At 40.9% G+C, this 461,373-nt stretch carries 412 protein-coding genes, 3 tRNA genes, 1 other RNA gene, 3 pseudogenes and 1 riboswitch (2 of these 420 cut by a window edge); of the genes and pseudogenes, 132 read left to right on the forward strand and 287 right to left on the reverse strand.

Features of this window, described 5'->3' with window-relative positions; all coding sequences use genetic code 11:
• Window positions 1-9,622 carry the 5' portion of a T9SS type B sorting domain-containing protein gene (locus FOC45_RS08430; protein ID WP_155846655.1) on the reverse strand. It extends 5,735 nt beyond the left edge of the window, so the window shows 9,622 of its 15,357 coding nt (coding positions 1-9,622); the start codon lies at window positions 9,620-9,622; its stop codon lies off the left edge, out of view.
• Between the two features lie 252 nt (window positions 9,623-9,874).
• Here FOC45_RS08430 and def point away from each other — a divergent pair, with 252 nt between their 5' ends.
• Window positions 9,875-10,453: a peptide deformylase gene (gene def, locus FOC45_RS08435; protein ID WP_009388649.1), complete on the forward strand. Its 579-nt coding sequence runs from the start codon at window positions 9,875-9,877 to the stop codon at window positions 10,451-10,453.
• A gap of 20 nt (window positions 10,454-10,473) precedes the next feature.
• Window positions 10,474-10,863: a DUF5606 domain-containing protein gene (locus FOC45_RS08440; RefSeq protein WP_009388651.1), complete on the forward strand. Its 390-nt coding sequence runs from the start codon at window positions 10,474-10,476 to the stop codon at window positions 10,861-10,863.
• A gap of 40 nt (window positions 10,864-10,903) precedes the next feature.
• Here the strand turns inward: FOC45_RS08440 and rpmF are convergent, their stop codons facing one another.
• The 4 genes from rpmF to FOC45_RS08460 form a co-directional block, all read right to left on the reverse strand.
• A complete protein-coding gene (gene rpmF, locus FOC45_RS08445; RefSeq protein ID WP_009388659.1) occupies window positions 10,904-11,098 on the reverse strand; it encodes a 50S ribosomal protein L32 in 195 nt (64 codons plus the stop codon).
• Window positions 11,099-11,110: 12 nt separating this feature from the next.
• Window positions 11,111-11,641 carry a DUF177 domain-containing protein gene (locus FOC45_RS08450; protein WP_009388661.1) on the reverse strand — a complete coding sequence of 177 codons (531 nt, stop codon included), beginning with the start codon at window positions 11,639-11,641 and terminating at the stop codon, window positions 11,111-11,113.
• A gap of 103 nt (window positions 11,642-11,744) precedes the next feature.
• Window positions 11,745-12,494 carry a response regulator transcription factor gene (locus FOC45_RS08455; RefSeq protein ID WP_009388662.1) on the reverse strand — a complete coding sequence of 250 codons (750 nt, stop codon included), beginning with the start codon at window positions 12,492-12,494 and terminating at the stop codon, window positions 11,745-11,747.
• Between the two features lie 47 nt (window positions 12,495-12,541).
• On the reverse strand, window positions 12,542-14,140 hold the full coding sequence (locus tag FOC45_RS08460; RefSeq protein WP_009388663.1) for a sensor histidine kinase KdpD: 1,599 nt from the start codon (window positions 14,138-14,140) through the stop codon (window positions 12,542-12,544).
• A gap of 354 nt (window positions 14,141-14,494) precedes the next feature.
• Here FOC45_RS08460 and FOC45_RS08465 point away from each other — a divergent pair, with 354 nt between their 5' ends.
• Together FOC45_RS08465 and FOC45_RS08470 are read left to right on the forward strand one after the other, a co-directional pair.
• Complete coding sequence (locus tag FOC45_RS08465; RefSeq protein ID WP_034540415.1) at window positions 14,495-14,932, forward strand: DUF6452 family protein; 438 nt, start codon at window positions 14,495-14,497, stop codon at window positions 14,930-14,932.
• On the forward strand, window positions 14,898-15,689 hold the full coding sequence (locus FOC45_RS08470) for a DUF6048 family protein (RefSeq protein ID WP_009388665.1): 792 nt from the start codon (window positions 14,898-14,900) through the stop codon (window positions 15,687-15,689). The genes FOC45_RS08465 and FOC45_RS08470 overlap by 35 nt, the downstream gene beginning before the upstream one ends.
• On the opposite strand, the gene era is transcribed toward FOC45_RS08470, so the two are convergent.
• Window positions 15,679-16,560 carry a GTPase Era gene (era, locus tag FOC45_RS08475; RefSeq protein WP_009388666.1) on the reverse strand — a complete coding sequence of 294 codons (882 nt, stop codon included), beginning with the start codon at window positions 16,558-16,560 and terminating at the stop codon, window positions 15,679-15,681. The genes FOC45_RS08470 and era overlap by 11 nt on opposite strands.
• Window positions 16,561-16,670: 110 nt before the next feature.
• The gene (locus tag FOC45_RS08480; RefSeq protein ID WP_034540412.1) at window positions 16,671-17,306 is read right to left on the reverse strand and encodes a hypothetical protein; all 636 of its coding nucleotides are present in this window, start codon (window positions 17,304-17,306) and stop codon (window positions 16,671-16,673) included.
• A gap of 231 nt (window positions 17,307-17,537) precedes the next feature.
• Between FOC45_RS08480 and FOC45_RS08485 the strand changes: the two genes are divergently transcribed.
• Entirely contained in the window at window positions 17,538-18,242 is a 705-nt protein-coding gene (locus tag FOC45_RS08485) for a cell division protein FtsQ/DivIB (protein WP_009388668.1), read from the forward strand.
• Window positions 18,243-18,318: 76 nt separating this feature from the next.
• Here FOC45_RS08485 and rfbB read toward each other — a convergent pair whose 3' ends face one another.
• From rfbB to FOC45_RS08560, 15 genes are all read right to left on the reverse strand, one after another.
• Entirely contained in the window at window positions 18,319-19,314 is a 996-nt protein-coding gene (gene rfbB, locus FOC45_RS08490; protein ID WP_009388669.1) for a dTDP-glucose 4,6-dehydratase, read from the reverse strand.
• Entirely contained in the window at window positions 19,315-21,576 is a 2,262-nt protein-coding gene (locus tag FOC45_RS08495) for a GH92 family glycosyl hydrolase (RefSeq protein ID WP_155846691.1), read from the reverse strand.
• A gap of 85 nt (window positions 21,577-21,661) precedes the next feature.
• Window positions 21,662-24,361 carry a substrate-binding domain-containing protein gene (locus tag FOC45_RS08500; RefSeq protein ID WP_155846656.1) on the reverse strand — a complete coding sequence of 900 codons (2,700 nt, stop codon included), beginning with the start codon at window positions 24,359-24,361 and terminating at the stop codon, window positions 21,662-21,664.
• Window positions 24,362-24,364: 3 nt separating this feature from the next.
• Entirely contained in the window at window positions 24,365-25,243 is an 879-nt protein-coding gene (locus FOC45_RS08505; protein ID WP_009388672.1) for a carbohydrate kinase, read from the reverse strand.
• Between the two features lie 140 nt (window positions 25,244-25,383).
• Window positions 25,384-26,538: an MFS transporter gene (locus FOC45_RS08510; RefSeq protein WP_255359616.1), complete on the reverse strand. Its 1,155-nt coding sequence runs from the start codon at window positions 26,536-26,538 to the stop codon at window positions 25,384-25,386.
• A gap of 1 nt (window position 26,539) precedes the next feature.
• Entirely contained in the window at window positions 26,540-28,759 is a 2,220-nt protein-coding gene (locus FOC45_RS08515) for a GH32 C-terminal domain-containing protein (RefSeq protein ID WP_009388674.1), read from the reverse strand.
• Window positions 28,760-29,060: 301 nt separating this feature from the next.
• The gene (locus FOC45_RS08520) at window positions 29,061-30,518 is read right to left on the reverse strand and encodes a glycoside hydrolase family 32 protein (RefSeq protein ID WP_009388675.1); all 1,458 of its coding nucleotides are present in this window, start codon (window positions 30,516-30,518) and stop codon (window positions 29,061-29,063) included.
• 14 nt (window positions 30,519-30,532) lie between these two features.
• On the reverse strand, window positions 30,533-31,915 hold the full coding sequence (locus FOC45_RS08525) for a DUF4960 domain-containing protein (RefSeq protein WP_009388676.1): 1,383 nt from the start codon (window positions 31,913-31,915) through the stop codon (window positions 30,533-30,535).
• The gene (locus FOC45_RS08530) at window positions 31,902-33,575 is read right to left on the reverse strand and encodes a RagB/SusD family nutrient uptake outer membrane protein (protein WP_009388677.1); all 1,674 of its coding nucleotides are present in this window, start codon (window positions 33,573-33,575) and stop codon (window positions 31,902-31,904) included. The genes FOC45_RS08525 and FOC45_RS08530 overlap by 14 nt, the downstream gene beginning before the upstream one ends.
• Before the next feature lie 30 nt (window positions 33,576-33,605).
• On the reverse strand, window positions 33,606-36,749 hold the full coding sequence (locus tag FOC45_RS08535; protein ID WP_009388678.1) for a TonB-dependent receptor: 3,144 nt from the start codon (window positions 36,747-36,749) through the stop codon (window positions 33,606-33,608).
• Between the two features lie 365 nt (window positions 36,750-37,114).
• The gene (locus tag FOC45_RS08540) at window positions 37,115-40,273 is read right to left on the reverse strand and encodes an exodeoxyribonuclease V subunit beta (protein ID WP_009388679.1); all 3,159 of its coding nucleotides are present in this window, start codon (window positions 40,271-40,273) and stop codon (window positions 37,115-37,117) included.
• Window positions 40,274-40,276: 3 nt separating this feature from the next.
• Window positions 40,277-41,203: a Dyp-type peroxidase gene (locus tag FOC45_RS08545; protein ID WP_009388680.1), complete on the reverse strand. Its 927-nt coding sequence runs from the start codon at window positions 41,201-41,203 to the stop codon at window positions 40,277-40,279.
• Window positions 41,204-41,281: 78 nt separating this feature from the next.
• Window positions 41,282-42,364 carry a bifunctional 3-deoxy-7-phosphoheptulonate synthase/chorismate mutase type II gene (locus tag FOC45_RS08550; protein ID WP_009388681.1) on the reverse strand — a complete coding sequence of 361 codons (1,083 nt, stop codon included), beginning with the start codon at window positions 42,362-42,364 and terminating at the stop codon, window positions 41,282-41,284.
• 51 nt (window positions 42,365-42,415) lie between these two features.
• The gene (locus FOC45_RS08555; protein WP_009388682.1) at window positions 42,416-44,803 is read right to left on the reverse strand and encodes a heavy metal translocating P-type ATPase; all 2,388 of its coding nucleotides are present in this window, start codon (window positions 44,801-44,803) and stop codon (window positions 42,416-42,418) included.
• Window positions 44,804-44,973: 170 nt separating this feature from the next.
• Complete coding sequence (locus FOC45_RS08560; RefSeq protein ID WP_009388684.1) at window positions 44,974-46,062, reverse strand: hypothetical protein; 1,089 nt, start codon at window positions 46,060-46,062, stop codon at window positions 44,974-44,976.
• Between the two features lie 302 nt (window positions 46,063-46,364).
• Here FOC45_RS08560 and FOC45_RS08565 point away from each other — a divergent pair, with 302 nt between their 5' ends.
• Window positions 46,365-47,408 carry a hypothetical protein gene (locus FOC45_RS08565; RefSeq protein WP_009388686.1) on the forward strand — a complete coding sequence of 348 codons (1,044 nt, stop codon included), beginning with the start codon at window positions 46,365-46,367 and terminating at the stop codon, window positions 47,406-47,408.
• A gap of 116 nt (window positions 47,409-47,524) precedes the next feature.
• Here the strand turns inward: FOC45_RS08565 and FOC45_RS08570 are convergent, their stop codons facing one another.
• The 3 genes from FOC45_RS08570 to FOC45_RS08580 form a co-directional block, all read right to left on the reverse strand.
• On the reverse strand, window positions 47,525-48,610 hold the full coding sequence (locus FOC45_RS08570; protein ID WP_034539530.1) for an AAA family ATPase: 1,086 nt from the start codon (window positions 48,608-48,610) through the stop codon (window positions 47,525-47,527).
• A 76-nt stretch (window positions 48,611-48,686) separates the two neighbouring features.
• Window positions 48,687-49,046 carry a four helix bundle protein gene (locus FOC45_RS08575; protein ID WP_009388690.1) on the reverse strand — a complete coding sequence of 120 codons (360 nt, stop codon included), beginning with the start codon at window positions 49,044-49,046 and terminating at the stop codon, window positions 48,687-48,689.
• A gap of 76 nt (window positions 49,047-49,122) precedes the next feature.
• Window positions 49,123-50,538: a Gfo/Idh/MocA family protein gene (locus FOC45_RS08580; protein WP_009388693.1), complete on the reverse strand. Its 1,416-nt coding sequence runs from the start codon at window positions 50,536-50,538 to the stop codon at window positions 49,123-49,125.
• A 396-nt stretch (window positions 50,539-50,934) separates the two neighbouring features.
• Between FOC45_RS08580 and FOC45_RS08585 the strand changes: the two genes are divergently transcribed.
• The 3 genes from FOC45_RS08585 to FOC45_RS08595 all read left to right on the forward strand — a co-directional run bounded on the left by FOC45_RS08585 (window position 50,935) and on the right by FOC45_RS08595 (window position 57,001).
• Window positions 50,935-52,059 carry an 8-amino-7-oxononanoate synthase gene (locus FOC45_RS08585; RefSeq protein ID WP_009388698.1) on the forward strand — a complete coding sequence of 375 codons (1,125 nt, stop codon included), beginning with the start codon at window positions 50,935-50,937 and terminating at the stop codon, window positions 52,057-52,059.
• Between the two features lie 93 nt (window positions 52,060-52,152).
• Window positions 52,153-56,475: a translocation/assembly module TamB domain-containing protein gene (locus FOC45_RS08590; protein WP_034539506.1), complete on the forward strand. Its 4,323-nt coding sequence runs from the start codon at window positions 52,153-52,155 to the stop codon at window positions 56,473-56,475.
• Window positions 56,476-56,494: 19 nt separating this feature from the next.
• Window positions 56,495-57,001: an outer membrane beta-barrel protein gene (locus tag FOC45_RS08595; protein WP_009388702.1), complete on the forward strand. Its 507-nt coding sequence runs from the start codon at window positions 56,495-56,497 to the stop codon at window positions 56,999-57,001.
• Window positions 57,002-57,058: 57 nt separating this feature from the next.
• Here the strand turns inward: FOC45_RS08595 and FOC45_RS08600 are convergent, their stop codons facing one another.
• Window positions 57,059-59,296, reverse strand: coding sequence for a helix-turn-helix domain-containing protein (locus tag FOC45_RS08600; RefSeq protein WP_009388703.1), 2,238 nt, complete (start codon window positions 59,294-59,296; stop codon window positions 57,059-57,061).
• 425 nt (window positions 59,297-59,721) lie between these two features.
• Between FOC45_RS08600 and FOC45_RS08605 the strand changes: the two genes are divergently transcribed.
• From FOC45_RS08605 to FOC45_RS08615, 3 genes are all read left to right on the forward strand, one after another.
• Window positions 59,722-60,204 (forward strand): Fur family transcriptional regulator, encoded by a 483-nt coding sequence (locus FOC45_RS08605; protein ID WP_034539532.1) that lies wholly within the window; start codon window positions 59,722-59,724, stop codon window positions 60,202-60,204.
• A gap of 9 nt (window positions 60,205-60,213) precedes the next feature.
• Window positions 60,214-61,485: an adenylosuccinate synthase gene (locus tag FOC45_RS08610; RefSeq protein ID WP_009388705.1), complete on the forward strand. Its 1,272-nt coding sequence runs from the start codon at window positions 60,214-60,216 to the stop codon at window positions 61,483-61,485.
• A 100-nt stretch (window positions 61,486-61,585) separates the two neighbouring features.
• Entirely contained in the window at window positions 61,586-62,947 is a 1,362-nt protein-coding gene (locus tag FOC45_RS08615; RefSeq protein WP_009388706.1) for a suppressor of fused domain protein, read from the forward strand.
• A 44-nt stretch (window positions 62,948-62,991) separates the two neighbouring features.
• Here FOC45_RS08615 and FOC45_RS08620 read toward each other — a convergent pair whose 3' ends face one another.
• The 9 genes from FOC45_RS08620 to FOC45_RS08660 are packed head-to-tail and all read right to left on the reverse strand — an operon-like array spanning window position 62,992 to window position 69,265.
• Complete coding sequence (locus FOC45_RS08620) at window positions 62,992-63,543, reverse strand: RNA polymerase sigma factor (protein ID WP_009388708.1); 552 nt, start codon at window positions 63,541-63,543, stop codon at window positions 62,992-62,994.
• Between the two features lie 15 nt (window positions 63,544-63,558).
• Window positions 63,559-63,750 (reverse strand): hypothetical protein, encoded by a 192-nt coding sequence (locus FOC45_RS08625; protein ID WP_009388710.1) that lies wholly within the window; start codon window positions 63,748-63,750, stop codon window positions 63,559-63,561.
• 24 nt (window positions 63,751-63,774) lie between these two features.
• A complete protein-coding gene (gene bshB1, locus FOC45_RS08630) occupies window positions 63,775-64,491 on the reverse strand; it encodes a bacillithiol biosynthesis deacetylase BshB1 (RefSeq protein WP_009388715.1) in 717 nt (238 codons plus the stop codon).
• 4 nt (window positions 64,492-64,495) lie between these two features.
• Entirely contained in the window at window positions 64,496-65,416 is a 921-nt protein-coding gene (locus tag FOC45_RS08635; RefSeq protein WP_009388716.1) for a DUF535 family protein, read from the reverse strand.
• 22 nt (window positions 65,417-65,438) lie between these two features.
• Complete coding sequence (locus FOC45_RS08640; RefSeq protein ID WP_009388717.1) at window positions 65,439-66,203, reverse strand: polysaccharide deacetylase family protein; 765 nt, start codon at window positions 66,201-66,203, stop codon at window positions 65,439-65,441.
• An 11-nt stretch (window positions 66,204-66,214) separates the two neighbouring features.
• A complete protein-coding gene (gene uraH / locus FOC45_RS08645) occupies window positions 66,215-66,619 on the reverse strand; it encodes a hydroxyisourate hydrolase (protein ID WP_009388723.1) in 405 nt (134 codons plus the stop codon).
• 16 nt (window positions 66,620-66,635) lie between these two features.
• Window positions 66,636-67,562, reverse strand: coding sequence for a glycosyltransferase family 2 protein (locus FOC45_RS08650; RefSeq protein ID WP_034539520.1), 927 nt, complete (start codon window positions 67,560-67,562; stop codon window positions 66,636-66,638).
• The gene (locus FOC45_RS08655; RefSeq protein ID WP_034539534.1) at window positions 67,519-68,697 is read right to left on the reverse strand and encodes a glycosyltransferase family 87 protein; all 1,179 of its coding nucleotides are present in this window, start codon (window positions 68,695-68,697) and stop codon (window positions 67,519-67,521) included. The genes FOC45_RS08650 and FOC45_RS08655 overlap by 44 nt, the downstream gene beginning before the upstream one ends.
• A gap of 13 nt (window positions 68,698-68,710) precedes the next feature.
• Window positions 68,711-69,265: a glutathione peroxidase gene (locus tag FOC45_RS08660; RefSeq protein WP_009388728.1), complete on the reverse strand. Its 555-nt coding sequence runs from the start codon at window positions 69,263-69,265 to the stop codon at window positions 68,711-68,713.
• Window positions 69,266-69,351: 86 nt separating this feature from the next.
• Between FOC45_RS08660 and FOC45_RS08665 the strand changes: the two genes are divergently transcribed.
• A complete protein-coding gene (locus FOC45_RS08665; RefSeq protein WP_034539536.1) occupies window positions 69,352-69,957 on the forward strand; it encodes a DUF4254 domain-containing protein in 606 nt (201 codons plus the stop codon).
• A gap of 83 nt (window positions 69,958-70,040) precedes the next feature.
• On the opposite strand, the gene FOC45_RS08670 is transcribed toward FOC45_RS08665, so the two are convergent.
• Genes FOC45_RS08670 through FOC45_RS08680 form a run of 3 tightly spaced genes read right to left on the reverse strand, consistent with a single transcriptional unit; the run spans window position 70,041 to window position 73,509 of the window.
• On the reverse strand, window positions 70,041-70,793 hold the full coding sequence (locus FOC45_RS08670; protein ID WP_009388732.1) for a succinate dehydrogenase/fumarate reductase iron-sulfur subunit: 753 nt from the start codon (window positions 70,791-70,793) through the stop codon (window positions 70,041-70,043).
• A 6-nt stretch (window positions 70,794-70,799) separates the two neighbouring features.
• A complete protein-coding gene (locus FOC45_RS08675; protein ID WP_009388734.1) occupies window positions 70,800-72,830 on the reverse strand; it encodes a fumarate reductase/succinate dehydrogenase flavoprotein subunit in 2,031 nt (676 codons plus the stop codon).
• Window positions 72,831-72,834: 4 nt separating this feature from the next.
• Window positions 72,835-73,509 carry a succinate dehydrogenase cytochrome b subunit gene (locus FOC45_RS08680; protein ID WP_009388735.1) on the reverse strand — a complete coding sequence of 225 codons (675 nt, stop codon included), beginning with the start codon at window positions 73,507-73,509 and terminating at the stop codon, window positions 72,835-72,837.
• A 346-nt stretch (window positions 73,510-73,855) separates the two neighbouring features.
• Here FOC45_RS08680 and FOC45_RS08685 point away from each other — a divergent pair, with 346 nt between their 5' ends.
• On the forward strand, window positions 73,856-74,500 hold the full coding sequence (locus tag FOC45_RS08685; protein WP_034539538.1) for an outer membrane lipoprotein carrier protein LolA: 645 nt from the start codon (window positions 73,856-73,858) through the stop codon (window positions 74,498-74,500).
• A 15-nt stretch (window positions 74,501-74,515) separates the two neighbouring features.
• Complete coding sequence (locus FOC45_RS08690) at window positions 74,516-75,991, forward strand: LptF/LptG family permease (RefSeq protein WP_009388737.1); 1,476 nt, start codon at window positions 74,516-74,518, stop codon at window positions 75,989-75,991.
• A gap of 38 nt (window positions 75,992-76,029) precedes the next feature.
• Here the strand turns inward: FOC45_RS08690 and fmt are convergent, their stop codons facing one another.
• From fmt to FOC45_RS08750, 12 genes are all read right to left on the reverse strand, one after another.
• Window positions 76,030-76,968 (reverse strand): methionyl-tRNA formyltransferase, encoded by a 939-nt coding sequence (gene fmt, locus FOC45_RS08695; RefSeq protein WP_009388738.1) that lies wholly within the window; start codon window positions 76,966-76,968, stop codon window positions 76,030-76,032.
• A 112-nt stretch (window positions 76,969-77,080) separates the two neighbouring features.
• Window positions 77,081-77,578, reverse strand: coding sequence for an outer membrane beta-barrel protein (locus FOC45_RS08700; RefSeq protein ID WP_009388739.1), 498 nt, complete (start codon window positions 77,576-77,578; stop codon window positions 77,081-77,083).
• A 115-nt stretch (window positions 77,579-77,693) separates the two neighbouring features.
• Window positions 77,694-78,173, reverse strand: coding sequence for a biopolymer transporter ExbD (locus tag FOC45_RS08705; RefSeq protein ID WP_009388740.1), 480 nt, complete (start codon window positions 78,171-78,173; stop codon window positions 77,694-77,696).
• An 11-nt stretch (window positions 78,174-78,184) separates the two neighbouring features.
• Window positions 78,185-78,799, reverse strand: a complete 615-nt coding sequence (locus FOC45_RS08710) for a biopolymer transporter ExbD (RefSeq protein WP_009388741.1) — start codon at window positions 78,797-78,799, stop codon at window positions 78,185-78,187.
• Window positions 78,800-78,805: 6 nt separating this feature from the next.
• Window positions 78,806-79,237 (reverse strand): membrane protein, encoded by a 432-nt coding sequence (locus FOC45_RS08715; RefSeq protein ID WP_009388742.1) that lies wholly within the window; start codon window positions 79,235-79,237, stop codon window positions 78,806-78,808.
• A 31-nt stretch (window positions 79,238-79,268) separates the two neighbouring features.
• Window positions 79,269-80,000, reverse strand: coding sequence for a MotA/TolQ/ExbB proton channel family protein (locus tag FOC45_RS08720; protein ID WP_009388743.1), 732 nt, complete (start codon window positions 79,998-80,000; stop codon window positions 79,269-79,271).
• A gap of 66 nt (window positions 80,001-80,066) precedes the next feature.
• Window positions 80,067-80,154, reverse strand: a tRNA-Ser gene (locus FOC45_RS08725).
• Window positions 80,155-80,217: 63 nt separating this feature from the next.
• Window positions 80,218-81,246 (reverse strand): asparaginase, encoded by a 1,029-nt coding sequence (locus tag FOC45_RS08730; RefSeq protein WP_009388744.1) that lies wholly within the window; start codon window positions 81,244-81,246, stop codon window positions 80,218-80,220.
• A complete protein-coding gene (locus FOC45_RS08735) occupies window positions 81,233-82,366 on the reverse strand; it encodes a 1-acyl-sn-glycerol-3-phosphate acyltransferase (RefSeq protein ID WP_009388745.1) in 1,134 nt (377 codons plus the stop codon). Before FOC45_RS08735 ends, FOC45_RS08730 begins: the two co-directional genes overlap by 14 nt.
• 63 nt (window positions 82,367-82,429) lie before the next feature.
• Window positions 82,430-83,191, reverse strand: a complete 762-nt coding sequence (locus tag FOC45_RS08740) for a TatD family hydrolase (protein ID WP_009388746.1) — start codon at window positions 83,189-83,191, stop codon at window positions 82,430-82,432.
• Between the two features lie 65 nt (window positions 83,192-83,256).
• Window positions 83,257-84,867: a RagB/SusD family nutrient uptake outer membrane protein gene (locus tag FOC45_RS08745; RefSeq protein WP_009388747.1), complete on the reverse strand. Its 1,611-nt coding sequence runs from the start codon at window positions 84,865-84,867 to the stop codon at window positions 83,257-83,259.
• 6 nt (window positions 84,868-84,873) lie between these two features.
• Window positions 84,874-87,948, reverse strand: a complete 3,075-nt coding sequence (locus FOC45_RS08750; protein ID WP_009388748.1) for a SusC/RagA family TonB-linked outer membrane protein — start codon at window positions 87,946-87,948, stop codon at window positions 84,874-84,876.
• 215 nt (window positions 87,949-88,163) lie between these two features.
• Here FOC45_RS08750 and greA point away from each other — a divergent pair, with 215 nt between their 5' ends.
• Both greA and FOC45_RS08760 read left to right on the forward strand, forming a co-directional pair.
• The gene (gene greA / locus FOC45_RS08755; RefSeq protein WP_009388749.1) at window positions 88,164-88,637 is read left to right on the forward strand and encodes a transcription elongation factor GreA; all 474 of its coding nucleotides are present in this window, start codon (window positions 88,164-88,166) and stop codon (window positions 88,635-88,637) included.
• 23 nt (window positions 88,638-88,660) lie between these two features.
• Window positions 88,661-89,047 carry an HIT family protein gene (locus FOC45_RS08760; RefSeq protein ID WP_009388750.1) on the forward strand — a complete coding sequence of 129 codons (387 nt, stop codon included), beginning with the start codon at window positions 88,661-88,663 and terminating at the stop codon, window positions 89,045-89,047.
• 83 nt (window positions 89,048-89,130) lie between these two features.
• Here the strand turns inward: FOC45_RS08760 and trxA are convergent, their stop codons facing one another.
• From trxA to topA, 3 genes are all read right to left on the reverse strand, one after another.
• Window positions 89,131-89,448, reverse strand: a complete 318-nt coding sequence (gene trxA / locus FOC45_RS08765) for a thioredoxin (protein WP_009388751.1) — start codon at window positions 89,446-89,448, stop codon at window positions 89,131-89,133.
• Between the two features lie 257 nt (window positions 89,449-89,705).
• Window positions 89,706-90,527, reverse strand: a complete 822-nt coding sequence (locus tag FOC45_RS08770) for a DUF4476 domain-containing protein (RefSeq protein WP_009388752.1) — start codon at window positions 90,525-90,527, stop codon at window positions 89,706-89,708.
• Window positions 90,528-90,634: 107 nt separating this feature from the next.
• Window positions 90,635-93,097, reverse strand: a complete 2,463-nt coding sequence (topA, locus tag FOC45_RS08775) for a type I DNA topoisomerase (RefSeq protein ID WP_009388753.1) — start codon at window positions 93,095-93,097, stop codon at window positions 90,635-90,637.
• Window positions 93,098-93,382: 285 nt separating this feature from the next.
• Here topA and FOC45_RS08780 point away from each other — a divergent pair, with 285 nt between their 5' ends.
• Together FOC45_RS08780 and FOC45_RS08785 are read left to right on the forward strand one after the other, a co-directional pair.
• Window positions 93,383-95,494, forward strand: coding sequence for a TonB-dependent receptor (locus tag FOC45_RS08780; protein ID WP_009388755.1), 2,112 nt, complete (start codon window positions 93,383-93,385; stop codon window positions 95,492-95,494).
• 109 nt (window positions 95,495-95,603) lie between these two features.
• On the forward strand, window positions 95,604-96,356 hold the full coding sequence (locus FOC45_RS08785; RefSeq protein WP_009388757.1) for a murein L,D-transpeptidase catalytic domain family protein: 753 nt from the start codon (window positions 95,604-95,606) through the stop codon (window positions 96,354-96,356).
• Window positions 96,357-96,451: 95 nt separating this feature from the next.
• On the opposite strand, the gene hemA is transcribed toward FOC45_RS08785, so the two are convergent.
• From hemA to FOC45_RS11985, 7 genes are all read right to left on the reverse strand, one after another.
• Window positions 96,452-97,699 carry a glutamyl-tRNA reductase gene (gene hemA / locus FOC45_RS08790; RefSeq protein ID WP_196774077.1) on the reverse strand — a complete coding sequence of 416 codons (1,248 nt, stop codon included), beginning with the start codon at window positions 97,697-97,699 and terminating at the stop codon, window positions 96,452-96,454.
• A 144-nt stretch (window positions 97,700-97,843) separates the two neighbouring features.
• Window positions 97,844-98,761, reverse strand: coding sequence for a dimethylarginine dimethylaminohydrolase family protein (locus tag FOC45_RS11975; protein WP_009388761.1), 918 nt, complete (start codon window positions 98,759-98,761; stop codon window positions 97,844-97,846).
• Between the two features lie 3 nt (window positions 98,762-98,764).
• Window positions 98,765-99,637 (reverse strand): hydroxymethylbilane synthase, encoded by an 873-nt coding sequence (gene hemC, locus FOC45_RS11980; protein WP_009388763.1) that lies wholly within the window; start codon window positions 99,635-99,637, stop codon window positions 98,765-98,767.
• Between the two features lie 21 nt (window positions 99,638-99,658).
• Window positions 99,659-100,153, reverse strand: coding sequence for a hypothetical protein (locus FOC45_RS08800; RefSeq protein WP_009388764.1), 495 nt, complete (start codon window positions 100,151-100,153; stop codon window positions 99,659-99,661).
• 86 nt (window positions 100,154-100,239) lie between these two features.
• Window positions 100,240-102,213, reverse strand: coding sequence for a DNA topoisomerase (ATP-hydrolyzing) subunit B (gene gyrB / locus FOC45_RS08805; protein WP_009388765.1), 1,974 nt, complete (start codon window positions 102,211-102,213; stop codon window positions 100,240-100,242).
• Window positions 102,214-102,322: 109 nt separating this feature from the next.
• Window positions 102,323-102,775: a hypothetical protein gene (locus tag FOC45_RS08810; RefSeq protein ID WP_009388766.1), complete on the reverse strand. Its 453-nt coding sequence runs from the start codon at window positions 102,773-102,775 to the stop codon at window positions 102,323-102,325.
• Window positions 102,776-102,795: 20 nt separating this feature from the next.
• A complete protein-coding gene (locus tag FOC45_RS11985) occupies window positions 102,796-103,200 on the reverse strand; it encodes a hypothetical protein (protein WP_196774054.1) in 405 nt (134 codons plus the stop codon).
• A 118-nt stretch (window positions 103,201-103,318) separates the two neighbouring features.
• On the opposite strand from FOC45_RS11985, the gene FOC45_RS08815 reads away from it, so the two are divergent.
• The 8 genes and pseudogenes from FOC45_RS08815 (at window position 103,319) to xerD (ending at window position 109,465) form a co-directional block, all read left to right on the forward strand.
• Window positions 103,319-104,662, forward strand: coding sequence for a cytochrome ubiquinol oxidase subunit I (locus tag FOC45_RS08815; RefSeq protein WP_009388768.1), 1,344 nt, complete (start codon window positions 103,319-103,321; stop codon window positions 104,660-104,662).
• Between the two features lie 11 nt (window positions 104,663-104,673).
• Complete coding sequence (gene cydB, locus FOC45_RS08820; protein WP_009388770.1) at window positions 104,674-105,708, forward strand: cytochrome d ubiquinol oxidase subunit II; 1,035 nt, start codon at window positions 104,674-104,676, stop codon at window positions 105,706-105,708.
• Window positions 105,709-105,829: 121 nt separating this feature from the next.
• Window positions 105,830-106,081: a hypothetical protein gene (locus tag FOC45_RS08825; RefSeq protein ID WP_034539540.1), complete on the forward strand. Its 252-nt coding sequence runs from the start codon at window positions 105,830-105,832 to the stop codon at window positions 106,079-106,081.
• 2 nt (window positions 106,082-106,083) lie between these two features.
• Window positions 106,084-106,530 carry a PIN domain-containing protein gene (locus FOC45_RS08830; RefSeq protein ID WP_009388774.1) on the forward strand — a complete coding sequence of 149 codons (447 nt, stop codon included), beginning with the start codon at window positions 106,084-106,086 and terminating at the stop codon, window positions 106,528-106,530.
• A gap of 105 nt (window positions 106,531-106,635) precedes the next feature.
• Window positions 106,636-106,944, forward strand: a pseudogene (gene rplU / locus FOC45_RS08835) (50S ribosomal protein L21); the annotation flags it as partial.
• Window positions 106,945-106,975: 31 nt separating this feature from the next.
• Entirely contained in the window at window positions 106,976-107,236 is a 261-nt protein-coding gene (gene rpmA / locus FOC45_RS08840) for a 50S ribosomal protein L27 (RefSeq protein WP_009388778.1), read from the forward strand.
• A gap of 198 nt (window positions 107,237-107,434) precedes the next feature.
• Complete coding sequence (locus tag FOC45_RS08845) at window positions 107,435-108,526, forward strand: BT_3928 family protein (RefSeq protein ID WP_009388780.1); 1,092 nt, start codon at window positions 107,435-107,437, stop codon at window positions 108,524-108,526.
• A gap of 27 nt (window positions 108,527-108,553) precedes the next feature.
• Window positions 108,554-109,465, forward strand: coding sequence for a site-specific tyrosine recombinase XerD (gene xerD / locus FOC45_RS08850; protein ID WP_034539542.1), 912 nt, complete (start codon window positions 108,554-108,556; stop codon window positions 109,463-109,465).
• An 83-nt stretch (window positions 109,466-109,548) separates the two neighbouring features.
• Here xerD and FOC45_RS08855 read toward each other — a convergent pair whose 3' ends face one another.
• A complete protein-coding gene (locus FOC45_RS08855; protein ID WP_009388784.1) occupies window positions 109,549-109,929 on the reverse strand; it encodes a PUR family DNA/RNA-binding protein in 381 nt (126 codons plus the stop codon).
• A 299-nt stretch (window positions 109,930-110,228) separates the two neighbouring features.
• Here FOC45_RS08855 and FOC45_RS08860 point away from each other — a divergent pair, with 299 nt between their 5' ends.
• From FOC45_RS08860 to FOC45_RS08900, 9 genes are all read left to right on the forward strand, one after another.
• A complete protein-coding gene (locus FOC45_RS08860; RefSeq protein WP_009388790.1) occupies window positions 110,229-111,770 on the forward strand; it encodes a regulatory iron-sulfur-containing complex subunit RicT in 1,542 nt (513 codons plus the stop codon).
• On the forward strand, window positions 111,767-112,252 hold the full coding sequence (locus FOC45_RS08865) for a gliding motility lipoprotein GldH (RefSeq protein WP_009388799.1): 486 nt from the start codon (window positions 111,767-111,769) through the stop codon (window positions 112,250-112,252). The genes FOC45_RS08860 and FOC45_RS08865 overlap by 4 nt, the downstream gene beginning before the upstream one ends.
• Window positions 112,249-114,525, forward strand: coding sequence for a penicillin-binding protein 1A (locus FOC45_RS08870; RefSeq protein WP_009388800.1), 2,277 nt, complete (start codon window positions 112,249-112,251; stop codon window positions 114,523-114,525). The genes FOC45_RS08865 and FOC45_RS08870 overlap by 4 nt, the downstream gene beginning before the upstream one ends.
• A gap of 87 nt (window positions 114,526-114,612) precedes the next feature.
• Window positions 114,613-116,199 (forward strand): glycoside hydrolase family 31 protein, encoded by a 1,587-nt coding sequence (locus FOC45_RS08875; protein ID WP_009388801.1) that lies wholly within the window; start codon window positions 114,613-114,615, stop codon window positions 116,197-116,199.
• Window positions 116,200-116,491: 292 nt separating this feature from the next.
• A complete protein-coding gene (locus FOC45_RS08880) occupies window positions 116,492-116,959 on the forward strand; it encodes a hypothetical protein (protein WP_009388803.1) in 468 nt (155 codons plus the stop codon).
• Between the two features lie 22 nt (window positions 116,960-116,981).
• Window positions 116,982-117,632 (forward strand): hypothetical protein, encoded by a 651-nt coding sequence (locus FOC45_RS08885; RefSeq protein ID WP_009388810.1) that lies wholly within the window; start codon window positions 116,982-116,984, stop codon window positions 117,630-117,632.
• 33 nt (window positions 117,633-117,665) lie between these two features.
• A complete protein-coding gene (locus FOC45_RS08890; protein WP_009388812.1) occupies window positions 117,666-118,271 on the forward strand; it encodes a Dabb family protein in 606 nt (201 codons plus the stop codon).
• Entirely contained in the window at window positions 118,271-119,836 is a 1,566-nt protein-coding gene (locus tag FOC45_RS08895) for a DUF3137 domain-containing protein (protein WP_009388814.1), read from the forward strand. The genes FOC45_RS08890 and FOC45_RS08895 overlap by 1 nt, the downstream gene beginning before the upstream one ends.
• Window positions 119,837-119,859: 23 nt before the next feature.
• Complete coding sequence (locus FOC45_RS08900; RefSeq protein WP_009388816.1) at window positions 119,860-120,426, forward strand: LemA family protein; 567 nt, start codon at window positions 119,860-119,862, stop codon at window positions 120,424-120,426.
• Window positions 120,427-120,439: 13 nt separating this feature from the next.
• On the opposite strand, the gene FOC45_RS08905 is transcribed toward FOC45_RS08900, so the two are convergent.
• The 15 genes from FOC45_RS08905 to FOC45_RS08975 form a co-directional block, all read right to left on the reverse strand.
• The gene (locus FOC45_RS08905) at window positions 120,440-121,435 is read right to left on the reverse strand and encodes a sensor histidine kinase (protein WP_009388818.1); all 996 of its coding nucleotides are present in this window, start codon (window positions 121,433-121,435) and stop codon (window positions 120,440-120,442) included.
• Between the two features lies 1 nt (window position 121,436).
• A complete protein-coding gene (locus FOC45_RS08910) occupies window positions 121,437-122,657 on the reverse strand; it encodes an ABC transporter permease (RefSeq protein WP_009388820.1) in 1,221 nt (406 codons plus the stop codon).
• Window positions 122,658-122,707: 50 nt separating this feature from the next.
• Window positions 122,708-123,424 carry an SH3 domain-containing protein gene (locus tag FOC45_RS08915; RefSeq protein WP_155846657.1) on the reverse strand — a complete coding sequence of 239 codons (717 nt, stop codon included), beginning with the start codon at window positions 123,422-123,424 and terminating at the stop codon, window positions 122,708-122,710.
• Window positions 123,425-123,567: 143 nt separating this feature from the next.
• Window positions 123,568-123,732, reverse strand: coding sequence for a hypothetical protein (locus FOC45_RS11990; protein WP_196774055.1), 165 nt, complete (start codon window positions 123,730-123,732; stop codon window positions 123,568-123,570).
• Between the two features lie 26 nt (window positions 123,733-123,758).
• Complete coding sequence (locus tag FOC45_RS08925; RefSeq protein WP_155846658.1) at window positions 123,759-124,445, reverse strand: SH3 domain-containing protein; 687 nt, start codon at window positions 124,443-124,445, stop codon at window positions 123,759-123,761.
• 20 nt (window positions 124,446-124,465) lie between these two features.
• Complete coding sequence (locus FOC45_RS08930) at window positions 124,466-125,446, reverse strand: alpha/beta hydrolase (protein ID WP_009388889.1); 981 nt, start codon at window positions 125,444-125,446, stop codon at window positions 124,466-124,468.
• Between the two features lie 33 nt (window positions 125,447-125,479).
• Entirely contained in the window at window positions 125,480-126,319 is an 840-nt protein-coding gene (locus FOC45_RS08935; RefSeq protein WP_009388890.1) for a type II CAAX prenyl endopeptidase Rce1 family protein, read from the reverse strand.
• A 12-nt stretch (window positions 126,320-126,331) separates the two neighbouring features.
• The gene (locus FOC45_RS08940) at window positions 126,332-126,856 is read right to left on the reverse strand and encodes a TetR/AcrR family transcriptional regulator (RefSeq protein ID WP_009388891.1); all 525 of its coding nucleotides are present in this window, start codon (window positions 126,854-126,856) and stop codon (window positions 126,332-126,334) included.
• Window positions 126,857-127,010: 154 nt separating this feature from the next.
• Window positions 127,011-127,550, reverse strand: a complete 540-nt coding sequence (locus FOC45_RS08945) for a hypothetical protein (RefSeq protein WP_034540056.1) — start codon at window positions 127,548-127,550, stop codon at window positions 127,011-127,013.
• 479 nt (window positions 127,551-128,029) lie between these two features.
• Window positions 128,030-128,731, reverse strand: coding sequence for an SH3 domain-containing protein (locus FOC45_RS08950; protein WP_155846659.1), 702 nt, complete (start codon window positions 128,729-128,731; stop codon window positions 128,030-128,032).
• A gap of 82 nt (window positions 128,732-128,813) precedes the next feature.
• Entirely contained in the window at window positions 128,814-129,119 is a 306-nt protein-coding gene (locus tag FOC45_RS08955; protein WP_034540051.1) for a KilA-N domain-containing protein, read from the reverse strand.
• Between the two features lie 35 nt (window positions 129,120-129,154).
• The gene (locus tag FOC45_RS08960; RefSeq protein ID WP_155846660.1) at window positions 129,155-129,844 is read right to left on the reverse strand and encodes an SH3 domain-containing protein; all 690 of its coding nucleotides are present in this window, start codon (window positions 129,842-129,844) and stop codon (window positions 129,155-129,157) included.
• A 59-nt stretch (window positions 129,845-129,903) separates the two neighbouring features.
• On the reverse strand, window positions 129,904-130,650 hold the full coding sequence (locus tag FOC45_RS08965) for an ABC transporter ATP-binding protein (RefSeq protein WP_009391876.1): 747 nt from the start codon (window positions 130,648-130,650) through the stop codon (window positions 129,904-129,906).
• Complete coding sequence (locus tag FOC45_RS08970) at window positions 130,651-131,880, reverse strand: efflux RND transporter periplasmic adaptor subunit (protein ID WP_009391875.1); 1,230 nt, start codon at window positions 131,878-131,880, stop codon at window positions 130,651-130,653.
• A 216-nt stretch (window positions 131,881-132,096) separates the two neighbouring features.
• Complete coding sequence (locus FOC45_RS08975) at window positions 132,097-133,431, reverse strand: TolC family protein (RefSeq protein ID WP_009391874.1); 1,335 nt, start codon at window positions 133,429-133,431, stop codon at window positions 132,097-132,099.
• Between the two features lie 384 nt (window positions 133,432-133,815).
• On the opposite strand from FOC45_RS08975, the gene tpx reads away from it, so the two are divergent.
• The 19 genes from tpx to asnS all read left to right on the forward strand — a co-directional run bounded on the left by tpx (window position 133,816) and on the right by asnS (window position 152,759).
• Window positions 133,816-134,313 carry a thiol peroxidase gene (gene tpx / locus FOC45_RS08980; RefSeq protein WP_009391872.1) on the forward strand — a complete coding sequence of 166 codons (498 nt, stop codon included), beginning with the start codon at window positions 133,816-133,818 and terminating at the stop codon, window positions 134,311-134,313.
• Window positions 134,314-134,448: 135 nt separating this feature from the next.
• Window positions 134,449-136,887, forward strand: coding sequence for a DNA translocase FtsK (locus tag FOC45_RS08985; RefSeq protein WP_009391871.1), 2,439 nt, complete (start codon window positions 134,449-134,451; stop codon window positions 136,885-136,887).
• 21 nt (window positions 136,888-136,908) lie between these two features.
• The gene (locus tag FOC45_RS08990; protein ID WP_034540048.1) at window positions 136,909-137,685 is read left to right on the forward strand and encodes a GIN domain-containing protein; all 777 of its coding nucleotides are present in this window, start codon (window positions 136,909-136,911) and stop codon (window positions 137,683-137,685) included.
• A gap of 150 nt (window positions 137,686-137,835) precedes the next feature.
• Window positions 137,836-138,075 (forward strand): WG repeat-containing protein, encoded by a 240-nt coding sequence (locus FOC45_RS12245; protein WP_009391869.1) that lies wholly within the window; start codon window positions 137,836-137,838, stop codon window positions 138,073-138,075.
• Window positions 138,076-138,095: 20 nt separating this feature from the next.
• Entirely contained in the window at window positions 138,096-139,376 is a 1,281-nt protein-coding gene (locus FOC45_RS09000; RefSeq protein WP_034540046.1) for a WG repeat-containing protein, read from the forward strand.
• Between the two features lie 83 nt (window positions 139,377-139,459).
• Entirely contained in the window at window positions 139,460-139,636 is a 177-nt protein-coding gene (locus FOC45_RS11995) for a hypothetical protein (RefSeq protein ID WP_009390436.1), read from the forward strand.
• Window positions 139,633-140,826, forward strand: coding sequence for an aspartate aminotransferase family protein (locus FOC45_RS09005; RefSeq protein WP_009390437.1), 1,194 nt, complete (start codon window positions 139,633-139,635; stop codon window positions 140,824-140,826). The genes FOC45_RS11995 and FOC45_RS09005 overlap by 4 nt, the downstream gene beginning before the upstream one ends.
• A gap of 114 nt (window positions 140,827-140,940) precedes the next feature.
• Entirely contained in the window at window positions 140,941-142,113 is a 1,173-nt protein-coding gene (gene pncB / locus FOC45_RS09010) for a nicotinate phosphoribosyltransferase (protein WP_009390438.1), read from the forward strand.
• A gap of 4 nt (window positions 142,114-142,117) precedes the next feature.
• Window positions 142,118-142,276 (forward strand): hypothetical protein, encoded by a 159-nt coding sequence (locus FOC45_RS12000; RefSeq protein WP_009390439.1) that lies wholly within the window; start codon window positions 142,118-142,120, stop codon window positions 142,274-142,276.
• Complete coding sequence (locus FOC45_RS09015) at window positions 142,263-142,829, forward strand: Smr/MutS family protein (protein WP_009390440.1); 567 nt, start codon at window positions 142,263-142,265, stop codon at window positions 142,827-142,829. Before FOC45_RS12000 ends, FOC45_RS09015 begins: the two co-directional genes overlap by 14 nt.
• Window positions 142,829-143,503: an ABC transporter ATP-binding protein gene (locus FOC45_RS09020; protein ID WP_009390441.1), complete on the forward strand. Its 675-nt coding sequence runs from the start codon at window positions 142,829-142,831 to the stop codon at window positions 143,501-143,503. Before FOC45_RS09015 ends, FOC45_RS09020 begins: the two co-directional genes overlap by 1 nt.
• A 26-nt stretch (window positions 143,504-143,529) precedes the next feature.
• Window positions 143,530-143,925 (forward strand): PepSY-like domain-containing protein, encoded by a 396-nt coding sequence (locus tag FOC45_RS09025; RefSeq protein WP_009390442.1) that lies wholly within the window; start codon window positions 143,530-143,532, stop codon window positions 143,923-143,925.
• Between the two features lie 55 nt (window positions 143,926-143,980).
• Window positions 143,981-144,427 (forward strand): PepSY-like domain-containing protein, encoded by a 447-nt coding sequence (locus FOC45_RS09030; protein ID WP_009390443.1) that lies wholly within the window; start codon window positions 143,981-143,983, stop codon window positions 144,425-144,427.
• 1 nt (window position 144,428) lies between these two features.
• Window positions 144,429-144,863 carry a PepSY-like domain-containing protein gene (locus FOC45_RS09035; protein WP_009390444.1) on the forward strand — a complete coding sequence of 145 codons (435 nt, stop codon included), beginning with the start codon at window positions 144,429-144,431 and terminating at the stop codon, window positions 144,861-144,863.
• An 88-nt stretch (window positions 144,864-144,951) separates the two neighbouring features.
• Window positions 144,952-146,178, forward strand: coding sequence for an NAD(P)/FAD-dependent oxidoreductase (locus FOC45_RS09040; RefSeq protein WP_009390445.1), 1,227 nt, complete (start codon window positions 144,952-144,954; stop codon window positions 146,176-146,178).
• A 97-nt stretch (window positions 146,179-146,275) separates the two neighbouring features.
• Window positions 146,276-148,165 (forward strand): ABC-F family ATP-binding cassette domain-containing protein, encoded by a 1,890-nt coding sequence (locus FOC45_RS09045; RefSeq protein WP_009390446.1) that lies wholly within the window; start codon window positions 146,276-146,278, stop codon window positions 148,163-148,165.
• 4 nt (window positions 148,166-148,169) lie between these two features.
• On the forward strand, window positions 148,170-149,627 hold the full coding sequence (locus tag FOC45_RS09050) for a lipase (RefSeq protein ID WP_009390447.1): 1,458 nt from the start codon (window positions 148,170-148,172) through the stop codon (window positions 149,625-149,627).
• A gap of 2 nt (window positions 149,628-149,629) precedes the next feature.
• A complete protein-coding gene (locus FOC45_RS09055; protein ID WP_009390448.1) occupies window positions 149,630-151,291 on the forward strand; it encodes an MBOAT family protein in 1,662 nt (553 codons plus the stop codon).
• A gap of 37 nt (window positions 151,292-151,328) precedes the next feature.
• Window positions 151,329-152,759 (forward strand): asparagine--tRNA ligase, encoded by a 1,431-nt coding sequence (gene asnS, locus FOC45_RS09060; RefSeq protein ID WP_009390449.1) that lies wholly within the window; start codon window positions 151,329-151,331, stop codon window positions 152,757-152,759.
• An 83-nt stretch (window positions 152,760-152,842) separates the two neighbouring features.
• Here asnS and FOC45_RS09065 read toward each other — a convergent pair whose 3' ends face one another.
• The 3 genes from FOC45_RS09065 to FOC45_RS09075 form a co-directional block, all read right to left on the reverse strand.
• Entirely contained in the window at window positions 152,843-153,571 is a 729-nt protein-coding gene (locus FOC45_RS09065; RefSeq protein WP_009390450.1) for a hypothetical protein, read from the reverse strand.
• 154 nt (window positions 153,572-153,725) lie between these two features.
• Window positions 153,726-154,094: a DUF1573 domain-containing protein gene (locus FOC45_RS09070; RefSeq protein ID WP_009390451.1), complete on the reverse strand. Its 369-nt coding sequence runs from the start codon at window positions 154,092-154,094 to the stop codon at window positions 153,726-153,728.
• Between the two features lie 102 nt (window positions 154,095-154,196).
• On the reverse strand, window positions 154,197-154,691 hold the full coding sequence (locus tag FOC45_RS09075) for an energy transducer TonB (protein ID WP_009390452.1): 495 nt from the start codon (window positions 154,689-154,691) through the stop codon (window positions 154,197-154,199).
• A gap of 234 nt (window positions 154,692-154,925) precedes the next feature.
• Here FOC45_RS09075 and FOC45_RS09080 point away from each other — a divergent pair, with 234 nt between their 5' ends.
• The 10 genes and pseudogenes from FOC45_RS09080 (at window position 154,926) to trpA (ending at window position 162,366) form a co-directional block, all read left to right on the forward strand.
• A complete protein-coding gene (locus FOC45_RS09080; protein ID WP_009390453.1) occupies window positions 154,926-156,200 on the forward strand; it encodes an anthranilate synthase component I family protein in 1,275 nt (424 codons plus the stop codon).
• 155 nt (window positions 156,201-156,355) lie between these two features.
• Complete coding sequence (gene trpD, locus FOC45_RS09085; protein WP_009390454.1) at window positions 156,356-157,990, forward strand: anthranilate phosphoribosyltransferase; 1,635 nt, start codon at window positions 156,356-156,358, stop codon at window positions 157,988-157,990.
• Window positions 157,991-158,030: 40 nt separating this feature from the next.
• Window positions 158,031-158,255, forward strand: a complete 225-nt coding sequence (locus FOC45_RS09090) for a hypothetical protein (RefSeq protein WP_034540042.1) — start codon at window positions 158,031-158,033, stop codon at window positions 158,253-158,255.
• A complete protein-coding gene (locus FOC45_RS09095) occupies window positions 158,240-158,545 on the forward strand; it encodes a type II toxin-antitoxin system RelE/ParE family toxin (protein ID WP_009390456.1) in 306 nt (101 codons plus the stop codon). The genes FOC45_RS09090 and FOC45_RS09095 overlap by 16 nt, the downstream gene beginning before the upstream one ends.
• Window positions 158,546-158,554: 9 nt before the next feature.
• Window positions 158,555-159,280 carry an indole-3-glycerol-phosphate synthase gene (locus FOC45_RS09100; protein ID WP_009390457.1) on the forward strand — a complete coding sequence of 242 codons (726 nt, stop codon included), beginning with the start codon at window positions 158,555-158,557 and terminating at the stop codon, window positions 159,278-159,280.
• Between the two features lie 75 nt (window positions 159,281-159,355).
• Complete coding sequence (locus FOC45_RS09105; protein WP_009390458.1) at window positions 159,356-159,613, forward strand: hypothetical protein; 258 nt, start codon at window positions 159,356-159,358, stop codon at window positions 159,611-159,613.
• A pseudogene (locus tag FOC45_RS09110) lies at window positions 159,610-159,744 on the forward strand (PIN domain nuclease); the annotation flags it as partial. The gene FOC45_RS09105 and the pseudogene FOC45_RS09110, both read left to right, overlap by 4 nt.
• 34 nt (window positions 159,745-159,778) lie before the next feature.
• Window positions 159,779-160,390, forward strand: a complete 612-nt coding sequence (locus tag FOC45_RS09115; RefSeq protein ID WP_009390460.1) for a phosphoribosylanthranilate isomerase — start codon at window positions 159,779-159,781, stop codon at window positions 160,388-160,390.
• Between the two features lie 19 nt (window positions 160,391-160,409).
• Window positions 160,410-161,612: a tryptophan synthase subunit beta gene (gene trpB / locus FOC45_RS09120; protein WP_009390461.1), complete on the forward strand. Its 1,203-nt coding sequence runs from the start codon at window positions 160,410-160,412 to the stop codon at window positions 161,610-161,612.
• Window positions 161,605-162,366, forward strand: coding sequence for a tryptophan synthase subunit alpha (trpA, locus tag FOC45_RS09125; protein ID WP_009390462.1), 762 nt, complete (start codon window positions 161,605-161,607; stop codon window positions 162,364-162,366). Before trpB ends, trpA begins: the two co-directional genes overlap by 8 nt.
• 10 nt (window positions 162,367-162,376) lie before the next feature.
• Here the strand turns inward: trpA and FOC45_RS09130 are convergent, their stop codons facing one another.
• Genes FOC45_RS09130 through trpS form a run of 6 tightly spaced genes read right to left on the reverse strand, consistent with a single transcriptional unit; the run spans window position 162,377 to window position 169,737 of the window.
• Window positions 162,377-163,108, reverse strand: a complete 732-nt coding sequence (locus FOC45_RS09130) for a GDSL-type esterase/lipase family protein (RefSeq protein ID WP_052141364.1) — start codon at window positions 163,106-163,108, stop codon at window positions 162,377-162,379.
• A 35-nt stretch (window positions 163,109-163,143) separates the two neighbouring features.
• Window positions 163,144-165,744, reverse strand: a complete 2,601-nt coding sequence (locus FOC45_RS09135) for a DNA gyrase/topoisomerase IV subunit A (RefSeq protein ID WP_009390464.1) — start codon at window positions 165,742-165,744, stop codon at window positions 163,144-163,146.
• 9 nt (window positions 165,745-165,753) lie between these two features.
• Window positions 165,754-166,386 (reverse strand): 7-carboxy-7-deazaguanine synthase QueE, encoded by a 633-nt coding sequence (locus FOC45_RS09140; RefSeq protein WP_009390465.1) that lies wholly within the window; start codon window positions 166,384-166,386, stop codon window positions 165,754-165,756.
• An 11-nt stretch (window positions 166,387-166,397) separates the two neighbouring features.
• The gene (locus FOC45_RS09145; protein ID WP_009390466.1) at window positions 166,398-167,807 is read right to left on the reverse strand and encodes an SPOR domain-containing protein; all 1,410 of its coding nucleotides are present in this window, start codon (window positions 167,805-167,807) and stop codon (window positions 166,398-166,400) included.
• Window positions 167,804-168,766: a Gfo/Idh/MocA family protein gene (locus FOC45_RS09150; protein WP_009390467.1), complete on the reverse strand. Its 963-nt coding sequence runs from the start codon at window positions 168,764-168,766 to the stop codon at window positions 167,804-167,806. The genes FOC45_RS09145 and FOC45_RS09150 overlap by 4 nt, the downstream gene beginning before the upstream one ends.
• A 2-nt stretch (window positions 168,767-168,768) precedes the next feature.
• On the reverse strand, window positions 168,769-169,737 hold the full coding sequence (gene trpS / locus FOC45_RS09155) for a tryptophan--tRNA ligase (protein ID WP_009390468.1): 969 nt from the start codon (window positions 169,735-169,737) through the stop codon (window positions 168,769-168,771).
• A 398-nt stretch (window positions 169,738-170,135) separates the two neighbouring features.
• A riboswitch (TPP riboswitch) is annotated at window positions 170,136-170,224 on the forward strand.
• Between the two features lie 103 nt (window positions 170,225-170,327).
• On the opposite strand from trpS, the gene FOC45_RS09160 reads away from it, so the two are divergent.
• Complete coding sequence (locus tag FOC45_RS09160; protein WP_009390470.1) at window positions 170,328-172,481, forward strand: TonB-dependent receptor; 2,154 nt, start codon at window positions 170,328-170,330, stop codon at window positions 172,479-172,481.
• Window positions 172,482-172,558: 77 nt separating this feature from the next.
• Here the strand turns inward: FOC45_RS09160 and FOC45_RS09165 are convergent, their stop codons facing one another.
• The 6 genes from FOC45_RS09165 to FOC45_RS09190 all read right to left on the reverse strand — a co-directional run bounded on the left by FOC45_RS09165 (window position 172,559) and on the right by FOC45_RS09190 (window position 178,280).
• A complete protein-coding gene (locus tag FOC45_RS09165; protein WP_009390471.1) occupies window positions 172,559-174,514 on the reverse strand; it encodes a M3 family metallopeptidase in 1,956 nt (651 codons plus the stop codon).
• Between the two features lie 82 nt (window positions 174,515-174,596).
• Entirely contained in the window at window positions 174,597-175,307 is a 711-nt protein-coding gene (locus tag FOC45_RS09170) for a DUF4197 domain-containing protein (RefSeq protein ID WP_034539691.1), read from the reverse strand.
• 25 nt (window positions 175,308-175,332) lie between these two features.
• Window positions 175,333-176,061, reverse strand: a complete 729-nt coding sequence (locus FOC45_RS09175; protein ID WP_009390476.1) for a hypothetical protein — start codon at window positions 176,059-176,061, stop codon at window positions 175,333-175,335.
• Window positions 176,062-176,074: 13 nt separating this feature from the next.
• Entirely contained in the window at window positions 176,075-176,782 is a 708-nt protein-coding gene (locus FOC45_RS09180; RefSeq protein WP_009390478.1) for a hypothetical protein, read from the reverse strand.
• A 15-nt stretch (window positions 176,783-176,797) separates the two neighbouring features.
• Window positions 176,798-177,640: a DUF3822 family protein gene (locus tag FOC45_RS09185; RefSeq protein ID WP_009390487.1), complete on the reverse strand. Its 843-nt coding sequence runs from the start codon at window positions 177,638-177,640 to the stop codon at window positions 176,798-176,800.
• Window positions 177,615-178,280: a hypothetical protein gene (locus FOC45_RS09190; protein WP_009390490.1), complete on the reverse strand. Its 666-nt coding sequence runs from the start codon at window positions 178,278-178,280 to the stop codon at window positions 177,615-177,617. Before FOC45_RS09190 ends, FOC45_RS09185 begins: the two co-directional genes overlap by 26 nt.
• A gap of 127 nt (window positions 178,281-178,407) precedes the next feature.
• Between FOC45_RS09190 and FOC45_RS09195 the strand changes: the two genes are divergently transcribed.
• Window positions 178,408-179,844 (forward strand): ATP-dependent RecD-like DNA helicase, encoded by a 1,437-nt coding sequence (locus tag FOC45_RS09195; RefSeq protein ID WP_009390492.1) that lies wholly within the window; start codon window positions 178,408-178,410, stop codon window positions 179,842-179,844.
• A gap of 123 nt (window positions 179,845-179,967) precedes the next feature.
• On the opposite strand, the gene FOC45_RS09200 is transcribed toward FOC45_RS09195, so the two are convergent.
• Entirely contained in the window at window positions 179,968-180,603 is a 636-nt protein-coding gene (locus FOC45_RS09200; protein WP_009390493.1) for an NAD(P)H-binding protein, read from the reverse strand.
• A gap of 97 nt (window positions 180,604-180,700) precedes the next feature.
• Between FOC45_RS09200 and FOC45_RS09205 the strand changes: the two genes are divergently transcribed.
• Complete coding sequence (locus FOC45_RS09205) at window positions 180,701-182,275, forward strand: Na+/H+ antiporter (protein ID WP_009390495.1); 1,575 nt, start codon at window positions 180,701-180,703, stop codon at window positions 182,273-182,275.
• A 67-nt stretch (window positions 182,276-182,342) separates the two neighbouring features.
• Here the strand turns inward: FOC45_RS09205 and FOC45_RS09210 are convergent, their stop codons facing one another.
• The 6 genes from FOC45_RS09210 to FOC45_RS09235 form a co-directional block, all read right to left on the reverse strand.
• Window positions 182,343-183,350 (reverse strand): nucleotidyl transferase AbiEii/AbiGii toxin family protein, encoded by a 1,008-nt coding sequence (locus tag FOC45_RS09210; protein WP_009390499.1) that lies wholly within the window; start codon window positions 183,348-183,350, stop codon window positions 182,343-182,345.
• A complete protein-coding gene (locus FOC45_RS09215) occupies window positions 183,337-183,948 on the reverse strand; it encodes a DUF6088 family protein (RefSeq protein ID WP_009390500.1) in 612 nt (203 codons plus the stop codon). Before FOC45_RS09215 ends, FOC45_RS09210 begins: the two co-directional genes overlap by 14 nt.
• Before the next feature lie 67 nt (window positions 183,949-184,015).
• Window positions 184,016-184,489 carry a hypothetical protein gene (locus FOC45_RS09220; protein WP_009390502.1) on the reverse strand — a complete coding sequence of 158 codons (474 nt, stop codon included), beginning with the start codon at window positions 184,487-184,489 and terminating at the stop codon, window positions 184,016-184,018.
• A gap of 7 nt (window positions 184,490-184,496) precedes the next feature.
• The gene (locus FOC45_RS09225; protein ID WP_009390505.1) at window positions 184,497-185,441 is read right to left on the reverse strand and encodes a hypothetical protein; all 945 of its coding nucleotides are present in this window, start codon (window positions 185,439-185,441) and stop codon (window positions 184,497-184,499) included.
• 30 nt (window positions 185,442-185,471) lie between these two features.
• On the reverse strand, window positions 185,472-186,413 hold the full coding sequence (locus FOC45_RS09230; RefSeq protein WP_009390508.1) for an SIMPL domain-containing protein: 942 nt from the start codon (window positions 186,411-186,413) through the stop codon (window positions 185,472-185,474).
• Between the two features lie 12 nt (window positions 186,414-186,425).
• Complete coding sequence (locus FOC45_RS09235) at window positions 186,426-187,745, reverse strand: hypothetical protein (protein WP_034539687.1); 1,320 nt, start codon at window positions 187,743-187,745, stop codon at window positions 186,426-186,428.
• Window positions 187,746-187,837: 92 nt separating this feature from the next.
• Between FOC45_RS09235 and FOC45_RS09240 the strand changes: the two genes are divergently transcribed.
• The gene (locus FOC45_RS09240; RefSeq protein WP_009390510.1) at window positions 187,838-188,245 is read left to right on the forward strand and encodes a 2TM domain-containing protein; all 408 of its coding nucleotides are present in this window, start codon (window positions 187,838-187,840) and stop codon (window positions 188,243-188,245) included.
• Window positions 188,242-188,736, forward strand: coding sequence for a dihydrofolate reductase (locus FOC45_RS09245; RefSeq protein WP_009390512.1), 495 nt, complete (start codon window positions 188,242-188,244; stop codon window positions 188,734-188,736). Before FOC45_RS09240 ends, FOC45_RS09245 begins: the two co-directional genes overlap by 4 nt.
• On the opposite strand, the gene uvrC is transcribed toward FOC45_RS09245, so the two are convergent.
• The 10 genes from uvrC to FOC45_RS09295 form a co-directional block, all read right to left on the reverse strand.
• The gene (uvrC, locus tag FOC45_RS09250) at window positions 188,733-190,514 is read right to left on the reverse strand and encodes an excinuclease ABC subunit UvrC (protein WP_009390513.1); all 1,782 of its coding nucleotides are present in this window, start codon (window positions 190,512-190,514) and stop codon (window positions 188,733-188,735) included. The genes FOC45_RS09245 and uvrC overlap by 4 nt on opposite strands.
• Window positions 190,515-190,610: 96 nt before the next feature.
• Window positions 190,611-191,975: an OmpA family protein gene (locus tag FOC45_RS09255; protein ID WP_009390516.1), complete on the reverse strand. Its 1,365-nt coding sequence runs from the start codon at window positions 191,973-191,975 to the stop codon at window positions 190,611-190,613.
• A gap of 152 nt (window positions 191,976-192,127) precedes the next feature.
• On the reverse strand, window positions 192,128-196,369 hold the full coding sequence (glgP, locus tag FOC45_RS09260; protein WP_009390518.1) for an alpha-glucan family phosphorylase: 4,242 nt from the start codon (window positions 196,367-196,369) through the stop codon (window positions 192,128-192,130).
• A 226-nt stretch (window positions 196,370-196,595) separates the two neighbouring features.
• A complete protein-coding gene (locus tag FOC45_RS09265) occupies window positions 196,596-197,729 on the reverse strand; it encodes a hypothetical protein (RefSeq protein WP_009390520.1) in 1,134 nt (377 codons plus the stop codon).
• 34 nt (window positions 197,730-197,763) lie between these two features.
• Window positions 197,764-198,495, reverse strand: a complete 732-nt coding sequence (locus FOC45_RS09270; RefSeq protein ID WP_009390527.1) for a hypothetical protein — start codon at window positions 198,493-198,495, stop codon at window positions 197,764-197,766.
• Window positions 198,488-199,003, reverse strand: a complete 516-nt coding sequence (locus FOC45_RS09275; RefSeq protein WP_009390528.1) for an RNA polymerase sigma factor — start codon at window positions 199,001-199,003, stop codon at window positions 198,488-198,490. Before FOC45_RS09275 ends, FOC45_RS09270 begins: the two co-directional genes overlap by 8 nt.
• A gap of 113 nt (window positions 199,004-199,116) precedes the next feature.
• Window positions 199,117-199,953: a carboxypeptidase-like regulatory domain-containing protein gene (locus tag FOC45_RS09280; RefSeq protein ID WP_009390529.1), complete on the reverse strand. Its 837-nt coding sequence runs from the start codon at window positions 199,951-199,953 to the stop codon at window positions 199,117-199,119.
• Window positions 199,954-200,080: 127 nt separating this feature from the next.
• On the reverse strand, window positions 200,081-201,139 hold the full coding sequence (locus FOC45_RS09285; protein ID WP_009390530.1) for a hypothetical protein: 1,059 nt from the start codon (window positions 201,137-201,139) through the stop codon (window positions 200,081-200,083).
• Between the two features lie 31 nt (window positions 201,140-201,170).
• Window positions 201,171-202,604, reverse strand: coding sequence for an arylsulfatase (locus tag FOC45_RS09290; protein WP_009390531.1), 1,434 nt, complete (start codon window positions 202,602-202,604; stop codon window positions 201,171-201,173).
• A 12-nt stretch (window positions 202,605-202,616) separates the two neighbouring features.
• Entirely contained in the window at window positions 202,617-204,143 is a 1,527-nt protein-coding gene (locus FOC45_RS09295) for a sulfatase-like hydrolase/transferase (protein ID WP_009390532.1), read from the reverse strand.
• Between the two features lie 166 nt (window positions 204,144-204,309).
• Between FOC45_RS09295 and FOC45_RS09300 the strand changes: the two genes are divergently transcribed.
• Window positions 204,310-204,918, forward strand: a complete 609-nt coding sequence (locus tag FOC45_RS09300) for a superoxide dismutase (protein WP_009390533.1) — start codon at window positions 204,310-204,312, stop codon at window positions 204,916-204,918.
• Between the two features lie 66 nt (window positions 204,919-204,984).
• Here the strand turns inward: FOC45_RS09300 and FOC45_RS09305 are convergent, their stop codons facing one another.
• The 4 genes from FOC45_RS09305 to FOC45_RS09320 all read right to left on the reverse strand — a co-directional run bounded on the left by FOC45_RS09305 (window position 204,985) and on the right by FOC45_RS09320 (window position 210,664).
• Window positions 204,985-207,123: a TonB-dependent receptor gene (locus FOC45_RS09305; protein WP_009390534.1), complete on the reverse strand. Its 2,139-nt coding sequence runs from the start codon at window positions 207,121-207,123 to the stop codon at window positions 204,985-204,987.
• 145 nt (window positions 207,124-207,268) lie between these two features.
• Entirely contained in the window at window positions 207,269-208,897 is a 1,629-nt protein-coding gene (locus FOC45_RS09310) for a S8 family peptidase (RefSeq protein ID WP_009390535.1), read from the reverse strand.
• An 88-nt stretch (window positions 208,898-208,985) separates the two neighbouring features.
• A complete protein-coding gene (locus FOC45_RS09315) occupies window positions 208,986-209,690 on the reverse strand; it encodes a bifunctional 2-polyprenyl-6-hydroxyphenol methylase/3-demethylubiquinol 3-O-methyltransferase UbiG (protein ID WP_009390539.1) in 705 nt (234 codons plus the stop codon).
• Entirely contained in the window at window positions 209,690-210,664 is a 975-nt protein-coding gene (locus FOC45_RS09320; RefSeq protein ID WP_034539670.1) for a DUF438 domain-containing protein, read from the reverse strand. The genes FOC45_RS09315 and FOC45_RS09320 overlap by 1 nt, the downstream gene beginning before the upstream one ends.
• A gap of 373 nt (window positions 210,665-211,037) precedes the next feature.
• On the opposite strand from FOC45_RS09320, the gene FOC45_RS09325 reads away from it, so the two are divergent.
• Both FOC45_RS09325 and FOC45_RS09330 read left to right on the forward strand, forming a co-directional pair.
• Window positions 211,038-211,370 carry a PadR family transcriptional regulator gene (locus FOC45_RS09325; protein ID WP_009390543.1) on the forward strand — a complete coding sequence of 111 codons (333 nt, stop codon included), beginning with the start codon at window positions 211,038-211,040 and terminating at the stop codon, window positions 211,368-211,370.
• A gap of 6 nt (window positions 211,371-211,376) precedes the next feature.
• On the forward strand, window positions 211,377-213,143 hold the full coding sequence (locus FOC45_RS09330; RefSeq protein ID WP_009390545.1) for a PspC domain-containing protein: 1,767 nt from the start codon (window positions 211,377-211,379) through the stop codon (window positions 213,141-213,143).
• Between the two features lie 94 nt (window positions 213,144-213,237).
• On the opposite strand, the gene FOC45_RS09335 is transcribed toward FOC45_RS09330, so the two are convergent.
• Together FOC45_RS09335 and FOC45_RS09340 are read right to left on the reverse strand one after the other, a co-directional pair.
• Window positions 213,238-213,759: an isochorismatase family protein gene (locus tag FOC45_RS09335; protein ID WP_009390547.1), complete on the reverse strand. Its 522-nt coding sequence runs from the start codon at window positions 213,757-213,759 to the stop codon at window positions 213,238-213,240.
• Between the two features lie 14 nt (window positions 213,760-213,773).
• Complete coding sequence (locus FOC45_RS09340; RefSeq protein ID WP_034539685.1) at window positions 213,774-215,231, reverse strand: MFS transporter; 1,458 nt, start codon at window positions 215,229-215,231, stop codon at window positions 213,774-213,776.
• Between the two features lie 218 nt (window positions 215,232-215,449).
• Between FOC45_RS09340 and dprA the strand changes: the two genes are divergently transcribed.
• Both dprA and dinB read left to right on the forward strand, forming a co-directional pair.
• Window positions 215,450-216,547, forward strand: coding sequence for a DNA-processing protein DprA (gene dprA, locus FOC45_RS09345; RefSeq protein ID WP_009390549.1), 1,098 nt, complete (start codon window positions 215,450-215,452; stop codon window positions 216,545-216,547).
• A gap of 15 nt (window positions 216,548-216,562) precedes the next feature.
• Window positions 216,563-217,651 carry a DNA polymerase IV gene (gene dinB, locus FOC45_RS09350; protein ID WP_084063415.1) on the forward strand — a complete coding sequence of 363 codons (1,089 nt, stop codon included), beginning with the start codon at window positions 216,563-216,565 and terminating at the stop codon, window positions 217,649-217,651.
• 8 nt (window positions 217,652-217,659) lie between these two features.
• On the opposite strand, the gene FOC45_RS09355 is transcribed toward dinB, so the two are convergent.
• Window positions 217,660-218,169, reverse strand: a complete 510-nt coding sequence (locus FOC45_RS09355) for a DUF4112 domain-containing protein (protein ID WP_009390552.1) — start codon at window positions 218,167-218,169, stop codon at window positions 217,660-217,662.
• A gap of 513 nt (window positions 218,170-218,682) precedes the next feature.
• Entirely contained in the window at window positions 218,683-219,552 is an 870-nt protein-coding gene (locus tag FOC45_RS09360) for a hypothetical protein (protein WP_009390554.1), read from the reverse strand.
• Window positions 219,553-219,941: 389 nt separating this feature from the next.
• On the opposite strand from FOC45_RS09360, the gene FOC45_RS09365 reads away from it, so the two are divergent.
• Together FOC45_RS09365 and miaB are read left to right on the forward strand one after the other, a co-directional pair.
• Window positions 219,942-220,598: a DUF2461 domain-containing protein gene (locus FOC45_RS09365; RefSeq protein ID WP_034539683.1), complete on the forward strand. Its 657-nt coding sequence runs from the start codon at window positions 219,942-219,944 to the stop codon at window positions 220,596-220,598.
• Window positions 220,599-220,672: 74 nt separating this feature from the next.
• Complete coding sequence (miaB, locus tag FOC45_RS09370; protein ID WP_009390557.1) at window positions 220,673-222,121, forward strand: tRNA (N6-isopentenyl adenosine(37)-C2)-methylthiotransferase MiaB; 1,449 nt, start codon at window positions 220,673-220,675, stop codon at window positions 222,119-222,121.
• An 86-nt stretch (window positions 222,122-222,207) separates the two neighbouring features.
• Here the strand turns inward: miaB and FOC45_RS09375 are convergent, their stop codons facing one another.
• The 7 genes from FOC45_RS09375 to FOC45_RS09405 all read right to left on the reverse strand — a co-directional run bounded on the left by FOC45_RS09375 (window position 222,208) and on the right by FOC45_RS09405 (window position 227,719).
• Window positions 222,208-222,711 carry a lipocalin family protein gene (locus FOC45_RS09375; protein ID WP_009389635.1) on the reverse strand — a complete coding sequence of 168 codons (504 nt, stop codon included), beginning with the start codon at window positions 222,709-222,711 and terminating at the stop codon, window positions 222,208-222,210.
• A 100-nt stretch (window positions 222,712-222,811) separates the two neighbouring features.
• Window positions 222,812-223,303, reverse strand: a complete 492-nt coding sequence (locus FOC45_RS09380; RefSeq protein ID WP_009389637.1) for a metallophosphoesterase family protein — start codon at window positions 223,301-223,303, stop codon at window positions 222,812-222,814.
• Entirely contained in the window at window positions 223,300-224,058 is a 759-nt protein-coding gene (rnc, locus tag FOC45_RS09385) for a ribonuclease III (RefSeq protein ID WP_034539681.1), read from the reverse strand. Before rnc ends, FOC45_RS09380 begins: the two co-directional genes overlap by 4 nt.
• Window positions 224,059-224,063: 5 nt before the next feature.
• A complete protein-coding gene (gene fabF, locus FOC45_RS09390) occupies window positions 224,064-225,311 on the reverse strand; it encodes a beta-ketoacyl-ACP synthase II (RefSeq protein ID WP_009389641.1) in 1,248 nt (415 codons plus the stop codon).
• 102 nt (window positions 225,312-225,413) lie between these two features.
• Entirely contained in the window at window positions 225,414-225,650 is a 237-nt protein-coding gene (locus FOC45_RS09395; protein WP_095914858.1) for an acyl carrier protein, read from the reverse strand.
• A gap of 337 nt (window positions 225,651-225,987) precedes the next feature.
• Window positions 225,988-226,494 carry a hypothetical protein gene (locus FOC45_RS09400; RefSeq protein WP_034540339.1) on the reverse strand — a complete coding sequence of 169 codons (507 nt, stop codon included), beginning with the start codon at window positions 226,492-226,494 and terminating at the stop codon, window positions 225,988-225,990.
• Window positions 226,495-226,633: 139 nt separating this feature from the next.
• Entirely contained in the window at window positions 226,634-227,719 is a 1,086-nt protein-coding gene (locus FOC45_RS09405; RefSeq protein WP_009389648.1) for a beta-ketoacyl synthase N-terminal-like domain-containing protein, read from the reverse strand.
• A gap of 116 nt (window positions 227,720-227,835) precedes the next feature.
• Here FOC45_RS09405 and FOC45_RS09410 point away from each other — a divergent pair, with 116 nt between their 5' ends.
• Window positions 227,836-229,116: an MFS transporter gene (locus tag FOC45_RS09410; RefSeq protein ID WP_009389650.1), complete on the forward strand. Its 1,281-nt coding sequence runs from the start codon at window positions 227,836-227,838 to the stop codon at window positions 229,114-229,116.
• A 172-nt stretch (window positions 229,117-229,288) separates the two neighbouring features.
• Here the strand turns inward: FOC45_RS09410 and metF are convergent, their stop codons facing one another.
• From metF to FOC45_RS09475, 13 genes are all read right to left on the reverse strand, one after another.
• A complete protein-coding gene (gene metF, locus FOC45_RS09415; RefSeq protein ID WP_009389652.1) occupies window positions 229,289-230,242 on the reverse strand; it encodes a methylenetetrahydrofolate reductase [NAD(P)H] in 954 nt (317 codons plus the stop codon).
• Complete coding sequence (locus FOC45_RS09420) at window positions 230,211-230,816, reverse strand: GrpB family protein (protein ID WP_009389654.1); 606 nt, start codon at window positions 230,814-230,816, stop codon at window positions 230,211-230,213. Before FOC45_RS09420 ends, metF begins: the two co-directional genes overlap by 32 nt.
• Before the next feature lie 14 nt (window positions 230,817-230,830).
• Entirely contained in the window at window positions 230,831-233,242 is a 2,412-nt protein-coding gene (thrA, locus tag FOC45_RS09425) for a bifunctional aspartate kinase/homoserine dehydrogenase I (RefSeq protein ID WP_009389656.1), read from the reverse strand.
• Between the two features lie 38 nt (window positions 233,243-233,280).
• Window positions 233,281-234,252 carry an alpha/beta fold hydrolase gene (locus tag FOC45_RS09430; protein ID WP_009389658.1) on the reverse strand — a complete coding sequence of 324 codons (972 nt, stop codon included), beginning with the start codon at window positions 234,250-234,252 and terminating at the stop codon, window positions 233,281-233,283.
• Between the two features lie 23 nt (window positions 234,253-234,275).
• Window positions 234,276-234,878, reverse strand: coding sequence for a ribosome biogenesis GTP-binding protein YihA/YsxC (gene yihA / locus FOC45_RS09435; RefSeq protein ID WP_009389660.1), 603 nt, complete (start codon window positions 234,876-234,878; stop codon window positions 234,276-234,278).
• Window positions 234,879-234,891: 13 nt separating this feature from the next.
• Complete coding sequence (locus tag FOC45_RS09440) at window positions 234,892-235,653, reverse strand: alpha/beta fold hydrolase (protein ID WP_009389662.1); 762 nt, start codon at window positions 235,651-235,653, stop codon at window positions 234,892-234,894.
• A 227-nt stretch (window positions 235,654-235,880) separates the two neighbouring features.
• Window positions 235,881-236,201, reverse strand: a complete 321-nt coding sequence (locus FOC45_RS09445) for a DUF3467 domain-containing protein (RefSeq protein WP_009389666.1) — start codon at window positions 236,199-236,201, stop codon at window positions 235,881-235,883.
• Window positions 236,202-236,204: 3 nt separating this feature from the next.
• Window positions 236,205-240,488, reverse strand: coding sequence for a DNA-directed RNA polymerase subunit beta' (rpoC, locus tag FOC45_RS09450; RefSeq protein ID WP_009389668.1), 4,284 nt, complete (start codon window positions 240,486-240,488; stop codon window positions 236,205-236,207).
• A gap of 157 nt (window positions 240,489-240,645) precedes the next feature.
• Entirely contained in the window at window positions 240,646-241,482 is an 837-nt protein-coding gene (locus tag FOC45_RS09455; RefSeq protein ID WP_196774056.1) for a DUF4435 domain-containing protein, read from the reverse strand.
• Window positions 241,475-242,539 (reverse strand): AAA family ATPase, encoded by a 1,065-nt coding sequence (locus FOC45_RS09460; protein ID WP_009389670.1) that lies wholly within the window; start codon window positions 242,537-242,539, stop codon window positions 241,475-241,477. The genes FOC45_RS09455 and FOC45_RS09460 overlap by 8 nt, the downstream gene beginning before the upstream one ends.
• A gap of 117 nt (window positions 242,540-242,656) precedes the next feature.
• Window positions 242,657-243,580: a DUF3829 domain-containing protein gene (locus tag FOC45_RS09465; RefSeq protein ID WP_034540336.1), complete on the reverse strand. Its 924-nt coding sequence runs from the start codon at window positions 243,578-243,580 to the stop codon at window positions 242,657-242,659.
• 379 nt (window positions 243,581-243,959) lie between these two features.
• Complete coding sequence (locus tag FOC45_RS09470; protein ID WP_009389674.1) at window positions 243,960-244,913, reverse strand: glycosyltransferase family 2 protein; 954 nt, start codon at window positions 244,911-244,913, stop codon at window positions 243,960-243,962.
• Window positions 244,910-245,365: a type I restriction enzyme HsdR N-terminal domain-containing protein gene (locus FOC45_RS09475; RefSeq protein ID WP_009389676.1), complete on the reverse strand. Its 456-nt coding sequence runs from the start codon at window positions 245,363-245,365 to the stop codon at window positions 244,910-244,912. The genes FOC45_RS09470 and FOC45_RS09475 overlap by 4 nt, the downstream gene beginning before the upstream one ends.
• Before the next feature lie 37 nt (window positions 245,366-245,402).
• Between FOC45_RS09475 and holA the strand changes: the two genes are divergently transcribed.
• Entirely contained in the window at window positions 245,403-246,413 is a 1,011-nt protein-coding gene (holA, locus tag FOC45_RS09480; protein ID WP_009389678.1) for a DNA polymerase III subunit delta, read from the forward strand.
• 137 nt (window positions 246,414-246,550) lie between these two features.
• Here the strand turns inward: holA and FOC45_RS09485 are convergent, their stop codons facing one another.
• The 3 genes from FOC45_RS09485 to FOC45_RS09495 all read right to left on the reverse strand — a co-directional run bounded on the left by FOC45_RS09485 (window position 246,551) and on the right by FOC45_RS09495 (window position 250,539).
• Window positions 246,551-247,366, reverse strand: coding sequence for a 2,3,4,5-tetrahydropyridine-2,6-dicarboxylate N-succinyltransferase (locus FOC45_RS09485; protein ID WP_009389680.1), 816 nt, complete (start codon window positions 247,364-247,366; stop codon window positions 246,551-246,553).
• 6 nt (window positions 247,367-247,372) lie between these two features.
• Window positions 247,373-249,997 (reverse strand): valine--tRNA ligase, encoded by a 2,625-nt coding sequence (locus FOC45_RS09490; RefSeq protein WP_009389682.1) that lies wholly within the window; start codon window positions 249,995-249,997, stop codon window positions 247,373-247,375.
• 68 nt (window positions 249,998-250,065) lie between these two features.
• Window positions 250,066-250,539 (reverse strand): CYTH domain-containing protein, encoded by a 474-nt coding sequence (locus FOC45_RS09495; RefSeq protein ID WP_034540210.1) that lies wholly within the window; start codon window positions 250,537-250,539, stop codon window positions 250,066-250,068.
• Window positions 250,540-250,884: 345 nt separating this feature from the next.
• Between FOC45_RS09495 and FOC45_RS09500 the strand changes: the two genes are divergently transcribed.
• The 5 genes from FOC45_RS09500 (at window position 250,885) to FOC45_RS09520 (ending at window position 257,776) form a co-directional block, all read left to right on the forward strand.
• A complete protein-coding gene (locus FOC45_RS09500; RefSeq protein ID WP_009389686.1) occupies window positions 250,885-251,604 on the forward strand; it encodes a hypothetical protein in 720 nt (239 codons plus the stop codon).
• Window positions 251,605-251,863: 259 nt separating this feature from the next.
• Entirely contained in the window at window positions 251,864-252,535 is a 672-nt protein-coding gene (locus FOC45_RS09505; protein ID WP_009389492.1) for a hypothetical protein, read from the forward strand.
• 724 nt (window positions 252,536-253,259) lie between these two features.
• A complete protein-coding gene (locus FOC45_RS09510) occupies window positions 253,260-254,534 on the forward strand; it encodes a DNA cytosine methyltransferase (protein WP_009389495.1) in 1,275 nt (424 codons plus the stop codon).
• Entirely contained in the window at window positions 254,531-256,663 is a 2,133-nt protein-coding gene (locus tag FOC45_RS09515; protein WP_009389496.1) for an ATP-binding protein, read from the forward strand. The genes FOC45_RS09510 and FOC45_RS09515 overlap by 4 nt, the downstream gene beginning before the upstream one ends.
• A gap of 3 nt (window positions 256,664-256,666) precedes the next feature.
• The gene (locus FOC45_RS09520; protein WP_009389497.1) at window positions 256,667-257,776 is read left to right on the forward strand and encodes a response regulator; all 1,110 of its coding nucleotides are present in this window, start codon (window positions 256,667-256,669) and stop codon (window positions 257,774-257,776) included.
• Between the two features lie 494 nt (window positions 257,777-258,270).
• On the opposite strand, the gene FOC45_RS09525 is transcribed toward FOC45_RS09520, so the two are convergent.
• Window positions 258,271-259,497 carry an exonuclease SbcCD subunit D C-terminal domain-containing protein gene (locus tag FOC45_RS09525; protein WP_034540204.1) on the reverse strand — a complete coding sequence of 409 codons (1,227 nt, stop codon included), beginning with the start codon at window positions 259,495-259,497 and terminating at the stop codon, window positions 258,271-258,273.
• Between the two features lie 63 nt (window positions 259,498-259,560).
• On the opposite strand from FOC45_RS09525, the gene FOC45_RS09530 reads away from it, so the two are divergent.
• Window positions 259,561-260,724, forward strand: a complete 1,164-nt coding sequence (locus tag FOC45_RS09530) for a class I SAM-dependent RNA methyltransferase (RefSeq protein ID WP_009389502.1) — start codon at window positions 259,561-259,563, stop codon at window positions 260,722-260,724.
• Between the two features lie 242 nt (window positions 260,725-260,966).
• Here the strand turns inward: FOC45_RS09530 and ric are convergent, their stop codons facing one another.
• Together ric and FOC45_RS09540 are read right to left on the reverse strand one after the other, a co-directional pair.
• Window positions 260,967-261,686: an iron-sulfur cluster repair di-iron protein gene (gene ric / locus FOC45_RS09535; RefSeq protein WP_009389504.1), complete on the reverse strand. Its 720-nt coding sequence runs from the start codon at window positions 261,684-261,686 to the stop codon at window positions 260,967-260,969.
• Window positions 261,687-262,286: 600 nt separating this feature from the next.
• Window positions 262,287-274,604 (reverse strand): T9SS type B sorting domain-containing protein, encoded by a 12,318-nt coding sequence (locus FOC45_RS09540; protein WP_009389506.1) that lies wholly within the window; start codon window positions 274,602-274,604, stop codon window positions 262,287-262,289.
• 545 nt (window positions 274,605-275,149) lie between these two features.
• Between FOC45_RS09540 and murD the strand changes: the two genes are divergently transcribed.
• The 9 genes from murD (at window position 275,150) to FOC45_RS09585 (ending at window position 286,022) form a co-directional block, all read left to right on the forward strand.
• Window positions 275,150-276,484 (forward strand): UDP-N-acetylmuramoyl-L-alanine--D-glutamate ligase, encoded by a 1,335-nt coding sequence (gene murD, locus FOC45_RS09545; RefSeq protein WP_009389507.1) that lies wholly within the window; start codon window positions 275,150-275,152, stop codon window positions 276,482-276,484.
• Between the two features lie 12 nt (window positions 276,485-276,496).
• The gene (locus tag FOC45_RS09550) at window positions 276,497-277,741 is read left to right on the forward strand and encodes an FtsW/RodA/SpoVE family cell cycle protein (protein ID WP_009389508.1); all 1,245 of its coding nucleotides are present in this window, start codon (window positions 276,497-276,499) and stop codon (window positions 277,739-277,741) included.
• A gap of 80 nt (window positions 277,742-277,821) precedes the next feature.
• Window positions 277,822-278,838, forward strand: coding sequence for a ferrochelatase (gene hemH / locus FOC45_RS09555; protein WP_009389509.1), 1,017 nt, complete (start codon window positions 277,822-277,824; stop codon window positions 278,836-278,838).
• Between the two features lie 2 nt (window positions 278,839-278,840).
• Window positions 278,841-279,377 (forward strand): CopD family protein, encoded by a 537-nt coding sequence (locus tag FOC45_RS09560; protein ID WP_009389510.1) that lies wholly within the window; start codon window positions 278,841-278,843, stop codon window positions 279,375-279,377.
• Between the two features lies 1 nt (window position 279,378).
• Window positions 279,379-281,073 (forward strand): 1-deoxy-D-xylulose-5-phosphate synthase, encoded by a 1,695-nt coding sequence (locus tag FOC45_RS09565; RefSeq protein WP_009389511.1) that lies wholly within the window; start codon window positions 279,379-279,381, stop codon window positions 281,071-281,073.
• Window positions 281,074-281,137: 64 nt separating this feature from the next.
• Window positions 281,138-282,121, forward strand: a complete 984-nt coding sequence (locus FOC45_RS09570) for a DUF3078 domain-containing protein (protein WP_009389512.1) — start codon at window positions 281,138-281,140, stop codon at window positions 282,119-282,121.
• Window positions 282,122-282,125: 4 nt separating this feature from the next.
• Window positions 282,126-282,731: a thymidine kinase gene (locus tag FOC45_RS09575; protein WP_009389513.1), complete on the forward strand. Its 606-nt coding sequence runs from the start codon at window positions 282,126-282,128 to the stop codon at window positions 282,729-282,731.
• A gap of 93 nt (window positions 282,732-282,824) precedes the next feature.
• Window positions 282,825-283,228, forward strand: a transfer-messenger RNA (tmRNA) gene (gene ssrA, locus FOC45_RS09580).
• Window positions 283,229-283,316: 88 nt separating this feature from the next.
• The gene (locus tag FOC45_RS09585; protein ID WP_009389514.1) at window positions 283,317-286,022 is read left to right on the forward strand and encodes a calcium-translocating P-type ATPase, PMCA-type; all 2,706 of its coding nucleotides are present in this window, start codon (window positions 283,317-283,319) and stop codon (window positions 286,020-286,022) included.
• 48 nt (window positions 286,023-286,070) lie between these two features.
• Here the strand turns inward: FOC45_RS09585 and FOC45_RS09590 are convergent, their stop codons facing one another.
• The 8 genes from FOC45_RS09590 to FOC45_RS09620 all read right to left on the reverse strand — a co-directional run bounded on the left by FOC45_RS09590 (window position 286,071) and on the right by FOC45_RS09620 (window position 294,893).
• On the reverse strand, window positions 286,071-287,645 hold the full coding sequence (locus FOC45_RS09590; protein WP_009389515.1) for an NADP-dependent glyceraldehyde-3-phosphate dehydrogenase: 1,575 nt from the start codon (window positions 287,643-287,645) through the stop codon (window positions 286,071-286,073).
• 54 nt (window positions 287,646-287,699) lie between these two features.
• On the reverse strand, window positions 287,700-287,876 hold the full coding sequence (locus tag FOC45_RS12005) for a CAL67264 family membrane protein (RefSeq protein WP_009389516.1): 177 nt from the start codon (window positions 287,874-287,876) through the stop codon (window positions 287,700-287,702).
• Between the two features lie 37 nt (window positions 287,877-287,913).
• The gene (locus tag FOC45_RS09595) at window positions 287,914-288,624 is read right to left on the reverse strand and encodes a LytTR family DNA-binding domain-containing protein (RefSeq protein ID WP_009389517.1); all 711 of its coding nucleotides are present in this window, start codon (window positions 288,622-288,624) and stop codon (window positions 287,914-287,916) included.
• Window positions 288,625-288,646: 22 nt separating this feature from the next.
• Window positions 288,647-289,357: a hypothetical protein gene (locus FOC45_RS09600; RefSeq protein ID WP_009389518.1), complete on the reverse strand. Its 711-nt coding sequence runs from the start codon at window positions 289,355-289,357 to the stop codon at window positions 288,647-288,649.
• Between the two features lie 129 nt (window positions 289,358-289,486).
• Complete coding sequence (gene infB / locus FOC45_RS09605) at window positions 289,487-292,348, reverse strand: translation initiation factor IF-2 (RefSeq protein WP_009389519.1); 2,862 nt, start codon at window positions 292,346-292,348, stop codon at window positions 289,487-289,489.
• Window positions 292,349-292,452: 104 nt separating this feature from the next.
• Window positions 292,453-293,685, reverse strand: coding sequence for a transcription termination factor NusA (gene nusA, locus FOC45_RS09610; RefSeq protein ID WP_009389520.1), 1,233 nt, complete (start codon window positions 293,683-293,685; stop codon window positions 292,453-292,455).
• Between the two features lie 10 nt (window positions 293,686-293,695).
• Complete coding sequence (rimP, locus tag FOC45_RS09615; protein WP_009389521.1) at window positions 293,696-294,163, reverse strand: ribosome assembly cofactor RimP; 468 nt, start codon at window positions 294,161-294,163, stop codon at window positions 293,696-293,698.
• 445 nt (window positions 294,164-294,608) lie between these two features.
• Entirely contained in the window at window positions 294,609-294,893 is a 285-nt protein-coding gene (locus FOC45_RS09620) for a hypothetical protein (protein ID WP_034539294.1), read from the reverse strand.
• Window positions 294,894-294,985: 92 nt separating this feature from the next.
• Between FOC45_RS09620 and FOC45_RS09625 the strand changes: the two genes are divergently transcribed.
• On the forward strand, window positions 294,986-295,531 hold the full coding sequence (locus FOC45_RS09625) for a tyrosine-protein phosphatase (protein ID WP_009389522.1): 546 nt from the start codon (window positions 294,986-294,988) through the stop codon (window positions 295,529-295,531).
• 172 nt (window positions 295,532-295,703) lie between these two features.
• Here FOC45_RS09625 and FOC45_RS09630 read toward each other — a convergent pair whose 3' ends face one another.
• From FOC45_RS09630 to FOC45_RS12250, 7 genes and pseudogenes are all read right to left on the reverse strand, one after another.
• Window positions 295,704-296,162: a hypothetical protein gene (locus tag FOC45_RS09630; RefSeq protein WP_034539352.1), complete on the reverse strand. Its 459-nt coding sequence runs from the start codon at window positions 296,160-296,162 to the stop codon at window positions 295,704-295,706.
• A gap of 13 nt (window positions 296,163-296,175) precedes the next feature.
• On the reverse strand, window positions 296,176-296,937 hold the full coding sequence (locus FOC45_RS09635) for a hypothetical protein (RefSeq protein ID WP_009389524.1): 762 nt from the start codon (window positions 296,935-296,937) through the stop codon (window positions 296,176-296,178).
• A gap of 6 nt (window positions 296,938-296,943) precedes the next feature.
• Entirely contained in the window at window positions 296,944-297,810 is an 867-nt protein-coding gene (locus tag FOC45_RS09640; RefSeq protein WP_009389525.1) for a hypothetical protein, read from the reverse strand.
• Window positions 297,811-297,844: 34 nt separating this feature from the next.
• Window positions 297,845-298,501 carry a leucine-rich repeat domain-containing protein gene (locus FOC45_RS09645; protein ID WP_009389526.1) on the reverse strand — a complete coding sequence of 219 codons (657 nt, stop codon included), beginning with the start codon at window positions 298,499-298,501 and terminating at the stop codon, window positions 297,845-297,847.
• 117 nt (window positions 298,502-298,618) lie between these two features.
• A complete protein-coding gene (locus FOC45_RS09650; RefSeq protein WP_155846661.1) occupies window positions 298,619-298,828 on the reverse strand; it encodes a hypothetical protein in 210 nt (69 codons plus the stop codon).
• 96 nt (window positions 298,829-298,924) lie between these two features.
• Complete coding sequence (locus FOC45_RS09655) at window positions 298,925-299,197, reverse strand: PIN domain-containing protein (RefSeq protein ID WP_084063406.1); 273 nt, start codon at window positions 299,195-299,197, stop codon at window positions 298,925-298,927.
• Window positions 299,198-299,201: 4 nt separating this feature from the next.
• A pseudogene (locus FOC45_RS12250) lies at window positions 299,202-299,369 on the reverse strand (IS1595 family transposase); the annotation flags it as partial.
• Between the two features lie 415 nt (window positions 299,370-299,784).
• On the opposite strand from FOC45_RS12250, the gene FOC45_RS09665 reads away from it, so the two are divergent.
• The 18 genes from FOC45_RS09665 to sufD all read left to right on the forward strand — a co-directional run bounded on the left by FOC45_RS09665 (window position 299,785) and on the right by sufD (window position 323,413).
• Window positions 299,785-300,612 carry a universal stress protein gene (locus tag FOC45_RS09665; RefSeq protein WP_009389528.1) on the forward strand — a complete coding sequence of 276 codons (828 nt, stop codon included), beginning with the start codon at window positions 299,785-299,787 and terminating at the stop codon, window positions 300,610-300,612.
• Between the two features lie 193 nt (window positions 300,613-300,805).
• Window positions 300,806-303,118: a TonB-dependent receptor domain-containing protein gene (locus FOC45_RS09670; protein ID WP_009389529.1), complete on the forward strand. Its 2,313-nt coding sequence runs from the start codon at window positions 300,806-300,808 to the stop codon at window positions 303,116-303,118.
• Between the two features lie 2 nt (window positions 303,119-303,120).
• Window positions 303,121-306,474, forward strand: a complete 3,354-nt coding sequence (locus tag FOC45_RS09675; protein WP_009389530.1) for a SusC/RagA family TonB-linked outer membrane protein — start codon at window positions 303,121-303,123, stop codon at window positions 306,472-306,474.
• Between the two features lie 20 nt (window positions 306,475-306,494).
• On the forward strand, window positions 306,495-307,928 hold the full coding sequence (locus FOC45_RS09680; RefSeq protein ID WP_034539282.1) for a RagB/SusD family nutrient uptake outer membrane protein: 1,434 nt from the start codon (window positions 306,495-306,497) through the stop codon (window positions 307,926-307,928).
• Complete coding sequence (locus FOC45_RS09685; RefSeq protein ID WP_009389532.1) at window positions 307,925-309,001, forward strand: putative zinc-binding metallopeptidase; 1,077 nt, start codon at window positions 307,925-307,927, stop codon at window positions 308,999-309,001. Before FOC45_RS09680 ends, FOC45_RS09685 begins: the two co-directional genes overlap by 4 nt.
• Before the next feature lie 33 nt (window positions 309,002-309,034).
• A complete protein-coding gene (locus tag FOC45_RS09690) occupies window positions 309,035-310,015 on the forward strand; it encodes a DUF4302 domain-containing protein (protein WP_034539281.1) in 981 nt (326 codons plus the stop codon).
• A 12-nt stretch (window positions 310,016-310,027) separates the two neighbouring features.
• Window positions 310,028-310,570: a hypothetical protein gene (locus FOC45_RS09695; RefSeq protein ID WP_009389534.1), complete on the forward strand. Its 543-nt coding sequence runs from the start codon at window positions 310,028-310,030 to the stop codon at window positions 310,568-310,570.
• Between the two features lie 4 nt (window positions 310,571-310,574).
• Window positions 310,575-311,690, forward strand: a complete 1,116-nt coding sequence (locus FOC45_RS09700; protein ID WP_034539346.1) for a DUF4856 domain-containing protein — start codon at window positions 310,575-310,577, stop codon at window positions 311,688-311,690.
• Window positions 311,687-312,595, forward strand: a complete 909-nt coding sequence (locus FOC45_RS09705; protein WP_009389536.1) for a hypothetical protein — start codon at window positions 311,687-311,689, stop codon at window positions 312,593-312,595. Before FOC45_RS09700 ends, FOC45_RS09705 begins: the two co-directional genes overlap by 4 nt.
• Window positions 312,596-312,622: 27 nt before the next feature.
• Window positions 312,623-314,008 carry a leucine-rich repeat domain-containing protein gene (locus FOC45_RS09710; RefSeq protein ID WP_009389537.1) on the forward strand — a complete coding sequence of 462 codons (1,386 nt, stop codon included), beginning with the start codon at window positions 312,623-312,625 and terminating at the stop codon, window positions 314,006-314,008.
• A gap of 293 nt (window positions 314,009-314,301) precedes the next feature.
• Window positions 314,302-316,161, forward strand: coding sequence for a M1 family metallopeptidase (locus tag FOC45_RS09715; RefSeq protein ID WP_009389538.1), 1,860 nt, complete (start codon window positions 314,302-314,304; stop codon window positions 316,159-316,161).
• A 132-nt stretch (window positions 316,162-316,293) separates the two neighbouring features.
• On the forward strand, window positions 316,294-317,898 hold the full coding sequence (locus FOC45_RS09720; RefSeq protein WP_009389539.1) for a DNA methyltransferase: 1,605 nt from the start codon (window positions 316,294-316,296) through the stop codon (window positions 317,896-317,898).
• Window positions 317,895-319,088, forward strand: a complete 1,194-nt coding sequence (locus FOC45_RS09725; RefSeq protein WP_009389540.1) for a DUF262 domain-containing protein — start codon at window positions 317,895-317,897, stop codon at window positions 319,086-319,088. Before FOC45_RS09720 ends, FOC45_RS09725 begins: the two co-directional genes overlap by 4 nt.
• Window positions 319,081-319,680, forward strand: coding sequence for a HEPN domain-containing protein (locus FOC45_RS09730; protein ID WP_009389541.1), 600 nt, complete (start codon window positions 319,081-319,083; stop codon window positions 319,678-319,680). The genes FOC45_RS09725 and FOC45_RS09730 overlap by 8 nt, the downstream gene beginning before the upstream one ends.
• Window positions 319,655-320,431 (forward strand): TdeIII family type II restriction endonuclease, encoded by a 777-nt coding sequence (locus FOC45_RS09735; protein ID WP_009389542.1) that lies wholly within the window; start codon window positions 319,655-319,657, stop codon window positions 320,429-320,431. Before FOC45_RS09730 ends, FOC45_RS09735 begins: the two co-directional genes overlap by 26 nt.
• Window positions 320,432-320,442: 11 nt before the next feature.
• Window positions 320,443-321,180 (forward strand): Fe-S cluster assembly ATPase SufC, encoded by a 738-nt coding sequence (sufC, locus tag FOC45_RS09740; RefSeq protein ID WP_009389543.1) that lies wholly within the window; start codon window positions 320,443-320,445, stop codon window positions 321,178-321,180.
• A 13-nt stretch (window positions 321,181-321,193) separates the two neighbouring features.
• Window positions 321,194-322,054: a hypothetical protein gene (locus tag FOC45_RS09745; RefSeq protein ID WP_009389544.1), complete on the forward strand. Its 861-nt coding sequence runs from the start codon at window positions 321,194-321,196 to the stop codon at window positions 322,052-322,054.
• A gap of 57 nt (window positions 322,055-322,111) precedes the next feature.
• Complete coding sequence (sufD, locus tag FOC45_RS09750; RefSeq protein ID WP_009389545.1) at window positions 322,112-323,413, forward strand: Fe-S cluster assembly protein SufD; 1,302 nt, start codon at window positions 322,112-322,114, stop codon at window positions 323,411-323,413.
• A 68-nt stretch (window positions 323,414-323,481) separates the two neighbouring features.
• Here the strand turns inward: sufD and FOC45_RS09755 are convergent, their stop codons facing one another.
• Window positions 323,482-324,261 carry an SDR family NAD(P)-dependent oxidoreductase gene (locus FOC45_RS09755; RefSeq protein WP_009389546.1) on the reverse strand — a complete coding sequence of 260 codons (780 nt, stop codon included), beginning with the start codon at window positions 324,259-324,261 and terminating at the stop codon, window positions 323,482-323,484.
• Between the two features lie 100 nt (window positions 324,262-324,361).
• On the opposite strand from FOC45_RS09755, the gene FOC45_RS09760 reads away from it, so the two are divergent.
• Window positions 324,362-324,817 carry an isoprenylcysteine carboxylmethyltransferase family protein gene (locus FOC45_RS09760; protein WP_009389547.1) on the forward strand — a complete coding sequence of 152 codons (456 nt, stop codon included), beginning with the start codon at window positions 324,362-324,364 and terminating at the stop codon, window positions 324,815-324,817.
• Window positions 324,818-324,837: 20 nt separating this feature from the next.
• Here the strand turns inward: FOC45_RS09760 and FOC45_RS09765 are convergent, their stop codons facing one another.
• The 43 genes from FOC45_RS09765 to FOC45_RS09975 all read right to left on the reverse strand — a co-directional run bounded on the left by FOC45_RS09765 (window position 324,838) and on the right by FOC45_RS09975 (window position 370,632).
• Window positions 324,838-325,647, reverse strand: coding sequence for an RNA methyltransferase (locus tag FOC45_RS09765; protein ID WP_009389548.1), 810 nt, complete (start codon window positions 325,645-325,647; stop codon window positions 324,838-324,840).
• A 62-nt stretch (window positions 325,648-325,709) separates the two neighbouring features.
• Window positions 325,710-325,907, reverse strand: coding sequence for a hypothetical protein (locus FOC45_RS09770; protein ID WP_009389549.1), 198 nt, complete (start codon window positions 325,905-325,907; stop codon window positions 325,710-325,712).
• Between the two features lie 94 nt (window positions 325,908-326,001).
• Entirely contained in the window at window positions 326,002-327,768 is a 1,767-nt protein-coding gene (gene sppA / locus FOC45_RS09775; protein ID WP_009389550.1) for a signal peptide peptidase SppA, read from the reverse strand.
• 48 nt (window positions 327,769-327,816) lie between these two features.
• Complete coding sequence (locus FOC45_RS09780; RefSeq protein ID WP_009389551.1) at window positions 327,817-328,527, reverse strand: phosphoadenylyl-sulfate reductase; 711 nt, start codon at window positions 328,525-328,527, stop codon at window positions 327,817-327,819.
• Between the two features lie 8 nt (window positions 328,528-328,535).
• Window positions 328,536-329,318: a DUF3298 and DUF4163 domain-containing protein gene (locus tag FOC45_RS09785; RefSeq protein WP_009389552.1), complete on the reverse strand. Its 783-nt coding sequence runs from the start codon at window positions 329,316-329,318 to the stop codon at window positions 328,536-328,538.
• The gene (locus tag FOC45_RS09790; RefSeq protein WP_009389553.1) at window positions 329,315-330,019 is read right to left on the reverse strand and encodes a metal-dependent transcriptional regulator; all 705 of its coding nucleotides are present in this window, start codon (window positions 330,017-330,019) and stop codon (window positions 329,315-329,317) included. Before FOC45_RS09790 ends, FOC45_RS09785 begins: the two co-directional genes overlap by 4 nt.
• Before the next feature lie 59 nt (window positions 330,020-330,078).
• Entirely contained in the window at window positions 330,079-330,606 is a 528-nt protein-coding gene (locus FOC45_RS09795) for an acyl-CoA thioesterase (RefSeq protein ID WP_034539338.1), read from the reverse strand.
• A gap of 13 nt (window positions 330,607-330,619) precedes the next feature.
• On the reverse strand, window positions 330,620-331,897 hold the full coding sequence (locus FOC45_RS09800) for an SPOR domain-containing protein (RefSeq protein ID WP_009389555.1): 1,278 nt from the start codon (window positions 331,895-331,897) through the stop codon (window positions 330,620-330,622).
• A gap of 22 nt (window positions 331,898-331,919) precedes the next feature.
• Window positions 331,920-331,991 (reverse strand) — tRNA-Arg (locus FOC45_RS09805).
• Window positions 331,992-332,047: 56 nt separating this feature from the next.
• Window positions 332,048-333,385, reverse strand: coding sequence for an adenylosuccinate lyase (purB, locus tag FOC45_RS09810; RefSeq protein WP_009389557.1), 1,338 nt, complete (start codon window positions 333,383-333,385; stop codon window positions 332,048-332,050).
• 36 nt (window positions 333,386-333,421) lie between these two features.
• The gene (locus FOC45_RS09815) at window positions 333,422-334,549 is read right to left on the reverse strand and encodes a hypothetical protein (protein WP_009389559.1); all 1,128 of its coding nucleotides are present in this window, start codon (window positions 334,547-334,549) and stop codon (window positions 333,422-333,424) included.
• A 22-nt stretch (window positions 334,550-334,571) separates the two neighbouring features.
• The gene (locus FOC45_RS09820; RefSeq protein WP_009389561.1) at window positions 334,572-335,348 is read right to left on the reverse strand and encodes a TerC family protein; all 777 of its coding nucleotides are present in this window, start codon (window positions 335,346-335,348) and stop codon (window positions 334,572-334,574) included.
• A 157-nt stretch (window positions 335,349-335,505) separates the two neighbouring features.
• The gene (locus FOC45_RS09825; protein WP_009389562.1) at window positions 335,506-336,930 is read right to left on the reverse strand and encodes a BT_3987 domain-containing protein; all 1,425 of its coding nucleotides are present in this window, start codon (window positions 336,928-336,930) and stop codon (window positions 335,506-335,508) included.
• A 63-nt stretch (window positions 336,931-336,993) separates the two neighbouring features.
• On the reverse strand, window positions 336,994-338,253 hold the full coding sequence (locus FOC45_RS09830; protein ID WP_009389564.1) for a BT_3987 domain-containing protein: 1,260 nt from the start codon (window positions 338,251-338,253) through the stop codon (window positions 336,994-336,996).
• Between the two features lie 12 nt (window positions 338,254-338,265).
• Window positions 338,266-339,648: a glycoside hydrolase family 18 gene (locus FOC45_RS09835; RefSeq protein WP_009389565.1), complete on the reverse strand. Its 1,383-nt coding sequence runs from the start codon at window positions 339,646-339,648 to the stop codon at window positions 338,266-338,268.
• A 9-nt stretch (window positions 339,649-339,657) separates the two neighbouring features.
• Window positions 339,658-341,313: a SusD/RagB family nutrient-binding outer membrane lipoprotein gene (locus tag FOC45_RS09840; RefSeq protein ID WP_009389566.1), complete on the reverse strand. Its 1,656-nt coding sequence runs from the start codon at window positions 341,311-341,313 to the stop codon at window positions 339,658-339,660.
• Window positions 341,314-341,330: 17 nt separating this feature from the next.
• On the reverse strand, window positions 341,331-344,360 hold the full coding sequence (locus tag FOC45_RS09845) for a SusC/RagA family TonB-linked outer membrane protein (protein ID WP_009389567.1): 3,030 nt from the start codon (window positions 344,358-344,360) through the stop codon (window positions 341,331-341,333).
• 347 nt (window positions 344,361-344,707) lie between these two features.
• Entirely contained in the window at window positions 344,708-346,750 is a 2,043-nt protein-coding gene (locus tag FOC45_RS09850) for a S9 family peptidase (RefSeq protein ID WP_009389568.1), read from the reverse strand.
• A gap of 7 nt (window positions 346,751-346,757) precedes the next feature.
• Window positions 346,758-347,168, reverse strand: a complete 411-nt coding sequence (ruvX, locus tag FOC45_RS09855) for a Holliday junction resolvase RuvX (protein ID WP_009389574.1) — start codon at window positions 347,166-347,168, stop codon at window positions 346,758-346,760.
• Window positions 347,165-347,569, reverse strand: a complete 405-nt coding sequence (locus tag FOC45_RS09860) for a DUF2752 domain-containing protein (protein ID WP_034539274.1) — start codon at window positions 347,567-347,569, stop codon at window positions 347,165-347,167. The genes ruvX and FOC45_RS09860 overlap by 4 nt, the downstream gene beginning before the upstream one ends.
• Window positions 347,566-347,952, reverse strand: coding sequence for a hypothetical protein (locus FOC45_RS09865; RefSeq protein ID WP_009389576.1), 387 nt, complete (start codon window positions 347,950-347,952; stop codon window positions 347,566-347,568). Before FOC45_RS09865 ends, FOC45_RS09860 begins: the two co-directional genes overlap by 4 nt.
• Window positions 347,942-348,175, reverse strand: a complete 234-nt coding sequence (locus FOC45_RS09870; protein WP_084063405.1) for an AtpZ/AtpI family protein — start codon at window positions 348,173-348,175, stop codon at window positions 347,942-347,944. The genes FOC45_RS09865 and FOC45_RS09870 overlap by 11 nt, the downstream gene beginning before the upstream one ends.
• Window positions 348,135-348,560 (reverse strand): polymer-forming cytoskeletal protein, encoded by a 426-nt coding sequence (locus FOC45_RS09875; protein WP_009389578.1) that lies wholly within the window; start codon window positions 348,558-348,560, stop codon window positions 348,135-348,137. The genes FOC45_RS09870 and FOC45_RS09875 overlap by 41 nt, the downstream gene beginning before the upstream one ends.
• A gap of 146 nt (window positions 348,561-348,706) precedes the next feature.
• Entirely contained in the window at window positions 348,707-350,758 is a 2,052-nt protein-coding gene (locus tag FOC45_RS09880; protein WP_009389579.1) for a peptide MFS transporter, read from the reverse strand.
• Between the two features lie 39 nt (window positions 350,759-350,797).
• Complete coding sequence (locus tag FOC45_RS09885) at window positions 350,798-352,780, reverse strand: putative porin (protein WP_034539271.1); 1,983 nt, start codon at window positions 352,778-352,780, stop codon at window positions 350,798-350,800.
• A 34-nt stretch (window positions 352,781-352,814) separates the two neighbouring features.
• Complete coding sequence (locus FOC45_RS09890) at window positions 352,815-353,600, reverse strand: hypothetical protein (RefSeq protein WP_009389581.1); 786 nt, start codon at window positions 353,598-353,600, stop codon at window positions 352,815-352,817.
• Window positions 353,600-354,187 (reverse strand): dephospho-CoA kinase, encoded by a 588-nt coding sequence (gene coaE / locus FOC45_RS09895; protein WP_009389582.1) that lies wholly within the window; start codon window positions 354,185-354,187, stop codon window positions 353,600-353,602. The genes FOC45_RS09890 and coaE overlap by 1 nt, the downstream gene beginning before the upstream one ends.
• A complete protein-coding gene (locus FOC45_RS09900) occupies window positions 354,184-355,116 on the reverse strand; it encodes a hypothetical protein (protein WP_009389585.1) in 933 nt (310 codons plus the stop codon). Before FOC45_RS09900 ends, coaE begins: the two co-directional genes overlap by 4 nt.
• A 13-nt stretch (window positions 355,117-355,129) precedes the next feature.
• Window positions 355,130-357,160 (reverse strand): hypothetical protein, encoded by a 2,031-nt coding sequence (locus tag FOC45_RS09905; protein ID WP_009389586.1) that lies wholly within the window; start codon window positions 357,158-357,160, stop codon window positions 355,130-355,132.
• Window positions 357,161-357,184: 24 nt separating this feature from the next.
• Window positions 357,185-359,539: a hypothetical protein gene (locus FOC45_RS09910; protein ID WP_009389588.1), complete on the reverse strand. Its 2,355-nt coding sequence runs from the start codon at window positions 359,537-359,539 to the stop codon at window positions 357,185-357,187.
• Between the two features lie 78 nt (window positions 359,540-359,617).
• Window positions 359,618-359,690 (reverse strand) — tRNA-Arg (locus tag FOC45_RS09915).
• A gap of 15 nt (window positions 359,691-359,705) precedes the next feature.
• Window positions 359,706-360,155 (reverse strand): GatB/YqeY domain-containing protein, encoded by a 450-nt coding sequence (locus FOC45_RS09920; protein ID WP_009389590.1) that lies wholly within the window; start codon window positions 360,153-360,155, stop codon window positions 359,706-359,708.
• Between the two features lie 71 nt (window positions 360,156-360,226).
• Window positions 360,227-360,793 (reverse strand): gliding motility lipoprotein GldD, encoded by a 567-nt coding sequence (gldD, locus tag FOC45_RS09925; RefSeq protein WP_009389592.1) that lies wholly within the window; start codon window positions 360,791-360,793, stop codon window positions 360,227-360,229.
• 108 nt (window positions 360,794-360,901) lie between these two features.
• The gene (locus FOC45_RS09930; RefSeq protein WP_009389593.1) at window positions 360,902-361,237 is read right to left on the reverse strand and encodes a hypothetical protein; all 336 of its coding nucleotides are present in this window, start codon (window positions 361,235-361,237) and stop codon (window positions 360,902-360,904) included.
• 48 nt (window positions 361,238-361,285) lie between these two features.
• Entirely contained in the window at window positions 361,286-361,975 is a 690-nt protein-coding gene (locus FOC45_RS09935; RefSeq protein ID WP_034539259.1) for a ComF family protein, read from the reverse strand.
• Window positions 361,976-361,993: 18 nt separating this feature from the next.
• Window positions 361,994-362,575 carry a cytochrome c3 family protein gene (locus FOC45_RS09940; RefSeq protein ID WP_231121860.1) on the reverse strand — a complete coding sequence of 194 codons (582 nt, stop codon included), beginning with the start codon at window positions 362,573-362,575 and terminating at the stop codon, window positions 361,994-361,996.
• 13 nt (window positions 362,576-362,588) lie between these two features.
• Window positions 362,589-363,122, reverse strand: coding sequence for a cytochrome c (locus FOC45_RS09945; protein ID WP_009389597.1), 534 nt, complete (start codon window positions 363,120-363,122; stop codon window positions 362,589-362,591).
• Window positions 363,119-364,897, reverse strand: coding sequence for a quinol:electron acceptor oxidoreductase subunit ActD (locus FOC45_RS09950; protein ID WP_009389598.1), 1,779 nt, complete (start codon window positions 364,895-364,897; stop codon window positions 363,119-363,121). Before FOC45_RS09950 ends, FOC45_RS09945 begins: the two co-directional genes overlap by 4 nt.
• Window positions 364,884-367,691, reverse strand: coding sequence for a 4Fe-4S dicluster domain-containing protein (locus tag FOC45_RS09955; protein ID WP_009389599.1), 2,808 nt, complete (start codon window positions 367,689-367,691; stop codon window positions 364,884-364,886). Before FOC45_RS09955 ends, FOC45_RS09950 begins: the two co-directional genes overlap by 14 nt.
• Before the next feature lie 145 nt (window positions 367,692-367,836).
• On the reverse strand, window positions 367,837-368,325 hold the full coding sequence (locus FOC45_RS09960; protein WP_009388326.1) for a hypothetical protein: 489 nt from the start codon (window positions 368,323-368,325) through the stop codon (window positions 367,837-367,839).
• Between the two features lie 20 nt (window positions 368,326-368,345).
• Entirely contained in the window at window positions 368,346-368,855 is a 510-nt protein-coding gene (locus FOC45_RS09965; RefSeq protein WP_009388327.1) for a hypothetical protein, read from the reverse strand.
• 232 nt (window positions 368,856-369,087) lie between these two features.
• Entirely contained in the window at window positions 369,088-369,660 is a 573-nt protein-coding gene (locus tag FOC45_RS09970) for a WG repeat-containing protein (RefSeq protein WP_009391725.1), read from the reverse strand.
• Window positions 369,661-369,723: 63 nt separating this feature from the next.
• Window positions 369,724-370,632: a hypothetical protein gene (locus FOC45_RS09975; RefSeq protein ID WP_009391724.1), complete on the reverse strand. Its 909-nt coding sequence runs from the start codon at window positions 370,630-370,632 to the stop codon at window positions 369,724-369,726.
• A gap of 436 nt (window positions 370,633-371,068) precedes the next feature.
• On the opposite strand from FOC45_RS09975, the gene FOC45_RS09980 reads away from it, so the two are divergent.
• From FOC45_RS09980 to FOC45_RS09990, 3 genes are all read left to right on the forward strand, one after another.
• Entirely contained in the window at window positions 371,069-372,619 is a 1,551-nt protein-coding gene (locus FOC45_RS09980; RefSeq protein ID WP_009391723.1) for a glycine--tRNA ligase, read from the forward strand.
• Window positions 372,616-373,218 (forward strand): PAS domain-containing protein, encoded by a 603-nt coding sequence (locus tag FOC45_RS09985; RefSeq protein ID WP_009391722.1) that lies wholly within the window; start codon window positions 372,616-372,618, stop codon window positions 373,216-373,218. Before FOC45_RS09980 ends, FOC45_RS09985 begins: the two co-directional genes overlap by 4 nt.
• An 89-nt stretch (window positions 373,219-373,307) precedes the next feature.
• Entirely contained in the window at window positions 373,308-374,342 is a 1,035-nt protein-coding gene (locus tag FOC45_RS09990; protein ID WP_009391721.1) for a phosphatase PAP2 family protein, read from the forward strand.
• Here the strand turns inward: FOC45_RS09990 and FOC45_RS09995 are convergent.
• The 9 genes from FOC45_RS09995 to FOC45_RS10035 all read right to left on the reverse strand — a co-directional run bounded on the left by FOC45_RS09995 (window position 374,332) and on the right by FOC45_RS10035 (window position 387,751).
• Window positions 374,332-375,390, reverse strand: coding sequence for a leucine-rich repeat domain-containing protein (locus FOC45_RS09995; RefSeq protein ID WP_009391720.1), 1,059 nt, complete (start codon window positions 375,388-375,390; stop codon window positions 374,332-374,334). The genes FOC45_RS09990 and FOC45_RS09995 overlap by 11 nt on opposite strands.
• Before the next feature lie 19 nt (window positions 375,391-375,409).
• Window positions 375,410-376,294 (reverse strand): PorP/SprF family type IX secretion system membrane protein, encoded by an 885-nt coding sequence (locus FOC45_RS10000; RefSeq protein ID WP_009391719.1) that lies wholly within the window; start codon window positions 376,292-376,294, stop codon window positions 375,410-375,412.
• Window positions 376,295-376,306: 12 nt separating this feature from the next.
• Complete coding sequence (locus tag FOC45_RS10005; protein WP_009391718.1) at window positions 376,307-379,372, reverse strand: thrombospondin type 3 repeat-containing protein; 3,066 nt, start codon at window positions 379,370-379,372, stop codon at window positions 376,307-376,309.
• A gap of 140 nt (window positions 379,373-379,512) precedes the next feature.
• Entirely contained in the window at window positions 379,513-380,739 is a 1,227-nt protein-coding gene (locus FOC45_RS10010; RefSeq protein WP_009391717.1) for an HmuY family protein, read from the reverse strand.
• Window positions 380,740-380,755: 16 nt separating this feature from the next.
• A complete protein-coding gene (locus FOC45_RS10015) occupies window positions 380,756-382,879 on the reverse strand; it encodes a TonB-dependent siderophore receptor (RefSeq protein ID WP_009391716.1) in 2,124 nt (707 codons plus the stop codon).
• A complete protein-coding gene (locus FOC45_RS10020) occupies window positions 382,876-383,727 on the reverse strand; it encodes a lipocalin family protein (protein ID WP_009391711.1) in 852 nt (283 codons plus the stop codon). The genes FOC45_RS10015 and FOC45_RS10020 overlap by 4 nt, the downstream gene beginning before the upstream one ends.
• Before the next feature lie 13 nt (window positions 383,728-383,740).
• A complete protein-coding gene (locus FOC45_RS10025; protein ID WP_009391709.1) occupies window positions 383,741-384,943 on the reverse strand; it encodes a leucine-rich repeat domain-containing protein in 1,203 nt (400 codons plus the stop codon).
• 20 nt (window positions 384,944-384,963) lie between these two features.
• Window positions 384,964-386,124, reverse strand: a complete 1,161-nt coding sequence (locus tag FOC45_RS10030) for a leucine-rich repeat domain-containing protein (RefSeq protein WP_009391706.1) — start codon at window positions 386,122-386,124, stop codon at window positions 384,964-384,966.
• Between the two features lie 283 nt (window positions 386,125-386,407).
• Entirely contained in the window at window positions 386,408-387,751 is a 1,344-nt protein-coding gene (locus FOC45_RS10035) for a leucine-rich repeat domain-containing protein (RefSeq protein WP_009391704.1), read from the reverse strand.
• A 207-nt stretch (window positions 387,752-387,958) separates the two neighbouring features.
• Here FOC45_RS10035 and FOC45_RS10040 point away from each other — a divergent pair, with 207 nt between their 5' ends.
• Window positions 387,959-388,912, forward strand: a complete 954-nt coding sequence (locus FOC45_RS10040; protein ID WP_009391702.1) for an alpha/beta hydrolase — start codon at window positions 387,959-387,961, stop codon at window positions 388,910-388,912.
• A 96-nt stretch (window positions 388,913-389,008) separates the two neighbouring features.
• On the opposite strand, the gene FOC45_RS10045 is transcribed toward FOC45_RS10040, so the two are convergent.
• Entirely contained in the window at window positions 389,009-390,298 is a 1,290-nt protein-coding gene (locus FOC45_RS10045; protein WP_009391699.1) for a DUF4374 domain-containing protein, read from the reverse strand.
• 49 nt (window positions 390,299-390,347) lie between these two features.
• Window positions 390,348-392,459, reverse strand: coding sequence for a TonB-dependent receptor (locus tag FOC45_RS10050; protein WP_009391697.1), 2,112 nt, complete (start codon window positions 392,457-392,459; stop codon window positions 390,348-390,350).
• A gap of 159 nt (window positions 392,460-392,618) precedes the next feature.
• Between FOC45_RS10050 and FOC45_RS10055 the strand changes: the two genes are divergently transcribed.
• From FOC45_RS10055 to FOC45_RS10095, 9 genes are all read left to right on the forward strand, one after another.
• Window positions 392,619-393,698: a DNA replication/repair protein RecF gene (locus FOC45_RS10055; protein ID WP_009391695.1), complete on the forward strand. Its 1,080-nt coding sequence runs from the start codon at window positions 392,619-392,621 to the stop codon at window positions 393,696-393,698.
• A gap of 33 nt (window positions 393,699-393,731) precedes the next feature.
• The gene (locus tag FOC45_RS10060; protein ID WP_009391693.1) at window positions 393,732-396,227 is read left to right on the forward strand and encodes an O-antigen ligase family protein; all 2,496 of its coding nucleotides are present in this window, start codon (window positions 393,732-393,734) and stop codon (window positions 396,225-396,227) included.
• Between the two features lie 3 nt (window positions 396,228-396,230).
• Window positions 396,231-396,776 (forward strand): bifunctional pyr operon transcriptional regulator/uracil phosphoribosyltransferase PyrR, encoded by a 546-nt coding sequence (gene pyrR / locus FOC45_RS10065; RefSeq protein WP_009391691.1) that lies wholly within the window; start codon window positions 396,231-396,233, stop codon window positions 396,774-396,776.
• A 9-nt stretch (window positions 396,777-396,785) separates the two neighbouring features.
• On the forward strand, window positions 396,786-397,463 hold the full coding sequence (locus FOC45_RS10070) for a hypothetical protein (RefSeq protein WP_009391689.1): 678 nt from the start codon (window positions 396,786-396,788) through the stop codon (window positions 397,461-397,463).
• A gap of 22 nt (window positions 397,464-397,485) precedes the next feature.
• The gene (locus FOC45_RS10075; protein WP_008623407.1) at window positions 397,486-397,842 is read left to right on the forward strand and encodes an SPOR domain-containing protein; all 357 of its coding nucleotides are present in this window, start codon (window positions 397,486-397,488) and stop codon (window positions 397,840-397,842) included.
• 24 nt (window positions 397,843-397,866) lie between these two features.
• The gene (locus tag FOC45_RS10080) at window positions 397,867-399,330 is read left to right on the forward strand and encodes a HAMP domain-containing sensor histidine kinase (RefSeq protein WP_009391687.1); all 1,464 of its coding nucleotides are present in this window, start codon (window positions 397,867-397,869) and stop codon (window positions 399,328-399,330) included.
• A 13-nt stretch (window positions 399,331-399,343) separates the two neighbouring features.
• Entirely contained in the window at window positions 399,344-399,784 is a 441-nt protein-coding gene (locus FOC45_RS10085; RefSeq protein ID WP_009391685.1) for a copper resistance protein NlpE, read from the forward strand.
• A gap of 278 nt (window positions 399,785-400,062) precedes the next feature.
• Window positions 400,063-400,674: a bifunctional nuclease family protein gene (locus FOC45_RS10090; RefSeq protein ID WP_009391683.1), complete on the forward strand. Its 612-nt coding sequence runs from the start codon at window positions 400,063-400,065 to the stop codon at window positions 400,672-400,674.
• Window positions 400,675-400,689: 15 nt separating this feature from the next.
• Window positions 400,690-402,081: a NupC/NupG family nucleoside CNT transporter gene (locus FOC45_RS10095; protein ID WP_009391681.1), complete on the forward strand. Its 1,392-nt coding sequence runs from the start codon at window positions 400,690-400,692 to the stop codon at window positions 402,079-402,081.
• Between the two features lie 178 nt (window positions 402,082-402,259).
• Here the strand turns inward: FOC45_RS10095 and rplQ are convergent, their stop codons facing one another.
• The 70 genes from rplQ to accD form a co-directional block, all read right to left on the reverse strand.
• Window positions 402,260-402,733 carry a 50S ribosomal protein L17 gene (gene rplQ, locus FOC45_RS10100; protein WP_155846664.1) on the reverse strand — a complete coding sequence of 158 codons (474 nt, stop codon included), beginning with the start codon at window positions 402,731-402,733 and terminating at the stop codon, window positions 402,260-402,262.
• A gap of 31 nt (window positions 402,734-402,764) precedes the next feature.
• Window positions 402,765-403,757: a DNA-directed RNA polymerase subunit alpha gene (locus tag FOC45_RS10105; protein ID WP_009391675.1), complete on the reverse strand. Its 993-nt coding sequence runs from the start codon at window positions 403,755-403,757 to the stop codon at window positions 402,765-402,767.
• A gap of 24 nt (window positions 403,758-403,781) precedes the next feature.
• A complete protein-coding gene (gene rpsD / locus FOC45_RS10110; protein WP_009391673.1) occupies window positions 403,782-404,387 on the reverse strand; it encodes a 30S ribosomal protein S4 in 606 nt (201 codons plus the stop codon).
• Window positions 404,388-404,481: 94 nt separating this feature from the next.
• Entirely contained in the window at window positions 404,482-404,886 is a 405-nt protein-coding gene (rpsK, locus tag FOC45_RS10115) for a 30S ribosomal protein S11 (RefSeq protein WP_009391672.1), read from the reverse strand.
• A 13-nt stretch (window positions 404,887-404,899) separates the two neighbouring features.
• Window positions 404,900-405,274: a 30S ribosomal protein S13 gene (rpsM, locus tag FOC45_RS10120; RefSeq protein WP_009391666.1), complete on the reverse strand. Its 375-nt coding sequence runs from the start codon at window positions 405,272-405,274 to the stop codon at window positions 404,900-404,902.
• 2 nt (window positions 405,275-405,276) lie between these two features.
• Window positions 405,277-405,393, reverse strand: a complete 117-nt coding sequence (gene ykgO, locus FOC45_RS10125; RefSeq protein ID WP_002676536.1) for a type B 50S ribosomal protein L36 — start codon at window positions 405,391-405,393, stop codon at window positions 405,277-405,279.
• Between the two features lie 281 nt (window positions 405,394-405,674).
• Window positions 405,675-405,890, reverse strand: a complete 216-nt coding sequence (gene infA, locus FOC45_RS10130; RefSeq protein WP_002675066.1) for a translation initiation factor IF-1 — start codon at window positions 405,888-405,890, stop codon at window positions 405,675-405,677.
• Window positions 405,891-405,898: 8 nt separating this feature from the next.
• Complete coding sequence (gene secY, locus FOC45_RS10135; RefSeq protein ID WP_009391664.1) at window positions 405,899-407,251, reverse strand: preprotein translocase subunit SecY; 1,353 nt, start codon at window positions 407,249-407,251, stop codon at window positions 405,899-405,901.
• Between the two features lie 10 nt (window positions 407,252-407,261).
• Window positions 407,262-407,714: a 50S ribosomal protein L15 gene (gene rplO, locus FOC45_RS10140; protein ID WP_009391663.1), complete on the reverse strand. Its 453-nt coding sequence runs from the start codon at window positions 407,712-407,714 to the stop codon at window positions 407,262-407,264.
• A gap of 17 nt (window positions 407,715-407,731) precedes the next feature.
• Window positions 407,732-407,914, reverse strand: a complete 183-nt coding sequence (gene rpmD / locus FOC45_RS10145) for a 50S ribosomal protein L30 (protein WP_009391662.1) — start codon at window positions 407,912-407,914, stop codon at window positions 407,732-407,734.
• 11 nt (window positions 407,915-407,925) lie between these two features.
• Window positions 407,926-408,450: a 30S ribosomal protein S5 gene (gene rpsE / locus FOC45_RS10150; protein ID WP_009391661.1), complete on the reverse strand. Its 525-nt coding sequence runs from the start codon at window positions 408,448-408,450 to the stop codon at window positions 407,926-407,928.
• Window positions 408,451-408,456: 6 nt separating this feature from the next.
• Entirely contained in the window at window positions 408,457-408,813 is a 357-nt protein-coding gene (gene rplR / locus FOC45_RS10155; RefSeq protein WP_009391660.1) for a 50S ribosomal protein L18, read from the reverse strand.
• A gap of 11 nt (window positions 408,814-408,824) precedes the next feature.
• Window positions 408,825-409,367 (reverse strand): 50S ribosomal protein L6, encoded by a 543-nt coding sequence (gene rplF / locus FOC45_RS10160; protein WP_009391659.1) that lies wholly within the window; start codon window positions 409,365-409,367, stop codon window positions 408,825-408,827.
• Between the two features lie 26 nt (window positions 409,368-409,393).
• Window positions 409,394-409,792, reverse strand: coding sequence for a 30S ribosomal protein S8 (gene rpsH, locus FOC45_RS10165; protein WP_009391658.1), 399 nt, complete (start codon window positions 409,790-409,792; stop codon window positions 409,394-409,396).
• Between the two features lie 19 nt (window positions 409,793-409,811).
• Window positions 409,812-410,081: a 30S ribosomal protein S14 gene (gene rpsN, locus FOC45_RS10170; RefSeq protein WP_009391657.1), complete on the reverse strand. Its 270-nt coding sequence runs from the start codon at window positions 410,079-410,081 to the stop codon at window positions 409,812-409,814.
• A gap of 4 nt (window positions 410,082-410,085) precedes the next feature.
• Window positions 410,086-410,637, reverse strand: a complete 552-nt coding sequence (rplE, locus tag FOC45_RS10175) for a 50S ribosomal protein L5 (RefSeq protein ID WP_009391656.1) — start codon at window positions 410,635-410,637, stop codon at window positions 410,086-410,088.
• Window position 410,638: 1 nt separating this feature from the next.
• On the reverse strand, window positions 410,639-410,950 hold the full coding sequence (gene rplX / locus FOC45_RS10180) for a 50S ribosomal protein L24 (RefSeq protein WP_009391655.1): 312 nt from the start codon (window positions 410,948-410,950) through the stop codon (window positions 410,639-410,641).
• 18 nt (window positions 410,951-410,968) lie between these two features.
• Entirely contained in the window at window positions 410,969-411,337 is a 369-nt protein-coding gene (gene rplN / locus FOC45_RS10185; RefSeq protein ID WP_009391654.1) for a 50S ribosomal protein L14, read from the reverse strand.
• A 2-nt stretch (window positions 411,338-411,339) separates the two neighbouring features.
• Window positions 411,340-411,597: a 30S ribosomal protein S17 gene (gene rpsQ / locus FOC45_RS10190; protein WP_002675041.1), complete on the reverse strand. Its 258-nt coding sequence runs from the start codon at window positions 411,595-411,597 to the stop codon at window positions 411,340-411,342.
• Window positions 411,598-411,611: 14 nt separating this feature from the next.
• Window positions 411,612-411,803 (reverse strand): 50S ribosomal protein L29, encoded by a 192-nt coding sequence (gene rpmC / locus FOC45_RS10195; RefSeq protein WP_009391652.1) that lies wholly within the window; start codon window positions 411,801-411,803, stop codon window positions 411,612-411,614.
• A gap of 10 nt (window positions 411,804-411,813) precedes the next feature.
• On the reverse strand, window positions 411,814-412,233 hold the full coding sequence (gene rplP, locus FOC45_RS10200; protein ID WP_009391651.1) for a 50S ribosomal protein L16: 420 nt from the start codon (window positions 412,231-412,233) through the stop codon (window positions 411,814-411,816).
• A 20-nt stretch (window positions 412,234-412,253) separates the two neighbouring features.
• Window positions 412,254-412,994 (reverse strand): 30S ribosomal protein S3, encoded by a 741-nt coding sequence (gene rpsC, locus FOC45_RS10205; protein ID WP_009391649.1) that lies wholly within the window; start codon window positions 412,992-412,994, stop codon window positions 412,254-412,256.
• A gap of 8 nt (window positions 412,995-413,002) precedes the next feature.
• Window positions 413,003-413,413, reverse strand: coding sequence for a 50S ribosomal protein L22 (rplV, locus tag FOC45_RS10210; protein WP_009391648.1), 411 nt, complete (start codon window positions 413,411-413,413; stop codon window positions 413,003-413,005).
• A 9-nt stretch (window positions 413,414-413,422) separates the two neighbouring features.
• Entirely contained in the window at window positions 413,423-413,701 is a 279-nt protein-coding gene (rpsS, locus tag FOC45_RS10215; protein WP_009391647.1) for a 30S ribosomal protein S19, read from the reverse strand.
• Between the two features lie 11 nt (window positions 413,702-413,712).
• Window positions 413,713-414,540 (reverse strand): 50S ribosomal protein L2, encoded by an 828-nt coding sequence (gene rplB, locus FOC45_RS10220; RefSeq protein ID WP_009391646.1) that lies wholly within the window; start codon window positions 414,538-414,540, stop codon window positions 413,713-413,715.
• A gap of 21 nt (window positions 414,541-414,561) precedes the next feature.
• On the reverse strand, window positions 414,562-414,849 hold the full coding sequence (rplW, locus tag FOC45_RS10225; protein ID WP_009391645.1) for a 50S ribosomal protein L23: 288 nt from the start codon (window positions 414,847-414,849) through the stop codon (window positions 414,562-414,564).
• Window positions 414,850-414,858: 9 nt separating this feature from the next.
• Window positions 414,859-415,488 carry a 50S ribosomal protein L4 gene (rplD, locus tag FOC45_RS10230; RefSeq protein WP_009391644.1) on the reverse strand — a complete coding sequence of 210 codons (630 nt, stop codon included), beginning with the start codon at window positions 415,486-415,488 and terminating at the stop codon, window positions 414,859-414,861.
• Window positions 415,488-416,105, reverse strand: a complete 618-nt coding sequence (gene rplC / locus FOC45_RS10235) for a 50S ribosomal protein L3 (protein WP_009391643.1) — start codon at window positions 416,103-416,105, stop codon at window positions 415,488-415,490. Before rplC ends, rplD begins: the two co-directional genes overlap by 1 nt.
• A 183-nt stretch (window positions 416,106-416,288) precedes the next feature.
• Window positions 416,289-416,600, reverse strand: a complete 312-nt coding sequence (gene rpsJ, locus FOC45_RS10240; RefSeq protein ID WP_009391642.1) for a 30S ribosomal protein S10 — start codon at window positions 416,598-416,600, stop codon at window positions 416,289-416,291.
• A gap of 12 nt (window positions 416,601-416,612) precedes the next feature.
• The gene (gene fusA, locus FOC45_RS10245; RefSeq protein WP_009391641.1) at window positions 416,613-418,733 is read right to left on the reverse strand and encodes an elongation factor G; all 2,121 of its coding nucleotides are present in this window, start codon (window positions 418,731-418,733) and stop codon (window positions 416,613-416,615) included.
• Between the two features lie 8 nt (window positions 418,734-418,741).
• Window positions 418,742-419,218, reverse strand: coding sequence for a 30S ribosomal protein S7 (rpsG, locus tag FOC45_RS10250; RefSeq protein WP_009391640.1), 477 nt, complete (start codon window positions 419,216-419,218; stop codon window positions 418,742-418,744).
• A gap of 32 nt (window positions 419,219-419,250) precedes the next feature.
• Entirely contained in the window at window positions 419,251-419,664 is a 414-nt protein-coding gene (gene rpsL / locus FOC45_RS10255; protein WP_002679283.1) for a 30S ribosomal protein S12, read from the reverse strand.
• 369 nt (window positions 419,665-420,033) lie between these two features.
• The gene (locus FOC45_RS10260; RefSeq protein WP_009391638.1) at window positions 420,034-420,474 is read right to left on the reverse strand and encodes a hypothetical protein; all 441 of its coding nucleotides are present in this window, start codon (window positions 420,472-420,474) and stop codon (window positions 420,034-420,036) included.
• Window positions 420,475-420,555: 81 nt separating this feature from the next.
• Complete coding sequence (pheT, locus tag FOC45_RS10265; protein WP_009391637.1) at window positions 420,556-422,988, reverse strand: phenylalanine--tRNA ligase subunit beta; 2,433 nt, start codon at window positions 422,986-422,988, stop codon at window positions 420,556-420,558.
• A gap of 48 nt (window positions 422,989-423,036) precedes the next feature.
• Window positions 423,037-423,573 (reverse strand): GNAT family N-acetyltransferase, encoded by a 537-nt coding sequence (locus FOC45_RS10270; protein ID WP_009391635.1) that lies wholly within the window; start codon window positions 423,571-423,573, stop codon window positions 423,037-423,039.
• A 16-nt stretch (window positions 423,574-423,589) separates the two neighbouring features.
• On the reverse strand, window positions 423,590-423,766 hold the full coding sequence (locus tag FOC45_RS12010; protein WP_009391633.1) for a hypothetical protein: 177 nt from the start codon (window positions 423,764-423,766) through the stop codon (window positions 423,590-423,592).
• Between the two features lie 93 nt (window positions 423,767-423,859).
• Window positions 423,860-424,771: an SPFH domain-containing protein gene (locus tag FOC45_RS10275; RefSeq protein WP_009391631.1), complete on the reverse strand. Its 912-nt coding sequence runs from the start codon at window positions 424,769-424,771 to the stop codon at window positions 423,860-423,862.
• A 44-nt stretch (window positions 424,772-424,815) separates the two neighbouring features.
• Window positions 424,816-425,472, reverse strand: coding sequence for a carbonic anhydrase (locus FOC45_RS10280; RefSeq protein ID WP_034539594.1), 657 nt, complete (start codon window positions 425,470-425,472; stop codon window positions 424,816-424,818).
• Window positions 425,473-425,483: 11 nt separating this feature from the next.
• A complete protein-coding gene (locus FOC45_RS10285; RefSeq protein ID WP_009391624.1) occupies window positions 425,484-426,413 on the reverse strand; it encodes a cation diffusion facilitator family transporter in 930 nt (309 codons plus the stop codon).
• 85 nt (window positions 426,414-426,498) lie between these two features.
• On the reverse strand, window positions 426,499-426,957 hold the full coding sequence (locus tag FOC45_RS10290) for a hypothetical protein (RefSeq protein ID WP_155846665.1): 459 nt from the start codon (window positions 426,955-426,957) through the stop codon (window positions 426,499-426,501).
• 72 nt (window positions 426,958-427,029) lie between these two features.
• Entirely contained in the window at window positions 427,030-427,545 is a 516-nt protein-coding gene (locus FOC45_RS10295) for a glycoside hydrolase family 73 protein (protein ID WP_009391622.1), read from the reverse strand.
• 4 nt (window positions 427,546-427,549) lie between these two features.
• The gene (locus FOC45_RS10300) at window positions 427,550-427,822 is read right to left on the reverse strand and encodes a cell wall anchor protein (RefSeq protein ID WP_095913601.1); all 273 of its coding nucleotides are present in this window, start codon (window positions 427,820-427,822) and stop codon (window positions 427,550-427,552) included.
• A gap of 59 nt (window positions 427,823-427,881) precedes the next feature.
• Window positions 427,882-428,445: a hypothetical protein gene (locus tag FOC45_RS10305; RefSeq protein ID WP_009391620.1), complete on the reverse strand. Its 564-nt coding sequence runs from the start codon at window positions 428,443-428,445 to the stop codon at window positions 427,882-427,884.
• A 225-nt stretch (window positions 428,446-428,670) separates the two neighbouring features.
• The gene (locus tag FOC45_RS10310) at window positions 428,671-428,919 is read right to left on the reverse strand and encodes a hypothetical protein (RefSeq protein WP_009391619.1); all 249 of its coding nucleotides are present in this window, start codon (window positions 428,917-428,919) and stop codon (window positions 428,671-428,673) included.
• A gap of 59 nt (window positions 428,920-428,978) precedes the next feature.
• Window positions 428,979-431,423 (reverse strand): GIY-YIG nuclease family protein, encoded by a 2,445-nt coding sequence (locus FOC45_RS10315; RefSeq protein WP_009391618.1) that lies wholly within the window; start codon window positions 431,421-431,423, stop codon window positions 428,979-428,981.
• 45 nt (window positions 431,424-431,468) lie between these two features.
• A complete protein-coding gene (locus FOC45_RS10320) occupies window positions 431,469-431,831 on the reverse strand; it encodes a hypothetical protein (protein ID WP_009391617.1) in 363 nt (120 codons plus the stop codon).
• A gap of 27 nt (window positions 431,832-431,858) precedes the next feature.
• Window positions 431,859-433,388 (reverse strand): Eco57I restriction-modification methylase domain-containing protein, encoded by a 1,530-nt coding sequence (locus tag FOC45_RS10325; RefSeq protein WP_009391616.1) that lies wholly within the window; start codon window positions 433,386-433,388, stop codon window positions 431,859-431,861.
• A 58-nt stretch (window positions 433,389-433,446) separates the two neighbouring features.
• Window positions 433,447-433,611 (reverse strand): hypothetical protein, encoded by a 165-nt coding sequence (locus FOC45_RS10330; RefSeq protein WP_009391614.1) that lies wholly within the window; start codon window positions 433,609-433,611, stop codon window positions 433,447-433,449.
• A 41-nt stretch (window positions 433,612-433,652) separates the two neighbouring features.
• Window positions 433,653-434,312, reverse strand: coding sequence for a hypothetical protein (locus tag FOC45_RS10335; protein ID WP_009391612.1), 660 nt, complete (start codon window positions 434,310-434,312; stop codon window positions 433,653-433,655).
• 830 nt (window positions 434,313-435,142) lie between these two features.
• Window positions 435,143-435,688, reverse strand: coding sequence for a four helix bundle suffix domain-containing protein (locus FOC45_RS10340; protein WP_009391606.1), 546 nt, complete (start codon window positions 435,686-435,688; stop codon window positions 435,143-435,145).
• 57 nt (window positions 435,689-435,745) lie between these two features.
• Window positions 435,746-435,982 (reverse strand): hypothetical protein, encoded by a 237-nt coding sequence (locus FOC45_RS10345; protein WP_009391604.1) that lies wholly within the window; start codon window positions 435,980-435,982, stop codon window positions 435,746-435,748.
• Between the two features lie 38 nt (window positions 435,983-436,020).
• On the reverse strand, window positions 436,021-437,127 hold the full coding sequence (locus FOC45_RS10350) for a beta-ketoacyl synthase N-terminal-like domain-containing protein (RefSeq protein ID WP_009391603.1): 1,107 nt from the start codon (window positions 437,125-437,127) through the stop codon (window positions 436,021-436,023).
• A gap of 7 nt (window positions 437,128-437,134) precedes the next feature.
• A complete protein-coding gene (locus FOC45_RS10355; protein ID WP_009391602.1) occupies window positions 437,135-438,331 on the reverse strand; it encodes a Bcr/CflA family multidrug efflux MFS transporter in 1,197 nt (398 codons plus the stop codon).
• Window positions 438,331-440,796 (reverse strand): zinc-dependent metalloprotease, encoded by a 2,466-nt coding sequence (locus tag FOC45_RS10360; protein WP_034539571.1) that lies wholly within the window; start codon window positions 440,794-440,796, stop codon window positions 438,331-438,333. Before FOC45_RS10360 ends, FOC45_RS10355 begins: the two co-directional genes overlap by 1 nt.
• Before the next feature lie 25 nt (window positions 440,797-440,821).
• Entirely contained in the window at window positions 440,822-441,601 is a 780-nt protein-coding gene (locus FOC45_RS10365) for a (Fe-S)-binding protein (protein WP_009391598.1), read from the reverse strand.
• Between the two features lie 61 nt (window positions 441,602-441,662).
• A complete protein-coding gene (locus FOC45_RS10370; protein WP_009391596.1) occupies window positions 441,663-442,022 on the reverse strand; it encodes a hypothetical protein in 360 nt (119 codons plus the stop codon).
• A gap of 38 nt (window positions 442,023-442,060) precedes the next feature.
• Window positions 442,061-442,483, reverse strand: coding sequence for a phosphoheptose isomerase (locus FOC45_RS10375; RefSeq protein ID WP_009391595.1), 423 nt, complete (start codon window positions 442,481-442,483; stop codon window positions 442,061-442,063).
• Window positions 442,471-443,301: a 1,4-dihydroxy-2-naphthoyl-CoA synthase gene (locus tag FOC45_RS10380; protein ID WP_009391593.1), complete on the reverse strand. Its 831-nt coding sequence runs from the start codon at window positions 443,299-443,301 to the stop codon at window positions 442,471-442,473. Before FOC45_RS10380 ends, FOC45_RS10375 begins: the two co-directional genes overlap by 13 nt.
• Window positions 443,302-443,480: 179 nt before the next feature.
• A complete protein-coding gene (locus FOC45_RS10385) occupies window positions 443,481-443,717 on the reverse strand; it encodes a bacteriocin immunity protein (RefSeq protein ID WP_009391591.1) in 237 nt (78 codons plus the stop codon).
• Between the two features lie 28 nt (window positions 443,718-443,745).
• Window positions 443,746-443,898 (reverse strand): hypothetical protein, encoded by a 153-nt coding sequence (locus tag FOC45_RS12015; RefSeq protein ID WP_009391589.1) that lies wholly within the window; start codon window positions 443,896-443,898, stop codon window positions 443,746-443,748.
• Window positions 443,888-444,472: a zeta toxin family protein gene (locus tag FOC45_RS10390; protein WP_009391586.1), complete on the reverse strand. Its 585-nt coding sequence runs from the start codon at window positions 444,470-444,472 to the stop codon at window positions 443,888-443,890. The genes FOC45_RS12015 and FOC45_RS10390 overlap by 11 nt, the downstream gene beginning before the upstream one ends.
• Window positions 444,465-445,118: a peptidase E gene (locus FOC45_RS10395; RefSeq protein WP_009391585.1), complete on the reverse strand. Its 654-nt coding sequence runs from the start codon at window positions 445,116-445,118 to the stop codon at window positions 444,465-444,467. Before FOC45_RS10395 ends, FOC45_RS10390 begins: the two co-directional genes overlap by 8 nt.
• 9 nt (window positions 445,119-445,127) lie before the next feature.
• On the reverse strand, window positions 445,128-445,781 hold the full coding sequence (gene fsa, locus FOC45_RS10400) for a fructose-6-phosphate aldolase (RefSeq protein WP_009391584.1): 654 nt from the start codon (window positions 445,779-445,781) through the stop codon (window positions 445,128-445,130).
• A gap of 12 nt (window positions 445,782-445,793) precedes the next feature.
• Window positions 445,794-446,627 carry an SDR family oxidoreductase gene (locus tag FOC45_RS10405; protein ID WP_009391583.1) on the reverse strand — a complete coding sequence of 278 codons (834 nt, stop codon included), beginning with the start codon at window positions 446,625-446,627 and terminating at the stop codon, window positions 445,794-445,796.
• Between the two features lie 9 nt (window positions 446,628-446,636).
• Window positions 446,637-447,494, reverse strand: coding sequence for a YwqG family protein (locus tag FOC45_RS10410; protein ID WP_009391582.1), 858 nt, complete (start codon window positions 447,492-447,494; stop codon window positions 446,637-446,639).
• A gap of 11 nt (window positions 447,495-447,505) precedes the next feature.
• The gene (locus tag FOC45_RS10415) at window positions 447,506-448,357 is read right to left on the reverse strand and encodes a YwqG family protein (RefSeq protein ID WP_009391581.1); all 852 of its coding nucleotides are present in this window, start codon (window positions 448,355-448,357) and stop codon (window positions 447,506-447,508) included.
• A gap of 33 nt (window positions 448,358-448,390) precedes the next feature.
• Entirely contained in the window at window positions 448,391-449,416 is a 1,026-nt protein-coding gene (locus tag FOC45_RS10420; RefSeq protein WP_009391580.1) for a diphosphomevalonate/mevalonate 3,5-bisphosphate decarboxylase family protein, read from the reverse strand.
• Between the two features lie 64 nt (window positions 449,417-449,480).
• Entirely contained in the window at window positions 449,481-449,675 is a 195-nt protein-coding gene (locus FOC45_RS10425; protein ID WP_009391579.1) for a hypothetical protein, read from the reverse strand.
• Window positions 449,676-449,677: 2 nt separating this feature from the next.
• A complete protein-coding gene (locus FOC45_RS10430; RefSeq protein WP_009391578.1) occupies window positions 449,678-450,127 on the reverse strand; it encodes a hypothetical protein in 450 nt (149 codons plus the stop codon).
• Between the two features lie 74 nt (window positions 450,128-450,201).
• Window positions 450,202-451,056 carry an acetyl-CoA carboxylase, carboxyltransferase subunit beta gene (gene accD / locus FOC45_RS10435; protein WP_009391577.1) on the reverse strand — a complete coding sequence of 285 codons (855 nt, stop codon included), beginning with the start codon at window positions 451,054-451,056 and terminating at the stop codon, window positions 450,202-450,204.
• Window positions 451,057-451,171: 115 nt separating this feature from the next.
• Here accD and FOC45_RS10440 point away from each other — a divergent pair, with 115 nt between their 5' ends.
• From FOC45_RS10440 to FOC45_RS10460, 5 genes are all read left to right on the forward strand, one after another.
• Window positions 451,172-451,456: a hypothetical protein gene (locus FOC45_RS10440; RefSeq protein ID WP_009391576.1), complete on the forward strand. Its 285-nt coding sequence runs from the start codon at window positions 451,172-451,174 to the stop codon at window positions 451,454-451,456.
• A gap of 6 nt (window positions 451,457-451,462) precedes the next feature.
• Entirely contained in the window at window positions 451,463-451,846 is a 384-nt protein-coding gene (locus FOC45_RS10445) for a hypothetical protein (RefSeq protein WP_009391575.1), read from the forward strand.
• A 432-nt stretch (window positions 451,847-452,278) separates the two neighbouring features.
• Window positions 452,279-454,066 carry a chloride channel protein gene (locus FOC45_RS10450; protein ID WP_009391574.1) on the forward strand — a complete coding sequence of 596 codons (1,788 nt, stop codon included), beginning with the start codon at window positions 452,279-452,281 and terminating at the stop codon, window positions 454,064-454,066.
• Window positions 454,067-454,166: 100 nt separating this feature from the next.
• Window positions 454,167-455,057, forward strand: coding sequence for a hypothetical protein (locus FOC45_RS10455; RefSeq protein ID WP_034539574.1), 891 nt, complete (start codon window positions 454,167-454,169; stop codon window positions 455,055-455,057).
• 67 nt (window positions 455,058-455,124) lie between these two features.
• Entirely contained in the window at window positions 455,125-455,991 is an 867-nt protein-coding gene (locus FOC45_RS10460; protein WP_034539579.1) for a hypothetical protein, read from the forward strand.
• A gap of 110 nt (window positions 455,992-456,101) precedes the next feature.
• Here FOC45_RS10460 and FOC45_RS10465 read toward each other — a convergent pair whose 3' ends face one another.
• From FOC45_RS10465 to FOC45_RS10485, 5 genes are all read right to left on the reverse strand, one after another.
• Window positions 456,102-456,875: a superoxide dismutase gene (locus tag FOC45_RS10465; RefSeq protein ID WP_009390357.1), complete on the reverse strand. Its 774-nt coding sequence runs from the start codon at window positions 456,873-456,875 to the stop codon at window positions 456,102-456,104.
• A gap of 17 nt (window positions 456,876-456,892) precedes the next feature.
• Window positions 456,893-458,062: a toxin-antitoxin system YwqK family antitoxin gene (locus FOC45_RS10470; RefSeq protein WP_009390356.1), complete on the reverse strand. Its 1,170-nt coding sequence runs from the start codon at window positions 458,060-458,062 to the stop codon at window positions 456,893-456,895.
• A gap of 204 nt (window positions 458,063-458,266) precedes the next feature.
• Window positions 458,267-458,950: a metal-dependent hydrolase gene (locus FOC45_RS10475; RefSeq protein WP_009390355.1), complete on the reverse strand. Its 684-nt coding sequence runs from the start codon at window positions 458,948-458,950 to the stop codon at window positions 458,267-458,269.
• 119 nt (window positions 458,951-459,069) lie between these two features.
• Entirely contained in the window at window positions 459,070-459,981 is a 912-nt protein-coding gene (menA, locus tag FOC45_RS10480) for a 1,4-dihydroxy-2-naphthoate octaprenyltransferase (RefSeq protein ID WP_009390354.1), read from the reverse strand.
• A 67-nt stretch (window positions 459,982-460,048) separates the two neighbouring features.
• Window positions 460,049-461,373, reverse strand: partial view of a TonB-dependent receptor gene (locus FOC45_RS10485; RefSeq protein WP_009390353.1) — the 3' portion only. 409 nt of this gene lie beyond the right edge of the window; 1,325 of the gene's 1,734 nt are visible here — the last part of the coding sequence; its start codon lies off the right edge, out of view; its stop codon occupies window positions 460,049-460,051.

Here is a 461,373-nt window from a genome sequence, read left to right on the forward strand (position 1 = left end):
CTGCCTGACGTGGCGTATTACCACTCGAACAAGTAAAGCCTTTCGTAGTGATTAACGTATGGCTAAAGGTCAAGCCCGTTGGCGAGTAGACCGTAGCCGTATACGTCTTATCGCAATGTGTAAGCGTATTGGTAACTGTAATAGTGTAGATACCCGCTACTAAATTATTTGCTGAACGACTTGCCATATCAAAGGTTACTGCCCCTCCTGGCCCTGTTACCGCATAACTGAAAGCTCCTCCATTAGGCGCGTTCTTCTCTACTACAAATAGCTGTCCATCAGCACTGCCCGCACAAGTTACCGAACGTGTACTCACCTCTATCTCTGGATAAGTAGCCGATGCCACTGTTAATACTACTATCGTAGGAGAACAACTTAACTGATTCGTATCTGTTACCGTTACCGTATAAATACCTGGCATATAGCCCAAAGGTATCTGGTGGGTTACCTTAGAGGCTGTACTACCTACTACCGCAGTGAATGGATTACCACTAAGGAGCGCTCCACTAGGTGGTGTTATATCATAAATATAGCTACCTGATCCTTTATCTACTGTAATAGTAATCTCTGCCTCTTGTCCTGCTCCACAACCCAGAGGCTTGCTCACCTGTGCACTCGCCTCTAATGGATTGTGTATCGTTACCGTATAAACGCCCTCACAGCCTGTCGCTCTCTCTTTCAGTACTATAGAATATACCCCTGCTGATAAACCTGTAAATACATTATTACGTTCTTGCCAATGTAAACCACCATCTATTGAGTAGTCATAGTCTGCTATATCTGTCGCTGGTGCCCATACAGTTCGCGCCGTTGGCGTTACCGTAATAGCAAAAGTACCATTGCTACAGCCTGTATATTTTGCTTCATATACTTTAGGCTTAGGGTGTACCCCTATATCATAATTGCCTAAAATCTTAGGAGGACAATATTGGTCTGATATATCTACTCTTACAGTTATTGTCTGTACTCCTGATGGATATTCTAAATTATTAGAGTTCAATACATTATCGCGCAATATCTCTATACGATTATTTGCCGTTGCTATCGGTGTTATAAAACTACCGCCCGATACCACTGAAAGCGTATAAGTATACTGACCGCCTCCACCTTGGGTGTTGAGCACTTCTATTACCCCTGCTGTATCGCACGTTACCTTTGAGTTTACAGTTACCGTAGCTGTAATAGGGGCTAATTGTTTTACCTCGGCATCTCTACTGCCCCACTTACAACTGCCTTCGGTTACCTCTACATAATAGGTCTTACCTGCTGGTACTGTAAAGGCTGATACCGTTTGCTCATAAACCCCTATTGCCATATTTACACTTCCCGTATAAACCGTTGGTGTTCCTGCCCTATTAGCTCCCGGAGGATTAGGTAATTCATACAATCGCCAAGTGCCTGTTAGTATATTACCTAAGTGATAGTTATTCTTACGCTTAATAGTAAATGATACTTCTCCGTTAGATATGCCAGCACAAGAAGGTCTTGCCGTTAACCCTACCTGCATCGCAGGCTCAGTAGTACCACTGTAAATATCTCCCTCTGCCTCAGCTATACAGCCTTGTGCATCGCGTACATAGAACTTATAGGTTCTTCCTGGGGTTAGGTTCTTCCACACATACGTTCTTGCTGTGGCTGGCGTTGGGGCCACCCAATGGTTATTATCTATTGAAAACTCTAAATTACCCGTACCTCCTGCTGATGCTGTTACCGTTGCCACCATTCCTTGTGTTAAACCTGTACAACCACTAGCAAAGGCATTCATATTTGTCTGTACCGTTATTACAACGTCTTTTAAACTATTTGGTACTATCTTATCTAATACTTCTGTAGTACAAATAGTTGTTGTACCTCCCTTAGTGGTAGTCTTATACGTAATACTAACAGTCTTACCTGGTAAGAAACTTGGGTGCGCACCCATATTGGTGGTACTTGAGGTTACTTTTGTCCATACTCCTGATCCTATTCTATACCATACATCTGAGTCCGTATTATAAGCGTTAAAGGTCGCCTGATCAAACTTCAATTTTAAAGTCGTAGGATTACCTACTCCTGGACAAGCTACACTCGTATCTACCTCTAAGGTTGCACTCGCTAAACTTGGTTTATCTACTATCGTAAGCGTACGAACACTACTACAGCCGTATACGTCTTTCACTGTTATCGTATATACACCTGCTATCGCATTAGTTACTGTATAAGTACCCGATACTCCTGTTTGGGTAACGGTACTACCGCCCGGACGCGTAACCCCTACACTAAAAGGTGTACCGCCTACAAAATCCTTAAGCACTATCTCGCCCGTACCTGTTCCTACACAGGTAGGTGTCTTCACCGATGCCGTGAAGTCTGCTGCCGCTACCCGTGCAAGGGTTACCGTCTGTGTCTTCACGCATCTACCTGCCCTCACATATACCTCCCATGTCTCGGTAGTAATACCTACCGATGGGGTTACATTATTCGTACCACTATACGAAAGCGGTGTTAGGGTACCTGCTTTCCTAAACGCGTATTCTATACCACTTCCGCTCGCTATCACTTCTATCTTAGCATTGCTACCACAAGCCGATTGCTGCGTAGTCTTTACTCTGAAGTTTAACGATGGGTATATAATGATATTTGATACCGCACTACAACCGTATTGGTCGGTTACCGTTACACTATAGCTACCCTGTGTCAAGCCTCTAAAACTATGTGTTACCGTTGTTGTACTAGGCGATACCGTAGCACCATTGTTTAGCCTTACACTATAACCTCCATTACCATCTGTTATCGTTACAGTTACTACCCCTTGACTATCGCCCGCATAGCAGTCCGTAGCCTGCAAGGTAAGGCTTACCGTACGCGGGGTAGCAATCACTGTGGTAATTGTCTCTACACAACCCTTGCTGTCTTTTACCTCGAAAGTCGCTGTGCCTGTAGCTACCGCTGCAAAAATATTGCTGCTTTGTGGACCTGCTTTTACCACTCCTCCTACTAAGTAGGTATAATTATAACCTCCATTACCTCCACCCGCAGTTAGTTTTACTCGCGCTTTAAAATTGTTTGAACACATCGCTACCTGCTCTACCGTAGAGGTAAGAGTTAATGCTGCTGGCTCCGTAATCGTTACAGGTACTTGTATCGCACAAGTCTTACCTCCTGAGCCCGATGGTCTATAGTTGAACGTAATGGTATGAGTCCCTGCCCTGAGATTATCTACCTCAAAGGTAGGCGATTGTACATAAGTAGTATAACCCGTACCTGTACGCGTTGTACTCTCTACAGATACCTGATAACTACCACCTCGTAAATTCTCCAGCTTAAAGGTAGCCTTGCCTCTTAATCCATTACAAGAAGCCTGTGTCTGACTCGCTACACTCGACTTAAACTCTTGTCCACTAGGTATCACTACCGTCTTAACTATTTCTTGTGGACATGATGCTGCTCCTTGTGTATACTTAATCGTCATTGTATAACTACCTGGGGCTAAACCTGTAATAGTAGCCGTTGTACCTGTAGCTGTCTTACCATCTATAATATAAGTATAATTATACGTATTAGGCAAACCACTAATGCGTATCGTTCCCTTGCCTTCACAATCATAAGTGGTAATCGTATAGCTTGTGCCTGTTGGTGGCGTTATACGTTCTGGCACTTCTACCGGTATATCTAACTGGCAGCCTCCTTTATCTTTTACTGTAACAGTATGCGTGCCTGCTGGCAACCAACCTTCTGAATTGGTAGTAAAATTGCCATCATATCTATAACTATAGTCTCCATAGCCCCCAGTTACATTCGTAAAACGTATTTGCGCTTTATTCTTAGTAGCTACATTACCATCTCCACAACCTATTAGTTGCGATACTACCGCAAATCCTTTTAGCGGTGCCGCAGGCGATGTTATGTTTATCGTTACTTGTGCTTTACACTCGCGCGCATCAGTCACATATACTACACGGCTACCTGAGGTTACTCCTACAAAACGATGTTGGTTGCCTGTTACATTTTGTACTGCTCCATTATCTAATTTCACTTTATAAGGTGCCGTACCTCCACTGATAGTTAATGAAATAGTACCATCATTAGCCCCATAGCACACTACTGCTGTAGCTGTATATGTAATCGTAGGGTTAGTTGCTGCTGTTAACGTAGCTGTACCACTTACTGTACAGCCTTTGCTATCTGTTACCTCTATCCTATATGCTCCTGCTATCTCAGTCTTGTAAGTCGCTATCCTATTGGTAGGTACGTTTTGCTGTGTTTGTACAGTTGCATTCGTTCCCGCATTCTTCACTATGTAAGTGTAAGGTGCATAACCATCTTTTATCTTCAAGGTTATCTCTCCTTTTGCCGCATTACCACTATGGCAAGTAATGTCCTTAGCCACTACCGCTCCGGCAGCTCCGGCTACCGTTATCATTCTCTTTATTTCGGTAGTATAGCTTGCCGTACAGCCGTATTTATCTACTACTGTAAAGGTGTGAACCCCTACTTGTAAGTTGGTATACGTATAAACAGCTGCCGTCTGACTCGCTACTCTCGTGCCGTTATGAAAGAATGTATAAGGCGAGGTACCTATATTTTGTGCGTCTGTTACTTTCACCTGTACTTTGCCTGCCGTAGCACTACTCATACAGTAATTGTTATTAGTTATATCAGTAGTGCCTGTAAGAGTAAGGACTGGAGCATTAATAATAGTGAAATTATTATTTTGCTGACAACCGTTAGCGTCTGTTACTATAACCCTATAAGTACCTGTTTGAGTAAGAGTAAACTGAGGACTAGTTTGTGCTGTACTAATAGTAGCCGTTCCCTTATAAAGAGCATATCTATACGGTAAGGTACCTCCTGTTGCTGTCATCGTTACACGTGCCGTAGCTGGGTTGCAAGCCAAATATGTGTCTGACTTACTCGCATCTAAACTAAGCGTAAGAACTGCTGGCTGAGTAATCGTAAAGGTTCGCGTAAACTCACAATTAGAATTGTTAAGCTCCCCACGGAATTTTACGGTATGGGCTCCTACTGGTATATTTTCCCATTTATAAACTGCGTCAGTAACTGGTACAAAAGCTCCTACATTATCTTTCTGTACATAGTAGGTCGTATTTTGTGGGTTCTTAACTGCTATCTGATAAGTACCCGTACCTCCATAACATTTGGCATTGGTTACTTTCTGTGTATTAGTTTGTACCCCAAATGCTTGATTATCTTTCACTACCACTGTAGTAGTATAAGTAGACGGACAAGCCTCTGGCTCTTGGTATAAGTAAATATCGTCTATTGCCAAGTCGTTACCACTATGTTCATTGCTAAACGAACGCACTACCGCATAAAGAGTGGTATTATTGCCTGGATTTAGCTGTACTTTGTACTCTTTCCAGTCATTTACATTAGCATGTTTAGGTATAAAACCTATGTTATTAGAAGCCAATATATTGGTTTGTGCCAAGGCATCGGCTTCAGTTCTATAAAGTTCTAACTTGATATTAGGGTCGTTAGCAGCCGTAGTATGTCCATCACCCCTTATTAAATTGTAAAGAGCAATAGAGAATTGTATTGGTTTATTAGGGATGATATCCGTCATCTTACGTTGATACAATATACCCGCTACCCCTGCTGAACTACCTATATTTACAAACAAGATACGACCATTAGTTTTCCCTGTATGGTCTACTGGGTCATCACCCCATAGGTTTGGACGCATTTTATCTACTACTGTATACTCACCATCATTTACAGTAGGTCCATACGGATTAGCTCTACCTACTCCAGCACGATTATATAAGATAGTACTACCATCTTGAGGTTCAAAAACATAAGAGTCATTTATATAAGGAGTTTTTACGTGGGTAGTACCCGCCCCAAAATCTTCTAAGAAGAGTACATTCTTACTAGGAGGGTTGGCATCAGCATATTGTATCACAATAGTATGGGTACCCACAGCAAGGTTTGTAAAGGTATCACTATTTTGTGGAGTACCGCCATCTACCTGATAAGTATAGGTATAGGTAGTCCCCTTGCTGCTGTTTACTTTCACAGTTGCCTTACCCTCACAGTTATAAGTAAGAGTGGTACTAAAAGTAGGTTCCGCTATCTTATTATCTACTTTTACGGTGATATTATCTCTTCTACAACCGTAGTTATCTCTTACTGCCAATTGATAAGTACCAGGTGCTAACCACGTTTGGGTAGCGGTACCAAAATTAACACCTCCATCAAAACTATATTCATAAGGTGGTACCCCTCCTTGTACGTTAGCAAAACGTACCAAAGCTTTGCCGGCATTAGCCCCCGTACCACATTCTACCAACTTTTCAACCCCTGCTGAAGCAATAAGGTTATCAGTAGCGGTTAAATCTGGAATAGTGATAGCCGATAAGGTGAGCGTACACGTTTGCCCGTTGATAGTATATAGTACCGTAGGCGTATAAGTAGTATTAGCAGTAAGCCCTGTAATAGTACGTGTACCTTGTGGTGTCTTGCCTACCAAAGCGTATTGATAGGTATAAGAATGTACACTCTGTGGCTCTGTAAAATATATTTGTATCTGCTGACCGCATTGGGTTATCTGATAATTTGCTGTAGCAGTAGGGGCTGTCAGCTGAGTGATAACCGCTGTAGTAGTGGTAGTACAACCATACCTATCTACTACCGCAAAAGCATAAGTACCTGGGGTAGTTACCGAAAAATCGTAGTAATTACCGGTGTAGTTATACATAAGTGTCCCCGCATTCATACGGAATCCATATGACTGTCCTTTCTCTCCTCCTGTACCTGTTACACGTATCACCCCTGGTGCACAAGGTGTAATCGGTTTGAGCACACTAGCTGTAATACCTACTGGGGTATTCTCAGCTACAGTTACTACTTGCTTAATATCACATCCTTGATTATTAATTACCTCTACATAATATCTACCTGCTCTAAAATAGTTACCCAATACCACCTGAGTAGTCTGACTTGCATTACCTGTAGATGTACGCGTAAAGAGTACTGCCCCCGAAGCATTGTCCTTACGCACCTTTATAGTATAAGGGTTATAAGGAGGATTAGTAAGATTAATAGTCATTGTAGCGTTACTACCATAGCAAAGAGCTTTCTCAGTAGACACACTAAGCACTGGGGTTACCTTTTTCACATCTATATCGCTTATCTCAAAGATACAAGGCTTTTGAGTAGTAGAGGTTACCGTCTGTTTGATAAGCACTCGATAGATACCTGCACTTAAGTTTGAAAACTCTCTCCCTGTCTGCCAGTTAGTTACTGTAGTCGTACCCTTCAGCAGTGCAAACTGATAACCCATAGTAGTAGGGTCTGTCACAGTTATTTTCCCTTTAGTAGTACATACCTCATTTGTCCAAGTTACTTTAGGTTCAAGTGGATTCTTAGTAACAAGGAAATAATAAGTAGACACACAGCCTCCTTGGAAAGTAACAGTAAGACGATAGTCGCCCGCTTCTGTAAATTTCTGTGTAGTAGTCGTACCGTTTACTACATTCATCGATGTCCAACTACAACCATAGCTACTAAGGTCTGCCGGACAGTCTTGCGGTACTGGTTTATTACAATTCCCGCGTTTCTCCCATTCAAATCTCTCAGCATTGTTAACAGTAACAGTAAGGTCTAAAGAAGCATTTTTACCGCATAGGTATACTTGTGGGTATTTTCTACCGGTTGAAGAACATACATATATCTGACCACTTAACCCTTGTTGTATCATCTTCTCTATAGGGTGGTCGGCATCTGCATCATTGCTAAGTACAGTAAACTCCTCTTTCATAGTAGTACAGCCCGCTTTGGTTTTAGTAACCTTATACACCCCTGGTGAAGAGGCTACTATACTGCGCCCATTAGCAGCACCTACTATAGTACCAGTAGCGGTTGTCCACACATAAGTATCGAAACCAGCCCCTGCCGTTAGCGTAATGGTAGGCTGACAAAGTTTTTCTGTCTTTTTGTATACACATTTATTATTGAAGTCATCAGATATAGTAAAGATAGACGGAGCTTCCTTGCCTCCCCCACAAGCGGTCGTATTGCTGTAACTACCCGATTCTCGCTCTGTAGGATTCTTCACCCCCTTATACTTAGCAAATGCTTGGTTGGATATCACATTAGAACACGCATCTCTAAACTGAGTACAATCTCCCGTTACTTTTACTACAAATGAAATAGTATATTCTGCAGGGTTATTACTTTTTTGTACCAAATTATCAGGAATGGTTACTTTAAGGGTACGTGTAGCTGCTATAAAAGTACGAGTTGCTCCTGTAGGTAGAGTTACATTGCTTACATTATTCTCTAAATTTGCAGGCAACACATCGCTAATCACTAAATCTTTAGCATCATCATTCCCTATATTTTTAAATTTTATTTCATAGCGAATTGAAGAACCTACCTTTATATTAGTAGCTCCTGTAATATCATTATTATTAGAGTCGTACGCTCTTTTCTCCATTACAATTTGCGGAGTGATAACCTCTACATTAAAGGCAAACATAAAGGGGTAAAACACGTCTTGCGTAGTAGAAGGGTAAAAAGAGGCTTCTGTAGTATTATTACCTATAATAGAATTTCCATTATTCTGCAAATCGAAGATACCTGCATCAAACCCAAGCAGGTTAGTAGAAGCAGGATTACGGTCAGTATTTACACCATTTTCATCTGTTATGGAACTGTTGAAAAAGTTACTTTTAACAGCCTCATTACAAGTAACTCTTATCGGATAAGGATTCCAATAACATCCATTTTGTACAAGGCTATCTTCACGACCAGGTGCCGTGATAACCACAGGGCTTCCTGTTTTATTAGTTTTTATCTTAAGTACATCTCCTCCCAAATAAGACTCACCTTCTAACGCTGCAAAAGCTATCTTAGCATTTACAGGTAGTGGTGAAGGTACTGTAGTAAAACCAGACACCTTAATCTCTGGACTATTATTACTTGTTACTACAGAAAAGCCGTCAAACAAAGTAATATTTCTCGCAGGTTTGGTAGTGTCTTCATAAATAATAAAGAGTGTCCATCCTGCAGCATACCCATTGCCATTGGTTTCATTCCCATATGGGGCTTGCATATCAGCCACCGTAAAAGTCTCGTTATTGATACTAGTTACGTACTGCGTTACATCAGCCACACAAGCATAAGCACTTTGTGAACGACCAGTAGGATTTGCTCCTCCATCAGAATGCAATATAGTACCCGTAATATTGTGGTAAGTACCATTGCCTTGTCTAAACCGTAGTTGGTTAAACTTCGAAGGGTCAAGCACAGGGTTTGTTAGTCTATTAGCCCCTGTTACATTATCAGGTTTATAGGCCGCCCCCCAGTAAAGATAAGCTTTCTTTACTGTTAATCCACAACTTGAAGAAGGGTTAGGATTTTTAACTCTTGCAGAACTCGAATTGCGTGTGTTAGCTTGGTCTACATTAGTATACTCCAAATTTCTCTTAGAGTTATCTGCTTTCCAATCATTAAAAGGAGTATTAGCAGGACGAGAATCTCCTCTATTTAGAATAGAGTTCCCTACCACTATCATATTCCCTTTGAGAGTGGTCTTATAACGTTCGTTAAATGATTGCGCTGTAGCAGTCAAAAAAGCTGCTAAAAAGAAACATTGTAATAGTAATATTTTTTTCATATAATACTATATATTTGGGAGTTAGATATTTTTTTAACTATTTAATTCTTTGGTAATCAATCGTTGGTTAATGGTCACACTTATGGTTTCAAACGCAAAGGTACACCATTTATCCAATAAAAAAACATCTTTTACTACAATTAACACCATTTTAACACTCTGTGAAAACTAGTTAATTTGCTGATTAGCTAACACTTATTTGCTAATTGTCTAATTATTCGTATCTTTGCCCCCACAAAAAATTAAAATACAATGGTTTTACCTATTATTGCCTATGGCGACCCCGTATTAAGAAAGGTAGCTACTGACATATCACCCGACTACCCTAATCTCAATACGCTGATTGCCAATATGTACGACACTATGAACTACGCTTATGGCGTGGGACTGGCGGCTCCACAAATTGGGCTGCCCATCCGCCTCTTCGTAGTCGATACCGCTCCTTTTGCTGATGATGATGACCTCACTGAAGAGGAACGTACTTTCTTATCAAACTTCAAAAAAACTTTTATCAACGCTAAAATCACCGAAGAAACGGGTGATAAATGGCTGTTCAACGAAGGCTGCCTTAGTATACCTGGGGTGCGCGAAGATGTCAGCCGCCAAAAGCAAATCACTATTGAGTTTGTCGATGAGCAATTCACCCCTCAGCGACTCACCCTCACTGGCTTAGCTGCCCGCGTAGTGCAACACGAATATGACCATATCGAAGGCATCCTCTTTACTGATAAACTTTCATCTTTCAAAAAACAACTGATAAAGGGCAAACTTACCAATATCAGCAAAGGCAAAGTGAAAGTAGATTATCGTATGAAATTCTATAAAAATTAATAACTAAACAATAATAAGGAATGAATTTAACAAAAATTCTTGCCATTTCAGGCAAACCTGGTTTATACCGCTTAGAAACACAAACACGTACAGGCTTTTTAGCTACTTCATTAGTAGATGACAAACGCATATCTGTAGGCATCCGCAATAATGTAAGCCTACTCTCTGAAATAGCTATCTATACTACCGAAAAAGAAATACCACTAAGTGAAGTATTTGAAAAAATAAAAACATTGGAAGAAGGTAAAGAAACTCGCGTATCTGCTAAAGCTGATGGAGCTACTTTAGAGGTCTATTTTGCTGAAGTACTACCTGAGTACGACCGCGATCGCGTATACACTAGCGACATCAAAAAAGTAATACAGTGGTACAATCTCCTCCTGTCTAAAAACTTATTAACCGATGAATAATGATTAATAAAAAATGCCTCCCTTTTAAGGAGGCATTTTTTTATTCTGCATTTTGTGTATTATCAATCAATACTTGTCCGCGGTAGTACAATTTTCCTTCGTACCAGTGCGCACGGTGGTATAGGTGATTTTCCCCTGTTACTGGGTCTTTCGCTATTTGAGGAACTACTGCTACATCGTGAGTTCTTCTTTTATCTCTTCTGGTTTTTGATTGTCTTCGTTTAGGATGTGCCATTACTTAATCTTTTTATTTATCAGTTATTAAATTCTTTAAACTTTCCCAGCGGGGGTCTACTGTTTCAGTAGGATGATATTCTTTCGGAGCAAGTGCTTCCAATCGGTCTAATACCTCCGAGTGCATTTTACCACTCAGTACATCGGGGTGTACGCGCTTGGCAGGAATAGAAAGCACTATCAACTCATATATATATTGTGCAACATTTAGTTGATGCTCTCCTTGTGGTAGTATAAGCAGCTCTTCATCTTCATCATTATATTCTTCACCAAACTTTACCACTAAAAAAAGTGCCCCTGATACCGCCAAGTCAAAAGGCTCGTTAGAGAGGTCGCAATTTACATTTACTGTACCTTTACTGCTAAAGTGCAGTTCCATAAGGTTGCTCTTTTTCTCTAAAAGAACGGTTACTATTTGGTCAATATCATTTACCTCATCAAAGGCAAAGAGTTCTAGAAAATGCTTATCAATATGATAGTCAAACTGGTGACTGCCCTGCTTCAAGCCTGCAAAAGAAATATCGTATTCTTTTAATTTTCTCATTTTTTAACCTTTTTCAAAAGCACACAGATTTACACCTCTCTACTTTTGAGGCTGCAAAATTAATACTTTTTTCTAAAACTCCAAAATATTCCCCTAAAAAACTTTACACAAAGCCCTCAGCTTCTTTATTAGCTACTAATCTAAACCCTTCGCCGTGTATGTTGAGAATCTCTACTTTATCATCTCTCTTAAGCAGTTTTCTAAGTTTTGCTATATACACATCCATACTTCTTGAAGTGAAATAGTTATCATCTTTCCAGATTTTAGAAAGGGCTAATTCGCGCGACATAAAGTCGTCAGTATGTAGGGCAAGCAATCGCAATAATTCATTTTCTTTAGGCGATAGCTTCACAGGCTCTTCATCTTTATACTTAAGAATACGCAATTTGGTATTGAGGAAAAAGTTACCTATCTCAAACTCAAACTTATTATCATCTATCATCGTCTCAATTGTTTTGCGTTGTAGCATTGAGCGAATTTTCATCAATAAGATTTCAGAGTCAAAAGGTTTATTCAGATAGTCATCACCTCCTGAGCGATATCCTTTTATCACATCCTCACGCATAGTGCGAGCGGTAAGGAAAATAATTGGTATCTTCTCATTCTTCTCACGTATTTCTTTTGCTAATGTAAATCCGTCTTTATAAGGCATCATTACGTCCAAAATACACATATCGAAGGTTTCTTTTTTAAATTTCTCAAAACCCTCCATCCCATTTTTAGCTAAAACTACATCAAAACCACTCATTACTAAGTAGTCTTTTAGTACTGTCCCAAAATTAGGGTCGTCCTCAACTAAGAGGATGCGTTTGTTCTCAGAAGGAACTTTAGCGCTGTAATAGTTTCCGTTCATATTCTTTTTTTATGTTAGTGCCGTTAATAATTTGACAATTTGGCTAATTATATCACGGGTAGCTTTATAAAAAAGGTGCTACCCTTATCCTTTTCACTTTCTACCGTTATAGTACCTCCGTGATATTCCACTATACTCTTCACGTAGGCCAAACCTAAACCGTGACCTTTCACATTATGCAAGTCGCCTGTATGTGCACGGTAGAACTTGTCAAATATATGCTTCATAGCCTGCTTAGTCATACCCTGCCCTTGGTCTTTAATACGTATGAGCAACTTATTCTTGATATTTTCGGTATAAACATCTATAACAGGCGCATTGGGTGAGTACTTTATGGCGTTTTCAATTACATTTACAAATACATTCGTAAGGTGCGATTCGTTAGCCGATACATCGCTATTCCCTGCCAAAAAATGCGTATGTATCACTCCTCCACGCTCATCTAATATCGTTTGCACGTGCAACATCGCAGTAGTAATAACCTCGTGTACATCTAAAGGCTCTCGTTCTAACTGCATCGTACTTTTTTCCAAACGCGAAATCTGCAATATATTCTCTACCTGAGCAAGCATTCGTTTGTTTTCCTGCTTGAGTATATGCACATAATGCAACACCTTATCAGGATCAGAGAGTACCATCGGACTCTTTACACTGTCTAACACCAAGCTCATAGTAGCAATAGGCGTTTTAAATTCGTGCGTCATATTATTAATAAAGTCCGTCTTTATCTCAGAAATACGCCGCTGAGTAAGCAACTGGTTGAGCGTGATAACAAACACCGCTATGATAATCAGTACAAACACCGTCGAGAGAGTAGCTATACCTATAATAGATGAAAGTAGCACTCGCTCTCGCTGAGGAAATATCACTGCCAATTCATACAACGAGTCATCTGAAGTATTACCTCCGAAAAGCAAAGTCCTAAACTCCTTAGGTTCATTCGGTTCAAAGTACTTAGTATGCACTTTTGAGAGCACTCCTCTATTATAAATACCAAACTCAAAAGACAGATTAAGTCCGTTTTTCTTCAGTTGATTTAGCAATAGTTTTTCTATCTGCCCTTCAGTTACGCGCTCATTAATAGATAGCTGCCTGATGATGCTCTTAAACGATTCCTCTATCATTAGTCGCTCTATCTCAGGCAATTCACTAAATTTTTCATAAGCAGTAACCGTCTGCTCTGAAGGATAGCCCATAGTATGGCCTTTATTTACCCGCTGAAGCGTCTCTTTCAGTATATAACTTTTGATAGCCAATGTATCTGAAAGGTGATTAATACCTAAGGCAGCAGCTGTTCGCTGGTTAGCCGGCAACGTATAGTCCTCTTCTAAAATACCGTGCTTATATATAAAAGTCTCTTTATTTCCCTTATTCTCTTTTACATAGATAAATTCCCGCAGGTGATTCTCCTTAGGATTTGAACGTGAGGTATTCTCACGCAGACTCATAATTTTAGCTACGTATTTATCTACCTCATCTTGCTCTATCTGTTTTGCCACATTGTTAAGCACCTGCTGAATAGAATAGGTAAATGCATCTTCCTTATCATCTATCGCCGACTTTATCCAATACCCTTGTACTCCTATAATCCCTACGAGCGAGAGACTTGTTAGTACAATTAGTACTATATATAACCTTTTATTCATTGTGCAAAGTTAAAACTTTTTTTTCAAAAAAACACTTTTATTCTTAAAAAATTAACGATTTATTAGGAAAATAATTAATAAAATATTTCCTAATTATAGTAAAAAAACCATTTCGTAACCTATATAACCTACTGATTTTATTACACTTACAAACGAAACACTTTCTATTCAAAGCCTATCGAAACCATAACAAAAAAATATGCATTTCTCATTTATTATTTGTCTTTTGCCCTTTATCATTTACCATTTATCATTAATTTATTATCTTTGCCCCCAGAACTAAATTATTGGTTACCAATGACAAACAAAATAACCTTCTTTGCGCGTCTATTCTCGGTACTATCAGCTACCTTTTTGGCAGTAAGTTGCGAGTCTGACGACATCTGCGACCATACCGTGAATACCCCTCGTTTGGTAGTGCGCTTCTATAACGCCAATAACACCCGTACCCCTATGAGTATAGCTAACCTAACCATCTACGGGGAAGGCAATACTACCCCTTTGGTCAGCAGCACTACTCTCGATTCTATTGCGCTACCTCTACGGCTGCAAAACCCTACTACCTATCTTTTTCAGACAGTAGTATCTGGTACTACTACCAGTACCGCCACTCTTACCCTTACTTATAATACTGAAGAGACATTTGTAAGCAAAGCTTGTGGCATCAAAACTACTTACAACACCCTCTCTGCCACTATCCAAGATGCTAACACCTCTTGGCTAAAAGGCGTAACTATCAAGAATAACACTATCGACAATGAAAAGAAAGCTCATATACATCTGTATCATTAATTGGTTTTGCTTTGCAGGATTGCAAGCCCAAACAGCAAGTCGCACTACCACTACGGGCAGTACGAACTCTCGTACTACTGCCATTGCCTTGCCCGAAAAACCTAAAGCGCCCGCTTACCAACAGCGGTATGGCTTGCGTGTGGGGGCTGACCTAAGCAAGCTCATCAAACCTTTTTTCAACAGCAATTATTACGGACTCGAATTGGTAGGCGACTACCGTCTCAGTTTCGCTTATTATGCAGCTGCTGAAATAGGGCTCGAACGCAAAAAAACTAATGAAGACTTCTTCGCTTATACTACCGAAGGGCAGTTCCTACGCGCTGGCTTCGACTATAATAGCTATGGTAACTGGTATGGTATGGAAAACCAAATATATGTAGGGGCGCGCTACGGATTTTCACTCTTCTCGCAAGACCTCAACTCTTATATCATCCACAAAGACAACCAGTATTTCACCGAAAACACTGCTGGCAGTAGTACTGAATGGCTAAAAAAATATAGCGGACGCACCGCCCATTGGTTTGAGATAGTTTTAGGCATCAAAGCCGAACTATTGCACAATCTTTATGCAGGAGCTTCTGTACGTGTAGGGGTATTAGCACTCCAAACCGACAGCAAAGGCTTCCCAAATTACTACATTCCTGCCTTTGGTCGTGTATACGAAAACAGTCGCTTCGGAGCAAGTTTTAACTATACCCTAACTTACCTCATCCCTTTCTACAAAAGAGCCAAAAAGCCCATAACAACTAACGACTAGCATAACCAAATCTACTGAGCTGTCGCTCATTGCTGCGCCAATCTTTATTCACCTTTACGAAAAGTTCTAAGTGCACTTGTTTGCCAAAGAACTTTTCTAAATCGGCGCGAGCGGCTACCCCTACCCTCTTTAGTGCCTCTCCTTTATGTCCGATGATAATCCCTTTCTGACTTTCGCGCTCTACCATTATCACCGAGCGGATGTGCAGTATAGTCTCGCTATCTGCAAAACTCTCTGTGGTCACTTCTACCGAATAAGGCACTTCTTTCTTATAGTGCAATAATATCTTCTCCCTGATAATTTCATTTACAAAGAAGCGTTCTGGCTTATCCGTCAATTGGTCTTTCGGAAAAAAGGCAGGCGACTCTGGCAGCAAAGCTAATATCCTATCAAAAACCTCTTTAGTCTGAAAGTTGCGAAGTGCCGAAATAGGATATACCTCAGCTCTTGGCACTTGTTCTTTCCAATACGCCACCTGTTCTTCCAACACCTGCTGTTCAGAGGTATCTATTTTATTAATAAGCAGCAGTATGGGTATATTTAGCTTATTGATACGATCAAAAAACGCTTCTTCCTTAAGTCCTTTCTCACCGATTTCCACCATATAGATAAGAATATCAGCATCGTCAAAAGCGTCTTTTACAAATGCCATCATCGATTCCTGCAGTGCGTACGCTGGCTTAATAATACCTGGTGTATCCGAAAAGACAACCTGAAAGTCATCACCACTCACTATCCCAAAGATACGATGACGTGTAGTCTGTGCTTTAGACGTAATAATCGAAAGTTTCTCTCCTACGAAAGCGTTCATAAGAGTCGATTTACCCACATTAGGGTTCCCTATAATATTTACAAATCCTGCTTTATGCACTTTTTTTAATTTTGAATTGTGAATTTTGAATTATGAAACAAATTGCCAAATCGACAAATCGACAAATCAACAAATCGACAAATCGTCAAATTGACAAATCGCCAAATCGCCTAATTACCTAATTTTTTCAAATACTCTGCCATTCCTTTTCCCCAGTGCGGACTGTTAGCTGTTTCAGGAGTAAAAGAATCGAATTTTTCAAAAGCCTTATCTAAGAAAGGTTTTGCTTTAGCTGGCCCTCCGCCAAAGGCTTTAGGAGTAAAAAAAATCCCGATAGCTCTAATTAGGTACGGACGCGGATTATTAGGATTTTCCTTTATTGATTTTTCAGAATACTCCTTACTCATTTTACCGTACTTAGCTCCTCTAAACATCGGATTTACCTTCACTTTAGCACTGTACAGATAAGCATAAAGCGCATAGATTTCAGACGCATTAGCCCCTTTAGCTTTTTCAGCTATCTTCAGATATTTTTCAGCTTGGTCGCAATAAGAGTCAATAGTACTACCAGACGACTGGTCGGCTATACGAACGTTTACGTAAGCCGTATAATAGTTAGCGAGCCAATGCGTAGTGTCAGCCAAAGCAATGCGCTCAAAGTCATTTGCCAAGGGCTGCAACTCTGTATTTTTATAACTTTTGTCAAGTAGTTTAATTTTCTCTGTTAGCACTCCTTCTATATCCTGACCTATTGCCAGCGGAGCTATTCCTAACACACTCAATAATAGAAATATATACTTCATAATACAATATTTTAGATAGGCGGCAAATGTACAAAACAATTAGCACATTAGCAAAAATTAATAGTTAGTTTTTAACTATTGCTAAATCGAACAATGAGCGAACAATGAGCGAACGATGAGCGAAGGATAAGCGAAGGAAAGTTGGTGAGCAACATCTCTTTCCCTAATTAGCAAATCGACAAATTGGCAAATTGACAAATTATCACTACCTTTGCAGCGGCAAAAAACAACGCTATGCACCCTAAGAAAATCATCAAAATAGTAGTTATCATCTTATTACCTCTTGGCATTCAGCTATTTGCCTCGGGGAAAAACAAAATGCGTCCTATAAAAGAAGTAATCATAGACCATCAAGACGAAGATATGTATGTAACTGATGAGACGATACGCCGCACTATTTTCAAAGACCCACAAGCACCGCAGCCTATAGGTTTGCTAAAGTTGAGGGAGATAGAAAATCTCTTAGATAACAATGATATGATAGAAAAGTCAGAAGTCTTCTACACACTTGATGGGGTGCTTAATGCCAAAGTAAAACAACGTCAACCTATTGCGCGTGTGTATGACAATGGCACGGTATATTATATGGATACTCAAGGCAAAAAAATGCCTCTATCGAGCTCTTATTCAGCCCGTGTACCCCTACTTAAAGGCGAATGCAATAAATATTGGGAAGACACCTATCGCCTAATGATGTTTATACAGAATGATATGTGGCTTAACGAAAACATCACTGAGGTTATGGTCAAAAACAATGGTGAATACCAATTTTTAATGCGCATTCCTCATTTCACTGTCCTCTTCGGACGTTTTGAAGACGAACAAATGAAGAAAGCTAACCTCAAAGCGTTCTACAAGCAGTTAGAAAAGATGAACCTCTTAAACGAATACAGTATTGTTAATCTAAAATACACTAACCAAGTAGTCTGCAAAAGATAATTTGCAAATAAGTCAATAAAAAAACAGGGACTATTCAAATTGAACAGTCCCTGTTTTTTTGTTGATTATGAAATTGTTATTTAATTCTTTCAAGATACCATTTTACAGTTTTTTGTATACCTTCTTCAAACTGCAATGAGGGTTCCCAACCTAACTCATTCTTCAGTTTAGTAGCATCAATAGCATAACGCAAATCGTGACCAGCACGGTCAGTTACAAAGGTAATAAGCTTCTCAGAAGTACCTTCAGGTCTTCCTAATTGCTTATCAACTTCTTTAATAATGACTCTTACTAAGTCGATATTACGCCATTCGTTAAAACCACCAATATTGTAAGTATCACCATCTTTTCCTTGATGAAAAATAACATCAATAGCACGAGCGTGGTCTTCTACAAACAACCAATCGCGAATATTCTCGCCCTTGCCGTAAATAGGTAAGGGCTTATTATCTACTATATTATAAATACATACGGGAATAAGCTTCTCAGGATATTGATGAGAACCATAATTGTTAGAACAATTAGAAATCACCACAGGTAGCTTATAAGTATTGTGGTAAGCCCTCACAAAGTGATCTGATGAGGCTTTAGAAGCTGAATACGGCGACTGAGGGTCGTATGGAGTTTCTTCAGTAAAGAGTGTGTTATCCATTTCTAACGCTCCATACACCTCGTCAGTAGAGACGTGATAGAAGCGTTTGCCCTGCATATTGTCCTTCCACGCTTCGCGAGCCGCCTGCAAGAGGCTCAAAGTACCCATCACGTTAGTTTTAGCAAAGATGAAAGGGTCTTCAATACTCCTATCCACGTGACTTTCAGCAGCAAGGTGTATCACCCCATCAATATGATACTTCTTAAAAAGTTCCTTCATACGCTCATAGTCGCAAATATCTGCCTCTATAAAAGTGTAATTAGGGGCATTAGCTATATCAGCAATATTATCTAAGTTGCCTGCGTAAGTAAGTTTATCTAAGTTGAAAATGTGATAATCAGGATATTTAGTTACAAATAACCTCACCACGTGCGAGCCGATAAAACCAGCTCCTCCTGTAATTAAAATGTTTCTTTTCATTTATTTATTTGTCATTTCAAAAACTAATTCACCGCCACTCAAGAGTTCTTGATGCGAAATATACCATTGGTTATAAGCCTTTCCGTTAAAAGTAACTGACTTGATATATTTATTATCTTTAGATACGTTTTTAGCCACTATGGTAAAGGTCTTACCATTTGGCAAGTGCATCGTTACTTTATCGAATAGAGGACGACCAAATTGGTATTCAGTAGAAGCAGGATTCATAGGGTATAAGCCCATTGCGCTCCAGATATACCAAGCTGACATCTGTCCGCAGTCTTCATTACCACTAAGCCCATTAGGGGTAGTGTTGTACTGTGTTTGCAAAATGCGGTCTACCCAATACTGCGTTTTCTTAGGTTGCCCTGCCACGTTGAACATATAAGCTATATGATGGCTCGGTTCATTGCCGTGTGCATATTGCCCTATTAGTCCTGAAATATCAGGAGAGGTGTTATCACCAGTAATTTCTGAGCTTTCGGTAAAGAGTTTCTCTAAGTGCGCTACAAAAGGTTCATTACCACCAAATAGATTAATAAGTCCTTTTACGTTATGAGGTACAAACCAACTGTGCTGCCAAGCATTACCTTCGGTATAGTCGGTGTTTTCGCGGTGGTCAGAACGTTTGGGGTCAAAAGGAGTACGCCATTTGCCATCGGTGCTTTTTCCACGCATAAAGCCTGTTTCTTTATCGAATAGGTGTGTGTAGGCTTCTGAACGCTTCAAGAAGAAATCAGCGTCTTCTGTCTTGCCCAATGCCTTAGCCATTTGTGCTACACACCAATCGTCATAAGCATATTCAAGGGTAATAGTAACTGACTCGTCTACGCCTGCATTATAGGGAATATAACCGTATTTCTTGTAGGCTTTAAGTCCACGGTCATCTTGCATCATAGTGGTCTTCATTGCCTCATATGCCTTTTCAGCATCAAAGCCACGTATGCCCTTTAGATAGGCTTCTGCAATTACCGCAACAGAATGGTAACCTGTCATTGTATTGGTTTCGTTGCCATAAAGCGTCCAAACAGGTAATACTTTATGCACCTGATAGTACGCCAACATCGAGTTGATAATATCAGCTGTAACTTTGGGCTGCAAAAGCGTAAGCAGTGGATGCTCTGCACGGAAAGTATCCCAAAGAGATAAGGTAGAATAGGCAGTGCCCTCTGTACGGACTGTCTCATCATTTTGTAATCTAAACCATCCATTCTTATCAGAGAAAGTAACAGGGGCTACTTGTGCGTGATAAAGAGCCGTATAGAATATCGTTTTGAGCGAATCTACTGGTGTTTCTACTACTATGCTACTAAGGGTCTTCTCCCATTGTTGTTGCGCAGCCTCTTTGGTCTTATCGAAGTTAAGTTCGTCATAGTACTCTAAGTTATCAAGTGCTCCGTCCTCACTCACTGATGATACAGCCACTTTTAGCTCTAACTTCTCATCAGTATTATCAAAGAAGATTTGCCCTGAAGTAACATCTTCTTTATGCTTTTGATAGGTAATATCCTTTATCGGTTTAGAGAACTGAATAGCAAAGAACACTTTTTGGTTTTCAGCCCAGCCAGTACTATAACGATAACCTGTAATAATATTGCCGTTGTTATTAGCGTCTAACTTCTTATTTGATTTACTAAACGAGGTTTTAGTAGGGCTATCCCAGTTGATAGTATACCCCAAGTTCAGTAGTACTGATTGTTCTGCCCCTTTTTCAAAAGTATAACGATGTACAGCGTAACGTTGTGCCGCTGTGAGCTCTACATTCACTTTAGGGTCTTCTAAATATACTTGGTAGTAACCTGGTTCTGCTTTTTCGTTCTTATGGCTGTACTTAGATTTGTAAGGTACCATATCGCGAAACTCTTTTGCATTCACAGGGTATTGCTCTTTTCTGCCGTACTTTAGCTCGCTAAGGTCATACGTTTTATGAGTAGGCATCAGTAAAATATCGTTTAGGTCGCCAATACCTGTACCACTTAGGCTTAAATGACCAAAACCTACCATTAGACTATCAGAATAATGATAGCCTGAACACCAATCCCAGTGGCTAAGACCATTCACAGGACTGACCTGTATCATACCAAAAGGGGTAGTTGCCCCAGGGTAGGTATGCCCGTGTCCGCCTGTACCAATAAATGGATCTACATAGCTAATCAAGGGTTTTTGAGGTGCTTCGGTCTCTTTCTCAGTCTCTGTTTTAGACTGATGACAAGCCGACAAAAAGGCAGCTACTGCTACCAAAGAAATATGTTTTAACTTCATCATTATAACATTAACGGTTAATTAATGTGGCAAAGATATGAATAATTTATCAATTAGCCAACTTGCCAATTAGTAAATTTTTAGATTATCTAATGCGTTCTAAATATTCTGTAGGACTTTCATTGTAAAAGTCTTTGAAACATTTAGCAAAATAAGAGGGTGAAGAAAAACCTACTTCATAAGCAACCTCTGAGATGCTTTTAGCTTTACTATTAAGCAGCTGTTTGGCATATTTCACCCGTATAGTTCGAATAAGTTCATTAGGTGAGTAATCAGTAAGAGATTTTATTTTTCGGTATAAATTAGAGCGAGACAAACCAAGAGCCTCTGCTATCTCATCTACATTCAATTCAGGATTAGCAATGGCTTTTTCTACATAATGTGTAAAATCATTGATAAACTGCTGCTCTACTTTTCCTAAAGTCTCTTGTTGGGCTTCATTAAGCAAAAAGTGGCTAAAGGTCTCACGTATTTTTTTGCGATTCTCAATGAGTTTACGCACACGTGTTCTGAGGAGTCTTATATTGAAAGGTTTAGCAATATACGCATCGGCACCACTTTCAAAACCTACTTGTTTCTGCTCATCCATAGCATAGGCAGTAAGTAAAATCACAGGAATATGGTTAGTAGAAACATTGGTTTTCAATAACTGGCATAAATCAAAACCATCTACTTTTGGCATTAGCACATCGCTCACTACCACATCAGGAAGGTATTTTTTAGCTACCTCAAAACCTTCTTCACCATTTTCAGCCTCAATGATATTATAATCATCACTGAGGATATAGTGAATAAAGCGGCGCATATCAGGATTATCTTCAACAATGAGTATCAAAGGTTTTTTATCGGAAAGTTCTGTAGTATCAGGCAATGTTTTTAGGGTAGATTCCGAAGGCAATAAGTCAAGGTGCGTTTCTATGTAATTAGTATCGTACAATGTTTTAGAAGTTACCTCTTGTTGTTCTATAGGAAGATAGATATAGAAAGTAGTTCCTACATTTTCAACACTCTCTATACTAATAGTTCCGTTGTGCGAAGCTACTAAGGCCTGCACCAAAGCCAAACCTATACCAGAACCTTCACTATCAGGATTTATCTTATAGAAGTGTTCAAACACTTCTGTCTGTTTATCTTTAGGAATATACGAATCACTATTGAAGACTGAAAGACAAACTTTATCATCTTCTTTTTGCAGTTTCACTATTATTTCACCCGATATAGGTGTGTATTTAAGCGCATTAGAGAGCAAATTAAAATAAATTTTCTCTACTTTTTCCTTATCAAAAGTTATTTCAAAAGGGACTTCATCAGCTATAAACTGAAACTTGAGTTTCTTTTGCTTAATACGATCACTAAAAAAGGTATTAAGCTCTATAAGAAACCGTTTTAAGTTGCCTTTAGTGAAGTACATTTTAAGTTTACCATTCTCATAACTACGAAACTCTAACACCTCAGAAATGAGATGAAGTAGCCTATTACTATTCTTTTTTATAAGAAAAAGTAATTCTTGCTGCTCTTTTGTAAGAGAATTATGAGCTAAAAGTGTTTCAACAGGACCTAATATAAGCGACAACGGTGTTTTAAATTCGTGAGAGATATTAGTAAAAAAAAGCAATTTAGCTTGAGTAGCTTCTTCTAATTGTTTAGAGACTATTTCCAACTGTTCTTTTTGGCGTTTCAGCTCACTATTGGTCTTACTTTTAGCTCGATAAGCCCTAATAGCCATCAGTAAAAAGACAGTGATAAGCACAATAGCTGTAATAGAAAGGTAGAGCAGCATTCGTTGGTTTGTATGCTGGATAAGGCTCTCACTAAGTTGCTGGTTGATATCCTCTATTTTGGTTTGTTTTTCAGCAATTTGTTCGGTTTGTAGCTGCAAAATGCGCACATTGCTCTTATCTACCACTGTGGTATTGAGGATATTCTCACGCTGAAAAGGTTGATTGTGGAGAATTTTCATTGCAAGGTCAATTACCTTCTCACCACCTGTTGGATAGATAAATGAAGCATCTTGAACATTGTTTTCTATATTTTTAATGCCTCCATCAATAAGCGCATCTACTCCTACAATAAAAGGCAGCTTACCATTGAACTGAATAGCCGCCTGGCGAGCTCCTGCTGCCATAGGGTCATTCATTGCAAAAACGAGGTCTATATTAGGATGCTGCTGAAATACAAGTTGCAACTGCTTTTTAGCTTCATCAAGCAAATAGTTGCCCCATACTTCTGCTACAATCTGAATTTCTGGAGCTTTAGCTAAGGCATCGACAAAACCTTTATGACGCTCGGCATCGGAGGTAGAGCCTTTGGTACCACGCACTTCGACTATATTGCCTTTGCCTTTGAGAACACCTATGGCATAAAGTCCTGCTTCTTTACCTATTTGGTAATTATTGGCTCCTACATAGGCAGTATAACTTTCGGTAGCTATTTTCCTATCGACCAAAATCACGGGGATACCCTGCTGGTAAGCCTTTTCAATCACAGGAGTACAGGCTTCCGACTCGTTAGGCGAAACGACAAGCACATCTACCTTTTGCTCTATAAACCACTCTATATCGGCAATTTGCTTAGGAGTATCGTCTTTTACACTGCGAATAAGCACCTGGGCATCAGCCTGATAGAGGGCTACTTCGCGTTTGAGCTCCTCATTCATCGTTTGTCGCCAAAGGTCTTCACTGCATTGAGAGACCCCAATAATATAACGCGGTTTTCGCTCTCGTTGGCAAGCAAGGCAAGCCAAGAGAGCGAAACAACAAAGGAAGGTATATTTTCTTATTTTCATTTATTACCTAAACAATTCTAAATGAGCATCGGCAAGGCGAGGCATCGCACCGTGTTGCTGACATACGTAAGCTGATACTTCTACCGCTAATTGGTGTGATTGGGCAATGCTACAACCATTGAGGTAAGAAGCTACAAAAGCAGCCGTGAACGAGTCGCCTGCACCTACCGTATCGGCAATGGTAACCTTAGGTGTCCCTAAGAACGATTTTTCATTAGGCGTGAACACATAACTACCTCGTGTGCCCTGCGTTAGTATAAGGAATTTAAGGTTGTATTTCTCTAACAAGTGCTTGCATACCTCTTCATCAGTTCCTTGCAAATTAAACATTTCGGCAATTTTCACTATTTCCTCATCGTTGATTTTTAGGGCTGTTGCTTTATCTAAGGAATCGGCGATTACTTCTTTGCTGAAGTATTTCAAGCGGAGGTTGATATCGAATACTTTCAGACTCTCGGCAGGCATCAAATCTAAGAACTTATGGATAGTAGCGCGCGATACTGCGCTGCGCTGTGCTAACGACCCAAAGCACACGGTATTAGTGTTCTTTGCTAAGTTCTCAATACGCGAAGAAAATGGAATATTGTCCCACGCTACATTTTCGCTAATCTCATAGGTAGGCACCCCACGACCGTCTAACTGTACTTTTACAGTGCCTGTAGGGAAGTCAGTTTTTTCGATGATGTAGTTGAGTTCTTTTTCTTCTAAACTTTTTAGAATTTCCTTACCGAGAAGGTCGCCACCAATGGCACTCACAGCATAGCCGTTGAAGCCGAATTGCGACACGTGGTAAGCGAAATTAGCGGGCGCACCGCCTAATACTTTTCTTTCAGGGAAAACGTCCCAAAGGATTTCTCCCAATCCTACTACTGTATTTTTCATTGTATTGTATATTATCCTCTCCCCTACCCTCCCCTTGGGGGAAGGAGGCGAGAGTGTTGTTGTTAATTATTTTCTTTTTCAGCGTACAAAGTTATAAATTCTTTTTGAGATTTCATAGTATTAGCAGCGTTTTCGAACTGCTAAGCGTTGGCTTTGAGTCGGGTGCTCATTAGCAATAGATATAATACTCCTATGCTGAGGACAATAAGGGCGCCTATCTGTGAGCCGTTCATTGCATCGGAGGCTAAGCCCATTGCAAAAGGGAAGATAGTACCGCCAAAGAGCCCCATAATCATTAAGCCTGATACTTCATTTTTCTTAGTAGGGTTCTGCAAGAGGGCTTGCGAGAAGATGATTGAGAACACATTGGAGTTACCAAAACCTACTAAAGCAATAGCGATATAGAGCATTGTTTTATCACTGAAAAAGAACAATATCGCCATTGAGGCTATCATACAAAGGACACTAAGAGTGAAGAAACTCTTAGGAGATACTTTGGTGAGAATATAAGCTCCTGACAGACATCCTATAGTACGGAATAAGAAATACCAGCTGGTGGCAAAAGAGGCTTGGGTGGTGGTAAGCCCTAAACGCTCCATAAAGATTGTGGGCGCTGAGGCATTAACCCCTACGTCTATCCCTACGTGGCACATAATACCAATGAAACACAAGAGCACATAAGGGTTAGCAAGTAGTGCAAAACACTCGGCAAAGGTGGCGTTCTTGCTGTCGTTTTTCTCCTCTTCAATATGAGTAGCACCCAGCCACAAGAGGGTTACTACCGAGATAGCTATAAAGAGCAGGAAGAAGAGTCGCCAATCATTGAATTTATCAAAGCAGAAACTCATCAGTAAGGGGGCAGAAAACGAGGCTATTGCCTTGATAAACTGACCAAAAGTGAGTGAACTGGCGAGTTTGTCGCCTTTTACTATGGCTGACATTAGTGGGTTAAGCGATACTTGCATTAGTGTGTTGCCAATACCAAGCAAGGAGAAAGCTACCAGCATAGTGGTGTAATTGTAGCTGATAAAGGGCACTACCATTGCTAAGATGGTAATCACTAAGCTGAGGAGTACGGTTTTGCGACGACCTATTTTGCTCATCAGTACACCTGTAGGCACTGAGAAAAGCAGAAACCAAAAGAATACCATCGCAGGAAGCGCTTTGGCAGTGGTTTCGGTTAAGCCAAAATCGTCTTTTACAAAGTTAGAGGCTGCGCCTACAAGGTCTACAAAACCCATACAGAAGAATGATAGAAGTACGGGCAATAAATATTTTAGATAATTATTTTTCATTTTATTTCAATTTATAAACGGTTATATCATTAAGGTTTAGCGTGCCTTTTTCAGTTTTAAAACGAAGCGTATTGTACACCTCAGTAGGGAATACGGCATTGGTTTGAACCACTTCACCATTATTTACAAATAGCTCAGTAGAGGCCTTATCTACCAACAAACGTACTGTGTAACTCTTCTTAGCTGTTAGGGGTGCTTTGATAGGCGTTTCGGCAAAATTGGCATTGAAGGCTACACTGCTCTTGCTGCGATCTACCGATAGGGTTTTGTTAGCGCAATCGAATAGGTATTTTATTGTTTCACCTTTGGCGTTCTCGAGGGCAAAGCTAAAGCTATCGGTATCATTAGGGGTAACCGTAAAGATGAGTTCGTAGGCTCCTTGGTTGTTAGGCAAGAAGTTCTCGAAAGTTACCGTATTGGAGGGGGTTTTATCGGCTAAAGAGAGGGGTTCACGACGCAAGCTCTCCACCTCTTTTACGGGCTCACTGGCTACTACCAAATGCTCGCCATTATGCGCTAAACGCAAAGTGCGGGCAACGGTCATCGCACTACGGAAGTTTTCAGTAGGAATTTCATTGGCGTAATCCCAGTTGCTCATCCAGCCTATGAAGAGGCGACGACCATCGGTAGTGGGGACATTGCTCCAAGTTACTCCTGCATAATTATCGCGACCATAGTCTAACCAAAGAGGATAGTCCATAGTATCGGGAGTGAAGGTTTTGCCATCAAAATTACCGATGAAGTACTGAGTGGCACTTCCGCCATTAGGTCCACCAGGGTTGATGCTCACAAATAACACCCATTTGGTTTTTCCTTCATAAGTAAGCGGGAAGAGGTCGGGGCATTCCCACACACCACCGTGCCCACCTAAACCTTCGCCAAACTTGCTGAGGCGCGTCCATTCTTTGAGGTTCTTAGAGCCATAGAAGGTAATCGTTTGGGTAGTGGCAAGGCTCATCACCCATTGTTTAGAGGGTGCGTGCCAGAATACTTTGGGGTCGCGGAAGTCGATGATATTAGCATCGGTGAGGACAGGATTGCCTTCGTACTTGGTGAAAGTCTTTCCGCCATCGAGGCTGTAAGCAATAGACTGTGTCTGGCGGTCGCCTGCTGAAGTGAAAATAGCTATCATAGCCCCTTTGCCAAAACCGGCTGTGTTATCGTGGTCAATCACGGCACTGCCTGAGAAAATTGCTCCTAACTTATCGGGGGCTATGGCAGTGGGCTGGTACTGCCAATTCACTAAATCTTTAGAAATGGCGTGCCCCCAGTGCATATTGCCCCAACGCGCTCCGTAAGGATTATATTGGAAGAAGAGATGATACACTCCGTCGAGGTATACCATTCCGTTAGGGTCGTTCATCCAACCGTATTGAGGGGTGAAGTGGTATGATGGGCGGTATTTTTCGTTGTAATTGAAGTTATATTCAGCCGACTGTTTGATTTCGGCTAAGCCCATATCGGTAGTTTTGGCTATTGCAAAAGTAAGGGTTACTTTTTTGCCTTTGTACGCCTCGATAGCGATAGGCACCCAATAGTCGATTTTGTTTTGGGCGATGCGAATAGTCATTGGCACGCCTATAGGAGTGCCTTCTACTGATAGTTGCACGCTGTTTTCAACGGCTTGGTCTTCGACAGGGATAAGGAGATACTTATCTATAGCTTCGAAGGTACGAGTGTAATCGGTCATAAAAACGCTTTTTTTATTGTTACCTTGTTCGATTTGGTCGATGAGGATATGCCCCCATCCGCCTCGTTGGTTATCGACAATGCGGATAGTAGCTTTCTTGTTTTTATAGGCTTTGACGTCCCAAGTAAGCCATTGTAGGGTTTCGGTCTCGAATAGAGAATGCGATTTTAACACACTTTTTCCGTCTACTAAAAGCTCGATATAGGTATCGGGATTAGTACCTCCGCCAATGAGGAAATTGATGTAATTGCGCTCGATGGTGAACTCTTTAGAGGTAAGGGTTCCGCGAGAGTCGTCGCCATTATTGAAGCTATTGGCGAGGTATTTACCTTCAAAGTCTATTACGGGCTGCTGACCGGTATAGCTACCAGTGGCAGGAGTCGCGCCAAAGGCATCGCCTTCTACCGTCCAATTGGCATAAGTGCCTGACTCGAAGTCCTCGATAATGAGGTCATCTTCTTGGTGCTGGCAAGCTGTTATAAGGGCTAAAGCAGCTATGCCATAGGCAAGTGTTATATTATTTCTTTTCATATTCTTTTCTTATTAAAAGATGATACAAATGTAGTGTTTTATTTTGAATTCACAAAACAAAACAAGCGATTTATTAGGCAAAGGCTGCCTTATCATTGAAGGGCAAATTGTCATTCGCCTCTACAAAACATCAATCATTGAAAAATTCTCAACGTTTTGCCGTTTTTATTGCATTTTTTGCAATGCGTTTTCTACTGCTTAGCTCCACTTAGTAACCACTTAGTGTCCACTTAGTGTCCACTTAAGATATACTTAAAGAATCTGCAATGATTTTCTCAATTCGTTATAAATTATTCAATTCTTAGAATTGGAAATTGGCTATTCCGTTAGCAAAAATGCCCCAAGGGTTTTGGTTCATTCTGTAAGAACGAAAAGAGAAGGCGGTGGTGTTGTTGATATATACCACTGCGGCAGAACCTTCTTGTACTACTTTTACCTCGTATTCTTTAGATGTGCTTATGGGGAGTTTTGCTTGTTGGATAGTAGTGGTGGCTCCTCCTTTTAGAACGCGATTGAGTTGTAGCTTTCCTTCGCTGAGATTGAGGTTGATTTGATAGGTTTCTAATTGGCTTGCGCAAGCACCGAATATTAGTCCGAATTCGGTAGCGGTGTTGGCTTTGATTTTAGTTGCTATCTTATTAAAACCTTTGTTGAGGCGACCGAAAACGCGTGTGTTATTATCCAAAGCTACGTTACCCAAGGAAGTGGATACTGCAGGTTTGCTATCGAAAGCTGCTGGCATTTTCACATTTAGGGTACCATCGGGGGTTTGCACCAATTGATGAACGGCTAAAGAGCCTCCCCAGCCGTAAGTGCCCCCATCGGAATATGTTTCGCGGGTAGGTATCCAGCCCCATATATAGCGATGTGTGCCATCGGAAGCGGTTTTGCCTGCATAAAAGGCTATATCGTCTATATTGGGTTGTGCGGGGGTTGTCCAATTGGTTGCCCCTATAGCACGGTATTTGTACTGCACTTGGCGCGTTTTGATATTGGAATAGATAAGGTATTGGTAGTTGCCTTGAGTGAATACATCGGGGCATTCTACCATAAATACGTCTTCGCTATTTTCGATATAAAAGAAGGGATTAGAGGATTCTTTCGTCCAATTCTTCAAGTCGGTAGAGGTGAATTGAGCTATTACGGCTCTCCAAACACCGCTTCCTATATCGGCACGGGTACTTAGGAGCATCTTGTAGGTGTTTCCTTCTTTGAATACGATAGGGTCGCGGAACTCATTTCGGTCGTATCCCCAAGGGGCACGGAAGGCGTGTTGGGTGTCTTTCGTCCACGTTTTTAGGTCGGTAGAAGTAGCCCAATAGATGATTTCTTTGGGGTCTAAATCGCCATTATGCCCTGTATAGAAGGCGTAATAGGTGTTACCGTCCTTGAATATAGCACCTGTACCGAGGGCGTCTTCGTGTGAACCATTGGCACCGCAGGGGATAGCTTCGCCGTTATCGGTATAGTTCACCAAATCGGTAGTGGTGGTGCTATACCAAGGGTGAAAGGTTGCAGGCGCTGGTCGCTGGTCGTAGAGGTAGAAGATATGGAACTTGCCATTGTCGTAGAACGGCATAGGGTCGCCTACCCACGCCTTTTTGGGCTGAAAGAAGGTATGGTAATCAGCTTTTCCATCTTGTACCTCGTAGCAAGTAGATGCTTCGAGATTGACATTGGGGTCGTTGCTCACATATTCTTTTTTATCGCAGGCTATGAGAGCAGCGGCGCACAATGCAATTGGAAATATCTTTTTCATCGTTGTTATCTTATTTAGTTTGCTAAGTATTCTAGGGCGTTAGCGGTAAGCAATTCGATATTGCTTTTGTAGGTATTGGCAGGAGAATTGTCTTCGTTATACCAATCGTAACTACCGATACCAATGCAGAGAGTGCGCCCTGTGTTGCCACGTTTAGGGAACTCGTAGATAGTGGCGCGCTTCATTTCGTTATCCCAATGGTAGCTGGCAAGGAGTTCGGCTCCAGTTTCGGTTTTCCACAAAGGCACATTGTCTTTATAGTCACCAAAGTCTTTCAGATTCCATATAGTGTTATGGTCGCGGCGCTTGGCTTCTTTTGAGAGGAGATAGGCGGCATCGGTTCTACCACTGATTTTGTTCAATCCTTTGAAGAGTGGGTGTGACTCATTTCCTCTGAAACTAATGCCCCAGTCATCGCCTACGGATTCAGGATTCTTGCCTTCATTCCACATATTGTTCACCATTTTACCGCTAAGCACCATACCTAAAGTAGTGGCGTACTGACCTGCCCAAGAGGTCAATAGGAATGAGCCTCCATTGGCATAGTACTGTTTCATCTTGTTCACCACTACGTCATTAGTAGCATCGGCAGGCATATCGTGAGTGCCTACGACATCGTAATGCCACCAAATCACTTTGTAGTTGTTGAGATTGACTTTGCCGTCTTTGATGTCGCTGAACGAGATATATTTAGCAGTGTCGTAGTTTTCGACAAGCCAAGCGTAAGCTGCTTTCTCATCTTCATTGGCGATAGCCGAAGCACTGTTGGCAGTACCTACAAAGGCAATCGCTGCAAAGTTGGTAGGGATAATCTCTACATTGTAGGTAAAACTCTCACCGCGATAATTCATAGTGTAGGTAACGCTTTGAGTGAAGTTTTGGGCAACTCCGGAAGCAGGGCTTACGGTAGCATTAGGGGTAGTACTAAAGGTAGGGGTTAGCGCGGTAAGACTTTCTCCTTTAGGGTATTTTACACTAATTTTACCGGTACTGTGGTCGATAGTGGCTTTGTATTTGCCAATAGCAAAGTTCTCTATCTTGGGGTACTGAGCTGTAACGGTATAGTCCCAATATAGGTTGCCGTTGAAGATGCGGTACTTAGCGCCACTGCTCAAATCTACATTAGCGGCAGCTTTGGGCACTGAGGTAGCCCCCTCAGGCAAGCTGAGGGAGGTAGTCATACTATTAAGGGAAGCTGACCAAGGAGCATAGACGGTAATGGTTTGTTTCTGTTCGTCTATAATGCCGTCAATACCATTGGCTTGGAAAGCGTTAATCTTGGCTTCTTTATCGTTGATAAGTTCGCCTTCGTGTTTTTCGTCGCAGCTGAACAAGCCGAATATAGCTGCTATAAGGGCGAATTTGTATACTGTTGTTTTCATATTAGAATCCTGCATTTTGTTTGTAAATACCTTTAACGTACCCTATTTGGTTTTGTGGAATAGGGATGTACTCATTCTTGTTTTTGGTGAAGTGCGCATTGCTGTATATAGCAGGGCGACGTATTTTTTCCTTAGCGAAATAGTCGTTGAGCACTTGGTCGGCAATACCCCAACGCACAAGGTCGAAGAAGCGGCTGCCTTCCATTGCGAACTCTAAACGGCGTTCCCAACGAAGTGCTTTGCGGGCGTTTTCTTGATTCCAAGTGATGTTTACGCCATCTTGGTATAAAGCTATATCGGTATTGGTGGCATAAGGAATCATTGACATACTCTGTTTAGCACGTTGGCGCACTTGGTTGATAAGAGCAAGGGCTTCGTTGCTACGATTGAGCTCGATAAGGGCTTCGGCACGCATTAAGAGCACATCGGCATAGCGCAACACGATACGGTTCTTGGAGTTACCACGGAATGGGTTGATATTGCGGAAGCAAGAGCAAGAAGGGTCTACGTTTTCTTTGAGGGAAGCATAGAAGCCGTATACATTGCTATTGCGGTTCCAGTCGTTTTTGTAAATCAATTCTGTATTGTACTTATAAGGCAAACCAGGTAAGGCAACCGTATGGAACAAACGAGGGTCGGTTTTATCGGTAGCGGCGTTGTAATCGTTGTTATTGAAGTTATCAAAATCGGGCAATCCATTTACGGTTTTGAATGCGTTCACCAAGTTCTGACTAGGCTTATGGAAGTCGCAGCAGCCTAACTTTTGAGGTACAGAGAGTACATCACCCCAGTTGAGGCTTCCGTATTGAGTGCCATCATCTACTGAGTATTGCACAGCAAAGAGTGATTCTTTACCATTTTCGTAGCTGCCTGGGAGGAAGTTGAAAGCAAAATCATCTTCTAAACCATAAGCAGAACCTAAAACCTCATTGGTATAAGTAAGGACTTCTTGTAAGTCTTGGCTATTAATATTAGTCAGACTATTGTTATCGCTTTGGCGATAGGCTTTATACAAATAGGTTTTAGCAAGGTAAGCAGCAGCTGCAGCTTTGGTAGCTCTTCCTTTTTGAGACTGAGCAACAGGCAATAGGTCATATGCTTTTTTGAAGTCAGAGGCTATTTTTTGCCACTGCTCATCGTTAGGCAAGGTGTTAGGGGTGGTTTCGTAAGCACTATCAGCTGTATTTTCATCTACAAACGGAATATGTCCAAAGATTATTTTTAGCTGGAAGTAGAAGTGCCCACGCAAGAAGTACATTTCGCCTATACGAGATTGGCGGTTAGGCACATCGTTATCAGAGGCCTGTTGCAAAGCACGCAAAGCAATATTAGTACGCGAAATGGCTTGGTAGCACATAAACCAAAACTTATCGGGCTCGGCATAAGTAGGGTCGATATTTTGAGCTGTTTCGTAGAAATGGAACACCTGAATGTCGCTCACGTCTTGTCCTCCTTTATAGGCATCATCAGCACGCACATTGCCGTAAATCCAAAGGCTAAAAGGCGAATCATAATGGTCATTACCTAAAGAGGCATAGGCAGCGATAGCGAGCTCATCAGCTTTAGATATAGCCTCTTTATCGCTCATAATCCCTTGAGGATTATCGTCTAAAAAACTGCAGCTTGTTGTAAAGAGTGCTGCACATATCGCGGTGGTATATATTATCTTTTTCATTTGTTAATTATTTAGATTTAGGTATTAGTACTAGAAGCTAGCATTAAGCCCCATTGTGAAAGTAATAGGAATAGGATAGCCGTAATTAGGGTTTTCAGGGTCTTTACCAGTAAATGACTTGCTCTTGATAGTAAGGAGGTTTTGTCCGCTTACATACAAGCGCAACTTGCTGAGTTTTATTCTTTCAGATAGTTCTTTAGGCAAAGTATAACCTAATTGTACATTGCGGAGTTTGAGGTATGAACCGTTTTCTACATAGTAAGTAGACATACGCCCTTCGTTATTATCATCTACGCTTGATACACTTGGTATATCAGAGTCTGGATTAGTAACGGGGTCGAAAGCATCGAGCAAACGGCGACCTTTGTTACCATAGGTATCTTGTACACTCCAGAAATCGGTGTGGCGTTTTACGTTAGAGACTACATCTACATTATGTACTCCTTGGAAGAAGACTGTAAAATCAAAGTTTTTGTACTCTAAATAGAAGTTAAGACCATAGATGAAATCGGGTTGTGGATTGCCTATCCAAGTGCGGTCGTCTTCATTTACTACACCATCGTTGTTCAAATCGCGGTAACGAATACGACCAATACCTTTACCATTCTGTTGTGGGTGCTGATTCACCTCTTCTTGAGTTTTGAAGATACCATCGGCTACATAGCCATAGAAGGCATTAGAACCTATAGGGCGACCTAAGCCATTATCCCATTTACCATTGCCCCCGTAAGAGTTGATTACAGAAGTAGGAAGTTCGGTAATCTTATTTCTGTTGGCTGCTATATTGGCATTGATGTCATATTTAAGTCCGGCTTTAGTTTCATTGCGATAGCCTACAGATACTTCTAAACCTTTGTTCTCTACTGCAGCACCATTCATCCATTGGTAAGCTCCTTCGCCTTTGATACCTGCGTAAGGAGGTTCTACCAAGATGTCTTTAGTGTTTTTGATATAATATTCAGCAGAGCCATATAGGCTATTATTGAAGAAACCGAAGTCAAGACCGAAGTTAGTTTGGGTTGTGGTTTCCCATTTGAGGTTTTTGTTACCGAGGCGTGTACGGCGGAACCCTGAAGCTAATTGCCCAGAGCCTTTACCTTCAATATCGTAAGAAGTTTTCCAGATACCGTTCCAAATGAAGTCGCCGGTTACCCCATAGTAAGGGTCGAAGATGTCATAAATAGCGTAGTTATTGATATCTTGGTTACCATTTTGCCCCCAACCAAAGCGCAACTTAAGTTCAGATACTGTGTTGCGAGTTTTCTCCATAAAAGATTCTTGAGAAAGACGCCAACCTAAGTTGAACGCAGGGAAAGTACCCCAACGATTATCCTTAGCAAAACGTGAAGAGCCATCGCGGCGGAGGGTTACAGAAGCTAGGTATTTATTATCAAAAGCATAGTTGATTTTTCCGAAGAAAGAGAGCAACTTATATCCAGTAGAAGAACCGCTACCACTCACACCTCCTGTTGCCAAAGTAGGCCACATATATTCAGGTGTTTCTATAGCGAGATTATTACCCTTGATAGCAAAATTGAGGTCTTCTTGCGAGAACATTTCCATACCTACTAAGGTTTCAAAACGACTCTTGCCAAATTCAAAGTCGTAAGTAGCTGTGTTTGCCCAGTTCCATTTAGTCCAATGAGCTTGCTCGAGTTGAGAGAAAGTTCTTTCTTTACCTTCTTCCATAAATCCTGAAACATACGAACGGTTAAGCACGCGTTTGTAGAAATTACCGTAATCCAAACCGAAGTTAGAACGTATATTTAAACCTTTGATAGGCTGAATGTTGATAAAGGCATTACCAAACATACGCCAATAGTTATAGCGGTTATCTTTATTATCGGCTACAAGGCGTGCTGGATTCTGACGGTCGGGCAAACCATTTACAGGCCCTCCCCAGTGTTTGCCATCGGTAGTGCGCACCGGAATAAAAGGTACTGCTATCATTGCCGATTCGGTGATTTGGTTAGGTTGTTCTACCTCACTAGTGCGGTTTACAGTGAAGTTTTCGCCTATAGTTACCACATCGCCAAAGAGCTTGTAATCGGTATTAATACGAGCTGAAAGACGAGAGAAGTCAGTATTTTTCACCAAACCATCATTGTTGTAGTAGCCCAAAGAAAGGAAGTAGTTACCTTTTTCTGTACCATTGGTTACTGAAAGGTTGTACGATTCGGTTACCCCCATACGAGTGATTTCCTTGAACCAATCGGTATTAGAAGGCAACATTGGGCTACCTGTTTTATCAAAATACTCACGCGGATAGTACAAATTGTTGAGAGTACTATGCCCATTAGCATCGGTAGTATAATCATAATGAATACCAAGAGGATTTTGGTTAGGGTTTCCTCCTCTATTAACAGCTGCTTTCCAAAGTACTTGTGCATACTCGTTAGAATTAAGCATTTTCATCCGAGAGTGGAACATCGACACGGTAGTATAATGGTCAAAATCTACTTTCAGCACACCTTTCTTACCTTTTTTAGTGGTAATAACGATAACTCCATTAGCAGCACGCGACCCATAGATACTGGCAGCCGAAGCATCGCGCAACACTTGTATGCTCTCTATATCATTAGAATTTAACTCGTGCATACCGCCTTGAGTAGGCACCCCATCAATAATATAAAGAGGGTCGTTGTTATTGAGCGTACCGATACCGCGAATGCGAATAGTTGCCTTACCTGCAGGGCCTCCGTTATCGGTTACTTGCATACCTGCTACACGACCTTGAAGGGCTTTCATAGGGTTATTTTCGGCAGTAGACATCATTTCGTTTACTTTTACTACCGAAACTGCTCCGGTAAGGTCGGTTTTACGTTCAGTACGATAACCGACTGATACGGTAACGCCCTCTAAGGCAGTGACTTCTTCTTCTAAGCTTACACTTATGTTCTTGCGCCCTTTCACGGCTACTGTTTGGGTTTTGTAGCCTATATATGAAAAGACCAAACTATCAGTGGCAGCGACGGGATGAAGGGTGTAATTCCCATCAAAATCAGTAGAAGCACCTACCGATTTGTTTTTCACCATCACCGTTACCCCCATCATGGGAGTGTTATCGGCCTTTGCTTTCACTACTCCGATTACTTCTTGGGAAAAAAGAGCTCCTGAAAAGTTACAGAGTAAAAGCGACAGTAAAATGCGTTTGTTTATTTTTCTACTCATCATATTGGTGTTTTTTGCGATTAATTTTCGGTGGCAAAGGTAGAGAAAAAGAAAGCAATGCACTATCAAAAACTAGTCAAAAGCTATCATTTTTTAGCAAAAAAACAGGGAGAAGTATAAAGAAAACAGCACAAAAAAAATCATCAACACATTGAATAAAAGACACTTATACATTTTTTATAGTATATGCAACAAAATTGATAGTTGTATTTTTCTATTTATTTCGTTTTAACAAATATTTGTCGATTATATATGTGTATTATTTCGGGAGTATAAAAACTTATCTATAAAAACAATTAGAACTTTGCACAGTAAAAAGTTTAGTGCTTTTACTGTGCAAAGTTCTTCGGTATATTGGGGGGGGTAGCTTAACACTTAACTACTGTTCCCTCATCTAAATATACTAAGTATTTGCCTTTTACTTGCCAACCTATGGTTTGTAGGTTTTGGGCATAGTACAATAGCTGTTGGTGGTATTGAGGGTTAGGCTGCCCTGTTTTGTAATCGATAAGGTAGGCTTCGCGAGTGGTAGGGTGATAGGCTATCCTATCAGGACGGAAGTATTTGCCCTTGCTGTCTACAAACTCGCGTTCGATGAAGTAATGGTACTCATCAGTAAAGAAAGCTGCTATCTGCGGCTCGCTTAGTAGGGTTTCTATTTGAGGCTTCAGCAGTTGGTATTGCTCCTCGGTGAGGGTGCCCTCTTGTAGCGCCTCGCTTAGTACCGACCCCAAGTCGGTGGCATAGGTTAGTTGCGAAAAGAGGCTGTGTATGAGGTTTCCTCTTTCGAGGGCTTGCTGTTGGTGGGTGTTCCATAGCAGTGAGGCTCCTGTAGCTATCTTATAATGAGGAGCTGCCCACCCTTTCTGAAACAACACATAGCTATCGGCATTTGTTTCTTCTTTCTTTTTAGCTAGTATAGGACTGCCATATTCATACTCAGTAATCTCCTCATTCCAATCTCCTTTATGTTTTAGAAAATCGCGGAGGAGCGTGCCGTAAGTGTTAATCTCTTTCTCAGGGAGCGAAGTGATAACATAGAGAGACGACTCAGGACGGGTCATCGCCACGTATAGCACATTTATCTGGTCGAGGAGGTGTTGCTGGTGTTGCTCGTTGAGAATAGTGGATGCCGCTCCATAGTTTTCAATATTCTTACTGCTCTTCACCAATAGATAGTCAAAACCAGCGAAGTTCTCGGCTGAGACAGGGTACCATATCATTTCGCCACGACCGTCTTCTAACTTGCTATCGGCAAAGGCATAGATAATCACGGGGGCTGAGAGCCCTTTGCTCTTATGTACGGTCATCACGGTGATAGCGTTAAGACCTTCGGGTGAACTGATACTAAGCTTTTCTTTTTGGTCTTCCCAGAAGTCTAAGAAGTCGGCTAAGCCTCCTTTGCGGGCATTCTTGAAGTCGAAAATAAGGTCGATAAAGTGGGTGAGGTAGGCATCTGAATGGCGTGCCACCTCGAAGCAGTTTACCGCTAATGTTACTCCTTCGTATAGTGAATATTGGTTAAACGTTTCTATAGAAAAATGAAAGTCGGCAAAGAAAGTACTCACAGGCTGGTATGCGTACTTGCTTAAGAAAGTATGAGGCTGCTCCGTCCCCTTGCCGTTAGCTCGAATAAAGGCAAAGAGCATCTTGGCCTTTAGGTCTTCGCTTTCGGGGTGGTAAAGCAACTGCAGTAGGGCTATAAGGAACTGCACTGAGGGTACGTTTTGCAGTAACAAAGAGTCGGGAGAGATGACTTTGCGCCCTTTGCTTGATAAGAATGAGGCTACCGCAGCGCCCTCTTTGTTAGTGCGCACTAATATAGTGATGTCTTTATCATCAGCTCCTGCCTCATTGGCGTGCCTTACTTTCTGTAGTATAGCCTCGCAATAACTCTTCTCGCGCGGGGTGAGGGTATCGTCTTTAGTTTCTTCTTCTCTCTCTTCTTCCTCCTCTTCTTGCGCGGTGTTGATAAACGAAATATTTACATAACCCTCTGCTAAGGTACTTTTTGGATAGTTTTGGGCAGCTGCTTCGTAAAGATCTTGGTATTCTCCTATGGTGAAAAGCTTTGCTACAAAAGGGGAAAACGCATTGTTGAAGTCTATAATTTGCTTTAAACTACGGTAGTTTTCAGCCAAATTAACAGTGTTGAGCGGGACTTTAAATGGGTCTTCTTTACCACTATACAGCCTCATAAACTGTTCTGCTTTCCCACCTCGCCAGCGGTAGATAGACTGTTTCGCATCGCCTACTAATAGCACTGAACCCGCTTGGTGGTTTACTTGACTTTGCACTGCATTGAGGATAAGCGGTATAAAGTTCTGCCATTGCAGCACTGAGGTGTCTTGAAACTCATCGATGAAATAATGACGAAACTTCTCGCCTATACGCTCATAAATAAAAGGCGCTGGCTGAGTACTCAGCTCTGAAGAAATTACGCCATTGAACTCCCATATAGGTAAGATGTTCTCTTCCTCTTTGATAAGCGCTATTTCTTTTTGGATACGGTTTAGCAAAGCCAAAGGGGGAAGGTACTTTAGGGCGTTTTGCATAAAGTTGAGCGTACCAAAAGCATTCTGTATATCTTCAAAATAAGTAGTAATCTGAGGTTGTAGGCTATCGATAAGAGCAGTATCAAGGGTTTTAGCGGCTGTTTTGCCGTACATTGGTTCACCTTTTAACAAGTTATTCTGCCAACCACTACCCCAAGCGGGTTCTTTCTGAGGACTAAGCGTTAGTTTTTGGAAGAAATTGTACAGATGACCACCATTGAAAGCCCCCTTATCTAATCCGTGACGGTCTAAGAGTTGCATAAAAGAGAGTGCTGTGGTTTGTATAAGCTGTGCCGCTTGCTCTTTATACTCACTTAGGGACTTCTTTAGGGTAGCGAAATCGCTTAGCTCTTTGTCTTTTAGCGATTGCAGCTGACTATAATGGTTTTCGTTAGTGAGCATCTTGGCTATTTCAAGTAACTCCTTAGAGGTATCCCAGTTCTTATCTTCGTCTATCTTTTCGTTAGAAAAAGCTATAAGCCACTCAGTGAGCTCCTTATCGCCCGCACCTGCTTGGCTCATTAGGTTGTCTACAGCGCGTTCTAAGAGGGTTTGACTGTCCAACTGCACTTCAAAGAAAGGATTAAGGTGTAAATCGTGAGAGAAATGGCGTATCAGTTGGTGGTTGAAGCCGTCAATAGTGCTAATATTAAAGGCAGCGTAGTTATGCAATAGGTATTCTAACGTCTTAGCCGAACGGTCTTGCAGCTCTTTAGGGGTGAGATGCAGACTTTTGCACAATTCGGTAAACATACTGTGGGGGGTATGCAGCATCGTATCCTCGCTAAACTTACCCAACAGCTCAATAATACGGTTCTTCATCTCGAACACCGCCTTGTTAGTAAAGGTAATAGCGAGCAGCTGTCTAAACTGCTCTACATTGAGGGTACTAAGTACAATTTGCAAATAAGCCTTCACGAGGCTATAGGTCTTGCCTGACCCTGCTGAAGCGTTGTAAATCGTATAGCTCATTTTTTATCCTGCGAATTCATCAAGCATATCTAAAGAAGGCACAAAGAAAAGGGTTCCTGTTTCGGCAGTGCTGAAATCTAATAAGCGGTCGTAATTACCTACGGGGTTGCCTACAAACATATTCGTAAGCATCTTTTCTACCGTGCTGAATGTATTGGCGTAGCAGATAAAGTAAGTGCCCATTTGATGACTCACTGGGTCGTGGAAAGGCATATTATCTCTCACTACTTTCAGGTCATCGCCTACATTGGCAAGTGCTGAATGAGCATTTGTAGGTTTGGTATCCTCATCCATTTCTATATCCATTTCTTTGCTGCGACCTATTACTTTTTCTTGTTCGCTAACGGGTAACGAACGCCAAGCGTTCATATCGTGCACATACTTTTGCACAAATAAGTAGCTTCCGCCTTGGTAGTTAGGGTCTTCATCGCCTACAACCGCAAACTGTTTGCGTTCTTCGCCTCGTGGGTTTTCGGTGCCGTCTACAAAACCGATAATAGCACGCCCGTCCCAATACCTAAAACCCTGTACATTCACTATGCAATCGGCTATAGGTTGCAACACATCGCTGATAGCAGCTGCCATATCATAAGCTAAGCTAGGGTTATGCGCACGAATGTGAAAGTGCAAATCGCCTTCAGTAGCTACGGCTGTGTGTTTGCTACCTTTGATAGGCTGAAAATCCTTAAGCTCTTTGGGGAGCGGTTGGGGTAACCCTAAGGTAAGCCACGCCCTATGGCTAATGCCTATGGTTACACTCGCACGCGCTTCGGGGAAGCGGTCGGCTACCGAGTTGTTGAGGTTTCCTACCAAGCCACATACTTTTGAAAAAGTATCTTTTAGTTGTGTTTTGTCTGTATTTTTCTTAAATGCCCATACCAAAAAGACAGTATTGTTATTAGGCAAATCGGTTACATTCTGATAATTCATTATTTCTATTTTTATTTTCAGTAGTTAGTTATTAGTCGTTAGTCGTTAGAAAGTGACACTGTTCTAACGACTAATCTACTAGCTGCTAATTACTGCGGTTTGTCTGTTGATAGATTCTTGGTGAATCGCCTTAAATACCTGTATGATAAACTCTTCACTAAGTCCGTATTGTTCTCCCTCTGAGATTACCTTGCCGAGTATTTCGTGCCAGCGTTGATTCTGCAGGATAGCCACATTGTTAGCTTTCTTTAGAGTGCCAATTTCATCAGAAATATTCATACGCTTCTTAAGCAGGTCTAATAACTGATCGTCTATGATGTCGATATGAGAGCGTAGAGTGCTTAGTTTGCTAACGTAATCTTCTTGGTTAGTAGAGACCTGCCTAATGCGCAAGTCGTTCATAATCTGCACCAAACGCTCTGGAGTGATTTGCTGAGCGGCATCGCTCCACGCAGCATCGGGGGTGCAGTGGGTCTCAATCATCAGGCCATCGAAATTGAGGTCGAGGGCAGTTTGCGATACATCGAAGATAAGTTCGCGCTTACCGGTGATGTGCGAAGGGTCGCAGATGATAGGTAGCAACGGGAATTTATTCTGCAATTCTATCACTAATTGCCATTCGGGTATGTTGCGGTATTTGGTCTTTTCATAAGTAGAAAACCCACGATGTATCACCCCTAACTTCTCAACTCCGGCACGCTGTAGCCGCTCGATAGCCCCTATCCAAAGAGCGAGGTCGGGGTTTACTGGGTTTTTCACCAATACTATCTTATCAGTACCTTTCAGCTCATCGGCTATCTCTTGAATGATAAACGGACTAACGGTAGAGCGCGCCCCTATCCACAATAGGTCGATGTCGTGCTCTAAGGCGAGCTTTACGTGGTCTTTATTGGCTACTTCAGTTGCTATCTTAAGCCCTGTCTCTTCTTTTACACGTTGCAACCATTTCAGACCTAAAGCTCCCACACCCTCAAACATACCGGGGCGGGTACGAGGCTTCCAGATACCAGCACGGAAGAATGACACATCAGTATCCTTAAGACTATGTGCTATGTTGAGTACCTGCTCTTCTGTTTCGGCACTGCAAGGGCCTGCTATTACTACGGGGTGGTCGAGGGCTAAATCATCTAACCACTGACGGTTCTTTTGTGCTATTTCCATTATATTTAGTCGTTAGTTATTAGGTATTAGTCGTTAGTGGTTAGTTATTAGTTAATTGCCAAATCTTTTTAGGCGTAGGGCGTTGCCAATAACGCTTACTGAACTGAAGCTCATTGCTAAAGCCCCTAACATAGGCGATAATAGAATGCCAAAAACGGGATAGAGCGCGCCAGCAGCTACAGGTATACCTATAACGTTATAGACAAGGGCAAAGAAGAGGTTTTCGCGTATGTTCTTCACTACTGCCTTACTCAGCTTTTTAGCCTTTACAATGCCACTGAGGTCGCCTTTTACTAAGGTAATAGGGGCACTTTCGATAGCTATATCAGTGCCTGTACCCATAGCTATACCTACATCGGCTTGGGCTAAAGCGGGGGCATCATTAATACCATCGCCTGCCATTGCTACTACCTTGCCTTGTGCTTGTAGGCGTTTTACTTCTTCTTGTTTGTCTTGTGGCAACATACCCGCGCGGTAGTCGGTAAGCCCTATTTGGCGGGCTATAGCAGCAGCAGTAAGCTCATTATCGCCCGTAAGCATTATTATATGTACGCCTACTTGCTGCAATGCGCGCAATGCTTGAGCGGTGGTATCCTTTAGCTTATCGGCTATCGCCACTGCTCCTATCACTTCGCGGTCGGTAGCCAACAGCGAAAGGGTATATCCTTCTGATTGACGGGCACGTAGGCTATGGCGAATCTCTTCGCTTATAGGGGCACCTATCTCTTCTATCAGTCGTTCGTTGCCAAAGTAGTACGACACTCCAGCGTGGTTAGCTCGTACCCCTTTCCCTGTTAAGGCTTCAAAATCGGTGAAGGGTAAGGGGGTAACTCCTTGTGATTGGGCGTAAGCATTGGTAGCTTTGGCTAAAGGGTGTTCGCTTTGCTGGTTGAGTCCGTAGAGCAAGGGTAACCATTCCTTTTCAGTAAGACTGCCAAAACTCATTACTTTAGCTACCGTAGGCTTGCCCTCAGTTAGGGTACCAGTCTTATCGATGACTAAAGTATCTACTTTGTTCATACGCTCTAACGCTTCGGCATCTTTGATGAGGATACCGTTTTGCGCACCTTTGCCTATCCCTACCATTACCGACATAGGGGTGGCTAAGCCTAAGGCACAAGGGCAAGCGATAATAAGCACGGCAATGGCATTGAGCAGTGCATATACATAAGCATTCTCGCCACCGAAAACTGCCCACACTACAAAGGTAAGTACTGCAATGGCGATAACTATAGGCACGAAGTAAGCGGCTATCTTATCGGCTAATTTCTGTATAGGGGCACGGCTCTGGCTTGCTTCTTGCACGCGGGCTACTATCTGTGCGAGTAGCGTGTCGGATCCGACCTTATCAGCCCGCATCACAAACGACTGTGTGCCGTTGAGAGTACCTGCCGATACGCGGTTGCCCACTTGCTTTTCTACCGGTATGGCTTCACCGGTAATCATACTCTCATCTACAGTAGCATAACCCTCTGTCAGCACACCATCTACGGGGAGCTTTTCGCCTGGTTTCACTCTTAGCAGGTCGCCTATATGAACCTCTTCAATAGGGACTTCTATCTCGTTGCCTTCTACTATCTTAGTAGCTTTGCGAGGGGCTAAATCTAATAGCAACCTGATAGCGGCTTGGGTGCGTGTGTGAGCATTGGCCTCGAGTACTTGTCCTAATAATACCAAGGTTAAGATGACAGTAGCCGCCTCGAAGTAGAGATGCACGCTGCCGTGCGCTTTAAAGGCATCGGGGAAGAGGTTAGGGAAAAAGAGTCCTACCACACTAAAGCCCCACGCTACGCCTGCCCCTATACCGATAAGGGTAAACATATTGAAGTGCAGTGTTTTAAGGCTGCGCCACGCCCGCACAAACAGAAAGCCGCAGAAGTAGAACACTACTGGCAGCGAAAGGACAAACTGCACCCAGTTCCAGGCACTGAGGGGCATTAGTTTGTAAAGCGGATTATTGTGCCACATACCGCTCATCGCTATCACAAAGATAGGCAGCGTAAAGGCAATAGCCCCCCAGAGCTTGCGCTGTAGGTTATCGTCTTTAGGAGCTTCTAAGCTCACCAAATCCATACCACAAACGGGACAAGCACCAGGGTGGTCGTACGTTTTATCGCCCTCGCAACGCATAGGGCAGTAATACACCACCTTAGTGTGAGGGTCTGTAGTTTTTATAGAGGGGGGAGTCGTCGGCTTATGCTGGTGCGCTTTGTCATCGCTCTCGCCTTCTTCGCCTTCTGCTGCAAGGCTGTAATGAGTGCCTTCTAAGGCTTTTTGTAAGGTTTGTAAGGGCACCTCAGCAGTGCTTTCTATTCTTGCTGTAGCCGAAGCCAAATCTACTTGTACCGCTGTAACGCCTGCTACTGCTGAAAGCCTATCGCTAACGGTAGTAACACAACCCATACAGCCCATTCCTTTTACTTTATAAGAGGTTGTCATAATATATTATTGAATTATTTAGAGCGACAAAGGTACAAAATAAATTTGAATTATAAAGTAGTAAATTTTTACAGAGTGAAGTTATGAAGTATATTTTTAAGCTCTTCTTTGCCTGTGCGTCCCTCATATTGCACTATGGCTCTATTCCACCACGCACTATTGGAAAAAAGCTACTGTTTTCTTTGATATTTTTCTTTAATATTTTTTATTAACTCTTCTGCCCTTTTTTTCTCAATACCAATTGCTGAAGCAAGACAATTAAGTAATTCTTTATATTTTTCTATATCTCCTCCTTTTTCAACAAACTCTTTACATTTCTCAATATATTTTTCCTCTTTATTTGTCAGAGGAAAAGAAAGTGTTAATTCTGCCAACTCTTCTAATTGATTAGCTCTCTCAGAACTAATATTATAAATTTCTTGCAAACTTTGTAATATAAATTGTTTTTGAGTAGAAATAGTTTTCTTATTCTTATTTTCTAATAAGCATAAACTTCTAAAAACAGATTTTATAAAAAACCAACAATTTCCTCTAGATTCTTTAAAAACTAATGCTTTTATTGTATTAAAATCTTTTATATATTTCTCTTCATTATTCATTGATAAATAACTACTTTCTATTTTTATTCCTTTTTGAAAGAAAAATCTATATAAATAATATATTAATCCTAAAAGAAAAAGAAAAACAAAAAGAAAAAGAGAAATCATATAAACACTTTCAATTCTAATAAACTTATTATATCCATCGCAATTTCTTACTAATATTTCAGAAAATAAATACCCAACATGAAATATCATAGCAACTAACGAGATTTTTAAACTAACTTGACCAATTAAAATATTGACTTTAGAAGGAGAAAACTTACCTGCTTTAGTTCTTAGTAGATTATTATCAAATTCTATTTCATTATGTCTTAATGTTCCCATTCTATAATAAATGGGAAATTTCAGTTTTTTTTCATAATTAACAATAGCTCTCTCGCAAAGTTCATATTGAGCTTTTGAACCTTTAAACATATAAATCCACAACATAGAGAATATAGCACTAATACCACATAAAGCAATACATAATAAATTCATCCCCATTGAAAAAGGTCTTTCTTTAAATAACTCATATAATAAAATACCATACCCAGTAAAACACAATATCAAAAAAGGAGCTAAAAACACACCTTTTTGCCATAAGTTATTAATTTCTAAATCTCTACATCTATAAAGATTTTCTAAGATTATTTTTTGTTTTTCAAACTCTTCGTTCATAATTATTCTTTTAATTATATTTTTTCTATAATTCCAAAACTATTAGCTCATCTATTCCTAAGACGATAGCTAAGCGATTAAGCAATCGGCATTCAACTTCTTAAAAACTCTCCTTTCACAATGTGTTCCTATACTCTTCACTGCAAAAAAAGATTTTCTCTTTTCAAGCGGCAAATGTAAAACATTTCTTAATAAAACCCTAATTTACTATCAATTTTAACACTCAAGAACAGCAATTTTTGTTATAATATCCTTTATTCAATTTTATTTCATTACTTTTGCCTTGTAAATCAGCAATTAATATGAAGTATATCCTTAGCTTTATGGCTCTTTGGTTGGTGGCGTGTCAGTCGGCTAACCCTTATGAGGACAAAACTCTTGCTTTAGTACCTCTGAAAACTTTCCCGCTGCCCAAAATTAGTGTGCGCGCTATGCAGTTGCTCTCTGATAAAAACGTAGCTTTCGCGGGTTCTGACGCTTCTTTTGGCTTTATCAATACTCAAAACCATACTATCGCCCTCTCTGACCTCAAAAACAAAGGGGTTATCTCTGACTTTCGTTCGGTAGCCGCTACCTCCGATCGCTTTTTTATGCTTTCTATAGGTACTCCTGCCATACTCTATAGGGCTGAACCCAGCGGTATGACGGAGGTATTTCGCGATGACCACCCTTTGGCTTTCTACGATAGTATGCACTTCCTAAACGACCAGTTTGGCATAGCGGTAGGCGACCCTATAGACAGCCGTATGCAGGTGCTCGTTACCCACAACGGTGGTAAAACATGGGCAAAACGCACTTGGTCGCAAACTCCTAAACTGGCAGAGGGCGAGGCTATTTTTGCAGCCAGCAATTCGGCTATTGCGTATATCGACAAAAAGCTATGGGTAGTAACAGGGGGCAGTGCGAGTCGTATTTTTTCTTCTGAAGACCAAGCACATAGCTGGACAGAGGTAGCCCTGCCTTTAGCACAGGGGGCTCCTACTAAAGGGGCTTTTAGCGTGGCTTTCTACGACTCTAAACACGGTATAGTGATGGGGGGCAACTACGAGCAACCCGCTGACCGCAATGGCACAGGGGCTATTACTGATGACGGTGGCAAAACGTGGCAACCGCTAACTGCTGATAGTTCTTTTGGCTATGTTAGCTGTGCGAAGTACGTGCCTAATAGCAAGGGTTATGCCTTAGTAGCTTGCTCGCCTAACGGACTTTATTACTCTACTGACCGAGGCTATCATTGGCAACGCCTCAGCGCTGAGGTCTATCACGCTCTTTTATTCATCAATGAGCAAACCCTTATCGCCTCTGGTGACGAAAAGATTAGTATTTTTAGAGTGGTTAGTAATTAGTCGTTAGTGATTAGTCGTTAGTCGTTAGAATAGATTATAAAAAAGCGTCTGCCTAAGAGAAAGTTCTTTTAGGCAGACGCTTTTGTGATTTGTCAATTTGCTAATTGGCTAATTGGCTAATTATTATGTTGTGAGCATTGGTTATAAAGTTCGCGCCAAGCGGCTCCTCTTTTCTTCATTACATTTTCGAGGTATTCCTTCCACACGAGTTTGTCTTTATCTTCATCTTTTACGATAGCTCCTTGCAAGCCCGATGCCAAATCTTCATCGGTAACCACTCCCGTACCAAAGCTACCTGCCAGCGCCATACTGTTTGTAATAAGCGAAATAGCTTCGGCAGTAGAGATTACTCCACTAGGCGATTTCAGCTTCTGCTTCTCATCGAGGGTAGCCCCTTTGCGCAATTCGCGGAAGATAGTTACAATCTTCTCTATTGCCTCAGCCGACGGTTGTTGTGCCTTTAGTTTGTAGTTATTAGAGATTTCGGCTACCCGCTTGGTTACTATCGAAACTTCGGTTTCGAGAGTCGCTGGGGCAGGCAATACTATGATGTTAAAACGCCTTTTGAGGGCAGACGACATATCGTTTACACCACGGTCGCGGGTATTGGCAGTGGCAATAATTGAAAAACCGCGCTGAGCAGGTAGTTCTTGGCTAAGCTCTGGTATAGCGATAGTCTTTTCAGAAAGAATAGAGATAAGCGCATCTTGCACCTCAGAGGCACAACGCGAAATCTCTTCAAAACGTGCTACCGAACCTGTCTCCATTGCCCTATAAATAGGCGATTTGAGCAGTGCCTCATTAGAGGGACCATTAGCCAATAGCATAGCGTAGTTCCACGAATAGCGTATATGCTCTTCGCTTGTACCCGCAGTACCCTGAATCACCTTGCCTGAGTCGCCACTGATAGCGGCTGTTAGGTTTTCTGACAACCACGATTTAGCGGTACCAGGTTCGCCAATAAGCAATAGCGAACGATCGGTTAGCAGGGTAGCGATAGCAATCTCTACCAAGCGGTTATGCCCTATATATTTAGGCGTAATAGTTACTCCGCTGGCAGTACCACCGGTTACAAACTTAAGCACCGCCTTAGGCGATAGCTGCCACCCTATGGGTTTTTCTTCTTTTTTGTCTTCTTCCTTAAGGGCTTCTAACTCATTAGCATAGAGTTTTTCAGCCGGAAGGCGTAATACATTTGACATAGCTTTTTGATTTGCCGATTTGTCAATTTGCTGATTTGTCAATTAACTCATTACAAATTAATTCATTGCAAATTGACTAATTAGCTAATTGATGTTTCGTTTTTATTGTTCCTATTATTTTGTTGATAATCCTAATAATACTTAATAATTCTGTTTTCTCATTTTCAGTATTAGGATAAGTTGGAGAGTACAAACATAAATCTAACCAATACATCGTTTCTTCTGCTTCTTTAGCAGCAATTTTGAGTTTATGAACAAAATCAGACTCACTTTCTGCATTTTGAGCTTCTCTGACATTTGCGCCAATAGAGGTAGCAGACCTTAGCAATTGATTAGATATGGCAAACTTCTTTCTCTCATCTAAAACATTACAAAGTTCAATTGCCATAAGTGAAAATTGAAATGTTTTATCTACAATCAAATTAGGTTTTTCCATAAAATTAATTGGTTAATTTGTCGATTTGTCGATTTGTCAATTTGTGAATGAGTTAATTGACAAATCGACTAATTGACTAATCTGCAAAGGCGTGTTTGTAGCCTTTTTGCTTGTTCCACGCGCCACGAGTGAAGTCTGGGATTTGTACAGGAGCACTGCCATTCTCTAACGATAGCTTAGAAAGAGGCGATAAACAGCACCACTCTGCTAGGTCATACACGTCCATATCAAGTGGCAAACCATTGCGCAAGCAGTAGATAAGACGGTAGTCCATTATGAAGTCCATACCTCCGTGTCCGCCTACTTCTTTGGCTTTAGCTTCTAACTCTTTAAGAATGCGTGGTTTGTATTTTTCCATTAAGGCTTTTTTAGCACTATCAGGCATAAAGCTGTGTGCTGATAGGTTTTCGTGGTCAGGTACTATATCCTTATCTACGTTTTCAGGTTGTAGCAAATAGCCTGATATAGGATATTTATTAGCAAAACCTTTAGTACCTGTAAGTTGGTACATACGAGAGTAAGGGCGTGGGGTTACCACATCGTGCTGTATCTGTATAGTTTTACCTTTTTCGGTCTTAATCATTGTGATAGTAAGGTCGCCGTTTTGGAAATCAGCACCGTCTTTGCCTGTTACGCGTTTCATCACTTCTCTGCCGCGGAAAGGGTCGGTATCAAACGATACTAAGTAGTTCATCTTATCGCCACGGTGAATGTTAAGCGCTTGGCATACAGGACCTATACCGTGAGTAGGATATACATCACCACGGTTTTTGAAGTTGTAGTCTAAACGCCAATTGTTCCAGTAGTAAGACCAAAACTCATCGAGGTTATGGATGTAAGAACCCTCGCCGTGAATTACCTCGCCCAACAACCCTTGTTGTGCCATATTGAGGGTAGTAATTTCGAAATAGTCATACACACAGTTTTCGAGCATCATACAGTGCAAGCGTGTTTTTTCGCTCATATCAATAAGCGCCCAAATCTCTTTCATATCAAGAGCGGCAGGCACTTCTATAGCTACGTGTTTGCCGTGTTGCATAGCGTAGAGCGCCATTGGGGTGTGGTGCTTCCAGTCGGTTACGATATACACAAGATCAATGTCTTTGCGCTCGCAAAGTTCTTTCCAAGCGTCTTCGCTACCGGTGTACTGAGGCACGCGTTTTAGTCCCGCCTTATCAAGCACTTTTTGGGCTTTTTCTACCATCTCTGGACGTATGTCGCAAAGAGCAGCGATTTTAGCCCCCGGCACGTGTATGTAACGCTCTACCGCACCATGTCCGCGCATACCCAAGCCTATGATACCCACTCGCACGGTGTCGAGCTTAGGGGTTACAAGGTTGAGCACATCGGTCTGACCTTTAGCGCGTTTAGGCACTTTTACTTTAATAGTTTTGTTGTACTTAGTTTTAGTTGATTTTTGCTGAGCACTAACAGCTGTAAAGCTGAAAGACAATACGATGCTAAAAAGCATCCATAACATTTTTCTCATCATAGTTTATGATATTTTAGAGGTTAATTATCTGCCCGCAAAGGTAATCTTTTTTTCATTAGCAACCAAAAAAAATTGCTAATTTGTCGATTAGTAAATTTGCCAATTAGTAGATTTGCCAATTAGTAGATTTGTCAATTAGTAGATTAGCTAAATCTTCTGTTTTATGTATGCTGGTTAGATGTTTATCATTCGGTCATCCTTCGCTCATCCTTCGCTCATCTTATATCTAAAGTAATGGGAAGGCTGGGAAGGCTGGGAGGGCTGGGAAATTAGAAAATTAGCAAATTTGAAAATTAGCAAATTTGAAAATTGGCTAATTGACAAATCAACAAATTGGCAAATTGGCAAATTGGCAAATTATCACTACCTTTGCCGAATGAAACACATTACACAAAAATGAAACACATTACACAAAAATTAGCTGAGCGCGCGGCTCACAATGCGCTACGCAGCCTACAGCAGCGCCATTTCTCCATTGATTTCTACTCTAACGACTATATAGGTTTTAGCACTGATGTCGCTATCAGTCGCCGTATACAAGCGCTGGCAAATAGCGACCTCGCTCACGGTTCTACAGGCTCGCGTTTGCTGTCGGGCAATCTGCCTATTTTTGGCGAAACCGAACAGTATATCGCTGATTTTCAACACGCTGAAGCTGCCCTTCTGTACAATTCTGGCTACGATGCCAATGTAGGTTTCTTCTCTTGCATAGTAGGGCGCGGCGATGTGATACTATACGACAGCTATAGTCACGCTTCTATTCGCGACGGCATCTCGCTGAGCTTAGCCAACGCCTATAAGTTCAAACACAACGATTTAGAAGACCTCGAAAAGTTGCTCAAAAAATTTGCTACCGACCAACGCACGGTGCTGATCGCTACCGAAACGGTCTTTTCGATGGACGGCGACAGTCCGGATTTGCGGCGCTTGGTGGCCTTAGCCCAGCGGTACGAAGCTTATGTGGCGGTAGACGAGGCGCACGCCATAGGGGTATTTGGCCCAAACGGCAGCGGACTTATACAGGCTTTGGGGTTAGAGAACGATATTTTTGCGCGCATCGTTACTTTTGGCAAGGGGTTGGGCGCTCACGGAGCTGCCGTAGTAGCCTCGGCAGAGGTGGTGCAGTACTTGGTAAACTTCTCGCGCTCGTTTATCTACACTACCGCTATGAGTCCGCACAGTGTTGCCACCATACGCGCGGGCTACGAACAGCTATCGCAAACGGAGGCAATCAGTCAGCTTCACAGCCATATTAGTTACTTCAAAACACAAATAGCCCAACAGCAGCTGCAAGGTTTTATCGCTTCGGATTCGGCTATACAGGCGATGGTAGTCCCTGGTAATGAGCGCGTAAAAGCCCTTGCGGCTCAACTACAAGCGCAGGGTATAGGCGTGCTGCCTATCTTAGCCCCTACCGTGCCGGCTGGAGAAGAGCGCCTACGCATCTGCCTGCACAGCTTTAACACCGAAGAAGAGATTAAAAAATTAGTAAATTTGCTAACGGACAAATTTGCTAATTGACAAATTATTCGTACCTTTGCCGCTGTCTAAAAAAAACTCATTACTACGAAAAAATTAAGAAAAATATTAGTCCGTGGACTCTTAGGGCTGCTCCTGCTATTGCTGTTAGTAGGAGGGGCTTTATCGCTGCCTATAGTGCAAACCTACATAGCCCAAAAAGCAGTAGCTTACCTCAATAAAGACTTCGATATAGACCTAAATATCAGCAAGATACACCTGAAGATAAACGGACAGGTAGCCCTGAAAGAGGTGCTGATACGCGACCATAAGCAAGATTCGCTTATCTATGCCGAGCGCCTCAATACTTCTATCTTAAACTTCAAACAGCTTATCGATGGTAACCTCTACTTTGGCGATATAGAGGCTGAGAACTTGCTTTTCAATATGAAAACCCACAAGGGCGACACCCTTTCGAACCTTGATGTTTTCGTTAATAAGTTTGATTCGGGCGAACCCAGTTCGGGCAAGTTTATAATGAAAGCCAAATCAATTGAGCTTGTCGATAGCCGTTGCTACATCAGCGATGAGAACAATGCTGACCCCTCGCTGCTGAAGATAGACCACCTAAACGCCACTGTTACTGACTTTCTGATACGCGGCAGCAACATATCGCTGTCGCTGCCCTCTTCAAACTTTGTATATAATCGTCAGCTAAAGGTAGACAATATGACTACCCCCTACTTCGCTTATACCGATACGGTGATGCAAGCCGACAAGCTACAGCTACAACTCACCCCCGACACTGACCTCTATGCTGACCTGAAAATGTACCCCCACAAAGGCAGTTATGGCGACTTTGTGAATAAGGTAGTCTTTGACGCTCAGGTACATAAAGGGACTATTAACACTACCCACCTCAACACGTTCTACAATGGGTTTTCGCCTAATCGCATTATCGCTCTTAAAGAGGTAGCAATGAAAGGTACCCTAAACGATTTTACCCTTCCGAAGGGCGAGATAAGTTACCAAAACACTCTCATCAGGGGCGAATTGAGCTTTCAGAACCTGCTTGCCGACAACCGCAATATCATAGTGATAGGCAAAGAGGTGTATGCTGAGACTATTTACAACGATTTGGCGTACTTGATGCCTACCGTTTTAGGTGAAAATATCCCTGCGGAACTTCAAAAGCTGGGTATGTGTTCGCTTACAGGCGATTTCGCTTATAAAACCACCTCGCTACTCACCAACTTACAGCTAAAAACAGCTGAAGGTGAAGCCCATATCGACGGCTTTTTAGACGACCTAACGCATACTGACCAAACGACTTTCAAAGGCACCCTCGTAACCGACCAGCTACATTTGGGCAGGCTTTTAGACGACCATAGTGTGGGGGCACTCACTGCTAACCTAACGGTACGCGGGCAGGGTTTTGACATAAACACTATGCAGCTTTATGCCAATGGCGATATTCATTCCTTAGGCTATAACGGCTATAATTATAAGCATATCAACATAAATGGGGAACTGAAAAAGCAAGTATTCAACGGCAAGATTGACGCACGCGACCCTAACCTAACGATGAAATTTAGTGGGCTAGCAGACCTTTCGCACGCCGCTACTAAATTCGACTTTCAGGCAGATATAGCCATAGCCGACTTGCACGCTTTGAAGTTTATAGAGATGGATAGCATTTCGCAGTTCTGTGGCAAGGTGATTATTGACATTGAGGGCAACCAATTAGACGATATAGTAGGCAAAATAGCCTTTAAAAACACGCATTACATCAATTCAGCAGGCGATTTCAACTTCAAAGACTTTGAGGTACACTCGACTCTGACCAATGGAGTGAAAGAAATCAGTATTAATTCGCCCGACATTGTTAGCGGTAATCTGAAAGGAAACTTCCGCTTAGCTGAAATGAAGAAAATGATGCAGAACGCTGTGGGGAGTATGTATGCCCACTACAAACCATATAAGATTGAGCCTAACCAATACGTTGATTTTCACTTTAATATCTACAACAAAATAGTAGAGGTATTCGTGCCTAAAGTGAAAATAGGGAGCAATACTTTTATCAATGGGAATATAGATGCTGACAACACGAATTTCAAGCTGCAGATGAAGTCGCCAAGCATTAATGCTTACGATAATCAGATAGACAGCCTAAGCCTTGAGATAGACAATAAGAACCCGCTGTACAACACCTTTTTAGAGGTGAAAAAAGTTGATTTTGGCGTGTATGCTATTCAGGATTTCAACCTGATTAATACCACTGTGAAAGATACGCTTTTCTTCCGCACCGAGTTTAAAGGAGGCGAATCGGGGAAAGATAACTATGAGCTGAATTTCTTTCATACTTTGAACCAGAAACAAGAGTCTGTTATTGGTATCAAAAAGTCGTTAGTGAACTTTAAAGGCAATGCGTGGTACATCAATCGTGAAAACGAAATGAACGAGTACAACAAACTTGTACTCAATCGTACTGCCGATAGCTTGCGGATAAGCAACTTCAAGATGGCGCACCAAAACCAATATATGAACCTCAGCGGATTGGTGACTACTAACGACTATAAAAACCTGCATTTGGTAGCCCATAACGTAGCCTTAGACAAGGTTATGCCCGAAATGAAAGGGCTCGACCTAACGGGTACCCTCAACGGTAATATATCGCTTACCCAAAAAGGGAAACTATACTACCCTTCTGCTGACCTTTTTGTGCAGTATTTTAAGCTAAACGGCTATGACTACGGCGATTTGGAAGTAAATATCTTTGGTAATAATGACCTTTCGTCTTTCGATGTAAATGCTTTCTTCTCCAACGGGCGCTCCTTAGGTTTTGCTACGCGTGGAAAGATAAACTTAGACAGCAAGAAAGGTACGCTCTTAGACCTAAAAGCCTACTTCCAAGACTTTGCGCTCTCGCCTTTCAATCCTTTTGTAGAAGGTATTTTCTACGACCTGCGGGGTAAGATGAGCGGATTAGTAAACATAAAAGGTAGCATAACCGACCCGCTGATGGACGGTACCCTTACCCTACAAGAGGCAGGGGCTGGCATCAGCTACTTAAACCTCAATGCTGACATAAACGACGGCGCTAAGATAAAGGTAAACAACAAAACCTTTGATATAGACAACTGGCAACTGACCGATACCGCCTATAATACCCAAGCTACCCTAAATGGTTCTATCAGGCATAACCGCCTACTCGATTGGTTTTTAGACCTGAAGCTACAGACCCTCGGCAAACGCTTTATGGTGCTTAACACCCAATATACTGACGATGCTCTTTTCTACGGCACCGCTTTTATGAATGGGGCTGCTACTATAAAAGGGGCTTTAGACGAGATAGCTATAAATGTAAATGCTAAGACCGAAGAGGGTACTTCGTTCAAAATACCACTAAGCGATACCGAGAGCGTAGGCGATGATTCCTTTATCACTTTCGTAGAAAAAGGAGATAAAAAGGTAAAAGTGCAACGCGATTTAGAGTCGATTAAAGGGTTAGAGCTCAATTTTGAATTAGACGTACAGCCTACTGCCGAGGTAGAGATAGTGATGGATAAAAAAACAGGTAGCAACCTTGTAGGGCGCGGGGCTGGTACGCTACTTATCGAAATCAACACTAACGGCAAGTTTAATATGTGGGGTGACTTTATCACCTATTCGGGCTTCTACAATTTCAAGTACGAGAATATTATAGACAAGCGTTTCACAGTGCTACCTGGGGGCTCTATCTCTTGGAGTGGCGACCCACTGATGGCTACCCTCCGCGACCTGAAAGCTGCCTATAACCTAACCGCTAACCCCAGCACTCTGTTGGAGAGTACACAATACAACCGAAAGATTAATACCCAAGTGGTTATTAAACTCGGTGGCGAACTGATGCACCCCGAAACTGTATTTGATATTACCTTCCCTGATAGCAGCCCGAGTTTGGTATCAGAGCTCAACTACAAACTCGAAGACCAAGACCGCAAACAGCTACAAGCCTTTTCGCTCTTGGCACAGGGGTCGTTTATGAGCGAAAAGAATACGGATAACCGTTTAGTAGCCTATAATCTGTTTGAAACAGCTGCTGGGCTATTCAACCAACTACTATCTGACGAAGATAACAAACTCAACTTAGGGGTATCGTACGAGGCGGGCATCAATGATAGTTCCTCAGACATTAACAGCGACCGATTAGGCTTTACCGTCTCTACCCAAATAACCGATTGGGCGAGCGTAAATGCTAAAGTAGGAATACCTGTTGGGGGGGTAAGCCGTACAGCTGTAGCGGGTAATGTAGAGGTACTCTTTAGGCTCAACCCCGATGGTAGTCTGACAGCTAAGATTTTCAACCGCGAAAACGAATGGCAACAATATATGTTAGACCGCATAGGGTATGCCCAAGGGGTTGGTCTTACCTACACCGTTGATTTCAATACCTTCAAAGGGCTTATGTATAAAATCTTTGGAACGAAGAAAAAATAACAATTAAACAGAGAATATTATGAAGAAAATGTTATTACTTTTGGGTAGTGTATTAGCAATAAGCACTGCCTCAGCACAAGCCTTCAGAAAAGGAGATGTGCAATTAAACGGAGGTTTAGGCTTCTCGGATATCAGTGCAATGATTTACGGAGGGGTTGATTTTGGCATCAGCAAGCAAGTATCTTTAGGAGGCGAACTCTTCTACCGCGGTACGAGTAAGGAAGATATAGAATACAGCAATATAGGCATACTATTCACCAGCAACTTCCATTTTGCTCAGTATATACGCGTCCCCTCTAACTTAGACCTTTACGGAGGATTGAGCTTAGGGTACTACAACTGGGCACATACCTCTAAATATCGCTGGTTAAAGCCTTATTACGATTCAGGTGTAGCGCTATGCCTACAGTCTGGTGCTCGTTGGTTCTTCACCCAAAACTTCGGGGTAAATGCAGAATGGTTCTTAGACCACAATTCTTTCGCTGACTTAGGGCTCAAATTAGGGGTTACCTATAAGTTTAAATAACACATTATATAAATTAGAGAATTAGCAAATTAGTGAATGATTACACTCACTAACTTGCTATTTTTTTTGATAGTATATCCTGAAAAGGCTAAGCTCATTCCAGCTATACCGCTCTTCGGTTGCCTCTATAATGCTTTTTAGCGAACTATAGTCTTCTGTTTTGTCAAACAGAGCCGTAAGTTCTGTTATAGCTTGTGCTGAGAGCAACTCTGTTATCAAATCTTCAGGTAGCTTTCCTTGCTCGATGAGTTTTTCTAAATGATTATAGATAGTGCGCTGGGTAAACATACGCGCTTCGGCTATCTCGGCTACACGCTTGCCCTCTTGCCATAAACGCAAAGTCTCATCATAAGTAGTAGGTTTTTCTTGCTTTATGATAGGAGCTTCCTCTGGGGTCGTTTCAACAAATAGCTGTTCTTTCTCAAGTCGCTTTTGGGCGCGTTCTTGTAACTCTATGCGTAGCTCTTGCAGCTTATCATTATGAATACCATCCTTAGTTAGCGGCTTGCCCAAACGTATTAGGCGGGTTATCTGTGACAGCCTAAAAAGGTGCTTCAACACCCCCGATAGGGTATCACTTAGCTGATTAAGCTCTTGGCTAAACTCTTTCACCTTCTTCTGATTGGCAATCTTAGCTTGCACATACAGCACTTCTCCCCATATATCCGATAGTAAAGGACTAAAATAAGGCACCGCTTTCTCTATGCGCTCAAAGATATAGTCAAGGGGAGCCCCACTGCCGAAATAACCCACCAACTGCTTGCTAAACTTCGCAGCTACCTCTGTTACTTCTCTCACCTTGGCGGCTGTCTTATTCGCCCACTCTTTGTACTGACTTTTAGCCCCTATCTCACCCATATAGCTACTACAGTGTTGCGCCCACTCATCTGCTAAAATACGCCAGTCAAAAGTCTGCAGTATCGTCTGTTGCAAGAACTCGCTCTTACCCTCTTCGCAGGCTTGCTGCACTTGACTTTCATCAGCTTTATTCACCGCGTAGTCTATCACCTCCTCATCATTATCAATACCGTTTTGCGCCACCGACGAAAGCAACACCAAACCGTCGAGAGAGCGCAAACGCGAAAAAGCCACATAGGCTTGTCCTGAAGCAAACACGCTACCGAGGTCAAGAGCCGCTTTCTCAAAAGTAAGTCCCTGACTCTTATGTATGGTGATAGCCCACGCCAAACGCAGCGGATACTGGGTAAAAGTACCTAACTTCTCTTCTTCTATATCTTTAGTCGTTTCGTTGAGCCTAAAGCGCAAGTTCTCCCATACATAACGCTCTACATTGATAGGCTGCCCCCCGTCTAACAGCACCTCTACACTGTCCTCTGTTAGCGATAGCACCGTCCCCATTTTGCCATTGAAAAACAGATGCTCGCCCGATGGGTCGTTCTTGATAAACATCACCCTTGCTCCTTCTTTCAGCTGTATCACCTTATCGGTAGGATACAGATAGTCAGGGAAGTCGCCTATTACCTCAGCCTCATAAGCAAACGCTGGTGTGCGAAGCTGCTGCATAGCGTGCTGGTTCATCGTATCGGCTTTGGCATTATGGGTAGTGAGGGTTACGTATTCGCCTTTGCTTTGCTTAGCAAATGCAGGCTTCACATAAGGCTGTAGCAGCTGTAGGTCTTCTTCAGTGAGTTTGTTTTCGCGCAAGTGATTCAATATAGAAACGAATAGCTTATCTGTCTGCCTATATATCGTTTCGAGTTCTACATACAGCAGTGGATACTTGGTAATCACCTCCGATTGAAAGAAGTACATCCCCTTATAATATTGTTTGAGCACCTCCCACTCCTCCTGCTTCACCACAGGGGGTAACTGCATTAGGTCGCCTATAAAAAGCACCTGCACCCCTCCAAAAGGCTCGTGATTGCGGCGTATGAACTGCAACATATAGTCCATCGCATCTAACACATCGGCGCGCAGCATACTCACCTCATCTACGATGAGCAGCTCCATATTCCGAATAAGTTGCTGCTTGTTTTTATGCATTTGGAAGTGTTTGCGCAGCGAAACGCGGTTTTCAAAACGAAGATGCTCATTTACGATAGGCGGTGCTGACTGTGTAGGCAGGAAAGACGCAAAAGGAAGTTGAAAAAGCGAGTGAATAGTAACGCCTCCTGCATTAAGAGCAGCAATACCCGTAGGGGCTGCTACTACCGTATTTTTGTAGGTGGTCGCGATAATCTTGCGTAGGAGAGTAGTTTTGCCGGTACCGGCTTTACCGGTGAGGAATATATTCCGGTTAGTTTGGCTTATAAGGGTGAGTATATATTCGGTCATAAATCATTAGCAATTTCAGTCAGCAGCTTTTTGTTGCAAAGATACAAAATAATTTTGATTTTTTGCCTTAATCTTCCTTATCAGAAAAATTTTCTGTATATACCTTCCCTTTACTTTAGATATAGGAACAATATAGGAACGATATAGGAACGATATAGGATAAGCGAAAAAAAATCGACGAGCTGGCGCAGCCGAGTATGTAACAAATCATAAATATCTAACCTATATACAAAAAAACAGATTTTTTTTCGTGTACACTGACCTTCGCATCTCCCCCTTTGAAGGGGGACGGGGGGATGTTTATCTTTGCTAATGGGCAAATCGACAAATTGGCAAATTGGCAAATCGACAAATCGACAAATTTGCTAATTTTTTTGGTCGCTAATAAAAAAATAATTATCTTTGCCTCTCAAAATAAATTCAATATGAATAAACCCGCTACAGAAGAAAGTTTAGAAATAGTAAAGAAAGTCCTTACCAAATATTTGGAAGACAACGCCCACAGAAAAACCCCTGAGCGTTATGCTATTCTAAAGGAAATTTACGAGTTTAATGACCACTTCGACATAGAGACCCTCTATGTGAATATGAAAAACAAAAAATACAGAGTTAGCCGCGCCACCCTCTATAACACTATGGAGCTGCTACTTGAATGCGGTTTGGTGCGCAAACACCAATTCGGGCAAAACCAAGCCTATTACGAAAAATCTTACTTCGATAAGCAGCACGACCACGTGATTCTTACCGATACAGGCGAAATCGTAGAGTTTTGCGACCCCCGCATACAAACTATTCAGAAAACTATAGAAGACGTGTTCGACATCGATATCACTCACCACTCTCTTTACTTCTACGGAACACGCAGAAAAAAAGAAAACCAAGAAGAGAGTAATACTCACGAAAAATAAGCGTAAAAAATGGCAGTAGATTTATTATTAGGTCTTCAGTGGGGAGACGAAGGTAAAGGAAAAATTGTAGACGTACTCACACAAGGTTATGATATTATAGCGCGCTTTCAAGGAGGCCCTAACGCAGGGCATACCCTTGAGTTCAACGGCATTAAGCACGTGCTACACACCATCCCATCGGGTATCTTCCACCCTACTTCTATCAACATCATAGGCAATGGCGTGGTGATAGACCCTATCATCTTCAAAAAAGAAATTGATGGGCTCGCTCCTTACAATGTGCCCCTCAAAGACAACTTGCTCATCTCGCGCAAGGCACACCTTATCCTGCCTACTCACCGCCTCCTCGATGCCGCTTCCGAAGCCTCTAAAGGGAAAGCCAAAATAGGCTCTACCCTCAAAGGTATAGGCCCTACCTATATGGATAAAACAGGGCGCAACGGCTTGCGCGTAGGCGATATAGAGTTAGACGATTTCGAGGTGCGTTATCGCAACCTTACCGACAAGCACGAAGAGATGCTCGCTAACTATAAAGTAGATATACAATACAACCTAAAGGAATTAGAAGCTGAGTTTTTCGAGGCTGTGAAAGTGCTCAAAGGCTTCCAGCTCATCGACAGCGAAGAGTATCTGTACCAAGCCCTAAAACAAGGAAAGAAAATATTAGCCGAAGGAGCGCAAGGTTCGTTGTTAGACATCGACTTTGGTACTTATCCATTCGTTACCTCGTCTAACACTACCGCTGCTGGTGCTTGTACCGGCTTAGGGGTAGCGCCTCGCAGCATAGGCGAAGTGATAGGCATCTTCAAAGCCTACACCACCCGCGTAGGTAGTGGTCCTTTCCCTACCGAACTCTTTGATGAGGCAGGCGAAACAATGACCCAAGTAGGGCGCGAGTTTGGGGCTACTACCGGTCGTCGTCGTCGTTGTGGCTGGCTCGATTTGGTAGCTCTTAAATATGCCGTACAAGTGAGCGGCGTTACCCAATTGGTAATGATGAAAGCCGACGTACTCAGCGGATTCGATACGCTAAAAGTATGTACTTCATATCTTTATAAAGGAAAGGAAATCAAGCATTTACCTTATAATATAGAAGAGCAAAATGTCACCCCTGTCTATACTGAACTCAAAGGGTGGCATCAAAACCTCACCGATATTAAAGACTATGCACAGCTACCTAAAGAACTGACAGACTATGTAGATTTCTTAGAAAAAGAATTAGAAATACCTATCAAAGTAGTGTCGGTAGGCCCAGATAGAACCCAAACCATCACAAGATAAAACATTAAAAAAGCGTAATAATAAAAAATATTACGCTTTTTTATTTGTTTTTTATTGAAATTGTTGTACATTTGCGGGAGTACAATACTATCGTAAAGCTATGGAAAAGACAGTTAGAAAATTTTTAGACACCATACTCGATACTGCCACTCCCCTAATTGCCACACTCAATAAGGGGGCTGATGATGCACAAGTAGCCGAGTTTGAGCGCGAAATGGGGGTAACTCTACCTCCAGATGTACGCCAATTATACCAGACATTCAACGGACAAAAGAAAGGTAACAACGATGTCTTTTTTATAGATGAATTGCGCTTTCTCCCTCTGAGCGAGATAAAAGAAGCCCAACAGCAGTGGCTACAACATTTAGAGAAAGTACCCAACTGGCAAGACCTCAAGTTTGACGAAGAAGAAGCTATCGATATGTATTGGGATGGGGTGATAAAAAACCAGTTTTACAATCCTAAATGGTTGCCTTTCCTCACCGATGGGGTGCGCTACATCTTCATTGACCTAGACCCCGATAAAAAAGGAATTGTAGGGCAAATAGGCGAGTTAGAACTTTCTGTAGATTCTATAGAAGATTCTTTTATGGATATACTCAACGAGTCTATAAGCGAATGGCTTGAGTCCATTAATGATGATTTAGAAGAGAATCTTATCTATTACGACCCCGATTTGCATTCGTTAGTCGATAGTTTTGTTTTTGATGAAGAGAACGTTATGTCTAATATCTTTGCCCCTACCCCCGACTATGTGTCAGAAGGCGGCTCTAACGTATATAACTATTCTGAAAAAGACCAAAGCGACTTCGTTATTCCAGACCGCAGCTGTGTGTATATGGATGAGATTTGCGAGCATTTCGAGAAGTATATCGGCACAGTAGATAGCGTATTTCACGAAATTGTATCAGAGTATGTGCATATCGATGTGCATTGGATAAAGCCAACGGCTGAGCACCCTTATCACGTGCTTTTCACCACTGGTATGAGCGACTACCCTATGTACCTGCCCGAAGGTTTAGACGACCCTAATAGTTACAGTCACGCCGAGCTAATGGTCTATCTCCCCGCTGACTGGCAAATAAGCGATGAAGCTTTCAAAGATAATGATAATTATTGGCCTGTGTATTTCCTAAAGATGATAGCGCGTTTCCCACATCAGTACAAAACGTGGATGGCCGAGGGGCACACTATCCCTAATGGCGAATACGCTGAGCCTATCGCTAATACCGAGTTTGGTTGCATCTTGCTGATGCCACCTTATCTTTCAGCTCCAGAAGAGTTTCTGAGGTTGGAGACCAAAGATGGTACGCTTATCAATTTCTACGCGCTAATACCTATTTATCCAGAAGAAATGGAGTTAAAATTAGAAGAAGGGGTTGATACGCTTTTAGAGTTGTTAGACGATAACAATATCACTGAAGTAATAGACATTCACCGCAAGAATGTAGCCTTAGAATAAACAACAACTTTAAGCAAAAAAAAGAAACCGATGAGAGCTTGCTCTCATCGGTTTCTTTTTAGTATTTCTGCTAATATTTTCTTAGCCCGCAGCAGGGTTATTTTCACATTGCTCATAGTACTGCTCATCTCTTCGGCTATCTCTTTATAACTCTTCTCTTGCAGATAGCGCAACTGTATAGCCGTTCGGTAAGGGTCTTTCAGCTGCTTAATGCATTTAAGGAGATAGTCAAACTGTTGTTCCATTATCAAGCTATCTTCTATAGTAGGCGACTCATCTGCTATGCGTTTAGATTCTTTTTCTTCTGTATCTAAGTGCAGTATGGGTTCACTCTGCCGCCTAAGTAAGTCGATATGAATATTTTTAGAAATAGTGATAAGCCAAGTGCGAAAAGAGTATTGCTCATCAAACGAACTAATCTTGTCAAAAGCACGAGCAAAAGTCTGCACCGTGATGTCTTCAGCCTCTGCTTCACTACCTACGCGCTTAAGCTGAAAATTATAGACATCTATCCAAAACTCATCAAGCAACCAGCTAAAGGCTCGTTGCTTTCCATTTTTGGCTTCGGCTATTCTCTCTGCGAGTAGGTCAGACATTGGCTAAAAAATAAATTATTTATTACGGCATTCTTGTTCATCAGGCATACGTCCACAAAAGCTACAAGCCTCACCTTCAGGGTTTAAATGAGGATTCTGACTTGCACAAGTACCAGCAAACTTACCTCCTTTCTTACCCCAAATTTTAATAGCCATTCCGCCTACACAGAGCAGCAATATACCAATAGTAATCAATATTAATTTCATAGTGTTTTTATCTTTTGTAAATCATTATTTCAAGTTGAATAGGGTATCTACTGCAGCTACCCTTTCACAAGTAAAACCTTCCGCAAAATCTGTACCAATAAGTCTTCCAAGGTCTCGGGCACGATAGGTTACACTATCTAAGAAGTTGCGGTCAGAGATAGGCGTAGTAGGCTCGTTGCTACTGCTATCGTAAAACTGCGAACTATACGCTAACACAGCATTTACTTTAGCTTCCATAAAACCAGTAATATCCACTACGAAGTCAGGTATTATATTTTTCCATTGTATATAGTGATATACCACCTTAGGTCGCCAAGCACTTTGGGCTTTGCCATCAAGAGTAGTCTCAATACGGCGCAATCCACTAAGGAAGCAAGCATCACTAACAAGTTTGCTACCCTTACCGTGATCAATATGGCGGTCATCTATGGCATTGCAGAGTACTATATCAGGCTGATATTGACGTATCTTTTTGATAATTGCTAACTGATGAGCCTCATCATTCACAAAGAAACCATCTCTAAACTTCAGATTCTCGCGTACTGCTACTCCTAATAGTTCTTTGGCTTTAGTCGCTTCCTGATAGCGTATTTCAGCACTACCTCGAGTGCCGAGTTCACCTTGTGTTAGGTCTATAATACCTACTGTTTTGCCTAAGCTAATTTCCTTAGCAATAGTACCTCCTGCTCCTAATTCCACATCATCAGGATGCGCCCCAAAAGCTAATATATCTAATTTCATATTATTACTTGTTAATTGTTTTTTGTATTTCTTCGGCTATTTTGTCTAACATCTCATATCTATTACGATAGAGTGAACGTTTGCTTGATTTAATTTCTTCTATTGATTTGCGTGGCATTTCAATGGGTAATTTAAACCATCCTTCTTTATCTGGGGTTCCATCAGCTTCTTTCCATAAAGTATCGTAACTAAAACTGAGTTTGTGCAACCATTCTATATGGATAAAATGTTTTTTGTTATGTGCCTGAATTTTACTACCTACACCGTATAAAGTAGTGCACCCTAATTGCCTACTGAGTTCTTGAATAATAAATATCATCAAGGCTTTAGGACGAAGAGCATACATTTGTTTTTGTAGCTCTTTAATTGCATTTTCAGATTCGGTATTTTTATTGCCCTGCACACAACCTATACGGCATACCCAGTCTTCATTTTCTTTATCAATCAGAAACGAAGCTTCACAGATAGCCTCTTGATAACTATCACAATGTAGCGAGACCACTAATTCTCCTTCCTTGCGATAACGGTTGTTATATCCCAAGTAGATTTGACCTTTTTCGTCATTATATTTCATTGTGAACTCAGCTAATTTAACAGGAGTATCCGTTTCTAGCATACGTTTCAGCAGAGGTCGTTGTTTCATAAAAGCATAACAACTCAGTAAGGCATTCATTCGTTGCTGCTTTTTCCATCTTGTAGACATATACACCCTAAAAGGTTTAAAATAGATACGTGGTCGATGCGAAAGCACCCATTTATACTCTTCCGATTGTATCAAGCTAAACCATTTTTTAGCAAAAGGAATATCTAATAAGAGGTGAAAATATATCTTATTAAGCTGTTTCTTTTGGTATTTAACGGTTTCATTAGCAAAGCCACATTCTGTAAGCTTCTTAGCCCTGCAAAATAATTCTTTTATCGTCATTGGTTAGTAAGCATTTTCCTTATCAGTTAGTAATCATCTCTTTATACAATCCTGTTTTCCACCCTTGCTGCTTTATAAAAGTGAGCAGACTATCAAAGCGTGCTATCATCTTTTCTCCTGAATTGCGCATCACATAAGCAGGAAAGTTAAACTCTTTTTGGTGCAAATCTGTAAATTCCCAAGGATGAAAATAGAGTGCCGCATAGCCTATACTTTTCACACTCCTCTTCAATAAAAACCTATATAGCCAAAGAGGTAGATTGTGAAAGGAGAGCCAAAAGAGCGGAAACCTAAACCAACTTACCGCTGCGGGTATCTGCCATAAACCATTTTCGTTAAAAAAACGCTTTGGCACGTGTAGTTTATTATATCTACCAGGTAAAAAAGTAGGATTAACCGATGAATTATATCTATAACCTGCCTTTTTCACTTCTTCAGCACTCACTTCAAGCATTCGGGGCATACGAAGTCCTTCTACAGTAACCCCAAACTGCTGTTCTAACGCCTCTTTTGAACGTTTTAGGTGCTCATTCTCAAAGTCGGAATGGTAGTAAGTATGCGATGCCAACTCGTGTCCCTCTTCTATCAACCTATTGATAAGGTCTGGCACTTGCTGTGCAAATACTACTGTCGAAAAGAAAGTAGCGCGCATTTGGTGCTTTTTGAGTAAATCTAATATAGCAGTAAGCCCCTTGCGCGAAATGGCTATTTGTCGCTCGAAAGCAATGTCGTAGCCGTATTCTTTGGGCATATCAAACTCTTCTATGTCGAAACTTAGGTAAATCATTTTTATAGTTATTAGTTTCCTCTGTAAGTAGAATAACCATACGGAGATAATGTAATCGGAATGTGATAATGTTGATTATCTTTTATCTCAAAAACTACTTCTATAAAGGGATAAAATGTTTTTTGTTTCAACTTTTCAAAATAAGGAGTGATATAAAAAGTGAGTTTATAAACCCCATTATTATTTTTATTAGATTCTTCTTTCAAAAAATCTTTAATTCTTCCATTGTTATCTGTGTATTTCTCATCTATCAATACCCAGTTTTGATTTTCATCTTGCTTAGATAGAGCTATCTTTACATTTGGAGCAGGTTTACCTTGTGAAATATCTAAAATATGACTTGATAATTGATATTTCTCTTGTGCTTGGATAAATGCGCTAAAAAATATTAGCAATATTAGAATCGGATTTCTCATTTTTATGTGTTTTTATTTACAATTTTTCTTCTTGAATGATATAAGCAGGACGTGCTTTGGTTTGCTTGAATATTTTTCCTATATAAATACCTATAATCCCCAAAATGATAAGCTGTAGCCCACCAAAAAAGACAATCGTCATTATTAGTGATGCCCAACCTGATATCTCAGTACCACTGACAAAAGCATATATCACATAGGGTATGTAGAACACCGATAAAGCCGAAAAAGCAAAACCTAAAAACACCGCAAAGTATAAGGGTTTCACGCTAAATGAGGTTACTCCCGTTGTAGCCAAGTGTAGCATCTTCTTTATTGTATATTTGCTTTCTCCAGCAAATCGTGCTTGTGCTGTGTAAGGTATATAGCACTGCTTAAAGCCTACCCAAGGCACTATCCCTCGCAAGAAAGGTTCGTTTTCATTCATCTCTCTGATTACCTTTACTACCTCTTGGTCTAACAACCTAAAATCAGCTGAACCTTCTTTTATTTCGATATCCGAAAGCATATTCAGCAACTTGTAAAAGTGATGCGAACTCTTCCGCTTCTTCTTAGGGGTATCAGGAGGATAAGTACGAAGCGTAGCCACCACTTGGTTGCCCTCTTCCCAACGCTTCACAAGCTCTGGAATAAGAGCAGGAGGGTGCTGCTGGTCGCAGTCCATTGAGATAACAGCATCAGCAAACGAGTGGTCTAACCCCGCCTTTACCGCCAATTGATGACCAAAGTTACGCGAAAATGATAAGTATTTCACTCTTTTGTCCTCTTCTGACAGCTTTTTGAGTACTACGAGCGAATCATCACTGCTACCATCATTTACAAAAAGTAGCGTATAGCTATACGCTGGCAGCTTTTCAGCAAAAACTCCCTTAATAGCCTCGTATAGCGGACGTATATTTTCACTTTCGTTGTAGCAAGGCACTACAATTTCTATTGTTTTCATCATTTTTAAATTCTAAAAAGCACATCTCATACACTATTGCCAACCATATAAGTGCTGGAGGCACTGCCCGCAGCGAATATCTGATAATATAAGGCTCTTTCAAAGGCTTAAATATATCTGTAGGCGACAAAGATGCTAAAATAGCTAATACTAATAAAACAATTTTTAACTTAATAGGCAGCTTACTAACTACAAACCACACTCCAATCCCCACATAAGCAATAACATAAGTACTATTTTCAGTACCTGTGCTAAACAAACACAAGAAAATACTTACTGAAGCTAATAACAGCAGTCTAAAATCCGTATTTTTATACTGTTGAATACGCAAATATGGCAGAGCAAACAGCCCTAAAGCGACTGCCAATATTACTAAATTATTATCGTAGATGCCGGTGCGCTGCAAAAAGCCTAAAAGAGAAAGGTTTTGCAGGTTGTAAGAGGTGGTATTTAGGTTAGAGACGTTTTTTTCGGCTAACGAAACGTACCACTCATAATACTGCGAAACTATATAATCTGGTGATGAATAGAGCATCGGCAAGCAGAAAAGTAGCACTAACCAAGCTATCCCCGACGCTATAAAACGCCATTTATCTTTAGCAAAAAAGAAAAATGCCAATCCTACTACCCCATATAACTTAGTGAGTAGCCCTATTACTATAAATAAGGTTGCCCAATGGCTCTTCCCGCGCTGTATAAACACAAAAGCTCCTACTAAAAGAGCAATAATGCTTATATTGAACTGCTGCATTGCTGCTGCTGTATACATATCGTGTGCCGCGATGAGCAGCACCCCTATAATAGCTGACTTAGGCAGAGGCAATTGCCTGATAGCCCAATACAAGAAAGCTGCATTTGCCATTATCCAAAAACTACAACCCACCCATTTGGGCAATATAGCAAAAGGAGCTATAATAAGGCTAAAGAAAGGACCGTAATGGTTAGTATCAAAATATTCTTCAGGATAAGCTACATACAAAGGTAATTGCTTAAGTGTATGCCAAAATACACCATCAAAAATGAGATAGTTGTTAAACTGCCCTCTTATAAACACATTCTGCACTATCGTAGCCAATGCTAAGCCAAACCATAATACGCTTACAAAACGATAATCAGCAACAATTTTCTTCAGCATCACCTTTCCTTTTTTACTTTTCAATCCATTGTATTACCTCTTCACTCGATGGCAAAGTACGCGGAGCGATAACCTTTTCAAGTCGCCCATCTTTGCCTATAAGATACTTTTGAAAGTTCCATTGCACTTTCGAGTCTTCTACCCCATTCTTTTCTTTCTGAGTGAGGAACTGATACAAAGGGTGCATCTCTTTGCCTTTTACTGATATTTTGCTCATCATCGGAAAGCTCACCCCATAGTTAATACTGCAGAAAGACGCTATCTGCTCATCGCTACCAGGCTCTTGACCCAAAAAATTGTTAGCAGGAAAACCAATAATAACAAAATCCTTGTCTTTATATCGCTCATAGAGAGCTTCCAGCTCTTTGTATTGGGGAGTAAGACCGCATTTCGAAGCAGTATTTACTATCATTACTTTTTTGCCTTTTAGAGTAGATAAATCAAAAGGCTTACCGCTAATATCAGTTACAGTAAACTGATAAATAGTCTGATTGTCAGAAGGTTTCTGAGCTTGTGTAGTTGCTATAGTCATAACTAATAAGATAAAAGTGAAAAAGAGTTGTTTCATAAATGATTTATTAATTTGAGGCAAAGTTACGCAAAATGATTGAACTTTCAATGAAAAAGATTATATTTGCCAAAAAAATAATCACTATGTTTTCAGAAAAAGCCTTTAAAATATTCGAAGAAAGCATCGCACAGTATCACATAGCTGACGATGTGTACCAACCTTTTACCAATCCTTATCCGTCTACCGACTTGCTAAACCACTTGCTTTATCGCAAAAATTGGATTGACACCGTGCAATGGCATTACGAGGATATCATTCGCGACCCGCACATCGACCCAGTAGCGGCTCTCGACCTCAAACGCAAGATTGATGCCTCTAATCAAGACCGCACCGATATGGTGGAGTATATCGACAGTTATTTCTTAGATTTTTACAAGGAAGTAAAACCACTACCTGAAGCCACTATCAACACCGAGAGTCCTGCGTGGGCAGTAGATAGGCTTTCGATTTTAGCGCTCAAAATTTATCATATGCAAGAAGAGGTAAACCGCCCCGATGCCACCCCAGAGCATCGCGCTAAATGCCAAGAGAAACTAAATGTACTGCTCGAACAGAAAAAAGACCTTTCAACGGCTCTCAACCAGCTTTTAGACGATATTGCCGCAGGGCGCAAGTATATGAAAGTCTATAAACAAATGAAGATGTACAATGACGAGGAGTTAAACCCCATACTTAGAGGAAGTAAATAAGAGATAATAAAAACTGCCCCAACTATTCTGGGGCAGTTTTTTATTACTACATTGCCAAATCGGCAAATTGTCAAATCGACAAATTATCTAATGCTTGCTTTTAAGTACTCACGGTTGAGGCGTGCTATATTTTCAAGCGAAATACCTTTAGGGCATTCTACTTCGCAGGCACCAGTATTGGTACAGTTACCAAAACCTTCGTGTTCCATCTGGTTCACCATATTCAGTACGCGTTCAGTAGCCTCTACACGACCTTGAGGAAGGAGAGCAAATTGCGATACTTTAGCAGCCACAAACAGCATAGCCGAAGAGTTTTTACAAGTAGCCACACAAGCACCACAACCTATACAAGCTGCAGCGTCCATAGAGCGGTCAGCATCGCGTTTAGGGATTGGAATAGCGTTAGCATCTTGCGTATTACCCGAAGTATTTACAGAGATATATCCTCCTGCTTGTTGAATACGTTCAAAAGCAGTTCTATCTACCATCAAGTCTTTAATAACAGGGAAAGCAGTAGCGCGCCAAGGTTCGATAGTGATAGTATCACCATCTTTAAACATACGCATATGCAACTGACAAGTAGTTACCCCACGGTCAGGTCCGTGGGCTTCACCGTTGATGAAGAGAGAGCACATACCACAGATACCTTCGCGGCAATCGTGGTCAAAAGCCACAGGTTCTTCACCTTGTTCGATGAGTTGCTCATTGAGTACATCCAACATTTCCAAAAAAGACATATGGTCTGAAATGTTGGTTACTTTATAATCTACCATACGACCTTTCTCTTGCGAGTTTTTTTGTCGCCACACTTTTAGTGTTAGGTTCATTGTTGCCATATCTTTCTATTTATAACTACGTTGTTTTAGTTCAATATCTTTAAATACAAGAGGTTCTTTATGCATAATCTCCTCACTTGGGTTGTAAGTATTCACTACCTCTTTAGGGTTACCAGTATACTGCCAAGCGGCTACATAAGCATAGTTTACGTCATCACGAAGAGCTTCCCCATCAGGTGTTTGATACTCTTCACGGAAGTGACCTCCACAAGACTCGTTACGCTCTAAAGCGTCTTTAGCAAATAGCTCACCAAGTTCAAGGAAGTCAGCCACACGTCCTGCTTTTTCAAGCTCTACGTTCATACCGGTTAGCTCTCCTGGTACTTTTACATTCTTCCAGAAGTCTTCGCGTATTTCGCGTATTTCTTTGATAGCCTCTTTCAAGCCCTCAGCATTACGCGCCATACCTACTTTATCCCACATCACTTTACCAAGTTTTTTGTGGAAGTAGTCTACAGAGTGCGTACCTTTATTGTTGATGAAGTAAGCCAAACGCTCTTTTACTATGCGCTCTGCCTCATCAAACTCAGGAGTATCAGTAGGTATTTTACCAGTACGAATATCAGCAGCCAAGTAGTCACCAATAGTATAAGGCAATACAAAGTAACCATCAGCCAAACCTTGCATCAAAGCAGAAGCCCCTAAACGGTTAGCGCCGTGGTCTGAGAAGTTAGCCTCACCGATAGCATAACAACCAGGGATAGTAGTCATCAAGTTGTAATCTACCCAAATACCTCCCATAGTGTAGTGGGTTGCAGGGTAAATCATCATTGGCGTTTTATATGGGTTTTCAGCTACGATTTTTTCGTACATTTGGAAAAGGTTACCATACTTAGCCTCTACTATCTTCTCACCGCGTTTGATAATTTCCTCTTTGCTAGGGTTTTCTACACCGTGAATTTTACATTGTTCTTTACCATAACGCTCAATAGCCGAAGCAAAGTCAAGGTATACTGCCTCACCAGTTTCATTTACCCCATAGCCCGCATCGCAACGCTCTTTAGCAGCACGCGAAGCCACGTCACGAGGCACAAGGTTACCAAACGCAGGATAACGACGCTCTAAGTAGTAGTCGCGGTCTGCTTCAGGTATATCAGTAGGTTTTTTGCGTTTTTCGCGTATCGCTACTGCATCTTCCATTTTCTTAGGCACCCAAATACGTCCGTCATTACGTAGTGACTCCGACATCAATGTCAATTTAGACTGATAGTCACCTGAACGAGGAATACAAGTAGGGTGAATTTGAGTAAAGCAAGGGTTTGCAAAGTAAGCCCCTTTCTTGTGTATTTTCCAAGCAGCAGTTGCGTTAGAACCCATTGCATTGGTCGAAAGGAAGTACACGTTACCATAACCACCAGAGGCGATAACCACTGCGTGAGCTGAGTGACGCTCAATCTCACCTGTTACCAAGTTACGAGCAATGATACCACGCGCTTTGCCGTCTACTATTACCACATCTAGCATTTCGTGGCGGTTGTACATATCAATCTTACCACGAGCAATTTGGCGGTTCATAGCCGAATAGCAACCAAGCAAAAGCTGTTGTCCTGTCTGACCTTTAGCGTAGAAAGTACGCGATACCAACACCCCACCAAAAGAGCGGTTATCAAGTAGCCCGCCGTAGTCACGTGCAAAAGGCACCCCTTGAGCCACACACTGGTCAATGATGTTGCCAGATACTTCAGCAAGGCGATACACGTTAGCCTCACGAGCGCGGTAGTCACCACCTTTCACTGTATCGTAAAACAAGCGATAGTTCGAGTCGCCATCACCCATATAGTTTTTAGCGGCGTTGATACCCCCCTGAGCAGCGATAGAGTGCGCACGGCGTGGAGAATCTTGATAAGCAAACGCTTTTACGTTATAACCCAATTCAGCGAGGGTAGCAGCTGCCGAACCTCCAGCCAAACCAGTACCTACCACTATCACATCTATATTACGCTTATTAGCGGGGTTCACTAGGTTGATATGGTCTTTATATTTCGTCCATTTGTCCGCTATAGGACCTTCAGGAATTTTAGAATCTAATGTACTCATAAAATTAAGCTGTTAAAAATTTAATGTAATGGAAGAGAGCTATAAAAATAAAGCCCCCACAGATAATGTAAGAATACCAATTACCTACTTGGCTAATCAGTTTTTTGCGCGCATTGTCCTTCCAACCCATTGATTGAAAAGCTGACTGAAAGCCGTGTAGCAAGTGTAAGCACAAAAATACAAAGCAAAGCACATACATACCCACACGTAAAGGTTCGTGAAATTTCTCTATTAACTCGTGATAGTAACGTGTAGGGTTGGGCTCGTTGAACTGTATGTATTTGTAGTTCATTTCGCCTACCCAAAAATCCCATAAGTGAAGACCTAAAAACAGAAGAATCATCACTCCAGTAATAATCATATTGCGCGACATCCAAGAAGAGTTAGCTCCCCCGTTGTAGGCGTAATACTTTTCGCTACCGCGAGCCCTTTTGTTTTGTATTTCGAGCACAAATCCCATCACAAAGTGGAAAATAACCCCAGCGAGTAGTACCGGCTGCATAGCAAATTGTATCAGCGGATTGGTACCCATAAAGTGGGATAGCTCGTTAAAAGTATTCTCACTAATCACTGAGGTAAGGTTTACCGCCAAGTGTATGATTAGAAAGAGAATGAGAAAGAGTGCCGAGAGCGCCATCGCCACCTTTCGTGCCACAGATGTTTTAAATAATCCTGCCATTCGTTTTATAGTTTTTAATAATATATTACGTTAAAAATTCGCTACAAAAGTACAGCTATTTACAATTATATGCAACAAAAAAAGCTACTTCTTATGTAATTTATACTCTGTTTAAAAAAGAAGAATGTATTAACAGTTGAATGTTAGGCATTAAGAAAAATTTAAGACTTTTCTCTCCTTCCTCTCTCTCCGAACAATGTGTATACGATGAGTATAGGATGAGCGAACAATAACCCTTCAAAACTTGCACAATCTCCAAAAAAACATTACTTTTGCCCCAATTTTGGAACGGAAATTGCTAACTATCAAAAAGGTAACAACAAAATCATTAAAAACACTACAGAAAATGAAAAGAATTTTATTAATACTAATCGCCCTTATTACAGGCGGATTACAAGCTCAAAATCAAGTAGATAAGGCTAAAAAACTCCTCGATGAGGTATATGCTAAAATGTCGGCTTATAATAACATCTACATCGATTTTAAGTACAATCTTGATAATTTAGTTGAGAATATCAATCAGGAAACCAAAGGGAATGTCACTATCGCCAAAGATAAGTACGTACTCAATTATCTTGGGGCTACTAAAATGTATGACGGAAACAAGACTTATACCGTAGTACCTGAAAACGAAGAAGTTACTATCGAAAAAAACGCTACTGACGACAGTGCCATTACCCCCTCTAAAATGCTTACCTTCTACAAAAAAGGTTATAAGTACAAATGGGATATACAGCAAAACGTACGTGGTCGAAAAATACAATATGTAGAACTTAAGCCTCAAAAAGCTAATACTGAGGTGAAACAAATACTGCTTGGTATTGATATACAGACCAAACACATCTATAATCTTATCGAAATAGGCAAAAATGGTACAAGAACCACCATTACAGTCAATACTTTCAAGACTAACCAGCCTCTTTCTGACAATATTTTCAAATTCGACCGCGAAAAATACAAAAAAGACGGCTATACTATCTCTGAACTCTAATGTTTACCCACGCAAATGAAAATATTAGACCGCTATATACTCACGCAGTTTCTCACTAACTTTCTGGGGGCGCTCTCCATTCTCGTTCTCATATTCGTATTTCACACCATTTTCACTTACATCGATGAGTTAGCAGGACGTGGATTAGAGTTGTGGATTATCGGTAAATTCCTCATTTACTTCATTCCACAGCTTATACCTATTATTATGCCCTTGGCGGTGGTTATCTCGTCTATTATGACCTTTGGTGCTTTTGCCGAAAACTACGAGTTTGCCGCGATGAAAGCCTCTGGCATCTCACTAATGCGTGTGATGCTTCCACTGATTGTCCTAATGGCACTGCTGAGTATAGGCACTTTTTTCTTAGCAAACAATGTGATACCAGTTGCCTATCGCGAAGTATATACGCTTAGGTCTAATATAGCTAAGGTGAAGCCAGCAATGGCTATTTCAGAAGGCGTATTTTCTAACATAGGTGAAGATATAAGTATCAAAGTAGCTAAGAAGAGCGGAGATAACGATCAGTTTCTACATAATGTCCTCATCCATAAGAAAACCCCTGACAGAGTGAATCGTACGGTTATTTTTGCCAAAAAAGGGGAACTTAAAACTGCTAAAACTAACAGCAACTTCTTACAGCTTATTTTAGAAGACGGTACTTATTACGAAGATATTAAGACGAATAGCTACGAAGCCCAAGAGCGATTGCCTTTTGCAAAGGTACATTTTCAGAAGTACATCATCAACCTCGACCTTTCGCACCTGAATAATGTAGATTTCAACGAGAAAACCGATGCTACTACCTACAGAATGATGAATGTCGGTCAGTTAGGCTATGCCATCGACTCTCTCCGCACTGATTTCAAACAAAACATCACCGATTATGGCAACAATATGTTTCGCCGTACAGGTTTTTATATAGCGCCATCATCTGCTGAAGAGACAAAGACTACCCAACCTAAGACGAAAACACAAGAGGTCACTTCTATTTCGCAGTTGCTTAATGCTTTTCCTAACGACAAGAAGCTAATGCTTCTCGAAATGGCGATGAACAATAACCAAACACAACTCGACAATGTAGAGTACCGCCAAAACGATTTAGAATACCGCTACAAACTGATGAACCTGCACATACTAAACCTAAGTGATAAGTTTGCCCTTACGGTAGCTTGTTTTGTACTTTTCTTTGTAGCGGCACCATTAGGAGCTTTCATACGCAAGGGGGGTATTGGCTTACCTTTAGTTGTAGCGATGATAGTATTTTTGGCCTATTATTTTATAGGAATGTTTATGAAGAATATAGCCGAAAACAACACTATCAATCCTGCTTTAGCCCCTTGGATACCTGCCCTGATACTTTTACCTTTCGGGGTATATCTAACCACTCGGGTTACTACCGACAAAGAGGTATTCCACTTTCCATTTACCAATAAAATATTACGGTTCGTAGAAGACAAAATAAAACAACTAAAAAGTAAAAAGACAGCCTAAAAAGCTGTCTTTTTTACTTTGTAGTTGTTCCTATTATTTTATATCATTTTAGCCTCTTGGTTAAAAGAGAAACCGTTAAGTAGGTCAGTTGTTTTCATTCTCTTCTTAGCAGGCAATTGTAGTTCCAGTAATTCAATAAAGCCGTCTTTCACAGCTACAAGCAGCTGTTTTTTCTCTACAATTACTTTCCCTATAGCTTCATTATGAACAGCAGGTTTGTATAGTGCATCATATATTTTGATAGCAATAGTTTCTCCTTGTTGCTGCAGATTTCCCCACGCAGTAGGATACGGACTCATACCGCGTATCAATCGTTCAATAGCGATACCCTCTGCTTGCCAATTTACTAAGCAAGTCTCCTTATATATCTTAGGAGCCTCAGCGTAGGTTACCTCTTTATTTTGAGCTTGTATGCTATAAGTGCCTGCTACTATACTATCTACTGTTTGGAGTACGAGGGCAGCTCCTTGCTCCATTAGTTTATCGTGGAGGCTACCTGCTGTTTCGTGTGCTTCGATAGGAGTAACGGCTTGTTGTATAATAGCCCCCGTATCGATTTTTTCATCAATAAAGAAAGTAGTAACACCCGTCTGCTTTTCACCATTAATAATAGCCCAATTAATAGGAGCAGCCCCACGATAATTAGGCAGTAATGAAGCGTGCAGATTAAAAGTTCCATACTTAGGCAAACGCCATACAACTTCTGGCAGCATTCTAAAAGCTACTACTATTTGCAGATCTGGCTTAAGTGCCCTCAACTGATTTAGAAAATCTTCATCTTTCAGTTTAACAGGTTGTAGGACCGGTATACCTTTACTTTCTGCGTATTGTTTTACGGGGGAAGCATGCAATTTCTGTCCGCGCCCTGCTGGCTTATCGGCTACAGTCACTACCCCCACCACATTATAGTTATTTTCTACTAAACTTTTAAGGGATGCCAATGCAAAATCGGGCGTTCCCATAAATACAATTCTCATCGTTATTAATCTTATTTCGGCAAAGATACTAAATATCCTACTATCAGCAATAAAAAAACTTTGCTAAAGTAAAACCTTAGCAAAGTCTTATATAGTAACTTGTGATTATACATTATAATTTATAGGTAATACCAGCTTTAAACTCACCTCCTGTTAAGCCTATAGCACCAAGAACTACTTCTGCATTCACACCGAATTTATTATTAAAAAAGTATCGTGCTCCTGTTTGTAAGTTACAACCTGGTTGAGAATAGCTCGTTCCTACATAGTCACTTGAACTTGAAGCTACAAAATAACCTAAACTCAAACCTGCATATACACCTACTTGAGAAGGTAATTCAAATAAACGGTTGAAGTGATAGTTCCCATTAGCAAAGACACCAAAAATAGAATGATTAAAATAAGTAGTACTATAAGAACGGAATGAAAGCTCACCTCCTACGGTAATGTCATCAGCGATACCATAGTCAGCTCCTACCGTTATAGGTACTCCCCAACCTGAAAAACCTAATTTAGCGTTTAATTGCAACGCACCTTTGTCTAATGTAGCTTGTGCTGAAGCAGTTGCTACAGTAAGAAGCAATCCTGCTAGAAGTAAAATTTTCTTCATTTTTTATATTTATTATATCATTAATTTGGGCAAAGGTAATACTAAAAAAAATAACAAGCAAAAAAAGAGACACATATTTGATATGTATCTCTTTTTTTCGTTTAACTTAAGTCTTTTATTTTTGTTTCAAAGGCGAACCTTCGTGCACGATATAATTGAGTTTCAAGGCATTGATGTCTTGCAATTTCTCACGTATATCACTTACAAGCCCCATATTAGTATCACCATCTACTTTTAGAGCTGTGATAAACACATCGCGTAGTCCTTCACGCAAACCTTCTCTATAGTTAAGAATGTAATGGCTTACTTCAGATACGTCAATAAATTTATCATTTACTTGTATTTTTGCATTAGCACCAAATTTAGACTGATATTTAGGCAGTGGTTTACCAGCGTATATATATACCACTGGGTCTTTTTTGTCTAACTTTTGTACTTGGTCTGCTACAGGCAGCTTGTTCTGTACCATCAAATCACTATCTTTTGATTCTGTTACTGTCATAAAGAAAAACAAAAGCATAAAGATGATGTCAGGTAAAGATGCTGTAGATACGGCGGGTACTTCACCACTTTTCTTTTTTGTAAATTTTGACATACTTCTATATTTTAGTGTTTCTTAGGTGCAGTTTCAAGCAATTTCCTTGGGAAAAGCTCCTGCAATTTTAATATTTTAGGTTCTAACGCTTCTTTACGCGCTTTAGAAGTACGAGCTGCGTTAAATTCCTCTTCTATTTGTTCGTATGGCACCTCGTTAGGGAACAAGCGCAAACGTTCACGCTCTCTCAACTCATTATAAGCTTTGATGAGCTCATTTTGCACCGCTATATACGTTTTATACGATGTTTCGCGGTCGTTGCGCAATGAGATAATTGCTTTATCAGGATTGTCTGATGATAGTGGATCTCTTTTCCCTTTACAGTGTGCACAAGTACCATCGCCATTATTATCCAAAAACTCAAGAGCTGTGGTTTTTACATCCTTAAGTTCCTTAATTTGGTTATTGATAAGCAACTGGTTATTCTTGTTCACTATCACTACCAATACGTTTTTCTCCTTTACTATTGGTGGTGGTGGTGCATCCGCTGGCTGTTTAGGAGGTAATTTTACAGTGATTCCTGAGTTGCTTTCAATAGTAGTTGTTACCAAGAAGAAAATCAAGAGCAGGAAGGCAATATCTGCCATTGAACCTGCATTTACCTCAGGTATTGAACGTCTTGCCATAATTTTTTATCTCATTAGTGCTTTTTTTACATTAGAGGCTACTAGAGCTGCAATAGCTCCTGCTACTAATATATACAAAGCGATTAAACCTGTGCTTGTCCATTTTCTTACTGAGTCACTCGCTTTTTTCACCTCTTCGCTTGCGTTAGCTTCTACATCTCCTGAAGAGAACACATAAGCTACAATAAGGATTAGTACAAAAGCTCCAGTATAGATAAGCGTTTTCTTAAGTGCTTTAGGCGAAGCTAAGATATTTTGTGCTGCCGAGAATATTACTGCTGCCAATGCAATGGCTAACAGTATGTAGGTAAGCACAAATAGAGCTTGCATAGTGCCATTGTTAGGGTCAGCTGAATTGTCTGAAAGTGAAAGTGCTATCCAGAGAATCACACCAATGACTCCTAAACCAAGTGCTGCATATTTAGCTATTTTATACATACTTCAAAGTTCTTTAAATGGGTGAGTGAAATTATTTTATTTTTCTTGCTACTAATAGGTCTATCAATGAGATAGAAGCATCTTCCATATCGTTTACGATAGCATCAATCTTAGCGATAATGTAGTTGTAGAACACCTGTAGTATCATCGCTACTATCAAACCAAATACGGTAGTAAGCAAGGCCACCTTAATATCACCAGCAATCAAAGAAGCATCAAGACCACCTGCTGTACTAATTTTGTCGAACGCTTCAATCATACCAATTACGGTACCCATAAACCCTAACATCGGTGCGATAGCAATAAAGAGCGAAATCCAAGACACGTTCTTTTCTAACTGACCCATTTGTACACCTCCGTAAGATACTACTGATTTTTCAACCATATCAATACCTTCTGATGAGCGGTCAAGACCTTGATAGAAAATAGAGGCAACAGGCCCTTTAGTATCGCGGCATACTTCTTTAGCTGCTTCTATACCTTTGCTGTCTAAGGCACTTTCTATATCGGCAATAAGTTTCTTAGAATTGGTAGTTGCCATATTGAGGTAGATAATCCTTTCGATAGCTACTGCCAAACCGATAATTAAGCAAAGAAGGATTGGTGCCATATACATTGGCCCCCCCTCGATGAAACGCTCTTTAAACACTTGGTGGAAGCCTTTAGACTGTTGTGCTACTTCTTCCACTTCTTGAGCACTAACCATTGCCACGTTTAAAATTAACATTGCTACAAGAAGTAGCTTAGATGACATTTTTTTCATTTGTTTGATTTTTTAAATTGTTAGTTAATAATTTAATGTTTAATAAATTTGTATTCTATCGAGAAGCAGAGAGGAAGGGATTCGAACCCTCGATACACTTTTGGCGCATATACACTTTCCAGGCGTACTCCTTCAACCACTCGGACACCTCTCTATTTCCGAATGCCAAAGTAACAAAATATTTTTTTATCCCACAAATTTTTTTCTTAATTTTTTACTAAATTTCACCTGCTAAACTCTCTTCAAACTTGATTTTGAACAAATTAGGAGAAATATTTTTCTTTAATAAAATCATTAATTTTGTTATGGCAGACTCGGTTGTAATGTCTTTTCCATCTATAATACCCATCTGTCTGAGGGCTTCACTCGCCTCGTATTTGCCCATTATTACGCTTCCTCCTGAGCATTGCGTCACATTTATTATAGGTATTCCTCTCTGTATAGTTGCCCTTAGTGCTTCTAAAAACCAGTCGTATGTAGGAGCATTACCAGAGCCATACGTTTCTAACACTACTCCTTTTAAGTGGGGTATATTGAAAAAGGCATTTAATAACTCAGAGGTAATACCTGGAAATATCTTAATAATAGCTACGTTCTGCTCAAATTCTTTCCACACTTCCAATTGGTCTTTAGCTTTTCCTTTTAGCAGATTGTCTTTCATTATTTTTAGATGTACCCCACTTTCTACTAATATTGGGTAGTTCATCGAAGTGAAAGCTTGAAAGTGCTCAGCATTTACCTTAGTAGTACGGTTGCCGCGATAGAGTTTGTATTCAAAATAAAGTCCAACCTCTTGTATTACCGACACACCATTTTCTTTTAGAGCTGCCAACTGTATAGAGGTGATAAGATTTTCTTTAGCATCTGTGCGCAAGTCGCCTATAGGGAGCTGCGAACCAGTAAATATCACAGGTTTAGCAAGCCCTTGCAGCATAAAACTCAATGCTGAAGCAGAGTAACTCATCGTATCACTGCCGTGTAGTACTACAAATCCATCATAATGCTGGTATTCTTTTTCTATCACTTCGGCTATGCTCACCCAATGCTGAGGGTTCATATCTGATGAGTCAATTACTTTTTCAAACGAATGTACTGAAATCTCACAATCTAAGTGCGAGAGTTCTGGTATCCTGCTATAAAGATTGTCAAACTCAAAGGCTCGTAGCACTCCCGTTTGGTAATCCTTTATCATACCGATAGTCCCTCCGGTGTAGATAAGCAGTACTTTTGAATTATTGGTTTCCATTGATTTTGTTCTTTACAGGATTGGCGTACATCTCTAAGAATTTTTCTTGAGATATATCGTCTGATTTGCTTCGGTTGTTCATCCGGCGTTCAAATTGTCTGTATTCTTTTTCGTTGTATTGTTCTTTGTACTGCTGGGTGTGGTGCAGTAGGTCGTAGGCTATATAGTTAGCCGGAAAAAGTTTGTACTGCTTATGTATAGCGGTATCTAAACATTCCGCCAAGGCTTGCAACTGCTTGTTGATATGCTGGTGCTCGGCTTCTATAGCATCTAACTCAGCCGATAGAGGTTTTCCTACCGATATATGTACGCGTCCTTTTTGCCCTATTAAACCTTGTAAGATATTTTCAAAATCTTCTTGAGGCGATTTTACGTATTCTTGTCCGTAGTGCTGAGCCATTAGGGCTGGTATTTTTAGCGCATCGGTAGGATCAAACTCGTATGAGATTGACATAGGCACTACATTTAGAGTTTTTAGATATTGCAAAGGCGATATATGGTCGGGAGCACTAAGTGTAAGCATTTTTAGTACGCCCTGCTGAGTGCGGTCATCACCATTTTTAGTACGCCCCTCTCGTTGGGCAAGCCATACATTTCGTTTCTCATCGCTAATACAGTGGTGTATGTATTCTGACACTAAGCGCGAATGCTCTAAGGCTTCTCGCGGAGGCAGACTACGGTAGATAATAATATTCCGATTGAGCATCGCTAATATTTTTAGATGCTTCTTTTTGATGAGATTATCGCCCATAGCCGAGGCTGTCATCGGTAGGCGATGGCGATCTAAAGCTACATTTAGCAGCGAGGTATCAAGAATAATATCGCGGTGGTTGGAAATAAATACGTATGCTTGCTCTGGGTTGAGTTGGTCAAATCCGTCGTATGTAAATTCCGAAATCGTCTTTTCCATAGCCTTCACCACCACTCTTAGCATAATATGCACCTGAAAGTCAGCTACTGTTTGGCAAGCCAATAGTTTAGCCGTACGCTCATCAGGTGAAAGTTCGGGGAAAGCATACGCCAACATAGCCTTAATTAGGTGATGATCCTTGATTTGGCTAAGGGCTTCTGGCACCTCATTATCGTAAAAAGGGCGTATGGACTTAAAATAATCGGTCATTTTAGCGTTCTTGTTTTTGCATAATGAAGAGCAAAGTTATAAAAAATATTAATTAACACCAACTTAAAGCTGAAATATTTTTGTAGCATTGGCATTGGTGATGCGTTCTATTTCGCTTTCTGGCAGGGTGTATATATCTGACAGTTTCTGCATAACTTGCACTATATAAGCACTTTCATTACGCTTCCCGCGATAAGGTACTGGTGCTAAATAAGGGCTATCAGTTTCTAAAACGAGGTGTTGTAAATCTATATTTTTTAAAAATTGGTCGAGCTTTCCGTTCTTAAAAGTTACTACCCCCCCTATTCCTAAATGCAGTCCGTAGCCTATCGCGCGGTGGGCTTGCTCCTCAGTGCCGGTAAAGCAGTGAAAGATACCAAAGAGGTCTTCTCCCTTCTCACTTTCCAACACCTCAAATACTTCCTCAAAAGCCTCTCGACAGTGAATGACAATAGGTAGTTTGTGTTTTTTAGCTAACTGTATCTGCCAAGCAAAAGCTTCTTGTTGCTCTTTGAGGAAAGTTTTATCCCAATAAAGGTCAATACCTATTTCGCCAATAGCACAAAAATGATGGGTAAGCATCAAGTTTTCTACGTGAGCAAGCTCCTCTTTATAATTCTCCTTTACATTACAAGGGTGTAGACCATTCATTAGGAACACATAGTCAGGATAATCATTTTTTAGGGCGAACATTCGGTCAGTATAAATGCTGTCTATAGCAGGAATAAAGCAATGCGTTACGCCTGCTGCTTTTGCTCGTGCTATCACCGCAGCACGATCATTATCAAACTCTTCTGAGTATAGGTGTGTATGAGTATCTATCATATTATAAAACTCTCAATTTGCTGTAAAATTAGTAGGGGCGAATTATCATTCGCCCCTTTTTATTATTACCAATTAGGATTTTGTTGCCAACGCCCATTTTCAAAGTCTATAAGTGTTTGAGGAATAGGCCATACCATTTTGTAATAACCTGCAGGCAGATTAAGCTCGGTAAGTTCGTTAGCAGGCGAAGTAACTAACAGGTTAAAAGTTAGGTTCTGAGGGGTACCTCTTTGCACTCCTACCCCCCAACGATTAAGGTCAAACAAGCGGAAACCTTCAAAACAAAGTTCACGATTACGCTCGTTCTGAATATCAGTAAAAAGAGCTGCTCCACTAGTGGCAATATCATTAGCTGTTGTAAGTCCGCGTGCGTGTCGCAATTCGTTTAAATAGTTTTTTGCCTTTGTTTCATTATTAGCTTTATAGGCTGCTTCGGCTGCTATAAGATATATTTCGGCTATGCGAAAAAGTACCGGTTTATGTCCGTAGTACAAAAAGAAATCATTCTCTAAGCTAAGATGCTCGCTGCGCGGATATTTATTTACTAAATAGGCTAACTTTTCTTCAGGACAAACATAAACATCATGTACAAAATCGTATTCTGGCATATCAGTAGCTAAATCTTCTTGCTTAATATATACAGACTTACGCCAATCAGCACTATCAAATAAATTAACAAAAGCCCCTGTAGGCACAACATTAGGTACTGCTAAATACTGACGATTACCCCCACACTCAGGCAGTGGAGGAAAAGAAGGAAAAGGGAAAACATTGTTTTTGTCTTCAAATAAATAAAGGTCGTTCTCACCTACAGGTCTTTCTAAGTTTCCACTACTACTGATACCTGCAAATAGCTGGGTAATAGTTTCTTTAGGATTATCCTCCTTCCAAATAGCCTCTAATTCACTTTGGCTATTAGCTAAGGGGTAGGTATGTGTATTTATAAGCTCTTCCGCTACTTGAAGAGCTTGTGCCCAATCAGTTTTGTACAATAACATACGTGCCTTGAGCGCTTTAGCTGCATCTACCGTAAAAGTATTAGCCCCTACCCTTCCTGCTTGGTTTGAGAGCAAGGATATAGCTTTATCTATATCATCTAATATAAACTTATAAGTAACAGCTAAACTACTGCGCGGAGGTGTTTGCTGGTAGTTACTATTTTCATCTACTAAAGGCAAGCCTAAATCAGTATGGGCAGTATTAGCATTATAAGGTTTGCAGAAATGAGTTGCCAAATAGCTGTAGCAATAAGCACGACTCAAATAAAGTTCGCCTCGTAGCGGTCTTATATCTTCCTGTTGTTCTTTATTAGAGGTACTTTCTATTGCTATATTAGTATTAGCAATAATATTATAATACGTATTCCAGATTCTTGCAATATTTAAATTTGATGAGTTGAGTTCTCCATAACGTTGAAAATCTCTGAGTACTGGCTTTCTAGACTGTACAGTAAGGTTCAGATAATCAGCTTGTAAATCGGTTAGGTACATCGTCTCTCCTTGTGTATTATCGCGAATAGTATTATATATACCGTTTAACCAATTGCGTACTTCTTTAGCATTATTAAAAGTATTGCCTGCCCTTGCGTTGTCGTAAGGTTCTTGATCTAAACTAAAGCAACTGTTTAATAATAAAGCTATTATTGATAATAAAAATATAATATTGTATTTCTTCATATTCTATTAAAATTTAAGTTCAACACCAAAGGTATATTGTCTGGTAGGAGGATATCCTCCTATAATACCTCTTGTATAGTCAGGGTCTACACCACTAAACTTGGTAAGGGTAAAGATATTTTGAGCTGAAACAGATAGTCTGATAGCTTTTACTATTTTCAGCTGGTCGATAGTTGTTTGTGGCAGGTTGTAGCTCAAGTTAATATTCTTCATTCGCAGATAGTCTGCTTTTTCGAGGATACGGCTATCTTTCCACATTAGCACATCACTATCCAAACGAGGTATTTCAGTATCATCACCTGGTTGTTTCCAATAGTTAAACAAATCTTTACTAATATTTTTAACACCAAAATAACCTGGATTTAGCAGCGTAGCCTTATCTTCGTTAACATTGTATTTACCTATTGAATAAGCAAAAGTTACACTTAACGAAAAATCTTTATAAGTAGCATCACAACCAAAACCTCCGTTGATAGGTGCATATCTTTTCTTGCCTGTACTTTGGGCTAAAGCAACTGGGTTATAAGTTTTAGTCACCTTGCTATCGTCCATTTGTGTTTCTAACTTATCATCACCTGCTTCATACCACTGGGCATCGCCATTATTGTCAATACCCTTAAAAATAGGCAATACCCATTCTGCTGCTTTCCCTACTTTATAGCCCATATAAGAGTCTCTGTTAAGCGCATAAGGCTTACCATAAGATATGTTAGTAATTTTCTGACTATTATAATTCATATTCAAGTAAGGGCGCACTGATATTCTCTTATCTCTATCGCGATAGGCAGTAGTAGCAAAAGAGAAGTCAATACCTCTGTTTTGCATATCGCCTATATTGTCAGGAATACGCGTATAGCCAAATATAGAATTAAGCTCGCGTGTAGAAAGTGTGTTATAGGTATGACGGTCGTAATATTCTATGTTAAACGAGGTATTGCCTGCTGCTAACACAAAATTCACTCCAAAGGTACTTTTGCGTTGCTCTTCCCACACTAAATTAGGATTACCTAATACTTGTGCTAATCTGAAACTCAATTGCCCATTATAGGTAACGCTGTTATCAGCTTCAGCAAGTATCATATTTCTATAATCACCGATACGAGCACTACCCGCTATACCTGTACTGAAACGGAAATTGAGGTCTGTTAGCCAATCTACTTTTTGCAAAAACTTCTCTTCTTTAGCTTTCCACATAGCCCCTACAGCCCAAAAGTTTTGATAACGGTGATTTTTTATAAAGGCTGAAGAACCATCGCGTCTGGCTGAAAGGTCTAAGAAATAACGATTGTTATAAGAGTACTCTAAACGAGAGAAAAATGAGTTGAAAGTACTTACACTCTTGTTGTCTCTTACATTCTTTTCCTGATTACCGTGAGCGAGCATCATTAGAGCTTCGGAAGGCTGCCCTTGAGATGATGCTGAAAAACCATAGCCTGTATTTTCTATTGATTCTTGCCCCAATAAAACATCAAAAAGATGTTTCTGTGTAAGGTCGAATTTATATTGCAAAAGGTTCGTATAGGTTTTCTGAATAGATTTCTGCATATCTCTTTCTACGCGCCCAACAGCTTGTGAAGCTCCCGTTTTGTAGTTGATAAACGAAGGCATAGGTCCCTTTATTTCACCTTCACTAATGGTATATTGTATACCAGCTTGTGTTTTTAGGGTTAAATTTTTAATAGGCTCTAAGGTTAGATAGCCTATAGGCATAATATCATCTACAAAGCCTTTGTTTAAATAGTTTTTAGCTATGTAGTCGGGGTGATAAAAACCGTTACGCGCCCCGTTAATAGCATTTATAAAATCTTTTGTTTTACCATTTTTATCCGTAGGACTATAGAAAGGTAAAGCTAATATTTCAGCTTCAGACTCAAAAGGGTTAGTATATATATCATTATCGCTATGTGAATAAGAAAATGATAAGCCCCCTTTTAGCCAATCGGCTACTTGAGTGTCTACATTTAACGAAGCATTATATCTGTTAAACTTAGAACTTTTGCGCATTCCCTCTTGGTTTAGATAGCCTAATGACACATAATAAGTAGTATGTTCATTACCTCCTGAAGCTGCTATATCAGTACGAGAGGTAGGTACGAAATCGCGTAAGAATACCTTATCCCAACGAGTATTATAGGGGTAATCTGCCAATATACGGTTAGCTACTGCAGCGGGGTCAGTTTCGGTATAACCAAGTCGGTTACCTGCTGCTACTATTTCGTTAGGCGATTTAAGCAACCAAAAGTCCATATACTCGCGAGGAGTAGCTAATTTATCTAAATATTTACGCGTTACGTTAGTAAGGGCTGTTACCCCTAATTGGTGATTGATAGTAATATTAGTACGCTCATTGCGTTTGCCTCGTTTAGTAGTGATAAGTATAACCCCATTGGCTGCACGCGCCCCATAAATAGAGGTTGAAGCTGCATCTTTTAGTATAGTTACGCTCTCAAAATCTGCAGGATTAAGTATCGTCATTACATTGCTATCCACAGGCACCCCATCTACTATATAAAGAGGGCTATTAGCCTTAAGTTGTTGATCTTTACTTTCTAACATAGAGGCAAAAGAGTTGAAACCGTGAATAAGTACTGATGATGCACTACCTGGAGTACCCGAATCAGTAGTTACCACCATACCCGCTACCTTACCTTGCAAAGCATCCATGACATTACCTCCTGGTATATCAGCTATTTCTTTGCCTTGTACTGTGGCTACTGATGCTACCGTACGGCTAGCGACTTTCTTGCCGCTATAGCCCATTACTACGGTACCCTCTAACTCTTGTACATCTTCTACCATAGTAACATTAAGCACTTTAGAATTAGCGGTTACTTTCTTTTCTACTGATTTCATTCCGAGGAAAGAAAACAACAATACATCGCCTACCTTAGTGTGTAGTGTGTAATGCCCGTCTAAATCAGTAGAAGCACCGCGCTGAGTACCTTTGATGAGTACGAAAACGCCCAATAAGGGTTCGCCCTTGTCATCTTTTACAACCCCTGATACTTCGAGGTTTTGGGCGAAAAGATTGCCTATTGAGACAAATAAAAAGCATAAAACAATTGTAAATTTTAACTTCATAGATATTAGTAAATGTATCTGACAAATTAAGCGGCAAAGTTTTCTAAAAAAAACTGAAATATGCAAATTTTTTATTGATTAATTGCTAACAAGGAATTTACTAATTATCAGAATTTTGCTATTTCAAAAAAAAGTATTACCTTTGCCCGCAGAAATCCTCAGTACAGACTTGTGAGGATTTTTTTATTTTTTTAATCAAAACACAAGTAAGAAAAATGGAAAAAGTATCATATTACACCGCTGAAGGAATGAAAAAGCTACGCGATGAGCTTAATCAGTTGAAAGATGTAGAACGCCCTCGCGCTTCGCAAGCAATAGCGGAAGCTCGCGATAAAGGTGACCTATCAGAAAATGCTGAGTACGATGCTGCTAAAGAAGCCCAAGGTCTGTTGGAAATGAAAATAGCTAAACTTGAAAAGCTTGTAGCTAATGCTCGTATCATAGACGAATCGCAGTTAGATGTAAGTAAAGTGTTAGTACTCTCTACCGTTAAACTTAAAAACTTGGCTAACAATATGCAACTTACTTACACCCTCGTGGCTGAAAGCGAAGCTGACCTTAAGGCTGGCAAAATATCAGTAAGTTCACCTATCGGTAAAGGTCTGTTAGGAAAATCAGTAGGCGAAATAGCCGAGATAAAAGTACCTAACGGCACCCTAAAAATGGAAGTACTAGAAATAACCAGATAATAACAACTAAATAACTAACTAATATGAGCGTATTTACCAAAATAATCAACGGGGAGATACCTTGCTATAAGGTAGCTGAAGACGATGAATTTATCGCTTTCTTTGACATTAACCCTAATGCTAAAGGGCATACCCTATGTGTGCCTAAGCAGGAAATCAGCTATATCTTTGATATGGACGATGACCACTATTTGCGCCTAATGACTTTTTCTAAACGGGTAGCTAAAGCCCTTGAGAAAGTAGTACCCTGTGAGCGCATAGGAGTAGCTGTAGTAGGCTTAGAAGTACCCCACGTACACGTACATCTTATCCCTATCAGCGAAATGAAGGAAATGACCTTCCAACACAAAGTAAAACTTACTGATGAAGAGTTTAGAGAACTCTCTGAGAAAGTGCGCAAAGCATTATAGCTTACTGCCTAAGCTGAATACAAAAAAGGCTATCAACAATTAAATTAGTTGTTGATAGCCTTTTTTGTTTGTACTACTATTAACTACAATAAAGAGTCTAATGCATCGGTGTAGGTCTTTTTAGGAGCTACTCCTACTTGTCTGCCTACTACCTCACCATCTTTGAATACTAATACAGTAGGGATATTGCGGATACCATACTTACCTGCGAAGTCTTGATTGTTATCTACATCTAACTTACCTACTACTACTTTACCTTCGTATTCTTTAGCAATCTCTTCTATTACAGGGCCTAACATACGGCAAGGTCCGCACCATACTGCCCAAAAATCTACTAATACTGGTTGGCTGCTTTTTAGTACCAACTCTTCAAAATTTCCATCTGTTATTTCTAATGCCATCTTTAAAATATGTTTTGTGTTTTATTTAAATTCTGAGTGCAAAATTACAAATTTTAATTGTATTTCGCCTATAAAAACGATAGTTTTTTGTTATACTGCTATAAACAACAGGGGTTTGACACAAGATATATATTTAACAATCAACATCTTATAATAAAACATCCCCCTATACACATACTCCGCTGCGCCAGCTCGCGGACTTCCTTCAAAGGGGAATTAGGAAGTTACAACTTTACATTAAACTGATATTAAATACTCTATCGCTGTACTTCTGCTAAGAAGTTCTTAAATTCTTCTTTTTCTGACAAGAAAGTGAAACTATCTAACAACAAATAGTAGTTCTGAGGGTCTACCACACGGCTGTATGCCTCTTTAGCTAAAGCGAGTTTGTTATCGCCGAATGCTAATGGTTTCACTAATTGGGCTACTTGTTCTGTTGAGAGCATCAGCATATTTTTCTGTGCACGGAAAAACGATAGCTTATCATCATCAAAAGATTGTTTTTTATACATTTTGGCAAACTTATCGAACTCGCTTACAGGCATTGGGGGCATCGGTTGATAGCCTCCGTGCGGATAAGCAGGTGCTTGCCCATAAGCGCGATTCCACACATCATTCCACTGACTGCCGTGATAAGACGGCTGGTTGTTAGACAGGTTTATCTCGTCTAAAAGGTAAAGCCCTTGTCGAGAGAAAAAGTCCATCACCATACGGGTATTGTCGCGAGGATTGATAGTTACACGATAAATAAGGTTGCGCCCTTGCCAGATGCTCAACGGTTGAGATACTGCTGCAAGGTCGAAAAAGCGATACATACCATTGGCATTGGTAATCTCTTGTTCGCCTATGCTCACTGTATAACGACCACGCTCAGGGATACGTATAAACACTTCGGCATACCCTCGGTTATAGTCGTAATCCCAATCGATGTTTACTGATATGCCGCCACGCCCTATCACACTACGGGCTTGTCGCTGCTGTTGATATTCATTTTGGAGCAAGCGTCCGGCAGCTCCTACCTCTTGCGACCACGCCGCTGAGGATAATGCGCCTAATAATATAAGAAGTGCTTTTTTCATCGTAATAAATTCTTATTTTATGAATACCTATCTAAATCTGTGCCAAAGTCGATTTGTCAATTTGTCAATTTGTCAATTTGTCAATTTGCCAATTGTCAATTGGTTAATTACTTCTTTTTCTTTTTAGGTTCTTTTTCGGCTAATAGGGCAAGGGCTTGCTCTTTAGTAAAGGTTTCTATGTTAGTGTCTTTGCCTAACTCTACTTTGGTTTTGCCTTTAATGAGGGTAAAACGCCCCCAACGGGCTTTCTCGATGCGTATCTCGCCTTCGTCCCACTGTTTTACTACCTTTTCTGACTCTTTTTGGAGCTTGCTCTCTATCAGTTCGGCTACCTCTTCCGCCGTTAAACGGTCGAAATTGTACTTCTTAGTGACATTGATGTACATATTGTTCCACTTGATAAATGGTCCAAAACGTCCCACCCCTTTGATAACTTCCATTCCGTCGTAAGTGGCAATAGGTGCATCGGCTTTTTTCTTTTCGTTGACAAGCTCTTGGGCGCGCTCAAAAGTTACGCTAAACACATCTTCGCCTTTAGCAAGCGATATAAAAGCATCACCATAATGTACATAAGGTCCGAATTTGCCTACATTCACCTCGACATTCTTGCCGTCTATAGTACCCAGTTGGCGGGGCAATTCGAAGAGTTTGAGTGCTTCTTCAAAAGTGATTGTCTCGATAGACATACCACTTAGCAGACTGGCATAAATAGGTTTTTCGGCATCATCGGGATTACCAATTTGCGCCATCGCTCCGTATCTGCCTAAACGCACGCTTAAAGGGCGCCCGCTCTTAGGGTCGGTACCCAATACGCGCTCGCCAGTCTCGCGGCCTGTGTTTTTCTCTACATTTTCGACAATAGGGTGAAAACGAGAGTAAAAATCAGCGAGCATCTCCGTCCAGTTTTCAGCCCCTTCGGCTATCTGGTCGAAGCTATTTTCTACTTGAGCCGTGAAATTGTAGTTCATCACCGTTTCAAAGTGCGATACTAAGAAATCATTTACTACACTTCCTATATCAGTAGGAATGAGTTTCCCCTTGTCAGCCCCTACTTTCTCGCTAAGGGTTTGCGCCTTTATGATGCCTTTCTGCAAGATAAGTTGCTCGTAATAACGCACTTCGCCCTCTAAGGCACTGCGCTCTACATAGCCTCGGTTTTGTATGGTAGAAATGGTAGGCGCATAAGTAGATGGCCTACCGATACCTAATTCTTCTAACTTCTTAACTAATGACGCCTCGGTATAACGCGGTTGAGGACGGCTAAAACGTTGGGTAGCGGTAATATTACGGTCGGTTAGCGGCTCGCCTTTCTTAAGGTTAGGCAGCATTCCTTCTTGCTCTTCGTCTTCGTCATCGCTACTTTCTAAATATACTTTGAGAAATCCGTCGAATTGTATCATCTCGCCGGTAGCCACAAACTGCTCAGCGTGCTTGTCGGCTGCTATCTTAACGGTAGTGCGCTCTAACTGAGCATCAGCCATTTGCGAGGCGAGGGTACGCTTCCAAATCAGTTCGTACAGCTTGTTCTGGTCAGGCTCGGCAGCTATGGTAGGGCGACTCATATCGGTAGGGCGAATGGCTTCGTGCGCCTCTTGCGCCCCTTTGCTTTTGGTAGCGAAATTGCGCATCTGGCTGTAGCTCTCGCCAAAGAGTTGCAAAATAGCGTTTTTGGCAGTGTTTAGGGCTTCGGATGATAGGTTTACGCTATCGGTACGCATATAGGTAATGAACCCTGACTCGTACAAGCGTTGGGCTACGGTCATCGTTTTGCTAACCGAGAAATGCAGTTTGCGCGCTGCCTCTTGCTGTAAGGTAGATGTAGTGAAAGGAGGGGCAGGCGATTTTTTGGCAGGCTTCTTTTCGAGTGAAGCTACCTTGAACTGTGCGCCTACATTTTGTTGAAGGAAAGCTTCGGCTTCGGCTTGACTATCAAAGGTTTTGGGTAGCGAGGCTTTGACTACTTTTCCTTCAGAAGTGATAAATTCGGCTGTGATTTTATAAGTAGAATGACTTTTGAAGTCTTGAATTTCGCGTTCGCGCTCTACTATCAAACGCACTGCTACTGACTGTACGCGCCCTGCTGAGAGTCCGCTTTTTATCTTTTTCCACAGTACAGGCGATAGTTCATAGCCCACTAAGCGGTCTAAGACACGGCGTGCTTGTTGGGCGTTTACTAAGTTATAATCTATACCGCGCGGATGCTTGATAGCGTGCTCGATAGCAGACTTAGTAATGGAGTTGAAAACGATGCGTTTGGTGTTTTCAGTCTTAAGCTTGAGTGTTTCAGACAAGTGCCACGCAATGGCTTCCCCTTCGCGGTCTTCATCGGATGCTAACCATACCGTTTCGGCAGCAGAGGTTAGTGTTTTGAGGTCTTTTACTAACTTTTTCTTGTCGTTAGAAATGAGGTAGTGGGGTTTAAAACCGTGCTCGATGTCTACCCCCAGCTCGTTAGAGGGCAGGTCGGCTATATGCCCATAACTCGACACTACTTTGTAGTCCTTACCTAAGAACTTTTCAATGGTTTTAGCCTTAGCAGGCGACTCTACAATCACTACATTCTTAGCCATACGCTTGTCTTTTTAGTAAATTACGGCGGCAAAGATACTAAGATAATTATAAATGACAAAAAGTTGTTTCGCACTTCGCTTATTTTTCGCTTATTGTTCGTCACATACTCGGCTGCGCCAGCTCGCCGACTTTCCTTCGCTCATCGTTCGCTCATTGTTCGCTTAACCTTCGCTCATCCTATATCGTTTGTATAGGGTGGCGATAAAAAGAAATAATCAATATTTATTCATTGTTGTTTGATAAATATTTTTTACCTTTGCGGCTATTATCACACAATAATACTTATGAAATATTTAACATTCTTCTTTTTACTCTTTTTATCTGCCTCTGGCTATACGCAAATCACCTTACGGGGGAAGGTTGTAGATGAAAATCGGACTCCTATAATGGGGGTAAACGTTTTCTTGCAGGGCACTATAGAAGGGACAAGTAGTGATGAAGAAGGACGCTTTCAATTCGTTACTCAACAAAAAGGGAATGTGGTGCTGATGTGTAAATACTTAGGTATGAACGATGCGACCCTCTCGCTGACTCTGCAGACTACCCCGCCTGACTTGCTTATCACGATGACAGAAAAAGAATCTGCTTTGGACGAGGTAGTGCTGACAGGAGGTGCCTTTAGCGTAGATGACCGCAAGCGCGCTGTAGTGCTCAACACTATGGATGTGAGTACGACCCCTGGAGGGAATGACGATATTATCAGTACGCTTATCACTCTGCCTGGTACGCAGCAGGTAGGCGAAAGTGGTTTGCTATTCGTGCGTGGAGGGAGCAGCGAGGAAAGCAAGGTGACCATTGATGGGCTTGATATACTAAATCCTTTTTATGCAGGGGTGCCGGAGGTGGCACAGCGCAACCGGTTTTCGCCGCATATTTTCAAAGGGATTATCTTTAACACTGGTGGCTATTCGGCTCAATACGGCAACGCACTGTCGTCAGTGCTATCGTTAGAGACCAACGACCACCCCAGCAAACCCTCGACAGTGATAGCCCTATTGCCGTACGGTGCGCAAGTAGGTCACGACTTTTTGAGTAAAACAGAAACACGTTCGGGTGGTTTTGACGTGGGGTATTTCAATTTTAAGCCTTATCACCAAATAGTAAAACAGTCAGTAGAATGGCTGAAAGCCCCTGAGAGTATGCTACTTTCGGGTACTTTTAGGCAAAATACTTCGGGTAATGGCTTTCTGAAATGGTATGGTTATGGCAATATAATGCGGCAGGCTATCAATCAGCTAAGCGTAGAAGTGCCTGGTAGCAAACAGCCATATGAGTCTAAGAATGCTAATGCTGTTTCGATATTGACTTATACACGCGACATTGCAAGCGACTGGAAGCTGTACACGGGCTACGGGCTGAACTACAACCGTGATAAAATAACCAATGGACTGCTATACAGCGATAATTACGCTCTGCAGCACCAATTTAGGGCAATGGCCTCGGGCGCTCTGACTAACAATATCAATGCTGAAGTGGGTATGGAAGGTTTTGCCTACCAAAGTAGCTACGGGAACGACTATAATACGGCTCTTTGGGCAAATGCCACCATAGGACTCACGAAAAAACTGATGCTGCAAACGGGCTTGCGCACTGAATACGACCAACAGCTCAATAAAGCTGTGCTATTGCCCCGTGCTTCAATAGCCTACAAAAGCGGCAAGTACCACCAGCTGAACCTTTCGATAGGTGAGTACAGCCAACGACCTATGGAGAGTTATTTAGCTTATTATCAGCACTTAACCTTTAGCAAAGCTACTCACTACATCGCTAACTTTCAGTACAATAGAGACCGACGTGTATTTCGGATAGAAGGATACCACAAGCCTTATAGTTACTTATTGGCTTATCGCACCCCTACCCTACCTAACAGCACCGGCAAGGGGTATGCGAGTGGAATAGATGTGTTCTGGCGCGATGCTAAGACTGTGAAAGGCTTAGAATACTGGTTGTCATACAGTTATCTAAATACCGAGCGACAGTTTTTGCACTATCCTGTAGCCGCACGCCCTACCTTTGCCACGCCTCATACGGGCAATGTGGTGTTGAAGTACTTTTTTGAAGAATTGGGGCTATTTGTAGGAGGGTCGTACTCGGTGAGCAGCGGTCGCCCATATGAAAATCCTAATAACCCTGTTTTCTTATCGGACATCACACCTGTACAACAAAATGTGAATGCTAACATCGCCCTTTTGCGCAAAGGAAAAGGAGTGTTTCACACTATGGTATTTTCGGTAAACAACTTGACTGGAGAAACTCCTATTTTTAACTATCGGTACTCGCGCGATGGTAGCTACCGACTGCCGGTAACCCTACCCTATAAACGCTCGTATATGCTTGGTTGGTTTATCAGTATAGGCAAAGATAGAAGCGATGAAATACTGAACCAATTGCCCTAAAACTGTTAATTTATTGTTAAACTTCGACAGAAATATACATTGTATAAGAAAAATACACTACATTTGCACCCAGCAATGATTTCTTAACACAAACATCTTGAACAACACTATGAACAAAAGGTACCTTTTTTTAGTCCTTATTTTTATCTTAAGTACATTTTTGTATTTTAGCAATGCCCAAACAGGGTTGAGCAAAGAGAGACAGTTAGCCCTAAAAAAGGCAGAATTGAACATCAAAGAGCTGTACAATGAACTAAATGCAGCCCAATATGCCCTTAGCTTTACGGCTTTTCGGTATGCATATATTGGGTATCAGACAATGAAGAAACAGCACCGCTTAAACAATAAAGAGCTGTTTTCTATTATTGACTTCACTAAAGATTGTAACAGCAAACGTTTTTACACTATCGACTTAGAGAAGATGAAGATAGTGTATTACACGTATGTGGCACACGGCAAGAAGAGTGGCGAACGTATGGCTACTTCTTTTTCTGACGCGGTAGAGTCTAACAAGAGTAGTATAGGGTTTTATATCACTGGCAACACTTATAACGGAGGAAATGGCTATAGCCTTATACTTCACGGTGATGAAAAGGGGTATAACAGCAACTTGGCTAAACGCTCGGTAGTAGTACACGCAGCTGACTATGCTAATGAAGATTACATAGCGAGCAACGGGCGTATGGGAAGAAGTTTGGGTTGCCCTGCACTACCTGAAAACATCTACAAACAAGTAATTGAAACCATCAAAGAAAAAACGATGATTTTCGCTTACTACAATGATGCTAAGTATTTAAAAACATCTAAATACTTGAATGTATTGAAGCTAATAGAAGACGAACCAGTAGAGTCTGTATTCTAATCTAAAATACTTATTGATTACTATTCCTAAACAAAAAGAGCTGTCTTACATAATAAGACAGCTCTTTTTTTGATTTATTTAATTAGTTAATCTGCTTAATCTTCTTCTAATTGAAATACTTCTTGTAGCCAACTGATACTCTCTTCTAAAGAAGAGGTATCTTTGAGATGATTAACAAACTGTGTAGTAATCTTCTGTATAATACGGTTAGCCAACATTTCGGCTTGTTGCTCGTTGAAGTTATCTATCTTCTTGCGATGGAAGTCTAACTCTGCTTCTTTGAGTGCCTCTAACTTAGCTTTTAGAGCCTTAATTGTAGGTGCAAACTTTCTATTATCAAGCCAATGTAAGAACTCTTCTTTTACCTCCTCAATAATCTGCAAAGCCTGAGGAATAGCTTCTTTGCGGCGCTCTAAAGCCTCATCTTTACGTTTAGAAAGTTCGTCCATATGAATAAGCGTAACGTTAGGAAGCGTTTTCACTTGTTCATCTACATTTTTAGGAATTGACAAATCTAATATAAGAATAGGTCTATCAGTAGGAATGGACTCTTTGTACACTGTAGGAACACTTGCACCTGTTGCTACCACTAACACATCAGTTTGGGCTATTTCAGCAGATAAGTCAGCAAAATCTTTTACTATCACATTGAACTTGCCTGCTACTTGTTCTGCTTTCTCGCGTGTGCGATTGATAAGAGTAATATGTTTATTTTGTGTGTGTTTGATGAGGTTTTCGCAGGTATTTCTACCTATCTTGCCTACCCCAAAGAGAAGAATATTCTTTTGCGATACTTCTGCTACATTCTGCATAATATACTGCACTGCAGTAAAAGACACCGAAGCTGCCCCTGAAGAGAGGACTGTCTCATTCTTAATACGCTTACTAGCATTAATCACGCTGTTCATTAAACGCTCTAAGAAAGCATTAGCGAGCCCTTTATCGCGAGATAGTGCAAAGGCTTGCTTTATCTGCCCTATAATCTCAAAATCACCTAATATCTGACTATTTAAACCTGTACCTACCTCAAAAAGATGTTGTACAGCCTCTTTACCTTTATTAACATATCCTACCTTCTGAAAATCGTCTACAGAGCCCTTAGAGTACTCACACAATAGCTGAATAAGCTGAAAAGGATGGTCAGCATAGCCATAGAGTTCCGTACGATTACAAGTAGAGATAACCAGCAACTCCTCAAAGCCTTCACTGCGGGCTTGTGTAAGCAGTGCCTCTTTGTTTTCGGGGGTAAGACTAAACATTCCGCGCATAGTAGCATCAGCTTTTAGGTAGCTAAGCCCTATACAATAAAAGTTCTTATTTTTAGATATAGTGGGTGTCATAATCTCTTTAGTGATTGAAATACGAATAGTTATGTTTGTGACTGCAAAAATAATAAGTTCGCAACAAATAACATAGGATGCTGCGAACTTTTATTGAGGAAACTAAAAATATGTAAACAATCTAAATAATTAATCAAATAACCCTAATTAATTATCTCTTAAAAGAGGTAAGGTAGAGCACCTAAGCAAGCCCTCTTGTTTTGAGATTTCGCTATAAGGTATTTCTTCTACCGTAAAACCTTGCGCTCTAAGCCACGCATTAAGGCGCGTAAAATGCTTTTCTGAAACTACTACCTCCGGACTGATAGAAAAAACATTACTATTCATCTCATACATCTCTTCACGTTCTATGTGAAAGAGGTTTTCAGCACCAAAGATATCTACTAAATACTGATAATCAGCTTCTGAACGAAAGCCTCCCTTGTAGATAATAGCCTTATCTTTGCCTACTGGCTGAAAACAACAGTCTAAGTGCAAGGCATTATCGCGCGCCTCTGTCTTCGATTTTACAAGGTCAAATTCTTTTACTTTCTTATGAGGGAAGAGCTTTTGAATAAATGCTACCCCTGCCATATTAGTGCGTGCCGTAACCTGCTCCTTATAATCATCACCTTTATAAGTACCTATAAAAATATGCTCATTCCAAGGCATCACATCACCACCCTCTATATGTACCTCTTCGGGGGGAGTAACCACCTTATCTGGGTTCATCTGTTTTACTATGTATTCAATTGCCTGAAATTCAGCTTGTCTATCAGGCAAGATATTCGCTTTGATAAACACATCATCAATCACGAAGCCAATATCGCGGGTAAAGATTTGATTGCAATCTCTGATAATTTCAGGACGATAGACCTGCACGCCATACTTTTGCAGTACCGCTGCGAAAGCGTCCATCTCGGCTACCATATCCTTTTCTATAGGGTAAGTACCCGCCTTGATATGCTCAGCCGATTTAGGGTCGTAAGCCTCCTCTAAAGTTGGAGTTGCTCCGTTGCTAACCGCTGTACCAAGAATCACAGCCTTTAGCCTATCCGTTTCATTTGTAACTCGTAATTTCAGCATATTCTAATAATTATCTCTAATCTTCGAGGCCAACCATTCGCCAGTAAACTCATCTATATGGTCAAAAGTCTCGTTTACTAAAGCCTCTTGCTTCCCATCTTCGCTCCACAAACCTCCTTTGAAGTGCACTTGCTCACCGTCAAACTCAGCATACGCCCCTATAGGAGCCGTACATCCCCCTTCTAAAGCGCGTAAGAAAGCGCGTTCTACTTGTGTTTCTATATACGTTTTCCCATCGTGTATCTTCAGCAATATACCTTGCAAGTCTACATTATCCTCGTGTGCCAATACCATAATAGCCCCTTGCGCAGGAGCAGGCAACATCCAGTCGAGCACAAGGTAGTCCTCTGGCAACTTATCTATGCGCTCCAAGCCTGCCGCAGCAAAGATTGCTCCATCCCAAGGATTATCAGCTAACTTTTGCAGACGAGTATTCACATTGCCCCGTAAGTTCTCAATAGTGTGATGAGGGTAACGGTGCAACCATTGGGCTTTACGGCGCAAACTACTCGTAGCTATAGTTGCCACTCGGCTGTCTAAGTCCGACACATCGCCTTTGTAGACCAATATATCGTGCGGATTACCACGCTCAAGCACTGCCCCTACCGCTATGCCGTCGGGCAACAGAGTAGGTACATCTTTCATACTGTGTACGGCTATGTCAATTTCACCTTTTAGCAAGGCTATATCTAAGGCTTTAGTAAAAATACCGGTAACCCCCATTTCGTAGAGAGGGGTAGTGAGTTCAAGGTCTCCTTCCGATTTAATACCCACTATTTCAGTAGGATAGCCTAATAATTCTAATTGATATTGCACTGTTTCTGCCTGCCAAAGAGCCAATTGGCTATCGCGAGTGCCTATGCGTATGGGTTTCATATATGTTTATCTTGCCAATTATTAATTGACTAATATAGTATATTTAGGGTCAATATTAGTACGAGGGTCAAACACAAAGTCTATGTAAGTAGCTTCATCTTTCTTACCTTTTACCTCTTGTTTTATCCTTCCTACCTCTACTTGTTGTTTGTTGAGCACCTTTATTACTACAGTTTTCTGAAAATCTTTCTCAAAAATGAAGTAAATAGAGAGTTTATTATCGTTACCCTCGTCAGTGCTGCTAATAGTGTGCGCACCAAGTTTTACACCAGCATTAGCCAATTCTTCTGAAAGCTGTAGTGCCATACTGCCCGATTTGTCAATCCCCTCGCCTACTCCATCACCGAAAGAGCGTGCTGATCCACCTACTATCTCACCCGCTTTAGTAGCCGCTTTGTTAGCAGCCTCTTCACTAATTTCGCTCACTTTCTTAACAGTATCTTTAGCTTGGTCAACAAAGAAACTGCACGATGCCAAGAGCATAGCGGTTGTTATCAAAAAAAGTCCTCTTTTCATACGTTTATTTATTTATTTTGTTATTATTCTTTAAATTGTTAATCGACAAATCGACAAATCGACAAATCGCCAAATTGGCTAATTAACTACGCATCTATCTTAGCGTATTTAGCGTTTTTCTCGATAAACTCACGGCGTGGAGGCACCTCATCACCCATTAACATCGAGAACACACGGTCTGCTTCCGAAGCATTATCAATAGTAACCTTGCGCAAAGTACGGTGAGCAGGGTCCATAGTAGTATCCCACAGCTGGTGGTCGTTCATCTCACCCAAACCTTTATAACGCTGAATAGTCACATTGCCCATTTCTGCTGAAAGCGCATCGCGTTGTTTATCGCTCCACGCATACTCTTGGCGCTTGCTAGTCTTGCTCTTCACCAAGTAAAGCGGTGGCGTAGCAATATATACGTGCTCGTTTTCTATCAGTTCGCGCATATAGCGGAAGAAGAACGTAAGTATTAGCGTAGTAATGTGCGAACCATCTACGTCGGCATCACACATAATAATCACTTTGTGATAACGCAGCTTACTAAGGTTCAGAGCTTTAGCATCTTCTTCAGTACCCACACTTACCCCCAAAGCAGTATAAATATTCTTTATCTCATCGCTATCAAACACCTTGTGCTGCATCGCTTTTTCTACGTTCAATATCTTACCACGTAAGGGCAGAATAGCCTGTATATCCTTATTGCGACCTTGCTTAGCCGTACCCCCCGCAGAGTCCCCCTCTACAAGGAAGAGCTCACACTTCTTAGGGTCTTCTTCCGAACAGTCAGCCAATTTCCCTGGCAAGCCGCCGCCACTCATCACACTCTTACGCTGTACCATCTCACGAGCCTTACGGGCTGCCTGACGAGCTTGCGCAGCAAGTATCACTTTCTCTACTATCGTCTTAGCATCATTAGGATTCTCTTCTAAGTAATCCTCAAGCATCTGACCAACGGCTTGCGATACTGCCGAAGTCACCTCACGGTTACCTAATTTAGTCTTCGTTTGCCCCTCAAACTGAGGTTCAGCCACTTTTACCGAGATAACCGCAGTAAGCCCCTCACGGAAGTCATCACCCTCTATTTCTACAGGATTTTTCTTATCCTTGCTCATTTTTTCGAGCAATCCCGACTTATCAGCGTACGCTTTAAGGGTACGAGTAAGCCCCATACGGAAGCCCTGCAAATGGGTACCCCCTTCTGAGGTGTTAATATTATTAACGTAAGAATGCAAGTTTTCAGTATACGAATCGTTGTAAGTCATCGCAACCTCTACCGGTATACCGTTTTTCTCACCTTCCATAGCAATCACGCCCCCAATGATAGGAATACGGTTGCCATCAAGATATTTCACAAACTCAGTAAGTCCTTTTTCAGAATGAAATTTCTCGTGTATATAGTTACCTTTTTCGTCTTTATTTCTTAGGTCAGTAAGTGTAACGGTGATACCCTTGTTCAAATAAGCCAACTCGCGAATACGTGCCGCAAGAGTATCGTATTTAAACTCAGTAGTTTGCTCAAAAATAGTATCATCAGGCAAGAAAGTAACCTTAGTACCGCGCTTATCAGTGTCGCCTAATTGCTTCACAGGGTAGAGAGCCACCCCGCGCTCATACTCTTGTTGCCATATCTTACCATCGCGATATACGGTAGCAGTCAAGTGATTAGAGAGGGCATTCACGCACGATACCCCTACCCCGTGCAAACCACCAGACACTTTATAAGAGCCTTTGTCGAACTTACCACCGGCACCAATTTTGGTCATTACCACTTGCAGTGCCGAAACGCCTTCTTTCTTGTGAATATCCACAGGGATACCACGCCCGTTATCCTCTACGGTGATAGAATTATCCTCGTTAATAGTAACAGCTATCATATCGCAATAGCCTGCCAGCGCCTCGTCTATCGAGTTGTCAAGCACTTCATACACAAGGTGATGCAAACCGCGTACGCCCACGTCGCCTATATACATAGAGGGGCGCATACGCACGTGCTCCATACCTTCGAGAGATTGGATATTATCAGCTGAATAGTCAGCGGTATTTTGTTCGTTATATACTTCTTCTGCCATTTTTTTATTTAGGTAAGTTTATAAGTAATCAAATCAAGGGCACAAAGATACAAATAATTTATCAATTAGCAAAATTTAGATTTTAGAGGATTGAGAAAATGAACAAAAATCATTTTATTAAATAGGGCACTTCTATTTTTGTACCGTCTACACGAATTTCATTAATAACAGCATACTTTCCACATTCTCCATCCTCCATATAACCATCTACTTCTATTTTATAAGTTTTAGTAGCATTTTGTAGGTAGAGTGTTTCTGTCTTTCCGGTATAAACATCATTATCAAACCAAAGTTGAGTTCCTATTTTCAAATATTCCTTTCCCTCTTGAGTTCTATTAAACCCAAACATTATTCCATACGATTCTTTTACACCGTTCTTTTGTTTGTATAAGCTGATATTAGCTTTATCAACCTCACCTGCTTGATTAACAAATTCTTTATGCACTTCTGATGCTTTGTTGATAGATATTGTAAATTGAGGCGGTGGAATCTGACAATCTACTTTTTTATCGCAATATGTTAATGTTACTAACATCATTGCTAAAAGAAAAAATTTTCTCATAAGGCATTTTTTTATTTGGATTACACCGCAAAGATATAAAAATTTTCGATAATTTTCCAAACAAAAATAAGAGAAATTTGGAGAAAATTTTTCTCTCTACACCTACCCTTTACGTTGGATATAGGAAGGATACAGGAAGAGCGAAGAATCAGCGAAAAATTAGCGAAGTATAAACATCTAATAACCGCCCCAAACACAGAAAAACATACTACTCCCACTCGTCCCACTTGTCCCACCTGTCTCACCAGTCCCACCTGTCCCAGCCTTCCCAATCCTCCCAGCCTTCCCAATCCTCCCAGCCTTCCCAATCCTCCCAGCCTTCTCACCTGTCCCACCTGTCCCACCCGTCTCACCCATCCCACCCGTCTCACAATCGCCGGTGCGGCTCGCACTCCCAGCCCTCCCAATCCTCCCAGCCCTCTCATTCCTCAATTTAGAACCAATATAAATTCAAAAGGTTTTTAACTTTTTATTTGGGTGTTTTCACAATAGTTTATAACTTTGTGCCATATTATAATCACTAATTTTTAATTTACTCAACGTATGGAAACAGAAATTTTAGCACGTATTCAGTTCGCACTTACGATTGCTTTCCATTACATTTATCCCCCTTTGAGCATCGGTCTCGGACTGCTGATGGTCATTTTCAAAGGCATTTACCTACGCACCGGAAAGGTAGAGTACAACACCTTAGCCCGCTTCTGGACGCGCATCTTCTCTCTTACCTTCGGTATTGGGGTGGCTACAGGTATCGTAATGGAATTTGAATTTGGTACCAACTGGGCAACCTATTCTCGCTATGTGGGCGACATTTTTGGTAGTGCCTTAGCTGCCGAAGGCGTTTTCGCTTTCGCTCTCGAAAGTACCTGCTTAGGTATCGTACTCTTTGGCTGGAACAAAATCAAACCCGTATGGCACTTCTTGGCTACCCTTGGGGTATTTTTGGGCTCTATGTGTTCAGCCGTATGGATTGTTATTGCCAACAGCTGGCAACAAACTCCTGCGGGTTATGTAGTCGCAGGCGAAGGTATGCAAGCTAAAGCCGTTATCACCGACTTCTGGGCAATGGTGTTCAACCCTTCAAGCGTAGACCGTATTTGGCACGTATGGCAAGGGGCTTTCTTGGCGGGTATCTTCCTAGTACTCAGCGTACACGCTTGGTATCTACTCAAAGGCCGACACGTCGAAATCTCTAAAAAAGCCTTCAAAGTAACTCTTATTGTAGGTACTATTTTTTCATTGCTACAGTTAGCTTCTGGTCACAGTTCTGCTGAAGGCGTAGCTAAAAATCAACCTGAAAAATTAGCAGCTATGGAAGGTCATTTCCGCACCGAGCCTGCTGACCTTTACCTTTTTGGTTGGGTAGATAAGAAAAACGAAGTAACTCACGGGGTAAAAATACCTAACGGACTAACCTATATGCTCCATTACGACACAGAAACCCCTGTGATAGGGCTCGACCAATACCCTATGGAAGATCGTCCTGGTCAGGTGAATGCCGTATTCCAATTCTATCATATAATGGTGGCTATTGGTATGTTCCTCATTGCGCTAACCGTCTTTGCCTCTTTCTTGCTATGGCGCGGCAAGTTGTACGACAAACGCTGGCTCCTACGCATATTTGTATGGGCAGTAATCTTGCCACAAATAGGCAACCAAGTAGGTTGGTTTGCTGCCGAAATGGGTCGCCAACCTTGGATTGTGTATAAACTTTTGCGCACCAGCGACGCGCTCTCTAAAGCGGTAACAGCGCATCAGATACTCTTTGCTATCATTCTCTTCACGATAGTATACACCATCCTTTTCATCTTATTCATTTACTTATTAAAGAAAAAGATTGTTCACGGCATCGATGAGCACGAAGAACAAGCTACAATAACTGCATAAATTATACTGATATGGAAACATTTTTAGGCATCGACTACCCTACGTGGTGGTTTATCATAGTAGGCTTTTTAATTACAGGCTATGCCATTTTAGATGGCTTTGATTTCGGAGCTGGTGCTTGGCATCTATTTTTAGATAAAAAAGAAGAACGTCGTGTAGCACTAAACGCCATCGGCCCTGTGTGGGACGGTAACGAGGCGTGGTTAGTAATCGGTGGAGCTTCTATTTTCGCCGGATTTCCGCTGATGTACGCATCGCTCTTTTCGGCTATGAATACCCCTTTTATGCTCTTTCTTACCTTTATCATCTTTAGAGCTGTCTCTATAGAATTCCGCGGAAAAGAAGACAGCCAAAGATGGCGCGATAATTGGGATTTAGTCTACAGCATCTGTAGTATTGTACTCCCACTCTTATTAGGGGTAGTAATAGGTAACCTGCTACAAGGACTTCCTTTAGACAACGATTTTGAATACACAGGTGGTGCCCTCTTCACGTTCCTAACACCTTACGCCCTATTGGTAGGACTGATGACAGTTTTGCTTATGGCGGTACACGGTGGACTTTACTTATTGCTAAAAACACACGGCAGCCTACACGAACGCATTGCCCGCCGCATCAACAAGGCATATGTAGGCTTTTTAGTGTTATTCGTAGCGGTAGCGGTTTACAGCTTGCTTACGCCACATTTAGCGGCTAATACAGCACAGAGTCCTGCACTCATCGTTATTGCCGTACTTTTACTGATTAGCATTTTGAGCATCGCTATTTTCATCAAAAAAGGCGATTACAAAAAATCTTTTGTAGGCACTATCCTCACAATAGTATTCTTTATGTTGATAGTAGCGCTACAGTTACACCCTGTTTTCTTGCGCAACACCGAGATTATAGGTCACGATATAACTGTATACAATGCAGCTGCGAGCACCAAATCATTAGAGATTATGCTTACAATAGCAGCTATCGGAGCGCCTTTACTACTTATCTACACTTATTTTGCTTACAAAGTATTCTGGGGCAAAGTAGCGATTGATGAACACAGTTACTAATTCTAATGTGAATTCTAAAGTTGATAAAAAACCGAGTCCTAACCAAAAGGGCTCGGTTTTTGCATATGGTTAATTGAAATTTATTTTGTACTTTTGCAAAAATTATAAAAACAAAAAAGTTATGCCTATCACATTTACCATAACAAACAATAGCAAGGAAGCCTTAGCTTTTGCTGCTTATGCAAAAACACTCGATTTTGTAAAGACAGAAGAAATAGAAGAGGAAGTTGATGAGTATGGCATCCCTATAGCCCATCGCGATTTTATAATGAGTTTATCACGCGACATAAAAAAGAAGGGGGCTAAGCGCTACTTCAAAAGAATGGCAGAAAGAGAAGCTGAAGAAACTGATTTACTTCAAAAAATAGGATAGCTATGATAGTAATTACAGACACCAATATATTCTTTAGCGCGTTACTTTCGCCCAAAGGGCCTATTGCTGAAATACTAAATGAAAGACGAAAAATTCAATTTTTAGTCCCTGACTATTTGCTTGCTGAAATAGATGAACACCTAAAAAGATTGTCTGTATATTTAAATAAAACACCTAAGGAAGTCAAAAAAGAGTTTAATATATTATTAGAGGGTATGAAAATCCTTTCAATGGAGGATATTTCACTCGAAAATAACAGAAAAGCAGCAACAATAGCTGCTGAAATAGACAAAGATGATACTCCTTTTATTGCTTTTCATTTGCAATTTAAGCATAAAATCTGGACAGGAGATAAAGAACTTATCAGAGGACTTGAGAATAAAGGTTATAACATTTGTATTACTACTGAAGAGCTAAGACATTACACATACAAAAAAAGTGAACCATAGAGCCCTCCCTCTTCTAAAAACTTTTTTAAGCAAATATTTTGGTGAGTAAAAAAAATAGTTGTATCTTTGCCGCCGATTTAAAACATAATTTAAAAACAGTAAGCTATGTATGCAATTGTAGAGATAGCAGGGCAACAATTCAAAGTAAGCAAAGACCAAAAGGTATATGTACACCGCTTGGCTAACGAAGAAGGTGCAAACGTAAGTTTCGACCGCGTTCTTCTAATAGACAATAACGGAGCTATAACCGTTGGCGCCCCAGCTATAAACGGAGCTTCAGTTGAAGCAAAAGTTTTGAAACACGTGAAAGGAGACAAAGTAATCGTGTTTAAAAAGAAAAGACGTAAAGGTTACAAAGTGAAAAACGGTCACCGCCAACTTTTCACTCAAATAGTAATCGAAAACATCGTTGCAAAATAATTGTTAAACTTAAAAATGTAAGAAAATGGCTCACAAGAAAGGTGTCGGTAGTTCAAAGAACGGTAGAGAATCACACTCTAAACGCTTAGGCGTTAAAATTTATGGAGGACAAGTAGCTATCGCAGGCAACATCATCGTTCGTCAGCGTGGTACTCAGCACAATGCCGGAGAAAATGTGTATATCGGTAAAGACCATACCCTACACGCTAAAATTGACGGTATCGTGAAGTTTGAAAAGAAAAAGAATGACAAATCATTCGTTTCTGTTATTCCATTCCAAGCATAAGAATGACTAAATTATTAATAGTTAGCAACTAATTATTGATAATACCATATAAATAGGCAGACTGATTTTTTTCAGTCTGCCTATTTAATTTTATAAAATATCACAAAGCAGATATTTGCTAATTTACAATTATTTCGTACATTTGCAGAGAATTGTTCTATAAAAATAAAATAAAACATTAAGACTTAATACTTGTATATGAAATACTTAACACACCTTTTACGCCTATTTTTAGGCATTACCTTTATCATCAGTGGTATGATAAAGCTAAACGACCCTATGGGGTTCTCTTTCAAATTAGAAGATTATTTTGCACCCAACGTGCTGGGGCTACCATTCCTAATACCCTTTGCACTTACCTTTGCTATCATAGTCTGCATAGTTGAAGTAGTATTGGGGGTAATGCTATTAGTGGGCTACCAAAAGAAACTAACGCTGTGGTCGCTGCTGGCTATGCTCATTTTCTTTGGTTTCCTAACTTTCTATTCGGCTTATTTCAACAAAGTAACAGATTGCGGTTGCTTCGGCGATGCCATCAAATTCACCCCTTGGCAATCATTTACCAAAGACATAGTGTTATTAGTAGCTGCCCTCATCATCTTTTTATGGGGACAGGACTATATAAAGCCCATCAGCAAAGGCAAACTACCTCTATATATCACCCTACTATCGGTAATTTTCTGCAGTATTTTTGTATATTATGTATATAACCACCTGCCTATCAAAGATTTTCGCCCTTATAAAATAGGCACAAGTATTCCAGAAGGAATGAAAATACCAAGTGGAAAAATCACTTACTATTGGACGGTAAAAATAGACGGCAAAGAGCAGAAAATAATTAATAACGGACAGGTGCCCAAAGACAAGAACGGCAACTATGCCGAAGTGGTGAATGTAAAAACAGAAGTGCCCGAAGCGCCTATACACGATTTCTACATTTGGGATAAGGAGGGTGAAAATTATTTTGACGATTACATTTGGAAAGACAAGTTGCTTTTGGTAGTATCTTATCGTTTAGATCGCGCTAACGAAGACGCTTTTAAGACAATAAAACGCGTAACTGATGAGGCACTCAAAGGAGGGTATACTGTTATTGGTTTAACCTCGCAGTTAGAAAAAGCCCCTTACATAGTTAAGAAGTACGAACTCAATTTCGATTTCTATTACAACGATGGCACTACGCTCAAAACAATAATACGTTCAAACCCTGGGTTGGTAAAAGTTTCAAAAGGAGTCATCAAAGACAAGAAGCATTATAACGATGCAACTGATTTAAAATTAGCAGAGTAGGTAACGAGCTAATCGGCAGAAAAGATGATTTGGAAAAAAACGAACGAAGATTTTCAGCATTATTTGCGGTTACAACGTGGATTATCCGAAAACACGGCGGTATCCTACGGGTTAGACATTGAGAAACTGATTCAGTATTTAGAGAAGTACAATATTACCGAAACGCCTAACAATATAGGCGAGGACACCTTGCGACAATTTGTATACGAAGTAGGAAAAGGACTCAATGCTCGCTCACAAGCACGACTTATCTCGTCTTTAAAAGGCTTTTTCAAGTATATGATGTATGAGAAAAACCGCGAAGATTTCCCTATGGAGATTATCGAGAGTCCTAAGATAGGTATGAAACTACCCGACACGCTTTCCCTGCAAGAGATAGATGCCATGCTCGCTTCTATAGACCTTAGTACCGAAGAGGGACATCGAAACAAAGCTATTATTGAAACATTGTACGCCTGCGGACTGCGTGTGTCCGAATTGGTATCACTACGCCTGTCAGACCTTTTCTTTGAAGAAGATTTTATAAGGGTAATGGGTAAAGGCAGCAAACAGCGACTTATCCCTATAGAGCATTATACCCAAAAGCAAATAAGTCATTATATTGACAATCAGCGAAAGTCACTAAAAATAGCCAAAGGGAATGAAGATTATGTATTCTTAAATCGAAGGGGAAAACAGCTCACACGAGCTATGATATTTACGATAGTACGGCAGGTGGCAGAGAATATTGGGCTGAAGAAGAAAATAAGCCCGCATACGTTTCGGCATTCGTTTGCCACACATTTATTGGAGAATGGTGCGAACCTAAGAGCTATACAAATGATGTTAGGTCACGAGAATATTACCACTACTGAAATTTATGTACACGTAGAAAAAAGTTATTTAAGAGAAGTGTTAGAGAAATTTCACCCTCGCCAAAAGATGAGTCTTACCCAATAAGCCGCTTCGTCATCACTCTAAAAAGTATCTATATTTGTTGAGTGAAGCCTCATCTTTGCGCAAGTGTAGAGGTAATAGTTGGGTTAAAGGTCTTCAAAATCAAGAGAACGATAGCTTCTGTTAGGTGTAGCCTCTACTTCATTCAATCCCTCAGCATAATATTCTCTTTTGAAGTCACGTTGATGGCGTTCAGAAATAACTTCTTCGCCTCGTTCGTCAAACACATAAGTGGTCATTTCATTCAAAATATCTTTGAACAATTCAAAATCTTCTTTGTAAAGATAAATTTTGTGTTTCTTGTAATGAAAAGAGCCATCATCGTGTGTAAACTTCTTACTTTCTGTGATTGTAAGATAGTAATCATTGGCGCGCGTAGCTCTTACGTCAAAAAAATAGGTACGCCTACCAGCTCTTAAGACTTTCGAGAAAATCTCCTCGGTGTCTAAAAAATCTTTTTCTTCCATTGTTCGTACGTGTATTAAATTATTCGAGGACAAAATTCTTTATTTTCTACGAATAATACAACAGTTTTGGCTATTTTTTTTAGTCTCACCTATATTATTTAGTATAATTTTAACAATTAAGGTAATAATTTAAGGCCAAAACATAAAATTATTAAAACACACCTTTTATTATAGAAAGTTTTAGAATATAAGTTTGTCGGTAGTTGAATTATTTTTTTTGGCGATAGTTAATGGTTAATCAATAATTATTTTGTACTTTTGCCGATTGAGATTATATCACTTTTTAATACTAACGAACAATGAGTTGCAATACTTGCACTTTTAATCATACAAAAGACTCTCATAACAACTGTAGTACCAACTGTGGGGCACGGAGTTTTGGGAGCGTAAAGCTATCGGTATTCGACTGGCTGGCTAACACACAACTTCCTGGTGGTCAGGAGTTTTTTGATTGTGTTGAAGTCCGTTTTAAGAATAGCCGAAAAGAGTATTTCAGAAACACCGAAAAACTCCCCCTGCAAATGGGTGATGTGGTAGCTACTGAAGCCTCATCAGGACACGACATAGGGGTGGTGAGCCTTACCGGAGAGTTAGTGCGCTCACAAATGAAAAAGAGGCGCATCAGTTGGGAAAACGAAGGTCTTCCTAGAGTGTATCGCAAAGCTAATCAGCACGATATAGACGTGTGGCAGCAATCGCGAGATAAAGAAATAGAAGTACAAAAGCAATCGCGCGAACTAGCTATCGCTTTAGGTCTGGAAATGAAAATATCAGATGTTGAGTTTCAAGGCGATGGCTCTAAAGCTACTTTTTACTACACTGCTGAAGGGCGGGTAGACTTTCGCCAGCTTATCAAAGATATGGCAAGGGCTTTCTCTGTGCGTATAGAGATGCGACAAATAGGTTTCCGACAAGAGGCTGCCCGCTTAGGGGGGATAGGTTCTTGCGGGCGCGAGTTATGCTGTGCTACTTGGCTAACCGATTTTAGAAGTGTATCTACTTCAGCGGCACGTTATCAACAATTATCGCTAAATCCTCAAAAATTAGCAGGACAATGCGGCAAACTGAAGTGTTGTTTAAACTTCGAGTTAGACACCTACCTCGATGCACTACAAGACTTCCCTCGTACTGACACCAAGCTAAACACCCAGCGCGGTACTGCCAGCTGTCAGAAGATAGACATCTTCAAACGATTAATGTGGTTTACCTACGATGAAAACCCTATTACTTGGCATAAACTATCAGTAGATAGTGTAAAAGAAATTATTGATCTCAACAAAAAAGGCGAAGAGATTGAGGAATTAGAAGAATACGCAATAGTAAGCGACCTTTCTTCACGCAAAAACGCTTCGGGCTACACTGATATGGAGTTAACTCCTATAGAAGAAGACAGTATTACTCGTTTTGACACTCCTAAGCGCAAGAAAAAACGCAATAACAAGAAAGGAAATAAAGAAAAAGAGGCTCTCCCTAAGGAAGAGGCAGCTAAAAATGAGCCAAAAGCTGAGGCTGAAGCAGAACGCAGCAATAAAAAACCTAAAAAAATACCCAAAAATGTGAATAAAGCAGCAGAGCTAAAACGTACGGGCGAAGGGGTATTAAATGCTGCTACTAAAGAAGTAAAACTACCTATAGAACCACCACAACCACAGGCTAATGCTACCCCTCAGCAGGCTAAAAAAATACCTGCTCCTGAGGCAAGTAACAATAATAAGAGAATGCAACAAAAGCAAAAGATGGCAGGAAAGAAACAGCAAAACCCTAATGTGCGACGCAACCTCGACCCTTTTGCTAATAAGGTCAATAAGCCCAAACAATCTAATAATGAGAAATCAGAATGAGAATACTAATAAGTTTGTTATTTATAGGCTTGCTATTAGGTTGTAGCAACGGGGTAGAATACAGCGAATATGTATCGCTACCTGATGGCTGGCAAGCCCATCAGCCCATTGCTTTTCATTTAGAAACGCAAGACACCGTAACTAAGAAAAACCTCTTTATTATGATTCGCAATGATGCTCATTACGAATTCAGCAACCTATTCATTATCACTAAGATGGAAATCCCTCATAGCGATAAGGTTATCGTTGATACCTTAGAGTACGAAATGGCAACCCCAGAGGGAAAATGGTTAGGCGACGGCTATTCAGCGGTAAAAGAAAGTAAATTATGGTATAAAGAGCAATTTACTTTCCCTGCTAAGGGCAACTACAGCATCAAAATAGAACAAGCAATGCGTAAAATAGGTGAAAACAATGGCGTACAACAGCTCAAAGGTATTACAGAAGTAGGCTTGAGAGTAGAAAAAAGCGAAAAACAATGAAAAAGAAAATCAATCCAGTCATAAAATGGTTTTGGGGTTTATTTGCTGCTGCAATAGTAGGTGTTTTACTGCTTTTTGTAGCGGCATCAGTTGGTTTGTTGGGCGAGATGCCCGACTTTCAACACTTAGAAAATCCCGAAACAAACTTAGCTACCGAAATAGTAACAGCCGATGGCAAATCGTTAGGTAAATTCTACTTAGACGAAAACCGTACCCCTATAAAATTCAAAGATTTACCCAAGCATTTAGTTGATGCGCTTATCGCTACCGAAGATGAGCGTTTCTACGAGCATTCTGGTATTGACATACGAGGTACGATACGCGCTATGGTATACTTAGGTAGTAAAGGTGGTGCTTCTACCATTTCGCAACAGTTGGCCAAACAGCTCTTCCACAAAGAAAAAACCAGAGGGATAGCCCGTTATACCCAGAAGATAAAAGAGTGGATTATTGCTACCCGCTTAGAAAAGCAGTACACCAAAGAGGAAATACTAACGATGTATTTCAACATCTACGACTTCAACAACAATGCCGACGGAATACGTTCAGCAGCCAAAATATATTTCGATAAAGAGCCTAAACAACTAAAGATAGAAGAAGGAGCGATGCTGGTCGGAATGTTCAAAAACTCAGCTCTTTACAACCCTGTGAAAAACAAAGAAGGGGTAACTAATCGCCGCAATGTAGTACTTGCTCAAATGGCAAAGAATAACTATTTAACCCAAGAGCAAAAAGACTCACTACAGCAGTTACCTCTGAAGATAAAATACACTCCCGAAAGCCATAATGATGGTATAGCTACTTACTTCAGAGAATACCTCCGTAGCTATATGAAAACGTGGGTAAACGAAAACCCCAAGCCCGATGGCACTAAATACAATCTCTACTTAGATGGACTAAAGGTTTATACTACTATAGACTCTAAAATGCAGATTTATGCTGAAGCAGCAGTAAAAGCACATATGAAACAGCTTCAAAAGGCTTTTGATGCTGAAAACAACCGAAAGAAAAATGCAACTTATCCTTTTGTAAAAGTTACCAAAGACGAATACAACAACCTGATAGAGCGCGCAATGAAGAACTCAAATCGTTGGATACACCTAAAATACTTAGGCTATTCAGAAAAAGAGATACGCGAGAGCTTCAATAAGAAAGTAGAAATGCGTGTATTTAGCTGGAAAGGCGAGCGCGATACTGTAATGACTCCCCGCGACTCAATATTATACTACAAAGCCTTTTTGCGTACCGGTATGATGTCAATGGAGCCTCAAACAGGGCATATAAAAGCGTGGGTAGGCGGCATCAACTACAAGCATTTCCAATACGACCAAGTAGCACAAGGGGCACGACAAACGGGCTCTACCTTCAAGCCTTTCGTATATGCTACCGCTATAGACCAATTGCACTACTCACCTTGCTTAGAGCTTCCTGACATTCAGACTTGTATAGAAGCTGGCAAATATGGCAATGTACAAGCGTGGTGTCCGCGCAACTCCACCGGCAACTTCTCTGGCAAGATGATGACCCTAAAGGCAGCCTTAGCAAACTCAATAAACTCTATTACGGTAAATCTAATGGATAAGGTAGGACCTGTACCCGTAATCAACTTAGTGAAGAAGTTAGGTATCACCTCAGAGATGCCCGAAATGCCTTCTATAGCCTTAGGTACTGCCGATGCCACAGTACTGCAAATGGTAGCTGCCTATGGTACTTTTGCTAACGAAGGGATATATGTGAAGCCGGTATTGGTAACTCGTATTGAAGATAAAAATGGTACCGTACTATTCGAAAATACCCCCGAAACACACGATGTAGTAAATGCTGAAGTAGCTCGTGCGGTAGTAAATCTATTAGAAGGGGTAACCCGCTACGGTTCTGGTGCCCGCCTACGTACCAAAGGAGCTGATAGTTACAATGCAATTTATAAGAATGTAATGACTGGCTACCCTTACCAATTCACCAACCCTATAGCAGGCAAGACAGGTACTACCCAAAACAACAGCGATGGGTGGTTTATAGGTATGGTACCCAACCTTGTAACAGGCGTATGGGTAGGAGGCGAAGACCGTGCTATACACTTCCGCACTACCGCCTACGGACAAGGAGCTACAATGGCACTTCCGGTATGGGGTTATTATATGAAGAAATGCTATGCTAATAAAGATTTAGCCATATCAAAAGAACCTTTTGCAGCACCTCAAAACATACAAATACAGATAGACTGTAGTAAAGAAAAAGAGGACGACCCAACAGGCATAGATTTTGATTTTTAATAAGGGATAATATTGTTATTTTTAAAACTTTGCTAAAGTATAAAGCTTTGGCAAAGTTTTTTTTGTAATACAAAATTCATAATTACGATGAAAAAGATAATTGCATTTATTACTTTGTTAGTAGCTTCAGTATGGGCTGAGGCTCAAACTACCACCGAAATCAGCTTACTGCCTAACGAAAAATGGTGGGGCGGCTTCACTGGATTAGGCTATATGATGCCTTATCAAGCATCTAAGCGTGTGTACAACCTGCGCACCGAAAACTTCAATAACCAGTCAGTGCCCTACCTGCTGTCTAACAAAGGTAGGTATATAGCTGCTGATACCCCCTTTGCCTACCAATTTCAAGAGGGAAAGATACTCATCACGCCATCGCGCGGCACCGTGAGTTGCCAGAGCAGCAAAGGTGACAACCTAAAGAGTGCCTATCAGGCAGTAAGCCAGCGGTATTTTCCTCCTTCAGGTACTATTCCTCCTGAAGTATTCTTTACTAAACCTCAGTACAACACGTGGATAGAGCTCATCTATAACCAAAATCAAAAAGACGTATTGGCTTACGCCCAAGCTATTATTGATAACGGTATGCCTACCGGCGTGATAATGATAGACGACAATTGGCAAAAAGACTACGGTGTATGGCAATTCCGCCCTGATAAATTTCCTTCACCTAAAGAAATGATAGCTAAACTACACCAAATGGGTTTTAAAGTGATGGTGTGGGTATGTCCGTTTGTATCGCCTGACAGTCAGGAGTATCGTTTTTTGCGCGACAAAGGCTATTTAATAAAGAAAAAAGGTTCGCATACCCCTGCTATTCTCGATTGGTGGAATGGGCTGAGTGCTTGTTATGACCTTAGCAACCCCGATGCTTTCAAGCACTTCGTAGGTGAACTACAACAGCTACAAAAAGAATACGGCATTGACGGTTTTAAGTTTGATGCAGGTGACCCTGAACGTTATTTGGCTGAAGCTATAGAGGTTTTCGACCAAAAATCTTACGACACCGAGCAAACCTATTTATGGGGAAAATTAGGCTTAGCCTTTCCTTACAACGAGTTTCGCGCTTGCTGGAAACTCGGCGGACAGCCCTTAGTACAACGTTTGGGCGACAAGAGCTATTCGTGGGACGGAGTGGCGCGCTTAGTACCCGATATGATAGCCGCAGGGCTAAACGGCTATGCCTATGCCTGTCCTGATATGATAGGAGGTGGCGAATACGGTAGTTTTCTGAATGTAGACCCTACCAAATTCAATCAAAAACTTATCGTGCGGTCGTGTCAAATACACGCTATGATGCCTATGATGCAATTCTCTGTAGCCCCTTGGCGTATTCTTTCCAAAGAGAACTTAGACATCTGCATAAAATACGCCAAATGGCACGAGCAGCTGGGTAGCTACCTCATCGAGCAGGCAAAACAATCGGCTAAAACAGGCGAACCTATAGTGCGCAGTATGGAATACGCTTTCCCAAATCAGGGGTTTGCTGACTGCAAAGACCAATATATGCTGGGCGATAAGTATTTAGTGGCTCCCATAATAACCGAGAGCGACACCCGCACCGTTAAACTCCCAAAAGGCACTTGGCGCGATGACCAAGGCAAAAAATACAAAGGCGGCAAGACCTACACCCTACAAGTCCCTTTAGACAGACTTCCTTATTTTACTAAAGAATAAAACACCCACAAAATCCCTCCTACCAGAAAAAAGTTCTTTTTATACCTTCCCTTTACTTTGGATATATAAAGGATATAGCTAGACCGAAGGAAGACCGAAAAAAGAGCAAAGTATAACCGTCTAATAAACCTACAAAAATCAGAAAAATATCCTACACACTATAAAAAGTCTCAGAGTAAAGAAAAAAAGAACCTTACAAAAACAAAGTTTAATAAAACTTTAACAAAAATTTAACAATGGGGGGGGGGTAAAATGTTTACCTTTGCAGCGTAATATTAAAAAATATAGACAAATGGGACTCTTAGACAAGAACATTACCATCACTTTTCTCGAAGGCAAAGTGCCTTTGGAAGATTTATTCGAGTTACTAAAAGAAAAACTCGGCAGTAAGTATGAAGTAAAATTCCTTAAAAAAGGCAATGCAGCGGCTCAGTTTTTAGGCACTGGCAGTGCTGAAGACCGTATCTTCATCGCTAAAAATGCTTACCACCGCACCCTTATCACCACCAAGTATGCCCCTATGACTGACGATATGAGCCGCGAAGATACTTATCTCGGCTTCGACCGCAGCACTATGAAAGGCTGGCTAAAAATGCTCTACTCGCAAGGCGGCTGGATTGGGCAGTGGATTATCAGAACCATATACGGCAGCAATCAAGAGTTTGACACTGATATACTTGATGCTATCAACAGCAAATACCCTGTTCAGCAAAAAGACCAAAATGTAGGTATTTCGGCTTTGTGGAAGAAGAATAATTAATTTAAAACCTAAATAATTCAGTATGAAAAAAGTTACTATTTTAGCTGCTATGGCTATCGCTGCTATCAGCTTAACCAGCTGCGACTGGCAAAGTGCTGTACACAGTATCGCTGATAGCGCAATGGGCAAAGAAAAGCCCGATTACGATTACAATAAAGGTGTAGTAGGTAGCGAAGCAGGCGACTATGACGCTGTTTATCAAAAAATATTAGAAAAACACAATATTTCTAATGATACCCTCGACCTTTACAAAGTGAAAAGCGAGTTCAGCAAGCCCGCTTATTGCACTGTAATAGCTGAAGGATTAACAGACAAAAGCAAGAACCTTATAACAGGCTACAATGCCTCTTACAGCAAAGACAACTTGCACTACCTAAGTAGTGGACAGATGGTGATAAAAACCAGCGAAGGCAAACGCGCTAAGTATGATGATTACAAAGAAATCCTCTTTTCTTACGCCGATGTTAAGCCTCTTATCGACAAAGTCCCTGACCTTATAAAGGGAGTAAAGGAGAAAGAAAACGGTGCTGAAACCTACGTTCGCAGTTGGGAAATTCAGAAAAACCCTAAAACTTTAGCTTTCGAGATAAAGATAAACACTATCGGTAATGACCCTACTAAAGTAATTGGCAAAACTTACCATTTCGATGCTCAAGGCAACCCTATTAAATAACAAAAGAAGTAATAATTAAAAAAGATTCAAACAATGAGAAAGCTCACATTCCTCGCAGGCGCACTTATCGCCTTAGTACTTACCGCTTGTGGCAAAAAAGCCCCTGTATTGTACGACAAAGAAGGTTTTAAAGAAACTATTGCCCTTTTTAACGACTCTCCCGTAAAGGACAAAGAGTTCCTATTAGTTTATTTCCAATCAGAGAAAGCATTGGAAGACAACACCTTACACTTCGGTAGATTTATATACCCTGACAACGACAAAATGGTAAAACAAGAGTTCAACTTCCCCAAAGAATGGAAAGATGCTACTGCACTTGACAACGTGAAAAAAGAAGGAGAATTCTTTAAACTAAAAGACATCAACACGGATAAAGTAGTAGAAAAGGTAAAAGAAGGTATCGAAAAATTCAAAGATGAATTTCCTGACTACGAAAACTTCAATGTCTCTTGTATCTTTTTGGAAAGCGATGGCACTGCAGGAGGCTATAAAGTAGGTTTCAGAATGGAATTTACTGAAATAGGAAAAGGAAAATCTTATCAAAGGATAGGTCGGAAAAGAACTGTTACTACTACCTATTACAGGGTGTTAGCAGAGCAAAAAGACGGTGAATGGACTTTTGAATCAGAGGAAAAATAATGACACTAACAGACGCTAAACAGCTCGTACTACAAGAGTGCGAACGCGAAAAGAAAATTACAACGCGCAACCTTATTATTGTAGCCGTATTGGCTATAATAGGGGTTGCGCTCCTCGCTATATTTGCCCTACCTATTTTGGGCAAAATGATGAACAGTGCCGAAGGTATTCCACCGCAAATTAAGTACATTTTGCCTATAGCGGTGATTGCCTCTGTTTACTACCCCCTAATGCGTGCTCGTGCTATCTTTGGCAGGAAGCAAAAAGTAGAAGCCTTTTTCAGCCTTGTACAAGCGGGAAAAGAAGTGCACTTTCATCACGAGTTAGAGACTTATCTCACTGTGATACCTTTAGGAAAAATAAAATATCAGTTAGACCCTATCACTCGTATTTACGTATCGATTGATAATCAGCAATATGAATTGCCTATACAGAAGTATCGCGCAGCAGACCTAAAGCGCGTATTAGAGCAACCCCAAAATATGGGCACCTATAATGAGGTGATGAAAGAGCTGTATAACAAGACTGATGACACAAAGGCTGCTAAAATAACCCCTGAAGAAAAGATAACCCTAAAACCTGTAGAAGAGTTTCACTCTTTTGCCGAAAAAGAGTTTGGCACAGAGCTTGCGGCTATGGAAAAAGGGCGTAGTGTGAGTAAGAACACCCTCTATATGCAAATAGCCTTTGCGGTTGCCCTAATGGGTACTATTGCCTATTTAGTACTATCGGGCACCCTATCAGTAGGCAGTTCAAACTATATCTTTATCATCTTAGCGATTATGATAGGAGGTAGTTTTTTATGGACGATGTTCACCAAACGCTATATGCAAAGCAGGCTAACAGGCACCACCGATTTCACGCAAGTAAAGAAGAAAGTATTTAGTAAAGTAGTGCAGTATATCAGTCCTCAGTTTCAATACTTTGAAAACGGACATATAGGCATTGCTGAGTTTATAGACTCGCTACTATTTAAGTTTGAGCGTTACACCCTAAAAGGTGGCGACCAAATAGTAGGGCATTATAATGGTATTCCTTTCCAATCGTGCAACCTAATGGTCACTTTCCGCCCTAACATGCGTAATGAAAAAGAAGGTGATGATGTAGTGTTTTACGGCAATTTCTTTGTAGCGCGCTCGCCTAAGACATTCGAGCACCCTATCGTAGTACGCCCCGTGAAAGGTTTCTTTAGCGATTTCAACGATAATGCTATCAGCACTTACCTGAACTATGGTGGGGAGCGCATACGTTTAGAAGACCCTGAGTTTGAAAAGCAGTTTGAAGTGTATTGCGATGACCAAATAACGGCGCGCTATGTGCTTACCCCTGCCTTTATGCAGCGACTCAAAAAGCTAAACGAGCGACACAAAGGGCAAGTATACTTTGGTATCAACAAGAACAATATCGTGATTGCTACCAATGAGGGCAACTCACTAATGACAGTGGGCAGTTCGCCAGCGGCTATGCTCTTTCAGAAGATAGACCTACCTATGGTAGAGAGCGTATACCGCGAACTGGTAGAGCAACTACAGATGATAGACACTCTTAAATTAGTTGATAATTGATAATTCAAAATTCATAATTAGTTATGATGTATATGATTATAGGGGCAGTGGTAGTACTGCTGCTCCTTTATATAGCAGGAGTATTCAACGGCATAAGCAAGCGCCGCAATCAGATAGAGAATGCTATCTCGTCATTAGATGCGCTTTTCATACAGCGTGCCGAGCTAATGCCCAACCTAATAGAAACAGCTAAGCAATATATGGCTTTTGAGAAGGAAACACTCACCAAGATAGCCGAATTGCGCAAGCCTATCAACCTCAGCGACATCACTGAGAGCGATAACCCTTATGCTGGCACCGACTCAACAGGCGTTGCCCTTAAAGCATTTATGCTACAAGCAGAGGCGTACCCCGAATTGGAGAGCAACCAGCAGTTTAACTACCTGCAACGGCAGCTCACCGAGTGCGAGGAGCAGTTATCAGCTGGCAGGCGTTTCCTAAGTGCTTCTATCACTGATTATAACGATGCTATAGTGGTATTCCCGAAAAACCTTATAGCCAACGCTTTTGGCTTCAAAAAATACCAATGGCAATACGCCACTACTGAGCAGCGCAAAGCTGTAGATGCAAAAGCACTTTTTAACAATTGATAATTGATAACCCTCAATTATCAATTGTTAATTGTGCTATATACTTTCCTTCCTTTTCTTCAATAGTATACTGATGCCTTTCAGGGTAAAGAAGCGTTAGCCGTTTCTTCAGATTATCAATTCCTATCCCTGAGCTATACAAACTCTCTTGTGTAGGGATTTTTGTATTCTCACTTCTGAATATTATGGTATCCCCTTCTACTCTTAGGCTAAACGATAAAGTTGTAGTAGTTGTGGTCGATACGCCGTGCTTAAAAGCGTTCTCTACCAAACTGATGAATAGCAAAGGGGCTATGGTAAGCTGCGGCACTTGTTTGGGGAAATCTACCTGCACTGTAGTTTTATCTGTCAGGCGTAGCTGCATTAAGCTAATGTATTGTTGCAAAAAATCTACTTCTTCTGCTAAGCTAATCTGCTTTTGGTCGCTGTTTTGCATAAAATGACGCATCAGTTTGCTAAGGCTATGTACGCTCTGCTGTGCTTTTTGTGGGTCGAACTCTATAAGCGAATAAATATTGTTAAGCGCATTGAAAAAGAAATGCGGTTGCAGTTGGTATCTCAGCTGCGTAAGGTCAGCTTGTAGTTTGTGCGCTTGAGCTTCTTTCTGAGCTATTTCCAAAGAAAAGTTCCGTTGGGCATAGCGTATTGCCATTGAAAAGACTACCGGCAATAAATTCGACAGAAAATCAAAATAAACAAAAGCGTGGAAAGGAGGCATATGGCGTTTGCCTTTGTGGAGGGCAAAGTACGAAAAAAGCTCGTATTTGCTGTATGATACGCATAAAATGAGTCCCACCACCACCAATACAAAGAAAAGATACCGCTTTTTAAACCACAGTTTATCGATAAGCCAAAAATAGCAGAGATAGAACAAAAGCATCAAAAAAGGTAAGGATGCTAACGAACGGTAAAGCGCCTCCTCAAAGCGTTGATTGCCTTCGGAGATAAAGATAAGGGCAGGCATTATAAAAACGACTGCCCAAGAGGCTATGTGTGTTAGGGTTTTCATTTTATTCGTATCTAAGGGCGCTAATAGGTTCTAACTCGGCTGCTTTGCGAGCAGGATACCAACCAAAGAACACCCCTGTAATGGTACATACTAAGAAGGATATTACAATAGAATACAAGGTGATACTCACAGGCCAGCCTATGAACAGCGATACGCCTACAGTAGCTAATAAGCCAATCACTACCCCTAATACACCCCCAGTGATACTAATAAGCACCGACTCGATGAGGAACTGTGCCAAAATATCCTTACCCTTAGCCCCAATAGCCATACGCAAGCCTATTTCCTTAGTGCGCTCTTTTACCGATACGTACATAATATTCATAATACCTATACCACCTACGATAAGCGAAATACTAGCAATAGCTACTAATAAAATAGTAAGCATCTCGCTGGTAGAGCTAAACGTACTGATGAGTTCTTGTTGCGAAAACACATTGAAATCATTCTCTTGTGTAGCCGAAAGGTTATGCGTGCGCTCCAAAATCTTCTTTACTTGGTTTACGGCATTCTCCGACTGACTTTCATCTATTACCGAAGCCACAATACTCTGCAAGAACGTTTGCGCCAAAATACGCTTTTGTACCGTAGTATAAGGGGCGATAATTACATCGTCTTGGTCTTGACCAAAGTTGCTCTCGCCTTTTTTGGTAAGGATACCAATCACTTTAAAAGGGATATTCTTAAAACGTATAGTTTGCCCAATAGGGTTTTCGCCATTAGTAAAGAGGTTCTTAGCCACTGTTTGCCCTATAACAGCTACCTTAGAAAAATTAGTAATCTCATCTTCACCAAACATACTCCCTTCAGCCACACTCCACTCGCGTATGGGCAAATATTCGGTATTCACGCCATAGATAGAGGTAGGCCAGTTATTGCCCCCTGCTATACTTTGTCCGTTGCCACTTACTACAGGCGATACATATTTCAGTAGAGTACCTTCTTTTTTAAGGGCTTCGTAATCCGTCATTTTCAGCGATTGCATATCGCTCATACTCATACGCACCCCGCCCATCATACCCGCACCCGGACGGATATTGAGCATATTAGTACCCATTTTAGAGATATTCTCCTTGATGCTCTTTTTAGAGCCCTCGCTAATGGCAAGCATTGTTATCACCGAGCCCACCCCAATGATGATGCCCAGCATCGTAAGCATAGCCCTTGTTTTATTGAGCAAAAGGGCACGCCACGCTATTTTAAAAAGGTTTTGTATATTCATAATGTTAATTAGCAAATTAGAAAATTAGCAGATTGGCAAATTCTGTGAGACTAGAAAGGTTCTCCTATAATACGGGTTTTATACTCTCCTTTTACTATTTGCCAGCACACTTCGTAAGAAAAAGCACCACTACCATTATGGGCAATAATGTAAATTGTATCTTCCTCTTTGTCATAATATACCGCATTATTATCAGTATACATAGCTACTTGGTACAAATCATCGTAGGCACTTTTGGGGATAGAAACATTTTTACCATTGATAGTTACAGTGATACTCTTGTAATGGTCTTCAGGTAAAAACAAACCTCCATCTAACCCTTGAGCACTCTTACCATCAATAATATACTCACTATACTCTTTGTGTTTTTTCTTGGTAATCTTGTGTTTAGTTTTATCAAATGGCTGTCTAGTAAGAGTAACACTAATGCCTTTACCAGCAATAGTGATACTATTGCCTTGCTCTTTACCTTTGCCAATAGAAGGAAATTCGTATATCTTCTTCAGGCGACTTTTATGTACATACCCTTTATCTACAGCAATCCAATTAAAAAATATCTCTTCACCAGTTTCATCTTCTGTAGTATCAAATAAAGTGTATACAAGCGTGTTGTTAGGCAAAGTGCCTACAATTTTGCTTTTTACGCTTTCTTTAGCGCGAATGTTCACATAGCCGTCTTTGTCTTTTACTACGGCATAATCTCCAAAAGGCCCTTGCGCAAAGGCATTGGTCGTAAGGAGGAAGAATAAAATAAGTAAGTGTTTCATATCCAATAGATAATTGATAACAAGCTATTTATCAAGTTGTTTATTTCCTTGAATACTTGTATAAGTTTCATTTGAAAGTTTTTTAATAGATTTCAGATAATCTACTTTGTCTAAAACAGCACGTTGTTCTTTAATGGTTTCTACTAAAATTTTAAAACGTTCTTCAATACTATAGAAGCGATTAACCCCTGCTTCATTTTTAATTCCCCCGAATTCAGGGGAATTAAACTTATATAATCAGCTTCATTAATCACTCTGATATTTATTTCAATATCTTGTACTTTAAGTTTATTATTTGTTGGTGCCATATTTTTGGTAAATTTTAGTTACATCATTAAAGTGGTTGCCCTATAATACGGGTTTTGTACTCACCTTTTACTATTTGCCAACATACTATGTAAGCCCAACTAGCATCGCTATTGCTCGCAAAAATGTAAAGTGCCTCAGCTTCCTCATCATAGAATATGAGTCTGTTAAAATAGAAAATTTGATATAAATCATCATAAGCACTTTTAGGAATAGGTACGTTTTTGCCTTTCATAGTTACGGTAATACTCTTGTAATGGTCATCAGGCAATAATTCATCTTCTATACCATATATTTTTTTGCCATCAATGATAAGCTCTGTCCAACCATCGTGTTCTTTCTTAGTAATCTTGTGCTTGGTTTTGTCGAACTTCTGTTTGGTAATGGTTACTTTTACGTCCTTATCATCAAAAATAACACTATTGCCTTGCACTTTTCCTTCTATAGCACGAAAGTCAAATATTTTTTTCAAGCGACTTTGATGCACATACCCTTTATCAACTTCAATCCAGTTAGTAGGGTTATATTCCTTATCAAAGAAACCATATACAAGCGTATTGTTAGGCAAAGTACCTACAATTTTGCTTTTTACGTTTTCTTTAGCACGAATGTTTACATAGCCGTCTTTGTCTTTTACTACGGCATAATCTCCAAAAGGACCTTGCGCAAAGGCGTTGGTCGTAAGGAGCATGAATAGAATAAGTAAGTGTTTCATATTAAAAAAGTTTTATTTTATTAAAGATGCTCACTAAAAAACGCCTCCAATTTATCAAACGGAATTACTCCAGCTTGATTGTCGTAAAAATCAGTATGGCGGGCATTAGGGACAATCAGCAGTTCTTTTTTCTCGCTCCCTATTAGCTTATAGGCATCTTCACTCATATAGCGCGAATGAGCATTTTCTCCTGCAATCATAAGGGTTGGCACTTCTATTTCGTTTGCATAGGCTAACAGAGGGAAATTCATAAATGAAAGCAGTGTAGTGGCTGTCCAAACGTGATTAGAAACCGAACGCTCGTGGAAACCTCGTGGTGTTTTGTAAAACTCAATATAATCATTTAAGAATTGAGGTACTTTATCCGATGGCTCATCGGGCATAGGGTAACCTGGTGTAGGGGTTCCTGTCTCGGCATCTGCCCAACGAATAGCATTGAGCGAGCGCTTCATTTCCAAACGCATTTCGGGTGTATTGGCATCAAAATAGCCTTTGCTAAACACGCGCGACATATCGTACATTACCATTGTGGCCACTGCCTTAATACGGGTATCGATAGCGGTAGCATTCAGTGCAAAGCCTCCCCAACCGCAGATGCCTATGATACCTATTTTTTCTCTATCTACAAAGGGTTGAATGCCTAAGCAATCTACCGCAGCCGAAAAATCTTCGGTATTGATGTCTGGCGATGCTACATTGCGAGGTTCTCCACCACTTTCACCAGTATAAGAAGGGTCGAAAGCTAAGGTTACAAAGCCTCTTTCAGCCATCGTTTGGGCGTAAAATCCTGAGGCTTGCTCTTTTACAGCTCCAAATCCTCCACAGACAGCAAGGGCAGCAAGTTTTTTATCTTCGCTGTTTTTAGGGAAATACAAATCGCCTACGAGGGTAATACCATAGCGGTTTTTAAACGATACTTTTTTGTGTTCAACTTTATCGCTTTTAGCGAAAATCTTATCCCAGCAGCAAGCATTTACAGGGTTTTCATTGTTTTTGTTCATATTGCTAATATTTTAGTTTATACAATTTATTCATTATGAATGGAGACGTTCTTTACTTTTGCGTATTCTCCTCAAATACAATCCTATAGCCAAGTATATCAATGTTGGAATGACACCAAAAAGGGGAGATACTAAAAGTGTTTTATCAGGTGAAATAACAGTAAATCCTTCTGAAATGAGAGGATTAAGAGCGTCTTTCATTGAGTGCATCAAAACTACCAATAAGAGTGAGCGCGAGAGAAAGAAAATCTCGGTGTACATTATTGTCCAAACAGCAATGACCACAAAACTCACCAAAACAAATAACACTTTGCTATAAGGAAAAAAGGTTGCCTGATAAGCATCATCTAAGAATACGAGGTTATATGGCAAGTGCCATATTTGGCAGACGAATGCCACCACTAAATAAATCACCCATTCGTTTTGGGTGAGTTGTTCCATTTTTACTGTCAGATAGCCTCGAAAAGCTGTCTCTTCTAAAATATTTTTGATAAAAATGGGTAAGAAAGCAGCCGCAAAAACAGGGAGATAGGCAGCAACACTAAACTTGCTCACATCTACCCATCCTAATAGCTTACCAACAAACAGCGTTATGCCAATAACCACGGGATAGAGTGCAATAGCAAAGATATACCAGCGAATGTTTTGCTTAAAACGAGGTTTTAAAGGGAAATCTTTCCAACCATCACCACCAAAAATGCGAAGCAAAATCATACACACAATAGGAGTAGCAATAAAAATCCCTGATCCCAAAGACTCTAAAGTAGAAGGCTCACCAAGTAAGTGGTTTAACCCAATGCCTATCCATCCACAAGAGATGGCTACCAAGCTAAATAGAGTTACATTCCGAAGTGTTTTTTTATTGGTTCTCATATTATGGTAGGTTTATTTTAAAATTTCTAAGATTTTATCTTCATCGTAAACAAGCATACCAACTGCCACCAATGAAGCGATACCATGCACCAACATCCAAGCCTTAGCAATGTTATTTTTCAGTTCCTGAAAAGATAAGCTTCGGTATTCCTCACTATTTTTTATTATTTCTACCACTCGTCGGCTTTCAGGAAAAATATCGATAAGTTTTGCATTCGTAACATTATCCATATAAAAAGCCTTAAACAAAGCAGGCTCAATATGTGCCATTCGCACATACCCCAGCCCTAAATCTAAAAGAGTATTGCCTGTTTTTGAATAACCTAGTATTACATTTTGAAGATGTGAAAGAGCTTTTTTGCAGATTTCAGCTTTCAGGTCGTCCATATTTTTGTAGCACCAATAAATGGGCTGAGTAGAGCAACCTATTTGCTTAGCAATATTTCGGGCAGAAAGCACCGCAAAGCCTTCCTTTCGCACCATTTCAAAAGCAGTTCCTATAATTACTTCTTGCGTTATTGTTGTTGATTTTGGCATAATTTTTCACTATAACAGACATAATATAACACCTGTTATTTTTGCAAAAGTAGTACATTTTTTTGAACCTGCAAGTTTTTCGAAAAAAAAGAAAATAAAAAATTTAAATGTATTTTCTATTTCTGTTTGTATTAAAAAGGGATTTTGGCTTTTATTATTCACTAACTCTCTTATTTCCATCGTATTTTACTCCTGTAATACTTTCAAACCATTGGTTTAAGTATTCTTCTTGCTCCTGAACGGTAGCTATTTGTGAAAAATCGTTCTCGGGATCAAAGATATTTATTATTTCGGCAGTATCATAATCATACCTTTTTCCTAAAACTAACTTTACCGCTCGAAAATTCTGTTTGAAATGCCGAATCATATAATAATGACGCCTTGCCCCTTGTATCAATAGTTTTATGCCCTGCTGTTCTAAACGCTTGCGAAGGATATAGAATAGCGACCTTACCTCATTTGAAACCATTTCGTAATGATGATTAAGCGTGTCCTGATAAGTCATTACAAAAACCTTTACTTTTCCGCCCATATAGGTGAACGTTTCATCTTTAGAAAACATATCTAATAACACTGTGGAATTTCCTCTATCTTCTCTATAAAAAGTAATAGTAGCCTCTATCACTTGCTGGTCTGTTGTAAAGGCTTTAATGAAATACTGAGAAAAATTCTCTTTGACTTCTTGTGCTTGCATAGGAATGATTGTTGTTGCTAATAAGATGACTATTAGTTTATTTAGGTAATTATCAGAGATGCTTTTTATATAACAATGCTTTTAACTCTTTGAAAAAGAATTTTTCATTCTGCAAAATTGCATAGCAAGTAATCTATTGCATCTAAATTCATATCACTAACTTTTTAAAATCTCCCGTAAAGTATTAAAAACTTTCTGAGAAAAACAACCTTATTATCAATATTTTATAATTTGGAAATCACTGATTTTCAAATCTCAGTTTTACAATATTGAATTGTGCGAACAGTGTTCGCACTTTTTAAATTCCCCCGAATTCAGGGGAATTAAACTTATATAATCAGCTTCATTAATCACTCTGATATTTATTTCAACATCTTGTACTTTAAGTTTATTATTTGTTGATGCCATATTTTTGGTAAATTTTAGTTGTTAATTTTTTTTTGAATTACTATATAAACGTCCCTACAAGTACAATATCATTAAAAAGGTTCTCCTATAATACGGGTTTTATACTCACCTTTTACTATTTGCCAGCACACTTCGTAAGCAAGATACCCATCGCCATTATGTGCAATGATATAAAGGATATCGTCTTCCTCATCGTAATACGCAAAATTGTTAGTGTCCCAAATGCCAATCTCATACAAATCATCATAAGCACTTTTAGGGATAGGTACGTTTTTGCCATTGATAGTTACAGTGATACTCTTGTAATGGTCTTTAGGTAGAAACTCATCATTATCTAGTCCTTGTACCCGTTTCCCGTCAATGATATACTCACTATACTCTTTATGCTTTTTCTTGGTAATTTTATGCTTGGTTTTGTCAAATGGCTGTTTGGTAAGGGTTACACTAATGCCTTTACCAGCAATGGTGATACTATTGCCTTGCTCTTTCCCTTTGCCAATAGAAGGAAATTCGCTAATCATCTTTAGGCGACTTTTATGCACATAGCCTTTATCTACAGCAATCCAATTGGGAGGAGTAGGTTCATCTTCCAAAAAATAAACATTCACAAGGGTATTAGCAGGTAGCGTACCTACAATTTTGCTTTTTACGCTTTCTTTAGCGCGAATGTTTACATAGCCGTCTTTGTCTTTTACTACGGCATAATCTCCAAAAGGACCTTGCGCAAAGGCGTTGGTCGTAAGGAGGAAGAATAAAATAAGTAAGTGTTTCATATTCAATAGATAATTGACAATAAGCTATTTATCAAGTTGTTTGTTGCTTTCGATACTTATATAAGTATCGTTTGAAAGTTTTTTAATAGATTTCAGATGTATTCTCTACCCAATTTGAAACGCTAATAGTAAATGTTGGCAATCCTGCTTCTTTTTTAAAGTGGTCGAATTCGACCACTTTAAAATTAGGATTATAAAGTATTTCCCAAGTACCTAAAAATTCTAATGTACTTCTATTTCTTATCCAGTTTTTTATTATATCAGCAGCTCTTGCTTCATCATTTTTACCTTTAGCCATATCTGTTAATGAAATATAATCCTGATTGTCTATTGTAGCTAAAGATATTTCAACATCTTGTACTTTAAGTTTATTATTTGTTGGTGCCATATTTTTGGTAATTTTTAGTTACATCATTAAAGTGGTTATCTGATGATACGGGTTTTATACTCACCTTTTACTATTTGCCAACACACTTCGTAAGCTAAACCAGCTTCGCCATTATCTGCATAAATATAAAGTGCTTCAGCTTCCTCATCATAGTATATGGAACTGCTAAAATAGGAAATTTGATACAAATCATCATAAGCACTTTTAGGAATAGGTACGTTTTTACCTTTCATAGTTACGATAATACTTTTGTAATGGTCTTCAGGTAGTGAATCGTCTCCTCCATAAACTTCTATACCATATATTTCTTTACCATCAATGATTAATTGATCATAACTTCCCTGATCTTTCTTAGTAATCTTGTGCTTGGTTTTGTCGAACTTCTGTTTGGTAATGGTTACTTTTACGTCCTTATCATCAAAAATAACACTATTGCCTTGCACTTTTCCTTCTATAGCACGAAAGTCAAATATTCTTTTCAAGCGACTTTGATGCACATACCCTTTATCAACTTCAATCCAGTTAGTAGGATTATATTCTTTATCAAAGAAGCCATATACAAGTGTATTATTAGGCAAAGTGCCTACAATTTTGCTTTTTACGTTTTCTTTAGCGCGAATGTTTACATAGCCGTCTTTGTCTTTTACTACGGCATAATCTCCAAAAGGCCCTTGTGCAAAGGCATTGGTCGTAAGGAGGAAGAATAGAATAAATAACTGTTTCATATAAACTATTTTTTCGGCAAAGATACTAATTTCTTTTCAACTTTACCAGAGCCCCACCGTTATTCCTCACTCGTATTTCTCAATTGCGCCAGCTGTTCCTTCGCATTCAGCCTATCAGTCACTTCCTTATCACTGATGATATGCCCATCTTTCAGCACTACCGTGCGTTTGCTAAATTGGGCAATATCGTCTTCGTGGGTTACGAAGCCTATGGTGCTACCTTGGTCATTCAGCCGTTGGAAAAGCTCCATTACCTCGTATGAGGTTTTAGTATCAAGGTTACCGGTAGCCTCATCAGCAAGGAGGATTACAGGGTTATTGACTAACGAACGCGCAATGGCTACCCGTTGCTGCTGTCCGCCCGATAGTTCGCTGGGCAAATGGTTGAGTCGGCTTTCTAACCCTACACTTATGAGGGCTTCTATAGCGCGCTCGCGGCGTTCTTTGGCTGATACTTTGGGGTTGTACATCAGCGGGAGCTCTACATTCTCAATAGCCGAGGTACGGGCTAATAGGTTGTACGACTGAAAGATAAAACCTATCTTGGTGTTGCGTATATGCGCCAAATCATTCTTGCTCATATCTTTCACCGAGATGCCGTCCAAAATGTAATCGCCAGAAGAGGGACGGTCTAAGCAACCTAATATGTTCAGCAAAGTCGATTTGCCCGACCCACTAGGCCCCATAATGGTTACGAACTCGCCTTCTCTGATGGTCAGGTTGATGCCTTTCAGGGCGTGTACCATCTCGTTGCCCATCAAGAAGTTGCGCTTCATATCACGTATGTCTATAATGGCTTTTTTCATTTATTTAGCTTTTGAATTGTTTCTTTTAGGGCGTTTTGGCATAAACGGACTGCTGCTATCGCTGCTCTTACTGTCGCCCCCTGCTACTTGCGGCGTGTTGCCCTGCAAGCTGGTGGCTACTTTCTCACCAACGTTGAGTCCGCTTACTATCTGCACGTTGATACCGTCGTTGCTGCCTATGGTTACGGCTTTCTGAGCGAGAGTGCCGTCAGCGTTCACTACCCACACGTATTTGTTCTTTCTTCTACCGTGTTGTACTTTAGGAGCTTCAGCAGTAATACCCTTTTGGGCGTAATACTGCAGTAACACATCGGTATCAGGCGTAAAATTGATAGCCTTAGCAGGCACTATGGTTACGCCTTTTAGCTCATTAGTATAAATAGCGATGGTCGCGGTAAGCCCTGGTTTTAGCTTTTCATCGGGGTTTTCTGCCTCTACTATCACTGTATAAGTCACCACGTTTGATGAGGTGGTAGGCGATAAGCGCACTTGGGTCACACGCCCTACGAACTCCTCCTGAGGATAAGCATCTACGGTAAAGCTCACGCGCTGTCCTACTTTCACTTGCCCTATATCGGCTTCGTCTACATTCACCTCTACCTGCATACGCTTGATGTCTTTGGCTATTTTGAAGAGCGTAGGTGCACTCATCGAAGCGGCTACCGTTTGCCCTTCTTCTACCTCTTTGCTAAGGATAATCCCATCGATAGGCGAATAGATATTGGCATAACCTAAGTTAGTTTTCGCCTGATTGAGGGTTGTAAGGCGTTGAGCTACACTGGCTTTCGCATTGTTAAGCTGATACAATGCTTGCTCATAATCCTGCTGACTAATCACTTGGGCATTATACATTTTCTTTTGCCGATCGTAATTTTGCTGATAGTAATTCAGTTCGTTAAGGGCAGAATTATAGTTAGCCGTAGCGTTGATAACGTTTTCTTGCAGATTGGTCTTGTCGAGCTCGGCCAACAGCTGACCTTTCTTCACTTGGCTGTTATAATCCACATATATTTTGCTCACCAAGCCCGATACTTGGGTACCTACTTCCACCTCGTCTACCGGTTGTACACTCCCCGTAGCGGTTACTTCGGTAGTGACATCACCTTGGGTAACCTCATCGGTTTGCAATATAATAGGCGTTGGTTTTTCTTTCATAAAAAACTGATAGCCCACAAAAGCCACTACAGCCAGTAGCGCAATAATAATGATTTTTTTGATTTTCTTTTTCATCGTATTTAGTTGTTAGTTTCTAGTTATTAGTCGTTAGTCATTAGTCGTTAGCAGAACGTTGTCGCTTTTGCGTCGCGTCTCCCCCTTTGAAGGAAGTCCGCGAGCTGGCGCAGCGGAGTATGTGCATAGGGGGATGTTTTACCCTCACAGCGGAGTATGTGAGGGGGGATGTTTTATTCTCATAGTTGTTAGCAGAACATTGTCGCTTTTGCGTCGCTACATCCCCCCTCCTTGGGAGGGGGCTAGGGGGAGGACCCCCATATAAAACTTCAGCAGCTGCACATACAGTGCCAACATATATTTGTTTTGCAAATACGTTTGTTCGGCGGTTAGGTAAGCATTCTCACTTACTAAAAGCTCCGTATTAGTAAGCCCGCCAAACTCGTGTTTCTTCACTGCCAAATCGTAAGCTAATTTGGCATTGTCGCGAGCCGTACGCGAGGCCGCCTGTTGTGCTTGGTGCGTGGTGGCATTCTGCCAAGCGGTTTCTATCTTAGCATAAAGGTCTTTTTCAGCTTGTTGCTCTTCCAAAACGGACTGCTGCTGAGTGAGTTTTGCTAACTTCACATTATTCTTGTTCTTGTTTTGCGAAAAGATAGGGATATTAAGCGATGCCCCTATCGTCTGACCAAAATTACTATCTAACTGAGTAGCATAACTCAGGCTATTGAGGTTAGAATACCCTGTATTCACTCCTGCCTGCAAGCTAACAGAGGGCAACGCTCCTGCTTTGGCTATCTTGATGTCCTTTTCGGCTATCTTTTGTTGCGATTGATAGATTTTCAGGTTAGGAAGAGCCTGTTTAGCTTGTGCAAACACCTCGTCTTTGTTAGGGATAATCGCCACATAGTCATCTTCTTGCAGGTCTAGAGCAATAGCAAAATCGCTATTAGGGGGAAGCTCTAAAAGCTGTTTAAGGGTAAGCACGCGCTTAGCATATTGGTTTTCAGCCTGAATGATAGCGTACTCATTATTAGCGTTGCGCGTTTCTATCTCTGCCAAACTAAGCTTAGCTATCGAACCGTTGGCGAACTTAGTTTGCGCTTGCTTAAGTTCTTCAGCCGACGAGCGCGCTGCGTTTTTGGCTACCGCTATCCCCTCATAGCTGTAGAGGGCTTGCAGATAGGCTTCCAGCACACTCAGGGTAATGTTGTTCTTCGCCTCTTGCACGTACAATTCGTTCTGCTCTAATAGCAGCTGACTACGGTCTATTTGCAAATTGAGTTTATTGCCCTGATACAGCGGCATAGAAGCCGATACCCCAAAGTTGTTAGAAAAAGTACGGCGCGACACCCGTTCGTTAGAAATCTGGTTAATTGCCGAACCGTTATTAAGGTTTGCCGATGCCGAACCACTCACGGTAGGCAGGCGGTTATCTTTCGCTTGACTGAGGTTAATTTCAGCGGTCTGCTGGTTGAGTTCAGTTTTCTTTACGCTGATGTTATGCTGCACGGCATAGTTAATACAATCTGTCAGCGACCACTGTTTAGATTGCGCCCATACCCCTAAAGGCAGCAAACACATTGATAGTATATAAAAATTCTTTTTCATAAGATTCACATTTTCTTGGTACAAAACTAAGGAAAAAGAGGTATACCCACAAAAAAATATCGACCAAAAGCCCAATTTTATAGACGAAAAGGGCAATTTGTCGATTTGACAATTTGCTAATTTAGCAATTTTTTCTGTAGCCTTTTACCCTACACAAACGATATACAAACAATATAGGAATGATATAGGAAGACCAAATATTTACAGAAGTACAAACATCTAATAATAGGTAAAAAACCAGAAAAATATACTCTTCCCCATCAACAAATTGGCAAATCACCAAATCGACAAATCGACAAATTGACAAATCGACAAATTGACAAATCACCCACTTGGCATTATTTTTGCGGGCTTATAAGCAACATAAAAAAAAGAGTTTTTTGTATGGCAAACATTACATTTCATAACGAACCTGCTCACACAGCAGGCGACCTTCCTAAAGTGGGCACCGTAGCCCCTGACTTTTCAGCTGTTAAAAACGACTTGGCTGAGGTAAAACTTTCTGACTTCAAAGGCAAGAAAGTAATCTTAAACATCTTCCCTAGTGTTGATACAGGCGTATGTGCAGCCTCTGTGCGCAAGTTTCACGTTGAGGCTTCAAAGCTAAACAATGTGGCTATCCTTTGCATTTCTAAGGACTTGCCTTTTGCTCTTACGCGTTTTTGCGCGGCTGAGGGTATTGATAACCTCGTGATGCTTTCTGATTTCAGAGGGGGTTTTGAGCAACATTATCCTATTGCTTTCACCGATTCTCCTCTTAAAGGATTGCTATCGCGCAGTGTGGTAGTGGTTGACGAAAACGGCAAGGTAGTTTATACCGAACAAGTAGCCGAAACTACCGAAGAGCCTAACTATGCCAAAGCGTTAGAAGCCATCAAATAAGGCTTAGTTTGTAGTAAATTTTTCATAAGTGCAAAAGAGGTAACAAGTGGGGTAAAACTTGTTACCTCTTTTTTTTTCAGAATTGGCAATTTGACAAATTATTTGTACCTTTGCCCCCTAACTGATAACAAAAAAATGGCTAAAAAGAAGCAGCAACAAACCGACGATAAAAAAGAAGATAAAAAAGACGACAAAAAACCTAAGAAAAACAATGCCGCAAAGGTCAGACAGCGCCGTATTGCTGTGGGGCTTTTCTTAATATTTCTGGCGTTCTTTCTGCTTTTCACCTACTTTTCTTTCTTCTTTTCGTGGCAAACCGACCAAAGTATTTGGTCTGACCTTAGCGCACGCGATGAGGTAGCCGAAAACTGGATGAGCAAGATAGGGGCTTACCTCGGTCATATACTCATATACAAAGGGTTTGGAGTCGCTTGTATTATAGCCTTTTGGCTGATACTCATCACCGGACTTAAAGTGCTGCTCAATATCAAAATGCCACTGCTAAACCGCTGGTATTGGGGCACGTTGCAAATGGTGTATGTATCTACTGCTTTTGGCTTTTTCTCTGGCAAAGCTACCGTACTTGCAGGGGCGGCAGGCTACGAACTCAACCAATGGCTGCAAGACTATTTGGGCAAGATAGGCACCGTGCTACTGCTAATCTTAGGGGCTCTGCTATACGCGGTCTTCAAATGGCAACTTACCCCCGAAAGAGTAATTGACTTCAGCAAGGGTATCGCCGATAAAGTTAAACAAGCTATCCCCGAAGAGGAAGAAAAACCCGTTGTTAGCGAAGTAACTTCTGAAGTACAAACCGAAGAAGAGGAGGAAGACGAAGCACCTGAAGAGGCTGACAATAAGCCATTAGAAATTATTATCCCGCAAGGCGAAAACACGCCTGTAGACCCTTTCACCCACCAAAGAGAGATACCGCCATTACACCCTGAAAGTCCGCTCGAAATTACCAATACAAAAGAAGAAGAGCCCGCCTTTACTATCACCCCTACGGTACCGCCAGCTATGGTAGACCCTGAAGAGTTGGCGCAGCAACTGGTGCAAAACTATGGCGAATACGACCCTCGTTTAGACCTAAGCGACTACCGTTTCCCTACCGTAGAACTTTTAGACGAGCCCAAAGATAAAAGCATCATCATCAACGAAGAAGAGCTAAAAGAGAATAACGATAAGATTATCAAAACTTTAGCCGATTATAAGATTGAAATCTCTAAAATCAAAGCTACCGTAGGCCCTACCGTTACCCTGTACGAAATAGTACCGGTAGCAGGTACGCGCATAGCCCAAATTAAGCGTTTGGAAGACGATATAGCGCTGTCATTAGCAGCCCTTGGCATTCGTATCATCGCACCAATCCCTGGTAAGGGTACCATAGGTATTGAGGTACCTAATAAAAAACCGACTACCGTCTATATGCGCACGATGATTACGGCTCAGAAATTCCAAAATGCTGAAATGGAATTGCCTATAGCCTTTGGTAAAACTATTAGCAATGAACCTTTCATCACCGACCTTGCTAAAATGCCTCACCTACTGATGGCGGGTGCTACAGGGCAAGGTAAATCGGTAGGTATAAACGTGGTACTTACCTCTCTGCTTTACAAAAAACACCCTGCTGAGGTGAAATTTGTATTGGTTGACCCTAAAAAGGTAGAACTTTCGATATTCGAGACTATTGAGCGCCATTACCTCGCTAAATTGCCTGATAGCGAAGACGCTATCATCACCGACACTAAGAAAGTGGTGAATACTTTGAACTCATTGTGTATAGAGATGGATAACCGCTACGAGCTGCTGAAAAACGCTCAAGTACGCAACATCAAAGAGTATAACACTAAGTTTAAAGCCCGACAGCTGAATCCTAATGAGGGGCACCGCTTCTTGCCTTACATCGTATTGGTGGTCGATGAGTTTGCTGACCTGATAATGACGGCAGGCAAAGAAGTCGAATTGCCTATAGCCCGTATTGCGCAGCTGGCGCGTGCTATTGGTATCCACTTGATTATCGCTACACAGCGCCCTTCGGTAAACGTTATCACAGGGGTTATCAAGGCTAACTTCCCGGCGCGTATTGCCTTTAAGGTAGCGCAAAAAATCGACTCTAAAACTATCTTAGACGGTTCGGGTGCCGAGCAGCTGATAGGGCGTGGTGATATGCTCTACTCGCAAGGTAATGAACCGGTACGCATACAATGTGCTTTTATAGATACTCCAGAGGTGAAGCGCATCACCGAGTATATAGGGGCGCAGCGCGCTTATGCCAATGCTTATTTGCTACCTGAGTACGTAGGCCCTGATAGCGAGCCTACTGACCTATCAGACTTCGACCCCTCAGAGCGCGACTCAATGTTCCGCGAAGCTGCCGAGATAGTGGTAAACGCGCAACAAGGTTCGGCATCACTCTTGCAGCGCAAGCTCAAATTAGGTTACAATCGTGCAGGTCGCCTCATCGACCAATTAGAGTATGCAGGTATTGTAGGCCCCTTTGAGGGCAGTAAAGCCCGCCAAGTGCTTGTGCAAGACATTGTTAGCCTAGATAGATTATTAGGAGGTGAATAATAACAATAAACAATAATTACAATGAAAAACATTATTTTATCAATAGGTTTTATACTTATAAGCACTGTACTGAGTGCCCAGAATGTATTTGAGGCATCGGGTGAGAGAAGTACGCAAAAAATAAGCGTTGCTAAATATACTAAAATAGCTATTGACGAGATGTTAGATGTAGCACTCGTAAATGAAAAGAACGACCATATCTACATTGATGCTGATAATGCTATTCACCCCATTATCAAAACAACAGTAGAAGAAGGCACTTTAAAAGTAGCTTTAAAGCTGCCTAAAGGGGTAAATATGGTGCAAACAGGGGGTATCACAGTTAAAATACCTGTAAAAGGAACTGAAGAGTTACAAATGAAAATGGGCAAACTCTCTTCTGACGAACCTATAAAACTTGCTTCATACAAAATAAAACTCGATTATGTTTCAGAGCTCAATTTAGATTTAAATATTCAGGAGTTAGACCTTAAAATAAGTAGCTGCCGAAAAGGAGATTTAAAACTTAACTGCAAAAACCTTACTTTCGAGGCAGGCTCTCTTAGTGGTTTAGCTATTAGTGGAAAAGCTGAAAATGCCACTTTTGTATCAAACGGAATAGCTAATATAGAAGCATACGATTTGAAAATACAAGACGCTACTTTTGACAACTCATCAATACTAAAAGCTAAATTATATATTAACGGCACTATACAAGGCAAAACTAATGGCATTTTCGAATTGCGATACAAAGGAAATGCTATTAGCCGTATAGAACCCAGCCCAATGGTTAAAATTATAAAAGAAGAAAAAGAATGACACAAGAATTGGATGGTAGTCATACACGTTGTCGGCAAAAAGGAGAATCTACAGGCTATTAAGCAAGAAAAAAATCCGTAACCACAAATAGCATTTTTTTGTGTGATAATAAAGGGCAAATGATAGCAATGGGGAGTATCTTGATGTAACTTGGATTGGAATGCTTTTATTAGGGTTTATCTCCAAGTTCCTAAAAAAAGTTTAAACACGTTTATTGATAAAATAGGGAGAGAGGTTATTCCTACAAGATATTTTGATGCAAAAAGTTTCTCAGGAGGAGTAGCTTTAGTTCGCCCCACTGAACTTGATAGATGGTTTGAAATAAACAAGAAAGGTGAGTGTGCAGAGTTTTGTGATGAAGCCCCAGCAGGACACCCCATAACCAAATAATTTTTAAAAATATAACAAAGATGAAAAATATATTACTTTACACTCTATTACTAACTGCTACCCTAACCTATGCGCAAGGTCTGCTACCTGAAGAAAAGGTAAAAAAAGAGCCGTCTGCCCAGCCTGTGCAACAAACAAAGAAGTACGCTTGGAAAGGTAAATATTATGAAGGATTAGCAATGGTAAGATTGGATAAAAAATATGGTTTTATAGATAAAACAGGTAAAGAAGTGATTCCTATAAAGTATGATAATGCTTGGGGTTTTTCAGAAGGATTAGCAAACGTTAGGCTAAATAACAAATGGGGTTTTATAGATAAAACAGGTAAAGAAGTTATTCCTATAAAGTATAATTATGCAGATAGATTTTCAGAAGGATTAGCTTTAGTAATATTAGATAAAAAATATGGTTTTATAGATAAAACAGGTAAAGAAGTGACTCCTATAAAGTATGATAATGCTAGGGTTTTTTCAGAAGGATTAGCTTTAGTAAAATTGAATGATAGATATGGTTTTATAGATAAAACAGGTAAAGAAGTGATTCCTATAAAGTATGATGATGCGAGCAGTTTTTCAGAAGGATTAGCAAGCGTGAGTTTGAATTATAGATATGGTTTTATAGATAAAACAGGTAAAGAAGTGATTCCTATAAAGTATAATTATGATGTTTGGGATTTTTCAGAAGGATTAGCAAAGGTTAGCCTAAATAACAAATATGGTTTTATAGATAAAACAGGTAAAGAAGTGATTCCTATAAAGTATGTTGATATTTGGCTTTTTTCAGAAGGATTAGCAAGAGTTCTGCTAAATAACAAATTGGGTTTTATAGATAAAACAGGTAAAGAAGTGATTCCTATAAAGTATGATGATGCAGATAGTTTTTCAGAAGGATTAGCAAGCGTGAGTTTGAATGGAAAATATGGTTTTATAGATAAAACAGGTAAAGAAGTGATTCCTATAAAGTATGATGATGTTTGGTATTTTTCAGAAGGATTAGCAGCCGTAAGTCTAAATAACAAATGGGGTTTTATAGATAAAACAGGTAAAGAAGTGATTCCTATAAAGTATGATGATGCTGAAAGTCCTTCAGAAGGATTAGCTAAAGTAAAATTGAATGATAAATATGGCTTTATAGATAAAACAGGCAAAGAAGTGATTCCTATAAAGTATGATTATGTTGCGGATTTTTCAGAAGGATTAGCACAAGTAAAGCTAAATAACAAATGGTTCTATATAAACCAAAAAGGAGAATGTGTGAAAGACTGTAATAATGCCCCTGCCGACCACCCCATAGCCAAATAACTTTTAAAAAATATTACAAATATGAAAAACATATTACTTTACACTCTATTACTAACTGCATAGCTGATATAGAAGCATACGATTTGAAAATACAAGATGCTACTTTTGACAACTCATCAATACTAAAAGCTAAATTGTATATTAACGGCACTATACAAGGCAAAACTAATGGCTTTTTTGAATTGCGATACAAAGGGAATGCTATTAGCCGTATAGACCCCAGCCCAATGGTTAAAATTATAAAAGAAGAAAAAGAATGAATCAACAACAAGATTTTCTAAAATATCAAGCTCCTACTTCGCCTTATCCGCGATTATTGGAGGTAGAGCGCGCCGAAGGTAGCTATATCTACACTACCGACGGTAAGAAATATTTAGATTTTGTAGCAGGGGTATCGGCTTGTACCTTAGGGCATTGCCACCCTGCGGTAGTGAAAGCCATACAAGAGCAATGCGCTACTTATATGCACGTAATGGTCTATGGCGAGTACATACAAAAGCCTGCGGTAGACTTCTGCAAGCTCCTCGCGACACAACTACCCCCCGAACTCAACACTACCTATTTGGTAAATTCGGGTACGGAAGCCATTGAGGGGTCAGTAAAGTTGGCGAAACGTGTAACAGGGCGCACCCAACTGATAGCTGCCAAAAATGCGTATCACGGCAATACACAGGGGTCGATGAGCCTAATGGGCTATGAGGAGCGCAAGCGTCCGTTTCGTCCGCTCCTACCCGATGTAGATTTTATAGAGTTTAACAACGAGGCTGATATACTGAAAATAACCGAGCGCACCGCTGGGGTAGTCTTAGAAAGCATACAAGGAGGGGCTGGCTTTATTGAGCCCCAAAACGATTACCTTATCAAGGTAAAACGCCGTTGCGAAGAGGTAGGTGCCCTGCTGATTATAGACGAAATACAACCTGGTTTCGGGCGCACCGGTAAGCTCTTTGGTTTTCAGAACTACGGCATCACCCCCGATATTATCGCTATAGGCAAGGGTATGGCAAGCGGTATGCCGGTGGGGGCTTTCGTATCGTCTTACGAGCGTATGCAGCTATTGGCAAATAACCCTAAAATGGGGCATATCACCACCTTTGGCGGTAACCCTGTGATTGCAGCAGCCTCTCTGGCTACCCTCAACCAGCTGCTCACCACCGATCTAATGGCTCAAACCTTAGAGAAAGAAAAGCTTTTCAGAAAATACTTACAACACCCCCTTATCGAGAGTGTAAACGGCAAAGGACTGATGTTAGCGGTTATCGTTAAAAGTTCAGAAATAGCTGATTTTGTGATTAACTATTGTCAAGACAGAGGGCTAATAGTGTATTGGCTATTGTTTGAAGGTCGTGCTGTACGCCTTTCACCTCCACTCACCCTTAGCGAAGCCGAAATAAAAGAGGGTTGCGACATCATCTTAGAAGCCCTTGAGGTAGCAAAAACGAAGTTCTAAAAACAAAAGACATCAGACAAGAGACGAAAAACAAGAGGAAAGGTTGCTAATTTAAGATTATTTATTATCTTTGCCGAGAAATCGACAAATTAGCAAATTGACAAATCTATCAATATGAGCAAAGTACTAACATCTTTATTAGATAACGATTTTTACAAATTCACAATGCAGTGCGGGGTGGTGCAGCTATTCCCAAAAACTAAAGCGCGCTATACCTTTATCAACAGGGGTAAACACGAGTTTCCCAAAGGATTTGACAAAGCCCTACGCGCCGCTGTTGATGCTATGGCAGATCTTAAACTCACTAAAGACGAAAAAGCTTTCTTGGTGAAGAACTGCCCCTATTTAAGTCCGCTATACTTAGATTTTTTAGAGGGCTATCGCTACGACCCCTCTGAGGTGCATATCGCCCAAGAGGGTAGCGACCTAAAGGTAACTGTTGAAGGACATTGGTATCGCACTATTCTTTGGGAAGTGCCTTTACTGTCTATCATCAGCGAATTGTACTACCAGCTAATGAATGCTACTGCGTGGACAGACGCTCAGGTAATTGCTAATACCAGAGAAAAAGAATTGTTATACAAAGAGTTAGGAGTAGTTTTTGCCGAATTTGGTACCCGTAGGCGACATTCTTACCACGTACACGACATCGTAATGCGTACCCTCTTAGAAGGCTATGGTAGTACCTTTATGGGCTCAAGCAATGTGCATTTCGCTATGAAATACAAGGTAAAACCGATAGGTACGCACGCCCACGAATGGTTTATGTTTCACGCTGCCGAGTACAGCTACAAAATGGCAAACGCCCTTTCATTAGAGCACTGGGTAGATGTGTACAGAGGCGACCTTGGGGTCGCGCTATCAGACACCTACACTACCGATGTGTTCTTTAAGCAGTTCGACAAGAAATTCAGCAAACTTTTTGACGGGGTACGCCACGATAGCGGCGACCCGATAGTATTTGCCGAAAAAACCATAGCACACTATAAGAAAATGGGTATCGACCCGCTATCAAAATACATTATTTTCTCTGACGGACTAAATCCTAAGAAAGTACAGGCTATTACTGAGGCGTGCAAAGGCAAGATAGGCATCTCATTCGGTATAGGCACCGACCTGACTAACGATGTAGGCTTACGCCCTATGAATATAGTGATGAAGCTAACCGAAGTACTAACCAGCGACGACGAATGGGTACCTACCGTAAAACTATCAGACGAGCCTAACAAGCATACAGGCGACCCTAAGATGATAGCCCTTGCAAAAGGAATATTAGGAATTGAATAATCTTATGAAATACGCATTGATGATAGCAGGTATTGCGGTAGCCTTATCGCGGTATCTTTTTCCGGAGTACGACCAAGTGCTATTAGTAGTAGGGGTTTCCTTGCTAATGGCTGGGGTCTATCTCGTATCAAGAGGTTTATCCTCTAAAAATGAAGACAATTAGCAAATTAGTGAATATAGGAGATTACATAGAAGTATTAGACGACACCATAAAAGGACACGTAGTGCGCGTAACGCCACAAGAGGTAACGATGCTCAGCACCGAAGGCTTCGAGCTTAGCTTTCGCCCCGACGAAGTAGTGGCTATCAGTGAGGAAGTGCCTATAAAAAGTGCTTTTGCTACGATAGACGAGGAGAGCCTCAGAAAAGATGTGCTCCCTAAAAGACGTCAGAAAGCACCCCTTACCAAACGCGAAAAGTCCATACCCCCAATGGAGGTAGATTTGCACATAGAACAATTAGTTGATTCTACAAGGAATATGACCAATTATGATATGCTTACCCTTCAACTCGAAACAGCACGCCGCCAGTTAGAGTTCGCTATCGCCCAGCGCATTCAGCGGGTAGTGTTCATTCACGGGGTTGGCGAAGGAGTATTGCGCACCGAATTAGAGTTTCTGTTAGGTCGCTATTCTAATGTTACTTTCTACGATGCCGAATATGCCAAATATGGGGTGGGCGCCACCGAAGTGTATATCTACCAAAAAGCAAAATAATGATTGAAGCAACTAACATACACAAAACCTATAAAACGTTGGAAGTGCTCAAAGGCGTATCGGTAGAGGTAGCAAAAGCTGAAATAGTGTCGATAGTAGGAGCCTCAGGGGCAGGAAAGACTACCTTGCTGCACATTTTAGGCACCTTAGACAGTCCAGATGCTAATACTGAAGCCTCACTGCGTATCAATGGCACAGATATACTAGCACTTTCGTCTAAAAACCTTGCTAAATTCCGCAATGAGCATATAGGTTTTATCTTTCAGTTTCACCAACTCTTGCCCGAATTTACGGCTTTAGAGAACATCTGTATTCCTGCCTTTATCAAAGGGGTTGGCAAAAAAGAAGCTGAAAAGCGCGCTATGGAGTTATTAGACTTTCTGCATTTGGGGGCACGTGCCCATCATAAGCCTAATGCCCTTTCGGGGGGCGAACAGCAACGAGTATCGGTAGCGCGCGCCCTGATAAACCAGCCCGATGTGGTATTTGCTGACGAACCCAGTGGTAACCTCGACTCTGAGAGTGCAGAGCACCTACATCAACTGTTTTTTCAGCTCAGAAAAGAGTTCAACCAGACTTTCGTAATCGTAACCCATAATGAGGAATTGGCAGCTATGGCTGATAGAAAGTTAGTAATGGTAGACGGAAAGATAATTAGCAAATTAGCAGATTAGTAACTTTAAAATTAACATATACATTTATGAAGAAAATCTTATTAATGACCCTTATGGTTTGCGGGCTAACAGCTTGTACTTCGCTACCTCAGTCGGCCAACAATTTTATCAACACTTATTTTGCGCATACAACGGTGCAAGAAGTAGAGCGCGAGAGTGATACGAATGGCTATTCGGTAAAACTGAAAGATCGCACCGAAATAGAATTTGCTGAAAACGGCGATTGGCTAAAAGTAGAAGCCGAAGACGGCAATAGTATCCCAACTGATTTCTTTCCTAAGAAAATAGCCGATTATGCCGCTGAACGCTCTTTCATCATTGAATCGATTAGCAAGACTAACATAGGCTACAAAGTAGAAATTGTAGGTTCTAAAAGTGCTTTGTTTTTCAATAAAGCAGGCGACCCTATAGGTAATTATTAAAAAGTGGCATTACTTTTGCTTTCAAGAAAAATTGTATCAAATAAATAATAATAAAATGAATACATTAAAAAAATTATCAACTGTAGCTTTTGCCCTATTTGCTTTTGGGGTAGCTAACGCTCAAGAAGACGGATTGATACCAGTTCAGTCACTGCCTACTAGTGCACAAACATTTATCAATCAGAACTTTTCTGCCAATAACATCGTTTCAGTATGGCAAGACAATGAAAAAGGTAGAGTAGAAGATTACACCGTGCTCTTTGCCGATGGCACTGAAGTAGAATTTCGTGCTAATGGCGACTGGAAAGAAGTAAAAGCGCGCAACGGAGCTGTACCTGCTAAAATAGTACCTGCTAAAATAAGCAAATACGTACACAAAAATTATCCTAATGTCCTCATCAAAGAAATTCAGAAAGAAAGAAGAAAATATGAGGTAAGCCTCTCTAACGGATTGGACTTAGATTTTAATTTGAATGGTAAATTTTTAAAAATAGACGACTAATATGAAAAAAATATTATTTGCTATCTTAGCTGCTTTTTCGCTACAAGTAGCTACAGCACAAGACAGAAAAGTAGATTTTAACGAACTACCCGCTGATGCAATCAACTTTGTACGGCAACACTTTTTAGTAGCCGACATCAATTCAGTATGGAAAGATGTCGATTATAAAGATGAAGAATTCTCTGTTATCTTCAAAGATGGGCTTGAAATAGAGTTTAACGGCGAAGGCGACTGGAAAGAAATAAAAGTACATAGAGGAAAAGTGCCTGATCACGTAGTTCCTGAAAAGATATTAGCTCACGTAAATGCTACTTTCCCCTTTGAATCTATCAAAGAAATATCACACAGTATCTCCAAAAAAACTTACAAAGTAAAAGTTACTGATGGACAAAAACTAAAATTTGACGATAATTTTAACTTTATAGAAGTAAAGTAAAATTCTTTTGAATAGGCTTTGCCAAAGTGTTTTTTAGGAAAGACTTTGGCAAAGTTTCTTTTTGTTAATTATCAATTGTCAATTATTTATGTACGACCTTTTGATTATAGGCGGTGGGGCTGCGGGCTTTTTTACTGCTATCAATGCTGCTGAAAAGCACCCCGATTTTAGCATAGCGATTCTCGAGAAAAGCAAAGAGGTGCTACAAAAAGTACGCATTTCGGGGGGCGGGCGTTGCAACCTCACCAATGCTACTTTTACTCCTGCCGAATTAGTGCGTAACTATCCGCGTGGTTATAAAGAACTCCTCAGTCCGTTTCACCGGTTTATGTGCGGCGATGTGATGGAGTGGTTTGAGTCGCATGGTGTACCCCTAAAAACAGAAGATGATGGACGCGTATTTCCGGCTTCAGATAGTTCAGAAAGTATCATAAATTGCTTTCTGAAAGCCATAGCCCAGCACAGTATAGAGCTATTCACCCAACAGAATGTACAGGCTATCAGCCCTGCTGAACAAGGGTGGCAAGTACGCACTGCTAACCGTACTTTTACGGCAAAACGGCTTGTTATCGCTACAGGTAGTAACCCCAAAATATGGCAGCTCTTAGCCAATTTAGGGCATACTATAGTACCTCCTGTGCCTTCACTCTTTACCTTTCAAACGGCTACCGAATGGGCTAAAACTCTTTCGGGTATAGCCGTAACCGCTACGGTACAGCTTTTTAATCAAAAAGGCGATTTTCTTCAGATAAGCGAAAGAGCACCGCTACTCTTCACCCACAAAGGGTTTAGCGGCCCTGCTGTATTGCGTGCTTCAGCTTGGGGGGCAAGAGTGTTAGCCTCATTAAACTATCAGTGCCTAATGGAAGTCAATTTTGCTACAACAGATGACCAAGCCCTTAGCTATGACGAGGTGCTCCTGCAACTACAAGATTGCAAACAGAGGCACGGACGCAAAGCCATGCAAAGTGTTACCCTATTTCAGCTACCCAAACGCCTATGGGAAGCCCTATTAGAAAGTGCCGGAGTTGCCCCTGCACAACAATGGGCATCACTCAATAAATCTCAACTACAACAGTTAGCGAAAGTGCTGACCCAAAGCCGCTTTAGTATTATTGGCAAAAACACCTTCAAAGAAGAGTTCGTAACAGCAGGCGGAGTAAAACTCTCAGAAATAGACTTCAAAACCTATCAGAGCAAGCTATTTAAGCATCTTTACTTAGCAGGCGAAGTGCTAGATATTGATGCCGTTACGGGTGGTTTTAACTTTCAAAATGCTTGGACAGGAGGCTATCTTATCAGTGAAGCCTTATGATTTTTGAATTTTGAAGTATGAATTTTGTTTTTTGAATTGTCAATTGTCAATTGTTTTGTATCTTTGCCGCGTTTTTGTAATATTGTAATTAGTTTCTATGCTTAACGTTCATAACTTATCTGTTTCTTTTCAAGGCGAATACCTTTTTGAAGAGGTAGCTTTTATGCTCAATGCGGGCGACCGTGTAGGACTTATCGGCAAGAATGGAGCAGGTAAATCAACTATGCTCAAACTGCTTTCGCGCGAGCTAAAACCAGACTCTGGCACTATAGCAGCTGACAAAGATGTGCGTATCGGCTTTCTAAAGCAAGATATCGACTTCGTAAAAGGGCGTACTATTCTAGAGGAAGCCTATCAGGCTTTTGGCGAAATCAAAACATTAGAGCAAAAGTTAGACGATATACACCACCAAATAGAAACGCGCACCGACTACGAGAGCGAAAGTTATCACAATCTACTAGATATGCTAAGCGATTACACCCACCGCTTCGACCTTATCGGAGGCTACCTTTACCAAGGCGAGACCGAAAAAGTACTCTTGGGGTTGGGCTTTCAGCGCAGTGATTTCGACAAGCTAACCGATAGCTTTTCGGGTGGCTGGCGTATGCGTATAGAGTTGGCTAAATTGCTATTGCAAAACAATGACATCTTGCTGCTGGACGAGCCTACTAACCACTTAGACATCGAATCGATTATATGGTTAGAGCAATTCCTAACTACTTATAGTGGCGCTGTGGTAATCGTTTCGCACGATAAGATGTTTTTAGACAATGTAACCAACCGTACCATAGAGATTTCGGTAGGCAAGATATACGATTATCCTAAACCTTACAGCAAGTTTTTAGAACTTAGGCAAGAAATACGCGAACAACAACTCGCTTCGCAAAAGAATCAGGAGAAAAAGATACAACAAACAGAGAAGTTGATAGAAAAGTTCCGTGCTAAAGCTTCTAAAGCCTCTATGGCACAATCGCTTATCAAAAAACTCGACAAAATAGATCGCATAGAGGTAGATGAAGAGGACAATGCTGTGATGAATGTGCGCTTCCCCGTATCAGTTACCCCCGGTAAAGTGGTATTGGAGATAGACGATGTATCGAAGAGCTACGGCGAAAAAGAGGTGCTAAGCCACGTGAGTCTGTTAGTAGAACGAGGCAGCAAGATAGCCTTCGTAGGACAAAACGGACAAGGAAAAACGACCCTTGCCAAAATGATTATAGGCGAAACCGACTACCAAGGCACTATTAAGTTAGGGCACAATGTACAGTTAGGGTATTTTGCTCAGAACCAAGCCGACTATTTAGACGGCGAGCTGACAGTGCTCGATACTATGTACCACGCTGCCGATGACACTAACCGTATGAAAATACGCGATATACTCGGTTCTTTTCTCTTCAGAGGCGATGAGGTAGACAAGAAAGTGAAAGTACTATCAGGAGGCGAGCGCAACCGCTTGGCTTTGGCTAAAATGTTGCTCTCAGACTTCAACGTGTTAGTAATGGACGAGCCTACTAACCACTTAGACATCAAATCGAAAAATGTGCTAAAGAAAGCCCTACAGCAATTTGAAGGTACGCTCATCATCGTATCGCACGACCGAGATTTCTTGCAAGGGCTAACTGATAAAGTATACGAATTTAAGAATAAGAACATAAAAGAATATCTCGGCGATATAGATTTCTACTTAGAACAACGTGCCGTAGCTAACTTTAGAGAGATGGAGCAGCAAAAAGAAACGCTCTCTGCCCCTACTAAAGCAACTACAAGTGCTGAAAAGCTAAGTTTTGAGCAACAAAAACAGCAGAAAGCTGCCCAAAACAAGCTCAATAAGATAGAAAACCAAATAGCTGCCCTCGAAGAGGAACTAAAACAGATGGATATACAGATGGGGCAGGGAGTACAAAGCAATGATTATTATAAAGAATACGAACAGAAAAAGAGAATGCTGGAGGAACTGATGACTGAGTGGGAAAACCTAATGAGCTAACGATATGCACCCTAAGAAAATTTTATTTTTTATCATAGGCGTACTTGTAGCCCTTTTTACAATGACGCTCTTTAGCAGTTATCACATCACCGATAGCGGTACGGTGCGAGAGGGTATATCCTTTGGCAATACTATGCTACGGTATCCTACCCCCGATATATTGGGGATGTTGTTTAAATCAAAAGAGAAAGAAAACAACAAGCTAAATGAGCTCATCAAAGAGACCAATACTATTGTAGATGAAAAGACTGACAAACTGGCAACGAATGACACTATTGCCAATGACAGTCTACATAAGTTAGAGACCAATGTAGAGGGCAAAATATACTACCCCGGCAACCGTATAGACTACATTAAACGATTGAAAAACAAGCTCAGACAAGGTGTTTGCCAAATAGTACACTACGGCGACTCGCAAATAGAAGGCGATCGCATTACCGGCTATGTGCGCAATAGACTACAGCTTGCTTTTAATGGTGGAGGGCCTGGTTTCTTCCCTATAAAAGTGGTGTATAACCAAAATAGTATAGATATAACCACCTCGGGCAACTGGGTGCGTTACGCCTTTTTCGACCGCAAACAGCGTCGCAAGGTAGGGCACGATATGTATGGACTTTTTGCTACCTACTCGCGTTTTACTAATTATGCCAAAGATACTACCGGACTATCGGTGAGCAAAGCCTCTTTTACCATAAAACCTTCAGCTAAATCGTATGCTCGATTGCAACACTATACTAAATTTGGCTTGCATTATGGCAATGCAATAGGAAAGGTGAAGATAAAAGTATATGAAAACGGCAATATTATCAAAACAGATAGCCTTATTTCAGATGGCAAATACCACAACTACAAGCTAAATTTTGCTACTACACCTAAAGAACTCAAAATAGAATTAGAAGCACGTGTAAGTCCTGATTTTTATGGGGTTACCCTCGATGCCGACACAGGTGTACGTATGGATAATGTGGCGATGCGAGGCGAGGCGGGGCGCATCTTTACACGTATGAATTATGAGAACTACCGACAAATGTCAGTAGACCGTCAGCCCGACCTTTTCATCTTCCAATACGGAGGGAACACTATCCCCTATATGAAAACAGACCAGCAGTTAAGAGAATACGTAGAGGGACTAATATTCAATATGAAATGGGTAAAACGCGCTAACCCTAACGCGATGTTTATGCTGTTAGGCCCTGGTGATATGACCACCTCGCGCAATGGACAGCGACTCACTTATCCTTTCTTACCTAAACTCAACGACCTGATGAAAGAAGAATGTATGAAGAACGACGTAGCCTACTTTAGTATGTACGAAGCTATGGGTGGCGAAAACTCAATGATTTCTTGGGTAAAACAAGGAATGGCTGCCTCAGATTACGTACATTTTAGTCCGAAAGGTACCAAACTTATATCAGAAGTGTTTTATCAGTGCCTACATAACGACCTTGCCTCAGTGGAATAATTATGACAGATTTTTTTAATAATTTCTTTACCTTTGACCCACAACACCCGCTCACCTTTGTGCGAATAGACTTTTGGATATTCTTCGCTTTGGTGTATGCGGTTTTTGCGCTTATATACAAACGAAGACACTTGCGAAATCTATTTTTGCTGATAGCCAGCTTCTATTTCTATTACAAAGCTAGTGGGTTATTCGTCTTATTATTAGTATTTAGCACTGTCACCGACTTCTATTTAGGGCATTACATCGACCAACATCAAGAGGAACTACGCCGCAAAATAGCAGTAACAATAAGTGTCTGTCTGAATTTATTAGTGCTTTCGTATTTCAAATACGCTTATTTCTTCACTGACACCTATAATGTTCTCTTTCAGACTCACCACCAAACATTCAACTATTTAGCTTATTGGGCTAATGGCTTCAATTACAAGGGCTACTTCAGCGTTGACGATATTATACTGCCAGTAGGTATTTCGTTTTATACGTTTCAGACCATCAGCTATACAGTAGATATCTACCGGAAGAAGATAGCTCCGCTGAAATCAATGTTGGATTTTGGTTTTTATGTGAGCTTCTTCCCTCAGTTGGTAGCAGGGCCTATAGTAAGAGCTGAAGAGTTTGTACCTCAGATACTGAAGAAAACAGTTGTTAGCAAAGAAGAGTTTAACAAGGCTATTTTCCTCATTTTGAAAGGGCTTATCAAAAAGATGATTTTTGCTGACTTTATAGCAATGCACTTCCTCGACAAAGTATTCGATGCCCCTGCTATGCACACGGGTTTTATGAACCTACTGGCTCTGATAGGCTATTCGCTACAGATTTACGGCGACTTTTCTGGTTATACTGATATTGCTATAGGGGTAGCTCTGCTCTTAGGCTTTAAGCTGCCTGTCAATTTTAACTCTCCTTATAAAGCACTCAATTGCGGTGATTTCTGGAAGCGCTGGCACATCTCACTCTCTACGTGGCTAAAAGATTATCTATACATACCACTGGGGGGCAATCGCAATAGCACATTGGGCACCTTTGTATTCTCGCTCATCTTCGTAGTGATATTAGTGGTCGCTATTGGCAATCTCACCTTTACCCTCATAACTGGTTCGCTATTAATCATAGGGTCAGTAGTGGCGTTTTTCTACAAACCTTTTGAACGGTATCTCACTACCAACATCAATATAATGCTGACGATGCTCATCGGGGGGCTATGGCACGGAGCTGCGTGGAAGTTCGCTATTTGGGGCGGACTCAATGGTTTGGGAGTGATAGCCTATAAATACTGGCGCAAAGTAAGTCCGTATGAGAATAGTGCCTCTTGGGTGGCAAGAGCTTGGAAGATACTCTTTACCTTTTCGTTTATCACTTTTACCCGTATTTTCTTCCGCAGTAATGATATGGAGGGAGTGAATCAGTGGTTTGCACAAGTAGCCCATAATATGGACTGGGATTCGGCAATGAGCATCATAAGGCACAATAATATACCTCTGGCTATCATCATTATTGGGTATATCACCCATTGGCTGCCACAACGTTGGAAAGATTATATAGAGTACGTATTTGCCCAAAGTCATTACACAGTGAAAGTAGCTATAACCTTAGTCGTAGTGCTTATCTGTTATCAGGCGTATTCTACCGACATTCAACCGTTTATATATTTTCAGTTTTAAAAACACAATTAATTAGACATTATAAAAAATCAGAATTATGTTGTATATCAAACAATTATTGCAAGAAGGCAAAAGCATACAGGGCGAAATCACCCTTAAAGGGTGGGTACGCACCTTCCGCAGCAACCGTTTTATCGCCCTAAATGACGGCTCGACTATTGAGAATGTGCAAGTAGTGGTCGATTTTGAAAATACAGACCCTGAACTACTAAAGCGCATCACTACCGGAGCCGCTATAGAAGTGAAAGGACAAGTGGTAGAAAGTCAAGGGAAAGGACAGGCAGTAGAGGTACAAGCTACTACTATTAGTATATTAGGCGACAGTAATCCTGAAGAATACCCTATACAGCCTAAAAAACACTCCCTTGAGTTTTTGCGCGAAAATGCCCACCTACGCGTGCGCTCTAATACCTTTAGCGCTGTAATGCGTGTGCGCTCTACTCTGGCATATGCTATTCACAAATACTTCCAAGACAATGGCTTTTTCTATGTAAATACGCCTATCATCACCGGTAGCGATGCTGAAGGAGCTGGCGAGATGTTCCGCGTAACAACTTTAGACGCTAAAAATCCACCGCTAACTGAAGATGGAAAGGTAGATTATAAAAAAGACTTCTTTGGACGCGAAACTAATCTTACCGTATCAGGACAGTTAGAAGGTGAGACTTTTGCAATGGCTCTTGGTAAGATTTATACTTTTGGGCCTACTTTCCGTGCTGAAAACTCTAATACCTCACGCCACTTAGCCGAGTTCTGGATGATAGAGCCTGAAATGGCGTTTTTCGACCTTATCGACAATATGAATTTGGCTGAAGACTTTATTAAGTATGTGCTAAAATACACCTTAGAAGTACGTCGTGATGACCTTGAGTTCCTCAACAAACGTTTCTTAGAAGAAGAAAAAGGCAAACCACAACAAGAACGCAGCTCTATGTCGCTTATTGAGAAGTTAGAGTTTGTGATAAACAACGACTTTAAACGCGTAAGCTATACTGAGGCCATCGACATTCTAAAGAATTGCAACCACAATAAGAAGAAGAAATTCCAATACCTTGTAGACGAATGGGGTATTGACTTGCAAAGTGAACACGAGCGTTATTTGGTAGAAAAACACTTTGAATGCCCTGTAATACTCTATGACTATCCGGCAAACATCAAAGCGTTTTATATGCGCCTAAATGACGATGGTAAGACGGTACGCGCTATGGACATCCTCTTCCCTGGTATTGGCGAAATAGTAGGGGGTTCGCAGCGTGAAGAGCGCTATGAGGTGCTTAAAAAGAAAATCGCTGATCTGAATATGGACGAAGCAACTCTTTGGTGGTACTTAGACCTCCGCAAGTTTGGTACTGCTGTACACAGTGGTTTTGGGTTAGGCTTTGAGCGTTTGGTACTCTTTGCTACCGGTATGACTAATATACGCGATGTAATACCTTACCCACGTACTCCACAGAGTGCTGAGTTTTAATAGATATTTAAAAGGTAAATAAAAAATAGAGAGGATTATCAGAATGATAGTCCTCTCTATTATTATGGTTTAAACGTAACGGATTACATAGAGTATTTGTTTACGCGTTCTTTAGCTTTGATAAGGTCTAGACCTAAGCTGTTGATTTTTTGCTGTTTTTCGAGCAATTTGCCTTTGAATTTAGCTTCGTCTTGAGGAGAAAGAGCCCCTTTAGCTTTCTTCATATCAAATTTGTTTTGCTCTTTAGCTAAATCGGTTTTAGCTTTAGTTATTTTAGCTTCTACTTTAGCTACTTCGCTATTAGCTTTGCTCAATTGTCGTTTTTTCTTTTGAGCTTCTTTTTCAGCTTTAGCTTTGGCTTTTTCAGCTTTTTCTTGTTCTTTTTTAGCTTTCTTTTCAGCTTTAGCTTTTTCTTTAGCAGCTTTTTCTTCAGCTCTTTTGGCTTTTTCAGCTTCTTTTTTAGCTTTTTTCTCAGCTTTTTCTTGTTCTTTTTTAGCCTTTTCTTCAGCTTTCTTAGCTTTTTCAGCTTCTTTCTTGGCTTTTTCTTCAGCTTTAGCTTTTTCCTTTAGCGCTTTTTCTTCAGCTTTTAGGGCTTTTTCTTGTTCTTTTTGCGCTTGTTGTTGTGCTTTGAGCTGTTCTTTTTCAGCCTTTAGGGCAGCCTCTTGTTGTGCTTGAGTAGCTACATCAGAGCCTAATATAACTGTAGAAGAAACTGTATCAGTAACTGTACCTACCATAGGTTGTTCTACCTGAGCGGTAGCTAAATGAGCAGCAAAAAGAGCTGCGGCGAATGTGATTGCGTGTAATTTCATAGTTTATTTTTATTTAGTTTTTTCGGGGGCAAAGATACACAAAATAACGATACCCCGTTCTTTTTTATAACATTTTTAACAAAAAAAAGTCGCCTACAGGGTATAGGGAAAGTAGGCGACTTTTAGGAGTAATTAAAATATAAATAGTTATGGATTATTGAACATTACCTCTAATGCGCAATCCTTTTACGGGATTGGTTTTAGCGTTAGAAGTTACGGTAATCGTTTTGCTGATTGGGCCTACGCGATTGGTATCGTATTTTACTTCAATTTTTCCTTTAGCCCCTGGTGCTACAGGTTGGTTTGTCCAAGAAGGAACAGTACAACCGCAAGAAGAAGCTACGTTAGTGATTACGAGCGGTGCTTTACCAGTATTAGTAAATTCGAACACACGCACGCCATCAGCACCTTGTTTGATGTTACCATAGTCGATTTCTTCAGCTTTGAATGAAATTTCTGCGTCTTGGGCATAAGCCATTACACCAAAAAATGCTAAAAACACAAATGTTAAAAACTTTTTCATAGTATAAAAAATTAAATTATAAATTAGTTGTTTTTTACGTTAGGTACAGTTACAATAATCGTGCCAAAGTATGATTTGTCAATTTGTCAATTTGCCGATTTGTCAATTTGCCGATTTGCTGATTTGTGGATTATTATAATCGTCTGGCAGTTTGAAATTAATGAAATAAGCATAGGTTACAGCTGTTGGAACTCCTCTCATTTTACCTGGGATAAAGCAGGGTAGGCTTCTGATAAGGAAGACAGCTTCTTCTTCCAATATTTTGTTAGCGGCTCGCTTCCCTATTATACTGACAGTACCATCAGTATTGATGCGAAAAGCTATAGCCACTTTTCCTTGTATCTCCTGAGCTAGGGCTTCAGGAGGATATTTAAAATGTATCTTCACGTGCTTGTCTAGCTGCTCTTTAAAACATTGATATTGCTTGTCGTTAGGAACTTCTTTGCAGGCTTCGAACATAGGTTTTTCTTCTATAATAAAATAGGGAATCTCAACAGGTTTTTCATCGTCTGAAGGAGCGACAATTTCTTCTTGTGCATAGCTATTGGCTACTACTGCTAAACATAGTACTAAAAGGATTTTTGGTAAGAGTTTCATTATCTATCTGTTTTTGAAAAAAAGCACAATAAATATGCCAAAGTTTGAGAGTAGTATATTTTTCTGGTTTTTGACCTATTATTAGACGTTTATACTTCGCTAAATCTTCGTCTATCCTTCGTTCTTCCTATATTGTTTGTATATCGTTTGTATAGGGTAAATGGCTACAGAAAATTTTTCTGTTTGCAAATTCGCTATTTTTTTCGTATGTTTGCAACTTTAAAGTGAATCTGTATGCTTACTAAAGAACCTTTATACTATTACACCCGCTTGCGAAAGCGCTTCCCGAACTCGTATCTGGCTGAAGATAACAATCAGATTATCATTGGCATAGACGCTGATTATATAGATGCAACTGACTATAGCTACGCTGCCCTTGAACAGTATTTTCAGCAGCAAACGCCTATAGCGCCTTTTGCGGGACTCTTTGGGGTGTTCGCGTATGAAACTATTCATTTTTTTGAACATATTCCGCAGAAAACTGACGCTCAATATTTCTTTCCGCCTTTTGTCTTTGCTAATGCTAAAGCCTACCTACACTATTCTAAAATAAACAAAGTGTACTCTTGCTACGGTGAGGAGGGGGTGTATTTTGATTTTCTGCAAAAAGGTGATGAGGTTATAGAGGATTCGGCACAGGCTCCTACCTATCATATACACACTGACTTGCAACAGGAAAGCGAGCACTTTGGGGCAATAGTGGAGAAGGCTAAAGAGTATATTCGCTCGGGCGATGTGTTTCAGGTGGTGCTTAGCGAGCAGCTTTGTTTGGCTACCAATTTGGACTCGCTTACTTTCTACCGCTTGCTCTCTCAGGCAAACCCTTCGCCTTATATGTTCCACTTCCCCACTCCGTATGGCGATGTAGTAGGCTCAAGTCCGGAGATTTTAGTAGATATTACCGGCAACCAAATACATATAGCCCCTATTGCGGGTTCGAGACCTCGTGGGAAAGATGCGAATGAAGATGTGCGTTTGGAGCAAGAACTCCTTAGCGACCCTAAAGAGTGTGCCGAACACCGTATGTTAGTGGATTTAGCACGGAATGATATAGGGAAGTTTGCCGAAAAAGGGTCGGTTAGCGTTAAAAATATGATGCACGTACTGCGTTACCAGCATATTATGCACATAGTATCGGATGTGTATGGCAATAAACGGGCTGACGTATCGCCTTTTGAGGTGATTTCTATCGTTTTTCCGGCAGGAACACTCAGCGGCGCTCCTAAAATACGGGCTATGGAGCTTATTGGGGAGCTGGAGACCTACGCTCGCAACGTATATGGCGGGGGGATAGGCTTTTTGCACTTCAATGGCAATGTGCAGTTGGCAATAGTGATACGGAGTGCTTTCTTTGAGGCGGCACACCCTAACAGCCGTCAGCAGCGGGTATTTATACAGGCCGGTGCGGGTATAGTGTATGACTCGGTGCCTGAAAGGGAATACGCTGAAATACAGCACAAAAGAGCCTCTGTGCTTAATATTTTTACGCAATACTGTAAGAATCAATAATTTTTAGAAACATCCCCCCTGCCCCCTTCAAAGGGGGAGATGCGATGGTCAATAAAGGGGGAGATGTGACGGTCAATATAGACGAACATCATAATTTAATATAAGTTCAGTATAAGGATACAATATAAATAAGTTCTCTTTGTTTTACTTTTGATATGATTTTACTAATAGATAATTACGATTCATTTGTGTTTAACGTGGCACAATACCTCAGCGAACTGACTGATGAGGAAGTGAAAACAGTGCGCAACGATGCGCTTACGCTTGCTGAAATACGGGCTCTTCAGCCTACTCGCATTGTGCTTTCGCCAGGCCCTAAACACCCTAAAGATAGTGGTATTTGCTTAGAAATTCTGAAGGAAATTACTGATATTCCGATTTTGGGTATCTGCTTGGGGCATCAGGCATTCGGGCTTGTACACGGGGCTACTATAGCTCGCCTTGAAACGCCCCTGCACGGCAAGACTTCTGAAATGGAGGTTGTGGATAAAGAGGCGACTCTTTTTAAAGGGTTGCCACCGCGTTTCAACGTGATGCGCTATCATTCGCTATACGTGGATAAAGACACGCTGCCTGAAGAACTAAAAATTACCGCCCTTTCGGACGATGGGGTAATAATGGCTTTGCAGCACCGCCACAAGCCCATACACAGCATACAGTTTCACCCTGAATCGTTTTTTACTGAATACGGTAAGAACATTATAAAGAACTTTTTGGTAGGTACGCAGGTGGCTCTCCCCACACAAGACAATGCTGACAAGCAGAAGGCTTATGCCGATGAGGTGTTTAGAAAACATCTGAAAAAGCTACAGGATAACCTACCGCTTGCTGACCCTGATTTTAAAGAAATATGTGCCGTACTGAACAGTAAGCAGTATGACATAGTGCAGCTCGGGGCTCTGTTGGTGCTCATCAGCGAGAAGAGTCTGTATCCGGAATCGCTTACTGCTTTTGTACGCAACCTATTGGCATACAGTACTACCTTTGCCGATGACCGCCCTATGATAGACCTCTGTGGCACTGGCGGCGACGGACTGAAGACTATCAACATTTCGACCACTGTAGCCTTTATAGTAGCGGCGATGGGGGTTAGAGTTGCTAAACACGGCAACCGCTCGGTTACCAGCAAAAGTGGCAGTAGTGATGTACTGCAAGAATTAGGCGTGCCGCTAGAATCTTCATTGGTTAAACAACTACAGACTTTGGACAGCAAAGGGGTGGCTTTCTTTCACGCTCCTTTCTTTCACAAATTAGTAGGTGAAGTGCGCGAGGTACGTCAGCGATTGGGTATACGTACGGTTTTCAACGTATTAGGGCCTCTTTTGCACCCTAACACTCACCTAAAATATCAGTTGGTAGGGCTCTATCACGAGCCTGTAATGCGTCTTTATGCTGAAACGCTTCAGCTATTGGGCAGAGAACACGCTTTGGTGGTAAGAGGTAATGATGGGTTGGACGAAATAACGCTCTGCGATGAGACGAAAATAGTAGAAGTAAAGGGCAACAAGCTATTAGAATACAGCATTGCTCCTGAAATGTTTGGTTTTAAGCGTGCTTTTCACGCTGAGATAGAGGGAGGCTCTCCCAAAGAAAACGCTGAGATACTGCGTCGCACCCTTAGAGGCGAAGAGCGCGGGGCTAAAGCTGATATAGTGATGCTCAACGCTATGTTTGCCCTCTATACTGCCAACGTAGTGAAACACCCTATGGAGGCTAAACCTCTTATAGAAGAGGCTATTAGGAACGGAAAGGTTTGGAACTATTATCAATTGACAATTGATAGTTTGTAGATTATTTGTTATTTTTGCGGCATATAAAATCAAGAAAAATATGAGAAGTATACAGTTTAATCAAGAAATAACATTTGAACAGTATCAAATGGCGGTACGCGTATTGGAAGCCATAGGATTAGAGGTTCAGAAAAATGAAATGCCTACTTTGCCTTTAGAAGTTATAGAGGGTATTGAACAAGGTTGGCAAGAATTGCGCGAAGGAAAAGGAATTGCAAGCGCTGATGTTCATAAAAAAGCAAGAATTTTATGTGCCGGAAGATAATATGGGCGCCAAAAGCAGAAAAAGCCTATCTTTCAATCTTAGATTTTTGGATTGAACATAACGATTCATCTGCTTATTCCCTAAAAATTATAGCAGCAGTAGAGGCAACCGAAAAGAGAATCTCTGAATATCCCTTTATAAACCCTATTGTATATGAAACTCCTCTGAAAGAAATCAGAAGAGCGGTAATACTTTATAATTTTTCATTATTTTACGAGGTTTTTCCTGATAAAATAGAAGTGGTTTTCTTTTTTGACAACAGAGATAACCCTAAAAAACTACCATTTTAAAAAAGAGCAATGGATATACTATTAGAAATAAAAAAACAGCGCGATGTACAGCTTGAAAGAGAGCGGACTTTGCTGCAACGCCCTTCGTTTAAAGAGGCTTTATCAAAAAAAGGTATTAGCATTATAGGTGAGATAAAACGCGCCTCGCCCTCTAAAGGACCAATAGCAAATGAGCAGTTTGAGCTTATCCCTCAAGCGCAATCTTACCAACAAAAGGGTGTGGCTGCCTTTTCTATCCTTACGGAAGAGGCGTATTTCAAAGGTGATAATCTGTTTATACCCCGCGTAAAAGAGGCTATCCCTACTATACCTATCTTGCGCAAAGATTTTATTTACACTCCTTTTCAGGTAGCACATAGCAAGTTTTTAGGCGCCTCGGCTATACTGCTTATCGTGCGTATGCTAAACGACACTCAGCTACTGTCGCTACACCGTTTGGCGCAAGATTTGGATTTAGATGTATTAGTAGAGGTACACGATGCCCACGAACTGGAGCGCGCTCTTGCCATTCCTGAATTGGCTATACTCGGTATTAACAATCGCAATCTTAATACCTTTGAGGTATCGCTCGCCACTACCAAACAGTTGCTGCAGCAACTACCCAAAGAGAGACGAGAAAAACTGATAGTTGTAAGCGAAAGCGGTTTCCACAGCTCAGAAGATATCGCTTATGCTGAACAATTAGGGGTTGATGCCCTCTTAATAGGGGAAGCCCTAATGAAAGGGGAGATTTAAGGATTAGCTGATTTGTCGATTTGCTAATTTGACGATTATTCTATATTTTTGCACTAAATACAAACACTGAATACTATGTCTTACACAATAACCATAAACAGTAATAGCGCGCAAGCAGAAAGCCTTGTACAATTTCTTAAAAGTCTTGATTTCGTAGACGTTAAGAAGAAAAGAGAGGCTAAAGTAGCCACTGTTGCACCCAAAGTATTAGAGGAAGATGAAGATGGAATGCCTCTTGCTTATAAAGATTTTATCTTAGACCTCTCGAAAAAAACTAAAAAAGCAGCCGCTAAACGATTCTACGAAAAAGTAGCTGATAATAATATATTATGATAGTTATTACTGACACCAATATATTTTATAGTGCTTTAGCTGCTCCGCAAGGAGAAATTGCTAAAATATTAAACGAGAGGGGGAATATACAATTTTTAGTACCTGATTATCTTATTGAAGAGATTGAAGAACTCAAGTAAGAAAACATCTTTATAAAAAGCAAAAATGATTACAAAACTAAAAATATGTGGTATCAGGAGTGTAGCTGAAATTGAAGCGCTCGGTGATTTGGCTATTGATTATTTTGGTTGTATATTTGCCGAAAATAGCAAACGTTATGTGAATATTGACCTTGCTACATCTATAGTTGAGAAGATACACCAAGCGGGGAAGCTGGCGGTAGGGGTGTTTGTAGATGCGCCTTTGCAAATGATACAGCAGACCATAGCTGCTACTAAAATTGACATCGTACAACTACACGGCAGTGAGTCGCCCCAATATTGCCAAACGCTTCAACAAGAAGGGATTAGCCTCTGGAAGGCTTTCGCTGTATGGGATACCCTGCCTGACATATCGGCTTATCTTCCTTATATACAGTATCCTCTGTTTGACACTAAAGGGGCTAACAAAGGTGGTAACGGCATCGCCTTTCGATGGGAGGTGCTAAAAGGAATGTCCGCTTACTCATTTGTATTAGCAGGTGGTATAGAGGAAAACAATCTGCAAGAAGCCCTTAGCTATCAGCCTGCCATACTAGATGTGAACAGCAAAGTAGAAATAAACGACCGCAAAAATCGCTCTCTTATACAAAGACTTATAGAAAAATTAGCAAATTAGCAAATTAGAGAATTAGCAAATGAATACAGAAATAGAAAATCATAATACTAAAGCCTATTTTGGTAAGTTTGGCGGGCAATACGTGCCTGAAACAGCTATGTATGCCCTTACTGAACTAGAAAAAGAATATCAGAAAGCTAAAAACGACCCTGCTTTTGAAGAAGAACTACAGGATTTACTCAAAAACTACGTAGGGAGACCCTCTCCTTTGTATTACGCTAAGAATCTTAGTGCTCATTATGGGCAGGATATCTACCTAAAGCGCGAAGACCTCAACCATACAGGGGCTCACAAGATTAACAATGCGTTGGGACAGGTGCTCTTGGCTAAGCGGATGGGTAAGAAGAAAGTGATTGCCGAAACAGGTGCGGGACAACACGGCGTGGCTACCGCTACGGCGGCTGCTCTTCTGGGGCTTGAATGCGATGTATATATGGGGGCTGTAGATATTGAACGCCAAAGACTGAACGTTTTTAGAATGGAACTTTTAGGGGCAAGGGTAGTATCCATCACCGATGGGCTACAGACACTAAAAGAAGCTACCACTGCCGCTATACAGTCGTGGGTAGCTGAAATAGAGACGGTTTTCTATGTGATAGGCTCGGCAGTAGGCCCTCACCCCTACCCTACCATAGTACGCAATTTTCAGCAAGTGATAGGCAACGAAACCAGAGCTCAGCTTGACGCATTAGGCAAGCACGCTGACCACGTAATAGCTTGTGTAGGCGGAGGAAGTAATGCTATAGGTATTTTCACTGCCTTTTTGTCTGACCCTCGCACACATCTGTACGGTACTGAAGCCGGCGGTGAAGGCATCGACACTGATAAGCACGCCGCTACTCTTACACTGGGCAAAGAAGGTATTATACACGGAATGAAAACCTACGTATTGCAAGATAAGTATGGACAGATAAGTCCGGTACACTCTATTTCAGCAGGGCTTGACTACCCAGGTGTAGGGCCAGAGCACGCTCATCTGTTTGAAAGTGGGCGGGTTACTTATGCTCCTATCACCGATGCCGAAGCAATGCAAGCACTGCTATTCACCACTCGCAAAGAGGGTATTATACCTGCTATAGAAAGTGCTCACGCTTTAGCCTACTTAGAAAAATTATGTCCAACCCTTGACAAAAGACAAACGATAGTAGTAAATGTATCGGGTAGAGGTGACAAGGATATGCATACTGTATTTTCAATACTTAAAGGAGAAAAATATGACTAAATCTATATCTGAAATTTTTGCAGGAAAAGAAAAAGTAAATATCGGTTATATAGTAGCTGGGTATCCTAACCTCAGCTTTACAGAAGAATTTTTGAGGAAGTTAGACCAGTCGGCACTTGATATGCTTGAAATAGGCATTCCTTACTCCGACCCTTTAGCAGACGGCAAGCTGATAGCTGAAGCCTCATTTGCTGCCTCGCAAGCGGGGGTTACTACCGATGTAGTATTTGACCTACTCGAAAAGGTAAAGGGGGAGGTACACAAGCCTTTGCTCTTCTTAGTATATTACAACCTGCTTTTTGCCTATGGAGTGGAGGCTTTTGTACAACGATGTACCGAAGTAGGTATTAGTGGGCTTATCATTCCCGACCTACCTTATGAAGAAGCGACTGCCATACTACCTGTACTGAAAGCCCATAATATAGCTTTTATTCCTTTAGTAAGTGTAACCTCGGGGGCTCGTATTGCTCAGATAGTGCGCTTAGGTGAAGGCGGTTTTATATATGCTGTGGGGTCATTAGGTGTAACAGGTAGCAAGCAGGTAAGTTTAGACCGTTTGCAACGCTTCACTGACGAAATTAGGCAACACACCTCATTGCCTATTGCTTTGGGCTTTGGCATTAAAACTCATAGTGATGTGGAGACAATGCGTCACTATGCCGATGGGGTAATAGTAGGCACCAGCATCGTGGCCTATACCCAAAACAATAGCGTAGATAGTGTAATAAGTGAAATAGGGAAGATTTTTGGTTAGAAAATCAGTGCTATTCTTTTTCTTCTTTTAGAAGATAGGGTCTTAGTACTGATGTCCAGAGTTTGTAGCCTTCGGCATTCATATGTAGGTTGTCTTCTTTATAAATATTGGTGCGCAGAGAGCCTGCCTCGTCATACATTACGTGGGTAATATCGAGGTAAGTATAGCCTTGTAGAGAAGCGTTTTGCTGTAGGAGGGCATTGACAAGTTGCTGGTCTTTGAGTTCGTGTGCCTTAGCTGGGGAAGGTTTTAACGACACTACCCATAAGGTAGCTGTAGGATACTCCTCTTTTAGGCGAGCTATGAATATTCTGAACAAATCGAAGCACTTTACCGCATTTACCCCCTCTTTATGCGTACCCAAATCGTTTTCTACATATAGCACTATCTGCTTAGGTTGATAGCCTTGCGCTATCACAGGGTAGTTATACAGCATATCGCGCAAAGTAGCCCCTCCGTACGAACGGCGTATAATCTTTAAAGGAGCAAAATCTTGTTCGATTGTGTCCCACATATTAATAGTTGAACTGCCCAGAAAAAGCACATCGCAACTGAGGTCTTTCATACGCTTGTTTTGCTTCTGGTAGTAATCAATATCGCGCTGGTAACGCTTTATCCACTCCGCCTCATCGGTTTGTTCGAATGGGATAACTGTCTTGATCGTAATGGTAGGGGTTTCTGTTTGCTGAGTATTTTTATACTGCTGCCCTCTCGCCGTAAAACAACAAGCTAATAAATTCATTATTAATGTAATGTATTTTTTCATTTCTAACTATCTTAAAACTCTAATTCCGTTTGGGTGCCACTGTTTTCATTCTCTGTAGATGCTATTATCTCTTCATCACCTAAATCTTCTACTGTTTCCTCTTCTTGGGGTTCTTCATAAGGGAGAGATTCAAGAGTATTGATGGTTTTCACCTTGTCGGTAGTGAGTTGATTGCCCAATGCCTTAATACCTTTTACGCTGATAAACTCTTCTAAATTGACCGTAAGGTTCTCTTTCTCCTTGCCTTTTTCTTTAGTGAATACTACCTCAGCCATAGGTCGCCAGTCGGCAGAGACAAAGAGTAATTGTGATTTAGGATGCTCAGTAATTACTAACTCTTCGCGGTTTTCGTTCTCTACCACAAAGCGTTTTACAAATACACGTTCCTTCTCACCATCGTAGTAAATCACCGAAATAGGCTTCTCAGGCACCCACTTCTCCATTACCAAGATGTTATTATCAAAATGCAAACTCAATTCGGGTATAATGGTTTTTACTAATCCCTCTTTGGTGATAAGCAACATACGGTCATCGCCTTTGAAAGCACCGAGTAACTTGCCTCTCTCTTCGGTATTGAGACGCCTTACAATGTCGTCAAACCATATCTTGCGAGGCTTGAGGGTTGATACGCCTTTCTCTTTCAGCTCAATGCGCTTAATAGCGTACTTGCTAACAAGATTACCTTTCACGCCACGCCCTTTGATGAGGGTGTCGGCAAAATCTATATCCCAACGCAGTTTTCGCAAAGTACCTAACTGACGCAGGTTTACGGTTACGACTTCGGCTTCGCCATTAGGATTAGCCGTAAAATAGAGCACTCGACTCTCTTTGTGCTGGGGTATCAACTCATATTTCTTATCGCGGGTAATACCCGTTACGTTGAAGCGCTTGATATACGAGAAGCCGGTTTGTCCGTCTTTGTATATCATATTGTAGATGGTGCGCTTGTCGTCTTTCTTAAACACTGCTACGTGTATAATATTCTTCTCTATATACTGTTTTTCAGCTACTTTGGTAACGTACATCGCACCGCTTTCGGTAAAGACTATCACATCGTCTATCTCGCTGCAATCGCCTACGTACTCGTCTTTGCGCAAACCTGTACCGACAAAGCCTTCTGCACGATTGACATACAATTTGGTGTTGCGCACCACTACTTTAGTCGCCTCGATAGTGTCGAACACACGTATCTCAGTCTTGCGTTCGCGCCCTTTGCTATAGGTTTTCTTAAGTCGCTCGAAATGCGCAATAGCATAATCGACTAAGTGCGCTAAATGGTTCTTCACCTCCTCGATATCGGCTTCTATTTTTAGCATCTGCTCTTCAGCGCGATAGGTATCGAAGTTGGTGATACGAATCATCGGTATTTGGGTAAGGCGTTCTAAATCGTCATCGGTAATTTCGCGTAGCAAATCCTTTTTGAAAGGCTCAAAACGGTCATAGAGGTATTGGTATAAAAGCTCTTTATTTTTGTACTTTTTATCTTTGAAGTTGATATACATCTCTTCTCTGATGAATATCTTTTCTAAAGAGGCTTTATGCCATTGCAAATGCAACTCCTCTAAGGTGATTTCTAACTCTTGTTTGAGTATATCGACAGTGCGGTCGGTACTGCGGCGTAACACCTCAGATACTGTTAAAAAATGCGGCTTATTGTCCTCAATCACACAAGTGATGGGCGAAATAGCCGTCTCGCAAGCGGTAAAAGCATAGAGGGCATCGATGGTTTTATCAGGTGAAGAACCATTAGGAAGGTGCACCAATATCTCTACATCGGCCGCTGTATTATCATCTACTTTTTTTATTTTGATATTACCCTTATCATTGGCTTTCAGTATCGAGTCGATAAGGGTTTTGGTAGTAGTAGTAAAAGGTATTTCGTTGATAACGAGAGTACTTTTGTCTAACTGGGAAATCTTGGCACGCACTCTTACACGTCCGCCTCTTGCCCCATCGTTATAGCCGCTTACGTCCATAATACCCGCTGTGGGGAAGTCGGGGTAGAGCTCAAAAGGTTTTCCTTGCAAATAAGCAACCGAGGCATCGATAAGCTCAATAAAGTTATGAGGCAGTATCTTGGTAGAAAGCCCAACCGCTATCCCCTCAGTACCTTGTGCGAGTAGTAGGGGGAACTTGACCGGCAGGCTGATAGGTTCTCTCTTGCGTCCGTCATAGCTTGATTGCCATTCGGTTACTTTAGGGCTAAACACTACATCGAGAGCAAATTTAGAAAGTCGTGCTTCTATATAACGGGGCGCTGCGGCATCAGCCCCTGTTAGGGTGTTGCCCCAGTTACCTTGGGTATCGATAAGCAGTTCTTTCTGACCGATTTGCACTATCGCATCGCCTATACTCGCATCACCGTGGGGGTGGTACTGCATAGTGTTACCCACTACGTTGGCCACCTTATTGTAGCGACCATCGTCTAACTCTTTGAGGGAGTGCATAATACGACGCTGTACGGGTTTGAAACCATCTTCTATAGCAGGCACCGCTCGCTCTAAGATTACGTAAGAGGCGTAATCTAAGAACCAGTCTTGGTACATACCGGTTATCTTGATGATGCTGTCATTAGGATGCGCAGCACTAGTTTGAAGCTCATTTTCTTCCATTTTGCTCTTTTATCTAATATCGAGGTATTTGTGCATTTGCAGTGAGGCACGCCACTGTGGGTGCGTCATTACATAATCTACTATTTTAGGGATTACTATTGCTGATTTGCTCCACTCTGGCTGTAGGTATAGCAGGCAGTCGGGTGATACTTGGGCTGCCATCTCTTCAGCAAAAAGAAAATCATTGTTGTTATAGATGACCATTTTTAGCTCGTTTGCCTGCTGTAGTACCCCGCCTACTGGTCGCTTTATTTTTTTAGGTGATAGGCATATCCAATCCCACGTACCTGAGAGAGGATGAGCGCCCGAAGTCTCTATATGAGTACGCGCTCCTCCTTCTCTGAGCAGAGCGGTGAGTTTATCGAGGTTCCACATCAGGGGTTCGCCCCCTGTGATGATGATAAGGCGAGAATGCTTTAGCGCTTCGGCTGCTATATCCTCGACCGGCACTATAGGGTGCGCCTCGGCTGCCCAGCTCTCTTTTACATCGCACCAATGGCAACCAACATCGCAGCCGCCTAACCTAATAAAGTAAGCGGCTGAACCCTTATAATACCCCTCACCTTGTAAGGAGTAAAAAGCCTCCATAAGGGGGAGCGCCTCCCCCCTATGCAAGGCTGTTAACTTATATTCGTCTAACATTTAATCTGCTTCTATTCGTAATTTGCTACGTCTAATATCCACGGGTCGGGTATCTCGGTATTCTCGCGAATTTCTTCTACTTTCTTCATCGCATCTTCATACTTATCAAAACGATCTACGTAGATAAAGTTAAGCACTTGGTCGCGGTTATAATACACCTTAGCATCATAACCAAAGTTTTTCATCTCTTCTACTCGCTTATTTACGTTATTGATATTGAGGAACACCCCTACTATTACGTAATATCCTTTTTCGGTATCTTTAGCCGTTAGCTTGGTAACCCTTGTACTGCGATATAGCTGAGTGATTTCTTTAGGGTTGTTTTCAATCTCTAAAGCAGTAAGGAACAAGAAGTATCTGTCGCGGCTGCGAGTATAGTTGAGGTCGAGCGAGGTGGCGTTATTAGGGATAAGATAACGATTTTCATTCTTAATATCCATACGGAAAAGGTCGAAGCCAAGCGTATTGAGACTGGCAGGTTTGCGCTGCGTTACCAAATCGTCATTCACGTTGATACTACTGTTGAAGAAGTTCTGCGCTGGACGCACTTTGCTCTCTAACGAAGTAGTTTTGCCGCTTTCGGGCACTGTAATCGACACGTTGTCGCCCATCATATTGAGGTCGCCCTCGAGGGTTACCCCCATAATACGGGTTTTGAAGTCATCTTCTTCAGGTGTTTTAAATCCTTTGAAGCTAAATGTCTTAGACTCTTCATTAGTAATAGCAGAAAAACCATCGTAAGTAATGATTTTCTTGACATTGCTATCAGGATTTTCGTATACTATCACCAATGCCCAGCCCGCAGCTGACCCTCCTTCTATCTGCCCAAGAGCAGCACGCACGTTTGCCACAGTATAGTCGCCAACTACTTTGGTAGCAGGGGCGAGCAACGAGGTAACATTAGCGTAATAGACATAAGGAGCCGCATTTTTTAGCTTTTCATCATTGATACCATCGTAGATAAGTTCGCCTGATATAGGCACATAGGCATTGATATCAGGGGTTTTAAATAATACGCTACTTGCCTCTTCGCGGTTTTTGTCTACCGGTATATTCTTAGTGCCGCGCAACACTCCGCTATTATACGGGTAAGTAGCTGCCCAATAAAGTCCGGCGTACGCCACCTTGCCCCCCGTACCGTCATAGCTGAAATGAGCGGTACTTGACGCAAAAGTATTGGGGTCGTTATCAACATCAATATACTGCATATCAAACTCGTCATTAAGTTTGGCTTTAGGCGAACGGTCGTTATAAGGGTCGTTAGGGCTTGCGCCTTTTTCTTTGCGGTTTATCACGTTGTTGCCTATTATCTTGATATCCCCCTTGATGAAGGTTTCGTACCTGATTTTGAAATCGGTATTTTGTGCCGCTGCAGGCATCAGAAGCCCTATAAGCGCTAATACGGTGATGAGATATTTCATTGGTTCAGAATTTGTTTGGCTATTCTGAGCGCCTCAGTACCTTGCTGTAGGGTGACCGTAGGTGTGGTGTTATTACGGATAGCATCAGCAAAAGATTCGAGTTCGTCTAAAATAGCGTTGTTATTGTGAATTTCAGGATATTCAAAGTAGATTTGCTTTCTTTCTCCCTCCGCATTTTGCAATATCATATCGAAGTCGCCTGCTACTTCAGGGGCTTCTTTCATCTTGACCACTTCCACTTTCTTTTCTAAGAAATCTACTGATATATAAGCGTTTCGCTGAAAGAATCGGCTTTTGCGCATATTCTTCATCGAGATACGGCTGGCTGTAAGATTGGCTACGCAACCGTTTTCAAACTCTATACGGGCATTGGTAATATCGGGCGAGTGGCTTATCACCATTGCACTGCTGGCTGATATGTGTTTCACCTTTGATTTTACCACACTCAGTATGACATCTATATCGTGTATCATCAGGTCGAGCACTACGGGCACATCAGTACCGCGAGGGTTGAACTCAGCTAAGCGGTGCGCCTCTATAAACATAGGCTCTTGTATCTGGTCGCGTACGGCAGTAAAGGCAGGGTTGAAGCGCTCTACGTGTCCGACTTGTCCTTTTACTTGGTGGGCTTCGGCTAAGGCGATGATTTGTTCAGCCTCTTCGACCGTAGTAGCGATAGGCTTTTCGATAAAAAGGTGCTTACCGGCTTTGATGATTTTTTCGGCACAAGCGAAGTGGTTGAGCGTGGGGGTTACCACATCGACCATATCGCAAGCAGCGATGAGGGCTTCGACACTATCAAAACGATGGTAGCCAAACTCTTGGCTTACCTTTTGAGCGTTAGCCTCATCGAGGTCGTAAAAACCTACCAACTCGTATTTATCGGATTGGTTTAGCAATCGCAAGTGTATTTTTCCGAGATGCCCTGCGCCGAGCACCCCTGCTTTTTGTTTTTCCATTTTTAGTATCCTATTTTAGCGCGTACCCTACGGAGGGTTTCGTCGGCTACTTTATGCGCTTTGGCAGCACCTTCCTTTAGGATAGCGTCCAATTCGTCTAAATGTGCCATAAAGTAAGCATAACGCTCGCGAGGGGTAGCAAATTGTTCTAATATCAGTTCGTAAAGAGCCTGTTTGGCCTGACCATAGCCGTAGCCTCCTGCACGATAGAGAGCTTCTATCTGCTGCACTTGGTCGTCAGTAGCCAATAGGCGATATAGTTTCATCACATTGCAGGTGGTGGGGTCTTTAGGGTCTTCTAAAGGCGTACTATCGGTTTGTATAGACATCACCTGCTTTCTGAGTTGTTTTTCAGGTAAAAAGATATTGATAAAGTTATGGCGCGATTTGCTCATCTTCTCGCCATCAGTACCAGGGATAATCATTATGCGCTCTTCAATCTTAGCCTGTGGTAGCACAAAAGTTTCGCCCATCTGGTGGTTGAAGCGAGAAGCTACATCGCGGGTGATTTCAAGGTGCTGTAATTGGTCTTTACCCACAGGTACGACCTCAGCATCGTAGAGCAATATGTCGGCTGCCATCAGCATAGGATAGGTGAAAAGACCGGCATTCACGTCTTGCAGATAGTCCATTTTATCTTTGAACGAATGGGCAAGCGTGAGGCGCTGATAAGGAAAAAAGCAACTTAAATACCACGAAAGTTCTGCCGTTTGAGGCACATCGCTCTGGCGGTAGAAAGTTACCTTATTGGTATCGAGACCGAAAGCTAACCACGTAGCTGCTACGCTATAAGTATTGGCGCGCAACTCCTCGCCATTTTTTATTTGAGTGAGCGAGTGCATATCGGCTATAAAGAGAAAAGATTCGTTAGCGGGGTCGGCAGCCATTTGCACTGCCGGACGTATAGCCCCGAGTATATTGCCCAAATGGGGGGTGCCTGTACTTTGAATACCTGTAAGTATACGAGCCATTTTAATTTGTCGATTTGTCGATTAGCCAATTTGTTAGTTTGCAGATTGACTAATAGGTTTAATTGGCGGCAAATATACAAAATTATTTTGAATTATGAATTATGTAGGCAAAACACACAAGATTATTTGAGTAAGAGCTGAGCGAGGGTAGCATATTTTTCTGGTTGGAGAAGGATTATTAGTCGTTTATACTTCGGTGATTGTTCGGTGATTGTTCGGTGTTCCTGTATTGTTCCTATATGGTTTGTATAGGGTAAGTGTATTTAGAAAATTTTTCTGGGAGAGAGATTGGGAGGGCTGAGAAGGCTGGGAGGATTGGGAAGGCTGGGAGGAATGGGGGCGTGGAAATAATTAATAAGTTTTTTTTGGACTTTAACATATTTTTTGTACTTTTGCCGCCGTCTCATAAGGGGTGCTGTAATAGGCTGAGATTATACCCATAGAACTTGAGCGGGTAATGCCGTTCAAGGAATGAAACTAAGCGTAAGGCTTGTTTTTGCTTTTGGGTAGCAGGAACAAGTCATTTTTTGTTTAATAACCACACCAAATAATTGCCTCTTTTATTTGTGAAAAAAACATTTTATTCAACAATGAAAAATGTACTTATGTACACCGCGCTATGCTTGTCGTCAGTGGCTATGGCGCAACAACCAATTGAGTCGGTTATGGACTCTATCCGTGAGCCTATACTGTTAGACGAAGTATTAGTGTCGGCAGTTAGGGCTAACCAAAAACTCCCTATCACTTTTTCTAATCTCTCAAAAAAAGAGATTAAAGCTAAAAACTTTGGGCAACAACTGCCTTTGCTGCTCAACCATCTGCCAAATGTGGTGAGCTATTCTGAAGACGGGGTAGGTTTTGGTTCTTCTTATATAAATGTGCGTGGTTCGGATATATACCGTACTAACGTAACTATCAACGGAGTACCGCTAAACGACTCGGAGTCGGGTGGGGTATTCTTTTACAATCTTTCGGATTTGGCTTCGTCAGCTGAAAACATACAGCTACAGCGCGGGGTAGGTACCTCTTCGAACGGAGCGGGTGCCTTTGGAGCGAGTCTTAATATACTAACGGAGGCTATTCAGCCAAAAGCAAGTGCTGAAATAGCAAATTTCTACGGTAGTTACAACACTCATAAACACGCTCTTAAATTTTCTACTGGTAAGATTAATGACCGTTTTGAGCTTAGTGGTCGTTTTTCGGTTATTAAAAGTGACGGCTACAGAGATAGAGGGTGGGCTAATCTCAAATCTTACTTTTTACAAGGGGCATACGCTTATGGGGGTACGCTTATCAAAGCTATTTTGTTAGGGGGAAAACAGCACGCCTATCTAACCTATTTAGGACTTGACAAAGCAACCTTGGCTAACGATAGACGCTATAATCCTGCAGGTGAATATACTGATGCTGCCGGCAATAAGCGTTTCTACGACAATGAAAGCGACAACTATCAGCAAGACCTCGCTCAACTGCATTGGTCGCAACAGTGGAATGAGTTTTGGCGTACCCAAATCGCTTTTCACTATACCAAAGGAAAGGGTTATTGGGAAAACTATGAGAAAGGTGCTTATTCTTGGATAGGGCTTCCTTCATTGGGTAATGATCCTGACGGGGAAGAAAAACAAGCTTACTATATTCACCAACAAGGACTTAATAATGATTTTTGGGGAACGACCTTTTCAGCTAATTATAAAAAGGATAATATAGATTTGTTAGTAGGAGGAGCTTTAAACCGCTATCAAGGGGCTCATATTAAAGATTTATTATGGGCTGAAAAAGCTTATACTTCATACAAAAACAATTATAGTTATGAAGGGCTTAACACCAAAGAAGAAGCATCAGGCTTTGCTAAACTGACCTATACTCTAAACTCAAAATGGAGTTTATTTGCTGATATGCAATTGCGCTATGTAAATTATGAGGCTAAAAAATACAAAGTAAACGAAGCTCTTTACAATTTCAACCCTAAAATGGGAGTTAGCTTTAACCTCAATCCAAACAATAGCTTTTATCTATCGTATGCACGCGCTACTAAAGAACCTAATCGTTCTGACTATAAAGATTATGCTAAAGAACTAAAAAAGAATGCTTTAGCTAAAAAACCTGTAGCTGAAAAACTAAATGATTTTGAATTAGGATGGCGTTATCAGAGTGATAAGGTAGTTTTGAACGTTAATGGTTATTATATGGGGTACCAAGACCAACTTATACCTACTGGTAAACTAAATGAAACAGGCTACCCTATCCGTGAAAATGTAGGAAGTAGCTACCGCTCAGGTATTGAGGCTGATGCGACTGTACACCTTTCTACCAAATGGATATGGCAACCTAATGTAGCTTTCAGTAAGAACATTACTAAAGACTACAAAACAGAGAAGAAAAAAGTTATTACCTATTGGGGTGATACTCAAATTTCATACTCACCAAGTGCTGTAATAGGTAATACAATTAGCTTCTTGCCTATAAAGAACTTTCAAGCAAGTCTTATTTCTAAATATGTAGGTAGCCAATATATTGATAACACACAGCGTGAAGAAGCTAAATTAGATGCTTATTTTGTAAACAACCTAAGTTTGCAATACGAATGGAACCCTAAACATACCTTTAAATCTGTTTTATTTTCAGTAATAGGAAACAATATCTTAAATGCTAAATACATACCTTATGGTAGTAATAAGTATGGAGAATCTTATATACCTGCTGCAGAAGCTCACTATTTGGCAGGTATAACCCTTTCATTCTAAGAGCAAAATACCTAAAGTTTAGGCATAAAAAAAGCTACCAATAATTGGTAGCTTTTTTTATGCCTTACTATATACTTTTATTGTTTAAACCTTTTGAATAGGGTCATTTCTTTTTCGCTGCTGCCTTTCTCTAATATTTCCTTGCGAAAACGAGTCGCTACTTCGGGGTTAAAAATACCAGCAGCTTCAAATATACCAAAAGCTTCTTTTTCTAACACTTCTGCCCATTTGTAGCTGTAATAACCTGCGGCATAGCCTCCGCTGAAAATATGTGAAAAGCCGGTAGATATACAAATCTCTTCAATAGGTGGAAACATCTGGGGTAATGATAGTGAATGCTCAAAGCCCTTGGTGCTTCGTATCTCGTCAGCATACTTCACACTATGCCAAGCCATATCGAGAATACCAAAGACCAACTGACGCACCGTTAGGAGTCCCTCCATAAACTTTTGTGCTTTCTTTATGCGGTGTACCCACTCCATAGGCAGAGGCTCGCCTGTTTGGTAATGGGTTGCAAATAGTCGTAGAGTTTCCTCTTCATAACACCAATTTTCCATCAGTTGGCTGGGTAGTTCAACAAAGTCGCGAGCTACATTAGTACCACTTAGGCTGGGGTAGGTTACGCGCGAAAGCATTCCGTGAAGGGCATGTCCAAACTCGTGAAAGAGAGTCGTAAGCTCATTAAATGTGAGCAGTGAGGGCTCTGTGTCCGTTGGACGGGTAAAGTTGCAGACTATTGATATATGAGGGCGCGAATCGTTGCCTTGTAGGTCGATATATTGGTCTTTGAAAGTAGTCATCCAAGCTCCATTGCGCTTGCCTGCACGAGGGAAGAAATCGGTGTAGAGCAATGCTACATAATTGCCCTCGGCATCGGTTACCTTGTAGGTTTGTACCTCTTGGTGGTACTTCTCGACCTCGTCAGTAAGCGCAAAATGCAGTCCGTATAGTTTTTTATTAGCTACTGCGAACATTCCTTGCACTGCTTTATCTAAAGCCAAATAGGGTTTTAACTGCTGGTCATCTATCTGATATTCCTCTTGTTTGAGCTTTTCAGCATAATAAGGAAAATCCCATTGCTGAAAATCATCTATTTTAGAGAATATGCGCAGCGTTTTTAGTTCTTGTTTGGCTAAAGGCAAGGCTTGCTCTAACAGCGATTGTAGAAAGTCGTTTACCTGCTGAGGGCTTTCTGCCATACGGTCTTCAAGCACAAAGGTAGCGTAATTCTCATAGCCCAATAGGCGTGCGCGCTCGCGGCGTAGCAAGCTGATTTGCCATACTATTTCCTCATTATTATACTCATTGTCATTAGCGCCTCTTTTGTGATAAGCTATGAAGAGTTTCCGGCGCAATTCGCGGTTATCAGCATACTTCATCACAGCAGTATAGAGCGGAAAGTCAAGGGTAAAAACCCAGCTCTCTAACTTGCGCTTTGCCGCTTCAGCAGTTGCCATTTGAAGAGCGTAATCGGGTAGCCCCGTTACCTCTATAGGGTTAGTGATATGTATGAAAAAAAGCTGGTTTTCAGCCAATAAGTTCTCTGAAAACTTTAGCTTAAGCGCTGCTAAATCTCTGTCTATTTCGCGCAGGCGAATTTTGCGTTGGCGTAGGTGTACCCCATTGCGCATAAAGTTATGATACATTTTCTCTACCAAGGTACATTGCTCGGCTGTTAGAGATAGTTTCTCCCGTTTTCTGTATATAGCTTTTATCCGTTTAAAGAGTACAGCATTAAGCCTCACATCATTAGTGTATTCACTAAGCAGAGGCGAGATAAGTTGCGCTTGTGCTTGTAGTTCAGGAGTAGTAGCGGCACTATTCAAATTAAAGAACATAGAGGTAAGCCTCTCTAAGCGCAAGTCATTATAAGCTAAAGGAAGTATAGTATTTTCAAAAGTGGCAGGTTTGTAGTTTTTGCTGATTTTTTGTATTTCTGCCAAACTATCATTAATAGCGGTCTGAATAGCTGGCAGATAATCAAAGGCTGTAAATTGCGAAAAAGGAGCAGCCTCGTAAGGAGTATGAAACATAATAAAGTGATTAATATCTTAAGGCTACCCAATCTCTCAGGTAGCCTTCTTATAAATTCATAATTAAAAAATTAATAAAAAACTACTTATTGTCTTGCATAGCAAATACCGATTGTAGCAGAGGAGTAGTACGAGCCGCTACATTGGTGCGTATTTCCTTCTCTTTATCACCCACTTTAGTAAAAAGCCCATTGATTGCTTGGGTAGTAACATACTGAGTGAGGTTTGCCTCTATCGGTTTCACTAAAGGTATTTGGTTGTACTTACTGATAATGTTCTCCCACACCTTATCAGCACCTACTTTGCTAAGCGATTCTTGTATTTTTGGCGAAAAAGCACTTACCAAAGCCGAATAAGTAGAGTTCTTCAGATAAGTAGTAGCAGCGGTATTATCCCCTTTTAGAATGTTCATAGCATCGGAAAAAGTCATATTTTGTATAGCTGAAAGGAAGATAGGTTTTGCTTGACTTACTGCATTCTCTGCTGCTTCGTTTAGCACTTTTAGCCCTTGGTCGGCTAATGAGCCGAGCCCTATAGAGCGCAAGGTTTTATCTACCTTTTGCAATTCTTCAGGCAATAAGATACGCACTGCTTGATCTTTGAAATAGCCACCATCTTTGCTCAAGGCATCTACACCTGCACTCACGCCTAATTCTAACGCTTGCTTAAGTCCGCCAGCCACATTTAGGCTACCACTTTGCGCCGTTTGGCTAAGCACCTGCTGTAACTCATTACAGCTGTTTAAGGTAAGGCTACCTACAGCCAATATACCTAATAAAAGAGTTTTCTTCATATATATTATTTTATTAATTCCTGTTTTAATATTCTGATATTTTTGGTTTTGCTTTGCAAGCATCGTATATAGCATAAGTTGCTGCATATAAGAAAGGTACGGTAAAGAATAACCCCACACAGCACGCTAATACCCCCAATACAGCAATGAGAAACCCTACTAATAGCACTCCCAAAACCGTGCCAAAAGAGGCTATGACACGCTCATAACTACCTTTTAGTGCATCAGTAACTGACTGATTTTCAAAGATGATAATCGGGAGGCTTAAGCAAAACACTATATTTATAAAAAAAGAAAGAAGACTGTCTAAGAGCGGTATACGTAATACATTCATCAGTATTGATATCCCTCCATTAACTACCCCTAATATCAAGGTAGAAAGCATTATACGCCCTGTGTAAGGAGAATTATAGTGCGTAAATAAATTAGCAAAATCTGACTGACCTCCTTTCGCAATCGCATCTAAGTTTTGGTAAAAACCAGCTGATAAAGGCGCTACTAACACCCCTACTACTAATGACATAAGAGAGATTTTAGCAAGCATAAGGGGCGAAGACATCAGCTCTGCCACATAGAAAGGATTATCTTTTGCATTAATAATCATCTCTTCATAATGAAAAGACATCAGCAAAGGTATACCTATAAACATCAGTAACATAATTACTACCGTAAGCAGCAACATGCCTATAGTGTGTACAAGCAGGGCTTTCTTATAGAGTTGTCCTGCAAAATCGAAAACGTTTGAGAATGACATATTTTAATGTTTTTTAATGGGTTACACTATTAGTATAAAGGCTGTAAATCACTGCGTATAGCATTGGGAAGGTAACTACAATACCTATGCCAAACACAAAAGCCCCTAAAAGACTGACAATCCCTCCTAAGATTAAGGCGAGCATCACTGTAAAAATGACAGGTACCGTGCGCTTATAGCTATTGCCCATAGCCCTTAGCAGAGGTTGGTCTTCAAAAATGATGATAGGCAAAGTAAGCACAAACACAATCGACATTACCGTAACAGTAGCCAAAGCAAATGCCGGAAGCCCTAAAGCGCCTATCCCTACAAAAGCAACACTCTTCAGCGCCGTAAGCAGCAACACATAACTAAGTATCCTGCCGGTATAGGTAGAGCGATAGAAGCTAAACAGCTGCCCTATGGTAGCCGCCTCATTGCGCTGCACTGACCTATAATTCTTGTACATACCGGTAGTAAAGGGCGTTACAATACCATCTACCAGCAGCAGAAAAAGCGATAATTTGATAGCAAAACCGCCATTGTTTACAAGAGCTGTTATCTTTTCAGGCTGTTTTGATAGTTGGGCAACTTCCTCTAAAGGCATTCCGAAAATAACAGGAGCTAAAAACCAATACAGCCCCAAAAGTACGCCAAAAAGGAGCAAACAGCCTAACAGATGCGTTAAAAAAGTAGTCTTAAACAACTGAAATGAAAGACTTAATACGTTTGATAGTTTCATTAGTAAGAAAAAGGTTTAAAATGATTGGGTCAGCACAAAGTTACGCCTGATAAGCTCTTCGTCCATTCCTGCTATGTAATGCTCTTTGTGGTACTTCAGCAGGTAAATATACTTGACATACCTACGCACTTTGCTGTAAAACAGCGCCGTAGGGTCTAACTCGCCCGTAATGTAGAGCGCCACTTGTTCAGTATTAATATCTAATTGTTCTATTGAGAAAAGTATGTAGTATAAGAAATCTTCAATCGTTTCGTAACTAAATCGATTGAAGTAATGCAACCGCCTACCTTTGAAAGTCACAAAGTAAAACGACCCCACTTCGGCATAGATATACATCATCTCATAGTCGTGCGAGGCGTAGTGCTTTAGAAACATCTTGAGCAACGAGGTAGCAAAATGCTGATAGTCGAAGCGCCCGTAATACGACAGCAAAGCGTTATTGACCATTGCATTAGGCAGATAGGCATTGACCGTTTCTATCGAAGGGATTTTGTCTATCTCTACCGCACGCGCTGGCACATCGGTTACATCTATGCTGTACTTCAAATACTCTATCATCTCCTCTTTTCTGCCACAGAGCGGCTGCGGAATTAGGGCAAAGTTAGGCGAGTTATGCAGTACCCTTATATTATCGAAGTCCTGCCGCAAATCGGTCTCGCCCTCTATTACCTCGTGTATCTGTCGCTCTATTTCTTGAGGTGTTTTGTAGCTGAAGTTCATCGGGAAATTGTAAATAGCCTCTACATAATTCAGCACCGGATTAAAGACACAAAAAGAAAGTCCATCCAAGTTTATTTGAATGGACAATTCCTTAAAGTAGCTGTTTAATTCATTATTGTTTTGCAATTTTTGCGTCATAAGAAGTTGGCCAGTTACCATTAACAGTGATTTCTTCGAGAGAGCCGACTTTTATATTTTCGCCTTTCACATCATCTACTGAGTTTTTCACTACTTCTTTGTCTACTAAGTCCTTGTCAAGCCCTTTTAGGACATCTCTTTTAGATACGTACACTTCAAAAACAGAAGACACAACGTTGTTTTTGTCTTTTATTTCACCTGTTTTCATAGTGAACAAAAGAGGTGCTTCGTCTTTAGTAAACTTAGGTACGTAGCGCAAAGTTTTGTAGCGGTCAGAATCTTTAAACAAAGAGTCTTTCACTTTCACATAGCCCAAAGTATCGATGCGAACCCCTTGGCGCATTACCTCGATATTGAACGTCTTATCAAAAGCTGTCCAACTGGTATCGCGTTGCGAAGTAATAGTAAACTGAGCGTTTTCGATAAAGTTAGTTAGCTGGTCGAAATTGTCGGCGTACTTACCGTTGATGCGTAGGTAAGCGTCTTGTGCCGCACGGATATCTTTCAGCTTTTTAATCACCTCAGTATAACGCTCGGTTTTTACTTTGTTAAACTCAATAGGTCCTGTAACTGACCTATAAATTAGGTAGCAAAATACTAAACCTAATGCCCAAAATGCAATAGTTACAATTTTTTTCATCGTTTTAATACTATAATTAATAATACATCTTTTTGACTGGTATTGCGCAAAACTACAATCTTTTTTTCAAACTAAAAAATTATTTTAACTTTTTTTTATAACTTTGCTCTCGAAACTCTATTTTTCTATGACCGAAAACACCTTTTTTCAAGCGCTTTTGCAAGCGTTTTCGCACACGCCAACACCCTCGCAACACACTGCTTTACAGCTTTTTAGCTCATACTTATTCGACCCTAAGGCTGCCGAAAAACTCTTCCTGCTGAAAGGTTTTGCCGGCACCGGAAAAACTTCTATTACTAACGCCCTCATCGCTGCTTTGCCACTCATTTCGCACCACTCTGTGCTGCTCGCTCCCACCGGTAGAGCTGCCAAAGTGATGACCTTCTTCACCCGCCAGCCCGCTTTTACCATTCACAAGTACATCTACTACCACCGCACCGAAGGGGGCGAACTGGCTTTTACCCTACGCCCTAATAAGGCGCAGCGCACGCTCTTTATTGTTGATGAGGCTTCTATGATAGCCGATAATGAGGGGGTATTCGGCAGTCGTTCGCTATTAGACGACCTGATGCGCTTCGTTTATTCAGGCACGGACTGCAAGCTGCTGCTTATAGGCGATGCTGCCCAGCTACCTCCCGTACACACCCACGGTAGTCCCGCCCTGAATATTGCCCATTTAGAATACCAATACCAAAAGGAAGTGGTCAGCACACAGCTAACCGATGTGGTGCGCCAACGCCGCCGCTCGGGCATTTTGCGCAATGCTACTGCCCTACGCAAAACCATTTTCGGCAACACCTCTCAGCCTTATTTTCAATTTAGAATAGGCAAATCGGCTGACCTTATACGCCTCTACAATGGCGAGGAAATACAAGAAGCCCTTATCGAGGCTTATGATAATTATGGTTCTGATGAAACGACTATTATAGTGCGCGCTAATAAGCGCGCTGTGGATTGGAATCAACAAGTGCGACGCGTTATCCTAGAGGCTGAAGACGAAATAGAGGTTGGCGACCTGCTAATGGTAGTTAAAAACAATTATTTTTGGTGCAAAGACAACCCTAAAATCAGTTTTATTGCCAACGGCGACACTATAGAGGTAGTAGAGATACTCGGTTTTTACGAAAACTACGGATTTCGTTTTGCCGAGATTACCGCTCAGCTCATCGACTACCCCGACCAACCGCCTTTTGATACGGTTGTCCTGCTCGACACCCTCACTTCTGACTCGGCTGCCCTTAGTCCTGCCCAAAGCCAATCGCTGTATGAGGAGGTGCTAAGCGAATACGCCGAGGCTCCCTCTACCCATCAGCAGTACCAGCAACTGAAGCAAAACCCTTATTACAACGCTTTACAGGTGAAGTTTGCCTATGCTCTAACCTGCCATAAAAGTCAGGGGGGGCAATGGGATATTGTCTTTATAGAAAAACCTTACCTCCCCCCTGATTATGTAATTGATGAGAGTTATTACCGCTGGCTTTACACTGCGCTGACCCGCGCTAAACGCAAGGCTTATTTAGTAGGTTTTAGCGATGATGATTTTATAGACACCTCATCCGATTAGCCTTTTCATAGATTTTTTTTCTAAAGCCACCTACCCTATACAAACGATATAGAAAGGATATAGGAAGACTATAGGAAAAGCAGAAATTTACCGAAGTACAATCATCTACTAATCGCCCTAAAATCAGAAAAATATTTTATCGAGGGTAAAAGTATGTATGCCCTTAGTTGCCACACCTACCTCGTGCTGCATTCTTGCGGCTAAGACAGCCGTAGGCATAGGGCGATAACGTCTAAATAATCCTAATTTATTAAGGAAATTAATTGCTTTCACAGTAGAATTTTCCCCTCCCCTATCGTTGTTAGAGCGAATGAGTATAGAGGGTTGAAAGATAAGCAAGCGCGGAAAGTTAAGTTTTTTAACTGCCTCTTCTAAAGCCCCTTTCATACGGTTGTAGAACAGTTTAGATTGCGCCTTAGCTCCAGCTGCCGACACCAATACGAAGGTAGGTACTCCGTTATTCTTGCAATGCTCAGCAAAAGCGTACTGATAGTCATAATCCACCCGCCATTGAGCATCTTTGCTACCTGCCACGGCTAAGGTAGTTCCCAAGCAAGAAAAAGCCACATCGCCGTGCAGCAAATCTGCCCACGCCTCAGGGGTATCAAAATCAACCACGTGAGCGTGTAGCTTGGGGTGGGTGAGGGCTAAGGGTTTACGCACAAAGCAATGTACTTCAGCATAAGTGTCGTCAGCTAAAAGTTGCGACAATAAATCTTTTCCGGTAGCGCCCGTAGCGCCGATGATAAGTGCTTTCATAATAATTGATTTATTAGTGCAAAGATATAAAAAATAGTCATCAATTATGATTAAAAAGTATTTTTTACTATTTTTGCCGCCTCATAACTTATAAACTATGGTACAATATTTCCCTTACTTATTACTTTTGATGGTGGCTATTATGCTACTGATAATGTTTGCAAACCGGCTCAAGGTAGCGTACCCTATTCTTTTGGTGTTAGGAGGATTGGCAATTAGCTTTATTCCCAATGTCCCAACCATTACACTGAATCCTGATTTGGTACTCATCATTTTCTTACCGCCTCTTCTGTATGCCGATGTTTTTTCGCTATCACTGAAAGAGATGTGGAAGTGGCGCCGCATTATCTTTAGCTTTGCCTTTATTGTAGTTTTTATTACGGCTGCTGCGGTGGCGTGGGTAGCCAATATGGTATTCCCTGGGTTTTCATTGGCTTTAGGATTTCTTTTAGGGGGCGTGATAGGCTCTACCGATGCGGTGAGTGCTTCAACGATAATGAAGTTTGTAAAGGTACCCAAACGCATTTCAACCATCATAGAAAGTGAAAGTTTGCTGAACGATGCTTCATCCCTGATTGTGTTTAGGTTTGCGGCTTTGGTAGTAACTACCGGTCAGCTGGTATGGACGGATATAGCGCTAAATTTCCTTTGGGTAGTTATTGGCGGAACGCTTATAGGCTTGGCAGTAGCGTGGGTGATGCGCAAGCTAAACAAATTTTTCCCTACCGATGCTAATATGGATATTATCCTTACCTTTATTGCTCCTTATATAATGTATATTGTAGCTAACGAAATGGGAGTGTCGGGAGTGTTGGCAGTAGTGGCTGGGGGTATGTATATGTCGTTCCACATTACTAGTATTCTTGCTGCCTCTACATACAACAAAGCGGTAGCGGTATGGGATATTTTAGGCTTTGTACTCAATGGTCTTGCCTTTATGCTGATAGGTCTTGCTTTGCCTGATGTACTCGAGAGTATAGAAGCCGAAGGTATGAGTCTTGCTACAGCTACAAATTATGGGTTGCTCATCACAGGGGTAGTAGTAGGGGTACGACTGCTATCGTCATACGGGGCTTTACTCATTACTCAAGTAATGAAACACTTTATCACAGTAGCCGACAGGCGGAACCTTGGCTTTCGGTTACCTTTGGTACTTGGTTGGGCAGGAATGCGCGGGGTGCTTTCACTAGCGGTAGCCCTTTCTATTCCTCTAACTTTAGAGAACGGTGAGCCTTTTCCGCATCGCAGCCTGATTCTCTACATTACTTTTATAGTGATATTGGCAACCCTACTGGCACAAGGACTTAGTTTGCCAGCGCTTATCCGATGGGCTAAATTCCCTGATTATGAAGACCATATTCCTGAAGCTGAAGCCGAAAGTCTTATTCGTAAATCATTAGCGCAAGCGGCTTTAGATTATATGCAAAAGCATTACAAAGAAGGAATAAACGATAGTCTTCTATTACAGAATCAGAAAGATATATGGCAATACCAACTCGATTTGTCGAAGAGCAATACTACTCCTGAAGAGCGAAAGAAATACATTGCTATTTTGCATCATCAGCGGGAAATATTGCACCAACTGAATAAGAACCCACGTATTGATGAGGAGCAAATACGCAATTTCCACCGACAGTTGAACTTAGAAGAAGAAAAATGGGAAGTTAATTAATATTATAGGGGGCGAATAAGATAGATGTTTCGTAGTGGAATATCTTTAGCAAAGTGCTGTTGTAGGGTCATAAGTTTGCTATATTATGAAATCTATTCTGTAAAATATGTATTCTCTCTAAAAGTGTATTAAAAGGCAATGAATTTCCATATATCATTGAATCCTGCATTTCTCGATAGTCTTTTTCCCATATAGCTACTACATTAGAGGGAGGTATTAATTGTATTCTTTTTCGTATATCAGGCGTATAATCTACTCCTAAAACACTAGTAAAGAGTTTTCTATGGTGCGTAATAGTCTCCCACAATTCATTGTTACTGATAGCTTCTATCGCAAAAAGTTCGTCCATCATTTTCTCTAAATCATACAAGTGTCGTGATTTTCTCTCTGCCTTATCTCCTTTGTGAGTAGTAAATAATTCGTGTAATAGAAAGGCTTTTTCTAAAAAAGTCTTAGCAGGAGAGGCTGTTGTAATAATTACAGAAACTATATCTGTTTCAATTTGTTGAAAAGTAGAGGTTATTAAGCTCTTAACTTGTGTAGGCTCTGTAGGTTCAAAAAGCGAACGAGTACCCACTTCTAAAACTACCTTTGGCTGTAAATAGCCTATATTAGCAAATAATGATTGGTAAAAGACTTCTATTTTTCTGGGTTCAGGATAGGTGCTGTCGCCTTCTCCATTAGGTTGCGCTACAATAGTACAATACTTCTGTAATCCGAAATTTTCTATAGCTTGTTTGAGTGCTATAGTAAAGTCTTTTTCAACAAACAAAGATGATTGTTTCCTAAGTTGTTTGATTTGTTTCTTCGTCAAATCTCCCTTATAACCAAAATAGTTGCGGTCAATGACCAAATCTATATCCTCTGAAAAACGATGAATTAACCCATAAGATTTACTAAGAGAAGTACCTCCTTTGAAAAGAAGTTGGCTTGCAAAAGGCAATGTAAATAAAAGCTGTAAAAGAGTTGTTACCCATAAATCTTTTTCTACAGCTTGCATAGGGAGTCCTACACGTGCAGCGGTTTGGGTAATCACCGTTTTCTGTTGTTCTGGTGTGAGGTTAAAGTAATTCATATAGTTGCTTTATAAGGGTTCTTATCCAAGAGGGCATCAGTTTATAATCTACAGATATTTTACTTTCTGGAATATTCAAGAGTACTTTTTTTAAGGCTTCAATATGTTCTTGTGTAATATGTGGTGTTCCTATCTCTTTCAAGGCAAAAACTATTAGTTGGGCTGTTTTATTCTGAAAAGAAAGGTTTTTAGGGGTGGTGTGTTTAAAGCTGAGCTGACGTCCGTCAAACAGCTGAATTTTGCGAGCAGTACCATCGGTCATAAACACTATATTCATTGGTACTTGTGTGGTTAGCCCCAGTATATTCATCGCATAGGCACCTGCAGGAGCAATACGAGTTTTATCACGCTTGGCAATACTTTGAGCAATCTGCTCATAAGAAGGATAAAGCAGCCCTAAGCCTAAAGTTTTATCGTACTTAGGATAATAATAAATACCACGAGCTATACGAATGAGCTTGCCTATATGGGTAAGCCGTTCTAATGATTTGAGTATGGTTTTCATTTCTGCTAAGGAGACAAAATCAGTAGGAAAAAATATATTTCCCCTTCCGCATTTTGACAACTTTCTAAGTATTTTATCATCAGTACTTTCCATACTATATAAGCTATTGTTTTGTCGCAAAAATACACTTTTTTTGCGACAAAACAAGTTTTTCTTTCTTTTATTTTATCGGTATACTTATTCCTACTGAAAAACGGAATTTTCCCGTCTGAAAAGGGTAGTTATCATTTGTTTTGCCCCAAGGGAAAGCGTAACCTGCTTTTACATAGAGTATGAGGATTTGTATACCCGCTTCAGGGGCGAAGTAGTAAGGCGAAAAATTGAGCTGGGGGCGCAATAATAAGACTGGAATATCAACAAAGCCTCCACGCTCATTATCTGCTCTTATCCAAGCCGAGAGTTGTGCTTCGGGGATAGCGATAAGTTGTTTGTTCTCTGAGCGGAAGTTACCAGCAATACCCGCTGATAGTGCTATATTATAGCTATCATAGCAATTGAAATGCAAGCCTAATTGCCCATAGGTAGACCCTTGTTTGAGGTAACTAGCGTCTATTACGAATAGAAGCTCTTTAGAAGTTTGGGCTACAGCAGGAAGTGTAGCCCCTATCAATAGAAGTAAAAAAAGTTTTCTCATCAAGCTGTTATTTTTTTAGCATCAGTATATTAACTTCTTGTATAAAAAAGTCTATATTTTGATGGAGTGAATGTATTACCGACTGCATTTGGTCGAACATCTCGGCACGGGTATGCAAATCGCCTGCATAATAGATACCCCCATCGCTGAAAAGCACTGCTTTTAGAGCCTTTTCTTTGTCATTATCAAAAAGATTCTTTACCCACCTTTGCTGCATATGCTGCAAAATAGAACCTTCTCCTGAATTGGTAAAGCGGTGTTCGTTAATCATATACCACACAAAAGGAGGAAACTCGCCATTATTCTTTTCGGTCATAAAGCAGCGCAACAAGTTGCGCGGGTGTTTTAGCATTACCTTTTTCCCTTTTGGATTAAGGGTGAGGAAACTCAGTCCTGCGCCGATCACACCTCCTCCTGCAGCAATACCTTTATCCCAGCCATCGTCTGCTATATAAGCTCCTGCTACCGAAACGGCAGCCCCAATAAGAATGGAAGCAACCGTAAGCCTGCTGATATTTTTATCATTGAGGTTGCTAATGGTAGTCGCTATTTGGTCTATCCGTTCTTCTTCGCAATCTAATTCTGCAGTTACGGCATTCATCTGCGAGAAAATAGCTGTAATCTTACTATGGATTTCTAATTGCAGCGTGTTGCGCTTTTGTTGGGCTTCACTAGAAGGGTTGTCGTCTAAGGCTATTAGTGCCAACAAAGGTTTATCAATATGAGAAGCGTATGCGATAAGAATGTTTCTGTCAGATAACTTTCCTTTAAAAAGCGTCTTATTCAATGCAAATTCTTCAGCATCTATTTCGATAGGCGCTTCTTTATCCGAAGTTATGGTATATGCGGGAGGAACGCAATAATCCTCAGGGGCTATAATTTTCTTAGGAGAAGCACACCCTACGCAAAGCAATAGGAGGAACAAACAAAGGAGTTTTAAGCTGTTTTTCATAACTATTTAATACGTTTTTACTTTAATATTTTAAGGAAGATTTATTTTTTTAAGTTCGCCGGCAGGTGTTAAGAACATCACTTCTTTGTTCTTGTTTTTTTCAGTACGATTGATACTCATCTTCATCTCGTAAATGAGTTGTATAACAGGCTCTACGATGATAGGGTTAAGCACTACATCAAAATCTTTATCAGCGATAGGCTGGTAGTACTGCGTTGTAGATTTATTAGCTTGCAGTATATTGCCTGCGCGTTTGCCTTGCAATGAAGCGCTGTTATAGGCTTCGTAGCTCTTGTATTGCTGAGAGGGTGATGTCTGTGCAAAGCCATCGGTTATTTTCTTTTCAGCAGTGGCAAAGCTCTCGCCAAGGGTGGTTTCATAAAGCTTTTGTTTTTCGGTAAAAGCAGCTTTTACTTTGGTCATCAGTTCTTTTTTTACCGCCTCAAGATTGCTGGCGTAGTAATCCATTCGCACCAAATCGTAAATCTCGCTGTTAGAGAGCAAGATGATGAGTTCATTCAGCTGAGAAGCTTCTTTTATTTTGATATGAAGATTTTGTTTGAGTTCGAAGCCTACGGGCAGTTCGTTGTAAGTACGCTTGCTAAACACTTTTTTCTCAGTTTCGTATTCGTACATAGGCACGAACGAAATCATATCTACAAAAGTTTCAAAGTTTTTAGCTTTAAGAGCCGATAGAGCAGACGAAAGGCGCTGGTTCATCAGTTGCGTAGCTTCTTCAGCAGTTTTGCCTACTTGCACTACACTAAAAATAGCCACAAAGGCATCGGCTTTTACATTCGCCAAACCTTTGGCTGTTACTACCATTTCGTAATTAAGAGGAAAATCAATAGTAGTATCATCATTATTCCAGCTATTACGGCTTCTGTCTTTATAATTTACATTGCCTGAGGCTTGAGAAAAGGCAAAAGAAGAGCACACTACGGCAGCGGTTAAAAAAAGAGATTTAAGCATAATATAGGGGTTTTATGATTTGACATTTTCTATTACAGCGGCTTGAGTTGGGCATACGCCGTTTATACGGTCGCCTATCCCTTCGTAGCGCACTTGGTATTGCGGAAAGGCAGCTGTTACTTCGCTGATGAAAGCCCTGAATTGGGTATCGTCCCACTCAAAATGGTGGTCTGAATGCCGCAAAGCGCTGTCGGGGTCTTCAAAGTAATGTACATTGAAGCGGCTATCAGGGGTGGTGATAATCATTTTGTGGAAAGGTATTTGCAAGCAGCGCGTTACTAAGGCTTTCGCCTCTTCGGGGGTATTGTGTTCTATTACCTCCGTCAGCAGTATATTCACCGGTTTAGTATAGGCAAAATCGTCTAAGCTCTTTAGGAATACGAGGTTATCAGCCTCCATCTTCTCTCTAAGCGTTTGAACGTATGCCGCTACCTCAGGGTCTATATCTGTAGCAAAATACGGCTGCTTATAGTTGTAATTCTTGCGCATAAAGCGGCGGTAATATTTGAGTTCGCCACAACCAATATCTAATACAGGGGTTTCAAAACCAAATTCATTAATAACAAACGCCATACGGCTGCCGTGAGTATCGGTAAACTGGAAGTCGATATTAAGCCCTTTAGTGCTGAAATAGGCTTCAAACGCCCCTTTTATCTCACTTAATTGGCGTTCGCTCTTCACAGCACGCTTAATAAATAAGTAGAATACAAAATACGGCACATCGTCTATATTAGTGAGGATACGAGCGTATTTCTGCGCAAATGAGTCGTCTATATAAGTGTATTCGCCGTACTCATTAGTGATATGGGTAATCACAGCTATAAAACTGAGTAGGTTAATAGCTTCAAAAATAGTCTTACCCTCGACCTTAAGGGCTACATTGTTGCCAATAAGGGGAGTGATATGGCAATTTTTGAAGTAACGAGCCAATAAGAATTCACCATTTTTATACCAAGACGAATTGATATACAGATTTTTAACCTCTATAGTGCAGGGCATTGTATCTACCTCTTTGCGCGGCTGCCCTAACCATTTTATTGATTGCTGAAAATAGGCTTCTTTCTCTTGCAATTGGTCTTTGAAAAACTCATTGCAGCAGTGCAATATCACTAAGGGAGAACAGTAGCTCTGAAAGTCAATTTGGTTGCTTTCCTCGGGCAGATAGCTATAACGGGTATCCTGAAAAACCACATCATACTGATGAGCGCTTACCGCATTGCCCACTAACTGACCATTGCGCAAGGCTTTGGCATAGATACCAAAGTCAGTTTCTGGATTTTTGTTTAGCACGTCTAATAGCTGCGGATTCTGAGAATGTATCTGTATAATCATCTGTCTCTCTGTTTTTTTTACATTTAGTGTTTCGTATTTGCAAAGATAATATATTTTTTTTATTTTTGCGGCAAATTTTAAAATTAACACAAATGTCTAATACTCAATTGACACCCGAACAATACGAATTGTTTAAAAATGCTGAAACTTACCTAAAACAAAAACGCCTCTTATACATTCACTTTTTCGTGTTTGTATTAGGATGCGTTTTCTTTTTTGTTGCTAATAAAATCTTAGATTACGGAGTGGAGTACAACTGGTACTTGTGGCTCTCTCTTATCTGGCTTTTTTTATGGTTGTGGCACGCTATGAATGTGTTTGTCTTCAATCGTTTTCTAGGAAAAAAATGGCAAGAGAAACAACGCGAACAGCTTATTGCTGCCCAACAGAAGAAACTTATAAAAATGGAAGCAGCTGTAGAAAGAGAATTTGAATTGCAGAAAGAGCAAGCTAAAAAAGAATTAGACGCTGCCGACACTTCTAACACCCGCACCGTATGATTACCCTAATAGCTGCTGCCGCTGATGACAATGCTATCGGCAAGGGCAGCAACCTACTATGGCATTTGCCTAAAGACTTCAAACATTTCAAAAACCTTACTACGGGGCATTGTATTATTATGGGGCGCAAGACTTTCGAGACTTTCCCGAAGCTGCTGCCCCAACGCACCCACATAGTTATCACCCGCCAAAGAGATTACACCCCCGAGGGGGTAATAATAGTAGGCTCTCTACAGGAAGCTATCCGCGAGGCTTTGCTAATAGACCCTTGCCCTTATATCATTGGGGGGGGCGAAATCTACGCACAAGCCCTCCCCTTGGCTGATGCTATCGAGCTGACCCGCGTACATCACACTTTTGCTGAAGCTGACGTCTTCTTTCCTCCTATTCCTCCTACCCACTTTACTTTAGTAAGTAAGGAACACGTAGCTGCTGACGAAAAGCACCTATACCCCTTCACTTTTGAACGATACATTAAAGTTGATAATTAGCCATTAGAGAAGTGTTCGTATACTTTTTTGGCTCTGTGACCTATTACTTTGGTGAGATCTTCTAATGAGGCTTCTTGTATGCGCTTCACTGACTTAAAGTGCTGTAGCAGTAGTTTTTGCGTCTTTTCTCCTATTCCCTCTATACTGTCTAATTCTGACACTATAGCCGATTTGCTGCGTTTTTGGCGGTGAAAAGTAATACCAAAGCGGTGCGCCTCATCGCGTAGCTGCTGAATTACGCGCAGTGTTTCTGACCGCTTGTCTAAATACAGCGGTACACTATCTTCTGGGAAGTAGATTTCTTCTAATCGTTTAGCAATACCGATAATCGCTATTTTACCCCTTAATTCTAACTGTTCAAGGGCTTTGAGAGCTGATGATAGTTGCCCTTTGCCCCCATCAATGATGATGAGCTGCGGCAGAGACTGCCCTTCATCAAGCAAACGCCTATAACGGCGATAGACAGCCTCTTCCATAGAAGCAAAGTCATTAGGTCCTTCTACTGTTTTTACATTGAAATGACGGTAATCTTTCTTACTCGGCTTAGCATTTTTGAATACTACACAAGCCGAAACCGGATTGGTACCTTGTATATTAGAGTTGTCAAAACACTCTATATGCACCGGTGGCACTGATAGGTGCAGGTCGCGCTGCATTTGGGTAAGAATACGATTGGTATGGCGCTCTGGGTCTACTATTTTCTCTTGTTTGAAGCGTTCTTGTCTGAAGTGTTTAGCATTGCGCACCGATAGCTCTAATAGCTGTTTTTTCTCACCTGCTTTGGGGATAGTAAGCTGCAGTCCTTCTGAAAGGGTTACTTCAAAAGGCGTAATAATCTCTTTAGAAGTAGAATAAAAGCGCTCTCTGATGTCTATAATAGCATATTCTAATAACTCTCTATCCGTCTCCTCTAACTTTTTCTTAATTTCGAGGGTATGAGCCCTCACGATAGCCCCATATGCTACCTGCAAAAAGTTCACATAGCCATATTCTTCATCTGAAACAATAGAAAACACATCTACATTGCTAATCTTACTGCTGACTATAGTCGATTTTGCCTGATAGTTTTCAAGAGAAGTAATCTTTTGCTTGATAAGGTGTGCTTCTTCAAAGCGCATCTCTGTAGCCAACACATTCATCTCTTCTTTAAATCGGGTAAGGGCTTCTTTAAAATTTCCTTTGAGTATCTCTACTATCTGCTGAATATTGTTATTGTAGTCCTCTTCTGTCTGTAGCCCTTCGCAAGGCCCTTTACAGTTTTTTAAATGGTATTCTAAGCATACCTTAAACTTGTGATTGGCAATATTTTGAGGAGATAAGTCGTAAGTACAGTTGCGCAATGGAAAGAGCTCTTTTATCAAATCTAAAAGAGTGTGAACGGTTTTCATACTCGTATAAGGACCAAAATAGAGAGAACCATCTTTAACAATTCGGCGAGTGGAAAACACTCTCGGAAATCGTTCTTTCTTCACACATATCCACGGGTAGCTCTTATCGTCTTTAAGCAACACATTATAGCGAGGTTGATATTTCTTAATAAGGTTATTCTCTAATAGCAACGCATCGCTTTCAGTAGCTACTACTATGTGTTCTATGCGCACTATTTTCTTTACCAATACTCGAGTCTTGGCATTGTCGTGTGTCTTCTGAAAGTATGACGATACTCTTTTTTTTAGATTGATAGCCTTACCTACATAGATAAGTATATCGGTATCATCGTAGAACTGATAAATACCGGGGGAGGTTGGTAGGGTCTGGAGTTGTAATTCAATAGACAATTAACAGCTTACAATTTAATGAATAATTAATAATTAAAAAAGACGCTGCCATTAGCAGCGTCTTTTATTTTATTGGAGTAAAAAGATTGATACAAATTATTTTACCAAGTTGATTTCAACGCGGCGATTAAGTTCTCTACCTTTCTTAGTTTTGTTAGAAGCGATAGGTTTTTCAGGGCCGAAACCTTTAGCAGAAAGACGAGCAGGATTAATACCTTTGTCTACTAAGTAAGCCTTAACTGAGTAAGCTCTATCTTCAGAAAGTCTTTGATTTTTATCCTTGTTACCAGAGGTATCGGTATAACCTTCTACTGAGAATTTAGAGTTTTTGTATTTATTCAATACGTTAACGATATTATTCAATACAGTAGCAGACTCAGGACGGATAGTAGATTTACCAACATCAAATAGGATAGTTTTTGCAAAGCTATTCAATTGAGTTTGTACTTCTTGAGTCACTTCAGGACAACCTTTGTTAGAAGCTGGCCCAGCTTCTTCTGGACATTCGTCATCTTTGTCAAGTACACCATCACCATCTCTATCTGGCCAAGGGCAACCGTTATTTTCTTTAGGACCTGCTTGTTGTGGGCATTTATCGTCTTTATCAGCGATACCATCGTTATCAGCATCTGGGCAACCTTTAAGTTCTGGTTTACCAGCTACTTCAGGGCACTCATCGTCTTTATCAGCGATACCGTCACCATCTGTATCAGGGCAACCGTTGAATTCTTTAAGACCGAACACATCTGGGCAAGAGTCTTCAGCATCAGTAATTCCGTCACCGTCAGCATCTGGACATCCGTTAAGTTCTGGTTTACCAGCTACATCTGGACATTTATCGTCTTTATCAGCTACACCATCGTTATCGCGGTCTTGTTTACCAAATTTGATAGTGATTCCCAAAGCGTGTTGGAAATAGTTTTCTGTTGACTCAGACTTCATTGTTGGGTGATAAGCAGTTTGTAGGTTAAGACCGATATTATCAGTAAACCAGAAGTTAGCACCAGCACCTACTAAAGTACGGAATTTACCTTCGTTGTCGATAGCTGCATAACCTCCCCCTACTTGAGCGTATGGGTCAAACCATCTTGCACCACTCCACAAAGTGTTCAAGTGGTATTGAGCTGCTAAGTTTACAGCCCAGAATGACTGATCTACTTTGTTATCAAGGTCTTTGTTATAACCATAACCTTTCTCAATTTTGTTTAGAGACCCTGAAAGTTCTGCAGAAAAGCCCTTTCCGATGTATCTACCTACTGAAAGACGCGATACTGCAGGAAGAATGTTCAAATCGCTTGGTCCTGCCCAGTCTTTTAATACATCCCCAAAATCTTTAGGAGTACGGATATCAACGGAGTTTACTCCAAATCCTATTTGCCAAGGATTGTTTTCATCTTGTGCTTGAGCCCCTACTGAGAAAGCAGCAGCTAAAGCAAATAAAGTTACTTTGATTTTCTTCATACTTAAAAATGAATTTGATTACTATTTAAAAATTTGCTGCAAATATAAGTATTATTTTAATATGTTAGTATTTTACAAGCATTTTTTTTGTGAAATTTAACATTCCATAAGAAAACAATACTCATAAAATACTAACAATCAATAATTTAACATTATAACCATTTTACTAAAGCAAAGTCTTGACGATGTGGCAAGTGCTCATTTTTAGGGAAAATGCGTATCGCAAGATGCAATGCTCCTGGGTATTCTGATGCTATTTCTATCTGATAAGTAGCCCTGCTGCCCTCGTGAGACACCAAATTGAACTCTGATGTTGATAATACTTTTATCTTTTCATCTTTCTGTTCTGCTACTACTACCTCTACCCCTACATCTTTAGGGTCGAGTTCTGAAACGTCTAAGGTTATCTCTCCTTTGTAAGTCTTACCTATCGAGATGATTTGCTCATTGCGGTTAGGCACTTTAAAGTCAACTACTTTTATATTATCCCATTCTTGAGTTACGCGGCGTTTCCAATCAGAAAGCTGTATCGCTAGATTGAAACGATTATCTTTTAGCTTAGTAACGCGCTCAGTCATTGGGAAATAATATTGGTTTTCGTAGTCGGTAAGCATACGTGTAGTGGTAAAGTTTACCGCTACTTTGGCTATCGTATTCTTGATAAGGGCACACCAACGAGATGATATGCCATCTTTGTTCTTATCGTAGAATATAGGCGCAATTTCGTCTTCAATGATGTTGTAAATCATTTCAGCGTCCATCTCGTCTTGATACTGTTGATTTTCGTAAGCGCGCTCCATTGGCAGTGCCCAGCCGGCATCTTCGCGATAGCCTTCTACCCACCAACCATCTAACACGCTAAAGTGCATAGTACCGTTCATCGCTGCCTTTTCGCCACTGGTTCCAGAGGCTTCTAAAGGTCGTGTAGGGGTGTTCATCCATACGTCTACCCCTTGTACCATATGGCGTGCCAACTCCATATCGTAGTTAGGTATGAAGATGATTTTGCCTAAGAATTGCGGTAGCTTAGAGATTTCCACGATATTTTTTATCAAATCTTGCCCCGCTTTATCGGCAGGGTGTGCTTTACCTGCAAAGATAAACTGTACAGGGCGGTCAGGATTGTTCACGATGCGGTCTAAACGCTCTATATTAGTAAAGAGCAAGTGGGCGCGTTTGTAGGTAGCAAAACGTCTTGCAAAACCTATAGTTAAGATATCTTCGCGTAGGTTTTCTTTAATTTCTACCAATTGGCGTGGTGAGAAATAAGGTGTATTCTTTTCTAAACGCAATTTTTGTTCTACGCGGCGCAATAGTTTTGAACGCAAAGCGGTTTTTATTTCCCACACACGTTGGTCAGACACCTTATAGATACCTTCAAAACTCTTAGGGTCATAGTGGTGAGTTTTGTAGTCCTTGCCAAATACTTCGTTTTCTACTTCTTTCCACAGCCCTGCCGTCCAAGTAGGTTGGTGTACCCCGTTAGTCACGTAGCTAATGTGTAGCTCTTCAGGCATATAGCCAGGCCATAGGTCTTTAAGTATATCCTTGCTCACCTCGCCGTGTAGCCAGCTCACACCATTCACCTCTTGCGATAGGTTAGCCGCCAAGTTACTCATCGAGAATTTCTCATACGGATCTTCTAACCTTATCTTACCAAGGGCTAAGATTTGCTCCCAGTTAACGTGTAGCTTATCAGCGTATTTTGCTAAATAAGCGTGCAACAGACCTTCTTCAAAAGCATCGTGACCTGCAGGTACTGGGGTGTGAGTAGTAAAGAGCGATGAGGCACGTACTACCTCTAACGCTTCTGAGAAAGCAAGATTGTCATTCTGAATATACTCGCTTAGGCGCTCAAGACCTATAAAGGCTGCGTGCCCTTCGTTGCAGTGGTAAATATCGCTGTCTATACCGAGTTTGCGCAACATCTTAATACCTCCTAAACCGAGTAACATCTCTTGTTTCAGACGATTTTCCCAGTCGCCACCATATAAGTGGTGAGTGATTGAGCGGTCGTCTTCGCGGTTGTTTTCAAAGTCGGTATCAAGTAGATAGAGCTCTATGCGCCCTACATCTACACGCCATACGCGGGCGTAAAGAGTACGACCTGGTAGGTCTATTGATACGATTACCCATTTGCCTGTTTCGTCAGTTACGGGGCTTACTGGTATTTTCGAAAAGTCTTGTGCCTCATAATCAGCTTCTTGGTTACCTGCTGATGATAGTTTTTGGGTGAAATAACCATAGCGGTATAAAAGTCCCACCCCTGTTATTTTGGTAGCCTTATCACTCGCTTCTTTCAGATAGTCACCAGCCAAAATACCCAAACCGCCTGAATAAATTTTAAGCGATGAGTGCAAGCCGTATTCCATACTGAAGTAAGAAACTGATGGCGAAATCATTTCAGCTTTTTTAGCCATATAGGCTTGGAAATCAGCATATACTTTTGATAGATTGCGCATAAACACATTGTCTTGCTCTAACTCTTTATAGCGTTTTAGCGAGATACTGTCTAACAGTGCAATAGGGTTTTTGCGTACCTCTATCCATTTTTCTTTGTCTACGTATTTAAACACTTCGTAAGCCTCATCATTCCAGCACCACCATAGGTTTTTAGATAACTCTTCTAATGGTTGAAGGGCTTCGGGTATAGCACGGTGTATAATTACACTGCGCCAATTAGGGGGCGTTACTACTTTTGATTTTTCTAAATAGGCCACTCCTTCTGTTTCTACAGGTGGCAGTTTTTCTACTCTATCTTCTATATGTTCCAAGGTCAATTCGTAACATTTAATATAATACTTCACTAAATTCTTCCACAAAGCTATCTCCGATACTTTTGCAGCAGTATCGCGGCGGGCTTTTAGGTCTTCTTCTTTACTATCTAATAGGGTAACAAAGTTTTTCACTATAGAAGCTACTACATCGCCATAGTTGCTATCAGTGCGCGTTACTACTTCTATAGCTTTTTGTTTTTCAGGGTAAAAATCATTCACCCACTTGCCAAATCCTGCCAAAGTAGTGGTAATGGTAGGCACTTTAAACGCTAAACTTTCAAGTGGTGTATAGCCCCAAGGCTCGTAGTACGATGGGAATGCAGTGCCGTCAAGCCCTATGAGTAGGTCGTAATAGCTAAGGTTAAACACACCGTCGTTACCATTAAGATAGCTCGGACAGAAAATAACCTTCACCTTGTCTTCTTTGCGGTTGAAAAGCTCTTGCTCATAAATGCGCTTCATTATTACATCGTGGTACACATCAGGCAAGATGTGGGTGAGGTGTTTCTGCTCATTATCAGCCGATTGTTTGGGATTTTTTAGGTTGTTTAGCAAGCCCTGATTAGGAGCATCGTGGGCTGTAGGGATTAGTATATAAGCTACTAATTCTTTCTTGTTTTTAGCATTTCGGTTTAGTGCCCCGAGTGCATCGATAAAGGCATCGATACCTTTGTTGCGAAACTCATATCTTCCGCTGATAGCTACTATTTTAGTATCTTCGCTAATAGGCTGATTGGTAAGTGCTTGTGCTACGTTTATCAGCGTTTTTCTCGCGTCAGAGCGTTTTTTAGCAAAAGTTTTTTCAGCAGGTATAATCTTATCTTCAAAACCGTTAGGAGTGATGATGTCGGTTTGGCGCGCTAAGAAGTGTAACGCTTCTTGTGCAGTGATTTCACTAACGGTAGTAAAACAGTCAGCTACTTTGGCGGTTTCTTTTTCGAGGAAATGTTTGTGTTGCACACCGAATTTGTATGCCATTTCTTCAGGATTGTAGTCCTTCATTGTATTGTAGAGCGGCAGTCCGTTACCAGCAATAGCACGCCCTACTACAGTAGCGTGGGTAGTAAATACCGAACCTATCTTAGGCATTCTCTCTTCTATATATAGCAGACCGCTACCTGTCATCCACTCATGGAAATGGCAAATTACATTTTCGCGCGAAGCGGTGTTAAACTTGGTAAAGCTCTCAATTACCTTCCCTACGGCATAACCGAAAAGCACCGACTCTACATAGTCCCAAGGGCTATTGAAAGAGTCTAAGTGATAGGTGTCCCAATAAAAACGCAGCACATCATTTTTGCTGCTAACATAGTGAGAGAAATCTACAAGTATAACGATAGGGTTACCTTCTATTTTCCAATTCCCCACACGTACTCTCAAGCCTTCAGAAGCGGCTTTAGCTCGCCAAGATTTAAAAAGTTCAGGATTTTCTACAAATTCCTTGTTTTCATTATGCTGCCAAATATCAGGACCTATAAGTATATATTTACTCCTGAATTGCTTTACAATGCTGGCTGCTTTGGTGGCAATGACTGTATGAATGCCCCCCACTTTATTACAAACTTCCCAACTGGTTTCAAATACATAGTCAGGATTTAGTTTCTTTGTGATGCTCATATTATATTACCGTTTATTACGTTAGTTTCTCAGTGGTAGGATAATAATTGTTGTAATTTTGCGACAAAGGTACAAAATAATTAATAATTAACAAACGATAAAGAATATTTTTTATTTTTTTTAAAATTAGCGGTCGTTTATACTAAGATATAGTAACGTTTTCTCCCTATAAAAAAGGCGAGAGATGAATTTTGTATTTCATCTCTCGCCTTTTTTATTTAGAGTATTAATGTCCTAATCTTATTCCTACAGAGAAAGGATATTCGTTTATAGGGTTGTTAGTGAATAGGGGTACCAGACTGTAGCGGGCGTAAAAGGAAAACCAGCCGTAGCCTATATTGGCTGATACACCATATGTCCATTCGTTTACGTTATAGTACTTGCGGTTCATATCCTTGTGGGTACTGCCGTTTTCGGTGTATTTTACTTTCTGTTTGGTAGCGAGCAGTGCTCCTACATAAGCACCCACTCCTGCGTGAAAGCCCATCTGAGCTGGATAGTAGGTCTTGCCTTTGTATTGAACAGGCTCAGTAAAATCAAATTCAAGGCTGATAGGCAAGATAAGGTACATCGTTTTAAATTTTGATTTGATGGTCTCCTTAGGGTAAGGCACTATCTCGGTGATATTGCCGTTTTTCACGAAGTGCTCATCTTCTTTCATTTTGAGTTTGTCCATCATCCACGACAGTCCGTAGTTAAGGTGCAACAGATTGTTGTTCTTAAGCAGACGGGTGTTGCGAATATAGCCTATCTCTACTGATTTTGACCCCCATAGCCTAAAGTGATTATTGCTAAAATGCTCGCTACTATTAAGGTTATGAAAGGCGAGAGCAAAGTAGCCTCCTCCTTGAGTACGCTTGTAGTCGGACTCGTAATAGTCCTCTTCCCTATAGGGCACCTGACCTATATAAATACCGTTATGGCCAATATGAACATAGTTCCTATCAACATATACCTCCGTTCTTTCAGTTTTCGTAGGACGGCTTTCTATATCAACAGAGTCAATAACCTTTTGCATCTCTTTTTTATAGGTGATACTGTCGCTCAAGTGTTTTTCGGCTATACGCTGATGCAATAAAGCTGAGAGTTTTTCTGACTGCTCACGGGTCTTAATTCTAATAGCTTCAGCAGCCTCTTTTGAAGCCTCTCTCTTTAGGTCTCGGCTTTCAATTTCGGTTATTTCTTTGCGGTCTAACCGATACTCAATAGTACGTAGCCGCTCTTTTAGCTGGGCTTTTTCAGCAGTAACAATAGAGTCGATACTGCGTTTAGTTTGGGCGATTTTGTCCTTAAAATCTTGTGCGGTGATGCCCCCAAAAGCTACAATGAGGAACATACATAGAAGTTGTAAGGGTTTCATAGTTTTGACAATTTATTTAAAGTGAATTATTCAGTTACTGTAGCGCGTATCTCATTTCGTTCCACTGTGCTACTATTTTGTTTAGGAATCTTTGTACTTTTTCTTTCATAAGGTCGCGTTCTACCTCAGAAAGCAGTTTGTCAGTAGGGTAATTGGCTGCTACGTAGTTATCGAGCATCTCTTCGGTGGTAGCCATCAGCAAAAGCTCTTGGGGCGATAGGTTTTTAAGCCGTTGTAAGGCGCGTTGCTCTTCACGAGTTTTAAACAAGTGTTGCTCTTTTTCAACCTGCTGCATCACTTCTGCCAAAAGGGCTTCGGTAGAAACATCAGCTAAGAGAGCCTCTACCTCTTCGTCTAACGCTTTATCACTTTTTTTCTGAGGGACAATAGTAGTATTAGCTACCTTATCGGCTACTGTAGGGGGTAGTACTACCGCTGGGGCAGGTGCTACTACATTAGGGGTGGTATCAAGAGGGGTATTAGGTGTCTTATCTTCAGTGGCTACAGTTGTTGTACGGACTTCTTGAGCCGTTGGCAGGCTTATGCGCTCATAAAACACTCCTACAGCTACAGCCAATAGTACACTGGCAGCTACAGCATAATGCCAAATGCGAAAATAAGCCTTAGGACGAACCGCTTTTGCCTCTCTTTGGTCTAATTGCGCCTCTAAGGCAGCCCAAAGGTCACGCTCAGGCGGAATTTCGCGGGTTTGAAACAGGTTTTTTATTTTATTTTTCCACATAATCTCTATTTTTTTATTATTCATTTACCATTTGTTTTAGTCTTTTCTTAGCATAAGCCAATTGCGATTTCGAAGTTCCCTCACTGATACCTAATTCAGCAGCTATTTGCTTATGCGAATAGTCTTCAAACACGTAAAGGTTAAAAACAGCACGACTGGCAGCGGGCAACTGGTCTATAAATTGTTGTATTTGGCTTTCTTCAAAAGCGTACGAGTCTAAATCGGTGTCGTCTATACTGTCGTAAGTGTCGTTCCAATCGGCAAGGGCTACTTTTTGGGTTTTGCTGCGCAAAAAGTCAATACACTCATTTACAGTGATGTGGCGCATCCAAGCATAAAAATGCTCTTGCTCTTGATAGCTATCAATATGGGTGAGTATCTTAAAAAAGGCTCTTAGCAACACATCTTCAGCAAAATGGGCATCGCTAATATACAGTCTGCATACGCTGAGCAGCGAAGCAGCGTACTGGTCGTACAACTGCTTCTGTGCCAAGCGATCTTGTTGTTTTGCTTTTTGTATTAGAAGATGCATAAATTGATTTGCTAATTCACTCTTATAAACGAAGAAAAAATAAAAAGGTTGTAATTGGGGCAAAAAAAATTAGCAAATGACTCATTTGCTAATTGGTTAATTGGCTAACCGACTCATTTGCTAATCACTTCGTAGTCGTAACCTTTAACGGTAAAAGGCATACCTGCTCCGAGATTGACTTGTTGAATTTTGTTATCAGCAAAGCGTATGTAGCATTTGTCGGTAGTAGCATTAAAGTAGATGGCTGCATCGTCTTTGCCGCGTACTTCTACAAACTGATAACCTACCCATATATCGCCTTTGGGGGCAAATACCGATAGCTTTTCAGTAAACGTCTGTTTCTTTTCCGAAGGGTATATTTCTATATAAATAGGTTTTTCAAGCAAGGGGGTGAAAATGTGTTTATCTTTCTCTTTTTTATACTGATAGACCACTACCCGCACCGTTACTAAGTAGAAAGACGATTTACTTACTTCAAGGTTAAACTCGGTCAGCTGGGCGTCTTTCTTTAGGGTGATAAAATCGCCTAATTCGCTATTAATTCCTTTACTACCATAAGGTGAGAAGTAGGTATTCATACCGCCATAAAGATCTATAGGCATCGACGTACCTTTGTCTTTTATGTTGCGAATACGCGGTTTTTTAACCTTTAGGGTGGTGGTCGGCAGCTGTATGTTAGCCTCTTTCAGCACTACTTGCTGCTTGATATCCTTATAGGCTACTACCTTATGTTTATAGCTGATATGCGAAAAGTAGATGCTATCAGTAGGGGCAGCGCGTAGCTTATCTAAAGAGAAGTTGCCGTTTTCATCGCTGATAATGCCTTTATTAGTACCTACAACCCCGATATTAACATATTCTATAGGAGTGTGATGCTCCGATACCACACGCTGCTGCGCCCCTATTGGCAGCACAACAGTTATAAAGAAAATTAAAAATATATGTTTCATTTTGTTATTAGTCGTTAGTCGTTAGTAATTAGTCGTTAGTCTCTAGTTATTAATCATTAGTCATTAGTCAGTCACTTTCTAACGACTAAACACTAACGACTAAACACTAACGACTAAACACTAACGACTATTTTAATATTTGAATCCCTACAGTGAAAGCGCCGTCGTTTCCGCTTTTAAAGAGAGGCGAAAGCTGGTAGCGGAAGTAAAACGAGTAGATTTTATTATAACCTACAGAAGCTGAAAGCCCATAAATCCAAGGGTTAATATTCAGGTCAGTGCGCATTACGCTGCGATAGCGAATGTCATTAGCTTTATACAGCACTTTCTGATTGCTATCAAGCAAGTAACCTGCGTATAGTCCTATACTACCTCTAAAAAATCGCTCTTTCGAGAAATGAAACCCTTTCTTATTAGCAGTCTTAGGTTCGCTATCCCAGTACAAGTCTAATGGCAACATAAGGTATTGAGTGCGCAACAACAGCTTCGAGGTCTCACTGGGGAAAGGCGTAAGGGTAGGCTTCCCCTCATTAAGCACGTAGTACTGATTGTCTTTCATCCGCAACTTATGGTGCACCCACGAAAGCCCAAAGCGCAGCCGTAGGTGTTCATTATTTTTTTGCAAGTACATTGTGTTATAGATACCGAACTCTATCGTACGCGAGCCTAAAAAAGAATAGGGTTTGTTATCCGAAGGAATATAAAAGCCCATAGCGCCATAAACATTAATTTTAGCACTGTCTTTATCATCTTCAGAGGCTTTCTCCGTTTTAGGCTTATTAGCTATCGTATCAAGGGTACTCATCTTCTGTAGCATCTCTTGAGAGAGGTGTTTAGTGGCAAAAGTATCCGTAGGGATAGCCGCAATGCTATCAATATTGATAGTTGGGGCTTTCTGACGGATAAGCTCGGCTAAGCGTTGCCCTTCAGCATAAGTTTTAAGCTTGATATTGCGCTCACGAGTGGTAGAGAGTTCTTTATAGAGCTTGTTATAGACCGTCTTGTCTATCTTCTTCTCTTTCAGCAGACTGTCTATAACATTGTGCTTAGTTCTAAAGAGAGCTCTTTCACTCATCACTATAGAGTCAATAGCGTACTTCGATTGCAAAATTTCCTTTTCAAAAGGATTCTGAGCGCACAGCGCACCGCCCCACAATAGGGCAATTAAGAGGATTACTTTTTTCATATTATTTAATTGTTAATTACTTAAAAATACATTATTTTCTCTCCCACTGAAAAGGGAAAAGATCAGAACGAGTATGCGCCTCGCTCATTATTTTCTTCATTTTCTTCACTATCTTAGGGTATTGCTCTGCAAGGTTATGCTGCTCAGCAGGGTCAGTGCGCAGGTCATATAGTTCTATAGGGGCATCAGGGTTCTTGCTAGCTTGTAGTCGCACGCCTTTCCAGTGCTTATAGCGCACCGCTTGCTTGCCGCCCTCTTCGTGAAACTCCCAATAAAGATATTTATGGGCTTTCTGCTTTTTGCCCAAAAGCGTAGGCAAAAATGACACTTGGTGAGGGGTAGTAGCAAGTTTTTGCCCTGTAATTTCAGCAAAGGTAGGCATCATATCCCAAAAAGCCCCTACGTGGTCAGACACGCTACCGGCTTTCACCTTGCCTTTCCAATACACTATATACGGAGTGCGAATACCACCCTCGTATAGGTCGCGCTTAATACCACGCAAGCCTGCCGATGAGTTAAAGAACTTAGGGTCTGCACCTCCTTCGCGATGCGCCCCATTATCGCTGGCAAAGATGATGATAGTATCGTCTTCCAATCCTTTAGCTTTTAATGCTTTGCGTATTTGCCCTACATACCAATCCAAACGGCTTACCATTGCGGCATAAGTACCATAAGTATCGGGTTGCGACATATAGCCTGCCCATCCAAAAGGCTTATCTGTGATACCGCTATAATCTTGCCCTTTATAGGGGCGTTTAGGCAAATGTTGATACTGCTGATAGATACTATCATTAGGCACTACCAACTCAGCATGCGGTAGAGTGTACGTAAGCCACATAAAAAATGGCTTTTGTGCATTTTGCTTACCTATATAATCCAATATCTTCTCTTGTATAAGGTCTTCAGCATAAACCTCTTGGCGCTCGTAATTGCCATTTTCGGGTATCATCACCTTCTCATTGTCGTGCCACAGATAAGCAGGATAACGGCGATGAGCGCGAAACTGCGAGTTGTAGCCAAAGAAAGTATCAAACCCTTGTTTTAGCGGATTGCCTTCAGAGTCGGGCGTACCTAAGCCCCACTTACCAAAACAACCCGTGCGATAACCCGCTTGTTTAAAAAGTTGGGCAATAGAGGGAGCGCCAGCTAAGATAGGTGCTTGCCCATCTATAGGCTCTCTTACCTCTCTGTTTCCCCTAATATGGGTTTCCCCTGTGGTTTGCCCCGTCATAAACGAAGCGCGCGAAGGGGCACACACAGCCGTACCGGTGTAAAACTGAGTAAACTTCATTCCCTCATTAGCTAACTGACTAAGATGAGGGGTTTTGATAATCTGCTGCCCGTAGGGTTCTATGTCTCCATAGCCCAAATCATCAGCAAGCACAAATATCACATTAGGGTGCTTGGTCTGTGCCATTAGCGGAACAGCAAGCAGTAGCGCAAGTGCGGTAATAATTCTTTTCATATAAGGTTGATATTATTTGTTTTTCTCTTTGTCTAGCAAGGCTTTAAGGGTTGCTACTACATCTGGGTAGTCTTTAGCCACATTGGCAAGCTCCATAGGGTCTTCTTGTAGGTCGTACAAACGCTCTTCGGGGTAGTTGCCCAAATCAGTGCGGGTCAGTGGGTGATAAGCATTGTAGTTGTTAGGCGCTACGTATTTCCAACGCCCTACGGTGATAGAAAGAGAGCCTCCTGATGCTACTATGTAAAGGCGTCCTTTTTTGTCTTTACCTAATAAGGTATTGAGGTAGTCAGCGCTGTCGGTTGCGGCTCCTGCCGGCACAGGCTTGCCTATAAAAGCAGCCAGCGAAGCAAAGAGGTCTATTTGCGAGAAAGCCGCATCGCTAACCCCACGCTTCACTTTTTTAGGATAACTAACGATAAAAGGCACACGTGTACCCGCTTCGTAATTGCTGTACTTACCCCCGTGATTGTGAAATTTACCCCAAGGGCGATGCTTGCCTAAAAGCGCTTCTGCTTGGTCTTGATAGCCGTCATCTATCACTGGGCCATTATCGCTGCAAACGATAAGGAGTGTATTGTCAAAAATCTTATTATCTTTAAGGGCTTTGACTATCTCGCCTATTGTCCAATCGAATTGCAAAATCACATCGCCTCTATAGCCCATACCACTTTTGCCAGCAAAACGCCGATTAGGGTAGCGCGGTACGTGCACATCGTTAGTACCTACGTACAAAAAGAAAGGTTCTTTCTTGTGTTTGTTTATGTATTGCACTGTTTTAGCTACTATAGTATCGGCTATAAACTCATCAGTCCAGAGGGCTTTACCGCCTCCTTTCATATAGCCTATACGCGAAATTCCATTTACAATAGCCTGATTGTGTCCGTGATTGGGCGATGGTTTCAGTTTAGTGAGTAGTTCAGGGTTATTCTTACCAGTAGGTTCTCCCTCAAAAGGCGCGCGATAGCTCACGCTGATAGGTGCTGAAGGGTCATAATTCGCTACCCGCTGATTTTCTATCCACACACAAGGTACGCGGTCAGCAGTGGCAGCCATCAGGTAAGAGTAGTCAAAACCTATATCCGATGCCCCTGGGGTGATAAACCCATTCCAGTCTTGCCCTCCTTTTTCAGCACCTAAACCTAAGTGCCATTTGCCGATAGCCCCCGTGGTGTAGCCCGCTGTTTTAAACAGGTCTGCTATAGTAGTCTGCTCAGGGCGTATCACCATAGCAGCATCGCCATCGGCTATACCCGTATCGTTACGTCGCCAGTTGTAAAGCCCTGTCAGCAACGAATAGCGCGAAGGGGTACAAGTAGCCGCTGTGGTATGAGCGTTAGTGAAGCGCAAGCCTTGCTTAGCCAGCGCATCTACCGCAGGGGTATGAATGGTCTTCTCGCCATAGCAACTCAGGTCGCCATAGCCCAAATCATCAGCGATAACTATAATTACATTGGGTTTTTCAGCCGTTGCTGCAGGTTTCGGAGTTTGAGCAAAAAGCCATAACGGACATAAGAATGTCAATACGTATTTTTTCATAAAAATGAATGTTTGGTTTTCTCGGCAAAAATAAAAAATATTTTTTTAGCAGCAAGTATTCATAAGCGATAATTATTTATTTATAGATAAAAACAATGATAAACCCTTGCTAAATAAGAAGACATAAACTATCTTTGCATATTATTAAACAAAATCCAATAAAATTATGGCATTTACATTACCTAAATTACCGTATGCTTATCAGGCGCTTGAGCCTTATATCGATGCTCGTACTATGGAAATACACCATACTAAGCACCATAATGCTTATACTACTAACCTCAACGCAGCCCTTGCGCCTGCTGGGGTTGAAGGAAAATCTATAGAAGAAATACTACAAAACCTCGATATGAATAACGCAGCCCTACGCAACAATGCGGGCGGGTACTATAACCACAACCTTTTCTGGGAAGTAATGAGTTCTAATGGGGGTGGCAAACCTACAGGCGAGTTAGCTAAGGCTATCGACGAGGCTTTTGGTAGTTTCGAGGGTTTCAAAGAGGCTTTCAGCAAGGCTGCAGCTACTCGTTTCGGTTCTGGCTGGGCTTGGCTATGTGTGCATAAAGGCGGCAAAGTAGAGGTATGCTCTACACCTAATCAAGACAATCCGCTAATGCCTGGTACAGGCTGCAGCGGACAGCCAATATTAGGCTTAGACGTATGGGAACACGCCTATTACCTACACTATCAAAACCGCCGTCCCGACTATATCGAAGCGTTTTTCAACGTTATCAACTGGGAAAAAGTAGCAGCCCTATACGCTGCTGGCAAATAATGATTTTTAAAAAGGGTTAATAAGAAAAAAGTCCGAAAAGCTTTAAATTGCTTTTCGGACTTTTTTTTAATAGCGATAGGTAAGATTCAGATTAAAGTACCTACCGTTTCCTCTTGCATATTCAGCATCGCGAGCTACTAACATCGAAGCGGGAGTGTAATACACTTTATCAGCAAGGTTTTCAACTCCTAAGCCTAAGGAAAAGTGCTTATTAAAAGTATAGCCTGCACTAAACGAGAATAAATCTATAGGAAAAACAATACCCTCTCCTTCGGTATACACTCCCCTATTATTAGGGGCAAAACGGTCTCTACTGCCCGTATGTAGGTAATTCACTTGCAGGTAACTGCTCTCTGTAGGGGTTACTCGCACATAAGCACTTGCTTTAGGGGCAGGAATAGAGATACCGCTCATATAGCCGTCCCAATCTCCGTCTTCAGTAGTTTTTTTCTTCCCTTCAAAAGAAATAAAACTTCCTCCAAGGGTAAGCCACTTTGTAGGGTAAATATCTGCATTTACTTCAAAACCATATACTTTTTGCGGACTTCTATCTACTACCCAAAAACCTCCTTCCTCTTTCAGGTCACTACCGAGTTTCGAGTAAGTATAAAAATAAGACCCACTTAGGTGTACGTATTTAGTCAGCTCTGCATAAGCACCTACTTCATAATTATCTGTCTTAACAGGCTCAGTATTGATTTTAGACAGTACATTAGCTTTGGCTGCACGCAGTGTGCGACCTAAATCAAAAATAGAAAACCCTTGCGAGTAAGAAATAAATGGTTGAAAATACTTGTACTGATTATAAGCAAGCCCTATGTTAGGCGAAAGGTTGTTATAAGTGAGATCACCCCCTTTTACATATACACGAGGGTCTGTTCTACGCCCTCTAAGCACCTCGTAGTTAGGTACTGATACATCTATATAATCATAGCGTACCCCTGCTTTAAGCACGTAATAACGATAAAAAGTAGTTTTGGTTTGCAAGAAAGGAGCTGAGTTATACGAGGTAAGCTCTGGCAACCAATAACGCCCATCTACTAGCGGCTGACTCGTTTTATCAATTAGCATATCGGCTCCGTAGAGTAATTGGGTAAAAATATCATTACTAAAAAGAACCTTAGAAATCAGCTGAGTGCGAATACCGTATTTCGCCCCTTTTACAGTTGCTTGCCCGCTAGTTTCTTCCCAACGTGCAGGCGCACTAGGGTTGTGCTTGCGAAAATCAAAAACAGTATATTGGTGTTGGGTAAAAGCGCTCAGCTCTAAATCAGTGTGTTTGAAGATATTGTTAGAGTTGAATTTCACATAAGCATTGTGGTTATAACGCATTCCCTCATCTTCTGCCGCTGGGTCTTTAGCCCCATACACCCCTATACGTGGGCGTTGTAAATATTTACCTCCTGAAGCTACCAAAGGGGTATGTTGCAAACTCTGATAGAAGTTATACATCGCTTCTACTTTATTGTCTTTATCAAACTGATAACCGAGTTTTAGCAGTCCGTTATAGGTACGCACATCTCCTAAACCATAGCGAGGCGAAATATATTCACCTGTACCATCAATAGCCGACCCTGTTTGGTTTAATGCACCATCTAATAAATACGAAAATCCTTTGTAATTGCCATAAAACTGCTGATTGAAGCGATAACCAAATCCTCTGTTTTCTTTAAAAGAATCTCTTGCTGAAGCTCCTACTGAAGTTTGTCCGCCAAAAGTAGTATTTTCAGGCGTTTTTTTAGTTACAATATTCATTATACCTCCTATAGCACCATTGCCATAGATAGAAGTAGCACCTTTTATTATCTCAATACGTTCTACGGCTGCAGGGTCTATCGAACGAATATCGCGGTCAGTAGCACGCAGTGGGGTAGACTGAGGTATCCCATCAATAAGCACAAGCAATGCCCGACCACGTAGGTTCTGATAGCGGTTATTAGTCGTATTACTCGAAAGCGACATAGCAGGCTCTACCATCCCTATCAAGTGCGACATATCAGGGGCTATTTTGATAAACTGCTGTAGTTTTTTCTTGTCGATAACAGTTACATTAGCCACTGCATCTGTTTTCTTTTCTTTGATGCGGTTAGCCGTAATCACTATTTCATCGAGTGATATAGTATCCTTTTCCGAAGTAGGATACTCATTCTGTGCCATACTAATCGCAGCATATAATACCATAACAGGTAAAATGAATCTTTTCATAAAAATTACACTTAAGTTTTCAGCGCACAAAAGTATAATATTATTTTGAATTATACAAAATAACTTACTTGAAAAACAAAAAAACCGAACAAGTCTCCTCGTTCGGTTTTATATTATTCTACTAATCGACAAATCGCCAAATCTACTAATTGGCTAATTTAACCTTTGCTGCTTTAGCTGCAAGAATCACCGCATTCTTAGCATTTACAATAGTACCTGTAGTCGATAGGTTAGAGAATTTCATCTCTTTGCGTTTGCCTTTCTCGTTCTCCTCACCTACCCATACGTTCATATCTACTTTCACACCTGATTGCATCAATATTTTCTTCACTTGTGCAGCGGTAAGTGTAGGGAAGTACGAACGCAATAAAGCAGCTACACCTGCTACCTCTGGCGATGCCATTGAGGTACCTTGCAAAAACTTATACTTGCTTTCAGGTACAGTCGAATAAATCTTCACCCCTGGTGCAAACACGTCTACATTGTGTTTGCCGTAGTTAGAGAATGAGGCTACCAAATCCTTGTTGTACTCGTAGTTAAGAGCCCCTACGGTTAAGAAGTTGTTAGCAAACTCTTTCTTGTTCACTTCGTCATTAGGATAAGTGTCTTTCACGTCAATATCCTGCGAATCATTACCAGCCGCATTTACGATAAGCACATCTTTAGAAGCCGCGTATTTTATAGCGTCATACACCCATTCTTTGTGAGGCGAAAAAGCTTTACCAAAGCTAGTGTTAATTACTTTAGCACCATTATCTACCGCATAGCGTATAGCAAGAGCGATATCTTTGTCATACTCATCGCCTTCAGGTACTGCGCGTACAGGCATAATAAGCACGCTATTAGCTACCCCGTCCATACCTATACCATTGTTGCGTACAGCAGCTACTATACCCGCTACGTGTGTTCCGTGTAGGGCATCTTTCACATTAGGTCCTACTACGTTGTTATTACCGTAATATTTAGTACTAAAATCGTTCTCATCATCTTTAAGTATTTCCTTTCTAGGGTCAAATTTCTCGTTAAGATGATATTTTAGCTGAGTGTCAAAATGTTCTAATGCTTCAGGTAGTTCTTTCTTAAGTTCTTCTGAAGTAATACCGCCTTTTAAAATATCCTTCATAAAGGCTATTATTTGGGTAGTGCGGTCATCATAAGTCTTTCCTTCAGTAGCTTTTTCTATATCCTCTGTGCTATATACCTCTTTACCTACTATTTTTCTAACAGGTTCATCAGCTATTTCCACCATTTCCATAAGTTGTTCATAGGCTTCTTTTAGCTTTTTAGCCTTTATCATTTCATTTTCGTAGGCTTTTTTAGCAGCGGCATACTCAGGGCTTTTAGTGTCTTTACTGCGGTACACACGGGTCATTTCAGTATTCGTTTGCGATATATTACCCAAAAAGTTCCACCCGTGTACGTCATCTACGTAACCGTTTTTGTCGTCATCTATACCATTGTTAGGTATTTCTTTGGTGTTAGTCCAAATGATATCTTTCAAATCTTCGTGATTGATATCAACACCCGAATCTATAATCCCAACGGTCACTTGGGTAGGTTTAAGCCCTTTTAGCAAAGCATAAGCTTCGTCAAGGTTAATACCTGGGTATCCTGCCTTAAATCCTTGGTGAGGCCAGCCTTTCAGCTGGTCATCAGTATATTTAGTATCGACAGGGGTAAAAGTGGTAGGTGCTTTCTCAAGACCTTTAGTAGAACCACAGCTTACCAATAATGAGGTTGCTAAGGCAACCAATAAAAATGATTTCTTGTTCATCACTGTTTAATTAAAAGTGTTTCTTATTTCAGGCGGCAAAAGTACAAATCATATGCCAAATTCGCAAATTTGATAATTCTCTAATTTGCTAATTAGTCAATTTCGCCAAATAGTCAAAATGCTCCCCTTCCGCTACCAACTCACATTGCAGCCCTACAGCGTGCGCCACATTTTGCAGCGTGTTATAATCTACGTATAGCCACTCAAACGGAGGTTCTTTTTCTCCTTTGTATTTCACTACGTAATCCACTTCGCCGTAATAGTCAAACAAAAGGGGCACATCATAGCTCCCATCAGGATTTTGGTCAAACATATAAATAATGTCCGACGAATCAGTAAGTATCTGCCCATTAGGGGCTAAGAGTGTTTTTAGGTGAGCGTAAAAAGCGCCCATTTTCTTCAGCCTACCGCACATACCCGCTCCGTTCATCAGCAGCAGTATAGTGTCGTACTGCCCTTTCAGGTCAAGCACATTCTGCACTTGGGCGTTGTGCAAGCCGCGCAATCTACACGCTTCTATAGCCTTAGCCGATAGGTCTATACTGCACACCTCTAAGCCGCGCTCGTTTTGTAGATAGAGCCCGTGCGAACCCGCACCGCAACCTACCTCTAACACCCTACCGCGTGCCAACTGTAATGCCTGTTGTTCAAGCGGGGGCATCTCTGCAAACGACCTAAAAAGATACGGTAGCGGCAACACATCTTCTTCTGAAAGGGTTGTCTCTGTTTTAATATCTTCGGTATACGCCCCTTGCTGATAATCTAATATCGCCTGACCAAATAAATCTTTCATTACTTATCCCATTCTAATAGTCTTCTCTCTCCTTCTATCGTCTTGATATCCGTAATATCCTGCGACATCTCTATCACCCCCTTATAGTTCTTATCCTTATCGCGTACCGCAAAATAACGAACGTATATCAACCTACCGCGATAGTTAAACCAAAAATTTGCTTCATTCTGGGTGCCTGCACGGAAGTTTTCTACTATCTTAAGCACTGTACCTACGCTCTTGGGCGGGTGACAGAATTTCACCTCTCTGCCTATGATACCCGCACTGCGAGGGAATACCCGTTCCTCACCGCGATTGTAGAAAATCACACGGTCGTGCTCATCTACAAAAGTAATATCGACAGGCAGTGTTTTTAGCAATAAGTTTACCTGTTCTATGGTCATATAACCCTCGTCATAGTGGGCGGCATTCTCGTCAAAAGTAACGTCGGTACGGCGAGTAGTATCCATCGAGGGGTGTACGTAGGCAGGAGCCTCGCCCTCTTGCTCTTTGTTAGGATAAGGAGCGGGGGTCTCTTTCAGCATCCAGCCGATTTCCTCTTCGCCCTCGCGCATCTTTATCCAATCCTCTTCTGTCAGCAGGTTCAGTGCGTTAGGGAAGAGAATGTTCGCCTCCACATTCAGCAATCTGCCAAGGTTGTCCTCTATATAGCGCACGTTAGTTTGGGCGGCGTCTAAATCCTTATCTTCCAAGTTTTTACGCACTAAGCGGAAGATATCGCGTATCGTATCGTGAAAAGACCACATATTTTGCGAAGGGTTTGTCCATCCGCGCATTTCCAAGAAAGGAAAAAGCTGATTTTCTTTGCGAGCAAAGTGTTTTTCTACGGTACTCAAGTGATTGAACACATTGTAGAATTTCTGATAATCGGTATGAGGGTCGATGCTAAGTAGTTCGTCCATCAGGCTGTAAATAAGCTCAGCCTCAAGCATATAGGTATGCACAGGGTGCCCCGCTGCTAATGTTTGTTCCATAAATTTCATTATTTTTAAGACGCAAAGGTACTAAATAATTAGTTAATTAACAAATTTGCTAATTATCGAGTAGGTTCGCTTATCCTTCGTCACATACTCGGCTGCGCCAGCTCGCCGACTTTCCTTCGCCACATACTCGGCTGCGCCAGCTCGCCGACTTTCCTTCGGTCATCCTTCGGTCATCCTTCAGTCTTCTTCATATTTTAGGGCGTGACATCTGTATTTTATTTTAAACTTTTCACCTCTCTACTCCGCTAATTACCAAATACTTACAAAATATCCTTTACATAGAACTAAAATTTTAACAGTACTATGTATTGCATAATACTATTTTTTACCTATATTTGCACCGAATTTATTAATCACTTTTACTATGGAAGAAATCAACACCGAAAAGATTAAGACCCAAATGCGAAAAGGCATCTTAGAAATGTGTATTCTTTCCGTCATTGATAAAAGCAAAGAAGCCTACGTTTCCGACCTTATCGAAACGATGAAAAACGCCGATATGATTGTTGTCGAAGGCACCCTCTACCCGCTGCTCACCCGACTGAAAAACAGCGGATTGCTCGATTACCAGTGGAAAGAATCCTCTGCAGGGCCACCCCGAAAATACTACGTACTAACCGACAGCGGCAAACTTTTCTTAAGCGAAACCCTAAAAGCTTGGCGCGAATTACAAACTATGATCGACAAAATAATTTAAGAAACTATGGACAAAACCAAAAACATCAGCTTAGGCGGCTTTTCTTTCCTTATCGAAGAGAATGCCTATACCGCACTCAGCCAATACCTCACTGAGGTGCGCCAACACTTACAGCACAACTCTGACCACGACGAAATCATCTTTGATGTAGAACAACGTATGGCCGAACTCCTCAAAGACCGCACTGCCAACCGCGAAGTCATTATGCACCAAGATGTGCTATACCTAATAGAAGTACTCGGAAAACCCGAACAATATGTAGAAGATGAAGAAGCCGACAAGGCTACTAATGCAGCTACTGAAGCCACTGCAAAAGCCTTTTCAACTAACAAACCGCTATACCGCGACATCGACGACTGCAAAATAGGAGGCGTACTATCTGGTATGGCTCATTATTTCAACATTAGTCCTACTATGTTGCGCATCGCCTTTGCAGTGCTTTTTACCATTTTCTTTATGCTTGGCGACTGGGGGTGGTTCTCCCCTATGACTGGCAACAGGTGGTTATTCCCTTTCAATTCCATCAGTTGGGCTATGCTAGCCTTATATATTTTATTTTGGATAATTGTACCTGCTGCCCTTACTACCGCACAGAAGTTAGAGATGCAGGGGGCTGCTGTTACCCTCGATTCGCTTGCTAGCTACAAGAGTAGTAGCACCACCTCTACCGAATGGCACAAGAGTTATAGCGACAAAATATTATGGGGGGTTATCGGCGGACTTGCGCAATACACCTCAGCCAGCAGCACTTGGTTGCGCCTTATCTACCTATTGCTTATCCTCGTTTGCCTTCCTGTCTATGTAGGGATAAGTATTGCACTCATTGTAGCTTACTTAGTGCTAACGCTCCTACTCAAGCCTGAAACGGTAGCACCTTCAGCCGAACCCAACAGCAACCCTACCGCAGCATCGACTTCGGCTGTACCTAAGAGCAACCCAAAACGCGGTTCGCTACTGCTTACCGTTATCCTTGTTATATTAGCCCTGCCTTTGCTTTTCTCCCTTATAGCAGTAATTATGGGCATATTTGGGCTTACCTCTGCCAGTGGGCTCTCGCTCTTGCTCCTCGACGATTACCTACCTTTTATGATAAGTAGCCCTATCGAGCGTTTTGCGCTCTATAGCAGCGTATTCTTGCTGCTATTAGTACCGCTTTCATTGCTTATCCTCGTAGTAGTCAGACTCAGCTACAAGCGTTTCCGAGGCACACGTGTATGGGCTATCCTTACTTTTATAGCCTTCATTGCAGCACTTATAGGCTTAAGCATCAGTGTAGGCAGTACCGCTAAAGAGTTTTTTATTGAGAACAATTTCGAGCGCAAAATAAGTGTTCCTACTACTTCCGACACGCTACACATCAGCATCAAAAGTAAGTACGACAATAGTTTAGTCCTAACTGTCGATGCCGACACTCTCTTAGTGCAATACGAGTCTTACCTACGCGACATCTTGCCCACTAACGAAACCGAACCTTACTTGCTGTGCCGACAAACCGCTAGGGGCAGAACAGGTAGTCAAGCCGCCCAAAACGCTAAGAATATCCGTATCCCCTTAGAAATTAAAGATAACCACATCGCCATACCCGACTATTACGAAATCATTAAGGGCAACACCTATCGTGGTCAGACCGTAAACTACCAGCTGTACCTACCTGTTGGCAAGTATATAAGGAATGCCAAAAGCTACTATAGTCCTTATAACAAAGCTACCTATCGTCTCAAAGAAGACGGTCTCTACCTAATGACCAAAGACTCTCTACAATTAGTAAACTAACCAATTTTATCAATAAAAAAATTAGCCGATTAGCAAATGAAAATATATCATTTACTAATCGGCTAATTATCAAATCGACAAATTGTCAAATCGCCTACTTCACCAACTTGGCTATTTCTTTAAATTTAGGGTGAGCAGCAGTACGCAATACCGAGAAGAGCAACGCTTCAGTGCTGAGCAGTTGTGCGCCAGCATCGCGTAGCATACCGAGGCCTATTTGCTTATTGCTCTCTGTACGAGAGGATACCGCATCAGCGATAACAGTCACTTTATAGCCTGCTGCCAATAGGTCGATAGCGGTTTGGTAGATACATATATGCGTCTCTATACCAATAAGCACCACGTGCTTGCTATCATATTGCCCTAATCTACTAACGAATGCTTCTTCGCCATATGCCGAAAAAGAGGACTTAGTAATAGGGGTTTCACCTACGAGTACCTCAGCTATCTGCGGATGAGTAGCCCCTAATTTATCAGGCATTTGTTCCACCCAAATAAGCGGAATATCAAGTGTTTTGCAGCCTTCAATCACAATGCGACTATTGCGTAGCACCTCTTCCGATTGCTGCACTATCTGCGATAGTTTTCCTTGAATATCAAGAATTACTAATATCATAAGCTACTAATTTACTAATTGGTTATTTTCTTAACCATTATTTTATTGTATAAGTATAAAGATACGGCTGCAAAGACTCCGATACCGAAAATAAGGTACCACATCTTTTCTGGAGTATAGGTCTGCCATAGCATTTCAGTAATTTGCGACTGCGAAAGCCCTAATTTCTGTTCTGCAAGCGCAAAATATTCATTTCTGGTCAATCCTTCAGGCATAGCTATTTGTCTATTAGCCATTTCTGCTTGTAGAAAAGCGTACTTATCCGACCATTTCTCATACAAATCACCAGAAATAAGCCCTGCAAGATAGTTACCCATAGCTACCGGAAGGAAATAGGTACCTTGGTAAAGGGCTTCCTTGCCTTTAGGAGTAATCTGTGCGATAAAAGCCGAAAGCGTAGGGCTTGCAGCCATCTCACCTACTGAGAAAATCATCGTACCGATAATAGTAAACCACACATTGTTAAACATAAAGGTAAGCGTAACCCCTATAGTACCGATAATAGTACCGCGTATCATTGCGCTCACGTGCGTCATCTTAGTCACGAAGTAAGACACCACTACCTGAAAGAAGATAATCATCAGCGAGTCTATATTCACAAACCATTCAGCTTTTACCTGTCCGTTTTCAGTCAGCATAGTGCCCAAAAATGGCAAGTGCTGATTTATCCACTGACTCATTGCCGAAGAGTCTACCCAATCTTGTATAAAGTTAGGCAAGGTGTAGAAAAGCTGATTAAACATCGTCCAAAAGCCGACCATTAGTATAAGCAATATAGTCAAACGACTATCGCGCAATGCTTCTATAATGTGCAATACCGATTCTTTTATTTCAGTAAGAAGAGGCTTGCTATCGCGCTGTGCCATTTTAGGTTCTTTGTAGAAGAACAGCACCACCAATAGGTTGATAATCATCACCACAGCTGCCTGTACAAAGATAATGCGCCAGCCTAACATAGTGCGTAATGATGACGACATAGCCGGACCTATAAAGCCTCCTATATTCACCATCATATAGAAGATACCAAAGCCCAAAGTGCTGGTAGTATCATCTGTATTCCGAGCTACAGTTCCGTTGATAACGGGTTTAAAAAAGCCCCCTCCTATAGCGGCAAAAAGGAAAACCATATACATCGACCAATAGGTATTAACCTCACCCATTAGGTAGTAACCTACTGCCATAATAAGGCACGAGATAGTCAGTGAAAGTTTATACCCTATACGGTCAGCAATCACCCCAAACACCAGCGGCAAAAAGTATTGTATAGCCGTCACGTTGCCTATGATACTTCCTTTTTCAGAGTGCGAAAGTCCAAGACCTCCCTCATCAGTCGAAGCTACCAAGTACAAAGGCAAAAGGGTAAAAATACCATAAAAGCCCCAACGCTCCATCAGCTGTAGGAAACTCGCCACCCAGAAGTTAGGCGAAAAAGTTTTGAGGGTTTGCAATAACGATTTTTTATTTGCTGTCATTATGATAAAATGTTTAGTAATTTCAAAAACAGGGGCAAAAATAGTACCTTTTTTCAAAGAAACAAAAACCATAACCCCAATTGTATCAAAGGAATAAACAAATGTTATATTTGTAACATCTCATTGGCTAATTTCCTAATTGACTAATCTACTAATTTGCTAATTTTCTAATTATTTTCGTATTTTTGCATCGCATTACCATTTTTTGAAACTGCATTATGAACGACGATTTGCTCTATCTTATTGCGCTGAAGAAAATCCCTTTAGTAGGCGACATCACTGCCCGAAAGCTACTCACGCACTTTGGCAGTGCTCAACGCATCTTTGCTCAAAGCAGAGAAAAACTCGAAAAACTCATCGGCATAGGCTCTAAAATAGCTGATAACGTCCTGCATAGTGCCACTTATCTGCACGAAGCTGAGGCTGAACTCACTTTTGCCGAGCAGCATCACATACAGGTGATTGCCTATACTGACCCTCAGTACCCTACCCTACTGAAGCAATGCCCCGACAGCCCTATTCTCTTTTACCAAAAGGGAAACATACAGCTGTCTAACAAACGCATCATCAGTATCGTAGGCACTCGCAATAGCACCCCTTATGGCAATGCTTTTTGCGAAAAGCTCATCGAAGAGTTAGCTCCCTTAGGAGTGGTAGTGGTCAGCGGCTTTGCTTATGGTATTGATATCACTGCTCACAAGGCAGCTATGAAGCACCACCTACAAACGGTAGCTTGTTTAGCACACGGACTCAATTTCATCTATCCGCCTGCCCACAGCAAGTATGTAGAGGCAATGACCGAAAACGGCGGTTTCATCACCGACTTTGGCTATTTGAGTGCTTTCGACCGCAAGAACTTCCTAAGCCGCAACCGCATTATTGCAGGGCTATCGCAGGCTACTATAGTAATTGAGTCGGGTAAGAAAGGCGGCAGCTTAGTCACTACCGATATAGCTTCTTCTTATGGGCGCGAGGTCTTCGCCGTCCCTGGTAGGGTAACCGACCCCTATAGTATAGGTTGCAACGAACTGATACACAGCGGCAAAGGCAACATATTGCTATCAGCACAAGACCTCATCAATACTTTGGGCTGGCACAACACCCCGCCAAAGGAAGTACAACAGGAACTATTTCCTACCTACACCCCCGAAGAAGTGCCGGTAATAGAGCAATTGAAGAAAAACGGCAAGATGTCTTTAGACAGTCTATCGCTTGCCTGCCAAATACCCGTGTACCAGCTCTCTAACCTCCTTTTTCAAATGGAACTCAAAGGCTACGTACACCCCCTACCTGGCAAAATGTTCGAGATAATCTAATTTCTTTTCTTTTTTTTGACGCGAAAAATCATACATATCGATATGGACGCCTTCTACGCTTCAGTAGAGCAACTCGACTTCCCCTATTTGCGTGGCAAAGCCATTGCGGTAGGCGGAGGCGAAGCGCGCGGAGTGGTCGCAACGGCCAGCTACGAGGCGCGTCAGTATGGGGTGCATAGCGCTATGAGCGGTGTATTAGCGCGCAAACGCTGTCCCCACCTCATCTTTGTACCCCCACGCTTCGAGCGGTACAAAGAAATATCAAGACACATTCGCAGTATCTTCCATCGTTATACCGACTTAGTAGAGCCCCTTTCGTTAGACGAGGCGTATTTAGACGTCACCCATAACAAAGTGGGCAACCCCTCAGCTACTCTCATCGCCCAAGAGATAAGGCAAGCCATTTTTGCTGAAACAGGACTCACTGCTTCCGCAGGTATCTCCATCAATAAGTTTATTGCCAAAATAGCCAGCGATGTCAATAAGCCCAACGGACAGAAAACCGTCACCCAAGACGAAATACAAGATTTTTTAGACGCGCTTAATGTCAAGAAGTTTTATGGCATTGGCAAGGTAACAGCCGAAAAGATGTATGCTTTAGGTGTTTTCACAGGCAAAGACCTACGCCAGAAGTCATTGGCATTCCTCGAAAGAAATTTCGGCAATAGCGGCAAGCATTACTACCAGCTGGCGCGCGGCATTCACAACGGCGAGGTACAGCCTTTCAGAATACGCAAGTCAGTAGGGGCAGAACAGACTTTTGCCGAAAACCTCACCAGCGAAATCTATATGCTAAAAGAGTTAGATAGCATAGCCAGCGAGGTAGCGATGCGTTTAGCACAGCAAAAGGTAGCCGGCAAAACCCTCACTATAAAGATAAAGTACAGCGATTTTAGCATACAAACGCGCAGCAAAACCCTAAAGGATTATATCAGCTCAAAGGAAGAAATAATGCTGTACATCAGCGAATTGCTATACCAAGACCGCCTATCCGACTCCGTGCGTCTATTGGGTATTTCATTGTCGCACCTCAACAACGACCCCGACAAGACCGTCCCTCCTACCCCACAATATATACAGCTAAAACTGCAATTCCCCGATTAGAGAGGTTATCACACATAACTCATTATCCACTGATAAAGATGGGTTACCACCGACCATAAGAACACAATCAGATAATAAATAGCCATTCCTAAAACCACGAGCCATATAGTAGTAGAGACCGCCCTTCGCTTCACTTTTTTAACGATATTCGGGTCATCATTCACAAAGCCCTCTATCAAAATCGTATTTTCTCGGTAAGATTTATAGAATATATCAAGCACAATCCCCGCATAAGGAATCAGCCCTACAAAAATATCTATAAACACATTGCGCAAGAGCGTCATTGTAAGGGCATACGATCTAATCTTAAAAATCGAAATATAGAAAAACGAAGCATTAAACAGCTGCGGCACAACGTCGCCCACCACCGGTACCAAACCCAGTATAGGGTCTAAATAATAGTCGTCCATCACCTTAGTAGCCGTTTTCATAGCCCTATAGCTTCTACTCTGCTCCATACGCAGCTTGCGCTGAGCTTTCTTCAGCAGTCTTTGTTCCTCTTTTAAAGATGTATCCATAGTATCTATTACTTTTTCCGTTATTTTTCTGTTACGTTTCTGTTACTTCTACGCCGCAAAGTTCCAACACTTTTTCCACATAACCAAATACTTGTCGCAGTATGATACAGAGCCTTTGAGATATATGCTATACGTTGGACAACAGAAATCTTTTTTAAAGAAGCCAAACAATACTTAGGTTTAGGTAAGTGTCAATCTGTAGACTTTGATGCTCAGACAGCCTCTACATCAATTGTGATGTTAGAATACAGCTTACTCTCGTTAGCCAAAAAAGAGCTTGAATATCAGACTATTGGAGGAATATTGAAAAGATACGCCTACCTTAGATGAACGTATATTACTTATTATCAAAGAATTAGTTCTTGATTTAGCAGAGATTCTTGAGATACCTTTTGAAGAACTAATAACAAAAATAATATCTGAAAATAAGCAACTTATGAAATGGATTAATTTGAATCCCTTATCTGAAGCTGCTTAGAACAACTTGCGAAACTTAAATAAGCAAATTAACCTTTATTTCAATTGCATTACACGACTTAAAAGCAGAGGTAAACCTGTATTTTTGATATTATCATTATTCCAAAAGCTCATCACACAAGCAATAGGGCGATTGCGCACCACTTGGGCTACATAGTACACCGTAAGTGTTTTAGCGCCCGACATCCCTGCTAAAGCTGACGCAACTCCCTTGATGTCAAACACTACTCTCTTAGCTTTGGTGGGTACCTCTTCAAAAAGTACCTCAACTTCTTCCTCTTCTATAGGTTTCAACATTTTGCGTTGTTTGTTGGCTGCAAACTGGTCGGCTACAGCTTGTTGAGCGTCTTCCAAAGTGCGATATACTCCCCAATTCATTTCGCCGTTGTACGGACATTGCACTATGTTGATACCCGTGAAATAACAGTCGTCTAAAATTGAGATTTTTCGTCCTGCAAAATCAATACTTCTGGCATCGGTAGGGGCAAATAATTCCTGAGGGATTTTATTTTCAACAATGAGGTTTACTAAGGATTCTTCTACCTCAACCTCTCTGTCTCTCAGTTTTGAAAACCAAACAAGGGAAATAGTATTCGCTGGACTTTTCACAAAATAAAGAGACTCTACATACTCCTCTTTATCTCTATTAACCAAATAGTTATCAGTGTGTATGCGAGGGTTAGGCTGCGCGTCTTGCGCATTAATTTTCAATTTTCGGTAGGCTTTCTTAAAGCCTTTTTCATCAAAAGGAAGTTTCAAATCCTCATTGGTAATGATATAACCATCGATAGCATAAAATTCTCTATCGCCGTTCTTGATTGCTGAAAGACGGTCTAACAAGGGCAATTCTTGTGCATAGGTAGCCCACAAAAAACTACCAAAGAAAAATAGAATATAATATTTCATAATTAACAAGTTACGTTATTCAGAGGACAAAAATAAATAAAAACGCTCTCTTTTGCAAATAAAACTATAGATTTATAAAAAAAATCTATAACTAAAACACTCTCAATCATTTTTTTTATAGCATCTTTGCTAAAATTATTAAATCTCGGATTAACATTGAAAATAATGCAATTATATCTTCAATACAGAATGGATACAGAAAGAATATAGGAACAATATAGAAAGACTCAAAAAATAGCATTATCAAATCAGCAACAAAAACACCAAAACATTACGAATAATGCAATAACTACAAAAAAAATAAATACCAAATTATCTTACTAAAAAACATCTCTCCTTTCCAAAATATTACTATTTTTGCAAAAACAAAAAACCTTTATATGAATAATATTGTTTTCAACTTCCTTACTGAGCTCGCTAAAAATAACCACAAAGAATGGTTTGACGCTCACAAAAACGACTACGAGGCAGCTAAAGCAGCCGTTAATACCGTATGCGAGACTATTTATAACGAAATAGCCCTACACGACACGCTTTCGCCTATGAAAATATACCGCATCTACCGCGATTTGCGTTTCTCTAAAGACAAAACTCCCTACAAAACCCACTTCGGTTGCTATTTCCAACGCAAACAACCTCATTACCGCGGTGGTTATTACATCCATATCAGTCCCGAAGAGAGTTTTGTAGGCGGAGGCTTCTTCAATCCTAACAAAGAAGACTTGCTGCGTATCCGCCAAGAGATTTCATTAGATGGCGACACTTTTGCCCAAATAATGCAACACCCAGAGGTAGTAGCCCAATTTGGCGGCAAACTATGGGGCGATGAGGTAAAAACTGCCCCTAAAGGCTTCGAGAAAGACGACCCAATGCTCGACTATCTACGCAAAAAGCAGTTCCTCCTCAAACACGATTTCACCCCTGCGGAAGTCCTCTCCCCCGACTTCACAGCCAAAGCCATCAGCAGCCTAAAGGCTATGCGTCCCTTCTTCGATTTTATGACCGGTGCCCTGACCACCGACCTCAACGGAGAACCCCTTTTCTAAAGTAACATTTGTTAATTGCTAATTATCAATAGTTTTGTATCTTTGCACCCTCAAAATTAGTAACTAAACCTTTTATGGCAAAAGAAATAGACGAAAGCAAGCAAGGACAAAGCCTTGTACTTACCGCCGACAGCACCAATACCAAGAAATTATATATCGAAAGCTATGGCTGCCAGATGAACTTTTCTGACAGCGAAATAGTGGCTTCTATCCTTTCGAAAGTGGGCTACAACACCACCGATAGCGTAGATGATGCCGACTTAGTACTTATCAACACCTGCTCAGTTCGCGATAAAGCCGAGCAGACTATCCGCAAGCGTTTAGAGCAGTTCAATGTGTATAAACGCAAAAAACCGGCTATGAAAGTGGGCGTGTTGGGTTGTATGGCCGAAAGGGTAAAACACGCTTTCCTCGAAGAAGAAAAAATAGTAGATATGGTCGTAGGACCCGATGCTTATAAAGACCTGCCTAACCTTTTGGAGGAAGTAGAAGGCGGTCGCGAGGCGGTAAATGTTATCCTCTCTAAAGACGAAACCTATGCCGACATTGCTCCTATACGCCTCAACAGCAATGGGGTTACTGCCTTTGTATCTATCACACGCGGTTGCGATAATATGTGTACTTTCTGCATCGTGCCTTTCACTCGCGGACGTGAGCGCAGTCGTGACCCTTTCTCTATCATCAATGAAATAGGCGACCTACAAGCGCGTGGTTTTAAAGAAGTTACCCTACTGGGGCAAAACGTAGATAGCTACTTGTGGTATGGCGGCGGACTGAAAAAAGATTTTAGCAAGGCTACCGAAATGCAGCAGGCTACAGCCATCAACTTTGCCAAGCTACTCGATATGGTAGCCACCGCTTATCCCAAGATGCGCATTCGCTTCTCTACCTCTAACCCTCAAGATATGACTTTTGAGGTTATTGACACTATGGCGAAGCATCACAACATCTGCAAATACATACACCTGCCTGTACAGAGCGGCAGCAATCGCATACTCAAGGCGATGAACCGTATGCATACCCGCGAAGAGTATTTCGCGCTAATAGACGGCATACGCCAGCGCATACCGGATTGTGCTATCTCTCAAGATATGATTACCGGTTTCCCTACTGAAACAGAAGAAGACCACCGCGATACTCTTTCGCTAATGGAGTATGTAAAATACGATTTTGGGTTTATGTTTGCCTACTCCGAGCGACCTGGTACTTTAGCGGCGCGCAAGATAGTAGATGATGTACCTGAGGAAGTGAAGAAACGTCGTTTAACCGAAATCATCGACCTACAGCAGGCACACAGCCTCTATCGCACCCAAGCACAGGTAGGCAATACCGTAGAGGTACTCATAGAGGGTAATTCTAAGAAGTCAGACCAAGAATGGATGGGGCGCAACAGTCAGAATACTGTGGTTGTATTCCCCAAGGAAGACTACAAAATCGGCGATTTCGTAATGGTAAAAATCACTGATTGCACTTCTACTACCCTCATCGGAAAAGCTGTAGGCTACAGCGAGTATTTCAATTAGTCGATTTGGCAATTAGTCAATTTGCCAATACTAAAAAAGGCGGCTCAACGCAAGCGTTGAGCCGCCTTTTTTAGTGTATTATAATATTATCTTCGGTAAGTGATTGTTACATTCAAAATATCATCAATCGTATAACCAGATAAGTCAAGAGAGTTTTGTTCTTGCATTTGTAATCGCATTATTCTTTTAAACTCATCATTATATTTAAAGACCAATTCGCTTTCGTTTAAATTAATAACATCAAGAGCTCTTAATGCTTTGTCATTAATCACAAAACAAATAGTACTTCCTTTAATCACGTACAAAAAAGATGCTGAGTTATATTTACAAGTTTTTTCGTCATTCTTATAATTGTATTCATTTAGTATCCAACGATCACCTTTAAATATATAATTCATTTTCTTTATGCAATTAAAAGCCTCTGAAGGAACTATCTGAGAGAAGAGTTTCCCATCAGACATTCTTGATTCCACATAGTTCCATTGTCCTTCTAACTGTGCTCGTGTGTACTTAGCATCGTTATTATTGTCTTTTTTAGTGCACGCTGCGAAAGCTATCACAGAAAGTGCAATTAGTAATATTTTTTTCATAGGAATAAAGTTTAAAATTTGCTACAAAGATAAAAAAACTTTTTTTTATTAGCAAAATATTCCAAGAAAAATACACAAATTATTTTATACCGATTTACCTCTACCTCTCTGCTAATTCAATAATCTCTAAATTCTTTATTTCGCCAGCTTCAAGCTCAAAACGGAGCATAGTACGGACTTTTTGCCAGCCATAGATGCCTGCCGCCCCCGGATTGAGGTGCAGCAGCTGGTATTGTGGGTCGTATTGTACTTTTAGGATATGCGAATGCCCCGAAATGAAGAGTCGGGGCGGGTGTTTTTGTATTTCGCGTTTAGCTAAAGGAGTATATCGGTTAGGGTAGCCCCCTATGTGTATCATCAGCACCTCTACTCCCTCGCACTCAAAACGATTTACCTCTGGGAAGTAGCCGCGTACCTCAGTGCCATCTATATTGCCATAAACCCCGCGCAAAGGCTTTACCGCCTCAAGGGCTTGTATGACAGCCACATTGCCAAAATCACCGCAATGCCAGACCTCATCAGCCTCTGAGGCATAGTGAAGTATGCGCTCGTCTATATACGAATGCGTGTCGGAGAGGAGTAAGATTTTCATTTCACATCTAATTTGTAGTGCTGTTTGCCCTGTATCTTATAGCAAGTACGCTTAGCAGCACTCTCTTCGGCTCTCTTCTTAGAGGTAGCCCGTGCGCGCGTCACCGAAAACCCCTCTACATACACTTTGGCTACGAAGTATTTCGTCTCTGAACGATCTTCTACATCTTCTTCTGCCTCAAATGAAAAGTCGCGTTTGTGCTTCTGACACCATTCTATCAGCAAACTTTTATGGCTAATAACCTTTTCTTCGAGGTTTTTGATATTGATATAAGGCAAAATGAGCTTGCGTTCTATAAATTTGAAGCAAGTTTTATAGCCTTTATCCAAGTAAATAGCCCCTATAAGCGCCTCAAAAAGATTGCCCGTAATGTTATTGCCCAACTGCTTGGGGGTGAGCTTCGTACGCAGAAAACTAAGCAGCTGTAGCTCTTCGCCCAGCTGGTTTAGGTTACGCCTTTCTACTATTTTAGAGCGCATTTTGGTCAGGTAGCCCTCGTCTTGCTCAGGCGCATTAGTAAAAATATAATCGGCTATTACTGCCCCCAAAATCGCATCGCCGAGAAACTCAAGTCGCTCGTAGCTCTTGCGGGTAGCCTTTTGGTATTGGTAGGATGGATGCGTAAAAGCCTCGCTATAAAATGACAGATTTTTAGGCGCATAGCCCAAAAGATCTTTCATTTTATTGTAAAAAATCCCGTCTTTCTTCTTAGAAGTAAAACGGGAAAATGACAATATTTTCTTTAAGCTGAACACTTGTATTATAACTTTTTGAATAGTAAGCAAGCGTTATGACCTCCGAAACCGAAAGTATTACTCATTGCTACTTTTACATCGCGTTTTTGTGCTTGGTTGAAAGTGAAGTTTAGGCGTTGGTCTATCTTCTCATCAGGAGTTTCAAAGTTAATAGTAGGTGGTACGATACCGTGCTTAATAGCCAATATCGAAGCCACTGCCTCTATAGCTCCTGCGGCACCAAGTAAGTGTCCTGTCATCGACTTGGTTGAGTTGATATTAATATTGTAAGCGTGCTCTCCGAACACATCGATTACTGCTTTCGACTCGGCTATATCGCCCAGCGGGGTAGAAGTACCGTGCATATTGATAGCATCTACTTCGTTTATCGCTACGCCAGCGTCTTTAAGGCAGTTATTCATCACCAATTTAGCGCCAAGCCCTTCAGGGTGAGGTGCCGTCATATGGTGAGCGTCTGCTGAAAGTCCGCCACCAGCCAATTCGCAATAGATAGTAGCGCCACGTGCTACGGCGTGGTTGTACTCTTCAAGGACAATAGCCCCTGCTCCTTCGCCCAATACGAAACCATCGCGGTTAGCATCAAACGGACGCGATGCCTTAGCTGGGTTTTCGTTGAAAGTAGAAAGAGCGTGCAAAGCATTGAAGCCCCCTATACCCGCGATAGTAACAGCTGCTTCAGAGCCGCCCGATACTATTACATCGGCATAACCAAAACGAATATAGTTAAGCGCATCAATCATAGCATTGGCAGCAGAAGCACAAGCCGACACAGTAGTGAAGTTAGGCCCTCTGAAGCCATATTTGATAGAAATCATACCCGATGCTATGTCGGCTATCATTTTAGGTATAAAAAAAGGATTGAAGCGAGGCGTACCATCGCCCTGATTGAAGCTGGTTACCTCATTTTGGAAAGTTTCTAACCCCCCAATTCCTGAACCCCATATCACACCCACGCGGTCTTTATCGAGCTTATCAACGTCTAAATGAGCATCTTTGATAGCTTCATCAGACACGACAGAAGCGTACTGCGCAAACTTATCGAGCTTGCGAGCTTCTTTTCTATCCATAAAGTTCTCGATATTAAACCCTTTTAGTTCGCAGGCGAACTGGGTTTTAAACTTAGAGGCATCGAAATGGGTAATAGGGGCAGCGCCACTTTTTCCTTCTACGAGTCCGTTCCAAAAATCTTGTGAGGTATTACCAATGGGGGTCAAGGCACCTATGCCTGTTACTACTACGCGTCTTCTCTCCATATAGTGTTATCTTTTTAGTATTTAGGTTCTAAAAAAAGCATTAGGCACTAAGCCACTAACCTACCTATATAGGTGGTTAATAGCTTAGTGCCCATTAGCCCATTATTGTTTAGCATCTTCAATGTATTTGATTGCTTGACCTACTGTTTGGATATTTTCAGCTTGGTCATCTGGGATTTGAATATCAAATTCTTTTTCAAACTCCATAATCAACTCTACAGTGTCTAATGAATCTGCTCCTAAGTCGTTAGTGAAGCTCGCTTCTGCGTTCACTTCATTTTCGTCTACGCCTAACTTATCAACGATAATGGCTTTAACTCTTGATGCAATGTCTGACATAATTTTTCTTTTTTTATAACTATAATTACTGAGTGCAAAAGTAAGCATTTTTTTTGAATAGCAATCGTTTTCGAACAAATATTGTGCTTTTTTTTGATGTTAAAATACCAAAGTCGTTTATTATCAGGGGGTTATTAACTGCAATAGTATAGCTTCTTTTTGTCTTTTAAAGGGTGAAATCAATCGAAAATTATGAATTTACTTTAACAGATAAAACCCTACAAAACAAACTTTTTTTTGATAATTAAAAAAATAACTGTACCTTTGCAGCGTAAATGGTGTTACACGCAACTTCGTGTTGCTATCGGTTTCACCCCCCCGAGAGGCAAGTTGATGATTATTCAATTTGCCTCTTTGTTATTTTAAAACGTTTTGTCTCTACTGCTAAAACTTTCATATTAGGCATTATAAAAATAACTCGCTCAATATGCCTTGCTCTCCCTTGTGCAAAAGTAGCTCGCAAAATGTCATAAGCTTCTCTATTAGACCTTAGTTGTCTGGTAAATTGAATTATCACTTCACTAACAAACTGTCGGCTTGCTTCTTTCAAAGCACTCTGAATTATATTTTTTCCATTATTACTTTCTGTCACCTTTATATCTGTAAAATATTGAAAATACAGATTAAAAGCATCCGGATTAGTCTCTCCATCATTTATAACGGGAAGCATTCTATACCGATAGCCTTTATTAGTTAAAAATCTAAGTGCTACAACATTTTTCTTAAACTCCTTTTTATTCTGTTTCCCTGAAGTAAAGATTTCAAAAACACCTTTTTCTATAGTTTCATCTTTCACAAAGCTAATCAAATGATAGCGCTCCAAACGTTCTTTTATAGTTTTCATTGGGTCAGTTTTAATTATAGAAGCAAAGGTAATATTTTTTTTCAAAGAAAACATTCCCTTTCACCATTTTTTTTCTTTGATATCCCCCTTTACTTTGAATACACTTACACTATAGGATCACCGAAGGATGAGCGAAGGATTACTGAAGAATTACCGAAATACTATTCCCTCCAAAACCTACAGCATTTATCATCACTGTTTGGAGTTTTTCGGGCACTTCATTTGCCTCATCAAGATAAGGTATAGGCTGAAAAGTGTTGCGCTGTAGCATCTCGATTGCCATACCGAGATTGAGCGCTCCACTTGCGCCGTAAGTATGTCCGTGTTGCCATTTATTATTAGTCAGCAGTGGTTTTTGCGCCCCAAAGACTGCCTCTATGGCATTGAGCTCTGCCCTATCGCCCTTGATAGTACCCGTGCAGTGGGTGATAACCACATCTATCTTAGGATTACCTGCATTCTCTAAGGCGCTGCGCATCGACTCTTGCAGACATTGTCCGTCAGGAGAGAGCGAAACACTATGGGTAAGCTGCTCGGTAGCAAAGCCTATTCCTATAATATACGCCAAAGCGTTAGGGCGTTCGCCTTTCTCTAAACAAAAGCAGCCTGCCCCCTCGCCCAAGACCATTGTATTCTGTTTTTTGGTCATATCCATAGACCTACAAGGGTAAGGCAACGGCAGAGAACTATAGATTTTAAGAGCTTTGACCTGCGCAATGGTAAAAGGCGTAAGAGGAGCCTCAGTGCCTCCTACCAAAAAACGCTCTTCCATACCGCTCTGTAGCCACGCTACGGCATTGGCGATGCCGTGCAAGGCGGTAGAGCAGGTGATGGAGTGCGACAGAGCAAAGCCTTGTGTCGCAAAGTATTGCGCTACCCACGTGCTTACATTGCCCAAGGTAGTGGTGGGCGATGCTAAGGTTTTGCAATAGCCCTCGCTCAGGAAATGTGCATAATGCGACTCGAACAGCTCGGTAGCTCCGCGCGAAGAACCTATATTCACCCCAAAACGCTGTCCGCTCCAGCCTGCTTGGCATACCGCTTCCTTAGCGGTAAAAAGAGCATACAGCACGGTGGGGTCTAAATATTCGTAAGCGGGATTGCTCTGACGCAAAGTTGCTATAAGGGAACGTTTTTCTTCTGAAAGTCGCCCCATAGGTACGTCATCGCAATTTGTTATTTGGTCGGCAGCAAGAGTAGCTGCTCCTGTAATGGCTATTTTCATTGGTAAATAATTTTTAAATTTCGACGGTAATTAAGCAATAATAAAAATATTTTTTGTATTTTTGGCGAAATTTTCGCTAATAAATATTTATTTTCTAAATAAAAAACACCACCATTATGAACAAAGAAAAGAAAAATCCTATCTCGTGGGTTCCTACCACTTACTTTGCTATGGGGCTCCCTTTTGTGATGCTTTCATTGGTTTCTCCTATCATTTTCAAGGACTTAGGGGTCGCTAACGACCAGATTGCTTTCTGGACTTCGCTGCTTATCCTCCCTTGGTCGCTCAAACCTATCATCAGTGTACTTATGGAAATCTACGGTACTAAAAAACAGTACATCGTCATCACTGAATTGCTTTCGGCAGCTGTGTTTGGGCTTATCGTTTTTTCGCTGCCTCTGCCTAACTTCTTCGTAACTTGCTTGGCGCTAATGGGGGTTATCGCTTTTAGCGGCTCTACCCACGACATCGCAGGCGATGGTATGTATATGCAGCAATTAGATGCTTCTACCCAAAGTGTTTATTCGGGTTGGCAAGGGGCTTTCTATAACCTTGCAAAAGTATTGGCTAACGGCGGGCTTATCTTCTTGGCTGGCTGGTTAGTGAACGAAAAAGGTATGAGCATCGTAGCCTCTTGGCAGCTAATTATCAGCATCTGTGCTATTATTTTAGGTTTGGTAGGTTTGTATCATCTGTATGCGCTTCCGAAAGACGAAAAAAACACTTCTGACGGCGATTTCAGTCAAAAAAGCAAAGAGCTATGGGGCATTTTCGTAGCTTTCTTTCAAAAGAAATATATATTTTACTATTTGTTTTTCATTTTCTTATATCGCTTTGCTGAAGGACTGGCGATGAAAATCGCGCCTCTGTTCTTAAAAGACAGCATAGAGGTAGGCGGCTTAGGGCTTTCTAACGAGCAATACGGATTGGTATACGGCACAGCGGGTACGGCAGCTTTCATCATAGGGTCTATAGTAGCTGGCTATTTTGTGTCGGTTGTAGGGCTTCGCAAAGCTCTTTTTACCTTAGCTTGCGCTTTCAACATTCCGTTTGTAGTATATCTTCTTTTCGCTTATTTTCAGCCTACCAGTTTGATAGTTATCGGTTGTGGTATCGTAGGCGAATACTTCGGTTACGGTTTTGGTTTTGTGGGACTTACGCTCTTTATGATGCAACAGATAGCCCCCGGGAAATACCAAATGGCGCACTACGCTTTTGCTAACAGCCTGATGAACTTAGGGGTGATGATACCTGGAATGCTCAGCGGCTACCTCAGCAAAGTATTAGGATACGAACTTTTCTTCGCTATAGTGATGCTCTGCACCCTTCCTGCTCTTGCTATCACTTGGAGCGTACCTTTCACTTACAAAGATAATGTAAAGCATACAGACAAATAAAAAATAGCACAAACAATACAAACAAATAGGGGGGCGAATCGCGATTCGCCCCCTATATTTTTTAACAATGTTGTAACACGGTGCGACAACTATTTGCGTACTTCAGTAAAAAGTCGGAATTTTGCCCCCTAAAAGTTTCGAAACTTATTCCGTTCTTTGACATATTGGGAAATTAAAACACCTCTGAAATTACCTTTACGATATTGTCTGATTTACCCATTGAATAGTAATGGAGCACAGGTACGCCTGCCGCTTTAAGCTCTTTGCTCTGCTGTATAGCCCACTCTATCCCTATCTGTTTGACATCGGCATTGTGCTTGCAGGCTTCGACTGCCTCGACAAGTTCCTGTGGGAAATCTATCTTGAAGGCTTGCGAAAGCAAGTTAAGATGCTTTTTAACCGCAATTGGCTTGATACCAGGTATGATAGGCACATTTATACCAGCTTCGCGCGCTTTGTCTACAAACTCAAAGTATTTTTGATTATCGAAAAACATCTGCGTTACTACATAATCAGCCCCCGCCTCTATCTTTTCTTTGAGGCGAGCCAAATCTGAGGTAAGTGAAGGCGCCTCGATATGCTTCTCGGGATAGCCTGCTACTCCTATACAGAAGTTAGCTTTATGGTCAGCTGCAATGCCATTGAGATAAATACCCTTATTCAGATTGCTGATTTGGGTAACGAGTTCGGTAGCATAGGTATGACCGCCCTCAGTAGGCTGAAAATAGCGTTGCTCTTTCATCGCGTCGCCGCGCAATGCCATCACGTTATCAATACCTAAGTAGAGACAATCTACCAATAGGTATTCCGTCTCTTCTTTTGAAAAACCGCCACAAAGCACGTGGGGCACGGTATCTACCTTGTATTTATGCTGAATAGCCGCACAGATACCTACTGTACCTGGGCGCATACGAGTTACTTTTTTTTCTAATAGTCCGTTAGGGTGCTCGATATAATAATACTCCTCGCGCGAGGTAGTAACATCAATAAACGGAGGATTAAACTCCATTAAGGGGTCTATATTTCGGTATAGTTCCTCAATGTTATTCCCTTTTTTAGGGGGTACTACTTCAAAAGAGAAGAGCGTCTTCCCTTTAGCATTCTTTATATGGTCTGTTATTTTCATATTTTCCTTTAAATTCTTCTTTTGCTATCAGTGTATATTGTTTCACAAAGTCTGTTTTGTGAGCGGTATAGGCATCTCGATCGTGCTCGAAAGGCTTCCAAAGAGATAATTTGAGCGTTTCATAATCTTTAGCAATTGATGGGTGCGCTTGCAGTTCATCGCGAAAATAAAGCTCATCATTATCACCTTCATAACGCAAGTGCAGGTGATATACACGTTCTGCAAACCCATTAATAGTATAGCCTTTATTAAAAGAAATCCTATTGTTTGTTTCGTTCATACACAGATATCCCGATTGTAGTATGAGTTCTTTTAGCTTCTGAAATGAAGCCTCTTTTTTCACTTCTAAAAGCATATCTACAATAGGTTTTGCTTGTATTTGTTCAACAGCTGTACTACCTATATGGTTTAGCCGTACCACTTCATCAGAAGGTAATTGTTTTAAAAGAAAACTACGCTCTTCCTCATACCATTCTTTCCATAAAGGATTGTGCTGTGTAAGATTGATAGGAAATAGTTGCCACAAGTCCTGCAATGACATTTTTAACAAAGGATTTTCTTCTTTTTCTACCATTAGCTACTTGTGTATTACACTCTACTCTTTTCTGCTAATCTTAAAATGTCGCCAAACACACCTCGTGCTGTTACTGAGGCTCCTGCTCCTGCCCCTTGTATGACAATAGGGTTATCGCCATAAGATTCTGTATAAATCTCAAAGATTGAATCAGCTCCTTTTACCTGACCAAGAGCACTATTGCGAGGAACAGAAACTAACGATACGTCTAACTGCACTGTATCAGTAGAAGCTAAATCGCCGTGAAGGTCGCCTACATAGCGCAGTACGTGGTCAGGCTCTTGAGCTTCTTTTATTTGTTGATAAGGGGAATTAAACTCGTCTAAGCGTTGCAAAAAGTCTTCGACAGAGCCTTCTCTCAAATGCTCTGGGATAAGGTTTTGTATCTTTACATCAGTGAATTCATTGCCTAAGTCGAGCTCGCGGGCTAAGATAAGTAGCTTGCGCCCTACATCATTACCGCAAAGGTCTTCACGAGGGTCAGGCTCGGTATAACCACTGTTAATAGCGTGTTGGAGCACTTCGCTAAACGGCTTATCTTCTGCTGAAAAAGTATTGAACAAGTAGCTGAGCGTACCTGAGAATATCCCCTTGATACGGGTAATGTTCTCGCCTGAATGGTGTAGTAAGCGAATGGTATCTATCAACGGCAATCCTGCTCCTACATTGGTTTCATAAAGATACGTTTTTTGGTATTGCTTAAGGGTTTTACGTAGCTCTTGGTAGAAGCTGAACGAGATAGTATTGGCTATTTTATTAGCTGAAACAAGGTCGTAACCACTCTTAATCAGAGGAATGTAGTTATCTACAAAAGTCTTGCTGGCGGTTACATCTACTGCAATAAGGTTTTCTAAGTGATTTTTATCTACAAAAGCCTGTAAAGTATCAAAGTTATAAGGTACAGCTTCGCGCTCAAAAGCCTCTTCCCAGCCTTTGCCAATCCCTTTGGCAGCAGTGAGTATTTTCTGAGAATTAGCTATGGCTACAATACGCAAGCTAATATTCTTGCGCTGCAAGATATTATCGTGGGCAGCTATCACTTGGTTGATAAGCGTACCGCCTACTGTACCTTTGCCGAAAATCACTAAGTTGATACGGCGCGACACCCCAAAGATTTCGCCGTGGATAACATTTAGCGCCTTGTGAAGTTTTTCGGTCTTAAGCACCAAACTAACGTTTTTACCTGTTACGGCATTATTGATAAGTAAAGGCACTATCTGGTTGCGTATCAGTGCATTATAAGGGTGATGGAAAGTAGAGAGAGGTTGCCCTACAATTGAGATGACTGCTACATCATCTACAATGCTCACACTGCTCACATCATTGGTATAGAAATCGTGCGAAAACTCTTCGTCTATAGCGGCTTTAGCAAGTTTAGCATCTTTAGAAGCTACTACCAAACCTACTCCGCGCTCTGAAGAACCTTGAGAGATAATACTCACACTAATGCCTTTCTGTGCCAAAGCCCTAAAAATGCGGGCATCAACCCCCACCTTGCCAAGCAGTCCGCGACCTTCCATTACTATAAGGGCATTATCTTTAATAACTGAAATCGATTTGATACCCTCTTGCTCGCTCTCTTTGTGAATGAGTGTACCTGCATCATCACTATTAAAAGTGTTCTTGATGCGCAATGGAATACCCTTTTCGATAAGAGGAATAATGGTTTTAGCGTGAAGTATAGAAGCCCCAAAGTTAGCCAACTCATTAGCTTCTTCATAAGAAAGATGACGTATGATTTTGGCTTCGGGTACTAATTCTGGATTGGCAGTAAAAATACCATCAACGTGAGTGTAGTTTTGCAGTTCAGAGGCATTGAGATAGTTAGCCAAAAGGGCTGCTGAATAGTTACTACCATTGCGCCCCAAGGTGGTGGTATCGCCTTTTTCGGTAGAAGCGATAAAGCCTGTAACTACTGCTACGTGATTGGGAGGAATAGTAGCAAAGTGGTCACGGGTGAGTTTTTCGGATACTGAATTGATGATTTGTGCATTGCCTACTACAGCATCGGTTTTGAAGATTTCACGACTATCAACAAAGGTGCTTTCTAAGCCCTTGCGTTTGAGTAGTGCTGCTACGAGTTTAGCTGACATTAGTTCGCCTTGTGCCAATACCAAATCTTTAGTCTTGGGACTATAATCTTTTAATAGAGATACTCCTTCAAGGAGTTTTTCGAGTAGCTGAAATTCGGGTTCAAACGACACTCGAGGATCATACTGCTGCTCGTTTTTCAAGTGTTGAAAATCGGCAGTGTAATCCTCTCCTTTACTTGCTTTTTCAAGCAGTGCCTCTAATTGATCAGTAGTATTACCTCTCGCTGATACTACTACCGATAGAGGTTCTTTATGTGAAGTAATGATAATGTCAATCACCTTTTCAATACCATCATTGGCAAGTGATTTACCACCAAATTTTAATATTTTCATATTTTTATCTTTTACTTAGTTTGAGATTTGCCGTTAGATTAAAAGATTTTCTTCAAAAACTGTTCTAATTGTTTGTGTTCTATTAGGAAAGCATCGTGCCCGTGTATAGAGTGTATTTCGTAGTAATCTACAGGTTTGCCCATTTCGCGCAGCTCGGCTACAGTATCGCGGTTTTCTTGAGGCACAAAATACAAGTCTGAATCAGTACTTACGATAGTAATATGTGCCGTAATAGGGGCTACCGCTTCAGCAAAACTACCACGGTCTTTAGAAATATCTATTGTTTTTACTAATTGATTCATCAGCTTATAGGCGGAAAGCGAAAAACGTTTATTTAACTTTTCACCGTGATGCAGCAACCAGCTCTCTACATTGTATAACTGAGTAGGCAGATGGGTAGTGCGTTCGAACTTCATTTTCAGTGATTGGGGAGTACGATAACACAGCATAGCGTGCAGACGTGCATCGTGCAAGGGGTGTGTAGAGTTTTTGAGTATCTGCTCTTGCAAGAGGCAGTTGCCTATAATCCAATCGGTTGCCTTCCAGTCAGCGGCTACTATTACTAATTGCTGAAAATAGTCAGGGGCAAGAGCTGTCATCTCCCAAGCAATACCGCCTCCTAACGAACAGCCTACTAACGCAAAAACAGAGTTTAGCCCCAAATGCTCTCTGAGGGCTATATTGAATAAGCGCGCCACATCTACCGCTGCCCAATGCTGGTAGTTAGTTATCATATCTTCCTCGCGTGCGTGAAAGCCATTACCGGGAATGTTAAATGCTACTACGGTATATATATCAGTATCAATCACTTTGGCAGTACCTATAGCTTCTGCCCACCAACCGTTTTCGCCCGCCACTTGCGAATTGCCCGTAAAAGCGTGGTTCACCACCACTACCGGAGCTGTGCCTAAAGGCTTGCCAAACAGTTGATAAGTAACCCTAAGTGAAGGAATACGCACTCCATACGAAGTAACGAAATCAAGCAAGTCATAATGCAAAATATCTAACATAGCTTACTTTTTAATATCTACCATTAACCGTTAATAATTGTTTGATTTGTTTGCTCTATATATTGTGTTAGCTCCTCTTTTCCTGTTTTATTCTGTGCTGAAGTTACAAAATAAGGAGGAAATTCCTCCCACCACTCGAGTAGCGCTTCTTTATAGGCTGCTACATTGCGCTCTATCGCTTGTGGTTTCAGCTTATCAGCTTTGGTAAAGATAATAGCAAATGGTATAGCCCGTTCGCCTAGCCACTGCATAAACTCTACATCTATTTTTTGAGGCTCGTGGCGTATGTCTACTAACACAAAAGCACTCACCAACTGCTCGCGTTGCTCAAAATAATCAGTAATAAAACGCTGAAATACTTGTTTAGTGGTTTTTGACACCCGTGCATAACCATAGCCTGGCAAATCAACTAGAAACCAGCGGTCATCTATTTTGAAATGATTGATAAGCTGTGTTTTACCAGGACGCCCTGAAGTCTTAGCTAAATTCTTACAATTGGTAAGCATATTGATAAGAGACGATTTCCCAACATTAGAGCGCCCTATAAAAGCATACTCAGGCAGCCTGTCCTTAGGACACTTGGCCACCTGTGAGTTGCTCATTACAAATTCAGCTTTTTTTATCATCTATTGCTAATTATCAATTATTAATTGTTTTAAGCCACTGGTCTAATATTTGGTTAAACTCTTGTGGTCGCTCCATCATAGGGGCATGCCCACACTTGTCTATCCAATGAAGCTCGGCATTAGGTAATAGCTCCTTAAATTCTTCTGCTACTTTAGGAGGGGTTACTATATCATTTTTGCCCCAGATAAGGCAAGTAGGAGTGGTCATCTTAGGCAAATCTTTTGCCATATTATGGCGAATTGCACTCTTAGCTAATGCTAATGTTTTGATGAGTTTAGAGCGATCTGAAATATTAGCAAATACCTCATCTACTATCTCTTTAGTAGCCACAGCAGGGTCATAGAACACCTCTTCGCATTTTTTTCTGATAAAATCATAGTCACCACGGCGGGGATACCCATCGCTCATAGCACTTTCATACAGCCCTGAACTACCTGTAAGCACTAAACCTAACACATTTTTAGGGTACAGCTTAGTATAAAGTAAGCCTACGTGTCCGCCTAAAGAGTTTCCTAACAAGATAACTTTTTCAAATTTCTTGTGTTTTATGAACTTTTGAATGTATTTAGCTAATGTTTTTACCGAAGTAGTGAGCAAAGGCATTGTGAAAAGAGGTAGCTCGGGCACTACCACCTTATATCTATCCGAAAAAAAAGAAATTACGTCTTCAAAATTACTCAGCCCCCCCATCAGTCCGTGTAATACGATGATAGGGGTTCCTTCTCCTTGTTCGATATATGAAAATTTACCTTCTTTTTTTACTTCTGTTGTCATTGGTATTTATCAAAAAGATTTTTGAAGCACAAAGATAATATTTTATTTCTAATTGTACACAACAAAAGAGAAAAATATTTTTTATCTGTTTATTGTTCAAGTGAAAAACAAGTGATTATCAAGTCTTCTAAAAAATAAATACATAAAAAAACTTTGCCAAAGTCGTGAAACTTTGGCAAAGTTTTTTATCAATTTTGCATTCTTTGTTTTGTATTTTGTCTTTGGTATTACGCCTCTCCGGTGATACCAAAAAGCGGAATAGTGTGTGTATCGCTTTTTTCTGCTATCATACCGTGAGCATCTTCGTAGTGGCGTATGTTTTCTGCCAAAGCCCCTAACAGACGCTTAGCGTGCTCTGGAGTGAGTATCACTCTACTGCGCACCTTGCCCTTAGGCATCCCTGGCATTACGCTTACAAAATCTACTATAAACTCAGTAGCCGAGTGATTGATGATAGCCAAGTTAGCATACACCCCTTGCGCTATCTGCTCGTCCAACTCTATGCTTAGTTGTCCGTTGCCTTCTTTTATCTCTTCTAATTCGCTCATAGTCTATCTCGATTTTTTCTTTTCCACTACTGGTTCTAAGTCAGCTTTAGAACCTACGATTATCTTCTCATAACGTTTAAGACCAGTACCTGCAGGTATACGATGTCCTACAATTACGTTCTCTTTTAGTCCGTCTAACGAATCTACCTTACCGCTTACCGCAGCCTCATTGAGTACTTTAGTAGTTTCTTGGAACGATGCTGCTGAAATAAACGACTTAGTTTGTAATGACGCACGAGTAATACCTTGTAATACAGGCATAGCTGTAGCCGGTATGATGTCGCGAGCTACTACTAAGTTCTTATCAGAGCGTTTTAGCAATGAATTTTCATCGCGTAGTTCGCGGAGACTTACTATCTGTCCTGCTTTTAGGTTTTCAGAGTCGCCTGCATCTTCTACTACTTTCTTACCAAAGAGTCTATCGTTTTCTTCTATAAAGTCGTCTTTATGTACTAACTGACCTTCGAGATAAAGTGTATCTCCTGGGTCTTGTATTTCTACCTTGCGCATCATCTGACGAACGATTACCTCAAAGTGCTTATCGTTAATCTTCACCCCTTGTAGTCGGTATACCTCTTGTACTTCGTTTACTAAGTACTGTTGTACAGCCGATGGCCCTTTAATGCGTAGTATATCGTCAGGCGTTACAGAACCGTCTGACAACGGCTTACCAGCACGCACATAGTCGTTTTCTTGCACCAATATCTGACTTGATAGTTTCACCAAATACTTGCGCTCTTCACCTAAACGAGAAGTTACAATTACTTCTTTATTACCACGTTTTATTTTTCCGAATGACACTACCCCGTCAATTTCTGACACAATAGCAGGGTTAGAAGGGTTACGTGCTTCGAACAACTCAGTTACACGTGGTAGACCACCGGTGATATCACCCGCCTTAGCTGAACTACGCGGTATTTTCACCAATACTTTACCCTCTTCTATCTTACTGTTGTTATCCACCATTATGTGGGCACCCACCGGCAAGTTGTAAGAACGGAGTGTTTCGCCATTCTTATCAACGATTAATAAGGTAGGTATCAACTTCTTATTACGAGATTCTACGATTACCTTTTCTTGGAAGCCTGTTTGCTCGTCTATTTCTACTTGGTAAGTTACCCCTTGTTCGATATCTTCATAAGCTATCTTACCAGAGAACTCTGAAATGATTACCGCATTGTACGGATCCCATTGGAAGAGCAAAGTACCTTTCTTCACCTCTTCTTTGTCTTTTACAAAGATGTGTGCCCCATAAGGAATATCGTGTGTTTGTAGCACCATACGAGTAGTAGGGTCGAGTACTTTTAGCTCTGATGAGCGTATTACTACGTCTACACTTTGGTCGCCATCTTTGCTGGTTACCACGCGTAGGTCTTCTATTTCTAATATACCGTCAAAACGGGCTTCTGTTTTATTTTCTTCAGACACGTTACCTGCCACCCCACCGGCGTGGAAAGTACGTAGTGTAAGCTGTGTACCAGGCTCACCGATAGATTGAGCAGCTACTACCCCTACGGCCTCTCCTCTTTGTACCATACGACCAGTAGAAAGGTTACGTCCATAGCACTTCGCACAGATACCGTGTTTTGCCTCGCAAGTAAGGGCTGAGCGCACCTCTACCATTTCAATAGGTGCTGCATCTATCTTATCTACTATTTTTTCAGTAATTTCTTCGCCAGCAGCTACCAATAACTCTTCGGTAAGTGGGTTGTACACATCGTGTAGCGATACACGACCGAGTATACGTTCGCCCAAACTTTCTACCACCTCTTCGTTTTTCTTAAGGGCACGTACTTCAACCCCACGTAGAGTACCGCAATCTTCGGTATTGATGATAACATCTTGTGATACGTCTACCAAACGACGGGTCAAATAACCGGCATCGGCAGTCTTAAGCGCGGTATCGGCAAGACCTTTACGAGCCCCGTGGGTAGAGATAAAGTACTCGAGGATTGAAAGCCCCTCTTTAAAGTTAGAAAGAATCGGGTTCTCAATGATTTCGCCCCCTCCGGCTGTTGATTTCTTAGGCTTAGCCATCAATCCACGCATACCGGTAAGCTGACGTATCTGTTCTTTAGAACCACGGGCTCCTGAGTCGAGCATCATATACACAGAGTTAAACCCTTGTTGGTCGGTGCTGATACGCTTCATAGCCAACTCAGTAAGCTGAGCATTGGTAGAAGTCCACACATCAATCACTTGGTTATAACGCTCGTTATTGGTGATGAGACCCATATTATAGTTCATCATAATACCGTCTACCAAACCATTAGCTTCAGCAATCATATCTGCTTTTTCTTGCGGAATAATAATGTCGCCTAAGCTGAATGATAGTCCGCCTTTGAAAGCGAAACGGTATCCCATATTCTTTATTTTATCGAGGAAGTCGCCTGTTACAGGTATGCTGGTAGCCTTAAGGATTCGCCCGATAATATCGCGCAATGACTTCTTAGTAAGCACCTCGTTTACATACCCTACTTCTAAAGGTACTAACTCATTGAAAAGCACACGTCCTGTGGTGGTTTCTACTAAGTGATAATATACATTACCTTCCTCATCGAGGTCGCGAACACGCACTTTTATAAAGGCGTTGAGACTTAGTTTCCCTTCGTTGTAGGCTATATTTACCTCTTCGGGCGAATAGAATACCAACCCTTCTCCTTTGATAGGATATTCAGGTGTTGATTTACGTCCTTTGGTGATGTAGTAAAGCCCCAAGACCATATCCTGCGAAGGTACGGTAATAGGTGAACCATTAGCAGGGTTCAAGATATTGTGCGATGCCAACATCAAGAGTTGTGCCTCGAGTATCGCTTCAGGGCCTAATGGCAAGTGTACCGCCATCTGGTCACCGTCGAAGTCGGCGTTGAACGCTGTACACACCAATGGGTGCAGCTGGATAGCTTTCCCCTCGATGAGTTTAGGCTGGAATGCCTGAATACCCAAACGGTGTAGCGTGGGGGCACGGTTCAGTAGTACAGGGTGACCTTTTATCACGTTTTCCAAAATATCCCATACTACTGGTTCTTTTTTATCGATGATTTTCTTAGCAGATTTCACCGTCTTCACGATACCACGCTCGATGAGCTTGCGTATCACGAAAGGTTTATATAGTTCGGCTGCCATATTTTTGGGCAAACCGCATTCGTACATTTTTAGTTCAGGGCCTACGACGATAACTGAACGCGCTGAGTAATCAACACGTTTACCGAGTAGGTTCTGACGGAAACGACCTTGTTTTCCTTTGAGCGAGTCAGAAAGAGATTTTAAAGGTCTGTTAGATTCTGTTTTTACCGCTGATGATTTACGAGTGTTATCGAAAAGTGAATCGACTGCCTCTTGTAGCATACGTTTTTCATTACGCAAGATAACATCAGGTGCTTTGATTTCCATCAAACGTTTTAAACGGTTATTGCGTATGATTACACGGCGGTATAAATCATTAAGGTCTGAAGTAGCAAAACGACCTCCATCGAGAGGTACTAACGGACGCAATTCTGGTGGGATAACAGGTATCACCTTCATAATCATCCACTCAGGTTTATTCTCGCGGTTCTTTTGTGATTCGCGGAAAGCTTCTACCACTTGTAGGCGTTTTAGCGCTTCGGTTTTGCGTTGTTTAGAACTTTCGTTATTAGCTTTATGGCGCAAGTCGTATGAAAGGGCATCGAGGTCGAGACGCTCGAGGAGCTCTAAGAGGCATTCAGCCCCCATTTTGGCTACGAACTTATTAGGATCAGTATCTTCAAGATATTGGTTATCAGCAGGAAGAGACTCGAGTATAGCGAGGTATTCTTCTTCAGAGAGGAAGTCGAGGTACTGAATATCTTCACCTTCAGGCCCTTTAGCAACACCGGGCTGTATCACCACATAGCGTTCGTAGTAGATAATCATATCCAACTTTTTAGAAGGCAGCCCGAGCAGATAACCTATTTTGTTAGGCAATGAGCGGAAATACCAAATATGGGCGATAGGCACCACTAAGTTGATATGCCCCACTCTTTCACGGCGTACTTTCTTTTCAGTTACTTCTACCCCACAACGGTCGCACACGATACCCTTATAGCGGATACGCTTATACTTACCGCAGGCACATTCATAGTCCTTAACAGGACCGAAAATACGCTCACAAAAAAGCCCATCTCGTTCTGGCTTGTGAGTACGATAGTTGATAGTTTCGGGCTTAGTAACCTCGCCGCGCGAAACAGCCAAGATAGATTCGGGAGAGGCTAAGCCAATAGAAATCTTATCAAATTTTGGAACAGTTGTATTTTTATCTTTTGCCATATTGTTATGGTGAAATAAATAAGGTTATTCAGACCCTACCAGACCCCCGCCTGATAACGCCTAATTACAAAATATCGTGCAAAAGTACAACTATTTTTTTAATTAACAACTATTTTTTTGTATTGTTTTTTTCAAAAAGTTTTTAATGCACTGATTTTCAGAAGATAATAATTTGAAAGCCATTTTGGTTCTGCCATTCTTGTAGCTGTTTATACAGTTTAGTTTTGCTGAAATGCTGTATATTGAAAGAAAATCGCAGGGCTGTTTCGACTCCTTTCGGAGTTGTTCTACTGCCAATAATCAATGAGAGAAAAGCAGCGGCATCGTGTCCACTACACAAATTCATACTATCATCAGTTGGGCTGGTTTCTATAAAAGTATTTACGGTCTCATCTGTTAGAATTCTTTCCTTATTAGGCGATCTTTGATTGAGCGTGGCAAGCAATAAAGGTTTTTGTAATTTCAGTTTTTCATCTACCAAGTCTGCTATTTTGCCGTACCCTATCCCACTAAAGTTTATTTTATTATCATTTATATCATTATACCAACGGATATAGCCTATATATGAAGCCTCTTCTAACACATTTTGCCAAATAGCTGCTTGTTTATCCTGCATTTGATACTCTGTAAGCAAATTATTTCTCACTTCTTCAAAACTGAGCATCGTCATTTCTATATCGTGATAATCAGTATAAAAAAGGTTTTTCACCCGAGGATAAAGCTTATTTAAATGCAGAAAATCAGCATCTGCTATGCCTACTACCTGTTTTGTTTCTTGCGTAAGTATCTCCAGAGCTTCAATAAGAGAGGTTTTACCATTTACATATTCTACTTTTGCTTTAGAAGCGTCAAAGAATTTAGGATATATTTTGCCATCATCTTCCCCTTCTACTAACACCCACACTATTTTACTACCACTTGGTGTATTAAGCGAAAGGCGTATATCATTTGCTTTATCGTTTCCATTAGTGTTGGCTTTTAAACTTCTATTCATTTTCATCGGTTTTAGAAAGGTCGTATAAATCGCGGGTTAAATCCCAATGGTTGTTAATGATTTGTGGTGAATGAGTGGAAACTAAAAAGTTAATCTTCTTTATGGCTGCTATCTTTTGCAAGTCGTCAATAAAGGCTTTTTGCCAAAGTACGTGCAAGGATATTTCGGGCTCATCAATCAGAATAAGGGTATTAGGCGTAGTTTTAAACAGTAGCTCATAAAGCAATACTACCTCTTGTTGCTCACCCGATGACAAGTCAGTAAGACTAAGCTCTTGTTGCTGCTTGTTTTGGTAAAAACTAAAACCTTTGTCGCTACTTATTTTGATAGATTTAAAAGCAAAATCCTTTTGGTTGATAATATTTACAAAAAGTTCTATTTTAGCCAATAAATCATCGTATATTTTTAGTTTTTCTTCTGAATCGTTTAGATAAACCGAAAGCACTTTGGCACTTTCTACATTGTAGTCTGGTATTTCTTGTGCGCTGGTGGCAATACCAAATTGCTGCAACTTACTTTGTTTATCTTTTAGTTCAGCAAAACGTTTTTTAAAAATTGGTTCATCAACAACTGTTTTAGCTTCGATAAGCCTTTTAGGGAAAGAACTATCTAATTTCTGTGCTATTTGGTAGGCTTCTAATTGTTTTTCTTCTATCAACTTTTTTAATTCTTCAGCATAAACTTCAATTGTATTTAAAAAAGTCTTTTTATTCTTGCCTGATTTATCATCAGTTTCAATATTTTCTAAAACAGGTTTAATAAGCCGCTGTTCTTTTATCAAATAAACTTTTGTTTGAAGAATATCGTCAAACACATTGTGTTCTCCTTTTTTCAATTCAACAGTTTTCTGATTCTGAAAATAGAAAGTTATAGATGCAAAGTTTAGTTTCTGAAAATATTCACTATTCTGATTAAAAAAATGATAGATAATATTGAGAATAGTAGTCTTACCATAGCCATTAGGGCCTGTGAGAATAGTGATATTCTCAACAGTATCAAACTTTATATGATAATCAAACAAACCAAATAGCTTCTTTATAGCAATACTTTCTAACATCTTTAACTTTTTAAGTGAATAACTCTGCAAAGATACAAATTTAAATATAGAAGACAAAAATACGAGAGACAAAATGTATTTTTTTGTCTCTCGTATTTTGTATTTAGTTTGTTGTTTTTAGTTTACAAAGCTATTATAAGCACTTACTAAAGATTGATAAGCGCTATCTACTTGGTTGAAGCCATTCTGATCAAACTTTTTCTTTTCTTTAGTGTCGCGGATAAATTTGCGCAAAGCACCAAGGTAATCTTCACCTTCTTTATTAAGTCTTTCGTAGTTAGATTTAGCTGAAGCATCTTTTACCTCTATCTTTTGGTTGTTCGCCAATTGGGTTTCAATTGCTTTATAAGCTGCTTCTAATTTATCAACATTTACCTTTTCAGCTTCTGATTGTGCTACTACTTCATCAATAAAGTCGCCTGCTACTGCCAATAACTTCTTAGATGATAAGATGTTTTCTTTTAGAGGATGGTCTTCAAGAATGATACCCTCTGCTTTCTCTACGATACTATCCATTTCGCCAAAAAGTTTGGTACGCACTTGTTGAAAACCTTCTATTTCAGCTTGTGCTTTTTGTTTAAGTTCAGCGAATTTAGCTCCTTTATCATCTTTAAAATCTTCACTTTCTAAGTGTGATTTTATATCGCTCAATAGCTTTTGCAAGTCTTCAGCGTGTTTTTTTAGTTCGCTAAAATCTTTAGCAATCACCTCTTTTTTATCGCCAAAAGCATCAGTAGGAGCCGCCTTTGATTTGTTGCCAAAATCGTGATAAGAAGTATGCAAGAAAGGCTTGTTGCCCCAATTAGATTTCAACTTATCATTTACGTACTTTTCAGCATCTCTAATGTAGTCTTCACCTGACTCTATAATACCTCTATTATAGTTTCTTGACGCTTCTAACGCATCGTTATAAAAGCCAATGATTTCATTAGCTTGGTCTTTACCACCTACTTCGTCAGCACCGTTTGCTTTCGAACCATTTGAATTACAGCCTGTAAGGAATGCCCCTACTACTGCCAAAGCGAAAATAATCTTTTTCATTTGTCTTTTTTTATTATTTATTAATGCCACAAAGATATGAAATAAAACAATAACTTTTCGAAGTTTAACAATAGTTTAACATTAGAGTTTTAGTCGTTAGACATTAGTCGCTAGTGGTTAGTCGCTAGTGGTTAGTCGTTAGTCGCTAGAAGGGGGTAGCGTTCGGTTATCGTTCGCTCATTGTTCGCTCATTGTTCGGTCATCGTTCGGTCATCGTTCGGTCATCGTTCGGTGTTTTAACATCCCCCCTTCACATACTCCGCTGCGCCAGCTCGCGGACTTCCTTCGAAGGGGGAGATGTGACGGTCTGTATACACGAAAAACTTTTCAGACAGTCTCAATATAGAGATTATGGGGTATTAACGATTAATTTTTAGCATTAAAAAAATATACTTTTTCTCTGGTAATAATCTTCAATAGTATAAGGAGGTCTTTTGCGTTGGAATTTGCTAAAATGCCGGTAGAAGTAAAAATGGGCTCGCAATACTGCCCACGTGAGGCGAGGTTTGCCGGTGAACAGGTAGTAAGCGCCCGCTGCTCCATCGATGAGCATACGCACAAAAAGTCTGCGGTATAGGCAGTGCGCTGGGAGGTTTTTGAGCAACATTAGCAGACTGTTTCGGAAGTTTAGGTACGTTTTCTGTGGATTAGTAGCTGAAAGGGTCGCCCCCCCGACGTGATAGACCACGCTTTGAGGGCAGCAAACTACTTTATGTCCCCGATGATGGGCACGCCAACAGAGGTCGATTTCCTCTTGATGGGCAAAAAAGTCGGCATCGAAGCCCCCTAAAGCGTGAAAAACAGTCGAACGGACGAACAAACAGGCTCCTGATGCCCAGAATATCGGGCAAGGTGAAGGCTCATCGTACTGCCCTCTGTCCTCCTCTACCTGCTGTAAGCGTCGCCCTCGACAGTACGGAAATCCGTATTTATCGATATAGCCGCCTGCTGCCCCTGCATACTCGAAATGAGTAGGGCGTTTGTAGTCTAATATTTTGGGCTGTACCATTGCTATCTGGGGGTCTTCGAAGCATTTAAGCACCGGAGACAACCACCCCTCAGTGACAGCTACATCGGAATTTAGCAAGCAATAGACATCGGCTTGCACCTGCTGTAACGCGCGGTTATAGCCTGCCGCATAGCCCTCATTAGTAGGGTTTTGCAGTATCGAGACCTGTGGATAATGCGTGCGCAGGAAATCTACTGAGCCGTCAGTAGAAGCGTTGTCGGCCACATACACTTGGGCACCCGTCGCGTACGTGAGGACAGTAGGGAGGAAGCGCTTGAGCAACTGCCGCCCGTTCCAATTAAGAATAACGATAGCTATAGTCATAGTTGAAAATCGCCATAATGGGGTAAATCTCTTAAGAAAAGATACTGCCCCAGCTTATAGTCCATTTGGCAATAATAATGTGATATTCCGTTGGTTACCATTAGGTAAGTAGACTTAAGCGCCAAGTTGTATCGGGCTATTTGGTCGAAAGTATCTTGAGTAATCGACACGTTGGGGGCTTTGCATTCTACCACTAAGAAAATATCGCCTCGCCGCGTGTAAATGACCACGTCATAACGCTTGGTCAATTCGTTCACTGTCAAGGCTTTTTCTACATTTATCAATGATTTAGGGTAGCCTTTTTCTTCTATTAAAAAGTGCAACACGTGTTGTCGCACCCACTCCTCTGGTTGTAGCACTACGTATTTGCGTCTGATAATATCATAAATCCACCATTTGCCATCCGCTTTTTTGGTTCTAAACTCGTAGGCTTTAAAATTTAGCTCTTTCATAGTGCAAAAGTAGAAATATTTTTTGTATTTTTGCACTATGGAAGAAGTAAAAAAAATTATTGCTAATATAAAGAAAGGAATTATTGCCCCCATTTATTTCTTAATGGGCGAGGAACCTTATTTCATAGACGTAGTGGCTAACTACTTAGAAAAGCACCTTTTGGAAGAAGACCAGAAGGGGTTTGACCAGTTAGTACTATACGGGCAAGACGTGACAGTGCCTGCTATAATAGACTATGCACGCCGCTTCCCGATGATGGCAGAGCGCCAATTGATTATCATTAAAGAAGCGCAGAACCTCAGGGCTAGTATTGACCAATTAGTGCCTTATGTTGAAAACCCTACCGCCTCTACCGTGCTAGTATTTTGCTATAAATACGAAAAGTTAGACGCACGTAAGAAACTACTAAAGAGTTTAGGAAAAAACCAGGATTGTGTGGTAATGGAAAGCAAAAAGCTATATGAAAACCAAGTAATAAGCAGCTTTTTGCCAGATGTTTTTAAAAAGAAGCACTTAAGCATACAGCCTAAAGCTACTCAGATGTTAGTTGATTTCTTAGGAAATGACCTCAGTCGCATTGAAAATGAAGTAAATAAATTGGCTCTTATCGTACCTGCAAACACCGAAGTAACCCCCGATATTATAGAGAAGAATATAGGTATTAGCAAAGAGTTTAACAACTTCGAGCTGAAAAGTGCTTTTGCCACCAATGATAAGGTGAAGATAGCGCGTATTATTAAGCATTTTGCAGAAAACCCTAAAGATAATCCGTTGGTGGTGACTCTGACTGTACTATACGGATTCTTTCAGAAGCTATTAATTTACCATAGCCTGACTGATGTGAGCGACAAAAATGTAATGGCGGCTACTAAAGCTACCTTTTTCGATGTAAAAGACCTACATAGTGCTGCCCAACACTACCCGATGAAGAAAGTGAGTGCTATAATGGCGGGCTTGCGAGAGATAGATGTGAAGAGCAAAGGCGTAGGGGCTGCGAGTACTACCCCCGCTGACCTACTAAAAGAACTGATGATGATAATGAACTAAACCTCCCCCTACCCCCCTCCAAAGAGGGAATAGGTAATTACAACTTTTAATGCTTAGTTATAAATTCTAAGCTATAACTAAGCATTAAATAATAATAAAAAAAGCTGCCTTAATTGGCAGCTTTTTTTATTTAATTATTAGACAGAGACTCCGTATTCTCTAAGGGCATCGTTTAGTGATGTCTTTTTGTCGGTTGAGGCTTTACGCTGACCGATGATAAGGGCACAAGGCACTTGGTAATCGCCGGCAGGGAAGTGTTTGGTGTAACTACCTGGGATAACTACTGAACGTTCAGGTACATACCCCTTGAGTTCCTTAGGTTCGCTACCTGTTACATCGATAATTTTAGTAGAAGAGGTAAGCACTACATTAGCCCCAAGTACGGCTTCTTTGCCTACACGCACTCCTTCTACCAAGATACAACGCGAGCCGATGAAAGCTCCGTCTTCGACAATAACAGGGGCTGCTTGCAAGGGTTCTAACACCCCTCCTACTCCTACGCCACCGCTTAAGTGTACGTGCTTGCCTATCTGAGCGCAACTGCCCACTGTAGCCCACGTATCGACCATAGTACCTTCATCAACATACGCACCGATATTGACATAACTTGGCATTAGTATAGCACCTTTAGCAATATAAGCACCGCGACGAGCTACTGCTGGTGGTACTACGCGCACGCCTTTCTCGTCGTAATTATGCTTGAGCGGAATTTTATCGTGATACTCAAAAATACCCACCTCTACAGGTTTCATATTCTGAATAGGGAAATACAACACTACGGCTTTCTTTACCCATTCGTTTACTTTCCAGCCATTGGCAGTAGGCTCGGCTACACGCAACTGCCCTAAATCTAAGAGGTGAATAACCTCGCGGATAGTCTGCTGTACGATTTCCTCACGAAGCAGTGAGCGATTTTCCCACGCTTCATCTATTAGTTGTTTTAAGTGTTCCATTTGTTATTATTTTGATAAAGTATCTATTGCTTTTTCAATAGTTGCTATTTTAGCGAGTGCATCGGCTTCTTTTTTGCGCTCGATATCTACTACCTGAGCAGGTGCCGAATTTACAAACTTTTCATTAGAAAGCTTCTTGCGCACTGATGCCAAAAAGCCTTGTGTATAGGTCAATTCTTCTTGCAGTTTCTTTAATTCTTCCTCTACATTGACCGCTCCCCCCATAGGGATAAAGTACTCATTAGCTTTTACGCGGAAAGACATTGCCCCCTCTATAGCAGCACTTACTTCGGCAATAGCCTCAAGTCCGCCCATTTTGGTAATCACCGCGTCGAAACGATTGCTTATTTGCTCTTTGTTTAATACCGAAAGACTAAGCGGTGTTTTGAACGGTATATTCTTCTCTTTGCGCACCGTGCGGATACCTGCTATCACTTCAGCAGCAAAATCAAATTCGGCTAACAGTTTTTCGTCGTAGGGCTGTACAGCGGGATAAATAGCCACGATAAGAGCCTGCTCAGGGGTACGAGGGGCTAAACTTTGCCATATTTCCTCGGTAAGGAAAGGCATAAAGGGGTGAAGGAGTTTTAGCAAATTCTCAAAAGCGGCTACAACGCCTTCATAAGTGGCTTTATCCATCGGTTTGCCGTATTCGGGTTTTACCATCTCTAAAAGCCACGCGCAGAAATCGTCCCAAGCAAGTTTGTAGATAGCCATTAGAGCATCGGAAATACGATATTTTTCGAAATGGTCTTCTACCTCAGTAAGCACCGCATTGAACTTAGCATCGAACCACTGCAAAGCGAGCTTAGATGCCGCTGGTTGGTCGACTGTATCTACTTGCCAACCTTTTACCAATTGGAAGGCATTCCACAGCTTGTTGCCAAAGCCTTTTCCTTGCTGGCAAAGAGCCTCATCGAACAACAAGTCATTACCAGCTGCCGATGAGAGCAAGAGCCCTACGCGCACGCCATCAGCCCCATAATCGGCAATGAGTTTGAGGGCATCGGGGGAGTTGCCTAAAGATTTTGACATCTTGCGGCGTTGCTTATCGCGCACCAATCCGGTGAGGTAAACATTGCTAAATGGACGTGCACCCTTGTACTCAAAGCCTGCTACTATCATTCGGGTTACCCAGAAGAAAAGGATATCAGGCCCTGTTACCAAATCGTTGGTAGGGTAATAATACTCTATTTCAGGATTGTTAGGCTCTAAAATACCATTGAATACACTCATTGGCCATAACCAAGACGAGAACCACGTATCGAGAGCGTCTTCATCTTGGCGCAAATCGGCTTCGGTAAGATGCGCATTGCCGCTCTTTTCTTTAGCCAACACAAGGGCTTCTGCCTTAGTTTCGGCTACTACAAATTGGTTTTTACCCTCGCCGTAGTAGTAAGCAGGAATCTGTTGCCCCCACCACAATTGGCGTGAGATATTCCAATCGCGTACGTTCTCTACCCAATGGCGATAAGTGTTCTCGAACTTTTTAGGGTATAGCTTGATGCTTTCGTCTTCTAACACCGCCTTGATAGCAGGCTGTATAAGGGTATCCATTTTGAGGAACCACTGGTCGGAAAGGCGAGGCTCAATCACCGCTTTGGTACGCTCTGAGGTGCCCACTTTGTTAGTATAGGTTTCTTTCTTAGCGAGTAAGTCTTTTGCTTCTAATTCGGCTACTATCTCCTTGCGCACCACAAAGCGATCTTTGCCAGCATAGTGCAAGCCGTAGCTATTGAGAGTTGCATCGTCATTGAAGATATCAATCACTTCTAACTGGTGCTTGTCGCCCAACACCTTGTCGTTAGGGTCGTGTGCAGGGGTTACCTTGAGGCAACCTGTACCAAACTCTACATCGACGTACTCATCTTCGATAATCGGAATTACGCGGTTGCAGATAGGCACAATCGCCTTTTTGCCTTTGAGGTGCTGCCAACGCTCATCATTAGGGTTGATGCAGATAGCCGTATCGCCAAAAATGGTTTCGGGGCGGGTAGTAGCAATGATAAGATACTCATTTGTCCCTTCAATTTGATATTTCAAATGATATAAAAATCCTTGACGTTCTTCGTAAATCACCTCCTCGTCAGAAAGGGTAGTTTTGGCCTCTGGATCCCAGTTTACCATACGGTGACCGCGGTATATCTGTCCCTTATTATACAAATCGACAAAGACTTTGATAACGGAAGCTGAAAGCTCGTCGTCCATAGTGAATTTGGTGCGCTGCCAGTCGCAAGAGCAGCCCAATTTTTTGAGCTGTTCGAGGATTACCCCACCGTATTGGTGCGTCCATTCCCACGCGTGTACGAGGAACTCCTCGCGAGTGAGGTCGGATTTTTTAATGCCTTGTTCTTTGAGTTTGGCTACCACTTTAGCCTCGGTTGCGATAGAAGCGTGGTCGGTACCCGGCACCCAGCAAGCATTAAAACCTTTGAGGCGGGCACGGCGGATAAGCACGTCTTGAATGGTATTGTTGAGCATATGCCCCATATGGAGCACCCCTGTAACGTTAGGGGGCGGAATAACGATGGTGTAAGGCGTACGCTCATCGGGGGTTGAGTGAAAATAGTTGTGGGCAAGCCAATAGGCATACCATTTTTGTTCTAAATCAGTGGGATTGTATTTTGTCATATTTTGCTAATGTGTCGATTTGCTGATTATTTTTGCAAAAGTACGAAATTATTTTGGATTGGCAGTTTTTAGCGCCATTTTTTGTAAGGGTGATGGGTGAGCATCGCGTTGTAGTACCTTGGGTCGGCCGTGACCTCCTCGCCTAACCAGTCGGGGTGGTGAAAAGGGGTATCTTCCGAAGGGAGCTCTATCTCGGCGATTAACAAGCCCTCATTGTCGCCGTGAAACTCATCTACCTCAATGGTGGTATCGCCATTGGGCACCAGATAGCGGGTCTTATCGATAATACCCGATTCGCAAAGGGCGAGCAACTGCTGGGCTTCGGCTATGCTTATGGCCTTTTCCCACTCGAAACGGGTAGTGCCTGCCGCATTGGTCTTGCCTTTGACGGTGATAAAAGCCTCGTCGCCCTTAACGCGTATGCGCACCGTGCGCTCAGGCACAGAGCTAAGGTAGCCCTGCGTGAGGCGCATCTTATGCGTGGCAAGGGCTTTGTAAGTATCGTTTTTTACTTTGAATTTTCGTTCTATCTCTTGTGGCATTTTTTTAGTATTAATTAGACTTTTCTTTAAAATAAACATCTCCTATTTAAAAAACATCCCCCCTGCCCCCTTCAAAGGGGGAGCCCATACACGAGCATCATAATTAAGACGTTTATACTTCGCTAATTGTTCGATTATCGTTCGCTCTTCCTATATCGTTCCTGTATTGTTCCTATATCGTTCCTGTATTGTTCCTATATCGTTCCTGTATTGTTCGTATATCGTTTGTATAGGGTAAGTGCGTTTAGAAATTTTTTCTGTGGGGCAAAGGTAAGAATTCTTAATTATTTTTTATACTTTTGCTGCTTCATTATTTTCAAATAAAAAATTATAACAAAAAAAACTATGACAAAAAACTTTTTGATGCTCCTCTGTGGGGCGCTGCTATTAGGAGGGTGTAGCTCCTCTTTCATTAGCTTTAAGGAGAAAAATCCGTTTAGAAAGGCGGTGGTATTCACCAAAAACGATAAGGAAATTATCTATATACCGATGATTCACTTAGGGCAGCCTGAATTTTATGAAAAAATTAAGCAGTTTGTAACCCAAAAAAGAGATGAAGGCTATAAAATATACTACGAAAACCTGACTTACGGTACTTCGGATTCGCTTTTGCAAGATACTTTACTACTAAAAGTACGCAAAATGACAGGATTTTACTTCAAAGGTATCTATACGGATAAAAATAATGAGACTTCGCCTTTTAAAAAAGGATTTGACAGTTATACCCGTCAGAGTGAAGAGAATACCGGCATTGACCTCAGTAAGGATTTTAGAGTAGACCTGAATATGCGTCAGTTAGTGGCGCAAATAGAGGCTGACCACTCGCCTATAGTGCTGGACAGCTGCGACTACGCTACGCCGCCCACTGCGAAATACAACTGCAAACAATACAAGGAGTATAGTCGGCTATTCTTGCGCACCTACCGCGATGACTACCTATTGGCTACGCTGCTAGCTACCCCTCATAAGAAGATTATACTGCTATACGGGGTAAATCATTACGATTTTCTGTCGCCCGAGCTGAAGAAAGCAGGGTTTGAAGAGAGAAAGGTGGTTAGTGATTAGTCCATTTGCTTGTTCAATTTTAAACCTATTTTTGTACAATTCTTCATCAAAATCATCCGCAATATAATGATTATGTAAGAGAACATTTAGAGGAACTAAAGAAGAATGGAAATTTTAATATTACAGAAATCAAAAAATTACAAGATGAATTAAGAAAGCATATAGATGATGCCCTAAATTCAGATATGAATTTAAATGATTATTTTAAAGAAGGGAAACATAAGAAAAAGAATAAACATTAATAGTAAAAGTATACATTATGAAGTTTTATAATATAAAGTTTGACTTCGAACCTAAAATAACAGGAAGAAGAAATGGGAGTTTTGCAGTTGAAATAAGGAAAAACTCATTTGAAAATAATAAACATAAGGAATATTTCAATAACTTTTTTGACAGCAACAGTAATGATATAAAAAGGGTTCGTATAGAAACATTCCAACAATTTGATCTAAAAAATTGTCCAAATGTCATCTATTTCCCTATGACTAAAAGTATTAAGAAATTAGATTTTATGTATTACGCTCCTTATGAATTAGGAATTGATTTCTTAGTAAGCAAAAAGATTGTGGATATTATATCTGCATACAAATTACCTATTCACAATAAAATTCCTGTAAAGATTGATACTTTTGATGGTAACTATTTCCTAATAGGTTTCCCTGTATGGAGTTTTGAAGTTCTTGATTTTCAAAAAAGTACTTTCTATCATCGGGATAGAAATGAATTCTCTTTTATAGACTATGAAGATTATGAAAACTCCGAATCGAAATATAGATATACGACAAAAGTAGATTTGTATCTAAGGAACAAAATAGAATATGATGTAATTTCTATAGGTGCAGCTATTTTTTTCTCTGAAAAGATTGTTGAAGAATTAAAAGAGAATAATGCAACTGGGTATAGAATCGTTGATGGAATTTTAAATATATGATACTTACCTAACATAGAATTAGCGAATGATTTTCTGTCAGACACTTTAGGGCGGGATTGGGAAGATATTATCAGCAGTGGGGAGAACCTGCATTGCCACTATGCACCACTTCCTGAAGAGGAAGAACTCACTGATATTCCTTTGGAAAGCACAGAAGGTTAGTGATTTTCTATTAAAATTGAAACTACTTATATAATCTATTTTAAATAAAGAAGATACAGGAATTACAAGAATATTAGGTAATGATTTAGTAATAGCTCTTATTTCATTTGATTATACCTATTTTCTCAGTAACTTCTGGGGCAAAGATACAACTAATTTCCCTAACTTCCTCATATTAAAATTCCTAAGCACTATTAAAAAGCTGATAGGTAACGATTTAGTTACGGAACTTAATTCCTCTCTTTGCCTTATTTTTATTGTGTTTTTAACTCACGACGTAAAGGTACGATTATTTTTTTAATAGAAAATTTTTGATAGTATTTTAATGCAAGTAAATTTTTGACACTCATTTTTTGTAGGTTAAACATATGAAATCCCATAATAAATTGATTATCAGTTAGTTATTAGAGCTTATGAATATGGAGTTTTTACCTTATATCTATTTGAAAATTAGTTAGTTATGAAGGTATCTTCTGTTTGACCTACATTTTTTGAATGATTAAACTGTTTATATAAAAAAATAAATGTAATTTTGTAGCCTAATATTTTGTTTCTACTTTATATGGAAAACCATAGTTTAAATTTTATAGATTTGTTTGCAGGAGCAGGAGGGCTGTCAGAAGGCTTTGTTCAGGCAGGGTACATCCCTATAGCACATATAGAAATGGACAGACACGCTTGTGACACCCTTAAAACTCGAGCAGCTTTCCATTGGTTGAAAGCTAATAACCAATTACATAAATATAAGGAATATCTATATAAAAAACAAGAAAAAGAAGATGGAAGTAAGCTCTGGGCACAAGTTCCTGAAGAGGTTATTAATAGTGTTATCCAATCTGAAATAGGAGAAAATACAATTTTAAATTTATTTAAACAAGTAGACTCTTTGATAAAAGACAAAAAAATTGATCTTATAATAGGAGGTCCTCCTTGTCAAGCTTATTCTATTGCAGGAAGAGCTCGATTAGGTAAAGCCGTTGAAAGTGACCCTCGTAATGATTTATATAAGTACTACGTAAAATTCATAGAGAAATATCAACCTGAAATGTTTGTTTTTGAAAATGTTTTAGGTATTAGAACAGCAAAAAATGGAGCTCCATTTCAAGACCTAAAGAAATTAATTGATGAAGCAGGATATATAATGGAAGACCATATACAGTTAGCATCTGAATATGGGGTGCTTCAAAATAGACAAAGGGTAATTATTGTGGGATGGAAGAAGGGATCGCCTTATAAATATCCCTATTTAACAAAGGAAGTAAATAAGTATGAGGTTTTGAAGGATTTATTCATTGATCTGCCTCTTCGCAAGCACGGTGAAGGAGAGCTTTGCTCTCCTATTAAGTATACTCAACCTCTTTCAAAAATGAAATATTTGGAAGAATCTGGTATTAGAACAAACGATTTTGATTTTACTACACAACACATAGCACGTCCCAATAATGAAAATGATAGAGAAATATATCGAAGAGCAGTAGAACTATGGCTCAATGAAAGAAGAAGAATAAACTATATAGAACTACCCCCTCACTTACAAAAGCATAAGAATAAAGAATCTTTTCTCAACCGTTTCCAAGTAGTGGATCCTTATGGATACTCTCACACAGTTGTAGCTCATATCGCTATGGATGGGCATTACTTTATCTATCCAACCTTGAATCCTACAATTGAAAATGTCCGTTCTATTACTCTAAGGGAAGCTGCACGCTTACAATCATTTCCCGATGATTTTTATTTTGAAGGAAGTAGAACAGCTGCTTTTAAGCAAATAGGGAATGCTGTACCTGTAATTTTAGCAAAAAAAATAGCTCAAAAGATAAAAGAAATGTTGTTATGATTGAAAATACAAATAAAAAAGGAGACTTTATTTTTCGTCCTAAAGCTCGGTTAATTAAAACTATAGGGGAAGAACTTATCAGTAGTGATAATGTTGCTGTTGTTGAGTTGGTTAAAAACAGCTATGATGCTAACTCTCCAATAGTAACTATTACTTTTTTGGGAAATGTGAAGCAAAAAAAACAGGGAAGAATTATTCAAAATTACTTAAGTAAGGAAGGAGCCTCTATAGAAATATACGATCAGGGCTCAGGAATGAGCTTTGAAACTGTTAAATCTGCTTGGATGGAACCCGCTACAGATTTTAAGAAAAAAAACACTAACAAAAACAGAAAATTCACAGGAGAAAAAGGCATAGGTCGCTTTGCTTCTGCAAAATTGGCATCAAGATTAGAACTGATAACAAAGCAAAAAGAAGGAAAAGAACTTGTGGTTACTTTTAATTGGGAAGATTTTGATAAAGATGATTACTTAGAGAACATACATATACATTGGGAAGAGAGAGAACCACAAGAATTTAAAAAAGAAAATAGTGGTACCCTCCTTAGATTAAAAAACTTAAATACCGATTGGGATACTGAAAAAATAAGGACATTACGCACAGAACTCTCTCGATTATTAAACCCAATAGTACCAGTAGAAGATTTTTTAATAGAGATCGCTATACCTGATGAATTAAATAAAGATGTTAATCTTAACGGTATCATAGAAAGAACAGAACTTTTAAATAAGCCTAATTACTACATAAAAGGGAGTATAACAAAGGAAGGATATCCAAAGGATTTTATTTACTTTAGTAAAGAAAAAGGGAAGGAAGAACAATTACTCATAGAAACAAATAAGTTTATTCAAAGTAGTATGTTAAAAGTTCCTATCATGGGTGAATTTTCTTTTGAATTTAGAGTATGGAATAGGGATAGAGATAATTTAAGAAATTTAGGAAGAGAAGTTGATTTTAAATATGGAGAAGTGAAGAAAATATTAGATGAGCAATCAGGAATTAGTATTTATAGAGATGGCTTCAGAGTTTTACCTTACGGAACTCCTAATAATGATTGGGTACGATTAGATATCCGCCGAGTTAATAATCCTACCTTACGTTTAAGTAATAATCAAATTGTAGGATATATACTTATCAGTACAGAAGAAAATCCTTTACTAAAAGATCAGAGTAATAGAGAAGGAATTGTTGAAGGAGAAGCATTTGATGATTTAAAAGAGTATATCAAATTAATATTAAATGAAGTAGAGCAACGAAGATATCAAGAAAGGGAAAGATTTCAAACATCCGACCCCAATACAGATAAAAATTTATTTGAAAAAGCATCATTAGATACAATAATAAAAACGGCAAAAGAAAAAGTGCCAGAACAAGAAGAGCTTATAAAAAACTTAGAACAAAAAAATATAGAGTTAGAGAAAGTTATTACAAATGCTCAAGAAATTATATCAAGATATAGGCGTTTGTCTATATTAGGACAGCTAATTGACACTATTATACACGATGGTAGAGGTTATCTTTCAAAAATAGATGGACGTTGTTATTTAATTCTAGAAGAACTAAAAGAAGAACTATTAAATAAGTCTGAAATAGAAGATAATACAAACAAAATTCAGAAAACACGTAAAGATTTTTCAAAATTATTTGAAAGAATAGAACCTTTTGGAGGAAAAAGAAGAGGAAAGATCACAAATATAGTTATAGAAGAACTTATAAGAGACCAGTTTTTATTATATAGCAGAGAAATATCTAACTTGAAAATTCAATACAGTATTTCTGAAAGTAATCATACAATGAAAATAGATAAAGCTGATTTCGGAATTATTTTCATGAATCTAATTCAGAATTCAATATATTGGCTTGCAAACAGTGATAAAGCAAGAAAAATTGAAGTAGAAGTATCTGATTCTTCAGAAAGTATTGATATTATTTTTAGCGATAATGGTCCGGGTATAAAAGAAGGGACAGAACAAAGTATCTTTAAACCTTATTTTAGTACTAAACCTGATGGAGTAGGTTTAGGACTAACAATAGTGGGGGAATTAGTGTCAGAATATAAAGGAAAATTGATGCTAATTGATAACGGTCCCTTAGAAGGTGCAACTTTTAAAATAATGTTTAAAAAATAGAATATGAATAATACATTAAGAATATTATCCGTAGAGGATGAAGAAGAACAACATGATATACTAAAGAAGGTGTTTAGTAAACCTATTTTTCAAAAAAAAATAGAATTTAAGGTAATAGATAGCTTTGAAAATGCTATTGATGAGATTACTAAAAATGATTATCATATTGTGATATTAGATATTTATAGAGGAAAACCTGATGATAACAATGAAGAAGGTGAAAAAATTCTAGAAACAATCCAAAAAGAGCGTTTCATACCTATTGTTTTTTATTCAGGCAATACAAAAAATGTAAAGCATTTAAGATCTCAGATGGTGGGTGTAGTAACAAAAGCAGAGGGAGAAGGTATAGAAAATCTAAAAAAAGAAATTGAGCGTTTAGTAAAATCAAATTTACCATTTATTAGAGAAAAAATACATAATCATTTAGAAAAAGAACTTAAAGAATATTTTTGGAATATAATTCACGAAAGGAAAAATATTTTTCGTGCAGATGAGGAAGATTTTTCATTAGGATACTTAATGTTGCGTAAGTTTGGACACTCTCTTTCTAAAGAAAAAATAGCTGAAATACTTGGTGATAATACACTAACAAGCGAAAAAGCACACCCAATGCAATTTTATATCTATCCAACAGATACTAATCAAGAATTTGAATGCGGAGAGATTATAAAATCTAAAGAAAACAATGAGTTTTTTGTCATTCTTACCCCAAGCTGTGACTTTATAGAGACTTCAAGTAGGAAAAGGAAAGCTGAAAGAATTTTATTAGTAGAAGCCTCATTACTTAATGCAACTGATGAATGTAAAAAATATATAAAAGAAAAAGCATCCAAATCCAATGAAAATGAACTTAGAAAACTTATAAATTCAAGTAAAAGTGATCGATATTTCTTTCTCCCCAAAACTCCTTTTATAGAAGAAAATAGAGTTATTGATTTTCAGAATAAAGAAATGGTCAGCTATGAGGATTTAAGCAATCCAGAAAAGTATGAAAGGATTGCTAAATTAGATAGCCCATTTGCAGAGTCAATGGTAGCAAGTTTTATTCGCTATTATAATCGTATTGGTTTTCCTGATATAGATACTGATTATATTCTTAGTAATCTATAATATAGATGCCTCCACAACTTCGGAGTGCTACATTCTGCGTTCCCTTGCCCACAAGTAGTTTTGAGCTGCTTAAAAGGTTTTCAGCTGCTCAAAACACAACTTGCTACCATCTGGTGATGTAAAACATAGCCCTTTGGGCTATATTTAGGTTAGCCCACAAACTGCGCCACAGCGCACCCATCTACACACTTTAAAGGACATTTTTGACCTAAAAACAAGGTTTTTGTTTTATGCTATAAAATATTGTATTTTAAGTGTCTTTTATTTTATTAACTTGTTGATTTTAAAGAGTTAGAATGTTCTAACGTTACAACGTTGTAGCGTTAGTACGTTCGTACGTACCAACACACGTACTTACCTATGCCCTCTCCACATATTTTTTTGGAGAAAATTAGGTTTTGAGTTTCTGACAGAAAAAGACGAACAAGAAGATATTCGGCAGATGTTTCTTGATTTGACTACTATATCAAAATTAGCCCCACATTAGGCTGTAATTATGAATTATCAATTGAATGTAGGGCTTCTTCAAAGAGGGTGCGGTAGGTAGCGGGTAGGTCTTCGTGGTATTTGTTTTGATAAACCCTCTCCAATACCTCTACGGGCTGTAAATCGCGGAGGGTGAGTTCGCTCTGAAGGGCGTCAGCAGAAGCAGCCGTCGCGTGAAGATAACGGACATCAATGCGAGCTAAACGCACTTGCTTATGGGCTATCGCTCTGAAAATACTGCTCTTGAGTTCGGGTGCGGGTTCATTTAACAATACTTTCACTTCGAGATAAGGTGTATTATCGGTTGGAGCCGTATCGGGTAGCTCCATAAGGGCATTGAGTACCTCTTCCGCAGGCAAATAGGTGTCGGGAATGCTAAGCAGAGGTGTGTGCAGCGGTATAGGTAGGGACTCGATATGCTGCACTTTTCCTTCTTCCAAAGAAAAAGCAATCACTTGATGCTCATAATGTTTTTCAGCAAACGAAAGCGGTATAGGACTGCCGGCATATCTGATATGGGTAGTACCGCCCAGCGCCTGCGCCTTGTGGATATGCCCCAAAGCTACATATTGCAGTGCGTCAGGGAAGTTGGCCGTACTGATGCTTTCTATGCCGCCAATGATAGGACGCTCGGCAGTGTCGTCATCATTGATTTCAGCTCCTGAAGCGTGCAAATGTCCCATAGCGATAAGCGGTTTGCCTTGTGCTATGGCGACTGCTTGGCGGGTAATTTCGGTATAAAAAGCCGCTACCCCTTGCGCATAATCAGCAGGGGTTTCTTCGTTTTTAGGGTAATCGCCCAGACGGAGGAAAGGCACTGCCAGAAGATAGGCCGCAACCTCTTCACCACTAAAAAGCGGCAGGATTAGTCGGTTATAATCTATTTGCTTATCAGCGGTACGCCTAACGTAGCCCACCAGATGGATATGGGTATTTTCTAATAGAGGGGCGGGCATTTCAAGCCGTACAGGAGAATCGTGATTGCCCGCAATAGCCACAATCTGAAGCGCAGGGAAACGCTCGGTAGCCTGATGAAGGAAGTGGTAAAACTGCTTAGTAGCCGCCACGGAAGGGTTGGCTGTATCGAAGACATCGCCACTGATAAGCAGCACATCAGTAGATTGTTTTTCAATAGTTTGCAAGAGCCACTCTAAGAAATGTTGGTGCTCTTGATAACGGTCGTACTGGTAAAACGTCTGCCCTAAATGCCAATCGGCGGTATGTAGAAAGTTCATTTTTTGCTTATTTTTTTTCTCACATTGCAAAAATAGCTTATATTTGCCAATAATTTTAAATCTATGGAAAAAAATTACAAGATGGTAGCTAAAACTTTCTTTGGTTTTGAAGATATTTTGGCTACTGAATTGCGCAATCTGGGTGCGATGCACGTAACCAAAGGAGTGCGCAGTGTGCAATTTGAAGGTGACAAGGGTTTTATGTATAAGGCTAACCTATGCTTGCGTACCGCCCTTAAAATTTTGAAACCTATCGCTTCGTTTTACATACGCAGCGAGAAGGAATACTACCAGAAACTCTACCAATTTAACTGGCAGCAGTACCTAGGGGTAACGCAGACTTTTGCCGTGACGGCGACGCTACAGACAGAACTTTTCAGTCACTCGCAGTTCGTAGCCCTAAGGGCTAAAGACGCTATCGTAGATGCTTTTCGCGATGCTACAGGTAAGCGCCCCAATGTGGATGTACAGCACCCTGATGTGGCTATACACATACACGTGCAGCGCAATGAGGTGATTGTATCGCTTGACAGTTCGGGAGAGTCATTGCACCAACGTGGCTACCGCACTGCTACCAACCTTGCGCCCATCAATGAAGTATTGGCAGCGGGCATCTTGCTGCTAAGCGGCTGGGAAGGGCAAAGCGACTTTTTAGACCCTATGTGCGGCAGCGGCACCTTCTTGATAGAAGCTGCGATGATTGCCTGCAATATACCGGCTAATATACACCGAAAAGAGTTCGCTTTTGAACGCTGGTCAGATTATGACGAAAATCTATTTAACGTAATCTTCAGCAGTTGTATTAAGAAAATACGAGAATTTAACTACCAAATAACAGGCTATGACAAAGCGCCATCGGCAGTAGCTAAAGCAAAAGACAACCTTAGAAACGCGAATCTATCTGACTACATAAAAATATATCAACGGGACTTTTTTGGCACTGAAAAAGAGGATAAGGACAAACCTCTGCACATAGTGTTTAATCCGCCTTATAACGAGCGATTAGTAAGCGATACGGAGCAGCTATACGGCTCGATAGGCAGCACGCTGAAGCACCGCTACCCGCAAAGTGAAGCGTGGTTTATAACTGCGAACTTAGAGGGACTGAAATACGTGGGATTGCGCCCTACCCGCAAGATAAAGCTTTTTAACGGAAAATTGGAGAGTCGATTGGTGCAGTATAAGATGTATGAGGGTAGTAAGAAAGCAAAATATTCTCAGGATTAATATCGAATTGTAAATCTTTACATAAAAAAAGCTGTTCAGCTAGGTGCTGAACAGCTTTTTTTGGGTTATGTAGTTTTAGTTATACCTTAAAATTTATAACTATAAACATCCCCCCTATACACATACTCCGCTGCGCCAGCTCGCGGACTTCCTTCAAAGGGGGAGATGTGACGGTCAATATACACGAGCTTTAGAATAGTATAATATACTTTAGAACTTACGTTAGTTAGTTAATTATTAAATTAACCTCGTAATTGTTTTTCTAAGGCGATTGCTTTAGGGAATAGGATATTATTCTCTAAGTGAATGTGGCGATTGAGGTCGTTTTCGAACTCTTGTAGCATAGCATAGGTTACCTTATAAGTGTTGCAAGCATCGGCTGGTGGAGTGTAGCCATTGGTTAGCTTAACGATTTCCTCGAAACGGTCGCCTTCAACACTGTGTTCGTGCATCATCATAGCGATAGGGTTTTCGACTGTACCAAAGTGGATTTCGCCCAAAGGCTCGCCTGACTGTTGCGCTTTTACTAAACTCTCGATGAAAGGGAAAAGTACGTTTTCTTCTTTTTGGAAGTGAGAAGCTAAATCGCGAGCACTTTCGTTGAAAATACGGTTGATTTCAAAAAGCTCTGGGTGACGGTCGCCGTGTACGCGGCATAGCTTATCGAGGAATTGCAAAAGCATAGAGGTTTTATCGCGTACGTATTGGTGGTGAATACGCACGATATAATTAGCCAACAGGTCGAGCGGCCAATCGCGTACATCTACCTCGTTGCTATTTCCCTTAGGAAGTGACTCTAATTCATTGATAAGCGCACTAGGAGCTACGCCCTTTTTATCGCACGCCTCTTCGATGGTACGACCGCCTTTGCAGCAAAAGTCAATACCGTGTTTTTTGAATATGGCAGCTGTACGGAAGTCGTCAGCTACTATTTGTCCGATAGTTTTATCAGTTAAACTCATAATAAATACTTTTTATTTTGGGTGCAAAGATACGATAAGATATAGAAATATAAAAGTGTTTGATGTCTTTTTTAAGGGAAAAACAAATTTTAACACACTTTTCTGTTTTAGTAATATTTTAACAGTTTATTTGGGTTTTCTGTCTTAAAAAGAGCTTTTTAAAATATAAAAATCATAATAAATCGGGTAAAGATACATTATTATCATCAACAAATAGAGGTATTTTTAGATAACGATAATAATTTTTTAGATTTTTTTAATAAAAATTTTGGTAGTTAATATTTTTGGTGTATCTTTGCATCGTTAAAAAATGATAGCGACTTTTTCATAAACCAAGAAACCAAGTGAAAACCAAAGCATAAACAAAAAGTTTTTTTCATAATTTTTATTTTTAAGTTTTCTTTTTTATTATTAAATTCAAAAAGAGGTTACCTAAGGGATTAGGTGCCTCTTTTTTCATTAATAGGCTGCTTATTTGACAAGGTTGTAACACGATGAGACAAGTATTTGCACCGCCCACAAAAAAGGAAGAATTTTGCAGCGTAAAACAAAAAAGGACTACCGCGAGGGTAGCCCTTTTTATAGTATCAAATCATTTTTCTAACGATAAAGTGTGAAGTTTCCTTTGAAAGTTCTGTTGTCGTCTTCATCGCTGAGTTCGACTATATACCAGTAATCGCCTGCTGGCATATCTCTACTTTCATACTTACCGTCCCATTCTTCGCCATAGCGTATTACTTTGAGACGGCGTCCGTAGCGGTCATAGATGCTCGTTTTGATAAACGGATACTTCTCTATGTTGCGCGGTGACCAAGTGTCGTAAGTACCATCGCCATTAGGAGTGAAGTAGTTAGGGATGAACACATCAAAATACTCTTCGTAGAATGTCTTAGAGACGGTACATCCGTTGAGGCCTGATGAGTCGTAAGCTACTACATTGACTATCTTATACACCTTACCGCTAACAGGGTCGGTATAGTCAGGGTCAGTACGTTTGAGTTCGTATAAGTTGTTTTCGTCATAGAATTGACCATTGAACTCGTACTTATACGGTTTCTTACCTCCTACTGCCTCTACTTGTAGCGTATTGACTACAGTAGTAGGTGTTTTGACGATATTAGAGATTTGGTAAATCTCTTCGATGCTTATCGGTTTTGAAAGAGTATGAGAACAGCTATTCACCTGCCCAGTAAGCGAGTGTACTGAAGTATAGAAGAACTGAATAGTTTGGGTAGCTATACTTCTATCAAAACGCGTTTGGTCGATATAACCAACGTTATAACCGTTATTACGAGAGAATGTCAGTGGTACTGTAGGAGTAGTAACTCCGTTGTAAATCAGATAAGTCATATTATTAAAGTTGACATCATCTTTAAATCTGACTTCTATCCACGTAGTAAACTCGTTATTATCGCAATTGTAGCCTTGTTTTATTTCGGCTTCCATATCAGGAGCAGAAATCACCTTGAAATCGTAAGTAGGCGACATTGTACAGTAGCCACCGTTACCTTGTCCGGCATCGGTTATCTCTATGCTATAATCGGCTGCTGGTAGATTGCCCACTGATACTGGAGTGCTAGTATAAACCCCTGACTCATTATGATAAATGATATTGGTAAACTTATCAACTACTTTTACGTTATAAGGAGGGCGACCGCCTTGTACATAGAAAAGCATACCACCTGTAGTTTCACCATAACATACTTGTAAGTTTGCCGAAGTTACTGATACAGTGATAGGTTTAGGCTCTATCACTTCTATTTGCTCTTTGCGAAGTACACAACCCCAAGTATCCATTATTTCAAAGGTATACATACCTGGTGTAAGGTCTTCGAACTTAGCATTATCGTATTGAGGACCTTTTGTTGCATAGTTATTATCAATAAGCGAGTAATAATACCTGCCAGAACCTCCGCGTATAGTACTAGTAATAGCCTCAATAATACCATCAGTACTTCCGAAGCAAGTAGCGTGCTGAGTAACCGTAATTGTACCTGTTATTTGGTCAGGATGCAATATGGCCACCTCGGTAGTACCAGAAGCAGTAGGACAGCCCCACGCATCGGTGATAGTGATAGTATAGGTAACCACCCCTCCTGGAGTGCCAGTAGAAGCTAAGTTCTTAAACAATACGCTATCGCCTTCTAAATTGATAGTATCTTGACCGGTGATAGAACCACCACTGATGTTGACTGTATAAGGTGCCCAACCTCCGGATACGGTTACCATTATTTCGGCACGGTCATTTGAACAAGTAACACTTGCTGTTTCTTGAGAGAAGACTGTAATTGGGTTTTCAGCCTCTATCAATTCGAAAGTAGTGTTAGCTGAGCAGCCTGTGATAAGTGAGGTAGCTTCTACACGGTATTTACCAGCTGACAATGATATATTAGCTATTTTTCCAGGGGTAAGTGTACCGTTAGTAGTACCACTAGAGACAGCACTATTGGTAGTCATATCGTAAATGACATAGTTGAAACCATTAGCTACTTGGTCGCCGTCAGAGAGTCGGCTATCAGTAAGTTCAAAGGTTACTTTTCCTGAGCCACCTTTACATTGTATGCGCTCAATATCTTTAGCTTCTAACAATAGGGTACGAGGGTCAAGCACTGTATAGTTGGTACTTATTTCGCAACCTGTAGACTCGTTCTTAGCTGTTACCACATAATAACCAGCCTCGGTAATAGATACTACCCCACTAAGAGTCAATGCGGTAGCTGTTCTGGTAAAGAAAGCAGCTGGTTCGCCTATCTTAGTAATAGTATAAGTTATTAGCTCATTATTATAAACTGTAGTTGTGCTTAAGGTTATATCGATAAGTTCTGTACCATTAGCACAAGTAAGCACTTGAGTTTGACTAACTGTTAGGGCACTCATTATTAGAGTAGATGAGATAGTAGCCCTCGTACTAGTAGCTGAGCAACCATTGCTATCGTATACTTGTACATAATAATCGGTATCGGCAGTGAGGTAGTTAGGCAATGTATACGTATAGTCGGTAACATTGTCTTCTACAGTCTGCTGATTTACCAAACGATTAGTAGCAACCTCGCGGAATTCAACTCTTGTGTAAGGAGTAGTACCTCCTGTTACAGCACCGAGATTGAATGTTAGTTTTGGATAAGCTGATTCGCCTGTTAAGTATCCGTATTCATCGCGCTCGCACTCGTAATCTTTCTTAGTGAGAGCTCCTGCAGTTACGCTTACTACATCAGGAGATGTAGCTGTAGCTACTGTACTTACGGTACAGCTACGTACTGACTCGGCATAGATGATATAGCCTTTGCCTCCTAAGGTAATAGGCCCTGAAGGTACACCAGAGATAGTAGCATAATTGTTATTAGGCGTTATAGAAGCCGTAGCTACTGGCAAGCCATTAGTATCAGTAATACTAAACACATAAGGACCTTCGGCTACTGGGGTAACTTTCACCCTAATAGTGGCCTGATCACCATAGCAAGCTGGAGTAGAAATAGACATTACTTCTATTTTAGGTAACTCTGGTTTTACTATACTGAAGTCTAAGGTTTTAGCACACTCAGCAGCTGTACCAAAGAGAGCATCGTCATACACATTGATACGGTAGCTACCTGCTGTAAGAGCATAAGTTGCTCCGTCTATCACATAGGTAGTAGCACTACCTATATTGTTGGCAGTGATAAGTGGAACGGCACGTTCTGTAGCGGTACCTGCTCCTGAGATACGATATAAACCTACACGATAAGTACCTGAACCTCCTGTTATATTCTTAACAGTGATGGTAGCAACTCCTGAGCCACAAGGTACTAATGAAGTATGTTCAGCTTCAAACTTTATCATCTCGTTCACCTTAAAGGTAGTGCTGGTCTCGCAACCATTAGCATCGCGTATAGAAAGAGTATATGAAGCTACATTAGGAGCTAATCGCACTGGCAAGAGCACTTGTTTATCGGCAGGAGCTGTAGGTACTGTTAGGTTTTGCCAGTTATTGATACCGTCTATCTTGTATTGGTGTTGCCCTACTCCTTTGGTAGTAAACACTACATTGATAGGGTAATCAACATTTTCGCTACAAGCATCTTGTACATCAACTGATGCTATACTTGGACTATCATCTAAGCCTACATATACTACTGTACTAGTAGTACATTCAGCATTATCGCGGATATATACACGATAGTAGCCAGAAACTACATCACGTGAAGTGCTATGTTGATTGACAATAAAGGCATTGTCTAAGGCTGTACCTGAAAGTACTGGTGCCAATGGAGTGGTAATAGACTCATAGTAATACTGATAAGGTGCCTGACCACCTTGTGCGTCCACTACTATCTTACCTTTACCTATATCTTGAGGTTGTTGGCAGGTAGCTTTTTTAGCTACTGTAACTGAAGCCGTAAGCTGAGAGGTAGACCTACCTATGGTAAACTCTTCAGTACCTTGGGTACAACCCAAGCCCGCATCAGTAAACAATACAAAGTAACGCCCTGGAGGGATACCCTCTATGGTAATATCTTCACCTATTGAGGCTGTACCTGTAAGTGTTTTCAAACCCCATACAGGATGATTACTTCCTGTTACATCAGTAGGTTCTGTAAGCAATGGGTGTGTAGGTGGGTATTTGTACACCGCATAATTAACACTTGTACCAGGCCAATCTTTCAAGTTAATGAATACCTTACCATCATTAGCATCGTAGCAAGTAGTAGGTTTGGTACCATTCACTGAAGTTTTTAGCGGAGACTGAGTAGGCACAGGTATTTTAGCTTCTTTAGTAAATGAACAGCCTGTAGACTTATCATATACTACAAAGGTATATTTCACACCTGGTATCATTCCATTAGGTCCTCCTGTAAAGGTATAAGTAGCGGCTTGTACTATAGAATAACCATCAGATAAGGTAGTAGTAGCCAAATCACCCATTCTATACCAAGTTGTAACGATAGTAGTACCACTTACTGTATTAGTATAAGTATGGCTTGGCAAGTATGGATTGATAGGCATCGACATACCATCTTGGTATACAGCTATATATTGTTCTGCCCCTATACCAGAGCCTAACTTATCGTATACTGATACTGCTAGTCCACCAGAGTTGCCTGCACAACCTGGAGTACCTACAGGGCGTACATCTAGACCGTTGGCTTCAGAGTTGATATCAAACTCTTGGGTATACTTACAAGACTTGCTGTCTTCTATCACCACTCGGTATCTACCAATGTCCATATTATCAAATTCTACATTGGTATCGGTAAGCACACCTGTACGTACCTCTACACTAACTCCGTTCTTAAACACGGTAACTGTAAACGGAGCGGTACCCCCTGAGCTTACCAAAGCGGTAATCTTAGATTTCTGTACAATATTAGAACCTGTACATTTCAAGCTAGTATGGGTAATGGTTGCTACCATTGCAGGCACTTGAGTAATTGTTAATCCCACTGGCACAGACTCGCAGCTAGCACTATCTTTTATAGTAATAGTATAAGTACCTGCTGCTAAGCCCGTGATATCAGAGATTACAGAAAGTTGACTAAGAGTAAGTCCGTTGTTAAACAAGAGTGTATATGGTGGTGTACCACCTGCTATATCGCTGCTATTGATACGTATCTTACCAGAATTAACACCTGCACAGTTTACTGGCTCGACAGTAGGTGTAACAACGAAGCGTGGTATTTCCCTCTTCACTTCTTGTTTAGGTGATACTACCTCGCAATAGTCGCCGTTATCCATTTGATAACGTACTTTGAAGTAGTAATCGCCTTCTACACGAGTTTTGAATACGTATTCGTTGCCCGATTTAACTAAGCTCATACCTGTAGGGATAGCCACACTAAAGTTAGTGGTAGGCGAATTGCTCCACAAGAACTCGCGTGTACCGGCTTTACCACCTGTATAAGTAATGCTAAACACCGCCTCGCTATTGGCTGCACAGCCTAAAGCTATAGTTTTAACGGTTTGCATTCTGAGCGGGTTATCAATTGTATAAGTTGTACTAGTAACGCACGAGCCGCCATCACGTACCCATATATTATAGGTACCTGCAGTTAAATTATTATATATCATAGTAGTGCCGCCAGCAGTAGAACTGCTTTCATAATTAGCACCACCATCTTTACTAAACTGATACTCACCATTACCGCTGAGTACGTTTACTTGTATACTTCCGTTAGAGCCTCCTGAGAAACAAGGGTCTAAATCAATTACTTCTATCTTAAGTGGCTTAGCATTAGTAACCTCTAAGGTAGCTGAGCCCACACAGCCGTTAGCGTCTTCTACCTCTATACGATAGTTGCCCACACTTAGGTTAAAGTCAGCCTCATTATTAACTGCTGGCTGAGTAGCGGTAGTACCACCAAGTAACGGTATAGCACGGAAAGTGCGGTAAGGCTTAGCCCCTCCGTCTCCAGTTAAATGTACAGAAGCAAAGGTATTAAGACAAGTTACTGGCGCCTCAATAGTAGCTGTAACAGTTAGCGGTACTGGTTTCTTAATAGTATAAGTAATATCTGCTCTACAGTCAGGGTCGTTTGTTTTTCTAAAATACATAGCCCCGTTAGTAACTGCCGATAGGTTAGTAATGGTAGCAACCCCTTGAGTAGCTGTAGTAGCCAATAGGGTAACGGCCGTCCAAGTAGTAGTGCCTTGCAGCTGGTATTCTATAGTGTTGCCACCAGCATTATTCACCATTAAATACATAGAGCCATCACCGGTACCACATTTCTCATCATAGGCAGTACCTCTGACGCTAAATTGGCGGTTTCCTTCAACATTTACTGACACTCCTTCAGTGCGTATTGAGCATAACTTAGTAGGTTGCGATAGAGCAATATCATCTACAGCTAAGTAGTTAGCATTAGCAATATTGCGAAGCTCAAACTCTACTGAGTTATAATTGATTTGCGAAGCTGCAAAGGTTATTTTCTTATTCACCCAAGCTCCAGTACGCTGTAGTTCGCCTAAGGCTTTTTCTTCATATATAGCACGGTTACCAGGGTTATAGAGACGTACCACTAAGTTAGGATTGTTTTCACCTATATAGTTACTTGGCAATAGGTTAAAGAGATTCATTGTTACATTAAGCTCTTGTCCTACTACCACATCCTTAATAATACGTCTGTACACTACCCCCTCATCGCTAGTACGATTAGTAGAGCCACCATTGATAGCCAAGTATCTACCATCAGTTACCGCAGAGGCATCTGTTGGCGTCGGACTTACCCAATTAGTCTTACCAGGCACTTGGCGGGTAATCATATACTGATTACTTTCTAACGAAGTACCATTAGAGTTACATACGATAAAGATATTATCAGTATTACAAGTATCTAATCCTGTGCCAAAGTCTTCCTTAAACAAGATATTAGGAGTAGTACCTGTCACATTAGCAGGTGTATAAATAGCATATACGCTATAAACTCCTGGCGATAAGGTAAATACATTAGAGGTACGCGTTTCGCTGATAGTACCATCCGATTTGGTGAGTTGGTATTGGTATACTCCACCTGTAGGATTAGTAGTAATAGTGAAAGTACCTTTACCCTCGCAGTCATAAGTTACAGCAGTGCTAGTAACGGTAGCGGGTACTATAGGCGTTATCTTTATAGGTATTTCAAGGGTACACTTATTGCTGTCGCGTACATATACCACTGAGGCAGTCGAGCCTACCATCAGCACATTATTAGTGCTGTAGTTCACATTATTAACACTGTACTCATAGCCTGTACCGGTACCACCCGACACGTTATTAACAATTACCTTGTACTGCTTAGTAGGCGAATTGGTATCGCACGATATATCTTCAGCAACCCCTGCATAAGCGCGTAGGGTAGTAACTTCATTCTTAATCTCAATATTAGGGTTGTTATATACACAAGTTACATTGCTTGACAGCTGAATTCTTATTTCTAATTTATACTTTGCAGCTGTTAAGTTATAAAAATACCCTGTAGTATTTGAAGAAACAAGTGTTTCTCCTCCTAAATCATCATATTTATATAAGTAAGAAATTACATTCTGTTGGGTGTTATAAGTAATAGATATTTGCCCTGAATTAGCTAATGAGCCGCACACTATATTACGTGTTTTGATAGAATAGCCAAGGAAACTTTCCGGATATATATCTATCTCTGGAGTAAGTGCATACGCATTTTGTGCATCTTTAGCTACAAATATATATCTACCTGGTTGTGTGATAGATGTATTAACATCTAAACCTGTGTTACCACTTGGCACTGAGGTTGTGATATAGTGCGAAGGTTGTATATCAGAATAGTTTTGATAATTATTCTGTACCACACCATCTATACTCCAGATAGCAAAGCTATAAGGCCCTTGACCTCCTTCTGCTTGGAAGTTTATCACACGTAGGTTACAGCCCTTCCACGCTTTAGCCGTAGCTTTAGGCTTAAGCGTTACTTCTTTCGTAATCTTCTGACTGATGGTGAACTTACAGCTTGATGGCAAAGCTGGCGAAGTCACCTCTATAGTATAGGTATCAGGATTATTGATAGTAAACGTTCTTACTGGCGAGTTAGAGGTAACAAATTGCTGACCGTTCTGAGGTACTACTACACCATTAGAGTCTTTCAACACATATTTATAAGCAATACCCGAGGTAGCCATCTTCACACGTATCTGCCCTGTTTCGTAGCTCGATATATTTCTATAATAATCTATTTCCCCTGAAAGAGCGTTGTTAAACACATCAAAGTAGAAATCTTTATAACAATCATTGTTAGCATTGCTAATACGCAAACGATAACTAGCACTAGTGCTAACAGTGAAAGAACTATTAGTACTTACGGTCTGCCACTTGCTGTCATCTTTATCAGGACAGTTCTGCGTGATATGCGTGTTACCTGCTTTTAGCTGCTGCCACTCTATCTTAGTATTGCGATAGTTAAGCGATATAGTACGCGAAGGCTCATTACACAAGATGATGTGGTTCATCCATATACTTTGGTCACTAGCACACACATCACCAGTGCTAAACTTAGCCCTGATAGGGTCTGCTATCTCTCCTTCACCTACTAATTGTATAATCTCTGTAGTAGTATAAGTAGTACCATTGCATTGCTGTATTTTCTCTACGCGATAAGTACCTGTGGCGGTAGCCTCTATATAATTATGGTTTAACGGATTAGCTAAGCGGGTCGTGCCTTGGTACCATATATACTGGTCAAAGCCTGCCACAGCTGTTATAGAGGTAGTAGCCGCAGCACAGTGTAGCTCAGTACGGCTACAACCTTGAGTAGAAATCTCAATAGTTTTAGAGCCTGTGCTAGTTTGTGCAGGTATAATACAACCCGCGCGCCCTCCTTCGTAAGTAAACGAATAAGAAGCGTGTAGCAAGTTCATACAAGGCTTACCTATCTCATTGCAATCGCCGTTGAGCGTCATTGGTATAAGAATAGTATTCTTTTGTCCTCCCGCATTAAGCGTTTGTATAGGTATCGAAAGGGTAAGGGTCGTACTAGTTTGTCCTAAAACAGTAGGTTTAGTAGAGATATTCCAAGCAGCCCCTGAAAAATCAGGCGTACCCACAGTAAGCGCTGGGTGGCTCGGTAGGGTAATCTGCATAGTAGCCGAGGTAACATTCTCTTGACCTTTATTCTGATAAGTAATGCGATAGTTAAAGCTTTCGCTATTTGCCAACTGACGGTTTATCACACCATTAGTACCATCTACGAAGTCATCACTCATCTCCATATTAATAGCTTTCGACTTCACTTCTACATTAAAGGTACAAGTAGCCGCATTACCAGCCGTATCTACAAACACATAAGTAACAGTGTGTAATCCTACATCAAAATGAGCACCGCTCTGGTGTGTCTGGCTCCACGTATCTATACGGCAGTCATCAGTAGCAGTAACGGTACCCCAAGTAGCTACACCATAACACTTACCTGCTTGTGTATTGACAGTGATAGTACCCGTAGGGCAGCCTGTAATCACTGGCGGCACATTATCGGCAGCAAAGTTTACAGTAACAGACGACACCCCTGAGTTATTAGTAACACAAAGAGAAGAGTCTATTAGTTTATACTCTACTATATAGGTGGTATTGCGTTTTACAGTATCGGTAACTGTTTGCGAGATACCCAACGAAGTACGGCTATTGTCTTTTTCTATTCTAAACCACTCTATATAAAATAGCTGGGTAGAACCTCCAAAAGTAAGTTTCACTTCATCGCCGTTACAAGGACTGGTACTATTAATAGTATAAGTGATAGGAGGAGCGGTATAATTACCTGTATCTACCCTTGCAGCTTCGTTATACACACGGCAAGCATGCGAAATCTCTACTACATAATTACCATTAGCCACATTTTTAAAGACATAGCTCGACACGTTAGACCCTTCTTGGAAAACAGGCGAAGTTTTCGCCACTGCGCCCCCTGTAGTTTTAAGGGTAAACTGAAGCGGATAGACTATATACTCCGGATTTTTAATATTAATCCCCACAAAGCCAGAATTAGGAGTTGCTCCACAAGAGCTACCCAACACCTCTAAATCTAACTCTCCTGTAGGACTGATAGTTAGGTAGGTTCTACTCGTATGCTTACTTACGATACCATCGCGATGAGGGTAGGCAAGATCTCGCAAATCAGGAGAGTCTATCATACTATAGCCGTTCACAGTAGAAGTAGGGTCATTAACATTCGTCCATTTCATATCTCCATTAGGAGCTTTCTCTTGCCCTTTCCAAGTACCTGTTTTAATACGTGCGTAATAATATCCGCGAGTTTCAAACAAATAGTCCCCTGTTTGCAAATCATTAAAAGTATCAGAAGCTTTATTGCTCGATTTTATTACTATATAATTACCCGAATTGTTTTTCTTTAGCAATCGATATTCTACCCCCATTATAGAGCCTCTCTCAGGGGCAGCTAATTCGTATGATATTTTTGAAGTATTAGCACAACCTCTTACTACTTTCACCTCATCCTTATCATACTGCATCGGGGTATCAAAGTTAAAATCTTTGTAAGTAGTATTATTACAATTATCAGTAAGAGTAAGACGATAGTTCCCCGCAGGAATATCACCAAACTGAAATAAACCCATTTCATTAGAGGTCTCAGGGTTTAACACTTCTTTTTCTATAGGGAAAGTATAAGTAACCGTGCGCAGACTCTCAAAAGGTAGAGAGGTAACAAAATCGTAGGTGCGTGTTGTGCCCATAGCCCCATCATCAAGGTAATCTATTTTTACCTTAATAGGATAGTTAAAATGAGCTCCTGAAAGCCATTTGCGTATAGAAACGGTACCCTTAAACGCTCCTTTATTAATTTCTAAGCCATTAAAACGGTCAGCTATTTGGTTAGGTAAAGTTTGAATATAAGTAATACGCTTAGGTTGGTAGCAAGAGATAGTTCCGTCTGCCTTTTTAGCCACGTACTTCACCATATAATAACCATCAGGGTTACCTCCTGAAAGGTCAGCATAGTTAGCGTTTATCCAATTATAGTTGGTACCAGGTATTAAAAGCCGCCACTTGGTAGGATCAGTTTCGTCCATATTATTAGAGGTGTAAGACTCATTCCAACCAGGATAGCCGGTACCTAAGTACCGGTATATTTCGTAATAATAGGCAGGTCCTGTAGCAGGAGGTGTTGGCGAAAAGTTAGCAGTACCTTGGAAGTCATTATACCAGAAATAGTTGCCAAATAGCAGCTTTTTAGTAGTGTCATCGGCATCGGGTAGATATATACTACGAAAATAATTCTCTACATATAGATACTTCTTAGTATTAGCTGGCGGACAAGGAACTGCTGGGTCTGGGTTTAGGTCTGAACGGTTAATCGCCTCAAGCATTCGCCCTCCATCTCTTTCTCTAAACAAAAACGAACCCTGTGCTTGCGAAGGGTTAGTAGAGTTCAACATCAAATCAAGTACATTCTTATCAAATTTGAACTTATGCTTAATAGGGGTCGGTCCTATATTAATTTGTATCTCAGCTATATCACCTTCTTCAAAATCATAATCCGACACAAACGAACGTGGGTAAGACACTTTAAGCCCTAACCATTCACTTGTATAAGTGGTACCTACAGGATAAGTACGCTGTAGTACGCCCGCACTGTCATAGCGTTTTACTACAGCTATATAAGGGTCTGCTTTAATGATATCATCAAAATCTCTCAACGATCCCCCATCAGTGCGTTCTATTTGGAATGAAAAGCTAAATTTACAATTAGCATTCATTCTCACCCCACTATTTTGATAGTTTATTCTCACATTTAAACAGCTAAGCGAAAGCTGTGAGGCTGGAATAGTGAAAGCACTTCTACTGGTATCGCCACAGTCGGGCGTACCTCCTGCTAAATCTTGTACACTTAGCTGATAGGTTTGCCCTGCTTTCAAAGGCTTAGCATCAGTACCTTGCACTGTAAGGGTAAACTTGGCAGGAGCTGCCGGTGCATTATGGGTTTGGCTGTACACCTCGCCATCGGGGCCTGTAATTTTTACCGCCAAAGGTCCCCTTACCCCTGCTGCTACAGCAAAAGTAATCTTACCATCATTGCCTGTACCAGCACAATTAGGACCTTGAGTGTTAACCGTAAAAGTAGGGGCTATATAAGTAGAAGCCACCGTAACGGCACGAGGCACAGAGCTTTTGGCAGTAGCCACCTCTATAAGTGTAATAGTGTGCACCCCAGCGGTAAGTAGCGTAAACTCGTGAGAGTCTTTGCCAGCCACTGCTATTTCGAGAGGCTCGGTAACGCTCGTTCCATTGGGTTTGTCTAATTTCACCTGTAGCTTAGTGCCTGCCGCCCCTATAGTAGGAGGCAGGGTTACTTTTATCTTAGCATCGGCACGACATTGCCCTGGCGTAACCGTATGGGTAAAGCCATTGAGGTTTAGGGACGTTTGCGCCGAAAGCCCAAAGATAGTTATTAGTACTAAAAGAATTGTTAGAAAAAAATTTTTCATAATGCTATGTGCTATATCTTGAAACTACTATATTCAATAATACTTTAATGCACAAAAGTACACATAATTGCCGACATAGCCAAACACCTTTTTATCAAATGTTAAAATCAGAGACTCTCATTTCACCTCCCCCTCCCTATTACTATATCTCATAATACTTACACAACTTTTTTATTATCAATACTATACAGCCTATTTACAGCACATTTCACCCTATAAAACCTACCTATAAGCACCCTATATTTTAACTTTTCCTATACAAAACTTTAACAATTCATAACAGTTTTATTAAGGCTATAGATTTTTTACACATTTCACCAATTTATCAATCAGAAAATTCAAAAATCAGAAAAAAATCCCCTTACCACCGACACAAAAACACTATAGGAACAATATAGGAACACTATAGGAAGACCGAACAATCACCCGTCTCACTTCTCTGCCCGTGCGGCTCGCACTGTTAAATCCAAATAAAAAATTTGTGCATTCCTATTTATTTTGTAATTTTGCAACCCAAACAAAAAGTTCTCTAAACACCCATTAAAATGAAACGTTTAGTAATATTAGGCGGTGGCGAAAGCGGCGTTGGTACCGCTATTTTAGCCAAACAAAAGGGCTGGAGCGTCTTCTTATCCGATAGAGGCGCCCTAAAACCCCAATACCGCGACATCCTATCCCGCCAAAACATCGACTACGAAGAAGGCTCTCACGACGAAGCCCGCATACTCGCTGCCGACTGCATAATGAAAAGCCCCGGCATCCCCGATAAGGCCGACATCATCAAAAAAGCACGCGAAAAACAGATACCTATTATTTCCGAAATAGAGTTCGCCAGCCAATATACCCATAGTACCATTGTAGCTATAACCGGCAGCAATGGCAAGACCACCACCACCCTACTCACCCACCACATTTTCAAACAAGCAGGGTTAGAAGTAGGCTTGGGGGGCAATATAGGCTATAGTTTTGCCGAGTTGGTAGCCCATAGCAATCCGCCTTATTATGTGCTCGAAATCAGCAGCTTTCAGTTAGACGGCATTGAGCATTTCGCACCCCATATAGCCGTGTTGCTCAACATTACCCCCGACCATTTAGACAGGTACGATTATAAGTTTGAGAATTACATAGCCTCTAAGTTTCGCATTGCTATGAACCAAACTGCCAACGATTACTTTATTTACGATGCCGATGACCCCGTGATAAACGACTGGCTCACCACCCACCCCCTAAAACCTAAGTGTATAGGTTTTTCAATCGAAAAAGAACTGAGCGAAGGAGCTTTCTTAAAAGACAACAAAATACATATTATGTTAGAGAATCAAACCACTGTAATAGACGTAGAAGAAATAAGCCTAAAAGGAAAACACAATATCAAAAATACTATGGCGGCAGCAGTAGCGGCGCGCTTAGTAAACATCCGCAACGCATCACTACGCGAAAGCCTCAAAGGGTTCCAAGGGGCAGCACACCGCTTAGAAGAGGTGAAAGTCGTTGAGGGCGTAACTTATATAAACGATTCTAAGGCTACCAACGTCAATTCAGTGTACTTCGCCTTAGACACTATCAAAACCCCTATCGTATGGATAGTAGGCGGACAAGACAAAGGCAATGACTACAACTCTCTGCTACCTTACGTACATCAAAAAGTAAAAGCCATAGTATGCTTAGGCGTAGACAATACCCCTATATTACAGTCTTTTTACAATGTCATCGACAATATGGTAGAAACCCGTTCTATGGAAGAGGCTGTAAAGATGGCGCAACGCTTTGCTACCGCTGGCGACACCGTATTGTTATCACCTGCTTGTGCGAGCTTCGACCTTTTCAAAAGTTATGAAGACCGTGGCGATCAGTTCAAAGCTGCAGTAGCTAAACTCTAATACCCGCAGCCAATGTTTGTGATTGATTGGATAGCCAAAAATATCAAAGGCGATAAGACGTTATGGGCGCTGATTGTTATCTTTGCTTTCATCTCGTCATTAGCGGTGTATAGCACCAGTAGCAACCTCGAGTACGTAGTGCGCACAGGCACTACCACAGCAGGCTATTTCTTCAAGCACTTTTTCTTTGTAGGCTTGGGTATCTCCACTGCTTTTGTTGTACATAAGATTCCCTATCGCTTTTTCCGCCCTGCCTCTAGGTTAGGGCTTCTCCTATCTGTAGGACTACTGCTTATGGCTATTTTTACCGGCACTACTATTAAAGAGGCGAACGCCAGTCGGTGGATTAACGTGTTAGGCTTCTCTTTTCAGCCTTCTGCCTTTGCCCTCATAGTGCTTATGGTCTATGTAGCCTCCTATTTGGCTAAAAATCATGACAAGAAAATCACCTTCAAAGACAGCCTGTTACCCCTCTGGACGCCAGTGGCTGGTATTACTGCCTTAGTGGTCTTTGCCAACCTCTCTACAGCCCTTATCATCGTCTTTTCGGTGGTGCTATTGGCTTTCTTGGGGGGATATCCGTTTAAGTATCTGCTCTATATTGCGGGTATTGGCATAGCGTTAGGCGGACTTCTATTCTTGTTTGCAAAAGCCTTCCCCGACCTTGCTCCTAGCCGTTTTTCCACTTGGGAAAGCCGAATAGATTCCTATTTTGCCCAAGACGAAAACAAAAAAGAGGTATACCAAGTTGAACTCTCCAAAATGGCAATTGCCAAAGGAGGCATTGTAGGGCAAGGGCCTGGCAAGAGCACTATGAAAAACTTCCTCCCTCAGAGTTCATCTGACTTTATTTACGCTATCATCACCGAAGAATACGGGTCAATGGGCGCCCTTTTCATTATGGCACTCTATTTTATTTTGCTATTTCGGTTAGTAGTGATTTCCCAGCAGGCGGCCACCCTCTTTGGACAGCTATTAGCTTTAGGATTAGGTATCCCGATAATGCTACAAGCCATCATCAATATGGCGGTAGCGGTAGAGCTAATGCCTGTCACCGGACAGAACTTACCGCTCATCAGTAGTGGGGGTACTTCCATTTGGATGACCTGCTTAGCTTTAGGCTGTATTCTTTCAGTCAGTGCTCGCAAACGCAAAGACGGCAAAATGGAAAAAGACAAGCCCGAAGCCGATGTCGAGGAAGAATTAGCCGAAAATATTATTAAAATCACAAAAGACGAAAAACAAAAGACGAAATGAGACGATTTACCGATTTGTAAATCGACAAATTAGCAAATTGACAAATTATTCGTACCTTTGCCCGCTATTAATATACTAAAATGCCAAAAGGAGTTTTACTTGTAAATTTAGGCTCTCCCGATTCGTTCGAGGTCAAAGACATCAAACGATATTTAAAAGAGTTTTTGATGGATGAGCGCGTTATTGATTATCCATACTGGTTGCGCTATCTTATCGTTCGTGGTATTATCCTCAACGTACGTCCACCAAAAACTAGCGAAGCCTATAAAAAAATATGGTGGGAAGAAGGCTCACCGCTGATTGTCATCAGCAAGCGACTAACCGCCAAAGTGCAAGCGCAAGTGTCAGTACCAGTGGTAATGGCAATGCGCTATGGCAACCCCAGCATCAGCGAGGGCTTGGCTGCCTTACACCAGCAAGGGGTTACTGAAGTACTCCTCATACCGCTATACCCTCAATATGCTATGGCGACCAGCGAAACCATAGAAGTTTTAGCTGAAAAACTCATACGCGAGCACTACCCACAAATGGTGCTACATAAGTTCGCCCCTTTCTTTCACCGCAAAGAATACATTGAGGCGCTTGCAGGCGTAACACGCCCTATCTTAGCCAATTACCCCTACGACCATCTGCTTTTTTCTTATCACGGAGTGCCTGAGCGACATCTGTACAAAACCTCGCCTACTCCTGCCCATAAGCACATAGTCGATGGCAAAAGCTGTTGCGATGCTTATAGCGAGGAGGGAGCGCATTGCTACCGAAGTCATTGTTTCGAGACTACCCGCCTGTTGGCTGAAGCCTTGCAATTACCTGAGGATAAGTATTCTATTTCTTTTCAATCGCGGTTAGGTGCCGACAAATGGCTTACCCCTTTCACATCCGACCGTATCAAAGCCCTTGCGCAGAGCGGAGTGAAACGCTTAGCTGTCATCACCCCTGCCTTTGTTGCTGACTGTGTAGAGACTTTAGAAGAGATAGAGATGGTAGGCGGCAAAACCTTTGTCGAAAACGGAGGCGAAAGTTTCAAACTCATACCTTGTCTAAATGATAGTGAGTTATGGGCAAAAGCCCTTGCTCAATGGATTAATAACGACTAATAATGGATTTATTTTCAATTACAAAAGCGATACACATTATCTTTGTGGTGAGTTACTTCGCTGGTATTTTCTATATGGTGCGATTGTTCATCTACCATACCGAAGCCTTAGAAAAAGACGAACCCGAACGCTCTATATTGCACCGACAGTTTAGCTTTATGGAGGAACGTCTGTGGAACATCATCACCGTACCTGCCCTTATAATTATGTCGGTTACAGGTATTTATATGTTCTACCTAATGGATTGGGCTTACTTTTTGTTTGGCTGGATGCACGTCAAATTGCTATTTATAGGCATACTGCTGTGGTATCACTACTACTCGTGGCGCATAATGAAGCGACTACAGGCAGGACAGGCTACCCTAACCTCACTACAATTGCGTATGCTCAATGAGGTAGCCACTCTTATCCTCTTCGTGGTTGTCTTTGCAGTAGTGCTCAAAGCCTTATTTACTACCTATTGGTATTTTGCCCTACTGGCTTTTGTAGCTATGGGGGCACTTATTATGCTGATAGTGAAGTTAGTAAATAGAAAATAATTTGGAGAATTTAAAACACATACCTGTAGAAGAGTTGCCAGCGTTGGCCGAGCAGTTGCGCACCCGCATCATAGAGGTTATCGCAGCGCACGGCGGTCATCTGGGGGCAAGTTTGGGCGTGGTCGAACTCACTATCGCCCTGCACTATGTGTTTGATACTCCTGATGATATACTTGTGTGGGATGTAGGTCACCAATGCTATGCCCATAAACTGCTGACAGGCAGAAGCGAAGCCTTTGCACACATACGCCAGCAGGGCGGCATCAGCGGCTTCCCTAAGCGCGAAGAAAGCCAGTACGATGCTTTCGGCACAGGGCACTCCTCTACTTCGCTCTCTGCCGTATTGGCGATGGCTCTTGCGTCAGCCTTAGAGGGTAACACCCAGCGCCAACACATAGCCGTAATTGGCGATGCAGCCATAGCAAGCGGTATGGCATTCGAAGCCCTCAACCACGCAGGCACTACCGATGCCAATATGCTCATTATCCTCAACGATAATGCTATGGCCATCGACCCCACTGTAGGGGCTCTCAAAGACTACTTCAGTTCTCTACGACAAGGGGCTCGCGAAACTTTCTTCAGCGACCTGCACATCAAGTACAAAGGTACTATTGACGGACACGATTTACCTGCTCTTATCGAGGCTTTAAAGGCTGAAAAAAACGATTGCGGTGTGCGACTACTGCACGTAGTAACCACCAAAGGCAAGGGGTTTGCTAAAGCCGAAGCCGAGCAAGTGCGTTACCACTCGCCTGCCCTATTCGATAAGACCACAGGCGAACCGCTTCCCGAAGCCCCTACCCTACCTGCTAAATATCAAGAGGTAGTAGGGCAAACTCTCACCGAATTAGCTCGTTCAAACCCTAAAATTATAGCCATTACCCCTGCGATGAGCAGCGGTAGCGGCTTGCTTTCTCTACAGCAGGCTTTCCCCGACAGAGTATTTGATGTAGGCATAGCCGAACAGCACGCCGTAACCTTTGCAGCAGGCTGGGCAGCGCGTGGGTTTATACCTTACTGCATCGTCTATTCTACTTTTCTACAGCGGGCTTACGACCAACTCATACACGATGTGGCTTTACAAAACCTACCAGTAGTATTTTGTATCGACCGCGCTGGGCTGGTAGGCGAAGACGGAGCTACCCATCACGGAGTGTTTGATATGGCTTTTTTGCGTCCTATTCCTAATCTTATTATTGCGTCACCGCGCAATGCTACCGAATTGCGTCAGCTGCTCTACACGGCTCAGCTGTCCCTACCCCATCCTATCGCCATTCGCTACCCACGTGGGCGTTGCTCACAAACCGATTGGGCACAACCTTTTGAGGCACTGCCTATTGGCAAAGGGTGCCAACTAAAAGAAGGTACTAAAGTAGCCGTACTCAGCATTGGCACTATAGCCGACCTTGTAGCCGAACAAATACGCCAAAGTGAAGTCCCAGAACAGTACGCCCACTACGATATGCGTTTCTTAAAACCGATAGACGAGGCTTTGCTGCACCACGTATTCACCCACTACCAAAAAGTCGTTACTATTGAAGAAGGTAGTACAGGAGGCTTAGGCAGTGCTGTTAGCGAATTTGCTGCGGCTAATAACTACACTACTCCTCTAAAAATCATCACTTTACCCGATGTTTTTATGCCTCACGGCTCTGTAGCTGCCTTAAGAAAATTGGCACATTTGCTAATCGACTAATTGGCTAATTGGCAAATTATTTATACCTTTGCAGCGGTAAAACTAACAGCAATCAGATGCAGCAATGAAAAAAATCATTATCGTTCTCCTACTTACTACTGTTACCGCTTTTGGGCAAGTGCGCAAAGCCAAAACGCGTACCGCTCCGGTAAAAACAACTCCTATACAAGTGCTACAAGACCCTAACGCGTTAAAATTCACTTTCAACCGAGTGAAACGCGAACAAGAAAAGTGGTTCAAGTTCAACCAAGTAACACTGAATATGAGCGAAGTAACCTTCTCTAACTGGAGTGCAGGGGGCGAAAACTCTATTTCAGGACTTATGAACGGCAAATTCCGCCGCCGCTATAACGAAAAAACTTTCTTTTGGGACAACGATTTAGAAATCAACTATGGTATCAACGCCCAAAAAGGACGCGAAGTGCGCAAAACAGACGACAAGGTATCGCTAACCTCCTCATTTGGCTATCGCGGTAGTTCACATTCGTTTTGGTACTACACAGCACGAGCACAATTCCTTACCCAAATCAGCAACGGGTATAAATACCCTAATGTAGATGATGCTATCTCTAAACCCTTTGCCCCTGCTTATTTTACACTCGGTTTGGGTGCCGAATACGCTCCTACCCATATCAATTTCAACCTTTTCTTATCACCTATGACCCTCAAAACCACTATGGTGTTAGACAAACGCCTGTCTGACGAAGGTGCTTTCGGGGTAGAAAAAGGCAAGAAGACAGTATCTGAGTTAGGTTTCTCTGCCTCAGGCCGTTGGGAGAAGAAAGTAATGGATAACATCACCCTAAACACTAACTTCACTATCTATGGCGATTACTTAGAGAAATTTGGTAATATCGATATAGATTGGGAAACAGGGCTAAGCCTAAAGGTGAATAACTATGTGCAAGCGCGCTTGGGCATTCACCTCAAATATGACGATGACGTAAAATTTTATTCATACAAAGACCCTCAAGGACAGACGCATCACTATGGTGCTCGCACCCAGTTCAAGCAGCTGTTAGGGGTAGGTGTACTTTATACTTTCTAAAAAAATGTTCTTAGAAAACAACATACATAATCACGAAGAGGTAGGCTGGATAGAGGTTATCTGCGGCTCGATGTTCTCAGGCAAAACTGAAGAACTCATACGCCGATTGCGCCGTGCTCAGTTTGCTAAGCAAAAAGTAGAAATATTCAAACCCTCTTTTGATACGCGTTATGATGATACTAACATCGTATCGCACAACGCCACTGAAATCCCCTCTACCCCTGTAGAGGCTGCGGCGAGTATTTTGCTCCTTGCTGACGGCTGCGATGTAGTAGGCATTGACGAAGCTCAGTTTTTTGACGATGAGATAGTAAATGTATGCAATGATTTGGCTAACAGAGGAGTACGAGTAATAGTTGCCGGACTCGATATGGACTACAAAGGCAATCCTTTCGGGCCTATGCCCTACCTAATGGCGACAGCCGAATACGTCACTAAGGTGCATGCCGTGTGTACCCGCACGGGGCATCTGGCTAACTACAGTTTTAGGAAAGTGCCTAACGATAGTCAGCGTATGTTAGGCGAATCCGAGAGCTACGAACCACTAAGTCGAGCCGCCTTTATAAAAGCAAGAGCCAAAGACGAAGCTCAAAAGACAACTAACCTCTAACGACCAAAAACTAACAATCTAAAATTTGGTAGTTAAAAAATATTTTGTACCTTTGCAGCGTGTTTTTATGTGAAACACAACCAATAATCATTTGGGGTCGACCGGTTTTGACAGTAGGTGACATTGAATGGTAAGCATACCGAGCTGTGAAATGAATGCTCGATAATATCTATTTCAAACTTTTAAATGGCGAGAATAACTACGCTCTTGCTGCCTAGTCTGAAGTTTAGTAAGACTGCTGGCTAAGTCCTTACAAGGTAAGGAAGCGAGATATCTCTGAAAAGCCCTTGTTGACGGCGGTTCGTATAGAGGCACCATAAAAGTCAACATTGAACCTGCGGTTCGCTTCTGCCAACGGTTCTTAACTATTAAGAAGCTAAGCGCAAAGTGGGCGGTTTTTGGTCAGCTTTGCGACGAAAATCAAACAAAAACTAAGTATGTAGAAAGCCTTTTGATGACTTATTTGGACGAGAGTTCGATTCTCTCCGACTCCACTTCATTTTATATTGTATTTTAAATGTTATACAAAAAGAGAGGACTAAAATTTAGGTTTTAGTCCTCTTACTATTAAAGCTAATATTATTTATGGCAAAACATCATTACAAAGGGCTTACCGAGGCTCAAGTACTCGAAAGTCGCGCCCAACACGGGGCTAATTCCTTCTCATCAGTAGCAGGTGTACCCCTCTGGAAACAGTTTTTAGAAAAACTGTCCGACCCTATTATCCTCATTCTCTTAGTAGCATTAGCCTGCTCCTTTGGTGTCTCGGCTTATGATTTTTTTGCCTTAGGCGAAGGTTTTAATGCTTTCTTAGAACCAGTAGGAATCTTTTTTGCTATCTTCTTGGCTACAGGAGTAGCATTCTACTTTGAAGTAAAAGCCAATAAGCAGTTCGAAATCCTCAACCAAGTAAATGATGATATATACTATAAAGTTATCCGCGAAGAACGCGTAACACAGGTGCTCAAAAAAGACATTGTTGTAGGCGATATTGTTCTTTTAGAAACAGGTGAAGAAGTGCCTGCCGACGGAGAGCTTTTAGAGGCTATCTCACTGCATATCAACGAATCAACCCTAACAGGAGAACCTCTCGTACATAAAACTACTGACCCCGCTGACTTTGAGGCTGATGCCACTTACCCCTCTAACTATGTGTGTAGGGGCACCTCAGTAGCCGATGGACACGGAGTGATAGAAGTAAAGAAAGTAGGCGATACCACCGAATACGGCAAAGTGTTCGAGGGCGTGCAGATAGACAGTTCAGTAAAAACGCCTTTAGACGAACAGCTACACAAGCTAGCAAGCCTTATCAGCCGCATTAGTTACGCAATTGCTGCCTTAGTATTAGTAGGGCGTTTATTTCTCTATTTTCATAATCCATCGCACAGCTTAAGTGCTATCGATTGGGTCGATTTCGGCGGTTATCTTCTTAATACTGTGATGATTGCTATCACTGTGGTAGTGGTAGCCGTCCCTGAGGGACTGCCGATGAGTGTAACTCTGAGCTTAGCCTATAGTATGCGCCGAATGATGGCTACTAACAACCTTGTGCGCAAGATGCACGCTTGCGAAACAATGGGGGCAGCTACCGTTATTTGCACCGACAAAACAGGTACCCTCACCCAAAACCAAATGACCATCTACGAAACGTATTTCAATCCTTCTGCCGATGAAAAGCTCATTGCCGAATCAATGGCGGTAAACTCTACTGCTTATTTAGATTTTTCAGCTCAAGAAAAGCCTACCGTATTGGGCAATCCTACCGAAGGTGCCCTATTGCTTTGGCTCTATGGCAAAGGCATAAATTATCTACCCATACGCGAAGAGTGCGAAGTGATACAGCAACTCACTTTTTCTACCGAACGCAAATATATGGCAACGTTGGTACGCTCAGCCGCTTTGGGCAAAAATATATTGTATGTAAAAGGTGCTCCCGAAATAGTGATGACTTTCTGCCACGAGGGCGGGGAGTTCTGCTCAACCATTTCACAAACTGACTTCGAGGGCAAACTATTACAATACCAACAGCAAGCTATGCGTACCATAGGCTTTGCCTACAAGGTAATTGACGACCCTAAAACCGTTATTTCAGAAAACGGAAAGTTAGTAAACAACGGATTGCAGTTTATCGGCATCACAGCTATTGCCGACCCTGTAAGGGCTGATGTACCTGCTGCTATAGAAGAGTGCATGCACGCAGGCATACAAGTGAAGATAGTAACTGGCGATACCCCTGGCACAGCTAAAGAAATAGCACGCCAAATAAGACTCTGGGACGAAAGTTGTAGCGATATCAACCACATCACAGGAGCTGAATTTGCTGCGATGAATGATACTGAACTCTTAGAGCGTATTCCTCACCTACGCGTTATTTCGCGCGCCCGACCTCTCGATAAAGCCCGCTTAGTGAACCTCCTACAGCAGCGCGGCGAGGTAGTAGCCGTAACAGGTGACGGCACTAATGATGCCCCTGCCCTAAAAGCTGCTCAAGTAGGACTTTCTATGGGTGATGGCACCTCTGTAGCCAAAGAAGCCAGTGATATCACTATCTTAGACAGCTCTTTTAGCAGTATAGGCAAAGCTGTAATGTGGGGGCGCTCATTATACCTAAATATTCAGCGGTTTATCCTCTTCCAAATGACTATAAATGTGGCTGCCTGTATCATTGTACTCTTCGGAGCGTTTTTAGGGGTACAATCGCCTCTAACGGTCACTCAGATGCTATGGGTAAACCTCATAATGGATACCTTTGCTGCCTTAGCTCTTGCCTCTCTGCCTCCAAGCCAGCGTGTGATGAACGACCCGCCGCGTCAGCGTAAAGCCAACATTATCACTAAAGAAATGGCGCGTGGCATTTTCGGAGTTGGTGGACTGTTTGTATTGCTGCTCTTCGGATTTATACAGTACTTTAAGAATGAAGACATTACAAGCCTCACTCAGTTTAGTATCACTGATTATTTCGCTAATTTCTTCCACTTCGGAAGTTTTGAAAACGGATTATCAGCTTATGAGCTCTCGCTTTTCTTTTCTATCTTTGTGATGCTTCAATTCTGGAATATGTTCAACGCCAAAGCCTATCGCACCGGCAGGAGTGCCTTTGCCGAAATAGATAAGAGTCAAGGTTTTATAATGATAGCAGCGGCTATTATCATTGGTCAGGTAGTGATTACCACCTTTGGCGGAGCGATGTTTAGTGTTACCCCCTTACTCCTAACTGATTGGTGCTTAATTATTGCCGCTACTAGCTTAGTGCTATGGATAGGCGAATTGCTTAGGTTAATAAAGAGATAAACAAAAATGATGTAATAAAAAAGAGCGTTTTTACACGCTCTTTTTTGTTTATAGTATGAAATCTGTATTGATGAAGTTAGAAGCTCCTGTGCGCAGCAGATTCTCTACTATACGGTCGTTATACTCATTGTTTTGGAATGACACAAAGGTACGAATAGAGAAAGAGCGCAAAGCATCGTGTACGCTAAGAGTACCTACTGCTGAGTCTTTACGTCCTGTGAAAGGAAATACATCAGGCCCTCTTTGGCATAAGCTATTAAGGTTTACCCTACAGAGCATATTCACTAACATATCAATAAGAGGCGAGAGTTCTTGAGGGTCTTCTCCAAACAAACTTATCTGCTGTCCGTACTTAGACTCTGATATTTCATCGATAATCTCATTGATATTAGAAAAAGGTTTAACGGGCACTAAAGGGCCAAACTGCTCTTCGTTGTACACTCGCATCTCTTTCGATACAGGGTAGAGTACCGCAGGGAATATAAAGTTATCAGTGCGTTCTCCTCCTTTCTTGTTTTGTATAGTAGCTCCTTTAGCAAGAGCATCATCTATAAGTTCTTGTATAAAGGCAGGTTTTTCTACCTCAGGTAGCGGCGTAAGCGCCACCTTTTCGTCCCAAGGATTACCAAACTTAAGAGCATCTACTTTTTCAGCAAAGCGTTTGATAAACTCATCTTTTATCTTGGCGTGTACGTATAGTATTTTCAAGGCTGTACAACGCTGTCCGTTGAAAGAAAGTGCTCCTTTTACGCATTCGTCTACTGCTAAATCTAAGTTAGCATCAGGTAGTATAACCCCAGGGTTCTTAGCTTCTAACCCGAATACAAGGCGCAGACGGTTTTTGTTAGGGTGTTGGTCTTGTAGGGCAATAGCGGTTTTGCTGTTGCCTATTAGCGCCAATACATCTACCTTACCACTCTGCATAATAGGAGGCGCTACTGAGCGTCCACGACCGTAGAGAATGTTTATCACGCCACGAGGGAAAGAGTTTTGAAAGGCTTCTAAAAGCGGTGTAAATAGCAATACACCGTGCTTAGCAGGCTTAAAGATAACCGCATTACCCATAATAAGGGCAGGAATGATAAGCGCAAAGGTTTCATTAAGCGGATAGTTATAAGGACCTAAGCAAAGTACCACTCCCAATGGACCTCGTCTAATAAGGGCGTACACTCCATCGCGCTGCACGAATTTAGAGGACTGGTTGTCAAGCTCCTTATAAGCATTGATGGTATCGTAGATATACTCTACTGTACGGTCAAACTCCTTGCGCGAGTCGTCAAGGCTTTTGCCTATCTCCCACATCATTAGTTTTACCACCTCATCGCGTTGCTTTTCCATTTGTTTTACGAATTTAAGCATAACCGCAATACGGTCTTTTACTTTCATCGTAGGCCAAAGTCCCTTGCCTTTGTTATAGGCATCGGTAGCTGAATGAAGCGCTTCTAATGCCTCTTGTTCACCTAAAGCAGGCACACTACCCAAAAGCGTAGGCGCATAGGCTTCTGTAGACGAAATAGTGGAGTAAATGTTAGCAAACTCTCCTTCCCACTTCCTCAACTCGCCATTTATTAAATACGTTTCTTGCCTAAAAGGCTTTACTTGAAATTGTTCTGGAATATTCATTTTTATTAATTTATTTGATTTTACCAATTGGCTAATTGGCAAATCAGTTAATTGTTATACTCTTCCTTTCAGAGCGTTAAACACCCACGCAATGGCAAAAAAGCCAATGCCTACCGTGCCAAAGCCCCAACCTGCTATTTCGTTGTATTTGAAAGCAGCAAGTCCTATAAGAATAAAGCCAACGACTACCATTAACAAGGCAGCCCAGCCTAATACTGTATTTTTGTTCATAGTTATTTCTTTCTTTTATTCTGTTGGTTATACAAAATCAATTTTCTGAATTAATTCTCACTCGTTGCAAAAAAGCCTCTTTGTTAGCATCGGCTATCGTTATGCGTTGGTTGCCGAATACTATCTGGCTACGTTCTACCACTTGCACCTTGTCTAAGGCGACTATAAATGAGCGATGCACACGCATAAACCGCTCTGCGGGCAACTGCTCTTCTAATTTCTTCAAACTCAGTAGGGTCACTAAGGGCTGTGGTTGGGTAGTAAGGTATATCTTTACATAATCTTTAAGACCTTCTATGTAAAGAATATCGCTATAAGGCACTTTTATTTGCTTATAATCAGCTTTTACAAACATATAATCCTGCGTAGCCGCTTTTTCCGCAGGCGCAGAAGCCAATAACATCGCCTTTTCTGCCGTTTCTAAAAACTCTAAGTAATTAAAAGGCTTCAGCAAATAGCCAATGGCATTCACTTTATACCCCTCTATAGCATATTGGTCAAAGGCAGTGGTAAAGATAATACGCGTGTGGGGGGGCAGTTTTTTAGAGAGCTCGAGCCCTGTTAGTTCTGGCATCTGTATGTCCATATATATCAGTTCTGCGTCGCCACCTTCATAGAAGTATTGCAACACATCTATTGCGTTAGTATATTTACCCACCAACTCTAAAAAAGGAGTTTTTAGCACATAGCTTTCTAATAGCTGTAGTGCCATTGGTTCATCATCTACTATGATACAACTGATTGCCATCGGTTATGCGTGTTTTTAAAGATCAAAATTTACCACTTCTGTATGATTTATTATATGAATTACTACTTCTGTTATACGAACTACTACTACTGCCATACGAGTCGTCCTTTCTGCTTGATTTGCTACTTGTTTGTGAACTAGAACGTACAGCCTTTTTTATGCTCTCCTGATGTATATGCCCACACTTACGACAGATGAAAAAATAGTTTATAACACTTCCTTCATTTTGTCTGCTAACCTGCTGAGAGTTTTTCTCTCCGCACTTCTCGCATACCATAGCAGAGAGTTGTTGCTTTCTGAGCCTTCTCACCATTAGAAAATAGATTATACCTAACGGGAAAGGAGGAAATAAAATAGAAAATAAACAGCCTACACAGCCCCACATTGAGTTGCTTTCTTTTAGCTGTACATATTTTTGATAAACAGAAAGGTTAGGGTCATTTACTATCTTTTTAAGGGGTCTATACCCTAATAAGTAAGTGATAAAACTTATCATTGAGAATAAAAGTAGTATTACTTTTGTTATAAAACTATTTTCTTTCTCCTGTTCTCGGATATAGTCATTTGCAAGGTCTGATTTCTCTTTTCCTTTCTCTAACTGTACTTTAGGCTCCTGCTCTATGGCATAGTATTTTTCAGGCGCTTGGGTAGCTTCATCAGTAGGAGCGTTTTGCCCTATAGCCAAAAAGGGAAGCAAGCCCCAAAAAAGCAGTATTAAAACAAAACGTTTCATAGTTCAATCTTTTATAATTTCTAATGCAAAATTAAGAAAAGAAAACAAGAGTGCAAGTTTTTTTTGTTAAAAACATAAAGGCTGTACAGCGAATACTTGTACAGCCTTTATTATTTAGGTATTTTTATACTACAGTTTTTTCTTCACTGCCACCTCTTGGTAGGCTTCTATTACATCACCTTCGTGAATATCGTTGTAGTTCTTAATTTGCAATCCGCAGTCGTAACCTTTGCTCACTTCCTTCACATCGTCTTTGAAGCGTTTAAGCGAAGATAACTCTCCGGTGTAAATCACCACGTTATCGCGTATAAGTCTGATTTTAGAATTGCGATATATCTTACCGTCAGTCACCATACAGCCGGCTATCGTACCCACTTTCGATATCTTGAAGAGCTCGCGTATTTCTACTGTACCGGTTACTTCTTCCTTAAATACAGGCGATAACATACCCTCCATAGCGTCTTTAAGGTCGTTGATAGCATCATAGATAATTGAGTAAGTACGTATATCTATCGATTCTTTCTCTGCCAAAGCACGAGCGTTTGTCATCGGACGTACGTTGAAGCCTATGATGATAGCATCCGAAGCCGAAGCCAAGAGCACATCCGATTCGGTAATAGCACCCACTCCCTTGTGTATAATCGAGATTTGTATCTCTTCGGTAGAGAGTTTTTGGAATGAATCGGTAAGAGCTTCTACCGAACCATCTACGTCCCCTTTCAAAATGATGTTCAGCTGCTTAAAGTCGCCCAATGCTATACGTCTACCTATCTCATCTAAGGTGATGTGGCGTTGAGTGCGTACTGACTGTTCGCGCTGTAGTTGTGCGCGTTTAGCCACTATCTGTTTAGCTTCTTTTTCGTCTTCAAACACATAGAATTTATCACCCGCCTGCGGAGCGCCGTCTAAGCCCAAAATAGTGATAGGGGTAGAAGGCCCTGCTTCTTTCACTTTCTTGCCGCGCTCATCGTGCATAGCGCGTATTTTGCCCGAGTTAGTACCTGCTAGCACATAGTCTCCTACGTGCAGCGTACCGTTTTCTACCAGTACGGTCGATACATACCCGCGTCCTTTATCAAGAGCCGCTTCCACTACGGTACCGATAGCCGCCTTATTAGGGTTAGCTTTCAGTTCAAGTACCTCAGCTTCTAAAAGCACTTTTTCTAACAATTCTTGTACGCCAATACCTTTCTTAGCCGAAATGTCTTGCGACTGTATCTTACCGCCCCACTCTTCTACTAAAAGGTTCATACCCGCCAAGCGTTCTTTTATCTTGTCAGGGTTAGCGTTAGGTTTATCAATTTTGTTGATAGCAAAGATGATAGGCACACCCGCTGCCTGTGCGTGGCTGATAGCCTCTTTAGTTTGCGGCATCACATCGTCATCGGCAGCTACCACTATAATAGCGATGTCAGTAACCTTAGTACCACGAGCACGCATCGCCGTAAAGGCTTCGTGTCCTGGGGTATCGAGGAAAGTGATGCGTTCACCGCTCTCAAGTCTCACCCCATAAGCACCTATGTGCTGAGTGATACCTCCACTTTCGCCAGCTATCACATTTTCTTTTCGTATATAGTCTAATAGCGAGGTCTTACCGTGGTCTACGTGTCCCATTACCGTTACGATAGGCGCACGAGGTACCAAATCCTCTGGCTTATCTTCTTCTATATGTATAGCCTCTTCAATATTAGCAGTAGCAAATTCTACTTCGAAACCAAACTCGTCAGCCACTATGCTAAGCGTTTCAGCATCAAGGCGTTGGTTCATCGTCACCATAATACCAAGCGTCATACAAGCCCCTATAACCCTATTGATAGGCACATCCATCATCGTAGCCAACTCATTAACGGTTACGAACTCCGTTAGCTTCAAGATTTTCTCTTGTTGTTCTTGTTCTGCGAGTTCTTGTTCTACCTTTTGGCGGTGAGTTTCTCGTTTTTCTTTGCGGTATTTAGCCCCTTTTGATTTGGTAGTCTTGCCTTGTAGGCGTTCGAGGGTTTCGCGTACTTGCTTTTGTACCTCTTCTTCGGTAGGCTCTATTTTAGCGAATATTTTAGCTTTTTTCTCTTTCTTAGCGCTGTCGCCTTTGCCTGCTGCTGCGGCATTAGGCTCATCTTTGCGTATGCGTTTGCGTTTGCGTTTTTCGCTATCGTTAGCAGCGTTAGCAACAGTAGTTGTCTGAGCGTCTTTCTCTTTATCCTTACCTCTACTTCTCTTCTTCTTTTTCTTCTTTTTCTCAAACTGACTGAGGTCAATCTTCTCACCCACTACCTTCGGACCTGTAAGTTTTTGGTACTGAGTTTCAATGATTCCTATAGGAGCTTCGGGGGTGTATTCTTCTTTGTGCTTAAGAGCGTTTTCCTTTTTCTTAGGAGGGGCAACTGACTGAATGAGCGGGTTCTGATACACAGTTTTATTTTTCTGAGCAGCCTGATTGCGGTCTTTTTCCTTATCTTTTTTCTTGTCCTTTTCTTTACCCTCTTTGTGGTCTTTTTTAGCGGACAAATCAGAGGTTGGCGCTTCTTCTTTTTTAGCAGGAGCAGCAGCCGTAGGGGCATCAGTAGCCGTAGGGGTTACTGTCTCTGCAGGAGTAGGTGCCGGTGCAGCCACCGCTGGTTTCTCAGCAGCACTTTTACCACCATCTAAGTCTATTTTGCCCACAGGCTTCAGACCCGCTAAGTGTCCTTTGGCTTTAATAACCTCTCGTTCTTGCTGACGGCGTTTCTCTTGGTTCTCCTTCTCTTGCTCTATACGTATTGCCTCACGCTCTTTCCGTTTGTCTTCTACTATTTCTTTAGAAACGGCGCGCTTACTCTTATCTGCACTAAATTTGTTTAAAAGGAATTGATACGCCTCTTCTGAAATCTTAGTGTTAGGACTGGCATCAATCTCAATATTCTTATGCTTCTTGAGTTCTTCTGCTGCCGTACTCAAAGAGATGTTCACATCCTTCAAAACCTTGCTTATTCTTATTGTTTTTCCCTCGCTCATATATTTTTTTTAATAATTATCAATGATCAATTGCTAATCGTCAATTGTTTTCGCCCCCTTGTGTGAGACTTCAAAACAGGCAACCCTCTGCCCATCTCGCAATATTATTCAAATTCTTCAGCCAATACACGTTGTATTTCCTTTACAGTTTCCTCTTCAAGGTCAGTACGCGTCATTAGCTCTTCAGGGGTAAGCTCCAATACACTCTTAGCAGTGTCAAGCCCTGCATTGTGCAATTGCTCTATTATCCACCCCTCTATTTCATCGTCAAACTCAGTGAGTTCTATATCCTCATCGGTAATCCCTTCGCGATACACATCTATCTCATAGCCAGTTAGCTGACTTGCCAAGCGTATATTGTACCCCGACTTACCAATCGCTTTCGATACCTCTTCATTAGGCAAAAACACATCTGCGCGTTTCTCTTCTTCATTAAGGGTAACCGAAGTTACGTGCGCAGGAGCCAAAGCGCGAGTAATAAGCAGCGAAACATTGTTCGTAAACGGAATCACATCTATATTCTCATTGCCCAACTCGCGTACGATACCGTGTATACGAGCCCCGCGTACCCCTACGCAAGCCCCTACAGCATCAATGCGCTCGTCAAACGAATCAACCGCCACTTTAGCCTTTTCACCAGGTATACGCACCACCTTATTCACCGTGATGATACCATCGGCAATCTCAGGAATTTCTTGCTCAAAAAGGCGTTGCAAGAAAATAGGCGAGGTACGCGACATAATAATAGTAGGTTTCGTACTCTTAAGTTCTACCGATTCTATAATACCGCGCACGTGTTCCCCTTTCTTAAAGAAATCCGAAGGGATTTGCTTTTCCTTAGGAAGAATAATCTCATTGCCCTCATCGTCTAATAAGATGATAGCTTTGTGTCTAATATGGTGAATTTCAGCCACTACTATCTGTCCAATAAGGTCTTTAAATCTACGGTAGATAGTCGTGCTGTCGTATTCGTGAATTTTAGAAATCAAGTTTTGGCGTAGTGCCAAGATAGCACGTCTACCAAGGTCATTAATTTTAATTTCTTCTGAAACATCTTCACCTACTTCAAAGTCAGGTTCTATTTTTCTAGCTACCGATAGTGCAATTTCTTGGTTGTCATTGGTCACAGCACCATCTTCTACCACTATGCGGTTTCTGAATATTTGTAGGTCGCCTTTATCGGGGTTAATAATGATGTCGAAATTATCGTCAGAGCCGTATTTCTTTTTTAGGGTATTGCGAAAAACCTCTTCCAAAATAGCCATAAGGGTTTCGCGGTTAATCAGTTTGTCATCTTTAAACTCCGAGAAAGATTCGATTAATTCAAGACTATTCATATACGTTCAATTAAAATTTAATGATTACTTTAGCTTCTTTTATATCTGATAAGGCAAAAGAATGTTCTTTTTTCACTGTTATTTTGCCTTTGCCTACAGGTTTAGGCTCACGTGTTTCAGTTTCAAGGGTTACCACTCCGTCTGCTTCGCCTTTTAGCACCCCTTCTTGCACTTTGCCATCGGTAGTGGTTATTTGCACGGTTCTACCCACATTTTTAGCGTACTGACGAGGTAGCACAAAAGGTTCAGTAGCCCCAAACGAAGTTACTTCTAACGAAAAATCAGCCCCTTCAGCATCCAAAGGCGCTTCTACAGCCCTACTTAAGGCGATACAATCGTCAATTCCCACCCCGTTATCGCCGTCAATTACCACGGTGATAGCGTTGTCAGCCGACACTTTTAGGTCAGTGAGAAACAGCGTCGGAGTAGCTTCTAAGGCTTTGTCTACTAAGGCTTTAACTTGGTCTTTAAAATTCATTTTCTATAAAAAGAGGGGACTCAAACGTCCCCTCCAACAGTTAAAATTCGGTGCAAAGATACGAAGTTTTTTTGAAATAACAAGAAAAAACAGAAAAAAGGTTGCTCGCTATTGCAAGCAACCCTAATTTCTAATGTTAAAATTTTGCTAAAATCGTTAGCATCCCTTACTTTTGCAACACCTTTGAAAGTCAAAGGTGCCTATGCAAAACGGGCAGGTGTTTTGTGATAAATAAAGAGGAAAGTATGAATTTAAAGATACGATTTAGATTCAAACCCGTTTTTATCTTAATACAGATTTCTAAAAAGAAATTCTTGTTTAAAATCAGATATTAACGGGCAGGCAGCGGGAGGTCGCAACTCCTTGCTGCCTTTCTCTTTTTTATATCGCTGCAAAAGTACTACTATTTTTTGAAATACACAAAACTTTTTATTGAGGTGTCTATTTAGCTACATACTAATTGACTTTGGGAAACGGGAGAACCCTCTACAATTCTTTTCATTAATTTGTTAAAGATAGTATCTTTATTTTGTGAGCGATTGATTCTAAAACTATACTCAGCTAAATAGCGGTCTATATTAAACTCTGAAACCCAAGAATATATACCTCGTAATTTGCGACAGCAATATCCATCTTCCCACTTTAAAGAAGCTAGATATTCTTCGCAATCTAAGTCTGTTTTAAAGCGTTCAGTAAACTCTAAGAGGCTTTGTCCCTTAAATAATTCCATAACACATTAATTTTCAAAGTGCAAATATATAAAATTATTTAGACACCTCAATAGATTTTTATTATTGTTTTTTGTAAAAAGAAATAAAGATTATGACAAAAATTACTCTAAAGTTCTTTTTATTTTTACTGCCATTGTTACCTATATGGGGACAAACTCCTGCTACTGTCGTGCATTCTCAGGCAAATCTATACCAAGTGGATAGTTTGCCCTATCGCAGTGAACAGTTGGTTAAGGCTAATAAGGAGGTCATTAAGCGTACGCCTATCAAGACCATTATCAACCTGCGATATTTCACTCGTTCCAAAGATAGAAAGGAGTTCTACTTCACTGATGGGATTACCCTTATCAACCACCCACTACTTACTTGGCGTATCACCCTCAAGGATATCGCCCAAGTGCTACAACGTATTCGTAAGGCACAACAGCAAGGGGCAGTACTTATCCATTGCTACCATGGTGCTGATCGTACTGGGATTATGGTAGCTATGTATCGTATTATCTACCACGGCTGGAGTATCGCCGCAGCTAAAAAAGAAATGCTCCAAGGTACCTATGCCTATCATAGCATCTGGAAAAACTTGGAAGCACTATTTACTGAAGAGACTGTGAAGGAAGTAAGAGAACTTTTAAAGTGAAAAATGAAAAGTGAAAAACTCTAATCCTTTAAGACGCAATAAATTGAGTCTCTACCCTAACGCTGGTTAAGCTAATTCCTAACAAAACTGATTTTTGAAGAGACACAATTTATTGGTTTTTAAAATATTATTGCAATATTTTAGTATTTAAGACTATATTATAAAAATAGTATCAGAGTAGACTTTCAAAAAGAGAAATGAACTTTCCTAACCAATACCCAGCATCTTGTGGTCTTGTATCTAAATCTAAGATGTTTTCTTCTATTTTAGGAAATTCTTTGATATACACCTCCCTTGTCCATTCATATAGACGCGGATTACTTTTTGAACGTATAGCTGTAATTAGGATGTCATATCCATCCTTTTTATTCTCCTTATAAATATCCCGGAAAGTATTGATAACAGTCCTCATATCAGACCAAGAATTAAGAAAAACTCTTACATTTCTACCCTCTATATTCTTATTATAGATAGCCCAAAAATCTCTTTGGTAAGGAGAAGCATTTTCATTATTAGGATCAAGTTTCTTAAACTCTTCTACAAAACCATTTTGTAACAACCATTCATCAATTTTATTAGAAAGTCTTGTTTTACCACTATTACCCTTTCCTTGTAATAATATTACTTTCATATTCTTTAAATTTTTATTCATTCTCTATCTTTGGAACTTTAAATCTGTATACCTCTGGAAAATATTTAGACAATCCCAAATCATTTGTATTGAGTTCTAAATCACTTATAATGATATTATGAGTATTTTTATCTTTTAAAATATTAGCTACTATTTCATCTTTTCCAATATTCCAGTTTTTAAGATATGATTCATATAATTCTGTTTCATACATTTTACCTCCTATTTGTATTCTCTTTGGTAAAATATACCCTTCAAAAAATATAAAATCTCCAAAATCAAGACTATAGTTATAATAATAATCTGTTATACTACATTTAGTGGAAATATAATATTGCGCTGTATCTCTATCTATTCTCAGTATAGTAGGAAAAACTAAATTCGTATACCCTAAATCCTTTTTTTGATAGTTTAACTGATAATTTTTAGATATTCTAATTGTATATAATTCTGTATCTGCATCATATTTTATAGGTTCCATAAATATTGGTTCACTAACAAATTTTACAAATACTTCTTGAGCAATCATTTCTATAGCTTCTTTTATATATTGCATTCTTTCTTGATATTCTTCCGTCTTCTCAAATTCTCCTTTTTTTGTAAACTCTATAAATTCATCTTTTATTTCCTTTTTTATTCTGTCCCAATCTGTTGTTCCTATTAATTCTCTTTTAGTAATAGAACTCATTTTCTTTTTCTGAGTAACTATTTGTGCTGATATATCTGTAAAACAACCTATTAGGATTAATAGTAATAAATATTTTATCTTTTTCATATTCTTTTACTCATTATACCAAATTACTCTTGTAACTTTTCCAACTAATTTGCCTCCGTCATAAGCATATTTTGTCTTCCAATTTCCTTTTCCATCATAAGCATATTTGAATGTATATTCTACAAGTTCATAACCAAGTTGTCCTATTACAGAAATGACATTCCCTTTATCATCATATTTAAGTTCTACTTTATTTCCATCAGAAGACCATTCTGAAAGATTATTATTCTTATCATATTTGTAGTTATATACAAAAACACCTCCTTCCACGAGTTCTTGTATAGTTGCCTTCGTTAGGTTACCCCTTTCATCATATTCAAATCTAAATTCTCCACTTTCATCTTCTTCTCCATAATTTAATGAATAATCTCTAAATTTTTCAATTACAATATTTCCTTTGTTATCATATATGTATTTACTTTCCCAATCTATTTTGTATTCTTTTGACATATAGTCTTCTTTTAGAATATTTTTACCTATAATAATTCCTTTATCATTATACTTATATTCTATTATGGCATCTCCATATTCATCTGATGTTATTCGCCTTATTTCATTTGTTCCTTCATAAGTCATCTTAGCACCTTTATTTGCATATCCGCAATACTTTACATTGCCATTTTCATCAAAATCATAAGGAAATCCATCTTTTACTTGAGCTCTATAGCCTTCCCCTTGTGCATTTATTATATTATATGGGGAGGGTATATCGGGTATAGTCCCTTCAATAGTACTATAGAAATCCTTAAAAGGAACAGAATTAGGATAATGACCTTTAATATTAAACCTTTCCATATCCGATTTCTTATACTGTGCATTCACAAAGGTACTTCCTATTAGAAAGCTAACAACAATTATCAATATATGTTTCATTTATTTAAGTTTTTATATTTTTTATTTCTTGTTTTTATGGTTTTTCTCTTACTATTTTATCAAAATAACTATCTCTGTATGCAAATTTATAAAGATTTACACTATGTTTTGGCACATATACCTTTTTCAAAATTCCTTCTCTAAACGCCCCATTAATAAAAGGTGGTTTTTCTCCTTCAAACGTAATAGTTGTTAATTTTCTACAAGGATTAAAGCAATCTGAGCCAAGTTCTTCAACATTTTTAGGGATAACAAGATCTGACAATTCTTCACAAAAACTAAAGGCTAAAGATTCTATCTTTATCAGACTGTTAGGCAACCTAACAGAAGATAATGAACTACAATCCATAAAAGTCTCTTCTCGTATTACTGTTATTCCTTCAGGTATCTCTATACTTTCTAATTTAGAACATCCTTCAAAAGCTGATTCACCAATATCTATTAATCCTTTAGGAAATACTATAGATACCAATTTCTTTTTACCTGCAAAAGCTATTTTTCCTATAGCTGTAACATTCTTAAGAACTTTGTCTTTTTCCATATTTATAGAAACTGTCTCTTCGTTAAGCCATTTAACAAGCGTTTTTCCATCTTCACTTAGTTCATAATCATTAGGAGAAATATTACTCCCACAACTATTAATAGCCAATACTCCCAGCACTACTATTATTGTCAAAAAAATTCTTTTCATTTCTATTATTTATTTTGATTACTCTATATCAAAAAAAAGCAAACCTACTCACGAAAAAATTTCGTAAGCAGGTTTGCTTATGTCAAAAATTTTGTATACGCGCGTGCGTAAGCTGTGTTAGTTACAGTGCATAATAAGGGCTGGCTGGCTGGCTTGCTGGCTGGCTGGCTTGCTTGCTTGCTTGCTTGCTTGCTGGCTTGCTTGCTGGCTTGCTTGCTTGCTTGCTGGCTTGCTGGCTTGCTTGCTTGCTTGCTTGCTTGCTTGCTTGCTTGCTTGCTTGCTTGCTTGGACCCTATCATTTTGTGCTATAAAAATACTATTTTTCATAGTTTCAAGGTTATTTTTTGTTCAGAATTAACCTAATTGACAAGGCAAAATTACAAATAATTTTTTAAATAAACAAAATTTTTTAGAGATTATTTTTTAGCTCTTTTTCTTGTAAAGGTATTTTCTTACTTCATTGGTAGAAATAAAGAAATGTCCGTAACCTTTTTCTGTCAGACCTGAAATAAGTTTCTTGTCTAGTGACCATATTTTATGTTTGTATTGTAAATGAAAGGCAATGAAAGGAATATCGTCTACATATATATCTTTAGTTATTTTTTCTGCTTTTAATAGGTTTGCCTCCGTTATATCCTTAGAAGTAAGAATAACAAACTCTTTTAAAATATTATAGAATTCTGTTTTTTGAGGTATCTATTTAGCTACATACTAATTGACTTTGGAAAACGGGAGAACGTTCTACAATTCTTTTCACTAATTTGTTAAAGATAGTCTCTTTGCTTTGTGAGCGATTGATTCTAAAACTGTATTCCGCTAAATAGCGGTCTATATTAAACTCTGAAACCCAAGAATATATACCTCGTAATTTGCGACAGCAATACCCTTTTTCCCATTTTATGGAAGCTAAGTATTCTTCGCAATCTAAGTCTGTTTTAAAGCGTTCAGTAAACTCTAAGAAACTTTGTCCCTTAAATAATTCCATAATACATTAATTTTCAGAGTGCAAATATATGAAAATACTTTGGCACCTCAAACTTTTTATTTTCTCTTTTGAAAGAAAAGCAGAAAAACATACTATAGCCCCCTCCCCTTTACCTCCGATATACAAACAATACAGGAACGATATAGGAACGATATAGGATAAACAAAAAAAATAGCCAAAGTACAAATATCTACCAATCATCAAAAAAATAGAAAAAAAATAAATTAGAAAAAATTTGGAAGTTATAAAAATAAGTCGTACCTTTACCACGAAATTAATAACTAAAAAATAGAGTCTTATGAAAAACATCTTAGTAACCACCGATTTTTCTGAAAAGTCTATTGCCTCTTTACACGTAGCCATAGGCTTAGCTAAGCAACACAAATCTAAAATATACTTGCTACACGCCATCGAGTTACCTATACGATTGATGACCGAGAGCCAAGTATCTGTGCCCGAAGCGATGTACTTCCTCAACCTCACCAAGCAGCGTTTTGCCGACCTGCATAAAGAGTTAGAAACAGGAGTAGAAATCATCGACTTGGTAGAAACATCGCCACTTCCTGAAGCAGTAGGCGAGATAGTGAAAAAATTCAATATCGACCTTGTGTTTATGGGCTCTAATGGTGCCTCTGGGGCTAAGGAACTATTTATAGGCTCTAATGCCGAAAAGGTAATCCGCTCTGCCACTGTTCCGGTATTGGTTATCAAAAATCCGCACGAAAAACTAAAGATTAAGCACATTATGTTCGGCTGCGATTTCTCTAAGCGTTTCTTAAAACCTTTCGAGAAAGCAGTAGCCTTTGCTAAACTCTTCAACGCCAAGATTGATTTGGTGTATGTCAATACTCCATACCAGTTCCTCACCACTCACGAAATCAATCATCGTATGAAAGAGTTCCTCAGCGAGGCTAACCACGCGCGTCAGCATTTCGAAACCCACGTGTATAATGATATTAGGGTAGAAACCGGTATACTCAACTACGTAAAAGAGAACAAGATAGACCTTATCTGTATGTTCCCTAACGGGCGTAAAGGTATCGCACACTTCTTCAATGGCAGTATCAGTAGCGACCTCGTTAACCACTCCGATACCCCTGTACTTACTATCAAGTTAGAAAAGTAAACATCTTTACTTTTTAATAGGTTTTTACATTATCTTTGCCAAAGGTTATAGCACAACGCCCTATAAACTTTTGGCAAAGTTTTTTTGTGCGCACTGCTCCCTAAAACCCAGCAATGATTGCTACCTCCGATACTTTTTTATTTGTTTTATCTATAAATAAACACTACCTTTGCCCCGATTTTATAACAATTTTATGAAAATAAGAAATGCCTTTTTCTTACTATTTTCAGTTTTTGCAGTAAAATCTTTTGCACAAGCAGTAGAGCAGCAGAAAGATAGTGTACAAAATTTGGATGAAGTAGTAGTTTCGGCTCAACAAATATTAGGTAGTAAATTCCAAGCACGCAACCGAACGGGTTCAGCATATTATATTTCCCCCAAAGAAATCCAAAAAATGGGGTATACCGACATTAACCGTATGCTAAAAGCCGTACCGGGGGTAAATGTATATGAAGAAGACGGCTACGGGCTGCGCCCTAATATCAGTTTGCGAGGCACTAAGGCTGAACGAAGTGAGAAAATCACCCTAATGGAAGACGGCATTTTAGCCTCTCCTGCCCCTTATTCAGCTCCTGCTGCTTACTATTTCCCCAATGCGGCTCGTATGCAAGCGGTAGAAGTGGTTAAAGGTAGTAGTCAAGTGCAATATGGTCCTTTTACTACCGGAGGGGCTATCAATATGGTTTCAACAGCCATTCCTACTAAGTTTTTAGCAAAGCTAAACGCTACCTATGGCACTAATAACACCCTAAAAAGTCATATTAATATAGGTGATCAAAAGAAATATTTTGGCTATATGGTAGAATACCTACGCTACCAGTCTGATGGCTTCAAACATTTTGAAAACAAACAATACGCAGGCTTCAAGCGCAATGATTTAGTAGCTAAATTCAGAGTGAATACTGCTAAAACCGAAGGTGCCAATCACTCTTTCGAACTCAAAGCGGGTTATGCCGACGAAGATTCCAACGAAACCTATGTAGGGCTTACCAAAGCCGACTTTGCCCGAACGCCTTTCCTGCGTTATGTAGGCTCTCAAAAAGACCAACTCACTACTCGTCATTACCAATGGGTGGGCACCTATCTACTTCAATTCTCACCTCGTCTAAAATTTACTACAAATTTCTATTACAATACCTTTTTCCGCAATTGGTATAAACTCGAATCAGTAAAATATGGCACTTCGGCCAGCGAAAAGCGCACTATAGGGCAAATCCTCGCTGACCCCGAAACTAATGCCCCTTATTTCGATATACTTTCAGGCAAAACTGATAGCCGCGTATTCTATAACGATTACGAGCGGCTGAAGGACAACCCTGGTCTTTCTTTGCGGGCTAACTACCGCAATTATTTCTCTCGTGGGGTACAGACCAAAGCCGAATACAAAGCGATATGGGGTAATTGCTATTTAGACAACGAATGGGGGCTGCGCTATCACACCGATGAGGAAGACCGCAACCAGTGGGACGACCTCTACGCTATGAAAAACCAGCAAATGCAATTGCTTTGGAAAGGCGTACAAGGCAGTCAAGCCAACAAGATAACCCGTGCCAATGCCTTAGCGGCTTATTGGCTTTCTAAGGTGAGTTATAAAAAGCTAACTGTAACAGCAGGCTTGCGTTTCGAGCATATCGAGTTGTTAGAAAAAGACTATACCACTGCCGACACCCGCCGTACAGGACAAAAACGTATCGAAACTGGCAATATCGCCAACGCAGTAATTCCTAGTTTAGGGCTGCACTATAACCTCAGCGCTAGTTTATCGGCTTTTGCGGGCGTACATAAAGGCTTTTCACCTCCTGGGGTAAGCAAAGAAAAGCGCGTAATGGACAGAAATGGCAATATCACCCTGCTCACCGAAAACCAAAAGCCCGAAAGTAGCATCAATATCGAAGCTGGCTTGCGCATTAATAAACAGCAGTTTAAAACAGAATTAATAGGCTTTTACAATAACTACAGCAATATGCTGGGTAGCGACCTTGCGGCTATGGGCGGCACAGGAACGCTTGAGCAGTTCAACGTGGGTGAGGCTATTGTAAAAGGGGCTGAATTCATCGCACAATACCAGCCGTTCCCTGATGATGCTCCTCTAAAAACTCCCTTACAGCTTTCCTATACTTTCACCGATACCGAAATGAAAAACTCTTTCGAGAGCAACTCTTGGGGGCGAGTAGTGGCAGGCGATGAGATACCCTATATCAACCGCCATACGCTTAACCTAAGCATAGGAGCTACTTATAGCCGTTATGAGCTAAACATAGGTATTCGTTATAGTGGTGCTGTACGTACTGAACCCGGTCAGGGACTTATAGCTGAGCGCCAAAAAATACCCGCTTACACTATATTCGATGCTTCTGCAAAAGCCAAAATCAACAACTCTCTTACCCTAACAGTAAATACTATCAACCTCACTAATAAAACTTACTTAGTATCACGCCACCCATCAGGTTTGCGCGCAGGGCATCCGTTTGGTATTTTTGGTGGTATCATTTACAAAGTCAATTAACGATGAACAAACACTTATACATACTCCTTTTTTTCCTCGTAAGCCTATCTGCTAACGCCCAAACCTTTACCCTCAAAGGAACGGTAAAAGAAGCCAATGGCACTCCGCTCTTGGGGGCTACTGTGGTAGTAAAAGAATCGCATATAGGCACGAGCTCCGATATCGAGGGGCATTTCAGCATCAAGGCACAAGTAGGGCAAACGCTTGAGGTCAGCTATGTCGGAATGAAAACCCAACGCTTCAAAATCAAAGGGGAGAGCCTGCAAATCGTTCTCAAAGAAGAAGCGCAAGCCTTAGAGGGGGTAGTAGTTACGGGCTATCAGAAAATTCAAAACCGTGTATTTACAGGAGCTGCAGCTTCGGTGAAGATGGATAATATCAAAATGGAAGGCGTTGCCGATATATCGCGTATGCTCGAAGGGCGTGTAGCAGGGCTTTCTATCCAAAATGTAACGGGGTCTTTTGGCTCGGCACCGCGCATCAACATTCGTGGGGGGGCTTCTATCATAGGCAATGTACAGCCGCTTTGGGTAATCGATGGGGCTATCTATGAAGATTTAGTACCTCTAAGCCTCGACCAATTGGTTTCAGGTGATGCTGTTACCTTAGTAAGCTCTGCTATCGCCGGACTCAACGCTACTGATATAGACGATATACAAGTGCTCAAAGACGCGTCGGCTACCTCTATGTATGGTGCGCGTGCCCTCAATGGAGTTATTGTCATCACTACCAAATCGGGCAAACGCGATACCCCTAACCGCATTACTTATAGCTACGAACAGAGTTTTCGCACCATCCCTTCGTATAAAGACTTCGACCTGCTAAACTCTCAAGAAACGATGTCGCTCCTGCAAGAGATGAACAGCAAAGGCTATTTCAACCTGCAAAACACTCTCTACGGCAGGCGCAGTGGTATCTACTACCAATGGTATAAGGGGGTGAGTACCATTAACCCTAGTACCGGCAATTACTACTACCCCAATACGCCTGCGGCTCAGGCTGCTTTTATGAAAGAACGCGAATATGCCAATACCGATTGGTTCAAACATCTTTTTTCTATCAACCCCATACGCAGCCACACTATTACATTTAGTGGTGGGGGTAAAAACAGTACGAGTTATGCTTCGTTAGGCTATTATCACGATAGCGGCTGGACGATTACCGATAATGTAAAGCGTATCACCGCCAACCTCAAAAACACGTTCTATATCAACGACCAACTAAAAACTACCTTTACTGCAGTGGGCAACCTGCGCAGTCAGAAAGCCCCAGGTACCTTTGCACAACGCAAAAATACGGCAGTAGGTGCTTTCGAACGCGATTTCGACATCAACCCCTTTTCCTATGCTTTAGGCACTTCACGCACCTTACGACCTAAAGATGCCAACGGCAATTTAGAGTACTACCGCAACAACTGGGCGCCTTTCAATATTTTGGAGGAATACCGCAACAACTATATGAAGATTGATGTACTCGACTTCAAAATACAAGCCGAAGCCTCTTACAAGCTCAATCCGCACTTAGAGGCTACAGCCTTGGTATCGGCGCGCCAAGCACAAACACAATCTTCGCACTACATCACCGAAAAGTCTAATGTAGTAAGGGCTTTTCGTGCTAACGAAACACCTCAGGTAGCCAATGATAATATCTATTTGCTCAAAAATAAGGATAATCCTTTAGCACCTCCGCAAATAGCGCTTACCAATGGGGGTATTTTCAATAAAACTGAAACCTCTCTCAAAAGCTATATGGGGCGATTTGCTGTTGATTATCATCGTACTTTGCACGAGCACCACGACCTCAAAGCCTTTGGTTTTGCTGAAATCCGCTATGCCGACCGCACCGTTACGCCTTTCCAAGGCTATGGTATTCAGTACGACCGAGGCAATCAGGTGTTTACCAATCCGCTTATCTTTCAAAAGCTCCTCAATGAGGGCAATAACTACTTTTCTCTTACCGAAAAGTACGACCGAGGCATTACCTTTTCGGGCAGTGCCACTTATGGGTATAAGGGTAGATATATTGCCAATGCGGTACTGAACTACGAGGGGGCTAATACGGCCGGTCGTGGCACGCGCTCTCGTTGGTTACCTACGTGGAACGTGGGTGTGAAATGGAATATAGACCGCGAACCTTTTTTCAACAGCAAAAACATCAGTACCCTTGCCCTGAGAGCCAGCTATGGGCTTACTGCCAAGATGAACGAACAAGCGATAAACTCTTATAGTGTATTCCAAAACTATGTGCAAAACCACTATCGTTTTAGCGACAGAGAGAACGCTTTGCGTTTGCTACACTTAGAAAACCGCGACCTGACTTGGGAGAAGATGTACGAACTGAACCTCGGTATTGATGCGGGCTTTTTTGATAATCGCATCAGTATGTCGGTAGATATTTATCAGCGCAATTCATTCGACCTTATCGACCTAATTCGCACCTCGGGTATAGGTGGCGAGTACTACAAATACGCCAACTTTGGCGATATGCGCACTCGCGGTATAGAACTCTCTCTGAATACCAAAAACATACAGCAGAAAGATTTCCAATGGGCAACTACCCTCTCGTTCAGCTATATGAACCAAAAGATTACCCGTTTGCTCAACACCCCCAACACTTTCGATATGGTGTCGGGTACAGGGCGCGGCAATATTGTGGGTTATCCTAAAGGGTCTTTGTTTTCGTTCAACTATCAAGGGGTGAACCACCAAGGCTTACCTACTTTCGATTTTGGGTTATATCCTATGAACAACCGTGCCAATGCTAATGTGGTAGGCGCTGATTTTCTTGACACTCAGTACTCTAAATCTTACCTTATCTATCACGGCTCGGTAGAACCCAATGTTATTGCAGGGCTCTCTAATACCTTTACTTATAAAAATTGGGAAGCCTCTTTCTTTATCTCGGCTCAAGCGGGTAACAAAATCCGTCTCAACCCTACTTTTGATCCCGCTTTCGGCGATTTGAATGTCTTTTCTAAAGAATATTACAACCGCTGGCTGCACCCTTACGACGAACTCCGTACCGAAGTGCCCGCATTGCCTTCACAGAGTCTTATCAACCTCATTGGTAAAGAGAATATAGAGCACGCTTATAATACTTACAACTACTCTCAAAACCGTGTAGCCGATGGTAGCTTTGTGCGTATGAAGAGTATTTCAGTAGGCTATCGTGTACCCAAAAGCACCTTAGAGCACTATGGCATTAGCAGCCTTATTGTGCGAGCGCAAGCCACCAATCCGTTTCTTATCTATGCCGATAGCAAGCTCAACGGTCAAGACCCTGAGTATTACAAGTCTGGGGGCGTATCATTGCCTACCCCAAAACAATACACCCTATCATTCCAAATAGGTTTTTAGCCAATTAGCAGATGAATAGAATGAAATATTTAATTTACATAACCTCTTTGTTACTACTAAGTTGCAATTACTTAGACAAAGACCCCGATGCCTCTCTGAATGTCCCCCTCGATTCGGAAGAGAAAATAGCCGAGCTCCTCACTGGCGCTTACCCCGATGCGAGCTATTTCCCCTTTCTCGAAACGCGTACCGATAATGTAGCCGAACGCGAAAATGGTGTACATACCCGTTTGAATGAAGCGATGTACCGCTGGGAAGACGAAGACCAAGAAGACCTCGATGCGCCTTTGTTCTATTGGAATAGTTGCTACCGAGGCATTGCGCAAGCCAATAAAGCCTTAGAGTTATTGGCGCGTTACCCCAAAACCGAACGTGTAAAAGCACTCTATGGCGAGGCTTTCTTGCTCAGGGCTTATCTGCACTTTATGCTTGTGAATATTTGGGCAGAGCCCTACAAAGGCGAAGCCTCTAAAAATGATATGGGGATTCCCTATCTCACTACACCCGAGAAAAACGCTTTGGTGCAGTACAGCAGAGGTACAGTGTATGAGGTCTATCAGAAGATAGAAACAGACCTCAAGTTGGGTATAACTTTAGTAAGTGATGCTTATTATGCCAAACCTAAGTTTCATTTCAATAAGCGGGCTGCTTATGCCTTTGCTTCTCGCTTCTACCTATTTAAAGGCGAATGGCAAACCGTGATAGACTATGCTAACTATGTACTTACGCAACCTAAAACGCAGTTGCGCCACTGGAAAACAGCGTATTATGATGTATACGCTTTCAATAACCGCCCTTATCTCTACCAGCGTTATACCCAGCCCGAGGAAGAAGCCAACCTACTGATTACTACCGTACAATCGCGGTGGGCAAGAGAGCTACCTACAGCTAAGTACGGCTTTACCACCCAACTGATGAGCAATAGTGCTGCCTACTACACACCTGCTACCTCGCCTACTCCTGTGTATAATGGTATGTATATAGCCAAGTTTGATGAGCTGTCGCTATTTGGCAGTACCGGCAGCAAGCCTACTGATTTGTATGTATCAAACGTACTACTTACTACCGATGAGGTGATGCTCAACCGTATGGAAGCCTATGCAATGCTCAAAAACTACAATCAACTGCTTTTAGAATACCGCGAATATCAGAAAATAAAGTTCGATAACACTCGCAATATCACTGTTGAAGACCTTATTGCCTCTACCGATGACGATTATCGCAACTACTCGCCTTTCTACGGGCTTAGTATTCGTCAGTTAGGAGCTATCAAGAATATTGCCTTTTTGCGCCAATGGGAGTTTATGCATGAGGGAATGCGCTGGCTAGACATTAGGCGCTTTTACACCCCTGTAAATCGCACAAGCGAGCCCCTACAGAAAGAGGACTTGCGCAAAGTAATACAGCTCCCCATTGAAGCTATCAACCGCGGTTTGCCCGCTAACCCACGATGAAAATGAAAAAAATACTTTTTATATCATTCTTGCTCCTTATAGCAGCCTGCAAGAAAGAGAAACTCTCTACTGAGAGTGTAGTAGATACCGAAACCGCTCAGCAAGCCTATACCGATTTAGACAAGTGGATAGAAACCAATATTACCTTGCCTTATGGCATTGCGGTAGAATACCGTTGGGACAAGAACACTGCCCCTAAGGGCACCTATACCTACCCTCCTGAAGTGACCAAAGTAAAACCGGTACTCGAAACTATCAAATACCTATGGCTCGAACTCTATACCGAGGCGTCTTTAGGAGGTGCTAATTTCTGGAAAGGGAAAGCCCCCCTAAAAATATATCTTTACGGCGGCAAAAACATTGATGGCAACGGACAAGAGCTTATCAATAGCAGCGCGGTAGGTCGTGAGTTTCATTTGTATAACATAAATAATTTCGACCCACGCGATAAGGATAAGGTATATGTGCTGATGCGCATCGTGCATCACCAATTCGCCCGCTTATTAGGCGATGAGATATACCCTTACGACCGTCAGGCGTTTTTAAATATCAGCCAGAAAGACTACCGCGCGAGCTCTAACAAACAGCTGTACGGCTTCCCTAATGACGATACAGCTCTTTATGCCTTGCGTTATTACCCCAAAAAGCGTGATTTGAACAACTGCCATAATGCGCTGCCTTTTCAGTATTTCCAATCGCTTATTCAGTGCCAAGAGGCACACACCCAAGCTGGCATCGACGAAGAGTGCTATTATTGCAACTTTACCCAAAGCACCCCTAATCACTATGGTTTTATTACCTTTCAAGCAATGCTTTCTGCCGAAAGCGACTTTGCCGAGATGATAAGCGTACCCCTTACCAACCTCAATACCCAGATAGAGATAGCCAAAAATATAGCTAAAACCCCTATAGATAGCACTGACGAAGAAGCACAACGAGCAGCCCTATCGTATAATAACCTACTGAAAAAAGAAGCCTTCATAGCCGATTATTTCAACAAGAAAGTAGGATTCAGTCTCAAGCGCCTACAGCTCTTAAGCCTGCAGCGTATCAATCGCTTTAACAACCGATAAAAGCACATTTGTTATCTGAAAATGAATTTTTATATGAAATATCTTCTAACAACAGCACTCATTGCACTCCTTTTGGTTTCTTGCCATAAAGAACAGAATGCTTTTGAGCAATCGCCCTCTGAGCGTATGAAGCAGCAACGTACTGCCTTGCAAAACGAACTCACCGAGGCACCTTACGGGTGGAAAGTGCTCTACTTCCCTCGCACCGATTCATTGCTGTTTGCCACCCCTACCAAAGCTGAAAAACGAAGTGATTCGCGCTATGTAGAAAAACTACTAAACCAAGGTTTTGGTGGTTTCTATTTCCTGATGACTTTTCACAAAGACAATACCGTATCGATACAAGCCGACACGCATAGCCAAACAATACAAACTGCTAAAACTAGCGAGTACAACCTCAGCCAAGAAGCGCAGTTACAGCTGTCGTTCACTACCTACAACTACGTTCACCAACTGGTAAACAATCGCTTTCGTGCGGCTGCCGATTGGCTGTATGTAGGCAAGGACACCTTGCAAAATATAGTTTTTAAAACTGCCTCTTATGCTGACCCTGCACGCGAGTACATCGTATTTGAGAAACTCAAAACAGCTGAAGACAAACAACAGTTCTTGCAAAAAGCCTATAACAACCGAATCTTTTTTGAGCAAATGCAAAACCCTCAAATAGTGATTAAGCGAGGTAGCAAAATCTACTACCAAAGTGATGTATACCTAAAAGGCAATAGCTTTGGGCTCAATACACCTTTCTTAGAGGGCTTTGTCGCTAATAGGTATTACGTATTCGAGTACCGCACCAATCCGCAGGAAGACCCCTCTACGGGTAGATACAGAAGTCAGTTTATAGGGTCGGGCTATGTAGGTACCGAAAAAGGATTGACTTTTAGAGCAGGGCTGCGCTATAGCCATTCGCTCATTTTCTACGACTTTGTAAGACAAGGCAACCGCTTTGTGGCTGAGCACCGCGATAGCAAAGGGATTGCTACAGGCTACATTGCCGAAATCTTTGATAATTAATAGATTGACAAAATGAAATACATAAACAGTATTATTGCGCTTTTGCTGCTTATAGCCTGCAATAGCAAAGAAGAAGACCCCTCTGCTGAGGATTACCAAAAGCTATTCCCTTTCAAAGGAATTGAGAAACCTATGATTAATTATGAAGACCTTGTGCATAAGCAGTGCGACATCGAGCATTATGTGTATCCTACTGCCGAAGCACCACAAGAGGCACGTCAATACACTGTTACCCTCACTTATCAATGTAAGAAAGGCGAAGGCAACAGCCGCGACCCGCGTTACTACGTTTGTTATGTAAATGCTAACAAAGAGCGCGTGGTACTCAGTGCTACCACAACCAAACAAACGCTTACCTTTACCCTCGCATCTGGTTATCCGCTGTATCTCGGCGTGTATGGAGGAGGCGAAAGAGAGTCGCGTGTAAGTGCTCAACTTACCGCTGTAGATAGTCAGGGAGTGGTAAATGTGCCTACCCTACAGTACATAGCTGCTCAAAACACCGACGGCACTGATAATATAACGCCTTATTGCGAATACATAGTTTTACCTTAAGATGATGAAAACAAAACACATACTATCATACATTTCAGTGCTATTGATAACGATAGCTTGCCAAAAAGGTGAAGGCGAAACTGTAGAGACAGCTAATATCTTGCGCCCACAAGCCGATATACCCTACGCTTTCAGCAGGAATGGGCAATCGAGTGTTGATGAGCATACCGTTAGCCTATTGCGCGAACCTTTAGAAGTGATAGAAAGACGCTTATTAGCAGGTAGTATTTCAGACCTTACTTATACCGAAATACTACGTTATTATACCGAAGGTACTTCCTACGTAAAACCTGCTGACGAAATAGCCTCCTCACCTTTAGCAGCTACCGACCAAGTAAGAGAAGATATCCGAAATATCTTTCTCACTGCCAAAAGCATTCCACTACGCGAAGCCCAACAAGGCATTTCGGGCGATGCAGGCAGAAGGATAGGTGAGGCAGAACGCGTGTATGTAGATGAGAAAGGCATCGCCCCTGCTCAGCTGTTCATTCGCGCGATAGATGGGGCACTCTATTTAGATAAAATACTATTGTACCACTTAGACGAGCGTTTTTTCTCTGATGCTGCCCTGCGCCGCGAGCACCAAAATGTAGTCTTACCGGCTGGCGAAAACTACACCCAACTTGAGCACCACTGGGATTTGGCTTATGGGTACTTCTTGCATCTGCAATCGCTTACCCAATCTGATGGGGTAGCTGCCTTAGTTGGTGCGCAACGCAAAATTAACAATGCCTTTGTACAAGGGCGTATAGAGCTAGGGCGCTATCGCTATGAGGCTCTCTATGAGCAGCTGCGCATCATTCGCAAAGAACTCTCGAGAGTGATTGCCATTCGCACTATTCACACCCTTACAGGGGTAAACACTCTTGCCAATTATACCGAATCGCCTAAACAGGCTTTTAAATACCTATCGCAGGGCTATGGCTTTATATACGCTTTGCAATTCACCCGCAAACCCGATGGCTCTCTTTACTTCACTTACAATGAAGTAAAAGCCTTACAAAACCAACTCATAGCGGGTAGTGGTTTATGGAATAGGTCTCGTTTGTTAGCGCCTGCCGAGATAGTAGGTTCGCTTAAAAACATTGCACAACAAATAGCAGAACGTTACGAACTATGATGAAAAATATACTCTTATGCCTCTTTGCAATAGCACTATGCGCCTGCGAAGACAAGAATGACAGCTCTGCCCCTATCAAAGTAGGCACAGATAGCTCTTCGCTTACCGAGCTAACATTGCACCCCCAAAGCAGGCACGACCTTTTGCTATCAGGGGGCAATCATAAGTATACGGTAAACGTAGCCAACAGTCGTTTGGCAAGTGCTTCTATCAGTCAGGATACGCTAAAGATAACAAGTTATCAGGAGCAAGGCACTACCTTTGCCATTATCCACTCTCACGACCAAAGCGCACGCTTAGAGATTAGGGTAATACCTAACGAGCTTAACTTTACGGCTTCGGAAGTAACCCTTGCCCCTACTGACATCAATAAGACCATACGCTTAGGAGGTGGCGATGTAGTGAGCCTGACCTCTACTGACCCTGATGAGATAATAAAAGCTACTTGGCAGGGCAATAATGGCATTATAGAAATTAGAGGCAAAGCTGAAGGAGTAGCAACGCTTACGGCTACCTCAGCGGGGCTCGCCCCAAAAGAACTTAGGGTAAAGGTACGCTGTATAGACGAGAAAGGCTTTCTGAATCAGTTAGGGGTATACCACAATACCAGCAGGTCGCTCAGCCAAGCTATCAACCCAGCGCGTATTGTTAAAAACCCTACCACAGGCACTTTCTTTTCGGGGCGTGCTAACGTTAATGCCCTTAATAATTGGTATTATAAAGTCCCCCCTATTGAGCGCCCTGTAGAAGGCACTCATATCAACCTACTTATTGAGTACAAAAGGTTCGGAGGGGTAGCTACTCGCGAAAACCTTAAGTTTTATGTAGAAGAAGTCCGCACAGCTACCCAAGAAGTAGTCTTGCGCGGTAAAACCCTGAAAATAGTAGTACCTTATTACAATTAGTAATTAATTTTAATTTATATATTTTTTATGAAAAACCTCAGATTTTTAACCGTAGGGCTTGCTTTGATAGCCCTCCTTTTTACAGCTTGTAAAAAAGATGACAATGGTGCTGACGAACAAGCTCCTAAACAACTTACCTTAGAGAAATCGGCAGTAACCGTAAAACTAACTGAAAGCGCTATAGTGCGCATCACTTCAGGCAATGGCGACTATAAAGTAGAGAGTGCTGATAAAAGCATTGCTACTGCTGCTATTGAGCAAACCAATGTGAAAATAACCGCTGTTGCTGAAGGACAAACTACCCTAACAGTAGCTGATGTTAAAGGGCAAAAAGCTACTATAGCTGTAACGATAGAAAGTAACATCGCCCCTAGTGAAAGACTTTCTGTAGAAAATAAGGAGTTAAACCTTGTAAATGGAGAAGATAAAGTAAATAGAATTTTAAATGCTAAAAACAAAGGTGCACGTCTTTCTTTTACTATCACTCCTGCAGGTAGCGTTACCATTACAGTAGAAGACCGCATTGTAAACGGCACTCCAGAGGGTGAAAACCTACGTATAAAAGCCCTTAGTGTAGGTACTGCACAAGTATCTGTAAAAGATAATGCTGATAACCAGACTACTACTTTTAAAGTAATCGTTAGCGCTGCTGAGCTGACAGTAGCTAAAACTGACGCCGAAGTAGAAGCTGAAGCAACTACTGAAATCCGTATTAACACCGGTAACCCTGATTATACTGTTACTTCTTCAGCAGCTACTATAGCTACAGCCGAAGTAAAAGATGGCACTCGTATTAATCACTTAGATACTCCTCACAAAGCTATCTTCATCAAAGGATTAGCTGCTGGTACGGCTACTATCACCCTAAAGGATAGTCAAAATAAAACTATAGCTATCGCTGTAACAGTAAAAGCTAAAAACGATATTTTTGAAGTAGATGGCAGTGGTGTAGTAACACTAAAAGCAGGGGCTACTGCTAAAGGAGCAATCACTATCCCAACAAATGCTACAGCAGTAGGACAAGCTCTTTTTAGATCGAATTTAGCTGTTACTTCTGTAAATTTTAGTAATGTTATTAAAATAGGAGCAAGTGCTTGCTTTGGTACTACTAATCTTACATCAATTACCTTAAACAAAGTAGAAGAAATAGAAGCTACGGCTTTTGCAAATTCAGGACTTACAGAACTTACTTTACCTGCTACCATAAAAACTATAGCACGTACGGCATTTGCGAACTGCAAAGGACTAACAAAAGTAACTGTGAAAGCTACAACTCCTCCTACGGTACAAGCTAATACTTTTAACGGCATTAATGCTAATGCAGTACTTTATGTACCTAAAGGGAAAAAGGCTGACTATGAAGCGCAAGCAAACTGGAAAAGCAAATTCAAAGAAATTAGAGAACTCAATTAATTTGAGTTTAATATAACAACATCATCAACTTTGCCAGAAATTATAGCAATTTCTGGCAAAGTTCTTTTTTATGCATACCTTAGTATATTTTTCTAGTTTTTACTCATTTATTAAACGGGTACACTTCGTTTATCTTTCGCTGATCCTTCGCTGATCCTTCGCTCATCGTATAGTGTAGGTATAGCCAAGATAAAGGGAAGGCGTAAGAGAAAAATTTGCTACTCCCTCTAATTTGCTAATTTGCTAATTCTTCACTACCTTTGCCCTCAAAAACGAATTCAATATAAAGAACAATGAAGAAAAGTATCCTCGCTATTTGCGGCTTAGCGCTCGCTCTTTCAGCTCAAGCGCAAGATAATCATTGGCAGCAACAAGCTGACTACCAGATGAACGTAACGATGAACGTCAAAAACTTTCAGTACAAAGGCGTACAGAAAGTTACCTATATCAACAACTCACCCGACACCCTTACTACGGTGTTTTTTCACCTTTACTTCAACGCTTTCCAACCCAACAGCGAAATGGACGCTAACCTGCAAACCCTACCCGACCCCGACGGACGTATGGCTACTAATATAGGTACGCCCCAACGCCCTATATACGAAAGCAGAATAGCTAAACTCACCCCAGATGAGATTGGCTACCTACGCGTGAAAAAACTCACCCAAGACGGCGTACCTGCTACTATCTCGCACGAAAGTACTATCCTAAAAGTTACGCTACCTACCCCGATACTACCGCATAGCCGTACGGTATTAGGATTAGATTTTGAAGGACAAGTGCCGGTAATGATTCGCCGTGCAGGGCGCAACAGTCCTGATGGAGTAGCCCTCTCTATGGCACAATGGTACCCTAAAATGGTAGCTTACGACCACAAAGGTTGGCATACTACCGAGTACTTAGGTCGTGAGTTTTACGGCGTATGGGGTAACTTCGACGTGAAAATCACCCTCGACAAGACTTACCTTGTAGGCGCTTCAGGGGTACTGCAAAACCCTAACGAAATAGGTTTTGGCTATGAAGATAAGGGCGTGAAAGTACCTACCAGCAAGTCGTCTACTAAAACGTGGCACTTCATCGCAGAGCGCGTACACGATTTCACTTGGGCTGCCGACCCTCAGTACGTGCACGACAAGCACCAATTGGCTGACGGCAAGACCATTCACTTTATCTACAAAAAGTATAAAGACACTTGGAAACAGATACAAGAGCCAATGCTTAAGGTTTTCGACTATTACAACCAACTCATAGGCAAATACCCTTGGCCTCAGTATTCATTTATTCAAGGGGGTGATGGCGGTATGGAATACGCTATGTGTACCCTTATGGTGGGCAACGAAAAGTACGAACGCTTAGTAGGCACCGCAGCGCACGAACTCGCACACGCATGGTTTCAGCACCTACTCGCCACCGATGAGGCTGCCTACCCTTGGATGGACGAAGGTTTTACCTCGTACATAGAATACCTTGCCGAGCATCAAATATTAAAGACCAAAAAGACAGCTAACCCTTTCGACAGTGCTTATAAGGGATATTTTGGCTTGGTAAAATCAGGCTTCCAAGAGCCTACTATCACTCACTCTGACCGTTTTGCAACTAACTACGCTTACTCAGTAACGGCTTACTACAAAGGGCTGCTATTCCTTACTCAGTTAGATTACCTAATGGGCAATGAGGCGCTACAGAAAACACTCAAACGCTATTACAACGAGTACGCTTTTAAAAACCCAACGCCTAATGATTTTATACGTATAGCCGAAAAAGTATCGGGTATGCAGCTACAGTGGTTCCTCAACGAATTTATGGAGACCGACCATACTGCCGACTATGCTATCAGCAAGGTAGAGGGCAAAGGCAATAAAACAGAGGTAACCCTTAAACGCGTGGGCAGGCTGCCGCTTTCTATCGACCTTTGGGTAACCGACAAGGCAGACAACATACGCTATGTATACGTACCTTTGCGAATGACTTATGCCGAGAAGCCTAACACCTATCCAGCGTATCCGCGTACTGTATTGCCTGCTTGGGGCTGGGGCAATCCTACCTATACCTTTACACTTGATATGCCTTTAGAAGACATAAAGAGCATCACCCTCGACCCCGAAAACAAAAGCGTAGATACAGACAAAGAAAACAATAGTTTTAGTAAGTAATTAATTATTAGTAGTTAGTTAGTACCCCTTCTAACGACTAAAGACTAACGACTAATACCTAAATTTGTATAATTCAAAATAATATCCGACCTTTGCACCCTAAAATGCTAATAAGAGGTTATAGATAGTGTTATGCTAAATACAAATCAATACTTTACATTACAACAAGCCTCATTGTGGGCAACGGAATATATAGGGAAGAATGTTACTTCCTCAAATATTTCGTATTTAGTACAGTACGGTAAAGTAAAGAAATTTGAAAACGATGGCATCACTCAAATAGATAAAGAAGAACTTAAAGCCTATTATGATACATTGAGTGGAAATCGCGCCTCAGAGTGGAAAGAAAAATTAGGCGATGACCTCAACTGGAGTCTGTCGTTTGAGCAATATAAAGAAGCAGAAACTACTAAACACGTACACCGCTTGCACCCTTACAAAGGAAAATTTATTCCGCAGTTAGTAGAATACTTTTTGGATTCCCATACCGATGCTTTCAAAAAAGAAGTCTTTTTTAAAGCAGGAGATATAATTCTCGACCCTTTTTCAGGGAGTGGTACTACTATGGTACAAGCTTCAGAGCTGGGTATGCACGCTATAGGAGTAGATGTGTCGGCTTTCAATGCGCTGATAGGCAATGCTAAGGTAGGGCATTACGACTTGGTAGATGTGTATAATGAAACGCACCGCATTACCCAAGCCTTAAAGAAGTTTTTAGCAGAAAAACACATACTTGCTTTTGACGCTGAACTCACTGAAGCACTCAATAATTTCAATAAAGAGTACTTCCCCGTGCCCGACTATAAATACCGCTTACAGCGCAAAGAGATAGATGGCAAAGTATACGGGGCTGAGAAAGAGCAACAGTTCTTACCTATTTATCAGGGTCTCATAGAAAAGTATCACATTCAGCTAAAACAAGCTAAAGCCGATACATTCTTAGACAAGTGGTATATACAGCACGTGCGCGAGGAGATAGATTTTGTGTTTAACCTTATTAAACAGATAGCTAATCCCGCTACCAAGCGTATTATTACTCTTATATTGAGCCGTACCATTCGCAGTTGTCGTGCTACCTCTCACGCCGATTTAGCCACGCTGATAGAACCAGTAACTACCACTTACTATTGTGCCAAACATGGTAAAATGTGCAAACCTTTATTTTTTATATTGAAATGGTGGGAGACCTACACCAAAGATACTATCAAGCGTTTGCAACAATTTAAAGAATTGCGTACTAATACCTACCAAAAGTGTTTACAAGGCGATAGTCGTACTATTGACATCTTTGAGGCATTAGAGCATAAGAACCCTGAGTTTGCTGCTTTGGCAAGAAAGCAGAAGGTAAAAGGTATTTTCTCATCGCCCCCTTATGTAGGGCTGATTGATTATCACGAGCAACACGCCTATGCTTACGACCTTTTTGGTTTTGAGCGCAATGACGATAAAGAGATAGGCCCCCTTTACAAAGGACAAGGGCAGGAAGCCAAACTTATGTATGTAGCCGGTATTGCTGAGGTGCTTACCAATAGCAAACGTTTTTTAGCCGATGATTACGATGTATTTTTGGTAGCCAATGATAAGTACGGCTTATACCCTGAAATAGCCGAGCGAGCAGGAATGTGCATTGTAAATCAATACAAACGCCCTGTACTCAATCGTACCGAAAAAGACAAAAACGCATATGCTGAGATTATATTTCATTTGAAAGAAAAAGATAAAAACATAGAGATATGACTGAAGAATATAAAGAACCTATTTTTGATGGAGATTATGATCAGGATGATTTAGAAGATAACTCTTCTTCAATAGAATATGACATATTTGTTTCTCCAAACGATTTTAATGTAAAAACACTCTTTGACTTTATAGAATCTAGAGTCTTTAAGATACCTAATTTTCAAAGAAATTACGTTTGGGATATTAAAAGAGCTTCTAAGTTGATAGAGTCTCTTTTGATAGGAATTCCTATTCCTCAAATATTTCTTTTTGAGGAAAAGAAAAATAATTTCTTAGTTATTGATGGTCAACAAAGATTAATGACTATTTACTATTTCATTAAAAAAAGATTTCCTAAAAAAGAAAAACGCATCAAGTTGAGAAAAATATTTGATGAGAAAGGAAGTATTCCTGACAATATACTATCGGACAATGACTATTTTACAGATTTTACACTAAATTTACCCGAACAGATTCCTAACAAACCTAATAAATTTAATAAGAAAAATTATTCAACATTAGAAGAATCAGATAAAACCTCTTTTAATCTAAAAACAATTCGACACACAGTGATTAAATCATCAGCTTCTGGCGAAGAGGGTAATAATGTAGTTTTTGAAATTTTCAATAGACTTAATACAGGAGGCGTTAATTTAAAGCCTCAAGAAATAAGAACAAGCCTGTATCATTCTAACTTCTATGAATTATTGTATAAGTTGAATCTGAAAGATGAGTGGAGGAAATTATTATCAACAGAAACTCCAGACATTAATATGAAGGAGGTTGAAATACTTTTACGTGGTTTTGCAATGCTTATAGATAGAGAAAACTATAAACCAAGTATGACAAAATTCTTAAATGGTTTTTCTTTTAAAGCGAAAAAAAATAGTGACGAAGAAAATAAATTGTTAGAAAATATATTTAACTATTTTATTTTACATATAAATTCTTTGGGAGATAGTAAAATCTTTTGGACAAGTAACAACAGATTTAATATTTCTGTCTATGAAGCTGTTTTTACTACTTTATGTGAAAACGCCTATAAAGAAAAGGATGCTTCTAAAATTTCACATACAGAGAAAGAAAAAATAGAGTCTTTAAAAAAAGATGAAGAGTTTATAAAAGCATATTCTCAAAGAACTACAAGTGTAGATAACACACAAAAAAGAAGTGAAATTGCTAAAAGAATATTATTAGGTAATGGATGAGAACAAGACCTCAGTTGATATATTATGGGAAGAAATCACTTCTATTCAAAAAATATTGGAGGAAGCAAAAGAAGGTTCTTCTTTGAATGATTATAATAAAACAATAAGAAAGGTTTTGTTATTATCTTGTGCTAGTTTTTTTGAAGTAGAAATGACCAAAATGCTTAAAAGATATGTAAGAAAAGTTTCTAATAATGATGAAAAACTAGTTAATTTTCTAGAAAAACAAGCTATTAATCAAAAATATCACACACTTTTTAGGTGGGGAGAACCAAATAATCCTGATGGACACTATGGTGAAAAAAAGGAAGGTATAAACCAGTTCACAGGTCTTTTTGGTAAAAAATTTAAAGATTTAGTTGAAAATGAAATTGAGAACAATGAGGAATTTAAAAATGGTAAAGCTTGTTTTATAGAGATAGGACATATTAGAAATATATTAGCTCATAATGATTTTGCTTCATATCTTTTTTATGAAAATAAAACACCAGAAGATATATTTAATTTGTATACAAAAGCAAAATGCTTTATACCAAAAATTGAAGAATTACTAAATATGAAAGAAGATGCTGACCCCACAACAAATAGCTAATGTAGAAAACACACTTAGGCATAGTCTTAGGACAAAGTTTCAGCACTATAACCCTGAGCCTGCGGTAATGCCTTTCCATACACGCTTATTGGGTAAAGACCGTATGGCATTGTTTTCGTTTATTCATTCTTTGAATACTAATTTTGGCACGAGCATTTTTGAGCCTGTGGCTAAATCATTAGCTGAATCTCGGTTTAAGGTTGCTAAACTACAAGCGGTAGCAGGTGATAAGATAAGTGAAAAAGCACAACGGGTTATTCAAGATATTATGGATAATCTTACTGTAAATGGTAAACCTAATAAGATAAATGAAATAGAAGCTATTAGGGCAGTTTGTCAGGAAGGAAAGATGAACACGGTAAAACCTACCAAAGTAGATGTGTGGTTAGAAAGTCATTCAGATGAACTTTTCTTATTTGATATTAAAACAGCTAAACCTAACAAAGGAGGCTTTAAGGAGTTTAAACGCACTTTATTAGAATGGATAGGCTGTGTGTTAGCTGAAAACCCTAACAGAAAAATACATACCCTTATTGCTATACCTTACAATCCGTATGAGCCTAAGCCCTATTCACGTTGGACGATGGCGGGAATGTTAGATTTAGATAACGAGCTAAAAGTAGCCCAAGAGTTTTGGAATTTTCTCGCAGGAGAGAATGCCTATCAGGGTTTATTAGATTGCTTTGAACGTGTAGGTATAGAGCTACACGATGAAATAGATGAATACTTTAAAAAATTCAATAAATTATAAACTCAATTAAAATGCTAATAATAAAAAATCTCCACGCTGGTGTGGATGGCAAAGAAATCCTTAAGGGGATTGACTTAGAAATAAAAGCAGGTGAAGTGCACGCCATTATGGGACCGAATGGAGCGGGCAAATCAACGCTCTCTTCGGTAATTTCAGGTAATGAAAACTTCGAGGTAACAGAGGGCGATATACTGCTAAACGGCGAGAGTCTGTTAGAAGATGCCCCTGAAGAGCGCGCTCATAAAGGTATCTTTATGTCTTTTCAATATCCTGTAGAAATCCCTGGTATATCGGTAACTAACTTTATCAAAACAGCTATCAATGAGAGTCGAAAAGCACAAGGGCTACCCGATATGCCTGCTGCTGAGCTTCTCAAAAAAATACGCGAGAAAGCAGCCCTTCTAGAAATCAATCCTGATTTCCTTTCACGCTCTCTCAATCAAGGGTTTTCAGGCGGTGAGAAGAAACGCAACGAAATCTTCCAAATGGCAATGCTCGAGCCTAAAGTAGCTATTCTTGACGAAACCGACTCTGGACTCGACATCGATGCCCTCCGCATTGTTGCCAATGGGGTAAACAAACTCAAAAATGAAAATAACGCTGTACTTGTGATTACCCACTACCAGCGCCTTTTAGACTATATCGTCCCTGATTATGTACACGTGCTTTCTGATGGTAAAATCGTAAAAACAGGCGACAAAAACCTCGCCTTAGAATTGGAAGCAAAAGGCTATGATTGGCTGAAATAATTAGCAAATTAGTATGGTAATTACTGATTACATAAAAAGCTCAACAAACCCTTTGTTGCCTGAGGCGTTTCAGTTCTTAAAAAGAAAAGACATCTTTGCTATCAACTATAAACATAAGCAAATAGGCATATGCAATAAGTCAGAAGGATTTTCTCTCTACACTTTTGAAAAAGAACTGCTTTGGGAAATCAATAAACCTATTGTGGGAGCTTTATTAGCGATAGAACGCCAGCAAATTTGGCTTGCCCAGCGCCACGATGCTGAACACATCACCATATGGGTGTATGACCTACAAGGGAAGGCTTTGGCGTCTATGCCTATGGACGACGAAATCTACGATGCTAATATAGAGCTGAAAGCATTGCCTAATAATAAGGTGGTTATCACTTTCTATGGCGGACAAGATGGTTGTATGAGCTATCTGCTATCTTTTGAAAACGAAAAACTAAAAGTAGCCAAACAATTGCCTAATGATGTAGATTTCTGCTGTATGCTCAATGAAAAAGAAGCTGTATTCACCAATTTCTACGAGGCAGAGCTTTATGTAATGAGTTATCCATCGCTAAAAACGCTCAAAAAGCACCATTTCTCCGAGGATTGGGGAGCCGTAGCACAACCTTTCAAAGGTGACAAAATACTAATTACTGATATGTATTGCAATCGGCATTACATTTTTGATGTCAGTACCCTCACAGTGGAAGACGAAATCATTTTCAAAGGTTTTGAACCTTATAAAGATGAGGTAGAAGAGTTTTTAGTAAGTGATATCGACGAACTCCACTACCACAACGGTCAGCTGATAGCCTCCTATATGGAAGTAGATAGTGAACGCAATGCCATATACCATTGGCTCATTAGTAAATTAGAATATTAGCCAATGGCTCATTAGCAAATTGACAGCCTGTGTGGCTCGCACTAAAAGATTAAGAAGATGAATTTAAAAGAAAAATGGGTTACTGCCTTCGAAGCATTCCCACATAAAGACGATATACTAAAAGACATTCGCAAGGAAGCCCTTAGTTTCTTTGCCGAAAAAGGCTTCCCTCATAAGAAGATAGAAGCGTGGAAATACACCTCGCTGAGCAAATTGCAAGCTACAGACTACAGCTTGTGGCAGCCCGTAAATGAAAAAGCAACCCTTTCAGCAGAAGTGCTACACGAATACAGTATCAAAGATTGTTACTCTCTGGTATTTGTAAATGGCTTTTATTGTGCTGAAATGTCGAGCAAAGAGATAGCAGGCGTTACCATTACCCCTCTGTTAGAGGCTTTGCACAAAGGTGGGGAGGCGTTTATCAGCAAATATTTTAATACAACTACCGAGAAAGGCGATGTATTTACAGCCCTTAACACCGCTTTTGCCTCTGAGGGGATATATATAGAAGTCCCTAAGGGGAAAGTAGTAGATAAGCCTATACAATTGCTGTATTTCAACGACAGGGGAGAAACCACTTGCTATCAGCCACGCAATATTATTGCCGTAGGCGAAAATGCACAGCTAAAAGTAATTGAGGTACATCAAAACGTATCAAATACCGCTACGGCTATTCTTACCAATGCTGTTACTGAAATATTTGTAGCCAAAGAGGCTTTCCTCGACTATTACAAATTGCAAAACGACCGCTTAACAGCTTCTCTGATTGATAATACCTATATTTCGCAAGAGGCAAACAGTCACGCTAGTGTGCATACTTTCTCGTTTGGCGGAGAACTTACCCGCAATAACTTGAACTTCTATCACCAAGGGGAACATTTAGAATCTACCCTTAAAGGGTTAAGCATTTTGCAAGGAAGTCAGCACACTGACCACTATACATTGGTAAACCACGCTTATCCTAATTGTGAAAGTCATCAGGATTACAAAAGTATTGTAAGTGATGAGGCTACCAATGTGTTCAACGGCAAGATAATGGTAGAGCAAATTGCACAGAAAACGAATGCTTATCAGCAAAACGACAATATTCTCCTTTCTGACAAGGCAACCGTATACACCAAGCCTCAGTTAGAAATCTTTGCTGATGATGTGAAGTGTTCGCACGGGTGTACGGTAGGTTCGCTTAGTGCAGATTCTTTATTCTATCTGCAAACACGCGGAATAGGCAAAAAAGAAGCCTCTGCCCTACTCACCTATGCTTTTGCTAACACGGTATTAGAAAGTGTAAAAATACCAGTTCTTTCAGCCTATATCAATCGTATTATTGCTGAAAAATTAGGCGTAACAGTTGATTTTTAAAGAAGATAGTATTTATAAAAACAAGAAAGGCTGCCCAAAATAGGACAGCCTTTTTTATTTAGTTCTTATTATTCCTTATAAACGTGTATGGCATCTGCTTGATGCATCGGAGTAACAGTAATATCCGTAATTTGAATTTTGTCGGGCAGATTGACGATATAGGCGATAGTGTCGGCGATATCTTCGGCATATAGGGGCGTAATGCCTTTGTATACATTATCCGCTTTCTGCTGGTCGCCTTTGAAACGCACCTTGCTGAAATTGGTCTCTACCAACCCTGGTTTTACGTTGGTTACCTTTATATTTTTGTCCATTAGCTCTATGCGCATCGCATCGCTGAGGGCTCTTACGGCAAACTTGGTCGCGCAATAAATACTGCCATTAGGGTAAGCAATCTCACCCGCTACTGAACCAACATTCACTATTGTGCCTACCTTATCAGTGGCAAGCATCAGCGGAATTACACTATTAGCAATATAAGTAAACCCTTTGATATTGGTATCAACCATCTGGTCTATATCTTCTATGGCGTAGGTATGGAGGTGTTGTAAGCCTATTGCTAAACCTGCATTATTGATAAGCATATTTATTTGTCGCCATTTTTCGGGTAAAGACTGAATATTTTTCGCCACCTCTTGGTAGTTTCTCACATCGAAAGCTAAGGTAATGACCTCTATCGCGTGTTCTTTTTCGAGTTGGGTTTTCAGTTCTGTCAATACCTTAGCCCTACGAGCGCAGAGAATAAGGTTTACGCCCATTTGTGCCAATTTTTCGGCTACAGCTTTACCTATCCCACTGCTGGCGCCCGAGATAAAAGCGATTTTTCCTTTGATACGATTTGTTTCCATTGTTTAAAAATAAATAATTATGCTACAAAGATAATATTTTTTTGTGATTTAGCAAATTACTATTATTTTTGCAGAAAAACTAAATTAGGTAATTTGAAAAATGAAGAGTTTAGAAAATAAAATTCCACCCGCCGTAGTATGGCTTGTTTGTGCACTGATAATGAAGAGTATTGCTTATGTATTACCATTTGTAGCATTACCTCACCTACCTATAGTAGCCGTAGTAATAGCTTTGATAGGCATAGGGGCTGGGATTGCAGGCGTTTGGAGTTTCTATAAAGCAAGGACTACTATCAATCCTCTTGAGCCATCGCAAGCCACTCATTTTGTTTCAGAAGGAATATACAAACTAAGCCGTAATCCTATGTATGTAGGATTGGCCTGCTGTCTTATATCTTGGGCTATATGGTTATCTTATCTTGTACCTTGGTTAGGAGTTGTATTATTTATAGCTTATATGACTCGTTTTCAAATTATTCCAGAAGAACGTGTGCTAAGGCAGAAATTTGGTGATGAATACCAAAACTATTGCCTAAAAGTACGGAGATGGTTGTGATGTTATATAAAAATAAGGCCTTATTTTTTAGCAGTTAGCCTCATTTTCTTTGCCTCGAAGATAAGTACTGCAGCTGCTACCGATACATTCATAGAGTCTATTACGCCTTCCATCGGGATAATGATATTCTGAGTGCTATTTTTAAGCCATTCTTGGGTAAGTCCCTCATCTTCGGTACCTACCACTATAGCAGTGTTCTTTTCGGCAAAAGGCACTTCATAGTAGGGTTTAGAAGCAGAAAGTGCCGCACAATAGATATTAAAATCTTTCTTTTTTAGATAGTCTATTACCTCAGTAGTACTGCCCACAGCTATCGGTACCGTAAATACACACCCCACACTGGCGCGTATGATATTAGGATTGTATAAATCAGTTTTTGGATTAGCTATAATAACCCCTTCTATATTAGCTGCATCAGCAGTGCGCAGCATAGCCCCTATATTGCCAGGCTTCTCAGGAGCTTCGGCTACTAATAATATAGAACGTTCTCTAAGAGCTAGGGCTTCTAAAGTATGAGGGGGCGTCTTAGCTACTGCAATAAGCCCTTCTGTAGAACTGCGGTAACTAAGTCTTTCATATACCTCTTTGCTCAGACGTATTACCTCTATAGGTTTTCGATAGAGCGCTAATAACTGTTGCAAGGCTTCTTCTTTAAAAATTTCAGGCTGAAATAGCAATGTTTCTATATCATAACCACCTTGTATAGCTAATCGTACCTCTCGTGCGCCCTCTATTACACATAAGCCTTCTTTCTTACGCATACGTGCTTTTTCGCTTAAAGCAAATATTTTCTTTATAAGAGGGTTTTGGGTGCTACTGATTTCTTTCATTATTACTATTGTTTTGAAAATAAAAAATGAGGCTATCTATTAGTGGACAGCCTCAGTTTGTATCATTTATCCATAAGCACTCGGCTCTTTAGTAGCTCTGGCTTATTTTTAGTGTAGGCTTCAAGCCAAACTTTCAACTCCTCTACTTCATATGGGAGCAATCTGTCAATTCCTTTTTGTAGCTCTTTGTAAAATAGGTTAGGGTCAAAGCTCACTTTTGATAAAATCATCTTCGTATACTCAAACATTGCGCGTTTCATAACTTTATCTTTTTAGAATTTCACTGTACAAATGTAGTCATTCTAAATATATTATGCAAGTATTACACTGTTAATCTTCTGTTAAAAGTCGTAACTATTTCACAATCAAATCATACTCTAAGCGCGCTTGTATACCTCGTTGATTACTAATGTGTTTTATTTGTTGATACACTTGATAAGCCTCTCTACCCAACTCTTGTTGTAGGCTTTCATTCTTCAGTCTTAATCCGTAGCGGAGTAGTAATTTTTTCATATCCATTTTGTAATGTGGATATGACACAACGCGGTAATTCTCCAACCCGTTCTCTTTAGCAGCATAAGCTATAGCATCATTTAGCGACCCGAGTTCATCTACTAAGCCTTTGGCAAGAGCTTCTTTACCACTCCATACCCTTCCTTGGGCTATAGAGTCTATTTCGGCTACTGTCTTTCCGCGCCCCTCAGCTACTCTGCTTAAGAATACTTTGTATATCTGCTCTACCGATTCAGTCATCTCTTTCACAAAATGTTCTGAAGGCTTCTGGAAATAACTATACTGCAATGCGTTAGGGTGAGTACTAACTGTTTCTGCATTCACTCCCCAGTTTTTCGCTAATACACTAGCATTAGGAAGAGCACCAAACACCCCTATAGAGCCTGTAATACTTCCTGCTTCTGCAAAAATACGCTCCGCATTGCAGGCTATATAATAGCCACCTGAGGCTGCATAGTTGCCCATTGATACATATACTTTCTTTTGTTTTCTGGCAAGGGCTATCTCGCGGTGCATTAACTCTGAAGCCAAAGCATCACCCCCAGGTGAGTTGATGCGCAATACGATAGCTTTTATCTCTTTATCCTTTACAGCCTTACGAAGCGCAGCTATAATAGTTTCGTGTCCTACAATACCTTGGTTGCCTTCTCCCTGCATTATCTCACCATTAGCATAAATCACAGCTATCTTATCTTTCTCTTTGCTCACCTTACCTTTTAGCACGCTTTCGGCATAGTCTTCTATACCAATAAAGTTCACATCATCTATCTCTTTCTTCCCTACCTTTTCGCAAAGTATTTTCTCAAACTCATCTCTGAAAAGCACCCCATCTATCAATCCGTTTTGTTGAGCAAGCTCAGCCGTACGCCCATCTACATTCGTAGCTATTTCATTAAGCTTCTCCACTGATAAATTTCTGCTCTTAGCAATATCAGTTACCAACACATTCCACATAGCATTGAGTAACTCTGTAGTTTGTAGTCGGTTGTTATCACTCATTTTGTTTTCTAGGAAAGGTTCAACAGCACTCTTGTACTTGCCATGTCGTATCACCTCCATCCGAAGTCCCGTTTTTTCTTGTAAATCTTTGTAGAAAAAGATTTCAGAAGAGAGCCCTCGCAAGTTTACATTCCCTAACTGACTGATATATACTTTGTCTGCTACACTTTGTAAATAGTAGTCTAATTGTGATATTTCATCATTATACGCCAAAACAAACTTACCTGAAGCCTTAAAATCCTCTAAAGCACGGCGTAACTCTTGGGCAAATGCTATCCCACTAAGGTTGCCTGCACTCTTTAGGCTAATCCCTTTAATATGAGGGTCTGTTTTAGCTATTTCTATAGCTTGTAGAACAGAATTAAGCCCGTTAAACGATTCTGAGGTATAGTTAAAATCCTCAAAATACACCTGCTCCGAAAAGTCTGTTAGTGGCTCCTGAAAGTCTAATTCTAACACTGTATTATCTTCTACAGTTATTTCCTCTCCTTTTGAAGCTCCTACTGAACTCATCATCACTGAAATAGCGATGAGGAATAAGATAAAGAATACTCCTAAAGAGATAAAGAAACCTAAAATCGTAGCTAATAATATTTTAAAAAAGTTCATAAGCTAAAGTATTTTAAAATGTTGTTTTTCTGTTTCTTATGATAGCAGTTATTTGTGCTCGTGCAAACCGCATTCTTTCTTGCTGTTGCTTTCCCACCACCAGCGCCCTGCTCTGAAGTCTTCACCTTCTTTTATCGCACGAGTGCAAGGGGCGCAACCTATGCTCACAAATCCTTTGTCGTGTAGTACATTATAAGGTATATTGTGCTGCTTGATAAAGGCCTGAGTCTCTTCAAAAGTCCAATGCAACAAAGGGTTATATTTGTATAGCTGATAGGTATCATCCCACTCTAATATAGGCAAATCTTTGCGTGCATTCGATTGCTCTGCACGTAAGCCTGTTACCCATACTTTCTTGCCCGCAAGAGCCCTACTAAGAGGTTCTACTTTGCGTATGTGGCAACACTCTTTGCGCAAGTCTACCGATTTGTAAAAAGATAGGGGACCATTGTCATTTACATACTTTTCAATAGCTTGTGTATTAGGATAGTACGGAGTGATATGTGTATTATAACGTTCATCAGTACTTTCCCATACCGAATAGGTCTCATTGAAAAGTCGCCCTGTATCAAGGGTGAAAATGCTAATCGGAATGTGGTTATCAAGAATTAAATGGGTAATAACTTGGTCTTCCAGTCCAAAACTGGTAGAGAATACTATCTCACCAGCAAAGCGTTCAGCCAAGAAAGCCAACCCCTCTACCTCATTTTTCTCTAATAAACTGTTGTATAGTGATGTTAATTCGTCTTTTAAGTTCATCTTATTTGCTAATCTTCTTTAAATGTCAAATATGGCATAACCTCTTTCATAGGCACTTTTACCTCGAAAGCCGCATCCATATATGAAGCTATCTCAAAAGGCTCATAAAATAGTATCAAGTAATCTGCCGATATACCCATACTCTTCGGAAGATGAAAACCATTACCGTCAAAGCCAAATCCTTTGTCATCAAGAACTTCAATTACTGAGGCTTCTTGTGTTTGTTTGAAATATTTCTCAGCTATAGCAGTTACTTTAGCCTCATCAGTAAAAAGATTTTCATTGGTGATAACCTCTCCATTATCCAAAGCAAAATGAGTGAACACCTTACTTTGTACAGCATTAGCCCCTCCTGTGAAAGAATAACGATTAGACACTAAGGTTAACATTTTAGAGTTCTGCCACATAATACTATCGCTGAGGATAAGCTCATATGCCGGAATTTCAGGAAAGTGTTCGTGTATATTGTTATAGTCACTCATAAAATTCTCCAAAGCTTTTTCTATACTGATATCAACTTGTAGCGTATCGTCGTCATTGCTTAACAAAAAGTTAGCTACTTGAATTTCAATCTCTTTGTTGAAGTTTCGGGCAAACTCACTATTACCTTTGCAGTGCAGATAGTTCAAACTGACTGATAGACAGTCGTCCTCACAGTCGTCTGTACTGCGCTCAATAGTTACCTCTTCAAAACGCAGTTTGCTAAAATATCGGTACAAGAAATACCCGCTTATCAGCAAGAATAAAACAGCACATAATATACCGAGTTTTTTTACACTACTCTTTTTCATAAATCTTTTCCAATATTTATTTTATGATTTTTTTCTTTATTTCTTCCTCCTATGCCTGCTACATATATATTCCTACACACTATAGCCGAAAGGTTCACTTTCTGATCGTTTACCAGCACAGTCATCGAGTTGTCAAAAGGTTCTTTACTAATGATTTCTATTTCATTTTCTAAAGCAATACCTACCTTGTTAAGGTACACCAAAAACTCTTTTGAAGTGTTTTTAACCGCTATACATACCCCTTTATCACCATCATTTAGTTCGCTTAATAGGGTTTTAATAGTAGTACTAAAAACCCCTTGCTCATTAGGAATAGGGTCTCCGTGAGGGTCTCTTTCAGGAAAGCCGAGAAAGGCATCAAGTCGAGAGATAAGCTTGTCAGATTGTATATGTTCCAGCTCTTCTGCTATTTCGTGCACCTCATCCCAAGAGAAGTTGAGTTTTTCTACTAAGAAAACCTCCCAAAGGCGATGTTTCCTCACTATTTGTATAGCTTTTTGTGTTCCTTTTGGAGTAAGCGTTACCCCTTGGTACTTCCTATAGTTTATTAACCCTTTATCTGACAACTTTTTTAGCATATCAGTCACCGATGAAGCCTTAGTATAGAGCAAATCAGCTATAGCAGTGGTTGTAACCTCTGTTTTGCGTTCATCGTAAAGGAGAAAAATAGTTTTTAAATAATTTTCTTCAGATAAGGTCATATTTATAAGTAGGTTTTATAAGAAAAACCGCCACGAAGGCGGTTCCGCTCTATCTTGTTTTATTTTCCGTTTTCGAGCTCAGTAAAAAGAGCTTTCAGCTCAGTAGCATCATGCGGACTTAATTTCCCTGCTAATACTAAGCTCAGCTGTCGGCGCTGCAAGGCCTCTTTATAACGTTCTTTTTCTAAAGCCGTTTCAGGAACAAGCTCAGGTATCTTCACCGGTCTACCATTCTCATCTACCGCTACAAATGAGTAGATAGCTTCAGTAGCTTTAATGCGCTCACCAAACATATTCTCCATCCACACATCTATATACACCTCCATTGAGGTAGAAAAAGCGCGCGAGATGGCTGCCTCCACTGTCACTACACTTCCTACCCTAATACTGTGGGTAAAGGCTACGTGGTTTACTGATACAGTTACAGTTGCACGATTAGAGTGCCTTTGCGAGGCAATACTAGCAGCTCTGTCCATACGAGCTAATAATTCACCACCAAACATAGCTTTTAGGTGATTGGTTTCACCAGGCAGTACCAAATCTGTCATTATGGTACGTGAGTCTGAAGGGGTCTTTTTAGGCGTCATTTTGTTATTCATTTTATTGGGTTAGTATCCAGCCACCGTCAAGTTTTTTCTCTTCTTTAGCTTCTTTTATTTCTTTTTGCATCAGTTTAGCCTCATCCATACTATCAAAACCACCATAACTTACCTGATACAATCCTTTAGCGTTGAGGCCTAACACATAAGCATTTTTATAGCCTAACTTTTGTAGCTGTCTAGCACGTACTTGTGCATTCTTCTCTTCTTTGAAAGCCCCTGCTATTACTTGGTATTTCTTAGCCGCTAAGACAGCATTATTCATCTTGCCCCCTGCTGAACTACCTCCAGAAGCATTGCTACCTCCCGTTTGAGTAGGGGTACTAGCTACTTCTCCACCATTAGCTTTTTTATCTTTTTCAGGCTTACCATTAGTGGTCTCAGTCTTATCTTTTTCAGGTTTATTGTCTTTGCTCTTCACCTTTTCAGCTTGCAGTGCTACCGTAGGCATAGTGATAGGTGGCGTAAAAATCCCTGCTTCACTCAGTTTTTGGTTCAAACGTTCTTGCACAAGGCTATCGGTTACCACAAACTGGTTATCAGTGGTACCATCTGCTACTACCTTCTCATTGAAAAGTCGATAAGCACCATAAGCCAAAATAATAAGACCCACTGCTGCTACTGCCGAATACTTAATATAAGGGCGTAGTTTGAAAGGTTTCATCTCTTTCGGGTCTTTTGCCGCTTTAGGGGCTTTTTCTTTTTTGGCTTTCTTAGGGGCTTCTGCCGGAGTAGGTACCACCGGAGTCACTTGGCTAATCGGACTCTCTATTGCAGTAGGCAACTCCTCTTCTGGCGGAAGAGTATGTGAAGTGTTTAGTGTAGGTTTTATCTGATTTTCACTTATTTGCAAATCTGATGCAGGCACTTCGTGAGGTATAAAAGGAGCCATACCAAACGAATCAGTTAGATAATTCACATCATCTACAGGCGTAAATGATATACGCCCCTCGCCTATCTGGCGTAGTGTGCCTATCTTGTCTAACACCAAAGGCTGATCTTGCTGAAGAATGCGTTTCCACCCTTCTACAGCTAAATTTACGTAATCCTCTACAAGGTTATAATCTATCCCCGATTGTTCTGACACGTATTTTATAAGCAAACCGTCATTAGAATTGAGGCTAGGATTAAAAGTGAGTTCACGCTTCGGTGGGTCGAATGTTTTATCATCGCCCATCGTAGCTGATTTTCTATTAGAAATAAAGGCCCCAAATTTAGGAATAATCACACATTGGTGCTTGTAGAGCAATTCTTCTATGTAAACGTTTAGGTCTTTCATAAGTCAAACAACTTAAACTAAGTGGTCTTGCCAAGAATCGAACTTGGATCTAAAGTTTAGGAAACTTCTATTCTATCCGTTGAACTACAAGACCTACAATAGCATATTTTTTGCAAAAGTACAAAAATAATGATAAGTAACAAATTTTATTTATAAAATCACTCCTATATAGTTCTCTGGAGTTATCTGTTTTAGTTCTGCTTTTACCGTCTCATTAACTTCTAAAGTATCAATAAAATGGCCAATAGTTTCAGCAGTGATAGCCTCATTAGTACGCGTAAGTCCTTTTAAGGCTTCATACGGATTAGGATAGCCCTCACGGCGCAACACGGTCTGTATAGCCTCAGCAACTACTGCCCAGTGGTCTTGTAGGTCATTGCGTATAGCAGCCTCATTTAGCAACAGTTTGTTCAGCCCTTTTAAGGTAGATTGCAAAGCGATAAGGGTATGTCCAAAAGGTACTCCTACATTGCGTAGCACAGTGCTATCAGTTAAATCGCGTTGTAGGCGCGAAATAGGCAACTTAGCAGCCAAATGCTCAAAAAGGGCATTCGCTATACCTAAATTCCCCTCTGAATTTTCAAAATCAATAGGATTTACCTTATGAGGCATAGCCGATGAGCCTACTTCTCCTGCTTTTATCTTCTGTTTGAAGTAATCCATCGAAATATATGTCCATATATCGCGATTTAGGTCGATAAGTATCGTATTAATGCGCTTAAGGGCATCAAAAAGAGCCGCTAAATGGTCATAATGCTCAATTTGAGTAGTGGGAAATGAGTGATGCAATCCCAACACTTTTTCTACAAAGTGCGTACCAAAGACCTTCCAATCGATAGAAGGATAGGCAACTTTATGAGCGTTGTAGTTACCTGTAGCCCCCCCGAATTTAGCAGCATAAGGCACAGCTCTCAAACTTTGTAGTTGCGCTTCTATACGAGTAACAAACACCTGAAACTCTTTGCCTAAGCGAGTGGGTGAAGCCGGCTGACCGTGAGTGCGTGCCAGCAGCGGAATATCCTTCCACTCGGCTACTAATTGTTGCAGTTTATCTATAAGAGACTGTATTTCAGTGTAATATACAGAATTCATCGCTTCTTTGATGCTGAGTGGTATAGCTGTGTTGTTAATATCTTGCGAAGTAAGCCCAAAATGGATAAACTCTTTGTATTTTTCTAATTGCAGATAGTCAAACGCTTCTTTTATGAAATACTCTACTGCTTTCACATCGTGATTGGTAGTACGCTCTATCTCCTTCACTTTCTGTGCTTCTGCAGTTGTAAAATTTTGATAGAGTTTCCTAAGTGCCTCATATTTTTCTTTAGGAAAATCTGTGAGTTGCGGCAAAGGAAGCTCACAAAGTGCAATAAAGTATTCTACTTCCACACGCACGCGATAACGAATCAGAGCCTCTTCTGAAAAATAAGGTACTAAAGTTTTTGTTTTATCGGCGTATCTGCCATCAATGGGTGATATTGCTTGTAGCATAATAATTAAATGATTAAAGGTTAATGATATAGCTTATTACTGACGGGTATGTAACAATCGAGTGAGTTTAATGGCAACATCAGTAAAGATTACCTTACCATTGCCGTTGCGCTCTACGTGAAAAATAGCCTCTTCTATCAACTGATATATCTGCTCTATATTATTGCCGTGAACAAATGGTGCGAACTTGCGCAAATCAAAGCTCGGGTCGTTAAATTGAATATATACTAAATCAGTAGCAGTGTAGTTTAGCAAAAACGCTTGCCTAAAAACCTCTACACAATACAGCAAAAATTGCTTTTGTACCTCACGCCCCACGGTATTTACCTCTTCACTCCATTGTAGTAGCCCTTGTATGGCAGCTTTGTTGCCTTTTGCTCTGTAGGCACTCCGCACCCACGCTATAAACCAACGTTCAAATACCGCTTCTTCATTCTCTTTGTTTTGCATTAGCTGCAAGGCTTTGTTATAGTTACCTTGCGAGCGTATAGCTATTTTAGTAGCCTCAGCCTCTGCGACGCCCTTTGCTATAAGTCCCTCTCTGATAGCATTCTCGCTCAATGGAGGGAAGCGCAGTATCTGGCATCTCGACTTAATGGTGTCGAGCAACGCATTCTCATCTTCTACTATCAACAGGAATAAAGTCTTCTCTGCGGGCTCTTCTAACAACTTCAGCAATTTATTAGCCGAATCGACATTCATTTTCTCTGCCATCCAGATAATCATCACTTTATAGCCTCCCTCAAAAGATTTGAGGGCTAATTTATTAGTAATTTCCTTCGCCTCATTCACCCCTATAACAGCTTGTTTTTTCTCTATACCCAAAAAGAGCAACCAATCAAACAGACTGCCATAAGGCTGTTCTTTAATAAAAGTGCGCCATTCATCCATAAACAGTGAACTGACGGGGTCTTTTTTCACTTTATCGTTGGTCGAAGTTGGGAAAGCAAAGTGCAAATCAGGGTGCGCTAATTGAGCACATTGGGCTATGGCTTTAGGGTTGTTTTGGCTAAGTACGAGGGTCGCATAGGCGATTGCCATTGGCAAAGCCCCTTGTCCTTCGCTGGCTACAAACAGCTGAGCGTGAGGTATGCGCCCTGCTTCCACGCTCGCTTTCAAATAGCCTTTGATAGTATCGTATCCTAAAATATCTTTAAAGTCCATCTGCTAATTTACTAATAGGTGATTAGCTTTTTCTTCTCATTCGCATATTCAAAAACTCTACACCTAATGAGAAAGCAATCGCAAAGTACAAATACCCTTTAGGCACAGCTCCCACCTCTTGCCCCGCCAACACGGCTTCTGATAGGTGCATACTTTCAGTTATTAACATAAAACCAATAAGTATCAAAAACGAAAGCGCTAATATCTGAATAGACGGATTTCTATTTACAAATTCACCCACAGGATTAGCAAAAAGCATCATTATACCTACAGAAAGCACCACAGCAGTTATCATTATATAGATAGCTCCTCCCAAACCATTGGTCATACCTACGGCAGTTAAGATACTATCAAGCGAAAAGATAAGGTCTATCAGCAATATCTGAGCAACAACTCCTCCAAACGAAGCGTGCTGCTTGCGTTGTGGGTTATCCGATTCGGTTACGTGTTCTATATGATTCACCTTAGCGTGAATTTCGCGAGTAGACTTGTAGAGCAAGAAGATGCCTCCTGCCAATAAGATAAGGGCTTGTCCGTTAAAATGAGCGCTAAACCACCCCCAATCTACCGAGATAAGAGGATCTTTAAGCTTTATCAATACTGAAATACCCAATAGCAGGGCTATACGCAAAAACATTGCTAAGAAAAGCCCCACACGCGTAGCTTTTTTGCGCTGTTCTTGAGGCAACTTACCTGTAACTATTGAGATAAATATCACGTTGTCAATCCCTAAAACTATTTCTAAGAAAGTAAGGGTAATAAGCGCCACAAGCGCATCTGCCGAAAATAAAAAATCCATAAATTGATTAGCATTTTGAAAGTGCAAAGATAAAAACAATTAGCTAATTAGCAAACTTGTCAATTAACAAACAACCGCTTTTACAAGAAAAACTCTTATAAAAGCGGCTGTTTTTATTAATCAGAAAATTTTATTCAACAAACAATTTATTTTGATATTAGAAAAATACCATTTCGTGAATATCTATATATTGGTTTTGAGAGTTTTTAAAGTAACCTATATATAGTTCGTCTGTTTTAATCGGTTTATCAAACTTAAGAATTAATATACTTGGGTTATATGTTTCTGAATAAATCCCTTGTAGAACATAAGGCTCTGAAGAACTAGCTGAGGCAAAAACCTGCATTTCTTGTATTCTCTTTCCTGGTGTTCTCTGATATATCTTAATACCATTGATAACTGTTTTTTCTGTAAATACTACCTGTACATAAGGTTTTTGATCATCATCTTGTATAGAAGCATCTATCCACCAAGGATTACCCATCACATCACCATCATGCATTTTATAAATATGACCTGATTGGTAATTTGTATAGAAATTATATTTAGAAGGGCTAATATAGCTGCCAGTATAGTTGCGTATTCTTCTAATTTCATTATCACTTGGTACACCATCACTGCTTACATCAATAGTTACTAAAATAGGGGTATCAAGTACTTGATGTGCAGTTCCTGAAGCATCATAAGCCATTAACTTCAAAGGTAGTACATATTTTCCTTTAGTGGTTAAAGTTTCTATGTTTTGCAAAGTGAATGAAATAGTACCTTTAGCTATATTTTTAAAATCAACCTTATTGATAGTTGCTATTATATTATTTGGTGCTAAGGTTTGATTTGTAGTATCAGTTACAAGACCATTATCTCTCACTAATCCTAGTGAAATAGCTGCAGGAATAACATCTGAAGGAGTAACTACCACGCCAACTTCTTTGTCAGTCATATATGTTTTACCATCATCTTTTACAACAGCTTCTTTAAGAATATTACTATTAGCAACTTGGAAAGTAACACCTTTAGGAAATATCTTTACCACAAAAAGGTCTTTTCCACTCATAGTTTTCACATTATCATTATCTGATGCTTTTATTATAAATGGTAAAATCACTTTTTGGCGAAAATCAGATTTATTAGCCACTTTTATTTCAAAAGTAGTGGTGGTAGTACCTGCTGCTATAGTCTTCTCTGCTGTTGTAATTTCAGCTAATGAAGCTTCTCCTAACTCATATCCTATATGTTTATCTTTTACTTTATCATATAGAGTAGCATCATACGCTAAAGACACTTTCACATCTTTAGCAGAAGGTCTAGAAAGTTTAACTTCTATATTACGTGTGCTTTTTTCAGTAATCGTAAAACCTTCTAACGTAAGCATAGGGCTTTCAACTACGCCTGTAGCAGGTAATGCATACTCAAAGCGAGGGTCATAGCCAATACGAGTACGAATATCATCATTAACGATATCGTTATCGATTTGCCAGTTAACATTATCGTTCTTCTGAATGGTAATTTCGTCCTTTTTACAAGCTACCAAAGCTACCATACCAAGAGCAACTATAAAACTATTGGTTATAATTCTTTTCATTGTATTTCTTTTTTTTAAAGAGGCTATGCTTTTCTTTAAAGAATAGCCTCTTTATTGTTAGTATTATTGTTCTGTTTCTAAACCTTCAGCAGGGAATTTCACATTTTCTGTCCATTCTATGCCGTTTTCAAATTCAGTAGCGTCAATATCTTTCACGTAATTACCACCATCTTGTACCCCACTACTATATCTTGAAGTTCCTTTTCTATAGATAGTAGTATTATTATACTTGCTCATATCTTTAAAAGCATCTTTTTTATTGATAGGCAAATACACTACTAGTCCTTTAGCGTCAGGGTCAGCAGGTAAGTAGAGACCATCTACTATTTCAGCATCTGTAAGCACTCGGTTCCATACTCTAAATTCGCGGAAATAACGATCTGCAGAATATGATGTTTGAGTATTCTCAATATTGATACGCATACCAGGAGATACTTTCAAGCTAGGACGTTGATAAGTTTTAATAAGCTTACCATTTACATAAAGTTTTAAATATGAATCCTTATAAGTAAAAGTAATTTGACACCATTTATCCTTAGCTATTTCAGAAGTGAGTGCCCAGTCATCAGGGCTGTCTCCACCACCGTTTTTCACTTGTATTTTTCCTGCATCAATACGAGTATAAGGTAACATTGGGCCTTGGAAAAGCGACATATTTACATTCACACCATTATATGCGTGAAATTCTTTAAATAAGAATAATCCTTGTACAGTAAACTCATCACTTTCAGGTACATTATCAGCTACTTTTACTCCTAAAGCATAACCTTGAGCTATCTTAGCTACAGAGGTTTTGAACGGACGGCTAAGAGTAACAACTACATCTTTATTAGAAAGTATAGGTAGTGAAGCTGAAACGATACGCAAAGGAATAGCGTATTTTACCCCCATAGGATAAGTATCTTCATCCAGCGGACGTACTTTAACTCCTATTTGGGCAGAGGTTTGTCCTGGTTTGATTGTAACTTTCAAAATACCATTGTTAGAAGAGTTGGAAACATTCCCCTCTTCAAATAAAGTGTATTCTGAAGCAGGCAACATCTTATAAGAAGTTGAGTTCTTTTCGTTGTATTCTGCAAAGAAATCAGTAGCTGCTACAGTAATGGTTTCTTCCTTACTTCTTAGGTTAGAGATACGAACCTCAAACTTAGTACTACCTGACTCAGTAGATTTAGGAAAACTAATACTTGCATTATTGTTATTCATATACACAGCCGAAGTATTACCTCTAGTGCTGCTATTATTGTCAGCGTCTAATTTTTTCTGACAAGCGGTTACCCCCATAAGTAGGGCTAATCCAGTTATTTTAACTATATTTTTCATCGTTCTTATCTTTTAAGGGAGAATAATTGTAGGTTCCATTTCTTTATATCCTGAATAATCCTCACGTGGGTTTGCCAAACGGATAGCCTCGCGTGTCCAAGCATAGTGCAAATACTTTCTTTTTATATTATTATCTTTTAGATATTGTTTAAAGAAATTATCACTCTCATTAGTTACTGCATAGTCACTTTGTCCGTGGTAAGCACCTAAGCCCCATACTTTTCCTGCTTTTACATCTTTACCTTTTTGTATCATCACGCGGAAGTTACCAGCTTGATAGTTGGCAGAAGTTGAGTTGTAATAAGGGCCTCCTAACATTGGTGGATGAGAGCCATTCATATTCACTCCATTCACACTATAATCTTGCATAAAGTGCTTATCAAAGTAGATAGCAAAAGCATTATTAGCTATATCTAATGGGGTTTGAGAGTTTCTACCAAATATAGGCGGTACTCCACAAGGCACGTCTGCACAGAAATAATAACGCTTAGTAAGGTAATTAGCTGGCAGATAAGGTTTAAACTCATCTATATACTCTTTTTCTTTAGCGTGATAACCAGCAGTAGAGGCCTCGAAAAGAGCTTTTAAGTTAGCTTGGCGTTCTGCTTGTGTTTTCACTAAATGGTCAGCTCCTACTGGGCCAAAGTATTTAGCCATCTCTTTTACAAAGTTAGCTATATTCTCATAATTATTATCAGAAATCATCAAAGGAGTTCCCTCTCTAGTCACTGAGCCGTGGTCACCACAAGTTTCCCAGTCTACATCATAACCATCAAAATCCATAGCTATAATATAGCGAGCGAGCTCGCGTGCATAAATAGCAGGCCATTGCTCATAACATTCTGGATAAGGATACTTATTGTGGAAGTTCTGATATCCACTTACTCCTTCTTTGGTAGCAGGCAATCCTAAACCTACACCTGGTGTTTGCCAGCACATCAAGATAGCGCTTCCTTTTTTATGGAAAATTTCAATATCTTTTTTGTGATTGTCAGTAAGGGTTTCAGGACGCATATTGGTACCTCCCCATATAGAGATAGCTACTACTGAGTCTGGCACAGCTTGTAACCAACCACGTGCTATTCCTTTTACTGGTTGCCAAGTAGGGCCATCAAACCAGAAGTATACCATAGGCACTTGTCCTCCTGCTTTACCAGTATTAAGCCATGCTTTTTCTTTGTACTCACGTAGTTGTTGCCAATAAGCCTCAAGCGCTTTCTTATTTTCTACAGTGCGTTCTGCTTCAGCTACCCATTTAGCGGCATCACGCTTGTTTATAAGGTCTTCTATAGCTGCTTTTTCAAAGTCATCACGCATCGTCTCAGTCTCTGTCCACTTACTACAAGAAGTAAGAGTAACTGAAAGTGCTAATAGTGTGTATATTATCTTTTTCATAGTATTAAATTATTTTGTCTTTTTATCCCACCACACATTGGTTGCAGCATTATCAGTTCCTCCTAATAACGCTTGTGCAGCTGTAACGTTTTCTCTGTTCAATTCAAATTCTTTTTGAGGGAAAGGATAGCGACGTACACCATATTCTTTTCCTGATGATGATATATTTTGGCTTCCTTTGTTGCTCAAATCAAAAGGTACTCCAAACATTCTTGGGTAGCCAGTGCGTTTCCATTCACTCCAAGACTCAAAACCGTTAGGATAGTTAGCTAAGTACTTCTGAGTAATTATTTGCTCTAGTTTTTCTTCTTCACTACCGCTTGACATCCATTTTTTGTCAATAGTACTAACAGCATTCGCATTGTAAGAAGAGTTCTTAGGGTCTATGTAATTAGCAGGTGAAGCACTTGTATTGTAATAAGCTTGTGCAGCTGAACTAGTAAGACCATTTTCTGTAAATGAAAGTTCTATACCTTTTTTATACAAGTTTTCAGCAGTATCATTAGTATACCAACCTATTAAGGCTGCTTCTGCAAGCAAGAATTGTACTTCTGAAGCGCGTAGCCAATAAGTAGGTGTATTATTCACCACAGTAGGTTCTGAGTATTTCTCATATACAGTAGCATCAGTTATAGGGTTGATACCAGAGCGCACAGCGTAGAAATCAGTTTGATTAGTGCCTGCTGTATTCTTAGTAAAATACTTTTCAGTACGAGGGTCGTTATATCCTACTAAATAAGAGTAAATAGTGGCACCCATTTTTAGCTCTTTATATCCAAGCATAGTTACCAATGAGTGGTGGAAAATATACTTGCTGCTAGTTACTAATTTACCTGCTTGGTCATCATTTTCTATAAGCCCTCCTGTACTAGTAGTTGCTTTAGTGATATATTGTTTCGCCAATGCAGGATCTGCATAACGTACACGCATTGCTAAACGTAGCATTAATGAGTTGCCCAAACGTATCCATTTAGAAGTATCACCACCGTATACAGGGTCATACTCTTCCAATACTTTGTTACTAGCTCCATACTGATTAAGTGTAGTTACCGCTTCATCTAGCTCATGCAAGAAAGAACGATACACTTGTTCTTGGCTATCATATTTAGCTTTTACCTTACCAGGCTCCATATCACTATAAGGTATAGGGCCAAAAAGGTCAGTAGCACGGTGCATACCCATTATTTTCACTATTTGCGCTACAGAGTAAATCGCTTGGCTACTAATATCCTTACTTTCGTACACCAATCTACCATTAACAGTTTTCACATTATGGGTTTGGGTTTTCATCTGAAAATAAGGGTTCATTATCTTAACAAGAGTCGAAAATGTACCATTCAAACGAAAATCTGACAGATAATAGCTGGTTTGGTTATTACCGCCATCCCAGTGGTTACGACCTGGTGAAAAATACCCCACCCAGTTATCTGTACTCATATTCTGAATTACTTGGTAGTCATTGGCAGGCCCAGTACCAGTACCTGTTGGGATAGGAAGACTTACTAACTCAGCAAAATATCCTCCTGACGACATACCGTCTCTACTAGCCTGCTCATCTGTAGGCTGTAGCTGATTGGTATTTACCTCTTCAAAATCCTTAATACAAGAGGTAAAAAACACACTCGATAAAGCTATAATGGCTATATGTTTATTCAATATTTTCATTGTCGTTGTTTTTTTAATTAAAATTGAATTTTCAAACTTGCTCCATAAGTAGCGGCACTAGGAGTCATAAAGAACTCAGTTGCAGCATAAGTACCTACACCAAAAGTAAGTTGCGGGTCAAAAGGAGCTTTGTTATATATCATCCAAAGGTTAGTACCGATAACTCCAAGAGTTACTCTTTTTACTTTATCGCAGAAGTGTTTACCATCTAATGAATAAGAAAGTGATACTTCTTGTAAACGTACGTTAGTAGCGTCATAAGAGTAGTAACCAGGAAGTTTTTTAATGGTGTTATAATACTTTTGAGCATCATATAACTTACCATTTACCATTACCCCTCCAGCATCGCGTGCTTCAGCTGAAGCTTTTGATACACCATAAGCATCAAGATAAGGCTGTGTACCAGAAAGTACAATACCACCAAAACTACCATTGAACAAGAAACTAAAGTCTATATTTCTGAAAGACAATGTATTTCTCCATCCCATTTGGAAATCTGGGGTTGAACGTCCTAATTTTATTTCTTGTGTTTGATCATAATGGTACTGAGCTGCTTCTTCTATAAGTTCGCCATTTTTATTGCGAGATAAAACACCTCTTACTGTTATATCAGACATACTACCACCTTCGCGCAATACGGTGCTACCTTTGCGTACTTCAGTAATATCAAATAATTGTCCTGTAAATGGATTGCGATAACCGCGTACTAGTTCTTTTATCTCATTCACGTTACGAGAATAAGTAAGAGTAGAATTCCAATTCAATTCTTTGTTAAAGAACTCTTTATTATAGTTTACTGATAGTTCTACCCCACGGTTTTCTACATTACCTGCTTGCAAATAGAATGATGAGTAGATAGATGAAGATGATAACTCTTGCTCAAAGAATTGGTTGAAAGTATTTGATTTATACAAAGTCAAATCAACAGACAAAGTATTATCAAAAAGTTTTGTATTCAGACCTGCTTCCCAAGAGGCAGTACGCTCTGCTTTAAATTCTGGATAAGGATATACCTTGTTGGTGGTTAGGCCTGAAGAAGTCAGATTATGGGTAATAGTACCAGGAGTGATACCTGTTTTGCTAATAGGCGAACCTACTTCGGTATATGAACCACGTACTTTCAAATAGTTAATAAATTGTGGTAGTTTTACCATTTGCGAAATAACTCCTGAAAGTCCTACTGATGGATAGAAGAAAGAAGGCTCTGCTGAGTTTACTAGCTGTGATGACCAGTCATTACGGCCTGTAACAGAAAGGTAAAGCATTCCTTTGTAGCCAAGCTCTGCACTACCGAAAACAGCTACATTCTTAGCTCGTGAATAACCTTGTCCTGAACCTCCTATTTGTGGATCGAAGTTTGCAGCTGAAAACAGGTTAGGCAAACGGAAAAGATAACCTCCTGCTGATAAACTTGTGCTGTAACGATCGTTGTAGCTTGAACCTAAGTTAGCAGTAAGTGAGAAATCTTCACCAAAGTTTTTGTTCATATTGAGCATAATATCTGCATATGTTTGCTCATCTTTTGAGTTGCCAATACTGTAATAACCTTTGTCGTGAGGGCCAAACTCTGGTTTCCATCCTACTAAGAAGTTAGTAGTACTTGCATATAATTTTTCTTCTTTTGTACCATAGTCGTTATCCAAACGTACACGTCCTGAGATGTTTAACCAGCTTAAGATTTCGTATTTTAATGAAGCTGACATCATATAACGTTTTTTGTTGTTTAAGAATAACTCACGATTAGCTACCCAATAAGGGTTTTCAGAGAAGTAACTATCTGCTTGTTCTGAATAAGGTTGGTATTTTTCATAGATGCCACGTGCTGGGTTATAACGTTCGTAAGCTTCTACATCTCTGTAGTCTAAACTACGAGGCATCAAGTATAAACCTACTAATGGGTTAAAGTAACCTCCACCTGCTATCATATTACGGTTCCCTTGACGGATAAAGTTACCACTTACATCTAAGTGTAGCTTATCTTTTGCAAATTTAGCAGTATTGCGTACCCCTACATTATAACGATAGTAAGCGTTATTAGGAATAAGGCCTTCTGCTTCAGTTTGAGCAGCCGATACAAAAGTTTGGTTTTGTGCATTACCGGTTGAGAAAGTCACAGAGTTCATCATATTAGTACCAGTATTGAAGAACTTGCGAGGCTCAAATGTAGAAGGTGTAGCTAATTTAGGCCCCCAACTCTTATCTCCTATACTTCCATAAGTATTTTGAAACTCAGGTAGCATTATAGGGGTCATCACCTCTATACTACTTGAGATACTAACCTCTGTTTTTCCTTCCTTACCTTTTTTGGTGTTGATAAGGATAACCCCGTTAGCAGCCTCACTACCATAAAGAGCAGCAGCTGAAGGACCTGTTAGTACGTTGATACTTTCAATATCCTCTGGGTTGAAGTCTGCGATACCTTCACCTCCACCAGGACGGCTCATTGCACCTGCTGAGTCATTTTGTTTGTTATACAATGGCACCCCATCAATCACGTATAACACACCGTTGTTACCATCAATTGACTTAAGACCACGCATTACCACTTTAGTAGCACCACCAACCCCAGCTGAGCTGCGTTGGATATTTACCCCTGCTACTTTACCATTAAGGCTATTCACTACGTTCACATCTTTCACTTTGGTAAGTTCTTCTGATTTTACCTGTTGTACGTTGTAGCTCAACGCCTTTTGCTCACGCTTGATACCAAGGGCAGTTACTACTACCTCACCAAGCTGTTGGGCTTCTTCCTTCAAAACAACGTTTAAAGTAAGTTTACCACTCGACTTATCAACTTTTTTTGACTGCGAAGTGTAGCCTAACGAACTAAATTCAAGTACCTCATTGCCGGCAGCTTGAATTTCGTACTTCCCGTCAAAATCAGTTGAAACACCACGTGTTGTACCTTTAATGACAACACTTACCCCAGGAAGGGGTAATCCATCGTTACCTGTAACTGTACCTGTCACAGATACTTTCGTTTGCGCAAATAGTGCACTACTAAATAGCGCAAAAACGAATAGCAACATTGATATTTTTACCTTCATTACTTTATTGAAATAAATTAATTTTGGGGCAAAGTTAAGATTATTTTAACAACCAACAAAACTTTTTAAAATAAAATTCAAGAATAGTGTATTTTTTAACATTTCGAAATAAGCAAGCCGCTGAATATCAAATTATAAGAAGAAAATATACAATAAAAGAAAAAATTTTAAGGATTTTTAAGTATTCTACCTATGCTATTAATCCTCAAGAACGCTATAATTAGAAAAACACTTCTGTTTTCTATTTATTGAAAAACAAGACGTATTTTTAAATTATTTAAAAAACAAAAGTCTATTTTCTAAGCCACAAATTAGAATGTGCGAGTTTTAGCAAATGTAAAAAATTGCTAATCTGCTAATTGGCTAATTAAAAACGCGTATCCCTTAGCAGTTTCTTTCAAGGCTTCAAAGCGTCCTGAAGCTCCTCCGTGCCCTGCCTCCATATTAGTATCCAAATAGAGAGGATGGTTATCTGTTTTTAGCTCGCGCAGTTTGGCTACCCATTTGGCTGGCTCCCAGTACTGCACTTGCGAGTCGTGTAGCCCAGCCGACACATATATAGCTGGATAGGCTTGCCGACGCACTTGGTCGTAGGGCGAATAAGAAAGCATATACTCGTAATACTCTTTTTCATTAGGATTCCCCCACTCATCATACTCTCCTGTTGTTAAGGGGATACTCTCATCGAGCATAGTAGTCACCACATCCACAAAAGGTACTGAGGCTATTACTGCCTTATAGAGTTCTGGTGCTTCATTAATCACAGCCCCTATCAGCAAGCCTCCTGCTGAACCTCCTTCTGCATAAAGATGCGATGGCGAAGTGTATTGCTGGTCGATAAGGTAACGCGAACAAGCTATAAAATCATCAAACGTATGTTTCTTCTTCAGCAGTTTGCCGTCTTCATACCAATTCCTACCCAAATATTCCCCTCCGCGTATATGTGCTATGGCATAAATAAAACCTCTGTCTAACAAACTCAAGCGCGTAGTAGAAAAATAAGGATTAATAATCACCCCATAAGCACCATAACCATAAAGCAGCAAAGGATTTGCGCCATTTTTCTCAATCGACTTGCGATACACAAGCGAGATAGGCACTTTTGTACCATCAGGGGCGGTAGCCCAAAGCCGTTCTTCTACGTAATTCTCTTTGCAGAAAGTTCCGCCTAATATCTCTTGTTCTTTCAGTACGCGTTGCTCTCCTGTACGCATATTGTACTCTATTATCGAGGCTGGGGTCGCCAGTGATTGATAATTATAGCGCAGCCATTCAGTCTCAAAAGCTACATTCTGAGTAGTATAAGCGGTATAAGTTTCACTCTCAAAAGGTAGGTAATAACATACAGAGCCATCCCAACTGCGTATCTGTATGCGTTCCAAGCCGTTATACACTTCCTCTATTACCAAATATTCTTTAAAAATTTCTATATCGTTAAGTCGCACTTCAGGACGATGGGCAATTACCTCCTGCCAATGTTCTTGCTCGGTAGCTGCTTCAGGAGTGCGCATCAATTTAAAGTTAGTTGCCCCATCTTTATTGGTGAGAATATAAAAAAAGTCTTCGTAATGCGCTATGTCGTATTCAAGCCCTCTTATGCGCGGCTGAAACACTTTAAAACTCTCTTGTGGGGTGTATGCATTAAGAATTTGGTATTCTGAAGTAAGGGTACTCTCACTGCCTATCACTATATATTTACGAGACTTTTCGCGATATACATAGGTGTCAAAAGTATCGTCTTTCTCCCAAAACACTAGTACATCATTTTTAGGGTCTGTGCCCAATGTATGTCGGTATATCTTATACGTACGGAGGGTTTTTGTGTGATTTTTTGCGTAGAAAATGGTGCGGCTGTCAGCTGCCCATACCGCTTGCCCATTAGTGTTTTTTATCTGGTAAGGCAGTACTTCACCTGTGCTAAGGTTCTTAATTTGTAGCGTGTATTGGCGGCGCGACACAGTATCAACTCCATACACCGCCCACTGGTTGTCATCGCTTACGGCAAAGCTATCCAATTGAAAGTAAGGCTTACCTTTAGCCATTGCATTGCAGTCAAATAGCACTTCTTCAGGTGCTTCTAAGGTCTCGCGCTGTCTTAGATAGATAGGGTAATCTTTGCCTACCTCATAGCGAGTGCGATACCAATACCCATTGTAGTAATAAGGCACTGAACTGTCATCTTCTTTTATGCGGGCTTTCATCTCAGCAAAAAGCGTATCTTGCAGCGCTTGGGTATGTGCCGTCTCTGCTTTGTAATAGGCGTTTTCTGCTTCTAAGTAGGCAATCACCTCAGGGTTTTCACGCTCTCGCAGCCAATAGTAATTATCCACGCGCTTGTTGCCAAACTCATTAAATATATGGGGTATTTTCTTCGCTTTTGGGGGGTTCATCAGATTATTAATTCGCTAAATTTAAAAAATCTTGCAATATCAGTGTCGCACTTATTTCATCAATAAGTGCTTTATTTTGTCGTTGTTTTTTCTTAAGCCCACTATCTATCATCGTTTGAAAAGCTATTTTCGAAGTAAAACGCTCATCATACCGATGTATTTTGATAGTGGGGAAACGTTCTTTCAGCTTAGTGAGTAGTTGCTGAATATCAGCTTCTACAGCCGAGTCTTCATTGTTAAGTCGTTTAGGCAATCCTATCACAAAAGCCTCTACCGCTTCTTCAGCTGTATATTTTTCTAAAAACGGAAGCAACTGAGGCGTATCAACTGTAGTAAGCCCCGATGCTATCAGTTTCAAAGGGTCTGTCACCGCTAAGCCTGTCCGTTTTGTACCGTAATCAATAGATAAAATTCTCATAATCCTTTCTGAATATTCCACACCCAATTAAGTGCTATTAGTACCGCAAGTGGTATCCAAACATACCTCTTCTGTAGTATGCGTCCTGCTCTATTATAGGCCTGTTGTAGGGTATTGCGCCACACTAAAGCATCGTACAGCAACCACAAAGTGGTGATGATAAGCCATACTAAAACTACTACCCCCAGCGGATTGGTATATAGTCCTTCTTGCCAACGTCCTGCTATTAGCGCACTTGCCGAACGAGTAGTGCCACAAGACGGACAAGGATAGCCTGTTACTGCTTTTAAAGTGCAAACTGTAAGCCCTACATTATGCGATTGCATAACTTGTTGCCCCAATAGCCACCCCCAAGCCATAGTGCATAGTAGTGCGATAAAAATATAAAAGTTCTTTGTCAATTTGCTAATTTTCTAATGGTAAAGACGGCCTCTAAAGCAATCATCACAAATGAGGGAATAATAATAAACAGGGCTTCGTGATAAGGATATAGACTGGCAGCGGTAGCCAACGGCACTGCTGCTATTACCACCAAAATCAGTCGTACCACCAATGCCCCCATAAAAGCAAATGCCGTATAGGTAGGATGCCAACTATTCACTGCCAAAATAATAGCAAAAAACACGAACGACAACCCGCTATGCACCCCCGCTATTTGTGCTGCACTATAAAAAAGTGCTATCCGTTGTTCATTGATGTAGTAATTGGCAGTGTAGTATAGACCTGCTGCTATAGGCAATAGGGCTATAAGGTATAAAAGTAAGTATTTAAGGCTACGATTCATCGGTCATTTGTTGGGCTTTTCTGATAATGCTGTACATTGCCCCTATCACTCCTACAAGGCTGCACACCACTGTACAGAGCGAGTAGTCGTTAGGTAGTTTGGTATCTAGCCAAACACCAAAAAAACTACAAACAGCTATAGTAATAGCCATTTGTAGTCCTGCTTGTGAGAAGTATATCCACTTATTTAAGTGGTTTTTCGTTGGCATTCTGTTGTTTTTCATTGGTAAAGTTTTTACCGCCTTTCATTGTACAAGTTACGTTAAATACCGCTCCTGGTTCTATTGAAAGTTTGTCTACATACACCTCACCTTCTACCACTGCAGTCGATTTGAGGCTTAGCACACTACTAATTTTGATAGTGCCTGTTACTTTCCCTTCTATATCGGCATTTTCGCATATCACAGTACCGTTTATCACACCGGTTCTGCCCACTACTAATTTGCCAGAAGTCTGAAAAGTACCTTCTACCTCACCATCTATTCTGAAATCAGACTTAGAGTTGATTTCTCCTTTAAACTTAGTTTCTGCAACGATACGGTTGCTACTTCCTGATGTATTTTCTGCTGCCATAGTTTTATTGTCTCTTTCTTTATTAAATATAGCCATTACATTTATATTAAAACACAGCCCCAAAGGTAGAATATTTTTTTTGAAAATGCAAATTTTTTAATTAATTATATTTCTCACAGATTTATAATAAACTGATAATTAGTCTTTTAATCAGCAAATTGACAAATTAGCAAATCAATAAATCACTTTACCCCGTGCATCAGCTTCTTTATAAAAGGGGTAAGCAGTATTATCAGCACCCCTGCCGTAGCGGGCACAATAGTGAATATCAAAAAGAAAGTACTCAAACTGTATTGGCGTGTGATATTTTCTATCTGCCCTCCTACTACGGCTGCCAACTTATGCCCTATGGCTACTGCTAAGTACCACACACCAAACATAAAGGCAATCATCCGCCCAGGAACGAGTTTTGATACGTACGAAAGTCCAACAGGCGATAAGCATAACTCACCCATAGTGTTAAACATATAGGCAAAGAAGAGCCACAGCATACTTACTTTCACCCCGTGAGTAACACCGCTGGAGCCTATAGCCAAAAGTCCAAACCCTACGGACAACATCAGCAAGCCTATACCGTACTTCACTGCTGCAGGCGGATTATATCGGCTATCCCACCAGCGCGAGAACAAACTCGCTAAAGCAATGATAAAGAATGAATTGAGTATCGAAAACCACGATACGGTAGCCTCTACCCAGTTGTCGCGTACTTCAGTAACGGTAGCTGGTATCAGCCCATTGTCTTTGCCTAAGGTGGTACCTCGCTCGCGCGCCCATTGCTCTTTAGCTGTATTTACGTAGCCGAATGAGGTGTTTTTGTTGTTCTTAGACAATAATTTTATAGTACTACCCACCTGCAAAGGCTCATCTACTACCCCTATGATAGTGCTGCGTGTTACTCTCTTCTTCGCAACATCTTGAGCCCTATTTTCTTCTGTGATAGGCAAGTACACAGTTCTTCCTTGGGCATCTGTCGTTTCGTAGGCTTCGTAGGTCACGCTATAGGCAGTAGTCTTAAAATCGCGATTGAGCATCCACGCGGCTATCCCCCACACCAATGAAAAGCAGGTCAGAAGTACTACTACTGCAGGGAATATCTTTTTATAGGTTTTCTTTACAAGTATAAACAACACATAACTAATGAGTAGCAGCGGAATAACTGTCAGCAGGGCGTTAAAAATATTGTATAGCACTGCCCAATTGCCGTGTAGCTCACGTTCCACATTATCGCGGGCAAAAATGATAAGAGACGAAGCGCCTTGCTCAAACGACAGCCAAAAGAAAACCACAAAAAAGCCGAAGATAACCACCGTTAGCATCCTATCGCGTACGATGCGTGTATAGCGCATTATCCTACTGGCTATCAAGAAGAAGAAAGCTACCAAACCTACTATTACCACTACGTATTGTCCTTTTAGGGTAGGCAATGATGCCCACGCAAAAAGGTCTGTATTCCATATTTTAGAAAGCGGGTCGTTTAGTGCATAACCTACTCCTATAACAGCAGCTAAGGCTATTAACACCTTATCGAGTATCGTAAACGGATTAGGTTTTTCTTCCTCATCTTGCGGGGTTGTTACCGCCTCTTTTTTCTCTTGTGTAGTAGGTTTATCGCCTATACTGCCAAAGAGTGGTTTGGCAAACCAAAACTGTATAGTGCCGAGCAGCATAAAAATACCTGCTAAACCAAAGCCCCAGCTCCAGCCTATACGCTCTGCCAAATAGCCACAAAGCATCATACCAAAGAAAGCCCCTGAATTTACCCCCATATAGAAGATGGTGTAAGCGGCATCTTTCTTTTGGGGTAGGTCTTTATACATCTCCGATACAAACGACACCATATTAGGTTTGAAAAAACCGGTACCTATCACCAAAAACGCTAACCCTAAGTAGAGCGACCACTCCGTTTCAAACGCCATTGACACGTGCCCTAATGTGATGATAACTGCCCCGATAATAACTGCCCAGCGATAACCGGTAAACTTATCAGCTACTATACCTCCTAATATAGGGGTGAGGTAGAGCAACATCACATAAGTACCAAAGAGGGCTCCTGCGTTCTCAGTGCTCCATTCCCAACCTGGGTTATAGCCTATAAGGGTCATTGTCAAGAAGTTAATCAGCAGCACCCGCATCCCATAGAAAGAGAAGCGTTCCCACATTTCGGTAAAGAAGAGCACAAACAGTCCTGCTGGGTGCCCTAATACTTGCGTATCAAAAATGGTCTTTCTTGTCATTTGTTGTTATTTTAAAATATCGGGGTAAATAGCGTTTCGCTAATTGAATAGGTTCCACTTCACACCCAACCGTATGATAAAATCGCGGTAAGGCTGTCGAGGGGTAGCATAATAATGGTACGGATTGCCTAAAACAGAGGGCAGCAAACTGCTTAAAGGCACGTGAAATTGCTCTAAGCTAAAGAAAATACGCATCGTACGTACCTTAGCATTCAAAAAGAAGTCGAGCATAGGGTAGTTGCCTATCTTCTGAGCGTCTTGTACCTGAAATTCTGCCAATAGCGGGTTGTACTCATTAGCGTAATACTTACTAAAGTAGTTAAGCCCAATACCTGTTTGCAGTATCATTGCTTTGTTAAAAAGCGGACTCTTAAAATAGAAACTATTCCGAGTGACGAATGCAGGCACATTAAGCACTGACTCGTCTTGTACTACTTGCTGATAAAGAAGCGTGTTATCGAGTCCAAACTTGCCAAAAACAAACTCTTTCTGTAGCTTGAGTTGCAAATACTGAATATTCCCTCCGTATTGCGCTGGAGCTACTTGCCCTGTAGATTGTGGTTTAAAATAAGTGTAATTATTAAGATTGGTAAGGTCTAAATGCACACTACCCCACTGTGTTTGCAGGTCGGCATAGAGCGTTTGGTTATTCTCCTTCCCAAAGGAAGTGTAGTTATCCCAATTGTAATTCTTATAATCACTTTGGTAAAGCAGATAGTTGAAGTTAGGCATAGCAGAATGCAACATAGCCCCTGCACTTAGCTTGTTCTGAGCATCTAATGCATACGATAGCGTTCCCTTCAGCTGCGTGCCTGTCATCTTGCCGACAAAGGTTTGTTCACCTTCAGCTGTAATGCTAAAGCCGCCTACTTTCTTATGCCATTGCAACCCTATGCTTAGGTCGGTGTCCTTTATCTGGTGGCGCTGTAGCACTCCTCCTACGTAGTAAGCATTGCGAAAATAGTAATTGTAGTGATAAGCATTACCAAAGACGAATGTCCTACCCAAGTAGGGCAACTCTAACTCAGCCCCTACTCTATTGTGCATCTTCTGCAAGCGCATCTTATCGCTGAGGCTACTACTTACTAAAGCCGTACCTAAATAAGCATTAGCGGCTCGCTCACCAAAGGCGTAGTACTCCGTTTCGTACATAAATAGGTGACGAAAGCGTATTTGTTTATAAGAGGAAAGTGAATCGCGTTGCCGCAAGAAAGCGAAGTCGTGCTGTAAAAAATAGCGCTTACTCTCGCGTTGGTTTTCAGCATCTAACAGATTCATATCTATCACAGCACGGTTTTTAAATTGCTTATCACCACTCTCAAACTGCCGAGGGGTAGTCATACCTCCATTCTCCTGACTATCTATATCGTGATTGGCAAAATGGGCAAAAAGAGTATACTTTTTATTAGGGGATACGTACGAAACCCCTGCTCTAAAGTTACCATTACTCACCAGTGCCCGCTGATATTTACCCAAGGAGCGCAGTCCTCTATAAGCGATGAAAATATTAGTAGTGGGCTTTAGATTAGCAGAAAAGAGTACATCAAGGGTTTGCCCTTGCTCCATTCCTGTTTTGTAAGTAAACTGAGTGATAGGGGTAGGCAAGTAATAATAAGTCACCTCTTCAGGGGTGAGGTATAGCTGTGCTTTAGCCTCTGCTCCCATTTGTGGGAAGTAAGCGCGCTTACGAAAGTCATAAGCTAACGTATTGTAGGGCTGACCCATATTGCCAAAAGGCATCTTGCCAAACATATCCTTGCCCCAAGCGTTATGCTGATAGTATTTAGCTATCGATATAGAGGTGTCAATAGCGGTAGTATCGCGTGTATAAGTGATTATTTTGTAGGCATCTGCCGTAAAGGTGATACTATCTTTTTTCTTTTTAGGCCGCAATGATTTAAAGGTTACAGTGCTCCCTTTTTCTGAAGTCTTACGCCCCTCATAGTCTCTGTCTTCTTGCGCCAAAAGCAACATCGGACAAAGAACTAAAAAGAAGAAATATAAAAATGGTTTAAAAGTCATTTGCTTGCAATTAGACCGCAAAGGTAAAAAACAATTAGCAATTTCGCAAATTAGCAAAAGGCACTATCAGTAAATAAAAATTTAGGAATTGCCCGATAAGCACGAGAGTGGCTGCCGCGAAGAGTACAAGGCGACGGCGTTTGGCAGCTGCCGATAGCAGCAGCAAGAAAGGCAATACAAAGCTGAAAAGCATCATCAGTATAAGAAGAGGGGTATAACCATTAGCTTTCAGCACTTCGTAATACACCGTTTCTTCAGGTATATTGGCATACCATATCAGCATAAACTGCGAATACCAAAGATACGCCCAAAAACAAGAGAAAGCAAATACATATTTACCCATATCGGCATAATGTACCGAACCACTAAAGAGGGTAACCAATGCCATAGCCGAAAGAAGAAGACTGCTAAGCACATACCAGCTGTAAAGACTACTATGCCAGTGCGGAGTAAGGCTTAAAAGCCAATCGGCTGATAGGGGTAACTCTATAAGAAAAAACACGACTAAGAAAAGTACGTGAGGATAAGTTTTCTCAGCTATAGTTGCTTTTGGCAACACCCCATAGCGGTATACTAACCACACCGCGGTATAGCCTCCAGCACGCAACAGATAGTAAGGCTCGGCATTGCGCCACGCCAATAAGGCTAATAAGGCTATAGTTATCACCCATAGGGGGGCGCTAACACGCTGCATAATAGGGTATAAGTCAGTTGCCCAAGTAGCCTGTGCTACCCTATTGATAGCGTAAAACACTAGTACCCCTACTAACGTAAGCGCGCTGTACAGCACAACGGTATATAATACACTCCAGAAGTCCATTATTTTTGGTTTTTGATAAATAGGTTGTTCAATTCTCTCACTCTCTTTTCTGTTTCCTCTAAGTTGATGTTTTCAATCACAGCATCCGAGAGGGCAATGCGCTGAGCGTCTGTCCATTGCTGTGCCATACGCGCTCGCACTTGGGCTTCAGTACTCCCGTCACGACTCATACATCTACTGATGCGTAGAGCTTCGGGTGCTGTAACAGTGATGATGAAATCGCAGTTCTTATAACTACCGCTCTCAAAGAGTATTGCTGCTTCTTTTATAACGTAGGGTGAGGTCTGTAGGGCTACCCACTGATTAAAGTGGTCAGCAAGCACAGGGTGCACTATACTATTAAGCACCGCCAACTTATCCGGATTGCGAAATACGATGTCGGCCATATAAGCGCGGTTATATACTCCTTCAGCATAAGCCTCTGCCCCAAATACCTCTACGATGCGCTTCTTTATTTCAGCAGAAGTATTAATGAGTTTTTTAGCTTCGGTATCCGAATCATATACCGCTATGCCTAAGGCTGCAAACAGTCGCGCTATAGTGCTCTTGCCGCTCCCTATTCCTCCAGTCAGTCCTACTACTTTCATTCTTTTCTGATTAAAAAATCTACTTTATCTTCACCGAAGAAACTTATCTTCATTCGTTTTTTCTGAGTGCTAAGCTGCAAACTAATGCTACTGCCTTCAGCTTTAGCAAAATCGGCTGTAGCTTGTATATCATTAGGGGTAAGTGCTTTCAGTATGCTCAAGTCGCCAGTGCAAAGTACCGTTATCTCATTGGGGAATACCTTCACTTGACTGTCTTTAGGCACATTTACCACCTGCACAGGCACTTTCAGCAGTTGCTCACTCACCTTATCTACAAAGGCTTCCATCTTAATAGTATGAAGGTCGTAAGTAATGTATTTGGTGTTCTTAAGCGAATAGTTTTTGCTAAAATTATCTTTGATAAGTTTCTTTTTAGTATACTGAAAAGTCACTTGGGTAAGGGTGTCAATCGCTTTTTGACTGCCATAAGCCGTTACCGAATCAGGGGTGATGCGCAGTTCTGTCAGCTGGTATTCTTTGGCATACTCTACATTCAACTGCATTAGCACGGGTATTTTCTTACTGACTTTCTTCTCTAAAAGCAGTGTAAGGGTATCAGAGACTACCGAGCGTATTTTAAAGTTCGACAAATAAGTATTCGTAAGTTTCTCTCTGGTGCTTTTAGATAAACAATACTGAGCCCCTTCTATGTGTTTCAGGTCTGTATAGTCTACGCTTAGGGCTTCGTTTTGCGAATAGGTCTTCAGCAGGGTAAACCCATTGCCTTCTACTAATAGCTTAATAGCATTAGGAGCTGAAGGCATCAGCACTTGGTGTGCAGGCAGGTTGGTAACCACCACCGGCACTGATACTTCGCGCAACAGGTTTTTAGAAAGCCTTATCAGCGACCATAAGAAAGCAGATAGCAGCACGCACACTACGAAAGTGAGCGTCCTGCTATCTTTTAGAAATATCCGAATCCGTTTCATATTTTGTAGGTTGTTACATATTGTTCGCTTCTGGCAAAAGGGTAAAGTACACCTTATATTCGCGCCCATTATCTTCTATCAGCGCATACCCATCACGACCACTAGTAAGGGCTTCATACTGCTCAATAGGTAGCTTGCCCGACATCACCACCTTAGGATAACGTATAGTATTTTTTATTACAATGTCTTTAGAAAATACTATCTCTTTTATCGATACATTTTTTAACTCTTCATTAAAAGTAAGTTGTATTTGCTGTGGATAATAAGCAGCTGTCTTACTGTATAAAAGTGCTTTCTCTACTGTCAAACGCGGGTGGTTAGAAGGACGACGATTGATAGTAATATCCTGACTGTACACTTCTGATTCTTTATTGATACTAGTCACTATCAACCTGATATGAAATCGCCCTGCGCGCACATCATCTGTTATTTTAAAAGTAGCACTTGTACGAGTAATGCGTATAGGGGTCAAATATATATAGTGGCGACCATAAGTATAATTGTAAGGCTCTAATCTCAGTTGTGTAGGGAATGGTTTATAGATAAAATCAAAATCCATATTCTCGCCATAAATAGTAAACTCATCATCTTTGTTGAGTACTGTTTTAGAGATAGAACGTATCACAGGGGTACCCGCTATTTGCACTTGTATAGCTTGTTTTTTGCTATTCACTAACGGAAAAGTGTATTCTTTACTACCTTTCTTCATCACAAAAGAAAAATCATTACCTTCAGCAGGAGGAGCAGCCACCTCATTAGGCATTTCTAAGTCTATAGAATACGAACCATTTCTTATAAACTTCTTGATAAAAGGATAATCCTTTCCTGCTTTGCGCAAATAATAAGTATATTGGTCTATCTCGTTTTTCTTTATAAACACTTGTGCCTCAAGCATATCCTTAGGCCATACTAACACATTGCGCACCTTGCCTAGGCTAGAAGTAAAGTAATCCATAATACCTCCAAAATGAGGGGTACCATTTATTAGCACAACGTTCCATTCACTTCGTTCAGTAATATCATCTAAGGTAAGTCTTAGGTTGTAAATACCATTTTGGTAAGTAGTAGAGGGCACTTCAGCAGTAATTACCTTTTGTTTTTGGTCAAGCTGCTTGATAGTAAGGTTTATTTCGGCTTGTGTTTCTTTATTGATTAACACTGCTCTTACAAGGCTCTTATCAGAAGGTAGGTATCCTGTTTTGATGTGTACTACATCTACTCCTGCATTATCAGTTACCTTAAACTCTTTAATCGATATAGAGGTAGGTTTTTTAAATGCTACTGATACAACATACACTCTTTTATGATAACCATTTTTAGCCGTAACTGTATAGGTTACAGGGTTTGTAAAGTCTGTAGGCACTTCTAACGCTGGATTGATAGTCGCTCCTGCTGGAAATTCTGCACAATAAGGTTCTAAGTTCTTTATATTCGTACCCGTAGGCACTGTTATAACAGCCGTTATTATATCACTATCCGAACTATAAGTAGGAACATAGTTTGTATGAAAAGCTCCGTCTTCACTCTTCAAAGCCATAGGGCCTATCTCTGCCTTCGTATCTTTATAGTGACTAACAACTACCTTATACTGCCTCTTGCTGCCATCTTTTGCTGTAACCGTATAGGTAACGTGGTTTTGAAAGTTTATTGATGTTTGCAATGCCGGACTAATAGAGGCTCCCACAAAATCTATGAGCGGGGTAAGCTGTAGAGGGGCATCGTCAGGCAATATTGCCACTATGGTTTCGCTGTATACAGTAGCCGTATAGGCAGTGTTATCAGCAGCTACTACAGCAAAACTGAGTATTTCTTTACGCGATGCCTCACTATCTGTTTGGGTAGTGTCAGTTTGAGTGGTTGCCGTCTGGGTAGTGCTAGTTTGAGTAGTACTCGTTTGGGTAGTAGCGGTCTGCGTAGTGGCTGTAAGCGTGCCTGTTTGGGTAGTAGTTGTTTGGGTACTACCTCCTGTCTCTTCTTGCGGCTCATCTTTAGTACAAGCCCAAAACACAAATATTGCTGCTAATAAAAAAAGTAATCTGTTCATAATATTATTTTAGTATTTTCCTTATTATTCTAATTTTCTAACTGAAAAGACGACTATTTCAGTAGGACTTTTCTCTGTAACTATCCACACTGTTCTGTCCAAATCAACATCAATAGCGATAGGCGACACCGATTCTACAGGAAAATCCTTTATCAGGTTGCCCTTATCGTTATACAAATAGGCTTTTTGGGTAGAAAGGTCGTTTACGCTTACGTAGTTTGTTCCTCCTATTCTAAACAGACGCGGACGCTCGTATTTACCATTGAGCAGCTCTATTTTCTTAGTTCCAACAGTAAGTATATTACCCGATAGGGCATAGAGCAGGTACTTATTCCCGCCCCAATAGAAAGGGGCTTCAAGGTTCTTTTTCTCTTTTCTGATACCGCCCTTTTCATCTATAAATACGGCATAGCCCTCATTGGTGGTAAACATAAAAAGTCCGTTCCATACAGCAGGTGGGTTGTCAGAAAAAGTGTAGCGGTCGCGTACCGTGATGCGGTTCTCGCCATTGCGGTGCAGTATATTGAAAATACCGTTATCGGCGGCATAGATTAGATAATCGCGATCAGCAATCCGAAAGTGCTTAGGCGTGTAGAGGGGCTTGCCATTAGTGCGCTGAAAAAAGCCCTTTACCACTTGCCCTTTGCGGTCTAACAGGTGCAGTGTCTGATTTTCAGCAAACAGAAAACGATATTCCCGATCGGCATTATAGTCAAAGACCTCTAAAGGGGTAAGCTGTCCCTTGTACTTGTGTGGGAAAGGCTCTACCTCTTTGCCATTGCGGTCTAACACCCATACAGTTTTTTCAGTAGAAAAAGCCATTTGCAGAAAACCATTCTTAAAAAGGTCTACTTGATAAATAGGACTTTGTATTTTGCCGTCTAAGTGCTTTTTCCAGAGTAGCGAACCGTTATTGCCTATAAGGTAAAGGTCGTTATTAGCATCTTGTACCGCTATTTCCAGCTGTTTAGTGCGGTGGTTTAGCAGCAAAGTAGGTGGTATAACCATCTGGTCGTCAAGGGCAAAGCGAAAGCGCTCTCGCATCTCGTCAGTAAGATTGCCTTCTGGCTGATGCTCGCATACGAAGTTCAGCACGTAGTAATCGTTCTGAGGCGTCTGCTGAAACAGTGCCCAGCGGTAATGCTCAGCTATATAAGGGTACTGCAAACTAAAGGAAGATTGGTCATAAAGGTTAGCAATACGGCTGAGGGTAACGTTCGAGGCACTGTGCTGAGCCAATTGTTGGTAGGCTTTGTTATATGATAGGGTATTGCCGCGCTGCATATCATTCACTACCGAGATAAGAAGTTCGCGGGTCGGGGTAAAGATAAGGTTTCTCTGATATACCCCTACGTAACGAGGCGTAAAATCAGGGGCAAAAGCCTTAAAGAAAGAAAGCGGCAGCTCTGGGTTGAGGTCGTACATAGCGAAGTTGTACTGAAAATCTTCAGATAGTACAGGCAACTGCTGCAGTGCATCGTCTACATTATAGGCTGAAGCAACCGCAAAATACCCATCGAGTGTTTGGGCAAAAGCGATACCATTAACACTCGTAAGAAAAGGCGATTGTTGCGCCAAGCTATCAGGCAGACTGATAAGATCGGCATCGTCAAACGAATAGGCCGTGAGCTTAAGCACCCGCGCGGGCAAATGGTCTATAAGAGTGTTCTGATAGGGTTGCGTGCGCAGCATACAGTCAGAAGTGTTGTTTTCTTTGTCGATAAGACTGATACCGCTAAAGCGCACATTGTTTTCTTCTAAAAAAAGGTCAAAAGTCACCCAATTGTTATTGTTGGGCAGTACATCTGTGCCAAAGAAAGAGCGAAAATAGGTATTAGCCCCTTCCTGCGAAAGGAAAATGCTAGCAGCACACTCGTTATTGCTGAGTTTTTGCAAGGCTTCTAAATCTTGCTGACGAGTGGTAAGGGGTTTATCTTTGGGCTGCGCATAGCTACCCACTTTGTCTGTATCGCCTATAATGAGGTAATCGCCCTGTAGGGTGTAAAACCATTCCTTGCCAAATTGGGCTTGCTTCTGCACTTTGTCATTCGCTTTTTTCCAAATACTAAGGCTGTCATTAGTTATATGGGGCGTTACAGCAAAGAAATGATCATCAGCCGAAAAAGCCACCCACAGATTCTCATCAGTAGGAAGGGTATTGAGTATCTTCACCTCGTGCAAACGCAATGGGTGAGGGTTATGCTGCTTCCAAAATGAATTGTTAGCGATAACACTTAAGAAATTGTCTTTGTCATTGATGCGATAGATAACAGCCGTGTCTTCAGGAAAGGTGAAAGGAGTGACAACAGCTTTCTTTTCAGCTGAATCACAAGCTATTAGCGATAAGAAGAGCGATATGTATAACAGGAAGTACCTCAAGATGTATAAATGTTGATGATTAGGCAAAGAAAGCAGCTGATACTTTTTTCTAATAAAGTATCATCTGCTTTTTTGTTGTGACCGCAAGGGGATTCGAACCTCTATCGTCAGAACCGGAATCTGATATTCTATCCAGTTGAACTATGCAGCCAATTTTCTGTTATGCTTAAGCTAATAGCGATTTTACTATAGCCGAAATTACTTTCCCATCGGTTTTGCCCGCTAATTGCTTAGTAGCTACTCCCATTACTTTGCCCATATCTTTGGCAGAGGTGCCCCCTACTTCAGCTATAATAGCTTTCACGGCTTCTGTTACTTCTGCTTCCGACAGTTGTTTAGGCAAGAATTTTTCTATCACTGCCACTTGTGCCAATTCGGGTTCAGCCAAATCGTTTCTTCCTTGCTGTGCGTATAGGGCAGCACTATCTTTGCGTTGTTTTACTAATTTCTGAAGGAGTTTTAGTTCCTCTTCTTCTGCTAGTTCAGCAGCGGCTCCTGCTTCGGTTTTAGCCAGCAGTATAGCCGATTTAATAGCTCTTAATGATTCTAATGCAATGGTATCTTTAGCTTTCATTGCTTCTTTCAGAGCGTCCATTACCTTAGTTTGTAAACTCATAATTCATTTAATATTATAAGGGCAAAGTTACGCCAATATTTTTAACTGCACAATATTTTGCCCACATTTTTTTATTTCCACTGTAGCGATTCCATTATTTTGCGAATATCCTTTTCTATATAAGCACTAGCCGGCTGTATAGAATCGTAGTTCGGCACTGCCTTAAAGTAGATAGAACCCGAAATAAAGTGTCGCAGACTGTCAGTTGCATAAAACTGCGATTGCGAAGCGGCATTGCCATACACTTGGTAAAACATACCGTACACGTGGGTACTATCATTAGCAAAAACGGTAGAAGCTATATTATCAGCTTTAATGGTGTGCTCGTAGGTAAACTTTTGGGCATCTTTCAGCAGTTTTTTCAGGTTGCCTTCTACGGGCTTATAGGTCAGGTAGATAGTAGCGTGCATCGCGGGGTACTCTATGTTTATATCGCAATCGTGTGCCTGATATTTCACTTCCGACAGGCTGTTAGCCTGAAAGCTAAACGGACAGTTAGGCAGTTGGGTAACAGGTGCATAAACGGCAGGCGTATAGTCTAACCGCAACCCTCCTTTAGGTTTGGGCAGGGTATCGCCCCCACAACTGCTAAGCAGCGAGCCTATAACAAACAAGAGTGTATATAAAGATATTTTCATCAGCAAAAGGTGTATAGCTAATATGTGAAAAGAAAACCTCAGCAGTATAAGGGCTAAGGTTTTCTCGGTGTAATTTCAGAATAATATTTTTAGCGACTACAAAAAAGATTATTTAGCGTCTTTGTCAGCTGGGTTTTCTCCTCCTTTTTTGCAGCAAGATTTCTTACCGTCTTTTTTGCAGCAAGATTTTTTGTCGGCATTCTTGTCGCAACATTTTTTATCTTCTTTAGCGTCTTTTTTGCAGCAAGACTTTTTACCGTCTTTTTTACATTCTTTTTTGTCGCCGTCTTGGTCAGCTTTTTCTACCTTAGCATTAGCGTTACCGTCTTGGTCAAGTACTACGCTTTGGTTCATATCAACTGCTTTAACAGTAGCAGCAGTAGCGTTGGTGCTGAAAGCAAACATAGCGAATGCTACAGCCATTAGTTTCAATGTGTTCTTCATACGATATTTATTTAAATTATTTATTAATTTACAATTAGTTATTTTTCCTTATTTGATGACCGCACAAGCTATTGAGGCTACACTTATTTTCACCTCTGGTATGCTGCTTAAGGCGGTGTAACAGCGCTCAAGGGTAGACCCTGTAGTAATTACATCATCTACTAACAGCAGGTGCTTGCCTATCCATCGTTCAGGATTGCGGAGGGCGAAAATATAGTCATTTTCGTTAAACCGCTTCCATACAAACTTCCGCGTTTGGGTACCGACGGCATCGGTTTTTATTAGCAAATCATCTGTATAGGCTATCTGCATAGTGCGAGCTAAACTCTGCCCAAAACGCGCTACTTGATTATAACCTCGCCGACGCAATTTGCGTGGGTGCAGCGGCACTGGTAGCACCACTTCTGCTGAAGAAAAGGGAGCGGCAGTTGCTATATAGCTACCGAGCCACTTGCCAAGCCATTCACCTATTTCTTGCTTACCTTTGTACTTCAAATAGTGTATCAAATCTTGTGCCACATTGCGTTTTCCAAAGAAAAATAATGAGGTAGCTCCTTCTATAGGGCAACGATGCCTCAACGTTTGCCATAAGGGGTTGTTAGGCGATAAATGAAAAGAAGTCTCTTCTAAATGCGCTGTGCAATTAAGGCATAGGTACGACTGATGCGCCAACAGCGGCACCCCACAATGCAAACAGTAGCGAGGCTGCAATACCGAACGTATATCATCAAAAAGCAAAGCAAAGAGGGGTTAAGGTTAATAATGGCATTTGGCACACTCGGTGCTGACTTTCTGCGTGCGATGACACTCTATGCACCACCCCATAGTGAGGGGAGCGTGCTGTCGCATAACCTCCATTTTAGGCACCTCACCGTGACATTGTTGGCAGTCTAACCCTGCCACTTTTACGTGTTGTGAGTGATTGAAATACGTAAAATCGGGCAGCTTATGTATGCGCACCCATTGTACTCCCTGCGGCTTGCCAGTGTACTTAAACTGTTGTTCGTCCCAGCCTGCAGCAGCGTATAGTTTCTTTATTTCAGCAGTGTAGAAGGCTTTGGTATAACCTTGCGCAAGGTCTTCTTCGCCCTCATACTCGCTTATCGTTTTATGGCAACCCATACACACATTCAGCGAGGGAACGGCAGCCATAGCCGACGAGCGAGCCCCCGAATGGCAGTATTGGCAATCTATCTGATTGTCGCCCGCGTGTATCTTATGCGAAAAGTGTATCGGCTGCACAGGCTCATACCCCTCATTCACCCCTATTTGCATCAGATAGGCGAACAAGGCATAACAGCCTCCTAAAAAAGCCAATACCACTGTTATTATTATCAAACTCTTTTTCAATTTACTCGTCTTTCGTCTTTTGTATTTCGTCTTTAAGCAACACTTGTTTCACTATCTGCCATCGTTCTTCTTCTGTCAGCTGTGTAGCAAAGGCAGGCATAGCATTACGCCCATAGTAAAGCACGTGGTAAATACTCCCTTCGGTAAAATCGCGACCTGCAAACTGAGGCACGCCAAACACCTTACCACGCTGCACTAATACGCCTTTGCCATCACCTTGCTCACCGTGGCAAAGTGCGCAATACACATTATAGAGCGCTCGCCCTCGTGCGGCATCTACAGTTAGCGAGGCATCAGCGCGTAGGCTTGCCTTAGCCTGCTCGTAGCCCTCAAGGGTATTGGGGTACGAATAGGGCAGACTACCGCGCTTCACAGTGTGTTCTGGCGGAGTGAGTGGGGGCGTAGCATAGGTTTTATAGGCAGCACTTTCGTACATATCAGGGGCAAACTCACGATTAGGCTTTTGCTTATCCCTACACGCCAAAAGCAACAGCCCTAAAAATACAAGCCCTATATATTTGGTTATACACTTCATTTTTCGTTTTTATCTTCTTGTGGGGCTGACTCATACGCTATCACAAACGTATCATCAGTAGTCTCTGGCTTAGGATTCTCTGCCTTTTTAGTCGGGTACAGACGACTGCGGAATAGAAAACTCAACACCAATAGGTGAGCCGCAAAATAGACCGTCAGCTCAAAAATAACAGGCACAAAGGCGGGCAGTCCTTGCCATAAAGTAGCGTTAGGCTTACCGCCAAAGTTTTGCGGCCAGTCAGCTATCATAGTGTAATAGACCAGCCAAGCCCCAAAAAGGAAACCCAGCAGTCCGTATACAAAAGTGGCTTTGCCCAAGCGCGAGGGTTTATGCCCTAACGCTTCACTAAGCCCGTGTACTGCAAAAGGGGTATACACTTCTTTAATAGCGACGCCTTGCGCGCGTAGTGCCTTCACCTCAGCCACAAGCTCTTCGCCTGTGCGAGTCCCCTCTGGCTGCTTGCTGTCTAATATTACGTTTTGCTTAATCTCTGCTTGAGCAATCATCGGGAAAGTGCGAGCGTAGAGCAAAAAGAGCACTAAGAAAAAGCCTATCGTACCTACAAACACCCCAATATCTACATAGGTAGGCGAAAACATCGTCCAAGAGGAGGGTAAGTAATCGCGGTGCAAAGAGGTAACGATAATCACAAAACGCTCAAACCACATCCCCACACATATCACTATGCTAACAAAAACAGTAAAGGCAATACTATGCCTAAGTCGTTTCACCCATAATAGCTGAGGCAGTAACACATTGCAAATAAGCATTAGCACAAATGCCCACGCATAAGGCCCTGTTGCGCGATTCAAAAATACAAACTGTTCAGTCGCATTGTCTGACCTCCAAGCGGTATACATCTCGGTTAGGTAAGCCACCGCTACAAGGCTACCTGCTATAAGCATTACGGTATTCATTAGGGCTATATGCTGGCGGGTAATATACGCCTGCAAATGGCATACCTTGCGCAAGATAATCAGCAGCAAACTCACCATCGCAAAACCCGAAAAAATAGCTCCTGCTACAAAGTAAGGCGGAAAGATAGTAGCGTGCCAACCGGGTACTACCGAGGTAGCAAAGTCAAACGAAACGATGGTATGCACCGATAGCACCAAAGGCGTAGCAATGCCCGCTAAAAGCAGGGTGGTTTGCTCAAAACGCTGCCAGTCTTTAGCGCGCCCACTCCAGCCAAAGCTGAGCAAGCTGTATATTTTCTTCTGAAAAGGTTTGATAGCGCGGTCGCGTAGCATTGCAAAGTCAGGGAGCAAGCCTACCCACCAGAAAACTAACGACACCGAAAAGTAGGTAGCTATCGCAAACACGTCCCACAGCAGAGGTGAGTTGAAATTATCCCACAGCGAACCGTATTGGTTAGGAATAGGCAGCGTAAAATGTAATAGCCACGGTCTGCCCATATGCAGTATCGGGAAGATACCCGCTTGTATAACAGCAAAAATGGTCATCGCTTCGGCAGAGCGATTGATAGCTACGCGCCACTGCTGGCGGAAGAGTAGCAGTATAGCCGAGATAAAAGTCCCCGCGTGCCCGATGCCTATCCACCACACAAAGTTAGTGATGTCCCACGCCCAGCCTACTGTCTTGTTGAGCCCCCATACACCTATACCCTCTCTTACGGTTAGCCACATACACCAAAAACCCCAGAGGGCGGCGACTGAGGCAAGAGCAAAAGCGAGCCACCATTGCCCATTAGCGCGCCCCTCTATAGGGCGTGCTACCTCACTGCTGATAGTATGATAAGGGTTATGCTTCGTCATTAGTGTTATCAGTATTTCTTATTTTGGTTTGATATATTACATTGGGTTGCGTGCCGAGCTGCTCTAATAAGTGATACATACGGTCACTGGCAGTCAGGGGTACAATAGGGTCTTCAGGGTTATTAGCATCGCCAAAACGGATAGCCCCTGTAGTACACGCCGCTGCACAAGCCGTTGCTCTGCTAAAAGCATCTGCTGCCACAGGGTGCCCCTCGCGTTTGGCACGGAGTATTACCTCTTGAGTGCGCTGAATGCAGAGCGAGCACTTCTCCATCACCCCACGTGTGCGCACCGTCACATCGGGGTTGAGCAGCATCCGCCCTACTTCGCTGTTCATATTATAGTTGAAAGCAGGATTCTGACTGTAGTCAAACCAATTGAAGCGGCGCACCTTATACGGACAGTTATTAGCACAATAGCGCGTACCTACACAGCGGTTGTATGCCATTTGGTTCTGCCCTTGCGCTCCGTGCACAGTAGCTCCTACAGGACAAACCGTCTCGCAAGGGGCTTTTTCGCAATGCTGACACATCACAGGCTGAAAACCTACCTTATTTTCTTCAGAGTAATAACGGTCTATACGCAGCCAATGCATATCGCGCGAACGGCTTACCTCTTCTTTGCCTACTACTGGCACATTGTTCTCGGCGTGGCAGGCTATTACGCAGGCGGCACAACCTATACAGGCATTGAGGTCAATAGAGAGTTTAAAACGATGCCCTTCTTTTTTAACAGAGGGTGAAGATAAGGGCACTACCGGTGGCAATGCCTGATATTGCGCCAAGGTGAGCTCTTTCAGCACATTGTCGCGCCCCTCTAAGCTATTTTGCAACTGCATACAGGCAAACGTATGCTCACCTCCTACCTTTTCGATAGTAACATCTTGCGTTTGGTTACCTTTTTCGTATAGTCTGTATAGCACGAAAGCATTCACGCCCACCTGCATTTCGGGGGGTAGCCCTGCTTGACGTCCATAGCCTAAAGCCAGCCCTACACTACCCTGCGCCTGCCCTTCCATTAGGTATACAGGCACTACCACACTCACCCCGTCGGCAGTTACTTTGGCAGTATGACCGCATAGGGCTCCGTTGGCAGTATGCCAATTCTCGATACCGAGGCGTTTAGCATCAGCAGGGTGCATCGTCAGGTAGTTATCCCACGTAGCGCGACTGATAGGGTCGGGCAATTCTTGTAGCCAAGGGTTATTGGCTTGCTGTCCATCACCTAAAGCGGTTGAGGGGTAGAGCGTTAGCTGAAAATCTGTAGTAGCAGTAGCCGAAGCAAGCGCACGATAAGCAAGGTCTTGACAACTCATCTTAGTCAGTATTGGCGGAACAGGAGTGAATACCTCGTCTTCTCTTACAAAAGTACCGTTTTGTAGTGCTACTTCCCAAGGAGTATTGCCCAAAATATGCTCTTGCCAATAGGCTCTGATATAATCGTAATAAGTATGAGGGCGCCCCAGCCATTGCAAAAAGCAATCTTGCCACTGACGCGTATTGAAGAGCGGACGGATACAAGGCTGCATCAGTCCGTAATGTCCGTATTTAAACTGTACATCGCCCCAAGCCTCTAAGTAATGCGGTTGGGGGGCTATATAGGTAGTTTTTAGGGCTGTTTCGTCTGCCCTAAGCGCAAACGATACCGAAAAAGGCACTTTAGCCAGTCCCTCGGCAAAACCATCAGCTTTAGCCAAACTGTACAGCGGATTCAGATTATTAATGAAGAGTACCCCTACTTTGCCCTCTTGCATATCCGCTATAAGGTTGCGTAGCATAGCACTCTTTCCTTGACGAGTTAGGCGAGGCGTACGCAACACAAAGGCGGCACTCTGCAACTGCTCATTGAGTTCAAAAGCCAAGAGCGGTACGTGCATCAGGTCGATACCGGTAACGATAAGAGCCTCACTGCCTGCTTGTTGCACTTCTTTAGCAAGAGCGATGATACGCTCGATAAGGGCAGGCGGCAGCGTCTTGTCATTTAAAAGATAACCCTTGCAGAGGTTGTAAAACTGTGCAAAAGCCCGCTGCAATAGGGCAGGCGGCAAAGCGATGCGCTCATCGGCATTAGCGCCTGTTAGGCTGAGGTTACTCTCTAATTGTATATGGCGCGACATCCCCCCTGTTTTTGTAGGGATACGCCCTTGGGCATAGCTATCGGCATAGCCCCCTCCGTTCCAGTCGCCCAAAAAATCAGCAGCAAACGAAACGATGAGCTTAGCCTTGCTGAAATCGTAATCGGGCATAGCTCGCCGTCCGTACTGATGCTCAAAGGCAAAAAGAGTCGCATCTTCCGATATGGTGTCGTATTCTATAAGCTGAAAAGTAGGATATTCAGCTTTAAGTTCATCGATAAGCGCATAGGCTGACGGACTTGCTAAAGTCTGCGAAAGAAGCACTATCTGTTTCCCTTCTGCTTTGGCTTTAGCTAAAGCCGCGCGGGTATCGCGGTCTAATAGTTCCCATTTACCCACCTTTTCTTGGGGTATTTCTCTATTACTGTCATACAAGCTGAGCAGCGATGCCAATATGCGGGCATTTACCGCCTTACCGCAACGAGCATCAGGATTAGGCTCTATAAGGATAGGTCGTCCCTCGAGGGTTTTGACCAATACGCTAGCAAAGTCGAACCCATCGGCTATACAAGTGGCGTAATAATTAGCTTGGCTGGGCACAATCTCCTCAGGCTGCACAAGGTAAGGTATAGATTTATGCACGGGACCTTCGCAAGCCGCCAACGCCGCTGCTGCCGTGCTAAAACCTATATATTTAAGAAAGTCACGCCTTGAAGTCATTGTATATTATTAAAGTTTTGGCAAAGGTAAGAATAATTAACTAATTAGCCAATTTGCCAATTAGAAAATTTCACAAAAGCTAAAAGGCTATATTTTATAGCGGGTCACTATATTCCGATGCAAAAATACATCTTTTTTTATTCTTCTAACCCTCATAATCAATATGATATTCTTCATAATTGAAATCCACTAAGTCGATACCTTGTGGAGTCATCTTAAAAGCGGGGATACGTTCTATAGGCGACACGAAAATATCCTTCCCACTAAACTGCCAGAGAATTTTGCCCTGCTTGTTAAGGCGTGAAATCTCCACCTCGCTGTGGGTAATATAATCATCTTGATAGGGGGCTATCTCAAAGCAAGTAGCCATATCCACCTGCGTATGCCAAAGGAGTTCTAATGTAGGCAAGAGGACACAAAATACCTCATTGCCACAAGCTATGAGCAACCTATCGCCGTCTAACAGCACACTTTTCTCCCACAGACTGCTCACGCTACCTCCTCCCGTGAGGACTACGTTTTTTATCTCCTCTTCTGCCTCATAGAGATAAACTGCTACCTGTGGTGGGTGTACTTCCTTTTCTCTTATCTCTATTTGATAAGGATTTTTATAAAGCCAAAGGGTGTTTTTCATAATTTCGATTTTCTTTTATATCAAATAAATAGTATAAAACTCAAACTTACTGCTATATTAATTATAAAATTTAGTAGTGGGGCGTGTTCTAAAAGAGTTTTATCTAATAAGAATTCGGCTCCATCTTGCTGCTTAAAAGGTTCGGTAACTACAAACTCATAGAGCGTAAATAACAGCGATCCTAAACTCAGCACAAACAATACATTTTCATAGAGTTTATTTCTATACCTGAGCAAGAAAAGAATATTAAAAACTAAAAGGAAAAACGCAAAAAATAGAGGTACAGGATACCATTCTATAAGATCTAACTCCCAATAGGGAATTATTGGTCGCACACATCGGAATAAAAAGATTCCTACAGCTATATTATAGACCATTATACCCAATGCTAATAAGATTTCAAGTAGAGAAGGAATAGATTTATCCTCTACTTTTTTTGCCACGAAAGCAATTAAGAGAAATACTAACAAAGGAATTATAAGTTTCCCTGCCAGTTCCAATTCTGAAGATATAGAAGGATATAAGTTCATAATAACTTCTTTTTAAGGTTTTATAATTGCTCTTTAATAGTGTTAATAGTGTATAGTGTGTCTATCAACTCCTCTACTTTACAGCTCCCATATAACTTCTAATTTTACAAAATCAAGCATCTTAACATAAGTGGCAAAGGTAAGAATAATTAACTAATTAGCCAATTTGCCAATTAGAAAATTCCATAAAAAACTAAAAGACTATTTTTCATACTATTTTATTCTAACAAAATTACCAACCTTTTTTCTCAATCTTAAACTCACAATTATTAATAGTAACAATCGCACAGCGTAATTTAAAAGGTGTAGCACGATCATATATAGGAGGGATTATTTCCTTACCTTTTTTATTCAGGTAGCCATATTTATAATTCTTTTTGAAGAGAATAAGTCCTTCACTTAGTTTATCAATATAATCATACTGAAAAGGAACTACATTGTTCTTACTCTCATTAATCATACCATATTTGCCATTGCGCTTAACTGTTGCGAGTCCATCTACAAAAATCCCCACATCTTCATAATTTACATCAATAAGCAGTTTTCCTTCTTTGTCAAACAAACCATATCGACTATTCTTTCTCACCTTAAAAAATTTTCTATCAATACGTTTGATTTCATCATATTCGAGAGGGATAATTTCTTTACCTTTAAAATCTACCACCGCACACTTATTGTTTTTCTTAACGATAGCTACCCCTTCATTAAATGATTCTATATAATTATAGTTACTATACCAATTATTTTGTCCTTGAACCTCACAAACAAAACAATACAAAAATATCCATAAATAGTTCCATTTCATAATACAATTATTTTTAAAAATTAAGGTCGATTGAGTAAGGCAATACCTTGTTTTTCTATACTTTTACCACTCGCGGTATTCATCGGTGATATCTACATTATCTACTAATTCCAATCCCGTTTTGCGTATGAGTGTATTGAGCCACTCGCAAAGTTCCTCGCGCTCCATTGTTTCTATAAGTCCGTATTTATCATTGATATTATTGATTTTCTTTACTAATTTACCCATAGAGTTATAAACAGTAGTCGCATTTTTCTTTTGTATTGCTTCACAAAGCGTTTGCACATATTCCGTAAGGGCTGTTTCTACAGCGGTAATACTTTCTTCTGAAAACATATCATCACCCTGAGCCATACGCTTGCGCCACTGAGTGATAGGTGTTTCGGAAAGGAAGGCTTGTATTTCGGAAATGCGATTAGGGTCTATATTCTTGTTTTGTGATTTGAGGAGAGCTTTTAGGCGGATGCGTTCCTTTTCATATAGCTCTAATTTGAATAGCGTTAGCCAGCGCAATTGTTCCTTAGAGTCCAAAGCTAATAATAAGCGAAATTCATCAAAGAAAGGCTCGTAAAAAGAACCTCCATCATTAGCTATTCTTTTACCAGTGAGTTTCTTGCCTATCTTCTGTTCGATAGTCTTTTTATCATCACCAATGTTTAAACCAAAAGGCAATGCTATTTCAGGAATTTTGCCATTGGGGGTTGCTAGTGGATAAATGGTGATTTCGTGCAAAATGAGTTGGTCTTTTTCCTTGTTATAATTGCCAATAGGCTCTCCATAAGCGGGAGCATACCTCACATAACCCGTAAATAGGCAGCGAATGGTATTTTCTTCATTATTAACTCGTACCCAAAATAAGTTGCCATAAGCATCATATTCAGGATTAGGTTTTTGTGGCAAATGATATTGCGCAAGAAAATCTTTTATTTCCGGAGAATGGATAGGTCGCCCTAATAAATCTTGGATTTCCATAGTCGTTTAGTTTTTCAGATGCTACTGGTGTCCTTTGGCACCAAATATTTCTAAGTTTTTATCGGCAGCTTTATAGAGAAACTAACAATCTAAAAGCCTCTTTTACAAAATCAAGCATCTTAACATAAGTGGCAAAAATAAGAATAATTTACCAATTAGCAAATTTGCTAATTCTCTAATTTACGCTAATTCCCCAGAAAAATCTACTACAGCCATCTCCCCTTTACCTCAGATATAGGAAGGATATACTTACAGCGAAGGATAGGCGAAAGATTACCGAAGTATAAACAACTAATTATGGTTCAAAAACCAGAAAAACATCCTACCCCCACTAACACCTAAAATCTAAAACCTAACACCTAATTTTGCTAATTCCCAAATTATTTATACCTTTGTACTCTAAACTCATTTCACCCTGAAAAATTCACAAAAATATATGGCAAAAACAGAAGATTTATTTAAAAAAGTAATTGCACACGCCAAAGAATATGGCTTTATATTCCCTTCAAGCGAAATCTATGACGGTCTGAGCGCCGTGTACGACTACGGACAAAACGGAGTTGAACTCAAGAAAAACATTCGCGAATACTGGTGGAAAGCAATGGTACAAATGAACGAAAATATAGTGGGTATCGATGCCGCTATCTTTATGCACCCTACCACTTGGAAGGCTTCTGGACACGTAGATGCTTTCAACGACCCACTTATCGACAATAAAGACTCTAAAAAACGCTACCGTGCCGATGTGCTCGTCGAAGATTACGTAGCTAAATTAGACGATAAGATTGAAAAAGAAATTGCAAAAGCTCAAAAACGCTTCGGTGAGGCTTTCGACCGCGAGCAGTTCGTCTCTACCAACCCAAAAGTGCTTGAATACAAACAACGCGGGGAGGAAATACTACACCGCTTAGGCAAATCACTCGAAAATGAAGACCTTGCCGATGTAAAAGCCCTTATCGAAGAACTCGAAATAGCCGACCCCGAAACAGGTTCGCGCAACTGGACAGATGTTAAGCAGTTCAACCTAATGTTCGGCACTAAAATAGGCGCCTCTGCCGATGCTACTATGGACTTATACCTACGCCCCGAAACCGCTCAAGGTATTTTCGTAAACTTCCTCAACGTACAAAAGTCAGGACGTATGAAGATTCCTTTTGGTATCGCACAAACCGGAAAGGCTTTCCGCAACGAGATAGTAGCTCGTCAGTTCATTTTCCGTATGCGCGAGTTCGAGCAAATGGAAATGCAGTTCTTCATCAAACCAGGCACACAACAACAGTGGTATGAATATTGGAAAGAAACCCGCCTCAAATGGCACTTATCGCTTGGTATGGGCGAGGAAAACTACCGCTATCACCCACACGAAAAGTTAGCGCACTACGCCGATGCTGCTTGCGATATAGAGTTCCGTTTCCCATTCGGTTTCAAAGAGTTAGAGGGTATCCACTCTCGTACCAACTTCGACCTTGGCAACCACGAGAAATACTCAGGCAAGAAAATGCAATACTTCGACCCTGAAGACAATCAAAGTTTTACCCCTTACGTGCTCGAAACCTCTATCGGTTTAGACCGTATGTTCTTGGCGGTACTCTCTAATTCGCTACAAGAAGAGACCCTTGAAGGGGGCGACACCCGCACCGTATTGCGTTTGCCTTTTGTATTAGCACCTACCAAAGTAGCTGTATTGCCACTGCTGAAGAAAGACGGTCTGCCAGAAGTAGCCGAACAGATAGTAAACGAGCTAAAATACGATTTCAACGTAGCTTACGACGAAAAAGATGCGGTAGGAAGACGTTATCGCCGTCAAGATGCGGTAGGTACGCCTTTCTGCGTAACGGTCGACCATCAGACCTTAGAAGACAATACCGTTACCTTGCGCCACCGCGACACTATGGAGCAAGTGCGCATCGCAATACCTGAACTCCGCGCCGCTATCGCCAAAGAGGTTGATATGCGCAACTGGTTACACAAATTAGATAAAAAATGATAGAAAATCCAACGATAAAGCGTCCTATCCCTATTGATGAAGAGGTGAAATGGGACAAGCGCGCCACCCTGATGAGCCGTACTAACAAGCACGGACATATTATGGCGAGCAACGCTGCTTTTCAAGAAGTATCGGGCTATACTGAGGCTGAACTGTACGATCAGCCTCACAGCCTCATACGCCACCCCGATATGCCCAAGGTGGTATTTAAAATACTGTGGGAGAACCTAAAAGGGAAGAACAACTTTCACGCTATCATCAAGAACCTATCGAAGAGCGGCAGGTATTATTGGGTGATTACCAATTTTGAGATTATCAGAAATGAGAAAGACGAAATCACCCACTATGTATCGTACCGCAAGGCATTGCCCAAGCATCTGATTAACGAGCATATCGCACCTCTCTACGAGCGACTCCTCAAGATTGAGAAAGCCAATGGTATGGAGGTAAGCGAGCGCTACTTCAACGGTTTTTTAGAAGACCGCAAGACCACTTACGATGCTTTCATCAGAACGCTAATGAAAGAAAATGCCGAAGAAATACGTTCATTTTACAACAACGAAGACACCGATAGTTTTCTGAATGATTTAATTCGATAGAATGTGTTATAACTTTTAAATCTTTTAAAACTAACAAATTATAAATCGTCAGTCACGACTGGCGATTTAATTTTGCAAAAAAACTACAAATGAAATACCTTTTACTCTTTCTGCTCCTCTGTACCCTCTCTGCTGTTACAGCACAAGAAAAAGACTCTATTCCACAATCACTATCAGATAGTATTACAAATGCGTTACAAGGCAGACACCCCTCTGAAGTAGATTTATTGAGCAGGCAATACAAAATTGATGATAACCTAACCTATATATACCAAAAGCCGCGTTTTGTTGACCTTTTTAACAAGATACCACGCAATATAGGTAAATCGGCAGTGGAGATGGTCTCTAAGCCTAATTATCCTTACGGATTGGCAGCTATTGGGGCTACTATAGCTATCATTCCTGCTGACCCTTGGCTTATAAGAGAAAGTAGAAGTTTTGGCGAAAGTTTAGGACTAAATGAAGCCCATACTTATAAAAAGTTGGGCTTTCTGAAGATTGTACCTGCTGATGTCAATTCGGCTTTGTATTTCATCGGCAATGGTACTACTTTTATCATTATCAGTGGGGGAATGGCTACCTACGGACTCATCACAGGCGATTATCGCGCTAAGAGTACCGCTATGCAAGTATTGGAGAGTATTGTAGTATCAGGAGCATTTGTACAACCTTTTAAACGACTCACAGGGCGTGAGAGTCCGTTTATAACAGTAAATGAGGGTCGTTGGCACAGCTATTGGACGTTTGCCCCCAGCTTTAAAGCCTATCAGCAAGACACTCCTCACTACGATGCGATGTTCTCGGGACATCTTACTACTGCTATGTCGGCTATTACCGTTATTGCCGAAAACTATCCTGACTATAAATGGATAAAGCCCGTAGGCTATAGTGCCTTAGGGCTTATGTGTTTTGAGATGATGCAAAGCAAAGTACATTGGGCTTCGGATTACCCTGTAGCCCTTTTTGTAGGCTATATTACCGGTAAGACGATTGCTAACAGACGTATTACTAAGCGTTATACCGAAGAGGGCAATGCCTTAGTAAAACCAAAATACCAATGGCAATTTAGCAGTTCGTATACCTTAGAAGGCTATCAATTAGTAGGTGCAAGACTTAGTTTTTAATAACTGTTACTTTTAGCTGCGCATCCTGATCGCTTATAACATCAGTGATAGTACAGGTGAAAGTGCCTTCTTTGAGTCCTTTTACGGCTATGCGGGTAACGTTATTAGCATCTTGGTCGGGCGTACCTACTATGGCTATCGCCTCGCTATCTTTAGTCTGCCGTATTTGGTAGCGCTTGCTACCGTATATCGAAAAGACTTGTATTTCATCTACCTTTACGGTTACCTCTGTCTTCTCTAATCGGAGAGGGGTAAAAGCTATTTTCCTATTAATATAACGCCTATAAGGAGCCCAATCAGCTTTCTCTACCCGATAGGCATTGGTGGCCTCGCGAGGTACTATAATATCAACAAGAGTTTCAAAAGGGAAAGGTGCGCCCTTGCGTTGCAGTGCAGCCTCTCCTTTAGGAAAAGAAAGGCGGGGCGGCTCGGTACCATTAAGAGTAACCGTCTGAAGCCCTGTCTGCATAAAAGCCCCTGTACTAATATGCGAAATAGTTTTAGGCAGGGTGATACTCTTTAGTTGGGGATTGCCTGCAAAAGCCTGCTCTTTGATTTCAAAAAGTTCCTTAGGCAACTTTACTTCTGTAAGTCCTGCATCGGCAAAAGCAAACTTCTCTATCTCTTTGACCGAATCGGGGATATCTATACGGGTAAGGCGCTTACAACCCTCAAAAGTGCTTAGAGCAATTGTTCTAAAATTAGCATTTTTAGACAAGGTAACTGTAGTAAGCGAAGTACAGCCCTCGAAAGCCTTTTCGTCTATCTTCTCTACTGTATTAGGCAAGGTAATGCTCACTATAGGCGTACCTTTAAATGCCTCTTTACCTACAATCGTAATTCGTTTGAGGACAGGGTGCATACTGAGGTCGAGGGTGGTGGTAGTTGTATCGAGCCACTTTAGTAGGGTTTCTTTATCATCGCTGAGCTTATAGGCAGTTGCTACAATAGGTTTCTCTTCCTTTTTCTTAGGCTCTTCTGGGTCGCTCTGCTTGGTGCAATGCCACCCCAAGAACGCTAACACTGCTACGAATAATAAACGTTTCATCACTTCTTCTTTTAAGGAATTACCAATATACTTTTAGCATAAACTCGTGAAAGTTGCGGACACTTGCCCCTACATTATTATCGACATTGGTTTCGAAGCCATAGCCTACAGATAGGTGATATTTAGGCACTTTGAAAAGCGCACAGATATTCACCGCACTATCAGAGCGGTAGCCTAAAGCAGCCTCTACATAATCGCTGTAGAGCACAGCGGCTGAGGCGTTAAGCTGATAGTCGCCCTTTTGATTGATATACGCTTGCGCTCGTGGACTTAGCGTAAAGTCGGCAGTGAGGGGATAGAAATAGCCTGCCTGCGCATAAAAGCTGATACGCTCGGCTACTGAAGTTACTACTTCATTCTCTACTTTAGTCTTATCTGACGCCAATAAGTTGGGAGCCGATAGCCCCACGTAGAAGCGCGGTTGCTGATAATAAGCTCCTACCCCTACATTGGGTTGAAATCTACCCGATACGCCTTGCAAATAAGGGTCGTACTGGTCGTTATAGGTTTTAAAGCGACTACTATCTATATTGAAGAGATTGCCTCCTGCTTTGATACCCAAATAGAGGTTGTCAGTTTCAGTAAAAGGGAGTGCATAAGCAAAATCGGCAAATAAAGCGGTCTGGTGCTGCACAAACACCTTTTCCCTCACTACCGATGCCCCTATGGATACATGATTGCTCAGGCGGTGGGTAGTGTTGAGCGTTTGCTGCTGAGGACTATCGGAAGAAGCGCTTTTCGCCCACTGGTAGCGCAGGTGTGCGCCTATAGTATGGTTGGCTTCAGCCCCTATAGCCGCAGGGTTCACTACATTCTGAAACTGATTATAGAATATATAGTTTGCTTCTTGAGCACTGCCGATAGCAGCACTCAAGAGCAAAGCTGATAGTATTAGTTTTTTCATCAAAAAAGTATATTAATAGTTAATGAATAACCACCCCTCTTGGGTGCGTTTGTTCTTAATCGTAAACTTATAGAAGTAGTAGCCTTGCGGCAACTTCTGACCGTCTAAGCCTAAGCCTTTCCATTGATTATGATAGCCACGCGCTTCGTATACTAATTGTCCTTCGCGAGTGAATATCTGCAATACATTGTTAGGGTAGAACGATATGCGGTGTATCACAAAGGTATCGTTTACACCATCGCCATTAGGGGTGAAAGCATTAGGGATTAAGACCGTTTGATGCTCATCGTCTTTATCGTTAGGCACCCCATCGCCATCAGCATCGTTATCGCAGGCATCGCCTATGCCATCGCGGTCGGTATCGGCTTGGTCGGGGTTGTAGGTTTCAGGGCAATTATCCTTATCATTAGGCACCCCGTCGCCATCTACATCGTCATCGCAGGCATCGCCTATACCGTCTTTATCGAGGTCTTTTTGCGATGGATTCTTCACAAACGGACAGTTATCTTTCTCGTTAGGAATACCGTCATTGTCTATATCAGGGTCGCAAGCATCGCCTATACCATCGTGGTCGGTATCTGCTTGGTCGGGATTAGAGTAATCGGGACAGTTATCGCGGTCGTTAGGGATACCGTCGCCATCGCGGTCGTCATCGCAAATATCGCCTATACCGTCCTTGTCGAGGTCTTTCTGGTCGGGGTTGGCCATATCGGGGCAGTTATCCTTTTCATCGAGTATCTTATCGAGGTCGCGGTCGCCACTACAGATATCTCCTATACCATCGCCGTCAGAGTCTTTTTGGTCGGGGTTAGCGTGGTACGGACAGTTGTCTGAGGCATTTGGTATGCCATCGCCATCAGCATCGTCATCGCAGGCATCGCCTTTGCCGTCTTTATCGGTATCTTTCTGATTTGTATTAGGTATGCGCGCACAGTTATCGGTAGCATTATTTACACCATCGCCGTCTATATCCTCATCGCACACATCGCCTATACCGTCTCCGTCAAGGTCGGCTTGGTCGGGGTTAGGGGTTTCTATACAGTTATCAAGACTATCGACTATGCCATCGCCATCAATATCGCCATCAGTCTTTACTATTATCTTGCCGAGATTGACCGCCAAATAGATATTATCGACAGGGCGAATCATAAAGCGCCCATTGGAGGTAGTAAGGTCGGCAGTAGCGGTAAAAGTATAGCTACCATTATTAGGAATATTAGACGCAAGAGTATGCGTGAAAGTCTGTCCGTCGAGAGCAAAAAGAATGTTTACTCGCTGGGTATTCACTTCCTGTTTATCGGTATCGGCTACATTCCAAGTGATAGTACAGGTTTTGCCTACAAACCAATACGTCTTTCTGGCTTGTGAAGTGACCTCGAAAGGGCCTGCATTATTCGTTACATTTATCTTGACCCCTGCATACACGGTATTACCGGTGCTTACATCCGTCTCGCGGTCGTCTCGCCTACCGAGGCTCTTATCCATTACTACAAATGCCCATTTGAGGGTGCGCTTCACACTACTAACCGTTTCCCAAGTGGAAGTAGGGCCAGGATTGCGCTCGCTTAATTTCCCTTCTAATATCTGAGAAAGACGAGGAATGTAGCGCTCATTAGAGCGGCTAGGCTTTAGCGAACGAGCTATAGGTCCTTCCGTTAGGTTATCGGCAAAGTTATCGGAAGTAACTGTGATGCGGCCAGGTTGGGGACTATTATGTTGCTCCCACATATAATAGAGCGTATCGCCATCGGGGTCGGTAGCAGTACCTACTAAATGATAGGCAGTACTGCGCGGAATAGTGTAATCGTTGAGCTCGCCTATTACGGGCACTGAATTGGCAATAGGAGCTTTGACCGGACAAGTAGCCGCAGTGATGTGCTTCATCATCTGCTCTACGCTTACGTGATTGAAATAAGGGTCTGAACGCCTTTGCACGTTATTAGCCCCCGATATACCCGCATAGCCCATAATGGTAGAGCCACTACCGGGTTCTACTTGTGCGCCTGTGTTTTCGTTATTGAGGTTATGCACGTGATTAGCCCCCATTTGGTGCCCCAGCTCGTGGCAGAAGAAATCGATGTCGAACACATCTTTTTCTACACTGTTAGAGAGGTCGCCTGCTGAGAAAGCACGTCCTTTTTCGCCTTTTTCGCATATACACCCTATACAACCGGCATTGCCATTGGGTTGCTTAGTATGGTGAAATACGTGTCCCACATCATAATTAGCATCGCCTACTTTCTCGTCTAAAAACTTCTGTAGAGGGTCGCCATTCCACGTTTCGGCACGCATATTATTGCGGAAAGGGTCGTCTTTTCGGTTTTTGATAATAGTTTCTACCCCTGTTACCAATCGGAATTGGATAGACATCTGGGTACGATATACCTGATTAGTGCGCTGTATGGTAGAAACAATAGCGGCAAGGGCGCGCTCTGGGCTACCGAAACGCAAGGTATAATCGCTGGTAGCAGCAATCGCTATGCGTATGGTGCGCAGGGTAGGTTCGGTAGCAAAAAGGTTGCCCGTAGTACGCTGAGTCAGTGAAGCAGGAGTAACAGCCGCTGCTTTGACTTTCGCCATTGTACCACAATCAAAAGTCATTTGCTCTACCGAAGCACTACGCTGGTAGGCCATATGCTTCACCCCACTGCGGTTAGTAGGCTGCACAAAAGCGTATTCGTTATTGTCATCAAACATAGCTGAAAGCCCCACCTCAGGCGACCACGTAAAAGCTACCTCTTTATCAGGTTGAGAAAGCGAGTAGCCCGCATAAGTCTCTATCTGTGGGTAGCGCTCTGCCAACTCGTCAGATAGGACACTGGTTTTTCGCACGCGGAAAGACTCGAGTTCGCCCTTAGCATTAGGGAGTTTTACTACTACCTCAGCGGTATTGCCACGTGCCGTAGCACTATGTAGCGCATTGGCAAAGGCTTTTTTATTGAGGGTGTACTCTTGGTGATGCGCTGTAGCAGCTTCGGCACTGCGACTGCTTAAGCCCACTTGCTTCCAATACTCTTGTGCCTGTAGCCCTATAGCCCAAGCAAAGCACAAAATTAGTAAAATATTCTTTTTAAACACTTTTTTAGTCGTTAGTTTGTTAGTTTGTTAGTCGCTAGTCGTTAGTTGTTAGTCGTTAGAAGGCGATTCATTCGGTTATTGTTCGCTCATCGTTCGCTCAACCTTCGCTCATCCTATATCCAAATCGGCTCTTTTGTCAATTACTGTTTGGGTACGTATTGATACTCGATGGTAGGATAACCTCTCTCTCCAGCATCATTTTTCATTGCTCTGACTATCAGTTTGAAGTGATTGCCTTCTCCGTCTCTAACCACATACCAATACGGACGGATAGTACCCCCATTAGGCAGGTCTCTCCACGATTTGCCTAAGCCTAAACGGTTATAGCTATTAGCATCGAAATTAGCCCCTTTGACAGTGGTATCCCAAAATATGTTTAAAGGAATTTTCTGATAGGCTTCATACGCCTTTTCAGTAGTCTCAAACTGCTTAGTATGCGCTACTTTAGTGCCTCCGTGTATATTATTGATTATCAGGTCGGGGTAAAGGGTTACATTGCTTCGCGCATCGTAATCTTTGTTAGTAATCCAAGCTACCGCAGCAGTATAGCACAAATCCCAATCGTTTTTCTTAGGCTCTACTTGCACCATTTGTCCTGATTCGAGGTTTAGATACACAAAATTATAGGCAGCGTTTTTAGCTACTGTAAAGGTCTTAACAGCAGCAGGAGCAGTAGCAGCTGTACGTGGCACAAACATCACTTTATACTTTCCGTTTTCGCGTAGCACACGTATTTTGCCCCAACCTTTATGCGCTCCTAATATATTTACGCTTCCTTTTACAGGAGTCTTATCGCTGATAGCAAAGCCCATACTGAGTAGGTATACTTTGTTCTCTTCGTCTTTGGCTGAAACACCAGCGATAGCTGTACCAGAACCAGGTTCGTTATTGCGCGGAGCTAAATAACCGCGAGGGTCGTCTATCAATCTACGGCTAACAAGGTGGTTAGGCGATGGGTTGGTAGGGTCGGTGTTAAGCAATATGGTTTTATCCTCTTCTACCCTTTTATTTATATCGGTAGTTTCTTGCTCTAATGCCGACATCGCGATAGCAGGGTTGATGAGCACTCTAAAATCGTCATCACCACAATAGAAAGCTAAGTGCCAAGTGTCGCGCTTAATTGCAGTAGTCTTGCCGGTAGAAAGGTCGATGTATACTTGGTTAGGCTCATTAGCGCCTCCTACCTCAGCTTGTACTGTGATAGGGGTTAGCGGTTTTACGCTAAGAGTACCTGAGGCTGTACCTTGCTCGGTAGTGTTAGTTTGAGTGCCTCCGCCCTCTGGCAGTTTCTTTTCAGGTTCTGATTCTTTTTGGCAAGCCCCGAACATAAAGGCTGCAATACTGAGTGATAGAATTATTTTTTTCATATAAATAGTAAGATTTTTAATATTTAATATTCAGATTATAAGTGAGTTTCAAGTAGAACATACGTCCGTTGGCAATAGGGTAATTGCGCTCGGTCGTTATACCCAATAGCGATGTTTGGGTAAGGGTAGTATTGATTACGTTTAGCACATTGCGGCAACCTAAAACAAAGTCGATGCGCTTCTGCCAAAACGATTGTTGCACTGAAGCATCGACCCAACCATAAGGCGATAAGGTACCCAGTGCTGCCCCATCGGCAGTAGCCATCCACATCTGCGACTTGCCCACAAACTTATAATTGGCCGTAAGCACGGTATTCGTTTTGGACAACTGATAAGCAAGCCCTGCATTGGCATTGATATTCAACAGAAAACGGTCGTCTTTTTTTATCTTTGACACATCATCAGTCTGCGATACCCATACAAAAGCCCCGCCTAAGGTAAGCCCCAGATTGTTCCACACAAACCTATGCGTGGTGATAATATTGTTATTGAGAAAACGGCTGACATTGAGGTACTGGGTATGCGGCATACCGCCTTGCAATTCTAACAATATGTTATCTATCTTATCGTATATACGATTGTGGCTAAAAGCTAAGTTGCTGGTGAGCTGGGTAGTGGCATCAGTGCCAAAAGTAAAGACCTTTTTGGCATTGAGCTCCGTAGAGAAGCTGCGCTCAGGCACTAAGTTTTCATTGCCCAAAAAGATATGCCCTATAAAGACATTGCGCACATACAACTCTTGAAAGTTAGGCGTGCGATAGGCTTGTCCTACTGAAGCGCGTAGCTCGACATTGGCAGGCAACAGATAGCGCGCGCCCAAGGAATAGGCGTATTGGTTATTGAACAAACGCTGTATAGAGTAGCGTGCGCCTGGACGGATAGAAAACTTTTTGGTGATATTGGCTTCTACGGAAGCATAAAGGTCGTAATTATCAATGGCTTTATCCACGAACTTTTCGGTAGAACCTTCGTCGCGGATGATAGCATAGCCCTGATTGCGCACAGCCTCATAGCCTACTTGCCATTGGTATCTTTTCTTAGCCAAAGCCCCACTGAGGTAGCCCGATGAGTAAAACACGTCCATAGACTGGTTGCGCCTTTTTTCATTATTGATTTCGTGATGATAATCAATAAGGTAGCGGAAGGTTTCGGTAGCGCGCTCTTGATATTGATAAGAAGCGGTAAGGTTATACTTAAGCTCGCTAAGTGCCCCACTAAGGTTGAGCTGGTGATTCTGACGCGAATAGTAATCGCGCTGGTCATTGCCAAAAGTGTAATCGCCATAACGAGGACTATAGGTGCGCTCGGCAGTGCGGTCATAAGTGTTGTACTGGTCGCGCATATACTCAAAGCGATAAATGAGCTTATAGCTATCGCCCTGATAGGTAGTCATCACATTGGTTTGATACAGAAAATAAGGTTGGCGCTCAAAGCCCCTGAGCCCATCTGTACCCAAGTAGTTTTTGCCTTTGTACTTACCCCAAAAGCCATTGAAATTATTGCGATTCATACCCACAGAAGCAAACCAACGCTTAGAGAGATTGGTAGCAGCTCGGAAGTTGAGATAATGTTTGCCTTTATTTAGGAAATTGTACTCGCGCGAGAGGGTTTCCTCCTGAAGCGAGTAGGTAATATCCCACTTATTGGTCGCCTTTTTCTTGGTGATGATGTTCATTATACCCGTTACGGCATTGGCACCGTGGGTTACGCCCATCGCCCCTTCGACTATCTCTATGCGCTCAATATCATCTACATTTATCTGCGAAAGGTCGGTATTGACCCCTAAGCCGTCTTCGCTTACCAGCGGCACATTGTCTACAAATACCTTGAAGTAGTTAGCCCCTAAGCCATAGAGCGAAATCTTCTGCTTGCCACTGCCCTCATCGGGGAGGATATTGAGGTTTACATACTGATTGAGCACCTCGCCTAAATGGGTAGCCCCTACGCCTTTTATCTGTTCTTTAGTAATGACTTGCACGTTCTTGACCGATTTTTTGACCGACTGGGGTTCTATTTGCCCCGAGACTACCACCTCCTCAAGGTCGATAACCTTGTCGGTTTTAGTAGGCTGTGCAGCGGTTACTACCGAGAAGAGCAGCACCGAGACGATAGCGATATTATGTAGGATGGAGCGTATCATTCAAATGTTTTTTCTTTGCGGTAAAACTCATTTTCGTAGTCGCCTGCTAAGCCATTTACAAAGCCCCAAAACTCGAGCGTGCCATTGCCGAGCCTAAACTCGCGCAAACCTACGTTTACCTTGCCTCTTATCTTGTTGCGTACCTTTATGATACCCAAGCCTGCAGAGATTTCGTAAGCCCCTTTGTAGACGGTTTCGCGGCATTTGTTCTTAGTATAGCGATACTGATACATCGTGATAGAGTCTTTGGTAATCACTACCTTTTGTTGCGAACGACAACCAGAAAAATCGGTTAAATCTTTATTATAATCATAAATGTCATTGCGCCTAAGGCTGTAAATATACCAAGTACCAACGATTTCTTTGGCAGGGTCGTACTGATAATTTTTGCGGTAGGTAGCCTTCTGCACTCCTCCAGCCCCATTGGTGTAAGTCATTACCAAAGTATCAGTAGTTACGCTATAAGTATACGCCTCGGTATCAGTAGCCTTGCCAACAGATTGTAGTACCAATTGCTGCAAAGTAGTGCTATAGGTTTTGGCTTCTATCACATAGTTGCAAGCGTCTTTAGCATCATTAGGGTCGGTATTGGGGGTATACTGATAGGTAGTGCGGGTAGCGGTTTGGTCTGCCCCAAAGACTAAGCTGCTCTTGCGGCTACAGTTCTCTATTTTAGTTTCGTAACCATTTTCTTCTAACTTCACCAAACGCCATTCGCCTACTAAGGGAGAAACAGACGCTTCTGGCTTAGGAGGGGCAGGCAATTCGGGATTAGGGTCTTCTTTTTGCTTATCGCAAGCTACTAAGGCAAGCGAAAACAATATTAGGAAATAATATATTTTGCTCATTTTGTTAGATTGATTAGTGTCTTTGAGACATTGGTTTGATTTTGGCTTTGAAAGCATCGTCTGCCCAGTCAGATTTTTTGTACAACTCTAAACTTTCATCGGGCACGTACACATTCTTGAGGGTTCGCCTAAAGGATATCTCAACACTGCTGAACTTAGGGATAGTACGCGAGTGTAGCACAACTGTTTCGACAGGACAATAGCTGAAAGAGAAATCGCCTATACTACCAATGCTGGTAACACTCTCAGGTATATCGATGACCTTTAGCTTTTCGCAACCTAAAAAGGCTTGTGCAGCAATCTTCTTTAATCCCTCTTGGAGTTTGAGCTCATCGAGATTATCGCAAAAAGCAAATGCATAGCCCTTAATCTCTTTGACAGAGCGCGGAATAGTGAGTTTTTCTATCTTAGTACGCGCAAAAGCAAAGTCTTCTATCTCGGTGATACCCTCTTCAAAATTGACAATACTAAGGCGTTCGCAGCCATTGCACATACTGCGAGGGATTTTGGTAAGTCCGCGTGGTAGGGTGAGCATCTCGAGGTGATAAAGCCCCTCGAAAGCACTTTTGCCTATCTCGGTAACGGTAGCAGGTAGAATGATAGTCTTAACCGCATAAGGGTCGGAAGTAAAAACGCCCTCGTGCCCGCCTGCACCAAATTGATAACTAAAAGCTTTCTCTTGAATGGCAGTAATACGGCTAAGCCCTACATCGGCGCGCATATCGATATGCACCGTTTGAGGATTGAGCCACGCTAATAGCGTTTTGCGGTCGTCGGAGAGCTTGTAGTTAGAAAGCTGATTATTATGCCAAGGGTTGTTATCGCCCAAAGTGTAGGCTATGCCCCAACTGTTGTTCTTCTTAGGCCCGTAGAGTTTTTGGTTTTGGGTATCTAAATACAGGTCGCCTTCATTGCCAATGGTTAAATCGGGAGCGCCCTTGCCAGAGCGAATGGTATTGGGGTTGATACCTTTTTCGGATACTAAACGAATAGGCGTATTGCCCCAGCCGCGCTCATCGGTTTTAGGGCCATAGAGCAAGCCTGTTTTTCTATCTATATAATAGTCGCCTATGTTGCCCTCATCAATAGAAGGAGGATAATCTTTGAGGTGTATGACACTGGCTCTTTTTACTTTGACGCGCTCAATGGTCTGTTTGACACAGCCCACCGTGCTGAACGCCAAAAGCGCGCACAAGCTGATAATTATATTTTTCATTTAGAATTATTTTTTACTTTTTATTGGATAGCTTGTATAATATCGGCGTAGTCGGTAAACTTATCGCGGTAGGCTTGTAGGTGCTGTGAAGGCACATAGATATGCTCGATAGTAGCCCCTGCGAAAGGATTGGCATCGTCATTAGTTTGAGGAACCGCCCCAAGGAAAGTAACGCTTATCTTTTGGGTAGTCTCGTTGAAGAGCAATTCGCCTAAACCGGTTAAAGAAGCAGGGAAGGTAATCTTGGTAAGAGAGAAGCATTTTTCGAACACTAAGTTATCCACCAATTTAACGCCCTCGTTAAGGGTAACGTTTTTGAGGTTTTCGCACTCTTTGAAGGCTTCAGAAAGGATACGCTCGCAAGAGCCAGGTACTACTACCGTTTCGAGCGACTTGCAGCTAAGAAAAGCGTATTTATCAATAAGGGTAAGGCGTGAAGGTAAGCCTATCGTTTTGAGCGCATTGCACTTTGTAAAGGCTTCTACGCCTATATGTTCGAGTTCGCTATCGGCAGTGAAGATAATGTCTTTGAGAGCGAAGTTGTTTTCAAAAGCTTGGTTTTCGATTAGTTGAACTTTATCGCCAATGGTAATTTTTTCTAAAGAGCGTTTTTGAGCAAAAGCCTCTCTACCGATTACCTCAACCAATTTGAGTTGGTTATTGGCGTTCATATTCACCTCGACAGTTTTAGGGTTTGACCATACTAAGAGGGTAGGTTGCCCAATTTTGCTGATATGGAAATCGGGTAGGGACTCATCGGGGTCTTGGTTAGAACCATTGTTAGGATTGCCGCCCAACACTATGCCACTGCCCCATTGGTTATTGGCTTTAGGGCCGTAGAGGGTACGCGTGCTAAGGTCGATATACCAATCGCCTTCGCTACCAGTACGAGGCGAAGGTGCCCCTGCCCCAGAAAGTATTTTGGCCTCGGCAGTGTTGCTACTACCGAAACGTATGGGCGCTCCCCACCCTGCATCGGTTTTAGGGCCATAAAGTTCGCTGGTAAGTGTATTGATGAAGTAGTCGCCTTTCTTGCCGTCAGACTCGTCGGGCGTACGGCCTTGGCTAATAATTTCAGAGCCTGCGACTATGTCTTCGCGCTCTTCAATTACTTGTTTTTTGCAGCTTTGTAACGCTGTGAGCGACAGGCAAACCATCGCCCCTATCAATAGTTTTTTCATTACGAAGAAGATTATTTAATTTAGAATTATTTTGGTGCAAAGGTAACAACTATTTTATATTCAATCCAAATATATTGCAAATTTTATTTAGAAAAAAGAAAGATTAACTATTTAACACAACATAAAACACTGATTATCAAATGTAAATTATATATTCTAAATTACATATAAACAGCGTAAAATTGTTAATTATCAACATACAATTGTTAATGTAAGCGATAAATTGTTAATAAAAAGTAAGGGGCAAATAGCATTTTTTCTGCTATTTGCCCCTACAGGTAAATTAATTAAGTTCTCTTATTTCTTTGAAGTTTTTAGACCAATTCTCATTATTTTCATAGGCTGTTTTACTTCCTTTAGGCACATATAAAATTCGCTTTTCGCGATTCTGTGCTGAAGTAGCAAAGGTGTTGAGGGTTATGGTTATCGGGGTAGGATTGAGCACCGTTACCTTTGTAAGACTATAGTTATTCATAAAAGCCATTGACTTGATGGTTTCTATAGAAGCAGGTAGGGTAAGCTCGGTAAGCCCCGAGCTAATAAAGGCTTGTACCCCTATGCTCTTAACTTTTGTCATCACTACTTTTTTAAGATTAGTAGTAGCTTTGAAAGCTCCGTCGCCTATCTTTGTAATGTTCTTTAAATCGGCTGAAGTGATGTCTTTATTACCATCGAATAGTGAAGCATCAAGCACAGTACCTTCGTCGGGGATTGTGATAGCTCCTGTAGCCACTGCACCCATTTTGAGCGTCACTACTTTCTCGCCTTCGTTTTCGTCTTCTCCTTCATCTACATCAAAAATATCGCCTGCTACAGCTCCGTTTACTGTTACCGCTATAGTCGCTTTTTGCTGAGCGGCATCGGTGATGATAACATTAGCCTTTCCTGCCCCTACGGCTGTTAGGTGTATAACATTGCCGTTTATTTGAGCTTTTACTACATTTTCAATAGAATATTGTACCTTATAGTCAGGATTACCACTTGTGATAGCAACTTGCTCGGTATTGCCTACCTCTAACACAAAGCTGTTTTTGCTTATAGTGAAAGGCATACCTGTAACCGTAACCTCGAAAATATCCTGCTTGCCACTCTGTACATCGGTAACGGTAACGGTAGCACTGCCCACCTTTAGTCCTTCGACACTGAGTACATTATCAGTCTTGGCACTTACTAACACCACCCCTTCGGGTACGCACACACAATTGTAATTAGCGTGTCCGTTCTGTAGTTTTACATCAGTTTTGGCTCCGTTTTCTACCGTGACGCTCTTATCGACCACGGCAAAAATACCCGTAACGGTTACACTTAGAGAAGCGGTTTTTCCTTTGGCATCGGCTACCGTTACCACTGTTTCGCCTTGTGCTATAGCGGTGATTTTAAGGGTGTTTTGGGTTACAGTAGCTGAGGCTACCGCTTGGTCGGCTACCTTAACAGTATAAGAGCCATTGCCCGAAGTGACGGTAAGGGTGGCTGTTTCGGCAACCTTGAGGGTTAGAGAGGTTTTCTCTAAAATGAGTTCTTTAGGGTTTTCTGGCTTGTTATCAGCTTTGTTGTCGTCTTTGCTGCAAGCCGCAATGATGAGGGCGAAGAGTGCCACCATCACACAAAAAGGGTTAAAACGTTTCATAAAATGATTTAATTTAGAATTTTGGGCGCAAAGATAATACTTTATTTATAAACAACCTAAATAATAGTGTTAATTTTTTAGTAAGAATTGCATATAGTTGCTGTATCGTTCCTATAGTGTTCCTATATCCTTCCTATATCTCTTATAGTGTTAATTCATTGTTATTTGATGATTGTTTTTTATCTTTGCAGTCGCTAAAAAAAAATAATGATGAAAAAAATACTTTTCTTTTTGCTTTTATGTAGTTTTGTAGCACAAGCACAAAACACTATCTGTATAGGCGAGCGCATTGGAATTGCTTCAGATGATGATATAACTCGTTCGTTATTAGTATACTTACCCCCTTCGTACCACGATTCTTCATTAAAACCTACGAAATACCCCGTAGTGTATCTGTTAGATGCTGAAGCTAACTTTAACTATTTTGCGACCTTAATGGACAAACTATCGCAGGGCATACCCAATGTGCCTGAAATGATTATAGTAGGCATTCAAACCTCTAAGCGAGAAACTGATTTTACCACAAACAACGATGCTTTTTGGAAACTGATTACTACATCTGTTATTCCCTCGATTAAAAACGAGTACCGGTGTAACAATTTTAGTATAGTAGTGGGACACTCATTAGGAGGATTGGCGGTAGCTTATGCCCTAAATAACTATACTAACTACTTCAATGTATATATGGCTCACGACCCCAGCTTGTGGTGGGAAGATAATAGCGGACTAAAACTGTTTGAAGACAATAAACAGAAAAACTTTAAAGGGCGGCATCTATACCTATCGTATTCGGGGGAAAAGGTGCGCCATAATGGCAGAAGCAGGCACCACGAGGCTATTGAAGGGTTGCAATCACTACTAAGGGAAGGCGGATGCAAAGACTTACAAACTTACTTTAAAGAATATCCTAATGAAAACCACGGTACGGTGCAGATAATGGCTAACATTGACTTTTTTAGGATGCTTTTTGCTGAAATGTTTATAGACCGCAACGAAATTGAAGCTAACCCAATGGTGATTAAAGAGCGATACAAAGCTCTGTCGGAAAAATTAGGCTATGAGTTCAAACCGACAGAAAAATATCTGAAGAATACCGCTAAGTGGTTACAGAAAAATGGAAAAGAAGCTGAAGCAAAGGCAGTATTATCAATTAACAAATAACCATTAATAGTTACCAAATAAAAAATGCTTGAAGAACTTTATTTCTTCAAGCATTTTTTTGTTAGTTGTTAGTTGCTTTTTTGAGTTATTAGAAGATTAGATTTTTCCGATACCGCGTATGCCTTGCGCTCCTTTTACTACTAAGCCTTTTTTGGCTTGTGCTGTAGTGGGGTCGATTACGTAAATGGCTGCATCGTTATTTTTTTCTGCTACTGGCAAGTAGCATTTGCCTTTGTAACCCATTGCTATTACCCCTACCGTATTGGTAATATTAGCAGGCTCAGGTAAGCCTGTTACCCAAGTAAGTTTTTTGGCAGCAGCATCGACAATAGCGTATTTGGCAGCTGGTGAGTTGGTTTCTATATTTTTATCATTATAGAATTCTATCAGGAATTTAGCTTCTGTAATATGGAATACACTGCGGAAAGGATGTCCTCCTGAAACGTTATCGATATTAAAGAAGTAATCTTTATCAAAATCGGTAGCGTCTTTTTTGATAAGGAGTGCCCCTGCTGGTTTGGTAGAACCTTTTTCGAAATGACCAGAGAATACATACACATCGCCATTATCAGCTTTGCCTAATTGAGAGATGTACTGAGAACGGAAACGCCCTGATGAATAGCCTAATTTATCGCTTTTGTAGATGCGTTTTAGGTTCATATTTTTATCGAAGGCAGCAACCCAAATAGAATCGAGTTTGGTAATAGCAGCTGTAGTAGAACCGCTGCCAGGGCGAGGTTGATTGCGCTCAGAATAAATCATTGAAGAAAGGAACTCGCCATTGCCTCTGTCTAAAATACCAGAAAAAGAAGCAATTTCTTTATTGTTTTTGCCTAAATCTTTGGTGATTTCGAGCGTACCGATGGTAGTTTGGGTAGCTACTTTATAATCGGATACGTTGTGGAAAATAAAGGTAGCACCATCGTTGCGGTCTTTACCATTGATTTGTTGCCCTGCAAGAGTTTGTCCGCCTACATTTACAATAAAATATTTATCGAAGAAACCATAGGTAGTAAAACGAGAAGGTACTTGGAAGTCAGTTATTTTTTCTAACTTATCACCATTTCGTTTGTACGATACCCCAATACCAGGGGTCTGACCTTTGTAGGCTAACCCAACCGCTGTATTTTGACCAAAAGACCAAAAGTAACCTGTTTCGGGCAATTCTTCGAAGTTAGAACTGATAGAAACTTCTCCACTTTCTAAATTAGAAACATAGAGCGCAAAACTTTTATCGCTTCCTTTAGCATCGATTAAGAACTCTTTTTCGGCTACAGGAGGGTTTTCGGGTTCGTTTTTATCTTTTTTGCAAGATATAAAAGCAGTACTACCTGCTAATAGAGAGAGCATTAGCCCTTTTTTGAATGTTTGATAATTGATATACATAAATTTAAATATTTAATTTTTCGCTATTGGAGTTGCTAAATGTTAGCTTTTAGTAAAAGCGGTAGGATAGTTTGGCATAGAAAGCACGACCGGCTTTCTGTAGGCTATAGTTATCGTATAGGAGTTGGTCGGTGAGGTTTTTTACCTCGGCGGATATACTTATTTTTTTATTAGAGGTTTGGTAAGTGAGATTGGCATCGTGTGAGAGCTGTGAGGGGACTGTATTTTTAGCCCCTTCGCTTTGCCAAGTAAGGTAAAACTCATCGGTATAAAGTAAGTTATAGGAGAGTGATAACTGGTCTTTTTTAGCAAATATTCCTTTAAAATTATAAGAGGCATCGGCATTAGCAAAAAAGTAAGGCAGATTGGGCACACGGTCGTTATAAGTAACGGAATCGGCACCGAAGGCTGTTTTCTTTTCTTTGTTGCGAATGTCCATATAGGTAATGTTGCCACCTACGGCAAAGCTATTCTTGTAGAAATAACGGGCTGAAAGATCTGCCCCTATATTGAGCACGTTGCCGTGATTGCGGCTAGCAGCAATACCCCTACTGTTAATCCCCCTGATGATATAATCGGTGATATTGCGGTAGGCGACTCCTGCTTCGATAAGGAAAGAATGGTTATCGGCTACGGGTTGGTACGAAAGGTTGAAGTTAATATTTTGGCTGTTTTCGGGTTTGAGTTGTTGGTCGCCTTGCTCGAGGTCGCCATCGCCAAAAAGTTCGCGTTCGGTAGGCAAGCGGAAGGTTTTTTCGTACGACAATTTAACTTGCAGAGGGTTAAGCAGCTGGTAGGTAGTGGCAAGCCCATAGCCTGTAGTACTGCTATAGCGACTTTGCTCTTCGTAGACGGCATTGCTTGCATTGCCAGCTATTTGTACGGGTCCGGTTACTTTAGTGGTGTAGTATTTAGCAAAAGCTAACATATTCCAAAGGTTATTGGGGGCGAATTTGTAGGATAAACCTACTATATTTTTCTGATTCACCCGACGCATAAAATCGGCTGCTGTAGTGGCAAGTGATACTACATTATCGGTAGTGGTGCGCTTATAATGGCTATAGGTATTGCTGACCTGAAAAAGGTGCTCGGGGGCAGGCATATAATCGATATGTGAGGTAACATAGCCTGTTTTGCCCTCAAAAGTTTGAAGGATGTGTTGCACTTCGCCCTTGGTGGCTTTGGTGCGGTAGGTGCCATCCCAAGCATATTGGCGAGGCTCTTCGTCGGCATTACGGGTAGTGGTAAGGTCATAACGACCGGTAAGAGCAAAAGAGAGCCCCCTAATGATATTCTTCTTTTCGTATTCCATAGAAGAGGAATAGGTATGTGAGGTGCGGTATTTGCCCCCGAAGACTATCTGCATTAGGTTAGCATTCTGTATTTGCTTGTATTCTTGGTTGTAATTGAGCCCAAAGGAGAGTTTGTCAGCCCATTTTTCATTGAATATATTTAGACGACCTATTAGGGCTTCGTTATGATAGCGGTCGTGAAAGCGGGTAAACCAACGGGGTTCTTTTGAGAAGACACCTGTATGCACATCAAGGTACTTGGTAAATACGTTGTAATTATTATCGGAGTAATTTTGGTAGGCACTCAGCTCGAGTGAGATGTTATCGGTGAGTCGTTGCCCTATACGCAAGGTACTTTTGTGGGTATTGAAAGAGCCAAAAGTGTAAGATAAGTTGGCATAATTGCGCTTACTACGGCGGGTAACAATATTGACAGCCCCTCCGAGTGCATCGGCACCAAAGGTAATAGGTACTACACCTTTGTAAATTTCGATGCGCTCAATCATTTCGGCAGGGATGTTATTAATGCGGAAAGAGGCATTGGCGCCGTTCATAGGTACGCCATCAATAAAAGTGCGTACGTGTCGGCCTGTAAAGCCATTGAGATTGATATTAGCCTCTGCCCCTACCCCTCCTGTTTCGCGCATTTTTACGCCCGATACACGTGCGAGTATATCGGCAGCATTGCTATTGACAGCTTGAAGTGGCTGCGCTTCGATAGCAACGACATTATAGGCTGCTTTTTGTATTCTTTTGATAGGTGCTTCAGCTTTAACTACTACTTCTTCTAATTGAGTTATAGAGTCTTTAGGCTGTTGTGCCATAGCAGCCAAAGGAGCTAAAAGGCTGATATATAGGAGTTTTTTCATTTTTATTACTTAATTCGGGGGCAAATATAGCAAATTATTTATAAACAAGCTAAATAACGATGTGTTTTTTATAGCCTTGTTGAAAAACATACTAAATAAAAAAATTCTTCTTTTTTGCTTGTTGGTATTTCTTTTTTTCGTATTTTTGCATCGCTAATTATGTTTTTAAAGAAAGTAACCGTAGTTAATTATAAAAATATCAGCTCTAAAACACTTGAGTTTAGCGCTACTATCAACTGTTTTGTAGGTAATAATGGGGCAGGAAAGACCAATTTGTTAGATGCTATCTATCATTTGGGGATGGGAAAGAGCTATTTTAGTCCGTCGGCAGTGCAAAATATACGTCACGATGAGGATTTTTACTTGATAGATGGCTTTTTTGAGTCGAACAGCCGAGAAGAACAGATAGTTTGCAGTCTGAAGAAAGGACAAAAGAAGATGATGAAGCACAATGGCAAGGCTTATGAGCGTTTGTCAGACCATATAGGGAAATATCCGATGGTGATCATCTCGCCTGCTGACCGCGACCTGATAGTGGAAGGTAGTGAGACGCGTCGTAAGTTTTTGGATAGTGTTATCGCGCAGACTGATCGTGAGTATTTGGAGTTGCTGATACGCTATAATCGTTTGCTGCTACAGCGCAACACGCTGCTAAAGCAGATCGCTGAGAGCGGCATTAGTGCCTTTGACACCCTACAGGTATATGACGCGCAGTTAGCCCCTTTAGGGCAATTCATCTACGAGAAACGGCGGCAGTTTATGGAGGGATTCGCTCCTATTTTTAGCTATCAGTACGCTTACATTGCTGGAGGGCAGGAAGAGGTGAAAGTAGTTTACGAAAGTATGCTACACGAGCAGACCCAAGAGGCGCTACTCGCTCAGCACCAACAACGAGACCTACAGGCACAATACACAACTGCGGGCATTCACAAAGATGACCTACGGTTAGAGATACAGGGCTACCCCATAAAGAAATACGGCAGCCAAGGGCAGCAAAAATCGCTGCTCATAGCGCTAAAGCTATCGCAGTTTGAGTTGCTAAAACATACTTTGGGCATTACCCCTATAGTGCTACTAGACGATATTTTTGACAAGTTAGACGACACACGAGTAGCGCAATTAGTGCAATTAGTGACGCAGAACCATTTTGGGCAGTTATTCATCACTGATACGCATTCGCAACGGACTGAAGAGGTTGTGAAAATGACGGGGCTGCCCTACCAAATGATACTATTTTAACCTTTGAACCCTACTAACAAATCATAATAAGAAATGAGCAACAAAAAAGCAACAACTCAGAAACAAGCACCACACACCACCACAGCTAAAACTACCGTAGCTACTAATAGTGACAATTCGGCACTCAACCTGTTGACTAGTTTGCTGCTAATAGCTTATGGCTATGTGACTGTCATCACGCCTAACTGGATGGCTTTTGACTCTAATGCTTCTAAATTCTACACCTTTGCTATACTCAACTTGGTGGTAGTAGCAATGGTTTTTCTGATAAAAGACTTTAGAGAGCGTACCCAAGTGTTATTTGGCTTTTTCAACAATAAAATAGGGATAGCCTATAGCATTGTGATGGTATTTGCGCTGCTATCTTTCACCAAAGCACTTGATATAGAAGAGGCGATACTGCATTATTCTAAGATATTCGTTACCTTTACCGCTGCTTGGATGGTATCAGCCTTGGTGATTTACAACAAAAAGAGTTTAGCCCCCTTGGCAGTAGCGATGACTTTGCTGCTTTTTTACGATTTCTTAATCACGATGGGAGGGGTAAAAGACATTATTAGAGGTATCAGTGGCGACTACAATATCAAAGGTGGTTACTCTAACAAAAACATCTTAGCTTCGGCTATGTTTATTAAGATACCTTTTGCTATTTGGTTGTTTTACTTCAATAAAAAGACACTCTACAGATTATTAGGGGGGATAGGGATACTTGTAGGTACGCTGGCTATCTTCTTTATGAGTACACGTACTTTCTACTTGGCTACGATACTCACCGTGGTAATATTTGCTATTTATGGCATTATTGATTATTTCATTAGAAAAAAACGCGAAACAGGAGGTAAAGTACTCATACACGTAGGTTTAGTAGTGCTAGCTTTTGGAATATTTACCTTTGTACAAAACTTTATGTATCCACAACAGATACGCCAAAGTACTAGTTTTGGGGCTCGTTTGGCAGAGGTGGCTAACCAAGAAAACTCAAGTAACAACCTACGTAAAACTGCTTGGGTTATCACCGCTACTGATATGATACCTAACAACCCAATATTAGGGGTAGGAATAGGTAACTGGAAGGTACGTTTCTTGCAATACGAGAATTCATATAGTCCGCACTATATCTATATGTACAAAAACCACAATGACTTTTTAGAGCTTACAGCGGAAGCAGGTATTTTTGCGGGCTTAGCTTTTATCGCTATTTTCTTTTTAGCCGCTTACTACTTCTTGTGGGGTACTTATAAAGAGAAAGACAACAAGAAAGAACAATGGTTCTTCCTGCCTCTGTTTGGGCTTTTTGCCTACTCGTTTGATGCCTTTTTTAACTTCCCTCAAGACCGGCCTGAAATACAAGCGCTCTTTAGTATTTACGTGGGAACTGCTGTGGGCTTAGCTGTATTGTATTACAGGAAAAATAACAAAGAAGAGAAGAAATTGCCTTTGACAGCCATTGGCTTTATAGGTATGGTAGCAGCAGTAGTAGCCGTGATGAACGTAGTGGTAGAGCGTATGTACTTTGATTCGTCAAAAATGCAACGTATGGTAAAAGAAGAACAACAAAACGTACGTCCGACCAAATCGCCTGCTGAATATTTGATACGCGAGTATCCGCGCATTCCTAACTTGACAGCAGTAGCTGAACCTGTAGATGTAGAGAAAGCTCGCTACCTAATAGACGAACAGAAATTTGAAGAGGCTCGCAAGATATTGCGCTCGATACACTATCACCCATACGATGCACGTCCTGAGTATTTTATGGCGGTGTCTTACTTTATGGAGCCTGAGAAGAACAACGACAGCATTTACAAATACGCTCATAAAGCCCGTATGATTAAGCCGAACTTCTTCGGAAGCCTTAACTTAGAAACCTTTGTCCTCAACAATATGGGCAAAGAGCAAGAATCAATAAAACTATTGAAGCAGTTTTTAGGATTAGAGAAAGATACTACTGTCGTAACTCCTAAATGGAAAAATACACTGAAGAAATTTCATATAGATGTAGATCGTGAGGCGTTAGCTAACAAACGCACTGAGGCACAAGCGTGGAATGCTTTGGCTTATCTGCAAGAGAAGAATAACCTAATAGCTGATGCTAAGGCTACCTTAGATAGCGCTTATGTATATCTGCCTAACAACCAAGATATTGTAAACAATCGTATCAAACTAACTTCGCGCTTGCAAGTAGAGCAGTTTACTCCTCTATACGTAGAAGCAGTAAATTTGTACAACAACAGGCGTTATCCTGAAGCGGTAGAAGCCTTTACTAAGTTTTTAGAAAAAGTACCCGCCCACGCTGATGCGTATCGCCTACGTGCTTATAGTTATTACAATCTACAGCAGTACCAAAAAGTAATCGCTGACATCAACCAGATGGAGAGCTTAGGTAACCCTATAGACCCTATACTCAATAACTATCGCGCTTCGTGCTACTATATGATAGGCGACAAAAATAACGCTAAGGTTTTCTTTCAGAAAGCTGCCAGCGAAGGGAATGCTGACGCTCAAAAGAACCTAAATTCGCTTACTTTTTAGAAAATGAATACCTATAAGAAACAAATACTCACTGAGAATGAGATAAAGATAATGCTGCACCGCTTAGCGTGTGAGTTGATAGAAAACCATAGCGATTTTGCTAATACCGTTTTCATCGGCATCCAGCCACGCGGCACCTCATTGGCTAAGCGTTTGCTGCAACTACTCACCACAGAATACGGAATAACGAATATTCCTTTTGGGATACTCGACATTACCTTTTTCCGCGATGATTTCAGGCGTAATGCACGCCCCTTAGAAGCAAACTCTACCGCTATTGATTTCATAGTAGAAGATAAAAAAGTAGTGTTTATAGACGATGTATTATACACTGGAAGAAGTATCAGAGCTGCCCTATCGGCTATTCAGTCTTTTGGCAGACCTGCCGAAATAGAGCTATTAGTGCTTATTGACAGACGTTTCAGTAGACATCTGCCTATACAGCCTGACTACAGGGGCAAGCAGGTAGATGCTATCAACCAAGAACGGGTAGTGGTACATTGGAAAGAAAAAGAAGGAGAAGACGCTGTATATGTAATTGATAAATAGCAGATTATTATGGTAATAGCAATACTCACCGCCTTTATAGTTATCAATCTGGTGCTGAAGCTCAGCTTCTGGAAAGTGTGGCAAACAGCCCTATTTGGTAGTATTATCTTCCTATTTGTATGGCTCTCTACAGATTTTGCTTCTGAACAATCGCAAGTAACTTTAGAGGCTATGCTCAATAACCCACGTGTGTTGAGCAATATAACGGTACTGCTCACTATTGAGACTGCAGTATGTATGGCGTTTTGTTTTACCTCGCTGCGTAGTATTTTCAAAGAAAAAGAAAGTCGATGGAATAAAATACTACAATGGTACCCTAACTTGCTTATTTTTCCTGCTTTGTTCTACATACTCACCCAATGCATTTTTTACTATACAGGAGTATCCTTTGAACAAATAGCTTTAGGAGTAGGCGTGATTTCACTTGTGTTTATCATCTTGGGAGCCTTTGGCATCCATAAGCTATTACCCGAAAAAGACCTGCGTTTGGAGCTCCATTTCTTAGTCAGCCTACTCATTACCCTTTTAGGATTAGTGAGTACTGCTAACGGGCAAATTATCTATGTACCACAGTCAGAGCCTATCAACTTTAAAATATTAGGAAATACTTTTCTCTTTTTCTTTCTGTTATTTATGGCAGGCTTTGTGTTTAACAAACTATATTGGAAAATCAAAAAAACGAAATAACCTTTAAAAAATTCAATTATCTATGAAACTAAATCTTTTGATTGCTACTACCTTATTTACACTATGTGCTGCTGGCGGCTATGCACAAGTGACTATCAATCAAGAAGCAAATATTGCTGAAGCAATGGAACTAAAAAAAGAAGTAGCTCGAAATGAAAGTGCTTTTCAGGTGCAGATTTACAACGGCAATATCACTGAAGCCAACAAAACCCTTTTAGAAGCTAAAAATACCTTTAAGCAGTACCCCGTGCTTCTATCATTTGAATCGCCTAATTACAAAGTACGTATAGGGAGCTTCCGCACCCGTTTGGAAGCAGAAAAAAACCTTTTTGAAATCAAAAAGACTTACCCAGCAGCTTTTGTAGTAGGGTTAAAATAAGCTTCTTTATAAGAGGGGAATATTATGTTTAAGAAGAATTCACTGCGCTTTCAGATTTTCTTGAGTATGACACTCTTAGTCTTGGTGTCATTTGCTCTTTTAGCATTCGTGTTAGTAGGGCAATACCGTCAGCAAGCGCTTGAGTACCACGATGAGCGTCTGATTGACAAGGAGAACCAAATAAAGATGCAGATACAATACGTATTCTCTCAAACTACTTTTCCTGTCGAGACCCCTTATATTCCTCTCATTTTCCGAGAGGATATATATACTATTGCCAATATCCAAAACCTAAACTTTGCTCTCTATGACCTCGACGGTATCTTGCTAAAAAGCTCTAAAGCATCCCTTTCTCCTGACCAAGATGCTTTTTTCATTCCTCCCTCAGTGCTTCAGCAACTCTCTTCTACCCTCAATAAACGTATTGCTGAGCATCACGAAGTGGCAGGCAGAGGCTACCAAACTTCTTATAGCTACATTACTGACTTACAGTTTAAGCCCATCGCTATCCTTAGCATTCCCTATTTTGAGAATGATACTTTCAATGAGCGCGCTTTGGAAGGTTCGTTATACAACCTTGCTATTGTCTATTTTTCACTGCTTATTGTAGCCCTTATTGTGGCTTATTTCATCTCTAAATATATCACTAAGTCATTAAAAACCATTGAACAACGGTTAGATAAAACTCGCCTACTATCGCGCAATGAGAAAATAACCCTTAAGTCTGCTCCTGCCGAAATTTCTGAATTAGTAAGTGCCTATAATGCTATGATTGATGAGATTGAGAATAGCAAGGCTCTCTTAGCACAGTCGGAGCGTGAACAGGCGTGGCGAGAGATGGCAAAACAAGTAGCCCACGAAATCAAAAATCCGCTAACCCCTATGCGCCTATCGGTGCAAAGTTTCCAGCGAAAAGCTAACAGAGAAACTCAATCAAGTGAGCTCACTAACGAATTTTGTGAATCACTTATTCAGCAAATCGACATTCTTAGCAATATCTCAACTGCTTTTTCCGCTCTTACGAATATGCCTGCTAAAAATGATGAAAACTTCAACTTTGTACCCGTTATCAAGCGTACTTTAGATATTTTTAATACTGATTATATCCATTTCACGTATTCTGACAGCGATATCACTGCTGTTTTTGACCGTGACCAACTAGGACGTGTGGTTACTAACTTAGTAAAAAATGCTATGCAAGCTACCGAAAATACCCCAATGCCGCATATAGAAGTGTCGCTGTACAAAGACAATGACTGTATTACCTTAAAAGTAAAAGATAATGGCATAGGCATAAAAGAAACTGACCGAGATAAAATTTTCGAACCTCGTTTTACCACCAAAACTAGCGGCAGTGGTTTGGGCTTAGCAATGGTAAAAAATATCATTCTTTCGTATGGAGGCACTATCTCTTTTACTTCTGAGGTTGGAAAAGGAAGCGAATTTACAGCTGTATTGGCACATTTTTTGAAAACGAATCAAACATAAAAACATTATATTTATGAATAAAAACATTTTAACATTAGGAGCAATCGCTTTATTATTTGCTGCTTGCCAAAACAATGGGTCTCAAAACAATACGATGACCAACACCACTGAAAGTACTATAATGACCACTTCTGCTGATGAAAAACAAGTTCCCGAAGTAGTGGCTACTTATGTAGGAACTCTCCCTGCTGCCGATTGTGGTGGAATGGCTACTGTTATTCATCTCTACGCTGATGACACTTACGTGAAACAAGAAGAGTGTGCCTCTAAGGACTTTCGTGCTAAAGAAGAAGGTAAAGTAACTAAGAATGAAAATATCCTTACCCTTACTTCTGAAAGTGGTGAAAAATCTTATTTTCTTCTGAAGTCTGACAGTAGCATTATATTAGTGGGTGAAGACGGCAAAGAGCCTGAAATGGCAGCTCAATACACCCTTACTAAGCAAATGCAATAGCAATAGAGCTTCGTTAGCACAAGGCTGCTCTTTCTTTGAGGGAGCAGCTTTTTTGTATTCTTACTTTTATTATCATAACTTCCTCATTTTCTAACACATACAAATTATAAAAATCTCACTTCTTGCCTAAGAATATACTATCTCCAAACTTTTAGAATTAACTTTTTTAACAACCTCTTCGTACTTTTTTATGAAAATAACATTCAAAATCTTTGGCAGTTATCTTTTTTTGTAGTATCTTTACAGCCCAATTCCAACTTTAGGCTGGCAATATACCAATGGATTTAGTACGGCTTTTTATTAAAAGAATTTCATACAATCAATCTCAAAACGATGCCTTTGTACTGATAATGCACGAATTAGAGTCTGATTTAAAACTTCCTATTGTAATAGGTGCCTTTGAAGCCCAGTCAATTGCGTTAGAGCTTGAAAAGAATATTATTCCCCCTCGACCTCTTACTCACGACCTCTTCAAAATATTCGCCGATGCTTTTCATATCAAAGTGAAAAGAGTCGTAATTTACAAGTTAGAGGAAGGAATTTTCTATTCTAATATGCTATGTATTCAGAATGGTGAAGAGCGCACTATTGATGCACGCACCAGCGATGCTATTGCTCTCGCACTCCGATTTAATGCCCCTATCTATACCTATAGAGATATTGTGCAAAAAGCCGGCATCTACATTCCCCTCCTCAATGAGGAAAATCAAAACCCTGTGAGCCCCTCTTTAGATGATATAGAAGAGGAAAACGATGGCACCAGAAATCGTTATTCTAAATACTCACTAACAGAGCTTAAAAAGATGCTTAATGATTGTATTGAGAACGAAGATTATGAGATTGCCGCTCACATCCGTGACGAAATTTCTAAACGAAACAGTACTTTTTAAACAATTATATTATAGATGAAAGAACTAACAATTACTTTAGGAAGTCTCTTCTTCCTCTCTCCAGCGATAAGTAACGCTCAACCCGCCCATTTTATTGAAAGCCAAGGATTCACAATAGAAGGCTTATGGCGTGGCGCATTAGGAATGGTAGCCATTCTCCTCATAGCTTATCTCTTTAGCAATAACCGCCGTGCTGTGAATTGGCGCACTGTGGGCATTGGTTTATTATTACAGTTATGTATCGCTGTAGGTATCTTAAAAGTCAATTTTATACAGAAAGGTTTTGATGCTGTGGGGAGTATATTCGTGTTAATCCTCGACTTCACCCGTGCTGGTAGCCAATTCTTATTAGGCAATCTACTCGATACTCAATCTTTCGGCTACATATTTGTCTTTCAAGTGTTGCCTACTATCATCTTTTTCTCCGCCCTTACCTCTCTACTTTTCTACTTAGGAGTGATACAAATAGTTGTAAAAGCAATGGCGTGGGCACTTTCTAAGCTACTAAACATCTCTGGAGCAGAAAGTCTATCTGTAACTGGCAATATATTTTTAGGACAAACGGAAGCCCCTCTGATGATTAAAGCCTACCTACCCAAAATGACTCGCTCTGAAATCCTCCTTGTGATGATTGGTGGAATGGCTACTGTAGCAGGTGGTGTAATGGCTTCATATATACAATATCTAGGAGGTGATGACCCACAAATGCGATTGCTTTTTGCTCGACATCTATTAGCTGCTTCAGTAATGGCTGCTCCTGGTGCTATTGTTATTTCTAAAATATTATGCCCACAAACAGAGCAGTTCTCTAATGACTCTCATGTATCAATGGAGAATGTAGGTTCTAACATACTCGATGCTATAGCTAATGGCACCACTGACGGACTAAAATTAGCTGCCAATGTAGGAGCTATGCTACTTGTATTCGTAGCACTTATTGCGATGATAAACTGCATTTTCAACTGGATTGGCGATTTAACTACTCTTAATGATGTAATTGCAGCCAACACTCCTTATCAAAGTGGATTATCTCTCGAAATGATACTCGGCACTATCTTCTCTCCCGTAATGTGGTTAATAGGCATTGGTAAAGAAGACGTAATGCTAATGGGACAACTACTAGGTATTAAACTTGCGTCTTCTGAGTTCGTAGCTTATACACAGTTAGGGGTTCTAAAAGACCTCACTAGTGAGCCTCATTTGTTATACAATAAATCAGTGATGATTGCTACCTATATGCTCTGTGGATTTGCTAATTTTGCCTCTATAGGCATCCAAATAGGAGGCATTGGAGCCCTTGCTCCTAACCAACGCAAAACCCTTTCAGAATTTGGCTTAAAAGCAGTTTTAGGCGGCACCTTAGCATCATTATTATCAGCTACTATTGCAGGTACCATTATAGGATAATCTAAATGAGATTCTTCGTAATTTTATGATGCAAAGATATTGCAAGAATTAATATTGTACAAATAGTTGTTCCATCCTGTTACAACCTTGTCCATAATCTTGAGAAAGCAAAACAAATAGTAATAAAAAAGGCTGCCTTGATAAAAGGTAGCCTTTTTCTTTTATTTGCAACTTTATGTTATTCAGCAGCAGCTTCTGTAGCCTGTGCAGGCTGAGCAACTTCTTCAGCGGTAGCTTTCTTTCTACCACGACGAGTAGTTTTCTTCTTAGCTACTTTTGCTGTGTTATAAGTAGTGTTATAATCTACAAACTCAATCAATGCCATTTCAGCATTATCTCCTAAACGGTTACCCAATTTGATAATACGGGTATACCCACCTGGGCGATTGCCTACTTTAGTAGCTACTTCTTTAAAAAGCTCTGTTACAGCGTATTTGTTATGTAGCTTACTAAAAGCTACACGGCGGTTGTGAGTAGTATCATTTTTTGATTTTGTCACAAGAGGCTCTACAAATATCTTAAGAGCTTTTGCTTTAGCCAACGTAGTGTTGATGCGTTTATGCTCAATCAATGAGCAAGCCATATTAGCAAGCATTGATGTTCTATGAGCGGTTTTTCTTCCTAAATGATTAATTTTATTTCCGTGTCTCATTTTTCCTTAATTAAAATAATTCAAGAGCGAGTTAATCTTTATCTAATTTGTATTTTGATATATCCATACCAAATACTAAACCTTTGTTAGCTACTAATTCATCTAATTCTATCAAAGATTTTTTACCGAAGTTTCTAAACTTCATAAGGTCTGCTTTGTTAAACGAAACCAAGTCTCCAAGAGTTTCTACTTCAGCTGCCTTTAAGCAGTTAAGTGCTCTAACAGATAAATCCATATCTATTAGCTTCGTTTTCAATAGCTGTCTCATATGTAGCGACTCTTCATCGTATGCATCTGTTTGAGCTACCTCATCAGCTTCTAAGGTTATTCTCTCATCAGAGAACAACATAAAGTGATGTATCAGAGTCTTAGCTGCTTCAGTAAGAGCGAATTTTGGATGGATTGAACCATCTGTTTTTATTTCAAAGACTAATTTCTCGTAGTCTGTTTTTTGTTCAACACGATAATTTTCAATAGAGTATTTAACGTTCTTTACAGGAGTAAATATCGAATCTGTAGCGATAACTCCTATAGCTGCGTTAGGTTTCGCATTCTCCTCTGCTGACACATAACCACGACCTTTTTCTATAGTAATTGTCATTGAGAAAGAAGCAGTCGTTTCCATATTGCAAATCACAAGGTCTGGATTCAGAATTTGGAAACCTGAAAGGGTCTTTTGAAAATCACCGGCAGTCAATTGTTTTTTACCAGAAACGCTAATAGTAGCGGTTTCTTCTTCTACATCTTCCACTTGACGTTTGAAACGCACTTGTTTCAAGTTCAGAATGATTTCAGTAACATCTTCCCTGACACCTGATATAGTAGAAAATTCGTGTTCTACTTTATCAAATTTCACAGAAGTAATAGCGAAACCTTCTAATGAAGAAAGCATCACCCTGCGTAATGCGTTACCAATAGTTAAACCATATCCGGGTTCCAAAGGGCGAAACTCAAATCGCCCCTCGAAATCCGATGATTCAATCATTATAACTTTATCTGGTTTTTGAAAGTTAAATAATGCCATAATTTGACTGCTGTCTTTTATTTATTATTTAGAGTACAACTCTACGATTAACTGTTCTTTAATATTTTCAGGAATCTGAATTCTTTGTGGTACGGCTACAAAAGTACCTTCTAATTTTTCTGGGTTCCAAGTAAGCCATTCGTATACTTTACTTGATGCAGCCAATGAATTCTCAATTACTGTTAAAGATTTTGATTTTTCGCGTACGCCTACTACATCCCCTGGTTTAAGTAAATATGACGGAATATTTACAATCTCTCCGTTTAGGGTTATATGTCTGTGCGATACCAACTGGCGTGCCGCGCTACGAGTAGGAGCGATACCCATACGATATACTACGTTATCAAGGCGTGATTCGCATAGTTGCAAAAGCACTTCACCTGTTACGTGTCTACTCCTCTTCGCTTTTTCATATAAGTTATGGAATTGTTTTTCAAGGATTCCATAAGTATATTTTGCTTTTTGCTTTTCTTGAAGCTGGATAGCATATTCTGAGCGTTTTGCTCTGCGGCGTGCTACACCGTGCTGTCCAGGAGGATAATTTTTCCTTTCAAAAGATTTATCTTCTTTAAAGATAGCTTCGCCAAATTTACGAGCTATTTTTGTCTTTGGTCCTGTATATCTTGCCATTTTTTATTATTTAACTGAAAGGTGATTATGAATTAAGGCATTCCTTCGATAATTAATAACCTTTCTTTGTTTGTTATTAGTGTTAAAAACGAAATTATACTCTACGTTTCTTTGGTGGGCGGCATCCGTTGTGTGGAAGCGGAGTAACATCTATAATTTCTGTTACTTCTATACCTGCATTGTGAATAGTTCTGATAGCAGATTCTCTACCATTACCAGGTCCTTTCACGTATACTTTTACTTTCTTAAGACCCGCATCGAAAGCTACTTTTGCAGCATCTTCTGCTGCTACTTGGGCTGCATAAGGCGTGTTCTTCTTTGAGCCTCTAAAGCCCATTTTACCAGCTGATGACCAAGCGATAACGTCTCCTTTCTTATTTGTAAGAGAAACAATCACATTGTTAAAAGTAGCTGAAACGTGTGCCTCGCCTACTGTCTCTACGATTACTTTTCTCTTCTTAGAGACCTTTGCATTTTGTTTTGCATTTTGTTTTGCCATACTTAACTACTTATTATTTAGTTGCTTTTTTCTTATTAGCCACAGTTTTCCTTTTACCTTTCCTTGTGCGAGAGTTATTCTTTGTTTTCTGTCCACGTAGTGGCAAACCATTACGGTGGCGAATACCACGGTAGCAACCAATATCCATCAAACGTTTGATGTTTAGTTGTACTTCCGAGCGCAACTCTCCCTCAATTTTATAAGACGCAACTACCTCGCGAATACGACTGATTTCGTCATCATTCCACTCGCTTACTTTAGTGTCTTCGTTTACTTGAGCTCTGCCTAAAATTTCTTTAGCTCTACTCTTTCCGATACCAAAAATGTAGGTTAAACCAATAACCCCTCTCTTGTTTTTTGGTAAGTCAATACCTGCAATTCGTGCCATAATTATCCTTGTCGTTGTTTAAATTTAGGATTTTTTTTATTAATTACGTACAATCGTCCTTTTCTGCGTACTATAATGCACTCAGAACTTCTTTTTTTAATTGATGCTCTAACTTTCATTTCGTTTTGTTTATATCAATATGAGTGTGCAAAACTACGATTTTTTTTTGTAATAGCGATATTTTTCACTATAAAAAATACAATCAATTAGTTAGGCACATTCTTCCCTAAAGGTGTTTTATCCTAATTAATATTCTGATTATCAGATAATTCACCCTTAAAAAAGGTCGCAAATAAAAATTCTATTTTATGATTATAATTCCTCACAGATTTTAGCTTTTACTTAAAATCTGTGAGAAATTAATCATCAAAATCATTGAAGAATTCTCTTAATTAATACCTTAGTAACGGTAAGTGATACGTGCTTTACTTAAGTCGTACGGACTCATCTCCAGCTTCACTTTATCTCCCGGTAGTAGTTTGATGTAGTGCATACGCATTTTTCCTGAGATGTGTGCTATCACTACGTGCCCATTATCTAGTTCTACTCTGAACATCGCATTCGAAAGGGCTTCTACAATGGTTCCGTCTTGTTCTATTGCTGCTTGTTTAGCCATATAATTAATTAAGATACTACTTTTCTGTTTTTACCTGTTTTCATCAAACCGTCATAATGGCGATTTAGCAGATATGAGTTTACTTGTTGCATTGTATCAATCGCAACCCCTACCAAGATAAGCAATGAGGTACCTCCGTAGAATAACGCCCATTTATCTTGCATACCAATAATCTTAAGCAGTGAAGGGAAAATAGCCACCAAAGCGATACAAATTGAACCAGGCAAGGTGATAAGCGACATTATTTTGTCGAGATAATCTCCTGTTTCTTTTCCTGGGCGTATCCCTGGTATAAAGCCTCCACTTCTCTTCAGATCATCAGCCATCTTATTAGTAGGTACTGTTATCGCAGTATAAAAATACGTAAAAAGTATAATCATAGCTGCAAATAGCAGGTTATACCAAAATCCGAATATATCAGAAAAGGCTGCTTGAACACTTTTTGCAAATTCCGACTGCGATAGTCCGGCTACTGTTGCAGGGATAAACATCAATGCTTGCGCAAAGATAATAGGCATAACCCCTGCCGCATTCAGTTTCAAAGGTATATATTGGCGTGCTCCAAAGATATTCTTCTCTACAGCAGCACTACCTCCATCAGCAGTTCTTCGTGCGTATTGCACTGGTATTTGTCGTACTGCTTTGATAAGAAATATACAAAGCAATATAATTACAAACCAAAGAATTACTTCTATTAGGATAAGCATTAGTCCTCCGTTTGAAGCTGTCAATCGCGAAGCAACTTCTGAAGCAAATGCTTGTGGCAAACGTGCTATGATACCTACCATAATGAGTAGTGATATACCATTGCCAATTCCTTTGTCAGTGATTTTCTCACCTAACCACATTGCAAAAATAGTACCTGTTACTAATATAGTTACCGCTGGTATGATAAAGTTGAGACCTTTGCCAAGCAAGAATGCCGAATCTGGCACCCCTAAGCGGTTGATACCGTATAAATAAACAGGTGCTTGCACAATACATATTGCAATCGTAAGCCATCGAGTGATTTGGTTTATCTTTCTTCGCCCACTCTCGCCCTCTTTCTGTAGCTTTTGAAGGTAAGGAATAGCAATACCCATCAATTGCACTACGATAGAAGCCGAGATGTAAGGCATAATCCCAAGTGCAAATACCGAAGCATTAGAAAACGCCCCACCTGTAAAGGCATTCAAGATGTCAAGTAGCCCACCCCCTGAGGTTCTGTTTGCTAGCTCGTGTAACTGAGCTGAGTCAATTCCTGGGAGTACTATATGAGCCCCAAAACGATAAACTAACAGGATTCCGAGGGTTAAAATAATTCTATTTTTTAACTCCTCTATTTTCCAAATGTTGGTCAGATTCTCGATAAACTTCTTCATAAATTAGATTTTACAAGGTTACGGCTTCCCCGCCTACGGCTTCAATGGCTGCTTTGGCGCCAGCTGTAAACTTATGAACAGATATTTTTAGTTTGGCTTTTAGCTCACCACCACCTAAGATTTTCACTAAGTCGTTTCTCTTTACGATGTGTAGCTGAACTAAGGTTTCTACATCTACCTTATCCGCAATTCTTCCAGCATCTACTAATTCTTGTAGTTTTGAAAGATTGATACCTACGTATTCTTTGCGGTTAAAGTTCTTGAAACCGAATTTTGGTACGCGTCTTTGCAAAGGCATTTGTCCACCCTCAAAACCAATCTTATGTGAAAAGCCTGAGCGTGATTTAGCACCTTTATGACCACGGGTAGAGGTTCCTCCTTTTCCTGAACCTTGTCCGCGACCTACGCGCTTCCCTTCTCTGTGTACTGAACCCTCAGCGGGTTGTAAATTACTCAAGTTCATAACTTTGTACAAAAATATTATTTAACTTCTTCTACAGAAATTAAGTGTTTTACTTTATTTATCATTCCAAGAATGGACGGGGTAGCCTCGTGCTCAGCTGTAAAGCCGATGCGTTTTAGCCCTAATGCCTCCAAAGTAAGTTTTTGGGTTTTAGGACGTTTGATGCTACTCTTAATTTGTGTTACTCTGATTTTTGCCATTGCTACAAATATTAACCTTTAAACAATTTTTCTAAAGAAATTCCTCGTTGTTCTGCAACTGTTTTTGCACTACGCAATTGCAACAAAGCATCAAAAGTAGCCTTTACCACGTTGTGAGGGTTTGAAGAACCTTGCGATTTTGATAGTACGTTATGGATACCTACTGACTCCAATACGGCACGTACTGTACCACCAGCTATTACTCCAGTACCTTCTGTAGCAGGTTGCAAGAAAACACGAGCACCACCAAACTTACCTTTTTGTTCGTGAGGCAAAGTAGTGCCGTTTAGCGGAATGCGTACAAGGTTTTTCTTTGCGTCTTCTACAGCTTTTGCAATAGCTTCCGATACTTCTTTTGATTTTCCTAATCCGTGTCCTACTACACCGTTTTCATCACCTACTACTACGATAGCAGAGAATCCAAAAGCGCGGCCACCCTTCGTTACTTTGGTAACGCGTTGTACCCCTACCAAGCGGTCTTTTAGTTCCAAACCGCTTGGTTTCACATATTCTACATTTTTATATTTCTGATACATAGTTTATTAGAATTTTAGTCCGCCTTCTCTAGCACCTTCTGCTAATGATTTTACACGTCCGTGGTAGAGGTAGCCCCCTCTATCAAATGATACTTTTTCAATACCTTGCTTGAGGGCTTTCTCAGCAATAGCCTTACCCACCATAGCAGCTTTTTCAATTTTCGTACCGCTTACAGCACTTAATTCTTTATCGCGTGACGATGCCGCTAATAGGGTAGTCCCTTTGGTATCATCTATGATTTGTACATAGATCTCATTATTGCTCCTGAAAACAGCCAAACGAGGTTGCTCTGCAGTTCCTCTGACTACTTTCCTGATTCTGCTCTTGATACGTTGTCTTCTTTGTATTTTTGATAATGCCATAGTTCTAACTATTAAGCTGATTTACCTGCTTTTCTTCTCAATACTTCTCCTACGAACTTCACACCTTTACCTTTGTAAGGTTCTGGTTTACGGAAACTGCGTATTTTAGCAGCTACCTGTCCTAAGAGTTGTTTGTCGTGAGAAGTTAATTTAATGATAGGGTTCTTACCTTTCTCGTTCACTGTCTCAAGTTTAATTTCTTGAGGCAATTCGAGAAGTATATTGTGCGAAAAACCTAAAGCCAAATCTAATTTCTGACCTTGGTTGGTAGCACGATACCCTACCCCGACTAACTCTAATTCTTTAGTGAAACCCTCTGATACACCTACCACCATATTGTGTACTAAGGCACGGTATAAACCGTGCTTAGCATTTTGTTCCTTGGTGTTATCAGTGGGTTCAAACACTAAATGTCCATCCTCTTGCTTTACAGCAATGTCTTTAACCTCTTGGGTTAATTCGCCTAATTTCCCTTTTACAGTCACTACGCTATCTTTTATAGTAACGGTAACTCCTGCAGGAATATTGATGGGTGCTTTACCTATTCTTGACATTGTTTATTGTCTTTTTTTAAAATTGATTAGTAAACGTAACAAATCACCTCACCACCTATGTTTAGCTCTCTCGCTTTTTTGCCAGTCATCACTCCTTGCGAAGTAGAGATGATAGCTATGCCTAAGCCGTTCAACACACGGGGTAGGTTATCAGCGCCTGCGTACTTTCTAAGTCCTGGGCGGCTGGCTCTTTCTATATGCCTAATAATGGGCTCTTTAGTAACTTTATCGTATTTCAAAGCTATTTTGATAGTACCTTGTACAGTACCTTCTTCAAATTTATAGCTCAAAATAAAACCCTGATCAAAAAGAATTTTAGTAATTTCTTTTTTAAGTTTTGAAGCAGGTATTTCTACTATTCTATGCCTTGCATTATTAGCATTTCTAATTCTTGTTAAATAATCTGCGATAGGATCTGTGTACATAATTTTGTCCTTTTAATTATTACCAACTTGCTTTTTTAACGCCAGGAATTAATCCTTTATTAGCCATTTCGCGGAATAAGACACGTGAAATTCCAAAAGTGCGCATATATCCTTTAGGTCGTCCTGTTAGTTTGCAACGATTGTGCAAACGTACAGGCGATGCATTCTTAGGAAGAAGCTGAAGGGCGTCATAGTCACCAGCTTCTTTTAGTGCTTTACGTTTAGCAGCATATTTTGCTACTAACTTTTGTCTTTTCACCTCGCGGGCTTTCATTGATTCTTTAGCCATATTCTTAGTTCTTTTTAAAAGGTAATCCTAATTCGCTTAATAATGATTTAGCTTCTTTATCGGTATGTGCCGATGTAACAAAGGTAATATCCATCCCTGCTATTTTATTGATTTTGTCAATATCAATTTCAGGGAAAATAATTTGTTCAGTAATTCCCAAATTATAATTACCTCTACCGTCAAAACCAGTAGCTTTAATTCCTTGAAAATCTCTTACTCGTGGAAGGGCAGTAGTGATAAGACGGTCTAAGAACTCATACATTCTTTCGCCACGCAAAGTCACTTTAGCGCCTATTGCCATACCTTTACGTAGTTTAAATGATGCTACGTCTTTTTTAGAGTAAGTGGCAATTGCTTTCTGTCCTGTGATTTTAGTAAGCTCATCGATAGCATAATCTATTTGCTTTTTATCAGCTACTGCTGAACCTACGCCACGGCTCACGACTATTTTTTCAAGTTTAGGAACCTGCATCACGTTCTTATAGCCAAATTCTTCTTTTAGAGCCGCTATTACACGCTCTCTGTATTCTTGTTTTAATCTAGGTACGTAAGCCATATTATATTACTACATTAGATTTTTTAGAAACTCGCACTTTTTTACCATCTCTCACTTCATAACCTACACGTGTAGTTTCTTTCGTCTTAGGATCTATAAGTGAAAGGTTAGAAATGTGGATATAATCTTCTTTTTTTACGATACCGCCTTGAGGATTTTTAGCGCTTGGTTTAGTGTGTTTAGACACCTCATTTACGCCCTCCACTATAGCTCTGTTTTTCTCACGGTCGATGCGTAACACCTTACCCTGATCGCCTTTGTGGTTACCTGCAATTACTTTTACAGTATCTCCTGTTTTAATTTTTACTTTCATCAAATTACTTTTTAGAAATTAAAGCACTTCTGGTGCTAATGAGACAATCTTCATAAATTGTTTATCACGAAGCTCTCTTGCTACAGGTCCGAATACACGGGTACCTCTCATCTCACCAGCCGCGTTCAGAAGAACGCAAGCATTCTCGTCAAATCGGATATAAGAACCATCGGCACGGCGTACTTCTTTTTTAGTTCTTACTACCACCGCAGTCGATACTTGTCCTTTTTTCACGTTTCCGTTAGGGGTAGCATCTTTCACGGTAACTACAATCTTATCGCCTACTGATGCGTAACGGCGTTTAGTACCACCTAACACACGTATAGTTAGTACTTCTTTCGCCCCAGTATTGTCGGCTACTTTTAATCTTGATTCCTGTTGTACCATAATTACTTAGCTCTTTCAATGATTTCAACTAATCTCCAACATTTGGTTTTACTAAGTGGGCGTGTTTCCATTATGCGCACTGTATCGCCAATATTGCAATCGTTTTTCTCGTCATGCGCTACATATTTCTTTGTGCGCAACACGAACTTACCATACATAGGGTGTTTTACGCGTTTCACTTCTGAAACTACTATTGATTTATCCATCTTGTTGCTTGTAACAACCCCTATTCTTTCTTTTCTTAAATTTCTTTTTTCCATAAGGCAGGTTCGAATTATTGTAATTCACGTTTTGTTAGCTCACTCGCCAATCTCGCAATCGTTCTTCTTACGTTACGTAATTGAATGGGTTTTTCTAATGACGAAATTGCGTGTGCCATTTTCAAATCTGCATACGATTTCTTATACTCACCAAGCTTATCCTGTAGCTCAGTTATTGTCAATTCTTTAATTTCAGACTGTTTCATTGTTCTTTAATTAATTTTGATAATCTCTTGCTACCACGAATTTTGTTTTTACAGGTAGCTTTTGTGCCGCCAATCGTAGCGCTTCTTTTGCTACGTCTAATGGCACACCGCCGACCTCAAACATTATACGTCCTGGTTTTACTACTGCTGCCCAGTACTCTACTGCACCTTTACCTTTACCCATACGTACTTCCAAAGGCTTCTTAGTGATTGGCTTATCTGGGAATATCTTTATCCAAAGCTGTCCCTCACGTTTCATATAACGGGTCGCTGCCACACGGGCTGACTCTATCTGGCGCGATGTAATAAAAGCTGAGTCTAAAGATTTTATACCGAACATACCATTTGAAAGAAGAGCTCCTCTGTGGGCAACTCCTTTCATTCTGCCTTTCTGCTGCTTACGATATTTCGTTCTTTTTGGCTGTAACATCTTTCTTGTTCTTTTTTAAATTACTTTTTCCTACGCGCTTTTTTAGGGGCTCCCGCAGGCTTGTCGTTTGATTTTGACGAAAAATTACCTCCTGAAGTTTTCTTTGTCATTCCTACTAAAGGTGATAATTCTCTTTTACCATAGATTTCGCCTTTCATAATCCACACTTTTATACCCATACGTCCGTAGGTGGTGTGAGCTTCGTCAATAGCGTAATCAATATCTGCTCTAAAAGTTGAAAGAGGAATACGTCCTTCTTTGAAACTTTCTGAACGTGCCATTTCAGCTCCGTTAAGACGACCTGAAATCATTATCTTGATTCCTTCTGCGCTCATTCTCATTGCTGAGGCCATTGCCATCTTAATAGCGCGTTTATAAGACACACGCCCTTCTATTTGGTTAGCGATGCTTGCAGCTACAAGAGCAGCGTCAAGCTCTGGGCGTTTGATTTCAAATATGTTTATCTGAATATCCTTACCAGTGATTTTCTTTAGCTCTTCTTTTAGCTTGTCTACTTCCTGACCACCTTTCCCGATGATGATACCAGGTCTTGCAGTAGTAATAGTAACGGTTACAAGGTTAAAAGTACGCTCGATAATCACGTGAGCCACACTAGCTTTTGATAAACGCGTCTGAACATACTTTCTAATCTTATCATCTTCAGCAAGTTTATCTCCGTAATCATTGCCTCCATACCAGTTAGACTCCCATCCTCTGATAATTCCTAAGCGATTCCCGATTGGATTTGTTTTTTGTCCCATAGTTTATCTTAGCTTTCTGTGTTAAAATTTTTAGCCCCTACCACTACGGTTACGTGGTTTGAGCGTTTTCTAATTCTGTGTGCTCTACCTTGAGGCGCTGGGCGTAGGCGTTTCAATATGGCTCCTCCGTCTACACGGATTTCTTGTACATAAAGTCCTGCTTCTTCCTCGTTAGCATTTTCGTTTTTAGCTCTCCAGTTATGTATAGCTGATAAAAGCAATTTTTCCAAACGTGCTGCTGCCTCTTTTTGGTTGAATTTCAAAATAGCCAAGGCTTTGTCTACTTGTTGTCCACGTACCAAATCTGCTACTAAGCGCATTTTGCGTGGCGAAGTAGGGCAGTTATTCAACTTTGCAAAAGCCAAGCTCTTTTTAGCTTCTTTTATTTCGTCTGCTCTTAATTTTTTTCTAACTCCCATAGCCTTTTATTATTTTTTACCTTTATTTTTTGCACCTGCGTGTCCTCTAAACGAACGCGTTGGCGAAAATTCTCCTAATTTATGTCCCACCATATTCTCTGTGATATATACGGGTACAAACTGACGACCGTTGTGCACTGCAATAGTCTGGCCAACAAAATCAGGAGTAATCATTGAGGCGCGAGACCAAGTTTTAATTACATTTTTCTTGCCTGATTCTATATTTTGTTGGATTTTTTTCTCCAAGCTATAGTGAACGTAGGGTCCTTTTTTTAATGAACGTGCCATTTCTTAGATTCTTATTTTTTTCTGCGTTCTACAATATACTTATTAGATGCCTTGGTCTTAGAACGTGTTCTATAACCCTTAGCTGGGATACCTTTACGTGAGCGTGGGTGTCCACCAGTAGCACGTCCTTCACCACCACCCATTGGGTGATCAACAGGGTTCATAACTACTGCACGTGTTCTTGGTCTGCGTCCTAACCAGCGTGAGCGTCCTGCCTTACCTGATAATACCAACTGATGGTCTGAGTTCGATACTGCACCTATTGTTGCTAAACAAGTAAGCAAAATCATTCTGGTTTCGCCTGATGGTAATTTTACAGTCGCATACCTTCCATCTTTCGCCATTAACTGAGCAAAAGTTCCCGCTGAACGAGCTATGTTAGCTCCTTGTCCGGGTCGCAATTCAATACAAGAAATTACGGTACCTAGTGGAATTTGAGAAAGCGGCATCGCATTACCAATTTCAGGAGCTACATTTTCTTGCCCTGAAACGATTGTTTGGTCAACTTTCAATCCAGCAGGAGCGATAATATATCGTTTCTCTCCGTCGGTGTATTGCACCAAAGCGATAAAGGCTGTTCTGTTTGGGTCATACTCAATCGAAACTACTTTAGCTTCTACACCAAATTTGTTTCTCTTGAAGTCCACAATACGATACTTCTTTTTGTGACCACCACCAATGTAACGCATGGTCATCTTTCCTTGATTGTTTCTACCTCCGGTCTTTTTCAACGGAATGAGCAAGCTCTTTTCCGGCTTATCAGTAGTAATGGTGTCAAATTCGTTTACTACTCTAAAACGCTGACCAGGGGTGATCGGTTTTAATTTTCTAACTGACATTTTTGTCTATTTGTTAAACACTTATATATTACTATAAAAATCTATAGTTCCTTCTTCTAACTGTACTAATGCCTTTTTCACTGCGTTAGTCTTGCCTACTTGTACACCTGTTTTAGTGTAGCGAGTGGCGCGCTTAGGGCCGTAATTAAGGGTACGTACTTCTTTCACTTTAACGCCATAAGTAGCTTCAACCTCATTTTTGATTTGAATTTTGTTAGCGTCCTTAGCTACTTCAAACGTATAGCAGTTTTTTAGTTCGCTGCCTTCGTTTGCTTTTTCTGTATTTACAGGTCTTATTAATACGCTCATTTTTTCTTCTTATTTTGTTAAAATTGACTCTATAACTTCTACTGCACTCTCGGTTAGTACGATGTTGTTAGCATATACTACTTGGTAAGTATTTAGCTCTGAAGCAGTTACTACACTTGAGTTTGCTACGTTGCGAGAGGACAAATATACGTTATTATTTACATTTGGCAACACAAAAAGCGATTTTTTATTTTCTAAGCCCAATGATTTTACTACTGCTGTAAAGTCTTTAGTTTTAGGAGCTTCAAAATTAAAATCTTCAAGAACTACCAATGATTGACTTTGAGCTTTAGCACTAAGAGCTGAGCGGCGTGCCAAACGTTTTACGTTCTTAGTAAGTTTTTGTGTGTAATCTTTTGGACGAGGACCAAATATACGACCTCCACCTACAAACACAGGCGATTTTACACTACCTGCACGTGCTGTACCAGTACCTTTTTGTTTTTTAATCTTTCTTGTACTTCCAGCCACTTCGTTTCTCTCTTTAGCCTTGTGAGTACCTTGGCGCTTGTTAGCTAAATAACGCTTTACGTCTAAATACACCACGTGATTGTTAGGCTCTATTCCGAACACAGCATCAGAAAGGGTTACTTTTCTGCCTGTTTCTTTTCCTTGTATGTTTAATACTGCTACTTCCATTATTTGTGAATAGTTACGTAAGCATTTTTGTGTCCTGGAATACATCCTTTTACTACTAAAAGATTCTTCTCAGCTACCACTTTTAATACTTTCAAGTTTTGTACTGTTACTTTCTCGGCACCCATTCTGCCCGCCATACGCATACCTTTGAATACGCGTGAAGGGTATGATGAAGCACCCACAGAACCCGGAGCTCTTAGTCGGTTGTGCTGACCGTGAGTAGTTTGTCCTACCCCACCGAAACCGTGTCGGCGCACTACCCCTTGAAACCCTTTACCTTTTGAAATACCAGAGACGTCTACAAACTCTCCTTCGGCAAAGAAATCAACGGTGATTGTATCACCCAATTTGTAATTGTCTTCAAATCCTTGGAATTCAATGACCTTCTTCTTTACTGAAGAACCTGCTTTCTTAAAGTGACCAAGCTCTGCTTTGGTAGCACGTTTTTCTGCTTTGTCATCGAAACCTAATTGAAGCGCATCATAGCCATCCACCTCTTTGGTTCTGACTTGGGTAACTACGCAAGGACCTGCTTCTATGATGGTACAAGGTATATTCTTACCGTTCTCATCAAATATGCTGGTCATGCCAATTTTTTTTCCAATTAACCCAGACATAAAATTAAATATTTGTTATTAAGTTATTACATTTTAATTTGATAATTAGCCCTCCCAAGGCTTGCTAATCACCAAAATAGTTCAGGGTCAAAAAATGCCCTAGGCTTTTTAACCCTGAATCATTTTTATCCGTTTTTCCCTAACCCACAGTTTCGGGACATTTTAATTTTGCTAAAGCGTCTATCACACTTTTATCACGATATCTACACCACTTGGCAATTCCAATTTCATCAAAGCATCTACTGTTTTTGATGAAGCACTGTAAATTTCGAGAAGACGTTTGTGAGAGCTCAATTGAAACTGCTCACGCGCTTTCTTATTTACGTGTGGCGAACGCAATACAGTAAATATCTTTTTATGAGTTGGTAGTGGAATAGGCCCTACTACCACAGCTCCAGCAGCTTTTACTGTCTTTACGATTTTCTCAGCCGATTTATCTACCAAGTTATGATCGTATGATTTTAACTTTATTCTTATTTTCTGTTGATTACTCATTTTATCAATAATTTAGTTGCCTCTGGCGTTTTTAATTACTTCATCTGCTATGTTTGATGGGGTTTCTGCGTAATGAGAGAACTCCATAGTAGAGGTAGCACGTCCTGATGATAGTGTACGCAATGACGTTACGTAGCCAAACATTTCTGATAGTGGCACAAATGCTTTGATTACCTTAGCACCGTTACGGTCGTCCATATTGTTCACTTGTCCACGGCGGCGGTTTAAGTCACCTACTATATCACCCATATTTTCCTCTGGAGTAATAACCTCCAATTTCATAATAGGCTCCATAAGTACGGCTTTCGCTGCACGTGCTGCTTCTTTGTATCCTAACTTAGCAGCTAACTCAAATGAAAGTGAATCAGAGTCTACAGGGTGGAATGAACCATCGATAAGAACTATCTTCATCGCATCCATTTCAAAGCCTGCTAAAGGTCCGCTCTTCATTGCTTCTTTGAAACCTTTTTCTACTGATGGTATATATTCTTTAGGAATGTTACCACCTTTGATTTCGTTCACAAATTCAAGACCCATTTTGCCTTCTTCAGCTGGCTCCATACGGAACACGATATCAGCAAATTTACCACGTCCACCAGTTTGTTTCTTGTACACTTCACGGTGGTTAGCAACGCCTGTGATAGCCTCTTTGTACTCTACTTGTGGCTGACCTTGGTTTACTTCTACTTTAAACTCGCGTTTCAAGCGGTCTACGATGATATCTAAGTGTAGCTCACCCATTCCTGAGATGATAGTTTGTCCAGAAGCTTGGTCTGTCTTCACTTGGAAGGTTGGGTCTTCTTCAGCTAATTTAGCCAATGCCATACCTAATTTATCAACGTCAGCTTTTGTTTTAGGTTCTACTGCAATACCGATCACAGGGTCAGGGAATACCATACTTTCAAGTACGATAGGATATTTCTCATCGCAAAGGGTATCACCTGTTTTGATATCTTTAAATCCTACTGCTGCCCCTATATCACCTGCTTCGATGTATTCGATAGGGTTTTGCTTGTTAGCGTGCATTTGGTAGATACGAGAGATACGCTCTTTGTTACCTGAACGAGTGTTCAATACGTAAGAACCTGCGTCTAAGTGACCTGAGTAAGCGCGGAAGAATGCCAAGCGTCCTACATAAGGGTCAGTAGCAATTTTAAACGCTAAAGCTGAGAAAGGAGCATCAACGGCTGGTTTGCGTAGAGCAGGTTCGCCTGTTTCAGGGTTAGTACCCTCAATAGCTTCTTTGTCAAGAGGTGAAGGCAAGTAGCGGCATACTGCATCAAGCATAAATTGCACCCCTTTGTTTTTGAATGATGAACCGCACACCATTGGGATAATAGCCATATCCATTACGGCAGCACGTAGTGCTTTGTGTATTTCCTCTTCGGTGATAGAGCTTTCATCTTCCATAAATTTCTCAAGAAGACCTTCGTCATAACCTGCTACTTCTTCAATAAGTTGTGCGCGGTATTTAGTTACGTCTTCTTTCATTTCTTCAGGTATCTCTACTACGTCAAAAGTAGAACCTGAATTTTCTTCGTGCCATACGATAGCACGGTTTTTAATCAAATCTACTACCCCTTTAAAGTCTGCTTCATCACCAATTGGCAATACGATAGGCACTGCGTTTGATTTAAGCATATCTTTCACTTGGTTGCAAACGTTTAGGAAGTTAGCTCCTTGGCGGTCCATTTTGTTTACGAAACCAATACGTGGCACTTTGTAGTTATCAGCCAAACGCCAGTTAGTTTCTGACTGAGGCTCTACTCCGTCTACAGCCGAGAAAAGGAATACTAATCCGTCTAATACACGTAACGAGCGGTTTACTTCCACTGTAAAGTCTACGTGGCCGGGAGTATCGATAATGTTGAAGTGATACTCTTTAGCATCGGCAGTAGGTTTACCATTTTCGGTAGGGAAATTCCATTTACAAGTAGTAGCAGCTGATTGGATAGTGATACCGCGTTCAGCTTCTTGCTCCATCCAGTCCATTGTTGAAGCTCCATCGTGTACTTCACCAATTTTGTGGGTTTTACCTGTATAGAATAGAATACGTTCAGTAGTGGTGGTTTTGCCCGCGTCAATGTGAGCGGCAATACCTATGTTTCTTGTATATTTTAAATCTCTACTCATCGGTTTAATTAAAATCTAAAGTGTGAGAACGCTTTGTTAGCTTCAGCCATACGGTGCGTATCCATTTTTTTCTTCACAGCTGCACCTTCTTCTTTTGAAGCGGCGATAATTTCAGCTGCTAATTTTTGTGCCATAGATTTCTCGTTGCGTTTACGAGCATACCCGATAAGCCATTTCATAGCCATAGACACTTTACGGTCTGGGCGAATTTGCATCGGAATTTGGAAAGTTGCTCCCCCTACACGGCGTGAGCGTACTTCTACGTGAGGCATCACATTAGTAAGTGCGTCTTTCCAAACTTCTAATGCCGTTTTTTCGTCATTATTTTTCTTTTGTTCTACTATGTCAATAGCGTCGTAGAACACCTTAAAAGCCACTGATTTTTTACCGTCCCACATTAGGTTGTTCACAAAGCGTGTCACCAATTGGTCGTTAAACTTAGGGTCTGGTAAAAGTGGGCGCTTTTTAGCCTGTCTTTTTCTCATTTCTTTTCAGTTAAAAGATTTTGTGTGTTAAATTACTTTTTCTTACCTTTAGCTGGTGCTGCAGCGGCTTGTCCTGGTTTAGGGCGTTTAGCACCGTATTTAGAGCGGCGTTGGGTTCTGCCGGCTACTCCAGCCGTATCAAGCGCCCCGCGCACTATGTGGTATCTAACACCTGGTAAATCTTTTACCCGTCCGCCTCGTACCAATACTATCGAGTGCTCTTGGAGGTTGTGTCCTTCACCGGGGATGTAAGCGTTCACCTCGTTGCCGTTAGTCAAACGAACACGCGCTACTTTACGCATTGCTGAGTTCGGTTTCTTAGGCGTTGTGGTGTACACACGTGTACATACACCTCTGCGTTGTGGGCACGAATCCAAAGCCACCGATTTACTCTTCTTGGTAATTCTGGTTCTTCCTTTTCGTACTAATTGTGAAATTGTTGGCATAATTTACAATACTATATATAATTATTTAATTGTTTGCTTGTTTAGCTATCTTATTAGTAATCAGCAGCAATTAGCCACTATTTTTCTAAGAGTTGGCTGCAAAAGTACTACATTTATTTGTAATACACAATATTTCCTTTTACCAAAAACACCAAGCCCTCTCCTGAAAATAAGCCGTCATTCAACGTCTCAAATTCGGAAAAACACTGATTATCAGATATATACAATTTATCCTCTGTCAGAAATCGCTGTATTACAACTTCTTACATTTTTTCTATTTTGTTACAAATATAACAAAATAATTTATATTTTTTTATTGAAAGAATGAGAACCCCCAACAGTAATTTCTAAAATCGGGGGTTCTTAATCTTATTCCTGTGTAATTAATAATCTCAAAGAATGGCTTTCGAATATTACATTCGTTCCTGAAATTTCGTTGTAGGTAAGGGTACCAATAACTGATAGAGCGATAATCCCTACAAAAAATAAAGCTTTTCTCGTTGAAAACAGCGCGCAATACACTAAGTATACAACAGCAGGCACAAAAAGCAAATAAGGCAATGTTGTCCTTACACTGCTATCGCTAAGCAACAAAGAAGCTACTGCTAAAACGAATAAGAAAGGAGCGAACATAAGTAATAACCCCTTGCGCGTTTCTTCTTTACTTTTGGTTCTGAACAAAAAGAAAGAGACTGTTGCCGACAGTATCAGGAACGTACATAGCATATAAGGGTGGTAACCATCAAAGATTATCCCTGCTAAAATATAAAGTGATACCACTATCAAATTGTTTCTAAGAACTTGTTTCATAAGGCAGTTTATTTTAGAATTACAAGGCAAACTTATACAACAAAAATCAAGAAAACAAATAATTGGTAAAGTTTAACTTTTTTACTCTCTTAGGGTTGCTCCTAAACTTTGCTCAAAAGCAGTTTGCAGTTTCAGCATCGTTTTATCGATTTGCTTATCGGTCAGCGTTTTGTTTTCTTCTTGCAAGATAAAACTTACCGCATAACTCTTCTTGCCAGCCGCCAATTTATCACCCTGATACACATCAAATAAATTGATTTGTTTCAAAATGCTTTTCTCTGTAGCAAATGCCACACGATATAGGTCAGCAAAGCTTACCTTATCGTCCAGCAGCAAAGCTAAGTCGCGGCGCACTTCAGGATATTTTGATATTTCTTTATAAACTACCTTATGACCTCTCACTTGCTCAAGTAGGGTTTCCCAATGCAGGTCAGCGTAAAGCACCTCTTGCTTAATATCAAAATCTTTAAGTATTTTGTGCTTCACTACCCCCATTGTTCCCAATAGTGTTTCGCCATACATCCAACGGAATCCTTCAGCGGCTACATTGTCAGTAGGCTCTAACGGAAGGGTGGTAACCTCCTTAAGTCCTAAACGCTCAAAAAGGGCTTCTACGCTACCTTTTAGTTCAAAGAAACTCACAGCGCGTGGCGTAGTAATCCAACTCTGAGGTAATTGGTTACCTGTCAGATATAATAATAGGTGTTTCTGTTCGTCATACTTACCATCCCTCACGCGGTAGTTTTTGCCAAACTCAAACAATCTGAGGTCTGAGCGCTTGCGGTTGATATTATAGCTTACCACCTCTAAACCCGAAAACAACAAATTGGTGCGCATATAGCCCAAATCGCTGCTGAGCGGATTGAGTAGTTTCACAGCCTCTTCAGGAGCAGCCTCATAGCTGGTGATTTCTTTTTCTGACACCAAACTATTGGTCATTATCTCATAATATCCTTGCCCGATGAGCTGTGCCGCTACTACATTCTGCATATTCAAGTCGTCGTACTTAGACGAATGCGACATCGAGGCGTTTATTTTTTCAGAAAAACTGATGTTGTTATAGCCGTAAATACGCAATATCTCTTCTATTACATCTGCCTCGCGCTGTACATCTACCCGATAAGAAGGTATTAGCAGACCTAATCCGCGTTCGGTTAGCGAACTTACCTTTATATCAAGCGAGTGCAAAATCGATTTGATAGTATCGCGTGGTATTTTCTGTCCGATGAGCTTATCTACATTTTCAAAGGCAAGAAATACCTGAAAATCGTCTTTCTTCTTAGGATAGAAATCTATCACATCTGAAGAGATAACCCCACCCGCTATATTTTCTATCAATACAGCAGCATACATCAGCGCGTATTTGCAATCTTCTATATTGATGCCTCGCTCAAAACGATAAGAAGCATCGGTACTAATGCTATGTCTTTTAGCAGTCTTGCGTACTGACACAGGGTCAAAATAAGCACTCTCTAAAAATACATTCCGAGTAGAGTGAGTTACACCTGAATCTTGTCCGCCCAATACCCCTGCTATACAAAGTGGTTTTTCAGCATCGTAAATCATTAAATCTTCAGCATCAAGAGTGCGCTTTACGCCATCAAGGGTAGTAAAGACGGTACCCGCCTCTGCTGTTTTTACGATGAGTTTTCGCCCTACTATATGGTCGGCATCAAAAGCGTGCAAAGGCTGCCCTAATCCGTGTAGCACATAGTTAGTAGCATCTACCACATTATTCTTAGGAGTGATGCCAATAGCTTTTAGCCTATTTTGCAACCAAGCGGGTGACTCGCCTACTCGCACGTTCGAGATGGCAACCCCCGTATAGCGTGGCACTAGTTTTTTGTTCGTTACCTCAATATCTACTTTTACTGAGCGGTTATCTACGTGAAATTTGGTAACCGAAGGGGTAATAAGCTCAAGCGATACACCTTTTTGTATAAGTCCCGCACGCAGGTCGCGAGCTACACCATAGTGACTCATCGCATCGGCGCGGTTAGGGGTCAGACCTATTTCAAACACTTCATCAGTTTCTACCTGAAAGACCTCAGCACAAGGGGTACCAACGGCATATTTATCATCGAGTACCATTATCCCCTCGTGACTTTCGCCTAAGCCCAACTCGTCTTCAGCGCAAATCATACCGTAACTTTCCTCTCCGCGTATTTTCCCTTTCTTTATTTCAAAAGGCTTCCCTTCGTGGTCGTACAGTACAGTTCCTATAGTAGCTACAGGCACTTTTTGTCCTTTAGCCACATTAGGAGCGCCACATACTATCTGTAGTGGTGCTTCTTGACCTACATCTACTTTGGTAACTTTCAGTTTGTCGGCATTCGGGTGCTTTTCGCACTCTAATACCAATCCTACTACCACACCTTTTAGTCCGCCTTTCACACTTTCAAAAGGTTCGATACCTTCTACCTCCAAACCCAAATCAGTAAGGATTACGCCGGTTTCTTCTGCAGCGAGGTCTAATTTCAAATACTGTTTTAACCAGTTATACGATATTTTCATATAGTTCTTTTTTCAATTAATAAATTTGTATATCAGCAAATTTTATTGTCATATCAACATCAAATCAAGAAACATTTGCCTTACATCTTCTTGTTCATCTTTATTGGTTATATACTGAAAACCAAACCTTTCATAAAAGGGTAATGCTTGCCTATAAGCATCTACTGTTATCAGTCTGCAAGCCTGTCTCTTATTTAGTTCTATAGCCTCATTTATGATACCCTCAAGCAAAATACTCCCTAATCCTTTCCCTTTATAGGTCTTATCAATTCCCAGACGACCTATTTTCAGCGAGGGTATATTCTTCAAATGTCTTTTTCTATGAGGTATTAAGTTTTGCACAAACTTCTTATACTGACTTTTAGAGGGGAATAGTTCCTCCCTTATCTGCAAACTATCGCTTAGCACACTATAAAAACCTAAAGTACGCTCATTGTTTTCTACAATAAAAGTAGTAGCCAACATTTGTTTTTGATAAAGAATAGCTTCTTTAAATAAGAAGTCATTCAAATCTTCATCTTCACAATCAAAAGGTTTTATGGTGTGGTCTTCTGTAAGCAATAAAAAAGATAAATCTTTAAACATTTTCTTTCTTAACTATCTATTTACTACTTTCTTTAAATATCGATTTTAAAAATCTTGCACTTTCTTGTATCTTTTCACGGTCAAGCACAATACCTTTCTCTTTTAGATAATCTTTATAATTATCTAATTTATTCAAAAAATCAAGGGCTTCTTGCCCTTCAAGCACTGGGGTAGGTTGTATCTCTCTTGCCATATCTTTATTATTTCTCAGCGTGCAAAAGTACAAAAAATTAGTAAATTAGCAAACTGACAAATTTGCTAATTTACTAATCTACTTATTTACCACTTAATTTGCTTCGTTGTTAGTAAGCTTAGCTACTTGTGCCGATGCCGTAAATGAGGTAATCATATTATTGAGCATCTCACTACCTGCTTCAGGCGAATTAGGCAACAAAATAAGGTTGCTGTTGGTTTGTTGTCCTACCGCTTGTAGTGTGTCGTAGTGCTGAGTGATGACTATCAGCGCAGAAGCTTCTTGCGAGCTCACCCCTACTTTCTGTAGTACATCTACGCTTTCTACGAGTCCTCGGGCTATCTCACGGCGCTGGTCAGCAATACCTTGTCCTTGTAGGCGTTTGCTTTCAGCTTCTGCTTTTGCTTTTTCTACTATCAAGATGCGTTGTGCATCACCTTCGTACTGAGCCGCTACTTTTTCGCGTTCAGCAGCATTAATGCGGTTCATCGCTGCTTTCACCTGTGCATCAGGGTCTATATCAGTCACAAGGGTTTTAATGATGTCGTAACCATAAGTCTCCATCGACTCTTGTACCTCGCGTTTTACGGCTATAGCGATATCGTCTTTCTTCACAAACACATCATCGAGCTTCATCTTAGGCACCTCAGCACGTACTACGTCAAACACATAGCTGGTAATTTGGTCGTGTGGGTACTCAAGTTTATAAATAGCATCGTATACTTTTTCTTTGATAACCACAAACTGCACCGATACTTTTATTTTCACAAACACATCGTCTAAAGTTTTAGTTTCTACTATCACATCTAACTGTTGAATCTTAAGACTGATGCGAGCCGCAATCTTATCAATAATAGGTATTTTCATCTGCAAACCCGAATGGCGAATGCTCTCAAATTTACCAAATCGCTCAATAGATACTGCCGTCTGCTGACGTACGGTGAAAAAAGTAGAAAGCAGAAATACCACTGCTAAAAATACTAAAATGTAAAAAGTAATACTCATTTCTTTATAATTATTAATTGTTAGTTCTTAATTCAAAAAATTGGTTAGTAGTGCTTATACCAATCTTCCCCTGTAAGGTCGTAAATACGCTGTATCTTCTGTATGAAATCTTCAAAATCAATATTTAGGTCAATAAGCTCGCCCGAATGAATGTCGAATACCCAACCGTGTACCAACGGAGTGCGGTATTGCAGGTAACTCTCTTGCACTACAGCCATTTTAGTAACGTTGAAACATTGTTCTATCACGTTTATTTCCACAAAACGGCGGTATCGTTTATCTGCATCGGCGATAGCATCTAACTCTTGCTGGTGCAAGCGATACACATCGCGAATAGTCCGCAACCAAGGGTTTAACAGTCCGTAGTCTTTAGCCTGCATCGCTGCCTTTACCCCTCCACAATCGTAATGCCCACATACCACTATATGCTTCACATTCAGGTGCTCTACCGCGTACTGTATCACAGCAGTCGAACTCATATCAAGGGTATTAACTACATTGGCTATATTGCGATGCACGAATACCTTGCCAGGGCCTACCCCCATCATCTCTTCAGCGGCTACCCTACTGTCAGAACAGCCTATGTACAGATAGTCCGGATTTTGGTCAGCAGCTAATTTTTCAAAGAAATGCACATCAGCCGCTTTCCTATTTTTTACCCATTGCTGGTTATTCTCAAAAATTTGTTTGTACGTATCCATAAAGTTATTATTTAGCACTTCTCATCTTCACAACAGCAGTCAGGGGCGTCAATCTCAAGCGTAGCGTGACTGATATGCTGATGCAATAAGGTATGCTTCAGTTCTTTCTTCAGCTCCATTACCTCCTTAAGCGGCAAACATTCTTTCAGCACTATATGTGCCGTAAGGGCGTTTTGCGAACTACTAAGTGCCCAGATGTGTATGTGATGTACCCCTGCTACTAAGGGGTGCGCCTCGAGCTGTTCTCTAATATGCGACCCATCTACATCGGCAGGCACGCCGTCTAAAATAAGTTTTACGCTTTCTTTCAGCAAGCCCCAAGTAGAGAAGAGTATCACGATAGCCACTACAAAACTGCTGATAGGGTCAGCTATATTCCAACCGGTGAAGTAGATAATCGCCCCTGAAACAATCACCCCTACCGACACTAAGGCATCGAGCATCAGGTGCAAAAAAGCGCCTTTTATATTGATGTCGGTCTGTTGTCCTTTGTAAAACAAGAAAGCTGAAACAGCATTGATAACTACTCCTATAAAAGCGGTAATCATTATAGCCGAGCCTGCCATTTCGGGCGGTGAAGAAAGTCGTTCAAAAGCCTCAATAAAAATCTTAACTACTATATACATCAGCAGCACTGCATTGATAAGCGAGGCAAATATCGAAGCCTTTTTATAGCCATAGGTATACAATTGGGTAGCGGCCTTATGGGCGAGCTTCATACCGATAAGCGAAATAACTAAACTGGCTACATCGCTTAGGTTATGACTGGCATCAGAGATAAGGGCTAACGAATTGACGCTAAAACCTACCACAAACTCAATAATAGTATAAAGTAGATTTAACCCTATACCTATGTAGAAAGCGCGATTTAGCTGCTGAAGGTCAGCTACTGAATGCTCGTGGTGGTGATGATGGTGATGGTGGTGATGTTCTTCTTCCATAAACGATGGCTCATTTAAAGTTTTTTGCGACTACAAAGGTAGAACTTTTTTTGTAAAAACAAAAAATAATTTGCTGATTTGTCAATTATTTGCCGATGTGCCTTTTGTATATTATAAGTATCCCGACAAGCACTAAGCCCCAGAGCCAATAATGAGGCACAGTGCGCTGCTCGCGTTGCTCTTGCTTTTGATATTGCTGTACTTGGTGCGCCTCTACCCTACTCTGGTCAGTTCTTTGCGCTACTAAAGTGTTCGTTACTGCCTGCTGATGCGCCTCTTGCTGCTGTTGTAGCTTTATACGTACTTTCGCATTGCTAGTATCTCGCGGAGGCTGCCATTCAAACTCTAAAGTAGCGCCTTGCCACTGATGATGTGCTTGCCTTTGTGCGGCAGTCGCTATTTGCTGCACGCTATCTCGCTGCTCTTGGTAATGTTGCGCGGCATATTGTTGTTCAGTACGGACTACCCGCCTGCTGCGGCAGCCTACAAGTCCTATCACACATACTAAGGATAGAACAAACGGAATATTAGAGTTCTTTTTCATTTTTCTAATAGTTAATTGTATTTGTTTTTGTTTCATCTGTTAGACTCATCGGCTCATCGTCAAATTGGCAAATCAGCTAATCGGCAAATCGGCAAATCGGCTAATCAAGCGGCAAAGTTTTTGTGCATAAGCAGGGTCGGTAGCGTAGCCAGCTTGCGCCACCGCTATTGCAAACTTATAAGGGTCAGCTCTAACCGCTAAAGCCTTAGCATAGCGCTTGTGTTTAAAGAAAAACTGAGCGTGGTCAGCAAAACAGGCTTCGGGAGAGGGATAAGCTCTAAACCAATCTTTCACAATACACTCATACCTACCGTCAGGGCGAAGTCGCACACTGATAACAGCAGGGAACTGCCCTACAGCAGGCGGGGTGCTGAGTATCTCGGTGGTGAGCAATAACTGCCGGTCAGCTTCGCTACTGTTGCGCGAGGCTTTCACTCCAAAAAACATATTCCTCGGTGCGTGCTGCCCCCAGCCACTCTCTAAGGCCGCTTGCGCTAAGATGAAGAGGTGCGAAATGCCTGTCGCCTCCTCAACTGCCAAGGCAGCATCTTTGTATTTAAGTTTAAAATCTTGTACTATTGTTTCCATACTATTATTTGTTTTTGGTTGCCAACAAAAGCGTTTCAACCGCATTTTCAAGTTCTTTAATACGCTGATTAGCCTCATTAAGGTCAGCGATAGCCTTTGCGTATTTAGCCGATAGGTCATCTATCATTTCGCGATAGATATGTATTGCCTTATCTACGTTGTCCAGCTCGCTGCTCTGTAGTTCCACTCGCTGCTTAGGTCTGCCGAAAAGCCAACCTGCAAAGCCCGAGAGCAATAATCCTATAAAGGAGAAAAAGTGTTCTTTTAGTAAGTCCATAATCATTGATTTGTTAATTTGCCGATTTGCTAATCAACAAATCGGCAAATTGACTAATTTTAAAGGGTTATTTCTTTAGTTACTACGTTATTAGGGCGGTCAGTAGCTGTTACTAGTATTTTGCTACCGCTAAGTGTTGCATTGATAGCCGTAGTAGTGTACACCCACTTACCTTCGCTAAGAGTAGCAGCCCCTTCTTCTATAGCCGAGTTGTTAGCGGCAACTATTTTTACCTTTACGGTCATCACTTTCGAAGCGTCGGCAACCTCTATAGCTATTTTCTCACCATTATGAGCGCCTGTATAAGCTGAAGTATCGATACGGTCTATTACTGGAGCCTTCAAATAGTCAGCTATAGCCATTATGTAAGCACTTACCCCAGGTCGTTTAGCAGCCTCATCGGCATATGCTTTTTTAAGAGTAGGGTTTTCCAAAGCATTTTTGGCATATACAGTTGCTTTAGCGAACTTTTGGTGGTGAGCCTCTTGTTTAGGCGTCTTACTCACCTTATAATTAGGAAATTTAGTAACGATAGTTCTACCATTTACTTGTTTAAATACGAGTTGTTTACCAACTCTTCCGCTCAAACCAGCGATTACGATGTTGTTTTTACTTTTTGCCATTTTTTTTTAATATTTTTAGGTGAAACATTTAGTTAAAGAGCGCTCTTTGTTTGTTTTTGACGCTGCAAAGGTGCGGCAAAAAGCAAAGCCTCGCAAATAGTTGTCGCATCGTGTTACAACCCTGTCTCATCATACTACAACTAAAGCCCAAAACCACAAAAAAAGAGAGACGAAAAACACACTGTTTTTCGTCTCTCGGTTTTGACTTTTGTCTTTAGAAAAGCGCTATGCCTTCTTTTGTTTCTCTAACATTCGTTTCTCTAACACTCGTACTGAAACAAAAATCGAAACGACTCCTGCTAAAGAAAGGAGATTGAAGAGAAATTCTCTTTCTTCCCATTTTAAGCAAACTACAAGAATACATGCTATCAAAGAACCCCTTAATAACCATTGGTATATTCTAAAAGTTTTCTTTGACATTGGTCGATCTTCTTCTGAAATAAATGCTCGAACTTTTTGTAAAAATTTAGTCATAGTATATAAAAATTATTGGGTTATGATTCAGTATTAGTGAGGCAAAGGTATGAGTATTCTTAATATACCCTCAGGGTTACAAAACTTTCATCTTCATAGCGTTTAAATTTATAAACAGCATCATTCATCAATCCCTTATTGAAAACACCCAGCGAGGCAAGCAACTCAAACTGTTGCTGAGTAAGCCCCGTCACACGCTTAAAAAGCTCTGGTTCCAAGCGCCGCACTACATCGTAAAAAGTCTCTTCACGATAGGTAGTCAGGTACATAAAGTACGGAATACGTGTAGCGAGCTTGCGCAACTTCTTCTGTATTTCGCCGCGCTTCGTTTTATATTCTTTTTCTTCTTCAGTTATTTTCTTATCGGGCTTTTCTCCTTTTTCAGCAGCCTCTTTCTTGGCTTTCTTTATCTTCTCACTCTTGTTAATCATAGTGGTAATATCATCGCGCAGCGAACGAAAATCTTCTATACTCTCCAAAGCAGCCATCGCTTCAGCGTTGTTCATCAGGCGACTTAAGGTAAGGGTATCTACATTCACCAGCAGATTGCTCTCCCAACGGCGCACCAGCTGGTTAGCAGTTGTTCCCACTATAATTTTGTCTAATATATCCTGTGCATTAATAGCGTCTAATCGTCCCCCTTCGTAGTAAAGTACCGGCAAAAAGTGTATAAACTCAGCTACTGCCCGCTCTCTGCTTATCTCGCTATTCATCGTCAGCTGACCGCAGTATTGGTCTATCTGCTTCAGCGCGCGGTCAGGAGCAAAGTCAAACACATAACAAAGGGTTTTAACTATTTCCTCGCGGTTAGGCGAAGTCTTATTCGGGTTCTTCAGTACCCAAGGAGTCTGCACCCTAAAAATCGACTGAAAATAAGTCTCCGGACTGGTAAGACTTCTCAATACAAAAATACCCGACCACGCAGGCACCGATACCCCTGTGGTGAGCTTACCACAAGATAACGTAATCGACTCCGATGTAATAGGGTCGCCCATTTGCTGTTTCATACGCCTCAAAGCCTCTTCTCCTATCCCTGCCTTAGTGCCCGAGCAGTTGATAATCTTATAGCTTTTGAAAAACACATTGGCTTTTAGCAGATTTTCCATCGCATCACAAGCTGACACATTAGGCAAAAACCAAAAAGTATGTTGCAAGTTCCTGAGCAATTCCACATCCGAAAAAGGCATAGGGGCAAAAATATCTGCTTTTAGGTCGCTTTCATTAGCCTCTAAAAATTGCCCTTTGATAAAGCTTAACCAACCTTGCACCGCTGTTTCATATTTGAATTTGGCATTCTTCCCCTTGCCTTCAGCTTTAAAAAACACGTTGAGGTCAAACTCATCTTTATCACCTTTCTCAGCCATTTCTTCTACCTTCTGGGGCAATTTGTAGAGCATCATCTGCATTTTGGGCAGCGACAGATAGGGGTTATTATCGCCCTGCCATTGCTCTTTGGCTTGCTGCTCATCAGTATATGTCCAACTAAAAATCTGGTCTTCTAAAAAATCGCCGTTTTGCAGCGCACGGAAAGGGGTGCCAGAGAGGTACAAATAATGGTTAGTCGTAATGGGCAGTGCTTCCTCATCAAAATCCTCTACAAAGCTAATATCGTTACCCTCTTCGTTTTCTATAGTCTTAGCCTCTGCTTGGTAGTCTTCATACTCTTTTTTGAGTTGCTTTTCTATTTCTGTTTTAGGATTATTGAAAAGGTCTTGTGCTTTTTCGCGCCACGCCCCAAAGTGGTATTCGTCAAATATCACACAATCCCAATGCGTTTGGTGTATCCATTGGTTTTGTTCTTTAATGCCCTCCGTAGCTCTGTCTTTGCCCAATAGGTCTTGAAACGAACCAAAATACACATACGGGCGCTTCTTATCTATTTGCTCCCGCGAGATGTCAATCTCCGACTGCGATACAAACTGCCAGCCTTGAAAGTCGGTATGAGTAAGCAGGTCATCGCGCCACGCATTTACCACAGCAGGCTTAAAGGTGATAACAAGCAAGTGCTTCCAACCCATCGCTTTAGCCAACTGATAGGCAGCAAAGGTTTTTCCGAAGCGCATTTTAGCATTCCAAAGGAAGTGCGGTATATGCCCCTCAGTTGGCCGGTTGTTCTTAAAGAAATCAGCCGTAATAGCTACCGCTCTTTGTTGTTCAGGGCGCATTGCAAAGCTGTGATAGCGAGTCGCATCAGTGTTGTATTGCCCCGTCTTTTCATAGGTAATACACGCTTTGAGGAGTTCTACGCTACAGCGAAACCACTCGCCTTTTTCACGCACCACCCCCATACGCTGTAAGCCACGATGAATTTCGTGGTCGGTAAAGAAGGTGCCATCATTGCGAATAGCGAGCTCATCGAGTTCTATACGCCACGTTTGTTGGGGCATTTTTACGGCTTCAGTTTGCTCGCGCACGCGTTCTTCAGCAGTGCGGGTAGTATACCCCACCTTTAGGCAATCAGGGAAACGCTCATCAGAATACGCATAAATACGAGGGATGTTCATAATAATTAGAAAATTAATTTAAGAGGTGCTGAGTTAGACTGTTTTCTAACGAGGAAAAATCCATTGTAAAGCCGATATTATTAATGAAATGATTGATATTATAAATGCCCATTTTGAAGAGGACAAGTACCATATAAACCTCCTTTCTAATAATGCATCTCTACCTTTGTCTGTAATATAGTAATAGATTAAGTTTTTTCCATCATCCACTAGTCCAGTTGACTTTATATAGTCATAACTTTTTAAAGAGCTCAGAATAAGATTCAATTTATCAAGATGGATATTTGTTTTTCTATGTAAATCCTGTTCACTCAAAGATTTGCCTTGTTCTGTGTAATCAGTTCCACTATAACTTTTATCATTATACTCTTTATTGAGAATTTTTAATATACGATGTTTTTCTCTCATATTATTCAATTTAGTTTATTAAAAATTCTACTCCATCGGTCTTACCATTTTTTCTATATAAGCTATTTCTTCCGCTGTAAGACCGTATTTGCGGTATAGCTTTTCGTCTGTCCATTCCTCATCAAAATCTTGTAAAGGTATTAATCCAAATACACTTTTAGTTACGTGCATTGTACCTTTCCCTAAATAAAGAAGAAACTTAAAGAATTTTGTGTTCATATATTTAAGACAGTTTAATTGCTCTTTTTCTGTGTCAAAAGGACCTACTAACAAAAAAGTTTCTGTACAGATTTCATTAGGTTGAGCTTTTATAATCTCTGGGGGATTTATTGCATTGGTTGAATAACTTGTAGTAAAAAATAATTTATATTTATCTATACTATCAAAACCATTAGTTACAATATCTCTTGAAATATAACCAATAATACGCTTAGCCCCTCCCTTAATTCCTTTTACTCCATAAATCTTCAAAGCTTTTTCAAAAGGTTTAAAACTCAGGTTAGAGTTAGGATACCTTTCTGGTGTATTGAATAAAAAACCTCTTATACCATATGGTCTTACTTGTGAAACTATTTTTGAAAAACTCTCTTCGGAAGATGATTCTTCAATAATAGAAAGGACTCTATTGTTACGTATAATATATTCAAAATAGTTGTTTTTCAAAAAACGTTTTGATTTTATCTCTTCCCCTTCGTTACTTCTAAAAATATAGTCTGTTTTTCCTTTATATTCTCTATCCAAAAGAAAATAGCAGACTCCTCCATCAAGATTTTGACCTGGGAAGCAATCTTTAGAGTTTTCAAAATCATATAAGATTTTAATTTTCTTATTTTCGACCATATTCTCTCTGAATTTCTTTAAGCCTCTTCCTCCTACCATCCATTTTGAAGGGATAATCATACATAAATAGCGAGGGTTCAACATAATAGCCTGTTCTACAAACTTGTTATAGATAGGCACTGCACTATCAGAACTTCCTCCACTACCATCGCTCATTTGGTAAGGTGGATTGCCGATGATTACATCAAATTGCATTTCTTTATAAGGGTTTTTGTTATGTATAAATAGATAGGCGTGTTGTTCAAGGGCGCTACGTTGCTCGGTGCCAAACTCTCTTTCGGTGGCACCACAATAGCTACACTTGCCCTTAACGAAGGTATGCTCACAGGGCGCAAAATAAATATTGCCATCAGGGTTACCTTGCTGGGCAAAAATACCGGTAAGGCAGTGTGCTAACTCGGTAGTATCTTTGCTGCAATAAAGGGTACGCCGCGCCATAAGTGCCGTAAGTTGGGTAATAGCAATGCCGTAAAGTTGCTGCCCCAATATATGGTCAAGGCGCTCCTGAGGGTCAGGTATAACCGTTGCCAAACCTTTCATCAGCCGTTTGGCTATCTCACGCAAGAATACACCACTCTTAGTAAAAGGGTCTAAAAACTTAGCATTAGGGTCGCTCCACAACGCCTCTGGCAAAGTATCAAGCATACGATTTACAACCGCTGGTGAGGTAAAAACTTCATCATTACTCAGATTTGCTAAACAATCTAATACATCCATACTATTGTTAATTGGTCATACAAGTCAAAATTGATAAACTATTACATTGCTGAGAGCTCTACCTAGCGCTATTTATGTTAAACGTTGTAATACGTTTTCCGCTTTTTATATCTTCCAATGCTTTAATTTTTAGTTTTTTCTTTCTCTCTTCAGAGTCTTGTGTTGAGAAAATAAATATCATCAAAACTAAGCCTAAAATCATATGTACTATTACTCCTGCCATATTGTTTAAATTTTAAAGGTTATTACTATTGTTTATTTTTTTTATTCTATGTCAATTAGCAAATTGACAAATTGACAAATTTCTAAATAGGGTTTATACGGTGAGGTCTGTGCGTGTAGTTCATTGTTTGCGCCAAACATATCCAACTGTTTACCTACATTGCCAGTGGTAGTGGTCTCAAAATCGAAAGTGCGATAAGCTACTTGTGTAAAGTCAGGTTCACTAAAAAGCCATTCGTAGAAAACAATAGGCTGCCCATCGGCAGTTTTGTAGGTAAGGGCATCACCACAAATAAGGTTCTTTTGCATTATAAACCGAACACTGTCAGCAAGGGCTTTCTCTAAAGAGTGTCCTTGCACTTGTTCGTAAGTATCTAAAAGTTCACTAAAAAGCCGTTCGCAGCATTCGGCTATATTGTCGGACAATATATCTATCCCATAGATACTGCCCACTACCTGTAGCAAATGGGTATCATACGCCAAAGGCTGCTTGCCGTACTGTTCAGCGAGAGTGCGGAGTTTGCGGCGTAAGATTTCAATAAGGAAATTGCCATTACCGCAGGCGGGTTCTAAGAAAGTAGCGCTAAGGCTAAAGCTCTGTTCTTTTACCAAGTCGAGCATAGCATTCACCTCGCGTGGGTTAGTATACACCTCGCCGTGGTCAGCAACTCGCTGTTTCGATTTTACTTGTGGAAGTTCCATAGCAAAGAGCCTTCACCTGTTCCAAAGTGAAGAAATAACGCTTGAAAAGCGTGGAACAGCAGCTCTACTCTTTGCAAAATTTAAAAATAGTAGCTCATAGCAAAGGAAGACACTATTGCGCTTCCTTTGCTCTACAGGCTAACCTATATTCTGCGTTACTGACAAAAATTTTCCAGATTTTTACGGGTAACAGAATAAAGCTAACGCTTTTTTTATTTTTTTTGTAATGTAGACATAAAAAAGCGTGAACTAATACTCTACTCTGTTACCCGTAAGCGTCTGGAATCGCTCAATAACACAGAAATAGATAGCTCACGCCTATAATAGGAGGAGCATTATCCTTTTGTTTCTGTGTTATTTTAAAAATTTTCCAGATTTTCACGAGTAACAGAACAAAAGCTAACGCTTTTAATATATCTTTATTTTGGGTGCATAATTACGACAAAAAAGCCTATTATGCAATTTTTTCACAAAGTTTTTTGCTCAAAAAACACATAACTCACTGATAATAAAAAAAATAAAATCAACAATTAACTTATTTTATTCAGTTAAACTACCCTCTCATTCTTCCCAGCCCTCTCAGCCCTCCCAGCTTTCTCATTCCTCCCAATCTTCTCATTCCTCCCAATCTTCTCATTCCTCCCAGCCTTCCCATTCTTCCCAGCCTTCCCATTCTTCCCAGCCTTCTCATTCCCCCCAGCTTTCTCATTCCTCTCAGCCTTCCCATTCCTCTCAGCCTTCCCATTCCTCTCAGCCTTCTCATTCCTCTCAATCTTCCCAGCCCTCTCAGCCCTCCCAGTCCTTTCAGCCTTCCCATTCCTCCCAGAAAATCATTTATTTTTAACGTTCAGTCTTGCCTGATACATACGTTCTTTTATTCCTCCTTCTTTTAGGAAGTTTTTTTCTTGTTTTTCCAGCAGTCGGCAAAGTAAAAAAGAAGTCTGATGAATGAGAGTTATGCAGAGGTTAGCAAGGGCTTCGTCATTATATTTGTGCAGAAGAGAATGATATTGGTCAAAGATAAGTTCACTAGCAGCGTATGCACGCATTTTTTCATAACGAGGATTAGAACCGTCCCATAACAGTTTGTTACGAGTACGCAGATAGTCCTGATAATCAATTAGTAGTTCTTCAAGACTTGCTTTAGCCACATTAGTTAGTTTAATTTCAGTTTCAGTAGAAGTAGCGGCAGCTCGGTTACCTTCAGCTATATTTTGTTTACCAGAGCGAGCGGCTTGTAGCATTTGGTCGATAGCACGGTCACCTTTTTGCAAAAAATGCTGAGTAAAGAAGAAAGTAATATCATAAATAACAACAGATTTCTTATAGGCAATAAGATTATGGTAATCGCCTTTTCTTTTCAGAATGGCACTCATAGTTTTATATTTTTAGTGGTTAAATATTATGGTCGCAAGTTAATAAATTTTTCTCTATTAATAAAAATTTAAAAACCTTTTTTTTGAAAAAATCGCTGCTCCCAGCCCCCTCATTCCTCTCAGCCCCCTCATTCCTCTCAGCCCTCTCATTCTTCCCAGCCTTCTCATTCTTCCCAGCCTTCTCATTCTTCCCAGCCCTCTCATTCTTCCCAGCCCCCTCATTCCTCTCAGCCCTCTCATTCTTCCCAGCCCTCTCATTCTTCCCAGCCTTCCCATTCCTCCCAGCCTTCTCATTCCTCCCAATACACTCACACTATACGATCGCCGAAGGATTACCGAACAACAGCAATCACTACAGCGGTATTGCTACCGCCAAAGCCCGAGGCAGTTTTAAGCAAATACGTTAGTTGTTGGTGTTGGTATTCTTTTAGAAGATGCAATGGGTGTGGCACACCGTTGTCTGAAGAATTGAGGCTCTTTAGCAGCACCCCTCTGCGAGCCGCCTCGATGGTGACGATAGTTTCCAAAAGCCCCGCGGTGCCTAAGGTATGCCCAAAATAACCTTTGTAGCTATTTAGCGGTACCTCAAGCAGTTGCGCACGACTAAATGCGTGACTCTCCATCTCGTCATTATAACGCGTACCGGTGCCGTGAGCGTTGATAAGCTCTATTTGCTCAGGGCGCAATTGGGCTTCCTGCAGCGCGCGCTGTACGCTCTGGTAAAGCCCTTCGCCCGTACGCGAGGGGGCAGATATATGGGCGGCATCATTGATAGAGGCGCTGCCCAACAGTTGCGCCTTAGCCCCTTGTGGGTCACCCGTTACATAGGCTGCTGCTGTAGCTTCGCCCAAAGTGATGCCGTCTCTATCCGGACTGTAGGGCTTGCAAGGGCTGGCACTAATAGCCTGAAACGACTGAAACCCCGAAAGTACAAAGTCACTTATCTCATCGCCTGCCAATATTATTGCACTATCATACGCCCCTGCCTTTAGCAATCGGTCAGCTACCGATAGCGCCATTGCTCCTGATACACAGGCATTAGAAAGCACGATAGGCTGAGAGGTAACCCCCAGCTGAGTTGCTATTTTATGTGCTAAAGTAGAGAGATAAGGCAAAGAGGCATCAGTAGATAAGTTGTTGATATTGCCTTTGGTAGTAGAGAGGATAAAAGCAGTACGCGGACTGATAGCAATGCGTGGTAGTAGAGGCTGCACTGCCAAAAGCAGCAATTGCTCTAAGCGCGAAAACTCTCCTTTGAAAGGGGTAGTAATAAATTGAGCAGCTATTCCCTCATCGTCTATCTTCGATAAGGGAATAGCTGCCCATCTGCCCATAGTGGGGTGTTTTGCAATACCCGATTGCCCTTGTAGTACTGCGTCTATAGTACTAACGAGGTCAAAGCCCAAAGGGGTCACTATGTTATACTCTGTAAAAAACAATCTTTTCCTAATTATGCGCTTGCGGCTCGCCTCTTACCAACCCTATGTAACTTATAACGGCCACTACTATACAAATCGCCATAGCAAAGACCATTGGGCGCTCAGTATCAATGGTGAAGAGGGCAAGAAGCATACCCACTACCGAGCCGATGCCAAAACGCAACATACCCGTAAGCGAGTTGGCTGTACCGGCTACTTCGGGGTACATATCTAATATGGCAGCATTAGCGCTACTCGACACTACCGACACAAGCCCCACATAAGTGGCTACCCCTACTACTGTAGCCCATAATCCCAAGTGAAAAATACCGCATACTAACAGCCATACACCGGCTATTAGCTGTATGGTGAGCCCTAATCGCAATGATTTTTCTACGCCTATTTTAGTAACAAATTTACCATTGAGCGAGGTGGCTGTCATCATCACGAGGATATTCAGCAGAAAGAAATAACCAAAATGCTTAGGTGCTACCCCAAAAAGCCCTGTATAGACAATAGAACCTGCTGAAAGAAAGCAGAACATACCTGAGTACGAAAGTGAATTGCAGAAAATATAGCCTAATACCTTTTTATTGCTCAACAGTCTGCCAAAAACCTTTAGAATACTACCTATCTTTAAAGGCGTTCGTCTGACAGGCGGAAGAGTTTCGGGTATTTTAAAGAAGACTAATAGAGCGCATACCAATCCTAATGCCATTAGCACATAAAAGATAATATGCCAATGAAACCAGTCGGTTAGGTAACCACCCAATACCGGAGCCAACAAAGGGGCTATCATCGTAACAATCATTATCATAGACATCTGCCGCGCAAACTCATTCTTAGCAAAAAGGTCGCGTAGCAATGCCCCTGTAACTACGGCTGGCGAAGCTCCAAAAAAGCCCTGCACAAAGCGCAACGCATAGAAGTGCTCTATATGCTTCACTTGGGTAATGCCTAAAGACACCAATGCCGACACTACTATACCAATAAGAATAATTGGTTTGCGCCCATAACTATCGGATAAAGGCCCCCAGAAGAGCTGCCCAAAGGCAAATCCGAAAGTAAAAAGGGCTAAAGTAGTTTGTATTTTCTCCTGCGATACACTAAAGTCATTTGCTATATTGAGAAACGCAGGTAGGTACATATCTATCGCTAAAGGCGTCAGCATTGACAAGATGCCCAAGATAAGTACAAACAAAAAGTCGGCACGTGGTTCTTGCACTATTTTTTAGGGTCTTTAATGTTATTAATATCCTTCAAAAGTTGTTGGTAGTGCAGTTGGTTGATACTATTAGCGGCTTCACCTTGTAGGGCCTGTTGTAGGTATTTTTCTACTTTATTGAGATTTTGCAAAGCGAAAATACGCACATCAGACACTTGGTTAAGCGCTATTTTATCAGTTTTATTCTCTGGATTGATGAGTTTGCCTAATTGCTCTATATAAGCGCGTTGTGCCCCGCGTCTGTAAGTGTTTTGACGCGCATCAGAAGCGTTGAGAGGCTTCCATACCGCAGCAAATACATCGTTTAGGTACTCGTCGGCAGTATAAGGGTTTTGCGATACCAACGCCTGATTAGCAATACGATAAACTACCCCTTCGGCTAACAGATAGGCTAAAGTAGTGTTTTGCTGTCCTAATATGCTGGCATCAACATCTACCCCTATTTTATCGGTTATCTCTTGTGGGTACAACCAAAGCGGCGTGGTAAACAAATGCTGGTCTATATAGGCAACTGCCTCTTTTACTTTCTCTTTAGGCACTTCTTTATATACCTCTTTATCGCCTACAAAACCTACATATCTATTGCCAATGTATTTAAGTACGTGGTTTAAATAACGGCGGTACTGCTGGGTAGCCGCTTGGTGCATTCCTAATAAATAATCGTACTTATCATTAGGCTGCTTTGTCCATTGAGGTAGATTTTGTACTACGTATTTGAGGTTTTTAAGTCCATAAGTGTTGGCTTTCATCACGTTGTCGGACAGGTCTTCGCGTTGAGCACGAGGGTCTTCATTATTGCCTTCACCACCAAACCACAAACGAGGATTCGCCTTTACACGCTGGGTAGTAATATCGGCAAGAGCTTCTTGCTCGGCATACTCATCTTTGTACTTATCAGCATAGTAGCGGTAACCCCACTCTATCGCCCATTTGTCGTAATCGCCTACACGGGGGTAAATTCCTTTAGAGGAAATGTTGTCTTCAGGCTGTGCTACATAGTTGAATCGGGCATAGTCCATAATAGAAGCGGTGTGACCGTGCGCTTCTACCCACGCCTTGTCGCGGAGTTTTTCTACCGGAGTGGCATAGCTTGCCCCCATATTGTGGCGCAAGCCCAAGCAGTGCCCTATTTCGTGCGAAGAGACAAAGCGAATAAGGTCGCCCATAAGTTCGTCATTTAGAGGCAAAGTGCGTGCGCGCTTATCTACCGCTCCGGCTTGTATCATATACCATTCTTGTAGGAGTTTCATCACGTTGTGATACCAACCTACGTGGCACTCTATAATCTCACCACTGCGAGGGTCGGCTATGTTAGGGCCATAGGCATTGCTTATTTCAGAAGGCAAATATCTGATAACGCAGAAGCGCGCATCTTCCATACTCATAGAAGGGTCGTTAGGCCAAGGTTTGGCTACAATAGCGTTTTTGAAACCTGCTTGCTCAAAAGCTACATTCCAATCGTTTACCCCTAAGATGAGGTATTTTTGCCATTGCTTAGGTGTGGCTGGGTCTATGTAGAAAACAATTTGCTTTTTAGGTTCTACCAATTGCCCTTTTAGGTATTTCTTCATATCCTCTTTGCGAGGTTCTAAACGGAAACGGTGTATGTAGGCTTCGGTTTCGGTGCGTTGCTGGTCATCGCCAAACTTCACAAATCTGCTAGCAAAAAAGCCTACACGAGGGTCGAAAAGACGCTTAGCCATTGGCTCTTTGGGCAGTAATACTATCGAAACGTTTAGCCCCACGCTTACCGCTCCTACACGATTGGCAGCGGGTATATTGCTAGGCGATGCCGAAAAGGTTCGCATCGCATTGATTTCTACGTTGATAGGATAAGGGCGTACATCTTCTACATACGAGCGGTCGAGGGCAGCATTGCCTAACTTCTGCGAGGTCTTGAAGCTAGATGAAAAACTGGTAATGTTATTATCTTGCTTGAAGAAATCAGTAACATCAATCAGCTGACTTTTCGTCTTAGGATTGCGACCTATGACATTGAAAGACGCAATGATAGGGTTAGCACTCGAGTTGGCTACCGCTGTATAGATATTGTGGGTGCTATCAGCCTGTTGTACATTTACAAAAGCGCGCAGCGAAAGGGTTTTGTCGGTGCGTTGCTCGAAGTAAATGGTCTGCTCGTTTACCTTTTCGCCCGCGTACATTCCGAAGTTATCAGGAGCGGTTTTCAGACGGGTAACACACAGCAAGTAGCGATTTAAGAGGGTGTCGGGTATTTCGAAATACCATTTTTCCTCTATTTTTCGTACAGTAAAAAGTCCGTTGCGCTCTATGCCTCCTTTTTTGATGAGTTTGGCATACTCTTCAGCGCGTTTTTGTTCGGGTGTTTTTTCAGTCACCTTTGTTTTGGTCGTGTCCTTAGCAATAGTGTCTCTTACGGCTGTAGTTTTCTGCGCAAAAGACAGGGTTGTAGCTGCCAAAAGGAGCAAAAAAATGTTCTTTTTCATTTTTTCAAATAATAATTTATAGGTTCTACAGAATAGGATTTTCATTTGCCATCAGTTCGGCTATATCATATATTTTCACTTGTGTTTCTTTCTCTTTTGTCTTTACTCCATCGGTCATCATCGTATTGCAAAACGGACAAGCGGTAGCGATAATATCAGGGCGCACTTCGAGGGCTTGCTCGGTGCGGAGTACATTTATCTCCTTATCCCCTTTTTCAGCTTCTTTGAACATCTGTGCCCCACCTGCACCGCAGCACATAGCACGAGATTTGCACTTTTTCATCTCTACCAAATCGACTTCTAACTTGCTGAGGAGTTCGCGCGGTGCGTTGTAGACCTTGTTGGCTCTGCCCAAGTAGCAGGGGTCGTGAAAAGTGATGCGTTTGCCTTTGAAAGTGCCGGTTTCAACCGTTAGCCGTCCCTCATCGATAAGGGTTTTGAGCAGCTGGGTGTGGTGCATTACTTCGTAATTGCCGCCCAAGGCTGGATATTCGTTTTTGATAGTGTTGAAACAATGCGGACAAGTAGTGACTATCTTGGTGACCTGATAACTATTGAGCACCTCTATATTCATCATTGCCTGCATCTGAAAAAGGAACTCATTGCCGGCGCGCTTAGCGGGGTCGCCAGTGCAACTCTCTTCGGTGCCAAGCACAGCAAAGCGCACCCCTGCTTTCTGCAAAAGGTGAGCAAAGGCTTTGATAATACGTTTCGCTCTGTCGTCAAAACTACCGGCACAGCCTACCCAAAAGAGTACTTCGGGGGTTTCGCCTTGTGCTGCGAGTTCTGCCATTGTTTTTATCATACTGTTCTAATTTGAAAATTAGCAAATTAGTAAATTTAGTGTGAGTCGTATGGGTTGTAGCTTATTTTACGATTTGTAAATCGCCATCTACAAAACCTATAGCTATATGTTGTACGTTAAAGAGTTTAATACTGTTTTCAGCTACTATTTCTTTAAGAATTTCAGTAATCATTGAGAGTACTTGTTCCCAATGAACTTCTTCAGGTATTTCATCTAAAGGTAAAAAGCAGTCATCGGGTACAAAATCGTCTTCGCAAGCCCAATCAGGGTCTTCATCATCATACCAAGAAGAACCTATAAGCTCTAATTCATAAGGTTCTGAGATATTGAAATTCAGTGCGACAATATCATTAGGTAAGTTTTCTTGACGATCTATATCAAGTAACCATTTTTTAATCTTGTTTTTAACGGTTTCTTTCATTTTAAAATAGTTTGTCGATTTGCCAATTTGCTCATTGACTAATCGTTGAATACTTCTACGGTTTGTTCTTTGAGGATAAAATCGGTGAATTTGCCTTTGTAACGGGTGGCTTTTACGATGTGATTGTCTATCCAATGATAATTGCCGCCGCGAGGTTTGCCAAAGATGATGCCGTGATACTTGAAGCCGTGCTTTTTGAGCCACTGCTCAGTAACCTCGCGATGCTCTTCAGTACGCGAGGTGAAAAAGTAAATAACGTGTCCGTCGTCATACCATTTGTTTACTTGTGCCAGCGCATCGGGGAATACCTCAGCAGTAGCCATACGTTCAGGCTCTTCATTAGGGATGTCCTCGCCTACCGTGCCATCAATATCGATGAGGTAGTTTTTCACCCCTTCTGGCAATATAGGGTTCTTATTGCCTTGAGCATCTTCTTTTAGCGTAAATTTTACGGTATCCATTTCTTTTCAAAATTAGGTTTTCGTTTTTGGAGGAAGGCATCGCGCCCTTCTTTGGCTTCATCGGTCATATAAGCAAGGCGGGTGGCTTCACCAGCGAATACCTGTTGCCCTACCATACCGTCATCGGTGAGGTTCATCGCGAACTTCAGCATTTTGATAGAAGTAGGCGATTTGGCCATTATCTCTTGCGCCCACTCAAAAGCGGTAGCTTCGAGTTCGTTATGAGGTATAACCGCATTTACCATACCCATCTCGAAAGCCTCTTGAGCGGAATAATTGCGCCCTAAGAAAAAGATTTCGCGCGCTTTCTTCTGTCCCACCATTTTGGCAAGGTAAGCTGAGCCATAACCGGCATCGAAACTGGTTACATCGGCATCGGTTTGCTTAAAGATAGCGTGCTCTTTGCTGGCGAGGGTAAGGTCGCAGACTACGTGCAATGAGTGTCCGCCCCCCACAGCCCAACCAGGGACTACGGCAATTACCACCTTGGGCATAAAGCGAATAAGGCGTTGCACCTCGAGGATGTTGAGGCGATGATAGCCATCGTCGCCCACATAGCCTTGGTGACCACGCGCTTTTTGGTCGCCCCCACTACAAAAGCTCCACACGCCATCTTTAGGCGAAGGACCTTCGGCAGAGAGCAATACGGCGCCTATATTGATGTCCTCGTAAGCATCTTTGAAGGCATCGAGGAGTTCGGAGGTGGTTTTAGGGCGAAATGCATTGCGCACCTCAGGACGGTTGAAGGCGATACGCGCCACCCCGTCGCATTTTTTATACGTAATATCTTCGTATTCTTTTACGGTTATCCAGTTCATATAAGTGAAAAGTGAAAAATGAAAAGTTATTTAGGAGGCAAAGGTAGTAATAATTTGTCAATTAGCCAATTTGTAGATTGTCAATTATTTTGTAGGTACTATGGTTTTCAAACAAGTCCAATGGGGCAGACTTATTAGACAAATCTAACGGGGCGGACGATTCTGATAAATTACAACTATTAGCTCATTATGATAGCTTTATACGCCAAGCATTTGTCTACTACTTCCTCGACGGTGGGGTCGTAGGAGGAAATATCCATAGTGCGGGCGTTGTAGTTTTCCGGATAGAAGAATAATGAACTGCCCTCGGGGTGAGGTACATTGCGATCGAAGCGTTCCATTAGTTCCTCTTGGCGATCGTCATCGTCTTCTTCTATGATTTGGTTCCCCAATTGTATGAGTTCTTCTCGGGTCATAATTCTAATTCGATAACTTTACTAATTCTTATGGTGTGATTGTAACGATTTTTCCTTCTTTCCAAACTACTATTTTCTGTTGTTTCTTGCGCTTTTCAACAATCATTCGCTCATAAGCAAGATCTAACCCTTTTAAAAGTTTATCTTTTAGACCCTCTTTCTTAGTTATTTTATCTTTCATAATTATTTTTCATTAAGTTAAACTTGTTGTTGTTATAAATTATGATACCTTTATGCCTTTCCTTTTGAGCTATAAGTTCCTTTCTCCCTTCTGAATTATCAAATATATAACAAATATCTACCATATCTATATAGATAGCAAAGAGATTGGCAATCCCATTATGATACCTTCTTTCAATGGTTTCTAAGGGAATGCTATGCCCTCCTTCAGCAACGCGCTGAGCGACACGTTCTTTTGCCATTGCTACATTGCGCAACCAAAAGAACAATAGGGTAACCTCATAGCCATTTGCTTGTGCCCATTCTATTTTTTGCTTATAGCTTTTAGTAGCCAAAGTAGTTTCGAAAGCAAAAGTTTCTCCTTTTTGCAATAGTTCGTCCATACGAGCGAGCATTATTCTACCGGCTTGCATAGCTACGCTTTCGGGCTGGAAAGGCGATAGCCCCTTAGCGATTTCGTCGGCATTGATAAACTCTTTGCAGTTGAGTACTTCGGGCAAAATGGTAAAAGAAGCGGTAGTTTTTCCCGCACCGTTACAACCTGCTATGATATAGAGTTTTGGGAGCTTAGACATTATTAAAACTATTTCTTTGCTGCTCGTTTGGGTTTTCAAGTGTTTTTATTTCATCACCTAAAACGGTAATTACTTGATTGTTGGAAATAGGTCGCAAATCTATTCTCTGTGAATAGTCATTTACTACTTTTTGAGAAGCTTCCTTGTAAGGGAAATTCAGATAATGAGGTAAAAAATAAAATTCTACCAAATGCAAACCCGAATATTCTGTTAGTTCAGGGGCTTTTTTGGTTTCGTCCATATCGCTAACAAATTCAATAGTAGGAGAAGCAATGATAGAACCTGCTGAAGTACCTATGTACAACTTTCCATTATTGATTTTTTCTATAAGTAGCTTGTCGGCTCCTTTCTTTTTTAGTTCTTGCATTAGGTAGAATGTATTCCCTCCAGAGATAAAAATATAATCATTTCGCTCTAATGCTTGGGCTATTTCTTCGGTAGTAGCGGTAGAAACTTCTAATTCTTCTATGATAAGACCTAATTTTTCAAAAGCTTTTCTATCATCATCGACATAAAAACGCACTTTTTCTACCAAACTTGCTGTTGGAATAAATGCTAGTTTCTTTCCTTTTATGGGCTCACCTGCAAAATCTTCAAATAATTTTGCTACTGAACTGAATGATGAGGTTAAAAATAATTTTTTCATTTGTGTTAATTATCCCAATTTTTTGGCGTCGGCTAGGAATTGTGCTAAGCCACTATCAGTAAGAGGGTGTTTTAATAGTCCGGTGATTGCCGAAAGAGGGGCAGTAATGACATCGGCTCCTATTTTGGCGCATTCGAGAATGTGCATCGTATGACGCACTGAAGCGGCCAATATCTGGGTTTCGAAATTATAGTTGTCGTAAATCAGGCGTATCTCTTCGATAAGTGAGAGTCCGTCGGCTGAAATATCATCGAGTCTGCCAATAAAAGGCGATACATAGGTAGCTCCTGCTTTGGCTGCCAAAAGCGCCTGACCTGCAGAAAATACCAATGTGCAGTTGGTGCGGATGCCTTTATCAGTAAAGTATTTAATGGCTTTAATGCCGTCTTTTATCATCGGTACTTTTACAACAATCTGTGGATGAAGGGCGGCTAACTCCTCGCCCTCGCGGACGATGCCCTCGAAGTCGGTGGCAATTACTTCAGCAGAAACATCGCCCTCTACAATCGTGCAGATGTTAGTATAATGCTTGAGTATCGCCTCTTTGCCGGTGATGCCTTCTTTTGCCATTAATGACGGATTGGTGGTAACGCCGTCTAACACGCCCAAATCTTGGGCTTCTTGAATTTGTGCTAAATTTGCTGTATCAATAAAGAATTTCATATTACTTGGTTTTTAATTTATTAATTGATAATGTTTCATCAGCATTTGCTCGTAGCGTTTGCTGGGCAAAAGTCGTTTGAGGACTATTGAAAATTTCTGTAAGAAACTGCCTTGTTTATAATGCACTTTGGGGTGCTTGGTGTTGATTACTTTGAGTATCTTTTCGGCCATTTCTTTAGGGTCGCCCCCACTGTCGACGTGCTCATTCATCAGGCGGAGTTGTTTTGCATACACCTCAGCATAAGGAGAGTTTTCGTTTACGGGAGTGTGATAACGGCGAGAGGCTATATCGGTAGCATAATCGCCGGGGGAAATGGTGCAGACCTCTATACCAAAGGCTTTTACCTCCATACGCAAGGCTTCGGTCATCAGCAGTAAAGCCCCTTTGCTGGCTGAATAGGCTCCGCGAAAAGGCAAACCCATATAGCCCGCTATCGAACTAATGTTGATAATACGTCCGCTCTTTTGCGCACGCATAGTAGGCAGAACCTCTTGCACTACAGACATAGCGCCATAGAGGTTGGTGGCAAAAACGTTATGCAGTTGGTCGGCTGGCAGCTCTTCTACCGCCCCTGTGATACCTACCCCTGCATTGTTGATAAGGATATCAATACGCCCTACCTCGCTGAGGATTTGCTGCACTGCCTGCTTGATAGTGGCTGGCTCTCGCACGTCCATTGGTAGCAATCTGAAGGGAAGGTTCTTGCCCTCGACATTGCGTGCCGTGCCGTACACCAAAAAGCCCTTAGAGGCGAGCAGCAAAGCTGTTTGTTTGCCTATACCGGAAGTCGCGCCCGTAATAAGAACTATTTTAGGGGCTGACTGATTGCTATTGGTTGTTGTCATACGTTTGTTTTATAGAGAGTGTTGTATCCTACTAAAATCGAGCGCTTGAAAATCGTCTTTTTCGATAAGAAAATTTACAGCCTCGTTATCTTTGCAACGGATACCTACTTTCTCATCGGTATCTATACGCAGTAGTAGTATTTTGGGTAAGCCATCGCTACCTACCGCCTGAGCGTTATCATCGACCTCGCTATAGCCGCCTATACGATGCCCTCGAGAGGTAGGCAATAACTCTTTGAGCTTTTCGGCTATCTTTTCAGGCAAAAGAAGAAAGTTCTCTCGCTGCTCCCCAAAGTAGGTTTTCCACAGTGGCAGCAACGAATGATTAAAACGCAACTGCTCATAAGAAAAAGTATCAGTGCCTTGGGTGAAAATTAGTCGATAGGCCTTTGTAGGAGCAAAAGGCAAAGGCTTGCCCTCGAACTGATACACCTGCTTAAATTTGTCGTAATCTGTAGCCTCTTCTAAAGTAGGATAATATATAACGCGTTGTGTATGGGGCGAATAAGAATAGTATTGGTTGCCAGCGTACTTGCCATTGGCAGCTACCCATATTTGCAACAGTCCTTTTCTAGGGTATATATTATTTTCAAGCAACTGCGAGCAGTTGATTTGTGCCAACATAAACAGCGGCTTACCATTACGCGCTGTAGGCAGTGTGGCGCCTTTAGGCAAGTAAGGAATACCGCCAAACTTACTATCGGTAATTGACAGATTAGCAGATGGTAGTGCCTGTATATGTATTACCTGCCGAGCTGTTGCTGTTTTTACCGCTTGGGCAAAGTTCTCCAGCCTTGTGAGTTGTTTATCTGTTAGTCTATCTTCCCCCTCACTGAATATTGTTTGTAACCATTGCCATACTCCCATAGCTTTATATTTTAAAACTGAAAATTGTAATACACCTCTGTAAAATCGGCTTCTGCAAGCTCTTCTTCCTTAATAAGGAAAAGCCCTACCCCGTCTATCCAATCTATGCCTAAATCATCATCGCAATCTATTTGCAATAATGGGAAAGAGCGGTAATCATCGGGATAATAATTGCCATACTCAGCTTCCTCGCCATAGCCTCCTAATTTATTACCTTGCCCATCGGGTAGCCAATCGTTGAAAATCTCATCTATTTCGTCGGGGATTTGAGTAGGTGAGTCGTATAGGTAATGCGCGTAATTGGTGCCAAACTTTTCATTCCACTTTTGTACCAAGATAGGATGAAAGAACGAAAGGGCATAACTGACCTCTTCGCGCTCTTTAGTGAAGTGCATTGCAAATTCCTTAGACTCTTTCAGAGGCATACACTCATCATAAAAATGGTATTCCGCTTGAAACTCTTCAAAGGGAGTTGCCTCGGTAAGGGTAGGGTAATACAACACTCTGCGGTTGTTATCGCTAAAGGGGTCATTTCTTTCATTATGATTACAAACCCCTTGGTTATATTCGTCTATAAATTTTTCATCGACAACTCTTATCCAAAACTGCAAGAGTCCTTTTTTAGGATAGAAGCTGTTTGGCGGCAACTGTTCGCAGTTGATTTGCGCTATCATAAATAGCGGGTAGCCGTCAGAAGTTCTGGGCAAAGTGCCTCCTTTGGGAATATAAGGTACCCCTCCGACTTTGCTATCAGTGATAGGCAAGCCCTCAGCTGGCGAAAGTTCATAGCTAATGACCTCGCGCTCTGTAAGCGGAAGTACCTCTTCTATAAAATCCTCAACTTGCTCTTTAGTAATATCCATAAGAATTTGTCGATTTGTCAATTTGCCGATTTGCTAATTGGCTAATTGGTCATTAATATATTTCCCTTCTTCGCAAAAGTGTGCTAATTCGTTTTTGATAAACGTTTGTACTTCGTCTTTTACGCTTTTAGGGTACAGCAGATGCACATTGGCACCGGCATCGAGGGTAAAGCAAAGCGGTACTTTGGTGTCTTTGCGGTACTGCCATACGCGCTGAATAACTTCCAAAGTATTGGGGCGCATCAGTATGAAATACGGAATGCTGGTCTGCATCATTGCGTGGAGGGTGAGGGCTTCACTCTCGACTACCTCTATAAACGTATCGATATCGCCTGTAGCAAATGCCCCTATAAGGCGATCGATATTGCTATTGGCTTGCAAAAAACGCGCCTCGGCAAAAGGGTGTCCGTGCATTAAATTGTGCCCCACGGTGCTGCTGACTTGCTTCTGCTCACGGTCGATGAGCAGGATAGTATCCTGAAAATCAGCAAACACAGGTGCTACTTGCAGCGGGTAGGGTATGCCATAATCGTCTGAACTGCCCACAATAGAAGGATGTTGCCCCCATACCACTATACTACCTTTGACACTGCGGCAGGCACTACCCGACCCTAAACGCGCCAAAAAAGAGGCTTTTTGCCAAAACTCTTCTTCGGAGTATGTATAGCCTAACTCTCTGGCTACCTGCATCAGGCATACTGAAAGCGCTGCCATAGCACTAGCAGACGAGGCTATACCGCTGCTGTGCGGGAAGGAGTTATGCGAGTGGATACTGAAATGATAGTCCGTTAAAAAAGGTAAATAAGGAGCAATACGCGCAAAAAAGGCTTCGATTTTGGGGTGAAAGGACGGCTTTGGCTGTCCGTCGAAGCTAAAATCAAAAGAAAAAGGGGCGTCAGTAGCCATAGTAGCGGCGCTTCTACGCTGGTAGGCAATAGAGGTTTCGGTATAGCAATGGCTAAGCGTAAAGCTAATAGAGGGGTTAGCAGGTAACTGCTCCCCTTTCTTGCCCCAGTACTTTACAAGGGCTATATTACTCGGTGCTTTGAATGTGATCATTTAGTCGTTAGTCGTTAGTCGTTAGACGCTAGCTATTAGTCGTTAGATGTTAGAGGGCTAACGGCTAAAATTCAGGGTTACCTGCTATTCTTAATGCTTCATTAGCTTGTGCTAATTTCTCAGGAAAAAGTACCTTATTAGCATATTTATCCAACGAAGGGTCGGGCTCTAAAAGTACATAATGAGGTGTTACTTTAAGCACTTTCCTTGTTGTTTTCTCTACAATAGTTTTTAAATCTTTTTTCTCTTCTGTACTCATAGTTATTTATTGTTTTTTCGTTTTAAAACAAAACCTTGACAGTTGATATTAGGATAAAAATCTTTCCACTCACCATTTTGCCAACAGCGCAGTGTGAAATCACTTTCAACAATAGATAAGTACTTCATAATAATTATCCTATACAGCCTTGTTCTTGTAGGTGAACTACCTGTTATATATACCCATTTATCAGGGAATTCTTCAGTAAAAGCATAAATAATGGAGATAACAGTAGCTAATACCTTTTCCATATCTCCGTTATCAGAAACAATTTTATCATCTATTTCACCGGTAATAGGATTTTCATCTCCGAAACCTAAATTATAAACATTTATTAAATTTGTTTCCTGAAACTTTACCATTTTGTATATACAACCTTTCTTTCCTTCACTTACAAACTCATAAATATGTTTTGTTTCATCAGGCAAAACATCGTACTTCGGTAAATTCATTGGTTATGTTGGTCTTATAAGTTGTTTTTTTATAGTCTAAGCACTAGCGACTAACCACTAACGGCTAACACCTACTATCTGATTTTTCTATTCATCACTAAATCTATATATAGATTGACGGTGTCTTTTAGCTGTTTGCGGTTTACGATGAAGTCTAAAAAGCCGTGCTCGAGAACGAATTCTGCCGTTTGGAAGCCCTCTGGGAGGTCTTGCCCTGTGGTGTCTTTTACTACTCGTGGGCCTGCAAAACCTATAAGCGCGCCTGGTTCGGCTATGTTGATGTCGCCAAGCATCGCAAAGGAAGCACTAATACCCCCTGTAGTAGGGTCGGTGCAAAGCGATATGTAAGGCAACTTTGCCTCATCGAGCTGGGCTAACTTAATAGAGGTTTTGGCCATCTGCATTAGCGAAAGAGCCGCCTCCATCATACGAGCTCCACCTGATTTTGAAATCATAAGGAATGGGAGTTTATGCTTGATAGCATAGTCGATAGCACGACATATTTTCTCGCCCACTACACTACCCATAGAGCCGCCAATGAAAGCGAAATCCATACAGCCAATGACAATAGGCGCCCCCTTAGAGTTGCCCACCGCTGTACGAACGGCATCTTTGAGCCCCGTTTTGTTAGTGGCTTCTTCTAAACGTTTGTCGTAAGATTTGGTATCTACGAACGAAAGTGGGTCTTTAGAGACCATATTGGCATCTAATTCTTTGAACTCATTATTGTCAAACAGTATTTGAAAATACTCCTTACTGCCAATGCGCACGTGGTAATCGTCATCAGGACTTACGTAGAAGTTGGTAACCAACTCATCTTGCTCTACTATATTGCCGCTGGGCGATTTAAACCATAATCCTTTAGGGATATCTTTCTTCTCCTCTGTAGAGGTTTGTATTCCTTTTGCTGTTCTTTTAAACCAAGACATAGTTAATTAATCTTTTTATTGAACTGCAAAGATAGAAATTTTTTTTTAATTGGCAATTACACCGTATATTTGCAACGATTTTTTTAGAATAACTGAAAAGTAAAACATACTACTTTTGATATTTTTATTAGATGTTTATACTTCGCTGATTTTTCGCTTTTCGTTCGCTCTTCCTGTATCGTTTGTATATGGTAAGTATAGTGTAAGAGTAAAGAGAAAAAATTTTTGGGGAAGTGCGAGTGGGAGTGCGAGCCGCACGGGCAAAGATGTGAGACAGGTGGGACAAGTGAGACAGGTGGGACAAGTGGGACAAATGAGGGCAATTGTGGGATGCGAGTATATGTTGGGGCTAACTAAACAGCTTTTTAGAGATATACCAGACTATTCAGAAAAAAAATAAGAGCTTATGTATAAGATAAAAACTAGTGATTTTTTTAATGATACAATAGATAAAAAACTATTTAATATTGATGTTGTAAAAAATATATCGCAAGATTTTTTTATTTCTAGGTATAGTAGTTTGTATGTAGTGTATTATTTATATTTCAAAATAGAATTTTGTTTCAAAGAAAATATAAATCTTTATTATATAATGGTAGAAAGAAATCTAAAAAATAGAGAAAATACATTGCTTGAGTATGAAGATGACTTACTTATATTTGATAAAACAAAAGATGAATTAGGAGAAAAAATAGGGAGTATTATTGATGATAATATTATCAAGCAGAATAATATAGAGTTATATTTCTCTGAGGGAGAAATTGATAGTTTATATTTTTTTAAAAGATAATAATGGAAATGCATCAGATGTGTTGGTAAAACATTATATGCTAAGCTTTAACGCATAACACAAAGGCAAGCCGCACGGGCAAGATGTGGGACTGATGGGAGGAATGAGAAGGCTGAGAAGGCTGGGAATGTGGGGCGAGTGAGACAAGTGGGACAAGTGGGACGAGTGGGACGAGTGAGACAGGTGGGAGGGATGAAAATGTAAACATTGTGGGGAGGGCGTGGTAATCCAAAATAAATTTGTACTTTTGCCACTTGTAAAAACTGAACTATCTGTAACTAAAAAAACTGAACTATCTGTAACTAAAAAAACTGAACTATCTGTAACTAAAAAAACTAAACTATCTGTAACTAAAAAAACTAAACTATCCATAACTAAAAAAACTGAACTATCCGTAACTAAAAAAGCTGAACTATCCGTAATTGAAAAAAAATGACTCAACATTTCTTAAAACGCTTCCTTATCTGGCGTGTGAAGCATATTAGCGAACGTCAATTTATTCTGCTACTGAGCGGAGTAATTGGTATCATCACTGGGCTGGCTGCCCTTGCGATGCGGTCGTTTACTCACTTTATTCAGTGGCTGTTAGATGGGCAATTAGCCCAAACGGTAACTTATGGCTTTTACTTTGTGCTGCCTACTATCGGCTTTGCAGCGGTGTATTGGGTTAAAAAATATGTGATACGCCACGATGTGAATCACGGGATACCCTCGATACTCTATGCCGTAGCTCACCAAAAAGGAGTGATGAAGCGCTTTCAGGCGTATGGGAGTCTGCTGGTAGCCCCTATTACTATTGGCTTTGGGGGGTCGGTGGGATTGGAAGGTCCGATGGTGGTAACAGGGGCTGGGATAAGCTCTAATATATGTCGGTTTTTTCACATCAACCAGTCGAACCGTATGTTGCTTTTGGCTTGTGCTTGCGCGGCAGCCTTGGCAGCTATCTTTAAAGTGCCTATCGCGGCTATTCTATTTGCTATAGAAGTGTTTGGGCTTGACCTGACGCTATCATCGCTCATTCCTCTGTTTATCGCTTCGCTCTGCGGGGTGTTTACTTCTTATTTTTTCTTTGGCAGTGAGGTGCTTATACCGATGACTATCACTCGCGCCTTTTCGCTGCAAGGAATTCCGTTTTACATTCTTTTGGGTATAGTGGGGGGATTGATGTCGGCTTATTTTACTTTTGTATATGAGAAAATCAATGCTTTTTTTAAGAAAATAACGGCTCCGTACCTTAAAATAGTGATAGGTGGGGCTCTTTTGGGGTTGCTTATCTATATAATGCCTCCGTTATACGGGGAAGGGCACGAGATTATCAATCACCTAAAGGAGGGACACCCTGAGTTATCGCTTAGCAAGAATATTTTTGGTTGGGACTTGTCGAACACGTGGATTATCATTCTGCTATTGGCGGGGCTTACCTTTGCCAAGGTAGTGGCTACCTCGCTGACCTTTGGCGGCGGCGGCGTGGGGGGTATTTTCTCGCCTATGCTTTTTATGGGGGGCGTGATGGGAAATTGCTTTGCGCGTATTATCAACGAATTTCCGATACTGGGCTACAAGGCAGCGCTGCCTAACTTTACCCTTGTGGGTATGACTGCCCTAATGACGGGGGTGCTACACGCTCCGCTGACGGCTGTTTTCCTCATCGCTGAAGTGACAGGAGGTTACTCGCTATTAGTGCCGGCGATGCTGACGGCTGCGGTATCGTTTTCGGTGGCTAAGTATTTTAACAAATACTCTATCTACACTATGGAATTGGGACGCAAAGGGGAGCTTATTTCGCAAAACAAAGACCAATCGATACTGACCTTAATGGACTTTGAGCAGGTGGTAGAGCACAACTTCGTACCTGTTTATACTGATATGAAGCTGCGCGAGGTGGTGATGGATGTGGTGCGGGTATCGAATAGGAATATTTATCCTGTATTAGAGCGCGAAACGGGTGTTCTAAAAGGGGTAATTCTGCTTGACAATATACGTCACCTTATTTTTGAGTCGGATTATTACGATAAGATTGCGGCAATAGAGCTTATGCAGCCTGCCCCTGCGACAATAGTATCGGGTAAGGATAAGATGAGCACGGTAATGGACAAGTTTCAGCATACAGGTGCGTGGAACCTGCCGGTGGTGCATTCTGATGGTAGGTATTATGGTTTTATCTCTAAATCGAAGTTGTTGAGTATTTATAGGAGGAAGTTGATATACTTTACGCAGTGATAGGGCTCTACTAATAGAATACAAATTTAACTTTTATTTAACGGTAAGTATAGAAAATAAACGTTACCTTTGCCCCGTTTAATAATAATACTTACACATTATGAAGAAATTTTTATTAGTAGCAGTAGCTGCCCTTGCTGTGGTAGCCTGCAAAAAAGACGACAATGGTGGGGAGCAGCCTGCACCACCTGTTAAGGCAGACCAAGGTTCTGTACCTACGACTGTAGATTTTACTTACCCTAAATCATTAGTAATTACTACAGAAAATGCTACTGGCACTAGCTCTCGTACTATTACCTACACAGTAGATAGTGCTAGAAAACTATTAACAAAAATAGCTTTTAGTGACAGAGGTACTTATACCTTGAATTATGACGCTAACAACTTCCTTACTTCAGTAGTAACTACAGGTCAGTCTTATGTATTGTCTTACGATGCAAAAGGTTTACTTACTAAATTAGTACTTTCAGGTAGCCAAACTGCTACTTATCAGTATACTCATAATGCTGAAGGAAAAGTAGTGAGCGCTACTTCTAAAGCAGATGTTGGTATACCAGGACAATTTGATGAACACGACTATACTTACGACTATAGCATTGCTAATAAAGTAGTTGTAACAGATAAAGACCACGACCCTACTTATCCTGCAAGAACCTATACTCATACTTTAAGTGGTAAGAATGTAGTAGAAACAAAGGGTACTGATATAGGTACTACTACCTATGAAAATTACGATAATAAATTAAACTTAGGTAGCAAATCTCCTTTTACTATCTTTGATCTTTATGGTAATTTTATTCCTTATGCTGACAAAGAACGTCTTGTACAAAGTTCTAATAACCCAGGTAAAAAGACCTCACGCACTCAGTACGACACACTTGTTCATACTTATTCATACGAGTATAATGGTAATGTAGTAACCAAAAGTGTAGAAGTACAAACAGGAGGATTAGGAGGTACTACTACTATTACTACTGTCTACAACTATTAATCTATTAAACTTTGTCAGAGTCTCAGGACTTTGACAAAGTTTTTTTAAGCCTTAAAAACACACTACAATGAAGAAATTTTTATTAGTAGCAGTAGCTGCCCTTGCTGTGGTAGCCTGCAAAAAAGATGATAATAACGGAGGGGAACAACCTGCTCCACAAGAAACAAACCCTTATATAGTAAATTTTGAGTACCCTAAAACTATCGTTACTCAAGAAGGAGCTGGGGTTTCAACTCTTACTCATACTGTAACAGACCGTTTGCTTAGAGAGTCTGTTTACACAAGTGCTTATGGTAGTGTAGAGACTTGTACTTTTACTTATAACTCTGAAAACTATCTTACTAAGGCTGTACAAAAATCATCAGGGCAAAACACTCCTACTACTGTAGAGCTTTTTTATAACAACAAAAAGCAGGTAGAACGTGTAGTAGAAAAAGGTGCTTGGGGTGATGTAACAAACTATGCTTTTACTTATAATGAGCAAGGTGAAGTAAGTAAAGAAATAAGAGTTGGCGGAGGGGCTACCTCTACTACTCAGTTTACCTATCAAGGTACCTCTGTAGTGGCTACAAGAGTAGAAGTTCGCGATAATGGAGGAGGCAGTTTTTCAACTACTACCAACTACACATTAGACAGCAAAGGAAATGTAACTAAGGATGAGTACAACGGATATGTACAGAATTTCACTTACACTAATGGTGCCAACTACAATGGGCGTGGAGCTTTTGCGTTTATAGCTCCTGAAGTAACTTCTGTAGCGTTTAGACAAATAAACTTTCACTACTACAAAAGATTTGTGAATGTAGCACAAAAGAACTTCCCTAAAACAAGTTCTACTGTGCGCGAATACGTTTATAACAATGAAAACAAACCTACTCAGATAGTTATTAAATCAACAGACGGACGTACGGCTACCCAAACGCTTACGTATTAATACTAAAATATAAGCATAAAAAAAGCTGTTCTACAAAAGAACAGCTTTTTTTATATTGTAAACATCCCCCTTGCCCACTTCAAAGGGGGAACCCATACACGAAAATCATACTATTTTAGGGCTTCTTCGTATTTTTGGGCTACTTTAGTCCAATCGATTACGTTGAAGAAGTTGGTGATATAATCAGCGCGTTTGTTTTGGTATTTTAGGTAGTAGGCGTGTTCCCATACGTCCATAGCAAGAATGGGGGTGCCTGAAACCTCTAAGTTTGGCATTAATGGGGTGTCTTGATTGGCGGTACTCACTACTTGTAACTTGCCGTTATTGACTACTAACCACGCCCAACCTGAACCGAAACGTTTAGCTCCTGCCTCGCTAAAGGCTTTTTTGAAGTTCTCGAAACTGCCAAAATCGCGGTCGATAGCTGCTGCTAAGGCTCCGGTAGGGGTTCCTCCCCCTTTTGGTGAGATGAGTTCGAAATACAAATTGTGGTTGTAGTAGCCCCCTGCGTTGTTTCTTAGGGTTGCATTGCTCATATCGAGCGTACTGAGGAGCTGCTCTATAGTCTTCTGTGCTTCAGGCTTCCCTTCGACTGCCTTATTGAGGTTGTTTAAATACCCTACATAGTGCTTTGAGAAGTGAATGTACATCGTTTCAGCATCGATGTAGCTGCTCACGGCATCATAATCGTATGCTAAAGGCTTTATTTTGAAAGCGCCTTCGTTAGCTTTTACCTCAGAGGGTTTGCCATAATTAGGTTTTTGACAGCTTTGCTCTGTCTTTTTGCATTTTTTACCTTTCTTCTGTTGTGCATAAAGGTCTGTGGTGCCGAGCATTGTAGCCAATGCTATGGCAGAAAGTGTGATTGCGTTTTTGAGTTTCATATAAAATAATTTGAGTTTTATTCGTCAAAATCTTTGCGTTTTACTACTGTGCCTTGTTGGTACTCTTCTTCGTATGCTAAGCGCCCTGTGCGGTCGTAGTGCTTCCAGACACCTTGCTTGTAGTTGTCCTTCATCATTCCTTCCTCTTTTACTTTTTTGCTAGGGTAATATATTTTCATCGCGCCGTTGAGAATGCCTCCTACATAGGTACGTTCGCGGTACAGCACATTATTCTCTTGGTACTCGCGCCATACGCCCTCTTTGAAGTCGTTTTTATATTCGCCTTCTTCATTGAGGGTACCATTTTCGTTATAGAGGGTGTACTTACCGTTTTTCTCATCGTTTTTATAATTGGTTTCCTCTTTTAATCTGCCATTAGAGTGGTAGATTTTGCGAGCAATGAGCTTATCAGCATCGAACACTTGTTCGTCTTGCAAAACACCTGCCCCATTGAAGTTCTTGCGAGCTCCGTGCAGCTTATCGTCTTTATACGACACTTCGCTCTTAGGGTTGCCGTTTAGATGATAATTGCGCTGAGTATAGGTCTTTTCGTCTTTATAGTCGCGCTCTTCGCGTAGCAAGCCATTTTCCCACTGTTCTACCCATTTGCCTGAAGGTTTGCCATTGGTATAGTACTTGGTAGTGGTGTAATTGCCGTGGTTGCTGACCATTTTGCGCCACCACTTACCATTCTTCTCATCGTTTTTGTAGGTTTCGATGCGCTCAACCTTGCCTTCGTCATCGTAGTACTTCCACTCACCCTCTTTCTTACCGTCTTTATAAAAAGTTTCGTAGTCAGGCACCCCTTTATCGGTATAGCGGGCGCTCTTGCCGTCTAACTTTCCGTCTTTATAGGTAGTGAGGCGTATTACCTTGCCCTCGCGATATTGGGTAAAAGCTCCTTCGGGCAAACCATTTTTGTAGTGTCCTTCCACAATAAGTTCGCCTTTGTCGTTATACGTTTTTTTGGCACCGTCTATTCTACCTTTTTTGAAGGTAGCTTCGTAGTAATCGCCGCCCCCAATGGCTACCTTATAGGCACCCTCTAAGGGTTCGTCGTTAGCGCTTAGGGTGAAGATACGTTCGTTGCCAAAGCGCTCTTCGTCTATATCGTATTGCGATAAGTATTTCTGAGCTAAGCCGTTAGAGGCTATAAGCAGTGCGGTAATAAGTAAAAGTTTTTTCATTTTTTATTGACTGTTTATTTGACAAGGTTGTATCATCACGCAACAAGTATTTGCTCAGTTTGCCAAAAGGTGAGAACTTTGCGCCGTAAAAGTTTTAAGACTTTCAGTTCGTTCTTTGACATACTGGGAAAATTAGCCAATTAGCCAATTAGCCGATTAGCAAATTAGCAAATTTGGGAATTAGCAAATTTCTGCTATTTAATACTAAGCTAATACTTTTTGTCCTACCCCTAAGAGAATTAACTCTTTGCCTTTGGCTTTAAAGCTGCGTACAGCTAAGTCTTTATCATCAATTTTGATAAGTGGATTGGTGTCGTAGTGATAGCCTAACACTTTGTTGCACTTTACGAAGTCAGAAGCCATAATGGCATCTTCAACATCCATTGTAAAGTTGCCACCTATAGGCAATACGGCTAAATCTACTTTATAACGCACAGGAATAAGCTGCATATCGAAGTGCAAAGCTGTTGCACCTGCTACGTAAACAGTTTTATCTAAGGTTTTGATGATAAAACCACAAGCGCAACCACCGGCACTACCGTCATCGAAAGTAGAAGAGTGCAAAGCAGGTACCATCTTAATTGAACCAAAAGGGAAATTATAAGCCCCTCCTAAGTCCATAGGGTGTGAATTTTCGATGCCTAAATTGAAATAATGGTTAGAAATCTCGTAATTAGAGATAATTTTAGCATTAGTACGCTTAGCGATGCTCTCTACATCATAAGTATGGTCTTGCTGAGCCGTAGTGATGAGGATGTAGTCGGCAGGTACATCATTTACATTGATGTGACTCGCTGAAGGGTTTTCAGAGATAAAAGGGTCGATAAGAAGGTGGGTGTCGCCTATTCGGATACCCACACAAGCGTGTCCGTAGTAAATTACTTCCATAGTTATTATTGAATTATACGTTAGTTTATTAGTTGTTAGACGTTAGTCGTTAGTCATTAGTCGTTAGTCGTTAGTCGTTAGTCGTTAGTCGTTAGTCGTTAGTCGTTAGTCGCTAGTCGTTAGATGTTAGTATAGATGCCGATAAAGAATAAGACCGAGAGCAAGAAAGTGCTCATTGCTACGATTTTGAGTTCTTTATCTAAGAGTCGTAGTTCTGTATTGCGTTTTACTGACAATAGATGCACTACCAAAGGCAAGTAGGCTATAAGGTACAGCAACTGCCAACGCATTTGTAAGCGCCATACTGAATAGCCGAGCATCGCTACCATAGCTATTACAACCAAATAATAATGATAATATTTGGCTAATGAAATGCCCATCTTGACTACCAGAGTATGCTTGCCTGAACGGCGGTCGTTTTCGTAATCGCGCATATTATTGAGGTTGAGTACCGCTACGCTCAATAGTCCGATAGCTATAGCGGGTAGCCATACTGCCTTATCTATCTGTTGGGTATACAAAAACTGACTGCCCACCACACTGACCAAGCCGAAAAAGACGAATACAAACACATCGCCCAATCCGCGATAGCCATAGGCTGAACTCCCTACGGTATACTTGATAGCTGCTGCTACACAAAGCAATCCTAACACAAAAAACACCAGCGTGTAAAGTAGGTTTTCGCTACCAAAAGCCGCTATTATCAGAGCGATTGCTGAGAGTATAGAAAGAGCCGCAGTGATAAGCACTACTCGCTTCATCTGTTGGCGGGTGATAGCCCCACTCTGTAAGGCACGGGCTGGACCTATACGGTGCTCATTATCGGTACCTTTTACCCCATCGCCATAATCATTGGCGAAGTTAGAGAGTATCTGAAAAAGTACCGTAGTGAGGAGCGCTAACAGAAATATATCCCAACGGAAAGCCTCAGGTTTTTCGCGTAGGGCTACAGCACTACCTGTGATAATACCCGATACTGATAGCGGCAAGGTGCGTAAGCGAGCCGCTTTGACAAGAGTTATTGCATTCATCAAGGCACAAAAGTACGAAATAATTATATATTAGCAAATTAGCTAATGTGAAAAATTATCAAAATCACTAAAACAGGTATCTAACCCCACCGTATATTTGTAGCCCTTGTGAAGGGTAATACGCCCAAAGGGTATGGCGCTGAGTGCTTAGGTTATTAGCCTTTAGGAATACTTGCCAGTGCTTGCTAAAAGTATAGTCGGCGTGGAGATTTACATCTAAATAACCATTAAGAGTGATTTTCTCTGGGGTAACGGTAGTAGGCAGCACATAGTCTAAATCATAGCGATTGCCGATATAGAAAATGTCCATACCTGCGTATAGGGTAGGCAATATTCTAAAATCAGTATAAAGCGATACCTTTACGCTGGGTAGATTCCACGCTGTATTATCCATCTGTGTACGCGCCTTGTAGTGGTTGTATTGTCCTTCGAAAGTGAAGTTTACAACGTCCTTTAGCTTACCGCTGAGGGTTGCTAATAGCTCTACATCATTTACCTCATCATACACTACCTTGAAGGCGTTATAATACTGATAAGGTAGTATCTCGCTAGCGATAGTAGGCGTTTCGGTGAAAGTAGTGAAGAGCGGTTTTTCTTTGCTCTGGCGGTAGCTTGCCTGTAGGCGGTACTGCAAATCGGTGGTTACCTTGCCATTGATACCTACGAAAGCATCGGCTTGTACATTAGTAGGTTTGAGCTCGAGCATTGGTGCTACAAAAGGATTTTCTTTGCTGAGCTTTGACAAAGTATTCTGCTGCATAGTGCCTTTTATGCCACCAATTAAGATAGCGTCATCGCTTAGGGTGTAGGTAGCCTCTACAGCAGGATAAGCCTTAAACTTATCTTGGTCGGAGCGGTTAGCATCTACATACAGCAAACTCACCCCGAGCCTTAGGCTTAAGTTATCAATCATCAGCTGATATGTGGGAGTTAGTCCGAAGAGCATCCAACGGTTAGTGAGCTCATTAAGCGTATTATGCTGGCGTGAAAAACTACCTTCGTAATAATCTAAGAGCAATTGGGCGCGTACTAACTGTTCGTCGGTTAGCGGTACTTCGAAAGTAGGTTGTGCTTTTAGATTGACTTCTTTGCTATTGAAATGGTCGTTAAGGGCATCTACAGTAAAATCTAAGCCTTTGAAGTAAGGGTTTTGCCACTGCAAGTAACCGCCTACACCATAGCGGAGGTAAATCTGCTGCATATCGTCTACCTTGCCGCGCAAATCATTACGGGTAAAGACATTAGGGCGTATGCCATACCAATTATGCAAACTTCTACCGAAATAACCTTTTAGCCCCCACAACATCTCTTGACTTTGATAGTCGTAGTGCAGAGAGGCATCGGTAAGTGAGTAGTTCATCTCTGGGATAATATCCTCATTATCATCACTAG

The organism is Capnocytophaga sp. FDAARGOS_737 (assembly GCF_009730375.1).
GTDB classification, from domain to species: Bacteria; Bacteroidota; Bacteroidia; order Flavobacteriales; family Flavobacteriaceae; genus Capnocytophaga; species Capnocytophaga leadbetteri.

What these genes read in the sequence shown, in the direction of transcription:
- FOC45_RS09430 (WP_009389658.1), bottom strand. Translation starts at nt 234,252, where the DNA reads ATGTTAGATATTTTGCATTATGACTTGCTTGATTTCGTTACTTCGTAT.
- uraH (WP_009388723.1), bottom strand. Translation starts at nt 66,619, where the DNA reads ATGAGAAATCCGATTCTAATATTGCTAATATTTTTTAGCGCATTTATC.
- FOC45_RS09280 (WP_009390529.1), bottom strand. Translation starts at nt 199,953, where the DNA reads ATGAAACATATATTTTTAATTTTCTTTATAACTGTTGTGCTGCCAATA.
- FOC45_RS09500 (WP_009389686.1), top strand. Translation starts at nt 250,885, where the DNA reads ATGACAAAAAACTTTTTGATGCTCCTCTGTGGGGCGCTGCTATTAGGA.
- FOC45_RS09890 (WP_009389581.1), bottom strand. Translation starts at nt 353,600, where the DNA reads ATGGACTTCTGGAGTGTATTATATACCGTTGTGCTGTACAGCGCGCTT.
- FOC45_RS08860 (WP_009388790.1), top strand. Translation starts at nt 110,229, where the DNA reads ATGAGTTGCAATACTTGCACTTTTAATCATACAAAAGACTCTCATAAC.
- FOC45_RS08745 (WP_009388747.1), bottom strand. Translation starts at nt 84,867, where the DNA reads ATGAAGAAATACAATATTATATTTTTATTATCAATAATAGCTTTATTA.
- pyrR (WP_009391691.1), top strand. Translation starts at nt 396,231, where the DNA reads ATGAATACCTATAAGAAACAAATACTCACTGAGAATGAGATAAAGATA.
- FOC45_RS10395 (WP_009391585.1), bottom strand. Translation starts at nt 445,118, where the DNA reads ATGAAAAAATTATTTTTAACCTCATCATTCAGTTCAGTAGCAAAATTA.
- FOC45_RS08680 (WP_009388735.1), bottom strand. Translation starts at nt 73,509, where the DNA reads ATGGCAGGATTATTTAAAACATCTGTGGCACGAAAGGTGGCGATGGCG.
- FOC45_RS08905 (WP_009388818.1), bottom strand. Translation starts at nt 121,435, where the DNA reads ATGAAAACCCTAACACACATAGCCTCTTGGGCAGTCGTTTTTATAATG.
- FOC45_RS10295 (WP_009391622.1), bottom strand. Translation starts at nt 427,545, where the DNA reads ATGGAAACAATAGTACAAGATTTTAAACTTAAATACAAAGATGCTGCC.
- infB (WP_009389519.1), bottom strand. Translation starts at nt 292,348, where the DNA reads ATGAGCGAGGGAAAAACAATAAGAATAAGCAAGGTTTTGAAGGATGTG.
- FOC45_RS09695 (WP_009389534.1), top strand. Translation starts at nt 310,028, where the DNA reads ATGAAATACATAAACAGTATTATTGCGCTTTTGCTGCTTATAGCCTGC.
- rpmF (WP_009388659.1), bottom strand. Translation starts at nt 11,098, where the DNA reads ATGGCACATCCTAAACGAAGACAATCAAAAACCAGAAGAGATAAAAGA.
- rplE (WP_009391656.1), bottom strand. Translation starts at nt 410,637, where the DNA reads ATGGCTTACGTACCTAGATTAAAACAAGAATACAGAGAGCGTGTAATA.
- FOC45_RS08640 (WP_009388717.1), bottom strand. Translation starts at nt 66,203, where the DNA reads ATGATTTACCTAAGTTTCGACATAGAAGAGTTTGATATGCCCAAAGAA.
- FOC45_RS09115 (WP_009390460.1), top strand. Translation starts at nt 159,779, where the DNA reads ATGATTACAAAACTAAAAATATGTGGTATCAGGAGTGTAGCTGAAATT.
- FOC45_RS09465 (WP_034540336.1), bottom strand. Translation starts at nt 243,580, where the DNA reads ATGAAAAAGATTATTTTCGCTTTGGCAGTAGTAGGGGCATTCCTTACA.
- FOC45_RS09245 (WP_009390512.1), top strand. Translation starts at nt 188,242, where the DNA reads ATGATTACCCTAATAGCTGCTGCCGCTGATGACAATGCTATCGGCAAG.
- FOC45_RS08440 (WP_009388651.1), top strand. Translation starts at nt 10,474, where the DNA reads ATGAATTTAACAAAAATTCTTGCCATTTCAGGCAAACCTGGTTTATAC.
- FOC45_RS08650 (WP_034539520.1), bottom strand. Translation starts at nt 67,562, where the DNA reads ATGAAAACAATAGAAATTGTAGTGCCTTGCTACAACGAAAGTGAAAAT.
- coaE (WP_009389582.1), bottom strand. Translation starts at nt 354,187, where the DNA reads ATGAAAGTAGTAGGACTGACTGGAGGAATAGGGAGCGGCAAGAGCACT.
- FOC45_RS09710 (WP_009389537.1), top strand. Translation starts at nt 312,623, where the DNA reads ATGAAAAACCTCAGATTTTTAACCGTAGGGCTTGCTTTGATAGCCCTC.
- FOC45_RS09950 (WP_009389598.1), bottom strand. Translation starts at nt 364,897, where the DNA reads ATGACGAAGCATAACCCTTATCATACTATCAGCAGTGAGGTAGCACGC.
- trpA (WP_009390462.1), top strand. Translation starts at nt 161,605, where the DNA reads ATGACTAAATCTATATCTGAAATTTTTGCAGGAAAAGAAAAAGTAAAT.
- FOC45_RS09570 (WP_009389512.1), top strand. Translation starts at nt 281,138, where the DNA reads ATGAAAAAAATCATTATCGTTCTCCTACTTACTACTGTTACCGCTTTT.
- FOC45_RS09195 (WP_009390492.1), top strand. Translation starts at nt 178,408, where the DNA reads ATGACCGAAAACACCTTTTTTCAAGCGCTTTTGCAAGCGTTTTCGCAC.
- FOC45_RS09225 (WP_009390505.1), bottom strand. Translation starts at nt 185,441, where the DNA reads ATGAAAAACAGCTTAAAACTCCTTTGTTTGTTCCTCCTATTGCTTTGC.
- FOC45_RS10315 (WP_009391618.1), bottom strand. Translation starts at nt 431,423, where the DNA reads ATGAACATCCCTCGTATTTATGCGTATTCTGATGAGCGTTTCCCTGAT.
- FOC45_RS10300 (WP_095913601.1), bottom strand. Translation starts at nt 427,822, where the DNA reads ATGGACTTACTAAAAGAACACTTTTTCTCCTTTATAGGATTATTGCTC.
- FOC45_RS08890 (WP_009388812.1), top strand. Translation starts at nt 117,666, where the DNA reads ATGAGAAAGCTCACATTCCTCGCAGGCGCACTTATCGCCTTAGTACTT.
- FOC45_RS09190 (WP_009390490.1), bottom strand. Translation starts at nt 178,280, where the DNA reads ATGAAAAAAATTGTAACTATTGCATTTTGGGCATTAGGTTTAGTATTT.
- FOC45_RS08740 (WP_009388746.1), bottom strand. Translation starts at nt 83,191, where the DNA reads ATGATAGATACTCATACACACCTATACTCAGAAGAGTTTGATAATGAT.
- FOC45_RS10060 (WP_009391693.1), top strand. Translation starts at nt 393,732, where the DNA reads ATGAGCAACAAAAAAGCAACAACTCAGAAACAAGCACCACACACCACC.
- purB (WP_009389557.1), bottom strand. Translation starts at nt 333,385, where the DNA reads ATGCTACAAGCAATATCACCCATTGATGGCAGATACGCCGATAAAACA.
- FOC45_RS08785 (WP_009388757.1), top strand. Translation starts at nt 95,604, where the DNA reads ATGAACAAAAGGTACCTTTTTTTAGTCCTTATTTTTATCTTAAGTACA.
- nusA (WP_009389520.1), bottom strand. Translation starts at nt 293,685, where the DNA reads ATGAATAGTCTTGAATTAATCGAATCTTTCTCGGAGTTTAAAGATGAC.
- metF (WP_009389652.1), bottom strand. Translation starts at nt 230,242, where the DNA reads ATGAAAATAACAGACCATATAAAGAATGCTAAAGGGAAGACGCTCTTC.
- FOC45_RS10080 (WP_009391687.1), top strand. Translation starts at nt 397,867, where the DNA reads ATGTTTAAGAAGAATTCACTGCGCTTTCAGATTTTCTTGAGTATGACA.
- greA (WP_009388749.1), top strand. Translation starts at nt 88,164, where the DNA reads ATGGAAAAAGTATCATATTACACCGCTGAAGGAATGAAAAAGCTACGC.
- FOC45_RS09300 (WP_009390533.1), top strand. Translation starts at nt 204,310, where the DNA reads ATGGCATTTACATTACCTAAATTACCGTATGCTTATCAGGCGCTTGAG.
- FOC45_RS08620 (WP_009388708.1), bottom strand. Translation starts at nt 63,543, where the DNA reads ATGTCTGACCTACTCGCAGAGAGAATAGCCGAAGCCAAAAATGGAAAG.
- rfbB (WP_009388669.1), bottom strand. Translation starts at nt 19,314, where the DNA reads ATGAAAAGAAACATTTTAATTACAGGAGGAGCTGGTTTTATCGGCTCG.
- FOC45_RS08495 (WP_155846691.1), bottom strand. Translation starts at nt 21,576, where the DNA reads ATGAAGTTAAAACATATTTCTTTGGTAGCAGTAGCTGCCTTTTTGTCG.
- FOC45_RS09220 (WP_009390502.1), bottom strand. Translation starts at nt 184,489, where the DNA reads ATGAGAAAACTTTTTTTACTTCTATTGATAGGGGCTACACTTCCTGCT.
- FOC45_RS09275 (WP_009390528.1), bottom strand. Translation starts at nt 199,003, where the DNA reads ATGCATCTTCTAATACAAAAAGCAAAACAACAAGATCGCTTGGCACAG.
- FOC45_RS08965 (WP_009391876.1), bottom strand. Translation starts at nt 130,650, where the DNA reads ATGAAAAAAGCCATTATAGACATACGTGATATGAAGCGCAACTTCTTG.
- FOC45_RS09990 (WP_009391721.1), top strand. Translation starts at nt 373,308, where the DNA reads ATGAAATACCTTTTACTCTTTCTGCTCCTCTGTACCCTCTCTGCTGTT.
- pncB (WP_009390438.1), top strand. Translation starts at nt 140,941, where the DNA reads ATGAGCAAAGTACTAACATCTTTATTAGATAACGATTTTTACAAATTC.
- FOC45_RS10075 (WP_008623407.1), top strand. Translation starts at nt 397,486, where the DNA reads ATGAAACTAAATCTTTTGATTGCTACTACCTTATTTACACTATGTGCT.
- FOC45_RS08885 (WP_009388810.1), top strand. Translation starts at nt 116,982, where the DNA reads ATGAAAAAAGTTACTATTTTAGCTGCTATGGCTATCGCTGCTATCAGC.
- FOC45_RS08500 (WP_155846656.1), bottom strand. Translation starts at nt 24,361, where the DNA reads ATGAAAATAAGAAAATATACCTTCCTTTGTTGTTTCGCTCTCTTGGCT.
- FOC45_RS10010 (WP_009391717.1), bottom strand. Translation starts at nt 380,739, where the DNA reads ATGAAAAAAATAATTCTATCACTCAGTATTGCAGCCTTTATGTTCGGG.
- FOC45_RS08460 (WP_009388663.1), bottom strand. Translation starts at nt 14,140, where the DNA reads ATGAATAAAAGGTTATATATAGTACTAATTGTACTAACAAGTCTCTCG.
- FOC45_RS09785 (WP_009389552.1), bottom strand. Translation starts at nt 329,318, where the DNA reads ATGAAAAAGAGTAGTGTAAAAAAACTCGGTATATTATGTGCTGTTTTA.
- FOC45_RS08625 (WP_009388710.1), bottom strand. Translation starts at nt 63,750, where the DNA reads ATGAAATTAATATTGATTACTATTGGTATATTGCTGCTCTGTGTAGGC.
- trpB (WP_009390461.1), top strand. Translation starts at nt 160,410, where the DNA reads ATGAATACAGAAATAGAAAATCATAATACTAAAGCCTATTTTGGTAAG.
- FOC45_RS09035 (WP_009390444.1), top strand. Translation starts at nt 144,429, where the DNA reads ATGAAAAAAATATTATTTGCTATCTTAGCTGCTTTTTCGCTACAAGTA.
- FOC45_RS08935 (WP_009388890.1), bottom strand. Translation starts at nt 126,319, where the DNA reads ATGAGAACCAATAAAAAAACACTTCGGAATGTAACTCTATTTAGCTTG.
- FOC45_RS09270 (WP_009390527.1), bottom strand. Translation starts at nt 198,495, where the DNA reads ATGAATAATAAAAAAATAGAGATTATGTGGAAAAATAAAATAAAAAAC.
- FOC45_RS08910 (WP_009388820.1), bottom strand. Translation starts at nt 122,657, where the DNA reads ATGAATATACAAAACCTTTTTAAAATAGCGTGGCGTGCCCTTTTGCTC.
- rplD (WP_009391644.1), bottom strand. Translation starts at nt 415,488, where the DNA reads ATGGAAGTAGCAGTATTAAACATACAAGGAAAAGAAACAGGCAGAAAA.
- FOC45_RS09955 (WP_009389599.1), bottom strand. Translation starts at nt 367,691, where the DNA reads ATGACTTCAAGGCGTGACTTTCTTAAATATATAGGTTTTAGCACGGCA.
- FOC45_RS10070 (WP_009391689.1), top strand. Translation starts at nt 396,786, where the DNA reads ATGGTAATAGCAATACTCACCGCCTTTATAGTTATCAATCTGGTGCTG.
- FOC45_RS10430 (WP_009391578.1), bottom strand. Translation starts at nt 450,127, where the DNA reads ATGAATTTACCGAAGTACGATGTTTTGCCTGATGAAACAAAACATATT.
- FOC45_RS09175 (WP_009390476.1), bottom strand. Translation starts at nt 176,061, where the DNA reads ATGTCATTCTCAAACGTTTTCGATTTTGCAGGACAACTCTATAAGAAA.
- FOC45_RS08985 (WP_009391871.1), top strand. Translation starts at nt 134,449, where the DNA reads ATGGCTAAAAAGAAGCAGCAACAAACCGACGATAAAAAAGAAGATAAA.
- rplR (WP_009391660.1), bottom strand. Translation starts at nt 408,813, where the DNA reads ATGGCATTATCAAAAATACAAAGAAGACAACGTATCAAGAGCAGAATC.
- FOC45_RS10040 (WP_009391702.1), top strand. Translation starts at nt 387,959, where the DNA reads ATGATGAAAAAAATACTTTTCTTTTTGCTTTTATGTAGTTTTGTAGCA.
- FOC45_RS10025 (WP_009391709.1), bottom strand. Translation starts at nt 384,943, where the DNA reads ATGAAAAATATAATTATCAGCTTGTGCGCGCTTTTGGCGTTCAGCACG.
- FOC45_RS10420 (WP_009391580.1), bottom strand. Translation starts at nt 449,416, where the DNA reads ATGATCACATTCAAAGCACCGAGTAATATAGCCCTTGTAAAGTACTGG.
- FOC45_RS09540 (WP_009389506.1), bottom strand. Translation starts at nt 274,604, where the DNA reads ATGAAAAATTTTTTTCTAACAATTCTTTTAGTACTAATAACTATCTTT.
- rpmA (WP_009388778.1), top strand. Translation starts at nt 106,976, where the DNA reads ATGGCTCACAAGAAAGGTGTCGGTAGTTCAAAGAACGGTAGAGAATCA.
- FOC45_RS09140 (WP_009390465.1), bottom strand. Translation starts at nt 166,386, where the DNA reads ATGTTAGACGAATATAAGTTAACAGCCTTGCATAGGGGGGAGGCGCTC.
- rpsM (WP_009391666.1), bottom strand. Translation starts at nt 405,274, where the DNA reads ATGGCACGAATTGCAGGTATTGACTTACCAAAAAACAAGAGAGGGGTT.
- FOC45_RS09235 (WP_034539687.1), bottom strand. Translation starts at nt 187,745, where the DNA reads ATGATTATACAGATACATTCTCAGAATCCGCAGCTATTAGACGTGCTA.
- FOC45_RS08520 (WP_009388675.1), bottom strand. Translation starts at nt 30,518, where the DNA reads ATGAAAAAGATATTTCCAATTGCATTGTGCGCCGCTGCTCTCATAGCC.
- FOC45_RS09650 (WP_155846661.1), bottom strand. Translation starts at nt 298,828, where the DNA reads ATGAAAAATAGTATTTTTATAGCACAAAATGATAGGGTCCAAGCAAGC.
- FOC45_RS09515 (WP_009389496.1), top strand. Translation starts at nt 254,531, where the DNA reads ATGATTGAAAATACAAATAAAAAAGGAGACTTTATTTTTCGTCCTAAA.
- FOC45_RS09005 (WP_009390437.1), top strand. Translation starts at nt 139,633, where the DNA reads ATGAATCAACAACAAGATTTTCTAAAATATCAAGCTCCTACTTCGCCT.
- FOC45_RS08865 (WP_009388799.1), top strand. Translation starts at nt 111,767, where the DNA reads ATGAGAATACTAATAAGTTTGTTATTTATAGGCTTGCTATTAGGTTGT.
- FOC45_RS08705 (WP_009388740.1), bottom strand. Translation starts at nt 78,173, where the DNA reads ATGTCAAAATTTACAAAAAAGAAAAGTGGTGAAGTACCCGCCGTATCT.
- FOC45_RS09880 (WP_009389579.1), bottom strand. Translation starts at nt 350,758, where the DNA reads ATGACAAGAAAGACCATTTTTGATACGCAAGTATTAGGGCACCCAGCA.
- FOC45_RS08825 (WP_034539540.1), top strand. Translation starts at nt 105,830, where the DNA reads ATGCCTATCACATTTACCATAACAAACAATAGCAAGGAAGCCTTAGCT.
- trpD (WP_009390454.1), top strand. Translation starts at nt 156,356, where the DNA reads ATGATTTTACTAATAGATAATTACGATTCATTTGTGTTTAACGTGGCA.
- FOC45_RS09075 (WP_009390452.1), bottom strand. Translation starts at nt 154,691, where the DNA reads ATGAAACTCTTACCAAAAATCCTTTTAGTACTATGTTTAGCAGTAGTA.
- FOC45_RS09560 (WP_009389510.1), top strand. Translation starts at nt 278,841, where the DNA reads ATGGATTTATTTTCAATTACAAAAGCGATACACATTATCTTTGTGGTG.
- FOC45_RS08450 (WP_009388661.1), bottom strand. Translation starts at nt 11,641, where the DNA reads ATGAGAAAATTAAAAGAATACGATATTTCTTTTGCAGGCTTGAAGCAG.
- FOC45_RS08635 (WP_009388716.1), bottom strand. Translation starts at nt 65,416, where the DNA reads ATGACGATAAAAGAATTATTTTGCAGGGCTAAGAAGCTTACAGAATGT.
- FOC45_RS10325 (WP_009391616.1), bottom strand. Translation starts at nt 433,388, where the DNA reads ATGGATGTATTAGATTGTTTAGCAAATCTGAGTAATGATGAAGTTTTT.
- FOC45_RS08720 (WP_009388743.1), bottom strand. Translation starts at nt 80,000, where the DNA reads ATGAAAAAAATGTCATCTAAGCTACTTCTTGTAGCAATGTTAATTTTA.
- rplB (WP_009391646.1), bottom strand. Translation starts at nt 414,540, where the DNA reads ATGTCAGTTAGAAAATTAAAACCGATCACCCCTGGTCAGCGTTTTAGA.
- FOC45_RS09640 (WP_009389525.1), bottom strand. Translation starts at nt 297,810, where the DNA reads ATGAAACATATATTGATAATTGTTGTTAGCTTTCTAATAGGAAGTACC.
- FOC45_RS08485 (WP_009388668.1), top strand. Translation starts at nt 17,538, where the DNA reads ATGCACCCTAAGAAAATCATCAAAATAGTAGTTATCATCTTATTACCT.
- rpsG (WP_009391640.1), bottom strand. Translation starts at nt 419,218, where the DNA reads ATGAGAAAAAGACAGGCTAAAAAGCGCCCACTTTTACCAGACCCTAAG.
- FOC45_RS09255 (WP_009390516.1), bottom strand. Translation starts at nt 191,975, where the DNA reads ATGAAGAAAATCAAAGTAACTTTATTTGCTTTAGCTGCTGCTTTCTCA.
- FOC45_RS08685 (WP_034539538.1), top strand. Translation starts at nt 73,856, where the DNA reads ATGAAAAGAATTTTATTAATACTAATCGCCCTTATTACAGGCGGATTA.
- FOC45_RS09050 (WP_009390447.1), top strand. Translation starts at nt 148,170, where the DNA reads ATGCACCCTAAGAAAATTTTATTTTTTATCATAGGCGTACTTGTAGCC.
- FOC45_RS09510 (WP_009389495.1), top strand. Translation starts at nt 253,260, where the DNA reads ATGGAAAACCATAGTTTAAATTTTATAGATTTGTTTGCAGGAGCAGGA.
- FOC45_RS10365 (WP_009391598.1), bottom strand. Translation starts at nt 441,601, where the DNA reads ATGATAAAAACAATGGCAGAACTCGCAGCACAAGGCGAAACCCCCGAA.
- pheT (WP_009391637.1), bottom strand. Translation starts at nt 422,988, where the DNA reads ATGAAAATATCGTATAACTGGTTAAAACAGTATTTGAAATTAGACCTC.
- FOC45_RS10035 (WP_009391704.1), bottom strand. Translation starts at nt 387,751, where the DNA reads ATGAAACGTTTTAACCCTTTTTGTGTGATGGTGGCACTCTTCGCCCTC.
- FOC45_RS10275 (WP_009391631.1), bottom strand. Translation starts at nt 424,771, where the DNA reads ATGAGTATTACTTTTTACATTTTAGTATTTTTAGCAGTGGTATTTCTG.
- rpsS (WP_009391647.1), bottom strand. Translation starts at nt 413,701, where the DNA reads ATGGCACGTTCATTAAAAAAAGGACCCTACGTTCACTATAGCTTGGAG.
- FOC45_RS09845 (WP_009389567.1), bottom strand. Translation starts at nt 344,360, where the DNA reads ATGAAGGTAAAAATATCAATGTTGCTATTCGTTTTTGCGCTATTTAGT.
- FOC45_RS09150 (WP_009390467.1), bottom strand. Translation starts at nt 168,766, where the DNA reads ATGGAAAAACAAAAAGCAGGGGTGCTCGGCGCAGGGCATCTCGGAAAA.
- FOC45_RS08975 (WP_009391874.1), bottom strand. Translation starts at nt 133,431, where the DNA reads ATGAAAAAGAATTTTTATATACTATCAATGTGTTTGCTGCCTTTAGGG.
- FOC45_RS09675 (WP_009389530.1), top strand. Translation starts at nt 303,121, where the DNA reads ATGAACAAACACTTATACATACTCCTTTTTTTCCTCGTAAGCCTATCT.
- FOC45_RS08690 (WP_009388737.1), top strand. Translation starts at nt 74,516, where the DNA reads ATGAAAATATTAGACCGCTATATACTCACGCAGTTTCTCACTAACTTT.
- FOC45_RS11975 (WP_009388761.1), bottom strand. Translation starts at nt 98,761, where the DNA reads ATGCTGAAATTACGAGTTACAAATGAAACGGATAGGCTAAAGGCTGTG.
- FOC45_RS10270 (WP_009391635.1), bottom strand. Translation starts at nt 423,573, where the DNA reads ATGTTTAAAGATTTATCTTTTTTATTGCTTACAGAAGACCACACCATA.
- FOC45_RS09095 (WP_009390456.1), top strand. Translation starts at nt 158,240, where the DNA reads ATGTGCCGGAAGATAATATGGGCGCCAAAAGCAGAAAAAGCCTATCTT.
- FOC45_RS08655 (WP_034539534.1), bottom strand. Translation starts at nt 68,697, where the DNA reads ATGCTGAAGAAAATTGTTGCTGATTATCGTTTTGTAAGCGTATTATGG.
- FOC45_RS09490 (WP_009389682.1), bottom strand. Translation starts at nt 249,997, where the DNA reads ATGACAAAATACAATCCCACTGATTTAGAACAAAAATGGTATGCCTAT.
- FOC45_RS10050 (WP_009391697.1), bottom strand. Translation starts at nt 392,459, where the DNA reads ATGAAAAAACTCCTATATATCAGCCTTTTAGCTCCTTTGGCTGCTATG.
- FOC45_RS09630 (WP_034539352.1), bottom strand. Translation starts at nt 296,162, where the DNA reads ATGAAAGTAATATTATTACAAGGAAAGGGTAATAGTGGTAAAACAAGA.
- FOC45_RS09550 (WP_009389508.1), top strand. Translation starts at nt 276,497, where the DNA reads ATGTTTGTGATTGATTGGATAGCCAAAAATATCAAAGGCGATAAGACG.
- FOC45_RS10370 (WP_009391596.1), bottom strand. Translation starts at nt 442,022, where the DNA reads ATGAAAGAAACCGTTAAAAACAAGATTAAAAAATGGTTACTTGATATA.
- FOC45_RS08545 (WP_009388680.1), bottom strand. Translation starts at nt 41,203, where the DNA reads ATGAATTATCAGAATGTAACCGATTTGCCTAATAACAATACTGTCTTT.
- FOC45_RS09815 (WP_009389559.1), bottom strand. Translation starts at nt 334,549, where the DNA reads ATGGACTTTAAAGATATTTTAGGATACGATACTATCAAAGGCTATTTG.
- FOC45_RS09690 (WP_034539281.1), top strand. Translation starts at nt 309,035, where the DNA reads ATGAAATATCTTCTAACAACAGCACTCATTGCACTCCTTTTGGTTTCT.
- FOC45_RS08960 (WP_155846660.1), bottom strand. Translation starts at nt 129,844, where the DNA reads ATGAAACAGTTATTTATTCTATTCTTCCTCCTTACGACCAATGCCTTT.
- FOC45_RS09470 (WP_009389674.1), bottom strand. Translation starts at nt 244,913, where the DNA reads ATGACTATAGCTATCGTTATTCTTAATTGGAACGGGCGGCAGTTGCTC.
- FOC45_RS10090 (WP_009391683.1), top strand. Translation starts at nt 400,063, where the DNA reads ATGGATTTAGTACGGCTTTTTATTAAAAGAATTTCATACAATCAATCT.
- FOC45_RS08540 (WP_009388679.1), bottom strand. Translation starts at nt 40,273, where the DNA reads ATGAGCTATACGATTTACAACGCTTCAGCAGGGTCAGGCAAGACCTAT.
- rpoC (WP_009389668.1), bottom strand. Translation starts at nt 240,488, where the DNA reads ATGGCAAAAGATAAAAATACAACTGTTCCAAAATTTGATAAGATTTCT.
- FOC45_RS08750 (WP_009388748.1), bottom strand. Translation starts at nt 87,948, where the DNA reads ATGAAGTTAAAATTTACAATTGTTTTATGCTTTTTATTTGTCTCAATA.
- FOC45_RS08550 (WP_009388681.1), bottom strand. Translation starts at nt 42,364, where the DNA reads ATGGAAATAGCACAAAAGAACCGTCAGTGGTTAGATGATTTAGCCCTC.
- FOC45_RS09905 (WP_009389586.1), bottom strand. Translation starts at nt 357,160, where the DNA reads ATGAACAGATTACTTTTTTTATTAGCAGCAATATTTGTGTTTTGGGCT.
- FOC45_RS10045 (WP_009391699.1), bottom strand. Translation starts at nt 390,298, where the DNA reads ATGTATATCAATTATCAAACATTCAAAAAAGGGCTAATGCTCTCTCTA.
- FOC45_RS09285 (WP_009390530.1), bottom strand. Translation starts at nt 201,139, where the DNA reads ATGAAAAAAGTAATCCTCTTAATTGCCCTATTGTGGGGCGGTGCGCTG.
- FOC45_RS10305 (WP_009391620.1), bottom strand. Translation starts at nt 428,445, where the DNA reads ATGGCAAAAAGTAAAAACAACATCGTAATCGCTGGTTTGAGCGGAAGA.
- FOC45_RS08510 (WP_255359616.1), bottom strand. Translation starts at nt 26,538, where the DNA reads ATGAAAAATAATTATCTAAAATATTTATTGCCCGTACTTCTATCATTC.
- FOC45_RS09795 (WP_034539338.1), bottom strand. Translation starts at nt 330,606, where the DNA reads ATGACGCCTAAAAAGACCCCTTCAGACTCACGTACCATAATGACAGAT.
- FOC45_RS10470 (WP_009390356.1), bottom strand. Translation starts at nt 458,062, where the DNA reads ATGAAAAAACTTTTACTTATTACCGCACTGCTTATAGCCTCTAACGGC.
- FOC45_RS09945 (WP_009389597.1), bottom strand. Translation starts at nt 363,122, where the DNA reads ATGAAGTGTATAACCAAATATATAGGGCTTGTATTTTTAGGGCTGTTG.
- FOC45_RS09305 (WP_009390534.1), bottom strand. Translation starts at nt 207,123, where the DNA reads ATGAAAAGATTCATTTTACCTGTTATGGTATTATATGCTGCGATTAGT.
- FOC45_RS09265 (WP_009390520.1), bottom strand. Translation starts at nt 197,729, where the DNA reads ATGAAACCCTTACAACTTCTATGTATGTTCCTCATTGTAGCTTTTGGG.
- fmt (WP_009388738.1), bottom strand. Translation starts at nt 76,968, where the DNA reads ATGAGAATTGTATTTATGGGAACGCCCGATTTTGCATTGGCATCCCTT.
- FOC45_RS08940 (WP_009388891.1), bottom strand. Translation starts at nt 126,856, where the DNA reads ATGCCAAAATCAACAACAATAACGCAAGAAGTAATTATAGGAACTGCT.
- FOC45_RS09440 (WP_009389662.1), bottom strand. Translation starts at nt 235,653, where the DNA reads ATGACAACAGAAGTAAAAAAAGAAGGTAAATTTTCATATATCGAACAA.
- FOC45_RS09685 (WP_009389532.1), top strand. Translation starts at nt 307,925, where the DNA reads ATGAAAATGAAAAAAATACTTTTTATATCATTCTTGCTCCTTATAGCA.
- FOC45_RS09230 (WP_009390508.1), bottom strand. Translation starts at nt 186,413, where the DNA reads ATGCTTAAATCTCTTTTTTTAACCGCTGCCGTAGTGTGCTCTTCTTTT.
- FOC45_RS12010 (WP_009391633.1), bottom strand. Translation starts at nt 423,766, where the DNA reads ATGGCAAGAGAGATACAACCTACCCCAGTGCTTGAAGGGCAAGAAGCC.
- trxA (WP_009388751.1), bottom strand. Translation starts at nt 89,448, where the DNA reads ATGGCATTAGAAATAACAGATGGAAATTTTGAAGAGTTGGTACTAAAA.
- sufC (WP_009389543.1), top strand. Translation starts at nt 320,443, where the DNA reads ATGCTAATAATAAAAAATCTCCACGCTGGTGTGGATGGCAAAGAAATC.
- FOC45_RS10310 (WP_009391619.1), bottom strand. Translation starts at nt 428,919, where the DNA reads ATGACTAAATTTTTACAAAAAGTTCGAGCATTTATTTCAGAAGAAGAT.
- FOC45_RS09420 (WP_009389654.1), bottom strand. Translation starts at nt 230,816, where the DNA reads ATGGTAGAAAAAGAAGAAAATCCTTTGTTAAAAATGTCATTGCAGGAC.
- FOC45_RS09680 (WP_034539282.1), top strand. Translation starts at nt 306,495, where the DNA reads ATGAAATATTTAATTTACATAACCTCTTTGTTACTACTAAGTTGCAAT.
- FOC45_RS10055 (WP_009391695.1), top strand. Translation starts at nt 392,619, where the DNA reads ATGTTTTTAAAGAAAGTAACCGTAGTTAATTATAAAAATATCAGCTCT.
- FOC45_RS12005 (WP_009389516.1), bottom strand. Translation starts at nt 287,876, where the DNA reads ATGAACAAAAATACAGTATTAGGCTGGGCTGCCTTGTTAATGGTAGTC.
- FOC45_RS09165 (WP_009390471.1), bottom strand. Translation starts at nt 174,514, where the DNA reads ATGTTTCATACTCCTTACGAGGCTGCTCCTTTTTCGCAATTTACAGCC.
- FOC45_RS08950 (WP_155846659.1), bottom strand. Translation starts at nt 128,731, where the DNA reads ATGAAACACTTACTTATTTTATTCTTCCTCCTTACGACCAACGCCTTT.
- FOC45_RS10030 (WP_009391706.1), bottom strand. Translation starts at nt 386,124, where the DNA reads ATGAAAAAACTATTGATAGGGGCGATGGTTTGCCTGTCGCTCACAGCG.
- FOC45_RS08610 (WP_009388705.1), top strand. Translation starts at nt 60,214, where the DNA reads ATGGCAGTAGATTTATTATTAGGTCTTCAGTGGGGAGACGAAGGTAAA.
- FOC45_RS08470 (WP_009388665.1), top strand. Translation starts at nt 14,898, where the DNA reads ATGAAAAGAAAGCTCATATACATCTGTATCATTAATTGGTTTTGCTTT.
- FOC45_RS09960 (WP_009388326.1), bottom strand. Translation starts at nt 368,325, where the DNA reads ATGAAAAACACCCTTTGGCTTTATAAAAATCCTTATCAAATAGAGATA.
- FOC45_RS12000 (WP_009390439.1), top strand. Translation starts at nt 142,118, where the DNA reads ATGAAATACGCATTGATGATAGCAGGTATTGCGGTAGCCTTATCGCGG.
- ric (WP_009389504.1), bottom strand. Translation starts at nt 261,686, where the DNA reads ATGAGTTTAACTGATAAAACTATCGGACAAATAGTAGCTGACGACTTC.
- FOC45_RS09495 (WP_034540210.1), bottom strand. Translation starts at nt 250,539, where the DNA reads ATGCCACAAGAGATAGAACGAAAATTCAAAGTAAAAAACGATACTTAC.
- rpsQ (WP_002675041.1), bottom strand. Translation starts at nt 411,597, where the DNA reads ATGGAAAAAAGAAATTTAAGAAAAGAAAGAATAGGGGTTGTTACAAGC.
- FOC45_RS08735 (WP_009388745.1), bottom strand. Translation starts at nt 82,366, where the DNA reads ATGACCGATTATTTTAAGTCCATACGCCCTTTTTACGATAATGAGGTG.
- hemH (WP_009389509.1), top strand. Translation starts at nt 277,822, where the DNA reads ATGCCAAAAGGAGTTTTACTTGTAAATTTAGGCTCTCCCGATTCGTTC.
- FOC45_RS09170 (WP_034539691.1), bottom strand. Translation starts at nt 175,307, where the DNA reads ATGAAGAAAACTCTTTTATTAGGTATATTGGCTGTAGGTAGCCTTACC.
- FOC45_RS09850 (WP_009389568.1), bottom strand. Translation starts at nt 346,750, where the DNA reads ATGAACCCCCCAAAAGCGAAGAAAATACCCCATATATTTAATGAGTTT.
- FOC45_RS08515 (WP_009388674.1), bottom strand. Translation starts at nt 28,759, where the DNA reads ATGAAAAGAAATAATATAACACTTGCCTATGGCATAGCTGCTTTAGCC.
- holA (WP_009389678.1), top strand. Translation starts at nt 245,403, where the DNA reads ATGGAAGAAGTAAAAAAAATTATTGCTAATATAAAGAAAGGAATTATT.
- FOC45_RS09135 (WP_009390464.1), bottom strand. Translation starts at nt 165,744, where the DNA reads ATGGAAGAAAATGAGCTTCAAACTAGTGCTGCGCATCCTAATGACAGC.
- FOC45_RS08505 (WP_009388672.1), bottom strand. Translation starts at nt 25,243, where the DNA reads ATGAAAAATACAGTAGTAGGATTGGGAGAAATCCTTTGGGACGTTTTC.
- FOC45_RS09335 (WP_009390547.1), bottom strand. Translation starts at nt 213,759, where the DNA reads ATGATATTAGTAATTCTTGATATTCAAGGAAAACTATCGCAGATAGTG.
- rpmD (WP_009391662.1), bottom strand. Translation starts at nt 407,914, where the DNA reads ATGGCAAAAATCAGAGTAACACAAATTAAGAGTAGCATCAAACGTCCT.
- gldD (WP_009389592.1), bottom strand. Translation starts at nt 360,793, where the DNA reads ATGAAAATATCTTTATATACACTCTTGTTTGTTATAGGCTCGCTGCTT.
- fusA (WP_009391641.1), bottom strand. Translation starts at nt 418,733, where the DNA reads ATGAGTAGAGATTTAAAATATACAAGAAACATAGGTATTGCCGCTCAC.
- FOC45_RS08565 (WP_009388686.1), top strand. Translation starts at nt 46,365, where the DNA reads ATGAAGTATATCCTTAGCTTTATGGCTCTTTGGTTGGTGGCGTGTCAG.
- FOC45_RS09840 (WP_009389566.1), bottom strand. Translation starts at nt 341,313, where the DNA reads ATGAAAATATTGAATAAACATATAGCCATTATAGCTTTATCGAGTGTG.
- FOC45_RS08970 (WP_009391875.1), bottom strand. Translation starts at nt 131,880, where the DNA reads ATGAAAAAGAAAATCAAAAAAATCATTATTATTGCGCTACTGGCTGTA.
- FOC45_RS08845 (WP_009388780.1), top strand. Translation starts at nt 107,435, where the DNA reads ATGAAATACTTAACACACCTTTTACGCCTATTTTTAGGCATTACCTTT.
- FOC45_RS09405 (WP_009389648.1), bottom strand. Translation starts at nt 227,719, where the DNA reads ATGAAAATAGCCATTACAGGAGCAGCTACTCTTGCTGCCGACCAAATA.
- FOC45_RS09145 (WP_009390466.1), bottom strand. Translation starts at nt 167,807, where the DNA reads ATGAAATATCTCATCACCGTATTAGCGCTTATAGGGCTTCTGATGCCT.
- FOC45_RS10320 (WP_009391617.1), bottom strand. Translation starts at nt 431,831, where the DNA reads ATGAGAGAAAAACATCGTATATTAAAAATTCTCAATAAAGAGTATAAT.
- FOC45_RS08955 (WP_034540051.1), bottom strand. Translation starts at nt 129,119, where the DNA reads ATGGCACCAACAAATAATAAACTTAAAGTACAAGATGTTGAAATATCT.
- FOC45_RS09290 (WP_009390531.1), bottom strand. Translation starts at nt 202,604, where the DNA reads ATGAAAAGAATTATTACCGCACTTGCGCTACTGCTTGCTGTTCCGCTA.
- fsa (WP_009391584.1), bottom strand. Translation starts at nt 445,781, where the DNA reads ATGAAATTCTTTATTGATACAGCAAATTTAGCACAAATTCAAGAAGCC.
- FOC45_RS09215 (WP_009390500.1), bottom strand. Translation starts at nt 183,948, where the DNA reads ATGGAAAGTACTGATGATAAAATACTTAGAAAGTTGTCAAAATGCGGA.
- FOC45_RS09315 (WP_009390539.1), bottom strand. Translation starts at nt 209,690, where the DNA reads ATGAAAGATTTATTTGGTCAGGCGATATTAGATTATCAGCAAGGGGCG.
- hemC (WP_009388763.1), bottom strand. Translation starts at nt 99,637, where the DNA reads ATGAAACCCATACGCATAGGCACTCGCGATAGCCAATTGGCTCTTTGG.
- FOC45_RS09525 (WP_034540204.1), bottom strand. Translation starts at nt 259,497, where the DNA reads ATGAACTTTCTACATACCGCCGATTGGCATTTAGGGCAGACGTTTTAC.
- rpsN (WP_009391657.1), bottom strand. Translation starts at nt 410,081, where the DNA reads ATGGCTAAAGAATCAATGAAAGCCCGCGAGGTGAAAAGACAAAAGTTA.
- FOC45_RS08555 (WP_009388682.1), bottom strand. Translation starts at nt 44,803, where the DNA reads ATGACAACCTCTTATAAAGTAAAAGGAATGGGCTGTATGGGTTGTGTT.
- FOC45_RS08710 (WP_009388741.1), bottom strand. Translation starts at nt 78,799, where the DNA reads ATGGCAAGACGTTCAATACCTGAGGTAAATGCAGGTTCAATGGCAGAT.
- FOC45_RS09180 (WP_009390478.1), bottom strand. Translation starts at nt 176,782, where the DNA reads ATGAAACTATCAAACGTATTAAGTCTTTCATTTCAGTTGTTTAAGACT.
- FOC45_RS08455 (WP_009388662.1), bottom strand. Translation starts at nt 12,494, where the DNA reads ATGAACGGAAACTATTACAGCGCTAAAGTTCCTTCTGAGAACAAACGC.
- FOC45_RS10455 (WP_034539574.1), top strand. Translation starts at nt 454,167, where the DNA reads ATGAAGAAATTTTTATTAGTAGCAGTAGCTGCCCTTGCTGTGGTAGCC.
- FOC45_RS09735 (WP_009389542.1), top strand. Translation starts at nt 319,655, where the DNA reads ATGCTGACCCCACAACAAATAGCTAATGTAGAAAACACACTTAGGCAT.
- FOC45_RS09080 (WP_009390453.1), top strand. Translation starts at nt 154,926, where the DNA reads ATGCTTACTAAAGAACCTTTATACTATTACACCCGCTTGCGAAAGCGC.
- FOC45_RS08925 (WP_155846658.1), bottom strand. Translation starts at nt 124,445, where the DNA reads ATGAAACACTTACTTATTCTATTCATGCTCCTTACGACCAACGCCTTT.
- FOC45_RS09875 (WP_009389578.1), bottom strand. Translation starts at nt 348,560, where the DNA reads ATGGCTATATTTAATAAAGAAAGAGACAATAAAACTATGGCAGCAGAA.
- murD (WP_009389507.1), top strand. Translation starts at nt 275,150, where the DNA reads ATGAAACGTTTAGTAATATTAGGCGGTGGCGAAAGCGGCGTTGGTACC.
- FOC45_RS10095 (WP_009391681.1), top strand. Translation starts at nt 400,690, where the DNA reads ATGAAAGAACTAACAATTACTTTAGGAAGTCTCTTCTTCCTCTCTCCA.
- rpsD (WP_009391673.1), bottom strand. Translation starts at nt 404,387, where the DNA reads ATGGCAAGATATACAGGACCAAAGACAAAAATAGCTCGTAAATTTGGC.
- FOC45_RS10020 (WP_009391711.1), bottom strand. Translation starts at nt 383,727, where the DNA reads ATGAGCAAAATATATTATTTCCTAATATTGTTTTCGCTTGCCTTAGTA.
- FOC45_RS10445 (WP_009391575.1), top strand. Translation starts at nt 451,463, where the DNA reads ATGTATAAGATAAAAACTAGTGATTTTTTTAATGATACAATAGATAAA.
- FOC45_RS09770 (WP_009389549.1), bottom strand. Translation starts at nt 325,907, where the DNA reads ATGAAACGCGCAATGTTTGAGTATACGAAGATGATTTTATCAAAAGTG.
- rplQ (WP_155846664.1), bottom strand. Translation starts at nt 402,733, where the DNA reads ATGAGACACGGAAATAAAATTAATCATTTAGGAAGAAAAACCGCTCAT.
- rpsH (WP_009391658.1), bottom strand. Translation starts at nt 409,792, where the DNA reads ATGTACACAGATCCTATCGCAGATTATTTAACAAGAATTAGAAATGCT.
- FOC45_RS08780 (WP_009388755.1), top strand. Translation starts at nt 93,383, where the DNA reads ATGAAATATTTAACATTCTTCTTTTTACTCTTTTTATCTGCCTCTGGC.
- ykgO (WP_002676536.1), bottom strand. Translation starts at nt 405,393, where the DNA reads ATGAAAGTTAGAGCATCAATTAAAAAAAGAAGTTCTGAGTGCATTATA.
- FOC45_RS08880 (WP_009388803.1), top strand. Translation starts at nt 116,492, where the DNA reads ATGGGACTCTTAGACAAGAACATTACCATCACTTTTCTCGAAGGCAAA.
- FOC45_RS08700 (WP_009388739.1), bottom strand. Translation starts at nt 77,578, where the DNA reads ATGAAGAAAATTTTACTTCTAGCAGGATTGCTTCTTACTGTAGCAACT.
- FOC45_RS10390 (WP_009391586.1), bottom strand. Translation starts at nt 444,472, where the DNA reads ATGTCTAAGCTCCCAAAACTCTATATCATAGCAGGTTGTAACGGTGCG.
- FOC45_RS08915 (WP_155846657.1), bottom strand. Translation starts at nt 123,424, where the DNA reads ATGAAACACTTACTTATTTTATTCTTCCTCCTTACGACCAATGCCTTT.
- FOC45_RS08595 (WP_009388702.1), top strand. Translation starts at nt 56,495, where the DNA reads ATGAAGAAAATGTTATTACTTTTGGGTAGTGTATTAGCAATAAGCACT.
- FOC45_RS09340 (WP_034539685.1), bottom strand. Translation starts at nt 215,231, where the DNA reads ATGACAGCAAATAAAAAATCGTTATTGCAAACCCTCAAAACTTTTTCG.
- FOC45_RS09520 (WP_009389497.1), top strand. Translation starts at nt 256,667, where the DNA reads ATGAATAATACATTAAGAATATTATCCGTAGAGGATGAAGAAGAACAA.
- FOC45_RS09485 (WP_009389680.1), bottom strand. Translation starts at nt 247,366, where the DNA reads ATGGAACACTTAAAACAACTAATAGATGAAGCGTGGGAAAATCGCTCA.
- FOC45_RS09870 (WP_084063405.1), bottom strand. Translation starts at nt 348,175, where the DNA reads ATGAAAAACAACAGAATGCCAACGAAAAACCACTTAAATAAGTGGATA.
- rimP (WP_009389521.1), bottom strand. Translation starts at nt 294,163, where the DNA reads ATGAATTTTAAAGACCAAGTTAAAGCCTTAGTAGACAAAGCCTTAGAA.
- FOC45_RS09065 (WP_009390450.1), bottom strand. Translation starts at nt 153,571, where the DNA reads ATGAAATTACACGCAATCACATTCGCCGCAGCTCTTTTTGCTGCTCAT.
- FOC45_RS08535 (WP_009388678.1), bottom strand. Translation starts at nt 36,749, where the DNA reads ATGATGAGTAGAAAAATAAACAAACGCATTTTACTGTCGCTTTTACTC.
- secY (WP_009391664.1), bottom strand. Translation starts at nt 407,251, where the DNA reads ATGAAGAAGTTTATCGAGAATCTGACCAACATTTGGAAAATAGAGGAG.
- FOC45_RS08605 (WP_034539532.1), top strand. Translation starts at nt 59,722, where the DNA reads ATGAATAAACCCGCTACAGAAGAAAGTTTAGAAATAGTAAAGAAAGTC.
- FOC45_RS08585 (WP_009388698.1), top strand. Translation starts at nt 50,935, where the DNA reads ATGAAACACATTACACAAAAATTAGCTGAGCGCGCGGCTCACAATGCG.
- FOC45_RS11985 (WP_196774054.1), bottom strand. Translation starts at nt 103,200, where the DNA reads ATGAGAGGGCTGGGAGGATTGGGAGGGCTGGGAGTGCGAGCCGCACCG.
- FOC45_RS10285 (WP_009391624.1), bottom strand. Translation starts at nt 426,413, where the DNA reads ATGGAAGAAGAACATCACCACCATCACCATCATCACCACCACGAGCAT.
- rpmC (WP_009391652.1), bottom strand. Translation starts at nt 411,803, where the DNA reads ATGAAACAGTCTGAAATTAAAGAATTGACAATAACTGAGCTACAGGAT.
- FOC45_RS10335 (WP_009391612.1), bottom strand. Translation starts at nt 434,312, where the DNA reads ATGGAACTTCCACAAGTAAAATCGAAACAGCGAGTTGCTGACCACGGC.
- FOC45_RS09885 (WP_034539271.1), bottom strand. Translation starts at nt 352,780, where the DNA reads ATGACTTTTAAACCATTTTTATATTTCTTCTTTTTAGTTCTTTGTCCG.
- FOC45_RS09730 (WP_009389541.1), top strand. Translation starts at nt 319,081, where the DNA reads ATGGATGAGAACAAGACCTCAGTTGATATATTATGGGAAGAAATCACT.
- FOC45_RS10330 (WP_009391614.1), bottom strand. Translation starts at nt 433,611, where the DNA reads ATGGCAGGAGTAATAGTACATATGATTTTAGGCTTAGTTTTGATGATA.
- FOC45_RS08560 (WP_009388684.1), bottom strand. Translation starts at nt 46,062, where the DNA reads ATGAACGAAGAGTTTGAAAAACAAAAAATAATCTTAGAAAATCTTTAT.
- rplC (WP_009391643.1), bottom strand. Translation starts at nt 416,105, where the DNA reads ATGTCTGGGTTAATTGGAAAAAAAATTGGCATGACCAGCATATTTGAT.
- accD (WP_009391577.1), bottom strand. Translation starts at nt 451,056, where the DNA reads ATGTCTTGGTTTAAAAGAACAGCAAAAGGAATACAAACCTCTACAGAG.
- rpsJ (WP_009391642.1), bottom strand. Translation starts at nt 416,600, where the DNA reads ATGAGTAATCAACAGAAAATAAGAATAAAGTTAAAATCATACGATCAT.
- FOC45_RS08895 (WP_009388814.1), top strand. Translation starts at nt 118,271, where the DNA reads ATGACACTAACAGACGCTAAACAGCTCGTACTACAAGAGTGCGAACGC.
- FOC45_RS09865 (WP_009389576.1), bottom strand. Translation starts at nt 347,952, where the DNA reads ATGAATCGTAGCCTTAAATACTTACTTTTATACCTTATAGCCCTATTG.
- FOC45_RS09965 (WP_009388327.1), bottom strand. Translation starts at nt 368,855, where the DNA reads ATGAACTTATATCCTTCTATATCTTCAGAATTGGAACTGGCAGGGAAA.
- FOC45_RS09240 (WP_009390510.1), top strand. Translation starts at nt 187,838, where the DNA reads ATGTCTAATACTCAATTGACACCCGAACAATACGAATTGTTTAAAAAT.
- FOC45_RS08525 (WP_009388676.1), bottom strand. Translation starts at nt 31,915, where the DNA reads ATGCAGGATTCTAATATGAAAACAACAGTATACAAATTCGCCCTTATA.
- asnS (WP_009390449.1), top strand. Translation starts at nt 151,329, where the DNA reads ATGTTGTATATCAAACAATTATTGCAAGAAGGCAAAAGCATACAGGGC.
- FOC45_RS09820 (WP_009389561.1), bottom strand. Translation starts at nt 335,348, where the DNA reads ATGGATTTTTTATTTTCGGCAGATGCGCTTGTGGCGCTTATTACCCTT.
- FOC45_RS09670 (WP_009389529.1), top strand. Translation starts at nt 300,806, where the DNA reads ATGAAAATAAGAAATGCCTTTTTCTTACTATTTTCAGTTTTTGCAGTA.
- FOC45_RS08575 (WP_009388690.1), bottom strand. Translation starts at nt 49,046, where the DNA reads ATGGAAAAACCTAATTTGATTGTAGATAAAACATTTCAATTTTCACTT.
- FOC45_RS08770 (WP_009388752.1), bottom strand. Translation starts at nt 90,527, where the DNA reads ATGAAAAAAGCACTTCTTATATTATTAGGCGCATTATCCTCAGCGGCG.
- FOC45_RS10105 (WP_009391675.1), bottom strand. Translation starts at nt 403,757, where the DNA reads ATGGCATTATTTAACTTTCAAAAACCAGATAAAGTTATAATGATTGAA.
- thrA (WP_009389656.1), bottom strand. Translation starts at nt 233,242, where the DNA reads ATGAAAATATTAAAATTTGGTGGTAAATCACTTGCCAATGATGGTATT.
- FOC45_RS09725 (WP_009389540.1), top strand. Translation starts at nt 317,895, where the DNA reads ATGACTGAAGAATATAAAGAACCTATTTTTGATGGAGATTATGATCAG.
- FOC45_RS09790 (WP_009389553.1), bottom strand. Translation starts at nt 330,019, where the DNA reads ATGACCTTATCTGAAGAAAATTATTTAAAAACTATTTTTCTCCTTTAC.
- FOC45_RS09505 (WP_009389492.1), top strand. Translation starts at nt 251,864, where the DNA reads ATGAAGTTTTATAATATAAAGTTTGACTTCGAACCTAAAATAACAGGA.
- FOC45_RS09590 (WP_009389515.1), bottom strand. Translation starts at nt 287,645, where the DNA reads ATGAATATTCCAGAACAATTTCAAGTAAAGCCTTTTAGGCAAGAAACG.
- FOC45_RS09185 (WP_009390487.1), bottom strand. Translation starts at nt 177,640, where the DNA reads ATGACGCAAAAATTGCAAAACAATAATGAATTAAACAGCTACTTTAAG.
- rplP (WP_009391651.1), bottom strand. Translation starts at nt 412,233, where the DNA reads ATGTTACAGCCAAAAAGAACGAAATATCGTAAGCAGCAGAAAGGCAGA.
- FOC45_RS09975 (WP_009391724.1), bottom strand. Translation starts at nt 370,632, where the DNA reads ATGGAAATCCAAGATTTATTAGGGCGACCTATCCATTCTCCGGAAATA.
- FOC45_RS10460 (WP_034539579.1), top strand. Translation starts at nt 455,125, where the DNA reads ATGAAGAAATTTTTATTAGTAGCAGTAGCTGCCCTTGCTGTGGTAGCC.
- FOC45_RS10345 (WP_009391604.1), bottom strand. Translation starts at nt 435,982, where the DNA reads ATGAGAAGGCTGGGAGGAATGGGAAGGCTGGGAAGAATGAGAGGGCTG.
- FOC45_RS08660 (WP_009388728.1), bottom strand. Translation starts at nt 69,265, where the DNA reads ATGAAACAACTCTTTTTCACTTTTATCTTATTAGTTATGACTATAGCA.
- topA (WP_009388753.1), bottom strand. Translation starts at nt 93,097, where the DNA reads ATGGCTAAGAATGTAGTGATTGTAGAGTCGCCTGCTAAGGCTAAAACC.
- FOC45_RS09800 (WP_009389555.1), bottom strand. Translation starts at nt 331,897, where the DNA reads ATGAAAGACCTAAACGTTTACATAGAAGAATTGCTCTACAAGCACCAA.
- FOC45_RS09455 (WP_196774056.1), bottom strand. Translation starts at nt 241,482, where the DNA reads ATGAATAGAAGTTTAAAAGCCAACACTAATGGAAACGATAAAGCAAAT.
- FOC45_RS08990 (WP_034540048.1), top strand. Translation starts at nt 136,909, where the DNA reads ATGAAAAACATTATTTTATCAATAGGTTTTATACTTATAAGCACTGTA.
- FOC45_RS09320 (WP_034539670.1), bottom strand. Translation starts at nt 210,664, where the DNA reads ATGGAACAAACATTAGCAGCGGGGCACCCTGTGCATACCTATATGCTT.
- FOC45_RS08615 (WP_009388706.1), top strand. Translation starts at nt 61,586, where the DNA reads ATGGAAAAGACAGTTAGAAAATTTTTAGACACCATACTCGATACTGCC.
- tpx (WP_009391872.1), top strand. Translation starts at nt 133,816, where the DNA reads ATGGCAAACATTACATTTCATAACGAACCTGCTCACACAGCAGGCGAC.
- FOC45_RS09210 (WP_009390499.1), bottom strand. Translation starts at nt 183,350, where the DNA reads ATGAATTACTTTAACCTCACACCAGAACAACAGAAAACGGTGATTACC.
- bshB1 (WP_009388715.1), bottom strand. Translation starts at nt 64,491, where the DNA reads ATGAAATTAGATATATTAGCTTTTGGGGCGCATCCTGATGATGTGGAA.
- FOC45_RS09090 (WP_034540042.1), top strand. Translation starts at nt 158,031, where the DNA reads ATGAGAAGTATACAGTTTAATCAAGAAATAACATTTGAACAGTATCAA.
- FOC45_RS08855 (WP_009388784.1), bottom strand. Translation starts at nt 109,929, where the DNA reads ATGGAAGAAAAAGATTTTTTAGACACCGAGGAGATTTTCTCGAAAGTC.
- FOC45_RS10375 (WP_009391595.1), bottom strand. Translation starts at nt 442,483, where the DNA reads ATGGATACCGTAAAATTTACGCTAAAAGAAGATGCTCAAGGCAATAAG.
- FOC45_RS10410 (WP_009391582.1), bottom strand. Translation starts at nt 447,494, where the DNA reads ATGGGAGTATGGCAATGGTTACAAACAATATTCAGTGAGGGGGAAGAT.
- FOC45_RS09200 (WP_009390493.1), bottom strand. Translation starts at nt 180,603, where the DNA reads ATGAAAGCACTTATCATCGGCGCTACGGGCGCTACCGGAAAAGATTTA.
- FOC45_RS09825 (WP_009389562.1), bottom strand. Translation starts at nt 336,930, where the DNA reads ATGAAAAGAATTATAACCAATAGTTTTATAGTTGCTCTTGGTATGGTA.
- infA (WP_002675066.1), bottom strand. Translation starts at nt 405,890, where the DNA reads ATGGCTAAACAAGCAGCAATAGAACAAGACGGAACCATTGTAGAAGCC.
- FOC45_RS08760 (WP_009388750.1), top strand. Translation starts at nt 88,661, where the DNA reads ATGAGCGTATTTACCAAAATAATCAACGGGGAGATACCTTGCTATAAG.
- FOC45_RS09985 (WP_009391722.1), top strand. Translation starts at nt 372,616, where the DNA reads ATGATAGAAAATCCAACGATAAAGCGTCCTATCCCTATTGATGAAGAG.
- FOC45_RS09105 (WP_009390458.1), top strand. Translation starts at nt 159,356, where the DNA reads ATGTCTTACACAATAACCATAAACAGTAATAGCGCGCAAGCAGAAAGC.
- FOC45_RS09645 (WP_009389526.1), bottom strand. Translation starts at nt 298,501, where the DNA reads ATGAAAAGAATTTTTTTGACAATAATAGTAGTGCTGGGAGTATTGGCT.
- FOC45_RS08900 (WP_009388816.1), top strand. Translation starts at nt 119,860, where the DNA reads ATGATGTATATGATTATAGGGGCAGTGGTAGTACTGCTGCTCCTTTAT.
- FOC45_RS09920 (WP_009389590.1), bottom strand. Translation starts at nt 360,155, where the DNA reads ATGAGTTTACAAACTAAGGTAATGGACGCTCTGAAAGAAGCAATGAAA.
- FOC45_RS09015 (WP_009390440.1), top strand. Translation starts at nt 142,263, where the DNA reads ATGAAGACAATTAGCAAATTAGTGAATATAGGAGATTACATAGAAGTA.
- FOC45_RS09600 (WP_009389518.1), bottom strand. Translation starts at nt 289,357, where the DNA reads ATGAAACGTTTTGTTTTAATACTGCTTTTTTGGGGCTTGCTTCCCTTT.
- FOC45_RS10015 (WP_009391716.1), bottom strand. Translation starts at nt 382,879, where the DNA reads ATGATACGCTCCATCCTACATAATATCGCTATCGTCTCGGTGCTGCTC.
- rplX (WP_009391655.1), bottom strand. Translation starts at nt 410,950, where the DNA reads ATGAAAGTAAAAATTAAAACAGGAGATACTGTAAAAGTAATTGCAGGT.
- FOC45_RS08570 (WP_034539530.1), bottom strand. Translation starts at nt 48,610, where the DNA reads ATGTCAAATGTATTACGCCTTCCGGCTGAAAAACTCTATGCTAATGAG.
- FOC45_RS09310 (WP_009390535.1), bottom strand. Translation starts at nt 208,897, where the DNA reads ATGAACAAGAAATCATTTTTATTGGTTGCCTTAGCAACCTCATTATTG.
- FOC45_RS10415 (WP_009391581.1), bottom strand. Translation starts at nt 448,357, where the DNA reads ATGGATATTACTAAAGAGCAAGTTGAGGATTTTATAGAAGAGGTACTT.
- FOC45_RS08665 (WP_034539536.1), top strand. Translation starts at nt 69,352, where the DNA reads ATGTTTTCAGAAAAAGCCTTTAAAATATTCGAAGAAAGCATCGCACAG.
- FOC45_RS08675 (WP_009388734.1), bottom strand. Translation starts at nt 72,830, where the DNA reads ATGAGTACATTAGATTCTAAAATTCCTGAAGGTCCTATAGCGGACAAA.
- FOC45_RS09705 (WP_009389536.1), top strand. Translation starts at nt 311,687, where the DNA reads ATGATGAAAAATATACTCTTATGCCTCTTTGCAATAGCACTATGCGCC.
- FOC45_RS09360 (WP_009390554.1), bottom strand. Translation starts at nt 219,552, where the DNA reads ATGAAATATTATATTCTATTTTTCTTTGGTAGTTTTTTGTGGGCTACC.
- rpsC (WP_009391649.1), bottom strand. Translation starts at nt 412,994, where the DNA reads ATGGGACAAAAAACAAATCCAATCGGGAATCGCTTAGGAATTATCAGA.
- FOC45_RS09000 (WP_034540046.1), top strand. Translation starts at nt 138,096, where the DNA reads ATGAAAAATATATTACTTTACACTCTATTACTAACTGCTACCCTAACC.
- FOC45_RS10340 (WP_009391606.1), bottom strand. Translation starts at nt 435,688, where the DNA reads ATGAGTGCCATTCTGAAAAGAAAAGGCGATTACCATAATCTTATTGCC.
- FOC45_RS09595 (WP_009389517.1), bottom strand. Translation starts at nt 288,624, where the DNA reads ATGGCAATCAGTTGTATCATAGTAGATGATGAACCAATGGCACTACAG.
- FOC45_RS10290 (WP_155846665.1), bottom strand. Translation starts at nt 426,957, where the DNA reads ATGAAAAAGAACTCTAATATTCCGTTTGTTCTATCCTTAGTATGTGTG.
- FOC45_RS08715 (WP_009388742.1), bottom strand. Translation starts at nt 79,237, where the DNA reads ATGTATAAAATAGCTAAATATGCAGCACTTGGTTTAGGAGTCATTGGT.
- FOC45_RS09780 (WP_009389551.1), bottom strand. Translation starts at nt 328,527, where the DNA reads ATGAACTTAAAAGACGAATTAACATCACTATACAACAGTTTATTAGAG.
- FOC45_RS09930 (WP_009389593.1), bottom strand. Translation starts at nt 361,237, where the DNA reads ATGAAGAACACATTGAAACTAATGGCTGTAGCATTCGCTATGTTTGCT.
- FOC45_RS08830 (WP_009388774.1), top strand. Translation starts at nt 106,084, where the DNA reads ATGATAGTAATTACAGACACCAATATATTCTTTAGCGCGTTACTTTCG.
- fabF (WP_009389641.1), bottom strand. Translation starts at nt 225,311, where the DNA reads ATGGAGAGAAGACGCGTAGTAGTAACAGGCATAGGTGCCTTGACCCCC.
- FOC45_RS08730 (WP_009388744.1), bottom strand. Translation starts at nt 81,246, where the DNA reads ATGGAAACCAATAATTCAAAAGTACTGCTTATCTACACCGGAGGGACT.
- FOC45_RS09295 (WP_009390532.1), bottom strand. Translation starts at nt 204,143, where the DNA reads ATGAAAAAATACGTATTGACATTCTTATGTCCGTTATGGCTTTTTGCT.
- rplV (WP_009391648.1), bottom strand. Translation starts at nt 413,413, where the DNA reads ATGGGAGTTAGAAAAAAATTAAGAGCAGACGAAATAAAAGAAGCTAAA.
- FOC45_RS08875 (WP_009388801.1), top strand. Translation starts at nt 114,613, where the DNA reads ATGAAAAAGATAATTGCATTTATTACTTTGTTAGTAGCTTCAGTATGG.
- rplF (WP_009391659.1), bottom strand. Translation starts at nt 409,367, where the DNA reads ATGTCAAGAATAGGTAAAGCACCCATCAATATTCCTGCAGGAGTTACC.
- rplW (WP_009391645.1), bottom strand. Translation starts at nt 414,849, where the DNA reads ATGAGCGTATTAATAAGACCTGTAAATACAGAAAAAGCAAACGAAGGC.
- FOC45_RS09055 (WP_009390448.1), top strand. Translation starts at nt 149,630, where the DNA reads ATGACAGATTTTTTTAATAATTTCTTTACCTTTGACCCACAACACCCG.
- def (WP_009388649.1), top strand. Translation starts at nt 9,875, where the DNA reads ATGGTTTTACCTATTATTGCCTATGGCGACCCCGTATTAAGAAAGGTA.
- FOC45_RS10475 (WP_009390355.1), bottom strand. Translation starts at nt 458,950, where the DNA reads ATGGAAGTAATTTACTACGGACACGCTTGTGTGGGTATCCGAATAGGC.
- dprA (WP_009390549.1), top strand. Translation starts at nt 215,450, where the DNA reads ATGAACGACGATTTGCTCTATCTTATTGCGCTGAAGAAAATCCCTTTA.
- FOC45_RS09760 (WP_009389547.1), top strand. Translation starts at nt 324,362, where the DNA reads ATGAAGAGTTTAGAAAATAAAATTCCACCCGCCGTAGTATGGCTTGTT.
- FOC45_RS10085 (WP_009391685.1), top strand. Translation starts at nt 399,344, where the DNA reads ATGAATAAAAACATTTTAACATTAGGAGCAATCGCTTTATTATTTGCT.
- FOC45_RS09620 (WP_034539294.1), bottom strand. Translation starts at nt 294,893, where the DNA reads ATGGAATTATTTAAGGGACAAAGCCTCTTAGAGTTTACTGAACGCTTT.
- FOC45_RS09585 (WP_009389514.1), top strand. Translation starts at nt 283,317, where the DNA reads ATGGCAAAACATCATTACAAAGGGCTTACCGAGGCTCAAGTACTCGAA.
- FOC45_RS09475 (WP_009389676.1), bottom strand. Translation starts at nt 245,365, where the DNA reads ATGAAAGAGCTAAATTTTAAAGCCTACGAGTTTAGAACCAAAAAAGCG.
- FOC45_RS09205 (WP_009390495.1), top strand. Translation starts at nt 180,701, where the DNA reads ATGGTACAATATTTCCCTTACTTATTACTTTTGATGGTGGCTATTATG.
- FOC45_RS08815 (WP_009388768.1), top strand. Translation starts at nt 103,319, where the DNA reads ATGGAAACAGAAATTTTAGCACGTATTCAGTTCGCACTTACGATTGCT.
- FOC45_RS09380 (WP_009389637.1), bottom strand. Translation starts at nt 223,303, where the DNA reads ATGAAAATCTTACTCCTCTCCGACACGCATTCGTATATAGACGAGCGC.
- FOC45_RS09040 (WP_009390445.1), top strand. Translation starts at nt 144,952, where the DNA reads ATGTACGACCTTTTGATTATAGGCGGTGGGGCTGCGGGCTTTTTTACT.
- rplO (WP_009391663.1), bottom strand. Translation starts at nt 407,714, where the DNA reads ATGAACTTGAGTAATTTACAACCCGCTGAGGGTTCAGTACACAGAGAA.
- FOC45_RS09980 (WP_009391723.1), top strand. Translation starts at nt 371,069, where the DNA reads ATGGCAAAAACAGAAGATTTATTTAAAAAAGTAATTGCACACGCCAAA.
- FOC45_RS09765 (WP_009389548.1), bottom strand. Translation starts at nt 325,647, where the DNA reads ATGAAAGAAATCAGTAGCACCCAAAACCCTCTTATAAAGAAAATATTT.
- FOC45_RS10000 (WP_009391719.1), bottom strand. Translation starts at nt 376,294, where the DNA reads ATGAAAAAACTAATACTATCAGCTTTGCTCTTGAGTGCTGCTATCGGC.
- FOC45_RS11990 (WP_196774055.1), bottom strand. Translation starts at nt 123,732, where the DNA reads ATGGCACCAACAAATAATAAACTTAAAGTACAAGATATTGAAATAAAT.
- FOC45_RS09530 (WP_009389502.1), top strand. Translation starts at nt 259,561, where the DNA reads ATGGAAAAAAATTACAAGATGGTAGCTAAAACTTTCTTTGGTTTTGAA.
- FOC45_RS08810 (WP_009388766.1), bottom strand. Translation starts at nt 102,775, where the DNA reads ATGAGAAAATTTTTTCTTTTAGCAATGATGTTAGTAACATTAACATAT.
- FOC45_RS09330 (WP_009390545.1), top strand. Translation starts at nt 211,377, where the DNA reads ATGGACAAAACCAAAAACATCAGCTTAGGCGGCTTTTCTTTCCTTATC.
- FOC45_RS09445 (WP_009389666.1), bottom strand. Translation starts at nt 236,201, where the DNA reads ATGAGCGAATTAGAAGAGATAAAAGAAGGCAACGGACAACTAAGCATA.
- FOC45_RS09070 (WP_009390451.1), bottom strand. Translation starts at nt 154,094, where the DNA reads ATGAAAAAGTTTTTAACATTTGTGTTTTTAGCATTTTTTGGTGTAATG.
- FOC45_RS10360 (WP_034539571.1), bottom strand. Translation starts at nt 440,796, where the DNA reads ATGAAAAAGAACATTTTTTTGCTCCTTTTGGCAGCTACAACCCTGTCT.
- FOC45_RS09635 (WP_009389524.1), bottom strand. Translation starts at nt 296,937, where the DNA reads ATGAAAAAGATAAAATATTTATTACTATTAATCCTAATAGGTTGTTTT.
- FOC45_RS10385 (WP_009391591.1), bottom strand. Translation starts at nt 443,717, where the DNA reads ATGACCCGAGAAGAACTCATACAATTGGGGAACCAAATCATAGAAGAA.
- rpsE (WP_009391661.1), bottom strand. Translation starts at nt 408,450, where the DNA reads ATGTATCAGAAATATAAAAATGTAGAATATGTGAAACCAAGCGGTTTG.
- FOC45_RS09755 (WP_009389546.1), bottom strand. Translation starts at nt 324,261, where the DNA reads ATGGAAACAAATCGTATCAAAGGAAAAATCGCTTTTATCTCGGGCGCC.
- rpsL (WP_002679283.1), bottom strand. Translation starts at nt 419,664, where the DNA reads ATGCCAACAATTTCACAATTAGTACGAAAAGGAAGAACCAGAATTACC.
- FOC45_RS08800 (WP_009388764.1), bottom strand. Translation starts at nt 100,153, where the DNA reads ATGAAAAGAGGACTTTTTTTGATAACAACCGCTATGCTCTTGGCATCG.
- FOC45_RS10380 (WP_009391593.1), bottom strand. Translation starts at nt 443,301, where the DNA reads ATGAACTGGATAACCGTAAAAGAATACGAAGATATTACGTATAAAAAA.
- rpsK (WP_009391672.1), bottom strand. Translation starts at nt 404,886, where the DNA reads ATGGCAAAACAAAATGCAAAACAAAATGCAAAGGTCTCTAAGAAGAGA.
- gyrB (WP_009388765.1), bottom strand. Translation starts at nt 102,213, where the DNA reads ATGGCAGAAGAAGTATATAACGAACAAAATACCGCTGACTATTCAGCT.
- FOC45_RS09100 (WP_009390457.1), top strand. Translation starts at nt 158,555, where the DNA reads ATGGATATACTATTAGAAATAAAAAAACAGCGCGATGTACAGCTTGAA.
- FOC45_RS09030 (WP_009390443.1), top strand. Translation starts at nt 143,981, where the DNA reads ATGAATACATTAAAAAAATTATCAACTGTAGCTTTTGCCCTATTTGCT.
- FOC45_RS08670 (WP_009388732.1), bottom strand. Translation starts at nt 70,793, where the DNA reads ATGGCAACAATGAACCTAACACTAAAAGTGTGGCGACAAAAAAACTCG.
- trpS (WP_009390468.1), bottom strand. Translation starts at nt 169,737, where the DNA reads ATGGCTCGTATACTTACAGGTATTCAAAGTACAGGCACCCCCCATTTG.
- FOC45_RS10405 (WP_009391583.1), bottom strand. Translation starts at nt 446,627, where the DNA reads ATGACAACAACCAATAGCAATCAGTCAGCCCCTAAAATAGTTCTTATT.
- FOC45_RS09400 (WP_034540339.1), bottom strand. Translation starts at nt 226,494, where the DNA reads ATGAAAACTATAAAAGAACGTTTGGAGCGCTATCATTTGATTAGCTTT.
- FOC45_RS10425 (WP_009391579.1), bottom strand. Translation starts at nt 449,675, where the DNA reads ATGAGTACAGAAGAGAAAAAAGATTTAAAAACTATTGTAGAGAAAACA.
- FOC45_RS09995 (WP_009391720.1), bottom strand. Translation starts at nt 375,390, where the DNA reads ATGAAACGTTTATTATTCGTAGCAGTGTTAGCGTTCTTGGGGTGGCAT.
- FOC45_RS09045 (WP_009390446.1), top strand. Translation starts at nt 146,276, where the DNA reads ATGCTTAACGTTCATAACTTATCTGTTTCTTTTCAAGGCGAATACCTT.
- FOC45_RS09130 (WP_052141364.1), bottom strand. Translation starts at nt 163,108, where the DNA reads ATGAATTTATTAGCTTGTTGTTTTACGGCGAGAGGGCAGCAGTATAAA.
- FOC45_RS09720 (WP_009389539.1), top strand. Translation starts at nt 316,294, where the DNA reads ATGCTAAATACAAATCAATACTTTACATTACAACAAGCCTCATTGTGG.
- FOC45_RS10450 (WP_009391574.1), top strand. Translation starts at nt 452,279, where the DNA reads ATGACTCAACATTTCTTAAAACGCTTCCTTATCTGGCGTGTGAAGCAT.
- FOC45_RS10465 (WP_009390357.1), bottom strand. Translation starts at nt 456,875, where the DNA reads ATGAAACTCAAAAACGCAATCACACTTTCTGCCATAGCATTGGCTACA.
- FOC45_RS09835 (WP_009389565.1), bottom strand. Translation starts at nt 339,648, where the DNA reads ATGAAAAAGATAATATACACACTATTAGCACTTTCAGTTACTCTTACT.
- FOC45_RS09355 (WP_009390552.1), bottom strand. Translation starts at nt 218,169, where the DNA reads ATGGATACATCTTTAAAAGAGGAACAAAGACTGCTGAAGAAAGCTCAG.
- FOC45_RS09745 (WP_009389544.1), top strand. Translation starts at nt 321,194, where the DNA reads ATGGTAATTACTGATTACATAAAAAGCTCAACAAACCCTTTGTTGCCT.
- miaB (WP_009390557.1), top strand. Translation starts at nt 220,673, where the DNA reads ATGGCAAAAGAAATAGACGAAAGCAAGCAAGGACAAAGCCTTGTACTT.
- FOC45_RS08530 (WP_009388677.1), bottom strand. Translation starts at nt 33,575, where the DNA reads ATGAAAAAGATAATATATACCACCGCGATATGTGCAGCACTCTTTACA.
- FOC45_RS09665 (WP_009389528.1), top strand. Translation starts at nt 299,785, where the DNA reads ATGAAAAACATCTTAGTAACCACCGATTTTTCTGAAAAGTCTATTGCC.
- menA (WP_009390354.1), bottom strand. Translation starts at nt 459,981, where the DNA reads ATGAATGCAATAACTCTTGTCAAAGCGGCTCGCTTACGCACCTTGCCG.
- yihA (WP_009389660.1), bottom strand. Translation starts at nt 234,878, where the DNA reads ATGATAAAAAAAGCTGAATTTGTAATGAGCAACTCACAGGTGGCCAAG.
- FOC45_RS09375 (WP_009389635.1), bottom strand. Translation starts at nt 222,711, where the DNA reads ATGAAAAAAATATTACTAATTGCACTTTCTGTGATAGCTTTCGCAGCG.
- sppA (WP_009389550.1), bottom strand. Translation starts at nt 327,768, where the DNA reads ATGAACTTTTTTAAAATATTATTAGCTACGATTTTAGGTTTCTTTATC.
- FOC45_RS09900 (WP_009389585.1), bottom strand. Translation starts at nt 355,116, where the DNA reads ATGAAACGGATTCGGATATTTCTAAAAGATAGCAGGACGCTCACTTTC.
- FOC45_RS09715 (WP_009389538.1), top strand. Translation starts at nt 314,302, where the DNA reads ATGAAGAAAAGTATCCTCGCTATTTGCGGCTTAGCGCTCGCTCTTTCA.
- FOC45_RS09460 (WP_009389670.1), bottom strand. Translation starts at nt 242,539, where the DNA reads ATGTTAGAAAGTATTGCTATAAAGAAGCTATTTGGTTTGTTTGATTAT.
- ruvX (WP_009389574.1), bottom strand. Translation starts at nt 347,168, where the DNA reads ATGAGAATTTTATCTATTGATTACGGTACAAAACGGACAGGCTTAGCG.
- FOC45_RS09625 (WP_009389522.1), top strand. Translation starts at nt 294,986, where the DNA reads ATGACAAAAATTACTCTAAAGTTCTTTTTATTTTTACTGCCATTGTTA.
- cydB (WP_009388770.1), top strand. Translation starts at nt 104,674, where the DNA reads ATGGAAACATTTTTAGGCATCGACTACCCTACGTGGTGGTTTATCATA.
- FOC45_RS12015 (WP_009391589.1), bottom strand. Translation starts at nt 443,898, where the DNA reads ATGAAAGATAAAATAACTAAGAAAGAGGGTCTAAAAGATAAACTTTTA.
- FOC45_RS09410 (WP_009389650.1), top strand. Translation starts at nt 227,836, where the DNA reads ATGAACAAAGAAAAGAAAAATCCTATCTCGTGGGTTCCTACCACTTAC.
- FOC45_RS09700 (WP_034539346.1), top strand. Translation starts at nt 310,575, where the DNA reads ATGAAAACAAAACACATACTATCATACATTTCAGTGCTATTGATAACG.
- FOC45_RS10280 (WP_034539594.1), bottom strand. Translation starts at nt 425,472, where the DNA reads ATGGATACGTACAAACAAATTTTTGAGAATAACCAGCAATGGGTAAAA.
- FOC45_RS09395 (WP_095914858.1), bottom strand. Translation starts at nt 225,650, where the DNA reads ATGTCAGACATTGCATCAAGAGTTAAAGCCATTATCGTTGATAAGTTA.
- FOC45_RS08945 (WP_034540056.1), bottom strand. Translation starts at nt 127,550, where the DNA reads ATGCAAGCACAAGAAGTCAAAGAGAATTTTTCTCAGTATTTCATTAAA.
- FOC45_RS08870 (WP_009388800.1), top strand. Translation starts at nt 112,249, where the DNA reads ATGAAAAAGAAAATCAATCCAGTCATAAAATGGTTTTGGGGTTTATTT.
- FOC45_RS09160 (WP_009390470.1), top strand. Translation starts at nt 170,328, where the DNA reads ATGAAAAATGTACTTATGTACACCGCGCTATGCTTGTCGTCAGTGGCT.
- FOC45_RS09575 (WP_009389513.1), top strand. Translation starts at nt 282,126, where the DNA reads ATGTTCTTAGAAAACAACATACATAATCACGAAGAGGTAGGCTGGATA.
- rplN (WP_009391654.1), bottom strand. Translation starts at nt 411,337, where the DNA reads ATGGTACAACAGGAATCAAGATTAAAAGTAGCCGACAATACTGGGGCG.
- FOC45_RS09830 (WP_009389564.1), bottom strand. Translation starts at nt 338,253, where the DNA reads ATGAAAAATATAGTTAAAATAACTGGATTAGCCCTACTTATGGGGGTA.
- FOC45_RS09325 (WP_009390543.1), top strand. Translation starts at nt 211,038, where the DNA reads ATGGAAGAAATCAACACCGAAAAGATTAAGACCCAAATGCGAAAAGGC.
- glgP (WP_009390518.1), bottom strand. Translation starts at nt 196,369, where the DNA reads ATGAGCATCACAAAGAAACTAAATCCTGACTATGTATTTGAAACCAGT.
- sufD (WP_009389545.1), top strand. Translation starts at nt 322,112, where the DNA reads ATGAATTTAAAAGAAAAATGGGTTACTGCCTTCGAAGCATTCCCACAT.
- FOC45_RS08580 (WP_009388693.1), bottom strand. Translation starts at nt 50,538, where the DNA reads ATGATGAGAAAAATGTTATGGATGCTTTTTAGCATCGTATTGTCTTTC.
- FOC45_RS09020 (WP_009390441.1), top strand. Translation starts at nt 142,829, where the DNA reads ATGATTGAAGCAACTAACATACACAAAACCTATAAAACGTTGGAAGTG.
- FOC45_RS08930 (WP_009388889.1), bottom strand. Translation starts at nt 125,446, where the DNA reads ATGAACAAAAACAATGAAAACCCTGTAAATGCTTGCTGCTGGGATAAG.
- FOC45_RS09970 (WP_009391725.1), bottom strand. Translation starts at nt 369,660, where the DNA reads ATGAAATGGAACTATTTATGGATATTTTTGTATTGTTTTGTTTGTGAG.
- FOC45_RS10260 (WP_009391638.1), bottom strand. Translation starts at nt 420,474, where the DNA reads ATGAAACAAGTTCTTAGAAACAATTTGATAGTGGTATCACTTTATATT.
- FOC45_RS08600 (WP_009388703.1), bottom strand. Translation starts at nt 59,296, where the DNA reads ATGACCGAATATATACTCACCCTTATAAGCCAAACTAACCGGAATATA.
- FOC45_RS09025 (WP_009390442.1), top strand. Translation starts at nt 143,530, where the DNA reads ATGAAGAAAATCTTATTAATGACCCTTATGGTTTGCGGGCTAACAGCT.